Source organism: Nocardioides pini, assembly GCF_026712185.1.
GTDB lineage: Bacteria > Actinomycetota > Actinomycetes > Propionibacteriales > Nocardioidaceae > Nocardioides > Nocardioides pini.
In genome coordinates, this window is record NZ_JAPPUX010000004.1 from 111786 (window position 1) to 565519 (window position 453734).

The 453734-nt window shown below is 72.3% G+C and carries 427 protein-coding genes, 3 tRNA genes and 2 riboswitches (2 of these 432 cut by a window edge); of the genes, 144 read left to right on the forward strand and 286 right to left on the reverse strand.

Annotated elements, in window-relative coordinates:
- Positions 1 to 866: the 5' portion of a histidine--tRNA ligase gene (hisS, locus tag NYO98_RS13870; RefSeq protein ID WP_268112331.1), read on the reverse strand. It extends 499 nt beyond the left edge of the window; only the first 866 of its 1365 coding nucleotides appear in the window; its start codon is at positions 864 to 866; its stop codon lies beyond the left edge, outside the window.
- Positions 863 to 1561, reverse strand: a complete 699-nt coding sequence (locus NYO98_RS13875) for an MBL fold metallo-hydrolase (RefSeq protein WP_268112332.1) — start codon at positions 1559 to 1561, stop codon at positions 863 to 865. The genes hisS and NYO98_RS13875 overlap by 4 nt, the downstream gene beginning before the upstream one ends.
- A 112-nt stretch (positions 1562 to 1673) precedes the next feature.
- Here NYO98_RS13875 and NYO98_RS13880 point away from each other — a divergent pair, with 112 nt between their 5' ends.
- Positions 1674 to 2936 carry a DUF349 domain-containing protein gene (locus tag NYO98_RS13880; RefSeq protein WP_268112333.1) on the forward strand — a complete coding sequence of 421 codons (1263 nt, stop codon included), beginning with the start codon at positions 1674 to 1676 and terminating at the stop codon, positions 2934 to 2936.
- 301 nt (positions 2937 to 3237) lie between these two features.
- On the opposite strand, the gene NYO98_RS13885 is transcribed toward NYO98_RS13880, so the two are convergent.
- From NYO98_RS13885 to pdxT, 9 genes are all read right to left on the reverse strand, one after another.
- Positions 3238 to 5526 (reverse strand): RelA/SpoT family protein, encoded by a 2289-nt coding sequence (locus tag NYO98_RS13885; RefSeq protein ID WP_268112334.1) that lies wholly within the window; start codon positions 5524 to 5526, stop codon positions 3238 to 3240.
- 56 nt (positions 5527 to 5582) lie between these two features.
- On the reverse strand, positions 5583 to 6131 hold the full coding sequence (locus tag NYO98_RS13890; RefSeq protein ID WP_268112335.1) for an adenine phosphoribosyltransferase: 549 nt from the start codon (positions 6129 to 6131) through the stop codon (positions 5583 to 5585).
- Positions 6124 to 6420: a preprotein translocase subunit YajC gene (yajC, locus tag NYO98_RS13895; protein WP_268112336.1), complete on the reverse strand. Its 297-nt coding sequence runs from the start codon at positions 6418 to 6420 to the stop codon at positions 6124 to 6126. Before yajC ends, NYO98_RS13890 begins: the two co-directional genes overlap by 8 nt.
- A gap of 68 nt (positions 6421 to 6488) precedes the next feature.
- Positions 6489 to 7601, reverse strand: coding sequence for a Holliday junction branch migration DNA helicase RuvB (gene ruvB / locus NYO98_RS13900; RefSeq protein WP_268112337.1), 1113 nt, complete (start codon positions 7599 to 7601; stop codon positions 6489 to 6491).
- Between the two features lie 16 nt (positions 7602 to 7617).
- Positions 7618 to 8220, reverse strand: a complete 603-nt coding sequence (gene ruvA, locus NYO98_RS13905) for a Holliday junction branch migration protein RuvA (RefSeq protein ID WP_268112338.1) — start codon at positions 8218 to 8220, stop codon at positions 7618 to 7620.
- Entirely contained in the window at positions 8217 to 8786 is a 570-nt protein-coding gene (gene ruvC, locus NYO98_RS13910; RefSeq protein WP_268112339.1) for a crossover junction endodeoxyribonuclease RuvC, read from the reverse strand. The genes ruvA and ruvC overlap by 4 nt, the downstream gene beginning before the upstream one ends.
- Before the next feature lie 209 nt (positions 8787 to 8995).
- Positions 8996 to 10030, reverse strand: coding sequence for a type IV toxin-antitoxin system AbiEi family antitoxin domain-containing protein (locus tag NYO98_RS13915; protein ID WP_268112340.1), 1035 nt, complete (start codon positions 10028 to 10030; stop codon positions 8996 to 8998).
- A gap of 207 nt (positions 10031 to 10237) precedes the next feature.
- Positions 10238 to 11023 carry a YebC/PmpR family DNA-binding transcriptional regulator gene (locus NYO98_RS13920; protein ID WP_268112341.1) on the reverse strand — a complete coding sequence of 262 codons (786 nt, stop codon included), beginning with the start codon at positions 11021 to 11023 and terminating at the stop codon, positions 10238 to 10240.
- Positions 11024 to 11057: 34 nt separating this feature from the next.
- Positions 11058 to 11654, reverse strand: coding sequence for a pyridoxal 5'-phosphate synthase glutaminase subunit PdxT (gene pdxT / locus NYO98_RS13925; RefSeq protein WP_268112342.1), 597 nt, complete (start codon positions 11652 to 11654; stop codon positions 11058 to 11060).
- 45 nt (positions 11655 to 11699) lie between these two features.
- On the opposite strand from pdxT, the gene NYO98_RS13930 reads away from it, so the two are divergent.
- Complete coding sequence (locus tag NYO98_RS13930; protein ID WP_268112343.1) at positions 11700 to 12845, forward strand: serine hydrolase domain-containing protein; 1146 nt, start codon at positions 11700 to 11702, stop codon at positions 12843 to 12845.
- Between the two features lie 45 nt (positions 12846 to 12890).
- Here NYO98_RS13930 and pdxS read toward each other — a convergent pair whose 3' ends face one another.
- From pdxS to NYO98_RS13945, 3 genes are all read right to left on the reverse strand, one after another.
- Positions 12891 to 13811, reverse strand: coding sequence for a pyridoxal 5'-phosphate synthase lyase subunit PdxS (pdxS, locus tag NYO98_RS13935; protein WP_268112344.1), 921 nt, complete (start codon positions 13809 to 13811; stop codon positions 12891 to 12893).
- Between the two features lie 65 nt (positions 13812 to 13876).
- Positions 13877 to 14500, reverse strand: a complete 624-nt coding sequence (pgsA, locus tag NYO98_RS13940) for a phosphatidylinositol phosphate synthase (RefSeq protein WP_268112345.1) — start codon at positions 14498 to 14500, stop codon at positions 13877 to 13879.
- A gap of 9 nt (positions 14501 to 14509) precedes the next feature.
- Positions 14510 to 15283 (reverse strand): inositol monophosphatase family protein, encoded by a 774-nt coding sequence (locus NYO98_RS13945; protein ID WP_268112346.1) that lies wholly within the window; start codon positions 15281 to 15283, stop codon positions 14510 to 14512.
- Between the two features lie 71 nt (positions 15284 to 15354).
- Between NYO98_RS13945 and NYO98_RS13950 the strand changes: the two genes are divergently transcribed.
- Together NYO98_RS13950 and NYO98_RS13955 are read left to right on the forward strand one after the other, a co-directional pair.
- A complete protein-coding gene (locus tag NYO98_RS13950; protein WP_268112347.1) occupies positions 15355 to 15489 on the forward strand; it encodes a hypothetical protein in 135 nt (44 codons plus the stop codon).
- The gene (locus NYO98_RS13955; RefSeq protein ID WP_268112348.1) at positions 15486 to 16628 is read left to right on the forward strand and encodes a N(5)-(carboxyethyl)ornithine synthase; all 1143 of its coding nucleotides are present in this window, start codon (positions 15486 to 15488) and stop codon (positions 16626 to 16628) included. Before NYO98_RS13950 ends, NYO98_RS13955 begins: the two co-directional genes overlap by 4 nt.
- On the opposite strand, the gene NYO98_RS13960 is transcribed toward NYO98_RS13955, so the two are convergent.
- On the reverse strand, positions 16613 to 17122 hold the full coding sequence (locus tag NYO98_RS13960; protein ID WP_268112349.1) for an HIT family protein: 510 nt from the start codon (positions 17120 to 17122) through the stop codon (positions 16613 to 16615). The genes NYO98_RS13955 and NYO98_RS13960 overlap by 16 nt on opposite strands.
- 23 nt (positions 17123 to 17145) lie before the next feature.
- On the opposite strand from NYO98_RS13960, the gene NYO98_RS13965 reads away from it, so the two are divergent.
- The gene (locus NYO98_RS13965; RefSeq protein WP_268112350.1) at positions 17146 to 17625 is read left to right on the forward strand and encodes a GNAT family N-acetyltransferase; all 480 of its coding nucleotides are present in this window, start codon (positions 17146 to 17148) and stop codon (positions 17623 to 17625) included.
- Here the strand turns inward: NYO98_RS13965 and NYO98_RS13970 are convergent.
- Both NYO98_RS13970 and NYO98_RS13975 read right to left on the reverse strand, forming a co-directional pair.
- On the reverse strand, positions 17609 to 18091 hold the full coding sequence (locus tag NYO98_RS13970) for a hypothetical protein (RefSeq protein ID WP_268112351.1): 483 nt from the start codon (positions 18089 to 18091) through the stop codon (positions 17609 to 17611). The two genes, NYO98_RS13965 and NYO98_RS13970, sit on opposite strands and share 17 nt — an antisense overlap.
- A gap of 347 nt (positions 18092 to 18438) precedes the next feature.
- Positions 18439 to 19191, reverse strand: coding sequence for a class I SAM-dependent methyltransferase (locus NYO98_RS13975; protein WP_268112352.1), 753 nt, complete (start codon positions 19189 to 19191; stop codon positions 18439 to 18441).
- Between the two features lie 119 nt (positions 19192 to 19310).
- On the opposite strand from NYO98_RS13975, the gene NYO98_RS13980 reads away from it, so the two are divergent.
- The gene (locus NYO98_RS13980) at positions 19311 to 19883 is read left to right on the forward strand and encodes a GNAT family N-acetyltransferase (protein ID WP_268112353.1); all 573 of its coding nucleotides are present in this window, start codon (positions 19311 to 19313) and stop codon (positions 19881 to 19883) included.
- Here NYO98_RS13980 and NYO98_RS13985 read toward each other — a convergent pair.
- The 6 genes from NYO98_RS13985 to NYO98_RS14010 all read right to left on the reverse strand — a co-directional run bounded on the left by NYO98_RS13985 (position 19880) and on the right by NYO98_RS14010 (position 25863).
- A complete protein-coding gene (locus tag NYO98_RS13985; RefSeq protein WP_268112354.1) occupies positions 19880 to 21034 on the reverse strand; it encodes a MalY/PatB family protein in 1155 nt (384 codons plus the stop codon). The genes NYO98_RS13980 and NYO98_RS13985 overlap by 4 nt on opposite strands.
- On the reverse strand, positions 21034 to 21186 hold the full coding sequence (locus NYO98_RS13990; RefSeq protein ID WP_268112355.1) for a hypothetical protein: 153 nt from the start codon (positions 21184 to 21186) through the stop codon (positions 21034 to 21036). The genes NYO98_RS13985 and NYO98_RS13990 overlap by 1 nt, the downstream gene beginning before the upstream one ends.
- A 13-nt stretch (positions 21187 to 21199) precedes the next feature.
- On the reverse strand, positions 21200 to 23191 hold the full coding sequence (gene thrS / locus NYO98_RS13995; RefSeq protein ID WP_268112356.1) for a threonine--tRNA ligase: 1992 nt from the start codon (positions 23189 to 23191) through the stop codon (positions 21200 to 21202).
- Positions 23192 to 23293: 102 nt separating this feature from the next.
- A complete protein-coding gene (locus NYO98_RS14000) occupies positions 23294 to 24244 on the reverse strand; it encodes an SDR family NAD(P)-dependent oxidoreductase (RefSeq protein WP_268112357.1) in 951 nt (316 codons plus the stop codon).
- Between the two features lie 27 nt (positions 24245 to 24271).
- Positions 24272 to 24886: an HAD-IA family hydrolase gene (locus tag NYO98_RS14005; protein ID WP_268112358.1), complete on the reverse strand. Its 615-nt coding sequence runs from the start codon at positions 24884 to 24886 to the stop codon at positions 24272 to 24274.
- A gap of 77 nt (positions 24887 to 24963) precedes the next feature.
- Positions 24964 to 25863 (reverse strand): DICT sensory domain-containing protein, encoded by a 900-nt coding sequence (locus tag NYO98_RS14010; RefSeq protein ID WP_326494440.1) that lies wholly within the window; start codon positions 25861 to 25863, stop codon positions 24964 to 24966.
- 30 nt (positions 25864 to 25893) lie between these two features.
- Here NYO98_RS14010 and NYO98_RS14020 point away from each other — a divergent pair, with 30 nt between their 5' ends.
- The 17 genes from NYO98_RS14020 (at position 25894) to NYO98_RS14100 (ending at position 42297) form a co-directional block, all read left to right on the forward strand.
- Entirely contained in the window at positions 25894 to 26937 is a 1044-nt protein-coding gene (locus NYO98_RS14020) for a polyprenyl synthetase family protein (RefSeq protein WP_268112359.1), read from the forward strand.
- Positions 26934 to 27818, forward strand: a complete 885-nt coding sequence (locus NYO98_RS14025) for a phytoene/squalene synthase family protein (protein ID WP_268112360.1) — start codon at positions 26934 to 26936, stop codon at positions 27816 to 27818. The genes NYO98_RS14020 and NYO98_RS14025 overlap by 4 nt, the downstream gene beginning before the upstream one ends.
- Positions 27815 to 29437, forward strand: a complete 1623-nt coding sequence (crtI, locus tag NYO98_RS14030) for a phytoene desaturase family protein (protein ID WP_268112361.1) — start codon at positions 27815 to 27817, stop codon at positions 29435 to 29437. The genes NYO98_RS14025 and crtI overlap by 4 nt, the downstream gene beginning before the upstream one ends.
- A 7-nt stretch (positions 29438 to 29444) precedes the next feature.
- Positions 29445 to 29810, forward strand: coding sequence for a lycopene cyclase domain-containing protein (locus tag NYO98_RS14035; RefSeq protein ID WP_268112362.1), 366 nt, complete (start codon positions 29445 to 29447; stop codon positions 29808 to 29810).
- Positions 29807 to 30154 (forward strand): lycopene cyclase domain-containing protein, encoded by a 348-nt coding sequence (locus NYO98_RS14040; protein ID WP_268112363.1) that lies wholly within the window; start codon positions 29807 to 29809, stop codon positions 30152 to 30154. The genes NYO98_RS14035 and NYO98_RS14040 overlap by 4 nt, the downstream gene beginning before the upstream one ends.
- Positions 30151 to 31554 carry a cytochrome P450 gene (locus NYO98_RS14045; protein ID WP_268112364.1) on the forward strand — a complete coding sequence of 468 codons (1404 nt, stop codon included), beginning with the start codon at positions 30151 to 30153 and terminating at the stop codon, positions 31552 to 31554. The genes NYO98_RS14040 and NYO98_RS14045 overlap by 4 nt, the downstream gene beginning before the upstream one ends.
- Positions 31551 to 32732, forward strand: a complete 1182-nt coding sequence (locus tag NYO98_RS14050) for a glycosyltransferase family 2 protein (RefSeq protein WP_268112365.1) — start codon at positions 31551 to 31553, stop codon at positions 32730 to 32732. Before NYO98_RS14045 ends, NYO98_RS14050 begins: the two co-directional genes overlap by 4 nt.
- The gene (locus tag NYO98_RS14055; protein WP_268112366.1) at positions 32732 to 33232 is read left to right on the forward strand and encodes a glycosyl-4,4'-diaponeurosporenoate acyltransferase CrtO family protein; all 501 of its coding nucleotides are present in this window, start codon (positions 32732 to 32734) and stop codon (positions 33230 to 33232) included. Before NYO98_RS14050 ends, NYO98_RS14055 begins: the two co-directional genes overlap by 1 nt.
- Complete coding sequence (locus NYO98_RS14060; RefSeq protein ID WP_268112367.1) at positions 33229 to 34098, forward strand: phosphatase PAP2 family protein; 870 nt, start codon at positions 33229 to 33231, stop codon at positions 34096 to 34098. The genes NYO98_RS14055 and NYO98_RS14060 overlap by 4 nt, the downstream gene beginning before the upstream one ends.
- The gene (locus NYO98_RS14065; protein ID WP_268112368.1) at positions 34095 to 34934 is read left to right on the forward strand and encodes a UbiA family prenyltransferase; all 840 of its coding nucleotides are present in this window, start codon (positions 34095 to 34097) and stop codon (positions 34932 to 34934) included. The genes NYO98_RS14060 and NYO98_RS14065 overlap by 4 nt, the downstream gene beginning before the upstream one ends.
- Complete coding sequence (locus tag NYO98_RS14070; RefSeq protein WP_268112369.1) at positions 34931 to 36142, forward strand: NAD(P)/FAD-dependent oxidoreductase; 1212 nt, start codon at positions 34931 to 34933, stop codon at positions 36140 to 36142. Before NYO98_RS14065 ends, NYO98_RS14070 begins: the two co-directional genes overlap by 4 nt.
- Before the next feature lies 1 nt (position 36143).
- Positions 36144 to 37208 carry a type III polyketide synthase gene (locus NYO98_RS14075; RefSeq protein WP_268112370.1) on the forward strand — a complete coding sequence of 355 codons (1065 nt, stop codon included), beginning with the start codon at positions 36144 to 36146 and terminating at the stop codon, positions 37206 to 37208.
- Entirely contained in the window at positions 37205 to 37768 is a 564-nt protein-coding gene (locus NYO98_RS14080; RefSeq protein ID WP_268112371.1) for an isoprenylcysteine carboxyl methyltransferase family protein, read from the forward strand. The genes NYO98_RS14075 and NYO98_RS14080 overlap by 4 nt, the downstream gene beginning before the upstream one ends.
- Entirely contained in the window at positions 37761 to 38801 is a 1041-nt protein-coding gene (locus NYO98_RS14085) for an NAD(P)/FAD-dependent oxidoreductase (RefSeq protein WP_268112372.1), read from the forward strand. Before NYO98_RS14080 ends, NYO98_RS14085 begins: the two co-directional genes overlap by 8 nt.
- On the forward strand, positions 38798 to 39466 hold the full coding sequence (idi, locus tag NYO98_RS14090) for an isopentenyl-diphosphate Delta-isomerase (protein ID WP_268112373.1): 669 nt from the start codon (positions 38798 to 38800) through the stop codon (positions 39464 to 39466). Before NYO98_RS14085 ends, idi begins: the two co-directional genes overlap by 4 nt.
- A 95-nt stretch (positions 39467 to 39561) precedes the next feature.
- Positions 39562 to 41667: a SpoIIE family protein phosphatase gene (locus NYO98_RS14095; RefSeq protein WP_268112374.1), complete on the forward strand. Its 2106-nt coding sequence runs from the start codon at positions 39562 to 39564 to the stop codon at positions 41665 to 41667.
- Positions 41668 to 41733: 66 nt separating this feature from the next.
- A complete protein-coding gene (locus tag NYO98_RS14100; protein ID WP_268112375.1) occupies positions 41734 to 42297 on the forward strand; it encodes a potassium channel family protein in 564 nt (187 codons plus the stop codon).
- Positions 42298 to 42339: 42 nt separating this feature from the next.
- Here NYO98_RS14100 and NYO98_RS14105 read toward each other — a convergent pair whose 3' ends face one another.
- Positions 42340 to 42888: a hypothetical protein gene (locus tag NYO98_RS14105; RefSeq protein WP_268112376.1), complete on the reverse strand. Its 549-nt coding sequence runs from the start codon at positions 42886 to 42888 to the stop codon at positions 42340 to 42342.
- The gene (locus NYO98_RS14110; protein WP_268112377.1) at positions 42881 to 44377 is read right to left on the reverse strand and encodes a peptide ligase PGM1-related protein; all 1497 of its coding nucleotides are present in this window, start codon (positions 44375 to 44377) and stop codon (positions 42881 to 42883) included. The genes NYO98_RS14105 and NYO98_RS14110 overlap by 8 nt, the downstream gene beginning before the upstream one ends.
- Positions 44378 to 44521: 144 nt before the next feature.
- On the opposite strand from NYO98_RS14110, the gene NYO98_RS14115 reads away from it, so the two are divergent.
- From NYO98_RS14115 to NYO98_RS14125, 3 genes are all read left to right on the forward strand, one after another.
- Positions 44522 to 45385: a class II glutamine amidotransferase gene (locus tag NYO98_RS14115; RefSeq protein WP_268112378.1), complete on the forward strand. Its 864-nt coding sequence runs from the start codon at positions 44522 to 44524 to the stop codon at positions 45383 to 45385.
- Positions 45386 to 45392: 7 nt separating this feature from the next.
- Complete coding sequence (locus NYO98_RS14120; RefSeq protein WP_268112379.1) at positions 45393 to 45920, forward strand: DUF1269 domain-containing protein; 528 nt, start codon at positions 45393 to 45395, stop codon at positions 45918 to 45920.
- A gap of 92 nt (positions 45921 to 46012) precedes the next feature.
- Complete coding sequence (locus NYO98_RS14125; protein WP_268112380.1) at positions 46013 to 46447, forward strand: DUF7144 family membrane protein; 435 nt, start codon at positions 46013 to 46015, stop codon at positions 46445 to 46447.
- A 47-nt stretch (positions 46448 to 46494) separates the two neighbouring features.
- On the opposite strand, the gene NYO98_RS14130 is transcribed toward NYO98_RS14125, so the two are convergent.
- The 6 genes from NYO98_RS14130 to cls form a co-directional block, all read right to left on the reverse strand.
- Positions 46495 to 46851, reverse strand: a complete 357-nt coding sequence (locus tag NYO98_RS14130) for a hypothetical protein (RefSeq protein ID WP_268112381.1) — start codon at positions 46849 to 46851, stop codon at positions 46495 to 46497.
- Positions 46852 to 47011: 160 nt separating this feature from the next.
- A complete protein-coding gene (locus tag NYO98_RS14135; protein ID WP_268112382.1) occupies positions 47012 to 47308 on the reverse strand; it encodes an SHOCT domain-containing protein in 297 nt (98 codons plus the stop codon).
- Between the two features lie 24 nt (positions 47309 to 47332).
- Positions 47333 to 47803, reverse strand: coding sequence for a DUF6325 family protein (locus NYO98_RS14140; protein ID WP_268112383.1), 471 nt, complete (start codon positions 47801 to 47803; stop codon positions 47333 to 47335).
- Between the two features lie 117 nt (positions 47804 to 47920).
- A complete protein-coding gene (locus NYO98_RS14145) occupies positions 47921 to 48691 on the reverse strand; it encodes an MBL fold metallo-hydrolase (RefSeq protein WP_268112384.1) in 771 nt (256 codons plus the stop codon).
- 4 nt (positions 48692 to 48695) lie between these two features.
- Complete coding sequence (locus NYO98_RS14150) at positions 48696 to 49166, reverse strand: hypothetical protein (RefSeq protein ID WP_268112385.1); 471 nt, start codon at positions 49164 to 49166, stop codon at positions 48696 to 48698.
- A gap of 12 nt (positions 49167 to 49178) precedes the next feature.
- Positions 49179 to 50630, reverse strand: a complete 1452-nt coding sequence (gene cls / locus NYO98_RS14155) for a cardiolipin synthase (protein WP_268112386.1) — start codon at positions 50628 to 50630, stop codon at positions 49179 to 49181.
- 254 nt (positions 50631 to 50884) lie between these two features.
- Between cls and NYO98_RS14160 the strand changes: the two genes are divergently transcribed.
- Entirely contained in the window at positions 50885 to 52174 is a 1290-nt protein-coding gene (locus NYO98_RS14160) for a phage holin family protein (RefSeq protein WP_268112387.1), read from the forward strand.
- Between the two features lie 10 nt (positions 52175 to 52184).
- Here NYO98_RS14160 and NYO98_RS14165 read toward each other — a convergent pair whose 3' ends face one another.
- Entirely contained in the window at positions 52185 to 53525 is a 1341-nt protein-coding gene (locus NYO98_RS14165) for a hypothetical protein (RefSeq protein WP_268112388.1), read from the reverse strand.
- Between the two features lie 121 nt (positions 53526 to 53646).
- Here NYO98_RS14165 and NYO98_RS14170 point away from each other — a divergent pair, with 121 nt between their 5' ends.
- The 3 genes from NYO98_RS14170 to NYO98_RS14180 all read left to right on the forward strand — a co-directional run bounded on the left by NYO98_RS14170 (position 53647) and on the right by NYO98_RS14180 (position 57804).
- Positions 53647 to 53886 carry a hypothetical protein gene (locus tag NYO98_RS14170; RefSeq protein ID WP_268112389.1) on the forward strand — a complete coding sequence of 80 codons (240 nt, stop codon included), beginning with the start codon at positions 53647 to 53649 and terminating at the stop codon, positions 53884 to 53886.
- A 284-nt stretch (positions 53887 to 54170) separates the two neighbouring features.
- Positions 54171 to 56297, forward strand: a complete 2127-nt coding sequence (locus NYO98_RS21910; RefSeq protein WP_407673918.1) for a LuxR C-terminal-related transcriptional regulator — start codon at positions 54171 to 54173, stop codon at positions 56295 to 56297.
- Positions 56298 to 56478: 181 nt separating this feature from the next.
- The gene (locus tag NYO98_RS14180; protein ID WP_268112390.1) at positions 56479 to 57804 is read left to right on the forward strand and encodes a LuxR C-terminal-related transcriptional regulator; all 1326 of its coding nucleotides are present in this window, start codon (positions 56479 to 56481) and stop codon (positions 57802 to 57804) included.
- Here NYO98_RS14180 and NYO98_RS14185 read toward each other — a convergent pair.
- Positions 57801 to 58271: a hypothetical protein gene (locus NYO98_RS14185; RefSeq protein WP_268112391.1), complete on the reverse strand. Its 471-nt coding sequence runs from the start codon at positions 58269 to 58271 to the stop codon at positions 57801 to 57803. The two genes, NYO98_RS14180 and NYO98_RS14185, sit on opposite strands and share 4 nt — an antisense overlap.
- 113 nt (positions 58272 to 58384) lie before the next feature.
- On the opposite strand from NYO98_RS14185, the gene NYO98_RS14190 reads away from it, so the two are divergent.
- Both NYO98_RS14190 and NYO98_RS14195 read left to right on the forward strand, forming a co-directional pair.
- The gene (locus NYO98_RS14190; RefSeq protein WP_268112392.1) at positions 58385 to 58813 is read left to right on the forward strand and encodes a DUF7144 family membrane protein; all 429 of its coding nucleotides are present in this window, start codon (positions 58385 to 58387) and stop codon (positions 58811 to 58813) included.
- Between the two features lie 81 nt (positions 58814 to 58894).
- Positions 58895 to 59275 (forward strand): SHOCT domain-containing protein, encoded by a 381-nt coding sequence (locus NYO98_RS14195; RefSeq protein WP_268112393.1) that lies wholly within the window; start codon positions 58895 to 58897, stop codon positions 59273 to 59275.
- A 19-nt stretch (positions 59276 to 59294) separates the two neighbouring features.
- Here NYO98_RS14195 and NYO98_RS14200 read toward each other — a convergent pair whose 3' ends face one another.
- The gene (locus tag NYO98_RS14200) at positions 59295 to 59462 is read right to left on the reverse strand and encodes a hypothetical protein (protein ID WP_268112394.1); all 168 of its coding nucleotides are present in this window, start codon (positions 59460 to 59462) and stop codon (positions 59295 to 59297) included.
- Positions 59463 to 59606: 144 nt separating this feature from the next.
- On the opposite strand from NYO98_RS14200, the gene NYO98_RS14205 reads away from it, so the two are divergent.
- Positions 59607 to 60107, forward strand: coding sequence for an LURP-one-related/scramblase family protein (locus NYO98_RS14205; RefSeq protein WP_268112395.1), 501 nt, complete (start codon positions 59607 to 59609; stop codon positions 60105 to 60107).
- A gap of 52 nt (positions 60108 to 60159) precedes the next feature.
- On the opposite strand, the gene NYO98_RS14210 is transcribed toward NYO98_RS14205, so the two are convergent.
- Entirely contained in the window at positions 60160 to 60984 is an 825-nt protein-coding gene (locus NYO98_RS14210; protein WP_268112396.1) for an alpha/beta fold hydrolase, read from the reverse strand.
- A gap of 35 nt (positions 60985 to 61019) precedes the next feature.
- Here NYO98_RS14210 and NYO98_RS14215 point away from each other — a divergent pair, with 35 nt between their 5' ends.
- Entirely contained in the window at positions 61020 to 62360 is a 1341-nt protein-coding gene (locus NYO98_RS14215) for an LssY C-terminal domain-containing protein (RefSeq protein WP_268112397.1), read from the forward strand.
- A gap of 27 nt (positions 62361 to 62387) precedes the next feature.
- On the opposite strand, the gene NYO98_RS14220 is transcribed toward NYO98_RS14215, so the two are convergent.
- The 3 genes from NYO98_RS14220 to NYO98_RS14230 form a co-directional block, all read right to left on the reverse strand.
- Positions 62388 to 62870, reverse strand: a complete 483-nt coding sequence (locus NYO98_RS14220) for a hypothetical protein (protein WP_268112398.1) — start codon at positions 62868 to 62870, stop codon at positions 62388 to 62390.
- Positions 62871 to 63215: 345 nt separating this feature from the next.
- Positions 63216 to 63290: transfer RNA gene (locus tag NYO98_RS14225), tRNA-Val, on the reverse strand.
- A gap of 49 nt (positions 63291 to 63339) precedes the next feature.
- Positions 63340 to 63843 (reverse strand): PGPGW domain-containing protein, encoded by a 504-nt coding sequence (locus NYO98_RS14230; protein ID WP_268112399.1) that lies wholly within the window; start codon positions 63841 to 63843, stop codon positions 63340 to 63342.
- Positions 63844 to 64056: 213 nt separating this feature from the next.
- On the opposite strand from NYO98_RS14230, the gene NYO98_RS14235 reads away from it, so the two are divergent.
- Positions 64057 to 64491 carry an SsgA family sporulation/cell division regulator gene (locus tag NYO98_RS14235; RefSeq protein ID WP_268112400.1) on the forward strand — a complete coding sequence of 145 codons (435 nt, stop codon included), beginning with the start codon at positions 64057 to 64059 and terminating at the stop codon, positions 64489 to 64491.
- A gap of 48 nt (positions 64492 to 64539) precedes the next feature.
- Here NYO98_RS14235 and NYO98_RS14240 read toward each other — a convergent pair whose 3' ends face one another.
- The 8 genes from NYO98_RS14240 to priA all read right to left on the reverse strand — a co-directional run bounded on the left by NYO98_RS14240 (position 64540) and on the right by priA (position 72838).
- Positions 64540 to 66348 carry an ABC transporter ATP-binding protein gene (locus NYO98_RS14240; protein WP_268112401.1) on the reverse strand — a complete coding sequence of 603 codons (1809 nt, stop codon included), beginning with the start codon at positions 66346 to 66348 and terminating at the stop codon, positions 64540 to 64542.
- Positions 66345 to 68192: an ABC transporter ATP-binding protein gene (locus tag NYO98_RS14245; RefSeq protein WP_268112402.1), complete on the reverse strand. Its 1848-nt coding sequence runs from the start codon at positions 68190 to 68192 to the stop codon at positions 66345 to 66347. The genes NYO98_RS14240 and NYO98_RS14245 overlap by 4 nt, the downstream gene beginning before the upstream one ends.
- A gap of 117 nt (positions 68193 to 68309) precedes the next feature.
- Entirely contained in the window at positions 68310 to 69074 is a 765-nt protein-coding gene (locus tag NYO98_RS14250; RefSeq protein WP_268112403.1) for an amino acid ABC transporter ATP-binding protein, read from the reverse strand.
- The gene (locus NYO98_RS14255) at positions 69071 to 69934 is read right to left on the reverse strand and encodes an amino acid ABC transporter permease (protein WP_268112404.1); all 864 of its coding nucleotides are present in this window, start codon (positions 69932 to 69934) and stop codon (positions 69071 to 69073) included. The genes NYO98_RS14250 and NYO98_RS14255 overlap by 4 nt, the downstream gene beginning before the upstream one ends.
- Positions 69935 to 69945: 11 nt before the next feature.
- Positions 69946 to 70863, reverse strand: a complete 918-nt coding sequence (locus NYO98_RS14260; protein WP_268112405.1) for an ABC transporter substrate-binding protein — start codon at positions 70861 to 70863, stop codon at positions 69946 to 69948.
- 27 nt (positions 70864 to 70890) lie between these two features.
- A complete protein-coding gene (hisF, locus tag NYO98_RS14265; protein WP_268112406.1) occupies positions 70891 to 71652 on the reverse strand; it encodes an imidazole glycerol phosphate synthase subunit HisF in 762 nt (253 codons plus the stop codon).
- Positions 71649 to 72086, reverse strand: coding sequence for an NUDIX hydrolase (locus NYO98_RS14270; RefSeq protein ID WP_268112891.1), 438 nt, complete (start codon positions 72084 to 72086; stop codon positions 71649 to 71651). The genes hisF and NYO98_RS14270 overlap by 4 nt, the downstream gene beginning before the upstream one ends.
- 2 nt (positions 72087 to 72088) lie before the next feature.
- Positions 72089 to 72838, reverse strand: a complete 750-nt coding sequence (gene priA / locus NYO98_RS14275) for a bifunctional 1-(5-phosphoribosyl)-5-((5-phosphoribosylamino)methylideneamino)imidazole-4-carboxamide isomerase/phosphoribosylanthranilate isomerase PriA (protein ID WP_268112407.1) — start codon at positions 72836 to 72838, stop codon at positions 72089 to 72091.
- A 383-nt stretch (positions 72839 to 73221) separates the two neighbouring features.
- On the opposite strand from priA, the gene NYO98_RS14280 reads away from it, so the two are divergent.
- A complete protein-coding gene (locus NYO98_RS14280; RefSeq protein ID WP_268112892.1) occupies positions 73222 to 75963 on the forward strand; it encodes an ATP-binding protein in 2742 nt (913 codons plus the stop codon).
- Positions 75964 to 76263: 300 nt separating this feature from the next.
- Here the strand turns inward: NYO98_RS14280 and NYO98_RS14285 are convergent, their stop codons facing one another.
- Positions 76264 to 77670 carry an HNH endonuclease signature motif containing protein gene (locus NYO98_RS14285; RefSeq protein ID WP_268112408.1) on the reverse strand — a complete coding sequence of 469 codons (1407 nt, stop codon included), beginning with the start codon at positions 77668 to 77670 and terminating at the stop codon, positions 76264 to 76266.
- 432 nt (positions 77671 to 78102) lie between these two features.
- A complete protein-coding gene (locus NYO98_RS14290; RefSeq protein ID WP_268112409.1) occupies positions 78103 to 78831 on the reverse strand; it encodes a sulfotransferase family protein in 729 nt (242 codons plus the stop codon).
- Between the two features lie 73 nt (positions 78832 to 78904).
- On the opposite strand from NYO98_RS14290, the gene NYO98_RS14295 reads away from it, so the two are divergent.
- Positions 78905 to 79417, forward strand: a complete 513-nt coding sequence (locus NYO98_RS14295; protein WP_268112410.1) for a hypothetical protein — start codon at positions 78905 to 78907, stop codon at positions 79415 to 79417.
- A gap of 15 nt (positions 79418 to 79432) precedes the next feature.
- On the opposite strand, the gene NYO98_RS14300 is transcribed toward NYO98_RS14295, so the two are convergent.
- The 6 genes from NYO98_RS14300 to hisD all read right to left on the reverse strand — a co-directional run bounded on the left by NYO98_RS14300 (position 79433) and on the right by hisD (position 85664).
- Entirely contained in the window at positions 79433 to 81145 is a 1713-nt protein-coding gene (locus NYO98_RS14300) for an alkaline phosphatase family protein (RefSeq protein WP_268112411.1), read from the reverse strand.
- Between the two features lie 119 nt (positions 81146 to 81264).
- On the reverse strand, positions 81265 to 81897 hold the full coding sequence (locus NYO98_RS14305) for a hemerythrin domain-containing protein (protein WP_268112412.1): 633 nt from the start codon (positions 81895 to 81897) through the stop codon (positions 81265 to 81267).
- Positions 81898 to 81956: 59 nt separating this feature from the next.
- Positions 81957 to 82616 carry an imidazole glycerol phosphate synthase subunit HisH gene (gene hisH, locus NYO98_RS14310; protein ID WP_268112413.1) on the reverse strand — a complete coding sequence of 220 codons (660 nt, stop codon included), beginning with the start codon at positions 82614 to 82616 and terminating at the stop codon, positions 81957 to 81959.
- A complete protein-coding gene (gene hisB / locus NYO98_RS14315; protein WP_268112414.1) occupies positions 82613 to 83221 on the reverse strand; it encodes an imidazoleglycerol-phosphate dehydratase HisB in 609 nt (202 codons plus the stop codon). The genes hisH and hisB overlap by 4 nt, the downstream gene beginning before the upstream one ends.
- Positions 83218 to 84345 (reverse strand): histidinol-phosphate transaminase, encoded by a 1128-nt coding sequence (locus tag NYO98_RS14320; protein ID WP_268112415.1) that lies wholly within the window; start codon positions 84343 to 84345, stop codon positions 83218 to 83220. Before NYO98_RS14320 ends, hisB begins: the two co-directional genes overlap by 4 nt.
- A complete protein-coding gene (gene hisD / locus NYO98_RS14325; protein ID WP_268112416.1) occupies positions 84342 to 85664 on the reverse strand; it encodes a histidinol dehydrogenase in 1323 nt (440 codons plus the stop codon). Before hisD ends, NYO98_RS14320 begins: the two co-directional genes overlap by 4 nt.
- 78 nt (positions 85665 to 85742) lie before the next feature.
- Here hisD and NYO98_RS14330 point away from each other — a divergent pair, with 78 nt between their 5' ends.
- Entirely contained in the window at positions 85743 to 86408 is a 666-nt protein-coding gene (locus NYO98_RS14330) for an LON peptidase substrate-binding domain-containing protein (RefSeq protein ID WP_268112417.1), read from the forward strand.
- A 13-nt stretch (positions 86409 to 86421) separates the two neighbouring features.
- The gene (gene ybaK / locus NYO98_RS14335; protein WP_268112418.1) at positions 86422 to 86913 is read left to right on the forward strand and encodes a Cys-tRNA(Pro) deacylase; all 492 of its coding nucleotides are present in this window, start codon (positions 86422 to 86424) and stop codon (positions 86911 to 86913) included.
- An 11-nt stretch (positions 86914 to 86924) separates the two neighbouring features.
- Here the strand turns inward: ybaK and NYO98_RS14340 are convergent, their stop codons facing one another.
- The 4 genes from NYO98_RS14340 to NYO98_RS14355 form a co-directional block, all read right to left on the reverse strand.
- Positions 86925 to 88691, reverse strand: a complete 1767-nt coding sequence (locus NYO98_RS14340; protein ID WP_268112419.1) for a DUF3352 domain-containing protein — start codon at positions 88689 to 88691, stop codon at positions 86925 to 86927.
- A 68-nt stretch (positions 88692 to 88759) separates the two neighbouring features.
- A complete protein-coding gene (locus tag NYO98_RS14345) occupies positions 88760 to 89356 on the reverse strand; it encodes a hypothetical protein (RefSeq protein WP_268112420.1) in 597 nt (198 codons plus the stop codon).
- The gene (dnaE, locus tag NYO98_RS14350) at positions 89353 to 92916 is read right to left on the reverse strand and encodes a DNA polymerase III subunit alpha (RefSeq protein WP_268112421.1); all 3564 of its coding nucleotides are present in this window, start codon (positions 92914 to 92916) and stop codon (positions 89353 to 89355) included. The genes NYO98_RS14345 and dnaE overlap by 4 nt, the downstream gene beginning before the upstream one ends.
- Positions 92917 to 93098: 182 nt before the next feature.
- Complete coding sequence (locus tag NYO98_RS14355; protein WP_268112422.1) at positions 93099 to 94070, reverse strand: DUF2332 domain-containing protein; 972 nt, start codon at positions 94068 to 94070, stop codon at positions 93099 to 93101.
- Positions 94071 to 94222: 152 nt separating this feature from the next.
- Between NYO98_RS14355 and NYO98_RS14360 the strand changes: the two genes are divergently transcribed.
- Positions 94223 to 95368 carry a ThuA domain-containing protein gene (locus NYO98_RS14360; RefSeq protein WP_268112423.1) on the forward strand — a complete coding sequence of 382 codons (1146 nt, stop codon included), beginning with the start codon at positions 94223 to 94225 and terminating at the stop codon, positions 95366 to 95368.
- A 104-nt stretch (positions 95369 to 95472) separates the two neighbouring features.
- Here NYO98_RS14360 and NYO98_RS14365 read toward each other — a convergent pair whose 3' ends face one another.
- The 23 genes from NYO98_RS14365 to mraZ all read right to left on the reverse strand — a co-directional run bounded on the left by NYO98_RS14365 (position 95473) and on the right by mraZ (position 117943).
- Positions 95473 to 96171 (reverse strand): GNAT family N-acetyltransferase, encoded by a 699-nt coding sequence (locus NYO98_RS14365; protein WP_268112424.1) that lies wholly within the window; start codon positions 96169 to 96171, stop codon positions 95473 to 95475.
- Entirely contained in the window at positions 96161 to 97099 is a 939-nt protein-coding gene (locus NYO98_RS14370) for an RluA family pseudouridine synthase (RefSeq protein ID WP_268112425.1), read from the reverse strand. Before NYO98_RS14370 ends, NYO98_RS14365 begins: the two co-directional genes overlap by 11 nt.
- Positions 97096 to 97668 (reverse strand): signal peptidase II, encoded by a 573-nt coding sequence (gene lspA, locus NYO98_RS14375; protein WP_268112426.1) that lies wholly within the window; start codon positions 97666 to 97668, stop codon positions 97096 to 97098. Before lspA ends, NYO98_RS14370 begins: the two co-directional genes overlap by 4 nt.
- Positions 97641 to 98102, reverse strand: coding sequence for a TraR/DksA family transcriptional regulator (locus tag NYO98_RS21915; RefSeq protein WP_407673935.1), 462 nt, complete (start codon positions 98100 to 98102; stop codon positions 97641 to 97643). The genes lspA and NYO98_RS21915 overlap by 28 nt, the downstream gene beginning before the upstream one ends.
- Positions 98103 to 98768: 666 nt before the next feature.
- Positions 98769 to 99524: a DivIVA domain-containing protein gene (locus NYO98_RS14385; protein ID WP_268112428.1), complete on the reverse strand. Its 756-nt coding sequence runs from the start codon at positions 99522 to 99524 to the stop codon at positions 98769 to 98771.
- A gap of 105 nt (positions 99525 to 99629) precedes the next feature.
- Entirely contained in the window at positions 99630 to 99923 is a 294-nt protein-coding gene (locus NYO98_RS14390; RefSeq protein WP_268112429.1) for a YggT family protein, read from the reverse strand.
- Between the two features lie 14 nt (positions 99924 to 99937).
- Entirely contained in the window at positions 99938 to 100423 is a 486-nt protein-coding gene (locus tag NYO98_RS14395; RefSeq protein ID WP_268112430.1) for a cell division protein SepF, read from the reverse strand.
- 61 nt (positions 100424 to 100484) lie between these two features.
- The gene (locus tag NYO98_RS14400; RefSeq protein WP_268112431.1) at positions 100485 to 101186 is read right to left on the reverse strand and encodes a YggS family pyridoxal phosphate-dependent enzyme; all 702 of its coding nucleotides are present in this window, start codon (positions 101184 to 101186) and stop codon (positions 100485 to 100487) included.
- Complete coding sequence (locus tag NYO98_RS14405; protein ID WP_268112432.1) at positions 101183 to 101833, reverse strand: polyphenol oxidase family protein; 651 nt, start codon at positions 101831 to 101833, stop codon at positions 101183 to 101185. The genes NYO98_RS14400 and NYO98_RS14405 overlap by 4 nt, the downstream gene beginning before the upstream one ends.
- Before the next feature lie 56 nt (positions 101834 to 101889).
- Positions 101890 to 103113 (reverse strand): cell division protein FtsZ, encoded by a 1224-nt coding sequence (gene ftsZ / locus NYO98_RS14410; RefSeq protein WP_268112433.1) that lies wholly within the window; start codon positions 103111 to 103113, stop codon positions 101890 to 101892.
- Between the two features lie 222 nt (positions 103114 to 103335).
- On the reverse strand, positions 103336 to 104178 hold the full coding sequence (locus NYO98_RS14415; protein ID WP_268112434.1) for a cell division protein FtsQ/DivIB: 843 nt from the start codon (positions 104176 to 104178) through the stop codon (positions 103336 to 103338).
- Positions 104179 to 105591, reverse strand: a complete 1413-nt coding sequence (gene murC, locus NYO98_RS14420; RefSeq protein WP_268112435.1) for a UDP-N-acetylmuramate--L-alanine ligase — start codon at positions 105589 to 105591, stop codon at positions 104179 to 104181.
- Entirely contained in the window at positions 105588 to 106667 is a 1080-nt protein-coding gene (murG, locus tag NYO98_RS14425; RefSeq protein WP_268112436.1) for an undecaprenyldiphospho-muramoylpentapeptide beta-N-acetylglucosaminyltransferase, read from the reverse strand. Before murG ends, murC begins: the two co-directional genes overlap by 4 nt.
- 11 nt (positions 106668 to 106678) lie before the next feature.
- Positions 106679 to 107989, reverse strand: a complete 1311-nt coding sequence (gene ftsW / locus NYO98_RS14430) for a putative lipid II flippase FtsW (protein WP_268112437.1) — start codon at positions 107987 to 107989, stop codon at positions 106679 to 106681.
- Between the two features lie 30 nt (positions 107990 to 108019).
- Complete coding sequence (gene murD, locus NYO98_RS14435; RefSeq protein WP_268112438.1) at positions 108020 to 109564, reverse strand: UDP-N-acetylmuramoyl-L-alanine--D-glutamate ligase; 1545 nt, start codon at positions 109562 to 109564, stop codon at positions 108020 to 108022.
- Positions 109557 to 110669 carry a phospho-N-acetylmuramoyl-pentapeptide-transferase gene (mraY, locus tag NYO98_RS14440; protein ID WP_268112439.1) on the reverse strand — a complete coding sequence of 371 codons (1113 nt, stop codon included), beginning with the start codon at positions 110667 to 110669 and terminating at the stop codon, positions 109557 to 109559. The genes murD and mraY overlap by 8 nt, the downstream gene beginning before the upstream one ends.
- On the reverse strand, positions 110666 to 112081 hold the full coding sequence (locus tag NYO98_RS14445; RefSeq protein ID WP_268112440.1) for a UDP-N-acetylmuramoyl-tripeptide--D-alanyl-D-alanine ligase: 1416 nt from the start codon (positions 112079 to 112081) through the stop codon (positions 110666 to 110668). Before NYO98_RS14445 ends, mraY begins: the two co-directional genes overlap by 4 nt.
- Entirely contained in the window at positions 112078 to 113640 is a 1563-nt protein-coding gene (locus NYO98_RS14450; RefSeq protein WP_268112441.1) for a UDP-N-acetylmuramoyl-L-alanyl-D-glutamate--2,6-diaminopimelate ligase, read from the reverse strand. Before NYO98_RS14450 ends, NYO98_RS14445 begins: the two co-directional genes overlap by 4 nt.
- Before the next feature lie 17 nt (positions 113641 to 113657).
- Positions 113658 to 115430, reverse strand: a complete 1773-nt coding sequence (locus NYO98_RS14455; protein WP_268112442.1) for a peptidoglycan D,D-transpeptidase FtsI family protein — start codon at positions 115428 to 115430, stop codon at positions 113658 to 113660.
- Positions 115431 to 115521: 91 nt separating this feature from the next.
- Entirely contained in the window at positions 115522 to 116082 is a 561-nt protein-coding gene (locus tag NYO98_RS14460; protein WP_268112443.1) for a hypothetical protein, read from the reverse strand.
- The gene (gene rsmH / locus NYO98_RS14465; protein ID WP_268112444.1) at positions 116079 to 117062 is read right to left on the reverse strand and encodes a 16S rRNA (cytosine(1402)-N(4))-methyltransferase RsmH; all 984 of its coding nucleotides are present in this window, start codon (positions 117060 to 117062) and stop codon (positions 116079 to 116081) included. The genes NYO98_RS14460 and rsmH overlap by 4 nt, the downstream gene beginning before the upstream one ends.
- Positions 117063 to 117066: 4 nt before the next feature.
- Positions 117067 to 117228 (reverse strand): hypothetical protein, encoded by a 162-nt coding sequence (locus NYO98_RS14470; RefSeq protein WP_268112445.1) that lies wholly within the window; start codon positions 117226 to 117228, stop codon positions 117067 to 117069.
- Positions 117229 to 117514: 286 nt separating this feature from the next.
- Positions 117515 to 117943 (reverse strand): division/cell wall cluster transcriptional repressor MraZ, encoded by a 429-nt coding sequence (mraZ, locus tag NYO98_RS14475; protein ID WP_268112446.1) that lies wholly within the window; start codon positions 117941 to 117943, stop codon positions 117515 to 117517.
- A 397-nt stretch (positions 117944 to 118340) separates the two neighbouring features.
- Here mraZ and NYO98_RS14480 point away from each other — a divergent pair, with 397 nt between their 5' ends.
- From NYO98_RS14480 to NYO98_RS14490, 3 genes are read left to right on the forward strand one after another with little or no spacing between them, the layout of a single operon-like run.
- Positions 118341 to 119351, forward strand: coding sequence for an AAA family ATPase (locus tag NYO98_RS14480; protein WP_268112447.1), 1011 nt, complete (start codon positions 118341 to 118343; stop codon positions 119349 to 119351).
- Positions 119344 to 120612, forward strand: a complete 1269-nt coding sequence (locus NYO98_RS14485; RefSeq protein WP_268112448.1) for a DUF58 domain-containing protein — start codon at positions 119344 to 119346, stop codon at positions 120610 to 120612. The genes NYO98_RS14480 and NYO98_RS14485 overlap by 8 nt, the downstream gene beginning before the upstream one ends.
- A complete protein-coding gene (locus NYO98_RS14490) occupies positions 120609 to 122972 on the forward strand; it encodes a transglutaminase family protein (RefSeq protein WP_268112449.1) in 2364 nt (787 codons plus the stop codon). Before NYO98_RS14485 ends, NYO98_RS14490 begins: the two co-directional genes overlap by 4 nt.
- Positions 122973 to 123136: 164 nt before the next feature.
- Here the strand turns inward: NYO98_RS14490 and NYO98_RS14495 are convergent, their stop codons facing one another.
- The 7 genes from NYO98_RS14495 to NYO98_RS14525 form a co-directional block, all read right to left on the reverse strand.
- The gene (locus tag NYO98_RS14495; RefSeq protein ID WP_407673919.1) at positions 123137 to 123547 is read right to left on the reverse strand and encodes a DUF3040 domain-containing protein; all 411 of its coding nucleotides are present in this window, start codon (positions 123545 to 123547) and stop codon (positions 123137 to 123139) included.
- A 118-nt stretch (positions 123548 to 123665) separates the two neighbouring features.
- A complete protein-coding gene (gene dinB, locus NYO98_RS14500; protein WP_268112451.1) occupies positions 123666 to 124835 on the reverse strand; it encodes a DNA polymerase IV in 1170 nt (389 codons plus the stop codon).
- A gap of 24 nt (positions 124836 to 124859) precedes the next feature.
- On the reverse strand, positions 124860 to 125645 hold the full coding sequence (locus NYO98_RS14505; RefSeq protein ID WP_268112452.1) for a methyltransferase domain-containing protein: 786 nt from the start codon (positions 125643 to 125645) through the stop codon (positions 124860 to 124862).
- Positions 125646 to 125730: 85 nt separating this feature from the next.
- Complete coding sequence (locus NYO98_RS14510) at positions 125731 to 129651, reverse strand: DNA polymerase III subunit alpha (RefSeq protein WP_268112453.1); 3921 nt, start codon at positions 129649 to 129651, stop codon at positions 125731 to 125733.
- A gap of 12 nt (positions 129652 to 129663) precedes the next feature.
- The gene (locus NYO98_RS14515) at positions 129664 to 130095 is read right to left on the reverse strand and encodes an SAV_6107 family HEPN domain-containing protein (protein WP_268112454.1); all 432 of its coding nucleotides are present in this window, start codon (positions 130093 to 130095) and stop codon (positions 129664 to 129666) included.
- Positions 130096 to 130105: 10 nt separating this feature from the next.
- The gene (locus NYO98_RS14520; RefSeq protein WP_268112455.1) at positions 130106 to 130432 is read right to left on the reverse strand and encodes a DUF6504 family protein; all 327 of its coding nucleotides are present in this window, start codon (positions 130430 to 130432) and stop codon (positions 130106 to 130108) included.
- Between the two features lie 179 nt (positions 130433 to 130611).
- Complete coding sequence (locus NYO98_RS14525) at positions 130612 to 131079, reverse strand: hypothetical protein (RefSeq protein ID WP_268112456.1); 468 nt, start codon at positions 131077 to 131079, stop codon at positions 130612 to 130614.
- A gap of 46 nt (positions 131080 to 131125) precedes the next feature.
- Here NYO98_RS14525 and NYO98_RS14530 point away from each other — a divergent pair, with 46 nt between their 5' ends.
- From NYO98_RS14530 to NYO98_RS14540, 3 genes are read left to right on the forward strand one after another with little or no spacing between them, the layout of a single operon-like run.
- Complete coding sequence (locus NYO98_RS14530; RefSeq protein ID WP_268112457.1) at positions 131126 to 131599, forward strand: YbaK/EbsC family protein; 474 nt, start codon at positions 131126 to 131128, stop codon at positions 131597 to 131599.
- A 13-nt stretch (positions 131600 to 131612) separates the two neighbouring features.
- On the forward strand, positions 131613 to 132203 hold the full coding sequence (locus NYO98_RS14535; RefSeq protein WP_268112458.1) for a DUF4126 domain-containing protein: 591 nt from the start codon (positions 131613 to 131615) through the stop codon (positions 132201 to 132203).
- 20 nt (positions 132204 to 132223) lie between these two features.
- Positions 132224 to 133534: a phytoene desaturase family protein gene (locus tag NYO98_RS14540; RefSeq protein WP_326494443.1), complete on the forward strand. Its 1311-nt coding sequence runs from the start codon at positions 132224 to 132226 to the stop codon at positions 133532 to 133534.
- On the opposite strand, the gene NYO98_RS14545 is transcribed toward NYO98_RS14540, so the two are convergent.
- Both NYO98_RS14545 and metF read right to left on the reverse strand, forming a co-directional pair.
- On the reverse strand, positions 133528 to 134136 hold the full coding sequence (locus tag NYO98_RS14545; protein ID WP_268112459.1) for an SIMPL domain-containing protein: 609 nt from the start codon (positions 134134 to 134136) through the stop codon (positions 133528 to 133530). The two genes, NYO98_RS14540 and NYO98_RS14545, sit on opposite strands and share 7 nt — an antisense overlap.
- 5 nt (positions 134137 to 134141) lie before the next feature.
- Positions 134142 to 135032 (reverse strand): methylenetetrahydrofolate reductase [NAD(P)H], encoded by an 891-nt coding sequence (metF, locus tag NYO98_RS14550; RefSeq protein WP_268112460.1) that lies wholly within the window; start codon positions 135030 to 135032, stop codon positions 134142 to 134144.
- Positions 135033 to 135095: 63 nt separating this feature from the next.
- Here metF and NYO98_RS14555 point away from each other — a divergent pair, with 63 nt between their 5' ends.
- A complete protein-coding gene (locus NYO98_RS14555; protein WP_268112461.1) occupies positions 135096 to 136160 on the forward strand; it encodes a polyprenyl synthetase family protein in 1065 nt (354 codons plus the stop codon).
- Positions 136161 to 136338: 178 nt separating this feature from the next.
- Here NYO98_RS14555 and NYO98_RS14560 read toward each other — a convergent pair whose 3' ends face one another.
- The 3 genes from NYO98_RS14560 to NYO98_RS14570 form a co-directional block, all read right to left on the reverse strand.
- Complete coding sequence (locus tag NYO98_RS14560; RefSeq protein ID WP_268112462.1) at positions 136339 to 136773, reverse strand: barstar family protein; 435 nt, start codon at positions 136771 to 136773, stop codon at positions 136339 to 136341.
- Positions 136774 to 136857: 84 nt separating this feature from the next.
- Positions 136858 to 137349 (reverse strand): ribonuclease domain-containing protein, encoded by a 492-nt coding sequence (locus NYO98_RS14565; RefSeq protein ID WP_268112463.1) that lies wholly within the window; start codon positions 137347 to 137349, stop codon positions 136858 to 136860.
- Complete coding sequence (locus NYO98_RS14570) at positions 137349 to 137720, reverse strand: Rv2175c family DNA-binding protein (RefSeq protein WP_268112464.1); 372 nt, start codon at positions 137718 to 137720, stop codon at positions 137349 to 137351. Before NYO98_RS14570 ends, NYO98_RS14565 begins: the two co-directional genes overlap by 1 nt.
- A 94-nt stretch (positions 137721 to 137814) precedes the next feature.
- Here NYO98_RS14570 and NYO98_RS14575 point away from each other — a divergent pair, with 94 nt between their 5' ends.
- From NYO98_RS14575 to NYO98_RS14595, 5 genes are all read left to right on the forward strand, one after another.
- Positions 137815 to 138627, forward strand: coding sequence for a glycoside hydrolase family 16 protein (locus tag NYO98_RS14575; RefSeq protein WP_268112465.1), 813 nt, complete (start codon positions 137815 to 137817; stop codon positions 138625 to 138627).
- A 282-nt stretch (positions 138628 to 138909) separates the two neighbouring features.
- The gene (locus NYO98_RS14580) at positions 138910 to 139584 is read left to right on the forward strand and encodes a lytic transglycosylase domain-containing protein (RefSeq protein WP_268112466.1); all 675 of its coding nucleotides are present in this window, start codon (positions 138910 to 138912) and stop codon (positions 139582 to 139584) included.
- Between the two features lie 129 nt (positions 139585 to 139713).
- Positions 139714 to 141897, forward strand: coding sequence for a Stk1 family PASTA domain-containing Ser/Thr kinase (locus tag NYO98_RS14585; RefSeq protein WP_268112467.1), 2184 nt, complete (start codon positions 139714 to 139716; stop codon positions 141895 to 141897).
- A gap of 17 nt (positions 141898 to 141914) precedes the next feature.
- Positions 141915 to 142814 carry a DMT family transporter gene (locus NYO98_RS14590; protein WP_268112468.1) on the forward strand — a complete coding sequence of 300 codons (900 nt, stop codon included), beginning with the start codon at positions 141915 to 141917 and terminating at the stop codon, positions 142812 to 142814.
- Positions 142815 to 143076: 262 nt separating this feature from the next.
- Positions 143077 to 143967: an NADase-type glycan-binding domain-containing protein gene (locus NYO98_RS14595; RefSeq protein ID WP_268112469.1), complete on the forward strand. Its 891-nt coding sequence runs from the start codon at positions 143077 to 143079 to the stop codon at positions 143965 to 143967.
- Here the strand turns inward: NYO98_RS14595 and NYO98_RS14600 are convergent.
- From NYO98_RS14600 to NYO98_RS14620, 5 genes are all read right to left on the reverse strand, one after another.
- The gene (locus NYO98_RS14600; protein WP_268112470.1) at positions 143945 to 144946 is read right to left on the reverse strand and encodes a threonine aldolase family protein; all 1002 of its coding nucleotides are present in this window, start codon (positions 144944 to 144946) and stop codon (positions 143945 to 143947) included. The genes NYO98_RS14595 and NYO98_RS14600 overlap by 23 nt on opposite strands.
- 64 nt (positions 144947 to 145010) lie before the next feature.
- The gene (locus NYO98_RS14605) at positions 145011 to 146165 is read right to left on the reverse strand and encodes a hypothetical protein (RefSeq protein WP_268112471.1); all 1155 of its coding nucleotides are present in this window, start codon (positions 146163 to 146165) and stop codon (positions 145011 to 145013) included.
- A 227-nt stretch (positions 146166 to 146392) separates the two neighbouring features.
- Positions 146393 to 147730 (reverse strand): class II 3-deoxy-7-phosphoheptulonate synthase, encoded by a 1338-nt coding sequence (locus NYO98_RS14610; protein WP_268112472.1) that lies wholly within the window; start codon positions 147728 to 147730, stop codon positions 146393 to 146395.
- A gap of 87 nt (positions 147731 to 147817) precedes the next feature.
- Positions 147818 to 149203, reverse strand: a complete 1386-nt coding sequence (locus NYO98_RS14615) for a metallophosphoesterase family protein (protein WP_268112473.1) — start codon at positions 149201 to 149203, stop codon at positions 147818 to 147820.
- 65 nt (positions 149204 to 149268) lie between these two features.
- Complete coding sequence (locus NYO98_RS14620; RefSeq protein WP_268112474.1) at positions 149269 to 150717, reverse strand: APC family permease; 1449 nt, start codon at positions 150715 to 150717, stop codon at positions 149269 to 149271.
- Between the two features lie 193 nt (positions 150718 to 150910).
- Between NYO98_RS14620 and NYO98_RS14625 the strand changes: the two genes are divergently transcribed.
- A complete protein-coding gene (locus NYO98_RS14625) occupies positions 150911 to 152107 on the forward strand; it encodes a pyrophosphate--fructose-6-phosphate 1-phosphotransferase (protein WP_268112475.1) in 1197 nt (398 codons plus the stop codon).
- 31 nt (positions 152108 to 152138) lie between these two features.
- Here NYO98_RS14625 and NYO98_RS14630 read toward each other — a convergent pair whose 3' ends face one another.
- Positions 152139 to 153386: an MFS transporter gene (locus NYO98_RS14630; protein ID WP_268112476.1), complete on the reverse strand. Its 1248-nt coding sequence runs from the start codon at positions 153384 to 153386 to the stop codon at positions 152139 to 152141.
- Between the two features lie 22 nt (positions 153387 to 153408).
- Here NYO98_RS14630 and NYO98_RS14635 point away from each other — a divergent pair, with 22 nt between their 5' ends.
- Positions 153409 to 154254, forward strand: coding sequence for a DUF1028 domain-containing protein (locus NYO98_RS14635; protein ID WP_268112477.1), 846 nt, complete (start codon positions 153409 to 153411; stop codon positions 154252 to 154254).
- Positions 154251 to 155720, forward strand: coding sequence for a glycerol kinase GlpK (gene glpK / locus NYO98_RS14640; RefSeq protein ID WP_268112478.1), 1470 nt, complete (start codon positions 154251 to 154253; stop codon positions 155718 to 155720). Before NYO98_RS14635 ends, glpK begins: the two co-directional genes overlap by 4 nt.
- 13 nt (positions 155721 to 155733) lie before the next feature.
- On the opposite strand, the gene NYO98_RS14645 is transcribed toward glpK, so the two are convergent.
- Genes NYO98_RS14645 through NYO98_RS14655 form a run of 3 tightly spaced genes read right to left on the reverse strand, consistent with a single transcriptional unit; the run spans position 155734 to position 158030 of the window.
- The gene (locus NYO98_RS14645; protein ID WP_268112479.1) at positions 155734 to 156633 is read right to left on the reverse strand and encodes a coiled-coil domain-containing protein; all 900 of its coding nucleotides are present in this window, start codon (positions 156631 to 156633) and stop codon (positions 155734 to 155736) included.
- A gap of 9 nt (positions 156634 to 156642) precedes the next feature.
- Positions 156643 to 157101: a GNAT family N-acetyltransferase gene (locus NYO98_RS14650; RefSeq protein WP_268112480.1), complete on the reverse strand. Its 459-nt coding sequence runs from the start codon at positions 157099 to 157101 to the stop codon at positions 156643 to 156645.
- Positions 157098 to 158030 carry an arylamine N-acetyltransferase family protein gene (locus NYO98_RS14655; RefSeq protein WP_268112481.1) on the reverse strand — a complete coding sequence of 311 codons (933 nt, stop codon included), beginning with the start codon at positions 158028 to 158030 and terminating at the stop codon, positions 157098 to 157100. Before NYO98_RS14655 ends, NYO98_RS14650 begins: the two co-directional genes overlap by 4 nt.
- A gap of 138 nt (positions 158031 to 158168) precedes the next feature.
- Between NYO98_RS14655 and NYO98_RS14660 the strand changes: the two genes are divergently transcribed.
- The 3 genes from NYO98_RS14660 to NYO98_RS14670 all read left to right on the forward strand — a co-directional run bounded on the left by NYO98_RS14660 (position 158169) and on the right by NYO98_RS14670 (position 160668).
- Positions 158169 to 159038: a DUF4397 domain-containing protein gene (locus tag NYO98_RS14660; protein ID WP_268112482.1), complete on the forward strand. Its 870-nt coding sequence runs from the start codon at positions 158169 to 158171 to the stop codon at positions 159036 to 159038.
- Complete coding sequence (locus NYO98_RS14665; protein ID WP_268112483.1) at positions 159035 to 159688, forward strand: class F sortase; 654 nt, start codon at positions 159035 to 159037, stop codon at positions 159686 to 159688. The genes NYO98_RS14660 and NYO98_RS14665 overlap by 4 nt, the downstream gene beginning before the upstream one ends.
- A 185-nt stretch (positions 159689 to 159873) precedes the next feature.
- Entirely contained in the window at positions 159874 to 160668 is a 795-nt protein-coding gene (locus NYO98_RS14670) for a hypothetical protein (protein ID WP_268112484.1), read from the forward strand.
- Between the two features lie 13 nt (positions 160669 to 160681).
- Here the strand turns inward: NYO98_RS14670 and NYO98_RS14675 are convergent, their stop codons facing one another.
- The 5 genes from NYO98_RS14675 to NYO98_RS14695 are packed head-to-tail and all read right to left on the reverse strand — an operon-like array spanning position 160682 to position 164614.
- Positions 160682 to 161326, reverse strand: coding sequence for a response regulator (locus tag NYO98_RS14675; protein WP_268112485.1), 645 nt, complete (start codon positions 161324 to 161326; stop codon positions 160682 to 160684).
- A gap of 36 nt (positions 161327 to 161362) precedes the next feature.
- On the reverse strand, positions 161363 to 161869 hold the full coding sequence (locus NYO98_RS14680; RefSeq protein ID WP_268112486.1) for a flavin reductase family protein: 507 nt from the start codon (positions 161867 to 161869) through the stop codon (positions 161363 to 161365).
- A 4-nt stretch (positions 161870 to 161873) separates the two neighbouring features.
- The gene (gene macS / locus NYO98_RS14685) at positions 161874 to 163004 is read right to left on the reverse strand and encodes a MacS family sensor histidine kinase (RefSeq protein WP_268112487.1); all 1131 of its coding nucleotides are present in this window, start codon (positions 163002 to 163004) and stop codon (positions 161874 to 161876) included.
- Positions 163005 to 163024: 20 nt separating this feature from the next.
- On the reverse strand, positions 163025 to 163792 hold the full coding sequence (locus NYO98_RS14690) for a 1-acyl-sn-glycerol-3-phosphate acyltransferase (RefSeq protein ID WP_268112488.1): 768 nt from the start codon (positions 163790 to 163792) through the stop codon (positions 163025 to 163027).
- 9 nt (positions 163793 to 163801) lie between these two features.
- Complete coding sequence (locus NYO98_RS14695) at positions 163802 to 164614, reverse strand: alpha/beta hydrolase (protein WP_268112489.1); 813 nt, start codon at positions 164612 to 164614, stop codon at positions 163802 to 163804.
- Positions 164615 to 164694: 80 nt separating this feature from the next.
- On the opposite strand from NYO98_RS14695, the gene NYO98_RS14700 reads away from it, so the two are divergent.
- The 3 genes from NYO98_RS14700 to NYO98_RS14710 all read left to right on the forward strand — a co-directional run bounded on the left by NYO98_RS14700 (position 164695) and on the right by NYO98_RS14710 (position 167907).
- Entirely contained in the window at positions 164695 to 165168 is a 474-nt protein-coding gene (locus NYO98_RS14700; RefSeq protein ID WP_268112490.1) for a hypothetical protein, read from the forward strand.
- A 38-nt stretch (positions 165169 to 165206) separates the two neighbouring features.
- Complete coding sequence (locus tag NYO98_RS14705) at positions 165207 to 166442, forward strand: ornithine cyclodeaminase family domain (RefSeq protein WP_268112491.1); 1236 nt, start codon at positions 165207 to 165209, stop codon at positions 166440 to 166442.
- A gap of 85 nt (positions 166443 to 166527) precedes the next feature.
- Positions 166528 to 167907, forward strand: coding sequence for a hypothetical protein (locus tag NYO98_RS14710; protein WP_268112492.1), 1380 nt, complete (start codon positions 166528 to 166530; stop codon positions 167905 to 167907).
- Here the strand turns inward: NYO98_RS14710 and NYO98_RS14715 are convergent.
- Positions 167900 to 168862, reverse strand: coding sequence for an ROK family protein (locus NYO98_RS14715; protein WP_407673923.1), 963 nt, complete (start codon positions 168860 to 168862; stop codon positions 167900 to 167902). The genes NYO98_RS14710 and NYO98_RS14715 overlap by 8 nt on opposite strands.
- A 158-nt stretch (positions 168863 to 169020) precedes the next feature.
- Here NYO98_RS14715 and NYO98_RS14720 point away from each other — a divergent pair, with 158 nt between their 5' ends.
- Together NYO98_RS14720 and NYO98_RS14725 are read left to right on the forward strand one after the other, a co-directional pair.
- Positions 169021 to 169473: a TadE family protein gene (locus tag NYO98_RS14720; RefSeq protein WP_268112494.1), complete on the forward strand. Its 453-nt coding sequence runs from the start codon at positions 169021 to 169023 to the stop codon at positions 169471 to 169473.
- The gene (locus NYO98_RS14725) at positions 169458 to 170678 is read left to right on the forward strand and encodes a pilus assembly protein TadG-related protein (protein ID WP_268112495.1); all 1221 of its coding nucleotides are present in this window, start codon (positions 169458 to 169460) and stop codon (positions 170676 to 170678) included. The genes NYO98_RS14720 and NYO98_RS14725 overlap by 16 nt, the downstream gene beginning before the upstream one ends.
- 43 nt (positions 170679 to 170721) lie before the next feature.
- Here NYO98_RS14725 and NYO98_RS14730 read toward each other — a convergent pair whose 3' ends face one another.
- The 3 genes from NYO98_RS14730 to NYO98_RS14740 are packed head-to-tail and all read right to left on the reverse strand — an operon-like array spanning position 170722 to position 172744.
- Positions 170722 to 171099 carry a hypothetical protein gene (locus NYO98_RS14730; RefSeq protein WP_268112496.1) on the reverse strand — a complete coding sequence of 126 codons (378 nt, stop codon included), beginning with the start codon at positions 171097 to 171099 and terminating at the stop codon, positions 170722 to 170724.
- Positions 171096 to 172292, reverse strand: coding sequence for an ArsA family ATPase (locus NYO98_RS14735; RefSeq protein WP_268112497.1), 1197 nt, complete (start codon positions 172290 to 172292; stop codon positions 171096 to 171098). Before NYO98_RS14735 ends, NYO98_RS14730 begins: the two co-directional genes overlap by 4 nt.
- A gap of 14 nt (positions 172293 to 172306) precedes the next feature.
- A complete protein-coding gene (locus NYO98_RS14740; protein ID WP_268112498.1) occupies positions 172307 to 172744 on the reverse strand; it encodes an SRPBCC family protein in 438 nt (145 codons plus the stop codon).
- 130 nt (positions 172745 to 172874) lie between these two features.
- Here NYO98_RS14740 and NYO98_RS14745 point away from each other — a divergent pair, with 130 nt between their 5' ends.
- The 9 genes from NYO98_RS14745 (at position 172875) to NYO98_RS14785 (ending at position 183789) form a co-directional block, all read left to right on the forward strand.
- On the forward strand, positions 172875 to 174671 hold the full coding sequence (locus NYO98_RS14745) for an AMP-dependent synthetase/ligase (protein WP_268112499.1): 1797 nt from the start codon (positions 172875 to 172877) through the stop codon (positions 174669 to 174671).
- A 273-nt stretch (positions 174672 to 174944) separates the two neighbouring features.
- Positions 174945 to 175697: a Flp pilus assembly protein CpaB gene (cpaB, locus tag NYO98_RS14750; RefSeq protein WP_268112500.1), complete on the forward strand. Its 753-nt coding sequence runs from the start codon at positions 174945 to 174947 to the stop codon at positions 175695 to 175697.
- Positions 175694 to 176935, forward strand: a complete 1242-nt coding sequence (locus tag NYO98_RS14755) for an AAA family ATPase (RefSeq protein WP_268112501.1) — start codon at positions 175694 to 175696, stop codon at positions 176933 to 176935. Before cpaB ends, NYO98_RS14755 begins: the two co-directional genes overlap by 4 nt.
- 110 nt (positions 176936 to 177045) lie before the next feature.
- Positions 177046 to 178383, forward strand: a complete 1338-nt coding sequence (locus NYO98_RS14760; RefSeq protein ID WP_268112502.1) for a CpaF family protein — start codon at positions 177046 to 177048, stop codon at positions 178381 to 178383.
- Positions 178380 to 180272: a type II secretion system F family protein gene (locus NYO98_RS14765; protein ID WP_268112503.1), complete on the forward strand. Its 1893-nt coding sequence runs from the start codon at positions 178380 to 178382 to the stop codon at positions 180270 to 180272. Before NYO98_RS14760 ends, NYO98_RS14765 begins: the two co-directional genes overlap by 4 nt.
- A gap of 1 nt (position 180273) precedes the next feature.
- Positions 180274 to 181203 carry a type II secretion system F family protein gene (locus tag NYO98_RS14770; RefSeq protein ID WP_268112504.1) on the forward strand — a complete coding sequence of 310 codons (930 nt, stop codon included), beginning with the start codon at positions 180274 to 180276 and terminating at the stop codon, positions 181201 to 181203.
- Positions 181204 to 181211: 8 nt separating this feature from the next.
- The gene (locus tag NYO98_RS14775; RefSeq protein ID WP_268112505.1) at positions 181212 to 182783 is read left to right on the forward strand and encodes a sensor histidine kinase; all 1572 of its coding nucleotides are present in this window, start codon (positions 181212 to 181214) and stop codon (positions 182781 to 182783) included.
- Positions 182758 to 183405: a response regulator transcription factor gene (locus NYO98_RS14780; protein ID WP_268112506.1), complete on the forward strand. Its 648-nt coding sequence runs from the start codon at positions 182758 to 182760 to the stop codon at positions 183403 to 183405. The genes NYO98_RS14775 and NYO98_RS14780 overlap by 26 nt, the downstream gene beginning before the upstream one ends.
- 183 nt (positions 183406 to 183588) lie before the next feature.
- Complete coding sequence (locus tag NYO98_RS14785) at positions 183589 to 183789, forward strand: Flp family type IVb pilin (protein ID WP_268112507.1); 201 nt, start codon at positions 183589 to 183591, stop codon at positions 183787 to 183789.
- 327 nt (positions 183790 to 184116) lie between these two features.
- On the opposite strand, the gene NYO98_RS14795 is transcribed toward NYO98_RS14785, so the two are convergent.
- The 5 genes from NYO98_RS14795 to NYO98_RS14815 form a co-directional block, all read right to left on the reverse strand.
- Positions 184117 to 185307 carry a hypothetical protein gene (locus NYO98_RS14795; protein ID WP_268112509.1) on the reverse strand — a complete coding sequence of 397 codons (1191 nt, stop codon included), beginning with the start codon at positions 185305 to 185307 and terminating at the stop codon, positions 184117 to 184119.
- A gap of 61 nt (positions 185308 to 185368) precedes the next feature.
- Entirely contained in the window at positions 185369 to 186295 is a 927-nt protein-coding gene (locus NYO98_RS14800) for a C40 family peptidase (protein WP_268112510.1), read from the reverse strand.
- A gap of 99 nt (positions 186296 to 186394) precedes the next feature.
- A riboswitch (cyclic di-AMP (ydaO/yuaA leader) is annotated at positions 186395 to 186530 on the reverse strand.
- Between the two features lie 140 nt (positions 186531 to 186670).
- Positions 186671 to 186877 (reverse strand): hypothetical protein, encoded by a 207-nt coding sequence (locus NYO98_RS14805; protein WP_268112511.1) that lies wholly within the window; start codon positions 186875 to 186877, stop codon positions 186671 to 186673.
- A gap of 66 nt (positions 186878 to 186943) precedes the next feature.
- The gene (locus NYO98_RS14810) at positions 186944 to 188185 is read right to left on the reverse strand and encodes an NYN domain-containing protein (RefSeq protein ID WP_268112512.1); all 1242 of its coding nucleotides are present in this window, start codon (positions 188183 to 188185) and stop codon (positions 186944 to 186946) included.
- Positions 188186 to 188195: 10 nt separating this feature from the next.
- A complete protein-coding gene (locus NYO98_RS14815) occupies positions 188196 to 188474 on the reverse strand; it encodes a hypothetical protein (protein ID WP_268112513.1) in 279 nt (92 codons plus the stop codon).
- Positions 188475 to 188576: 102 nt separating this feature from the next.
- On the opposite strand from NYO98_RS14815, the gene NYO98_RS14820 reads away from it, so the two are divergent.
- Complete coding sequence (locus tag NYO98_RS14820) at positions 188577 to 190367, forward strand: DEDD exonuclease domain-containing protein (RefSeq protein WP_268112514.1); 1791 nt, start codon at positions 188577 to 188579, stop codon at positions 190365 to 190367.
- Positions 190368 to 190369: 2 nt separating this feature from the next.
- On the opposite strand, the gene NYO98_RS14825 is transcribed toward NYO98_RS14820, so the two are convergent.
- On the reverse strand, positions 190370 to 190648 hold the full coding sequence (locus NYO98_RS14825) for an Lrp/AsnC family transcriptional regulator (protein WP_268112515.1): 279 nt from the start codon (positions 190646 to 190648) through the stop codon (positions 190370 to 190372).
- A gap of 153 nt (positions 190649 to 190801) precedes the next feature.
- Between NYO98_RS14825 and NYO98_RS14830 the strand changes: the two genes are divergently transcribed.
- Both NYO98_RS14830 and NYO98_RS14835 read left to right on the forward strand, forming a co-directional pair.
- Positions 190802 to 195427 (forward strand): Ig-like domain repeat protein, encoded by a 4626-nt coding sequence (locus NYO98_RS14830; RefSeq protein WP_268112516.1) that lies wholly within the window; start codon positions 190802 to 190804, stop codon positions 195425 to 195427.
- A 35-nt stretch (positions 195428 to 195462) separates the two neighbouring features.
- On the forward strand, positions 195463 to 196086 hold the full coding sequence (locus NYO98_RS14835; protein WP_268112517.1) for a hypothetical protein: 624 nt from the start codon (positions 195463 to 195465) through the stop codon (positions 196084 to 196086).
- Between the two features lies 1 nt (position 196087).
- Here the strand turns inward: NYO98_RS14835 and trpD are convergent, their stop codons facing one another.
- The 3 genes from trpD to NYO98_RS14850 all read right to left on the reverse strand — a co-directional run bounded on the left by trpD (position 196088) and on the right by NYO98_RS14850 (position 198610).
- Positions 196088 to 197116, reverse strand: a complete 1029-nt coding sequence (gene trpD, locus NYO98_RS14840; protein WP_268112518.1) for an anthranilate phosphoribosyltransferase — start codon at positions 197114 to 197116, stop codon at positions 196088 to 196090.
- A gap of 95 nt (positions 197117 to 197211) precedes the next feature.
- Complete coding sequence (locus tag NYO98_RS14845) at positions 197212 to 197628, reverse strand: Rv3143 family two-component system response regulator (RefSeq protein WP_268112519.1); 417 nt, start codon at positions 197626 to 197628, stop codon at positions 197212 to 197214.
- Entirely contained in the window at positions 197621 to 198610 is a 990-nt protein-coding gene (locus NYO98_RS14850; RefSeq protein WP_268112520.1) for a cytochrome c oxidase assembly protein, read from the reverse strand. Before NYO98_RS14850 ends, NYO98_RS14845 begins: the two co-directional genes overlap by 8 nt.
- Before the next feature lie 66 nt (positions 198611 to 198676).
- Here NYO98_RS14850 and ctaE point away from each other — a divergent pair, with 66 nt between their 5' ends.
- From ctaE to qcrB, 4 genes are read left to right on the forward strand one after another with little or no spacing between them, the layout of a single operon-like run.
- Complete coding sequence (ctaE, locus tag NYO98_RS14855; RefSeq protein ID WP_456094056.1) at positions 198677 to 199327, forward strand: aa3-type cytochrome oxidase subunit III; 651 nt, start codon at positions 198677 to 198679, stop codon at positions 199325 to 199327.
- Between the two features lie 30 nt (positions 199328 to 199357).
- Positions 199358 to 200230: a cytochrome bc1 complex diheme cytochrome c subunit gene (gene qcrC / locus NYO98_RS14860; protein WP_326494444.1), complete on the forward strand. Its 873-nt coding sequence runs from the start codon at positions 199358 to 199360 to the stop codon at positions 200228 to 200230.
- 56 nt (positions 200231 to 200286) lie between these two features.
- A complete protein-coding gene (gene qcrA / locus NYO98_RS14865) occupies positions 200287 to 201339 on the forward strand; it encodes a cytochrome bc1 complex Rieske iron-sulfur subunit (protein ID WP_268112893.1) in 1053 nt (350 codons plus the stop codon).
- Positions 201336 to 203090 (forward strand): cytochrome bc1 complex cytochrome b subunit, encoded by a 1755-nt coding sequence (qcrB, locus tag NYO98_RS14870; RefSeq protein WP_407673925.1) that lies wholly within the window; start codon positions 201336 to 201338, stop codon positions 203088 to 203090. Before qcrA ends, qcrB begins: the two co-directional genes overlap by 4 nt.
- Before the next feature lie 77 nt (positions 203091 to 203167).
- Here qcrB and NYO98_RS14875 read toward each other — a convergent pair whose 3' ends face one another.
- From NYO98_RS14875 to ctaC, 5 genes are all read right to left on the reverse strand, one after another.
- On the reverse strand, positions 203168 to 204331 hold the full coding sequence (locus NYO98_RS14875) for an RtcB family protein (protein WP_268112523.1): 1164 nt from the start codon (positions 204329 to 204331) through the stop codon (positions 203168 to 203170).
- A gap of 116 nt (positions 204332 to 204447) precedes the next feature.
- Positions 204448 to 205674: a L,D-transpeptidase gene (locus tag NYO98_RS14880; protein ID WP_268112524.1), complete on the reverse strand. Its 1227-nt coding sequence runs from the start codon at positions 205672 to 205674 to the stop codon at positions 204448 to 204450.
- A 110-nt stretch (positions 205675 to 205784) separates the two neighbouring features.
- On the reverse strand, positions 205785 to 206183 hold the full coding sequence (locus NYO98_RS14885) for a cytochrome c oxidase subunit 4 (RefSeq protein ID WP_268112525.1): 399 nt from the start codon (positions 206181 to 206183) through the stop codon (positions 205785 to 205787).
- Complete coding sequence (gene ctaD, locus NYO98_RS14890) at positions 206180 to 207961, reverse strand: aa3-type cytochrome oxidase subunit I (protein ID WP_326494445.1); 1782 nt, start codon at positions 207959 to 207961, stop codon at positions 206180 to 206182. The genes NYO98_RS14885 and ctaD overlap by 4 nt, the downstream gene beginning before the upstream one ends.
- On the reverse strand, positions 207958 to 208833 hold the full coding sequence (ctaC, locus tag NYO98_RS14895; protein WP_268112526.1) for an aa3-type cytochrome oxidase subunit II: 876 nt from the start codon (positions 208831 to 208833) through the stop codon (positions 207958 to 207960). The genes ctaD and ctaC overlap by 4 nt, the downstream gene beginning before the upstream one ends.
- A gap of 188 nt (positions 208834 to 209021) precedes the next feature.
- Between ctaC and NYO98_RS14900 the strand changes: the two genes are divergently transcribed.
- Positions 209022 to 210152, forward strand: coding sequence for a cysteine desulfurase family protein (locus NYO98_RS14900; protein WP_268112527.1), 1131 nt, complete (start codon positions 209022 to 209024; stop codon positions 210150 to 210152).
- On the forward strand, positions 210149 to 210391 hold the full coding sequence (locus NYO98_RS14905; protein WP_268112528.1) for a sulfurtransferase TusA family protein: 243 nt from the start codon (positions 210149 to 210151) through the stop codon (positions 210389 to 210391). Before NYO98_RS14900 ends, NYO98_RS14905 begins: the two co-directional genes overlap by 4 nt.
- A gap of 69 nt (positions 210392 to 210460) precedes the next feature.
- Here the strand turns inward: NYO98_RS14905 and NYO98_RS14910 are convergent, their stop codons facing one another.
- On the reverse strand, positions 210461 to 211447 hold the full coding sequence (locus tag NYO98_RS14910; RefSeq protein ID WP_268112529.1) for a carbohydrate kinase family protein: 987 nt from the start codon (positions 211445 to 211447) through the stop codon (positions 210461 to 210463).
- 63 nt (positions 211448 to 211510) lie between these two features.
- Between NYO98_RS14910 and NYO98_RS14915 the strand changes: the two genes are divergently transcribed.
- A complete protein-coding gene (locus tag NYO98_RS14915) occupies positions 211511 to 211765 on the forward strand; it encodes a hypothetical protein (protein ID WP_268112530.1) in 255 nt (84 codons plus the stop codon).
- A gap of 58 nt (positions 211766 to 211823) precedes the next feature.
- Here the strand turns inward: NYO98_RS14915 and erpA are convergent, their stop codons facing one another.
- The 3 genes from erpA to NYO98_RS14930 all read right to left on the reverse strand — a co-directional run bounded on the left by erpA (position 211824) and on the right by NYO98_RS14930 (position 214723).
- Positions 211824 to 212183: an iron-sulfur cluster insertion protein ErpA gene (gene erpA / locus NYO98_RS14920; protein WP_090971856.1), complete on the reverse strand. Its 360-nt coding sequence runs from the start codon at positions 212181 to 212183 to the stop codon at positions 211824 to 211826.
- A 231-nt stretch (positions 212184 to 212414) separates the two neighbouring features.
- A complete protein-coding gene (locus NYO98_RS14925) occupies positions 212415 to 213374 on the reverse strand; it encodes a hypothetical protein (RefSeq protein ID WP_268112531.1) in 960 nt (319 codons plus the stop codon).
- A 266-nt stretch (positions 213375 to 213640) separates the two neighbouring features.
- On the reverse strand, positions 213641 to 214723 hold the full coding sequence (locus tag NYO98_RS14930; RefSeq protein WP_268112532.1) for a glycerate kinase family protein: 1083 nt from the start codon (positions 214721 to 214723) through the stop codon (positions 213641 to 213643).
- 41 nt (positions 214724 to 214764) lie between these two features.
- On the opposite strand from NYO98_RS14930, the gene NYO98_RS14935 reads away from it, so the two are divergent.
- Together NYO98_RS14935 and NYO98_RS14940 are read left to right on the forward strand one after the other, a co-directional pair.
- Entirely contained in the window at positions 214765 to 215184 is a 420-nt protein-coding gene (locus tag NYO98_RS14935) for an SRPBCC domain-containing protein (RefSeq protein WP_268112533.1), read from the forward strand.
- A complete protein-coding gene (locus NYO98_RS14940; RefSeq protein WP_268112534.1) occupies positions 215181 to 216068 on the forward strand; it encodes a GNAT family N-acetyltransferase in 888 nt (295 codons plus the stop codon). Before NYO98_RS14935 ends, NYO98_RS14940 begins: the two co-directional genes overlap by 4 nt.
- 28 nt (positions 216069 to 216096) lie before the next feature.
- On the opposite strand, the gene NYO98_RS14945 is transcribed toward NYO98_RS14940, so the two are convergent.
- Positions 216097 to 217323, reverse strand: coding sequence for a glucose-1-phosphate adenylyltransferase family protein (locus NYO98_RS14945; RefSeq protein WP_268112535.1), 1227 nt, complete (start codon positions 217321 to 217323; stop codon positions 216097 to 216099).
- Between the two features lie 149 nt (positions 217324 to 217472).
- On the opposite strand from NYO98_RS14945, the gene nadA reads away from it, so the two are divergent.
- Together nadA and NYO98_RS14955 are read left to right on the forward strand one after the other, a co-directional pair.
- On the forward strand, positions 217473 to 218657 hold the full coding sequence (gene nadA / locus NYO98_RS14950) for a quinolinate synthase NadA (protein ID WP_268112536.1): 1185 nt from the start codon (positions 217473 to 217475) through the stop codon (positions 218655 to 218657).
- 20 nt (positions 218658 to 218677) lie between these two features.
- Entirely contained in the window at positions 218678 to 219862 is a 1185-nt protein-coding gene (locus NYO98_RS14955) for a winged helix DNA-binding domain-containing protein (RefSeq protein ID WP_268112537.1), read from the forward strand.
- Between the two features lie 38 nt (positions 219863 to 219900).
- Here the strand turns inward: NYO98_RS14955 and NYO98_RS14960 are convergent, their stop codons facing one another.
- The 5 genes from NYO98_RS14960 to NYO98_RS14980 are packed head-to-tail and all read right to left on the reverse strand — an operon-like array spanning position 219901 to position 223658.
- Positions 219901 to 221070, reverse strand: a complete 1170-nt coding sequence (locus NYO98_RS14960; protein ID WP_268112538.1) for a sensor histidine kinase — start codon at positions 221068 to 221070, stop codon at positions 219901 to 219903.
- A complete protein-coding gene (gene pspAB, locus NYO98_RS14965) occupies positions 221067 to 221639 on the reverse strand; it encodes a PspA-associated protein PspAB (protein WP_268112539.1) in 573 nt (190 codons plus the stop codon). The genes NYO98_RS14960 and pspAB overlap by 4 nt, the downstream gene beginning before the upstream one ends.
- 10 nt (positions 221640 to 221649) lie before the next feature.
- Positions 221650 to 222564: a zinc metalloprotease HtpX gene (gene htpX / locus NYO98_RS14970; RefSeq protein WP_268112540.1), complete on the reverse strand. Its 915-nt coding sequence runs from the start codon at positions 222562 to 222564 to the stop codon at positions 221650 to 221652.
- Between the two features lie 18 nt (positions 222565 to 222582).
- Entirely contained in the window at positions 222583 to 222861 is a 279-nt protein-coding gene (pspAA, locus tag NYO98_RS14975) for a PspA-associated protein PspAA (protein ID WP_268112541.1), read from the reverse strand.
- Entirely contained in the window at positions 222858 to 223658 is an 801-nt protein-coding gene (locus NYO98_RS14980) for a PspA/IM30 family protein (protein WP_268112542.1), read from the reverse strand. Before NYO98_RS14980 ends, pspAA begins: the two co-directional genes overlap by 4 nt.
- A 197-nt stretch (positions 223659 to 223855) precedes the next feature.
- Between NYO98_RS14980 and NYO98_RS14985 the strand changes: the two genes are divergently transcribed.
- From NYO98_RS14985 to NYO98_RS15005, 5 genes are all read left to right on the forward strand, one after another.
- A complete protein-coding gene (locus NYO98_RS14985; RefSeq protein ID WP_268112543.1) occupies positions 223856 to 224437 on the forward strand; it encodes a DUF3043 domain-containing protein in 582 nt (193 codons plus the stop codon).
- Between the two features lie 10 nt (positions 224438 to 224447).
- Positions 224448 to 225017, forward strand: coding sequence for a GNAT family N-acetyltransferase (locus NYO98_RS14990; RefSeq protein ID WP_268112544.1), 570 nt, complete (start codon positions 224448 to 224450; stop codon positions 225015 to 225017).
- 119 nt (positions 225018 to 225136) lie between these two features.
- The gene (locus tag NYO98_RS14995) at positions 225137 to 225364 is read left to right on the forward strand and encodes a hypothetical protein (RefSeq protein ID WP_268112545.1); all 228 of its coding nucleotides are present in this window, start codon (positions 225137 to 225139) and stop codon (positions 225362 to 225364) included.
- A gap of 111 nt (positions 225365 to 225475) precedes the next feature.
- Positions 225476 to 226207: an AzlC family ABC transporter permease gene (locus NYO98_RS15000; RefSeq protein ID WP_268112546.1), complete on the forward strand. Its 732-nt coding sequence runs from the start codon at positions 225476 to 225478 to the stop codon at positions 226205 to 226207.
- The gene (locus NYO98_RS15005; protein ID WP_268112547.1) at positions 226207 to 226503 is read left to right on the forward strand and encodes an AzlD domain-containing protein; all 297 of its coding nucleotides are present in this window, start codon (positions 226207 to 226209) and stop codon (positions 226501 to 226503) included. The genes NYO98_RS15000 and NYO98_RS15005 overlap by 1 nt, the downstream gene beginning before the upstream one ends.
- 18 nt (positions 226504 to 226521) lie before the next feature.
- Here the strand turns inward: NYO98_RS15005 and NYO98_RS15010 are convergent, their stop codons facing one another.
- On the reverse strand, positions 226522 to 228132 hold the full coding sequence (locus tag NYO98_RS15010; RefSeq protein WP_268112548.1) for a M4 family metallopeptidase: 1611 nt from the start codon (positions 228130 to 228132) through the stop codon (positions 226522 to 226524).
- 117 nt (positions 228133 to 228249) lie between these two features.
- Positions 228250 to 229026, reverse strand: a complete 777-nt coding sequence (dapB, locus tag NYO98_RS15015) for a 4-hydroxy-tetrahydrodipicolinate reductase (RefSeq protein ID WP_268112549.1) — start codon at positions 229024 to 229026, stop codon at positions 228250 to 228252.
- 79 nt (positions 229027 to 229105) lie between these two features.
- On the opposite strand from dapB, the gene NYO98_RS15020 reads away from it, so the two are divergent.
- A complete protein-coding gene (locus tag NYO98_RS15020; RefSeq protein ID WP_268112550.1) occupies positions 229106 to 229621 on the forward strand; it encodes a class I SAM-dependent methyltransferase in 516 nt (171 codons plus the stop codon).
- A 3-nt stretch (positions 229622 to 229624) separates the two neighbouring features.
- On the opposite strand, the gene NYO98_RS15025 is transcribed toward NYO98_RS15020, so the two are convergent.
- From NYO98_RS15025 to NYO98_RS15040, 4 genes are all read right to left on the reverse strand, one after another.
- The gene (locus tag NYO98_RS15025; RefSeq protein ID WP_268112551.1) at positions 229625 to 230932 is read right to left on the reverse strand and encodes a M16 family metallopeptidase; all 1308 of its coding nucleotides are present in this window, start codon (positions 230930 to 230932) and stop codon (positions 229625 to 229627) included.
- 100 nt (positions 230933 to 231032) lie between these two features.
- On the reverse strand, positions 231033 to 233270 hold the full coding sequence (locus tag NYO98_RS15030; protein WP_268112552.1) for a polyribonucleotide nucleotidyltransferase: 2238 nt from the start codon (positions 233268 to 233270) through the stop codon (positions 231033 to 231035).
- Between the two features lie 273 nt (positions 233271 to 233543).
- Positions 233544 to 233819: a 30S ribosomal protein S15 gene (rpsO, locus tag NYO98_RS15035; protein WP_268112553.1), complete on the reverse strand. Its 276-nt coding sequence runs from the start codon at positions 233817 to 233819 to the stop codon at positions 233544 to 233546.
- A 209-nt stretch (positions 233820 to 234028) separates the two neighbouring features.
- Positions 234029 to 234295: a DUF6458 family protein gene (locus tag NYO98_RS15040; protein ID WP_268112554.1), complete on the reverse strand. Its 267-nt coding sequence runs from the start codon at positions 234293 to 234295 to the stop codon at positions 234029 to 234031.
- 132 nt (positions 234296 to 234427) lie between these two features.
- On the opposite strand from NYO98_RS15040, the gene NYO98_RS15045 reads away from it, so the two are divergent.
- Positions 234428 to 236554: a molybdopterin-dependent oxidoreductase gene (locus NYO98_RS15045; RefSeq protein ID WP_268112555.1), complete on the forward strand. Its 2127-nt coding sequence runs from the start codon at positions 234428 to 234430 to the stop codon at positions 236552 to 236554.
- A gap of 15 nt (positions 236555 to 236569) precedes the next feature.
- Here the strand turns inward: NYO98_RS15045 and NYO98_RS15050 are convergent, their stop codons facing one another.
- The 4 genes from NYO98_RS15050 to ptsP all read right to left on the reverse strand — a co-directional run bounded on the left by NYO98_RS15050 (position 236570) and on the right by ptsP (position 242335).
- Complete coding sequence (locus NYO98_RS15050) at positions 236570 to 237004, reverse strand: PTS sugar transporter subunit IIA (RefSeq protein WP_268112556.1); 435 nt, start codon at positions 237002 to 237004, stop codon at positions 236570 to 236572.
- 157 nt (positions 237005 to 237161) lie between these two features.
- Positions 237162 to 238670 (reverse strand): PTS mannitol transporter subunit IICB, encoded by a 1509-nt coding sequence (locus NYO98_RS15055; protein ID WP_268112557.1) that lies wholly within the window; start codon positions 238668 to 238670, stop codon positions 237162 to 237164.
- 124 nt (positions 238671 to 238794) lie between these two features.
- Complete coding sequence (locus NYO98_RS15060) at positions 238795 to 240531, reverse strand: zinc-binding dehydrogenase (protein ID WP_268112558.1); 1737 nt, start codon at positions 240529 to 240531, stop codon at positions 238795 to 238797.
- Positions 240532 to 240643: 112 nt separating this feature from the next.
- A complete protein-coding gene (gene ptsP / locus NYO98_RS15065; RefSeq protein ID WP_268112559.1) occupies positions 240644 to 242335 on the reverse strand; it encodes a phosphoenolpyruvate--protein phosphotransferase in 1692 nt (563 codons plus the stop codon).
- 100 nt (positions 242336 to 242435) lie between these two features.
- On the opposite strand from ptsP, the gene NYO98_RS15070 reads away from it, so the two are divergent.
- The 4 genes from NYO98_RS15070 to NYO98_RS15085 are packed head-to-tail and all read left to right on the forward strand — an operon-like array spanning position 242436 to position 246583.
- A complete protein-coding gene (locus NYO98_RS15070; protein ID WP_268112560.1) occupies positions 242436 to 243203 on the forward strand; it encodes a DeoR/GlpR family DNA-binding transcription regulator in 768 nt (255 codons plus the stop codon).
- The gene (locus NYO98_RS15075; protein WP_268112561.1) at positions 243200 to 244165 is read left to right on the forward strand and encodes a 1-phosphofructokinase family hexose kinase; all 966 of its coding nucleotides are present in this window, start codon (positions 243200 to 243202) and stop codon (positions 244163 to 244165) included. Before NYO98_RS15070 ends, NYO98_RS15075 begins: the two co-directional genes overlap by 4 nt.
- Complete coding sequence (locus NYO98_RS15080; RefSeq protein ID WP_268112562.1) at positions 244162 to 246297, forward strand: PTS fructose transporter subunit IIABC; 2136 nt, start codon at positions 244162 to 244164, stop codon at positions 246295 to 246297. Before NYO98_RS15075 ends, NYO98_RS15080 begins: the two co-directional genes overlap by 4 nt.
- A 43-nt stretch (positions 246298 to 246340) precedes the next feature.
- Positions 246341 to 246583: an HPr family phosphocarrier protein gene (locus NYO98_RS15085; protein WP_210438196.1), complete on the forward strand. Its 243-nt coding sequence runs from the start codon at positions 246341 to 246343 to the stop codon at positions 246581 to 246583.
- A 165-nt stretch (positions 246584 to 246748) separates the two neighbouring features.
- On the opposite strand, the gene NYO98_RS15090 is transcribed toward NYO98_RS15085, so the two are convergent.
- The 8 genes from NYO98_RS15090 to rimP all read right to left on the reverse strand — a co-directional run bounded on the left by NYO98_RS15090 (position 246749) and on the right by rimP (position 255005).
- On the reverse strand, positions 246749 to 247729 hold the full coding sequence (locus NYO98_RS15090; protein ID WP_268112563.1) for a hypothetical protein: 981 nt from the start codon (positions 247727 to 247729) through the stop codon (positions 246749 to 246751).
- Positions 247726 to 248661: a bifunctional riboflavin kinase/FAD synthetase gene (locus tag NYO98_RS15095; RefSeq protein ID WP_268112564.1), complete on the reverse strand. Its 936-nt coding sequence runs from the start codon at positions 248659 to 248661 to the stop codon at positions 247726 to 247728. Before NYO98_RS15095 ends, NYO98_RS15090 begins: the two co-directional genes overlap by 4 nt.
- 52 nt (positions 248662 to 248713) lie before the next feature.
- Positions 248714 to 249583, reverse strand: coding sequence for a tRNA pseudouridine(55) synthase TruB (truB, locus tag NYO98_RS15100; RefSeq protein ID WP_268112565.1), 870 nt, complete (start codon positions 249581 to 249583; stop codon positions 248714 to 248716).
- On the reverse strand, positions 249583 to 250059 hold the full coding sequence (gene rbfA / locus NYO98_RS15105) for a 30S ribosome-binding factor RbfA (protein WP_268112566.1): 477 nt from the start codon (positions 250057 to 250059) through the stop codon (positions 249583 to 249585). Before rbfA ends, truB begins: the two co-directional genes overlap by 1 nt.
- A 156-nt stretch (positions 250060 to 250215) precedes the next feature.
- A complete protein-coding gene (infB, locus tag NYO98_RS15110) occupies positions 250216 to 253029 on the reverse strand; it encodes a translation initiation factor IF-2 (protein ID WP_268112567.1) in 2814 nt (937 codons plus the stop codon).
- A gap of 98 nt (positions 253030 to 253127) precedes the next feature.
- Complete coding sequence (locus NYO98_RS15115; RefSeq protein ID WP_326494456.1) at positions 253128 to 253514, reverse strand: YlxR family protein; 387 nt, start codon at positions 253512 to 253514, stop codon at positions 253128 to 253130.
- Between the two features lie 25 nt (positions 253515 to 253539).
- Entirely contained in the window at positions 253540 to 254517 is a 978-nt protein-coding gene (gene nusA / locus NYO98_RS15120; protein ID WP_268112568.1) for a transcription termination factor NusA, read from the reverse strand.
- Entirely contained in the window at positions 254517 to 255005 is a 489-nt protein-coding gene (rimP, locus tag NYO98_RS15125) for a ribosome maturation factor RimP (protein WP_268112569.1), read from the reverse strand. Before rimP ends, nusA begins: the two co-directional genes overlap by 1 nt.
- A gap of 116 nt (positions 255006 to 255121) precedes the next feature.
- Here rimP and NYO98_RS15130 point away from each other — a divergent pair, with 116 nt between their 5' ends.
- Both NYO98_RS15130 and NYO98_RS15135 read left to right on the forward strand, forming a co-directional pair.
- The gene (locus tag NYO98_RS15130; protein WP_268112570.1) at positions 255122 to 255637 is read left to right on the forward strand and encodes a hypothetical protein; all 516 of its coding nucleotides are present in this window, start codon (positions 255122 to 255124) and stop codon (positions 255635 to 255637) included.
- On the forward strand, positions 255634 to 256068 hold the full coding sequence (locus tag NYO98_RS15135; protein ID WP_268112571.1) for a ferritin-like domain-containing protein: 435 nt from the start codon (positions 255634 to 255636) through the stop codon (positions 256066 to 256068). Before NYO98_RS15130 ends, NYO98_RS15135 begins: the two co-directional genes overlap by 4 nt.
- Positions 256069 to 256367: 299 nt before the next feature.
- Here NYO98_RS15135 and NYO98_RS15140 read toward each other — a convergent pair whose 3' ends face one another.
- Positions 256368 to 257093 carry an HAD family hydrolase gene (locus NYO98_RS15140; RefSeq protein ID WP_268112572.1) on the reverse strand — a complete coding sequence of 242 codons (726 nt, stop codon included), beginning with the start codon at positions 257091 to 257093 and terminating at the stop codon, positions 256368 to 256370.
- A gap of 5 nt (positions 257094 to 257098) precedes the next feature.
- Positions 257099 to 258889: a proline--tRNA ligase gene (locus NYO98_RS15145; RefSeq protein ID WP_268112573.1), complete on the reverse strand. Its 1791-nt coding sequence runs from the start codon at positions 258887 to 258889 to the stop codon at positions 257099 to 257101.
- A gap of 131 nt (positions 258890 to 259020) precedes the next feature.
- Here NYO98_RS15145 and NYO98_RS15150 point away from each other — a divergent pair, with 131 nt between their 5' ends.
- Positions 259021 to 259992, forward strand: a complete 972-nt coding sequence (locus tag NYO98_RS15150; RefSeq protein WP_268112574.1) for a hypothetical protein — start codon at positions 259021 to 259023, stop codon at positions 259990 to 259992.
- 199 nt (positions 259993 to 260191) lie between these two features.
- Here the strand turns inward: NYO98_RS15150 and NYO98_RS15155 are convergent, their stop codons facing one another.
- The gene (locus NYO98_RS15155; RefSeq protein ID WP_268112575.1) at positions 260192 to 262774 is read right to left on the reverse strand and encodes a CHAT domain-containing protein; all 2583 of its coding nucleotides are present in this window, start codon (positions 262772 to 262774) and stop codon (positions 260192 to 260194) included.
- Between the two features lie 82 nt (positions 262775 to 262856).
- Here NYO98_RS15155 and NYO98_RS15160 point away from each other — a divergent pair, with 82 nt between their 5' ends.
- Positions 262857 to 264137: a S8 family peptidase gene (locus tag NYO98_RS15160; protein WP_268112576.1), complete on the forward strand. Its 1281-nt coding sequence runs from the start codon at positions 262857 to 262859 to the stop codon at positions 264135 to 264137.
- A 21-nt stretch (positions 264138 to 264158) separates the two neighbouring features.
- Here NYO98_RS15160 and NYO98_RS15165 read toward each other — a convergent pair whose 3' ends face one another.
- From NYO98_RS15165 to NYO98_RS15200, 8 genes are all read right to left on the reverse strand, one after another.
- Positions 264159 to 264617, reverse strand: a complete 459-nt coding sequence (locus tag NYO98_RS15165) for a hypothetical protein (RefSeq protein WP_268112577.1) — start codon at positions 264615 to 264617, stop codon at positions 264159 to 264161.
- The gene (locus NYO98_RS15170; protein ID WP_268112578.1) at positions 264614 to 265207 is read right to left on the reverse strand and encodes an RNA polymerase sigma factor; all 594 of its coding nucleotides are present in this window, start codon (positions 265205 to 265207) and stop codon (positions 264614 to 264616) included. The genes NYO98_RS15165 and NYO98_RS15170 overlap by 4 nt, the downstream gene beginning before the upstream one ends.
- Positions 265208 to 265297: 90 nt before the next feature.
- A complete protein-coding gene (locus tag NYO98_RS15175) occupies positions 265298 to 266149 on the reverse strand; it encodes a GNAT family N-acetyltransferase (RefSeq protein ID WP_268112579.1) in 852 nt (283 codons plus the stop codon).
- A gap of 55 nt (positions 266150 to 266204) precedes the next feature.
- Positions 266205 to 267356 (reverse strand): flavodoxin-dependent (E)-4-hydroxy-3-methylbut-2-enyl-diphosphate synthase, encoded by a 1152-nt coding sequence (ispG, locus tag NYO98_RS15180; protein WP_268112580.1) that lies wholly within the window; start codon positions 267354 to 267356, stop codon positions 266205 to 266207.
- 159 nt (positions 267357 to 267515) lie between these two features.
- Positions 267516 to 268862 carry a M50 family metallopeptidase gene (locus tag NYO98_RS15185; RefSeq protein ID WP_268112581.1) on the reverse strand — a complete coding sequence of 449 codons (1347 nt, stop codon included), beginning with the start codon at positions 268860 to 268862 and terminating at the stop codon, positions 267516 to 267518.
- Positions 268863 to 268893: 31 nt separating this feature from the next.
- Positions 268894 to 269979, reverse strand: coding sequence for a 1-deoxy-D-xylulose-5-phosphate reductoisomerase (gene dxr, locus NYO98_RS15190; protein WP_268112582.1), 1086 nt, complete (start codon positions 269977 to 269979; stop codon positions 268894 to 268896).
- A gap of 47 nt (positions 269980 to 270026) precedes the next feature.
- Positions 270027 to 270635 (reverse strand): hypothetical protein, encoded by a 609-nt coding sequence (locus NYO98_RS15195; RefSeq protein ID WP_268112583.1) that lies wholly within the window; start codon positions 270633 to 270635, stop codon positions 270027 to 270029.
- A complete protein-coding gene (locus NYO98_RS15200) occupies positions 270635 to 272077 on the reverse strand; it encodes a M1 family metallopeptidase (RefSeq protein ID WP_268112584.1) in 1443 nt (480 codons plus the stop codon). Before NYO98_RS15200 ends, NYO98_RS15195 begins: the two co-directional genes overlap by 1 nt.
- A 192-nt stretch (positions 272078 to 272269) precedes the next feature.
- Between NYO98_RS15200 and NYO98_RS15205 the strand changes: the two genes are divergently transcribed.
- Positions 272270 to 273175: a serine protein kinase RIO gene (locus NYO98_RS15205; protein ID WP_268112585.1), complete on the forward strand. Its 906-nt coding sequence runs from the start codon at positions 272270 to 272272 to the stop codon at positions 273173 to 273175.
- 72 nt (positions 273176 to 273247) lie between these two features.
- Positions 273248 to 274342, forward strand: a complete 1095-nt coding sequence (locus NYO98_RS15210) for an LOG family protein (protein ID WP_268112586.1) — start codon at positions 273248 to 273250, stop codon at positions 274340 to 274342.
- On the opposite strand, the gene NYO98_RS15215 is transcribed toward NYO98_RS15210, so the two are convergent.
- From NYO98_RS15215 to rpsB, 10 genes are all read right to left on the reverse strand, one after another.
- Positions 274320 to 275537, reverse strand: a complete 1218-nt coding sequence (locus NYO98_RS15215) for a glycosyltransferase family 4 protein (protein WP_268112587.1) — start codon at positions 275535 to 275537, stop codon at positions 274320 to 274322. The two genes, NYO98_RS15210 and NYO98_RS15215, sit on opposite strands and share 23 nt — an antisense overlap.
- 193 nt (positions 275538 to 275730) lie before the next feature.
- The gene (gene rlmN / locus NYO98_RS15220; protein WP_268112588.1) at positions 275731 to 276867 is read right to left on the reverse strand and encodes a 23S rRNA (adenine(2503)-C(2))-methyltransferase RlmN; all 1137 of its coding nucleotides are present in this window, start codon (positions 276865 to 276867) and stop codon (positions 275731 to 275733) included.
- A 46-nt stretch (positions 276868 to 276913) separates the two neighbouring features.
- Entirely contained in the window at positions 276914 to 277261 is a 348-nt protein-coding gene (locus NYO98_RS15225; RefSeq protein ID WP_268112589.1) for a hypothetical protein, read from the reverse strand.
- Positions 277262 to 277337: 76 nt separating this feature from the next.
- The gene (locus NYO98_RS15230; RefSeq protein WP_268112590.1) at positions 277338 to 277850 is read right to left on the reverse strand and encodes a histidine phosphatase family protein; all 513 of its coding nucleotides are present in this window, start codon (positions 277848 to 277850) and stop codon (positions 277338 to 277340) included.
- A 7-nt stretch (positions 277851 to 277857) separates the two neighbouring features.
- Positions 277858 to 278640 carry an SDR family oxidoreductase gene (locus NYO98_RS15235; RefSeq protein ID WP_268112591.1) on the reverse strand — a complete coding sequence of 261 codons (783 nt, stop codon included), beginning with the start codon at positions 278638 to 278640 and terminating at the stop codon, positions 277858 to 277860.
- A complete protein-coding gene (locus NYO98_RS15240) occupies positions 278640 to 279536 on the reverse strand; it encodes a phosphatidate cytidylyltransferase (RefSeq protein ID WP_268112592.1) in 897 nt (298 codons plus the stop codon). The genes NYO98_RS15235 and NYO98_RS15240 overlap by 1 nt, the downstream gene beginning before the upstream one ends.
- Positions 279537 to 279547: 11 nt before the next feature.
- Positions 279548 to 280102, reverse strand: a complete 555-nt coding sequence (gene frr, locus NYO98_RS15245) for a ribosome recycling factor (RefSeq protein WP_268112897.1) — start codon at positions 280100 to 280102, stop codon at positions 279548 to 279550.
- 63 nt (positions 280103 to 280165) lie between these two features.
- On the reverse strand, positions 280166 to 280885 hold the full coding sequence (pyrH, locus tag NYO98_RS15250) for a UMP kinase (protein WP_268112593.1): 720 nt from the start codon (positions 280883 to 280885) through the stop codon (positions 280166 to 280168).
- A 140-nt stretch (positions 280886 to 281025) separates the two neighbouring features.
- Positions 281026 to 281838, reverse strand: coding sequence for a translation elongation factor Ts (gene tsf / locus NYO98_RS15255; RefSeq protein WP_268112594.1), 813 nt, complete (start codon positions 281836 to 281838; stop codon positions 281026 to 281028).
- A 118-nt stretch (positions 281839 to 281956) separates the two neighbouring features.
- On the reverse strand, positions 281957 to 282943 hold the full coding sequence (gene rpsB / locus NYO98_RS15260; protein ID WP_268112595.1) for a 30S ribosomal protein S2: 987 nt from the start codon (positions 282941 to 282943) through the stop codon (positions 281957 to 281959).
- A 421-nt stretch (positions 282944 to 283364) separates the two neighbouring features.
- Here rpsB and NYO98_RS15265 point away from each other — a divergent pair, with 421 nt between their 5' ends.
- Positions 283365 to 283949 (forward strand): M23 family metallopeptidase, encoded by a 585-nt coding sequence (locus NYO98_RS15265; protein WP_268112596.1) that lies wholly within the window; start codon positions 283365 to 283367, stop codon positions 283947 to 283949.
- Between the two features lie 123 nt (positions 283950 to 284072).
- Here the strand turns inward: NYO98_RS15265 and NYO98_RS15270 are convergent, their stop codons facing one another.
- The 15 genes from NYO98_RS15270 to NYO98_RS15340 all read right to left on the reverse strand — a co-directional run bounded on the left by NYO98_RS15270 (position 284073) and on the right by NYO98_RS15340 (position 295842).
- Positions 284073 to 285026, reverse strand: a complete 954-nt coding sequence (locus NYO98_RS15270) for a tyrosine recombinase XerC (protein ID WP_268112597.1) — start codon at positions 285024 to 285026, stop codon at positions 284073 to 284075.
- A 28-nt stretch (positions 285027 to 285054) separates the two neighbouring features.
- Positions 285055 to 286227, reverse strand: coding sequence for a DNA-processing protein DprA (dprA, locus tag NYO98_RS15275; RefSeq protein ID WP_268112598.1), 1173 nt, complete (start codon positions 286225 to 286227; stop codon positions 285055 to 285057).
- Positions 286224 to 287825, reverse strand: a complete 1602-nt coding sequence (locus tag NYO98_RS15280; RefSeq protein ID WP_268112599.1) for a YifB family Mg chelatase-like AAA ATPase — start codon at positions 287823 to 287825, stop codon at positions 286224 to 286226. Before NYO98_RS15280 ends, dprA begins: the two co-directional genes overlap by 4 nt.
- Positions 287825 to 288226: a YraN family protein gene (locus NYO98_RS15285; protein WP_268112600.1), complete on the reverse strand. Its 402-nt coding sequence runs from the start codon at positions 288224 to 288226 to the stop codon at positions 287825 to 287827. The genes NYO98_RS15280 and NYO98_RS15285 overlap by 1 nt, the downstream gene beginning before the upstream one ends.
- 168 nt (positions 288227 to 288394) lie before the next feature.
- Positions 288395 to 288703: a DUF2469 domain-containing protein gene (locus tag NYO98_RS15290; protein WP_211731276.1), complete on the reverse strand. Its 309-nt coding sequence runs from the start codon at positions 288701 to 288703 to the stop codon at positions 288395 to 288397.
- Entirely contained in the window at positions 288700 to 289401 is a 702-nt protein-coding gene (locus NYO98_RS15295) for a ribonuclease HII (RefSeq protein ID WP_268112601.1), read from the reverse strand. The genes NYO98_RS15290 and NYO98_RS15295 overlap by 4 nt, the downstream gene beginning before the upstream one ends.
- A 41-nt stretch (positions 289402 to 289442) precedes the next feature.
- Positions 289443 to 290210 carry a signal peptidase I gene (gene lepB / locus NYO98_RS15300; protein ID WP_268112602.1) on the reverse strand — a complete coding sequence of 256 codons (768 nt, stop codon included), beginning with the start codon at positions 290208 to 290210 and terminating at the stop codon, positions 289443 to 289445.
- A gap of 147 nt (positions 290211 to 290357) precedes the next feature.
- Positions 290358 to 290708: a 50S ribosomal protein L19 gene (rplS, locus tag NYO98_RS15305; RefSeq protein ID WP_135840759.1), complete on the reverse strand. Its 351-nt coding sequence runs from the start codon at positions 290706 to 290708 to the stop codon at positions 290358 to 290360.
- Between the two features lie 198 nt (positions 290709 to 290906).
- Positions 290907 to 292085 (reverse strand): tRNA (guanosine(37)-N1)-methyltransferase TrmD, encoded by a 1179-nt coding sequence (trmD, locus tag NYO98_RS15310; RefSeq protein WP_268112603.1) that lies wholly within the window; start codon positions 292083 to 292085, stop codon positions 290907 to 290909.
- On the reverse strand, positions 292082 to 292690 hold the full coding sequence (gene rimM, locus NYO98_RS15315) for a ribosome maturation factor RimM (RefSeq protein ID WP_268112604.1): 609 nt from the start codon (positions 292688 to 292690) through the stop codon (positions 292082 to 292084). Before rimM ends, trmD begins: the two co-directional genes overlap by 4 nt.
- A gap of 185 nt (positions 292691 to 292875) precedes the next feature.
- Positions 292876 to 293118, reverse strand: coding sequence for an RNA-binding protein (locus NYO98_RS15320; RefSeq protein ID WP_268112605.1), 243 nt, complete (start codon positions 293116 to 293118; stop codon positions 292876 to 292878).
- Between the two features lie 2 nt (positions 293119 to 293120).
- Positions 293121 to 293666, reverse strand: coding sequence for a 30S ribosomal protein S16 (gene rpsP / locus NYO98_RS15325; RefSeq protein ID WP_268112606.1), 546 nt, complete (start codon positions 293664 to 293666; stop codon positions 293121 to 293123).
- 185 nt (positions 293667 to 293851) lie between these two features.
- Complete coding sequence (locus NYO98_RS15330; protein ID WP_268112607.1) at positions 293852 to 294628, reverse strand: hypothetical protein; 777 nt, start codon at positions 294626 to 294628, stop codon at positions 293852 to 293854.
- On the reverse strand, positions 294618 to 295109 hold the full coding sequence (locus tag NYO98_RS15335; RefSeq protein WP_268112608.1) for an RNA polymerase sigma factor: 492 nt from the start codon (positions 295107 to 295109) through the stop codon (positions 294618 to 294620). Before NYO98_RS15335 ends, NYO98_RS15330 begins: the two co-directional genes overlap by 11 nt.
- A 73-nt stretch (positions 295110 to 295182) precedes the next feature.
- Entirely contained in the window at positions 295183 to 295842 is a 660-nt protein-coding gene (locus NYO98_RS15340) for a GNAT family N-acetyltransferase (protein WP_268112609.1), read from the reverse strand.
- A gap of 217 nt (positions 295843 to 296059) precedes the next feature.
- Between NYO98_RS15340 and NYO98_RS15345 the strand changes: the two genes are divergently transcribed.
- Entirely contained in the window at positions 296060 to 296635 is a 576-nt protein-coding gene (locus NYO98_RS15345) for a hypothetical protein (protein ID WP_268112610.1), read from the forward strand.
- Positions 296636 to 296699: 64 nt separating this feature from the next.
- Here NYO98_RS15345 and NYO98_RS15350 read toward each other — a convergent pair whose 3' ends face one another.
- Positions 296700 to 297773, reverse strand: a complete 1074-nt coding sequence (locus NYO98_RS15350) for an amidohydrolase family protein (RefSeq protein WP_268112611.1) — start codon at positions 297771 to 297773, stop codon at positions 296700 to 296702.
- A 216-nt stretch (positions 297774 to 297989) separates the two neighbouring features.
- On the opposite strand from NYO98_RS15350, the gene NYO98_RS15355 reads away from it, so the two are divergent.
- Complete coding sequence (locus NYO98_RS15355; RefSeq protein ID WP_268112612.1) at positions 297990 to 299066, forward strand: ScyD/ScyE family protein; 1077 nt, start codon at positions 297990 to 297992, stop codon at positions 299064 to 299066.
- Between the two features lie 189 nt (positions 299067 to 299255).
- Positions 299256 to 306953 (forward strand): DUF4082 domain-containing protein, encoded by a 7698-nt coding sequence (locus tag NYO98_RS15360; protein ID WP_268112613.1) that lies wholly within the window; start codon positions 299256 to 299258, stop codon positions 306951 to 306953.
- A gap of 15 nt (positions 306954 to 306968) precedes the next feature.
- On the opposite strand, the gene NYO98_RS15365 is transcribed toward NYO98_RS15360, so the two are convergent.
- From NYO98_RS15365 to NYO98_RS15385, 5 genes are all read right to left on the reverse strand, one after another.
- On the reverse strand, positions 306969 to 307337 hold the full coding sequence (locus tag NYO98_RS15365) for a hypothetical protein (protein WP_268112614.1): 369 nt from the start codon (positions 307335 to 307337) through the stop codon (positions 306969 to 306971).
- Between the two features lie 113 nt (positions 307338 to 307450).
- Positions 307451 to 309046: a signal recognition particle protein gene (ffh, locus tag NYO98_RS15370; protein WP_268112615.1), complete on the reverse strand. Its 1596-nt coding sequence runs from the start codon at positions 309044 to 309046 to the stop codon at positions 307451 to 307453.
- 134 nt (positions 309047 to 309180) lie between these two features.
- Complete coding sequence (locus NYO98_RS15375; RefSeq protein WP_268112616.1) at positions 309181 to 311403, reverse strand: [protein-PII] uridylyltransferase; 2223 nt, start codon at positions 311401 to 311403, stop codon at positions 309181 to 309183.
- Positions 311404 to 311455: 52 nt separating this feature from the next.
- Positions 311456 to 311794 (reverse strand): P-II family nitrogen regulator, encoded by a 339-nt coding sequence (locus NYO98_RS15380; RefSeq protein WP_172259157.1) that lies wholly within the window; start codon positions 311792 to 311794, stop codon positions 311456 to 311458.
- Positions 311791 to 313098: an ammonium transporter gene (locus tag NYO98_RS15385; RefSeq protein WP_268112617.1), complete on the reverse strand. Its 1308-nt coding sequence runs from the start codon at positions 313096 to 313098 to the stop codon at positions 311791 to 311793. Before NYO98_RS15385 ends, NYO98_RS15380 begins: the two co-directional genes overlap by 4 nt.
- Positions 313099 to 313330: 232 nt before the next feature.
- Here NYO98_RS15385 and NYO98_RS15390 point away from each other — a divergent pair, with 232 nt between their 5' ends.
- Together NYO98_RS15390 and NYO98_RS15395 are read left to right on the forward strand one after the other, a co-directional pair.
- The gene (locus NYO98_RS15390; RefSeq protein ID WP_268112618.1) at positions 313331 to 314275 is read left to right on the forward strand and encodes a rhamnan synthesis F family protein; all 945 of its coding nucleotides are present in this window, start codon (positions 313331 to 313333) and stop codon (positions 314273 to 314275) included.
- Positions 314265 to 317255 (forward strand): glycosyltransferase family protein, encoded by a 2991-nt coding sequence (locus NYO98_RS15395; protein ID WP_268112619.1) that lies wholly within the window; start codon positions 314265 to 314267, stop codon positions 317253 to 317255. The genes NYO98_RS15390 and NYO98_RS15395 overlap by 11 nt, the downstream gene beginning before the upstream one ends.
- Positions 317256 to 317357: 102 nt before the next feature.
- On the opposite strand, the gene ftsY is transcribed toward NYO98_RS15395, so the two are convergent.
- The 5 genes from ftsY to smc form a co-directional block, all read right to left on the reverse strand.
- On the reverse strand, positions 317358 to 318503 hold the full coding sequence (gene ftsY, locus NYO98_RS15400; protein ID WP_268112620.1) for a signal recognition particle-docking protein FtsY: 1146 nt from the start codon (positions 318501 to 318503) through the stop codon (positions 317358 to 317360).
- Positions 318504 to 318515: 12 nt separating this feature from the next.
- Positions 318516 to 319430 (reverse strand): class I SAM-dependent methyltransferase, encoded by a 915-nt coding sequence (locus NYO98_RS15405; protein WP_268112621.1) that lies wholly within the window; start codon positions 319428 to 319430, stop codon positions 318516 to 318518.
- Positions 319431 to 319496: 66 nt separating this feature from the next.
- Positions 319497 to 319673, reverse strand: coding sequence for a hypothetical protein (locus NYO98_RS15410; protein WP_172259152.1), 177 nt, complete (start codon positions 319671 to 319673; stop codon positions 319497 to 319499).
- Positions 319674 to 319776: 103 nt separating this feature from the next.
- Positions 319777 to 320235, reverse strand: coding sequence for an acyl-CoA thioesterase (locus tag NYO98_RS15415; protein ID WP_268112622.1), 459 nt, complete (start codon positions 320233 to 320235; stop codon positions 319777 to 319779).
- Entirely contained in the window at positions 320232 to 323786 is a 3555-nt protein-coding gene (gene smc, locus NYO98_RS15420) for a chromosome segregation protein SMC (protein ID WP_268112623.1), read from the reverse strand. Before smc ends, NYO98_RS15415 begins: the two co-directional genes overlap by 4 nt.
- A gap of 128 nt (positions 323787 to 323914) precedes the next feature.
- Between smc and NYO98_RS15425 the strand changes: the two genes are divergently transcribed.
- Positions 323915 to 324553, forward strand: a complete 639-nt coding sequence (locus tag NYO98_RS15425; protein WP_268112624.1) for a hypothetical protein — start codon at positions 323915 to 323917, stop codon at positions 324551 to 324553.
- A 5-nt stretch (positions 324554 to 324558) separates the two neighbouring features.
- On the opposite strand, the gene NYO98_RS15430 is transcribed toward NYO98_RS15425, so the two are convergent.
- The 3 genes from NYO98_RS15430 to NYO98_RS15440 are packed head-to-tail and all read right to left on the reverse strand — an operon-like array spanning position 324559 to position 327506.
- Positions 324559 to 325020 (reverse strand): GNAT family N-acetyltransferase, encoded by a 462-nt coding sequence (locus NYO98_RS15430; RefSeq protein ID WP_268112625.1) that lies wholly within the window; start codon positions 325018 to 325020, stop codon positions 324559 to 324561.
- 1 nt (position 325021) lies between these two features.
- The gene (locus tag NYO98_RS15435; protein ID WP_268112626.1) at positions 325022 to 326116 is read right to left on the reverse strand and encodes a pyridoxal-phosphate-dependent aminotransferase family protein; all 1095 of its coding nucleotides are present in this window, start codon (positions 326114 to 326116) and stop codon (positions 325022 to 325024) included.
- 28 nt (positions 326117 to 326144) lie between these two features.
- Positions 326145 to 327506, reverse strand: a complete 1362-nt coding sequence (locus tag NYO98_RS15440; protein WP_268112627.1) for an FAD-binding oxidoreductase — start codon at positions 327504 to 327506, stop codon at positions 326145 to 326147.
- Between the two features lie 59 nt (positions 327507 to 327565).
- On the opposite strand from NYO98_RS15440, the gene NYO98_RS15445 reads away from it, so the two are divergent.
- On the forward strand, positions 327566 to 328636 hold the full coding sequence (locus NYO98_RS15445) for a class I SAM-dependent methyltransferase (RefSeq protein WP_268112628.1): 1071 nt from the start codon (positions 327566 to 327568) through the stop codon (positions 328634 to 328636).
- An 18-nt stretch (positions 328637 to 328654) separates the two neighbouring features.
- On the opposite strand, the gene NYO98_RS15450 is transcribed toward NYO98_RS15445, so the two are convergent.
- From NYO98_RS15450 to NYO98_RS15495, 10 genes are all read right to left on the reverse strand, one after another.
- Positions 328655 to 329899, reverse strand: coding sequence for an MFS transporter (locus NYO98_RS15450; protein WP_268112629.1), 1245 nt, complete (start codon positions 329897 to 329899; stop codon positions 328655 to 328657).
- A gap of 69 nt (positions 329900 to 329968) precedes the next feature.
- Complete coding sequence (locus tag NYO98_RS15455) at positions 329969 to 330160, reverse strand: hypothetical protein (protein WP_268112630.1); 192 nt, start codon at positions 330158 to 330160, stop codon at positions 329969 to 329971.
- An 81-nt stretch (positions 330161 to 330241) separates the two neighbouring features.
- A complete protein-coding gene (gene mutM, locus NYO98_RS15460) occupies positions 330242 to 331105 on the reverse strand; it encodes a bifunctional DNA-formamidopyrimidine glycosylase/DNA-(apurinic or apyrimidinic site) lyase (protein WP_268112631.1) in 864 nt (287 codons plus the stop codon).
- Between the two features lie 3 nt (positions 331106 to 331108).
- Positions 331109 to 331867: a ribonuclease III gene (gene rnc / locus NYO98_RS15465; protein ID WP_326494457.1), complete on the reverse strand. Its 759-nt coding sequence runs from the start codon at positions 331865 to 331867 to the stop codon at positions 331109 to 331111.
- 7 nt (positions 331868 to 331874) lie between these two features.
- Entirely contained in the window at positions 331875 to 332060 is a 186-nt protein-coding gene (gene rpmF, locus NYO98_RS15470; RefSeq protein WP_056906555.1) for a 50S ribosomal protein L32, read from the reverse strand.
- Positions 332061 to 332120: 60 nt separating this feature from the next.
- Entirely contained in the window at positions 332121 to 332687 is a 567-nt protein-coding gene (locus tag NYO98_RS15475) for a YceD family protein (RefSeq protein WP_268112632.1), read from the reverse strand.
- A gap of 88 nt (positions 332688 to 332775) precedes the next feature.
- Positions 332776 to 333261: a pantetheine-phosphate adenylyltransferase gene (gene coaD / locus NYO98_RS15480; protein WP_268112633.1), complete on the reverse strand. Its 486-nt coding sequence runs from the start codon at positions 333259 to 333261 to the stop codon at positions 332776 to 332778.
- A gap of 48 nt (positions 333262 to 333309) precedes the next feature.
- Entirely contained in the window at positions 333310 to 333879 is a 570-nt protein-coding gene (gene rsmD / locus NYO98_RS15485) for a 16S rRNA (guanine(966)-N(2))-methyltransferase RsmD (protein WP_268112634.1), read from the reverse strand.
- 10 nt (positions 333880 to 333889) lie between these two features.
- Positions 333890 to 336097: an ATP-dependent DNA helicase RecG gene (locus tag NYO98_RS15490; protein WP_268112635.1), complete on the reverse strand. Its 2208-nt coding sequence runs from the start codon at positions 336095 to 336097 to the stop codon at positions 333890 to 333892.
- A 16-nt stretch (positions 336098 to 336113) separates the two neighbouring features.
- The gene (locus NYO98_RS15495; protein WP_268112636.1) at positions 336114 to 337766 is read right to left on the reverse strand and encodes a DAK2 domain-containing protein; all 1653 of its coding nucleotides are present in this window, start codon (positions 337764 to 337766) and stop codon (positions 336114 to 336116) included.
- Between the two features lie 256 nt (positions 337767 to 338022).
- Here NYO98_RS15495 and rpmB point away from each other — a divergent pair, with 256 nt between their 5' ends.
- Positions 338023 to 338208, forward strand: coding sequence for a 50S ribosomal protein L28 (gene rpmB / locus NYO98_RS15500; protein ID WP_056885645.1), 186 nt, complete (start codon positions 338023 to 338025; stop codon positions 338206 to 338208).
- Between the two features lie 206 nt (positions 338209 to 338414).
- Here the strand turns inward: rpmB and NYO98_RS15505 are convergent, their stop codons facing one another.
- Entirely contained in the window at positions 338415 to 339365 is a 951-nt protein-coding gene (locus NYO98_RS15505) for a thiamine-phosphate kinase (protein ID WP_268112637.1), read from the reverse strand.
- Positions 339366 to 339482: 117 nt separating this feature from the next.
- On the opposite strand from NYO98_RS15505, the gene NYO98_RS15510 reads away from it, so the two are divergent.
- Together NYO98_RS15510 and NYO98_RS15515 are read left to right on the forward strand one after the other, a co-directional pair.
- On the forward strand, positions 339483 to 339719 hold the full coding sequence (locus NYO98_RS15510) for an Lrp/AsnC family transcriptional regulator (protein WP_090972075.1): 237 nt from the start codon (positions 339483 to 339485) through the stop codon (positions 339717 to 339719).
- 14 nt (positions 339720 to 339733) lie between these two features.
- Positions 339734 to 340243, forward strand: coding sequence for a DUF3515 domain-containing protein (locus tag NYO98_RS15515; protein WP_268112638.1), 510 nt, complete (start codon positions 339734 to 339736; stop codon positions 340241 to 340243).
- A gap of 12 nt (positions 340244 to 340255) precedes the next feature.
- On the opposite strand, the gene NYO98_RS15520 is transcribed toward NYO98_RS15515, so the two are convergent.
- Positions 340256 to 341413, reverse strand: a complete 1158-nt coding sequence (locus tag NYO98_RS15520; RefSeq protein ID WP_268112639.1) for a D-alanine--D-alanine ligase family protein — start codon at positions 341411 to 341413, stop codon at positions 340256 to 340258.
- A gap of 32 nt (positions 341414 to 341445) precedes the next feature.
- Here NYO98_RS15520 and NYO98_RS15525 point away from each other — a divergent pair, with 32 nt between their 5' ends.
- The gene (locus NYO98_RS15525; protein WP_268112640.1) at positions 341446 to 342519 is read left to right on the forward strand and encodes a trans-sulfuration enzyme family protein; all 1074 of its coding nucleotides are present in this window, start codon (positions 341446 to 341448) and stop codon (positions 342517 to 342519) included.
- A gap of 288 nt (positions 342520 to 342807) precedes the next feature.
- Here NYO98_RS15525 and NYO98_RS15530 read toward each other — a convergent pair whose 3' ends face one another.
- Both NYO98_RS15530 and NYO98_RS15535 read right to left on the reverse strand, forming a co-directional pair.
- Positions 342808 to 343809 carry an NAD(P)H-dependent glycerol-3-phosphate dehydrogenase gene (locus NYO98_RS15530; protein WP_268112641.1) on the reverse strand — a complete coding sequence of 334 codons (1002 nt, stop codon included), beginning with the start codon at positions 343807 to 343809 and terminating at the stop codon, positions 342808 to 342810.
- Positions 343806 to 344585 carry a lysophospholipid acyltransferase family protein gene (locus NYO98_RS15535; protein ID WP_268112642.1) on the reverse strand — a complete coding sequence of 260 codons (780 nt, stop codon included), beginning with the start codon at positions 344583 to 344585 and terminating at the stop codon, positions 343806 to 343808. The genes NYO98_RS15530 and NYO98_RS15535 overlap by 4 nt, the downstream gene beginning before the upstream one ends.
- A 131-nt stretch (positions 344586 to 344716) precedes the next feature.
- On the opposite strand from NYO98_RS15535, the gene cofC reads away from it, so the two are divergent.
- Complete coding sequence (gene cofC / locus NYO98_RS15540) at positions 344717 to 345379, forward strand: 2-phospho-L-lactate guanylyltransferase (RefSeq protein WP_268112643.1); 663 nt, start codon at positions 344717 to 344719, stop codon at positions 345377 to 345379.
- Between the two features lie 40 nt (positions 345380 to 345419).
- Here cofC and NYO98_RS15545 read toward each other — a convergent pair whose 3' ends face one another.
- The 3 genes from NYO98_RS15545 to leuC all read right to left on the reverse strand — a co-directional run bounded on the left by NYO98_RS15545 (position 345420) and on the right by leuC (position 348250).
- Entirely contained in the window at positions 345420 to 346106 is a 687-nt protein-coding gene (locus NYO98_RS15545) for an HU family DNA-binding protein (protein ID WP_268112644.1), read from the reverse strand.
- A 116-nt stretch (positions 346107 to 346222) separates the two neighbouring features.
- A complete protein-coding gene (leuD, locus tag NYO98_RS15550) occupies positions 346223 to 346822 on the reverse strand; it encodes a 3-isopropylmalate dehydratase small subunit (RefSeq protein WP_268112645.1) in 600 nt (199 codons plus the stop codon).
- A gap of 3 nt (positions 346823 to 346825) precedes the next feature.
- A complete protein-coding gene (leuC, locus tag NYO98_RS15555; protein WP_268112646.1) occupies positions 346826 to 348250 on the reverse strand; it encodes a 3-isopropylmalate dehydratase large subunit in 1425 nt (474 codons plus the stop codon).
- 79 nt (positions 348251 to 348329) lie between these two features.
- Here leuC and NYO98_RS15560 point away from each other — a divergent pair, with 79 nt between their 5' ends.
- The 3 genes from NYO98_RS15560 to add all read left to right on the forward strand — a co-directional run bounded on the left by NYO98_RS15560 (position 348330) and on the right by add (position 351013).
- Positions 348330 to 349052, forward strand: coding sequence for an IclR family transcriptional regulator (locus NYO98_RS15560; RefSeq protein ID WP_254180240.1), 723 nt, complete (start codon positions 348330 to 348332; stop codon positions 349050 to 349052).
- A gap of 246 nt (positions 349053 to 349298) precedes the next feature.
- A complete protein-coding gene (locus NYO98_RS15565) occupies positions 349299 to 349880 on the forward strand; it encodes a TIGR03086 family metal-binding protein (protein WP_268112647.1) in 582 nt (193 codons plus the stop codon).
- A 101-nt stretch (positions 349881 to 349981) separates the two neighbouring features.
- Positions 349982 to 351013: an adenosine deaminase gene (gene add / locus NYO98_RS15570; protein WP_268112648.1), complete on the forward strand. Its 1032-nt coding sequence runs from the start codon at positions 349982 to 349984 to the stop codon at positions 351011 to 351013.
- 27 nt (positions 351014 to 351040) lie between these two features.
- Here add and NYO98_RS15575 read toward each other — a convergent pair whose 3' ends face one another.
- The 4 genes from NYO98_RS15575 to NYO98_RS15590 form a co-directional block, all read right to left on the reverse strand.
- The gene (locus tag NYO98_RS15575) at positions 351041 to 351523 is read right to left on the reverse strand and encodes a methylated-DNA--[protein]-cysteine S-methyltransferase (protein WP_268112649.1); all 483 of its coding nucleotides are present in this window, start codon (positions 351521 to 351523) and stop codon (positions 351041 to 351043) included.
- A 1-nt stretch (position 351524) separates the two neighbouring features.
- Positions 351525 to 353039 (reverse strand): DNA-3-methyladenine glycosylase 2 family protein, encoded by a 1515-nt coding sequence (locus NYO98_RS15580; protein ID WP_268112650.1) that lies wholly within the window; start codon positions 353037 to 353039, stop codon positions 351525 to 351527.
- Between the two features lie 98 nt (positions 353040 to 353137).
- Positions 353138 to 353827: a response regulator gene (locus NYO98_RS15585; protein WP_268112651.1), complete on the reverse strand. Its 690-nt coding sequence runs from the start codon at positions 353825 to 353827 to the stop codon at positions 353138 to 353140.
- Positions 353824 to 355434 (reverse strand): sensor histidine kinase, encoded by a 1611-nt coding sequence (locus NYO98_RS15590; RefSeq protein WP_268112652.1) that lies wholly within the window; start codon positions 355432 to 355434, stop codon positions 353824 to 353826. Before NYO98_RS15590 ends, NYO98_RS15585 begins: the two co-directional genes overlap by 4 nt.
- 115 nt (positions 355435 to 355549) lie before the next feature.
- On the opposite strand from NYO98_RS15590, the gene NYO98_RS15595 reads away from it, so the two are divergent.
- The 5 genes from NYO98_RS15595 (at position 355550) to NYO98_RS15615 (ending at position 360046) form a co-directional block, all read left to right on the forward strand.
- A complete protein-coding gene (locus NYO98_RS15595; protein WP_268112653.1) occupies positions 355550 to 356575 on the forward strand; it encodes a Bug family tripartite tricarboxylate transporter substrate binding protein in 1026 nt (341 codons plus the stop codon).
- Positions 356572 to 357117, forward strand: a complete 546-nt coding sequence (locus NYO98_RS15600) for a tripartite tricarboxylate transporter TctB family protein (RefSeq protein ID WP_268112654.1) — start codon at positions 356572 to 356574, stop codon at positions 357115 to 357117. The genes NYO98_RS15595 and NYO98_RS15600 overlap by 4 nt, the downstream gene beginning before the upstream one ends.
- On the forward strand, positions 357117 to 358670 hold the full coding sequence (locus tag NYO98_RS15605; protein WP_268112655.1) for a tripartite tricarboxylate transporter permease: 1554 nt from the start codon (positions 357117 to 357119) through the stop codon (positions 358668 to 358670). Before NYO98_RS15600 ends, NYO98_RS15605 begins: the two co-directional genes overlap by 1 nt.
- The gene (locus tag NYO98_RS15610) at positions 358667 to 359074 is read left to right on the forward strand and encodes a universal stress protein (RefSeq protein ID WP_268112656.1); all 408 of its coding nucleotides are present in this window, start codon (positions 358667 to 358669) and stop codon (positions 359072 to 359074) included. The genes NYO98_RS15605 and NYO98_RS15610 overlap by 4 nt, the downstream gene beginning before the upstream one ends.
- 108 nt (positions 359075 to 359182) lie before the next feature.
- Positions 359183 to 360046 carry a trypsin-like serine protease gene (locus NYO98_RS15615; protein WP_268112657.1) on the forward strand — a complete coding sequence of 288 codons (864 nt, stop codon included), beginning with the start codon at positions 359183 to 359185 and terminating at the stop codon, positions 360044 to 360046.
- 103 nt (positions 360047 to 360149) lie between these two features.
- Here the strand turns inward: NYO98_RS15615 and NYO98_RS15620 are convergent, their stop codons facing one another.
- From NYO98_RS15620 to NYO98_RS15700, 17 genes are all read right to left on the reverse strand, one after another.
- Positions 360150 to 360698 (reverse strand): copper resistance CopC family protein, encoded by a 549-nt coding sequence (locus tag NYO98_RS15620; RefSeq protein ID WP_268112658.1) that lies wholly within the window; start codon positions 360696 to 360698, stop codon positions 360150 to 360152.
- Entirely contained in the window at positions 360695 to 361831 is a 1137-nt protein-coding gene (locus NYO98_RS15625; protein WP_268112659.1) for an inositol-3-phosphate synthase, read from the reverse strand. The genes NYO98_RS15620 and NYO98_RS15625 overlap by 4 nt, the downstream gene beginning before the upstream one ends.
- 50 nt (positions 361832 to 361881) lie before the next feature.
- Positions 361882 to 362889 carry a sugar phosphate isomerase/epimerase family protein gene (locus NYO98_RS15630; protein WP_268112660.1) on the reverse strand — a complete coding sequence of 336 codons (1008 nt, stop codon included), beginning with the start codon at positions 362887 to 362889 and terminating at the stop codon, positions 361882 to 361884.
- Positions 362890 to 363202: 313 nt separating this feature from the next.
- Positions 363203 to 369583, reverse strand: coding sequence for a ThuA domain-containing protein (locus NYO98_RS15635; RefSeq protein ID WP_268112661.1), 6381 nt, complete (start codon positions 369581 to 369583; stop codon positions 363203 to 363205).
- A gap of 229 nt (positions 369584 to 369812) precedes the next feature.
- Positions 369813 to 370973 (reverse strand): xylose isomerase, encoded by a 1161-nt coding sequence (xylA, locus tag NYO98_RS15640; protein WP_268112662.1) that lies wholly within the window; start codon positions 370971 to 370973, stop codon positions 369813 to 369815.
- On the reverse strand, positions 370970 to 372163 hold the full coding sequence (locus NYO98_RS15645; protein WP_268112663.1) for a Gfo/Idh/MocA family protein: 1194 nt from the start codon (positions 372161 to 372163) through the stop codon (positions 370970 to 370972). Before NYO98_RS15645 ends, xylA begins: the two co-directional genes overlap by 4 nt.
- 165 nt (positions 372164 to 372328) lie before the next feature.
- Entirely contained in the window at positions 372329 to 373405 is a 1077-nt protein-coding gene (locus NYO98_RS15650; RefSeq protein ID WP_268112664.1) for a substrate-binding domain-containing protein, read from the reverse strand.
- 115 nt (positions 373406 to 373520) lie between these two features.
- Positions 373521 to 374594, reverse strand: coding sequence for an ABC transporter permease (locus NYO98_RS15655; RefSeq protein ID WP_268112665.1), 1074 nt, complete (start codon positions 374592 to 374594; stop codon positions 373521 to 373523).
- Positions 374591 to 376102: a sugar ABC transporter ATP-binding protein gene (locus tag NYO98_RS15660; protein WP_268112666.1), complete on the reverse strand. Its 1512-nt coding sequence runs from the start codon at positions 376100 to 376102 to the stop codon at positions 374591 to 374593. Before NYO98_RS15660 ends, NYO98_RS15655 begins: the two co-directional genes overlap by 4 nt.
- Positions 376099 to 377370: an ROK family transcriptional regulator gene (locus NYO98_RS15665; protein ID WP_268112667.1), complete on the reverse strand. Its 1272-nt coding sequence runs from the start codon at positions 377368 to 377370 to the stop codon at positions 376099 to 376101. The genes NYO98_RS15660 and NYO98_RS15665 overlap by 4 nt, the downstream gene beginning before the upstream one ends.
- A 103-nt stretch (positions 377371 to 377473) precedes the next feature.
- A complete protein-coding gene (gene xylB, locus NYO98_RS15670; protein ID WP_268112668.1) occupies positions 377474 to 378895 on the reverse strand; it encodes a xylulokinase in 1422 nt (473 codons plus the stop codon).
- A gap of 132 nt (positions 378896 to 379027) precedes the next feature.
- A tRNA-Glu gene (locus NYO98_RS15675) sits at positions 379028 to 379100 on the reverse strand.
- An 89-nt stretch (positions 379101 to 379189) separates the two neighbouring features.
- A tRNA-Gln gene (locus NYO98_RS15680) sits at positions 379190 to 379261 on the reverse strand.
- A 71-nt stretch (positions 379262 to 379332) separates the two neighbouring features.
- Positions 379333 to 380340, reverse strand: coding sequence for a CPBP family intramembrane glutamic endopeptidase (locus NYO98_RS15685; RefSeq protein ID WP_268112669.1), 1008 nt, complete (start codon positions 380338 to 380340; stop codon positions 379333 to 379335).
- 2 nt (positions 380341 to 380342) lie between these two features.
- Positions 380343 to 381797, reverse strand: coding sequence for a glutamate--tRNA ligase (gene gltX / locus NYO98_RS15690; protein ID WP_268112670.1), 1455 nt, complete (start codon positions 381795 to 381797; stop codon positions 380343 to 380345).
- 8 nt (positions 381798 to 381805) lie between these two features.
- Entirely contained in the window at positions 381806 to 382618 is an 813-nt protein-coding gene (locus tag NYO98_RS15695) for a fumarylacetoacetate hydrolase family protein (RefSeq protein ID WP_268112671.1), read from the reverse strand.
- A 48-nt stretch (positions 382619 to 382666) separates the two neighbouring features.
- The gene (locus NYO98_RS15700) at positions 382667 to 384028 is read right to left on the reverse strand and encodes a pyridoxal phosphate-dependent decarboxylase family protein (RefSeq protein ID WP_268112672.1); all 1362 of its coding nucleotides are present in this window, start codon (positions 384026 to 384028) and stop codon (positions 382667 to 382669) included.
- Positions 384029 to 384121: 93 nt separating this feature from the next.
- Here NYO98_RS15700 and NYO98_RS15705 point away from each other — a divergent pair, with 93 nt between their 5' ends.
- Positions 384122 to 384988, forward strand: a complete 867-nt coding sequence (locus NYO98_RS15705) for a 3-methyladenine DNA glycosylase (protein WP_268112673.1) — start codon at positions 384122 to 384124, stop codon at positions 384986 to 384988.
- Here NYO98_RS15705 and NYO98_RS15710 read toward each other — a convergent pair.
- Positions 384976 to 385617 carry a sulfotransferase family protein gene (locus NYO98_RS15710; RefSeq protein WP_268112674.1) on the reverse strand — a complete coding sequence of 214 codons (642 nt, stop codon included), beginning with the start codon at positions 385615 to 385617 and terminating at the stop codon, positions 384976 to 384978. The two genes, NYO98_RS15705 and NYO98_RS15710, sit on opposite strands and share 13 nt — an antisense overlap.
- A 54-nt stretch (positions 385618 to 385671) precedes the next feature.
- Between NYO98_RS15710 and NYO98_RS15715 the strand changes: the two genes are divergently transcribed.
- Positions 385672 to 386280 carry a pentapeptide repeat-containing protein gene (locus NYO98_RS15715; RefSeq protein WP_268112675.1) on the forward strand — a complete coding sequence of 203 codons (609 nt, stop codon included), beginning with the start codon at positions 385672 to 385674 and terminating at the stop codon, positions 386278 to 386280.
- 105 nt (positions 386281 to 386385) lie between these two features.
- Here the strand turns inward: NYO98_RS15715 and NYO98_RS15720 are convergent, their stop codons facing one another.
- Positions 386386 to 386937 (reverse strand): TetR/AcrR family transcriptional regulator, encoded by a 552-nt coding sequence (locus tag NYO98_RS15720; protein ID WP_268112676.1) that lies wholly within the window; start codon positions 386935 to 386937, stop codon positions 386386 to 386388.
- A gap of 101 nt (positions 386938 to 387038) precedes the next feature.
- Between NYO98_RS15720 and NYO98_RS15725 the strand changes: the two genes are divergently transcribed.
- Genes NYO98_RS15725 through NYO98_RS15735 form a run of 3 tightly spaced genes read left to right on the forward strand, consistent with a single transcriptional unit; the run spans position 387039 to position 388966 of the window.
- The gene (locus tag NYO98_RS15725) at positions 387039 to 387644 is read left to right on the forward strand and encodes a biotin transporter BioY (RefSeq protein WP_268112677.1); all 606 of its coding nucleotides are present in this window, start codon (positions 387039 to 387041) and stop codon (positions 387642 to 387644) included.
- Position 387645: 1 nt separating this feature from the next.
- Positions 387646 to 388344 carry an energy-coupling factor ABC transporter ATP-binding protein gene (locus NYO98_RS15730; RefSeq protein WP_268112678.1) on the forward strand — a complete coding sequence of 233 codons (699 nt, stop codon included), beginning with the start codon at positions 387646 to 387648 and terminating at the stop codon, positions 388342 to 388344.
- A gap of 13 nt (positions 388345 to 388357) precedes the next feature.
- A complete protein-coding gene (locus tag NYO98_RS15735) occupies positions 388358 to 388966 on the forward strand; it encodes an energy-coupling factor transporter transmembrane component T family protein (RefSeq protein WP_268112679.1) in 609 nt (202 codons plus the stop codon).
- Here the strand turns inward: NYO98_RS15735 and NYO98_RS15740 are convergent, their stop codons facing one another.
- From NYO98_RS15740 to NYO98_RS15750, 3 genes are all read right to left on the reverse strand, one after another.
- Positions 388967 to 389353, reverse strand: a complete 387-nt coding sequence (locus NYO98_RS15740) for a VOC family protein (RefSeq protein WP_268112680.1) — start codon at positions 389351 to 389353, stop codon at positions 388967 to 388969.
- A 9-nt stretch (positions 389354 to 389362) separates the two neighbouring features.
- Positions 389363 to 390754, reverse strand: coding sequence for an amidase (locus tag NYO98_RS15745; RefSeq protein ID WP_268112681.1), 1392 nt, complete (start codon positions 390752 to 390754; stop codon positions 389363 to 389365).
- Positions 390755 to 390944: 190 nt separating this feature from the next.
- Positions 390945 to 391499 carry an NADPH-dependent FMN reductase gene (locus tag NYO98_RS15750; protein ID WP_268112682.1) on the reverse strand — a complete coding sequence of 185 codons (555 nt, stop codon included), beginning with the start codon at positions 391497 to 391499 and terminating at the stop codon, positions 390945 to 390947.
- Between the two features lie 71 nt (positions 391500 to 391570).
- On the opposite strand from NYO98_RS15750, the gene NYO98_RS15755 reads away from it, so the two are divergent.
- A complete protein-coding gene (locus NYO98_RS15755; RefSeq protein WP_268112683.1) occupies positions 391571 to 392158 on the forward strand; it encodes a TetR/AcrR family transcriptional regulator in 588 nt (195 codons plus the stop codon).
- A gap of 36 nt (positions 392159 to 392194) precedes the next feature.
- Here NYO98_RS15755 and cimA read toward each other — a convergent pair whose 3' ends face one another.
- From cimA to NYO98_RS15775, 4 genes are all read right to left on the reverse strand, one after another.
- Positions 392195 to 393775, reverse strand: coding sequence for a citramalate synthase (gene cimA / locus NYO98_RS15760; RefSeq protein WP_268112684.1), 1581 nt, complete (start codon positions 393773 to 393775; stop codon positions 392195 to 392197).
- A 366-nt stretch (positions 393776 to 394141) separates the two neighbouring features.
- Complete coding sequence (locus NYO98_RS15765) at positions 394142 to 395176, reverse strand: zinc metalloprotease (protein ID WP_268112685.1); 1035 nt, start codon at positions 395174 to 395176, stop codon at positions 394142 to 394144.
- Positions 395177 to 395326: 150 nt separating this feature from the next.
- Complete coding sequence (locus NYO98_RS15770; RefSeq protein WP_268112686.1) at positions 395327 to 395938, reverse strand: DUF5709 domain-containing protein; 612 nt, start codon at positions 395936 to 395938, stop codon at positions 395327 to 395329.
- A 71-nt stretch (positions 395939 to 396009) separates the two neighbouring features.
- A complete protein-coding gene (locus NYO98_RS15775) occupies positions 396010 to 397737 on the reverse strand; it encodes a serine/threonine protein kinase (protein ID WP_268112687.1) in 1728 nt (575 codons plus the stop codon).
- A gap of 72 nt (positions 397738 to 397809) precedes the next feature.
- Here NYO98_RS15775 and NYO98_RS15780 point away from each other — a divergent pair, with 72 nt between their 5' ends.
- The 3 genes from NYO98_RS15780 to NYO98_RS15790 all read left to right on the forward strand — a co-directional run bounded on the left by NYO98_RS15780 (position 397810) and on the right by NYO98_RS15790 (position 400129).
- Positions 397810 to 398172 (forward strand): TraR/DksA family transcriptional regulator, encoded by a 363-nt coding sequence (locus NYO98_RS15780; protein WP_268112688.1) that lies wholly within the window; start codon positions 397810 to 397812, stop codon positions 398170 to 398172.
- A 173-nt stretch (positions 398173 to 398345) separates the two neighbouring features.
- Positions 398346 to 399488, forward strand: a complete 1143-nt coding sequence (locus NYO98_RS15785; protein ID WP_268112689.1) for a sensor histidine kinase — start codon at positions 398346 to 398348, stop codon at positions 399486 to 399488.
- Positions 399485 to 400129 carry a response regulator gene (locus tag NYO98_RS15790; RefSeq protein ID WP_268112690.1) on the forward strand — a complete coding sequence of 215 codons (645 nt, stop codon included), beginning with the start codon at positions 399485 to 399487 and terminating at the stop codon, positions 400127 to 400129. Before NYO98_RS15785 ends, NYO98_RS15790 begins: the two co-directional genes overlap by 4 nt.
- Here the strand turns inward: NYO98_RS15790 and NYO98_RS15795 are convergent.
- The 5 genes from NYO98_RS15795 to NYO98_RS15815 are packed head-to-tail and all read right to left on the reverse strand — an operon-like array spanning position 400105 to position 405073.
- Positions 400105 to 400785, reverse strand: a complete 681-nt coding sequence (locus tag NYO98_RS15795) for a DUF2306 domain-containing protein (protein WP_268112691.1) — start codon at positions 400783 to 400785, stop codon at positions 400105 to 400107. The two genes, NYO98_RS15790 and NYO98_RS15795, sit on opposite strands and share 25 nt — an antisense overlap.
- A gap of 56 nt (positions 400786 to 400841) precedes the next feature.
- A complete protein-coding gene (gene nhaA, locus NYO98_RS15800) occupies positions 400842 to 402728 on the reverse strand; it encodes a Na+/H+ antiporter NhaA (protein ID WP_268112692.1) in 1887 nt (628 codons plus the stop codon).
- A complete protein-coding gene (locus tag NYO98_RS15805; protein WP_268112693.1) occupies positions 402725 to 403798 on the reverse strand; it encodes a branched-chain amino acid aminotransferase in 1074 nt (357 codons plus the stop codon). Before NYO98_RS15805 ends, nhaA begins: the two co-directional genes overlap by 4 nt.
- 35 nt (positions 403799 to 403833) lie before the next feature.
- The gene (locus NYO98_RS15810; RefSeq protein ID WP_268112694.1) at positions 403834 to 404922 is read right to left on the reverse strand and encodes a 3-isopropylmalate dehydrogenase; all 1089 of its coding nucleotides are present in this window, start codon (positions 404920 to 404922) and stop codon (positions 403834 to 403836) included.
- Between the two features lie 10 nt (positions 404923 to 404932).
- On the reverse strand, positions 404933 to 405073 hold the full coding sequence (locus NYO98_RS15815) for a hypothetical protein (RefSeq protein ID WP_191196616.1): 141 nt from the start codon (positions 405071 to 405073) through the stop codon (positions 404933 to 404935).
- 420 nt (positions 405074 to 405493) lie between these two features.
- Here NYO98_RS15815 and NYO98_RS15820 point away from each other — a divergent pair, with 420 nt between their 5' ends.
- A complete protein-coding gene (locus tag NYO98_RS15820) occupies positions 405494 to 406060 on the forward strand; it encodes an O-methyltransferase (protein WP_268112695.1) in 567 nt (188 codons plus the stop codon).
- A gap of 34 nt (positions 406061 to 406094) precedes the next feature.
- Positions 406095 to 407585, forward strand: a complete 1491-nt coding sequence (locus NYO98_RS15825) for a gamma-glutamyltransferase (protein WP_268112696.1) — start codon at positions 406095 to 406097, stop codon at positions 407583 to 407585.
- Here the strand turns inward: NYO98_RS15825 and yczE are convergent.
- Positions 407551 to 408240: a membrane protein YczE gene (gene yczE, locus NYO98_RS15830; RefSeq protein ID WP_268112697.1), complete on the reverse strand. Its 690-nt coding sequence runs from the start codon at positions 408238 to 408240 to the stop codon at positions 407551 to 407553. The genes NYO98_RS15825 and yczE overlap by 35 nt on opposite strands.
- Positions 408241 to 408302: 62 nt before the next feature.
- Between yczE and yczR the strand changes: the two genes are divergently transcribed.
- Positions 408303 to 409754, forward strand: a complete 1452-nt coding sequence (gene yczR / locus NYO98_RS15835; RefSeq protein ID WP_268112698.1) for a MocR-like transcription factor YczR — start codon at positions 408303 to 408305, stop codon at positions 409752 to 409754.
- 21 nt (positions 409755 to 409775) lie between these two features.
- Here yczR and NYO98_RS15840 read toward each other — a convergent pair whose 3' ends face one another.
- Positions 409776 to 412274 (reverse strand): immune inhibitor A domain-containing protein, encoded by a 2499-nt coding sequence (locus NYO98_RS15840; RefSeq protein WP_268112699.1) that lies wholly within the window; start codon positions 412272 to 412274, stop codon positions 409776 to 409778.
- Positions 412275 to 412508: 234 nt separating this feature from the next.
- Positions 412509 to 414119, reverse strand: coding sequence for a phosphoglycerate dehydrogenase (gene serA / locus NYO98_RS15845; RefSeq protein ID WP_268112700.1), 1611 nt, complete (start codon positions 414117 to 414119; stop codon positions 412509 to 412511).
- Between the two features lie 135 nt (positions 414120 to 414254).
- Between serA and NYO98_RS15850 the strand changes: the two genes are divergently transcribed.
- Positions 414255 to 414827 (forward strand): YdeI/OmpD-associated family protein, encoded by a 573-nt coding sequence (locus NYO98_RS15850; RefSeq protein WP_268112701.1) that lies wholly within the window; start codon positions 414255 to 414257, stop codon positions 414825 to 414827.
- Between the two features lie 3 nt (positions 414828 to 414830).
- Here the strand turns inward: NYO98_RS15850 and NYO98_RS15855 are convergent, their stop codons facing one another.
- The 7 genes from NYO98_RS15855 to NYO98_RS15885 all read right to left on the reverse strand — a co-directional run bounded on the left by NYO98_RS15855 (position 414831) and on the right by NYO98_RS15885 (position 422548).
- Positions 414831 to 415535: a DsbA family oxidoreductase gene (locus NYO98_RS15855; RefSeq protein ID WP_268112702.1), complete on the reverse strand. Its 705-nt coding sequence runs from the start codon at positions 415533 to 415535 to the stop codon at positions 414831 to 414833.
- 44 nt (positions 415536 to 415579) lie between these two features.
- Positions 415580 to 417079 (reverse strand): purine-cytosine permease family protein, encoded by a 1500-nt coding sequence (locus tag NYO98_RS15860; protein WP_268112703.1) that lies wholly within the window; start codon positions 417077 to 417079, stop codon positions 415580 to 415582.
- Between the two features lie 84 nt (positions 417080 to 417163).
- Complete coding sequence (ilvC, locus tag NYO98_RS15865) at positions 417164 to 418192, reverse strand: ketol-acid reductoisomerase (RefSeq protein WP_326494446.1); 1029 nt, start codon at positions 418190 to 418192, stop codon at positions 417164 to 417166.
- 44 nt (positions 418193 to 418236) lie between these two features.
- Complete coding sequence (gene ilvN, locus NYO98_RS15870) at positions 418237 to 418794, reverse strand: acetolactate synthase small subunit (protein WP_268112704.1); 558 nt, start codon at positions 418792 to 418794, stop codon at positions 418237 to 418239.
- Positions 418794 to 420551: an acetolactate synthase large subunit gene (locus tag NYO98_RS15875; protein ID WP_268112705.1), complete on the reverse strand. Its 1758-nt coding sequence runs from the start codon at positions 420549 to 420551 to the stop codon at positions 418794 to 418796. Before NYO98_RS15875 ends, ilvN begins: the two co-directional genes overlap by 1 nt.
- Positions 420552 to 420803: 252 nt before the next feature.
- On the reverse strand, positions 420804 to 421490 hold the full coding sequence (locus tag NYO98_RS15880) for a 4a-hydroxytetrahydrobiopterin dehydratase (RefSeq protein WP_268112706.1): 687 nt from the start codon (positions 421488 to 421490) through the stop codon (positions 420804 to 420806).
- 41 nt (positions 421491 to 421531) lie between these two features.
- Positions 421532 to 422548, reverse strand: a complete 1017-nt coding sequence (locus NYO98_RS15885) for a S66 family peptidase (protein WP_268112707.1) — start codon at positions 422546 to 422548, stop codon at positions 421532 to 421534.
- Positions 422549 to 422573: 25 nt separating this feature from the next.
- Between NYO98_RS15885 and NYO98_RS15890 the strand changes: the two genes are divergently transcribed.
- Entirely contained in the window at positions 422574 to 423026 is a 453-nt protein-coding gene (locus NYO98_RS15890; protein WP_268112708.1) for a DUF6973 domain-containing protein, read from the forward strand.
- Here the strand turns inward: NYO98_RS15890 and NYO98_RS15895 are convergent.
- From NYO98_RS15895 to NYO98_RS15930, 8 genes are all read right to left on the reverse strand, one after another.
- Positions 423010 to 423456, reverse strand: coding sequence for a deoxycytidylate deaminase (locus tag NYO98_RS15895; protein WP_268112709.1), 447 nt, complete (start codon positions 423454 to 423456; stop codon positions 423010 to 423012). The genes NYO98_RS15890 and NYO98_RS15895 overlap by 17 nt on opposite strands.
- Positions 423453 to 423869 carry a VOC family protein gene (locus NYO98_RS15900; RefSeq protein ID WP_268112710.1) on the reverse strand — a complete coding sequence of 139 codons (417 nt, stop codon included), beginning with the start codon at positions 423867 to 423869 and terminating at the stop codon, positions 423453 to 423455. Before NYO98_RS15900 ends, NYO98_RS15895 begins: the two co-directional genes overlap by 4 nt.
- A 1-nt stretch (position 423870) precedes the next feature.
- Complete coding sequence (locus tag NYO98_RS15905) at positions 423871 to 424635, reverse strand: GNAT family N-acetyltransferase (protein ID WP_268112711.1); 765 nt, start codon at positions 424633 to 424635, stop codon at positions 423871 to 423873.
- Entirely contained in the window at positions 424632 to 425852 is a 1221-nt protein-coding gene (gene kynU / locus NYO98_RS15910) for a kynureninase (RefSeq protein ID WP_268112712.1), read from the reverse strand. Before kynU ends, NYO98_RS15905 begins: the two co-directional genes overlap by 4 nt.
- Before the next feature lie 49 nt (positions 425853 to 425901).
- A complete protein-coding gene (ilvD, locus tag NYO98_RS15915; RefSeq protein WP_268112713.1) occupies positions 425902 to 427593 on the reverse strand; it encodes a dihydroxy-acid dehydratase in 1692 nt (563 codons plus the stop codon).
- Positions 427594 to 427659: 66 nt separating this feature from the next.
- On the reverse strand, positions 427660 to 428307 hold the full coding sequence (locus NYO98_RS15920) for a helix-turn-helix domain-containing protein (RefSeq protein ID WP_268112714.1): 648 nt from the start codon (positions 428305 to 428307) through the stop codon (positions 427660 to 427662).
- A 317-nt stretch (positions 428308 to 428624) separates the two neighbouring features.
- Positions 428625 to 429083 (reverse strand): SRPBCC family protein, encoded by a 459-nt coding sequence (locus tag NYO98_RS15925; RefSeq protein WP_268112715.1) that lies wholly within the window; start codon positions 429081 to 429083, stop codon positions 428625 to 428627.
- 44 nt (positions 429084 to 429127) lie between these two features.
- On the reverse strand, positions 429128 to 430228 hold the full coding sequence (locus NYO98_RS15930; protein WP_268112716.1) for a WD40/YVTN/BNR-like repeat-containing protein: 1101 nt from the start codon (positions 430226 to 430228) through the stop codon (positions 429128 to 429130).
- Between the two features lie 62 nt (positions 430229 to 430290).
- Here NYO98_RS15930 and NYO98_RS15935 point away from each other — a divergent pair, with 62 nt between their 5' ends.
- The 3 genes from NYO98_RS15935 to NYO98_RS15945 are packed head-to-tail and all read left to right on the forward strand — an operon-like array spanning position 430291 to position 432965.
- Positions 430291 to 430854 (forward strand): PadR family transcriptional regulator, encoded by a 564-nt coding sequence (locus NYO98_RS15935; protein ID WP_268112717.1) that lies wholly within the window; start codon positions 430291 to 430293, stop codon positions 430852 to 430854.
- A gap of 13 nt (positions 430855 to 430867) precedes the next feature.
- Entirely contained in the window at positions 430868 to 431779 is a 912-nt protein-coding gene (locus NYO98_RS15940; RefSeq protein ID WP_268112718.1) for an EamA family transporter, read from the forward strand.
- A gap of 10 nt (positions 431780 to 431789) precedes the next feature.
- Positions 431790 to 432965 carry a PQQ-dependent sugar dehydrogenase gene (locus tag NYO98_RS15945; protein ID WP_268112719.1) on the forward strand — a complete coding sequence of 392 codons (1176 nt, stop codon included), beginning with the start codon at positions 431790 to 431792 and terminating at the stop codon, positions 432963 to 432965.
- A 15-nt stretch (positions 432966 to 432980) separates the two neighbouring features.
- Here NYO98_RS15945 and NYO98_RS15950 read toward each other — a convergent pair whose 3' ends face one another.
- The 9 genes from NYO98_RS15950 to gatC form a co-directional block, all read right to left on the reverse strand.
- Positions 432981 to 433805, reverse strand: coding sequence for an ECF transporter S component (locus tag NYO98_RS15950; RefSeq protein WP_268112720.1), 825 nt, complete (start codon positions 433803 to 433805; stop codon positions 432981 to 432983).
- A complete protein-coding gene (locus NYO98_RS15955; RefSeq protein WP_407673938.1) occupies positions 433802 to 435403 on the reverse strand; it encodes an ABC transporter ATP-binding protein in 1602 nt (533 codons plus the stop codon). The genes NYO98_RS15950 and NYO98_RS15955 overlap by 4 nt, the downstream gene beginning before the upstream one ends.
- Before the next feature lie 11 nt (positions 435404 to 435414).
- Positions 435415 to 436515, reverse strand: a complete 1101-nt coding sequence (locus NYO98_RS15960; RefSeq protein WP_268112722.1) for an energy-coupling factor transporter transmembrane component T — start codon at positions 436513 to 436515, stop codon at positions 435415 to 435417.
- A gap of 6 nt (positions 436516 to 436521) precedes the next feature.
- On the reverse strand, positions 436522 to 437682 hold the full coding sequence (locus NYO98_RS15965) for a hypothetical protein (protein ID WP_268112723.1): 1161 nt from the start codon (positions 437680 to 437682) through the stop codon (positions 436522 to 436524).
- Entirely contained in the window at positions 437679 to 439541 is a 1863-nt protein-coding gene (locus tag NYO98_RS15970) for a hypothetical protein (RefSeq protein WP_268112724.1), read from the reverse strand. The genes NYO98_RS15965 and NYO98_RS15970 overlap by 4 nt, the downstream gene beginning before the upstream one ends.
- A gap of 75 nt (positions 439542 to 439616) precedes the next feature.
- Positions 439617 to 439732, reverse strand: a riboswitch (cobalamin riboswitch).
- A gap of 125 nt (positions 439733 to 439857) precedes the next feature.
- Entirely contained in the window at positions 439858 to 441267 is a 1410-nt protein-coding gene (locus NYO98_RS15975) for a prenyltransferase/squalene oxidase repeat-containing protein (protein WP_268112725.1), read from the reverse strand.
- Positions 441268 to 441402: 135 nt separating this feature from the next.
- Positions 441403 to 442908 (reverse strand): Asp-tRNA(Asn)/Glu-tRNA(Gln) amidotransferase subunit GatB, encoded by a 1506-nt coding sequence (gene gatB / locus NYO98_RS15980; RefSeq protein WP_268112726.1) that lies wholly within the window; start codon positions 442906 to 442908, stop codon positions 441403 to 441405.
- The gene (gene gatA / locus NYO98_RS15985) at positions 442905 to 444422 is read right to left on the reverse strand and encodes an Asp-tRNA(Asn)/Glu-tRNA(Gln) amidotransferase subunit GatA (RefSeq protein WP_268112727.1); all 1518 of its coding nucleotides are present in this window, start codon (positions 444420 to 444422) and stop codon (positions 442905 to 442907) included. The genes gatB and gatA overlap by 4 nt, the downstream gene beginning before the upstream one ends.
- Complete coding sequence (gene gatC, locus NYO98_RS15990; RefSeq protein WP_268112728.1) at positions 444422 to 444721, reverse strand: Asp-tRNA(Asn)/Glu-tRNA(Gln) amidotransferase subunit GatC; 300 nt, start codon at positions 444719 to 444721, stop codon at positions 444422 to 444424. The genes gatA and gatC overlap by 1 nt, the downstream gene beginning before the upstream one ends.
- 168 nt (positions 444722 to 444889) lie before the next feature.
- Between gatC and NYO98_RS15995 the strand changes: the two genes are divergently transcribed.
- The 3 genes from NYO98_RS15995 to NYO98_RS16005 are packed head-to-tail and all read left to right on the forward strand — an operon-like array spanning position 444890 to position 448081.
- Positions 444890 to 446500 (forward strand): N,N-dimethylformamidase beta subunit family domain-containing protein, encoded by a 1611-nt coding sequence (locus tag NYO98_RS15995; RefSeq protein ID WP_268112729.1) that lies wholly within the window; start codon positions 444890 to 444892, stop codon positions 446498 to 446500.
- Between the two features lie 34 nt (positions 446501 to 446534).
- Positions 446535 to 447149 (forward strand): hypothetical protein, encoded by a 615-nt coding sequence (locus NYO98_RS16000; RefSeq protein WP_268112730.1) that lies wholly within the window; start codon positions 446535 to 446537, stop codon positions 447147 to 447149.
- A complete protein-coding gene (locus NYO98_RS16005; RefSeq protein ID WP_268112731.1) occupies positions 447146 to 448081 on the forward strand; it encodes an LCP family protein in 936 nt (311 codons plus the stop codon). The genes NYO98_RS16000 and NYO98_RS16005 overlap by 4 nt, the downstream gene beginning before the upstream one ends.
- An 11-nt stretch (positions 448082 to 448092) precedes the next feature.
- Here NYO98_RS16005 and NYO98_RS16010 read toward each other — a convergent pair whose 3' ends face one another.
- The 4 genes from NYO98_RS16010 to ligA all read right to left on the reverse strand — a co-directional run.
- Entirely contained in the window at positions 448093 to 448722 is a 630-nt protein-coding gene (locus NYO98_RS16010; RefSeq protein WP_326494447.1) for a response regulator transcription factor, read from the reverse strand.
- A gap of 61 nt (positions 448723 to 448783) precedes the next feature.
- Complete coding sequence (locus NYO98_RS16015) at positions 448784 to 451036, reverse strand: sensor histidine kinase (protein WP_268112732.1); 2253 nt, start codon at positions 451034 to 451036, stop codon at positions 448784 to 448786.
- A 67-nt stretch (positions 451037 to 451103) separates the two neighbouring features.
- Positions 451104 to 452351, reverse strand: coding sequence for a calcium-binding protein (locus tag NYO98_RS16020; protein ID WP_268112733.1), 1248 nt, complete (start codon positions 452349 to 452351; stop codon positions 451104 to 451106).
- A gap of 79 nt (positions 452352 to 452430) precedes the next feature.
- Positions 452431 to 453734: the 3' portion of an NAD-dependent DNA ligase LigA gene (gene ligA, locus NYO98_RS16025; RefSeq protein WP_268112734.1), read on the reverse strand. It continues 820 nt past the right edge of the window; only the last 1304 of its 2124 coding nucleotides appear in the window; its start codon lies off the right edge, out of view; the stop codon is at positions 452431 to 452433.

Genomic DNA, 453734 nt, shown 5'->3' on the forward strand with positions numbered 1-453734 from the left:
TCGACGACGGTGCCGGTGTAGTAGTCGAGGCCGCGCGCGATGCGCAGGTTGGCCTCCACCCCGACGCGGTCGCCCGCGACGGCGCGGCAGCCCTCCACCACGGCCGCCAGCTCGTCGAGGCCCTGGTCGAGCAGCTCGTCGCTCACCCCGAGGGCACGGACCTGCTCGACGAACGAGGCGTCCTCGACGCGGATGGTGGCGAGCTCGAGGCAGCGCTGCGCCTGCTCGGGCGTCGTACCGACCCGCTCGACGAGGAGCTTCGCGACCTCGTCGGCCGGGAGCTTGTCGAGCTTGTCGATGACACGGATCGCGTCGGTGACGTCGTCGATGCCCAGGCCGCGGTAGAAGCCCTGGATGAGCTTGCGGTTGTTGAACTGGAACGACACCCGCGGGATCGGCAGCCGGCCGAGGGCGTCGACCATCACCGACATCACCTCGACGTCGTGGTGGAAGGGCAGCTCGTCGCGACCCACGATGTCGACGTCGGCCTGGGTGAACTGCCGGTAGCGCCCCTCCTGGGGCCGCTCGCCGCGCCAGGCTGGCTGCACCTGGTAGCGCCGGAACGGGAACTCGAGGTGGCCGGCGTGCTCGAGGACGTAGCGCGCGAACGGCACCGTCAGGTCGAAGTGGAGGCCGAGCTCGGCCCGGGTGTCGGGCTCGGCGGCGATGCGCTGGAGGACGTAGATCTCCTTGTCCACCTCACCGCCCTTCGCCAGCCGCTCGATCGGCTCGACGACCCGCGTCTCGATGTTGGTGAAGCCGTGCAGCTCGAAGGTGCGCGACACCGAGGCGATCACCTCGCGCTCGACGGCGCGCTGCGCAGGCAGCAGCTCGGGGAACCCGCTCAGCGGGGCGATCTTGCTCATCGGTTGCTCACCTGGGGGTCCTGGGGAAGGTCGAGGAGGAAGGGGTTGGTGGCGCGCTCACGGCCGATGGAGGTCTGCTCGCCGTGGCCGGGGAGCACCACGATGTCGTCCGCGAGGGGCAGGACCTTGTCGGCCAGGCTGCGCAGCATCGCGGCGTGGTCGCCGCCGGGCAGGTCGGTGCGGCCGATGGAGCCGGCGAAGAGGAGGTCGCCGGAGAACATCAGCTCGGAGACGTCCTGCTGGGCGTACGGCGTGCGGAACGTCACCGATCCCTCGGTGTGGCCCGGGGTGTGGTCGACGACGAACCTCAGCCCCGCGAGCTCGAGCTCGGCGAGGTCGGACAGCTCGCGGACGTCGTCGGGCTCCGCCCACGAGTGGTCGCCGCCGAGCAGCATCCGGGTCGTCTCCGGGCTCATCCCGGCCATCGGGTCGGAGAGCAGGTGCCGGTCGGACGGGTGGATCCACGCCGTCGCGTCGTAGGTGCCCGCCACGGGGGCGACGCACCACATGTGGTCGACGTGGCCGTGGGTCACGAGCACGCTGACCGGCTTGAGACGGTGCTCGCGCACGACCTGGTCGACACCGGCGGCGGCGTCCTTGCCCGGATCGATGACCACGCACTCCGACCCGGGGCCTGTCGCCACGACGTAGCAGTTGGTCCCCCACGGTCCGGCGGGGAAGCCGGCGATGAACACGGGCGTCAGTCCTTGCTGGTCGTCGCTGGTCGACCGGGCGGGCGGCCGGTCGTCTGCTTGTCGGTGGGAAGCCTACCGAGGGCCGTCCGGGCCATGACTACGATGGGCGACCATGAGCGCCGACAAGCAGTCCCGAGACGACTCGGCCCAGGGTGAGCAGCCCTGGGGCCGGGTGGCCGAGGACGGCACCGTCTATGTCCGAACCGCCGATGGCGAGCGTCCCGTGGGGTCCTACGAGGCCGGCACGCCAGAGGAGGCGCTGGCGTTCTTCACCAAGCGCTACGACGAGCTCGAGGGCAAGGTCCACCTGCTCGAGCAGCGGGTCGCGTCGGGCCGGCTGGCGCCCGAGGAGGCCACCTCGTCGGTGAAGGCGCTGCGCGAGCAGGTCACCGACGCCCACGCGGTGGGTGACCTCGTCTCCCTCGCCGCCCGCCTCGACGCGCTGGCCCCGGTGATCGCCGTCCAGCGGTCGGCGCGCAAGGAGGAGCGGGCGCAGAAGTCCGCTGAGTCCAAGGCGGCCAAGGAGAAGCTCGTGGCCGAGGCCGAGCGGCTCGCCGAGGGCACCGACTGGCGCAACGGCGCCAACCGGCTCCGCGAGCTGCTGGCGACGTGGAAGGAGCTCCCCCGGCTCGACCGCGCCACCGACGACGCGCTGTGGCGCCGGTTCTCCACCGCGCGGACGACGTACACCCGCCACCGCAAGGCGCACTTCGCCGAGGAGCACGAGCGCCGCGACTCCGCGCGCGTCGTCAAGGAGCGGCTCGCCAAGGAGGCCGAGGCCCTCTCCACCTCGACCGAGTGGGGCCCGACCGCCGGCCGGTACCGCGACCTGATGCGGGAGTGGAAGGCCGCCGGCCCCGCGCCGCGGGAGGTCGACGACCAGCTCTGGCAGCGCTTCCGCGGTGCCCAGGACACGTTCTTCGGTGCCCGCGACGCGGCCAACGCCGCGCTCGACCAGGAGTTCGCGGCCAACGCCGAGGTCAAGGACGCCATCCTCGTCGAGGCCGAGGCGCTGGTCCCCGTGACCGACCTCGAGGCCGCCAAGAAGACCTTCCGCGAGCTCGCCGACCGCTGGGACGCCGCCGGCAAGGTCCCCCGCGACCGGATGAAGGAGCTCGAGGGCCGGATGCGGAAGGTCGAGCAGGCCATCCGCGCGGTCGAGGACGAGCAGTGGAGCAGGAGCGACCCGGAGAAGTCCGCGCGCGCCGACGACATGATCGGCAAGCTCGAGGCCGGCATCGCCGAGACCCAGGCCAAGCTCGACAAGGCCTCCGCCGCAGGCGACGACCGGCGCGTGAAGGACCTCGAGTCCGAGCTCGCCAACAAGCAGGCGTTCCTCGACATGGCCAGGAAGGCCGCCGCCGACTTCGGGTGATTCGGCGCTCGCTCCGCTCGCGCGTGTCCGCTCGCTCGTAACCCGGTCGTTCGTCGTCACGCCTTCGGCTCCTCCGCTTCGCTCCCCCGCCTTGACGTTCCTCCTGCACTCCCGGGCGCTCGCGGACCTCACCTCATGCGCCTCGACCCACGCGCTCGGCGCCCGACGTCGTCTGGACTGACGAGCGAGCAAGCGCGACGAGCGCAGCGAGACAGCTTTCGAGCGAGGAGGGAAGACGACGTCCTCAGGGGCGCCGAGCACGCGCGAGCGGAGCGAGCGCCAACAACACCGCGAGCGCCAATCAAGCCGTGACGCGGTAGGCGTCGAAGACGCCCGGGACCGCGCGCACGGCGCGCAGCACGCCGTCGAGGTGGGCCGCGTCGGCCATCTCGAAGGAGAAGCGGCTCTTGGCCACCCGGTCGCGGGTGGTGGACAGCGTGGCGCTGAGGATGTTCACGTGGGCGTCGGAGAGCGCCATCGTGATGTCGGACAGCAGGCGGGCGCGGTCGAGGGCCTCGACCTGGATGTTGACGAGGAACGTCGACTGCGACGTCGGCGCCCACTCGACCTCGAGCACCCGCTCGGGCTGGCCGAGCAGGCTCGAGGCGTTGGTGCAGTCCTTGCGGTGCACCGACACTCCCCCGCCCTTCGTGACGAACCCGAGGATCGGGTCGGGCGGCACCGGGGTGCAGCACTTGGCGAGCTTGACCCACAGGTCGTCGACGCCCTTGACGATCACGCCGGAGTCGGTCGGGCCGCGCTTCGTGGCGGTCCGCGACCGGCCGGTGATGGTGACGCCCTCGGCGAGGTCCTCCTGGGCCCCCTCGTCGCCGCCGTGGAGGTCGATGACGCGGCGTACGACGGCCTGCGCGCTGAGGTTGCCCTCGCCGACCGCGGCGTAGAGGGCGGACACGTCGGCGTGGTGGAAGTGCTCGGCGACGAGCGCCAGCACGTCGTGGGTCATCAGCCGGTTGAGGGGCAGGCCCTCCTTGCGCATGAGCTTGGCGATCTGGTCCTTGCCGCGCTCGATCGCCTCCTCACGGCGCTCCTTGGTGAACCACTGGCGGATCTTGGAGCGGGCGCGCGGCGACTGGACGAAGTTCAGCCAGTCGCGCGAGGGGCCCGAGGTCGGCGACTTGGAGGTGAAGACCTCGACGACGTCGCCGTTGTCGAGCGTCGACTCCAGCGGCACGAGGCGCCCGTTGACCCGGGAGCCGATCGTGTGGTGGCCCACCTCCGTGTGCACGGCGTAGGCGAAGTCGACCGGGGTCGCACCCATCGGCAGCGGGATCACGTCGCCACGCGGGGTGAAGACGTAGACCTGCTGCTGGTTCATCTCGAAGCGCAGGGACTCCAGGAACTCGCCCGGGTCCTCGACCTCGCTCTGCCAGTCGAGCAGCTGCCGCAGCCAGGTCAGGTCGTCCTTGTCGCCGAGTCGGTCGGTGTCGACGCCGGCCTTGGTGTTCTCCTTGTACTTCCAGTGCGCGGCGACGCCGTACTCGGCGCGGCGGTGCTGGGCGAAGGTGCGGATCTGCACCTCGACCGGCTTGCCCTGCGGGCCGATGACCGTCGTGTGGAGCGACTGGTACATGTTGAACTTCGGCATCGCGACGTAGTCCTTGAACCGCCCCAGGACCGGGTTCCACCGGGAGTGGATCACGCCGAGGGCGCTGTAGCAGTCGCGGTCCTCGTCGACGAGGATGCGGATGCCGACCAGGTCGTAGATGTCGGAGAAGTCGCGGCCGCCGACGATCATCTTCTGGTAGATCGAGTAGTAGTGCTTGGGCCGGCCGGTGACCTTGGCGTTGATCCGGGCGGTCTTGAGGTCCTGCTCGATCTCGGCGACCACCTCGGCGAGGAACTGGTCGCGCGACGGCGCGCGCTCGGCGACCATGCGCACGATCTCGTCGTAGATCTTGGGGTGCAGGGTCGCGAACGCGAGGTCCTCGAGCTCCCACTTGAGGGTGTTCATGCCGAGGCGGTGGGCCAGCGGGGCGTAGATGTCGAGGGTCTCGCGGCTCGAGCGCTCCTGCGAGGCGGCCGGGACGTAGCGCAGGGTGCGCATGTTGTGCAGCCGGTCGGCGAGCTTGATGACCAGCACCCGGATGTCGCGCGACATCGCCACGATCATCTTGCGGATCGTCTCGGCCTGCGCCGACGCGCCGTACTGCACCTTGTCGAGCTTGGTGACGCCGTCGACGAGCAGCGCGACCTCGTCGCCGAAGTCGGCGCGCAGGGCGTCGAGGGTGTACGGCGTGTCCTCGACCGTGTCGTGCAGCAGCGCCGCGACGAGCGTCGGCTCCGTCATGCCGATGTCGGCGAGGATCGTGGTCACGGCGAGCGGATGGGTGATGTAGGGGTCACCGCTCTTGCGCATCTGGCCGGTGTGCCACTTGTCGGCGACCGCGTAGGCGCGCTCGAGGAGTGCGAGGTCGGCCTTCGGGTGGTTGGCGCGCACGGCCCGGAACAGGGGCTCGAGGACCGGGTTGGAGGAGGGCGGGCGAGTGCCGACCCGGGCGAGCCGGGCCCGCATGCCGCGCGCGCTGAGAGGTGCCTTGGCGTCCTGCGCGGGTGCCTGCTCCTCTGCCATTGGCCCAGTCTAGTGAGCCGCCGGGCGTTGCCGCGCCCGGAGTGGGCCGGATGTGGTCAGATCGTGAGGAGCGTGGCGATCGGGAGGTCGCCGGTGACCGACCGCGGGTCGAGGAACGACAGCTCCATCAGCACCGACGCGCCGGTCGCGACGCCGCCGCAGGCCTCGATCAGCTGACGCGTCGCGACGGCGGTGCCGCCGGTGGCCAGCACGTCGTCGACCATCAGGACGCGCTCCCCCGGGGCGATGGCGTCGCGGTGCACCTCGAGCGTCGCCTCCCCGTACTCGAGGGCGTACGACACCGCGTGGGCGGCGCGGGGCAGCTTGCCGGCCTTGCGCACCGGCACGAAGCCGATGCCGAGGGCCAGCGCCACCGGCGCCGCGAGGATGAACCCGCGCGCCTCCATGCCGACGACCTTGTCGACGACGACGGTGCCGTGGTCGTCACGGCCGGCGGCGGCCAGCGCCGTGATGATCGCGGAGAACGCGTGGTGGTCGGCGAGGACGGGCGTGATGTCCTTGAACGTGACGCCCTTCTCCGGCCAGTCGGGCACGTCGACGGTCAGGCGCTGCAGCGCCTCCTGGGCCGTACGACGGTCAGGCATCGTCGCGGGTCTCGGGACCGGGCTCGGCCAGCGGCTCGTCGACCTTGGCGATCGCGGCGCGGGCGATGTCGATCTGGGTGCCGGGGGCGATCTCGAGGCGGGCGCGGTCGTCGGCGAGGGAGACGACGGTGCCGAAGATGCCCGAGGACATCATCACGCGCTGGCCGACCTGGATGCTCTCCTGGAGGCGGACGACCTCCTGCTGCCGGCGCCGCTGGGGGCGGACCACCATGAACCAGAACAGGGCCAGGATGGCCACCAGGGGGAGAAGGGCAGCGAGGTCGTTCACGGTCGGGGCTCTCCTGGAGGGGTCGGGTGCGGGAGCGCGTGGAGTCTACGCGGGTGCCCCGACGGGCCTCACACGTCGTCGAACAGCGGGGCGTCGAGCGCCGAGTCGACGGTCGGCATCGGCGGCGGGGCGAGGCCGAGGTGGTGCCACGCCGCGGGCGTCGCCACCCGTCCGCGGGGCGTGCGGGCGAGCATGCCCATCCGGACCAGGAACGGCTCCGCGACCTCCTCGACCGTCTCGCGCTCCTCACCGACCGCGACCGCCAGGGTGGAGACGCCGACCGGCCCTCCCCCGAACCGCCGGCAGAGCACGTCGAGCACGGCGCGGTCGAGCCGGTCGAGACCGGACTCGTCGACCTCGAACAGGTCGAGCGCCGCCTGCGCCACCGGCAGGCTCAGCACGCCGTCGGCGCGCACCTGGGCGTAGTCGCGGACCCGGCGCAGCAGGCGGTTGGCGATGCGGGGGGTGCCGCGCGAGCGCGAGGCGATCTCGCTGGAGCCGTCCGTGGTGAGGTGCACGCCGAGCAGCCCGGCGGAGCGGTGCACGATCTGGTCGAGCTCGTGGGGCTCGTAGAACTCGAGGTGGGCGGTGAAACCGAAGCGGTCGCGCAGCGGGCCGGGCAGCAGACCCGCGCGCGTGGTGGCGCCGACGAGGGTGAACGGCGGGATCTCCAGCGGGATCGCGGTCGCTCCGGGCCCCTTGCCGATGACGACGTCGACCCGGAAGTCCTCCATCGCCATGTAGAGCATCTCCTCCGCCGGTCGCGACATCCGGTGGATCTCGTCGACGAAGAGGACGTCGCCCTCGTTGAGGCCCGACAGGATCGCGGCGAGGTCGCCGGCGTGGGTGATCGCGGGGCCGCTCGTCAGGCGCAGCGGGGTGCCCATCTCCGCGGCGATGATCATGGCGAGGGTGGTCTTGCCGAGCCCGGGCGGACCCGACAGCAGCACGTGGTCGGGCGCCCGGCCGCGGCGTCGGGCCGCCTCGAGCACCAGTCCCAGCTGGTCGCGCACGCGCGCCTGCCCGACCACCTCGTCGAGCGTCCTGGGACGCAGCGCCGCCTCGACCGCGCGCTCGTCGCCGTCGGCCTCCGCGTCGGTCAGGCGCTCGAGGTGGCCGAGCTCGGCACCGGTGAGCTCGACCTCGTCGTAGGTGTCCTCGTCGGTGTCGTCCCAGTTCATCGTCGCCCCGCCCGCCTCAGGCCCTGCTCAGGGTGCGGAGGGCGGCGCGCATGAGGGCACCGACGTCGGGGGCGTCGCCGGCGTCGGGCGCGACGGCCTCGACCGCCCTCTCCGACTCCTTCGCCGACCAGCCGAGCCCGACCAGGCCCTGGTGGACCTGGTCACGCCACGCGTCGGTGGCGGGTGCGGCCGAGGTGGCCGGGTGGTGCGCGCCGACCGGCGGGCCGATGCGGTCCTTGAGCTCGAGGATGATGCGCTGGGCGCCCTTCTGCCCGATGCCCGGCACGCGGGTCAGCGCCTTGACGTCCTCGGTCGTGATGGCCCGGCGCACGTCGTCGGGGCTCATCACCGCGACGATGGCCTGCGCGACCTTGGGCCCGACGCCGGACGCGGTCTGGACGATCTCGAAGACCTGCTTCTCGTCCTCGTCGAGGAAGCCGAAGATGGTCAGGCTGTCCTCGCGCACGACCATGCTGGTGGGCAGCGTCGCGGGCCTGCCGACGCGGAGCGTGGCGAGGGTGCCGGGCGTGCACATGAGCTCGAGGCCGACGCCGCCGACCTCGAGGACGGCGCTGGACAGGGTGACGGCGGCGACCTCGCCGCGGACGAAGGCGATCATCGGGTCCTCATCGTGGTCTGCTGCTGGTGGGCCCGCGTCTGCGCGCGGACCTGTGCCCGGGCCTGCGCTGCGGCGGCCTCGAGCCGGGTGTTCGCCGACCCGCGCCAGACGTGGGTGATGGCCAGGGCGAGCGCGTCGGCCGCGTCGGCGGGCTTCGGGAGCTCGGCCAGGCGCAGGATGCGGACGACCATCGCCCCCACCTGGGCCTTGTCGGCGCGCCCGTTGCCGGAGACGGCCGCCTTGACCTCGCTCGGGGTGTGCATGGCGATGGGCAGCCCGCGCCGCGCGGCGACGACGAGCGCGATGCCGCTGGCCTGGGCGGTGCCCATGATGGTGCTGGAGTCGGAGCGGGCGAAGACCCGCTCGACCGCGACGGCATCGGGTCGGTGCTCCTCGATCCAGGCGTCGAGGCCCTTCTCGATGGTGACCAGCCGCTCGGCGACGGGCAGCGAGGCGCTCGTGCGCACCACGCCGACGTCGACCATCGTCAACGGCCGGCCGACGCTGCCGTCGACCACGCCGACCCCGCACCGGGTGAGGCCGGGGTCGATGCCGAGCACGCGCACGCCACTCCCCTTCCGCCGCCTCGTCCGAACATGTGTTCGTGCGCCCACGCTAACCCGCGCCGGGGGCGCGACGTCGTACGACACGCGCGGCGCGCCCGGCTCCCGTGCCTCCCTGACCTCGTCCCGTCCCGCCTTTCGCCCGGCCTGAACCGCTGTAACGCCGGGTTATTGCAGGTACCCACGGGGGTGCTCGGGGGTGGGTAGGTCAACTAACGCGACGTTACAGCGGATCGCGGCAGGACGACCCGGGGGCGGCGGCGGGCCACTCGGTAGGGAGCCAGGTCGGCGATGTCCGTGCCGAACCGGGCGCAGGTGTCGGCGTACTCGCGCGCGGCTCGGGCGAGCGCAGCGCGACGACCGGCGAAGAGGTCGGCGTAGCTGAGCCGGCTGATGCCGAGCTTGAAGCCGGTCAGGAAGTCGTGTCGCTGCTTCTCCTCAGCGAGCACGACAGCAGGCTCCTTCCCGCTCGGGTTGCCCTCCGCGTACTTCAGCGACCCATCGGCCTCGAACAGGTGCCGGGCCACGCGGAGGTCGGCGAACGCCGTCTGGTGACCGTCGGTCAGGCCGAACTGCAGGTCCGGACGCCCGATCCCGAGCTCGAGGACGAAGTCGCGCACGAGCGACTCGAGGTAGGACTCGGCCAGGGGATCCGCGTGCTCGACGCACCACCGCACACATCGAGTGTGGGGCCACCAAGCCATCGTCGACAGCACGTCGAGCAGGTCGGACCGTGCCACTCCTGCACGGAGGGCGACATCGCAGGCGGCGAGTCCGTGAGCGCGACCGTGCTCGCGCGCCATGTCGAGCGCGGTCCTTGCGCGATCCAGCAGGGTCAGGTCGTCGACGTGCGTGAGGTCTGCGTCCCGGAACGGCGCGAGGTGGTGCTTGACCCCGGCCCGGACGGCGTCTCCGTGGACCTTCGTCCGGGTGACGTGGACGAGCGCCGAGCGGGGGTCGGGAGCGCCCATCCCCAGGACGATCGACGCCGAGTCGTGGCTGAAGGCATAGTCCCGCGAGGTGAGCGCCAGCCCGGCCGCGCGGATCCTCAGCGTCGGTTGCGCGCGGTAGGGGTCGAGGGACGACCAAGCCTCCGAGTCGACGTACACCCCGCGGCGGAGGCGCACGAGGCGACCGCCTTCACGCAGGCGACGGACGTCGTGCGGGTCGAGGCCCGCGCGGCTCAGCTGGGCGGCGGTGATCAGGCCGTGCTGCTCGCCCATGAGGGCGACGGCGGGTAGGTACATGCACACACCGTCCGAGCCCCGGCGGGCATGCGGCCACCAGTCCGCGGCGTGCCTGTGGACGCGCCGCATCGGCGACGCGCTGTGGACGGACGGTGGCCCGCGGCCGGCGCTGTAACGCCGGGTTAGCCGGGGTACCCACGGTGGAGCACCACATGGGGTACCCGCACTAACCCGGCGTTACAGCGGGAGAGAGGGGGCGCAGCCGGGTCAGGCGTCGGCGGTCTCGAGCTCGGCCATCACGTCGGCGGGGATGTCCACGTTGGTGAAGACGTCCTGCACGTCGTCGAGGTCCTCGAGCGCGTCGACGAGGCGGAGCACCTTGCCGGCACCGTCGGCGTCGACGGGGATCTCGAGGCTGGGGACGAACTCGACGTCGGCGGAGTCGTAGTCGATGCCGGCCTGCTGGAGCGCGGTGCGGACCGCGACGACGTCGGTGGCCTCGCTCTGCACCTCGAAGGCCTCGTCGAGGTCGTTGACCTCCTCGGCGCCGGCGTCGAGGGTCGCCTCGAGGACGTCGTCCTCGGTGACCTCACGGACGGTGCCGTCGTGGTCCTGCGACTTCGGCACGACCACGATCCCCTTGCGGGTGAACAGGCGCGAGACCGAGCCGGGGTCGGCCATCGTGCCGCCGTTGCGGGTGACCGCGGTGCGGACCTCCATCGCGGCGCGGTTCTTGTTGTCGGTGAGGCACTCGACGAGGAAGGCGACACCCTGCGGGCCGTAGACCTCGTAGGAGATGCCCTGGTAGTCGACGCCGCCGGACTCGGCACCGGAGCCGCGCTTGACCGCGGAGTCGATGTTCTTGTTGGGGACCGAGCTCTTCTTCGCCTTCTGGATGGCGTCGTAGAGGGTCGGGTTGCCGGCCGGGTCGCCGCCGCCCTGCTTCGCCGCCACCTCGATGTTCTTGATGAGCTTGGCGAAGAGCTTGCCGCGCTTGGCGTCGATCGCGGCCTTCTTGTGCTTGGTCGTTGCCCACTTGGAGTGGCCTGACATGAGTCCCTCTATCCGTCGCTTCGTCTGTACGTCGTCAGGCCGAGCGCACCAGGTCCACGAACATGCCGTGCACCCGGCCGTCGCTGCCGACCTCGGGATGGAACGAGGTCGCCATCAGGGGGCCTTGACGGACCGCGACGATCCTACCCGCGGCCGGGCCGTCCTCCACCCGGGCCAGCACCTCGACGTCGTCGTCGACCGCCTCGACCCACGGGGCGCGGATGAACACCGCCCGCACTTGGTCGGCCAGCCCCTCGACGTGGAGGTCCTCCTCGAAGGAGTCGACCTGGCGGCCGAAGGCGTTGCGCCGCACCGTGATGTGGAGGCCGCCGATCGTCTCCTGGCCCACCGCGCCGTCCTCGATGCGGTCGGCGAGCATGATCATCCCCGCGCAGGTCCCGAAGGCGGGCAGGCCACCGCGGACGGCGTCGCGCAGCGGCTCGAGCAGGTCGAAGATCCGGGCCAGCTTGACCATCGTCGTGGACTCTCCACCCGGGATGACGAGGCCGTCGCACGCGGCGAGCTCGGCGGGACGGCGTACGGAGATCGGGTCGGCACCCAGCGAGCGCAGGACCGTGAGGTGCTCGCGCACGTCGCCCTGGAGGGCGAGCACGCCGATGGTCGGATTCACGAACGCCGATCCTAGGACCGTGGTGCCGCCGTAGGCTCACGCCCCATGAGGCTCCCCCGTCCGGCCCTTCTGGGCGCCGTCCTGCTCGCCCTCGCTCTCACCGCCGGCGGCACCACCGCGAGCACCGCCGACGCCGTCGACGAGACCGCCGCTCACCCGGCACCCGACGCCCGCACCGTCGAGGGATGGCCGGTCGCGACCCCCGCGCGCATGGGCCTGCGCGGCAAGGCCGTCCGGCGCGGGGCGGCGGAGGCCCGACGGCTCGACTCGACCTGCTTCGCGGTCCTGCGCCGGGGCAGGCTGGTCGGTGACTGGAGCTGGCAGCTGCCGCGCGAGGAGCCGCGCGAGGTCTTCTCGATCACCAAGTCCGTGACGAGCACGCTCGTCGGCATCGCGGTGCGCGACGGCGACCTGCGCCTCGACGACCCGGTCTCGACCTACGTGCCCCAGTGGCGCGGCACCGCGTCGGAGTCGGTCACGGTGCGCAACCTGCTCTCCAACGACAGCGGCCGCTTCTGGTCGTTCCAGTCCGACTACGCCGACCTGCTGGCGGCGCGGAGCCGCACCAGGTACGCCGTCTCGCTCCCGCAGCAGTACGCCCCCGGCAGCGCGTGGGCCTACAACAACGCCGCCATCCAGGTGCTCGAGCCGGTGCTGGAGGAGGCGACGGGGATGCCGGTGGCGAGGTTCGCCCGGAAGCGGCTCTTCGAGCCGCTCGGCATGACCCGCACGTCGTTCATCACCGACCGCGCGGACGACGCGGCCGTGTTCTACGGCCTTCGCACGACGTGCCTCGACATCGCCCGGCTCGGCCGGCTCTACCTCGACGGCGGCACGGTGGGCGGCCGGCGCATCCTCGACGACTCCTACATCCGACGCGCGGTCGGCGAGTCCTCGACGGTCCACAACGCGGCCTACGGCTACCTCTGGTGGCTCAACCGTCCCGGCGCCCTCCGCGGGGCGACCGACCCGGTCGACGCACAGGGCCAGCCGCTGCGGCCGGTCACCGGGCAGCTGGCACCGTCGGCGCCCGTCGACGTCTTCGCGGCGCTCGGCTTCGGCGGCCAGGTGCTGCTCGTCGACCCGTCCTCGCGCACCATGGTGGTGCGCCTCGGCCTGCCCGCACAGCCGGGCGCGGAGGCGTACGGCTTCGGCAACGCCGCCCGCGTGCTGACCCGCGCCCTGCGCTGAGGGGGGTGGGAGCCGCGGCGGCCGGTGGACCGCCGCGGCCCCGCGTCACCAGCCGCGCTCGGCCAGGCGGTGCGGCTGCGGGATCTCGTCGACGTTGATGCCGACCATGGCCTCGCCGAGGCCGCGGGAGACCTTGGCGACCACGTCGGGGTCGTCGTGGAAGGTCGTGGCCTTCACGATGGCCTCGGCCCGCTGGGCCGGGTTGCCGGACTTGAAGATGCCCGACCCGACGAAGACGCCCTCCGCGCCGAGCTGCATCATCATCGCGGCGTCGGCCGGGGTGGCGATGCCGCCCGCGGTGAAGAGGACGACCGGCAGCTTGCCCGCGGCCGCGACCTCCTTGACCAGCTCGTAGGGGGCCTGCAGCTCCTTGGCCGCGACGTAGAGCTCGTCCTCGGACATGCTGTGCAGGCGACGCAGCTCGCCGCCGATGGTGCGCATGTGCATGACCGCGTTGGAGACGTCACCGGTGCCGGCCTCGCCCTTGGAGCGGATCATCGCCGCGCCCTCGGTGATGCGGCGCAGCGCCTCACCGAGGTTCGTGGCACCGCACACGAAGGGAACGGTGAAGGCCCACTTGTCGATGTGGTTGGTGTAATCGGCCGGGGTGAGCACCTCGGACTCGTCGATGTAGTCGACGCCGAGCGACTGCAGCACCTGCGCCTCGGCGAAGTGGCCGATGCGGGCCTTGGCCATCACCGGGATCGATACGGCCTCGATGATCCCGTCGATCATGTCGGGGTCGCTCATCCGGGACACGCCGCCCTGGGCGCGGATGTCGGCCGGGACGCGCTCGAGCGCCATCACGGCGACCGCGCCGGCGTCCTCCGCGATCTTGGCCTGGTCGGGGGTGACGACGTCCATGATCACGCCGCCCTTCAGCATCTCGGCCATGCCGCGCTTGACGCGGCTCGTGCCGTGCTCGAGGGGGGTGTCGACAGCCGTCTCGGGAGTGTGCTCAGCCATGCCTCGATCGTAGTGCGGGCTCATCCGAAAGGATGCATCGCCACCACCGATGGTCGAGGGCCAGATCAGGCCTGCGAGGCGGCGCGGGCGAGCGCCTGCCGCCACACGACCCAGATGCGCTGCGCGACGGTGACGGTGGCCGCGATCGCGAGGGCCCAGAGGGCGACCTCGAGCAGGATCCAGAGGTCGAGGAGGTCGGCGAAGAACGCCGGCACGAGCATCCCCACGAGGCGGTCGGGCCGCTCCGCGATGCCGACCTTGGCGTCGTACCCGAGGTGGTCGGCCTTGGCGCGGGCGTACGACGTCACGGCGCCCATCACGAGGATGACGAGGCACAGCCACAGGTAGAGGTGGCTCTCGCGCTCCCAGGCGAAGAAGAGCGCCAGCCCGGCGAACAGCGCGCCGTCGGCGACCCGGTCGAGCGTCGAGTCGAGGAAGGCGCCGAAGTCGTCCTTGCGCCCCACCTTGCGGGCCATCGCCCCGTCGACGAGGTCGCTGAAGACGAAGGCGGTGATGAAGAGGACGCCCTCCCACACCATGCCGCGGGGGAAGAAGAACAGCGCGCCGAAGCTGACCCCCAGCGTGCCGACCAGCGTCACCACGTCGGGGCTGATGCCCAGGCGGATGAACAGGTTGATGAAGGGCGCGAGCATCACGCCCTGCCAGAACTGCTTGAACCGATCGAGCACGGCGGCAGGCTATCGGTCGAGCAGCGCGGCGCGGACGTCCGCCACGGCGGCGGGGGCCCCGGAGACCGTCCACTCCACCCCCGAGGCCGCCACGACGACCGACTCGCCACCCGCGCCTCGGATGATCGCGGCGCCCGGCAGCCGGTCCCAGTCGGCCACCGAGTGCTGGAAGAGCACGTCCCACTGTCCGGAGGCGATCGCCATCGTGTCCATCGTCCCGGAGCCGAGCATCCGCAGCGTGCCGACCTGGCCCAGGGCGCGCGCGAAGGCCTCGCCGACCTCGCTGCCGAAGAACGGCGGGTGCAGGTAGGTCGCGGCGCACCGCGCCTCGCGCGGGGTGTCGGGCAGCGGGGCGAGCGGCTCGCCGTCGCAGGTGCTCGGCAGGTCGGGTCCACCCACCCAGGTGCGCAGGCTGGCGGCGTGGTGGACCGCACCGAGCAGCACGTCGTCCTCGTCGTGCAGGGCGATCGCGGTGCACCACCAGTCGCTGCCGCGGGAGAAGTTGAAGGTGCCGTCCACGGGGTCGATCACCCAGGTGCGGCCCGAGGTGCCGGGCCTCGACGTGCCCTCCTCCCCCACGATCGCGTCGTCCGGCCGCTCGGCGGCGAGCTGCTGGACGATCAGCCGCTCGGCGGCGGTGTCGGCCTGGGTGACGATGTCGGAGCCGCTGGTCTTGCGCTCGACGTCGAGGCCCTCCTGCCGGATGCGGGCCGCCAGCAGCGCCGCCTCGCGGACCAGGTCGGCGGCCAGCGCTGCGTCGCGGGCGAGGTGCGAGTCGTCCACGGCGGCCACGTTAGTCGGCGCGCGTAGGGTGGAGGCACGGAGCCATCCAGGCTTCCGACCGAGGAGCCCCGATGAGCGACAAGTCGCCACGGCAAGGCATGTCCAAGAAGTCCGGAAAGTCCATCAAGGAGAAGCGGGCCGAGAAGCACGCCAAGGCAGCGGGGAAGAACGACACCGCCGACGGCTTGCTGCCCAAGAAGAAGTGACCGTCCTCGGTCTCGGGGTCATCGGGACGTCCGCCAAGGAGAACGAGCACCGGCTCCCCCTGCACCCCGAGCACCTGTCGCGCCTGGCGCCCGACGTCGCTTCCCGGACCACCCTCGAGCACGGCTACGCCGACCGGTTCGGCCTCAGCGACGACGATCTGGCCCCGCACGTGGCCGGCTTCGCGTCGCGCGAGGAGATCCTGCGGGACTCCGACGTCGTCCTGCTGCCCAAGCCGCAGCACGAGGACGTCGCGGCGATGCGCGCCGGACAGGTCCTGTGGGGGTGGCCGCACTGCGTCCAGGACCCGGTGATCACCGAGCTGGCGATCGAGCGGGAGCTCACCCTGATCGCGTTCGAGGCGATGAACCACTGGACCGCCGACGGGCACGTCGGCCTCCACGTCTTCCACAAGAACAACGAGCTCGCCGGCTACTGCTCGGTGCTCCAGGCGATGGAGCTGGTGGGCGTCACCGGCGACTACGGCCGTCGGCTCAGCGCCGTCGTGATCGGCTTCGGCGCCACGGCGCGCGGTGCCGTCACCGCCCTGAACGCCCACGGCGTCAGCGACGTCGCCGTCCTGACCACCCGCGGCGTGGCGGCCGTCGGCTCGCCCATCCACTCGGTCCGGATCCGCCAGTTCGACCACGACCCCGACGACCCCGGCGCGAGCCAGGTGATCACCGACGAAGGCCGCGTGCCGCTGGCGCCGTACCTGGCGAAGCACGACATCGTCGTGAACTGCACCCTCCAGGACACCGCCGCGCCGCTGACCTACCTGCGGACCGAGGACCTGGCGGGCTTCCGCACGGGCAGCCTGATCGTCGACGTCTCGTGCGACGAGGGCATGGGGTTCTCGTGGGCCGTGCCGACGACCTTCGACGACCCGATGTTCACCGTCGGGGGCCGCGTCCACTACTACGCCGTGGACCACAGCCCGTCCTACCTCTGGAACTCGGCCACGTGGGAGAACAGCGAGGCCCTGCTCCCCTTCGTGGACGCCGTCCTCGCCGGTCCCCGGGCGTGGGACGCCGACGAGACCATCACCCGGGCGACCGAGATCCGTGACGGACGGATCCGCAACCCGGCGATCCTGGCGTTCCAGGGGCGGGCCGCCGAGCACCCCTACCGGGTGCTCTGAGTCGACCCCCACGCGTCGGCCAGCAGGTCGCGCGTGTCCTCGAGCAGCTGCGGCAGGGTCTTGGTGCCGCCGATGACGGTGATGAAGTTGGCGTCACCGGTCCACCGCGGCACGACGTGCTGGTGGAGGTGCTCCGACAGCGAGCCCCCGGCGGACCGGCCGAGGTTGAGCCCGACGTTGAACGAGTGCGGACGGCTCACCGCGCGCACGGTCCGCAGGGCCTGCTGCGTCATCGCCATCAGCTCGGCCGCCTCCTCGGCGGTGAGGTCGGTGAGGTCGGCGACGTGGCGGTAGGGCAGCACCATCAGGTGGCCGGGATTGTAGGGGTGCAGGTTGAGCACGACGTAGGTCGACTCGCCGCGCGCCACGACCAGCGTCTCCTCGTCGGGGTGCGAGGGGATCGCGCAGAACGGGCAGCCCTCGTCCTCGACCGCCGTGCGGACGTAGGCCATCCGGTGGGGCGTCCAGATCCGCTCCAGCGCGTCGTCACTCATGACAGCGATCCTAGGGTGACCGCATGACGTCGATCCGACCGGCCGAGGACGCCGACATGGCCGCGGTGGCCGACCTCTGGCACGAGGGCTGGCACGACGGGCACGCCGGTCACGTGCCCGACGGCCTGACCGCCGCGCGCACCCTGACCGCCTTCCACGAGCGCACGCCGCCGCGGGTCGCGGACACGGCGGTCGCGGTCGCCGACGACGGGTCGCTGCAGGGGTTCGTGATGGTCGTGGACGACGAGGTGGAGCAGGTGTTCGTCGCGCGGTCGGCGCGTGGGAGCGGGCTGGCGAGCGAGCTGCTGGCCGAGGCCGAGCGGCGGGTGGGAGCCGCCGGCCACTCCACGGCGTGGCTGGCGGTCGTGGTGGGCAACGCGCGCGCCCGGCGGTTCTACGAGCGGCACGGCTGGGTCGACCGCGGCGACCTCCCATACGAGGTCAGCGCCGGCGGGCAGTCCTTCGTCTCCCCCTGCCGGAGGTACGTCAAGCGGGTGCGGTGACGGCCTCGCGGACCCGGTCCAGCATCGCCTGCTCGCCGGCGCTGACCTGCTCCGCGTGGAAGCCCATGAAGCCGCCCTCCTTGGCCGCCGCGGCCGCGGCCTCGGCGCTCGCGAGCAGCCAGGCGCCGTACGCCGACGTCTCCTCCGCCGACGCCTTGGCCGCCACGATGCCCACCACCTCGCGGAGCTCGCCGACCACCTCGTCCCCCACGGCGGGCCCCGTGGGCTTGTAGCCCTTGAGCGGGTGCCGGTGCTCCTGCACCATGCCCTGGACGTCGAGCGCCACGTCGGCCAGGAGCTGCTCGCGGCTCGGCGGGCTGGTGGCCGACCGCATCGTCGCCATCGTCTCCTTCGCGGCCTCGATCGGACCGCCCGGGTCGGCCAGGGAGATCGCCAGCCCGGCCACGAAGGGTGCCCGCAGGATCCGGGTCCACTCCTCCTCGGAGAAGTCGCTCTTCGTCGTCACACCAGGTCTCCTTCGAGCGCGGTGGCCGCACCCCGAGCGGGCCGGCATCAGTGCCAGTGTCCGCCGCGGCCGGGGGGTTGTCCTCCCACGCGGCGGGGGAAGCACGCTGCTCGTCAGGCGTCCCCGCCCGAGCCCATCTGCTCCCCGAGGAACCCGGCGTTCGGGTCGAGGGACTGCTGGGGGATCCGCGGGTCGGGTCCCGGACCGCGCGAGAGGAGCAGCGACCGGCCCCGTCCGCGTCTGCGTCGGTTCCGCCGCCGTCGCAGGGCGGCCATCGCTCTCGTCAACACCCCTGGTCCCTTCGCTCCGGGCCGGTCGTGCCACGGCGGAGGCGCGTTGTCCGGGCGTCAGCCCGCCTCGCAGACGCAGACCTGCAGCGCCGCGTCCGAGCTGAACGGCGTACGCGACCAGTCCCCGAAGCGCTCGGCGACCCGGAGGCCGCCGAGCGTGAGCAGCAGCGGCAGCTCCTGGGGGAAGATGCTCCTGATCTCGAGCGGCGCGACGATCATGTCGGCGTCGGCCTCGGAGGAGAGGTACCACGTCCCGCGGGTCACCTGGGCGGCCGCGTCGTACGTCTCCGCGACGTCGACGTGCACGACGCCACGGTCGGGATCGACGAACGACAACGCGTCGCGCCTGCGTCGCACACCGTCTGCCTGGGCGAGCATGTGCACGCTCGGGTTGAACACGTCGAGGACCAGCCGCGCGCCGGGCGCCAGGTGGCGGCGCACCGACCGGAAGCAGCCCACCAGGTCGGCGGCCTCGTGGAGGTGCAGCAGCGAGTTGGCGGCGATGATGACGAGGTCGAACGTCCGGCCCAGGTCGAACGCACGCATGTCCCCCTGCACCCACTCCACCGCGACGCCCCGCACGTCCGCCCTGCGCCGGGCCCCGGCGAGCATGGCCGGCGACAGCTCGAGGCCCGTGCACGGGTGGCCGTCGGACGCGATCGGGACCAGCTTCTGCCCCGTCCCGGACCCGAGCTCAAGGACGTGCCCGCCTCGCCGATCGGCCTCGGCCCGGTAGAAGTCGACGGCCTGCGCGTCCCCGGGGAACAACCGGTCGTACAGCCCGGCGTCCGAGTAGAACTCCTCGCTCATGGGGACACCCTCCCCCGCCGGTGCCTTCGCCCGACCGAACGACACCCGGCCCGGCAGCCACGAGTGGTGAGCGACGCGCCGCGCCTCCCGTGGGCGGGCGCACCGTAGGCTCGCCTGCCGTGACCCGACGCGAGGACCTCTCCTTCGACGTCCGTCCAGCCCGTCCCGGGGACGAGGTCGCGATCGCGCGGGTGTGCCGCGCGGGCTTCGTCCTCTCCTCGCGGGGCCTCCTCCCCCCGGACGTCGTCCAGCGGCAAGCCGCGCACTACTACGACGTGGAGCGCATCCGGCGCGAGATCGCGCCCCGTCCCCACGATCCGTCCTGGCAGGGGTACGTCGTCGCCGTGTCGGCGCACGGAGAGGTCCTCGGCGCAGCCGGCGGCGGTGTGGGCGACGGGCACGTCGGCAACGTGCTCGTGCTCTACGTCGACACGGAGCTGCGTGGGCACGGGATCGGCACCGCCCTTCTCGACCACCTCACCGGTCAGCAGGGCGACGCCGGTGCCGCCGAGCAGTGGGTGTCGGTCACCAAGGGCAATGCGCTGGCCATCCCCTTCTACCGCGCACGTGGGTTCGTCGAGCGCGGCGAGGTCCCCTACGTGGCCGCCGACAGCGACGAGCCGAGCGGCACCACCCTCCGCATGAGTCGACCCGTCGAGCCGGCCGGCACGGCGCGCGAGCCGGGCTCCTAGCGCCAGGCCTTGGCCAGCCGCTCGACGATCTCGGTGAGCCGGGCGGGCGAGGTGGCGATGTTGAGGCGCACGTGTCCGGTGGTGCCGGGGGCGTAGGAGTCCCCCGGGCTGACCTGGACGCGACCGCGCTCGAGCGCGACGGCCGCGGCGTCGTCGTGGCCGTAGGCGGAGGCGTCGAGCCAGGCGAGGTAGGTGGCCTCGAGGGGCCGCATCCGGACCTCGGGCAGGTGCTCGGCCAGCAGCGAGGCGAGCAGCGTGCGTTGCTCGTCGAGCCGCTCGACGAGCGAGGCGAGCCACGGGTCGCCGAGGTCGTACGCCGATCGCGCCGCGACCACGCCGAGGGGCGACCACGAGTCGTTGCGCGACATCGGCTGGGCGTCGAGGCGGGCCCGGTCGGCGGCGGAGGGCACGACGAGCTGGGCGCAGCGCAGGCCGGCGGTGTTGAACGCCTTCGACGCCGCGACCACGGCGACCGCGTGGTCGTGCGTGCCTTCGATCGAGAGGTAGGAGACGTGCTCGGCCCCGGGCAGCACGAGCGGCGCGTGGATCTCGTCGCTGACGACCCTCGCGCCGTGGCGCACGACGACGTCGCGGATCCCCTCGAGCTCAGCTCGGGTGAAGACGCGGCCCCACGGGTTGTGCGGCTGGGTGAGCAACAACGTCTGCGCGCCCTCGGCGAAGAGGCGTTCGAGCGCATCCAGGTCGATCTCGCAACGCTCCGCCGACGTGGGGACCTCGAGCAGGTGCTCGGCACGGCCGGTGACCTGGGCCAGGCCGTGCTGGGCGTTGTAGCCCGGCGTCGGGAAGACCACGCCGCCGGGGCCGCTGAGCACGTCGATCGCGACCCGCACCCCGGCGGTCACGTCGACCACCTCGCGCACCGCCTCGGGGTCCGGGGCCCAGCCGAAGTGGCGCGCTGCCCAGCCTGCGTACGCCTCCCCCAGCCGCGGGTCCCGCTCCAGCGGGTAGCCGGTGATCCCCTCGGCGAGCGCCCCCTGCACCGCGTCCATCACGACCGGGTCGACGGCGTAGTCCATCTCCGCGACCCACGCCGGGAGGACGCCCTCGGGCACCCCCCACTTGAGCGGGAGCGCCCGACGGGCCTGCTCCTCGGTGAGGTCGACGATCGGGCGACGTGCGTCCGTGTCCATCAGTGCCAGTTCCTCTCCTCGGGCAGCCGGACGACGAGCACACGACGATCGGTCATCGTGCGCGCGTCGGCCAGCGCGGCGTCGTACGAGTCGTGCCGGTGCTGGATCCATCGGCCGTCCGGACCCCGCCGGCTCCCCTCGTCGTCGGGCACGGGTGCGTCCGCGTCAGACCTGCTCGCGCGAGGCCACCGCCGCGGCCACCCGCTCGATGGCCTCGGCCAGCGGCACGCCGTTGTCCTGGCGGCCGTCGCGGTAGCGGAACGACACGGCGCCCGCCTCCACGTCGTTGTCACCGGCGATCATCATGAAGGGCACCTTGGCGAGCTGGGCGTTGCGGATCTTCTTCTGCATCCGGTCGTCGGAGTCGTCGACCTCGACCCGCAGCCCCTGCGCCTTCATCTGCCTCGCGATGTCGAACAGGTAGTCGTTGTGCCGCTCGGCGATCGGGATGCCCTGGACCTGGACGGGCGCGAGCCAGGGCGGGAACGCGCCGGCGTAGTGCTCGACGAGCACGCCGGTGAACCGCTCGATGGAGCCGAACTTGGCGGAGTGGATCATCACCGGCTGCTGGCGGGTGCCGTCGGCGGCGACGTACTCCAGGTTGAAGCGGTCGACGGCCGGCTGGTTGAAGTCGTACTGGATGGTCGACATCTGCCAGGTGCGGCCGATGGCGTCCTTGGCCTGGACGGAGATCTTCGGGCCGTAGAACGCGGCGCCGCCCGGGTCGGGCACGAGGTCGACGCCGAACTTGCGCGCGGCGGTCTCGAGCACCGAGGTCGCGGTCTCCCACTGGTCGTCGGAGCCGATGAACTTGTCGGGCTTGGAGTCGTCGCGGGTCGACAGCTCGAAGTAGTAGTCGTCGAGGCCGAAGTCGCGCAGCAGGCCGGTGACGAAGGTGAGCAGGTGCTCGACCTCGGCCGGCGCCTGCTCCGGGGTGACGTAGGAGTGCGAGTCGTCCTGGGTCATCGCGCGCACGCGGGTGAGTCCGTGCACGACGCCGGACTTCTCGTAGCGGTAGACCGACCCGAACTCGAACAGCCGCAGCGGCAGCTCGCGGTAGGAGCGCTGCCTCGAGCGGTAGATGAGGTTGTGCATCGGGCAGTTCATCGCCTTGAGGCGGTACTCGGCGTGCTCCATCTCCATCGGCGGGAACATGGTGTCCGCGTAGTAGGGCAGGTGCCCGGAGGTGTGGAACAGCCCGTCCTTGCTGATGTGGGGGGTGCCGACGTAGTCGAAGCCCTCCTCGAGGTGCCGGCGGCGGACGTAGTCCTCCATCTCGCGCTTGATCACGCCACCCTTGGGGTGGAAGACCGCCATCCCCGACCCGATCTCGTCGGGGAAGGAGAACAGGTCGAGCTCCCGGCCGAGCTTGCGGTGGTCGCGTCGCTCGGCCTCCTCGATGCGGTGGAGGTGCTCCTCGAGCGCCTCCTTGGTCTCCCACGCGGTGCCGTAGATGCGCTGCAGCTGCTTGTTCTTCTCGTCGCCGCGCCAGTACGCCGCCGCGCTCCGCATGAGCTTGAAGGCGGGGATCCGCTTGGTGGTCGGCAGGTGCGGGCCCCGGCAGAGGTCGGACCACTTGGCCTCGCCGTTGCGGCCGATGTTGTCGTAGATGGTCAGCTCGCCGGCCCCGACCTCGACGGAGGCGCCCTCGGTGTCGGAGGCACCGGCGCCGCCCTTGAGCCCGATCAGCTCGATCTTGTAGGGCTCGTCCTTGAGCTCGGTCAGCGCGTCGGCATCGGTGGTGACCCGCCGCTCGAAGCGCTGGTTCTCCTTGATGATCTTGCGCATCGCGGACTCGATCTTGACCAGGTCGTCGGGCACGAACGGGGTCTCGACGTCGAAGTCGTAGTAGAAGCCGTTCTCGACCGGCGGGCCGATGCCGAGCTTCGCCTCGGGCCAGATCTGCTGCACCGCCTGCGCCATCACGTGGGCGGTCGAGTGGCGCAGGATGTCGCGGCCGTCGGGGCTGTCGATCGCCACCCCTTCGACCTCGTCGCCGTCGGCGAGCTCGTAGGAGAGGTCCTTCAGCTCGCCGCCGACGCGCGCGGCGACCACGTCGGCGTCGTCGCGGAACAGCTCCCAGGCCTTGGTGCCCGTCGTGACCGCGGTCTCCGCACGCTGATCGGCGTGGATGCGGACGACCTGGATGTCGGACACGAGGGCTCCTTCAGGAGGGTGAGGGGTGGGACGGATGTCCCCGGCGATGCTATCGGCCGCGCACGCCGCGGCTCACCCCGGTTTGTCCGCCCCGCCGCGGGATCAGCCCTGCACGCGCCGGCGGGCCAGCTCGACGACGTTGGCGCCGATCGCGAGCAGGGCGTTGCCGTGGCCGCCCCGGAGGCCGTTGAGCTCGCCACGCGGGCGCAGCACGTTGCCCGGGCTGGGGCTCACCTCCGCCGTCTGGTCCTGCGCGGCGACGGCGAACAGCGGACCGACCAGGCGGTCGTAGGCCCACGGCAGGGCGGTGAAGCCGAACCGGATCACGTCGTTGGCGAGACCGACCTGACCGCCGCTGCGCCGCCCGTCGGCCACGTCGAGCGCGCGCCGGGCGATGCGCTCGGGGCTGGTGACCGGGAACGGCGGGCGCCCCGCTGCGTCGCCGTACGTCGCCGCCTGCCGGTAGATGGGCGTGTCGACGCCGCCGGGGGCGACGTACCCGATCCGGACGCCGGGGCGGTCGCGGTTGTCGACCCGGAGCTGTCGCACCAGGGCGCGGACGCCCCACTTGCTGACGACGTACGCCGCCATGTCGGGGACCACGATGTGCCCGATGACCGAGCCGACGACCACCAGGCTGCCCGACCCCTGGGTCCGCAGGACCGGCAGCACGTGGCGCGCCAGGTTGACGGTGCCGAGCAGGTTCGTGGCCACCACCTGGTCGAACACCTCGGCCGGCACGTCCTCCACGCGGCCGTAGGCGACCACGCCCGCGCTGCCGACCACCGTGTCGATCCAGCCGTGGCGCTCGACGGTCGTGGCGACGGCGGCCGCGACCTCGTCGTCCTTGCTCACGTCGGCCGTCAGGGCCGTCGTCGAGGCGGCCCCGAGGGCGTCGCAGTCGCGGGCCACCCGGTCGAGGGCGTCGCGGCCGCGGGCGAGCAGGACGAGGTGGTCGCCGCGTCGTGCGACGCGGTGGGCGGCGGCCTCGCCGATGCCGCTGGAGGCACCGGTGACGAGGACCACGCGCGGCGGTCGGTCGTGGGTCGGCATGCCCGCCGGTACCCCGTCCGGGCCGGATCAGACGCGAGCCGCCGCCGCGATGAGGTGCTCCATCTCGGTGATCGAGGTCGCGGTGTCGCGGTGCAGGACGGCGTGCCACCCCAGCGCCCGCGCGGCCTCGACGTTGGCCTCGACGTCGTCGAGGAACAGGACCTCCCCGGCCGCCACGCCGAGCCGGCGGGTGACGAGCTCGTACGCCGCCGGGTCGGGCTTGGCGAGCCCCACCTCGTGGCTGTAGACGATGTCGTCGGTCACCTCCTCGAAGCCGTGGCACCGCTCCCGCTCCCGGGCACCGGGGCCGGAGTTGGAGAGGATCGCGGTGAGCCGCGCCGGCCGCTGGGCGGCGAACCAGTCGAACAGCTCGCGGTCCAGCGTGCCGACGTACCACCGCCAGAAGTCGTCCAGCAGCGCGTCGACCTGCCGGTCGTCCAGCGACAGCGCGCGCTGCCACTCCGCACGCACGTCGGCCTCGGTCACCTCGCCCACCACGGCGTCGCCCGGCAGGCCGGCGAGGCCGCCGGCGATCGTGCCCGGCGCGAGTCCGAGCCGGCGCTCGGCGGGTGCGGGGAAGACGTCGTCGTCGATGACCTCGAGGACTCCCCCGATGTCGAGGACCACCGCCCGGATCGCCATGCGCCCACCCTAGGGACCGGCGAGCCTGCCCTCGCCCTGCTCGGGGTGCGGCACGCCGCAGCACCCCGTACGACCCCTCATCGGGCGGCGTCGATGTAGGCGACCATCCGGTCGAAGAGCAGCGTCGCCCGGTAGAGGTCCTCCGAGGCCCCCGGCGGGTCGGGCTGGGGAGGCAGGTCCACGACCTCGCGCCACCCGGGTCGCAGCTCGTCGGCCAGGGCGGCGGCGATGCGCGACGCGTCACGCACGACCTGGGGGTCGACCGACCAGACGGCCTCGAACGTCCGCGCCATCGGTCCGGTGTGCCCGCCCGGGCGCTCGACCGCCACCAGGCACGCCGGCAGGTCGGCGGCGTCGCACACGACCAGCCACTCGCGGTTGAGCGGCGAGTCCGGCGGGATCGCGACCTCCACCGGGACGCCCCGGCGTGCCGGGGCGGGGTCGGCGACGTCGACGAAGACGACCGTGCACTGGGCCGTGCGGGCGAGCTCACGCCAGCGGTCGTAGGAGGCACTGAGGAACCGTTGCCGCTGGAACCCGCCGAACAGGACGGGGTCGGCGGCCCGGGCGGCGCACTCGTCCTCGATGGCGTGGCTCATCGACACGAGCGTGCGCCGCGAGAGCACCTGCGGCCGGAGGAGGGGGTGCAGGCGTCGGAGGTCGGCGAAGACCGACCCCGACCGGGCCTGGGGCACGTCGGCCCGCTGGACGGCCGCCGCCAGGGACAGTCCGCCCCGGCGGCGCGCCAGCACCTCGAGCACGGACTCGACGTCGGCCTCGCTGTAGCGGCGGTGACCCCCGGGCTGACGGCGCGGCTCGGGAAACCCGTAACGCCTTTCCCAGCTGCGCAGCGTGGAAATGGGTACTCCGGTCCTGTGGGCGAGATCCCCGATGGTGAGAGTGGCGTTGCCCAAACCTTGTCCACCCCTCCGCATCGTGCCTAGATTTTGTTGGAAGTGTTGCATAGGTTTGGTCATCAAGGAACGGTCGAGCTGCGGGAGGCACAGATGATCGGCACCGCCACGGACGAGGCGCTGGCACGGATCCTCGACGAGGGGCGCCGCCGTGCGGCCGCGGTCGACGCCCACCACGCACTGCTGTGGGAGGCGCTCGCCGCCGCCACCGAGGGCGGCAAGCGGTTCCGTCCCGCGCTGCTGGTCGCCACCCACGACGCCCTCGGCGGGGACTCGCCCGGCGCGGCCGCCGAGGTGGGTGCGGCGGTGGAGCTGCTGCACACCGCGTTCGTCATCCACGACGACGTCATCGACGACGACCACGTGCGCCGCGGGCGCCCCAACGTCAGCGGCACGTTCCGCGCGCTGGCCGGCGTCGACGGCGCCACCCCGGACGTCGCCGCCGGCTACGGGCTGACCGCCGCGATCCTGGCCGGCGACCTCGCGCTGAGCGCCGCGATCCGCGCCGTCGCGACCTGCGGCGCACCGGCACCGGTCACCGAGCGACTGCTCGACCTGTTCGACGCCGCGCTGCACCGCACCGCCGCCGGCGAGCTCGCCGACGTACGCCACTCCCTCGACCTCGCCCCCGCCACCCTCGCGCAGAGCCTCGAGATGGAGGCGCAGAAGACCAGCGCCTACTCGTTCACCCTCCCGCTGCAGGCGGGCGCGGTGCTGGCCGGCGCCGACGCCGCGACGACCGCGCGGCTCGGCGACGTGGGCCGGGCCATGGGCATCGCCTTCCAGCTCGCCGACGACCTGATCGGCGTCTTCGGCGACCCGGCGCGCTCCGGCAAGAGCGCCACCTGCGACCTGCGCACCCGCAAGCAGACGCCGCTCCTGGTGCACGCGCGCACGACGTCCGCGTGGGCGCAGCTCCGCGGCTACCTCGGCCGCGACCTCGGCGACGACGAGCTCGACGAGGCCCGCGCCCTGCTCGTGGCCTCCGGGTCGCGGCGCTTCGTCGAGGACCTCGCCCAGCAGCACCTCGCGCAGGCGCGCACGGCGCTCGACGGCCTCGGCATCCCGGTCGACCTCGTCGACGGCGTCGCCGTCCGACCGGCCGTGCTGGCCGACGGCAAGGAGGTCGCGGCATGACGCTCTTCGTGGGCCGCAGCGCGCCCCGCAGCCTCTACGACACGGTGTCCGAGGCCAGCTCCGCGGTGGTGATCCGCGAGTACTCCAGCTCGTTCGGCCTGGCCTCGCGCCTCCTCGGCGAGCCGGTGCGCACCCAGGTGCGCAACGTGTACGCCCTCGTGCGGGTCGCCGACGAGATCGTCGACAACCCCGACCCGACGCTCGACCGGTCCGCGCGCGCCACGATGCTCGACTGGCTCGAGGGCGACGTGGCCCACGCGATGCGCACCGGCTACAGCGGCAACCTGGTCGTGCACGCCTTCGCCCGCACGGCCATCGCCGTCGGGATCGAGCCCGCGATCGTGACCCCGTTCTTCACCTCGATGCGCACCGACCTCGACACGCGGTCGCACACGCAGGAGAGCTTCGAGCGCTACGTCTACGGCTCGGCCGAGGTCGTCGGGCTGATGTGCCTGCGCGCCTTCCTCGCCGCGCCCGACGCCCCGCCCGACCCTGACGCGCACTACGAGCGCCTCACGCCGGGCGCACGCAGCCTCGGCGCGGCGTTCCAGAAGCTGAACTTCGTCCGCGACCTGTCCGACGACCACGACCTCCTGCGCCGCGACTACTTCCCCGGACTGGACGTCGAGACGTTCTGCGAGGCCGACCGCGACCGGATCCTCGACGACGTCGATGCCGACCTGCGGGCGGCCGCGGCGGTCGTGCCGGAGCTGCCCCCGAGCAGCCGGCGCGCGGTCCGGGCCGCCCACGCCACCTTCGCCGAGCTGGCCCAGCGGCTGCGTGCCGCGACGCCCGACGAGATCCGGCACACCCGCGTCCGCGTGCCGACGCCGGTCAAGCTGCGCCTGGCCGCGAGCTCGCTGCGCGGAGGACGTCCGTGACCCTGCGTCTGCCCGAGCGACTCAGCCGGTTCACCCCCACGCCCCGCCGGACCGGCGACGGCACCCCGCGACGCGTGGTCGTCGTCGGCGGCGGCATCGCGGGCCTCGCCACCGCGGCACTCCTCGCCTCGCGCGGCCACTCCGTCGACCTCCTGGAGAAGAACGACGACCTCGGCGGTCGCGTCGGCAGCGTCGAGCGCGACGGCTTCCGCTTCGACACCGGGGCCTCGTGGTACCTGATGCCGGAGGTCTTCGAGCACTTCTTCGAGCTGCTCGGCACCACGGCCGACGCCGAGCTCGACCTCGAGGTGCTCGACCCGAGCTACCGGGTCTTCTTCGAGGGGCACGCGGAGCCGGTCGACCTGCGTCCCGACCGGGACCACAACCGCGCGCTGTTCGAGTCCCTCGAGCCGGGGGCCGGCGAGCGCTTCGACGCCTACCTCCGCTCGGCGGAGGACACCTACGACATGGCCCTGCGTCGCTTCCTCTACACGAGCTTCGACTCCCCGTCGGCCTTCGTGCACCCCGACGTCGTACGCCGGACCCCGGCCCTCGGCCGGCTCCTGACGCGGTCGCTGGAGAGCCACGTCGCCGGCTCGTTCACCGACAACCGGCTGCGCCAGGTGCTCGGCTACCCCGCCGTCTTCCTGGGCTCCTCCCCCAGCCGGACGCCGAGCATGTACCACCTGATGAGCCGGCTCGACCTCGGCGACCGCGTGCTCTACCCGCAGGGCGGGTTCACCCAGCTGATCCGGGTCATCGCCGACCTCGCGGAGAAGCACGGCGCGCGTCTGCACACCGGCGCGGCCGTGACCCGCATCCTCACCGCCGAGACGTCCGGCGGACGGCCCGTCGTCACCGGCGTCGAGCACGGCTCCCCGGCCGGTCCGCGCACCGTCGAGGCCGACGTCGTCGTCGGCGCCGCCGACCTCCACCACCTCGAGACGGCGCTGCTGCCCACCGCGCTCCAGACCCACCCCGAGCCGGCGTGGCGCGACCGCTCCCCCGGTCCTGGCGCGGTGCTCGCCATGCTCGGCGTCGAGGGACGGCTGCCGGAGCTGCCGCACCACTCGCTGTTCTTCACCCGCGACTGGGGGCAGAACTTCGGCGACATCTTCGGCAAGGATGCACGGGTGCCCGATCCCGCCTCGATCTACGTCTGCAAGCCCTCCGAGACCGACCCCTCCGTCGCCCCGGAGGGGTGCGAGAACCTCTTCGTGCTCGTGCCGGTGCCCGCCGACACGTCCATCGGCAGCGGCGGCGACGACGGCGCCGGGTCCGAGACCGTCGAGCGCACGGCCGACGCGGCCATCGACCAGATCGCCTCCTGGGCCGACGTGCCCGACCTGCGCGAGCGGATCCGGGTGCGCCACACGGTCGGCCCGGAGGACTTCGCCACCCGCTACCACGCGTGGCGGGGAGGCGCCCTCGGGCTCGAGCACACCCTGCGCCAGAGCGCGTTCCTGCGTCCGGGCAACGTGTCCGCCAAGGTCGACGGCCTGCTCTACGCCGGTGCGAGCACCGTCCCCGGCGTCGGCCTGCCGATGTGCCTGATCAGTGCCGAGCTCGTGCTCAAGCGGCTCTCGGGCGACCGGTCCAGCCTGCCGGTGCAGGCATGAGCGCCCCATGAGCCCCTCCCACTGGGCCTACGTCGCCATGCTGGCGTTCTGCCTCGCAGGCACGCTGCCGCTGGTGCCGGCCTTCCGGCTGCGGGTGCTCAAGCAGCCGGGGCGGCTGCTGCTCACCGTTGCGCTTGCCGGGACGCCGTTCCTGCTGTGGGACCTCTGGGCCACGCACGTCGGGCACTGGTGGTTCGACGCCGACCAGACCCTCCCGTGGCGCGTCGCCGGGCTTCCGCTGGAGGAGATCGCCTTCTTCGTCGTCATCCCGGTGGTGTCGGTGCTGACCCTGGAGGGCGTGCGCGCCGCCCGTCGCGGCGTACGACCCTGGTCACCGCGCACCCGGGAGGATGGCGAGGTGACCTCGCCATGACCTACACCACCATCGCCGTCCTCTGCGTGCCGCTGGCCGTGGTGCTGGACCGGTGGGTCGCCCGCACCCGCCTCACCTCGACCCGGGACTGGTGGGCCGCCTACGCGATCATCGTGTTCTTCCAGCTCCTCACCAACGGCTGGCTGACCGGTCGCGAGATCGTGAGCTACTCCGGCGACGCCATCATCGGCAGCGGGCAGGTCACGGTCCTGGGCGACGGTCGCCTGTTCTACGCACCCGTGGAGGACCTCGGGTTCGGCTTCGGTCTGGTACTCGGCAGCTGCATCGCCTGGACGTGGCTGGGCCGTCGGCGCGACGGGTCCGCCGAGCAGGTGCGCGGATGAGCGTCGCCACCCGACTGCAGTCGATGCAGCCGACCGACGTCGGCGTGCCGGGACCGACGTCGTGGGACATGGCCCGGGCCTTCCGCTCGGTGCGCGCCGACCCGCTCACCTTCCTCGGCGAGGTGTCGCGGCACTACGGCGACACCGTCTCCTTCCCGGTGCCCGGGGCGCCGGCCCTGCTGCTCAACGACCCCGCCGACGTCAAGCACGTGCTCCAGACCTCGGCGCGCAGCTGGGGCAAGGACACCGTCCAGTACGCCGCCCTGGCGCGGGTCACCGGACCCGGCCTCCTCGCCTCGGCCGAGCCGAGCTGGATCGACCACCGGCGGCTCGCCGCGCCGGCCTTCCACCACCAGCGCCTCGAGGCGGTGGGCCTCGAGGTGCGTGCGGCCGCCCGCACCGCCGTCGACGCCCGGCTGGGCGGACCGCACGCCCGCGCGATCGCCGCCGGGGCGGTCGTCGACGTCGCCGCGCTGACCCACACGATCGGCCTCGACGCCGTGGGTCGCGCGCTGTTCAGCACCGACCTGTCCGACCACGCCCACGACCTGCTGGCGGCCACGAGCGAGGCCGCCGACCTGGTGGTGCGCCTCGGGCGCTCGGTCCTCCCCCGCGCCGAGTGGACCCCCACCCGGACCAACCTCCGCCTCCGATCCGCCCGTCGCCGCCTCGACGCCGGCGCCGCCGCGATCATCGCGGAGCGGCGGGCCCGCAACGCCCGCACGGGCGGCACGACCCACCACGGCGACGACCTGCTCGGGCTGCTCCTCGACAGCGGGATGGCGGACGGCGAGATCCGCGACGAGCTCGTCACGATGGTCATCGCCGGCCACGAGACGGTGGCCGCCGCGCTCGCGTGGACCCTGATGCTCCTGGCCGAGCACCCCGAGGCGCAGGACCGCGTGCGCTCCGAGCTCGACGCCCACCCCGGGCCCGTGCCGCTCGTGGGCCACCGCGACCGGCTGCCCTGGACCCGTGCCGTGGTCGACGAGGCGCTGCGCCTCTACCCGCCGGCCTGGGCCATCTCCCGGCGCTCGCACCGCGACGACGAGCTCGGCGGGCGTCGCGTCCCGGCCGGCACGCTCGCGATCATCAGCCCCTGGCTGGTCCACCGACGCCCCGACCTCTGGACCGAGCCCGAGGCCTTCCGTCCGGATCGCTTCCTCGACGGCACCACCCGCACCGGCTACCTGCCCTTCGGCCAGGGACCGCGGCTGTGCATCGGCCGGGAGTTCGCGCTCGGGGAGATGGTCGTCGTCCTCGCCGAGCTGCTGCGCGAGCACCGCGTCGAGGTGCCCGGCGGGCCGGGCGGCTGGAGGCGACCCGTCGCGGAGGCGAAGGTCGCCGTCCACCCCCGCGGTGGCATGCCGCTCGTCGTCCGACGGACGGGCACTCCGTGACGGCCGCGCTCCTCGTCGACCTCGTGCTCGCCGCGCTCCTCCTCGGAGCCGCGGTGTGGGCGCAGCGGCTGGTGGCCGACCTCCGCACCCTCCCGCGTGTCGGTGTCGCGAGCGGCACGAGTCCGTCGGTGTCGGTGGTGGTCCCCGCGCGTGACGAGGAGATGGCACTGCCGGCGCTGCTGCGGTCGGTGGCCGAGCAGGTGCCGCCCGTCCGCGAGGTCGTCGTCGTCGACGACGCGTCGCGCGACGCGACCGCCGCCGTGGCCCGCGACGGGGGCGCCCGGGTCGTGCCGGCCGGCACGCCGCCACCGGGCTGGACCGGCAAGGCGTGGGCCTGCCACACCGGCGCCGCGGCGACCACCGGCGACCTGCTGCTCCTCCTCGACGCCGACACGGTCCTCCGGCCGGGTGCGCTCGCGGGCCTGCTCGCAGCGCACGCCCGGCACGGCGGGCTCGTGTCGGTGCAGCCGCACCACGACGTCGTACGCCCCTACGAGCAGCTGTCGGCCTACTTCAACGTCGTCGCACTGATGGCCAGCGCTGCCTTCACCCGTCGCGGCCGGGACGACGCCGCCCACGCGCCGATGGCGTTCGGACCGTGCCTGTTGTCCTCCCGCGAGGACTACCGCCACGCCGGTGGGCACGAGGCCGTCCGCGCCGACATCCTCGACGACGCCGCCCTCGCCGCCGCCTACCAGCGGGCGGGGCTGCCCGTGTGGTGCGCGGTCGGGGGCGACGCGGTGCGCATGCGCAGCTATCCCGGCGGGCTGGGCCAGCTCGTGGCCGGCTGGACGAAGAACATCGCCTCCGGGGCAGCGGACGCGGCGCCGTCGGCGACCGCCGCCACCGTCGCCTGGATCAGCGCCCACCACGCCGTCGCCGTCGGGGCGGTCCTGTCCCTCCTCGTCGCGCTGACCGGACGGGGCGGGTCCCTCGTGGCCGGCAGCCCGCTCCTGTGGGCGGCGGCCTACGTCGCCGTGGCCCTGCAGCTGCGCTGGCTGCTCCGCCGCGCCGGCTCGTTCCGGTGGTGGGCGTGGTCGCTGTTCCCGGTGCCCCTGCTGGCCTTCGACCTCGTCTTCGCGCGCTCGCTCGCCCTGACCGTCGTCCGCCGCTCGGTGCCGTGGCGCGGCCGCGACGTGTCCCTCGCGCGCGGCCCGTCCGGGGAGGAGGTGGTCTGATGCTCCGACTCGTCATGCCCCAGACGGCCACCATCGTGGTCGACGTCGTCGCGTGGGGCGTCTTCCACGCCGCCACCGGCTATGCCGCGCACCGGCTCGGTGACGAGCGGCTGTCCCGCGACGGCTGGGGGCTGCGGGAGCGGGCCTTCGAGGACCGCGGCCGGTGGTACCGCCGACGGCTGCACATCCACCGCTGGAAGGACCGGCTCCCCGAGGCGGGCGCGCTGTTCGAGGGCGGCGTCAGCAAGCGCGAGCTGCCGGCGCTCGACGCCGACGGCCTCGAGCTGTTCGTGCGCGAGACCCGACGCGCCGAGCTGGGGCACTGGTGGGCGCTGTGGTGCAGCCCGCTCTTCGTCCTCTGGAACCCGCCCCTGGCGGCGTTCCTGCTCGCCGCCTACGGCGTGCTGGTCAACCTGCCGTTCATCGCCGTCCAGCGCTACAACCGCTTCCGGACCCAGGCCCTGCTCGCGCGACTCGCACGCCGGCGGAGCACGACATGACCACCCCCGCGACCTCCCGGTCCCGCGTCGGTGCCGCCTCGGCGGCGCCGCAGGGCGAGGTCGCGGCCCCGCAGGAGTCCCGGCACGGGCCGATCGCCCAGCTGCTGATCGCGTGGTCGCCGCTGAGCGCGATCCTGGTGGCCTACTGGGTGGCGCAGTGGGTCACCGCGCCCCTCGGGGTGGGCAACGGCGCCGACACCAACCGGCTCGGCGCGAGCCTGCACGTGCTCGGCCCGGCGCGCGCCGACGAGACGCTGCTCGGCACGGTCCCCAGCGTGTGGCTGCAGGCCCGCCTCGTGGACGGCTCGGCTCACTGGTACGACGTCGTGGCGGCGCTCGTCTACGTCACCCACTTCGTGACCATCCCGCTCATCACCGCGGTCGTGTGGTTCCGGCTGCGCGACCGCTTCGGCCAGTGGCTCACCGCGGTGCTCGCGATGTCCTTTCTCGGCATCGCCGGCTACCTCGCCTACCCGGCCGCGCCGCCCTGGCTCGCCGCCCGGCGCGGCGACATCGGCACGCTCGAGCGCATCTCCCACCTCGGCTGGGAGCACCTCGGTCTCGACGCGGTCGGCCGGCTCGTGCAGCTCGGGCAGTCGGGCAGCAACCCGGTGGCCGCGATGCCGTCGCTGCACGCCGGCGCCGCGCTGCTGGCGGCGCTGTTCCTGTGGCCGTCGGTGTCGGTGGTCTCGCGCGCCCTGCTGGCGGCGTACGCCCTGGCCATGGCGCTGACCCTCGTCTACACCGGCGAGCACTACGTGGTCGACGTGCTCGCAGGCTGGCTCGTCGCCATCCTCGGCATCGCCGTCTCGCAGCTGGTGGTCCGCCTGACCCGCGAGCCCCGGGCGTCGGGAGGGGCGACATGAGCACCCGCCCCGTGACCGGCGTGGCCGCCGGCCGCTCGTCCTCCCCCTCGCACGCCCGCGCGCTCGTGGGCGCCGCCCACGCGGGGCCGGCCCTCGCGGTCACCGTCCTGGCCGCGCTCCTGTCGGTCGCGCAGGGCCTGCCCGCGACGACGACCGCGGTGCTCGTGGCCGCCGTCCTCGCCGGCCAGCTCTCGATCGGGTGGAGCAACGACCTCGTCGACCGCTCCCGCGACCGCGCGGCCGGGCGGGGTGACAAGCCGCTCGCCGCGGACGACGGCCCGGTCGCCGTCGTCCGGGTGGCGTGCGGCGTCGCCGTCGTCGCATGCGTCGTCCTGTCGCTCGCCCTCGGACCCGCCGCCGGTCTCGTGCACCTGGCATGCGTCGCGTCGGCGTGGGCCTACAACGTCTGGCTGAAGGCGACGGTCTGGTCCTGGGTGCCCTACGCCGTGTCGTTCGGCGGGCTCACGGCGGTGGTCACCCTCGCCGACGGCGAGGCACCGCCGTGGTGGTGGCCGGTCGGCGCCGCGCTGCTCGGCGTCGCGGCCCACCTCCTCAACGTGCTGCCCGACCTCGCGGACGACGCCGCCACCGGCGTGCGCGGTCTCCCCCACCGCCTCGGGGAGCGACGCATCGCCCCGGTCGCCGCCGTCGTCCTGGTCGCGGCGACCACAGTGGTCCTCGTCGGGGCGGGGCCGCCGGTGGCCGCCACGGTGGCCGTCGCGGTCGTCGTGCTCGCGCTGGCGGGCGTGGTGGTCGTCGGCACCGGACGCCGGCCCTTCGTCGCGGCGGTCGCCATCGCCCTGACCGACGCCCTGCTGCTGGTGGTGGCCCGATGAGCCGCGGCAGCGCCACCGAGCACTGGGACCTCGTCGTCGTCGGTGCCGGCCCCGCCGGGTCCGCGACCGCGCTCGGCGCGCTGGCCGAGGACCCGGGCCTGCGCGTCCTGCTCCTCGACCGCAGCGAGTTCCCGCGCGACAAGTCCTGCGGCGACGGCATCGCCCCCCACGTCCTCGACGCCCTCGCACCGGTCGGAGCCGCCGACGTCGTCGACGGGTGGGCGCCGCTGCGCGACCTCGAGCTGGCCCATGGCGACGTGTCGGTCGCGGGCCCCATGCGTCGCGAGGTGCACGTCGTGCCGCGGCAGGTGCTCGACGCCCGGCTCGTCGAGCGGGCGGTGTCCGCCGGAGCGGTGCTGCGCACCCACCGCGCCACGTCGCTCAGCCGCACGGGCACCCCCGTGGTGTCCGGCGAGCTGTCCGCCGACGTGGTCGTCGGCGCCGACGGCGCCCACTCCTTCGTCCGGACGGCGCTGCTGGGCAAGCGCCGCGAGCCGCGCGCCATCGCAATCCGCGGCTACGCACCGACCACGCCCGAGATGGCGGGGAGGCAGGTCATCCGCTACGGCAACCGGCGCCAGCCGTCCTACGCCTGGGCCTTCGACCGCGGCGACGGCCTGGCCAACGTCGGCTACGGCGAGCTGCTGCCCGGCGAGCGCCACGGCGGTGCACCGAGCCGCAGGCTGCTCCTCGACCAGCTGGAGGAGCTGGTCCCCGGCGCCGCCAGCACCGGTGACGACTGGCGCGGCCACCACCTGCCCCTGAGCACCTGGCGGTGGGACCAGCCCGACGGCCCGGTCCTGCTCGTCGGCGACGCCGCCGGACTCGTCAACCCGATGACCGGTGAGGGGATCTACTACGCCGTCGCCACCGGGATCGCCGCCGGACGCACCGCGGCGCGGGCGGTCCGGGCGGGTCGGCCCGCGGAGGCCGGCGCCCGCCACCGGCACACCGTCCGCGCCCTGCTCGGGACGCACCTGCGCCACACGTGGGCGGCCTCGCGGCTCGCGCAGTCGCCCCGCATCGTCGACGCGGGCATCCGCGCCGCCACCCGCGACCGCCACGCCTTCGACGCGCTCGTCGAGCTCGGCCTCGGCGACGGCCGCATCGACGCCCGGCTGGCGGGCGGCCTGCTGCGCAGCCTCGCCCGCCCGGACCGACCCGCCCGACCCGACCTGCCTTCGACCCCCACACCCCGAGGTGGCTGACATGAGGATCCTCTCCGTACGAGGCGCACTGCCGTCCCACTCGCACCCGCAGGCCGAGATCACCGAGGCCTTCGGCGCGTTCATCTCCGAGCGCAGCCTCGACCGGTCGTTGCTGCGCCGCTTCCACGCCAATGCCGGGGTCGAGCGACGCCACACCGTCCTGCCGCTCGACCAGTACGCCGGGCTCGGCGACTTCGGCCACGCCAACGACCTGTTCATCGAGCACGCCGTCGAGCTGGGCTCGCGCGCGCTCGTCGACGCCCTCAAGGCCGCCGACCTCACGCCCTCCGACGTCGGCCTCGTCGTCACCGCGACGGTCACGGGGCTCGCCGTGCCCTCGCTCGACGCCCGCATCGCCGCCCAGGTCGGCCTGCGGGAGGACGTGCGCCGGATGCCGCTCGTCGGGCTCGGCTGCGTCGCCGGCGCCGCCGGCATCGCGCGCGTCCACGACTACCTCCTGGGGCACCCCGACCACACCGCGGTGCTCATCGCCGTGGAGCTGTGCTCGCTGACCGTGCAGCGCGACGACGCGTCGGTGCCGAACCTCGTGGCGAGCGGTCTCTTCGGCGACGGGGCCGCGGCCGTCGTCGCGGTCGGGTCGTCGGGCCCGTCCGGCCGGCCGGATCCCGTCGAGGTCCTCGACTCGCGCAGCCGCCTCTACCCCGACAGCGAGCGCACCATGGGCTTCGACGTCACCGGCAACGGCCTGCGCATCGTGCTCGACGCCGAGGTGCCCACCCTGGTGGGCCGCTTCGTGCGTGGGGACGTCGACGCCTTCCTCGCCGACCACGGCCTCACGCGCGCGGACATCGGCTGGTGGGTCTGCCATCCCGGCGGTCCCAAGGTGATCGAGGCGCTCGAGCAGGCACTCGAGGTGCCGAGGGACGCGGTCCGGCTGACGTGGGAGTCGCTGGCCCGGGTGGGCAACCTCTCCTCGGTGTCGGTCCTGCACGTCCTGGAGGACACCCTGCGTGAGCGTCCCCCCGCCCCCGGCAGCCACGGCGTCCTGATGGCGATGGGCCCGGGCTTCTGCTCCGAGCTCGTGCTGCTGAGGGCCGCGTCGTGACCGGGCTCGTCGCGTTCACCGTCCTGGTGGCGCTCGTCGGCCTCGAGCGGGTCGCCGAGCTCGTCGTCTCGACCCGCAACGCCCGGTGGAGCCGCGAGCGCGGCGGTGTCGAGCACGGGCTGGGGCACTTCCCGTTCATGGTCGTGCTGCACACCGGCCTGCTCGTCGGCGCGCTCGCCGAGGCGTGGATCCGGCAGCCGCAGGTCCCGGCCGCCCTGGCGTGGTCGATGCTCGCGCTCGTCGTCGCGTCGCAGGCCCTCCGCTGGTGGTGCATCGCCACCCTGGGCCCGCGGTGGAACACCCGCGTGATCGTCGTGCCGGGGATGCCGCCCGTCACCTCGGGTCCCTACCGGTTCCTGCGCCACCCCAACTACGTGGCCGTCGTGGTCGAGGGGATCGCGCTGCCGCTGGTGCACGCGGCCTGGATCACCGCGCTGGTCTTTACCGTCCTGAACGCCGCCCTGCTCGTCGTACGCATCCGCGTCGAGGACGCGGCACTGGCCACCCTGCCGCGATCCGACGCGGCCCCGGAGCCCCGGACGGAGGCCGCCGGTGCATGACGTGGTGGTGGCCGGTGGTGGGCCGGTAGGCCTCGCGGCCGCGCTGCACGCCCACCGCGCCGGGCTCTCGGTCGTGGTGCGCGAGCCCCGGACCGGTCCCATCGACAAGGCGTGCGGCGAGGGACTGATGCCCGGCGCCGTCGCCGAGCTGGCCGTCCTCGAGGTGCACCCGCACGGCCGCGAGCTCAGCGGGATCCGCTACCTCGACGCGAACGCCGGCGGCCCCGGGGCGACCGCGAGGTTCGCCCGTGGGCCGGGACGCGGGGTCCGCCGCACCGTGCTCCACGATGCCCTGGCCGCGCGGGTCGCCGCCGCCGGGATCGTCGTGGACCCCCGCCCCGTCGCCCGTGTCGACGACGCCGGCGACCATTTGCTCGTCGACGGCGAGCCGGCCCGCCACCTCCTCGCCGCGGACGGCCTGCACTCCCCCGTGCGGCGCCTCGTCGGCCTCGACGCGCCCGTCTCCGGGCGGCGCCGCTTCGGGCTGCGCTGCCACGTGCAGCAGGCGCCGTGGTCGTCCTACGTCGAGGTGCACTGGTCGCCGCGCGCCGAGGCCTACGTGACCCCCGTCGACGACGACCTCGTCGGCGTGGCCGTCCTGGGAGCGGCCGGGTCGCGCTTCGAGGAGCTCCTCGACGACTTCCCGCTGCTCCAGCAACGCCTCACCGGCCCGCGCACGCGGGTGATGGGCGCCGGCCCCCTGCGACAGCGCGCCCGCTCGCGGTCGGCCGGGCGGGTGCTGCTCGTCGGCGACGCCGGGGGCTACGTCGACGCGCTCACCGGCGAGGGCATCGCCCTCGGCCTCGCCCAGGCGCGCGTCGCCGTCGCCTGCATCGCCGAGGGCCGCACCGAGCACTACGACCGGCTGGCCGGTCGGCTGGGCCTGCGGCACGAGCTGCTCACGCACGCCCTCCTGCGGGCCACCGCCCACGCCACCGTCCGCAGGCGCCTCGTCCCGGCCGCGTCCCGGCTGCCGTGGCTCTTCGACACCGCCGTCAACCAGCTCGCCCGACCCGTGGGGAGGCCCGCATGACCACGTCCGACAGCACGACCGACACCACCACCGACAGCACCGGCACGACCGGCACCGTGACGCCCGAGCTGGTGGTGCTGCTCGACGAGGACGGCCGGGCCGTCGGCACCGCCGACAAGGCCGGCGTCCACCACGCCGACACCCCGCTGCACCTGGCCTTCTCCTGCTACCTCTTCGACGACGCCGGCAACGTGCTGGTGACCCGGCGGGCACTGCACAAGCGCACCTTCCCGGGCGTGTGGACCAACAGCTGCTGCGGACACCCGGCGCCCGGCGAGCCCCTGGCGGACGCCGTGCGTCGCCGCGTCGAGCAGGAGCTCGGGACCACGGTCGGCGACCTCCGCCTGGTGCTGCCGCGCTTCCGCTACCGCGCCGAGCAGGACGGCGTCGTGGAGAACGAGATGTGCCCGGTGTTCGTCGGCCTCGTCTCCGAGGCCGTCCCCGGCGACACCTCCCCCGCCGTGTCCCCCGACCCGGACGAGGTCGAGGACGCGCGGTGGGAGCCGTGGTCGTCGTTCCGCGAGTCGGTCCTCGACGGCAGCCGGACGGTGTCGGTGTGGTGCCGCGAGCAGGTGGCCCAGCTGCCCGCCGACCCGGTGTCGGCGGTCGCGGCCGACGTCGCCGAGCTGCCGCCGGCCGCGCGGGTCGTCGACGTCCGGCCCTGAGGTTGCGCCGTTCGGGCGCGCGGGGCCGCGCCGTGTGACACGCTGTGCCGGTGCCTCGACGAACGTGGGCTACCGACCTGGCATGAGAAGGGCCTGTGACCGACGACGACTCCGCGACGCCGAGAGCGCGGTCCTCACTCGACGCCGAGAGCGACCGCCTCGCGTGGCGGCTCGCCGTCGAGGCCGCGGGCGTGGGTGCCTTCGTCTGGGACCTGGTGACGGGCGACCTGCGCTGGGACGGCCGGCTCCTCGAGCTGTTCGGCCTCGACGAGGAGAGCTTCGGCGGGACGATCGAGGCCTTCAACCGGTGCGTGCACCCCGACGACATCGGCCGCGTCTCCGACGCCCTCCAGCGCGCCATCGCCACCTGCGGTGACTACGACGCGGAGTACCGCGTGGTCCTGCCCGACGGCACCCTCCGCTGGATCGAGGCACGCGGGCACGCGTTCGCCGACCAGCCCGACGGCCCACCCGTCCGCCTCGTCGGGGCGGCGTACGACACCACCCAGGTCCGCGAGGGCGAGGCGCGCGTGGGACGCGTGCTCGAGTCGATGTCGTCGGCCTTCTTCCAGCTCGACCACGACTGGCGCTTCAGCTACGTCAACTCCGAGGCCGAGCGGCTGCTGGGCTCCACGCGCGTGCACCTGATCGGCGCCAGCATCTGGGAGGCCTTCCCCGCCGCCGTGGGCAGCACGTTCGAGGAGCACTACCGGGGCGCGGTCTCCTCGGGCGAGCCGGTGACCTTCGAGGCGTGGTACCCGCCACCGCTGGACGCCTGGTACGAGGTGCGCGCCTGGCCGTCCCCGGAGGGCCTGGCCGTCTACTTCGTCGACATCACCGCCCGGCGTGACGCCCAGGAGGCACTGGACCGCTCCGCCCACCGCCTCGCCCTGCTGGCCTCGGTGTCGGAGGCCCTCACCGCGACGCTCGACCCGACCGAGGGGGTCAGCCGGCTCGCCACCCAGCTGGTGCCCGAGCTCGCGGACTGGTGCCTGGTGACCCTCGTCGAGGACCCGCACGCGACCGACTGGCGACGGGGGCTGCGCGACGTCGGGTGGTCGCACCGCGACCCCGCCATGGAGGGCGTCCTCCGCGACTACGCCACCCGGCGGCTGCTCGCGATGACCGACAGCTCCTACCTCGCCCAGGCGATCCGGGAGATGACGTCGGTGCTCATGGAGTCGTCGGCGTCCGAGGCCGTGGCCGGGGTGCTGGAGCCCGGCACGGCCCGCGACCTGCTGCGCCGCCTCGCGCCGTTCTCGGCCGCGGTGGTCCCCCTGCGGGCCCGCGGTCGCACCGTCGGCGTGGTCAGCGCGTTCCGCGACATCCACCGCACGCCGTTCACCACCGATGACGTCGCGCTCCTCGAGGACATCGGCGCCCGGGCGGCGCTCGCGCTCGACAACGCGCGCCTCTACGAGTCGCAGCGCGACGTGTCCGAGGCGTTGCAGCGCAGCATGCTCACCGCGCCGCCGCAGCGCCGGGGCCTGCAGGTCGCGACCCGCTACACCCCGGCCGGTGAGGCGGCCCGCATCGGCGGCGACTGGTACGACGCCTTCCTGCAGGGTGGCGCGGCCACCGCGACGCCCGACATCGTGGTCGTCGTGGGGGACGTCGTCGGCCACGACGTGGAGGCCGCCGCCGCGATGGGGCAGGTGCGCGGCCTGCTGCGCGGCATCGCCGTGCACAGCGGTGACGCTCCCGCCGCCATCCTGTCCGGCCTCGACACCGTCATGCAGTCGCTGCAGCTCGAGACCACCGCGACCGCCGTCGTCGCCCGCTTCGAGCAGGTCGGCCCCGCAGGCAACGGCGCACCACGGGTCCTGCTGCGCTGGTCCCACGCCGGCCACCCGCCGGCGCTGCTCGTCGACCACGCCGGCACGGTCACGCGGCTGGCGGACGCCGACGCCAACGACCTGCTGCTGGGCTTCGACCCGGCCGCGGCCCGCCACGAGGGCGTCGTGGCGCTCGAGCCCGGCGCGACCCTGGTGCTCTACACCGACGGTCTCGTGGAGCGTCGCGACCGCGACATCGAGGACGGCATCGAGGCGCTGGAGCGCCTGCTCGGCGAGGTGGCTCCCGCGACCCGCGACCTCGACCAGCTCTGCGACCGGCTGCTCGGCGCCATGGCCAGCGAGGTGCAGGAGGACGACGTCGCGCTCCTCGTCGTCCGGTGGGCTCCCGAGGCCCAGGTGGTGTAGCGCACCCGCCCGTTCACCCCCCTCGGGGGAGGTCAACCCGCGTGCTCATGCCGGATGGTGCGCAGCATGAGCCAGCCCTGGGCCCCGGCCTCCCGGCAGGAACTCTGGACGCGGGGACTCCTCGTGCTGTGCCGGGTGGTGCTGGCGGTGACGCTGCTGTGCGTGACGTACTTCATGGTGCCGACGAGGCGACCGTCGTACGGGGTGCCGTGGGTGGTCCTGCAGCTGCTGGTCTTCCTCGTCGTGGTCGGCGCCCAGGTGCCCGCCATCATCCGGTCGCGGAACCCCGTCCTGCGCGCGATCGAGGCCCTCGCGGTGCTGGTCCCGGTGTACCTGCTGATCTTCGCCCGGATCTACCTCGAGAACTCGCTGGCCGACCCGTCGGGCTTCAACCGCCCGCTCGACCACGTCACGGCGCTGTACTTCACGGTGACGGTCTTCGCCACCGTCGGGTTCGGGGACATCGTCGCCTCCAGCCAGAGCATGATGCTGCTGGTGACGGTGCAGATGATCCTCAACCTGGTCGTGCTCGGGCTGGGGATCAGGCTGCTCACCTCGGCGGCGCGGCGCGGCATCGCCCGTCGCGGAGGCCTGCCCGACATCGGGGACCGCGACCATCCCCTCGTCTGAGTGACACGCTGCCGGCGACTCTCCGACCCGTCCGGCCGCTGCTCAGTGCAGGAACAGCTTGCCCAGCACCGCCAGCAGGCCCAGCGATGCTGCGCCGGCCGACTCCAGCACGAGCCGCCAGCCGCCGATGCCCGCACGGTGCGCTCCGAGGTAGCCGATGACGGCGAGGAACACCACGGAGAAGCACAGCGCCCAGTACGCCGCACCGCTGGAGGAGAGCCCGAGGAGGTAGAGGACGAGGTAGACCACGATGGCGGGCGCGGCGCCGACGAGGATGAAGACCTCCTTGGCCGCCGCGTGGGGCGTGCGGCGGTAGAGCGGGCGGCGGTCACCCTCGAAGAGCATCTCCTGCGTCTCCGTGTACACGTGGGCCAGCCAGTAGACGACCACGACGGCGGCGACGCTGAGCGCGACCCGTTGGGCGTGGGAGAGGTTGGCGCTCACGGCAGCCAGTGAGCTGGCGGCGATCACCGCGCCGTACAGCAGGCCGCCCGGATCGCGTCGGGCGAGGGTGTCCGCCGCCCGGCGTCGGTGGCCGCTCGTCTCGGCGTCGTCGGCGCGGTCGGCGCGGGTGCGCTCCGGTTCAGGCATCGATCCTCCCGTCGGACATGCTGCCGGACGGGCCGAGCATCCGCGACCCTCCCCGGATCGCCGCGACCGTCGCGTCGTGGAGCCGCTGGGCCTGGGCGGCCGACCGCCCGATCGTCGTCAGTCCCACCAGTCCGCTGGACGCCAGGCCGTTGAGCATGTGGAGGACCGTGCCGACACCGCGGTGCGTGTCGAAGGACAGTCCGGCCCGCTCCACGGCCTCGATGACGTCGCTCTCCGCCCGCCCGCGCCAGGCCGGGTCGAGGAGGTTGTCGGTCGCGCTGTAGCAGCGTCGTGAGCCGTCCGGCATCGACCACGTGCCGCTCGCGCGGTCGTAATGGCCCGTGGTCAGGTTGTGCAGCAGGGACAGCGGGTGGGAGGTGCCGCTGCGGCGCAGGTTGATCTCGAGCCCGTGGAGGCGCCACCGCGAGGACGAGGTGCGGGTCGCCGCGAAGTCGACCCCGAACCGGCCCAGGGCGCCGCGGTCGGCCAGCAGCTGCCCGACGGAGGCGCCGTACGCGGTGAGGTCGCTGCGGTAGTCGCGGCTCGCGGGGAACCGGCACCCGAGGTAGGCCTGGCGGTCCGTGCCGTCATGGACCTGCTCGTGCGTGGCGATGACGTCCACGCGGCGCCCCGGCGTGATGTCGCCCTGGACGCTCGGGCTGGACACCTCCGGACCGGTCAGGAGCTCCTCGACCACGGCTCCGGAGGCGAGGCCGGAGAGGTAGTCCGGTCCGAGTGACTCGACGGCCGCACGGAGCCGGGTCGGGTGGGGGACGTCGGCGAACCGGAACACGCGGTTGCCGATGCCCGTCGCGCTGTCGTCCAGCTTCACGACGGCTCCCACGGCAGCGGGACGCTCCTGCCGGATGGCCTCGACCGCCGCGACGACCTCGTCGACGCTGCGGACGTCCTCGCACCCCGGGGCGACCGGCACGCCGGCCTCGCGCATGAGCCGGCGGCCGTTGCTCTTGAACCCCAGCGGCCACAGGCTGGCGGGCGTGCCGGCGAGCGGCAGCCCGAGGACCCGCGCGACCTCCATCTCCGGCTGCGTGACGTTCCACGGCTCGATGAAGGCGAGGCGCCCGCGGGTCATCGACCGGACCACCTCGAGGAGGTCCGGTCTCTCCAGGAGCTTGACGGTCACCGACCGCGAGGTGCGGTCGGGGACCTCCACCACGTGGAAACGCGAGCGCACCCCGTCGCGGAGCCCGCGCTCGACGAACGAGAGGTAGTAGGCCATCACCCGCTCGGTCGGCCGCTCGGACGTCACGAAGACCATCTCCGCCCCGGGGAGTCGCGCCAGCCGGAGCACCGTGAGCAGCTGTCGGTGCTCCAGGGTGGCGATGCGTGGTCCGAAGTGCGCCAGCAGCCTGGGCTCGACGCTGTAGGACGGGAGGACCACCACCGTGTGCGGCACCGTCGAGCCGGGGCGGCTCGCGGCCAGGGCGCGTGCGAGGTCGCGCGTCGCCGGCGGTTCCACGGATGCCATGTCTCGCCCACCTCGCACGACGCACCTTGGTCCGCCCGACGCTACGGCCCGTCGCCGCGGTCCGACCTCACCTCGCACGGGTGAGCCGCCGGCGCCCTCCCGCGCGTGGAATGGGAAGGCTCCCGGACGGAAGGAAGAAGTGCCATGTGCCGCTGGCTCGCCTACTCCGGTTCGCCGGTCCTCCTCTCGGACCTCCTCTTCGCGCCGGAGAACTCGCTCGTCGTGCAGAGCCTGCACTCGCGGCTCGGGGTCGAGGCCGTCAACGGCGACGGCTTCGGGGTGGGCTGGTACGGCGCCCAGGAGGAGCCGGGCATCTACCACAGCACCGAGCCCGCGTGGAGCGACCGCAACCTGCGTGAGCTCGCGGGCCATGCGTCCGCCGGCCGGGTCTTCGCCCACATCCGCGCGACGACGGGCACACCCGTGCAGCAGACCAACTGCCACCCCTTCCGGCACGGGCGCTGGCTCTGGATGCACAACGGGGCGATCGCCGGCTTCTCGTCGGTCAAGCGCGACCTGACGCTCGCGGTCGAGCCCGCGCTGTTCCCGCTCATCGAGGGATCGACCGACTCGGAGCTCTTCTTCTTCCTCGCCCTCACCTACGGGCTCGAGCAGGACCCGCCCGCCGCGGTGGCCCGGGCTGTCGGACTCATCGAGGAGACGGGGCGGAAGCACGGCGTGCCCCTTCCGATCCAGATGACGGTGGCCACCACCAACGGCGAGACCACGTGGGCGTTCCGCTACTCCAGCGAGGGCAGGTCCAGGTCGCTGTTCCACAACGCCGACGTCCGCACGCTCCGGCTCCAGCACCCCGACAACGTCACCCTCCAGCACGTGTCCGACGACGCCCGCATCGTGGTGTCGGAGCCGCTGGGGAGCCTGGAGGGTGCGTGGCGCGAGGTGCCCGAGTCGAGCTGTCTCGTCATCGAAGGGGGCCGTGAGCAGCTGCACCCCTTCGCGCCGGTCCCGGGCGCTGCTCCGGCGGGCTCCGCCGCAGCGGCGCTGTGAGGCGAGGATGACGGCCCTGACGGTCTGGCGCTACGACACCCCCTTCGGGGCCGAAGCCGGTGCCGTGCGCCTCAAGGCCCTGGCGGAGCGCCATGTCCTCACCGTCCACGACGCGATCACGATCGCCTGGATGCCGCAGGCCGAGGAACCGGTGATCGGCCACGTGAAGCACCCGACCGCCTCGGCCGTCGGCAAGGGGTCGGTGCTCGGTGGTCTCGTGGGCATGCTGGTCCTGGCGCCGGTGGCCGGGGCCGCGCTCGGGGCCGGGGTCGCATCCGTCTCGGCGCGCCTCCGAAGGTCGGGCATCGACGAGCAGTTCGTCGAGGAGCTGGGTGCGCAGCTGACGCCGGGCTCGTCGGCCCTGCTCGTGCTGTCGAGCGACGGGAACCTGGACGAGCTGCGACCGGCGATGGAGCGCGAGCTGAAGCGGGGCGACGTCGTGCTGCTGCACGCCGAGCTCTCCGAGGACGCGCCGGCGGCCATCGTCGAGGCGCTGGACGAGCTCCGGAGCAGCGAGGGGCCGTCCGAGCCGTGACCGCGACGCGGGACGTCACCCACGCCGGGTGAACCCGCCGCACCGATGTGGTGCGAGCCTGAGCCGGACGGACCCGGACGAGGAGGAGCACCATGACCAGCGACACCACTCGGCCGCAGCGTCAGGAGCCGGACGAGAGACCCGCCTCGCCCCTGTGGACCGGCATGCTCGGCTTCGCGTCCATCATGCTGCTGCTGCTGGGCGGCTTCCACGCACTGGGCGGCTTCATCGCCCTGCTGGAGAACCGGGTGTACGACGTCAACGCCAGCGACCTGCTCCTGTTCCAGAGCTACCGCGGGTGGGGCATCGCCCACATCGCGGTCGGCGTCCTGGCGTTCATGACCGGGATCGCGCTGTTCTACCGCAAGCCCTGGAGCCGGGTCGCGACCATCGTGCTCGCGTCGCTCAGCGCCCTGATGAACCTGACGTTCCTCTCGGCGTCCCCCGTCTGGTACGGCCTGCTCATCGTCCTCGACATCCTCGTGCTCTACGCCGTCACCGTTCACTTCGACGACGAGCTCGACTAGGCACGCGGCCCGCGGGGCCCCCTCGCTCGGTCGCGCCCGTCCCGGGGTCAGCGACGGTCGAGGCCGCTGAAGTAGCGGTCGACCCGCGCACGCACGGAGTCGTCGATCTCCGCGTCCTCGTGGGCCGGGGCGGACAGCAGCTGCACCCGGGTGAGGTCGACGCGGACCGTCCGCTCGTCGTGGCGGATCGAGGAGACTGCGAGCGCCGGCACCACGCGCCGCCCCGCTGCGGGAACGGCGTCCACCACGAGGTGGGCCGCGCCCGGCGAGCTGGTGGCTCGCACGACGGATCCGAGGCGGCCGTCGGTGGCCTCGACCTCGTAGCCGACGAGGTCGCTGTCCAGGGTCCACGTGGACTCGCGGTAGTCCCACACCGACGGTCGGTAGTTCCACAACGCGTTCATGCTGTCGCCTCGCTCAGGACCGCGGGCCCGTCCCGCGCACAGACCTCCAACGCGCGCAGGCTCGCTCCGTCACGCCGAGGGCCCCATGTCAGTACCCCCGGTCAGCGCGTTTCACGCAGGACTCCTCGGGACGACCGAGGAGGTGCGGCGCCGGGCGCCGTCAGCCGTTGAGGATGCGGTTCTTCTGCTGCTCGAACTCGAGGTCGTTCAGCACGCCGGCGGCCTTCAGCTCGCCGAGCTCCTTGAGCTGCGCCAGCTTGTCGTCCATGCCGGACGACGGGGCCGGGGCGGGCGGCGGCGGGGGGGCGTACTGCTGCTCGGGCGGCGGGGCGGCGTACTGCTGCTGCTCCTCGTTGGCCCACCTGCCCGCCTGCCTGCGTGAGACCCGGTTGGAGACGGCCGTGGCGGTGCCGGCGACGACGGCGGTGCGTGCGACACCGCGGAGAAGACCTGGCATGACGTGTTCCTGTTCTCTCGTGGATCAGACCTGGGCGGCGGGCGCGTCGGCTGCGTCGACGGCGGCCAGCAGCGCCTGGACGGGGATGCGGCCACTCGCGACCAGCTGGCCACCCCCTTGACGGACGGCACGGGCGAAGGGCGCGGCCCAGACGTTCTCGTAGACGAGGATCCCGGCGGAGCTGCCCGCCTCGAGGGCGTTGCCGGCCTCGTCGAGGTCGCTCTCGTCGAGCAGCCCGGACGAGGCGCCCTCGAAGACGGTGAGGTCGAGCTCGCCGTCGCCGTCGACGTCGCTGATGTCGATCGCGTGGATGGTCCCGTCCTCGTCCTTCATGACGAAGGCGAGGTCGAGGATGCGGATGAGCCCGCGGTCGACGAGGTCGAGCAGGATCGGGAAGCCCTCGCCCGTCATCCTGCTGCCCGGGAACTCGACCACGATGTAGTCGATCGGACCCATGAGGTCGAGGTCGTCGCCGGTCTCCTGGTCGTTGCTCATGCTCTCCTCCTGCGGCTCGGTGGGACGCGACTCGGTGGGGTGTCACCCGGCCCGTCGTCCTCTCGGAGCCTAAGGAGGGCGAACGCCGCCCCGCCTCACCCAGAGCGGATGAGCCCGTCAGGGCAGGGTCGCCGACGACCCGATGTCCAGCACGGACGCCCGGCACGACGGCGCCTCGTGGGCCAGCGCCTCCACGAACCGCGGACCGGCGAGGTCCATCCAGCCGCGCGGGAACCTCCCGCCGACCGGGACGTGGAGGGTCTGCCAGTGCACCGGGACCGCGGAGCGGGCAGCCACCAGCCGGCACGCCGTCGCCGCCTGCTTGGGCCCCATGTGGCCCGGGGAGAGTCGGGGACCCCACCCGCCGACCGGGACGACCGCCACGTCGATCGGTGAGCCCGCCAGTCCCGGGTGGCCCGCCATCCCCGGGTAGAGGTCGGTGTCGCCCGCGAGCCACACGACTCCCGAGGGGCCCCTGACCAGGTGCCCGTTCGCGGCGTTGGGTCGGTGCGGCATCGGCCGCGAGTGGTGCACGGCCGGCACCAGCCGGACCGCCACGTCCCCCGTCTCGCCGACCGGCGCCCACTCCCCCTCGCCGAGGCCGCGCCCGTCCAGGCCCTTCTTCCTCACCCACACGGCGTTCTCCGGCGCGGTGAGCACCGGTACGTCGTCGAACAGCCGCAGGGAGCCGACCTCCGCGTGGTCGTGGTGGAGGTGGGAGAGCAGGACGACGTCCGCGCCGGACCACGCCTCGCCGTCCGGGGCGGCTCCGCCGCGTCGCCGCAGGACCCCGTTGTGCCGCCGCAGCAACGGGTCGGCCACGATCCGGACGCCGTCGATGTCGACCACGACGGTGGCGTGCCCGAGCCAGGTGAGGGTGATGGCCATGGAGCTACGGCCAGTCGCTCCAGTCGCTCCTGGGCCAGGAGCGCGGCCCGCGCCTGCGTGCCTCGCGGGACAGCACGACGGACAGGCGCAGCGCCGTACGCGCGTCCCGCAGCCACCGGCGGACCGCGGGAGCCGTGAGGGACAGCACGAGCACGAGCAGCAGCCCGAGCGGCGCCGAGACGGCGACGAGGCCGGCTGCCCCGACGGACGCGAGGGCGCCCATCGAGACCACGTCGACGACGACGCGCACCTTCGCGGCCTCGACCTTGCCCGCGCACGCGACGAAGAGCAGGACGGCGACGCCCACGCTCGCCAGGACGACCACGCTCGGGACGAGCCATCCCCACTGCACGACCGCCAGCAGGAGGCCGATGGAGCAGCACCAGTGCAGGCACCGCCACCAGGTCCTGTCCCGGTCCCGGTCGAGCACGCCTTGCCGGTCCTCGAGCCACAGGTCACGCGTGGTCCGTGCCATCGTGGTGTCCTCTCACTGGAGCGCGGCCGTGAGCCGCATCGTGTTGTCGAGGTAGCGCTGCCAGGGCGAGCGCTGCCGCCACTCCTCGAGGGTGAGCTCGCGCGACAGCGTCCGGTAGTCGTCCTCGACCTTGCGGAACCGGGCGACGATGTCGGCGCCGGTGAGCATCATCGAGACCTCGTGGTTGAGCGCGAAGGAGCGCAGGTCCATGTTGCTGGAGCCGATGACGGCGACGTCGTCGTCGATCGAGAAGTGCTTGGAGTGGAGCACGGCCGGCGCCGGGTAGAGGTGGATGCGCACGCCAGCCTCGAGCAGCGCCTCGTAGTAGGAGCACTGCGCGTGGTAGACCATGAACTGGTCGCCCTCCTCGCTGACGAAGAGCTCCACCTCCACGCCGCGGCGCGCGGCCGTGGTCACGGCGTACAGCAGCGGCTCGTCCGGGACGAAGTACGGGCTGGTCAGCGAGACACGGGACTGCGCGGAGTAGATCAGCGCCGTGAAGAGCCTCAGGTTGTTCTCCGTGACGTAGCCCGGCCCGCTCGGAAGCACCTGTGCCGTCACGCCGCCCGGATGGCTCTGCGGCTTCGACGCGGCGACCTGCTCGGTCAGGCGCTCCTGGGTCTCGGTGAACCAGTCCTTCGCGAAGACGGCCCGCAGGGCGCTGACGGTGGGGCCGTCGACACGGGCGACCAGCTCGACCCACTCGCGACCGGCGGCGTGGTTCTTCGGCTTGTTGTAGCCCGGCTCGATGAGGTTCTGCGACCCCATGAACGCCACCCGGCCGTCCACCACCAGCAGCTTGCGGTGGTTGCGCAGGTCCGGGCGCTGCAGCTGGCCCTTGAACGGGCGGAACGGGAGCATCGGCCGCCACTGGATGTCCGTGCCGTCGAGGCGCTTCGCGAAGTCGTCGTACCCCGGGATCCCCCGGGACCCCAGGTGGTCGACGAGCAGGCGCACCTCGACGCCCCGCGTGGTGGCCTCGACGAGCGCCTCGAAGAACGGAGCGGTCACCTCGTCCCAGGCGGCGATGTAGAACTCGACCTCGATCGACGTCTCGGCCTTCGCGACCTCGGCCGTCATGGCGGCGATGGAGTCGTGGTAGCCCGGGATGAGGTCGACCTGGTTCCCGCCCTGGAGGGGCAGCGCGCCGAGGTTGTAGGTGAGCGCCGCCATCGACGGGAGGTACGCCGGCTCGGCGACCGTCCACGCGGGCAGGCTTTCCGTGGCGGCACGGATCGCCGCGTCCGCCTCACGCTGCCGCGCCAGCCTGCCCCGTCCCAGGCTCGTGCGTCCCAGGACGAGGAAGACGAGGAAGCCGGCCAGCGGCACGATCAGGATGAGGATCAGCCACGCCATCGCCGACGAGGGCTTCTTGTTGCTCGGGAGCACCCCGAGCGCCAGGAACTTGATCACGTAGTCCAGGACCACCACGGCGGCTCCCAGGACCACCGGGACGTTGTCCATCACCGCGCCCGCACGCGCCGGTGGCGCCGGATCGTCTCCACCCCGTCGAGTCTCGGGCACGAGTGGCGCCCGCGTATCACCCTCCACGAGTGAGCCGCCGCGCGGACGCACGCACGGGTGGCCCGCCCCCGTCCGATTCCGTCCGCCTCACCCACGCCGGATGACGACACCGGGACCGCGGCGCCGGAGCATGGCGTGGTCAGGACCCGCGCGGACGTGGGTCGAGGAGGCGACGAGGGCGGGCAGGTGAGCCGATGCGCCTGCTGCCGGAGGAGCGCTCGGACGAGGTCAGCGCGCTGTCGCGCAGGGTCGCTGCGTCGTTCCTCGGCCAGTCCGTGCGGCGCTTCGCCCTGATGGACGGGTTCGACCGCTGCATCGTGGTCTCCTCCCAGGTCCTGACCGCCCTGATCCCGCTCTTCATCGTGGTGGCCAGCGCCGCACCGGCGGGACAGGAGGACGTGATCAGCCGGTCCATCATCCGGAGGTTCAACCTGACCGGCTCCTCGGCCGACGCCGTGGAGCAGCTCTTCGACGCCCCCGCCGGCGCCTCGAGCAGCGTGTCCGTGTTCAGCGCCCTGCTGCTGATCTACTCCGCGATGGCGTTCAGCCGCCGGCTCCAGTCGATGTACCGGGCGGCGTGGGGGCGGACCAACGCCGGGATGCGGAGCACGTTGTACGCCGGGCTGGGACTGGTCGCCTTCACCCTGATGGCCGGTCTCTCCTTCCTGGTCCGCGAGCTGGCAAGCCGGTTCCCGCTGGAGTGGCTGTGGTCGATCCCGGTCACCGCCGGCGTCGGCCTCGTGCTGTGGACGGCCATCCCGTACCTCCTGCTCGAGCGGCAGGTCCACTGGCGTCGACTGCTCGCGACGGGCGGCGCGTCGGCGGTGGGCGTGACGGTCCTCGCGATCGGCACGCCCATCTACATGCCGGCACTAATGGAGGGTGCCACGAGCGACTTCGGCCTCTTCGGGGTGACGATCACCCTGCTCGGGTGGCTCCTCGCCGCAGCCTTCATCCTCATCGCCTGCGCCGTCATGGGGGCGCAGTTCGACACCTCCGACGCGCGGTGGCTCGTGCGGATCAAGACCCGGTTCTCGCTGACCGACCCGGCGGCGGGCGAGCCGCCGGCTCCCGGGCCCCACGTCGAAGCCGGCCTGACGAGCGACGACCTGCTGACCATCGTCCGCGTGCTGGTGAACTGGTGCATCATGGCCGCGGCGGTGTGGGTCGCGACCGCGGTCGTGCCGGGCATCGAGGTCAACGGCGGGTTCGGCACCTACCTCGCCGTGTCGATCCTCTTCGGGCTGGTCAACGCGATGGTCGGGCCGGTGCTGGAGTGGCTGGTCGGCTCCCAGTCGTGGCTGCGGATGGGCACCTCGGCGCTCCTGGTCAACGGCGCACTGCTCGCGGTCACCGCGGGCCTCAGCGCCAACCTGGACATCGCCGGTCCGGGCACCGCCCTGCTGGGGGCCGCGGTGATCGCCGTGACCGGGACGCTGCTCGAGCTGGTGATCAGGCCATCCGAGTCGAGCCACGGCACCTGAGCGGGCGGGCTCAGGCCTGCGGGCCGGTCCCGGCCGGGCCGGGGCGCGCGGCCAGCACCTCGAGGACGAGCAGCACGAACGCGGTGACCAGCACGAAGGCCAGCGCGGTTCCTCCGGTGGGGTGGTCCTGTGCGAGGTAGAGGATCGCGGCCAGCCCGACCACGGCTGCCCGGATCGGGCCCCGGTAGGTCGCGAGCGCCACCCCGAGGCGCCCGGTGTCCCCGACGCGGGACCGACCACGGCGCAGCTGGTCCACACCCCTCGACAACCCCGAGCGCGCGGCCGCTCCGGAGCCGCGGGGGGCGCTGAGCCACGCCACGACCGCCACGGTCAGGGCGATCACGAGGACGCCGCGCAGCGCCACCCTGATGAAGGACACGAGCTGGTCGTACACCGCACCTGCTGCTGCCGGCGAGCTGCTCGACGGCAGGGCATCGAGGTAGAACGGCCGGATCACGTTGAGGGTCGCCCCGAGCAGCAGCATCGAGCCCGCCACCGCCAGCCCCGAGACCAGCACCATCCTGCGCCGGTCGCGGGCGATCGCGACCGCGATCCCGATGAGGGCCAGGCCGACCACCGGCAACCAGGTGCTGAGGGGGTCCAGCACGCCCAGCAGGGACTGCGCCGTGGCCAGGTCGTCGGACTTGACGATGGCGAAGGAGGCGTCGACCTCCGGGATCCGGTCCGCGATCGCGAAGCCGGCGTCGACCAGCTGCTGCTTCACGGTGTTGATCAACGTGGCGAGGTTGACGCTGACCTCTCCCCTGTCGATGACCACCGCACCCTTGGTGTCGCCGTTCAGCGCGGCCACCAGCTCCTCGTGGGCCGTCCGGTTCGCCTCCACCCACGCCTGCTTGAACGTGTCGGACTGGACGACCGCCAGGATGCGGTCCTCGACGAAGCCGCGGATGCCGGTCGCGAGCGGCCCGGACAGGGCCGAGAGGGTCGCGCCGGCCTTGTCCGGGAGGCCGCGGCCCTCGAGCGCGGTGACGACCTCGTCCACGGCTGCGTCGACGTCGAGGTAGGAGAAGATCACCTGCTCCAGGCGGGCGGCGATCGCCGCCTGGACGTCGGGGTCGTCGGCCAGCGGGGACACGGTCGCGAGGTAGCGGTCGGTGTCCTGGATCTGGCCGTTGGACCACGTGGCCAGGACCGACAGGGGTGCGAGCAGGGCGGCCAGCAGGACCAGCACGCCGGCGACGACGGGCCGCCACCAGCCCCGGCGCTCGGTCGTGACGACGGGAGCCTGCGCGGCGGGTGCCGACGTCTGCAGCCGGGCCACCTCCGCGCGCAGTCGCTCGATCTCCGCGGCGGCTGCTTCCGGGGTGTCATACGTCTCGGGCGGGGCCATGCTCCACCGTGCGACCTGCACCGCGCGGAGGCGTCACCCGCAAAGGGTGACGCGATCCCTCTGCTCCGTGGCTCACCGTAGAGGTCCCACGGCCCACTTCCGTCGACGAATCGAGGACGTCATGTCGAGATCGGTCTACGAGATCCGCGCCGTGGGCGACGCTCCGTCGGAGCTGCTCGACGACTTCGAGGGTGCGACCGTCTCGATCGACCCCGGCGGCTTCACCATCCACGTGGCGCTCGGCGACGACGCCGAGCTCCACGGGCTGCTGGCCGCGCTCAGCCGCCAGGGCTTCGCGCTCGTCGACGTGCGCCGCGAGCCCGACGTCGACCCCGGCGACGAGGAGGGCGCACCACCGTGACCGGGCCCGCCCGGCGCTGGGGTCCCGGGACGGTCCCGGGACGGTCTTGGGACGGTCCCGGGTGCAGACGGCAGACCCTCGACACCCGTATGGTCAACGCCATAGAGGACCAGCTCGGGGGAGACGGGCGGCGAGACGGAGGCTGACCGATGAGTGCGTTCGGCTCGGATCCTCCTGTCCGCGGGCCCGTGCTGGCCACGCCCACGGACCACCTGTCGGACGTGAAGCTCCATGCTCCGTCCCGACGCGCGAGCTGGGTCGACCGCCCGCGCCTCATGCTCGCCATGGCTGTCGCGATCCGCAGCCCGGTCACCCTCGTGGCGGCGCCGGCCGGCTACGGCAAGACCACCGTCGTCGCCCAGGCGCTGCAGGCCGGGGACTGCCCCGGCTCCGCGTGGGTCTCCCTCGACGCCGGCGACAACGATCCGGCGCGGCTGTGGACCCACGTCGCCGCGGCCCTCGAGCGCGCGGGGTGCGTGCTGCCGCTCGTCGAGCCGTCGCGGGTGCTCGGCCGGGCCGTGGACGCCCCACCGACCCTGCTGGTGACGATCATGGCCGCGCTGGCGGCCATGCCGGACGACCTGGTCCTCGTCCTCGACGACTTCCACTTCGTCCAGTCGCCCGAACGTCACGGCGAGGTCGAGGCCCTCATCCAGGCACTGCCGGAGAAGGCCCACCTGGTCATCATCACCCGCTCCGACCCGGGGCTGCGGCTGGGGCGGTTGCGGGTCTCCCACGACCTGGCCGAGCTGCGGGCCGACGACCTCGCCTTCACGCGCGAGGAGGCGCGGGACCTGGTGGCGCGCACGGGAGTCGACCTCGCCGACGACACCCTCGTCGAGCTGGTCGAGCGGACCGAGGGCTGGCCCGCGGCCCTCTACCTCGCCGCGCTCTCCCTGGCCGACCGGCCGGACCCCGACGACTTCGTGCACCGCTTCAGCGGCAGCAACCGCTTCATCGGCGACTACCTCACCGAGGAGGTGCTCAGCCGGCACCCCGAGCGGCTGCGGGACTTCATCCTCGACGTCTCGGTGCTGGACCGCTTCTCCGCGCCCCTGTGCGACCACCTCCTCGGACGCGGCGACAGCGCGACGATCCTCAACGACCTGGAGCGCGCCAACCTGTTCCTGGTCCCGCTGGACGCGGACCGCACGTGGTTCCGCTTCCACCAGCTGTTCGCCGCTGTCGCGCGCAGCGAGCTCGAGCTGTCGCACCCCGACCGCGTCCCGGACCTGCACGGCCGCGCCGCCGAGTGGTTCTCCGCCCACGGCCTGGTGCCGGAGGCGATCACGCACTGGCTCGCCGCGGGGAGGACCCACGACGCGTCGGCCCTCGTCCACGCGAACTGGCTGGGGTTCGTGGACGCCGGCCGGGCTGCGACCGTCCTGGGGTGGCTCGACGTCCTCGGTCCCGGCGACGACAGTCCTCCGGCCCACGTGACGGCGGCCTGGATGGCGTCCCTCGTCGGAGACGAGCACACCGCGGCGCGCCACCTCCGAGCCCTCGAGGGCATGGACGACTACGGCCCCCTGCCGGACGGCTCACGGTCGGTCGAGTCGGCCACGACCCAGCTGCGGGGCCTGTTCGGCTACGGCGGGCCGCTCGACATGATGGCCGCGGCCCGGCGCGCCACCCAGCTCGAGACGGACGGGCGATCGGCCCAGTTCGCCGTCGCGCAGGCGGCGCTCGGTCACGCGCACTACGTGCAGGGCGAGCTGGACCAGGCCCTCCCGCCCCTGCGCGCGGCCACCCGGGCCGACCGTGCGCCCGGGATGATCCGCATCCTGACCCTGTCGCTGGAGTGCTTCGCCGAGGGCGAACGCGGCAACACCACGCGTGCACGTGAGTGCGCGGAGCAGGCCATGGAGGTGCTCGACAGCCGTGGGCTGGGAGCCACTCCGCAGGCCTCGTGGGCCTACGTCGCCCTCGCCCAGGCGCAGGCCGACGCGGGCAAGTCCGACGACGCCATGCGCACGCTCGAGCTCGGGCTGTCGACCCGCCGGCTCGACAACGCCCAGGCGGTGTGGGGGCCCATCCACCACCTCCTGGTGAGCGCGCGCATCGCCGCCCGGTTGGGCCACGACGTGCTGGCCCGTGACCTGCTCGCCGAGCTCCGCCAGCGCATGAGCCGTTTCGCCGACGGGATGACGGCGATGCAGGCCCGGGCGGACGCGGTCCGGAAGCTCGTGAACGACCACGACGCGCTGGAGATGATCGGTGAACCGCTCACCGAGCGCGAGCTCGACGTCCTGCGCCTGCTGCAGGGCTCGATGAGCCTCCACGAGATCTCGGTCGAGCTCTACCTCTCCCCCAACACCGTCAAGTCGCACGCGCGAGCGGTCTACCGCAAGCTCGGAGCCCACTCGAGGGCGGACGCGGTGAGGCGGGCGCGCCACCTGACGCTGATCTAGACCTCACCCGGGTGAGATCACGCCTCGGGTGTTCCCGCCTCACCTCGAAGGGTGCGTAATAGGAGTGGCCATTCGTCGACCTCGGGGGTCCCGCATGTCATTGCACCCACCCGCCCGGCAGTCCCTGTCCCTCCAGGCCCGCCCTCCTGCGTGCCTCCCCGGTCCCGATCCTGCTCCCGACGTGCCCGCGCCCCGCACGGCCGTCCACGACCCGGCCGCCCCCACCTGGGGCTGGGCCCTGGTGGAGATCCGCGCCGACGGCACGTGGGGCGAGCCCCAGGTGATCCCGGCGCCCGGGACCGTCGCCCCACCGCTCGCCGAGTCGCGGACGAGCGCTTCCTCGAGCATCACCGAGCTCAGCGAGCTCCTCAAGACCCACCTCGTGGCCGAGCGGGTCGAGGACGCCGACCGCGGCGACGTCGCCGCCGTGCTCGCCCAGGGAGCGGACGCCGCCAACCCCGGCAGCCGCAGCCGGTTCCTCGGCCCTCTGGCCCACGTCGAGGCGCTGCAGGGGGACCTGCGGCGGTCCGCGCGCCACGCCGAGCAGGTGCTCGCCGATGGTGCGGACCCGGAGGGCAGCCCCGGGCGCGAGCATGCCCTCCTCGCCCAGGCCTGGGTCGCCCTCGAGCGCGCCGACTTCGATGCCGCGGGCCGCATCCTCGACGACCTGGACGTCGTCGTGCACGGACCGGACGCCTGGCTGGCGACGAGCCACGCCCTGCTCGAGGCGAAGCTGTCGATCGCGCTGGGATCGCCCGAGGCGGCGATCCGCCTCATGGCCGTGCGCGAGCGCGCGGTGCCGGCCTCGGGCTGGCTCTTCGAGCTGGAGACGGTCGTGCGGGCCGAGGCCCTGATCGCGTCGGGCGAGCCGAGGCGCGCCATGGCCCTCCTCACCCCGGTCCCCCAGCACGCCGTGGTCGAGGCCATGGTCACGGTCGCGCTCGCGCGGCGGGCAGTGGGAGACGTGCGCGGAGCACTCGCCGTCCTCAGTCGCGCGGTCACCGACCTCGACCACGCTCCCCTGGCCCTGCAGGTCGAGGCCTGGTTGCTCGAGGCGCGGATGGCCGAGGACCAGCAGCGACCGGAGCGCGCGCGGCTGCTGGTCGACCGCGCCCTCCGCTCGGCAGCGAGCGAGGGCATGCGTCGTGCGGTGATGCGGGACTGGGCGTGGCTGCGCCGGACGGTGGACCGCGACCCCGGTCTGCTGCGGGCGCACCGCGGCTTCCTCGCCACGTGCGCGGTGGACGACGGGGGAATCTCGCGAGCGGCGCCGGTCGCACCGACCCCCGGCCTGGTGGCCGACGAGCTCCGACCCTCGCTGCTGACCGAGCGCGAGAGCCAGGTCCTCGGGCTCCTGGCGCAGATGAACTCCACGGAGGAGATCGCCGCGACGCTCTTCGTGTCCACCAACACCGTCAAGACCCACCTCAAGGGCATCTTCGGCAAGCTGGGGGTCAACCGCCGGGTCGACGCGGTGCGCCGCGGCCGGTCCCTCGGCCTCTGCTAGACCGAGCCCACCAGCGGTCGGGGGCGCTCGACGCTCGGGGGGCCGACGCGGTGCACGCGAGCCAGGCCGGCGCCGCAGTCGGTGCACGCCTGCAGGAAGCTGTGGAGCTCCCCCGCGACGAGGGTGAGGCGCACGAGCGCCTGCTTCTCGACGTGGTAGTGCGTGCACTTCAGGTAGCGCAGCGAGGGCTCGCCCAGCTCGCCGAGCACCCTGAGCTCGTAGAGCCCCGCGCCGGCGGGGCCGTCCTCGACGCTCGCCACGCGGTGCACGTCGGTCAGCGTGAGGCCGAGCGTGCCGATCTCGACGAGCAGGGCGCTGAGCTCCGCGGGTCCGTCGACGCGCCGGCGGAGCGCGGTCTGCGCTGCGGTGCTCCGCACCGTCATGTGGGGGTAGCGCTGGCGGAGCGTGTCGCTCGGCAGCCGGGTCAGCTGAACGTCGTACTCGAAGGCCTGGTCCTCGTCCACCATCCCGTCACGGTGCGCCGTCCGGGGGCTCCCCGCGTCACCCCCGGTGGGTGAGGCCCTGCCGTTGCGCTGTCCCCATGCTGATGGCACGAGCACGAACGACAGGAGGCGAGCTGATGTCGACATCGGCCCCGGTGCAGGACCGCAGGTCCACGGGAGGTGCGTGGTCGGGCTGGATCGTGTTCGCCAGCACCCTGATGGTGATCCTCGGGTGCTTCCACGCGATCGCCGGCCTCGTCGGCATCTTCGACGAGGACTACTACCGCGTCGGTGAGAGCGGCCTCGTCGTGAGCGTCGACTACGCGACCTGGGGGTGGACGCACCTGCTCCTCGGGATCCTCGTGGCCGGCGCGGGCGGTGCGCTCCTCCGAGGCGCGATGTGGGCCAGGATCGTGGCCATCGTCCTCGCGGTGGCGAGCTCCATCGCCAACCTTGTCTTCATGGCGGCCTATCCCCTGTGGTCGCTCATCATGATCACCGTCAACTTCCTGGTGATCTATGCCGTCACGGTCCACGGCGACCGCCGGTCCCTCGAGGGCTACTGACCGGCCGGCGTCGCCGAGCTTCGGCGTCGCGAACCCGTCCCGTCCCCCGGTTCCGTCCCACCAGCGCAGGAGCAGGTAGCCATGTCAGACGACTTCGGATTCTGGGACGTGATCGTCTCGATCTTCTGGTTCACGATCCTGCTGGCCTGGATCTCGCTCCTGATCCACATCCTGGCCGACATCTTCCGGGACGACACCATGAGCGGTGGCAAGAAGGCCCTCTGGACGATCTTCATCGTCCTCATCCCGTGGCTGGGAGCCCTCGTCTACATCATCTCGCGCGGCGACTCGATGAACCAGCGCAGCCGCGAGGCGGCGATGGAGCGCATGGCGATCTACGAGTCGCAGCGGGCGCCCGCGCCGCAGGTGTCGGACGAGCTGCAGCGCCTGGCCGAGCTGCGCGACAGCGGTGTCCTGTCCCCCGCCGAGTACGAGCAGGCCAAGGCGAAAGTCCTGGCCTGAGCCGAGGCGCGGGCCCGGCTCAGCGTCGCCGGGTGATCAACGAGCCCAGGTCGCTCGCCCGGTAGTCGAGCTCGCCGAGCGCCGCCCGGACCGCGGCGTGGACCGCACGTCTTCCGACCACGTACGTCACGACTCCTCCGGCGACGACGGCCAACGGACCCCAGGGGACTGCACCGGTCGTGCCCATCAGGCACCTCCTCGCCGCGACAACGTGTGCGCCCATGGTCCGCCTCGTGCCGGCCCGCGTGGATCACCCGTCGCGGAGGAAGTCGCCCACGGCCGCGCCACGTGATGCTCGAGGTGGCCGGGACGCCCGGCACGAGGAGGGACGATGGGACTGCGTGATCGCGACCTCGGGGGCGCCACGTTCAGGATGCGCGAGAAGATGATCGCGATCGGGGACGACTACTGGATCGAGGACGACCAGGGTCATCGGGTCTACAAGGTCGACGGCAAGGCCGTCCGGTGGCGCGAGACCTTCGTCCTGGAGGACGCGAGTGGCAGCGCGCTGTGCAAGATCCAGGAGAAGAAGCTGTCGGTGCGCGACAAGATGACCATCGAGCACGGCAGCACCACCGCGACGGTCCACAAGCGACTCCTCGGCATCCGCGACCACTACGTCATCGAGGTGGACGGCGGCGAGGACCTCAAGGCCCACGGCAACATCGTCGACCACGAGTACGAGATCGAACGCGACGGCGACACGGTGGCCCGGGTGTCGAAGAAGTGGTTCCGGGTCCGCGACACCTACGGGGTCCAGGTCGCCGAGGGCCAGGACGTCGCGCTGATCCTGGCCATCACGGTCTGCGTCGACGCGATGGCACGCGGTTGACGGCGTGCCCCCGACCGTCGCTCGAGCCGACGCGCGGGCCGCCGGGGTCGGGTCAGGCGGCCGCCACCACCCGCACCCCGGGTGGGAGGAGCCTGCCGTCACCGATCGCGTCGTCGAGCCACAGCGCGGTGACGCCTGCCAGTTCGACGGGATGGCTGAAGTTCACCGCGTGCGCCGCGCGGTCGACGAGGGCGACCGTCAGGTGCTCAGGGGCGCGCCGGGCCACCTCACGGATGCGGTCGGGCGACGGCAGGAGCGGATCGCGGGTCCCGAGGACGGCGAGCGTGGGGACGGGCGTGTGGAGCAGTCGCTCCAGCGACGGGAAGCGGGTCAGCTCGCTGAAGAGGCGCAGCCCGTTCAGCGGCCCGAACCTCACGTAGTCCGGGAAGGCGACCGGGAACATCCGCGGGCTCTCGCGGAACGCGTCCCGCGCCAGCTGGCCGACGGCGCGGCCGAGGGGCTGGTTGTGCACGCCGCCGGCCGGCGAGACCAGGACGAGGCGGTGGACCCGCTCGGGCGCCATGTGGGCGACCTCCAGGCTGACGGCGCAGCCCATCGAGTTCCCGACCAGAACGGCCCGGTCGATGTCGAGCCGGTCGAGGATGGTGATCGCGCTCTCGGCCAGGCCCGGGATGTCGAGGACGCTCCCCCGGCGCTCGCTGCGCCCGTAGCCGGGGAGGTCCGGCACCACGTTGACCCCCCGACCGGCGAGAGCCCTGGCGGTCGGCATCAGGTAGGCCCCGGAGATCGCGAAGCCGTGCAGGTGGACGAGGGGGACACCGTCGCCGTCGGTGCTGCGCCGGCAGTGGACCGACGTCCCTGCGACCTCGAGCCACTCGTCGACCCAGCCGTCACCTGGTCCGGAGCGCGCCCTCATGGACCGAGGCTAGTGGCGAGGCAGGAGGTCAGCCCATGAGGGTCGAGCCCGCCGACGACTGGCGCCGCGGCGACGCCGTGGACACCCCGCCCCCGACGTCACCGCCCAGGTTCGAGCTGGCACCGGACGACGTCTCGGGCACGCCGCTGTGGCCCGTCCAGCAGATCGTCGACGGCGCCTTCTTCCTCATCGGCACAGCGCTCGTCATGTGGCTGGGATGGATCGTGGTCACCGTCGGCCTCGACGACGGCTGGTACGCGATCGCCTCGGTGTTCCTGTTCTGGGTGCTCCTGGCCTACGTGGGGCTCCCCCGCCTGCAGGAGGTGCTCTCGAGGATCTACGTCCCGGACTACTTCATCGGGCGCTCCCTCACCGACATCGGTGTGCTCGGTGACCCGATCAACCTCGCCCTGGACGGGGACGAGGGCGTCATCCACGCCGCCATGCGTCGTGCCAGCTGGACCCGTGCCGACGAGCTCACGATCCGGTCCTCGTGGAGGATCGTGGTCTCCTCGGTGCTGCGCCGGCCCTACCCGGAGGCACCGGTCTCGTCGCTGTTCCTCTTCGGACGGAGGCAGGCGTTCGCCTACCAACAGGAGGTCGACGGCAACCCGTCCCAGCGCCACCACGTGCGCTTCTGGCCGGTCCCCGAGGGGTGGCGGCTGCCCGGGGGGTTCGAGGTGCAATGGCTGGCCGCGGCGACGTACGACCGGGCCGTGGGGGTCTCCCTGTTCACCCTCCAGGTGACGCACCGCGTGGACGCCGACATCGACATCGAGCGGGACTACGTCATCGACACCGTCCGCTACGCGACCCCGGAGGCGTCCCTCCGGGTCATCAGGGACTACTCCAGCGCCTTCACCACCCGCAACGGAGGCGGCGACGTCGTCCGCACCGACGGAAGCCTGCCGATCCTCGACCTGACCGGCCTGGAGGCGCCCGAGCCCGCGGTCGCGGAGCCGGAGACCGATGCGTCCTCGCGCGCGGGGTCCCACCGGATGCCCCCACCGAGCCTCCTGGCGGCGGCCGCGATGAGCATGGCCAAGGCCGGGGTCACCCTGGCGACCGCGCTCGTCGCCGTCTTCCTCGGCGACGACCTCCCGACCACGGCCTCGACCCGCGAGGTCGCCGTCATGGGCATCAGCGCGCTGTGCCTCCTCGGTCTCTGGGTGTTCACGCTCGCCCACCACGCCTGGGCACGGACCACCCTGATGGTCGTCTGCACCGCGGAGGCGATCACGCAGCTGGCCGACCTGAGCGCCGCGGACGAGGCCCACTTCCTCGTCCTGGCGAGCACCGCGATCACCGTCCTGATCCTGATCGCGGTGAGCTCGGACGCCGCCCGGCGCTGGGTGGGGCTCGACCGTCGGTCCTGAGCCGATCACCCCTGCCGGACCGCCGGCTCAGCCGCGGAGGACGTCGATGACGTCCTTGCTGTGGGTGAGCGGCACCCGGTTGCCCTCGAGCTGGACGGAGGACCCGGTGGAGCCGTCGACCAGCTCGAGGATCCTCACGTTGACGCGCTGGTGGACCCGCACCTCCAGCCGGCTGCGTGACACGCTGAAGACCAGCGCACCGGCGGGACTGCTCCGGTGGGCGGCGTCGAAGCCGTAGACGTGCGTCGCCGTCACCCCGACCAGCATGTTCGTCGGCAGCCCGCTCGCGGCGTCGTGCATCCGTGCGCCGGCCAGCGCGCCGCCGGCCGTCGCCACGGAGTCCGGCACACCGCCGGACCCGCCGGCCAGGCTGTCGCCGATCATGCCGGCGGCGAACATGCTCCCCGTGTGACCGCGTGGCTGGAACTGGCCGGCCGCGACCACCTCGTCGTGGACCCCGAGCTCGCGCAGCGCGGCCTCCACGTTCCGTACCAACGTCTGCTCGGACACCCCCGTCACCCCTCCAGGTCGAGACGCTCCCGTCAGACATCATGCGCGGGTCGGAGGGCCGCCGCCAGAGCGGACGCCCGGCGACTCGGTGGGCGGGCCGACACGGTGCCGTCGGGGGGCGTCACCTCGGGTGGCCGTGCGTCGTTGTCCCACTGTGAGCCGTCCGTCGGTGGACCCTGCCGCCGGTGTCCCGTGGACACCCGGTGCGAACAGCAGAGCCGCGCTACCGCCCGGAAGCGCGGCTTTCGATGATCTTGGTGGGCGATACTGGGTTCGAACCAGTGACCTCTTCGGTGCGAACAACAGAGCCGCGCTACCACCCGGAAGCGCGGCTCTCGATGATCTTGGTGGGCGATACTGGGTTCGAACCAGTGACCTCTTCGGTGTGAACGAAGCGCGCTACCACTGCGCCAATCGCCCAAGCTCGGCAGAACCGTATCCCATGGTGGGGCCCGAGCCGGAATCCGGGTCAGGTGTCGGCGCCGACGGCACGGTCCTCCGACTTGCGGCCGCGGGCCTTGATGTCGCTGCGCAGCTCGTCGGCCTTCTCGGGGTGACCGTGGAAGCGACGGTAGCTGTAGATGATCAGGCCCACCGCGATGAAGGCGGACGCCACCTGGGTGACGCCCGTCCAGATCCCGCCGGGCAGCCACCACGTGTCGGACACCGGCCACCAGTCCGGGGCGGGCGGCTTCATGATCCACAGCACGCCGCACGCCGCCAGGACGACCGCGCCCAGGCAGGAGGCGACGATCCGGGGCCACGTCTCGACGCTCTCGGCGGCACCGAGCATCGCCCGCAGCCGGACCGGCTCGACCCGCTTCTCGGCCCAGTCGTACTGCTGCGACAGGAGCGCGAGGCCGGCGAAGATGCCGAGCAGCCCGGGCCCCGGCAGGAACACCGCCGCGATGCCGAGAACGAGCAGGGTCCAGCCCAGGACCTCGAGACCGATGCGCTTGGCTGCCCCCGTCATGGGACGAACCTACCCGGGGGGACCACGAGTTGCGCTGCAGGCGAAAGCACGGGTTACCGTCAAGTTCGCCAGGAGCCGGTCTCAAGGCCCGGTCTGGACCAGCCCGGATCATCTTTTGCCGTTTTGCATCACGAGCATCCCGGGATGCCGTCTCATTGGCACGCAACCCGGAGGAACCCCTCACACACTTCGGGCGAACACAAGGAGCTCTCGATGAACATGTCCGGTAGCGGGCACACCCTGTCCGACGTCGCGTTGGACATCACCGTCGAGTGCATGGACGACCGCGGCATCCGCCACGAGATCGACACCGTGCTCAGCTATGCCGCCTCGGACCCGTTCGCGGTCGCGATGACCTTCGTCACCTCCGACGGCAACCTCGTGTGGACCTTCGGTCGCGACCTGCTGATCCGCGGCACGGAGGCCCCGGCCGGCGACGGCGACGTGCACGTGTCCCCCGCCATCGGCCTCAGCGGTCGCGCCATGGTCTCGATCGAGCTCAGCTCTCCCGACGGTCACCTCGTGCTGCTGGCCCGCGCCTCGGACGTCCTCGACTTCATCGCGCGCACCGTCGCGGTGGTCTCCCCCGGCTCGGAGTCCGACGCGTTCGACGCGGACCTGCTCATCAGCCAGCTGCTCGCCTCCTGATCCCCGCCTCCCGTCCGGGAGGCAGGTCGCGGCGTCGCCTCGCCCGGGCTACACCCGCGAGTGCTGCGCGACCCAGCTCGCGTGGAGGCCGGCGTAGACGCTGCCGGCCTGGGTGACGAGCTCGCGGTGCGGGCCACGCTGCACCACCCGTCCCTTGTCGACCACGATCACCTCGTCTGCGCTCTCGGCCGTGGACAGCCGGTGCGCGATGGTGACCGAGGTCCGCGACTGCATCAGCCGTTCGAGGGCGCGGCCGATCTGCATCTCCAGCGCGGGGTCGACGGCGCTGGTGGCCTCGTCGAGGACCAGGAGGTCCGGGTCGGCGAGGTGGGCGCGCAGGAGCGCGACCAGCTGGCGCTCGCCGGCCGAGAGCGACTCGCCGCGCTGGCCCACCTGGGTCTGCAGGCCGCGCGGGAGGCCGCGCAGCCAGTCGTCGACGCCCAGCTCGACCGCCGAGGCACGGATCTCGTCCTCGGTGGCGTCGAGCTTGCCGTAGCGCACGTTGGCCGCGATGGAGTCGTCGAACAGGAAGCCCTCCTGCGGCACGAGCACGACGCTGCGCCGCAGGGACCGCGCCTCGATGCGGCGTACGTCGACGCCGTCGAGCAGCACCGCGCCGTGGGTCGGGTCCATCAGGCGGGTGAGCAGCTTGGCGAAGGTGGACTTGCCCGAGCCGGTCTCCCCGACGATCGCCACGCGGGTGCCGGCGGCGATCGCGAGGTCGACCTCCCGGAGCACCGGCGGGCCGTCGGGGTAGGCGAAGGTGACGTCGGCGAACCGGACGTCGATCGGCCCCCGGGGCAGGACCTCGCCGTCGGCTCCCGGGTCGACGAGGTCGGCCGGCGTCTCGAGGATGCCGAGCACGCGGCGCCAGCTGGCGATCGCGTTCTGGGCGTCGGTGAGGATCTGGGTGCCCATCTGCACCGGACCCACGAACAGGGTCACGAGGAACGCGAAGGCCAGGACCCGGCCCGGCGTCATGTCGCCGGTGAAGCCGAGCAGCACGCCGATCACGATCACGCCGGCGTTGGCCAGGCCGGCGGACAGGCCGCCGAGGGAGAACGAGGTGACCGTGTAGGTCTGCGCGTGGGTGTAGGCGTCCTGCCAGTCCTGGATGGCGGTGTCGATGCGCGCCTGGGTGCGGTCCTCGACGCCGTAGGAGCGGACGACGGCGGCGCCGACGACCGGCTCCGAGATGGCGCCCAGCAGCACGCCCACCTGGTGGCGTACGACGGTGTAGGCGGCTGACAGCTTCTTCTGGAACCAGCGGATGGAGAGGAACAGCGGGGCGAACGCCAGCCAGACCACCAGCGCGAGCTGCCAGCTGTAGACCACCATGAGCACGGTCGCGACCAGCACCTGCCCGATGCTGACGACGAAGATCAGCCCGCCGAAGACGAGGAACTGGCTGACCTGGTCGACGTCGCTGGTCACCCGGGACACCAGGGCGCCGCGGCGCTCGGTGTTCTGGGTGAGGAGCGGGAGGTCGTGGACGTGGCGGAACGCCTTCGTGCGCAGGGTCGCCAGCCCACGCTCGGAGGTGGTGAAAAGCCGGTTGGTCATCATGTAGGACGCCCAGCTCGTCACCGCGATCGCGAGGGCGGCGAGCACGCCCATCCAGGCGACGTAGTCGAGACGGGGGCCGCCGGGGCCGTTGAGCCCGCGGTCGAGCGTCTGCTGGACCGCGATCGGGACGACGACCTGGCCGCACGAGGCGATCACCGCGTAGAGCAGCGTCAGCCCGAGGCCCTCGCGCAGCTCGGGTGAGTAGCGCATGCCGAGCCGGAGGGTGGCGATCGCGCCGATGTCCTCGCCGGTGTCCATCCGGGTTCCGGAGGTGGGAGCGGTGCTGCTCATGGGCGACCCCTTCCCTCGGTGGTGGATCCCGCGTCGGCATCGAGCGCCGCCTCGGTCTCGTAGGCGTTGACCAGCTGGGCGTAGGCCGGGCTGGTGGCCAGCAGCTCGGCGTGGGTGCCGCGGCCGACGATGCGCCCCTCGTCGAGGTGCACGACCTCGTCGGCCAGCGAGATCGTCGCCTTGCGGTAGGCCACGACGACGAGCGACGCGGCCGAGCCGTCGCCGTCGCCGTCTCCGTCGCGGTCGTCGCGCAGCGAGGCGAGGATGCGCGCCTCGACCTCCGGGTCGACCGCGGACGTCGCGTCGTCGAGGATCAGCAGCCGCGGGCGTCGCACCAGTGCCCGGGCGAGCGAGAGGCGCTGGCGCTGCCCGCCGGAGAGCGAGGTGCCGCGCTCCCCCAGCCTGGTGTCGAGGCCCTCGGGGAGGGCGGCGACGAAGCCGTCGGCCTGGGCGGTGCGCAGGGCGGCCCATACGTCCGCGTCGGGGACGTCGGCGCCGAGGGTGACGTTGCCGCGGACGGTGTCGTCGAACATGAAGGCCGTCTGGGGCACGAGCGCCACGTCGCGCGGCAGCTCGCCCTTGCGCAGGCCCGTGAGGTCGTGGCCGTCGAGGCGGATGCGGCCCTCGTCGGGGTCGACCAGGCGGGTCATCAGGCTGGTCAGCGTGCTCTTGCCGGACGCGGTGGCACCGACGAGGGCGACGGTGCGCCCGGGGAGCACGTCGAAGTCGACGCCGCGCAGCAGCGGCGCGTCGGCGTCGTAGGAGTAGTGGAGGTCCTCGACCTCGAGCAGGGCGCCCGTCGTCGTGCGCGCGGGCAGCTCGTCGTGGCCGTAGGACATGCTGCCGGTCGCGTCGAGCACCGCCTTGGCGCGGCGGTAGCCCACGACCGAGCGCGGGAACTCGCCGAGCAACCACCCGATCGCACGGATCGGGAAGGAGACGATCGTGAGCAGGTAGGCGACCGTCACCACGTCGCCCGCCTCCGTGGCGCCCGTGGTGACGCGCGAGACGCCGACGGCGAGGACGACGAGCACCCCGAGGTTGGGCAGGCTGGCCAGGGTCGGGTCGAAGATCGCGCGGAAGCGGCCGGCGCGCACGTTGACGTCGCGCAGCTCGTGCGCCTTCGCGCGGAACCGGTCGGTCTCCTCGACCTCGCGCCCGAGCGTCTTGACGACCATCGCGCCGTCGAAGGACTCGTGGGCGATCTCGCTCACCTCGGCACGCAGGCCCTGGGCGCGGGTCATCAGCGGGGAGGAGAAGCGCTGGTAGAGCAGGTTGGCCACCACGACGGCCGGGAAGACCAGCAGGCCGACCAGCGCCAGCACGACGTCGGCGATGAACATCTGGACCACCGCGACGACCATCATCACGATCGTGCCCAGCGCCATCGGCAGCGGCATGATCGGCGCCCACGCCGCCTCGACGTCGGAGTAGGCGTTGGAGAGCAGCTGGCCCGTCGGGTGGCGCTGGTGCCACTCCATCGGCAGGGAGAGGTACTGACGGGTGACGCCGCGTCGCGTGTGGGACTGCATCCGGTAGTACATGATGCCGCCGCCGAGGCGCCGCGCGACGATCCCGACGGCTCGCAGGATCGCGACGCCCATGAAGAGCGCCACCACCCAGACCAGCATGTCGGTGCCGATCTCACCGGTCTCGAACGCCGGGATCAGGACGTGCTGGGTGGCCCAGCCGAGCACCCACGCGTCGGCCACGGTGAGCACGCCGAAGAGCACGGCTCCCAGCGTCGCGACCGTGAAGACGATGGGCTCGCGCTTGATGCCGACCCACAGGACCCGGAAGCCGTCGAGAGTGGTGCTGCCCCGGACCTCCGTGTCGTCGCCCACAGGTGTCGCCCGCCTCCTCGTCGTCCGCTGTCTCCGCTGGTCGGTTGCCGAAGGCAACCAACCGACTCGGCAAGGCTATTCCTCGGCACCGACCGCGGGCGAATCAGGAGGAACGGATCACGACGCCCGGATGCGCGACAGGAAGGCGCGCGTGCGCTCCTGCTGCGGGTCGCCGAGCACCTGCTCGGGCCGGCCCCGCTCGTGGATGTGCCCGTCGTGCAGGAAGCAGACCTCGTCGGCGACGTCGCGCGCGAAGCCCATCTCGTGGGTGTTGAGGAGCATCGTGACGCCCTCGCCCTTGAGGTCGGTGAGCAGGTCGAGCACCTCGCCGACGAGCTCGGGGTCGAGCGCGCTCGTCACCTCGTCGAGGAGCATCAGCCGCGGGTTGGCCACCAGGGCCCGCGCGATCGCCACCCGCTGCTGCTGCCCGCCGGACAGGTCGTCGGGTCGCGCCGCCGCCTTGGCGGACAGCCCGACGCGCTCGAGCATGGCCAGGCCGCGCGCGCGCGCCTCCTCTGCGCCCACCCCGTGCACCAGTCGCAGCGCCAGGGTCACGTTGCCGATGACGTCGAGGTGCGGGAACAGGTTGTAGGCCTGGAAGACCATGCCCATCCGCGAGCGCACCTCGTCGCCGTCCACACGCGGGTCGGTGATGTCGCGGCCCTCGAAGGTGATCACGCCGTCGTCGACGACCTCGAGGAGGTTGACGCACCGCAGCAGCGTCGACTTGCCCGAGCCCGAGGCGCCGATCAGAACGACGCACTGGCCGGGCTCGACGGTGAGGTCGACGTCGCGCAGCACGACGTGGTCGCCGAACGACTTGCGCACGCCGTGGAGTCGCAGCAGCTCGCTGCCGGCGGGGCTCGTCACAGGTGTCGTCACAGGTGGCCCCCTGCCCCGTGGTAGCCCTTCTTGCGGGCGTAGCGGTCGGTCAGCCTCGCCATCGGGATGGTGAGGCAGCAGAACAGCACGCCGGCCACGACGTAGGGCGTGTAGTTGAAGTCGATGGCCGTCTGGATCTGCGCCGCCCGGATCGCGTCGACGACGCCGAGCACAGCGATCAGGCCGGAGTCCTTCTGCAGCGAGACGAGGTCGTTCATCAGCGGCGGGATGACGCGACGCCACGCCTGGGGCAGCACCACGTGGCGCAGCGTCTGCCCGTAGGTCAGGCCCAGCGACCGCCCGGCCAGGCGCTGGCTGGGGTGGACCGACTCGATGCCGGCCCGGAACACCTCGGCGACGTACGCCGAGTAGGACAGCACCAGCGCCGTGCACCCCCAGAAGAGGGCCGACGTGGGCAGGCCGGACAGGCTGAGCGCGGGGCCGCCGAAGCCGAGCAGGAAGATCACCAGGAGCAGCGGCAGGCCGCGGAAGACGTCGACGTACGCCGTGCCCACCAGGCGCAGCGGGAACGCGACGGGACCGCGGATGGTGCGCATCACCGCGATGGTCAGGCTCAGCGCGACGATGAGGACGGCGCACAGGACCATCACGCGGATGTTGAGCCAGAGGCCCTCCAGCACCGCCGGGAACGACGAGACGGCCTTTTCCCAGTCGAAGTAGGTCTCCTGGACGCGCTCCCAGCCCGGCGAGCTGACCACCAGGGCGCCGACGGCGCCGAGCAGCAGCACGGTGCTGCTCGACGCGATGACGGCGCTGCGGACCGTGCGCCGGCGCCGCCACTGCTCGCGCTCGCGCTGGACCTCGGAGGGCTCCCAGGCGGTGTCCACCTGGTCAGTCACGGGGTCGGCCCTCAGGACAGCTCGGGGGCGCCCTGCTGGGCCAGCCACTCCTGGCCGATCTGGTCGAGGACGCCGTCCTCGCGCAGCGTGTCGACGGCCGCGGAGACGCAGTCGGTCAGCGGGCTGTCCTTGGCCAGGACGGCGCCGAACTGCTCGGGCTCGCCGTCGGGCAGCGGCAGCTGGCCGACGATCACGCCGTCGTCGAGCTGCACGGCCGTCATGAAGTAGGCCGTCGGCAGGTCGACGACGATGCCGTCGATCTGGCCGTTCTTGAGCGCCTGGACCGCCTGGTCGTTGGTGTCGAAGACGGCGGGGTCCGCGGACGGCTGGATCTGGTCGGTGATCGCGGTGTAGCTCGTGGTGCCGACCTGGGCACCCAGCTTCGCGTCGGCGAGTTCGTCGAGGCTCGTCGCGCCGTCGATCGCGCTGCCCTTGTTGGTGATGACGGTCTGGACGACGTCGTAGTAGCCGGAGGAGAAGTCGACGGCCTTGCGGCGGGCCTCGGTGATGGAGACCTGGTTGACGTCGAAGTCGAACTCCTTGGGGCCGGGCTGGACGACCTTGTTGAACGGGACCTTGACCCAGGTGACCTGCTCCTGGGTGTAGCCGAGCTGCTCGGCGACGGCGTACGCCACGGCGGACTCGTAGCCCTCACCGTTGGTGGGGTCGTTGTCGACGAACCACGGCTCGTAGGCGGGGTCGTCGGTCGCGATCGTGAGGGTGCCGTCGGCGACGGTCTCCATCGTGTCCGGCGTGCACTCGTCGGCGGCGGGCGACGCGGAGTCGGAGGTCTCCGAGCTGTCCGAGCCGGAGTCGGTGCCGCTGTCGGTCTCGTCGGTCGGGGCGCACGCGGAGAGCGCGATCGCGGCGGACGCGAGGGTGACGACGGCGAGGTGGCGCTTGGTCGCGCGCCGGGAGGTCTTCAGCATGGCCGAATCCTACGACCGGGCACGGCCTCAGCGGACCGGGTGACCTGCCATGGACAGACCGTTCTTGACCTCACCGATGGTGAGCGTCCCGAAGTGGAAGACCGTCGCTGCCAGCACGGCGTCGGCCCCGGCCTCCACGGCGGGCGCGAAGTGCTCGACCGCGCCCGCTCCCCCGCTGGCGATGACCGGGATGGCCACCTCGCGACGTACGGCGCGGATCAGCTCGAGGTCGAAGCCGTCGGTCGTGCCGTCGGCGTCCATCGCGTTGAGCAGGATCTCGCCCGCCCCGAGCTCGGCGGCGCGCACGGCCCACTCGATGGCGTCGAGCCCGGCGCTCGTGCGGCCGCCGTGGGTGGTGACCTCGAAGCCGCTGGGGGTGCCGGCGGCGCGGCGCGCGTCCACGCTCAGCACGAGGACCTGGTTGCCGAAGCGGTCGGCGATCTCGGCGACCAGCTCGGGCCGGCGGATCGCCGCGGTGTTGACCGCCACCTTGTCGGCGCCGGCCCGCAGGAGCCGGTCGACGTCCTGCACGCTGCCGACTCCGCCGCCCACCGTGAGCGGGATGAACACCTCCTCCGCGCAGCGGCTGACCACCTCCATCGTGGTGGCACGCCCCTCGTGGGAGGCGGAGATGTCGAGGAAGGTCAGCTCGTCGGCCCCCTCGGCGTCGTAGACGCGGGCGAGCTCGACCGGGTCGCCGGCGTCGCGGAGCTCCTGGAAGTTGATGCCCTTGACCACCCGGCCGCCGTCGACGTCCAGGCACGGGATGACGCGGATCGCGAGGCTCATCGCTCCGCCGCCCGGGCGGCCAGGGCGACGTCCACGATGTCGGCGCGTGGCTGGCCCTCCAGCTCGGCGAGCGGCACCCACGCGGCGTGGTCGGTCGACCCGTCGACCTCGGTGGTGCCGAGCTCGCCGCCGATGATGGTCGCCTCGAAGACGAAGCGCTGCGAGCGGAACCAGCCGTCGAAGGTCCGTCCCCGCGCGGTGAAGTGGTGCTCGGCCAGGAGCGGTCCCGGCTCGACGTGGCAGCCGGTCTCCTCGAAGACCTCGCGCACCATCCCGTCGATGACGGGCTCGTCGAAGTCGATCCCGCCGCCGGGCAGCGACCACTCCGGGTCGCTGTGGCCCTCGCCGTTCCACCACGCGAGCAGCACCCGGTCGTCCTCGTCGACCAGCAGGGCGTACGCCGCCAGCCGGGTGTGGTAGTCGGTGAACTCCATGCTCACGCCCCCGGCTTCGTCAGTGCGAGGGCGTCCTCGAGGGTGAAGCGGCCCTCGTAGAGCGCGGTGCCGGCGATGGCGCCCTCGACGCCCTCGTCGACGAGCGTCATGAGGGCGCGGATGTCGTCGAGCGTCGTGACGCCGCCGCTGGCCACGACGGGCTTGTCCGTGGCAGCGCAGACGTCACGGAGCAGCTGCAGGTTGGGCCCCTGGAGCATGCCGTCCTTGTTGACGTCGGTGACGACGTAGCGCGCGCAGCCCTCGGAGTCGAGGCGGGCCAGGGTCTCGTAGAGGTCGCCGCCGTCACGGGTCCAGCCGCGCGCGGCCAGCGTCGTGCCGCGGACGTCGAGCCCGACCGCGACCCGGTCGCCGTACGTCGCGATGGCGCGCGCGCACCACTCGGGCTGCTCGAGGGCGGCGGTGCCGATGTTGACCCGGCGGCAGCCGGTCGCCATCGCGGCCTCCAGCGACTCGTCGTCGCGGATGCCGCCGCTCATCTCGACCTGGATGTCGAGGGTGCCGACGATCCGGGCCTGCAGCTCACGGTTGTGGCCGTGCCCGAAGGCCGCGTCGAGGTCGACGAGGTGGATCCACTCCGCGCCCGCCTCCTGCCAGCGCAGCGCCGCCTCGATGGGGTCGCCGAACCGCTTCTCGGACCCGTCCACCCCCTGGACCAGCTGGACGGCCTGGCCGCCCTTGATGTCCACGGCGGGCAGGAGCTCGAGGTAGGGCTGCTCGGGGGTGCTGGGCATGGCTCGATCCTAGGAGCGCCCCCTCGCCGTCGTCGCCGGGTGGTGGCCCTGCGAGACGCGTCGGCTCACCACTGCGGTGCGTCGAACCACTCCGCGAGGTCGGACAACGCGCCCGTGACACTGCGCGTCGTCGAGTGCATCCTGAGAGGAGACGTGTGCCCCTGTGCGTGGGAGGTGGTGTGGGTGCGCTGCCACGGCCCGACATCCCGCCGGGTGCCCAGCGGGACCTGAACGACGCCCTCCACGAGTTGCACCACCAGTCCGGTTGGCCCAGCCTCCGGTTCCTCGCCCGGGAGGTGGGGTGCAGCCACACAACGGTCTCGCACGTCTTCTCGGCGCCCCGGTTGCCGACATGGGGGGTCACCGAGATGTTGGTGGAGGCCATGCACGGGGACGTTGATCACTTCCATGACTTGTGGCTTCGGGCCAGCTCGCCTGCCGGCGTCCTGGACGGAGGCGGACCGAGGATCGCCGGTCGACGCCGCGAGCTCGCGCGGACGCGTGGGCATCTCGGAACGGGCACCGGGCTGCTGCTGGTCGCGGGAGAGGCCGGAATGGGCAAGACGCGGCTGGTCGCCACGGCCGCTGCACTCGAGTCAGGTGCTCTGTTCGTGGGCTCCGGCAGCTGCCTGCCGTTGTCCACGGAGGTTCCCTTCCTCCCCGTTGCAGACGTGCTGCGCGCCATCCACGCGATCGACGACCACACGTGGCTGACGGACGCGCTGGGTCGGTGCCCGCCGTTCGTGTCCAGCTCGTTGGGGCGCCTTCTGCCTGAGCTCGGGGAACCTGGCGACGAACCACAGTCGTCGGACGGATGGCTGCGGCAACGCCTCTTCACGTCCATCGAGGCCGTCCTCGTTGAGCTCCACGCGACGCGCCCGCTCGCGGTGCTGGTCGAGGACCTGCACTGGGCGGACTCCGCCACCCTCGACCTGCTCGAGCACCTGCTGGCGCGCGGTACGGACGTGCCCGTCCTGGGGACGTGGCGGCTGGACGACCCTGCCACGACACCAGCGTCCCGGGACTGGTTCACCCGCGTGAGCCGCCTGCCGAGCGTCGGGGTGCTCGAGCTGTCTCCCCTCACGCGGGACGAGACCCAGGAGCAGCTGTCCCTCCTCCTGCCGGGTCCGCCCGACAACGATCTGGTCGACCGCGTGCATCGGCGAGCCCAAGGTCACCCCCTGTTCATCGACCAGCTGGCCGCGGACCCCACCGGGGTCGGCGACATGCCGCGGTTGCTGGTCGACCTGCTCGACACCAAGCTCCAGGGGTTGACCCCCACCGCCTGGGCCGTGGCACGAGCACTCGGTGTGGCGGATCGGCCCCTGCTGGAGAGCCAGGTGGGCGCGGTCGCGGAACTGACCAACGACGGCTTGGTCTCGGCGGAACGCGAGCTCGCCGACCGCCGGTTGCTGTCAGAGCCCTTCACGTCGAACAAGGTCTCGCTACGTCACCCGTTGCTCGCCGAGACGGTCCGCCGGCACCTGTTTGCGAGCGAAGCCGCGGACCAGCACCGGAGAATCGCTTCTGTCCTCGCCGAAGGTCCCGACCCGGCGGCGGCCGAGATCGCGACGCATTGGCAGGCCGTCGGCGACACGACACGCGAGCTGGAGTGGCGGATCCGCGCCGCGCGGGAGGCAGAGGCCCGCGTGGCAACCGCCAACGCCGCTGAGCAGTGGCTGCGCGTCCTGGAGCTCTGGCCCCCGGGGGCAGCGTCGGCTGGTTCGCCGCCCCTACGACGTTGGCCGGCGTTGGCGGCGGCATGCGATGCCTTGGGCGAGTCGGACAGGATCCTCGAGCACGAGATCGGACTCCTCGAGTCTGCCTTGGAGTGGGCGCCGACCTTGAGGCCCGAAGAGGCCGCCGAACTGTACGCGAGGGTCGGCGGGAACCGGAGCTTCCACGGAGACCCGACAGGACCCGCCCTCATGGACAGGGCCATCGACCTGTACGAGCACCTGCCGCCGTCGCCGGGCTACGTGAGGGCCCTGATGGAGCGCGCGGGCACCCGGGCCGAGCGCGGACGGGTCGACGAGGCCGCTCGTGATCTTGCGACTGGGGTGGAGGTCAGCGTCGCCATCGGCGACCGCCTGCAGGGGCGGAAGCTGCGCGTCATGCAGGCAGGGAACGACTTCGTGCTCGGGGACCGGGCCGGTGCGCTCGCCCGTATGGCCACCCTGACCATCAGCGATCCGACGACGCCCGACCCCCATGGGGACATCCACGCTGCCGGCTTCTTCACGGACCTGCTCCTCACCGTTGGCGCGGACCCCGACGAGGTGGAGGAGGCGGCCCGGCCGGGCCTCGAAGCGGCACGGACCTGGCACATCGCGTCCTTCCCGGAATCGATACTCCGCTTCAACGTGGCAGAGGCAGCATGGCGGGCGGGCCAGACGGCCCGGGCGGCTGCGGGCATCGACCCCGAGACCGACGTTCCTGTGTCGCACGACCGCTGGCTCCTCCGCCTGGCCCGGATACGGCTCGATGCCATGAGAGGGGACAGCACCGCAGCCGTCCGGTTGACCGATGTCGACCGGCTTCCCGCCACCCTCCACGCATGGTGCGTCCCGCATGCGGCCCTCGTCGAGCTGTGGTGCCAGCAGCCCGAACGCGCCCTCGCCCGCCTCACGGCCCACCTGGACCGCGAGATCGCTGCGGGAGAGACTCAGCCGGACGAAGCGATCTTCGCCCTGACCGCGCGTGCGGCCGCTGACGTCGCCGGCAGCACCCCCGCTTCAGGACGCCGGCGGCGGGCAGAGGCACTCGCATCCAGCCTCGAGGAGAGGCGGTCGACCACAGCCGAGCTACCGCCCGACCCCTACTCCGCCGTAGATGCGTCACGACACGCGACTTCGGCGACGTACGCCGCTGAGATGGACCGGTTGGCTGACCGACAGACGGTCGAGGCATGGGTGCGAGCCGCACGCGAGTGGGACAAGGTCAACCGGCCACACGACGCCGCCTACTGCCGCTGGCGTGCCGCGCACGTCGCGCTGGCGACGGGCCGGGCCACCACGGCGGCATCCCTGTTGAACCAGGCAGCACGTCAAGCCCGGGAGCACGCACCCCTGCTCGAGGCGATCGCCTCCCTCCGCCGGCGCAGCGCCCGATCCCCCCAAGGGTGAGCGAACGCGGGGAAGACGAACGGACCCGCTGCTTGTCGTCCACCCACGTCGAGGGGCCGTCCAGATCGTGCGGCAGCCGGGGTCCCGCGCGGCGGGCGCGACGAACGGAGGGCTCCACAGCCTCCAGGCCACCTGGCGGCGTGAAGCAGGCATCGCCCGGGTCATTGGCACTCCGGGTCTATCGGCTGGATACGCCGACCAGTCGTCGGGAACTACCTGCACGGGACTGGCTCGGGAGCGGGCCGCCAGGGACATACCTGTGGCCCCGCTACCTGGTGGGTGGCGGGGTGTGGGGCGGGGTCATGGTCGGCGAGGTCGCGGGATCGCAGTCGGGTCGGGCGGCTCGGCAGGATCGATCGGGCTGGTGCCGGTCAGGTCGCGTCGGTAGCGGTGACCGTGGGGGCTGGTCCACTCGAAGCAGCCTGGCTCGGTCATCCGGTAGGTCCAGGCGGTGTGGGTCTTGAGGCGGTGGTGGAACCTGCACAGGCAGGCGAGGTTCCAGGTCGCGGTGGGTCCCGGTTGGGGAAGGCCCTCGGCCGCGGCGCCGTGGTCGTGCTCGATCACGTGGTCGACGTCGCAGCCGCGCGCGGGGCGGGTGCACCACGGGAACACGCACGTGCGGTCCCGGAGAACGACCTGCTCGCGGATCCGGTCGGGGACCTCGTACGTCGAGGTGGTGAGCTGGGCGTTGAGGTCGAGGACGGGCTTGATGGTGACCTTGGTCCGGGAGTCGGCGCACCAGTCCTTGACCTGGTCCAGCAGCACGAGGCGCTGGCCCTCCTCCATCCGACCGGTCGGACCGAACACGGTCGCCTCGCCCGAGAAGCCGGCGTCGAAGTGCGCGTGCAGCACCACCTCCCGCGCAGGCGGCAGGTGCTCGCGATCCGCACCGGGGCCGGCGAGGTCGAGGGCGGTCTGCGTCCTCGCGAGGTCACCGAGGGCTGCGGAGCGGCGGGCCCCGAGCGGCGCCTGGGAGCCGAGGGCCTTCAGCGTGGCGGCGCCGTGGGCGAGTGCCCGGTCGAGGTCGACGGCGTCGGCGATGTCGAGCTCGGCCTCCAGCCGCATCGTCCCGGCGAAGTGCACGTCCTCGTCATGGATCGTCACGTGCCGCGGGTCGACCGACAGGTAGCCGTCCTCCGGATCCGCGGCCGGATCCGCCTCGGCGAGGTCGAACCGCTTGATCGCCTCGGCCACGAGCCGGTCGAGCTGCGCCGGACCGACCCTCCCCGCCACGGCGGCCACCTGCGCGTCCACGAACCCCGCCGCCTCCTGGGTCAGCGCGGGCGTCGCGTGGATGGTCGTCTCGGCCACCAGGCGGGCCCGCCAGGCAGGCACCCGCCCGGCCAGGACCTGGGCCCACAACCGCGGGAGCCGGTGGCGCAGCTCGAGGGCATGCCCGACGAGCTTCTTCGCCGCCGTGGTCGAGGTCCCGAGGACCCCGCCGAGCTCGGCGAGGCAGAACTCCGCCACCAGCGGCGCACCCTCACCGGCGATGGGCTCCTCGTGCTCGGAGCCCGGCACCGTGAACGCCGCGGCGGAGTGGATCGACTCCGGGGGGTGCAGGTCCGCCCACCGGGCCGCGAGCACCAGCTGGTCGGCCGCCGCCCGCTCCTCCTCGGCGCGTCGGGAGCGGATCGCACGCAGCAGGTCGGAGGCGGTGAGGTCCTCGACCCCACCTGCTCCCGGTCCCGCCAGCGTCTCGATCATGTGTTCGATTCTACGCGCCACCACCGACAGCGGTCGTTGTCCTGTCGCAGGACATCGGTGACAGACCTGCATCAGGACATCGGTGACACTTCAGGTGCTCTTGGTGGTGACACTTCGACCGCGAATCTGCGGTGGTGGCTGCCAACGAACCCCGACCACCCAAGGCAGGAACGAACACATTCACCCCACCCTGTTCCCCTACCTCGACAAACAGCCGCTGGCCGAGTCGCTGGCCGAGCCACATGCCCAGGTCGACGCGTTCGACCACTTCTTCCGACCTACACGGCGAGCTCCTCGCCGAGCACACCCGCCCCGGCCTTGGCGTCACCTACGTCGGCAACGGCTGACGCCCCGGACCACCGACAGCGGCCGTCGCCGTGAGCTCCGCCGGCTGTGAAGGGTCGCGCCTCGAGCAACACAGACCGGACCGGCTCAGCCGGCAGACGACGCACCGTCACCGGCCGCGGTGCGGAAGTGCCCCTCGATCTGCTCCTGGGTGTAGGGCTCCTGCACCTCCCGGGACGGACCGTCGAGCCCGAACAGCTCTCGGAAGGCCTGACGGTCGTTGGTCCGCGGCATCGGCGCGTCCGGAACGGGCAGGTAGAGGAAGTCGCAGAGCGGGCCCCATCCCTGCGTGACGTCATACTCGAGCAACCGGTCCGCCGGCACCTCGGAGCGGACCTCGGCGTTGTGCTGCTCGTACGCGGCGACGAGGTCGGCCGGGGACTGCTCCTCGTACGGCGTGCCGAAGGACCGCGTGGTCAGCACTCTTCCGAAGACCGACAGGTCGACGAGCTCCTGGCCCACCTCGGCAGCGTCGGGGACTGGCATGAGCATGAGCTCGTGGATGGTCTCGGAGTAGGAGTCCCACCACCGGTCGGGCGGGCGCACGGTCAGCAGCACCCTGGCACCCGGGTAGAGCGCCATGAGCTCACGCCACAGGGAGCACCCCGGCCAGTCGACCGTGGCGCCGTAGCCGTCGAGGACCCCGCGCATCGCACCGGTGTCACCAGCCGCAGCCGCGAGCCAGGCGGGCTGGTGCTCGAGGTGCGACAGCGCCTCGAACATGTGGTAGCACGGCTGCCCGAGGAGCATCTCGAGCGCTGCCTTGGTCGATGCCGTACCCGTGCGGCCGAACCCGGCCCCGATCACCTGCAACATCCGGCCTCCCGGTCCGGGTCCAGTCTCCGATCCAGCGCCGCGTGGCGCCACCGCGGACTGGACCATCGCTAGCGTGGGGCGCGTGATCGGCGACCGGTGGGGCGTGACCGAGGCCGAGGTGCGCCGTCCGTACGGGTGCGACGCCTTCGTGACCGCCCCGACGTTGCAGGCCTGGCGCGGCGTGACCGTCGACGCCGCCCCCGCGACCGTCTGGGCACGCCTGCGGCAGCTGCGCCTGGCGCCCTACTCCTATGACCTCGTCGACAACCTCGGCCGGCGGTCACCCCGCGACCTGCGTGACCTGCCGGACCCCCGGGTCGGCGACCCGTTCACCCGCGCACTCGGTCGCGACCAGGGTCGGGTGGTGGCGCTCGACCCGGGCCGCGAGCTCACGGCGACGATCATGGGCGCCCACCTGTCGTACGCCGTCCTGCCGCGGGACCGGGACGTGCGCCTGGTGCTCAAGGTCGTCGCTCGTACCAGCAGGTGGCTGGCCCCCGCCCTCTCGGTCGGCGACCTCGTGATGGCGCGCAGGCAGCTGCTGACCCTCAAGGAGCTGGCGGAGTCGGACCAGCAGAGCGCGTGATGAGACCGGCGTGGCCTAGCCTCGCCCGCCCTTGCGCACCGGGAGCTCGTAGGCGGTGCCGTCCATCGGGTGGGTCGCCGCGATGCCCATGGCCCGCAGGATGGTCGGCATGATGTCGACCGACCGCACCTCCGCGCGCAGGTCGTGGTGCGAGGTGTTGGCGCCGGCGAAGACGATCGGGACCTGCTGGGCCGAGCGCTGGATGCCTCCGTGATCGCCCAGGACGGAGTACGTCGTGTCGTCGGGCAGGGTGGCGACCAGGTCGGGGCCGTAGTCGGCGGCCTGGGTGTCGACGAGCTCCTGGGCCTTGGTGGCGAACCACAGCTTCTCGGCACCGTGCATCCGGTCCCACCGGACGGGGGTGACCCGGTCGTAGTGGTCGCCGTCGCGCCGCCACACGGCGGTCACGTCGGGCAGGTCCTCCATGATGCCCGCCGCCTCGGCGACCGCCTCGGGCGACTGGTCCTTCAGCCACACGTTGAGCGAGGAGTCGCTGTAGGAGAACCCGACGTTGGTCGCCCCGGTGCCGTCGTCGGTGCCCTCGATGAGCGGGAGCAGTGCCTCCTGCGGGCGGAGGTACGGCACGTCGTTGGCCGGTGAGCCGTAGTACCAGTTGAAGTAGCCGTAGTCGTTCAGCGGCTCGAAGTCGCCGTGGAAGTGACCCTCACCCGCCGCGACGGAGCCGTGGTCGGCGGTGAGGACGACGAGCGTGTCGTCGAGCTGACCGCTGTCCTCCAGCGCCTGCATGATCCGGCCGACCTGGGCGTCGGCGGTCTCGGTGGCGTAGCGCATGTGCGTCATCGGGTCGTAGCCCGGCGTGGCGCCCTCCGGGTCGTTGACGCCGCCCCACATGTGCGCGGCCTTGTCGACGCCCGGGAGGCTGACGAAGATGCCGCTCCAGCCGTCGCCCTCCTGCGCCATGATCTCGAGGACGGCGTCGGTGGCCCAGACGTCACCGCCCTGCTGGGCCGGGTCGTGGCCCACGACGTAGCGGTTGTCGGTGGCGGGGTAGAGCTGCGCCGGGTACTGGCCGGTGTCGTAGATGGTGTCGCGCCGGGCCAGCCAGCGGGAGCCGCAGGCGGCGGAGAAGTACGCCGGCACGTTGGCGCCCGTCGGCTGGCGGTAGCGGGTGGTGGTGCCGTCGGGGTTGGTGCAGGTCGGGCCGCTGCCGAACGTGATCGTCGAGGTGTTCGCCGAGCCGGGACCGCTGAGCCCCCAGGCGGCGTAGCCCTTCGGGCTGACGGTGAACACCTTGCCGGTGTCGTCGAGGTAGTCGGACAGGTGCGGGTAGCCGGCCGCCTGCTGCAGCGGCGCCATCTGGGCCCGGCCGAAGTTGCTGGTGATGTAGAGGCCACCGGGGGCGCCGAGCAGGCCGCCCACGTCGCGGTAGCCCTCGGAGGTCCAGCCCATGTGCTTGGGCGACGCGCCGGTCGTCAGGACGTTGTGGGTGACGACCGTGACCGACCCGGTGTGGCCGAGGTAGCCCTTGGGCGTGTCCACGCCGTCCTTCATGAGCGCCTGCACGTGGCTCATGCCGTACCGGTCGACGATCTCCTTGCTGAGGGCGTCGACGACGATGACCACGACCTTCGTCGGCGTCGCGACCGGGGTCGGCCCCTGCCCGCCGCGCTCCCCGGCCTGGGCACCCGACTGGGTGCCGGCGACGGTGAGCGCGACCGCGGCGGCGGCGGCGACGGCGGTGAGCAGGCGGGTGCGACGCTGAGCCATGACGACTCCCTCCCGGCGCGGCAGCGCTGCCGCGTTCCGTGAGCCGAACGTAGACCCGGCCCGCACCCCCGGCAATCCCCAGGGATGGGTAGGTCCGACCGCGCCCAGACGGCGAGGGGTCAGCGCCAGACGGGGGCGACCTCGCGACGGTAGCGACGCGCGAGGAGCAGCGTGAGGACCGTGATGACGGGTGCCGGGATGGTCTCCCGCAAGGCTGTCCGCTCCCGCTCCCCCGCCCCGTCCTGCATCCACGCGAGCGAGTTGGCCGCGTCGACCGGGCTGGCGGGGCGGAGCTTCTTGCTCATCGCCTTGAACTCCTCGTCGTCCTGCAGCGCCCCCATCGGTCCCTCGACGTCGCGCTCCTCGTGGTCGAGGTGGCCGTTGATCACCTCCCGGGCGCGCGCGACCTCGTCGGCCGCGGCGGTGGCGTTGATCGAGGACGGCGCGGCGACGACCTCGTCGAGGCTGGTCGACACCGACGACAGTGCCTGCTTCATCGCGACGTGCTCGGCCTCCATCTGCTCCAGCAGCGTGAGGTCCACCCCTCGCGACTGGAGGAACGGCCATACGTGCTCGTCCTCGGCCTCGTGGTGGTGGGTCAGCTCCCTGACCAGGTTGCGCCAGGCGGTGCGGATCTCGCGGGCACGCGCCGTGTCCCCGTCTGGCAGCGCGCGCAGCGCCTGCTCGGTCCGGCTCACGTCGCGGCGCACCGCCGCGTGGATGATCTGGTTCATGCTGAGCTGCTCGGCCATGCCGAGACGCTAACGAGCCGTCGCGGTGGTGGGCGACCCGATTTCGGGGTAAGTCCCGATCAGCGAGGGGCCCGGGCCGCCACCGACAACGACGAGACCCAGTTGTGCAGCAGCGCGGCGCCGGCGTCCCCGGACTTCTCCGGGTGGAACTGGGTCGCGGACAGCGGCCCGTTCTCGACCGCGGCCACGAACCGGTCGCCGCCGTGCTCGGCCCAGGTCACCAGCGGCGCGGCCGTGCGGTCGTTGGTGACGAGGTCCCACGAGCGCGCGGCGTAGGAGTGCACGAAGTAGAAGCGCTCGTCCTCGACCCCCGCGAACAGCCGCGTCCCTGCGGGGGCCTCGACGGTGTTCCAGCCCATGTGGGGCACCACGTCGGCCTCGAGCCGGGTGACCAGCCCGGGCCACTCGTCGCAGCCGTCGGTCTCGACGCCGTGCTCGACACCGCCCGCGAACAGGACCTGCATCCCGACGCAGATGCCGAGGACCGGACGTCCGCCCGCGAGGCGCCGGCCGATGATCCGCTCGCCCTTGATCGCGCGCAGGCCCGCCATGCACGCGGCGTAGGCGCCCACGCCGGGCACCACGAGGCCGTCGGCCGCCAGCGCGGTGTCGAAGTCGCCGGTCAGCGTGACGGTGGCACCCGCGCGCTCGACGGCCCTGACCACCGAGCGGAGGTTGCCTGAGCCGTAGTCCAGGACGACGACGTCGGGTGCCGTCACAGGCTGCCCTTCGTCGACGGCACCCCGGTCTCGCGCGGGTCGATCGCCACCGCGTCGCGGAAGGCGCGGGCGAAGGCCTTGAACTGCGCCTCGACGACGTGGTGCGGGTCGCGGCCCCCGAGCACCCGCACGTGGAGCGCGAGGTGGGCGTGGAAGGAGATCGTCTCGAAGACGTGGCGGGTGAGGGAGCCCAGGTAGGTGGCGCCGGTGCCGCCGATGGCGACGTGCTCCTGGCCCTCCGGCTCACCCGTGTGCACGCAGTACGGCCGGCCCGAGACGTCCACGACGGCCTGGACGAGCGCCTCGTCGAGCGGCACCGTGGCGTCGCCGAAGCGACGGATGCCGGCCTTGTCGCCGAGGGCCTCGCGCAGCGCCTGGCCGAGCACGATGGCGGTGTCCTCGACCGAGTGGTGGGCGTCGATGTGGGTGTCGCCGCTGGTCTGGACGACGAGGTCGACCAGCGAGTGGCGGGCGAAGGCGTCGAGCATGTGGTCGTAGAACCCCACGCCGGTCGACACGTCGGAGCGGCCGCTGCCGTCGAGGTCGACCTCGACGAGGACGCGGGACTCCTTGGTGGTGCGCTCGATCTTCGCGGTGCGGCTCATGCCGGCTCCTCCGTCATCTCGATTGTCTCCAGCAGGGCCTTCCTGAAGGCCGCCATCTCCTCGGCCGTGCCGATCGACACGCGCAGCCATCCGTCGGGACCCGTCTCGCGGATCAGCACGCCGCGCTCGACGAGACCCTGCCAGACCGCGTGGCGGTCGGCGAACCGGCCGAACAGCGCGAAGTTGGCGTCGGAGTCGGCGACCTCGAGTCCCTGGTCGCGCAGCCATGCCACCGTCGCGTCCCGCTCGGCGCGCAGGTCGTCGACCTTGCCGAGCAGCTCGGGGGCGTGCCGCAGGGCCGCAAGCGCGGTCGCCTGGGTGACGGCCGAGAGGTGGTAGGGCAGCCGGACGACCCGGATCGCGTCGCAGATCGCGGGGTCGGCGGCGAGGTAGCCGAGACGCGCCCCGGCCAGGGCGAACGCCTTGCTCATGGTGCGCGTCACGACGAGGTTGCGGTGCCGCGGCAGCAGCTCGAGCGCGCTCGGGGTGCCGGCGCGGCGGAACTCGCCGTAGGCCTCGTCGACGACGATGATGCCGCCGGGCTCGTAGGACGCGGCGGCCTCGCACAGCATCGTGACCGCCTCGGGCGGCAGCGCGGTCCCGGTCGGGTTGTTGGGGCTCGGCAGGAGCACGACCGAGGGACGGCGCTCCTCCACCAGCCGGCGCGCGGCGTCGAGGTCGAGGGAGAAGTCCTCGGCCCGGTGCCCGGCCACCCACTCGGTCATCGTGTCGCGGGCGTACTCGGGGTACATCGAGTACGTCGGCGCGAACGAGAGGGCGACGCGCCCCGGACCGCCGAAGGCCTGCAGCAGCTGCAGCATCACCTCGTTGGACCCGTTGGCCGCCCACACCATGTCGGGCGTGATGCCCGACCCGCCGGAGGTGTCGAGGTACGCCGCCAGCGCGGTGCGCAGCTCGACGAACTCGCGGTCGGGGTAGCGGTTGAGCGACACCGCGGCCTCTCCCACCGAACGGGAGATGTCGGCGGCCGCCTCGGTCGAGGGACCGTAGGGGTTCTCGTTGACGTTGAGCTGCACGGGTGCCTGCTCCAGCGTCAGCTGGGGCGCACCGTAGGGCTCGATCCCCCGCAGCTCGTCACGCAGCGGGGGGAACGGCCCGCTCACCGGCGGGACCGGTCGCTGTCGAATCGGACGCTGACCGCTTGGCCGTGGCCCGGCAGGTCCTCCGCCTCGGCCAGCGTCACGACGTGGTCGGCGACCTCGGCGAGCGCGTCGCGCGAGTAGTCGATGACGTGCACCGACTTGGTGAACGCCCGCACGGACAGCCCGCTGGAGTGGCAGGCGCAGCCCGCCGTCGGCAGCACGTGGTTCGAGCCCGCGCAGTAGTCGCCGAGCGACACCGGCGACCAGGCGCCGACGAAGATCGCCCCGGCGTTGCGGACGCGCGCGGCGTGGGCGGCGGCGTCGCGGGTGACGACCTCGAGGTGCTCGGCGGCGTAGGCGTCGACGACGGCGACGCCCTGGTCCATGTCGTCGACCAGCACGATCGCGGACTGCCGCCCGCCCAGCGCCGTGCGGATGCGCTCGGTGTGACGGGTGGCGAAGACCTGCTTGTCGAGCTCGGCCTCCACCGCGTCGGCGAGCTCGAGCGAGTCCGTGACCAGCACCGACGCCGCCATCGGGTCGTGCTCGGCCTGGCTGACCATGTCGGCGGCGACGAACGCGGCCTCGGCGCTGTCGTCGGCCAGGATCGCGATCTCGGTGGGGCCGGCCTCGGAGTCGATGCCGACGACCCCGCGCAGCAGGCGCTTGGCCGCCGCGACGTAGATGTTGCCCGGCCCGGTGACGAGGTCGACCCGCGCGCACGGACCGGCGCCGTAGGCGAACATCGCGATCGCCTGCGCGCCGCCGACGGCGTAGACCTCGTCCACGCCGAGCAGGGCGCACGCCGCCAGGATGGTCGGCTCCGGCAGGCCGCCGCGGTCCTTCTGCGGCGGGCTCGCCAGCGCGATCGACCGCACGCCGGCGACCTGGGCCGGGACGACGTTCATCACCACGCTGCTCACCAGCGGGGCGAGGCCGCCGGGCACGTAGAGGCCGACGCGGTCGATGGGGACCTTGCGGTGGGTGACGGTCGCGCCCGGGGCGACCTGGCTCGTGACGTCGCGCTCGAGCTCCGCCTCGCACGTGGCACGCAGGCGGCGGATCGACTCCTCGAGCCCGGCGCGGACCGCCGGGTCCAGCGCCTCGAGCGCGGTCGTGAGCGCCTCGCGCGGGACCGCGATGTCGTCGCTTCGAACGCCGTCGAAGCGGGCGGAGAAGTCCGTGATCGCCTCCACGCCGCGTGCGCGCACCGCGTCGAGGATCGGCTGCACCTGATGCGTGGCGGCCTCGACGTCGAACTCGGCGCGAGGCACGCTCGCGCGGTAGTCGACGGACGCCGCGTCGGCGCCCCTCAGGTCGATGCGACGGATCAGGGACATGCCCTGATTCTAGGTTCCCCCGCGGGTCGACCCGAAGTCGCGGGCCCGGGGTGGACACCGGCCACTAGTGTCGTGGGTGTGAGCGACCCCCTGCCGATGTTCCCGCTGAGCACCGTGGTGTTCCCGGGCATGAGCGTGCCGCTCCACGTCTTCGAGGACCGCTACCGGATGCTCGTGCGCCACCTCCTCGAGGAGGAGGACCCCGCGCAACGCGTCTTCGGCACCGTCGCGATCCGCGAGGGCTACGAGGTCGGCGACCACGGCGCCCAGTCGGTCTACCGCGTCGGCTGCGTGCTGCAGCTCACCGAGGTCGACCGGCGCGAGGACGGCACCTTCGACATCGTCGCCGTCGCCCGCGAGCGACTGGTGCTCGAGGAGATGCAGCGCGGTGGCGACTACCCGCAGGGCCTCGCCGTCGTGCTGCCGGAGCCGGAGGTGGACGTGCCCGCCGAGGTCCTCGAGCGGGCCCGCGCCACCTTCACCGCGTTCCGGGCAGCGATGACCGAGCTCCAGGGCGACCCGTTCAGCGGCACGCTCCCCCGCGACCCGGACTACCTCGCCTGGACGCTGTCCGCGCTCGCACCGCTGCCCATGGCCGAGCGGCAGTCGCTGCTCGAGGCGGAGGACGCCACCGAGCGGCTCACCCTCGTGACCCGGATGCTGACCGAGGAGCTCCGCGCGATCAACGTCATCCCGTCGCTGCCGGCCACCCAGGTGGCCCGCACCGCCTGGTCCCCCAACTGACGAGGGCCCGCGGATGGTGAAGAAGGCCCGTGGCGCGGGTGGTACGCCGGCCACGGTCGCCCTGACGGCCGCGGGCATCGCCTTCGAGGTGCGGACCTACGAGCACGACCCGCGGGCGACGTCGTACGGGCTGGAGGCCGCCGAGGCGCTCGACGTCGACCCTGCCCGGGTCTTCAAGACGCTCCTCGCCTCGCTCGACGGCTCCCTCGTCGTCGGGATCGTGCCGGTCACCGGCCAGCTCGACCTCAAGGCGCTGGCACGTGCCCTCGGCGGCAGCAAGGCCGTGATGGCCGAGGTGGTGGCCGCGGAGCGCGCCACCGGCTACGTCGCCGGCGGGATCTCGCCGGTCGGGCAGAAGCGTCGGCACCCCACGGTGCTCGACGCCTCGGCGCTCGACCACGACACGATCCTGGTCTCCGGCGGACGGCGCGGGTTCGACATCGAGCTGGCGCCGCCGGACCTGGTGGCGATCACCGGAGCGGTGACCGCCACCATCGGCCGCTGAGGCGACCGCGGTCAGTCGGTGGTGACCTTCAGGAGTCCGTGGACGACGTCGCCGTCGACCCAGCCGCTGATGCCGAGGGCCGAGAGCGGCTCGACGTTCTTGCTGACGTCCGGCGAGTCACCGGTCAGCCGGACCAGCCAGTCGTCGTCGGCGTCGAAGTTGACGAAGAGCACCGACTGGGCCTCGTCGGACTCGACGACCTCCGAGTAGGCGGCGCTGTCACCGAGGCTGCCGCCACCCTCGAGCTCGCCGCGGTAGCCCTCCTGCAGCGCCAGGACGGCGTACCCGTCGCCCTCGGTCACCTGCATGAACTCCGCCGCCTCGGGACCTGCCTGCTCGGCGATCTTGTCGAGCACGGCCTGGATCTCGTCGGGGTCGCCGTCGATCCGGATGCCCACCGGCACCTCGCCCGGGCCGCCGTTGGCCACCGCGTCGGGGTCGAGGCCACTGCCCAGGGAGACGGTGACACCCTCGCCGAGGAGGGTCTCGAGGTCCTCGGGGAAGGCGAGGCCGGTCTCGGACTCGAACTGCGCGAGCTCCTCGTCGATCGTCGCGCTGTCCTCGGGGAGGCTGCGCTTGACGTAGTCGAGCACCGCGCCGGCCCAGCCCTCCTCGAGGGACATGCCGAACGCGGCGACGGTGTCGTCCGGCAGGCCGGCGATCATGTCGGCGCCGTTCTGGCTGTCCATGAACTTCGTCAGGTCGGGCTGGTAGTTGGAGACGGCGTACTCGACCTCGACCGCGCCGTCGTCGAACCGGACGGTCGCCGCCATGCCGTCGAAGTCGTCGATGATCTGCTGGAGCTCCGCCGGCACCTCCTCGGTCGGCGCCGTGGTGTCCGAGGTGTCACCCGTCGTCGAGAAGCACGCGTCGATCTCCTCGCTCGTGGTGGCGCTGTCGATGCACTCCGGGTCGAACATCTCCGGCGAGTCCGAGGACAGGTCCTCACCGAGCGCAGCGCCCGGCATGCCCATCATCCCCATGCCGCCCATGCCGCCGAGCTCGTCGAGGTACTTGGTGGCGCCCTTGCCGACGTACATCGACATGAAGCCGTCGTCACCCGCCTCGCCGGTCCACTTCCCGAAGGCGGCGTCGCCCGCGAGCGTCGAACCGTCGGCCGCGTCGACGACCTTCTGGGCGACCTCCGGCGTCTCCGCGACGACGATCCAGTCGCCGTCGACGACCCAGCCACCCACGTCGCCCTCGGAGCCCTCGGAGCCCTCGGAGCCCTCGCCGCCGCCGCACGCGTCGACCAGCGCCGCGAGCCCGTCCTCCGCCTTGCCGGCGTCGGTGGTCTGCACGACCCCGACCGGGGTCGGCTCGTCCTCGCCGAGGTCGACGACCGCCATCGCCGCGCGGGAGCCCAGCCACGGCTTGACGTCGGCGTCGTAGTCGAGGCCCTCGCACTCACCGGAGGAGGTGACCTCCTCGAAGAGGCGCTCGCGCAGGTCGTCGTCGGTCTTCAGGTCGATCGCGTCGGTGAAGCCGGGGAACTTGCGCAGCGTCTTGATGGCCTCGATCTTCTGGCCGCCGCTCGGGTCGAGGTCGACGCTGAGGTAGGCGACCGTCGAGGCGGGCAGCGCCTCCGCCGGCTGCGCGCCGGTGGAGAAGAAGCTGGTCGCCGCCCAGGCGCCGCCGGCGACGACCGCACCCCCGGCGACGATCGCACCCACCGCGATCAGCCGCTTCTTGTTGTCGTTGTCGGGCGCGGTCTGCGCCGGCGCCGATCCGTCGAGGTACTCAGGCCCGTCGGCCGGACCGCCCGGTGTCATGCTCATGTCGTTCTGCTCCCCCGTTGCACGGGTCCCGACCACGTCGGGACTGCCCACTTGCGGGCGGCGCAAGCCTACCCACGTGGACGCCGGGCGAACCCCCAGTTCCCCAAGAGATAGGACCCGACCAGACCGGCCATGGCACCGGCGGGCAGGACGACCAGTGCGGTGGAGTGCCACCGCACGCGGCCGCGGTCGGGGGCGGTCAGGCCCAGGTCCCCGGGCAGCGGTGTGTAGTCGGGCTGACCCGCCGCCAGCGCCTGCGGGTCGGGCGGGCCGAGCGCGCTCCCGACGGCGTACATCACGACGGCGGCGACGGCCGCCGAGACGAGCACCGCCACCACCGTCACGGTCTCGTGACCGCGCCACAGGCCCACCAGCACGGCGAGCACCAGACCGAGCGGGAACGCGATCAGGACGAACAGGGCGATGCCCTCGAAGGAGAAGTCGGGACCGGCCGGCTCGAGGTACCAGCGACCGTCGTAGGCCAGTCCGGTCGGCGCCTGCCACAGCCGCTCCCACAGCACGCCACCGGCCGCTCCCGCGGCGACGAAGAGCGCGAGCACCGACCCGACGCGCAGCAGCAGCCGACGCGTCGTGCCGGTCGCATCGTCAGGTCCGTCAGGTCCGTCAGGGGCGTGCTGGCCGACGGCGGGCGTCATGTCGCTCATCCGGTCAGGCAGCCGGGCCCGAGCAGCTGCTTGAGGTCGGCGAACAGCGCCGGGCTCGGGCTGACGCGCAGGTTGTCGTCGAGGCGCAGCACCTTGGTCGAGCTCCGGGTCAGCAGCCGCAGCTGGACCTCGGTCATCCCGGGGTGGGTGCCGAGGACGTCGCGCAGCTGGGCGACGACCGGTGGGGTGCACCGGGTCGACGGGAGGCTGATGACGACCGGGCCTGTGGGTCCCTGGGTCAGGTCGGGCGCCGTGACCTCCTGGGCGCGGAGCTCGGGCTGGTCCTTGTCGCGGGAGAGCTGCCCCTTGATCCGCACGATGTTGTCCTCGACGAGCAGGGTCGAGGCCAGCGCGTAGGAGCTCGGGAAGAGCAGCACGTCGATCGCGCCGTCGAGGTCCTCCAGCGTGATGGTCGCCCACGGGTCGCCCCGCTTGGTGATCCTGCGCGCGACCGACGTGATCAGGCCGCTGACCGTGATCGTGGAGTTGTGCGGCCGGTCCTCGTCGAGCATGAGCTGGCCGATGGTGCAGTCGGTGCCCTGGGAGAGGACGTGCTCGAGGCCGAGGAGCGGGTGGTCGGAGACGTAGAGGCCGAGCATCTCGCGCTCGTGGCCGAGCAGCGTCATCTTGTCCCAGTCCTCGACGTCCGGGATCACGACCGTCGCACCGGCACCGCCCACGTCGTCGGGCATCAGCATGTCGATCAGCGAGTCCTGCCCGCTCTCGTCGTCCTTCTTCGCCTGGACGTACTTCTCGACGGCGTCCTCGTGGATGATCGAGAGCGCCCGACGCCGGTGCTTCATGTCGTCGTAGGCGCCGGCCTTGATGAGCGAGTCCACGACGCGCTTGTTGCAGACCAGCGCCGGGACCTTGTCCATGAAGTCGTTGAAGTCGGTGTAGCGGCCCTTCTCCTCGCGGGCACCGACGATGCGGTCGACGACGTTGCTGCCGACGTTGCGCACGGCGGTGAGGCCGAAGCGGATGTCGTTGCCCACCGGCGTGAAGTTCGCGTGCGACTCGTTGACGTCCGGCGGCAGCACCTGGATCTTCATGCGCCGGCACTCGTTGAGGTAGATCGCCATCTTGTCCTTGTCGTCCTTGACGGACGTCAGGAGCGCGGCCATGTACTCGGCGGGGTAGTTGGCCTTGAGGTAGGCGGTCCAGTAGGTGATGACGCCGTAGGCCGCGGAGTGCGACTTGTTGAAGGCGTAGTCGGAGAACGGGAGCAGGATCTCCCACAGCTTGTCGATCGCGACCTGCGGGAAGTTGCGCTCGAGCATGCCGGCCTGGAAGCCGGCGTACTGCTTGTCGAGCTCCTCCTTCTTCTTCTTGCCCATCGCGCGGCGGAGGTTGTCGGCAGCACCCAGGGTGAAGCCCGCCAGCACCTGGGCGATCGCCATCACCTGCTCCTGGTAGACGATCAGGCCGTAGGTCTCCCCGAGGACCGGCTCGAGCGCCTCGGCGAGCGCGGGGTGGATCGGCTCGATCGCCTCGCGGCCGTTCTTGCGGCGGGCGTACTTGTTGTGGGAGTCGGCCCCCATCGGGCCGGGGCGGTAGAGCGCGCTTACGGCCGTGATGTCGGCGAAGGCATCGGGCTGCAGGGAGCGCAGCAGCGAGCGCATGCCCGAGCCGTCGAGCTGGAAGACGCCGAGCGTGTCGCCGCGGCCCATCAGCTCGTAGGTCGCCCGGTCGTCGAAGGGCAGCTCCTCCAGCACGACCGTCTCGTCGCGGTTGACCTGGATGTTGGCCAGCGCGTCCTCGAGGATGCGCAGGTTGGAGAGGCCGAGGAAGTCCATCTTGACGAGCCCGAGCGACTCGCACATCGGGTAGTCGAACTGGGTGATGACGGCGCCGTCCTGCGGGCGCGCCATGATCGGTACGACGTCGATGATCGGCTCGCTCGACATGATCACGCCGGCGGCGTGCACGCCCCAGTTGCGGATCTGGCCCTCGAGGCCGAGCGCGGTGTTGAAGATGGTGCGCACGTCGGGGTCGGAGTCGTGCAGGGCCCGGAACTCGCCGCCCTCGTTGTAGCGCTTGTGCTGGGGGTCGAAGATGTCCTTGAGCGCGACGCCCTTGCCCATCACGTCGGGCGGCAGCGCCTTGGTGATGCGGTCGGAGATCGCGAAGCCGTGGTCGAGGACGCGCGCGGCGTCCTTGATGGCGGCCTTGGCCTTGAGCCGGCCGAAGGTCGCGATCTGCGCCACCCGCTCGGTGCCGTACTTCTCGGTGACGTACTTGATGACCTCGCCGCGCCGGGCGTCGTCGAAGTCGATGTCGAAGTCGGGCATCGACGGGCGCTCGGGGTTGAGGAACCGCTCGAAGAACAGGCCGTGCTCGAGGGGGCAGAGGTCGGTGATGCTCAACGCGTAGGCGGCGATCGAGCCCGCACCGGAGCCGCGGCCCGGTCCCACGCGGATGCCGTTGCGCTTGGACCACTGGATGAAGTCGGCGACCACGAGGTAGTAGCCGCAGTAGCCCTTCTGGGAGATGACGCCGAGCTCCATCTCGACCCGGTCCTTGACCTCCTGGGTCAGCTGCTCACCGGGGTAGCGCGCCTCGATGCCCCGCCACACCTCCTTGCGGAACCAGCTCTCCTCGGTCTCGCTCTCGGGGACGTCGGCGCGAGCCATGTAGCCGCCGGTGGACTCGACGAACTCCACGTTGCACCGCTCGGCGATCTCGAGGGTGTTGTCGCAGCCGTCCGGGAACTCCGACCAGAGCTCGCGCATCTCCTGGGCGGACTTGACGTAGTAGCCGCCCCCGTCGAACTTCAGGCGGTTGGTGTCGGCCAGCCGCTTGCCCGAGGCGACGCAGATGAGGGCGTCCTGGCCGTCGGCGTCCTCGGGGTTGGTGTAGTGGGTGTCGTTGGTGACGATCGTCGGCAGGCCGAGCGTCCTGGCGATCTTGACCAGGTCCTCGCGGGTGGCCCGCTCGGCGGCGATGCCGTGGTCCATCAGCTCGAGGTAGAAGTTGTCCTTGCCGAAGATGTCCTGGAACTCGCCCGCGGCACGGAGCGCCTCGTCGTACTGGCCGAGCGTCAGCCGGGTCTGGATCTCGCCGGACAGGCACCCCGTGCTGGCGATGATCCCCTTGGAGTAGCGCTGGAGCAGCTCACGGTCCATGCGGGGCTTGTAGTAGTAGCCCTCGAGGCTGGCGAGGCTGGCGAGCCGGAAGAGGTTGTGCATGCCCTCGGTCGTCTCCGCCCACATGGTCATGTGGGTGTAGGCGCCACCGCCGGCGACGTCCTTGCCGCCCTCCTCCGCGAGGTCGCCCTGGCCCCAGCGGACCCGGCGGCGCTCGCCGCGCATCGTGCCCGGGGTGAGGTAGGCCTCGATGCCGATGATCGGCTTCACGCCGTGCTGCTTGGCCTTGCGGTAGAAGTCGTAGGCGCCGTGGAGGTTGCCGTGGTCGGTCATCGCGATGGCCGGCATGCCCAGCTCGCTGGTGCGCGCGAAGAGGCCGTCGAGCAACGACGCCCCGTCGAGCATGGAGTACTCGGTGTGCACGTGGAGGTGCACGAAGCTGTCCGCGGATCTGGTGGAGGAGCCGGACGACATGGAGGAGACTTCCGCGCCTTTCGGGGTCGCTGAACGGGGTCGAACGTGGAGCCGTGCTGGCTGCGCAGCGGTGCATCCAGAAGGAGGGGGAAGAGCAGTCAGCCTACGTCAGTGTGCCCGGCCCCACCGACAGGACACACGACCCGATCCACACCGTGGCGGCCGGCAGCCGGTGGTGCCGCTCACAGCCAGTCGACGGCATGGCCGTGACCGTGGCTCCAGGCCACCGCGACACCGTCCAGCGCGGTCACGAACCGCCCCGACGGTGCGTCGGACGCGCCTGCGACGCGTGGCAGGACCCGCCTGCCCTCGTTGCTGATCCAGCGGCACCGCCCCTGACCGACGAGACGGGTCATCAGGTCGTGGAACCGCACCCGGTCCGGCTCCTCCAGGTAGGCGACGACCGCCGAGTGGAACACCACCGGCGTGCCGTGCGGGGCCGCCTCGTCGAGCAGGGCGGGCAGGTGGTCGAGGAGGTCGCCGCGGCGCAGCACCGGCGGCTCCCGACGGGCCACCGCGACGGCCGCACGGAGCCGGTCGCGACGCTCGTCCTGCTCCGGCCAGACCAGGTTCTCCAGCCACGCCATCGCGTCGGGGTCCGCCACGTCGAGCGGGTTGAGGTCGACCCCGCCCCGCCACGCCACGCGCGGGTGCGCGGCGGGCAGCGGCAGCGGCCCGGTCGCCCGGGCGGTGAGCACCGGTCCCCCGCTCCCCCGCAGCTCGCCCGCCGGCGGCCAGGAGTAGTCGTAGCGGTCCGGGAAGAGGCACAACCCCGCGCTGGCGCCGACCTCGACCAGGGACAGCGGACCGTGGTCGAGGCCGACGAGCCCCAGGACGGGGACGAGCGTCGCGAGGCGGCCGACCTCGTTGGTCTGCGTGGCCCGCGCCATGACGGTGGCGCGCACGGCCGGCTCCTGCTCGACCAGCACCGTGCGCAGGGCGTCGTACGGCGCCGGGGCGGGCGCGCCGTGCCAGCGCGCAGCGGCGAAGACCAGGTTGGGCTGGCGCTTGACCGGCGGCAGCGTGCCCAGCCAGGCGAGGACCTCCTCGTCGTCCGCGACGCCCAGCGCCCACGCCTCGAAGCACGGGGAGTCACCGGCCGCGTAGGCCGCGAAGTCGCGGTACTCCGCCACCACGTCGTCGTAGAGCAGCACGCCGCCATCATCCCGGGCGACGAGGCTGCCCGGACGGACTAGTCCGAACGGGGGGCCGTTGACTAGGTGATGTGGGTCACATACCGTTCCACCTAGGCCATTTGTTTGGGTTCCAAACAAACAAACTCCCCCCATCCCGAGAAGGACGATCCATGAGGAAACCGCTCAGCCTGATCACCACCGGCCTCGCCGCCGGGGCCCTGCTGCTGACGGGGGCCAGCTACGCCTCCGCCGGTGCCGAGTCCGACCCCGCCACGAGCGCCGTCACGGCCGCCGAGCCCTACAAGGTGCTCGTCGTCGGCAAGACGCTCGGCTTCCGCCACTCCCACATCGACGACACGACCAACGCCGTCATCGCGCTGGGCAAGGAGCACGGCTTCACCGTCGACGTGTGGGACCCGCCGATCGGGAACTCGCCCGGCCAGCCCGCGCTCACGATGGCGACGACGCCCTTCACGAGCACTGAGGCGCTCTCGAAGTACGCCACGATCATGTTCGCCTCGCCGGTCGACGGCACGAACAGCGAGCCCGTGGGCAACCAACCTCCTCGCGCCCGCACTCTCAACCCGGACGAGCTCGCGGCGTTCCAGGGCTACATCCACCAGGGCGGCGGCTTCGTCGGCCTCCACGCCGCGACCGACGAGATGCACGCCGTCCCGTGGTTCAGCGAGCTGACCGGCGGCTCGGCGCGGTTCCGCAACCACCCGGCGCAGCAGCAGGCGACCATGGTCGTGGAGAGCCCCAACCACCCGTCGACGACGATGCTGCCGAAGCAGTGGTCGCGCTTCGACGAGTGGTACAACTTCACCTCCAACCCGCGCGAGGACGTGCACGTCCTGCTCACCCTCGACGAGTCGACGTACAACCCCGGCAGCGGCCGCATGGGTGCGGACCACCCGATCGCCTGGTGCCACAACTTCGAGGGCGGGCGCTCGTGGTACGAGGGCGCCGGCCACGTCGACGCGGCCTACAGCGACCCGCTGTTCCTCGACCACCTGCTCGGTGGCATCGAGTGGACCGCCGGTGTCGTGGAGGGTGGCGGCAACTGCGTGACCTTCCCCGAGGTCGAGAAGATCACCGCCGAGCTCGGCGACGGCGGCAACCGCAACGCCAAGCTCAGCGAGGACGTGGCCGACTACCTGGCGGCCGCGGAGGCGGCTGCCGAGGCCGGCGACCACGCGGAGGCCGCGCACATCCTGAAGCAGGCGAAGGGCAAGGCGCACGGTCTGCAGGACGAGACCATCGTCGCCAAGCTCGCCGACCTGCAGGAGTGGCAGGGCGGCCTGGTCGGCTGGTGACCACCGCCCACCTGCTCACCTGCTGAGCACCGCTCCACCCCACCCCCGGCCGACGACCGGACACGCCCGACCCGGGCGGGTCCGGTCGTCGTGCGTGCGGGGGCTCAGCGAGACGCGTCGAGCGACTCGGTGATGATCGCGTCGACGATGCGGGCCACCCGCTCCACACCGAGCTCGGGTGCCACCGCGGCGACCCGCTCGGCGATCTCCGCCTCGCGCGCGGGGTCGCGCCGGGTCGAGGGCTTGACCGCCTGCACCGCCCGGGTCAGCGCCGTCCGGCGCGCGAGGACGTCGCCGAGCACCAGGTCGGTCTCGTCGATCAGGCCGCGCAGGAACGCCACCGGGTCGGCGCCCGGCCATGCCACGCGGATGTCCGGCGCCCGCTCCTCGTTGGCCGAGCCGTCGGTGCGCTCGAGCTCGAGGCACCCGTGCCGGCGGTAGAACGCGCGGGCCGGCTCGTTGGACTCGAACACCCACAGGCAGAAGCCGTCCGGGCGCCTCGACGCGACGAGCTCGAAGAGCGCGGACCCGACACCGTGGCCCTGGTGGTCTGGGTGGACGTAGAGGTCGTCGAGCCAGGTCGCGGTCCAGCGCGCGTAGCCGGCCGGCTCACCGCCGCGCTCGGCCACCCAGACGTCGTACGCCGACAGATCCCAGCTCGCGACCCACTCGCGCGCCTCGTGGTCGGGGTGCGCGGACGGCGGGAAGGCGTCGCCGGCCCCGTGCCGGGCGGCCAGGTGCAGCTCGGCGACGGCCGGGAGGTCGTCGCGCGTGACCGGACGGAGCGTCAGCTCAGTGCTCATCGCGGATGACGTCGAGCGCGTGCGCGAGGTCGTCGGGGTAGGTGGACTCGTAGGTGACGTAGTCACCGGTCTCGGGGTGCTCGAAGCCGAGGCGCATCGCGTGCAGCCACTGCCGCTCGAGCCCGACCCGCCTGGCCAGCGTGGGGTCGGCGCCGTAGGTCAGGTCGCCCAGGCAGGGATGCTTCAGCGCGCTCATGTGGACGCGGATCTGGTGGGTCCGCCCGGTCTCGAGGTGGACCTCCAGCAGGCTGGCGAACCGGTGCGCCTCGAGCGTCTCGTAGTGCGTGACGCTGTGACGGCCGTCCGCCATCACGGCGAACTTGTAGTCGTGGTGCGGGTGGCGGCCGATCGGCGCGTCGACGGTGCCGGCGAGCGGGTCGGGGTGGCCCTGCACCAGCGCGTGGTAGGTCTTGTCGACGGTGCGGTGCCGGAAGGCGTTCTTGAGCACCGAGTAGGCGTGCTCGGACTTGCAGATCACCATCACGCCGCTGGTGCCGACGTCGAGGCGCTGCACGATGCCCTGCCGCTCGCTCGCGCCGCTGGTGGAGATGCGGAACCCCGCGCCGGCGAGGTGACCGACCACGGTGGGGCCGCTCCAGCCGGGAGAGGGGTGCACGGCCACGCCCACCGGCTTGTCGATCACCACGATGGCGTCGTCGTCGTGGATGATCCGGATGCCCTCGACGATCTCGGGCTTCACCTCGAGCGGGTCGCGCTCGGCCGGGATCGTCACGTCGAGCATCGCGCCCGCATCGACCCGGTCGCTCTTGCCGACGGCCGCGCCGTCGACGTGCACGAGGCCCTGGGCGATGAGGTCGGCGGCCTTGGTGCGGGAGAACCCGAACATCCGCGCCATGGCGGCGTCGACGCGTTCGCCGGCCAGCCCGTCGGGGACGAGGACCGTGCGCTGCTCGGCGTGGGTCGTCACGCCGCCTCGTGCCCCGATCGGCGGTCGGAGTCGCGCGTGCCGTCGAGGGCGATGCCGCGGAACGTCTGGAGGATGATGAGGCCCGCGGCGATGTTGATGCACATGTCGGCGATGTTGAAGACCGGCCAGTTGGGCAGCATCAGGAAGTCGACGACGTGCCCGTGGAACGGCTCCGGCTCACGCACGATGCGGTCGGTGAGGTTGCCGGCCACACCGCCCAGCAGCAGGCCGAGCGCCACCCCCCAGCCGACGCTGCGGACCCGGCGGCTCAGCCACAGCACAACCACGACCGCCACCATCGCCAGGCAGGTGAAGACGATGGTGAAGTCGGTGCCGGTGCTGAACGCCGCGCCCGGGTTGAAGGTCAGGTGGAGGGTGAGCCAGTCACCGATCACCGAGATGTCGCCGTCGGCCAGCTCGGCCAGGGCCCACTGCTTGCTGGCGAGGTCGAGGCCGTAGGCCACGAGGGCCGCCGCGGCGAGGACCAGCCGCGCGTCCACGCGGGGTCGAGACGGTGCCTGGTCGGTCTGGTCGCTGGGGTTCAGCGACGCTCCTCGCGCTGCTTGCATGACATGCACAGTGTGGCATGCGGCACCGCCATCAACCGATTCTTGCCCACGGGGTTGCCGCAGGAGTCGCAGACGCCGTAGGAGCCGTCCTCGATGTGGGCGAGCGCCCGCTCGATCTGCACCAGGGTCTCGCGCTCACGCGCCAGGACCGTCAGCTCGTGGTCGCGCTCGAAGCTGGTCGCGCCGACGTCGGCCTGGTCGTGGCCGGCCCCGTCGCCCGCGTCGCGCATCAGGCCCGCGAGCTCCTGCTCGGACTGGCCCACGATGGCAGTGAGGCGGTCGCGGTGCTCCTTGAGCTCCTTGACCACCTCGTTGAGCTCACTCCGGGTCCACGGGTCCTCACCGTCGAGCACGACGAGGGTGGAGGGGGTGGCCTTGCGAACCTTCTTCGCCGGCGCGGCCTTCTTGGCAGGCGTCGGAGCAGCCTTCGTCACGGGCGCAGCCTTCTTCGTGGGAGTCGAGGTGGTGGGTGCGGTCTTCGCAGCCGCGGTCTTCTTCGCCGCGGTCTTCTTCGCGGCGGTCTTCTTCGCCGGGGTCTTCTTCGCCGGAGCCTTCGTGGCTGCGGTCTTCGCGGGGGCCTTCTTGGCGGGAGCCTTCGTCGCCGCGGCCTTCTTCGCGGGAGCCTTCGTCGCCGCGGCCTTCTTCGCGGGAGCGGTCGTCGCCGCGGCCTTCTTCGCCGGAGCCTTCGTCGCCGGAGCCTTCTTCGCGGGAGCCTTCTTCGCCGGAGCCTTGGTGGCCGCGGTCTTCGTGGCGGTCTTCGTGGCGGCCGTCGTCGACTTCTTGGCGGGGCTCTTCTTCGCGGTGCTCTTCTTCGCCGTGCTCTTCTTCGCGGCAGGCTTGCCGGTCGTGGACTCGCCCGGGGTCGCGGGACGCGTGCGACCGATCACCCGCTTCGCAGCGGCGGCGGCGGTGCCGGCCAGGGACTTGCGCGTGGTGCCAGCCATCTCCGAGGGCCTCCCGCATCCGTCAGGTGTGGTGGGAACCACACGGTGGCAGGGAGGCTAGCCGGTGCACCCTGACGAACCAACATCGGCTCGCCGAAATGCGAGAACGACCACCCCTCAGGGGTGGTCGTCCTCGTCAGGCGTGAGGTGCGGCGATCAGTTGTCGTCGTCGCCCAGCACCGAGCGCAGGCGCTTCGGCGCGTTGCCGCTGTCGACGGGAGCCTGCGTCTCGCCGCCGCTGGAGAGTGCCTCCAGCTGCTGCGTGAAGTAGGTCTTGAGGCGGGAGCGGTACTCGCGCTCGAACTGGCGAAGGGTCTCGACGTCGCTGTTGAGCTTGTCGCGCTCCTTCTCCAGGTCACCGAACATCTGCTGGCGACGCTCGGCGGTCTCGGAGTCGAGCATCTGCGAACGCTGGCGAGCGTCGGCCTCCATGCGGTCGGCCTTGGTCTTGGCCTCGGACTCGACACGCTCGGCCTTGGTGCGCGCGGCACCGACGATGCGGTCGGCCTCGTTCTTGGCGTCCTCGACGAGCTCGTCGGCGTTGCGCGTCGCGATCTCGAGGAGGCGGGCGGCGGCGTTGGACGCCTCCGGCACGGTCTCCACGCGCATCGTCTGCACCGGCGCGGCGGCGACGGGCGCCGGCGCGGCCCGCTGGGGCTCCGGCTCCGGCTCGGGCTCGGGCTCCGGCTCAGGAGCGGCGGGGGCGAACGACGTGGTCGCGGGGGCGGACGTCGACGCACCGGACTGCGCGGCCGACAGCTTGGCCCGCAGGTCGTCGTTCTCCTTGGTGAGCCGGGCGAGCTCGGCCTCGACCTCGTCGAGGAACTGGTCCACCTCGCCCATGTCGTAGCCCTCACGGAGGCGGACAGGCGTAAAGCGCTTGTTGCTCACGTCCTCAGGCGTCAGCGGCATGACCTCACCCAAACTTTCACGATCGAATATCACGGTGGCTCTGCTGTCAGGAGACAATAGCGCCCGGGATGCCACCGGGCACAGTGACCCGTGTGACGGATGGTTCTAGAGGCCGAAGATGGTGGCGACCACGTTGAGCAGCAGCCATGCTCCCACCATCACCAGCAGGAAGCTCAGGTCGAGGGCGACCTGCCCGATCCGCAGCGGCGGCACGACGCGACGCAGCGCCACGATCGGCGGGTCGGTGGCGGAGTAGACGCCCTCCAGCGCGACGAGCAGCGGCCCCCGCGGCTCCCAGCGACGCGCGAACACCTGCACCCAGTCGACGACGAAGCGCACCCACAGCAGCGCAATGAAGAGCAGCAGGATGACGTAGAGGACCTGACCGATGGCTTGCACGAGACGATTATGGGTCAGCTCTGGTTGAAGAAGCCGTCCTCGGCGATCCGCTCCTTGTCCTCGGCCGAGACCGCGACGTTGGGCGGAGAGAGCAGGAAGACCTTGTTGGTCACGCGCTCGATGGACCCGCGGGTGGCGAAGATCAGGCCGGCGGCGAAGTCGACGAGACGCTTGGCGTCGTTGTCGTCCATCTCGCTGAGGTTCATGATCACGGGCGTGCCGTCGCGGTAGTTCTCACCGACCAGACGGGCCTCGTTGTAGTTGCGGGGGTGCAGGGTGGTGATGCGGCTCAACTCGGCCACGACTCCTGTCTGGACCGAGGCCGGACGACGGCGCTCGGCGAGGTCGGACACAGGGGCAGGGCGACGCTCGCGCACGACGGGACGCTGGTCGACAGCGTCGTGGGTCGTGGTCTCGGTGTCGCCGTCGTAGTCGTCGTAGTGGCCGGTGTCCTCGAGCAGGCCGAGGTACTCGCCGATCTTGCGCATCGCGCCGCTCATGAGACTGTTCCTCCGCTAGACCTGGCACCCGGGACCGGGCACCCGTTGACTGTTGTGGACATTACTTGACCGCGGGCCTCTCACCGAGGACCGCGGAGCCGACACGCACGTGTGTCGCACCGTGACGGATGGCCGCCTCGAGATCACCGCTCATCCCCGCGGACAACGTCGTCGCCCGAGGGTGGTCGCGGACGAACACCTCGCGGACCTCCGCGAGGCGCGCGAAGGCGTCATCGGGCCGTTCGCCCAGCGGCGCGACGGCCATCAGGCCGCGCAGCCGGAGCATGCCTGCCTCCTCGACGCGCTGCGCGAGGTCGGCGAGGTCGGCGGGGTCCGCGCCGGAGCGATGGTCGGCGCCCGGGGGGTCGAGGCTGACCTGGAGCAGCACGTCGACCTCGTGGCCGCGCGAGTGGGCGCCGCGCGAGAGCGGGGCGACCAGCTTGGCGCGGTCGACCGACTCGACGACGTCGGCGTAGGACGCGACCGCCGCGGCCTTGTTGGACTGGAGCCCACCGATGAAGTGCCACCGCAGGCCGAGGTCGACGCACTCGGCGGCCTTCGCCTCGGCCTCCTGGTGGCGGTTCTCCCCCACGTCGGTGACACCGAGGTCGGCGAGCACGCGGACGTCGGAGGCCGGGAAGAACTTCGTGACCACGACGAGGGACACGTCGTCCTCGGGCCGCCCCGCCTCGGCACAGGCCGTGGCGATGCGACGGCGTACGACGTCGAGGTTGGCGGCGATCTCGTCCGCGCGGGCGGTCACGGGTGGCTCCAGACGACGCCGGCGAAGCGGGTCGCCGCGTCGTGGTCGCGGCGGTAGGACGGCCAGGAGCCGTCCTCGCGGGTGCAGGTGTCGACGGCGCGCACGTCGTCGATCCCCGCCGCGGCGAGCTGGGCCCGCACACCCGCGCCGAGGTCGAGCGCCGGCGTGCCCCACGAGGTGGTGGAGCGCGACTCCGGGACGATCCCCGCGACCTGATGCTGCAGGTCGGAGGGCACCTCGTAGCAGGCGCCGCACACGTGGGGCCCGACCCAGGCGACGGTCGGGTCGCCGCCGCTCGCGCGGATGCGCGCGACGGCGGCCGGGACGACCCCTGCGACGAGACCGGGCCGGCCGCAGTGCACGGCCGCGATCCACCCGGTGGCCGGGTCGGCCAGCAGGACGGGGACGCAGTCGGCGGCGCGGGCGAGCAGCGCGACGCGCGGGGTGGCGGTGACCATCGCGTCGCAGGTGGGCGGCTCCTCCCCACCCGCGTCGACGACGTCGACGCCGGCGCCGTGGACCTGGTGCATGAGCCGCGGCACCGCACCGGTCGCCTCGGCGACCTGCGCGAGCGCGGCGGCACGCACCTCGGCCCCGGCACCGTCGCCGAGGCTGAGGGCGACGTCGGTGAAGGCGACCTCGATCACGAGGTCGCCTTCGATCCGATCACGGTGGTGCAGCAGCGGCACGGTGGTGCGTCAGCTCACTTCAGGAAGTCGGGCACGTCGAGGTCGTCGTCCTCGAACTGCACCTGACGGGCCGGCCGTGACGGCGCGGGCTGCTGGGCGGGCTGCTGGGACTGCGCCGGGGCCGACGGCGTCGACGGCGCGAACGTGGCGCTCGTCTGGGCCGGGGCGGGCGCGCTGGGGGCCGCGGCGGCCTCCTTGGTCGCGATCTGCTGGGCGGCCGCGCGGGTCTGCTCCTGGGTCTGGGCAGGCTGCCCCTGGCGCAGCACGTTGCCGTCGGAGCGGCGCTTGGGCATACCCCCGTCGAAGCCGGCGGCGATCACCGTCACCCGCACCTCGTCGCCCAGCGCGTCGTCGATGGTGGCGCCGAAGATGATGTTGGCCTCGGCGTGTGCGGCCTGCGAGACGAGCGCGGCGGCCTCGTTGATCTCGAACAGGCCGAGGTCGGAGCCACCGGCGATGGAGAGCAGCACGCCGTGCGCGCCCTCGATGCTCGCCTCGAGCAGCGGGCTCGAGACGGCCATCTCCGCGGCCGCGACGGCGCGGTCCTCACCCCGGGCCGAGCCGATGCCCATCAGCGCGGAGCCGGCGTTGGCCATCACGGACTTCACGTCGGCGAAGTCGAGGTTGATCAGGCCGGGGGTGGTGATGAGGTCGGTGATGCCCGAGACACCCTGCAGCAGCACCTGGTCGGCCTGCTTGAAGGCGTCGAGGATCGACACGTTGCGGTCGGTGATCGACAGCAGCCGGTCGTTGGGGATCACGATGAGGGTGTCGACCTCCTCGCGGAGCTGGCTGATGCCCTCCTCGGCCGAGTTGGCCCGTCGACGGCCCTCGAAGGCGAACGGGCGCGTCACCACGCCGATCGTCAGGGCGCCGAGCGACCGGGCGATCCGGGCCACGACGGGAGCGCCACCCGTGCCGGTGCCGCCTCCCTCGCCGGCGGTCACGAAGACCATGTCGGCGCCCTTGATGACCTCCTCGATCTCGTCGGCGTGGTCCTCGGCGGCCTTGGCACCGACGTCGGGGTTGGCGCCCGCACCGAGGCCGCGAGTCAGCTCGCGGCCGATGTCGAGCTTGACGTCGGCGTCGCTCATGAGGAGTGCCTGGGCGTCGGTGTTGATCGCGATGAACTCGACGCCCTTGAGGCCGACCTCGATCATCCGGTTGACGGCGTTGACGCCGCCACCACCGATGCCCACGACCTTGATGATCGCCAGGTAGTTCTGCGCTGCTGCCACGGCTCCGGGGCCTTCCTTGTGTGGGTCTGTGAAGTCTGCGGACGATGGTTTCTCGACCCCCTCCGGCCCCACGGAACCCTAACCGTGAGCCTGAGGGTTATAGTTATGTCAACCTCGCCTTTCGCGAAACAGTAGGCACCAGCGAGCACGATTCCCGGGCGGACACGCCCATCGGCCGCGTGTCGGCAAAGAATTTCTGACGCGCCACCCGCGACCGGGCGGTCAGGGGGTGGTGCGGTAGGTCGGGTTGCCCGGGACGCTGACGTCGTAGAACGGCGCCTTCTGCGCGGCCAGCAGCTTGTCGACCACCTGCGCCTTGAGCTCCGACTCCTCCGCGCTCCCCCACAGCACCTGGCGCTGGTCGCGCATGACGAGGGTGATCTGGTCGACCGTGGCGACCTCGACGTGGTCCACGCGGGTGACGAGGTCGTCCGGCAGCGCCGACACGACGGTGGCGGCCTCGCGGAGCGCGTCGGTGCCGGCGCCGGCGCCGGGGCGCACGCGCGGCATGCCCTTGGGGACGGTCTTGTAGTCGCGGAACACGACGCCGTCGGGGTCGAGCCCGCGGAGCCTGCCGGCCAGCTCGACGACGGCCACGGCGGTGCGCTCGACGACCGCGATCCGTACGGCGTCGGGCCAGGTGCGGGTCACGTCGACGGACTGCACCTCGGCGAGCGACCCGACCCGCGCGTCCGCGCGATCCAGGTCGACGAGGGCGAGCTGCTCACCCACCGGCACGTCGGCCACCTCGCGGATGCGCCCGTCGCTCAGCAGGCTGTTGCCGACCACCTCGACACGCTTGACCTGCAGGGTGGCGGAGAAGAACACCAGGTAGACCGACGTGCCCAGCAGCGCGAGGACCAGCAGCAGCGCCAGGACGTAGCGCAGGGAGAGCCAGCGCCGGGCCCACTGGCGGCGGGCGAAGCGGCGGCGCGTCCGGCGCGTCGCCGCAGCCTCCCTGCGCGGCTCGTCGTCCGCGCCCGGTGTGCCGGGCGCGGCGTCGCGGTCGACGCCGGTGCTCGTGACGCCGCCCGCCGCGCCGCGCTCCGGAGCCTCGCGGTCCACTCAGGCACCCCCGAGCAGGTCGAGCACCCGCGGTCCGACGCCGGTGATGTCACCCGCGCCGAGCGTGATGACCAGGTCGCCCGGGCGCGCGCGCTCGGCCAGGGCCTGGGCGGCGGCGCCGAGCCCGTCGACGTAGGTCACGTGCTGGACCGGCAGGGGCACGGCGTCGGCGACGAGCAGGCCGGTCACCTCCGGGTCGGGGTCCTCGCGGGCGACGTAGACGTCCATCACGACGACCTCGTCGGCGGCGCCGAGCTCACGGCCCATCGCCTCGCCGAAGATGCGGGTGCGCGAGACGAGGTGCGGCTGGAAGGCGGCGACGACGCGGCCGTCACCGGCGAGCGCGCGGGCCGCCTCGAGGTCGCCGCGGATCTCGACGGGGTGGTGGGCGTAGGAGTCGTAGACGCGCACGCCGGCGACCTCGCCCTTGAGCTCCATCCGACGGCCCGTGCCGGTGAAGCCGGCGAGGCCCTCGGCCAGGGCGTCGTAGGACAGGCCGAGGCGCAGACCGGTCGCGAGGGCCGCGACCGCGTCGAGGACGTAGTGGCGTCCAGGGATGCGCAGCCGCAGCTGACCGAGGTCGTCGTCGCCGCGGGTGACGCGGCACGACGAGGTGGACCCGTCGAGCGTGAGGTCGCGGATGCGCACGTCGGCCCCGGTCGACTCCCCCACCGTGACGACGTCGAGGCCCTGCTCGCGCGCCAGGCCGGCGAGCCGCCCGGCCCCGGTGTCGTCGACCACGCAGACGAGGAACCCGTCGCGGTCGATCGTGGCGATGAAGTCCTCGAAGGCGCGGTGGTAGGCCTCCTCCGTGCCCCAGTTGTCGAGGTGGTCGGCCTCGACGTTGGTCACGATCGCCGCGTGCGGCCGGTAGTGCAGGAACGCGCCGTCGCTCTCGTCGGCCTCGGCGACGAACAGGTCGTCGGCACCGGCGTCGGCGTTGCGCCCGGTGGCGGTCAGCACGCCCCCGACGGCGTACGACGGATCGACCCCGGCTGCGAGCAGCGCCGAGGTGAGCAGCCCCGTGGTCGTCGTCTTGCCGTGGGTGCCGGCCACGGCGAGGACGCGCGAGCCGGCCATCACCGCCGCGAGCCCTGCGGACCGGGGCAGGATCCGCAGGCCGCGGCGTCGCGCCTCGAGGACCTCCGGGTTGTCCTCCCGCGCCGCGGTCGTCACGACGAGCGTGTCGGCGTCACCGACGTGGGCGGCGTCGTAGCCGAGGTGGCAGGTGACGCCGAGCTCGCGCAGCGCCGGGAGGAACGGGGTGTCGTGGTCGTCGCTGCCGGTGACGCTGACGCCGCGCCGGGCCATGATGCGGGCGATGGCGGAGATGCCGGCGCCGCCGATGCCGACGCAGTGGACGCGTCCGAGCTCGGCCGCGGGCAGGACCTCGTCGGGGACCGGGATCCTCACGCGCGCCAGCCCCCCGCGTCGAGGACCATCCGGGCCAGCTTCTCGTCGGCGTCGAGCGGGATGACGCCGGTCGCGGCGGCCCCCATGGTCGCGAGCCGCTCGGCGTCGTTCAGCAGACCGGGGACGCTGGCCGCGACCCACTCCGGGGTCAGCGCGGCGTCGGCCACGAGCAGCCCGCCGCCGGCGTCGACGACCGGGCGGGCGTTGAGCGCCTGCTCGCCGTTGCCGATCGGCAGGGGCACGTAGATCGCGGGCAGGCCCACGCCCGAGACCTCGGTGACGGTGTTGCTGCCCGAGCGGCACAGCACCGCGTCGGCGGCCGCGTAGGCGAGGTCCATCCGGTCGACGTAGTTGAGCACGACGTAGGGCACGACCCCCGACGCGACGTCGAGCTCGTGCGTGGGTCCGACGACGTGCAGCACCTGCACGCCGGCCGCGGCGAGGGCGGGCGCGGCGCCGGAGACCGCCGCGTTGATGCGGGCTGCCCCCTGCGAGCCGCCCGTGACCAGCAGCGTCGGCAGGTCGCCGCGGAGGCCGAACGCGGCGAGGGCCTCGGACCGCAGCGCACCGCGGTCCATCGCGGAGATCAGCCGGCGGATCGGCAGGCCGGTGCAGACCGCGCGGGGCAGGTCGGTGCCGGGGAAGCTCGTGGCGACGTGGGTCGTCATGCGCGCGCCCAGCTTGTTGGCGATGCCGGGGATCGCGTTGCCCTCGTGGACCACGATCGGCACGCCGCGCTTGCGGGCGGCGAGGTAGGCGGGGACCGAGACGTAGCCGCCGAAGCCGACGACGACGTCGGGGCGCACCCGGTCCACCACCTCGAGCGCGGCCGCGCGGGCGGCGCGCAGCCGGGTCGGCGTACGGAACAGGTCGGGGCCGGGGCGACGCGGGAGCGGGACCCGTGGCACGAACTCCAGCGGCAGGCCGGCCTCGGGGACCAGGCGGGACTCGAGGCCCTCGCGGGTGCCGAGGCAGGTGACCTCGGTCGCCGGGTCGAGCCGGCGCAGGGCGTCGGCGGTGGCGAGCAGGGGCGAGGTGTGGCCGGCGGAGCCGCCGCCGGCGAGGAGTACGCGCATCGGGGGCAAATCTAGCGAGCGTGACCCGCGGACAGACCGGCGGAGCGGTTGCGACGGCGTGCCGCCAGCGCCGCCGCGGCCTCCGGCTCCCGGCGCGCGAAGCCGATCACGAGGCCGAGCGCCACGAGCGAGGGCAGCAGCGCCGAGCCGCCGTAGGACACGATCGGGAGCGGGATGCCGATGACGGGCAGGACGGCGAGCACCATGCCGACGTTGATGATCATCTGGCCGAGCAGCCAGACCACGATGCCAAAGGTGGCGTAGCGGACGAACGGGTCCTCGGTGCTGAGGGCGACGCGGACCGCGGCGTAGGCGATGGTGAAGAACAGACCGATCACCAGCAGCGTGCCGACGAGGCCGAGCTCCTCGCCGAGGACGGCGAAGATGAAGTCGGTGTGGGCCTCGGGCAGGTCGCCCCACTTCTGCGTCGACGCGCCGATCCCCTGCCCGAACCAGCCGCCGCTGGACAGGGCGTAGAGCCCGTGGGCGGGCTGCCAGCCCGCGTCGGTGTAGTCCTTGAAGGGGTCGGTGAAGTGGGTGATGCGGTTGAGCCGCTCGGGGTCGGTGGCGGCCAGCGCGACGGCTGCGACACCGAGCACCGACAGGCTCAGCCCGAAGAGCCGCAGTGGCGCCCCGACGACCCACAGCATCCCGAGCAGGATGGCCGCGAGCACCATCGCGGTGCCGAGGTCGCGGCCGACCAGCACGAGGGCGATGACGGCGAACAGCCCGGGCACGACCGGCACGAGCAGGTGGTGCAGCTCGCGCAGGCGCCGCTCCTTGTGGGCGTAGATGTTGGCGGCCCACAGCACGATCGCGAGCTTGGCGATCTCCGCGGGCTGGATGCTGACCGGGCCGAGCGCGAGCCAATTCTTGTTGCCGTTGATCAGCACGCCGAAACGGGCGACGAGCCCGAGCAGGACGAGCGCCAGCAGGAACCCCGGGTAGGCCAGCCTGCGGACGTGGCGCACCGGGATCCGCGAGGCCACCCAGGCGGCGGGCAGGCCGAGCGCGACCCACATCAGCTGGCGCTTGACCACGGCGTAGGAGTCGTCGTAGATGAGGTACGCCCGCACGCTGGAGGCGCTGAGCACCATGATCAGGCCGATGGTGAGCAGCAGGGCCGACGACCCGAGCAGCAGGTAGTAGGACGCCAGGGGCTTGTCGAGGGCCTCGCGGACCGAGCGCCAGCCGGCGACGAGGCCCGACCCGAGCGGTGCGCGCCCGACCGGCGCCACACCCGCGCCCGGCTCGGCCTGCGTCCCGGCCCCCGGCTCCGGTCCGACGTCGAGCCCCACTCCTCCGGGGTTCGCGGTGGTCATGCGTCGCGGCTCCCCTCGGGTCGGTGGCTGCTAGTCGCTGTCGGTCTGGTCCGGCGTGTCGGGCTGGGTGGTGCGTGCGATGCGGGCGTGCACGGCGGCCGCGAACGCGTCACCGCGGGCGCCGTAGTTGGCGAACATGTCCATGGAGGCGCAGCCCGGCGCGAGCAACACCGTGTCACCGGACCTGGCGAGCCCGGCGGCCGCGTCGACCACGCGCTCCATCGGAGCCCCAGTCTCGTCGGCACCCGCATCGATGACCGGCACATCGGGCGCGTGTCGCGAAAGAGCGTCGGCCACGACCTGCCGGTCCCGGCCGAGGAGGACGACGCCGCGCAGCCGGTCCCCCACCGCGGCCACCAGGTCGTCGAACCGTGCGCCCTTGGCCAGGCCGCCAGCGACCCACACGACGTTGTCGTAGGCGGAGAGCGACGACTGGGCGGCGTGCGGGTTGGTCGCCTTCGAGTCGTCGATCCAGGTCACGCCGTCGGCTTCGGCGACGTGGGCGATCCGGTGGCCGTCGGGCCGGAACGCCCGCAGCCCGTCGCGCACCGCCTGCTGGCTGACACCGTGCGCCCGCGCCAGCGCGGCCGCGGCGAGGGCGTTGGCGACGAAGTGCGGCGCCGGCGAGGCGAGGTCGCCGAGCGTGCAGAGCTCGGCCGCGCTCGTCGCGCGCTCCTCGATGAACGCCCGGTCGACGAGGAGGTCCTCGACGACGCCGAGGTCGCCCGGGGCCGGCGTGCCGAGGGTGAAGCCCACTGCTCGCGCGCCCTCCACCACGTCGGCCTCGCGGACCATGTCCTCGGTGGCGGGGTCGGCGCGGTTGTAGACGCAGGCCCGCTGCACGCCGGCATAGATCCGCGCCTTGTCGGCGGCGTAGACCTGCATGCCGGTCCGGGCGCCCGGGTCGGTCCCCGCGCCCGGCTCGTCGTCGTACCAGTCGAGGTGGTCCTCGGCGATGTTGAGCACGACGGCCGACTCCGCGGCCATCGAGCGGGTGTAGTGGAGCTGGAAGCTGGAGAGCTCGACGGCGAGGACGTCGTAGGGCTCGGGGTCCATCACGGCCTCGACGATCGGCAGTCCCACGTTGCCGACGGCGACGGCACGGAGGCCGGCGGCGGTGAGGATGGACTGGAGCATCTGCACCGTCGTGGTCTTGCCGTTGGTGCCGGTGACGGCGAGCCACGGCGCGGGGGCCTCGGGGTCGCGCAGGCGCCACGCGAGCTCGACCTCGCCCCACACGGGGATGCCGCGGCCGGTGGCCTGGGCGAGCAGCGGGGCGGTCGGCCTCCAGCCCGGCGAGGTGACCACGAGGTCGACGTCGTCGGGCAGCACGTCGGTCGCGCCGGGCTCGAGCCGGACGGTCGCGCCGAGCGTCTCCAGGAGCTTGGCCTTCTCGGCCTTCTCGTCGCTGGTGGACTCGTCGAGCGCGGTCACCTGCGCACCCAGGAAGAGGAGGTTGTCGGCGGCGGCGAAGCCGGAGACGCCGAACCCGGCGACCACGACGCGCACGCCGGACCAGTCGCTGGTGCGGCCCAGCCCGTCGACGTCGACCCCGCCCGGTGTCCGCTCACCCAACGCCGGCGACCCACTCGGCGTAGAAGATGCCGAGGCCCGTGGCGACGGCGAGCCCGGTGACGATCCAGAAGCGGATGACGATGGTCACCTGCTCCCAGCCGAGCATCTCGAAGTGGTGGTGCAGCGGCGTCATGCGGAAGACGCGGTGGCCCGGCTGGACCTTGAAGATGCTGCGGAACAGCCCGCTGGCCCGGCTGACCTTGAAGACCGACACCTGGATCATCACCGACAGGGTGATGACGACGAACAGGCCGCCGATGATCAGCAGGAGCAGCTCGGTGCGGGTCATGATCGCGAAGCCGGCCATCGCGCCACCGAGGGCGAGCGAGCCCGTGTCGCCCATCATGATCTGCGCCGGCGAGGCGTTCCACCAGAGGAAGCCGAAGCACGCACCGGTGAGCGCCGCGGCGATGACCGCCAGGTCGAGCGGGTCGCGGACCTCGTAGCACTTGGGCCCGGCCTCCAGCGCGCACGACTGGCTGTTCTGCCAGATGTTGACGAGCGTGTAGGCGGCGAAGACGAGGATGCTCGCGCCCGTCGCGAGGCCGTCGAGGCCGTCGGCGAGGTTCACCGCGTTGCTCGCGCCGGTGACGATGACCCAGATGAGCAGGATCGCCACGATCGTCGGCAGCGTGAACCGCTCGTAGTCGCGGATGAAGGACAGGTGGTGGGACGCCGGGGTCCACCCCCGCTCGTCCTCGAGGGCAGGCGAGAGCGCGAGGAAGCCGAAGACCACCGCCACCACGGTCTGGCCGATCATCTTGGCGCGGCTGCGCAGGCCGAGGTTGTGCTGGCGGCTCACCTTGAGGAAGTCGTCGAGGAAGCCGACGCCGCCCAGCCCGACGAGCAGGAAGAGCAGCAGCATGGCCGACGCCGACGGCCACTGACCGGTGATCAGCTTCGCGGCGAGGTAGCCGATGACGGTGGCCAGCACGATGACCGCGCCGCCCATGGTCGGCGTGCCGCGCTTGACGTGGTGGGTGGTCGGGCCGTCGTCGCGGATCGGCTGGCCGAACCCCTGGCGCGTGAAGAACCGGATCGCGTAGCGCGTGCCGAGAAGGGAGATCAGCAGGGAGAGCCCTCCTCCGAACAGGATGGCTCTCATGTGGTGCTTCCTTCCTTGCCGCTCCCGAAGAGGAGGTCGTCGGCGATCAGTTCCAGCGCCGCCCCCCGCGATGCCTTCACCAGGACGACATCAGCAGCCGAGACATTGTGCCGCAGCCAGTCGGACGCTTCGTCACGCCCCGCCGTGGTGATGGTCACTCCCCCGCCTCCGGGGGCCCCGGCGACCGCGTCGTAGCCCTGCGCGATGCCGGCCGCGTCGGCGCCGACGGCCACCAGCACGTCGACCCCGGCCCGGGCGGCGTACTCACCGACACCACGGTGGGCCTCGGCCGCCCCGTCGCCGAGCTCGAGCATCTGGCCCAGCACGGCGACCGTACGCCGGCCCGTGCGCGTCCCCATGCCCGCGAGGGTCTCCAGGGCGGCCCGCATCGACTCGGGGTTGGCGTTGTAGGCGTCGTTGAGGACGACGAGCCCGTCGGCGCGCTCGGTCAGCTCCATGCGCCACCGGCTGGCCGGTACGGCGTCGGCGAGCGAGTCGGCGACGGTGTCGAGGTCGAGTCCCGCGGCGAGGGCCATCGCGGCGGCCGCGGCCGCGTTGCGCCACTGGTAGGCGCCGACCTGCGCGAGGTGCACGGTGGCGCCGGACCCGCGGTGGGCCAGCTCGAACGACTGCCGGCCGAGCTCGTCGACGGTGACCTCGCTGACGGCGACGTCGGGCGTGCGGCCGTCCGTCGGCCCGCCGAAGGTGACCACCTGGGCCGCGGTGCGCCGGGCCATCGCGGCGACGAGCTCGTCGTCGGCGTTGAGCACGGCGGTGCCGTCGGCGGGCAGTGCCTCGACGATCTCGCCCTTGGCGCGCGCGATCGCCTCCCGGCTGCCGAACTCGCCGATGTGGGCGGTGCCGACGTTGAGCACGGCGGCGACCCGGGGCGGCGCGATCGCGCACAGCTCGGCGATGTGCCCGACTCCTCGCGCCCCCATCTCGACGACGAGGTAGCGGGTGTCGGGGGTCGCCCGCAGCACGGTCAGCGGCACTCCCAGCTCGTTGTTGAAGTTGCCGCGCGTCGCGACCGTCGGCCCGGACTCCGACAGCAGGTGGGCGAGGTAGTCCTTGGTGCCGGTCTTGCCCTGCGAGCCGGTCATCGCGAGGACGACGACCTCGGGGAGGCGGTCGACGACGTGACGCGCGAGCAGCCCGAGTGCGACGGTGACGTCGTCCACCACGACGGTCGGCAGCCCGGTGGGCCGGGTGCCGAGGACCGCCACGGCGCCGGCGTGCCCGGCGGCAGCCGCCAGGTCGTGGCCGTCGACCCGCTCGCCGGCCACGGCCACGAAGAGGCCGCCGGCCTCCGGGGTGCGGGTGTCGACGAACGCGCCACCGGTGACCACCGCCTCGCCGTGGGCCGTGCCGCCGACCACGGCGGCGACCTCGTCGAGGGTCATCTCGATCATGCGTCTCCTCCGGCCCGGTCGGCGTCGTCGGCGGCGCGGTGGTCCTGCGCGAGCGCGCGGACCTCCTCGGCGGCGACCTCGCGGTCGTCGAACGGGTGCACCACGTCCCCGACCTCCTGTCCGGTCTCGTGGCCCTTGCCGGCGACCAGCACGACGTCGCCGGGGCGCGCGCGGCGCACGGCCTCGCGGATCGCGAGCCGGCGGTCGCCCACCTCGACCACCTCGGCAGGACCGCGGGCCCCGGCGAGGACGGCGGCGCGGATCGACGCGGGGTCCTCCGTGCGGGGGTTGTCGTCGGTGACCACCACGACGTCGGCGAGCCGTGCGGCGATCTCGCCCATCACCGGGCGCTTGACGGTGTCGCGGTCGCCGCCGGCACCCACCACGACCAGGAGCTGCCCGTCGGTCAGCGGTCGCAGGGTCGCCAGCACCGCCTCGAGGGCGTCGGGCTTGTGCGCGTAGTCGACGACCACGGTGAAGTCCTGCCCGGCCGAGACCTGCTCGAGCCGGCCCGGGACCCCGCCGACCCGGGCGATGCCGTCGGCCACCTCTCGCGGGTCGAGCCCGGCGAGCGCCGCCGAGGCGATGGCGGCGAGCGCGTTGGAGACGTTGAACTCGCCCGGCACGTGGATCTGCGCGCGCAGCTCGACGTCGGGACCCAGGACGGTGAAGCTGGCGCCGCCGGGCGTGAGGTCGACGTCGACGGCCCGCCAGTCGGCGTCCGCGCCGCGCGAGGAGTACGTCGACATGGGGATGCTGGCGACCTCGAGGAGGCGACGGCCGAACTCGTCGTCGACGTTGGTCAGCCCGACGCGGGCCCGCTCCGGGGTGAAGAGGCCGGCCTTGGCGGCGAAGTAGTCGTCGAGGTCGGCGTGGAAGTCGAGGTGGTCGCGCCCGAGGTTGAGGAAGGTCGCGACGTCGAACACGACGCCGTCGACCCGGCCGAGGACGAGCGCGTGGCTGGACACCTCCATGGCGCACGTGTCGACGCCGCGCTCGCGCATCACCGCGAAGAGGCCGTGCAGGTCGGGCGCCTCCGGCGTGGTGAGCGGCGTCTTGACGTCCGCGCCCGCGATCCGGGTGCCGTTGGTGCCGATGACCGCCGAGGTGACACCGGCCTCGGTGAGGCCCTGCTCGAGCACCCGGGTCGTGGTGGTCTTGCCCTGGGTGCCGGTGACGCCGATGACGCGCAGGGCGGTGGCCGGGTCCCCGTAGACGTGCGCGGCGAGCCGCCCCAGCACGCGGCGCGGGTCCGCCACCACGAGCGCCGGCGTGCCCGGGAGGATCCGGTCGAGGCCGGCCGCGTCGGTGAGCACGACGACCGCCCCTGCCTCGACGGCCTGCGCGGCGAAGTCCGCACCGTGGGCGCGGGTGCCCGGCAGGGCGGCGTACAGGTCACCGGGTCGCACGCGGGCGGTGCTCAGCGAGATGCCGGAAACGGCGACGTCGAGGTCGCCGTGGACGGCCACGTCGGTGATCGTCGAGAGCCAGTCGGCGAGCTCGGTCGCAGGGGTCGCCGGGGACTGCTGCGGACGCGTCGCACTCACGGGCTCGTGCACCGCCCGAGCGTATCGAGTCACCACTCGACGGGCAGGCGCGACGGCTTGCCGTCGGTCGGCTCGACGCCGTAGCGGCCCAGGACGTAGCCCATGATCCGGGAGAACACCGGCCCGGCGATCGAGCCGCCGCCCCCGTCGACCTTGGGGGCGTGGACCACGACGTAGACCGTGAACCGCGCGTCGTCGGCCGGGGCGAAGCCGCCGAAGGACACCGAGGTGCTGCCGTCGTAGCCGGTGCCGTCGCTGGCGACCCGCTGGGCGGTGCCGGTCTTGCCGGCCACGAGGTAGCCCGGCACCTGCGCCGCCGGCGCGACGCCGTCCTCGGGGTCGACGACCTTCTCCATCATGCGGGCAGTGGCGCGGGCGGCCTGCTTGCTGACGACCCGTGTGCGGGTGGCGACGTCGGTGCCGACGGTGACCCCGTCGTCGGTGACCGCGGAGCCGGCGATCAGGCTCGGCGACACGCGCACGCCTCCGTTGGCGACCGTGTTCACGGCCGCCGCCATCTGGGCGACGTTGACCGAGAGGGACTGGCCGAACGCGACGCGGTCCTTGGTCTGCGAGCTCATCGCCTCACCCGGCGTGAGGATGCCGGGGGTCTCGCCGCGCACCCCGACGTCGGTGCGCTGACCGAGGCCGAACCTCTGCAGGTAGGAGACCAGCTCGACCGGCGAGAACGCGTCGGCGGCGAGCACCGTGCCGATGTTGGAGGACTTGGCGATGATGCCGGCGAGCGTGAGCCGGATGGTGCCGTGGTCGAACCAGTCGCCGATGACCCGGTCCTGGCGGGCGAGGCTCGGCGGCACCTTGAAGCGCTGGCGCGGGAACGCCTTGCCGGCGTCGATCAGGGAGGCGGCGGTGAGCACCTTCTCCACCGAGCCGGGCTCGTAGGTGTCGCTCATGGCGCGCGAGCCGAGATCGTCCTCGTCGGCCTCGGTCGGCGCGTTGGCGTCGAAGGTCGGCACGTCGGCGAGCGCGAGGATCTCGCCGGTGCGGGTGTCCATCACGACCGCGGCACCGCTCTCGGCGCGGTACTGCCGCACCGACTGCGCGAGCACCTTCTGGGTGAACCACTGGAGGTCGCGGTCGATGGTCGTGCGCAGCGGCGCACCGTTCTGCGCGGCCTTGAGCGTGCTCTCGCGCAGCGGGATCCGCACGCCCTTGCCGGAGTTGGACTGCCACGTCGCCTCGCCGTCGACGCCGGCCAGCTGCTTGTCGAAGGTGCGCTCGAAGCCGCCCAGCGGCTCGTCGGTGCCCATGTAGCCGAGCAGGTTGGCGGCGACGTCGCCGGAGGGGTACGAGCGGATCGGGTCGTCCTGGAGGCTGATCCCGGTGAACCCGGCCTCGTCGAGCTCGGTGAGGGTGTCGCCGGCAAGGGTGCTCGGCACCCGGCGGGCGACGTACTCGTAGCGACTGCCCTCCTTGCGGCCACGCAGCGCGGTGAGGGTCTTGAAGTAGTCGACGGAGAGCCGGTCGGAGAGCAGCCGGGCGAGCTCGGGAGCGCGGTCGGCCGTCAGGTCGGGGTCGGCGATCACCATCTTGCCCTTGACCGAGTCGGCGAGGGGTACGCCGTTGCGGTCGAGGATGTCGCCCCGCTCGGCGACGAGCGGCACCCGGACCGCGCCCTCGGCGGCCGCGCGCACGGCGTAGGAGCGGGGGTCGACACCCTGGAGCTGCACGAGCCTGGCCCCGAAGAAGGAGAGGACGATCGCGATGAGGACGAACCCGATGCGCAGTCGCAGCATCGGCGCGCCGCGCGAGGCGCCACGCCTGGTGCGGGTGCTCGGCACTGGTCTCCTCATTTCCCGGTCGGCTCCCGGCTGGGTCCGACCTGCTCGACAATCTAGGCGCGCGGTGGCGCCGAACGGCGTGACCGCGCCGTCAGCGGTTGCGCGACTTGCGGGGCTTGGCGTTCGCCACGCCGGGGTCCGTCGCGGCCTGCTCCTCGACGGTCGGCGCGGCGGGCACCTCGACGTACGTCGGCTCGGGCGCCAGGATCGCCGGCTTGATCGGCGCCGGCGGCTGCAGCTGGATGGCGTTCTCCCGGGTGGCGGGCGTCCGCTCGCCGGTGGTCCTGCCGGTCTCGAGGTCGAGGAACACCGGGGCCGACGGGATCACCATGCCCATCGCCTGGGCCTCGGTCGCCACGCGCTGCGGGTTGCGGAGCTCGTCGAGCTCCATGCGCAACGTCTGCTCGCGGGCGGCCAGGGTGTCGGCCTCGGTCTCGAGCGCGGAGGCGGTGAACGACGCCTGCTGCATGGAGGTGTTGAACAGGAGCAGTCCCACGATGCCGCCGACGAGGACCAGGCTCACGAGCGTCACGAACGGCACGCGGGGGGCGCGGGTCCGCACGCGCGGCACGACGGTCAGACGGGCCTTGTCGACCGCCTCCTGGGCGATCCGCGTGACCCGGGTCCGGGGCTGGAGGGCGGGACTGCTCATCGGGCGGCTCCTGGGGAAGAGGGAGAGGACGAGGACGGGAGGACGCGCTCGACGGCGCGCAGGCGGACGGAGGCTGCTCGGGGGTTCTCGGCGATCTCGTGATCGTCGGCCTGCTCCGCACCGCGGGTGACGAGCCGCAGGGCCGGCTCGGCGCCCTCCGGCACGAACGGCAGGTCCGGCGGCACGTCGAGCCGGGTGGCGTCGGCGAAGGCCCGCTTGACCAGCCGGTCCTCGAGCGAGTGGTAGGACTCCACGACCACGCGGCCACCGACCCCGATGGCCTCGATCGACGCGGGGATGGCCCGGCGGAGCACGGCGAGCTCGTCGTTGACCGCCATCCGCAGCGCCTGGAACGTGCGCTTGGCCGGGTGGCCGCCCGTCCGACGTGCCGGCGCGGGGATCGTCGCGTAGAGCAGCTCGACGAGGTCGGCGCTGGTGGTGAACGGCGTCGACTCGCGACGGCGGACGACCTCGCGGGCGATCCTGCTCGCGAACTTCTCCTCGCCGTACTCCCGCAGGATGCGGGTCAGCTCCTGGGCCGTGGCGGTGTTGAGGAGCTCGGCCGCGGTGCGGCCGGTCGTCGGGTCCATCCGCATGTCGAGCGGCGCGTCCTCGGCGTAGGCGAAGCCGCGCTCGCGGACGTCGAGCTGCATCGAGGAGACCCCGAGGTCGAAGAACACGGCGTCGACGTGGTCGAGCCCGAGCGAGCCCACCACCTCGGGCAGCTCGTCGTACACCGCGTGGACGGCGGTGAAGCGCTCACCGTGCGCCGCGAGCCGCTCGCGCGACATCTGCAGGGCGGCCGGGTCGCGGTCGATGCCGATCACCCGGGCGTTCGGGAGGCGCTCGAGGACCGCCTCGCTGTGGCCGCCGAGGCCCAGCGTGCAGTCGACGTAGACCGAGCCGGGTGCCTCCAGCGCAGGCGCCAGCAGGGCGACGACCCGGTCGAGGAGCACCGGGGCGTGGCGGGGAGTCGTCATCTGCTCAGCCCTGGGAGCCCAGGTGGGTCAGCAGCAGCAGCGCCAGCGCCAGCCCGCAGGCCGTGGCGGCCGAGAAGGCGATCAGGGCCGCCGCCTCGCGCGCCTGGTCGCGGACCCGCAGCGGCGGTGCTGCTGCCGTGCGTCCCACGGGCTGGGTGGTGCTCATGGTCTCGACCCCACTGGTGTGCTGCGGATGTGCTGGCTGGGTGCTGCTGGGTCCTGCTGCGTTGGCGGTGCGGCTGACACTCCCCGTCGTGTGGCACGGGGCGAGCCGCCGCACCAGGTCCCTGCCCGCTCCCCTGCGAAGGGGAAAAGCCCTCTGGTGCCGGGGAAGTGCCCCAGATGGCCACGCGAGGAGCGGGCTCGAGACCTGGTGATACGGGTCGCGATGTCAGCTGTGGAGTTGTCGGGTGGTGCCGGGTGGTGCCGGGTGGTGCGGGGTGGTGCTGGCCTCAGATGCCGGGGAAGACCTCGTCGCTGAGCTCGGAGAACTTCTGCTCCTGCTCCTCGGAGTAGGTCGCCCAGGCGGTCGGGTCCCAGATCTCGATCCGGTTCATCGACCCGATGACGACGCACTCCTTGCGGAGCGAGGCGTACTCCCGCAGGGGTGCGGGGATGTTGATGCGTCCCTGCTTGTCCGGCACCTCCTGGCTGGCGGCGGCGAACAGCATGCGGACGTAGTCGCGGGTGTTCTTCTGCGTGACCGGCGCCTCGCGGAGCCGGTCGGTGAGCTTCTCGAAGTCGGCCATGGACCAGACGGTGAGGCAGCGCTCCTGACCCCTGGTCACCACGAGTCCCTCCGTCAGCTCGTCCCTGAACTTCGCCGGGAGGAAGAGCCGCCCCTTCTCGTCGAGCTTGGGCGTGTAGGTGCCGAAGAACATCCGGCACCTCCCCTGCTCGGCGGGCAGATCGACCCTGTCCCCCACTTCGCACCACAGTACCCCACTTCACACCACCGTCAACCAGATCCGGGGTGTTTCACGCGGCAATTTGGCCCGGCCAGCGGCTCTTGGGCGCCGGCCTCGATGGACCGGACCGAGCCGGTCCACGCCCGGACCACGCCTGATTCACGCCTGATTCACGCCTGATCCACGCTCAGCAGGGCCCGGGTGGAGCGCCGGTGGGGAGAACGGGCCGCCGGTGGTGGAGCGAAGTGGGGGACGACGGGTCCCCCGGGTGGGGGACGGTCGACGCAGGGAGCCGCGCCGGCCGAGCGGGGCGGGTATGTTGCGCGCACCACATACCGTGGTGACGAGCACGCACGAGGGGACGGACAACGTGACGACGACTGGGGTTTCCGGGCAGGCGCCCGACCTGGACACCGTGCGGCGGGTGACCGGCGCCGTACGCCAGAACATCGAGCGCGTCATCGCGGGCAAGCCCGACGTCGTCAACGCCGCCCTGGTCGTCCTCCTCGCCGAGGGCCACCTCCTCATCGAGGACGTGCCCGGCGTCGGCAAGACCCAGCTGAGCAAGGCCCTGGCCCGCAGCATCGACTGCTCGGTGCGGCGCATCCAGTTCACCCCGGACCTGCTGCCCTCCGACGTCACCGGCGTCTCGGTCTTCAACCAGGACACCCGCGAGTTCGAGTTCCGCCCCGGCGGGGTCTTCGCCAACATCGTGGTCGGCGACGAGATCAACCGCGCCTCCCCCAAGACGCAGTCCGCCCTGCTCGAGGCCATGGAGGAGCGCCAGGTCACGGTCGACAACGCGACCTACATGCTCGAGAAGCCCTTCATGGTCATCGCGACGCAGAACCCGATCGAGATGGAAGGCACCTACGCCCTCCCCGAGGCACAGCGCGACCGCTTCATGGCGCGCGTCTCGGTCGGCTATCCCGTGGAGTCGGCGGAGATCGCGATGCTCGAGGGCCACACCGCCCACAACCCGCTCGACGACCTCGAGCCGGTCACCGACGCCGGCGAGATCCGCAAGGTCATCGAGATCGTCGGCCGGGTGCACGTGTCCTCGGCCGTGCAGCGCTACGCCGTCGCCCTCACCACGGCGACGCGGGCCAGCGGCGACCTGCACCTCGGCGCCTCACCGCGGGCGACCCTCCACCTGGTGCGGGCGGCCAAGGCGGTCGCCGCCACGCAGGGGCGTGACTACGTCCTGCCGGACGACATCCACGGCATCACCTCCCCCGTCCTGGCCCACCGCCTGCTCCCCAACGTCGAGGCGACGATGAGCGGGCGCACGACCGCCGCGATCCTCTCCGGGATCGTGGAGTCGGTGCCGGTCCCCTCGGCGCCCGGCTCCACCTCGCTCCCACGCGGCAGCCGTGCGTGAGGCCCTCGCTGCGCTGACCGTCCGCGGACGGGCGTTCCTGGCGGCCGGGATCACCACCGTGGTGGCCGCGATCGTGGTCGGGCACTCGTCCGTGGTGCGCATCGGTGTGCTCGTGGCGGTGCTGCCGCTGCTCACCGCCTGGTGGGTCGGTCGCTCCCGCTACCGCCTCTCGCTCGTCCGCACCGTCACGCCCCAGATCGTCGTCGCCGGCCAGCCCGCGACCGTCGAGCTCGCCGTCGCCAACGAGTCGCGCACCCCCACCGGCGTGCTGCTGCTGGAGGAGCGTCTCCCGTACGTCCTGGGCACCCGCCCGCGCTTCGTGCTGGAGGGCCTCGGGCACGGGTGGCGCCGCCATGCGACGTACCAGGTGCGCTCCGAGCTGCGCGGACAGTTCGAGATCGGCCCGATGTCGGTGCGGGTGACCGACCCGTTCGGCTTCGTCGAGCTCGGCCGCACGTTCCACGCCACGACGCGCCTCACCGTCACGCCGCGCACCATCCCGCTCCCCAGCATCCCGCTGGGAGGGGCGTGGACCGGGTCCGGCGACAACCGTCCGCGAGCCTTCGCGACCGGCAGCGCGGAGGACGTCACGGTCCGTGAGTACCGGCGCGGCGACGACCTGCGCCGCGTCCACTGGCGCAGCTCGGCCCGGGTCGGTGAGCTGATGGTGCGCCGCGAGGAGCAGCCCTGGCAGTCGCGGGCGACCGTCTTCCTCGACAACCGCGGGATCGCCCACCGCGGTCAGGGCGCCGCCAGCTCGCTCGAGGGCGCCGTGTCCGCGGCCGCGTCGATCGCGATCCACCTCGCCCACCACGGCTACACGGTGCGTCTCGTCACCGCCTCCGGCGACAGCCGCGAGACCGAGTGGCACTCCCACACCGCCGAGGCCAGCACGATCCCGCTGCTCGAGGCGCTCGCCGTCGTCCAGCTCGACCACTCCGCCGCGCCCGACACGCAGTGGCTGGCCGAGCCGGGACACGGTGGTCTCACCATCGGGGTGTTCGGCGGGCTGGGCGAGCCCGACCTGCCGTTCCTCCGGCGCCTGCAGCACCACGCCTCGTCCAGCCTCGCCATCGCGCTCGACGTGGACGCCTGGGCTCCCCACCTCCCCGTGCAGCCGGGGATCGGTGCGTCCGCGCACCTCACTTCCACCGGGTGGCGCTCGGTCACCCTCGGCCCGCGCGACCGCCTCGACACCGCCTGGCAGGAGCTCGGCCTGATGCAGAGCCGCGCGATCGCCCCGGCAGGAGTCGCGCGATGAGGGCCTCGTGGAGCACGCTCCCCCACCAGCTGCGCATCGCCGGCATCGCCCTGCTCGCGGCCTGGACGACCGTGCTGTCGTGGCGGGTGCTGACCGAGGGGTTCGGCGAGGTCGCCATCCCCCTGCTCCTCATCGGGGTCGTCGTCTGCGGCGCGGGTGCCGTGGCGCGCTGGAGCCGCCTCCCGGCGCTCGTGATCGTCGCTGGCCAGCTCGTGCTGGGCGGGCTCCTCGTGCTCGGCACCACGACCGGCTCGCCCGTCCCGACGCCGGCCAACGTCGACCTCTTCACGGCCGCACTGGCGGACGCACTGGAGACCTCGCGCAGCTACGCCGCCCCCGTGCAGTCCGGCGTCCCGCCGGTGCACCCCCTGCTCCTCATCGGTGGGACGCTCGTGGTGCTGCTCGTCGACCTGGTCGCCTGCACCATGCGCCGCGCGCCGGTGGCCGGCCTCGTGCTGCTCGCCGCCTACACCCTGCCCGTCGCCGTCACCGGCAACTCGGTGTCGTGGTGGCTGTTCGCCGTCGCGGCCGCCCTGTTCCTCGCCCTGGTCTTCATCCAGCACAGCGACCACGTCACCAACTGGGGCCGCGCCCCCGACGGCGAGAAGGGCTCGTTCTCGGTCCGCACCGGCGCGATCGGCAACACCGCGCTGGCGCTCGGCGCGACCGCCATCGCCCTGGCCGTCGTCGTACCGGTCGCCGTGCCCACGATGAGCATGAGCGTCTTCGAGGGCAACGGACCCGGGACCCGTGAGGTGGAGGTGCAGGACCCGATGGTCGACCTGCGCCGCGACCTGCGCCGCGGCGAGGACGTCCCGCTGCTGTGGGTCACGACGCTCGGGCCGAAGCCGACCTACCTCCGCATCTCGGTGCTGTCCCGGTTCAGCGGGTCGCAGTGGACTCCGGGGGATCGCGAGATCCCCGAGTCGCAGGCCGCGACCGGTGCGCTGCCGCCGCTCGACGGCGTCAACCTCGACGTGCGGCGCCGCGAGTTCAAGTACGACGTCCGCGTCGGGCCCGACTTTGCCTCGACGTGGCTGCCCACCGCGGCGCAGACGACGCGGATCGCGGCCGGCAGCGACTGGCGCTACGACCTCGACACGCGCGACGTGATCGCCGCCCGTGAGGGCGTCACGACGGCCGACACCACCTACGACTTCACCGGCGTCCAGCTCACCTACGACGCCGAGCGGATGAACTCCGCCGTCTCCGGCGCCGGGTCGGTCGCCGGGATCTTCACCGAGGTGCCCAGCACCCTCAACAACGAGATCCGGCGGCTCGCGGCGAGCATCACCGCCTCCGCACCCACACGTTTCCAGAAGGCGCAGGTGCTGCAGCAGTGGTTCCGCGAGGACGGCGGCTTCCGCTACTCCCTCAGCGAGGTGCCGTCCGCGGGCGACGGCAGCGCGGACCTCCTCGCCTTCCTCAACGACCGGGTCGGCTACTGCGAGCAGTTCGCCGCGTCGATGGCGATCATGGCGCGCATCCTCGGCATCCCGAGCCGCGTCGCGGTCGGTTTCCTCGAGCCCGAGCGCGCCACCAACGGCTCGTGGGAGTTCTCCTCGCGCGACCTGCACGCGTGGCCCGAGCTCTACTTCCCCGGCTCCGGCTGGGTCCGCTTCGAGCCCACCCCGCAGTCCCGCGCCAGCCAGCCCCCGGACTACACCGAGGCCCGGTTCGCCGACGTCACCGAGACGCCGACGCCGAGCGCCGCTCCTCGCGCCGAGGACCTTCCCGAGCGCGGCACGGAGGCCGATGCGGCCGCGGCCAGCGACGACAGCAGCGCCTCGTCCTTCCCCTGGGTGCCGGTTCTCGCGGGCGTCGTCGGGCTGGCGCTGGTGGTCTTGCTGCTCTTGACGCCCCGGCTGGTCCGCGCCGCGCGTCGCCGGCGCCGCCTCGACGGCGACGTGGAGGACCTCTGGGTCGAGCTGCGCGACGTCGCGCTCGACCTGGGCCACGCCTGGCCGGCTGGCCGCTCGCCCCGGCGCGCCGGCGAGTGGCTCGGCCACCTGCTCGCCACGCCGGTCCGCGACGGCTCGCGACCCGACCGCCCGCGCCGCGGTCGCGAACAGGCTCCCGAGGCGGCCCACGCCCTCGACCGTCTCGTCTCCGCCATCGAGCGCAGCCGCTACGCCCGTGACCCCGAGCGCTTCACCGCGAGCCACCTCGCCGGCGACCTCGAGCTCGTGGAGGAGTCCCTCGCTGCCGGCGTGACCTCGCGGGAGGCCCGCCGCGCGGCGTGGTGGCCGGCATCCGTGGTGGGACGCCCGAGGTCGTGGCGACCCCGTGCCCGCCGGGCCACGACCACCGCGACCCCGGACCACGAGTCCGCCCGGACGGTCGACGAGCTCGTCGGCTGAGCCGCGCGGGCGCCGCACGCGGCCGGTCGCGGTGGGTGCGCGGACCGTCGTACGCCGGCGCGTCACCTGCCGCGGACGCACGAACGCCCGGTCCGAGGACCGGGCGATGAGGTGCGACCGGGCTGGTCAGCCTGCGACCAGCGAGCGATCAGGGTGCGATCGGGTCAGAGGCCGCGCTCGCGGCGGCGGCGCCACCGCTCCTCCATGCGCTCCATGAAGGGGCTCCCGGAGCGCTGACGACCAGGACGGTGCTGGCGCCCGCCGTCGACGACGCCGAAGCCGGTGCGGCCCGAGGCGCGCACCTTCGGCTTCGCCCGGCCGGGGCTGCGCGCGGAGGTGAGGGCCAGGATCGCGCCGGCGAGCATCACGACGAAGCCGAGGACACCGGTGATCGTCTGCAGGACGGCGGAGAGGTCGAGCAGCACCGCGACGACCAGGAGGCCGATGCCGACGAGGAGGATCGCCCCGCCGAGGATCATGCGGCGACGTGCGGCGCGCTGGAACGAGGTGCCGCGCAAGGTGGAGGCGAGCTTGGGGTCCTCTTCGACGAGAGCGCGCTCCATCTGCTCGAGCATTCGAAGTTCTTCTTCGGAGAGCTCCACGTTTCCTCCTCACCTCTGGTCCGAGTCTAGGCACCCGTCACCACCTACGGTAGGCGTCCCCGGAAAATTCACCCCCGCGCAGGGGCGGACGTCACACGAGGCTCGCCGGACGGACGGCCGCGGACCCGAACCGGCGCGTCGCGCGGTCCACTGCCCGGTCGGCCTCGGCCCACCCGTGCTCGGGCTCCCCGAGGACCAGCTGGCGGTGCACGGTCGCCCGCGGCACCAGCCCCTCGACCCGTACGCCGACCAGTCGCAGGCGGGCCCGCTGGAGGCCGAGCGCGTCGTAGAGGCGGGTCACCGCACGGTGCACCTCGACGGTGACGTCGGTGGCCTCCGGCATCGTGCGCGAGCGGGTGATCGTGGTGAAGTCGGCGAAGCGGACCTTGAGGGTGATCGTGCGGCCGGCCACCCCGGCCGCCCGCATCCGGCCCGCGACCCGGGCCGAGAGCCGCAGCAGCTCGCGGACGATCACGTCGCGGTCGTCGGTGTCGCGCGCGAAGGTCTCGTCGGCCCCCATCGACCGCTCCGGCTCGTGCGGTCCTGCGGTCGGGGCCAGGTCGCTGCGGTCGGTCCCCCAGGCCAGGTGGTGGAGCTGTCGGCCGAGGTGGTCGCCGACGGCGCGCTGCAGGGTCTGCAGCGGGGTGTGGGCGACGTCGCCGACCGTGAGCAGGCCGAAGCGGTGCAGGAGTGCCTGGGTCTTCTCCCCCACGCCGTAGAGCTCGCCGACGTCGAGGGGGTGCAGGAACGAGGTGACCTCGGACGGTGGCACCACCACCACGCCGTCGGGCTTGGCGCGCCGGCTCGCCACCTTGGCCACCGAGACGGACGCCGCGACCCCGACGGAGCAGGTGATGCCCTGCTCGTCGTGGATGGTGGCGCGGAGGCGCTCGGCGATGTCGGCGGGCTCACCGAGACGCCGGGTCGCGCCGCGCACGTCGAGGAACGCCTCGTCGAGCGACATCGCCTCCACCACCGGGGTGACGTCGCGGAAGGTCTCCATCACCGAGGCGGAGACGCTGGTGAACGTCTCGTAGTCGGGCGGGAGCACCACCACGTGCGGGCAGAGCCGGCGCGCGCGGGTCATCGGCAGCGCCGAGCGGATGCCGTAGCGGCGCGCGACGTAGTTGGCGGCCAGGACGACGCCTCGGCCGCTGCCGCCGACGACGACCGGCTGGTCGACCAGGTCGGGTCGCTCGCGGAGCGCGACGGAGGCGTAGAACGCGTCCATGTCGACGTGGAGGAGCGGGGTGTCGGTCACCGCGCGCCCCCGAGGGGACGCGGGTCAGCGGCGCGCGACGACGTGGAGCTGCGCAGCGAGCGGGAGGTACTCCGGGCGGGTGGCCACGGCCCTCTCGAGCTCGACGAGCGCGGCCGTCGCACCGGGCTCGAGGTCCAGGAGGCTGCCCGGCACCAGGTCGGCGAAGACCCGGACGGCGTGGACCGACTCGGGGTGCAGGCCGGCCGCGGCGAGGAGGTCGACGACCTCGTCGTGGGTGAACCGTCGGCCACCACGCCCGACCGGGCCGGCGGAGGCGTCGCCCGCACCGGCCGCACCGGGGGGCACGTCGTCGAGGAGCTCGCGGGCGGCCTGGAAGTGGCCCGCCATGGCGCGCGCCACCACGGCGGCGTGCCGCTGGGCGACGAGGAGGCTGAGGTGGCCACCGGGACGGAGCACGTCGGCGATCGAGGCGAGGGAGGCCGCCGGGTCGTCGACCATCTCGAGGACGCCGTGGCAGAGGACCAGGTCGGCCTCGTCGGCGAGGTCGCGCAGGTCGGACAGGTCACCCTGCTGGCCGGTGACCCGGTCGGCGACGCCCGCCTCGCGGGCGCGGCGGTCGAGCGAGGCGAGGGCGTCGGGGCTGGGGTCGATGACCTGGACGGTGTGGCCCAGCTCGGCGAGCGGGACGGCGAAGCCGCCGGTGCCGCCACCGATGTCGACGATCCGGGCCCGCCGCCCGTCGGCGGTGTCGCCGGACTCCACGAGGCGGCGTACGCCCTCCCAGGCCACGCCGCTGCGGACGGACTGGCGGCGCTCGCTGGCAGAGGAGCTCGCGGTCGGCTGGGCCATGGGCGCCACCCTAGTGGCTCGACGCGCGGCATCCCGCCGCGGCCGCACGGACCGGGACGGCTCCGGGTCGGACCGGTGGTCGTGCTCATCCGGGGCTCCCGGGACTGCGGTGCCACAGCGTGCGGGACAGCGGCTCCTCGCCGGTCCGGGGGCCGGGGCCGGTGTCCGCACCGAGCTTGCGCCCGACGTCGCGGGCGGGATCACCTGCCGGCGCGACGTCGGCGTAGGGCGAGAGCCGGAAGCCGCTGGAGTGCACCAGCGTCCTCCCGGTCGGCCCGCCTGCGTCGTGGCCGACGGGCTCGGGCCCTCGCGCGAGCTCGGCGCGCACCCGGTCGAGGGCCTCGTCGGTGGTGCGGGCGCGTTGCCAGAGGGCGTGCAGGGCCGTCAGGTCCCACGCACCCGTGGCCCGCACCGACACGCCCCGGCGGCCGGTGCGCCGCAGCTCGCCGCGCACGAGCAGCAGCCAGGACGAGAACACGGTCGCGGCGTAGGGCCCCTGGGCGTCGTCGAAGAAGGTCGCGTCCACCGGGCCGGTGCCGTCGTCGACGGTCAGGAACACCACCCGCCGACCCGACCTGATCGGCGGGGTCTGGGTCGCGACCTTCACACCGGCCACGAGGAGCTCCGAGCGGCTGCGCCGCCGCAGCAGGTCGCGGCTGCGCGTCACCCCGAGCGCGTCGAGGAGCGAGGCGTAGGGCGTGATCGCGTGCTGGCTGACGTCGAGCCCCAGGATCTCGAGCTCGGCGCGCATCCGCTCCAGCGGGGTCATCTCCGGCAGCCCGGTGGGCCGCTCGCCCGCTCGGCCGGGCTCGTCGCCCAGCGTCAGGGTGAGCTGGACCGACTCGGCCCCGACCACCGGCCGGGACGCCTGGGACTGCGCGGAGGCTTGCGCCCAGACGCCGGCGTCGGCGAGGGCGTGCCGCTCGGTCGCCCCGGCCCCGGCCCGCACCGTGGGGTCGGTGCTGTTGCGGGCAGCGGCGTCGGTGGCGGCGGTGGTCGCCGTCGTCGACGGCACGCTCCTCCTGGTCGGGCCGCGCCCACGCGCCCGTGAGGCCCGGTCTAGGAGCCGCGCGTGGAGGTCGAGCTCTGCGACCTGCAGCAGCAGGTCGCGCCGCGTCACCCGCCCACGCCGGTCGACGGCCTGCTCGCCCGTCGCGATGCCGTACACGCCGTCGAACCCACCCGCCAGCACCAGCCGCTCCAGGGTGGGCCGCGAGACGCGCGCCCGGTGGAAGAAGTCCGACAGCGAGACGTAGCGGCCGCCCTCGCGGGCCTCGACGATGCGGGCCACCTCGGCCGCGCTGATCCCCTTCACGTCGGTGAGCGAGAGCCGGATCGCATGGTCCGCACGCCCGCCGCCGGCGTCGCCGCGCTCGACCACGTAGGTCGGCGCACTGGCGTTGACGTCGAGGCCGCGAACGCCGACCCCGACCTGGCGAGCGTCGTCGAGGATCAGGCGCTTGGGGTACATGCCCGGGTCGTGGGTCAGCACCCCCGCCAGGAAGTGGGCCGGCCAGTGGGCCTTCAGCCACGCCGACTGGTAGGTCGGCAGGGCGAACGCCGCTGCGTGGGCCTTGCAGAAGCCGAAGGAGGCGAAGGCCTCGAGGACCGTCCACAGACGCTCGACCAGTGCCAGGTCGTAGCCCTGGCCCAGCGCCCGCGGGAGGAACCACGCCCTGGTCGCGGCCATCCCATCGGTGGTCCCGAGCGCGCGGCGCTTCTCGTCGGCCTCGGCGAAGGAGACACCGCCGAACCTCGCGATGATCTCGATCACCTGCTCGTGGAAGACCACCACGCCGCGCGTGCCCTCGAGGATCGGGCGCAGGTCGTCGTGAAGGTAGTGGACGTCGCGCCAGCCGTGCTTGGCCTCGAGGTAGGGAGTGATCATGTCGCTCTTGACCGGACCCGGGCGGAACAACGAGATGTCGGTGACGATGTCGTCGAAGGTCTCGATGCCCGACTTGCCGACGAGCTCGCGCTGGCCCGGTGACTCGATCTGGAACACCCCCAGTGTCCGGGCGCTGCTGATGAGGTCGTAGGTGGTCGGGTCGTCGAACGGCACCTGCGACTCGTCGTCGAGGTCGACGTGCACCCCGTCGACGCGGCGCACCTCGGCGACCGCGTGGGCCATGGCCGACTGCATCCGGATGCCGAGCACGTCGAGCTTGAGCAGGCCGAGCTCCTCCACGTCGTCCTTGTCGAACTGGCTCATCGGGAAGCCCGCGTGGGAGGCCTCGACGGGCGTGCGGTCGAGCAGCGTCATGTCGGAGAGGAGCACCCCGCAGGGATGCATCGCGATGTGGCGCGGCAGGCCGTCGAGCCGCTCGACGAGGCCGAAGAAGCGGTCGAGCTCACCGTCGCCGAGCCCGCTGGCCCGGAGCTCGGGCAGGTCGCGGAGCGCCGATCGGGCGTCGCGCGCACGGATGTGCGGGAACGCCTTGGCGATCGCGTCCACCTCCCCCGGCGGCATGCCGAGGGCGGCGCCGACGTCGCGGACGGCGTGGCGGACGCGGTAGGTGTCCATCATCGAGACGGTCACGCACCTCTCACCGCCGAAGCGGTCGAGGATCGCGCGGTAGACCTCCTCCCGCCGGGCCGACTCCACGTCGACGTCGATGTCGGGCAGCGAGGCACGCAGCGGCGAGAGGAACCGCTCCATCAGCAGGCCGTGGCGGATCGGGTCGACCCCGGAGACCCCGAGCAGGTAGTTGACCAGGCTGCCGGCGCCCGAACCGCGTGCGGCGCGACGGACGCCCAGCTCGCCGATCAGGTCGGTGACCTCGGCGACAGTGAGGAAGTAGGACGCGTAGCCCAGGGTCCGGATGGTCTCGAGCTCGTCGTCGAGCCTCGTCCAGATGCGCATGCGCGGCGCGGCGCCGTAGCGCGGGCCGATCGCCGCCTCGCACCGGGCCCGCAGCAGGTCGTCGGCCGTGCGATGCGGACCCGCCTCGGGGAGCTCGAGCTCCGGGAAATGGACCTCGTCGATGCCGAGGTCGGTGCGCGGGTCGAGCGCGCACCGGTCCGCGACGGCCCTCGTGCGGGCCAGCAACCGCCTCGCCTCCTGCGCGCCGTCACCCAGCCCCGCCATGCGGCAGATCTCCTCGGCCACGTCGTGCATCTGCTTGCCGGACTTGAGGAACCCCTCGGCGTTGCCACGACTCCCGTCGGGCCCCACGTCGCGCAACCCGGCCGAGCCCAGTGGCACCAGCCTGCGCGCCGCGTCGAGGACGTCGATCGTGGGCGCGTCGAGGCGGTCGGTGTAGCGCACCGCGTTGGTGAGCACCGTCGTGATGCGGGCACGGCGTGCGAGGCCCGCCATCCGTGCGGCGTGGGCGGACGTGCCCGGCCCCCAGGAGCCGCCGCGCCCGCCGAGGCGGTGCGACACCAGCTCGACGAGCAGGTTGTGGCGCGGCACCACCTCCAGCCAGCGTGCGAGCACCCGCGGTCCGAGGTCGTCGCGGCGCCGGGTGGCCACCGCGCCGAGCTCGGAGGACGGCCCGAGCAGCACCAGGAGGTCACCGCCTGCGAGGTGGGGAGCGATCAGCTCGAGCGTGGCGACGGGTCGACCGCGCTCCCCGGACAGGTGGACCGTCGACACCATCCGGCACAGCGCCGCCCATCCCGCCCGGCCCGTCGCGAGGAACGTGACGCGCGCGCTGCCGCCGCCGTGGAGGGACACGTCGCGTGCCACCCCGCCGCGCGCGGGCGTACGACGGTGCGGCGGGTGACCACCGTCGCGGACCGCCCCGCCACCGGTGGGTGCGCCGAGGCCCACGCCGGCGGCCGGGGCGAGGGCGAGGTCGACCCCCAGCACCGGGCGGATGCCGGCCCGGCGTGCGGCACCCACGAACTTCACCGCGCCGTAGGTGCCGTCACGGTCGGTCAGGGCGAGGGTGTCCATGCCGTGCTCCGCGGCCCGGTCGACGAGCACGTGCGGGTGCGACGCGCCGTACCGCAGGGAGAACCCGGAGGCGACGTGGAGGTGGACGAACGGGTCTGAGGACACCTCGCCCCGCCCTCAGGCGACGCTGGCGTGCGGGACCAGGCCGAGCGCCTGCTCGACCACGGCCAGGAAGCGGTCGGCGTCGCGCACCAGGTCGTCGGCCTCCCGCTCGGTCACGGCCCGGGTCGACCCGGCCTCGGCTGCGGCGCGCTTGGCCGCCCCGGCCGCGAAGAAGCTCGCCCACTCGGACAGCTCGGGGGCCACCTCGGCGAGCAGGACCCAGGCGTTCTTCTGCCGGCGGCCCCGCGGCGCCGGGCGGGCCCGGGCCGCGAGCAGGGCGGCCGCCGCACAGAGGGCGGCGACGTGGGCACAGGCGTAGCGCGTCGGCACGTCTCGCGCCGTGATCGAGTCGCGGAGCGAGGTGGCGGAGCGCTCGAGGTAGTGGTGGGCGGTGGCCGGGAGCAGGTGCGGCCCCGGCTCGGACCGGGGGCTGGTCGTCGCGGTCATGGTCGGCACCTCAGTCCAGGCACCCGACGAGCTGCCAGCGCCCGTCGGTCCAGTCGAACGAGAGGTCGAAGACGCCGTAGGACGCCTGGTCGCCCGCCTGCTGCCGCACGCCCGGCATGCCACGACCGGCCTCCACGCGCCAGAGCTCACGCTCGGCGACCAGGTCGGCCACCGTCCCGCGTGCCTCCTTGTCGGACCCGCCCTGCCACCAGGGACCGGTCTCCACCCAGTGCGCGACCACCGCGCGCACCTTCCACAGCCGGCCCCGCCACAGGAACTGGTCGGGGTCCTCCGCCCCGCCTCGTCGCACCTCGACGGGGTCGTCGTACTGCCTCATCGTGCCTCCTCGCACATCCGTCGACCCCGGGGCCGACCCGGGCGGCGGTGGGGGTCGAGGTCACCGCCACCCGGGTCGCATCGAACACGTGTTCGAACAAGGACAACGGTACTCCCCCGCACCGACAGCGCGTCAAGGCCCGACGCGGTCGTGCGCGACTCCGGAGGGAGGAGGGGCCTTCAGACGCGGCGCAGGTAGTCGGTCGTCTCGCGCTGCCAGAGGAAGAACGACAGCACCAGGCCCTCGGCGATCACCAGGGCCGACAGCACCACGAAGATGACGGGGAGGTTGCTGTCGAGGCAGACGATGCCGACCAGGACGCCGACGCCGGCGGTCGCGGTGAGCACGGGACGGGTCCAGCCGTAGCCGCCGACGAAGAACGAGCCCAGCACCAGCACCAGCGCGGCGAAGCCGACGAACGCCACCACCGAGAGGGCCACGAAGCCGGGGACGATGGGACTCTCCCGCAGCAGCTCGATGCCGCCCTGGGCGAGGAGCTCCTGCGCCGACGGGTTGCCTTGCGCCCAGCCGAGGATGACCTCGTCGCGCATCAGCCAGATCAGCACCGTGATCACGCCGGCCGTGGCGACGATCAGCCCGAGCACTCGCATGCTGTTGACCACGGATCCCGGCAGGTCGCGCGCCATCGTGGAGTACCCCTCAGCTGTCGTCGTTCGTCGCTAGGCTCGCATCATGTCGACGGAGCACGCATCGATCACCTCATTTCGGGGCGACCTCACCCGGCGCGGCGGCACGGGTGACGTGGTCATCCTGCCCGACAGCGCCCACACGGCGGCACTCGCCGCGGCGGCGCTGGGGTGCGAGGTGGGCGCCATCGCCAACAGCCTGCTCTTCGACGGTGACGGCGAGCCCGTCCTCGTCCTCACCTCCGGCGCCCACCGGGTCGACACCACGGCGGTCGCCGAGCGCATCGGCGTCACACGGCTCACCCGTGCCGACCCCGACTTCGTGCGCCGCCACACCGGCCAGGTCATCGGTGGCGTCTCCCCCATCGACCACCCGGCGCCGATCCGCACCTTCATCGACCCGTGGCTGCGCCGTCACGACGTCGTGTGGGCGGCGGCGGGCCACCCGGCCGCGGTGTTCTCGACGTCGTACGACGAGCTGGTGGCGATGACGGACGCCGTCGAGGTCGAGGTGGACTGATGGGGGCCCGCTGATGGACAGCCTGGCCCTCACCTTCTCCAGCGGGTGGGCGAGCGGCATCAACGCCTACCTCGTCGTGCTGGTGCTGGGCATCTCCGACCGACTGGGCTCGTTCGCCGACATCCCCGACGTGCTCGGCCGGTGGGACGTCCTGGCCGTGGCCGGCTTCATGTTCGCGATGGAGTTCGTCGCCGACAAGATCCCCTACGTCGACTCGACGTGGGACGCCGTCTCGACCGCGATCCGGCCGACCGTCGGCGCGGTCATCGGGGTGCTGCTCGCCGGCGACGCCACCTCGCTGGAGCAGGCCGTGCTCGGCGTGGTCGGCGGCGGCACGGCCCTGCTGAGCCACCTGGCGAAGGCCGGCAGCCGGCTGGCCATCAACTCCTCCCCCGAGCCGGTGACCAACGTGGGGGCGAGCCTCACCGAGGACGCGGCGGTGCTCGGCGTGGTGTGGTTCTCCCTCGAGCACCCGCAGGCGGCTGCGGCCATCGCGGGCGTCCTGCTGCTGACCGGCCTCGGCCTGCTGCTCGTCGTCGGCCGCGCGGTGCGGCGCGGCTGGCGGCGCTGGCGCGGCAGGGAGCCCGTCGGACGGTCGACCTAGCGGACGCCTAGGGTTCCCCCGTGGCGCGTGTGGTGGTGGTCGGCGGCGGCTTCGGCGGCATGGCCGCTGCCGCCCGGCTGGCCCGGCTGGGCCACGAGGTCACCCTGCTCGAGCGCGCCGAGCACCTGGGCGGTGCGCTGACCACCGTCGAGCAGGACGGATTCGCGTGGGACGCCGGACCGACCACGACGCTGCTGCCCGCGGTCGTGCGCGACCTGTTCCGCAAGTCGGGCCGACCGCTGGAGCGCGAGCTCGACCTGCAGCCGCTCGACCTGGTCCGCGAGCACCGCTTCGCGGACGGCTCGTCCGTGCGCCTGCCGGGCGGCTCGCGCGCCGCCCAGCTCGCGGCGTTCGAGTCCCTCGGCGCCGGCCTGGGTCGGCAGTGGGTCGACCACGTGGCGTCGTACGGCGAGCCGTGGGAGCTGCTGCGCAAGGAGTGGTACGAGCGGCCCTTCGACCCCGACGTGGCGCCACGCGACCTCACCGCGCTGCTCGACCGGCGCGAGTCGCTGCACAAGCGGTTGCGCCGGGCGCTCACCGACGAGCGGCTGCGACTGGTCGCGGGGCACCGGGTCGTCATGGACGGCCACGACCTGCGCCGCGCGCCCGTCCTGGCCGGCGTGGACGTCTACCTCGAGCAGCGCTTCGGGGCGTGGACGGTGCCGGGCGGGCTCGCCCGGCTCGGCGCGGCGATGACCGACCGCCTCGTGCTGCGTGGCGTCACCGTGCTGACCGGCACGCCCGCGACCGACCTCGTCGTGCGCGACGGCCGGGTCGCCGCGGTGCGGACGGCGGGCGGCGAGCTCGACGCCGACCTCGTGGTCGTCGCGATCGACCCGCGACGCCTGCCCACCCTCGCGACCTACGTCCGGCGCTCGATGCCCGCCTTCCCGCCGGTCGTGTGCCACGTGGGGCTGGAGGGCGAGGTGCCCGACCTGCCGCACGAGGTGGTGCTGCACGGCGACCCGCTGCTGGTGGTCCGCACGGGCGGACGGGCGCCGGACGGCGCCGCGGCGTGGACGGTGCTGGCCCGTGGCCGCATCGTCGAGGACGTCCTCACCGCCGTGGCACGCCACGGGCTCGACGTCCGCGGCCAGGTGGTCACCCGCGTCGACCGCACGCCGCGCGACCTCGTCGAGGCGTGGGGCGGCTCGCCGCACGGCGTGCAGTGGCAGGGGCCCCGCACGGCCCGTGACCGCCTGGGACCGCGGACGCCGGTCGCGGGCGTGCTCGCGACCGGCGCCCACGCCACGACCGGCTCCGGCCTGCCGTTCGCCGGCCTCAGCGCCGCGCTCGTGGCCGAGATGGTCGGCCGTGCCCCACGTCAGTAGGACAGCTCCCAGACCACCGTGACCGTGGTGGTCACCGAGGTCTCGCCCGGCTCGAGGCCGCCCGCGGACGCACGGGCCATCGCCGCCTTCGGCATCGGCGAGGGGCCCCGGTCGGCCCCGCCCTCGACGATGGTCTGCACGGCACCGAGGCCCGCCCCCGCCATCCGGGCCAGCTGGGCGGCGCGCTCGCGGGCGTCGTCGAACGCGGCCTCGCGCGCCCGATCACCGGCGCCGTGGTCCTCGGTGACCTCCAGCGCCACCCCCTCGACCACCAGCGAGTCGCCGAGCGCGCCCGCCAGGTCGCCCAGCAGGCCCCCGGCCGCCACCAGGTCCGGGCACGCGATGGCGTAGGAGTGGCGGGCCTCGTGACCGGCCTCGCGTCCGTCGTGGTCGCGCGCCGGCCACACGGAGATGCCCGACGAGGAGACCCGACGCTCCTCGGTGTGGCGGTGCGCGACCTCGACGACCGTCGCGGCGGCCGCCGCCATCGCTTCGTAGGCCTCCGCGACGCCACGACCCCGCGCCACGGCTGCGAGCCGCACCACCGCGCTGTCCGGCACGACGGGCACGACCCCGGTGCCGGTGACGGTGACGGTCCGCACGGGTGTCAGACGGTGATCTGGAGGTTGGCGAAGATCTCCCGCGTCGCCTTGGAGCGGTTGAGCGTGTAGAAGTGCAGGCCCGGCGCCCCGGCGTCGAGCAGCGCCTCGCACAGCTCGGTCGCGATCGCGATGCCCTCCTCGCGCAGCCGCGCCGGGTCGTCGGCGTACGGGGCGAGCCGCTCGACGGTCTCCTGCGGCAGCTCGCGGCGCGAGAAGTCGACCATGCGCTGCATCGAGCGCAGGTTCAGGATGGGCATGATGCCCGGGATGATCGGCAGGTCGGCCCCCACCGCGTGGGCGCGGTCGACCAGGCCCACGTAGTCGGAGGCCCGGAGCACCATGTCGGTCACGGCGAACTCCGCGCCGGCGTCGTACTTGGCCCGGAGCACCCGCGCGTCGTGGTCGAGGTCCTTCGCGTCGACGTGGCCCTCCGGGAAGGCGGCGACGCCGATCCGCATGTCGGTGCGCTCCCGGATCAGCGCGACCAGCTCGTTGGCGTAGGTCAGCCCACCCTCGGTCGGCGTCCACGGCGTGCCGGGACCGCCGGGCGGGTCGCCCCGCAGGGCCATCACGTGCTCGACGCCCGCCCTGGCGAGGTCGTCGAGGATCGCGGTGATCTCGTCGGTCGTGTGGCCGACGCACGTCAGGTGCGCCACCGGGAGCATCCCCGTCTCCCGGGCGATGCGCCCGGTGATCGCCACGGTGCGGTCACGCGTCGTGCCACCCGCGCCGTAGGTGACCGACACGAAGGTCGGCCCGTAGGGCTCGAGGTCGGTGATCGCCTGCCACAGCTGCTGCTCCCCGAGCTCGTCCTTGGGCGGGAAGAACTCGAAGGAGAACGACTTGTCGCCGCGCGCGAGCAGCTCGCGCATGCTCTGTCCCCGTTCGTGCGTCATGCGCAACAGCCTACGGAGGACCGCGCCGTCATCGACGCCGCGTCCACTGTTTAGTCTGAACTGGTGACGACCTGGGACCCCGCCGACTTCCGCGACCGGGTCCAGGAGGTGCTGGACGCCTTCCTCGTTGAACGGGCGGTCGAGCTCTCCCCCCTCGGCCCGGACGCCGGTCGCCTGATCGCCGAGGCCCGTACGGCGGTGAGCGGGGGCAAGCGGTTCCGGGCGGCCTTCTGCCACTGGGGCCACCGGGCGATCCGGCCGTCGGTGGACGACGACGCGGCGCTCGCCCGGGCGTGCGCCTCGCTGGAGGTGCTCCACGCCAGTGCCCTCGTGCACGACGACTTCATGGACGCCTCCGACACCCGCCGCGGCCGACCCGCGACCCACCGCGCCTTCGAGGCCGAGCACCGTGCCGCGGGATGGCGTGGCGACCCCGAGCAGTACGGCGCCGCCGCCGCGATCCTGCTCGGCGACCTCCTGCTCGGCTGGGCCGAGGACATGCTGCGGGGCAGCGGTTTCCCGGCCGAGGAGGTCGCGCCGGGGCTGGCCCTCTTCGAGCGGTGCCGCAACGAGGTCATCGCGGGACAGTTCCTCGATGTCTCCGTCCAGGCGCGCGGGCGGGCCGACGTCGACACGGCCATGACGGTGCTGCGCTACAAGTCCGCCAAGTACTCGATCGAGCGACCGATCCACATCGGCGCCGCCCTCGCCGGCGCCACGCCCGCGCAGCTCGACCAGCTCGGGCGCTTCGGCCTGCCGCTGGGCGAGGCCTTCCAGCTGCGCGACGACCTGCTCGGCGTCTTCGGCGACCCCGAGGAGACGGGCAAGCCGGCGGGCGACGACCTCGTCGAGGGCAAGCGCACCGTGCTCGTCGCCCTCGCGCTCGACGCCGCTCCCCGCGCCGCGGCGGAGCGCCTCGACGCCGCCCTGGGCACCTCGCTCACCGCCGCCGACGTCGACGAGCTGCGCGGGATCATCGACGACTCCGGGGCGCGCGCCCAGGTCGAGGCGGTGATTGGCCAGCTGTCCGACCGCGCGGTCGAGGCCCTGGGGTCGGCCGACATCGACGCCCGTGCCCGCGACGTGCTCGTCGAGCTCGCGGCCGCAGCCACCCAGCGGAGCGTCTGAGGAGCTCTGTGTTCGACGGGGCTCGCTGCTCGATGGGGCTCGCTCCGCTCGCCCTGTCCGCGGCGCTCGTGACCCGCTCGTTCGTCGTCGCGCCCGCGCCCTTCCCCCGCTCCGCTCCTCCGGCCTCGGCGCTCCTCCTGCACTCCCGGGCGCGCCGCGGACGCGGGGGTCCGGGTGCTCAGTCCAGGCTGGTGATCCCGGGCACGGCCGGACCCTCGCCCCGCAGCAGCACGGTGAACGGCACGCCCCGGTCGTCGTTGACGCGCGAGCCCAGCACGCTGAGGGCGATGCTGAACGCCTTCGCGTCGGCGCGGGCGAGCGTCGCCCAGCCGTCCCACAGCAGGATGACGCCGTCGCGGCTGCTCCCGATGTCATGGAGGCAGTCGGCGAGGGCGTCGAAGTTCTGGCCGTAGTGGTCGGGGAAGTCGAGCGCCTCCCCCACCGCGGCGAGGAAGGCCGGCTTCGTGTCGGCGCCGGTCCAGCCGTCCACCCAGCCGAACGCCCAGCCGGCGTGCTCGACGGAGTGGCGTACGTCCGCGACGTCGAAGGCCCCGTGCCAGAGGTGGATTCCCGGGGGCTCGTGCCCCGCCAGGACCGCTGCGAGTCCACTCATGGACGTCCTCGCTTCGCTCCGTGCGCCCATGAGGCTCGATCCACGCCGCACTGAATGGTTCGTTCGCTTCGCTCACTCACGTCCCTACCTCCTGATGCGTGAGAACGAGGAGTAGTGGTCGTCGGTCCAGTAGAGCTCCCCGTCGTCCCCCGCCACGATGCGGCGCGCGCCGCGATCGTCGGAGCCGGGGGTCGGCACCGTGTACTCCCGGTAGTAGCCCATCGGTCGGTCGGGCAGGAGCTCCTCGCGGTTGCCGAAGGTGCCGCCGTCGTGGGCGGGCTCCGGGAACGGGCCGCCGGCGTCGATCAGCTCGACCGTCCGCGCCGCCTCGGGCGGCAGGTCGGCGAGCAGCACGACCGGCAGGCCGCTCGCCGCGTCGGTCGCCTCGTCGGTCGAGGGTGCGTCGTCGGCGGGTGAGGACGATGAGGACGACGACCCGGGCGACGAGGTCGGCCCGCCGTCGCCGGCGTCGTCACCGCCGCTGCCGGTGACCAGCCAGGCGACGAGCATCGCGGCCGCAGCGAGGAGCAGCAGCCACCGGTAGCGCTCCCTGCCCGTCGACGCGGCCGCGGCCATCAGTACTCCAGCACCTGGGCGCGGCGCTTGACCTCGCTGCCGCGGTTCTCCCGGAGGGCGTCGATCGGGCGGCCCGGGAGGTCGTCGTCGGTGAACAGCCACGCGATGCACTCGCGGTCGTCGAAGCGGTGGTCGTGCAGGAGGGTCAGCAACCCGGGCAGTCCCTTGACCACCAGGCCGTCCTGGAAGAAGTCGGCCGGCACGCGCGGGCCGGCTCCCGGCACCGGCACCGCGGCTGCCAGCTCGTGCTCGCGGATCATCGTGCGCACCTTGCCCGGCGTCACGCCGAGCAGCTCGGCGACCTGGTCCCAGTCGAGCCACTCCGGGACGAGGGCGGCCAGGTCACGGTCGGCGAGAGGCACATCAGTCATGCCTCCAGCCTAGGAGAGCGCACGCCCCAGCGGCGAAGCCGTACGGGGGCAGTCGAAGTTGTCACCCCGGCGGGTGATCCGTACCGTGCCCTGGATGCACCCCCTCAGATCCGCCTTCGCAGCCGCCCTCGTGGGCCTGCTGGCACTCACGCTCTCCCCCGTCGTCTCCCCCGTCGTCTCCCCCGCCTCGGCCGACCACTACGACGGCGCACCGGGCCCGGTCCACGCCGGCAACACCTTCGGCTGGTACCAGCACGGCGTGTTCCGCCAGGAGTTCATCGGTCCGAAGCCCGGCTTCTGGAAGAAGAAGGGTCGCGGCGTGGTCCGCACGCAGAACGGGATGCTCACGCTGATGAGCACCAAGCGCGGCAGCGTGTCGGCGACCCTCGACCTCAAGGGCCACGCCTACGGTCGCTGGGAGATCCGGATGCGCGCCCGCACGATGGCGAAGGTCAAGGGCGGCAAGCCGTTCAAGGTCGTGACCGAGCTGGTCCCCGGCGGCACGCGCGACCAGCACTGCGGCGGCCGCGACATCGGCATCGAGAACTTCACGCTCGGCACCAACACCGTGAAGTCCTACGTCCACACCCTCCCGAACAGCTCCTACCGCGGGTTCCTCGGGCGCCACCTGCGCAACGACCGCTGGCACACGTACGCCGTCGAGGTCGCCAAGGACCACATCTCGTGGTTCGTCGACGCGCACGTGATCCACACCGAGCGCCGCGACGAGGCGCTCGACCCGCTGCCGCGGCAGCTGAAGTTCGAGCTGCGCGCGAAGAAGGGCAAGACGATGGACCCGGCCCGGATGCAGATGGACTGGATGCGCTACTGGTCGATGCGCGCCCCCAACGAGAAGTCCATCAAGGCTCCCCAGTTCGAGCTCAGCACCTTCAACGGCGCCTGCTGAGCGGGCCTCCCACAGCACCACGCACGTGCGGCGGGGCCGGGCGACACGCCCGGCCCCGCCGCCGTTCGCGTCCTGCCCCCGCCAGTGGCTAGCGTCGACTGCTCGTCCGCGCGCTTCCCTCCCGCGGGCCTCGGACCCCCGGGCGCAGCGGACGTGACGAGGAGCAACCCCGTGCGCCCCCACCCCCGACCTGTCCGTCCCCGACCAGCCCATCCATCGGACCATCGACCGGCCGGACCCTTCCGCCGGCTCGCCCGGTGCGCCGCCGGACTCGCGCTCACGGTGACCGCGCTGTCGAGCGTGGCGGTCCCGGCGCACGCCGACCACGACCGTCTCCCCGCCGGCCGCACCCTGGTGTCGTACGTCGTCGAACCCGGCGACACCGTCTCGGGGCTGGCCGTCCGGTTCCACGCGTGGACGGCCGAGATCGCCTCGCACAACCACCTCGGCCCCGACGGCGCGCTGCGGGTCGGCCAGCGGATCGAGGTCCCCGTCGTCGGGAGGGCCGGCGCGAGCACGCAGACCGCCATGTGGCAGCACCCCGACCCCGCTCGCGAGAAGGTCCGCCGCGTCATCGCGGGCGCGGCCCGCAACCACGGGGTCGACCCGCAGCTCGCGCTCGCGGTGTCATGGCAGGAGTCCGGGTGGCAGATGGGCGTGGTGTCGAAGGCCGACGCCGTCGGGGCGATGCAGGTGCTGCCGTCGACCGCACGCTGGATGGAGCACTACGCAGGCCGTCCGCTCGACCTGGACGAGCTCGGCGACAACGCCACGGCCGGCGTGCTGCTGCTCCGGGTGCTGGCGCACCACACCGATCGTCGTACGCACAAGATCGCCGCCTACTACCAGGGCCTCGGTGCGGTGCGGCGGCACGGGTTGTACGACGAGACCCGGGCGTACGTTGCGAACGTCGAGGCGATCAAGCGACGCCTCGAGGCCGGCCGGGCGCCGTCCTGACACCGCCCTGACACTGTCCTGACGCCACCCTGGCGCCACGCCGGGGACGTGCCTGAGCGTGGACGCACGTGCCGCTTCCGTACGATGGGCGGGCCGGATCCTTCCCCGTCCGGTGATGGAGGTCGATCAGTGGAGCCATCCGAGCACGCCCGCGCGACGGCGCGCGGCGCTGCTGGCGACCCCCTGGTCGGACGGCTGCTGGACGGCCGATACCGCATCCGGGCCCGCGTGGCCCGCGGTGGCATGGCCAGTGTCTACGAGTCCACCGACACCCGCCTCGACCGCACCGTCGCGGTGAAGGTGATGCACCCCGGGCTCGGCGACGACCAGGACTTCGCCCAGCGGTTCGTGCGCGAGGCCCGCGCCGCCGCCCGCCTCAACCACCCGCACGTGGTGGGCGTCTACGACCAGGGCGACGACACCTCCGACGGCACCGACACGATCTTCCTGGTGATGGAGTACGTCCCGGGCCACACCCTCCGCGACGTCCTGCGCAAGGAGGCCCCGATGCCGCCCGCGCGCGCCCTCGCCCTCCTCGAGCCGGTCGTCTCCGCCCTCGCCGCCGCGCACCGGGCCGGGCTGATCCACCGTGACGTGAAGCCGGAGAACGTCCTCATCGCCGACGAGGCGCACGGCGGCACCGTCAAGGTCGCCGACTTCGGCCTCGCCAAGGCCGTCAGCGCAGACACCCAGCACACCGCCACCGGGGGCGTGCTCATCGGCACCGTCTCCTACCTCGCCCCCGAGCTGGTCGTCGACGGCCGCTCCGACGCGCGCGCCGACGTGTACGCCGCCGGCGTCGTGCTCTATGAGCTGCTGACCGGGGTGAAGCCCCACGAGGGCGAGTCGCCGATCCAGGTGGCCTACCGCCACGTCCACCACGACGTGCCGATGCCGTCGCTGGTCGAGCCCGGCATCCCCGACTACGTCGACGCCCTGGTGGCCCGGGCGACCTCCCGCGACCGCGACCAGCGCCCGGCCGACGCCACCGTCCTGCTGCACCACCTCCACCGGGTCGCGCAGGCCCTGCGCGAGGGGCTCGGGTCGGACCCGGAGCTCGCCGCCGACCTGCTCCCCCGCCGCGCGGCCGACACGACCGACGAGGCCGCCTCCCCCGACGACACCACCCCCGAGCCCTTCGACGCGAGCGCGCTCGCCCTGCTGACAGCGGTGGACCCGCGCGACTCCGGCCTGGTCGACGACGGCAGCCCCGACCGCACCACCGCCCTCGAGCGGCACCCGGTTCCTGCCGCACCGGTCGCCACCGACGGACCGCCGGGCGGTCCCGTCACCGAGCCCATGCGCACGACGGTCCCGCCGACGGGCGGCACCACCACCACCCTCCCGGCCGCACCAGCCCGTGCCCGGCCCACCCCCGGGCGCGCCCCGACCCGGGTCGGGCCCGTCGAGACGACCGCGCGCCGTCGCTCCAGGAAGGGCCCGCTGCTCCTCCTGCTGTCCCTGCTGCTCGTCGGCGGCATCGCGGCCGGCGCCTGGTGGTTCGGCTGGGAGCGCTACACGACCACGCCTGCCGTCCTGGGCCTCGACGAGGCCGCCGCCACCGCCGAGCTGGAGGACGCGGGCCTGGAGGCCGAGGCGGGCGAGCCGGCCTACAGCGAGAACGTCGCCCCCGGGCTGGTCATCGCCACCGACCCGGGACCGGGCGGCAAGGTGCTCGACGGCGGCACCGTCACCCTGACCCTGTCTCTGGGACCCGAGCGGTACGACCTGCCCGACCTCGCCGGGCAGACCGAGGACCAGGCCCAGGACGCGCTCGCCGCGACCAACCTCGCCTTCGGGTCGAGCAAGGGCCGGTGGAGCGAGACGGTGCCCGAGGGACAGGTCATCCGCACCTCGCCGAAGGCCGGCACCACCCTCAAGCCGGGCGCGACCGTCGACCTCGTGCTGAGCCGCGGCCGCAAGCCGATCGAGGTGAAGGACTGGACGGGCAGGTCGTTCGACGACGCCTCGGCCGCCCTCGAGAAGCGCGGGCTGCAGGTCAGCGTCACGAGCGAGGAGTACAGCGACACCGTCGCCGAGGGCGACGTCATCTCGCAGGACCCGCCGGAGGCCACGCTCTTCCGCGGCGACACGGTCTCGTTCGTGGTCTCCCTCGGACCCGAGCTGGTCGAGGTGCCGCGGGTGCAGGCCATGGGCGTCGAGGCAGCGACCGAGCTGCTCGAGGGCCTCGGCTTCGAGGTCGAGACCAAGGAGTCCGACACCTACCTCGGCCTCGGCTTCGTCGCCAGCTCCGACCCCGGCGCGGGCGACGAGGTCCCGAAGGGCTCGACGATCACGCTGTTCCTCGTCTGAGCACCTAGATTTCGTCCGTGCACGCCGAGCAGAACCGTCGTACGTCCCTGCTCGCAGCAGTTGCCCTGCTCGCCCTGGCGGCCTGCTGGGGCTCGACGTTCTTCATGATCAAGGACCTCCTCGAGCGGGTCCCGACGCTCGACTTCCTGGCCCTGCGGTTCGCGATCGCCTCGCTCGCGCTGCTCGTGGTGGCGCCCAAGGCGCTCGCCCGGCTCTCCCCCGTCGTCCGCCGCCACGCACTCGTCCTCGGCCTTCTCTACGGCGTCGCGCAGATCCTCCAGACCGCCGGCCTCGCCCACACCCCGGCCAGCATCAGCGGGTTCGTGACGGGCCTGTACGTCGTCTGCACGCCGTTGCTCGCCGCCGCGATCCTGCGCACCCGGATCCCGCCGATCACCTGGGCGGCCGTCGTGCTCGCCACCGTCGGGCTGGGCGTGCTCGCGCTCAACGGCCTGAGCATCGGCTACGGCGAGCTGATCACCCTGGCGTCGGCCGTCCTCTACGCCCTGCACATCGTCGGTCTCGGCGCCTGGTCCAACGCCCAGGACGCGGTCGGCATGACGATCCTCCAGGTGATGGTGATCGCCGTCGTGTGCACGACGGCGACCGTGCACGACGGGATCGTCCTGCCCGACCGGGCCGCCGACTGGTGGGCGGTGCTCTACATGGCGGTGGTCGTCGGAGCGCTCGGCCTGCTCGGCCAGACGTGGGCGCAGGCGCACCTGCCCCCGACCCGCAGCGCGATCATCATGAGCATGGAGCCGGTCTTCGCCTCCGTCTTCGCGGTGTGGCTCGGTGGAGAGGACGTCACGGCGCGGCTGCTGATCGGTGGAGGCATGGTGCTCGCGGCGATGCTGATCGTCGAGCTGGCACCGCGCCGGGTGGTCGAGGGCGAGGTCCCGCACATCGCGGTGTGAGCTCCCCCGTCCCACGGGTGAGGACCCGACGTGGGTCCGTCCCCCTATCGTGGGGCCCGTGGACACGTGCGTGGCGTGCGGCGCCGAGCTGGGGGTGGGGCGGTTCTGCCTCAACTGTGGGCACCGGATCGGTGCGCCCGCGCCAGCCCGCCCCGAGCCGAAGCCCGCGCCGCTGCCCGCCACGGCGACCGCCACCGCACCTCCTGTTGATGCTCCGGCTGTTGATGGTCCGGCTCCGACCGACGAGGCGCCTCCAGCCGACGTGCCCCGCTCAACGCAGGCAGCCGTCGCCCCGCCGGTCCAGGCGGCCGACCCCACACCTGTTCCCCCGACCAGCCCGCCCGACGTCCCCCGCGGCGACGACGCGCCACCGCTCGCCCCCCGACGTGCGGCGTGGGACCCCCGCGAGGACCTCCTGCCCTACGAGGAGGTCGACGACACCGAGAGCGACCTTCCGGTGCGTGGCATGGCGTGGCTCGGGTGGGTCCTCGGCGCGGCGCTGCTGGTGGGCCTGGCTTTCCTGCTGCTGCGGGTCTTCGACACCGACGGCGACGAGGTCGCCACCGATCCGGCCGACGGCACGACGGCCACCTCGCAGGCGCCGGAGCCAGACGCCGGGTCGACGGACCCTGGTGGCGCCACGGACGGAGGCGAGGCGCCCACCGGCGTCGGCAAGGCTCGCGACCTCGCCCGCGGCGCGGCCTTCGAGGTCCCCGGCACCGCACCGCCGACGACGGACTTCGACGGCAACCTGGTGGCCTACGAGGCCAGCCAGATGGGTGACGGCAACCCGGCCACCGCCTGGCGCACGGCGGGTGACGCGACCGGCGGGACCATCACGGTGACGCTGGCCGAGCCCGGCGTGGTCACCCGGGTCGGGCTCGTCAACGGCTACGCCAAGAAGGTCGCCGGGGTCGACTGGTATCCCAACAACCGCCGCGTCGTCGCCGTCACCTGGGGCTTCGACGACGGGTCGTCGGTCGAGCAGACCTTCGCCGAGCGCCCGGAGGTGCAGCGGCTCAAGGTGCCGCCGGTGGAGACGGCCACCGTCACCATCACGATCACCGCGGTGACCCCGCCGGGCTCCGGGAGCCTCGGTCGCGACTACACCGCGATCAGCGAGGTGAGCATCACGGGGCGGCGAGCCGGCTGAGCACCGTGGCCGCACGCTCGGCGTCCGCCCGCGAGACGTCGAGGTGGGTCACGAGGCGTACGGTCCGCGGCCCCACGGCAGCGATGCGCACGCCCTCTGCCGCGGCCCGCTCGACGAACGACGCCGCGTCCGCACGCTCGACCACCACGATGTTGGTGTCGACGGACCCCGGGTCGAGCCCCAGCGCCTCACCGAGCAGCCGGGCGTTGGCGTGGTCGTCGGCCAGCCGCTCGACGTGGTGGTCGAGGGCGTACGCACCGGCCGCCGCGAGCACGCCGACCTGCCGCATGCCGCCGCCCATCCGCTTGCGCCGCACCCGCGCCGCGGCGATGGCGTCGGCCGACCCGACCATCAGCGACCCGATCGGCGCACCGAGGCCCTTGGACAGGCAGACCGCGAGCACGTCGGTGACACGACCGTAGTCCGCAAGCGGCGTACCGGTCGCGACGTGCGCGTTCCACAGCCGCGCGCCGTCGAGGTGGACCCTGGTGTCGTTGGCCTCGGCCCACGACCGCAGCGCCCGGAGGTCCTCGATCGGCACGACCGTCCCGCCGGCGAAGTTGTGGGTGTTCTCGACCGACACCGCGGCCGTGCGCACGAAGAACGGCCCCATGTCCGGCGCGTGCATCGCCTCGATCGCCGGGAGGTCGACCTGGCCGCGCTCCTTCGTCCAGGTGCGCATCGTGAGGCCCGTGATGGCGCCGTGGGCACCGAGCTCCGCGCGTGCGATGTGGGCCGACGACTCGCAGAGCACCTCCTCGCCGGGCGAGACCACGCTCGCCACGGCGAGCACGTTGGCCATCGAGCCGGTCGGGGTGAAGAGGGCGGCCTCGTGGCCGAACATCCCCGCGACCCGCTCCTCCAGCGCCGCGACCGTGGGGTCCTCGCCGTAGACGTCGTCACCCACCTCCGCGCGGGCCATCGCCTCGCGCATCGCGTCGGTCGGCCGGGTCAGGGTGTCGGAGCGCAGGTCGATCACGGGGCGAACCTACAAGGCGCGTCCGGGTCGCCCCCGAGCGGTGGCCCACCGCGCGTGGTGCAGGTCAGGGACACACGTCGTACGTGGTGGGCGGGCCGTTGAGGGGATTCGGGGTGACAGTGCGCTGCGCCGGAGACGGACAGCCCGGGGTGGGCGTCTCCGCCGGGACCGAGGGGTCCGGGTCCTCCGGCGACCGCGGGGCGTCGAGCTCGGTGACGACCGGTGGCGGGGGACGATCCCGATCGACCAGCTCCCCGAGCGTGTCGATCGTCAGGATCGTCCAGGTCCCGTCATGGTTGCGTCGCCAGACACCGCCACGCTCCAGCGAGGCGACCACCTGCACGACTCCGTCCATGTCGACCGCGGCGAGGTCGGTGGCCCTCACCGGTAGCGGGTTCCCGCACTCCTCGTCGCCCTCCTCCTCGATGATGGCGTCCCGGTCCGCTCCCGTCAGGGCGCCCTCCCGGTCCCAGCTGCGACCGCCGTCGGACGAGTAATCCACTGCGTCGCCGCCGACGATCCGCCAGCACCGGTCCTCGACGCAAACCCGCTGCTGGTCGCCCGCATAGTCCCGCTCGCCACTGACGGACACGGCGGGTCTGTCGAACCTGCCCCGGCCGTCGATGGTGACCCAGCCGGACTCGTCGTACGCCGCAAGTCGCGTCTCTTCCCCGTGCGGCGCCCCTGGGAAGTCGCCAACGACGACCGCCACCTCGGTGAAGCCACGCCACTCGTCGCAGGAGGTGGCACTCGTGGCGAGAACTCCTACTGGCAGGAGCGCGATGCCCAGGGCAACCGACACGGTGCGCCGCCAGTCGGCACCGTGGTCGAGCGCCGCTGCTCGATGGATCTGCCACGCGCCGTACAGCGCGGGGAGGGCGAACAGGTCGGTGACATCAGCGCGGATCATCGTCGGTGTACCGAACAGGCTCCACACGTCGCTCGTCACTGCGGCGCCGACCGCCGACGTCTTGCAGAACGCAAAGCCGATTCCCGTCGCTGCCAGCGCCAGCGCTGCCGCGTGAGGTGCGCGCAGCAGCGTCAGCAGCACCCCGAGGAGCAGCGGCGCGATGACCAGGCCCGCGACGTCGCTCAGCTTGCCCGTCACGAACCCGGGCCATGCCTCCTTGAGCACGTGGTCGTTGACGACGAGCACGACGAGCGCGAGCACCGCACCCGGGTGCGCGAGCGCCCGCAAGGATGTCCTGACGTCCCCCATGGCGAGAGCATGGGGCACGCAGACGTGGAGCGGACCACGACCTGCTCACGATCAGGTCACGAATCGGCACCTTCGCTCACCGTCGGTGCCCCACCCACCTTCCGAACCGGCAGAACGTCGTTCACGCACCACCCGTCGGCGAGTTGCGCACGACACTCCCACCGAGCGGTGCATCAGCCACATCTCGGGCACCCCGGATGTGGCTCACGCACCGCTCGGTGGACGGATCAGGCCTTGCGCAGCATCTCCGCGACGAGGAAGGAGAGCTCGAGGGACTGGACCCGGTTGAGGCGGGGGTCGCAGACGGACTCGTAGCGGTGGGCCAGACCGACCTCGTCGATCTCCTCGCCACCGCCGACGCACTCGGTGACGTCGTCACCGGTGAGCTCCACGTGGACGCCGCCCGGCCAGGTGCCGAGGCCGCGGTGCACGTCGAAGAAGCCCTGGACCTCGTCGATGACGTCGTCGAAGCGGCGGGTCTTGTAGCCCGAGGACGCCTCGAAGGTGTTGCCGTGCATCGGGTCGCAGACCCACGCCACGTTGAGGCCCTCCGCGGTGACCTTCTCCACGAGGGCGGGCAGGCCGTCGCGGATCTTGCCGGCGCCGAAGCGGGTGATGAACGTGAGGCGGCCCGGGGTGTTGTCGGGGTTCAGCCGCGCGGCGTAGGCCAGCGCGTCGTCGGGCGACGTCGTGGGGCCGAGCTTGATGCCGATCGGGTTCTTGATCTTCGACAGCAGCTCGACGTGGGCCCCGTCGAGCTGACGGGTGCGCTCACCGATCCACACGAAGTGGGCGGACACGTTGTAGGGCAGGTCCGTGCGCGAGTCGATGCGGGTCAGCGAGTGCTCGTACTCCAGCAGCAGGGCCTCGTGGCTGGAGTGGAAGTCGACACGGTGGAACTCGTCGGGGTCGGCGCCGATCGCCTTCATGAAGGTCAGCGCGCGCTCGATCTCGTCGGCCATCGCCTCGTAGCGCTGCCCGAACGGCGAGGACTGCACGAAGTCGGTGTTCCAGGTGTGGACCTGGCGCAGGTCGGCGTAGCCACCGGTGACGAACGCGCGGACCAGGTTGAGCGTGGCCGCGGAGGAGTTGTAGACCTCGACGAGCCGCTGCGGGTCCGGGATGCGCGCCTCGGGCGTGAAGTCGTAGCCGTTGACCGCGTCACCGCGGTAGGCCGGGAGGGTGACGCCGTCGCGGGTCTCGAGGTCGGAGCTGCGCGGCTTGGCGTACTGGCCGGCGAGCCGGCCGAGCTTCACGACGGGCACCGAGGCGGCGTACGTCAGGACGACCGCCATCTGCAGCAGGACGCGCAGCTTGTTGCGGACGTTGTCGGCGGTGACGCCGGCGAAGGTCTCGGCGCAGTCACCGCCCTGGAGCAGGAACGCCTCCCCGCGACTGACGGCCGCGATCTTGTCGGTGAGGTCGTCGCACTCACCCGCGAAGACGAGCGGCGGCGCGGTCCTCAGCCGGGCGACCGCGGCGTCGACCGCGCCGGAGTCGGGATAGGTCGGCTGCTGCAACGGCTCGAGGGCGTGCAACTGCTCGAGGGTGGGGATGGCGCTCACCTCACAAGGGTACGGCGCGCGGGTCGCGGCCCCCGAACCGTGACCGACCCCTGAACGCGTGACGCCGCCCACGCCTCGCGCGACTGCTCAGCCTCGCGGCGCGAGCACTCCCTCGGCGTCGTCCACGCGCAGGCCACCGGAACGGGTGCGGCTGGCGGCGAGGGTGCCGGTGACGACGGAGGCGTCGGGGTAGCTGATGTGGCCGGGCGCCCCCTGCCGCGACGTGGTCCACAGCCGGTCCTCGAACCCGATCTCCCCGCGGAACTGGTGGTTCTCCAGCACCAGCCGGTCGGCAGTGGCCTGGCCCAGGACGTACGACGCCTCGCCGCGGTAGAGGAGCGAGCCGTGGGACACCTGCAGGACGCCGTCGCGCACGTGGACCGTCTGGTCGTGCACCTCCCCGCTCAGGTAGACGTCGACGCCGCCGTCGACCATCGCCTTCCACAGGGCCGAGCGCGCGCCCTTCTCGTAGACGAGGTTGCTGGAGTTGCGGACGCGCACCTTCGGGGTCATGGGGACGTGGCCCTGGACCATCACCCACGGCACGTCGTCCTTGCGGGCCTGGCGCAGGACCCGCTGGAGCCAGCGCAGCTGCGCCCGGTCGACGGACATGTGCACGTCACCCCCGCGGCGTTCGAAGACGTCGATCGTCACGAGCAGGACGTCGGGGTCGAGGCGTACGGCGTAGGCGGTGCGGCGGGCCTGTCCGGCGGGCCGGTCGGTGAACCGGGGCCGTCCGTCCTCCCCCGTCAGCATGTGGTCGGCGTAGATGCGCTTGAACTCGGGCACGTGGCGACGCTTGAAGTCGATCCACGGGTCGTTGCGGGCCTGCCACGGGTCGTCGCCGATCTCGTGGTCGCCGAGCGCGGGATAGGTGGTGAGGCCGCGGGTCTCGAACCGCTCGCGCCAGGCGGGGTAGTAGACGTCCGCGGCCCGGCGCCAGGCCCGCAGGCGCTGGGACTGGGTCCGCACCGGCCCGAAGACACCGGTGCGCGCGTCGTCGCGGCCCCAGCGTCCCTCGACGAGGTCGCCCGCCACCAGGACGTCGTCGGTGCCGTGCGAGGCCATCTCGTCGATCACGTGGTCGAGGGCCGCGTCGTAGTCGTCGTTGGTGGAGTTCGCGACCTCGCCCGTGCGCCGGTCGATGTACTGCGTGCGGCCGTCGGCGGTGAGGTCGGCGACGTCCTGGTTGAGGAAGTCCGGGGCGGACACGAACCGGTAGGCCCCGGACAGCTCGGGCGCGGTGGGCACGGACGGCCGGTCGCGCGGCCCGCGCTCGGCGGCTGGTGTGGTCGAGCGGCCCTGGGAGGAGGCGTCGCCGGTGGGCTCGACCGGCGGCGCGGTGAACGTCAGGGCCGGCGGGTCCGAGTCCGGTACGGCGCTCGCGGAGGGCGCCGAGGGGGTGACCGCCGAGCAGCCGATCGCGCCCGCCACCAGCAGCGCCAGCACGGGTCCCAGAGGTGGTTTGGTCACCCGCCCCACCGTAGACGCCACGTCCCACGCGCGGGACCGGAACCCCTCCGTGTCGGCGGGAGACCTCACTCCTCGAGGTGGTCGATGTCGCGGAAGCCGGTCTTCTTGGCGCGCACGCCGCGGTTGGTGAGCCAGGTCAGCGCCCAGAGGACCACGCCGATGGCGAGCAGGCCCGCGGCGATCTTGTACTGGATCATGTCGGCCTCGAGCCGCGCCCACGGCCCGAGGAGGTAGGCGCAGCAGACGGCGCCCACGACCGGGAGCAACGACGGTGCGCGGAAGGCTCCTTCGGGGGTGGGGTCGCGCCGCAGGATCAGGCAGGCGATGTTGACGATGGTGAACACCGCCAGCAGCAGCAGGGCCGTGGTCCCCGAGAGCGCGCCGACCACCGACGACTCCGAGTCGAGGGTGACGACGGTGATCAGGCCGAGCGCGAGCAGGGTGGTGAAGAGGATCGCGGTCCACGGCGAGCGCCGGCCCGGCAGCACCTTGCCGAGCGAGCGCGGCAGCACGTCCTGCTGGGCCATGCCGTAGATGAGCCGGCTCGCCATGAGCATGTTGATCAGAGCCGTGTTGGCGACCGCGAAGACCGTGAGGAACGGGAAGACGTCGTCGATCGGCAGGTCGGGCGCCCCGATCTTGACGACGTCCAGCAGGATCCCGGCCTCCGCGTTGGTGGGCTCGGCGATCTGCCCGGCGGGGATGACCGCGACGACCGAGATCGCGACGAGCATGTAGATGAGGACGGCGATGCCGAGGCCGGTCAGCATCGTGCGGGGGAAGATGCGCAGCGGGTCCTGGGTCTCCTCGACCATGTTGACCGAGTCCTCGAAGCCCACCATCGAGAAGAACGCGATGGCGGTGGCGATGGTGACCGCCATGAATAGGCCCTTGTCGTCCGGGCTCTCGAAGACGGTGATGCGCGCCAGGTCACCGTCACCTCGCGCGATCACCCAGATGCCGATGCCGATGACGAGGGCGAGGGCCGTCATCTCCACGAGCGTCAGCACGACGTTGAACTTGACGCTCTCGCCGACGCCGCGGAGGTTGATGGCCGCCAGCACCAGCATGAAGACGAGCGCGGTCACCAAGGTGGTGGTCGTGCTCGGGTCGTCGTTGCCGAAGCCGATGAGCAGGTTGGCCGCGAGCAGGTTGGACGACGTCGAGGCGCTCGTGATGCCCGAGCAGACCACGGTGAAGGCCACGAGGAAGGTGACGAAGTGGATGCCGAACGCCTTGTGGGTGTAGAGCGCGGCGCCGGCGGCCTGGGGGTACTTGGTGACGAGCTCGAGGTAGCTGAAGGCGGTGACGGTCGCGACCGCGAAGGCCACCAGGAACGGCAGCCACGCGATGCCGCCCACCTGGCCGGCAAGCTTGCCGGTGACGGCGTACACCCCGGCACCGAGGATGTCGCCGACGATGAACAGGAGCAGAAGCTTGGGGCCCAGCACCCGCTTGAGGTCGGCGTCCTCCGGACCGTTGACATCCTGGTCCGTGGTTTCGGTCGCGCTCATCGAGACTCCCCTCATCAGCCCGTGCCGTGCACGGTTTCCCACACAATGACCCTGCAGAGGGGGTGTGGCAACCACCCCCGCCCCGGGACAACGTCGTGTCGGCCTCCGGGTCACGCCGAGGACACCCCGTCCTCCCCGGAAGGGTGAGGGAACCGCACTTCCCGGCTTAGATCGTTCCAACTACCCTTCCCCCATGCCGAAGCGTGTTGCGATCCTGACTGCGGGCGGTTACGCCCCGTGCCTCTCGTCCGCGGTGGGCGCCCTCATCGAGACGTACGACGCCGTCGACCCCGACATCGAGCTCATCGCCTACCGGCACGGCTACCACGGCCTGCTGACCGGCAACAGCATCACCATCGGCCCCGAGGAGCGGGCGGGCGCCAAGCTCCTGCACCGCTACGGCGGCAGCCCGATCGGCAACAGTCGGGTGAAGCTGACCAACGACGACGACTGCCGACGCCGCGGTCTGATCGGCCGAGGTGACACCGCGCTCGAGGTGGCCGCTGCGGGCCTGCAGGCCGATCGGGTGGACATCCTGCACACCATCGGCGGGGACGACACCAACACGGCGGCGGCCGACCTGGCGGCGTACCTCGCCACCCAGGGCTCCGAGCTGACCGTCGTCGGGCTCCCCAAGACCATCGACAACGACATCGTGCCGATCCGGCAGAGCCTCGGCGCGCAGACGGCGGCCCAGCAGGCCTCCAGGTTCGCGCAGAACGTGCTCGCCGAGCACGGCTCCAACCCCCGGATGCTCATCGTGCACGAGGTGATGGGGCGGGCCAGCGGCTGGCTGACCGCAGCCGCGGCGCGCGACTACATGGCGTGGCACGCCGAGCAGGAGTGGCTCCCCGGCATCGGCCTCGACGGGCGGAAGTGGGCGATCCACGCGATCTACGTGCCCGAGCTGCCGATCGACCTGGCGGCCGAGGCGGACCGGCTGCGGGAGGTGATGGACGAGATCGGCTGCGTCAACATCTTCCTCGCCGAGGGGGCAGGCGTCGACGACATCGTCGCCCACCTCGAGGCGCTGGGCGAGACCGTGACCCGCGACCCGTTCGGGCACGTCCAGATCGACACGATCAACCCTGGCCGGTACTTCGCGGACCGCTTCGCCGAGGCCATCGGCGCCGAGAAGAAGATGGTGCAGAAGTCGGGCTACTTCTCCCGCTCGGCACCCGCCAACGAGACCGACCGCGCCCTCATCCGCGAGATGGCCGAGCTCGCCGTCGCCTGCGCCCTCGACGGCACGCCGGGGGTGATCGGCCACGACGAGGAGAACGGCGACGAGCTGCGCGCGATCGAGTTCGAGCGCATCGCCGGGCACAAGCCGTTCGACGCCGAGCAGGAGTGGTTCACCGACCTGCTCGGCCGGATCGGCCAGGTCTGAGGGACCTCGCGCTGCTGTCACGCCGCCAGCCTCAGGCGGGGTCGGCGGCCTCCTCCTCGACGCGGTTGGTCACCCGCCTGCCGGCCACCGGCAGCACCTTCGGCAGCCGCTGCAGGTAGGCCGCGCTGGCGAGCGCGACGAGTGCGAGCACCCACCACAGCGTGTTCTGGCCGTGGGCGAGGAGCCACGTGAACGCCACCGGCGTCACCGCTCCCCCGACGCCCCAGCTGAGCTGGAACAGGCCGAGGTAGCGACCGCGGAGGTGGTCGGGTGCGGCCTCGGCCGCGGTCGCGCTGAAGACCGGCCCACCGGTGAGCTCGCCGGCGGTGTAGACGGCCGCGCCGACCAGCATCACCACGATCGCGAGCCAGACCGGGAGCCAGCCGGCCACCACGAACAGGGCGTAGGCGGCGACGAAGGTCAGCTGGGCCAGGCCCATCATCCGTGCGCGCACGCGCCCGGTCATGCGGCGTACGACGAGTCCCTGGCCGAGGCCGACCAGCGCGGTGTTGAGCGTGAAGATCGCCCCGACCACCCACCCGGGCAGGTCGATCGTCTCGGCGACGTAGACCGGGAGGGCGAAGTTGAGCACCATCATCCCGGCCACGAAGCCGAGCTGGCCGAGCACGAGCCGCAGGTAGGCGGTGTCGCGCAGCACCGCGCCCCAACCCTCGACCGGGGCGTCGACGGGGTGCGCGACGCGGTGGTCCGGCACGTCGAGCAGCAGCACGAAGGCGAGGACGAACGTGACCGCGTTGACGACCACCACCGACTGGTAGGCGACGTCGGTGCCGACCTGCAGCGCCAGGCCGGCCAGCAGCCCGCCCACCGAGTAGCCGAGGTTGCGCACGGCCTGGAGGAAGCCGAACCACAGCTCCCGCTCCCCCGGCGCCGAGATCGCGGTGACGACGTTGCCGAACGATCCCCAGAAGGCCTGGCGCCCGAGGTTGAGCAGGGCGGTCCACAGCGCGACGGCGAGCAGCGAGTCGGCCCACAGGTAGGCCACCATTCCGGCGGCCTGGACGAGGTTGCCGATCAGCATCATCCGGCGCGGTCCGAAGCGGTCGACCAAGGTGCCGATGACGAACGCGCCGGGCATGGTGAGCACCGCGGACAACGAGAGCGCGGACCCCACCTGCACGAGCGACAGGTCGGTCATCGCGAGGAAGTAGAGCAGCGTGATCGGCATGAACAGGCCGCTGCCGACGGTGTCGGCGACGATCGCCGCGACGAAGCGGCGGTGCTCCCCCACGCGGGGGAATCCGAGACGTGTCAGCACGGGCTCACACTAGGCTCGAGGTATGACGTTCTCGATCGTGGCCCGGTCCGACGACGGTGAGTCGTGGGGCGTCGCGGTGGCCTCCAAGTTCCTGGCCGTCGGGTCCGCCGTCCCGGCGGCCGCAGCCGGGGTCGGCGCCATCGCCACGCAGGCGGACGCCAACCTCTCCTTCAAGTACATCGGGCTGGCGCACCTCGACGACGGCGCGACCGCGCAGGTCGCCCTCGACCGGCTGGTGGAGGAGGACGACGGGCGCGAGCACCGGCAGGTGGGCGTCGTGGACTCCGACGGCAACGCCGCGACCTGGACGGGCTCCGAGTGCTTCGCCTGGGCGGGCGGGACGACCGGGCGCAGCGGCGAGCGCGGCGGCTACGCGATCCAGGGCAACATCCTCACCGGTCCCGAGGTGGTGGAGGCGATGGAGCGCGCGTGGATCGCGGCGGCCGACCAGCCGGTGGAGCGTCGGCTGCTCGCCGCGCTGGCCGCGGGCGACGAGGCGGGAGGCGACAGCCGCGGCCGCCAGTCGGCGGCCCTGCTCGTCGTGCGCGACGGGGCCGGCTACGGCGGGCACGACGACGTCGCCGTCGACCTCCGCGTCGACGACCACACCGACCCGGTCGGCGAGCTCGCTCGGCTCGTCGACCTCAACGAGCTCTACCTGACCGCGTCGACCCCGGAGGAGCAGGTGCCGGTCGACGACGCGCTGATGATCGAGCTGGAGTCGCTGGCCAAGGCCGAGGGCAAGGACAGCTTCCACATGTGGGTCGGCTCGGAGAACTACGAGATGCGTGTCGACTCCGGCGCCCGGCCCGCGTGGATCGACCGGCGGATCCTCGCCATCATCCGGGGCGAGGAGGCGCCGTCGTGAGCGTCCTCGCGATCGACGCCGGCACCACCGGGGTCACGGCCGTCGTCGTCACCCCCGACGGGCGCATCCAGGCCAAGGGCTACCAGGAGTTCCGCCAGCACTTCCCGCAGCCCGGCTGGGTCGAGCACTCCGCCGAGGAGATCTGGCAGGCCACCTTGGAGGCGACGCGCGACGTGCTGACCAAGGTCGACCAGTCCGAGCTCACGGCGGTCGGCATCACCAACCAGCGCGAGACCGTCGTGCTCTGGGACCGCGAGACGCTCGGCTCGCCGCGCCGCGCCATCGTGTGGCAGGACCGGCGTACGGCCGACATCTGCGACCGGTTGCGCGCCGACGGCCACGAGGACCGCGTCACCGAGCTCACGGGCCTCCGCCTCGACCCCTACTTCTCGGGCACCAAGCTCACCTGGCTGGCCGAGAACGAGCCGCACACGTGGGCACTGGTGGAGTCGGGGCGGTACGCCGTCGGCACCGTCGACTCCTACCTGATCGCCCGGATGACGCGCGGCACCTGGCACGTCACCGACGTGTCCAACGCGTGCCGCACCCTCCTGCTCGACCTGGAGTCGGGCGACTGGTCCGACGAGCTGTGCGAGCTCTTCGGCGTCCCCCGCGACGCGCTCCCCGAGCTCGTGCCCAACTGGGGCGAGATCGCGCCGACCGACCCGACGGTGTTCCTCGGGCTGTCCCTCCCGATCGCGGGCGTGGCCGGCGACCAGCAGTCCGCGCTCTTCGGGCAGACGTGCTTCGAGGAGGGCGAGTCCAAGTGCACCTACGGCACGGGCTCGTTCATCCTCACCAACACCGGCACCCGGGTGGTGCGCAGCGACGCCGGCCTGCTGTCGACCGCGGCCTGGCGATCCCCCGACGGTGAGCTCACCTATGCCCTCGAGGGCGCCATCTTCGTGACCGGGGCGGCCGTCCAGTGGCTGCGCGACGGGCTGCAGATCGTCGGCAACGCCGCCGAGACCGCCGCGATCGCGGCGACCGTCGACGACACCGACGGCGTGGTCTTCGTGCCCGCCTTGACCGGCCTCGGTGCACCCCACTGGGACCCGCACGCCCGCGGCACGATCCTCGGCATCACGCGCGGCACCACCCGCGCCCACCTCGTGCGGGCCACGCTCGAGGGGATCGCCTTCGAGGTCCGCGACGTCCTGGAGACGCTGCCCGAGCTCACCACGCTCCGCGTCGACGGCGGGGCGGCGGAGAACGACTTCCTCTGCCAGCTCCAGGCCGACCAGGTCGGCCGCGCGGTGGAGCGTCCCGAGATCGTCGAGACGACGGCGCTCGGCGCCGCGTTCCTCGCCGGGCTGGGCACGGGCGTGTGGGGGTCGACCGACGACCTCCGGGACACCTGGGCGCTCGACCGGCGGTTCGAGCCCGGTGGCGACCGCGCGGCGCTCGACGCGTCGTACGCCCGGTGGACCGAGGCGGTGGAGCGGTCGAAGGGCTGGACCGGCTGATCGTCCGAGAAGGCTAGAGCCGCTCGCGCGCCTCGCGCGCGGCCTCGACCTCGGACCGCGCCTCGTCGACGGCCTCCTCGACCTCGGCCTGGGCGGCCTCCGCCTCCGCGAGCTCCTCGTCGACCTCCTCGAGCGTGTCCTCGAGGGCCGCGATGCGGCTGCGGAGCTCGTCGATCTCGGACTGGACCTGGAGGGTCCGCGCCTGCAGCTTCTCCACCGACCGCCGCGCGGCCCGGTGCTCCTTCTCCTGCTCCTTCAGCGCGGCGCGGGCGTCCGCGAGGCGCTCGTCGGCGGCTGCCCGTGCCTTCACGTCGGCGTCCGGGTCGGGTACGACGTGGAGCTGGGGCCGCTGGGTCGGGTCGGGGCCGGGGGCCGGGCGGGCCTTCGCGCTGAACCCGAGCGCCTCGGGCAACGCCACGGCGCCGCTCAGGTCGAGGTCGCCGAGCCCGGTGGCCGACAGCGACGTCACGAGCAGCCCGCTGCGCACGGCACGCGCGGCGTCGGGCTCCAGCATCGCGGCGGTCAGCGTCGCCTCGACCTGCTCGGCGACGGACTCGGTCGTCCGGACCCCCTCCTCACGCGCCATCCGCCGTGCGGCCGTGGTCACCGAGGCGGTGAGCTGCCGGCGCTGCTTCGTGAACTCCCGCAGCTGGGTGGCGTCGAGGTTGTCCTGCGCCTCCCGCAGGGCCTCACCCACGGCCAGCACCTGGTCCACCTGGTCGGGGTCGCGACGGACGAGCAGGTTGACCACCCACGCCGCGACCGAGGCCTTGCGCAGCCCCTTGACCGAGGCGGCGAGCGCCTTGTCGGCCTTGTGCTCCTTGACCAGTGCGTCGCGGGCGGGCGTGAAGTCCGCGAGGGGCAGCGCATAGAGGTCGTCGGCGATCTCCAGCAGCGGGTCGGCGTCCGGCATGCCCCGATCCTAGGGAGCGGCGTACTCGACCTCGGTCGGGTACGGCGCCCACGGGCACTCCTGGGTGACCCCGGTGGGGCTCCAGCCCAGCGACTCGTAGAGCCCTCGCGCCCGGGCGTTGGCCTCCAGCACCCAGAGGCGCCGCGCACCCGCGGCCTCGGCGCGACGGAACGCCTCACGCCCCAGCCCGGCGCTCCAGTGGGCCGGGCGGACGGCGAGGTGGCGCAGCGAGGTGCCGTCGTGGGCGGCGAGCGCGACGAGGCCGTGCTCGTCCTCGACCACCTCGACCGCCACGCCCGGGTCGTCGAGCAGGAGGGCCCAGCGCGCCAGCACGTCGTCGTCGGGATAGGGCAGGTCGCCGAACACGTGCGCCAGCCCCGTCTGGCTGGCGACGCGCTCTAGGTCGCGCAGCGCAGCCGCGTCCTCGGCCGTGGCTCGTCGCCAGGTCCGGGTCTCGAGGTCGCTCACGGCCGCCCCGCCTCGTCCCAGGCCCGGTGGGAGGCCTGCGTGCGCGCCCACAGCCCGGTCCACTCGTCGTCGGTGACGTCATCGACCGGCACCAGCAGGTCGTCGACGAGCGCGCCGCGCCAGTCGTCGTACGACGTCAGGTCGTGCTGGCGCTTCGAGCCCGGCGTCATCTCCTGCCGCACCAGCCCCCGCAACGCCACCTGGCGCGGTCCGTCGATCCGTTGGGCGACGACCATCCTGCGGAACGACGAGTCCTCGCCGAGGCTCAGCTGGCGGTGCGTGGCGTCGAGGGCCGCCGTCCCGTGGTCGCGCGAGGTGACGACGACGCCCCGGACCACGCCGCCGGGGAGGTGGCGGTACGTCCAGGCTGCCGGGCCGGTCGGACGGCCGGCGGCCTGGGCACCGTAGCCCGCACCTATCCCGAACGACCACCCGTCGACCTCATGGTCCCCGCGGACGAGCGGCAACGGCTCGGCGAACCCCTCGCCCATGCCGGCGTCGGCCCACCAGTGCCCGCCGGGGTTGTCGTCCGTCGACAGTCCGGAGACGACCAGCACGAGGTGGTTGAGGAACGGGTCCAGCTGGGTCTCCGGGCGCGCCCAGACGTGCCCGTGTCGCGTGCTCACCGAGAAGCCCAACGCGGCCAGGAGCCAGCCCAGGGCCGCGTTCTGGTGCAGGCAGTAGCCGAGACGACCGCCACCGGTGACCCGGGCCAGGCACGAACGGACCTCGACCGGGTCCGGCCGGCCGAGCATGATCGACAGGTTGTCGTAGGGGATGCGCGCGACGTGGGCGCGGTGCAGCGCACGCAGGCCATCCGTGGTCGGCTGCGGGACCGACGCCAGGCCGATGCGGGCGAGGTACTCCTGGACCGTCGTGTCGACGTCGGTGCCACTGCCGTCCGCCCTGCCCATGACCCCGGTCTCCACGACCCCAACCCTAGGCGTGTCGGCCCGGTGGGACGTACCCCATATCGGGGTTGAGCCGCCGGACCCCGAGGTGTTCAGGTGAGGGCCGGCGTTCCGATCGGGACGACGTCGGAGTGGGGCCATGGGGGTGTGGTCGGGATGCGTCGACTCTCGGCAGTGCTGGCGGCCGTGTGCGTGCCGCTCGTGGCCGGGGCGCCGGCCGGGGCCGACGCCCCGGCGCCGCAGCCGGCCAGCGTCAGCGTCGTGCAGGCGGTCCCCGGGGCCACCGTCCAGGTGTCCGTGGACGGGCGGCGGGTCGCCGCCGGTGCCGCGGTCGGCGACGTGCTCGGACCGTTCGCGCTCGATCCCGGGAGCCACGAGATCTCCTTCCGCGCCGCCGGCGTCAAGGTGAGCTCGACCCTCGACGTCGCAGCCGGCGACACCAGCGACGTCGTGCTGCACCTCCCCGCGGACGTCGGGGGTGACCCGGTCGTCCACTCCTACGAGGCACCGTCCGGGCCGATCGGACCCGGCAAGGCCAGGGTGCTGCTCGCCCACACGGCGACCGTGGCGCCCGCCGACGTCGAGGTCGACGGCCAGACGGTGTTCACCAACATCGCCAACGGCGAGTTCGCCGACGCCGACGTGCCCGAGGGCTCGATCGAGGTGGCGCTCCTGCCGTCGGGGGCGGAGGGCGCCGACCCCATCCTCGGCCCGCTCGACGTGACGCTGGAGGCACGCACCCTCTCGATGATCTATGCCTACGGCAACCCGCGCGACAGCTCGATGAACGTCATCGCCCACACCGTCGACCTCGCAGCCGACGGCAGCGTCCGGCCGTCGCGCATCGAGACCGGGTCCGCGGGGCTGGTCGGCGGTCGGGTCACGACCTTCTCCGGGGGAGCTCGCGAGGACGACCGCGACCTCCCGGTGCTCGCAACCCTCGGCCTGGTCGCCCTGGTGGCGCTCGGCACCGCCGGCGCGGGCCGGCAGCGGCGCCGCGCCCGCTCCGTACCGCCTTCCGGATGAGCGTCCCCACCCGCGCTCTCATGGTCACCGCCTGCCTCGTCGCCGCCGCCGGATGCGCCGGCACCACCGACGCCACCCGACCCGCCGGCACCGGGAACCGGACGTCCTCCGACGTCCCCTCGCACTCCGCCCCTGCCGGGTCCGCACAGCCGGTCCCCCCGGCACGGCGAGCCGAGTCCGTGGTGACGCCGCGGCGGCCGACCCGGGTGAGGCTGCCGAGCGGGCGCGTCGTGCCCGTGTCCGGGGCCGGCACCACGGGCAGCGGCGTGCTCGACGTGCCGGACGACGTCGACGTCGCGGGGTGGTGGCGCGGCGGTTCGAGGGTCGGCGACCCCTTCGGGTCGATCCTCGTCGCCGCACACGTCGACAGCGACTCCGAGGGCCTCGGGCCCTTCGCCGAGCTCCTCGCCGTGCGTGAGGGCGCGCGGGTCCGCCTCGCGGCGGACGGCCTGGGCCAGGACTTCGAGGTCCGGTCGCGCCGGCTGGTGCCGCAGGGCAGCCTCGTCGACGAGGGGTGGATCTACGACGCGGGCGGCGCGGTGCGGCTCACCCTCGTCACCTGCGCACCCCCGTACGACGCCTCCCGCGGCGGCTACCAGAAACTCGCCGTGGTCACCGCCGTCCCCGTCGGTCCGCCGGAGGAGTCGTGAGCCCCAAGAAGCCGTACCAGAGGCGGCTCCCCGCCGTCCTTCCGCCGGCGCCGCGCCGCGCTCCGGCGCAGGAGGCCGTCCGGCCGCGACCTGCTCCCCCACGCGCCCGGCAGTCCTCACCAGCCGAGCGACCAGCACCTCCACCCCCGGCCCCGCCGACCGACCCGACCCCCGAGGCGTCCGACGTGGAAGTGGTCGCGCCGAGCCCCGCCCCGGTCCCGCGTGCCGTGGTCGTCGCCCCGGCGGCCGAGCCCACCGCCGAGCCCACGGCCGAGCCCACCGCTGAGCCCACCGCCGTTCCCGCGCCTCCCGCGGTCGCACCGCCGGACTCGTCGCCTCGTCGTCAGACGCTCGCCTTCGTGGTGCTCGCCCTGGTGGGGGTGTTCGTGGGTGGGGTCGTCGCCTGGCAGGTCGTCGAGACCGACTCGTCACCCTCCCCTGCCGCGTCGCTGCCCATCGACGGATGGCCGGTCGCCGGGGAGTCGCGCGCCGTGACGGAGGTGCTGGCCGGTGGCGAATTGCAGGTCACCCACTGGATCCACGCCGACGCCCCGATCGACGAGATGGGTCTCGCACTACCCGACCTCGACGGCACGGACGTCTCGGCGACCCGGGTGCAGGTGACCGCTGACGGCCGTGCCGCGTCCGGTCCCGCGACGGTCACGCCGAGCGGGGCGACGTACACCTTCGCGGACGCGACCCGCATCCAGGTGCGCTACGTCATGTCGGGGGCCGTGGAGCTGAGCTCGTCGGCCGACGGCCGCGGGCTCGCGACCACGACCTCGCTCGAGGTCACCGCGGCGCAGGCGCGCGACGTCAGGGTCGTCCGGTCGCAGGAGGTGCTGTCGCTCGCGTGCGCGCAGCCGCAAGAGCAACCGGTCCCGTGCGGGCATGCGGAGGCCGACGACCAGTGGCGGGTGGAGCTCATCGGAGACGACGCCCGGAGCCGCGTGCTGGCCGTGGTGACGGTCCCGTCCTGAGCCGTCGCCCGGCTCAGGGCCGGTCGTCGAGCCCGTGCTCGATGGCCCAGCGGGTCAGCTGCACGCGGTTGTTCATCTGCAGCTTGCGCAGGGTGTTCTGCACGTGGTTCTGCACGGTGCGGTGCGAGAGCACCAGGCGGGCGGCGATCTGCTTGTAGCTCATGCCCGTGGCGACCATCTTGAGGATCTCGGTCTCCCGCTCGGTGAGCTGGTCGCGCGGGTCGTCCGCCGGGCCGTCGGCGATGCGACGGAACTCCCCCAGCACCAGGCCGGCGAGACCGGGGGTGAAGACCGTGTCGCCGTCGGCGACCCGGGTGACCGCGTCGACGAGCTCGGCGCTCGAGGCCGACTTGACCAGGTAGCCGGTGGCACCCGCCTTGATCGCCTCGAGCACGTCGTCCTGCTCGCCGCTGGCCGACAGGATCAGCACCCGCGCCGTCGGGTCGTGCTCGAGCATCATGCTCGTGACCTGCACACCCGTGCTGTCCGGCAGCTGGAGGTCCAGCACCACCACCTGCGGCGCCGCCGCCGGGAACCGCGCCATCGCCTCACGCCCGTTCGACGCCACCGCCACGACCTCGTGCCCGGCCGCCTGCAGGTCGCGTTCGACCGCGTCACGCCACATCGGGTGGTCGTCGACCACCATCACCCTGACCATGGGTCCCCCTCCCGGTTGGACCGCAGCGTAGACCGCTCAGCCACCCGGTGGGACGTAACGCCCCCGGCGGTGGACGAGAGGAGCGGGATCGTCACCGACGACGAGCTCGTCGATCGTGCACGTCACCAGGCGTGACCACCCGACCTCGGTCGACGTCTCCACGCCCACCAGGGCCCAGGTCACGGCACTGCTGAGCCGTGGGCCGTACCCGCTGTCGTCCCAGTCGGCCATCCGCCACGGGCCGCCGGGTGCCGGAGTGGTGCCCGCGAAGGCGTCGGCCAGGTCGCGGTCGTCCCACGAGAGCAGCTGCACGACGCCGCGCCCCGTCTCGAGCAGCACCTCCGTGAGGTCGGCGTCGGGGTCGAGCAGCGCGAGCACCCGCCCGGGATCGCCGGCCGCCACCAGCCACGACGTGACGGTCAGGCCCGCTCGCTCGGTGTCGTCCCCCGCCGTCCAGAGGGACACCGTGCCGCCGAGGCGTCCGCGCAGTCGTCGTACGGGGTCGTCGGGCGTCGGGAACGGGTGGCCGGCGTGGATGGTCACCCGGTCACGCTAGCGGCACCGACAGCTCCCACTCGGTGCCCCACTCGCCGCTGCGGAGCGTCGCGGTCCCACCGAGGCCCTCGATGCGGCCACGGATCGAGGACGCGACGCCGAGACGCCCCTCGGCCGCTGCCTCGTCCACCCGCCCCGGCGCCATGCCGGGACCGTCGTCGCGCACCGAGACGGTGATCGCGTCGGGCGCCGACTCGGCCAGGACCCAGGCCGCCCCCTCGGCGCCCACGTGGGCCAGGACGTTGTCGAGGCAGGCCTTCACCGCGGCCACGGTCTCCGTGGCGACGTGCTCGTCCACGAGCACGGCCCCGCCCGGGGTCGCCACCTCGACCCGCACCGGGTGGGCCGTGGCCATCGCCTCGAGCGCACCGGCGAGGTCGACCCGTCCACCGGAGCCGGTCGGCACCGTGTCCTGCTGCCGGATCAGCGAGCGCAGCCCCCGCTCCTGCTCCCCCGCCATCCGGCCGAGCTCGGCCCACTGGCCGCCGGCCGCCGCGCCCTGCCGCTGGACCATGGCGAGCACCTGCAGCACGCCGTCGTGCACGGCGCGAGCGAGCCGGGTCCGTTCCTCGGCGGCCGCGGCCGCGTGCTCTGCGGCGTCACGCTCGTGCGCCATCCGCTGGAGCGACTCGCACATGTAGCCCACGATCGGTCCGCCGATGAGCACGAGGAAGACGTTGCCGTAGTTGCCCTGGTCGATCTCCTGCCGCGGCAGCAGGTCGGCCACGGACAACGCGGCGGCCGCGACCAGGCCGCCCTTCCAGTGCCAGTGGATCGCCCACGCCAGCAGGGCCCCCATCACCCAGAAGCCGGGGATGGTCGCGTTGAAGTCCTCCGACTTCAGCCACGGGGTCACGGCGATCGCCGCCACCGCGATCGCCAGGTCGGCGACGAGCAGCGCGGGCGTGCGCGTGGAGCGCCGGCCGTAGAGCCAGATCGCGAACCCGGTCCACACCACCAGTGCCACCACGACGACGAGCGCGAGGGTGGGGTGCGAGAAGCTCTCACGACGGTAGGCGTTGAGGGCGACCATGTTGATGGTGACCACGACCCGCACGAGGGCGAGCGCGGAGTAGAGCCGGTCCTCGACGGCGAGGGCTGAGTCGGCCCGCGGGTGGTCCACCTGCGGGCGCGGGCCGGCGTTCAGGACGCCTTCTGCTCAGGCCCGTCCGCGGCCTGCTCGCGCGCCGCCTTCTCCTGCTCGGCCTTCTCGCGCTCGGCCTGCTTGGCCTTCTCCTTGTCGAGCTCCTTCGCCTTGCTGGCGTAGAGGTCGACGTACTCCTGGCCGGAGAGCCGCATGATCTCGTACATGATCTCGTCGGTGATCGAGCGCAGGATGTAGCGGTCGTTCTCCATGCCGGCGTAGCGGGAGAAGTCGAGCGGCTTGCCGAAGCGCACGACCGGGCGGGTCCAGGTGCCGTAGACCTTGCCGGTCGGGGCCACCACGTCGGTGCCGACGACAGCGCACGGGATCACCGGGGCACCGCTCTCCAGGGCCAGCCGGGCCACCCCGGTCTTGCCGCGGTAGAGCTTGCCGTCGTGCGACCGGGTGCCCTCGGGGTAGATCCCGAACAGCTCGCCCTCAGCGAGGATCTTCATCGCCGACTTCATCGCGCCCTCTGCGGCGTTGGCGCCGGACCGGTCGATCGGCACCTGGCCGGCACCGGTGAAGAACTTCTTCTGGAACCAGCCCTTGATGCCCGGGCTGGTGAAGTACTCGGCCTTGGCAACGAAAGTGACCCGACGGGTGAGCGTGAGCGGCATGAACAGCCAGTCGGCGTACGACAGGTGGTTGCTGGCGAGGATCGCGGGCCCCACCTCCGGCACGTGGTCGGTGCCGTAGGCCTTGGGCCGGAAAACGAGTCGCAGCACCGGCCCGAGGGCGATCCACTTCAGGAACCAATAGAGCACGGGTCGAGACTATCCCTGCTGCTGGGCGGCGACCCGGTCGATGAAATCCGCGGACTCGGCGAAGATCCGCGGTGCGTCGTGGTCGAGGGTGGCCACGTGGTAGCTGTCCTCGAGCACGCGCTCCTCGAAGTCCTTGGACGACAGGCTGGCGTGCAGGGCCCTGGACGACGACACGTCGGCGACGTGGTCCTCCGCCGAGTGGAAGTAGAGCACCGGGACGGTGATCCTCGGGAGGTCGCGCCGCAGCTCCGCCCATCCGCGGGACATGGAGTGGGCGGCCTTCAGGGGCATGACGGGATAGGCGACCTCGTCCATGCCGGGCTTCTTGATGTCGTTGCGGATGCCGGGGAACGCGGGCACGAACCGCTGCAGCACCGGCAGCAGGACGGCGTCCTTGCGCATCGTGTCCACAGCGACGTTGACCAGGACCAGACCGGCGAGGTCCTCGCCGCGGTCCGCGGCCAGCCGGAGGCACAGCGAGGCGCCCATGGACAGGCCGACGGCGAGGACGACGTCGTTCTCGGCAGCGAGCCTGTCGAACGCATCCTCGGCCGTCGCGACCCAGTCGGACCACGTGACCTTGTTGCAGTCCTGCCAGCGGGTCCCGTGGCCGGGCAGCAGCGGCATCTCCACGGCGTACCCGCGCGCCGCGAGGTCCTCGGCCCACGGCCTCATGGAGGCGGTGCTGCCGGTGAAGCCGTGCAGGACGAGGACGCCGACGCGTCGGCCGCCGGTGAGCTCGGGCTTCGCGGGGACGGACATCGGGGCGACCAGCGTGGGGTCGAGGGGTGCGGCATGCGCGCCGCGGAACGGGATCCTCACGGGCACAGTGTGCACCAGCCGGGACGGGTCGAGGCCCGTGCGACGCGCCACGGGACCAGGACCCCGCTACCGTAGATCTCGTGAGTCGCCCGGAGGACGAGAGCCGCGCCGAGCTCGCCTGGCGCGAGATCGTCGAGAACTACGGCGAGCGCGCTGTCCTGGACGACCCGGCGACCGCGACGGACGAGGCCGCACCGGCTCCCGTGGATCCTGCCCCGGACGACCCGGCACCCCTCGCTGCCGCCGACCTGCCGGAGCACCTGCAGGACGACGACGAGGTCGAGCGGCGCGAGCAGGCGATCGCCGAGGCCGAGCGCTTCCGACCCCCGCCGGCGCCTCCCTTCCCCGTCCCTCGCACCTGGCAGCGCGGCCTGGCCTGGGCCGGCATCTTCGTTGCCCCCCTCATCGCGCTCGTCATCGGGCTGTTCTCGATCTACGTCAACCCGTTGGTCGGCTGGGTGCTGGTCGGGTGGTTCGTGGGCGGGTTCGCCTACCTCGTCCTCGTCATGCCGAAGTCGCCCCGCGACCCCTGGGACGACGGCTCCCGCATCTGAGCCCGCCGTCGACCTCGCGCAGGCGTAGGGTCGTCAGCGTGGGGGCGCGGGAGACGGTCGAGGTCACGGGGCACCTCATGGACAGCGGCATCCTGTCGCGCGTCCTCGACGACATCCGCGAGTACGGCGGGGACTTCGTCATCGAGGAGTTCGACGTCGGCCACGAGGCGCACGACCCGAGCAGCGCCCGCATCACCGTCGAGGCTCCCGACGAGGAGTCGCTCCAGCGCCTCCTCATGCGCCTGCAGACCCGCGGGGTCAACCAGCTCTCCCACGACGACGCCGGCGTCACGACCGCCGACCGGGACGGCGTCCTTCCCGACGGGTTCTACGCGACGACCAACCTCGACACGCGGGTACGCCTCGGAGGTCGGTGGTACGACGTCCAGAACCCCGAGATGGACTGCGGACTGGTCGTCGAGGAGTCGGGCTCCGGCGACCGGCGCGTGCGGACCGTCCCCATGTCGGACGTCGCTCGGGGCATGCGGATCGTGGTGGGTGCCGCGGGGATCCAGGTGAGCGTGCCGGGCCCGGCACCCGCGGTCGAGGCGGCCATGTCGTTCGACGCCGACCACGGACCGGAGCGACCGCAGACGGTGCTCGTCCGACAGGTGGCAGACGGGATGCGGCAGTCACGGAAGGACGGCAAGCGCCTGCTGTGGGTGGCCGGACCCGGCCTGGTCCACGCGGGCGGCGTGCCCGCCATGACGGCCCTGGTCCGGGCCGGGTGGGTCGACGTCCTGTTCGCGGGCAATGCCGTGGCCGCGCTCGACATCGCGACCGCCCTCTACGGCCCCACCCCCGAGACCGACACCCGGCCCGGCCACGAGCACGGCCACGAGCACCGGGTGCGGGCGGTCAACACCATCCGCGGGGCCGGGTCGATCGCGGGCGCGGTGCGAGACGGGGTGCTGCGCAGCGGCATGATGCACGCGCTCGTCACCGCTGGGAAGCGATTCGTCCTCGTCGGCTCCGTCCGCGACGACGGGCCGCTCCCCGAGGTCCACACCGACGTGGTCGAGGGCCAGCGGGCGATGCGGGCCGAGATCCACGACATCGGCTACTGCCTGATGATGGCGACGCAGCTGTACGCCGTCGCGACCGGCAGCCTGCTGCCGGCGTCCGTGCCGCTCGTCTGCGTCGACATCAACCCGGCCACGGTCACCCGGCTCGCCGACCGAGGCACCGGCCAGGGGCGCGGCATCGTCACGGACGTGGGCCTGTTCCTGGAGCAGCTCGCGCTCGAGCTGGTCGCCGACTACCGCCGCGGTTGACGATTCGGCCCCGCCGGCTGCCCGGATTGACCTACGCTCGCTGGCGCGCCGTACGGGACTCGCGCGCGGACAGGATCAGAGCACTATGACCAGCAAGCTCGAGGAAGCCGCTCCGGCGGACGTTGACACAACGGCCAAGAGTGCGACGACCCTGCTCTTCATGCGGATGTGGGCCATCGCGCATGTCGTTCACCTCGTGGCGGCCAACGTCTCTGCTCTGCACACGCCGTGGAGCATCGCCACCGTCGCCCTCGCGGTGGCCGTGGTGCTACGTCCCAGCGGTCGGCTTTTCGTTGCCATGATGCTGGCGCAGGGGGCCGACTACGTCGCTGAGATGCCTGGCAGCCCGGACCACTGGGCGTTCATCCTCTTGGTCAACATCACCATCCTCCTGACGATGCTTGTCAAGCGGACTGTCGCCCCTGCGGCCGTGGCCGCGGCCTTCCCGGGCGTGCGGATGGTCACCCTTGTCGTGTACGGGTTCGCGGCGCTCTCGAAATACAACACGCACTTTCTCGACCCGATCACGAGCTGTGCCAACGCCATCGCTGGCCGGGCGAGCTACGGCCTGAGCGCCCCCCTCCAGGACACCCTGCTGCTTCCGGTCGCCAGCCTGCTCATGGAGACGTCCGTCCCGTTGCTCCTGGCCCTTCCCTTCACCCGCCGGCACTGGGTCCGAGTGGCGATGCTCTTCCACTTCACGCTCAGCATGAGCCCGGCGTTCTCGGTCGTCGACTTCACGAGCGCCCTGTTCGCTGTCTTCGTCCTCTTCCTCTCGGACGAGGAGGTGGACCGGGTGATCGGCGTCTTCCGCGGGGTGGCTGCCAAGTCCGCCATCGCGCGTGACGCCCGGCGCAAGCCAGCGGTCACCGCTCTCCTTGCGTTCGCCCTGTTCGGCTTCATCGGCCATGCGAGCCCAGGTGCAGCGACGGCTCTCGTGTTCGTCGCTGCGCAACTCTACCTACTGGCACTCTTCCTGGCTGCGCTCTGGACGTGGCGGCGACCGGCCGGCCGTCGATCGTTCGGTCGTCCGATGCTGGTGCATATCCCGGTTCTGGTTCTCGCCGTGCTCTGGGCACTGAATCCGTATCTCGGCCTGCGGACGACCGGGGTCTTCACCATGTTCTCCGGCGTGCAGACCGAGGCCGGCCGCGCCAACCACCTCGTGCTGCCGACCGCCCACCTCACCTCGTGGCAGGACGACCTGATGACGGTCGAAGGATCGAACGACCCTGTGTTGGAGGGGTCGAGGAGGTACGACCTGGCCATCCCCCTTCTAGCCCTGCGACGCATGGCTCAGGACGATCCCGGCCTCACCGTCACCGGCACTCTTCGCGGCCGACCCGTCGACTTCGGGCCGAACGAGGGGCAGGTGCATCTGGAGCCGTTGCCGTACTGGCAGTACAAGCTTCTGCACTTCAGGCCGATCCCCATCGGCGACAAGCCGTTCTGCTCGATCAGTTGAGGGGTGGCCGAGCGGCAAGTGCGGCACCCACCATCCCCGCGAGAGGGCCGAGCCGAGCGGCTACGATCTGCGGGATCTTGCGGTGCTCTGCTCCCACCACGGCCTGACGCAGGGCAGCGCGTGCCGGATCGAGAAGGCGGTCGCCTGCCGCCGACACGCCGCCCCCGACAACAACGATCTCGGGATCGAGGGCCGCTACGAGGTTGGCGGTGCCAACACCCAGCCAATCACCCACCGAAGCGAACGCTTGGCGAGCCACGAGGTCGCCCTTCTCGGCCGCGGAGGTGACCATCGGACCGGTCACATGCGCCGGCGACCCGCCGCTCATCTCCATGAGCACTGAAGGCTGGTCGGCCATAAGCGCACGCGCGTTCCGAACCAGAGCGTTCCCTGATGAGTACTGTTCCCAGCAGCCACGACGACCGCACTCGCATTCCACCCCCTCGGGGACAACGCGCATGTGCCCGAACTCGCCCGTCATTCCATTGGCGCCGCGCATCACCTTCCCATGCAGCAGCACCGCCCCGCCGATCCCCGTGCCCATGGTGATTACCAGCGCCGAGGACGCGTCCTTGGCCGCGCCATAGCGGGCCTCTGCGCGGGCCGCGCAGTTGGCGTCGTTGTCCAGGCCGACCGGGCAGCCAAGTCGGTCGGCGAGAAGGTTCCTCACCGGCTCGCCCATCCATGGCAGGTGCGGCGCGAACATGACACGTTCCCCTGCCGCGTCGACGAAGCCGGCCGCGGCCACCCCGACCCCGACGAGCGACCTGCCGTCAGCAGCCTCGAGGACCGCTGCCACCACAGCGTCCTCGACGAGGTTGGTCGCGACGCGACGCCCGGGCGTAGTACGAAGCGCGGTGCGGGCGACGCGTCCCTCGCCGTCGACGACGCCCGCAAGCACCTTGGTGCCGCCGATGTCGACCCCGACCACCACGCCTTCATCCACGAGCCACATCTTGGCGCACCGAGCAGCGCATGGCCCGATCGGAGCATCGGCCTAGTCACTTCGAGCCATCTTGCGTCACGGACGGTCAAGAGTGTCGTCAAACCAGCGACACCCGAGACCGGCACCTCCTACGGTGGCGGGCGAGCTACTCGGGGAAAGGGGATCTCATGCGCTGGCGACAACGCCTCAACGACCGCACCGAACGGGGTGCGTCTGCAGTCGAGTTCGCGCTGGTAGCGCCCCTCCTCATCTTGGTGCTGTTCGGTATCGCGACGTTCGGCTTCCTCTTCGCACAGGACCTTGCCCTGTCCAACGCCGCGCGGCAGGCAGCGCGCTTTGCAGCAGTCGCCGGTCACACGTGCGACGACGTCAAAGCCGAAGCGATAGCGGCCGCACCGCTGGTGGACGACTTAGGCGCCGACGACATCACGGTGTCCATGGACGACGGTATCTCCGCAGGGTGTGGCAGTTCGACCGCAGAGCCGTGCCGTGAGTCCGAGGACGGTGCCAGCGTCGCGGTGGACATCACCTACGAGGCCGATGTCATTCTGCCCGTACCGGGACTCGGTTCGACACGCACGCTCTCCAGCAAGGGGGTCTTCCGATGCGAGTTCTCCTGAAACATCACAGCGACCGGCGCTCTGACGAGCAAGGCGCAATTGCGGTCATCGTCGGGGTCCTGAGCACGTTCATACTCGTTCTTGCATCCCTTACCGTCGACATCGGACTTGCCTACACGTACAAACGTCAGGCACAGACGGCGGCAGACTCCGCAGTTCTTGCGGCTGCAACCCTGTACGTCAAGTCAAAGGTGACGTGCGGCAGCCTTGACGACAACGTTGGGCTGAATGCCCAAGCGAAGAAACTTGCCGACGATATGCTGGAGAAGAATCTGCCCGGGGCGACTGGAGTGGATTGGGACGTCTCTTGCGACAATCCGGATTCCGAGCTTCGTGTCTCCTACACTGCCACCTATGACTCACCACTCACCCTTGGACGCATCGCGAGCGACTCGGACCACGTGACAGTGGAGACGCCAGCATCGGCGACATTCGATCGCTCCATCCGCGGCGAGAGCGGAATGCGCCCGTGGCCGATCTGCTCGACCCAGGCGCAGGTGCTGGATCGCGTCGTTCAGATTGTCGCGGGCAACAAGACGAACGAGAACTGCCCGGGAATGGAGGTCTCGGGGACTTGGGGGCGCTATGCGTGCCCCGGCTACAAGAAGGGTGACATGTCCGGAGAGGACAAGCCGGCCTCGACGCTCTACTGGATCAGGCACGGATGCCCAAACCCCGCCAGTCCAGTCCCCGACCAACCTTTAGACCCGACCGACCGGTACAACCAGCTCGCCAACTGGGCTGAGTGCAAGGCCAAGGACAAGAACTCGGCGTCCTCTGAATTCTGCCTGATTCGAGACACTGGCAGTTCGTTCAACGACAAAATGCGGAGCTCGTGGCAGTCAGTTATCGATGACGGCCTGACGTTCGAGCTCCCCATCCTCTGTACTGCCACTACCACTATCGAGGGCGTCAGTACACCAGGGCAGTGCAGCAAGGACGCGGTCTCAGGCAAGGATGGGTACGTGCTTCCGATCTCCGCCATCGGAGTCGTCACATTGTGTGGGTTCAAGTTTGAAAGCTACTCATCGGTCCGATGGCCCTCTACTGGTCCGTGCCACACGGACAATCCGAAGAACTACACAGTCTCAAGTCCGACTCCGCACGGTGAGGCAAACGTCTTGTATCTCGCTATTAAGGGCGTCATTTCCGGCGGCGATGACGGAACCGATGGCGGCGGGGGCAACCTCCGTCTGGTTCGCTGACGGTTGGGACGTTCATGCGTCCACACCACGAGCGTTGTCCGCACTAGCTGGTCCAGTCGTCGTCGAGGTCTATGTGCTCGACGTTGCCATTGCCGTCGGTAGTGCGTTGGGTCGTTGCCAGGAGCGCCGCAGCAGCCTGGGCGAGGGAGCCCATCGCCGCCGACAGGTGCGCCGACACCTCCGGACTGACCTGTCGCACCGCCGTGACGGTGCGGCAGAGGGGGCACACCGTGCACTCGGGCGCGCCCGTCGCGAGGTGGTCGTCCACCTCGTGCGCCGCCGCAGCAGCCTGCGAGGCGAGTCCGGACAGCCCGTCGCCCGCCTCAGCTGCGTGCTCGCGGGCCCACCCGGAGAGGGCGCCGAGGAGCTTGGCGGCCTCCTCTCCCAGCGACCCGACCTCATCGGGTTCGGGGTCGGTCACAGGGCCTCCTCGACCAGGTCGGACGGTGCGGCCGCCTCGGTGAACCGGACCTGCAGCCGGCCGTCCCGCACGCGCGCCCCGGCCACCCGCTGCCGCGCCAGCCCGGAGGGCAACGTCAGCAGGCGCCGGTAGGACGCCACGGACACGATGAGCTCGTCGCCCTTCCGGACGAGCCCCACGTCGTCCTGGTGGGCCAGTGGTAGGGGGAGCGAGAGCACCGCGCCGACCGACGTGGTGCGGACCGACAGAGGCGGGACCGAGGTGCCGGGCGCGACCGGGTCCGCGTCGTCGTACACCGACGCCGCGAGGTCGAGCAGCTCGTCGCGCCCCACGGGCTCGCTCGCCCGGTAGACGGACGTGCGGAGGTCGAGGCCGGCGAAGGAGTCGGCCGCGTCCTCCAGGTGCCGTTCCTGCGCAGCGACCCAGCTCCGGCGCCACGCGTCGGCGCCCTCCGTGGGGAACACCCGGTTCACGATCGCGGTGTCGACGCGGTAGCCGAAGAGCGTCAGGAACGTGTAGGCGCGCCGTGCCTCGGCCAGCACCACCGACTCGGGCGTGAGCACGAGGCGCACCGAGGTCTCCGGCCCGGTCAGCACGGCGCGTACGTCGTCGAGGTCGGCGTGCAGCCGCTCGATGGCGTCGAAGACCGAGTCCTCGGGCATCGGCACGCCCGCAGCCCGGGTGAGGACGGGCTTCAGCGCTTTGACGACGCGCCGCTCGACCGGCAGGACGCGGGTCATGTACCAGCCCAGCGCCTCCGGCAGGGCGAGGAGTCGCAGGGTCTCGGCGGTCGGCGCGCAGTCGACGACCAGCACGTCCCACTCCCCCGACCTCGCCTGCGCCCGGACCTCGAGGAGCGCGAGGACCTCCTCTGCGCCCGGGATCACCGTCAGCTCCTCGGCAGCGACCGGATCGACGCCGGCCACGTCGAGCACGCTGAGCAGGTATCCCTGGATGTCGGCCCAGGACCGCTCGAAGCGCTCCCGCGGGTCGACGTGCTGGACCCACAGGTTCGCTGCGGCCTCGGAGGGCTCCGCCGTCGCAGGCACGTCCAACGCGTCCGCCAGGGAGTGGGCGGCGTCCGTCGACAGCACGAGCGTCCGGCGCCCGGCCGCGGCGCTCGCGCACGCGGTGGCGGCGGCGAGGGTCGACTTGCCCACACCGCCCTTGCCGGTGAATAGCAGGATCCGCATCTCCGGACCGCTGGTCAGCGCGACTCGACGCGCTTCTTGAGGCCCTTCAGCGCCGCGTCGATGAGGATCTTCTCGCCCTTGCGCTTGAGCATGCCGATGAGCGGGATGCTGACGTCGAGCGCGAGCCGGTAGGTGACCTCGGTGCTGCCGTCGCCGCGGTCGACGAGCGTGTACGCCCCGTCGAGCGCGCGCAGCATGTTGCCCTCGACGAGGGTCCAGGTCACCTCCCGGTCGCCGTTCCAGTCGTAGGCCAGGGTGTACTCGTCCTTGATGGGCGAGACGTCGAGGGCGAAGTAGACCTGCTCGGCGCGGTCGCCCGACCCGGGGACCGTGACCTGGGCCGTCTGGACGCCCTTGGCCCACTCGGGGTAGGACTCGAAGTCGGCGATGACGGCCATCACGTCGGCCGGAGGAGCGTCGACGACGATCGACGAGGAGGTCTGTTCGGCCATGGCCGGAGCCTACGACATGCTCCTGCCGCAAGCGGCTGCGAGGCTCGGGCTGCTCGCCCGGCAAGCCGGGCGGGATCCCTCAGGCGATAGCCTGCGGACCGCAGTCCACGACCCTCCAGGAGGTCCCACCGTGCGGGAGTTCTCGACGCCGCTCAGCATCACGATCCCGTCCACCGGGAACCTCACCGACGACGTGGTCACCAACGGCCGCGACTTCGCGGACACGGTGGTGTTCAGCCGTCGCGTCGGCGGCGGGTGGGCCGACGTCACGGCCGCGACCTTCCTCGACGAGGTCCGCTCCGTCGCCAAGGGGCTGGTCGCTGCCGGCGTCGAGGCCGGTGACCGCGTCGCGCTGCTGTCGAAGACCCGCTACGAATGGACGCTCCTCGACTACGCCATCTGGTTCGCCGGCGCGGTCACCGTGCCGATCTACGAGACGTCCTCCGCCGAGCAGATCGGGTGGATCCTCCAGGACTCGGGTGCACGCGCGATCGTGGCGGAGGGCCCGGACCATCTCGCCCGGGTCCGCGATGCCCGCCAGGCCGGCGACCTCACCGAGCTCCAGCACGTGTGGTCGCTGCAGGACAACGCGGTCGACGTGCTCCGGCGTCTCGGCTCCGACATCTCCGACGACACGCTCGAGCAGCGGCGTACAACCGCGACCCCGCAGGACGTCGCGACGCTGATCTACACCAGCGGCACGACCGGCAAGCCCAAGGGCTGCATGCTCACCCACGGCAACTTCATGTTCGAGCTGGGGGTGGCCGTCGACGAGCTCCATGAGCTGTTCGACGCCCACAACGCCTCGACGCTCCTCTTCCTGCCCCTCGCCCACGTCTTCGCGCGCATCATCCAGATCGGCGCGGTGAAGAGCCGCGCCAAGCTGGGCCACAGCGCCGACATCAAGAACCTGGTGGCCGACCTCGGCGAGTTCAAGCCGACCTTCATCCTGGCCGTCCCGCGGGTCTTCGAGAAGGTCTTCAACAGCGCATCCCAGCGCGCCACCGCCGACGGTCGCGGCAGGATCTTCGACCGCGCTGCCGATGTCGCCATCGCCTGGTCGCGCGCCTCGGACGGCAAGCGGGTGCCGGTGCGCCTGCGCGCGCAGCACGCGCTCTTCGACCGCCTCGTCTACGGCAAGCTGCGCCAGGCGCTGGGCGGGAGCTGTGCGTACGCCATCTCCGGCGGCGCGCCCCTGGGCGACCGCCTCGGCCACTTCTACCGCGGCATCGGCCTCACCGTGCTCGAGGGCTACGGCCTGACCGAGACGACCGCGGCGCTGTCGGCCAACCTCCCCGACGCCACGAAGATCGGCACCGTCGGTCGCCCGCTGCCCGGCACCAGCGTGCGCGTCGCGGACGACGGCGAGCTGCTCTTCCGCGGCGGCCAGGTCTTCGCCGGCTACTGGGGCAACGCCGAGGCCACGGCCGAGGCCGTCGACTACGACGGGTGGTTCCACACCGGCGACGTCGGCGAGGTCGACGACGAGGGTTTCGTCCGCATCACCGGACGCAAGAAGGAGATCCTCGTGACCGCCGGCGGCAAGAACGTCGCGCCCGCCGTACTCGAGGACCGCCTCCGCGCCCACGCCCTCGTCGACCAGTGCCTCGTCGTCGGCGACGGACAGCCGTTCATCGGAGCGCTCGTCACCATCGACCGCGAGACCTTCCCCGCGTGGGCCGAGCAGCACAGCAAGCCCGCCGACCCCGCCGCGGCGGTCGACGACCCCGACCTGGTCGCCGCCATCCAGGAGGCCGTCGACGACGCGAACAAGGCCGTCTCCAAGGCCGAGTCCATCCGCAAGTTCACGATCCTGACCGGCGAGTGGACCGAGGAGGGTGGCCAGCTCACGCCCAGCCTGAAGCTGAAGCGTCGCGTCGTGATGCGGGAGTCGCGCGACGAGATCGAGGCCCTCTACCTCGGGTGACTGACCTTCTCGGGTCGACCGGGACCGACACGACTGGCTAGACCTCGACTAGGTCGACCTAGTCACAACGGACTAGCTCAGAACCATGATCGGGTGGTTTGTCAGGTTTAGCCCGCGGCCCATCGGATGCGCCTTTAGATTCGGGCCGCTGGGTTGGGCATCGGGTCCTCCCAAGGCTTGTTCCCGGCGCCCTGTTGTGTGAACCGAGCCCCAACGCCTCGGTTCCCTGAACCGAAGGACTGCCCCATGGCTCGTCGTTCTATTCTTCTCATGGTGGCCGTGCTGATCGCGCTGATCGGCACTGCGTTGATCGTTGTCTATGTCCAGGGCATCGACGCCCGCGCGGCCGAGGGCCAGGAACTCGTCGAGGTCCTGGTGGCGACCGAGACGCTTGAGTCCGGCGAGTCCGTCTCCGCTGCACAGGAGGCCGGCAAGTTCGACACCAAGGAGGTCCGGCGCGACGACGTGGTCGAAGGTGCGCTGTCCTCGACGAGCTCCATCTCGGACCTTGTCGCGACCGGCGCGATCTATCCCGGTGAGCAACTCATCGCGAAGAAGTTCGGCACCCTCGGCGACACCGCGTCACTCGTCATCCCCGACGAGAAGATGGCGGTCTCAGTCGAGCTGACCGACTGGGAGCGCGTCGCGGGCTTCGTCAATCCGGGCAACGAGGTCGCGATATTCGGCACAGCCATTTCCCCGGTTCGACTGGCGCCGAACGGCGACGAGACCAAGCTCGGCGACTGGACGCGTGTAGTCCTGGGACGGGTGCAGGTCGTCGGTGTAGGCACGACCAGCGTCACCTCGCGCACCACCCGCAGCGATGACGGAGAGCAGGTCGTCGAGGAGGTCCCCAAGACCATCCTCACGCTCGCGGTGAGTCAGGCTGAGGCCGAGAAACTGATCCACGCGGACCGTACGACCGAGCTCACTTTTGCCCTGCTGACTGATGACAGCGCTGCACAGGATGAGCCCGGCGTCGGGCTCGGCGGTGTGATGCCAGAGCTCTTCAAGGCAGCACCGTGACCGCGATCCTCGAGCCGGACACGTCGCAGGCCGGCATTCTACAAGCGATGCTGCACGGGTCCGCGTCGTTCCGCGACATGGATGAGCTTCGCAGACACCTAGAAGTCACACCACACGAGTTCGCCGTCGTCGTCGGCCCTTCGGTCCCGGCGGACGTCGCCGCCGAGTTCGCCCAGTGGGCCCGGGTCCAGCGTCCCGACCTTGGTGTCATCTTGCTCCGCGACACTGTCAACAGTGACGCGCTCGCCCTCGCATTGCGCAGTGGCATGCGCGAGGTCGTCGGCGCGCGGGACCTGGCCGGTGTCACCACGGCCGTACAGCGTGCGCGGAGCGTCGCCAGCGCGATCGGCCAAACGCTGATGGGCGAGGCCCAGGCGGCGGCTGACGCGGCCAAGGCAGAACTCGAGGCAGAGGCGGCCGCCGCGCAGGCAGCGGCTGCGGCGCCGACCGGCACACTTCACACGGTCTTCTCCACGAAAGGCGGCGTCGGCAAGAGCCTGGTAGCGACGAACGTGGCGGTCGCCCTGGCAGACGCCGGACGTCGCGTGTGCCTGGTCGACCTGGACGTCAACAGCGGAGACGTCGCCATCATGCTGCAGCTGAATCCCACTCGGACGATCAACGACCTGGCCGGATTCCGCGGTGTCATCGACGAGGGGGCCATCGACTCCGTCCTGACGAAGTACTCGGACAACCTGTCGATCGTCGCTGCACCGATTCGCTTGGATGGTCCCGAGCAGGCGACCGCGGAGGACGTCGGCAAGCTCCTCGACGCGCTCAAGTACCGGTTCGAGGTCGTGGTGGTCGACACGTCCGGCGTCTTCGACGACCACGCACTCACCGCTCTCGACCGCAGCGACAGCATCGTGCTGGTCGGCACCCTCGACATCCCCGCGCTGAAGGGTCTCCGGCTGGCGACCAACACGCTCGAGCTCCTCAACTTCGCCAAGGACACGTGGCGGTTCGTGCTGAATCGTGCGGACGGCCGTGTCGGTCTGTCGGTGGACGAGTACGAGTCGACGCTGAGCCTCAAGGCGGACATCACCCTGGTCTCGGCCAACGAGGTGCTCAACGCGGTCAACCGCGGTGAACCGCTGGTCCGCGCCTACTCCGGCCACCAGAACAGCAAGGCGTTGGCGCGCTTCGCAACCAACCTTGCCGGCTCTTCGACCAGCGCCGCTCACACATCCGACACCGGCGGGCGCAAAGCCAGCCGACTTCGCCGCAGGAAGGGCTGACCATGGGCCTCAGCGACCGTCTCGCCGCTGCAACTCGCACGTCCAGTGCACCCGCCGCGCAGGCGGCGGCTCCCACGACCGCACCTGCAAGCCCGGGCAACGAGCCCGGGATGGCTGTCACCTCCGCATCGAGCCTGGCCGCCCGTCGTCAGCAGAAGGGGTCGGCCGGGACGGACGCCTTCCGCGACCTCAAGCGGATCGTGCACGCGCGGCTCGTCGAGTCCATCGGACCGAAGTTGTACGACGCCAACATGACACAGTCAGAGCTCGAGCAGCAGGTGCGGGTGGCGCTGCAGACGACGCTGGCCGACACGGACATGCCGATGACCTCGGCCGACCGGACGCGTATCGCCCAGGAGATCGCGGACGACATCCTCGGCTACGGGCCGATCGAGCCGTTGCTGCGCGACCCCGACCTGTCCGAGGTCATGGTCAACGCCTACGACAGCATCTACATCGAGCGCAGCGGCAAGCTCGTCAAGACCGGTACGTCGTTCTCCGACGAGGCGCACCTGCGCCGCACCATCGACAAGATCGTCGGCAAGATCGGCCGACGCGTCGACGAGACAAGCCCCATGGTAGACGCCCGCCTGCCCGACGGCAGCCGCGTGAACGCAATCATCCCGCCGCTCGCGCTCGACGGCTCAAAGCTCACCATCCGCAAGTTCTCCGAGGACCCGTACACCGTCGAGGACCTCATCGGCTTCGGCACGCTGACACGTCAGTCCGCCGACCTGCTGGCCGGCTGCGTGAAGGGCCGCCTCAACATCCTCGTCTCCGGCGGCACCGGCGCGGGAAAGACGACCACACTCAACGTCCTCTCGTCCTTCATCCCCGACGACGAGCGCATCGTCACCATCGAGGACGCCGCGGAGTTGCGTCTCGTGCAGGACCACGTGCTGCGTCTGGAGTCAAGACCGCCCAACATCGAGGGCAAGGGCGCGGTCACCATCCGCGACCTCGTCAAGAACTCCCTGCGCATGAGACCTGACCGCGTGGTGGTCGGCGAGATCCGCGACGCGGCAGCGCTCGACATGCTCCAGGCGATGAACACGGGTCACGACGGGTCGATCTCGACCCTTCACGCCAACACCCCGCGAGACGCTCTCGCGCGACTCGAGACCATGGTCCTCATGGCGGGCATGGACCTCCCCGTCCGAGCCATCCGTGAGCAGGTCGCCAGCGCCGTCGACCTGATCATCCAGCAGAGCCGTCTCAAGGACGGCACCCGACGCATCACCGCCATCACGGAGATCGTGGGCATGGAGGGTGACATCATCACCACCCAGGACGTCTTCCTCTTCGACTACGCCGCCGGCCTGGACGAGATGGGCAAGTTCAAGGGCGGCCTGGTCTCCACCGGCCTCCGGCCGCGGTTCATCGAGCGGCTGCAGGACCACGGCGTGCACATGGACCCCGCGATCTTCGCGTCCGGCGGTCGACGATGAGCAGGCTCGTCCACCGGTTGTCAGCCGTCTCGGCCGTCGTGGCGGGCCTCCTGATGTCGACAGCGACCGCATCATCCGCTGCGGACGAGATCACGATCGACCACGTCGAGGCGACGACCACCGAGGTCGACCTCCTGCTCTCGGTCGACCACCTGCCGGACGGGGCGGGTGCCAAGCCGGACTCCGTCCAGGTGGCAGTTGACGGCCGGGCGGTGGATTCGACGGTCAAGTCGGTCAGCGCAGGAGACATCGAGCGGTCGACGGTGCTGGTCCTCGACGCGAGCAACAGCATGCAGCGGGACGGCAGGTTCGACGCCGCCAAGCAGGCCGTCGACGCGTTCCTCTCTGCCGCGCCGGACGACGTGAAGATCGGTCTCGTCGCCTTCGCGGGTAAGGTCTCGACGACCATCGACCCGACGATCGACCACGGCGCGGTCGAGGCGGCACTCGACGGCATCACGCTGAAGCGCGGGACGAGTGTCTACGACGGCATCGCGGCAGGCATGTCCGCGCTCGGCGACGAGGGTTCGCGCTCGATCCTCGTTCTGTCCGACGGCGCCGACACCGCCAGCACGACGACCCTCGAGGTCCTGTCACGCGAGGCGGCGGACGCCGAAGTGGTCGTGGACGTCGTGTCGCTTGCCGAGGCCGAACGCGCCGAGGAGCTCGCCGGCCTCGTGGACGCCACCGGCGGCAGCGTCATCCCGGCGGATCCGGCCGCCCTATCCACCGTCTTCGGCGAGCAGGCGGACGCGCTGTCCCAGCAGCTGCTCATCTCGTTTCAGCCGCCGGGCGACCTGACGTCCGACGCACCGGTCGACGTGACCCTAGAGTCCGGCGGTCAGACCTACCACGACTCCGCCCTGGTCGCTTTCAAGGGCACGGGGGCGCAGCTCGACGTCGTCGACTCGGGGAAGGCCCTCGTCAGCAAGCCGGTCATGCTGCTGGGCGCCCTCGCCCTTGCCGTAGGTCTCGGCGGGCTTCTGGCCACGATCCTCGTCGGGGCCACCGACACCCGATCCGGTACAGAGCGGCGTCTGGACACCTACTTCGGTGACGACAAGTCGGGGGGCCGGCGGCGCATGGCCGCGAAGACTGACCTCAAGGGCTCAGCTGTCGCAGTCGCGGACAAGGTGGTTTCGGCGGACCTCGAGACCCGGATCTCCCAGCGCCTCACTGGCGCCGGCTCGGCCTTGACCGCAGCCGAGTGGCTATTGCTCCATGCCGGCATAGCGGTGCTGGCCGCTCTTGGAGGGTTCGTTATGGGCGGAGCAATTCTGTCCTTGGTGGGACTCGCGCTCGGCATCGTCTTGCCATGGGTGTACCTCAAGTTCCGCCACCGGCGACGACTCAACATGTTCAATGCCAACTTGGCGACGTCTCTCGGCCTGATGGCTGGCGGGCTTCAGGCGGGGCTCTCCCTTCCGCAGGCGGTTGACACAGTGGTGCGCGAGGGAAGCGAGCCGATCTCCGGCGAGTTTCGGCGAGCGCTGGTCGAGCAGCGTCTCGGCATCGACATCACCGACGCACTTGACGGCGTGAGCGAGCGCATGGAGAGCGAGGATTTCAAGTGGGTCGTCATGGCCATCCGGATCCAGCGTGAAGTGGGCGGCAACCTCGCAGAGATTCTGCACACGGTGTCCGACACTCTGCGCGAGCGGGAGTATCTCCGTCGACAGGTCAGGTCATTGAGCGCGGAAGGTCGAATGTCGGCCTGGCTGTTGGGGGCGCTTCCCGTGGGGATGTTCTTTTATCTGCTGGTGGGCAACCCGGACTACGTACGCCCGCTTTACACGACCGGTATTGGTTTCGCGATTCTGGGCGCTGCCGGGTTCCTGCTCGCCCTAGGCAGTTTTGCGATGGCCAAGCTTGCCAAGGTGGAGGTCTGACATGTCCCCGACCCTGATGCTAGGCGCCATCCTTCTGTTCCTGGCCAGCACGCTCGCCCTTTCGCTCATCGGAGTGGCAACCGCAGAACGACGAGGCGTGGCGCGTTCAGTCGCGTCCATCAAGGCTCTCGACGCCGCCCCCGATGCCATCCGGGCCGAGCTCGAGCTGCCTTTCGCCGAGCGCGTGCTGGCGCCGCTGGGTGACAGATTTGTCGGCCTCGGCCGCAAGCTCGTGCGCGCGGACACCGCGAAGAAGATCCAGCACCGGCTGGACATCGCCGGGAACCCCACCGGTTGGGACGTCAACCGCATCCTCGGCCTCAAGGTACTTGGCTTGGGAGTCTTCGGGGCCATCGGCTTCCTCTACGTCTCGAGCACGTCGTGGCCCTTCTACCGTGTCATCATAGTTGGCGCGGCCATCGCCGCCTTCGGCTATCTCCTGCCCAACATCCTTCTCTACAACGCCGGCAGCAAGCGCGAAACGCTGATGCGCAAGGCGCTACCGGACGCTCTCGACCTGCTGACGGTCTCCGTGGAGGCTGGACTCGGTTTCGATGCCGCTGTGGGCCGCGTCGCGCAGAACACCGAGGGTCCGCTCTCGCAGGAGTTCCAACGCCTGCTCCAGGAGATGCAGATTGGACGTGGCAGGGTGGAGTCCATGCGCGCCATGGCCGAGCGGTCGTCCTTAGAGGACCTGCGATCGTTCTGCACCTCGATGGTGCAGGCCGACAGCCTCGGCATCCCCATCGGCCGCGTCCTCCGCATCCAGAGCCAGGAGATGCGGACCAAGCGGCGGCAGCGCGCCGAGGAGAAGGCGCAGCAGGTGCCCGTCAAGATCATGGTGCCACTCGTCCTCTTCATCCTCCCGTGCCTCTTCCTCGTGGTAATGGGTCCGGCCGCGATCGGCATCATGGACGCGTTCGGCGGGTAGAGGTCTCTGTGCAGACGTTCCCCACGGGATCACCTGACGGGCCCCAGCTACAGACGTGGCGCACCACCACGGCTGTACGCGTCTTCGCGCTCGCTTTGGGCGCCGGCATCGCGATCAGCGACGGAGTCGTCGTCGAGACAGCTCCCATCGTGGTCGTGATCACGCTGGTGGCGGCCGTCCTGGCACTGCTCGAGTGGCGCACGCGCGATCTACGCACCCACTGGTTCGTAATGGGCGAGTCCGTCGTCGTCCCGACAATCGTGGTAGCGACCGACTCCGGGGCCGTTCTCGGGGCGTGTCTGGCGTTCCCCGCGATCGTGGCGGGTGTCCGTCACGGACTCATCACCACACTCAACGTCACAATGGTGGCCGGACTGGCAAGCGCATTGACCTTGGCAGCCAACCCATATGGCGACGCCGACAAGCGCGCCACCTCCATGGTGCTGTGGCTCATGATCGGCCTGGGAGTGGGGCTGCTTGCCAGCTGGCAGTCCCGGTCCAGGCGTGACCTCGCCGCCCGACAAGCGCCCTACGCCGCCGCGCACCACCTGATGGCCCGTATTTACCAGCTCGCGACATCTGGTCACCTCGGCCTCGACAGCGCATCTCTCGCCACCGACCTGGAGTCGGCGATGCGCCAAGCGACGGGTGCCGCCCGGACGACGGTCTTCGTGGTCACCCCAGACCAGAGCCTTCGGCCCCTCAACGGGGGTGACGACGTCGAGCGCTTGGCGCGCGAGATCGGCGCAGGCAACGCCGAGCGCACGCCGGGTGCTGCTGTCGTCCCCCTTCGAGGCGCGCAACAGGTCCTTGGATACTGCGTCCTGGTCGGAGTTCCGCGCTGGACCGAGCAGCTCGACGAGCTGGCGCGAGAGGTGGCCGACGACTTCGCAGTCCGTCTCGATACCGCCGTCCTCTTCGACCACGTTCGCGTCCTCGCGACGTCCGAGGAGCGCAACCGGATCGCTCGTGAGATGCACGATGGCGTCGCCCAGGAGATTGTCGGCCTGGGGTACCTCGTCGATGAGATCGAGTCGACTAGCGACGACCCGCAGACCCGCGAGCTGGCCTCCGTGCTGCGTGTCGAGATCACCCGGCTCGTGTCCGAGATCCGCTTCTCGATATTCGACCTCCGACACCAGGTGACGGACGGCGGACTCTCGAGCTCGCTGGCCGACTACGCACGTGAGGTGGGCCATGCCTCCGGCATCCGGGTCCACCTGTCGCTGGCTGAGTCCGGTCCTCCACTCCCGCCACGGACGGCCACCGAGGTGCTGCGTGTCGCGCAAGAGGCCATCGGCAACGTGCGCAAGCACGCCAAGGCCCGCAACCTATGGGTGTCGTTGGACACCGACGGCGCAATGCTCAATCTGGAGATCGCGGACGACGGAGTCGGGAATGCCAACCCCCGCGAGCACCACTGGGGTATCCAGACGATGAGGGAGCGGGCGCATGGCGTGGGCGCCCTGCTCGAGATCGACGCTCGCCGTGACGGCGGCACCGTCGTCAGCCTGCGGTCACCCACTCCCACCACCTCCAAGAGAGAGGCCACCCATGAGCACCACCGTGCTACTGGTTGACGACCACGAACTCATCCGCCAGGGACTTGCCCGCGCGTTCGAGCGCGACGACGACATGTCGGTCGTAGGCCAGGCCGCCACCGTGGCGCAGGGCGTGGCGGCGTGGGAGACCTTGCAGCCTGACGTCGTGGTGACCGACCTCCAACTACCCGACGGGCACGGCCTCGACGTCGCCCGAGCCATTCGGCGCATCAGCGACACGACGGGCGTCGTGGTCCTGACGATGCACGCCGGAGACGACCAGATCTTCGCGGCGATGGAGGCTGGAGCCTCCGCATTCGTCGGTAAGGACACCAAGGCGACAGAGGTCGTCAGCGCAGCGAAACACGCTGCCGTGGCACCACGCACCTTCCTCTGCGCTGGCCTGAGCGCAGCGATGATGCGCCGGGCGACCAACCCTGCACCTCCGAAGCTCTCCGCGCGCGAGGATGAAGTGCTGACACTCTTGGCGGACGGGCTCGGCACGAGCGAGATTGCCGGTCGCCTCTACCTGAGCGAATCGACGGCCAAGACGCACATTACCCACATCTACCAGAAGCTCGGCGCCGCCAACCGCGCCCAGGCTCTGGTGGCTGCCATGCGGCTCGGCCTGCTCGACCACACCTTCCCCCAACGGTTCTGACCCGCGCCGATCCGTGTTATGCGGGAGCCTGAGGGGGTGGGTCACGAATGGTCACAAGGGACTATGCATCGCGGACCGATCACCTGATTCGACAGCTTCCCGATCTTGGCAGAGTTCTCTTCGACGGGTCCTCGTGGGCTCGAATCCAGAGACTCACACCAAACAGACACAAGGGGAAATCCAATGCTCGAGAAGTTCATCGCCTTCCAGCTCTTCATGATCGCCGACCGCAACGACGAGGAGAAGGGCGCCACCGCGGTGGAGTACGGGCTGCTCGTCGCCCTCATCGCCGCCGTTATCGTGACCGTCGTCGCGACCCTCGGCCAGCAGATCCTCGGTGGGTTCCAGGACGTCAGCGACACCATCGGCGGCGGCGGCGCCTGATCCATGTCTCGAACGGAACCGGCGCCGCAGCACCTTGCGGCGCCGGTTCAGTCACTTACAGCCCGGAGGTCCTGATGACGAAGCTACTCGTCCGTGCGAAGGCACCACGGAGCGAAATCGGAGCCACGGCCGTGGAGTACGGACTCCTGATCGCGCTCATCGCAGCGGTCATCGTCGGCGCAGTGGCCGCGCTCGGTGGCCCTGTGATGGGTCTGTACGAAAGGGCGAACTGGTGGGACACGTGATGGCAGGCCCGGCCGCGTAGGCGGTTCGAGCAGGGCGATCAGAAGGCGGTTGGTTCTCCGGCCGCCTTCCGTGCATTTGTTCTCACGACGACCGACTGAGCAGCCTCAGTCGGTCGCGCCAGGTCTTTACCAGTGCATTGAGCGGCAGCGACGAGTGCCGAAGCAGCCGCTTTGTCGAGCCACCCCCGGATGCACGGAGGTAGAGGTCCTTCAGCCCGTTCTCCCCCCCGCGCTCGGCAATGATCCGGCACGCGAGCCACGCCTCTTCGTAGCGCGCCTGCAGGTCCTGCCCACGCGTGTCGAAGTCGGTGGCCCGCGGCAACGACCGCGGCACACCGTCCCTCCTCGCCGCCGCAATCGCACGGCCCAGCGTCACGTCGTCCGGCAGCGGCGAGTCGCGCAGCGCGACGTAGTCTGCAAAGCCTTCGAGCAACCACGACTCCACCGGTCGCCGTACGGCGTCCGTCGCCACGTGGACGAGCTCGTGGCTCATCACCACCTGGGCGCCCGCGCGACGAAGACCGTCCGTCACGTCGGGGTTCACGAACACGTGGACGGGGCCGCGACCGTCGTCGTCGGACCCGGCCGGCGCCGTGACGGCGGCGATGCCGGCGTAGGTCCCGGGTGCCACCCCGAGCGCCTCGTCGAGGTCGGCGGCGGTCGCAGGGACCTCCACCACGACCGGTCCGCTCCAGTCCGGGAGGACCCGCCGCACGACGCCGATCCCCCGCGTGGCGCGAGCGGCCACGCTGTCAGCCTCGTCCTGCGGTCCGTCGACCATGACGAGGACCCTGTCCGATCGCGTCACCGACAGCGGGGCCCGGAGCCACAGGGGCAGACGGGTCCCGTCTCCCCGTGCTTCGAACCCCACGATGCCCAGGCCCTCCCCGCTGGGGGCGAACCTCACCACCACCTCGCTTCGCGCGGCCTCCTGGTCGAAGCCACGGAGCCGCCAGCCGAGCTCCGCGACACCGCTCCAGGAGCCGTCAGGCGCAACAGCACCCGCCTGGTCGACGTACCGCGCGCTGACCCCGTCGAGGTCGAGCGAGTCGACGTTCGCCGCGATGTCCGAGAGCAGGTCACGGGCGGCCGGAGGCGACGGAGGAGCCAGCTGCTCCAGCGCACGTGCGTCACGTCGCTCCACCGCCTCGACGAAGGCGGCGAGTGCCGAGGCAGCCTCCGCGGGGCTTGCACGCGGTGCGTCGGAGGGCGTGGCGGGCGTGACGTCCTGCCTGCCGTCGCGCGTCAGGAGCACCAGGACGAGCCCGACCACGAGAAACAGCGAAAGGCCGGCCGCCCACAGGAGTGGACGACCGGCCTTCGAGGTCTGCTGGTCAGCCAGGGCGGACCGCGCCGACGTAGGGCATCGAGTAGAGCCCCGAGACGGCGACGCCGGTGCCGGGGTTGGCGGCGTGGACGATCATGCCGTTGCCGATGTACATGCCGACGTGGCTGATCGGGCTGTAGTAGAACACCAGGTCACCGGGCTGCAGGTCGCTGGCGGCGATGCGCGGACCGGAGCTGAACTGGGCGCTGGACGAGTGCGGGAGCGACACGCCGGCCTGGGCCCAGGCGCGCATGGTGAGACCACTGCAGTCGAAGGCGTTCTCACCCATGGCGCCGTAGACGTAGGCGTCGCCGACCTGCGCCATGGCGTACTGCACAGCGGCGGCGGCGCGACCGGACGCGGGGACGGAGACCGAGCTGGGCGCGCGAGTCGTGGTGCCACGCGAGGCGAGCACCCGCTCGCGCTCCTCGGCCTCGAGGTCGGCGAGCAGGTCCTTGGCCTCGGCGAGCTTCTCGTCGACCGTGTCCTTCTCGGCGCTCAGCTGCTCGGTGATCTCGGCGATCTCCTTCGTGCGGGCCGCGGTGGCCTCACGTCGGATGTCGAGAGCCTGCAGCTCGGTGTCGTAGTCGGACAGCAGGGAGGCCTGCAGGTCGTTGAACGACGACATGGTCGAGAGGGAGTCGAGGAAGGCTCCCGGGTCGTCGGAGACGACGATCTGGCCGACGGTCGCGATGCCTTCTCCCTCGAGCTGCCGGACGACCGCGTCGGAGACCTGGTCACGGACGGCGTCGAGCCGCTCGTCCTGGCGCTCCTGGTCGGCCTTGAGGCCGTTGAGGTCGCTCCGGAGGTCGGCGAGGTCGAGCTTCGCGTCGTGGAGGCGCTCCTGCGCCGCCTCGGCCTCGTGGTAGAGGCGGTCGACACGGACCTTGACGTCCTTGATGTCGGGGTCGGCCTGGGCGGGGGTAGCGGGCACGAATGCGATGGCGGCGATTGCGGAGAGACCAAGAACGGTCGCGCCAACTCGCTTGCGGGTGTGAGCCACGAGCGGGGGAACTCCTCGGGGTGTCGTACGCCTACCAGGTGAGCTGACGGGTTCGGCCACGACAGGCCTACTCCTGCTCCTCGTGCCGCTCGCGCGGCACGCCTTGCAGGCGATTCACCCCAGGGGGAAGTGTGGTTCCCCGGCTCGTCGACCACGGGTGATGCGGGGGTGTGGTCCACGACTCGGCGCGACGCCCGCGCGGGCCGGGTGACCCACTGCCACGGACGTCAGCCCACACCCTAGACCGACGATCGGCCCGTCGCCAATCTTCGGCAGTAACTTGTGGGGACTCGTGTCGCGAACCGGTCAGGCGGACTCGATCACCGGCCCGGAGACGGGCTCGACCAGCCTCAACGGCGGCACCAGGCCGCCCGAGGCCAGGACGTCGAGGGCCGCCATCTCGTCGTCGTCGATGGTCAGCTCGGGTGGTGGGCCGAGGAGCACCGTCACCACGCAGTCGTGGCAGTGCAGCCCGCGCACCACGCAGGTGTCGCAGTCGATCCGTGTCGTCATGTCCCGAACGGTGACAGGGACCACCGACAACGGCTTCCGCGGCGTGTCGCCCACCGGCGTGCCCGACTAACCAGCGATCACACCGAGCAGCGCCGCGACAGGAACGCCCCTCGCTCCCCCGCGTGCGACATCTCGCACCACCGCCTGGTCGTCCGAGACCACGACCACCACGCGACCCCGGGGCTCGGCGTCCACCAGCTGGCGGATGACGTCGTCGGCGATGACGCCCGCGGGGCTGAACACCACCCGGACCCCGCGAGGCGCCGGCATCGCCGTACGCACCGTGGACTCCGCCGCGTCGAACACCACGGTCGTCTCCGCCCCGGTCCGGGCGACCAGCGGGCCGAGCGCAGCGACCAGGCGGCTCCGCTGGGCCTCGAGGCTCGCGGTCGGCCACCGCTGCTTGGTGACGTTGTAGCCGTCGATGACGAGCCGCGCGCGTGGCAGCGCCAGGGTCTGCTCGAGCAACGCCGGTGTGGCCGGTGCGCTGGAGGAAGGGGCGGCGTCGACGCCGGCCAGGGATGCCTCGACGGCGTCTCCGGGAGCGCCGCTGACGGCCGGCAGCGCGAGCTCGCGGCGCAGCCCCGTCGCGGCGTCGACGACGGCGTCGAGCAGGAGCCGCGCGCGGATGCTCGCGGCGTCGCGGTCGGACCTCACCTCCCGGCGGCTGGCCGCGAGGCCGGCCTCGGCCTCCTCGAGCTGGGCGCGCAGGCGCCGTACGTCCGCCTCCGCGGTGCGGGTGGCGACCTCGGCCGCCGCGACGGCCTCGTCCCGGGCGGCGTCGGCGGCATCGCGCGCCTCCTCGGCCGCACGCAGCACGCCCCGCGCCTCGCCGAGCCGCTGGCGCAGCACCTTGTGGTCGGCCCTCGCGCGTTCGAGCTCCTCCCTGTGCTGGGCGCGCACGGCGCTGAGCTCGGCCTGGAGGGCGGCGACCTGCGCGGTCAGGCGCGCCTGCTCGGCGTGCGACTGCTCGTCGCGCGCCTGGTCCTGCTCGAGCGACCCGGCGACCTCGGACACGACGCGCTCCCACCCGTCGGCCCTGACCAGCCAGGCGCGGGCGGCGGTGTCGAGGGGGTCGTCGGCAGCGCCGGGCACGGCCGAGACCTGGACCGCCGCGTGCTCGCGGAACTCATCGTGCTCGAGCGCCGTCCAGATGGCAGCACCACCGAGCCGGGCGCGGCGGGCCGGCGCGAAGGCTGCGACCTTGCGCAACGCCGGTGGCACCGGGGTGATCGACGGGAGGACCGCCGAGACCAGGGCGACCACCCGCAGGCGCAGCCGCTCCGGGAGTGGAGCCGGGTCGGTCACGGACGTCCCGTCATCCGGCAGCCGGGTCGGCGGAGGTGTCGGCCGACGCGCGGTCGACGACCTCGATGGCGTCGCTGCGGCCGCACCAGCGGCAGGCGACCGACTCGATCTCCTCGGAGCGGACCGTCTCCTCCTCGACCTGGTGGTCGCCGGCGAGGTCGAAGTGCCAGTACTCCGTGGTGCGACGGGTGCGGGTGACGTCGAAGCGGGTGAGGTTGCCGCAGCCGCCGCAGCGCAGGCGCCGCGCACCGTCGCCGGGAACGCGGAGGTCGCTGGTCTGGTCGGGCACGGGATCTCCTCGGGTCGTCGATCGCTTCGGTGGGTCGGGCGCGGTCAGCGTAGTCCGCGCGCCGCGGCCCCGATGTCGGATCCCACGTCTAGCGTCGTCGACATGAGCACCACCGCCCACCGTCCGACTCGCGAGAGGTCCCGCTGGGAGGCCCAGCGCAGCTTCGACGAGCTGGGGCGGCCGTTGCGGGACCTCACCTTCTGCGTGGTCGACCTCGAGACCACGGGCGGCTCGGCCGAGGCCGGGTCGATGATCACGGAGATCGGCGCGGTCAAGGTGCGGGGCGGCGAGGTGCTCGGCGAGTTTCAGACACTGGTCAACCCCCACACCGAGATCCCCGCGTTCATCGCCGTGCTGACCGGCATCAGCAACTCGATGGTCCACGACGCACCCCCCATCGAGGCCGCGCTGCCGGCGTTCCTGGACTTCGCGGCCGGGTGCGTCCTCGTCGCGCACAACGCGCCGTTCGACGTCGGGTTCCTTCAGCACTTCGCGCGCCGGCAGGGACGCCCCTGGCCGAAGTTCGAGGTGCTCGACACGGCCAAGCTCGCCCGACGCGTGATCACCCGCGACGACGCCCCCAACTGCAAGCTGTCGTCGCTGGCCAAGCTGTTCGGCTCGACGACGACGCCCAACCACCGTGCGCTCTCCGACGCGCGGGCCACGGTCGACGTGCTGCACGGCCTGATGGAACGGCTCGGCGGGCTCGGGGTACACACCCTTGAGGAGCTCCAGACCTTCTCGTCCCGGGTCAGCACGGCCCAGCGCCGCAAGCGCCACCTGGCCGAGGGTCTGCCCCACTCCCCCGGCGTCTACCTCTTCCGCGACGACCGCTCGCGCGTCCTATACGTCGGGACGTCCAAGGACCTCCGCACCCGGGTCCGCACCTACTTCACGTCGTCGGAGACCCGCACCAGGATCGGCGAGATGGTCGGCCTCGCCGAGTCGGTCACGGGCATCGAGTGCGCCACCGCGCTCGAGGCCGAGGTGCGCGAGCTGCGGCTGATCGCCGAGCACAAGCCGAAGTACAACCGCCGGTCGCGGTTCCCTGAGAAGGTCCACTTCCTCAAGCTCACCCGTGAGGCCTGGCCACGGCTGTCCCTGGTGCGGAAGGTCCTCGACGACGACGCCGACTACCTCGGCCCGTTCTCCTCGAAGAAGACGGCCGAGAAGTGCCTGGCCGCCCTGCACGAGACGTTCCCGGTCCGGCAGTGCAGCGGGCGGCTGCCGCTGGCCCCCTCGCGTTCGGCGTGCGTCCTGGCCGAGATGGGACGGTGCCTGTCCCCCTGCGACGGCTCCACCGATGCCTCGACCTATGCCGCGATCGTCCGTCAGCTGCGCGACACGCTGGTGCGAAGCCCCCACGAGGTGGTCGAGGCGATCAACCGGCGCATGAGCGCGCTGGCCGAGCGGGAGCGGTTCGAGGAGGCCGGCATCCACCGCGACCGGCTCGCCACGTTCGTCCGCGCCGCCGCTCGCACCCAGCGCCTGTCGGCCCTGACCCGCTGCCCCGAGGTCGTCGCCGCACGCCGGGAGGACACCGGCCGCTGGTCGGTGCACGTCGTACGCCACGGGCGGCTCGCTGCGGCCGGACTGATCCCGCCGGGCGCCGACGCCCACCAGTACGTCCGCGAGCTGACAGCCAGCGCCGAGACCGTCAGCGACGCCCCCGGACCGGTGCCGGCCGCGACGGCCGAGGAGACCGAGAAGATCCTGCGCTGGCTCGAGTCACCGGGCGTGCGCCTCGTCGACGTCGACGGCGAGTGGGTGTGTCCGCTCGGTGGCGCGGCGCGTCACCTCGCGATCTACGACGCCGCCAACCAGTCGCGGTTGTCGCTGGTCCCGTTCGACGAGCAGCGCCTTCCGTCGCCGGTGCACCAGCCGGTGCGCTGATCTCAGTCGAGGCCGATGCTGAACGCCGACTCGAGGTCGTGCCTGGAGTAGGTGCGGAAGGCGATGTGGGTCTCGGTCTCGGTGACCCCCTCGACCTTGTTGAGCCGGTCCGCGACGACGGACGCGACGTCCTCGTGCTCCCGCACCCGCACGAGCGCGATGAGGTCGATGGTGCCGGTCACCGAGTAGACCTCGCTGACGCCGTCGAGCGACGCGATCTCCTCCGCGACCTCGGGGATGCGGGCGACGTCGGCCTTCACGAAGACGATGGCGGTGATCATGGGGTCACGGTATCGCTGCCCAACCGGACGTTTCACCGATCGGTCGGACCCACTAGTCCTTTGTGACTACCGGCAGGCCATTTCTCGTCCAAGGTGGCGAGCGCGGTCCTAGCGTGTGGCGGTCTGCCACTGCCCGACGAGGGGAACTTCGGGATGTCTCGCACCACGCACCGCACCGCACTACGACTGCGCATTGCTGCCGCACTGACCTTGGGCCTGGTAGCCACCACGTTCGGGGTGCAGGCTCCGGCGTCCTCCGTGCCCCCGGAGATCCCGACGGGGCTGGCGGTCAACCAGCCGGACAGCACCACCACCATTCTGTCGTGGGAGCACGTCCCGAACGCGACTCGTTACTCCGTCACGGTCAACGGCGCGACGGCCAGCACCGTGAACAACTCCTACGTGCCTCCGCAGGCAATTCCGGAGGGCACGATCGACTGGTCGGTCACTGCCTACACCGGCACCGAAGCGGGTGGCACGGCCACGAACTCGTTCTCAAGCACGCGCCTGGCGGCGCCCGTGCTGGCAAGTCCCGCCTCGAACGCGGTGTTGGCCCAACCCACCAACCCACCGCTCCTGAGCTGGGCTCCCTCGGCTGGCGCGACCTCCTACAAGGTCGAGGTGGACGGCGACTCGGACTTCGTCGGTGCGTCTACGTACACCACCGAGAACACCAGTCTTGTCGTGCCTGTGTCACTGGGTGACGGGGACTGGTACTGGCGCGTGACGGCCAGCAAGGGCAGTGGCCTGAACTCCCCGCTCAGCGAGGAGCGCCGCTTCGTGGTCTCCCCGCTCTCGGCGCCCGCGATCGTCTCGCCGCCCGACGACTCCACGCAGACCCTTCAGGACGTGGTGCTCGACTGGACCCCGGTTGCGGGTGCCGTCTCCTACGACGTGCAGGTCTCCACCGAGGCGGACTTCAGCCAGGGAGCTGCCCTCACCGACAGCCAGACCGGGATACTCGGCACGCGCTACTCCCCGAACGTCACCTACGACAACAAGAGCTACTTCTGGCGTGTGCGGGCGACCGACATGTCGGGTCAGGCCACCCCGTGGACGGCCGCGCGGTTCAGCTTCACTCGCAACTGGCCGGACCGTCCGACGGCGGTCTACCCAGCTGCCGCCGGGGCCGAGGAGGTGCCGGCGCCGCTGTACTTCCAGTGGACGCCGATCAAGCACGCTTCGGAGTACGAGTTCCAGCTGGGGACCCAGGCCAACTTCACCGTCGGAACGTTCGAGAGCTGCCGGATCGCCGGAACGACTTTCACGCCGGGCATGTTCGCTGTCAACACGACGGGAATCCTCGCTCCGCCGCGCAACAACGAGGACTGCATCCCGCAGGCGGGGGAGATCAACTACTGGCGTGTCCGCGGCCTCGACCGACCCTTCACGAAGTCTGGAGACATCCCGGGCATCCAGGGCCTCTTCTCCGAGACGGAGTCGTTCACCTACATGCCGCTCAGCGTGACCAACATGTCGCCCCGGCTTGGTGCCACCGTCGACGTGCCGACTCTGCGGTGGGACACCGCCGTCGGCGCCGAGGCGTACGAGGTGTCCATCCTCAAGGCGAACGGTTCGCAGGTCGTGAAGACAGAGACTTCGGCGACCAGCTACACGCTCGACGGCGTTTCTCGCTTGGACCCGGCGGATGGTCCGTTCACGTGGCGCATCACTGCGCTGGGCGCAGACCGAAGTCGGTCGGTGACCTACAGCAACACGTTCAACGTTTCGGGTAACGACCCCTCGAGTGCTCAGGCACCCCTGACGCCACTGACGCCGACGTCTTCGACGACCGGCATCATGACCGCTCCGTCCTTGACCTGGGCGCCGCTTGCGGGCGCGCACCACTACGCCGTTCGCGTGGGCAACGCAACCGACGGATCTCAAGTCTGGTTCGGGCACGGGTCCGACGACCTCTTCGGGCAGTCAGTGCCGTACCCGGCGATGACTGACACCTCGAAGCGGCTGCTCCTGCCGGGGTCCTACGACTGGCAGGTGACTGCCTACGACAAGGACAACGTAGCAATTGGGACTGGTACCGAGGGTAGGTTCACGGTGGAGGAGATCAGGTCGACCACCGGGCATGCCCTGGCCCAGGACGGTCAGCAGCTCGACGTCAACTACTCCGGCACGCGGAACCCGTGCACTCCCACCACGGGTAGCTGTGTCGTGCCGAGCACGCCGGTCCTCCGTTGGGCGCCCGACCCTCGCGCCTCGTACTACATGGTCTACGTCGCGAGCGACCCGAGCTTCACCAACCTGCTGGAGCCGAGCAACGCTGTGCCGGCGACTCGGAACACGATGTACGCGCCGGCGCTCGACAATCGCGCGCACACATATCCGGACAGCCAAGCCGGTCAGTCCTACTACTGGCACATTCGTCCGTGCCGCACCGCCCTGAATTGCGGCCCTGACCCGGTGTCACAGACCGACGTCGCCCACGGCACATTCAAGAAGCGGTCGCCGGACGTTCAAGGCCTCCAGAACACGACCGGCTCAGGCACAGAGATCACCTTTTCCTGGACCGACTACTGGTCCTCCAACCAGGAGCAGCCGTGGGCCCAGACCGGCGAGGTCCCCAACCAGTCTGCGAAGCAGTACCGCATCGAAGTGGACGACGACGCCTCGTTCGCCGGCACGCTGGTCGACAGTGCGCTGGTGGATCAGACCACCTACACGGCCTCCAAGAAGCTCTACCCGGAGGGCACGCTCTACTGGCGGGTGCAAGCAGTCGACTCTGACGACAACGGACTCGCGTGGTCCAGCACGGGAACGCCGGGCGCGTATCACTCCTTCACCAAGCAGAGTCCGCAGGTCAATCTCACGTCGCCAATCAGCAACGCACAGGTTGCCGGAACTACCCCGTTCCGATGGGCACCCCAGGCATTCGCCAAGTCGTACGACATTGAGTTGTACGCGAACGACGACGCAACGTTCTCGTCGGCGAACAAGCTGAGCTTTGCTTCTGCTACCGGCCTGCGCAACGCCGCGTTCGTGCCAACACAGACGCTGCCTGTGTCCGACCAGTACTACCTGTGGCGTATCCGCAGGACCGACTCTGACGGCAACAAGGGTCCGTGGTCAGTGGCCGGCCGCTTCCGCGTGGCCGCTGGCGCCCTGAACCTGCTCGCTCCTGCGCCCGGAGGCTCGACACCACCGAATGGCGCCGTGCTCCAGTGGGGCCGCGTCAGCGGTGCCGCGAGCTACTCCGTCATGCTCACACCGCCGAGCGGGTCGAGCCAGAGCTTCTCAACCTCCGCCAGCGCGTACGCTCCACTCACCAACTTAGTCAGCGGCACGTACCAGTGGACGATTACTGCGAAGGACGCTAGCGGCAACCCCATCGGAAGCGCCTCCTCGTCGTTCGTTGTGAACAACCAGCTGCAGGCGTCGCTCAAGCCCGTCATCGAGACTCCGGAGGGCACCGGTCTCGGCAAAACTCTGCGCGTGGCCGCGCCGGCCTGGTCGCCCGGCGGCGTGAGCGTCACCACGACCTACCAGTGGCTGCGCGACGGATCCTCGATCAGTGGAGCGACCGGCACCTCCTACACGTTGGTCAACGCTGACTTCGGGAAGTCCATCACCGTCAAGGCGACTGGCAAGGCACCTGGCTACATCGACGGCATCAGCACGAGCCTGCCGATCTCACCGACATCCGGAGACGCCATCGCGAACGTGACGGCACCCACCATCACGGGCAGCCCGGTCGCCGTCGGCAGCCGCCTGACTGGCAACCGCGGGACGTGGCCCACGTCGTACGGCACGCTGTCCTACACCTATGCATGGCTGAGGGATGGTGCGCCGATCCCGGACCAGACGACGACGACCTACACGCCAACGGCTGCAGACGTGGGGACCGACATCATTTTCCGCGTCACGGCTTCCGCATCGGGCTACACGAATGGCGTGGCGCAGTCCAACCCCGTTCGAGTGGAGACTCTCTCCGCGGTGACGGGACCGCAGGTATCCGCTCCGTCTGGCACCGGTATCGGCGCTGGGCTCGTCGGCCAGAGCCCGGTCTGGAACCAGCCCGACGTCACGACCACCTATCAGTGGTTGCGCAACGGCTCGGCGATTACCGGGGCGACGACCTTGGCCTACAACCTGACCGTCACCGACCTGGGCAAGGAGATCAGCCTCCGGGCGTCAGGTCAGAAGTCCGGCTTCCAGGACAGCATCACGGTCAGCAACGCAGTCGTCGCAACAGCAGGAGGCGCGCTGCAAGCCACCGTCCAACCCACGATCACAGGCACCGCCGCCTCCGGCAGCAGCGTGAGGGTTGAGCCGGGCACGTGGTCGCAGCCGTCGCCGACCTTCAAGTATCAGTGGCTGCGCAACGGGGTCCCGATCCCGAGCGCCACCAGTTCGACTTACCGGCTAACGACAGACGACGCCGGGACGAACGTGGGCGTCACAGTCCTCGCGTCCAAGACAGGCTTCAGCGACGGCTCGGCGAACGCCGCTGCGGTGGCGGTCGCCCGACTGAAGTCGACCACTGCCGGTGCTCTCAAGGCATCCCGCATCAAGGTGGGATCGCGCGCCAAGCTGAACATCACGGTCGCGGTCAGCGGGCTCAGCACCCCGATCGGGGTTGTCCAGGTGCTCGACAAGGGCAAGAAGATCGCTCAGTTCACCATGGCGCCGGTGCACAAGGGCAAGAAGACCCTCAAGCTGAAGAAGCTGCCCAAGGGCAAGCACAAGCTCCAGGTGGTCTACCTCGGCAACGCCCAGACCTTCGGGTCGAAGTCCAAGCGGATCATCCTCTACGTCGTGAAGTAGGGGTCCAAGGTCACGGCGGGGGCTAGTCTCCCGCCGTGACCTGGCTTGCTGACCACTTGCTCGACATCCTCGGGTGGGGCGGCAGCGCGCTGCTCGTCTACTCCCTCCTCCAGGCAAGCGTCCTCAGGCTGCGCGTTCTCAACGCGATCGCGTGCGTGATCCTCATCGTGTTCAACGCGGTGCTCGAGGTCTGGCCCATGGTCGCCATGAACGCCGTGCTCGTCTCGATCAACACCTGGTTCATCGTCCGCCTGCTTCGAGACCGTCACGATGAGTCCGCATTCGAGGTGCTCGAGGTCGGGCCCGCCGACGAGTACCTGCGCCACACGCTCCGCGTGCACGGGGCTGACATCCTGAAGTTCAACCCGACGTTCGTCCACGACCCCTCGGACGACCAGGACGCCTTCCTCGTGCAGAAGGGCGACGAGACAGTCGGAGTCGTCCTGCTGCGAGAGACGGGCGAGACAGCCGACGTGCTGCTCGACTACGTCACTCCACGCTTCCGGGACTTCTCCCCCGGCGAGTTCGTCTGGCGGAAGAGCGGACTGCTCGCAGAACGCGGCATCAGACGGGTCGTGACACCGCCGGGAATGGTCGGCGCCTACTACGACCGGCTCGGCTTCCGGCGCGAGGGTGAGTCGTACGTCCTCGAGCTCTGAGTCAGGCTGACGTCGCCGCCACCCACCGCTCGAGGGTCGACTGCGCGGCCCCCGAGTCGATCGCCTCGGCGGCCTTGGCCACGCCGGCAGCCAGGGCCGCGTCGACCTCGGAGCCCGGGGAGTCGTAGACCGCGAGAGCCGCACCGGCGTTGAGGACGACGGCGTCGCGGACGGGCCCCTGCTCCCCCGCCAGGAGGCGGCGTACGACATCGGCGTTGTGCGCGGCGTCGCCCCCGCGGAGGTCCGCGGTCGTCGCCGGGGCGAGGCCGAGGGAGGCGGGGTCGACCGAGCTCTCGGTGACCTGGCCGTCGTGCACGCGCCAGAGGGTCGAGGTGGTCGTGGTGGTCAGCTCGTCGAGCCCGTCGTCACCGCGGAAGACCCAGGCGTCGACGCCCCGGCCCGCGAGCACGCCGGCCATCACGGGGGCCATCCGGGCGTCGGCGCAGCCGATCGCCTGCGCCTGCGGGCGGGCCGGGTTCGTCAGCGGACCGAGGATGTTGAAGGTGGTGGCGATGCCGAGCTCGCGGCGCGGCACGGCCGCGTGCCGCATCGCGGGGTGGAAGGCGGCCGAGAAGCAGAAGGTGATGCCGGCCTCCTCCGCCACCTCCGCGACCCGCGCGGGCGGGAGGTCGAGCCGGATGCCGAGGGCTTCGAGCACGTCGGCCGAGCCGGACTTCGACGACGCGGAGCGGTTGCCGTGCTTGACCACGCGCGCACCCGCGCCGGCCGCGACGATCGCGGACATGGTCGAGATGTTGACCGACATCGACCGGTCGCCACCGGTGCCGACGATGTCGAGCAGCCGACCGGGCACCGAGATCGGGTTGGCCGCCGCGAGCATCGCGTCGGCGATGCCGGTGACCTCGTCCACCGTCTCGCCCTTGGCCCGCAGCGCCACGACGAGCCCGGTCAGCTGGACCGGCGTCGCCGCGCCGGCGAAGACCTCGGCCATGGCCCATCGCGCCTGCTCGGTCGTCAGGTCGCCACCGGCGACCAGCGTGGAGAGGACGTCGGGCCAGGTGTGGGACATGGGGCCGAGTGTTTCAGACCGTTGAAGGGTCGGGACGCCCGCATGGCCGGGTTTCGAGACGGTCGCGGCGCGACCTCCTCGACCAGCGAGAAGGGTCAGGAGGTGGCCGGGACCGAGGGCCGCAGCAGGCCGATGACGGCCTCGGCGAGCTGGATCGGGTCGAGGGGGTGCGGGACAGCAGCCTCGGCGCGCGACCAGGTGGCGAGCCAGGCGTCCTGGGGGCGGCCGGTCAGCACCACGACGGGCGGGCACTGGTAGATCTCGTCCTTCAGCTGCTTGGCGATGCCCATGCCGCCGGCGGGGACGGCCTCGCCGTCCAGGATCGCGAGGGCGATGTCGCCGCGGTCCATGTTCTGCAGCACGACCGGCTCGGTGGCGACCTCGACGTACTCCAGCTCGGGGAGGTCGGGGTGCGGACGGCGGCCCAGCGCGAGGATGACCTGCTGGCGGGTGTTCACGTCGTCGCTGTAGACGAGGACCTTCAGGGTGCGGTCTGCGGCGGCATCAGTCACGAGAGGCATCGTAACCGTCGTCACCGGCACCGCGGGCCGAGGCATGCGTCACAGCACCGGCCGGTCGCGCGCGCCGCTCGGCGAGGTCGAGCCGCCGGTCCTCCCGCGCTGCCTCCTTCATCGACGAGCGCACCCACTGGGTGAAGAGCACGCCGAAGAACAGCAGCCCGATGAGGTCGCCGCTGGCCCAGAGGATGCCGCCGGCCAGGTGCTGGTCCTCGAGCATGGGCGGCAGCCAGGCGCCCATCGGCCCCTCTCGCAGCTCGCTGTAGTGCTGCTCGCCGATCAGCGTGGTCTGTCCCATGATCGTGACGCCCAGGAACGCGTGGAACGGCAGCGTCATGAGGACCAGGAGCACGCGGAACGGGTGGCTCACCCGGCCGGGCACCGGGTCGATGCCCATGAGCGGCCAGAAGAACAGCGTGCCGACCAGCACGAGGTGGATGTGCATCATCTGGTGGACGAAGGGCGAAGCGAGGCTGGCGTCGTACCAGGGGCTGAAGTAGAGCGCCCACGGCGAGGCCACGTAGAGCACGAAGGCCAGGGGCGCGAAGGCGAGCACCGTGGCCACCCGGGAGTGCAGCACGGCGAGCAGCCACCGCCGGGGCGTGGCCGGCAGCGTGCGCAGCGCGAGCGTGACCGGTGCGCCCAGGGCGAGGGCGAGGGGCACGACCATCGACAGGATCATGTGCTGGACCATGTGGACGCTCAGGAGCGTGGTGTCGTAGATGCCCAGCCCGGACATGGTGGCGAAGGCGAACGAGCCCATCCCGAGCCCCACGAAGGAGAGCGTCCGGCCGATCGGCCAGCGGTCGCCGCGGCGGCGCAGCGCGGCCACCCCGAGGGCGTACAGCCCGACCGCCCAGACCGTCACCACGAACGGGATCGGGTCGATGCCCCAGTCGGTCAGGACGCGTCCGAGCGTGAATTCGGGGAGCACCTCGGTGGCGTCCGCGGAGAGGGCGAGGAGGGGGTCGAGCACAGTGTGAACTTTATGACGGGACAACACAGGGGGTCGGGGTGCCCCTTGTCCCCACCAACGGCCATAATGACTTCCGTGGCGACAGCAACTGCGACGATTCCGGCCTCCCGCCTGCACGGGCACAGCGACCGACCCAGCATGGTCAGCGTGGGCACGATCATCTGGCTCTCGAGCGAGCTGATGTTCTTCGCGGCGCTGTTCGCGTCCTACTTCACCATCCGAGCGGTGAGCCCGGAGCTGTGGGCGCAGGAGACGGCCAAGCTCAACGTCCCGTTCTCCACGGCCAACACCGCGATCCTGGTCGCCTCGTCCTTCGCCTGCCAGTGGGGCGTCTTCGCCGCCGAGCGCGGCCAGGTCGCGCGCACCGGCGGCCTGCTCAACTTCACCAGGTGGGGCCTGCGCGAGTGGTTCATCCTCACCTACGTCATGGGCGCCGTCTTCATCGGCGGCCAGGCCCTGGAGTACGCCGAGCTGATCGAGCACGGCGTGACGATCCCGAGCTCCGCCTACGGCTCGATGTTCTACCTGACCACCGGCTTCCACGGCCTCCACGTGGCCGGCGGGCTGATCGCCTTCCTGTTCGTCCTGGGCCGCACCTACCTGGCCCGACGCTTCACCCATGAGCAAGCCGTGACCGCGATCGTCGTGTCCTACTACTGGCACTTCGTCGACGTGGTCTGGATCGGCCTGTTCTTCACGATCTACGTCATCCAGTAAGCACCGAACCGCAACCGGCAAGGACTCATCGTGCGTTTGCTCAACCGAACCGCTGGACGCCTCTCCCGGCATCGTCGGGGACCGCTTGCGGGTCTCGCCGTGCTGCTGCTCGGACTGGTCATCAGCGGCTCCCTCTACACGGTCTTCTCCCCCGCCCAGGCTGACTCGCAGCCGAGCGAGACCGAGCAGGTCGCGAAGGGCAAGGAGCTCTTCCTCGCCAGCTGCTCGTTCTGCCACGGTCAGAACGGCGAGGGCGTGCCCACCGTCCGCGACGGCTACCAGCTCGGCCCCTCCCTCGTGGGCGTGGGCGCCGCTGCGGTCGACTTCCAGGTCGGCACCGGTCGCATGCCCATGGCGCAGCCGGGCCAGCAGGTGCAGCGCAAGCCACCGGTGTTCAACGACGAGGAGGTCGCCGCGCTCGCGGCCTACGTCGCCTCCCTCGGCCCCGGCCCGGCCATCCCCAACGAGTCGGACTACTCGATCGACGACCTGTCCGAGGAGGAGCGCCAGGAGGCGATCTCCCGCGGCGGCCAGATCTTCCTGACCAACTGCACCGCCTGCCACAACTTCAACGGCGCCGGCGGCGCGATGCCGCGCGGTGGCTACGCCCCGTCGCTCCACGGCGTCGAGCCCAAGTACATCTTCGAGGCCATGCTCACCGGCCCCCAGCAGATGCCCAACTTCAGCAACGGCAACCTCTCCCCCGACGAGAAGCGGGACGTCATTGCCTACCTCGGTAGTCTCGAGGAGACCCCCGAGTACGCCGGCTTCACCCTGGGCGGACTGGGCCCGGTGTCCGAGGGCCTCTTCGCCTGGGTGGTCGGCATCGGCGGACTGGTGGGCGCAGCGGTCTGGATCGCCTCGCACACGACCCGCAGCAAGAAGAGCAAGGTGAACGCGTGAGCAACGACAACTCCTCGACCCCGGAGCACCCCGTCAACGCGCCCGACGGCACCCCGGTGCCGTACGACACGCACGTGCCCACGCACCGCGAGGCCGAGCCGATCGCCGACCCGGGCCTGCCGGCCCACACGTGGCGTCCCACCGACGTCGACCCCAAGGCCGAGAAGCGTGCCGAGCGCCAGATCGCGGCCATGTTCATCGCTGCGATGGTCTTCGCCGTCCTCTTCGTGGTCGCCTACTTCACCTTCGAGGTCGGCGACAACTGGGACACCTTCGCCGGTCTCGGCGCCTCGACGATCAGCCTCGGCCTGACCCTCGGCCTCAGCCTGCTGCTCATCGGCACCGGGATCATCCACCTGGCCCGCAAGCTGATGGCCGACCACGAGATCGTCGAGATGCGCCACCCGGCGTCGTCGCCGCAGGAGGACCGCGACCTGACCGTCAAGGCCCTCAACGACGGCCTCGACGAGGCCGGCATCGGCCGCCGCCCGCTGGTGCGCAACACGATGCTCGGCGCCGTCGCCGTGCTCGGCCTGCCCGCGGTCGTGCTGCTGCGCGACCTCGCCCCCGGCAACGCCCTCGACGTCAAGAAGCTCGGCAACACGATCTGGGAGCCGGGCATGCGCCTGGTGCGTGACGTCGTCGGCACCCCGATCCGCGCTGACGAGATCGAGATGGGCGACCTTGTCAACGCCGCCCCCGAGGCGATGTTCCCGACCGAGGAGAACGGCTACCCCGAGCTCGAGGGCGCCGAGGAGCAGGCCGAGAAGGCCAAGGGCGCGATCATCATCGTCCGGATGGACCCCGAGGAGATCACCCCGCTGGCGGGCCGCGAGAAGTGGACCGTCGACGGCATCCTCGTCTACTCGAAGATCTGCACCCACGTCGGTTGCCCGATCTCCCTCTACGAGCGCACCACGCACCACGTGCTGTGCCCGTGCCACCAGTCGACCTTCGACCTCGCCGACCACGCCAAGGTCGTCTTCGGTCCGGCTGCCCGCCCTCTCCCCCAGCTGCCCATCGCGGTGGACGACGAGGGCTACCTGGTCGCGCAGAGCGACTTCACCGAGCCCATCGGGGCGAGTTTTTGGGAGCGTGAGAAGCTGTGAGCGTCGACACCAGCAAGGTCGCGACGAGCAACCGCACGAACGCCGCAACCGCGTCGAAGCCCGGTCGCGCCGGCTCGCTGGCCTCCTGGGCCGACGACCGCCTCGGGCTGGCGACGGCGATGAAGAAGAACCTGCGCAAGGTCTTCCCCGACCACTGGTCGTTCATGCTGGGCGAGATCGCCCTGTGGAGCTTCGTGGTCCTGCTGCTCACGGGCGTCTTCCTGACCCTGTGGTTCAACCCCTCGATGGGTCACGTCACCTACGAGGGCTCCTACGACCAGCTGCGCGGCGTCGGGATGTCGGAGTCGATGGCCTCGACGCTGCACATCTCCTTCGACGTGCGCGGCGGGCTCCTGATGCGCCAGATGCACCACTGGGCCGCGGCGATCTTCATCGCCTCGATGATGGTGCACCTGCTCCGCGTCGCCTTCACGGGCGCCTACCGCAAGCCGCGTGAGCTCAACTGGGTCATCGGCTGCCTCCTGCTGCTGCTCGGCACCCTCGAGGGCTTCACCGGCTACTCGCTCCCCGACGACCTGCTCTCGGGCACCGGCGTCCGCGCGGCCGACGGCTTCCTCAAGGCGACCCCGGTCGCCGGCAGCTACATGTCGTTCCTGCTCTTCGGCGGCGAGTTCCCCGGCGAGTCGATCATCCCGCGTCTCTACATCGTCCACGTGCTGCTCATCCCGGGCATCCTGCTCGCGCTGATCGCCGCCCACATGCTGCTGCTCGTCTACCACAAGCACACGCAGTGGCCCGGCCCCGGCCGCACCGAGCAGAACGTCGTGGGCTTCCCGATGCTGCCGGTGTACGCCGCCAAGGCCGGTGGCTTCTTCTTCATGGTCTTCGGCGTCATCGCCATCATGGGTGGCCTGCTGTCGATCAACCCGGTGTGGAAGTTCGGACCCTACGACCCGACCAAGGTGACGGCCGGTTCGCAGCCCGACTGGTACATGGGATGGCCCGACGGCCTCCTGCGCATCATCCCGACCGGCTGGGAGACGGTGATCTTCGGCTACACGATCTCCTGGAACGTGATGCTGCCGATCCTCATCGTCCCGCCGATGATGCTCGTCGTCCTGATGCTCCTGCCCTTCATCGAGGGCTGGATCACCGGCGACAAGCGCGACCACCACCTCCTCCAGCGTCCGCGCAACGCGCCGACGCGCACGGCGGTCATGGTGTCGCTGATGACCTTCTACGGCCTCGCGTGGGCCGCGGGCGGCAACGACATCATCGCCATCAAGCTGCACCTCAGCATCAACCAGATCACCTACTTCATGCGGGTCGCGATCTTCCTCGGCCCGGCCCTGGCGTTCTGGATCACGCGCCGCTGGTGCATCTCCCTGCAGCGTGCCGACAACGAGAAGCTGCTGCACGGCTACGAGACCGGCATCATCACCCGCTCGCCCGAGGGCCAGTACGCCGAGCGGCACCTGCCGATCACGGAGACGAAGGCCTACACCCTCACCGCGCGCGAGCGCGACGAGGTGTTCACGGTTGGGAGCGACACCGACGCCTCCGGCGTGGCCGCCCCCAACTCGCGCTCGGAGAGGCTGCGGGCCAGGCTCTCGTCGTGGATGTACAGCCACAACGTGCAGAAGCCCACGCGGGCCGAGCTCGAGGAGGCGCACCACCACGCCGAGCACGAGGCCGAGCTCCAGGCGGGGCTCGACCACCCGGTCGACGGTCACCAGTTCGACGACCACCGCCTGCGGGACACCGACGACGTGCCGCTGCGCGACCACTGATCGTCGTAGGACACCGCACGAGGGCCCGCCGGGAGTCTCCCGGCGGGCCCTCTGTTCGTCCACGACGAGCCGGTCGCTCAGTCGCCCTTGACGTTGACGAGCTGCCGCAGCACGTGGCGCACCTCGACCAGCCCGGCCGCGTCGGCCATCACCTGGTCGATGTCCTTGTAGGCGGCTGGGATCTCGTCGATGAACGCGTCGGTGTCGCGGTACTCGATCCCCGCCATCGCGGCCCGCAGGTCGTCGGCAGTGAAGGTCTTCCGCGCCCGGGTCCGGGAGTACTCGCGGCCGGCCCCGTGGGGCGCGGAGCTGAGCGAGACCGGGTCGCCCTTGCCGACGACGACATAGGACGCCGTCCCCATCGATCCCGGGATCAGGCCCGCGCGGCCCACCTCGGCGTTGATGGCCCCCTTCCGGGACAGCCACACGTCGCGCCCGAAGTGGTGCTCGCGCTCGGTGTAGTTGTGGTGGCAGTTGATCTCCTCCACCCGCTCCACGTCACCGTCCACCCACGCGGCGAACTCGCGCTCGACCCGGTCCATCATCTCCTCGCGGTTGAGCAGCGCGTAGGTCTGCGCCCACCGCATCTCGCGGATGTAGGCGTCGAACTCGTCCGTGCCCTCGGTGAGGTAGGCCAGGTCGCGGTCCGGCAGGTCCTCGCCGGCGCACAGCTCGCGGGCGACCGCGATGTGCTTCTGCGCGATCCGGTTGCCGACGCCCCGCGACCCCGAGTGGAGGAACAGCCACACTCCCCCGGTCTCGTCGGCCGTGACCTCGATGAAGTGGTTGCCCGACCCGAGGGTGCCCAGCTGGAGCTCCCACCGCTGGGCGTACGACGCCGGGTCGAAGCCCGCCTCGGCCGCCAGCTCGCGCAGCCGCACGAGCCGTCGCTCGGTGTGCTCACGGCTGACCGTGCGGTTCGCGGCGCCGGCGTTAAGCGGGACGGCCCGCTCGATCGCTTGCCGCAGCGGCCGGCGCTCGGCAGGCAGGTCGCCCACGGCGTACTGGGTCCGCACGGCGATCATGCCGCAACCGATGTCCACGCCCACGGCGGCCGGGATGACCGCGCCGAGGGTCGGGATGACCGATCCGACGGTGGCGCCCAGTCCGAGGTGTGCGTCGGGCATCAGCGCGACGTGCGGGTGGATAAACGGCATCGTGGCCGTCTGCTCCGCCTGCGCGCGCGTGTTGTCCTCGAGGATCGACGCCCAGCTGACGAGCGTCGGGGTCAGGTTCTCCATCGTCCTTCCTTCTCTGGGAGGGCCCGCTGGGTTGCGGGCCGACCCAGGACCCTACGTTCGCGGAAACGGCTTGCACCGCCCATTTCCGGTGTCGTAGGGCGAGGGTGGCGAGGAGGTCAGCTGAGCGCCGAGCCCTGCTTCCACGCGGCGGGCGGGAGGTTCCAGTCGCCGTAGCCGTTCTCGAGGGTCATCGGGCGGTCGGTGCCGGTGTACTCCACGACGTCACCGCGCCGGCTCATGGCGAAGAGCCAGCCGGCGTCGGCGGTCGACATGCCCGTGCAGCCGTGGGAGACGTTGGCGTAGCCCTGGGAGCCCACCGACCAGGGTGCGGCGTGGATGAACTCACCGGAGTAGGTGACCCGCATCGCCCAGCGCACGTCGTCGATGTCGTAGGCCTCGGGGCTGTTGCGGTTGATGCCCACCGTCTCGGAGTTCATCCGGCGGCTCTCGAACTTCTCCATGATGACCTTCACGCCGGAGCGGGTGGTGAAGCCCGGCTTGCCGGTGGTGATGGGCAGCGTGCGGAGCAGCTCGCCGTTGCTGAAGACCTGCATCTGGTGGGTCTGCGCGTTGACCTTGTAGACGTGGGCGTCGCCGACGTGGAAGGACAGCTGCCGGTCCTCCTGGCCGTAGATGCCGTTGCCGGCGGGCAGGCTGTTGAGCTCGAGGTCGACCGACACGTCGGTGCCGGCCTTCCAGTAGCGCGCGGGGCGGAAGTGCGCCTCCTGGTCGCTCAGCCAGTACCACGAGCCCGTCTGGGCGGGGGTGCTGGTGACATGCATGTGCTTCTCGAACAGGGCCCGGTCGGTGACCGGGACGTCGAACGTGACCACGACGGGCATGCCGACGCCCACGGTCTCGCCCTGGAGGGGTGCGATCGAGGCGAAGGTCTGCTCGTCGAGCGTCAGGTCGACGGTGTGGAAGGCGCGGGTGCGCTCGACCGCCTGGCCGTCGGACCGGGTCGCTGCGGCCGTGATCCGGTAGTCGGTGCCGGGCTCGAGCAGGGAGGTCGAGGTCCAGGTGCCTCCCTCGACGCGGCCCTCGACCGGCCCGGCGGGGGACGTCACGCGTACGTCGGACAGGTCGCCGCCGTCGGCCGTCACGGTCACCGGCGCGTCGATCGGCACGGCCTGCGGGTCGGTGAAGCTCGTGGTCAGGCGGACGGGGTCCACCTCGACGGCCTGCGAGGCGCCCGGAGCGTCCTGGGCAGCGTCCTGGGCGTCACCGGACGTGGTGCCGCTGCTGGTGCACGCGGCGAGGCCGGCGGAGAGCATCAGCAGCGCGGCCGCGGCCGCCGTACGACGGTGCGCGGGACGCGTGGACCTGGGCGCGCGAGTGCGCATGCGACGTGACCCCCATGGAAGAGCCGCCCGAGCGGGCGTGGAACGGAAGAACCCGTCCAGCGTACGTCGCGGACGGGTTCTTCCAGAATTCCCACCAGGGGTGGCGCGGCTCAGTGGGCGTGCTCGCCCCGGTAGTACTCGAAGACGAAGCCGCAGGTCACGATCGCACCGGCGGTGAATCCGATGATGACCAGCCACCAGGCCGACATCGCCGTGCCGTAGACGATCAGGCCCAGGGCGAGGGCGCACCACAGCGGCCACCAGGAGTAGGGCGGGAAGAAGCCCAGCTCACCGGCGCCGTCGGCGATCTCGCCCTCCTTGCGGTCCTCCGGCCGCGGGTCCATGCGCGAGGCGTGGAAACCGAGGTAGAGCGTGATCATCGCCGTCAGGAGGGCGGTCATCACCAGCGCGGAGGTGCCGGTCCAGTCCCCGGAGAGGAACCAGTAGCCCGGGGCCACCACCGCGACGAACACGGTCGTGATCCCGAAGATCCATGCCTCGGCCTTCATCGGTCCCTCTCCTCGTCGGTGCCGTCCACCGGCATGTCGGCGCGGTCGCGCAGCATCTCCTCGCGGCCGTGCACCTCGGGTGCGTCGGCCACGTTGCCGTCGCCCTCGGCCGGGTTGTCGGCCAGCTCGAGGAGCGCCACCTCAGGGTGGTGCAGGTCGAAGGCCGGCGACTCCGAGCGGATGCGCGGCAGCGTGTGGAAGTTGTGGCGCGGGGGCGGGCAGCTGGTCGCCCACTCGAGCGAGCGGCCCCAGCCCCACGGGTCGTCCACCAGCACCTTGGGCGCCTTCATCGAGAGGTAGACGTTGAGCAGGAAGGGCAGCGTCGAGGCGGCCAGCAGGAACGAGCCCACGGTCGAGATCTGGTTGAGCGTGGTGAAGCCGTCATCCGGGAGGTAGTCGGCGTAGCGACGCGGCATGCCCTCGACACCCAGCCAGTGCTGGACGAGGAAGGTGGTGTGGAAGCCCACGAACAGGATCCAGAAGTGCAGCTTGCCGAGGCGCTCGTCGAGCATCCGGCCGGTCATCTTGGGCCACCAGAAGTAGAACCCGGCGAACATCGCGAACACCACGGTGCCGAAGACGACGTAGTGGAAGTGCGCCACGACGAAGTAGGAGTCGGACACGTGGAAGTCCAGCGGCGGGCTGGCCAGGATGACGCCGGTGAGGCCGCCGAAGAGGAACGTCACGAGGAAGCCGATCGACCACAGCATGGGGGTGTCGAACGACAACGATCCGCCCCACATCGTGCCGATCCAGTTGAAGAACTTCACGCCTGTCGGCACGGCGATGAGGAAGGTCATGCCGGAGAAGAACGGCAGGTCGACCGCACCGGTGACGAACATGTGGTGGGCCCACACGGCCACCGACAGCATCGCGATGCCGAGGGTCGCGGCGACCAGGCCGACGTAGCCGAAGATTGGCTTTCGGCTGAAGACCGGCAGGATCTCCGACACGATGCCGAAGAACGGCAGCGCGATGATGTAGACCTCCGGGTGGCCGAAGAACCAGAACAGGTGCTGCCACAGGATCGGGCCGCCGTGCGACGGGTCGAACACGTGGGCGCCGAGGATCCGGTCGGCCTCGAGCGAGAGCAGCGCCCCCGCGAGGATCGGGAACACCATGATCACGAGCATGCTGGTGATCAGCGTGTTCCACACGAAGATCGGCATCCGGAACATCGTCATGCCGGGCGCGCGCATGCAGATGATGGTGGTGATGAAGTTGACGCCACCGAGGATCGAGCCGAGACCGGCCATCCAGAGGCCCATGATCCAGAGGTCGCCACCCACGCCGGGACTGCGTACGGCGTCGGAGAGCGGCGTGTAGGCGAACCAGCCGAAGTCGGCGGCACCGGAGGGCGTCAAGAAGCCGGACGCGGCGATCAGGCCGCCGAACAGGAACAGCCAGTAGCTGAACATGTTGAGGCGCGGGAACGCGACGTCGGGAGCGCCGATCTGCAGCGGCATGATCACGTTGGCGAAGCCGAAGAACAGCGGCGTCGCGAACAGCAGCAGCATGATCGTGCCGTGCATGGTGAACAGCTGGTTGTAGAGCTGGTCGTTGACGATCTGCTGGCCGGGGTAGGCCAGCTCGGAGCGGATCAGCATGGCCATCAGGCCGGCGACCAGGAACCACCCGAACGAGGTGATCAGGTACATCTTGCCGATCAGCTTGTGGTCGGTCGTGGTCAGCAGGCGGACCGCCTGCTCGCCGAGCTGCTTCTTGCGCTCCGGCGGCGGTGCCGCGGCGTGCGGGGTGGCCGTGGTTGCAGCGCTCACTCGCTGTGTCCTTCCGAGTCGTTGTCGAGACCCGCCTGCTCCCGGACGAAGCTGCCGCCGAGCACGGGCTGCTCGGAGGTGTTGCCGGCGTCGGCCAGCTCGAGGAGGTAGGCGTCGTACTCGTCCTGGCTGACGACCTCGACGTTGAAGAGCATCCGCGAGTGGGAGACACCGCAGAGCTCGTAGCACTTGCCTGCGTAGGTGCCCTCGACGGTCGGGGTGATCTGGAGCTTGTTGACCCGGCCGGGGATCACGTCCATCTTCACGAGGAACGACGGGACGCCGAAGTCGTGGATCACGTCAGGCGAGTGGAGGTTGAACTGGATGTTCTGGTCGACCGGCAGCACGAGCGTCGGGATGTCGGCACCGGTGCCGGACGTGTAGACGTAGGAGTCGTAGGCGAAGTCGTCCTGGTCGCCCGAGGCGCCGGGGTTCTGCTCACCGACGCCGTAGTTGAACGTCCACGACCACTGCTGACCGAGCACCTCGACGGTCATGTCGGGGTTGGCGTCGAGGTTGAGCACCTCGTCCTGCACCCGCACGGTGTGGAAGAAGAACACGACGCACATGAGGACCGGGGCGATCGTGTAGAAGACCTCGAGCGGCAGGTTGTAGCGCGTCTGCCGCGGCACCTCGTCGTCGCTGCGCCGGCGGAACCTCACCACGACGTAGAAGATCAGGCCCCAGACGATGACGCCGGTCACCATGGCGGCGACCCAGGCCCACTTCCAGAGCTCGTAGGTGTAGGGACCTTGGGCGCTGGCCCGGTCGGGCATCGCGAGGTTGCGGATCTGGTGCGTGTCGGCCTCGGAACATCCGGCCAGCACCAGCATCGCCGCGCCCAGCAGCGCGACCTTCAGGGTGCGCCTCACGGGCGCGCCTGGAAGGTTGGGGACTTGCAGACCCACTGACGAGCCTCTCTCTCGGTCCTTCTCGACACCACAGAGGGTATCCCCATCTGGCCGCGCCGTGCGGGGCAGGGTCGGGTGTCGGCGGATCTGCGCAGGTCAGGGTCCGTCCGGCGGCGTCCGGGGGTCCGGGCGTGGCATAAGTTGCCCTTGTGACTGCCCCTCCGGCCCGGTCCGCGGACCTCGACAGCGCGTCCTCGGCGCCGCTGCACCCCGCGGCGCGCGAGGTGCTCCTCGCCGCCCTCGACCGCGGGTACGCCGACCCGCGCCGGCTGCACCGCGCCGGTCGCGAGGCACGGCTGCTGCTCGACAACGCGCGCGAGGCCACGGCCGACGCGCTCGGCGTGCGCCCCGACGAGGTCACCTTCACCCCGAGCGGCACGCACGCCGTCCACCTGGGGCTGCTCGGGCTGCTGCGCGGCTCGCGACGCGGGAGCCGCGTCGTGGACTCCCCCGTCGAGCACTCGGCCGTGCGCCACGCGGTGGCGTGGGGTGCCGACGGCGGCACCGAGGTGCGCGTCGACCGGTCCGGGCGCGTCGACGCAGCCGGCCTCGTCGAGGGCGCCCGCTCCGCGGACGTCGCGCTCGTCGCCCTGCAGACCGCCAACCACGAGGTCGGCACCCTCCAGCCGGTCGACGGGCTCCAGCTGCCCGACGACGTCCCGCTCTTCACCGACGCGTGCGCCTCGATGGGCCGGCTGCCCCTGCCCGACGGGTGGGCAGCAGCCGCGGGGTCCGCCCACAAGTGGGGCGGGCCCGCCGGGGTCGGGGTGCTGCTCGTCCGCAAGCGGGCCCGGTGGCGCAACCCGTTCCCCGGCGACGACCGCGTCGACGAGCGCTCGACCGGCTTCGAGAACGTTCCCGCCGTCCTCGCGGCGGCGGCCTCGCTGCAGGCGGTGGTGGCCGAGCGCGACGAGGTCGGCACGCGCCAGCACGGGCTCGTGGACGTCGTACGCCGCCGGGTGGCCGCGGAGGTGCCCGACGTGGAGGTCGTCGGCGACCCCGACCGCCGCCTGCCGCACCTCGTGACCTTCTCCTGCCTCTACGTCGACGGCGAGGCGCTGGTCACCGAGCTGGACCGGCGTGGCTTCGGCATCGCCAGCGGCTCGGCGTGCACGGCCTCGACCCTGACCCCGAGCCACGTCCTCGAGGCGATGGGCGTCCTGACCCACGGCAACGTGCGGCTCTCGCTGCAGCGTGACGCCACGCGCGCCGAGGTGGACGCCTTCTGCGACGCCCTGCGCGGCGTCGTCGCCGAGATCCGCTCGCGGGTGGGCCTGTGACGGCGTACGACGTCGCCCTCGAGCTCGACTGCCGCGAGCTGCCGTGCCCGATGCCGGTCATCGAGCTCGCCCGCCACCTCGGCGACGTCGAGGTCGGCGAGCTGCTGGCGGTGGTCGCCCGCGACCCGGCCGCGGCCGTCGACGTACCGGCGTGGTGCCGGATGAAGGAACAGGACTTCGTCGGCGCGGACGCCGCCGACGACGGCGTGGCGCGCTACGTCGTGCGACGCCTCGGCTGACGTCGTGACGCCCGCCGGTCAGGGCCGGTCAGGGCCGGTCAGGGCCGGATCAGGGCCGGTCAGGGCCGGTCAGGGGCGGATGGTGCGCAGGTGCGGCTCGAAGTCGGCCGCCGCCTCGGCGCCGTAGGTCGACGCGCAGCGCTCGAGGAAGGCAGCGCGGGAGATCTCGTACTCCTGGGTGCCGACCTTCTCGACCACGTGGACGGCCAGGAGGCAGCCCAGCTGGGCGGCGCGCTCGTGGCCGAGGCCCCAGGTGAGGGCGGCGAGGAAGCCGGCGCGGAAGGCGTCGCCGACACCGGTCGGCTCGACCTTCTCGATCTCAGGGACGGCGCCGACGACGACGGACTCCTCGCCCTTGCGGTCGATCCGGACGCCGTCCGGGCCGAGGGTGACCACCCACGTGCCGACACGGGAGAGGATCTCGTCGCGGTCCCAGCCCGTCTTCTGCGTGATCAGGCTGGCCTCGTACTCGTTGGAGAACAGGATGTCCGCGCCGTCGATGAGGGGCCGGATCAGGTCACCGTCACCGAACGCCAGCTGCTGCGAGGGGTCGGCGAGGAAGCGGTAGCCGCGCTGACGGCACTCGTCGGTGTGGCGCAGCATCCCGTCGGGGTCGTCCGGGCCGATGATCACGTAGTCGGGCTCACCGACGCGGTCCACGATGGGCTTGAGCTCGATCTCGCGCGACTCGCTCATCGCGCCGGCGTAGAAGCTCGCGATCTGCGCGTGCGCGGTGTCGTTGGTGCACACGAAGCGAGCGGTGTGGCGCGTCTCGGAGACGTGCACCGAGTCGCAGTCGACGTTGTGGCGCTCCAGCCACGAGCGGTACTCGGCGAAGTCCTCGCCGACCGCCCCGACGAGCACCGGGCGCAGGCCCAGGTTGCCCAGGCCGAAGCAGATGTTGGCGGCGCAGCCACCGCGTCGTACCTCCAGGTCCTCGACGAGGAAGGACACCGAGAGCTTGTCGAGCTGGTCCACCACCAGGCTGTCGGCGAACTTGCCCGGGAAGGACATCAGGTGGTCGGTCGCGATGGATCCGGCAACGAGGAGGGACACGCCGCGGACACTACCCCGCGGTACGGCTCGGGATACGCATCAGTAGCCAATAGCGTCGACTCCATGACGACGCCCCGACGCCCCGCGCCCCTCTTCAGCGACGAGCTGGGCACCCCAGCCGAGATGGCCGCCGACGGCCGCGCGACGAGCCGCAACCTCGGTCTCCAGAGCCGCCTCGAGCGCGCCGCCCGTGCCGCTGTCACGCCGGCACCGAGCCTCCGCTTCGACGACTACCCGGCCGAGGTCGGCAAGCGCGAGATCCGGGTCTCCGACGCCGCGGCCCGCATCGCCAACGCGCTCCACCTGCACCTCGACTGACCGCACCCGAGCACGACGAAGGGCCCCAGCCTGTCGGCTGGGGCCCTTCGTGCGTGGATCAGTGGAAGCTGTCGCCGCAGGCGCAAGAGCCCGTGGCGTTGGGGTTGTCGATCGTGAACCCCTGCTTCTCGATGGTGTCGACGAAGTCGATCTCGGCACCGTTGAGATAGGGGACGCTCATCCGGTCGACGACCACGGTCACGCCGTCGAAGTCGGTGGTCACGTCGCCGTCGAGGGTGCGCTCGTCGAAGAAGAGCTGGTAGCGGAGGCCCGAGCAGCCACCCGGCTGCACGGAGATCCGCAGGGCGAGGTCGTCACGACCCTCCTGCTCAAGGAGGCTCTTCACCTTGCCGGCGGCGACAGCGGAGAGGTTGATCTGGTCGGTGCGGCGCTCAGTGGTCTCGACCTGCTCGGTCATCTCATCACTCCAGAAGTCTCGGGTACTGCTTGCCTCAATGGTCGCACACCGAGGGTTATTCCCCGGGGTCGCGGACGCTCGGTGCTGGGAACCGCCCGGCGAGGGTGGCGGCACATTGCGCCTCCGGGTGCGCGTCGAGGCCCATCTGCCGCCACCTTCCACACGGGCGCCGGCGCGGGTGGCGGCAGATTGCTCGCGGACCGACTCGCGGGGCGCGATCTGCCGCCACCTTCACGGGGTACGTCGACGGGGTGGCGCCGCGGGGATCCGACCGAGGAACGCGACCCTCCCTGCTGGGGTGAACAGTGAGTCCCGGAGTAGTCGGTGCCACTCCCGTATCCGTGCAGGATCGTGCTCCCGCCCCAGCGATCGATCCGCGTCCTCGAGGATCGTCACCGCCCGGAGGAGGACGTCGCCGCCCGTGTAGCCGCGCCGCACGAACCCCTGCCGATCGACTCGGCGGTCGCGTCGCCGGTCCCGGACCCGCCGGGACGCCTTCTCGTGCTCGTCTCCGTCGTACTCGTGGAGGGCGTTCGTCCCGACGACCCACAGATCTGCCTCGGCCACGACGAACCCGTCGGCGTCGACCAGCGCCCACTGCGGCTCCACCTCGATGTCGCACACGACGTGCAGGAGTCGGAGCAGGGACTCCCACAGCGACTCGGCTCGACCATCCACCCATGGCAGGGCCGCTCGCAGCCGCCGGCTCCCTGGGCGCCGAGTGGTCGCGATCGCCTCCAGCTCCTTCAGCGAGACCAGCTCGAGGTGTATCGCGGCGTCGATCAGCGCGACCAGGTCCACGAATCCCACCCAGCGTGCGGCTGCGACGAACGCCTCGGGCAGCGTTGCCAGACGGAGTCCACGTACGACGACGTGCTCGACCGGTCGGATGTGGCGGCTCGTGTGCACTCCACTTCGCATCGGCCGTGGATCATCCTTCGCCAGCGCGAAGAAGACAGGACATTCGTCGGGCAACGCAGGTAGCGGCACGCCGTGGACCTCGAGCGCCGTCAGCCCGGTGAAGCAGCCGATGTCCGTCATCAGCAGCTGCCACCCGGACAGGTCGTCCTCCGCCCAGGCCGGCGGATGCTCAGCCGGCGCCGGCTCGCTCGCCGGCCGGTGGACGCCGTACGTCACACCCGCCCACGCCGCTCCTCGACGGTGCCCTCTGACTGCCTCGACCTCTCCCATGTCCCGAGGGTCACGGCTGGCCGCCCGGCCGTCGCGCGGACGCAACCGAGCCTGTGGACATCGGTCCGGAGGGCCGCGCTGTGGACCAGTGTTGGCTCCGGTGCCGCCCTTGGGTGGCGGCACATTGCGCGATCTGGCCCGTCGACCACGCAATGTGCCGCCACCCTCACACCACCGCCCGCCGCACCCTGGCGGCGTACGACAACCAGCCGGGGCATCCGATGTCGCAAGCCGCCACCCTCGGCGGCGTCGGAAGCGGAGCCGCGTCAGCGCGACCAGGTGCGGGCGACGCGGGCGGCGAGGTCGGCGAGGGCGTCGGCGGGGGCACCGAAGGCGCGCTCCTCCCCCACGAGGTCGACGAGGGAGTACGCCGACTCGATGCCGAGGGCGCGCATCTCGCGCGAGCCGACCAGCACCTGCCCGGCGAGGGCGATGCAGGGGCGCAGGGCCTCCGAGGCGACGGCGGCCACGCCGTAGGGCACCTTGCCTGCCCGGCTCGAGAAGTCGAAGGCGCCCTCACCCGTCACGACCAGGTCGGCCGCGCGGGCCCGGTCGGCCAACGACACGGCGGACGCAACGAGCCCGATGCCCGGCTCCCGGCGGGCGCCGAGGACGAGGAGGGCGTAGCCGATGCCGCCGGCGGCGCCGGCGCCCTTCTCGAGGGACGTACGGCGGTCGGTGGCCGCAGCCAAGGTCTCCAGCCACCCGTCCACCTCGGCGATCCGGTCCTCGGCGACGCCCTTCTGCGGGCCGAAGGTCTTGGTGGCCCCGAAGAGCCCGGTCAGGGGGTTGTCCACGTCGCTCGCCGCGACGAGCGTGACGCTCGCCAGGCGCGAGCGTGCCGCGGACAGGTCGACCGTCGTCACGGACGCCAGCGGGCCGGCCCCGCCGTCGAGCACGCCGTCGGCCCGCGCCCCGAGGGCGGCCAGGACGCCCGCACCTCCGTCGTTGGTGCCGGTGCCGCCCAGGCCGACCACGACGGTCGTGGCGCCGCCGTCGACCGCGGCCAGCAGCAGCTCCCCCACGCCCGCGCTCGAGGCGGTCTCGACCGGCCCCGAGACCAGGTGCAGGCCGGCGGCCTGCGCGCTCTCGACGTACGCCGTCGTGCCCACCCGCAGCACCACCGCGGGCACCGGGTCACCGTGCGGCCCGCGGACCGTCACCGCGTCGAGCGACCCGCCGAGGGCCGCGTGGAGGACGTCGACGAAGCCGGGGCCGCCGTCGGCCATCGGGGCGAGGTCGAGCTCGTCGTCCGGTGCGTGCCGGCGCCAGCCGGCCGCGACCGCTTCCGCGGCCTGCACCGCGGTGAGGGTGCCGGCGAACTTGTCGGGAGCGATCAGCACGCGCATGGGTGCATCCTTGCAGCGGGGGCGTCGGGCATGCTTGTCGCATGAGCCTGGACCCCATCGTCGCCGAGATCACGGTCCCGGTGACCCCGACCGAGGCCTTCGTCGGCTTCACGGCCCAGATGGGCGAGTGGTGGGACCCCCTCCTCAGCCCCGAACCGGCCACCTTCACCGGCATCGCCATCGACCCCAACGGCCCGGTGGCCTCGGTGCACGGCGACGAGCAGTACGTCTGGGGCAAGGTCACGAAGTGGGACCCGATCGGCCACTACACCCAGGAGTTCTGGCTCGGCCACGCCGAGGCGGAGCCGACCACCCTCGACGTGAGCTTCACCGACGCGGACGGCGGCGGCACCCTGGTGCACCTCGAGCACGGCGGCTGGGCCGACGGCAGCGACGAGGTCCGCGCCACGTACACCCACTGGGAAGACCTGCTGCGCCGCTACGCCTCGCACGTGTCGTGACCGTGCCGGTCGTCCGGCCGATGCGCGAGGAGGACCTCGAGGCGTTCGCCGAGATCACCGCGACCTCCTACCACGAGGTCGACACCCGCACCCACCAGCGCGCCTGGCCCGATCCCGTACGACGTCCCGCCGCCCGCAACGGCCACTGGATCCGGCGGACGCAGCAGGCGCTGGTCACCGACCCGGGCGGCTGCTGGGTGGCCGAGGTCGACGGTGAGGTCGTCGGGGGCGCGGTGTCGCGGGTGCGCGAGCTGATGTGGATCCTGGCGTCGTTCGCCGTCCGGCCGGAGCACCAGGGCCACGGCATCGGCTCCGAGCTGATGGCGGCGGCCCTGCACCACGGCCGGGGGTGCCTGCGCGGGATGTTCGCCGCCAGCGCCGACCCCGGTGCCGTACGTCGCTACCGGCTCGCCGGCTTCGACCTCCACCCGCAGATGATGCTCACCGGCGTGGTCGACCGCAGCGCGATCCCGGTGGTGGACCGCGTCCGCGAGGGCACGGCCGGTGACGTCGACCTGATGAACTCGGTCGACCGCCGCACCCGGGGCGCGGCCCACCTCGGCGACCACGACCTGCTGCTCGCCCAGTTCAGGCTGGTCGTCACCGACCACTCCACCGGGTCCGGCTACGCCTACGTCGACGACGACGGAGCGCCGGTGCTCGTGGCCGCCACCAATCGGCGTACGGCGTCGGGGCTCATGTGGGAGGCGCTGGCGTCCTCGGAGCCCGGCGCGCAGGTCGCGGTCCACCACGTCACGGCGGCCAACGCGTGGGCGCTCGACGTCGGGCTCGCGGCCCGGATGGCGATCTACACCAACGGCTACCTGTGCCTGCGCGGGATGAAGCCGCCGGCGCCGTACCTCCACCACGGCTCTCTGCTCTAGCGCGGGCCCGGTGCCCCGGGGGGCGGGTTCAGCTCGCGGAGCCCGGCTCCAGGCGCGCCCCGGCGGCCACGGTGCCGGAGACGATCGAGTCGCGCCCCACGAGGACGAGGTCGTCGTCGTGGGCCACGCGTCGCGACGGCTCCGCGCCGACCCGCGCCTTCGCGAGCACCTCGGAGCGCTCGTCGAGCACCGCGGTGCGCACCACGGCGCCAGCGCGGATGACGCAGTCCTGCATCACGACGCTGTCGTGCACCTCGGCGCCCTTCTCCACCACGACGCCGGGACCGAGGACGCTGCCCGTCACGAGGCCGGCGACGTCGGACCCGGGCGACAGCAGCGAGTCGCGGCACTCCCCCGTCGCCCGCACGCGGGCGGCGGGCCGGTCGGGCCAGTGCGAGATGACCGGCCGGCCGGGGTGGTCGAAGACGTCCACCCGCCCTGCGAGCAGGTCACGGTGGGACTGGAGGTAGAGGCTCGGCTGGCCGACGTCGCGCCAGTAGCCGGTCAGGGGGACGGCGACGGCCCTGCCGGTGTCCACGAGGCGCGGGAGGAGGTGCTCGCCGAAGTCGCCGATGCCGCTGTCGTCGTCGTCCGCCTCCGCCGAGAGCTCGCGGCGCAGGTCACGCAGCGTCTCGAGCAGCGCTTCGGTGTCGTAGAGGAAGATCTCGGTCGCGACCGTGCCGGCCGAGGGCCGTGACGGCTTGTTCTCGACGCCGGTGATGATGCCGTCGCGGCCGGCGAGGACCACCACGTTGTCCGAGGCGTCCTTCTTGGTCACCTCGCTCGTCAGCACGGTGGCCACGCGACCGGCGGCCAGGTGCTCCTCGACGACGGGGGCGAGGTCCATGTTGAAGACGTGGTCCGCGCTGCAGACCGCGAGCGTGCGTGCCCCGAAGGCCTCGATGTCGGCCGACATCCGCAGCAACAGGTCGCCGTTGCCGTGGGCGAAACCGCTCTCGGTCGCCGGGCCGGTGCCCGTCTGCGGGACGATCCGGCGAAAGCCTCCTCGGTTGCGGTCCAGGCTCCAGGGCCGACCGCCGGAGAGGTAGTCGTCGATCGAGGTCACCTGGTACTCCAGCGAGACCCAGACGTCGGCCAGGTCGGCGTGCACCAGGCCCGAGAGGGCGAAGTCGATCAGGCGGTGCACCCCGCCGTACGGCAACGCGGGCTTGGCGCGCTCCCGCGTCAGCACGTCCATCCGAGACCCCTGGCCGCCGGCCTGGACCAGGGCGAGCACCTCACCGCGTCGTGGCATGGGCGAAGCATGGCACCCCCAGGGGAACGACGCGCCCACCCCGGCGGGTCGGTCGTGCCGAGGGGTCCCGGCTCGACCACCGACGCGTCCCGGTCCGCGTGCGGCGAGCACCCGCCGGGCACTCCGACCCACCGCTCTAGGATCGCCCCATGAGCCTCGTCGACCTGCCGCTCCTCCCCCTCGGCAAGGGCCGCGACCTCGACGCCGAGCGAGGCGTGGAGTGTCCCGGCGACCTGCCAGCGGCGTCCGACCCCGATCTCGTCGCCCGGGCGCGTGCGGCCAAGGAGGCGCTCGGTGAGCGGGTCTTCGTCCTCGGCCACCACTACCAGCGCGACGAGGTCATCCAGTTCGCCGACGTCACCGGGGACTCCTTCAAGCTGGCCCGCGACGCGGCCGCTCGTCCCGACGCCGAGTTCATCGTCTTCTGCGGTGTCCACTTCATGGCCGAGTCCGCCGACATCCTCACCTCCCCCGCCCAGCAGGTCGTCCTCCCCGACCTCGCCGCCGGCTGCTCGATGGCCGACATGGCCCGCCTGCGCCAGGTCGAGGACGCGTGGGACGCGATGGCCGACGCGGGCATCCAGGACGCCGTGGTCCCGGTGACCTACATGAACTCCAGCGCGGACATCAAGGCGTTCTGCGGGCGCAACGGCGGCGTCGTCTGCACCTCGTCCAACGCCGACGTCGCGCTGGACTGGGCGTTCCAGCAGAAGGCGCACCTCGAGGGCGGGGCCAAGGTCCTCTTCCTGCCCGACCAGCACCTCGGCCGCAACACCGCGGTGCTCCAGATGGGCATCGGCCTCGACGAGTGCGTCGTGTGGGACCCCCTGCAGCCCGGGGGCGGCCTGACGGCGGACGAGCTGCAGCGGGCGCGGATGATCCTCTGGAAGGGCCACTGCTCCGTGCACGGCCGCTTCTCCGAGGACGTCGTCGACGAGCTGCGCGCCCAGCACCCCGGCATCCACGTGCTGGTCCACCCCGAGTGCAAGCACGAGGTGGTGCTCAAGGCCGACCTCGTCGGCTCCACTGAGTTCATCATCAAGACCATCGAGGCCGCCGAGCCCGGCACGGTGTGGGCCATCGGCACGGAGCTCAACCTGGTCAAGCGCCTCGCCGACGCCCACCCCGACAAGACGATCGTCTTCCTCGACCGCAACGTCTGCTACTGCTCGACGATGAACCGCATCGACCTCCCGCACCTCGTCTGGGCGCTCGAGAGCCTCGTCGCCGGCACCGCGGTCAACCGGGTCACGGTCGACCCCGACACCGAGGCAGACGCGCTCGTGGCGCTGCAGCGGATGCTCGACCTGCCCGGCAAGTCGCACCGCGACTGAGCGACCGGGTGGGGACGACCATGGCACGGCGGCGGATCTCCGACTCCGAGCGACGCAGCCGGATCGCCGTACGCCACGCGCTGGCGCCGGCGCACCGGCTTGCCGACGTCGCCGCGGTGACGCGTGCGATGACGGTCCTGCACGCGACCGAGGCGGCCACCGTGCACCTCGCGGTCGCCGCCCGCGCGGAGGGCCTCGAGCCCGAGGACGTCGACACCGAGCTGTACGACGCCCGGTCGGTGGTGAAGCAGCTCGCGATGCGACGGACCCTGTTCGTCTTCCCGCGCGACCTGCTGCCCGCGGCCTGGGGCAGCGCCTCGGCGCGGGTCGCGACGTCGGAGCGCAAGCGTGTCGCCAAGGCGATCGCGGCCGCCGGCATCGCGCCCGACGGCGAGGCCTGGCTCGACGCCGCCCGTGACGCGACCCTCGCGCGTCTGGCCGCGGGGCCGGCGACCACCGCCGAGCTGCGCGCGGAGGTCCCGGAGCTGGCCGGGTCGGTCGGCGGCACCTCCGACAAGCCGTGGGACCGACCGGTGCCGGTCGCCCCGTGGGTGCTCACCCACCTCGGGCTCGAGGGGAAGGTGCTCCGAGGCCGCAACGCCGGGCACTGGCGACTCAACAAGCCGACCTGGACGACCTCCGAGGACTGGTTGGGCGTCGTGCCCGAGCCCCTCGAGGAGGACGCCGGCTACGCCGAGCTGGTGCAGCGGTGGCTCGGGACCTTCGGTCCCGGCACCGCGGCCGACATCCAGTGGTGGCTGGGGTCGACCAAGACCGCCGTCACGCGCGCCCTGGCCGACCTCGGCGCCGTCGAGGTGGAGCTCGACGACGGGTCGACGGGCTGGGTCCACGCGTCCGACGAGGACACCGGACCGGTCGAGCCGTGGGCGGCGCTGCTGCCGGCGCTCGACCCCACGGTCATGGGCTGGAAGTCGCGCGACTTCTACCTCGACCCGGCCCACGTGCCGTACCTCTTCGACACCAACGGCAACGCCGGGACCACGGCCTGGTGGGACGGCCGCATCGTGGGGTGCTGGGTCCAGGACGACGAGGGAGTCGTGCGACTGTCGCTCCTCGAGGACGTCGGGCCGGACGGGCTCGCCGCGCTGGAGAACGAGGCACGACGGCTCACCGCCTGGCTCGACGGCACGGTCATCGGCAACGTCTACGCCTCGCGGCAGATGAAGCACGCCCGGCTGCCCTGACGCCCGGCCGTCAACCTCGGGACCGGCTCGGGGGTCGCTCAGGGATCGGCGCGGGGCAGCTCGAACCAGAACAGGGTCCCGCCGCCCTCGCGGTCCTCGACGCCCATCCGGCCGCCGTGGGCCTCGACGATCCGCCGACAGGTCGCCAGCCCGATGCCGGAGCCCTCGACCGTCTTGTCGAGGCGTGCCAGCGGCGCGAACACCCGCTCGCGCTTGTCGTCCGGGATCCCGCGGCCCCGGTCGCGGACCTCGACGCGGTGGTGGCCGTCGATCGGCACGGAGTCGACCTCGACGTCGGGCTGCTCCCCCGGGACGGTGAACTTCGCCGCGTTGTCGACCAGGTTCATCAGCACCGAACGCAGCTGTCCGGCGTCGCCGCGCACGAGCGGCAGCTCTCCCACGTCCACCTGCTCGCGGGCGATCCGCCCGGCGAGGTCGTCGAGCGCCGACCGCATCTCCGCGGCGAGGTCGACGACGTCGTCCCCCGGGGCCTGGCCCTGCTGCGCGAACTCCAGGAGGTTGTTGATGAGGTCGGTCATCCGGTCCACGCCGCGGCGCGCGCGGGCCAGGGTGTCGAGCAGGTCGGGCTCCTCGATGTCCAGCTCGAGCGTCTCGAGCGACAGCGAGATGGACGTCAGCGGGTTCTTGAGGTCGTGGCTGACCTGGCCGGCGAAGTGGGCGAGGCGTTCGTTGGACGTGCTGAGCCGGGCGTTGGCCTCGCTGAGGCGGCGCGAGGCGAGCTCGAGCTCGAGGACGTCCACGACGCGGTCGGCGAGCTGGGCCAGGCCGCGGGCCGCCTCGGGGGTCACCACGTGGGACCGCTCGTCGAAGACGCAGAGGGTGCCGATGGTGACGCCGGAGGGCGTCGTGAGCGGGTGGGAGCCGTAGTACCTCACGTTGGCGATCTCGCCCGTGGTCCACGGGTTGTCCGCGAACCGCAGGTCGTCGCCGGCGTCCTCCAGCATGATCGGCGCGCCGCTCTCCACCACGAGCCGGCACATCGCGTGGTCGATCGGCGAGTCCTCGCCCTGGAAGCCGGTCGTCGCGACCTGGTGCTGGGAGTGCGAGCCCAGCAGGTTGATCGCGGCGAAGGGCACGCCCGCGACCTGGGCGGCGAGCTGCACGAGGGAGTCGAGCTCGCGGCGCGGCGCCGCACCGAGGACGTCGTACGCCGCGATCGAGCGGTCGCGGGCCTCGCCGTCCTTCACAGGCCCGGGGCCTTCCAGACCGCCAGCCAGCGCTGCAGGTCCGGCTCCATGGGCAGCTCCTTCGTCAGCAGGTCACGCACGGACAGCTCGAGCAGCGTGTCGCGGGTCTGCTCACCGGTGGGCGCGAACGGGTAGAACGTGCCCTGCTTGTAGAGGTAGGTGAGCCCGAAGCGCTGCCCCGCGGCGTTCGCGAACGGGACCAGCGAGCACAGCAGCCCGGCGTCGAAACCGTTGAGCTCGAGCGTGGTGTTGACGGCGTGGAGGTCGGTGCACAGCCCCGACACGTCCTCCTTGTCACCGCTGACGACGAGCCATGAGAAGCCGAAGTCGTCCTGGGTCACCTCGACGTCGGGCGCCTCGGCGTCGTCCCGGATGAGCGCCAGCACGTCGGCCTGGGCCTGGGCGAAGGCCGCCCCGGCCGCCGCGCGGTAGCAGACCGACCCGGTGCCGGTGGGCTCGAACCCCAGCGAGGTCTGGAGCGTGATGGCCGCGCTCGGCACGAGGAAGAGCGCGTCGAGGTTGTTGCGCTTGGGCTGCGTCCGCGCGCGCATCGCCTCCCAGAGTCCCATCGCGTCCCCCTCAGCCGGTCGGCCGGCCGAGCTCGGCCTGGATGCGGGCGAGCTGCTCGAGCCGCCGCTCGAGGGGCGGGTGGGTGGCCATCAGGCCGCTGATCCCGCCGGCGAACGCCGGGACGATGCACAGCGCGCTGGCCGCGTTGGCCGTCCGCAGGTCCTTCGTCGGGATGGCGGCGGCGGACTCGCCGCTGATCTTCTGCAGCGCCGAGGCGAGGGCGGCCGGCTTCATCGTCAGGTAGGCCCCGGACCGGTCGGCGCACAGCTCGCGGTAGCGCGAGAGCACGCGCAGCATCACGAAGCTCACGGCGTAGACGAACAGGCTGACGAGGAGCACCACCAGGGCCACCGGGAGACCGCTGTTGTTGTTGCTGCGGGAGCGGCCCATGCCGCCGAACTGGGTGAAGCGCATCAGCAGCCCGGCCGCGATGCCGGCCGAGGAGGCGATCGTCATCACGAGCACGTCGCGGTGGGCGACGTGGCTCAGCTCGTGGGCCAGCACGGCCTCGAGCTCCTCGGCATCGAGGGTCTGCAGGATCCCCGTCGTCACGCAGACGACCGAGCGGTCGGGCGAGCGTCCGGTCGCGAAGGCGTTGGACACGGGCAGGTCCGACACACCGACCCGCGGCTTCGGCATGTCGGCGAGGGCGCAGAGCCGGTCGATCATGCCGTGCAGCTCGGGCGCCTCCTCCGGAGTCACCTCGCGGGCGCGCATCGCACGCATCGCGACCTTGTCGGAGCTCCACCACTGCCAGAAGGCGATGCCGATCGCGATGACCGTGACCATGACGGCCCCGCCGGCGCTGTTGACGTAGGAGATGACCAGCGCGACGAGGCCCACGAAGAGCGCCCCGAGCAGGAACATGGTGAGGGTCATCCGGGCGGTCAGCCCGGAGTCCTTGATGAAGCGTGAGGTGGCCATGGGGAAGGTCTGGCCGGCTCAGCCAGGGATGAGGCCGTCGTCGCCCAGGAGCTCACGGACCTCGTCGATCGTCGCGTCCGGCGGCGGCAGGATCAGGTCGGACTCGTCGAGCGAGTCGAGCTGGTGGTGCGATCCGTTCGCCCGCACGGCGGACAGCAGTCCGTGCAGGGCGGTGCGGAACATCGCCTCGTCGCCCGAGTCGACGGCCTGCTCGATCTGGTTGTCGAGGCCGTTCAGGGCGTCGAGCGCATGGTCGTCGAGGTCGTACTGACCCTCGCCGAGGATGCGGACGATCATGCGCGTCCGCCCTCGTTGCTCTCGCCCTCGGCGCGCACGGTCTCGGGCTGCTCGGCGAGGATGTCGCCGCCCTCGTCGCCGGACTCGATGGCCTGCGGGGTGGAGCCGGCCTTGAGCCGCGCGAGCTCGGCCTCGACGTCGGAGCTGGAGCTGAGGGCGTCGAGCTCACGGGAGATGTCGTCACCGGCGTTGAGCTGGGAGGCGTCGTCGAGGGCGCCGGAGGCGATCAGCTCGTCGATGGCCTGCCCGCGTGCCTGCATCTGGGCGGTCTTGTCCTCGGCACGCTGGATCGCGAGGCCGACGTCGCCCATCTCCTCGCCGATGCCCGACATCGCCTCACCGATGCGCGTCTGCGCCTCGGCGGCGGTGTAGGTGGCCTTGATGGTCTCCTTGCGGGTGCGGAACGCCTCGACTTTGGCCTGGAGGCGCTGCTGCGCCAGGACGAGCTTCTCCTCCTCGCCCTGGAGCGTGGCCTGCTGCTCCTTGAGGGCGGTGATCTGCGACGTGAGGCCGGACTTGCGGGTGAGGGCCTCGCGGGCGAGGTCCTCGCGGCCGGCACCGATGGCCTTCTCGGCCTGTCCCTGGAGCTTGGCCGCCTGCTGCTCGAGCTGGTTGACCTGGAGCTCGACGCGCTTGCGGCTGGTGGCCACGTCGGCGACACCGCGCCGGACCTTGGAGAGGAGCTCGAGCTGCCGCTGGTAGCTGTAGTCGAGGGTCTCGCGGGGGTCCTCCGCCTTGTCCAGGGCCTTGTTGGCCTTGGAGCGGAAGATCAGGCTGATGCGCTTCATGAGACTCATCGGGGTGGAGACCCTCTCTTGGTCATGCGGGGGTGGTGGCTGGGACGACTGGACTGACCTCCTCACCCTAGAACCAAACCCAAGGCGGAGGTAGGGCATCCCGCGACGCCGTCCCCGGCGGGTCGCGGCGATAGGCTGGTCCCACCATCCGTTCCGCCCCCGTCCGTCCCTCCCGAAGCCATGTGAAGGCAGCACGCGTGTTCCGTCGTACCAACTCCGAGCCGGAGACCCCCACCACCGAGACGAAGGCGGGCGGCAAGGGCCGGCCCACGCCGACGCGCAAGGAGGCCGAGGCCGCGGCCCGCGCCCGGGCCAAGGTGCCCCGCACGCGCAAGGAGCAGGCCGCCGCCCAGCGCGCCGCACGCGGCGACACGTCCCGCAAGATGCGCGAGGCGATGAAGACCGGCGACGAGAAGTACCTGCCGGCCCGCGACCGCGGTCCCGTGCGCCGCTTCATCCGCGACTTCGTGGACTCGCGCTTCTCGTTCATCGAGCTGATGGTCCCGCTGCTGATCGTGTCGATGGTGCTGGGCTACTCCGGCAGCCAGAGGATGGTCCAGCTCGGCAACACGGTCCTGTTCACCACCTTGGTGGTGATCGTCTTCGACATCGTGATGCTCCGCTTCCGCCTGCGTCGTGAGCTCGCCCGCCGGTTCCCCGGCGAGCCGACGAAGGGCACCACCCTCTACGCCGCGATGCGCTCCCTGCAGATGAAGTTCCTGCGCCTGCCCAAGGCGCGGGTCAAGATCGGCGAGAAGCTCCCCGAGACCTATCGATGAGCCCGCGCTGATGTCGCACAGCCACTCCCCGTCGGGCGGGGGCCCGAGCGCCGACGTGTCCGTACGGGTCGCGTGGGCCGACGACGCGTCCGCGATCGCCGCCGTCCAGGTCCGCGCGTGGCCCGAGCTCTACGCCGGCCTGCTGCCGGCCGAGGTGCTGCCGACCGACGTCGACGCCGTCGCCGACCAGTGGCGGCAGGCGCTCACCCGCCCCGCCGACGCCCGCAACCGGGTGCTCGTCGCCCTCGAGCGCAACCGGGTGGTGGGCTTCGCGCTGACCTCCCCCGCCGCCGATCCCGACTGCGACCCGGTCTCCGACGGCGAGCTGGCCGAGGTCACCCTCGACCCCAAGGAGCGCGCGAAGGGCCACGGATCCCGCCTGCTGCAGGCGGCGGTGGACACCCTGGCGGCGGACCGCTTCACGCGGGCCGTGACCTGGGTCAACGCCGGCGACGACGCGCTGCGGACCTTCCTCACCGAGGCCGGCTGGGCACCCGACACGGCCCACCGCGAGCTCGACCTCGACGGCACCGGCGCGACCACGGTCAAGCAGGTACGCCTCCACACCGCGATCGCCTGACGCCGCCGCGGTCGCGTGACCCGATCGGGGTAACTCACCCCTAGCGGCACTTGTTTTTCGTGTGACGCACGTCACCATGGAGTGACCGGCCGCCCGGCCGGCACACCACGGGGGTCCAGATGCTAGGTCCGCTTCCCGCTCTGCACAGGTACCTGCTCGTCCTCGCCGCACTCGTCGTCTGCGTCGGCATCGGCCTGTGGTTCGGTGCCGTGCCGGAGCTCCCGCTCAACCTGCGCCTCGGCCTCGTCGCGGGTGCCGCGGCCGGGGTCGGTGCGGCGTTCGTGCTCGTCCACGACTTCCACCACCAGCAGCAGGGACGCGCCGCGCGCGCACGCCGTCGGCCCTGAGCTCGGCCCTGAGCGTCGGACCTTGAGCGTCGGCCCTTGGGCGTCGGGCCCTGGGCGTCGGCCCCTGGACGGAACGACGGGTCGGTCCGCGCGATGACCTAGCCTCGGGTCGTGTCCGATGCTGCCCTCAGTCCCGCTGAGCGCTCGGCGATCGTCCGCGACAGCCTGGCCGTGGGCGTGGCCACCGGGGCGTACGGCTTCGGGTTCGGCGCCGTGTCGGTCGCCTCCGGCCTGAGCATCGCCCAGACGTGCGTCCTGTCGCTGCTGATGTTCACCGGCGCCAGCCAGTTCGCCCTGGTCGGGGTCGTGGCCGCGGGCGGTGCCCCCGTGTCCGGCGCGGCGACGGCCCTGCTCCTCGGCACCCGCAACACCCTCTACGGCCTGCGGATGGCGCCGCTGCTGCGCTGGCGTGGCTGGCGACGGGTGGCGGCCGCCCACGTGCTGATCGACGAGTCGACGGCGATGGGAGTCACCCGCGAGACCACCGAGGGCACCCGCCTCGGCTTCCTGACGACCGGCGTCTCGGTCTTCGTCCTGTGGAACCTCGCCACCGCCGTCGGCGCGGTCGCCGGCGACGCCGTCGGGGACCCCCGCACGTTCGGCCTCGATGCCGCCGTCGGCGCCGCGTTCCTCGCCCTGCTGTGGCCGCGGCTGCGCGACCGGCGCAACGTCCTCGTCGCGGTCCTCGCAGCGGCCGTCGCGCTCGCGGCGGTGCCGGTCACCCCCGCCGGCGTACCCGTCCTGGCGGCCGGCGGCGTGGCCCTGCTCGTCGGGATCCTCGGCAAGCGGCACGACCCCACCGAGATCCCCGGGCGCGACGACGTGGCAGGGAGGCACCCCTGATGTGGACCGCCGTGCTGCTCGCCGGCGTCGGCTGCTACCTGCTCAAGCTGGCCGGCCTCTCGCTGCCGGAGCGGGTGCTCGCGCACCCCACGGTCGAGCGGGTCGCCGACCTGATCCCCGTCGCACTGCTGGCGGCGCTGGTCGCCGTGCAGGTGTTCTCGTCCGGCCCGGAGCTGCGCGTCGACGCCCGCGTCCTCGGCCTCGGCTTCGCGGTCGTCGCCCTGCTGCTCCGCATGCCGTTCCTCGTCGTGGTCGTCGGGGCGGCCGTCGTGGCGGCCGGGGCCCGTCTCGTCTGACCCCGGCACGCGCAGGACTCAGCCGACCGAGACGGCGCTCCACGCGGCGGCCACGGCACCGTGCTGCGCCGAGCCGGCGCCGTACAGGTCGCGCGCCGCGTCCAGCGTGGCGGTGCGCGCGCCGGCGTACGTCGTGCCGGACGTCATGTAGACCGTCAGCGCGCGGTACCAGATCCTCGCCGCGGCGTCGCGGCCGATGCCGGTGACCGACGAGCCGTTGCAGGTCGTCGAGCTGTGCGTCACGCCGCCGATCGTCTTCGCGCCGCTGCCCTCGGCGAGCAGGTAGAAGAAGTGGTTGCCGATGCCGGAGGAGTAGTGCACGTCGACGTCCTTGGCGCTGCTGCTCCAGCAGTCGAGCGAGCTGCCGTCGGCCGACGGGCGGTCCATCCGGCGGAACCCGGCGTGCTGCTTGAGGTCGAACTCCTCGCCGATGAGGTAGTCCGCCGGGTCGTTGGCGTTGGCGGCGTGGAACTCGACGAGGGTCCCGAAGATGTCCGAGGTCGCCTCGTTGAGGCCGCCCGACTCACCGGAGTAGGTGAGGTTCGCGGAGTTCTCGGTGACGCCGTGGGTCATCTCGTGGCCGGCGACGTCGAGGGAGACCAGCGGGCCGAAGTCGACGCCGTCGCCGTCGCCGTAGGTCATCTTGCTGCCGTCCCAGAACGCGTTGACGTAGCCGTTGCCGTAGTGGACCCGGTTGAAGGAGCCGCGCCCGTCGTCCCAGATGCCGTTGCGCCCGTGCACGGCCTTGAAGTAGTCCCAGGTGACGTTGGAGCCGTACTGGGCGTCGGCGCCGGCGCTCGACCGGTTGCTCGCCTGGCCGTTGCCGAAGGTCGTCGACGTCGAGGTGAAGGTCGTCCCCGCCGAGCACCCGGCACCGAAGATCTGGCAGAAGATCGAGTCCTCGGCGTTCTTCATGTCAGTGGTGTAGGTCCCGCCGCGCGTCGCGTCCTCGAGCCTGTACGACGAGCCCGACCCGCTGACCTGCAGCGGGACCGTGCCGCTGTAGAGCGTCTGGCCCTGGCCGTCGACGTTGACCACCTGCTGCTCGCTGCGGATGACCTCGCCGGTGCGGGCGTCGACGTAGGTCGCCAGGCGTGAGGGAGTGCCGTCGGCCTGGGTGCCGCCGGTGACGACCTCCCACGCGAGCCGCGGCGTCGCCCCGGTGGCGTCGACGACGAGCTCGCGGGCCTCGGCGCGGTCGTCCCCGCGGACCGCTGCGGTGCGGGCGTTGCGCGCGAGGACGGTGCGGGTGGCGGTCGCCTTCGCGAGCGTGGCGTCCGTGTCGACCGTCAGGGGGGCGTCCAGCGTCTGGCTGACGCCGTCCCAGCCGCCCGCTGCGTCACGGTGGACGACGAGGTCGCCGCCGACGACCCGGAGGCCGTCCAGGGTGCGGTCGAACCGCACGTGCGTGCTGCCGTCGGGGTCGACGAGCGTGGAGCCGGCGACGAAGGCCTGGCCGTCCGCGCTGCGCGCCGCACCCGGGTGCCGCTGGAGGGCGGCGAGGGCGCCCTGGACGACGTCGGCCCTGCCCGCGGCGGGCGCTCCCTGGGCCGTCGAGGCGGTGGTCAGCGGCAGCGCCGCCGCGGTGGCGGCGATGGCGAGCGCGGCGAGTCCTGCAGTTCTGCGCATGGTGGAGCCTTCCGAGAGGTGAGCCGGGCACCCGAGCGGTCCCGACACCACGCCAACGAGAGGTCGCGACGCCGGGTTACGCCCCGCCCGGGTGCCGGAGACCCCCGCGGGCCGGACTCAGATGTCGAGGAAGGCGTCGAGCCCGATGGTGAGGCCGGGGTGGTCGCCGATCGCGCGGATGCCGGCGAGCACGCCGGGCGTGAAGGAGACCCGGTCGAGGGAGTCGTGGCGGATCGTCAGCGTCTCCCCCGCCGTGCCGAGGACGACCTCCTGGTGCGCCACCAGGCCGCGCACGCGCAGGCCGTGCACCCGCACGCCGTCGACGTCCGCGCCGCGCGCACCCTCGAGGCCGGTGGAGGTCGCGTCGGGCATCGGTGCGCTGCCGGCCTCGCGGCGCGCCGCGGCGATCATCTCCGCCGTGCGACGGGCGGTGCCGGACGGCGCGTCGGCCTTGTCGGGGTGGTGCAGCTCGACCACCTCGACCGACTCGAAGAACGGGGCGGCCTGCGCGGCGAAGCGCATCATCAAGATCGCGCCGATCGAGAAGTTGGGGGCGATGAGGACGCCCACACCGGGCGCGTCGGCGAGCCAGGCGTCGAGCTGGTCGAGGCGGGGCTGGTCGAACCCGGTCGTGCCCACGACCGCGTGGATGCCGTGCTCGATGCAGTAGCGCAGGTTGTCCATCACCACGTCGGGGTGGGTGAAGTCCACGACCACCTCGGCACCGGCGCGCGCGAGCTCCTCGACGTCGTCGCCGGCGTCGACCGAGGCCACCAGGTCGGTGTCGTCGGCGGCCTCCACGGCACGACAGACCTCCGACCCGACCTTGCCGCGGGCGCCCAGCACACCCACCCGGAACCGTTCCCGGACCTGTGCCTCGTCTCCTGTGCTCACGGGCCCCACCGTATCGGCCGAGACGCTCGGCGAGTGGCGGTGGCTGACTCGCGAACACCCGTCTGGCAGGCTGTGGGCCATGCCTGCCCCGACCATCCCGCCGCGCATCAAGTGGGCCGTCGACCTCATGGACGTCCAGCCGGCCGACCAGGTCCTCGAGATCGGGTGCGGCCCCGGCGCCGGCGCCGAGGCGATCTGCGCCAAGCTGGAGACCGGCAAGCTCTTCGCGATCGACCGCTCCGAGTCGGGCGTCGACCGCACCAAGCGCCGCAACCAGAAGTACGTCGACGCCGGCCGGCTCGTCGTACGCCAGATCGACCTCGCCACGCTCCGCGTCCCGGTCAAGCGCCTCAACAAGGTCTTCGCCTTCAACGTCAACCTGTTCTGGGTGCGGGCCTGCGACGACGAGATCGCCCTCCTCCACGAGCGGGTCGTCCCCGGCGGCGCTGTCTACCTCTTCTACGAGGCCGCCCGCCCCGAGCTGGTGCCCAACATCGTGAAGAAGGCCTCCGAGAACCTCCTCCGCGGCGGGTTCCGGGTCAGCGTGGTGGAGCAGAAGGCTCCCCCGGTCATCGGCATCATCGCCAAGCGCTGAGCGCTACTTCGCCGGGCCCACGACCGCGAGCAGCTCGGGCTGGGTGAAGAGCTCCTTGGCGAGGGTGGCCACGTCCTCGGTGGTGACGGCCTCGATGCGCTCGACGACCTCGTCGATCGTGAGCAGGTCGTCGTGGACCAGCTCGGCCTTGCCGATGCGCGACATCCGCGAGCCGGAGTCCTCGAGGCCGAGCACGAGCCCGCCCTTGAGCTGGCCCTTGCCACGCTCGACCTCCTCGTCGGTCAGGCCCTCGGCCGCGACCTTGGCGAGCTCGGCACGCACGGTCTCGAGCACGGCGTCGTACTTGCCGGGCAGGCAGCCGACGGAGACGCCCACGACACCGGCGTCGGCGTGGTGGGTGGCGAAGGAGTAGACGGAGTACGCCAGGCCGCGCAGCTCGCGCACCTCCTGGAACATCCGCGACGAGGTGCCGCCGCCCAGGGCGGTGTTGAGCACGCCGAGGGTGTAGCGGCGGGGGTCGGTGCGGGTCAGTCCCTTGACCCCGAGGACGAGGTTGACCTGCTCCTGCGGGCGGATGGTGCGCGCCTCGCCGGGGTTCACCTTGCGGGCGCGCTCGGACTGGGACAACGGGGTCGGCTCGGCCTCGCCCTCGAGGAAGCCGCCGCGGCCGAAGGCCTGCCGCACCTGGCGGACGACGGTGGCGTGGTCGACGTTGCCGGCGACGGACACGACCATGTTGGCGGGGCGGTAGTGGCGCCGGTAGAAGCGCTGGATCTGGGCGCGGGTCATCGCGGTGATCGAGGCCTCCGTGCCCGCGATCGGACGACCGAGCGGGGTCTCGCCCCATGCCTGCAGGGCGAAGAGGTTGTGCACCACGTCGTCCGGGTCGTCGTCGTGCATCGCGATCTCGTCGAGGATGACGTCGCGCTCGGCCTCGACGTCGGCCTCGGTGAGGGTGGAGGCGGTGACCATGTCACCGAGCACGTCGACCGCCGTGCCGAGGTCCTCGTCGAGGACCCGCGCGTGGTAGACGGTGTACTCCTTGGTGGTGAAGGCGTTGAACTCGCCACCGACCGCGTCGAGCGCCACGGAGATGTCCATCGCGGTGCGCTCGGGGGTGCCCTTGAAGAGCAGGTGCTCGAGGAAGTGCGAGCAACCGTGCAGGGTGGGCGTCTCGTCGCGGGAGCCCACCGCGACCCACACGCCGATGCTCGCCGAGCGGGTGCCGGCCATCTGCTCGGTGACGATGCGCATGCCGCTGGGCAGGACCGTGCGCCGTACGCGCGAGGTGACCGCGCCGTCGGCGTCCTTCACGGTGTGGAGGGTGCGGGTGGTGCCGTTCTTCTGCACGGGGGTCCTTCCGGGGCGGAGCGGGGCGGAGCAGGGGTGAAGCGCCACGACCGGCCGGCCAGACGGCCGACCGGTCGTGGGTGGAGCAGGAGCCGTCAGGTCACTCGGCGTCGACGGCCTCGGGGGCGTCGGCGGACTCCTCGGAGCCGGCCTCGTCCTCCTCGACGACGGGGACGAGCGACAGCTTGCCGCGGTCGTCGATCTCGGCGATCTTGACCTGGACCTTCTGGCCGACGGCCAGGACGTCCTCGACGGCCTCGACGCGCTTGCCGCCGGCCAGGGCGCGGAGCTTGCTGATGTGCAGCAGGCCGTCCTTGCCGGGCATCAGCGAGACGAACGCACCGAAGTTGGTCGTCTTCACGACGGTGCCGAGGTAGCGCTCGCCGACCTCGGGCATCGTCGGGTTGGCGATCGCGTTGACCGCGGCCTTGGCGGCCTCGGCCGCCTCGCCGTTGGTCGCGCCGATGTAGACCGTGCCGTCGTCCTCGATGGACAGCGTCGCGCCCGTGTCGTCCTGGATCTGGTTGATGACCTTGCCCTTGGGACCGATCACCTCGCCGATCTTGTCGACCGGCACGCGGACGGTGATGATGCGCGGCGCGTGGACCGACATCTCCTCAGGAGCGTCGATGGCCTCGGCCATCACGTCGAGGATCGCCAGGCGCGCGTCGCGGGCCTGGGTCAGCGCCGCCGCCAGCACCTCGGCAGGGATGCCGTCGAGCTTGGTGTCGAGCTGCAGCGCGGTGACGAACTCACGGGTGCCGGCGACCTTGAAGTCCATGTCGCCGAACGCGTCCTCGGCACCGAGGATGTCGGTCAGCGCGACGTACTGCGTCTCGCCGTCGACCTCGTCGGAGATCAGGCCCATCGCGATGCCGGCGACGGAGGCCTTGAGCGGCACACCGGCCTGCAGCAGCGACAGGGTCGAGGCGCAGACCGAGCCCATCGAGGTGGAGCCGTTGGAGCCCATGGCCTCGGAGAGCTGGCGGATCGCGTAGGGGAACTCCTCGCGGGAGGGCAGGACCGGCAGGAGGGCGCGACGCGCCAGTGCGCCGTGGCCGACCTCGCGACGCTTGGGCGAGCCCACGCGGCCGGTCTCGCCGGTGGAGAACGGCGGGAAGACGTACTTGTGCATGTAGCGGCGGTACTTCTCCGGGGACAGCGTGTCGAGCTGCTGCTCGAGCTTGAGCATGTTGAGCGTGGTGACACCGAGGATCTGGGTCTCGCCGCGCTCGAACAGTGCGGAGCCGTGCACGCGCGGGATCACGTTGACCTCGGCGTGCAGCGGGCGGATGTCGGCGAGGCCGCGGCCGTCGATGCGGACCTTGTCGCGCAGCACCCGCTGGCGGACCAGCTGCTTGGTGAGCGAGCGGAACGCGGCACCGATCTCCTTCTCGCGACCCTCGAACTGGCCGGAGAGCTTCTCGAGGAGGCCGGTCTTGATCTCGTCGACCTTGAGCTCGCGCTCCTGCTTGTCGCCGATGGTCATCGCGGCGGCGGTGTCGTCCTTGGCGGCCGACTCGACGGCGGCGTAGACGTCGTCCTCGTAGTCGAGGAAGACCGGGAAGTCCTGGACCGGCTTGGCGGCCTCGGCCGCGAGCTGCGACTGCGCCTCGCACAGCTGCTTGATGAAGGGCTTGGCGGCGTCGAGGCCACCGGCCACGACCTCCTCCGTCGGCGCCTGGGCGCCGCCCTGGACGAGCGCGATGGTGTCCTCGGGCGCCTCGGCCTCGACCATCATGATGGCGACGTCGCCGGACTCGGTGACCCGACCCGCGACGACCATGTCGAAGACGGCCGACTCGAGCTGGGAGTGGGACGGGAAGGCGACCCACTGGCCGTCGATGAGGGCGACGCGGACGCCGCCGACGGGGCCGGAGAAGGGGAGGCCGGAGAGCTGGGTCGACAGCGACGCGGCGTTGATGGCCAGCACGTCGTAGGGCTGGTCGGGGTCGAGCGCCATGACGGTGATGACGACCTGGACCTCGTTGCGCAGGCCCTTCTTGAAGGTCGGGCGCAGCGGGCGGTCGATGAGGCGGCAGGTGAGGATCGCGTCCTCGCCCGGGCGACCCTCGGAGCGGAAGAAGGAACCGGGGATCTGGCCCACGGCGTACATCCGCTCCTCGACGTCGATCGTCAGGGGGAAGAAGTCGAAGTGGTCCTTGGGCGTCTTGCCGGCGGTCGTCGCCGACAGCAGCATGGTCTCGTCGTCGAGGTAGGCCGTGACGGAGCCGGCGGCCTGACGGGCCAGCAGGCCGGTCTCGAACTTGACGGTGCGCTTGCCGAACTTGCCGTTGTCGAGGACGGTCTCGACAGCGGAGATGATGGGTTCACTCATGGAAGCAGGATCCTGCTTTCTCTTCGCGGAGCGATCCGCGGCGTCCACCCCTCATGTGATGGACCATCGAAGGTCCCGCGGGGCCGGTCTTCGATCGAGGCCCGCAGATCGGGCAGCCGTGGGGCTGCGGATCTGAAGGCCACTACCGAGGACCGGGCGACGAGGCGGGTCGCTCCTGTTGGGTGTTGTTTCAGTTGTGCCGGGTCGACACTAGCGCGGCGCGGCCCGGATGTGAGAGGAGCGGCTCCCCGTGGCGGGGAGCCGCTCCTTCGCTCAGCGGCGGAGGCCGAGGCGCTCGACGATGGAGCGGTAGCGCTCGATCTCCGTCTTCTGCAGGTAGTTGAGCAGGCGGCGGCGCTGGCCGACCAGGAGCAGCAGGCCACGACGGCTGTGGTGGTCGTGCTTGTGCTCCTTGAGGTGCTCGGTGAGGTGCGAGATGCGGTGGCTGAGCAGCGCGATCTGGACCTCGGGGGAACCGGTGTCACCCTCGGTCAGGGCGTACTCGGCGATGATCTTCTTCTTGGTCTCCGCGTCGGTACCAATCGACATGGGGGCTCCTTCGGTTCTCGTTGCGCGGCGCGCCCGGGCCTGTTCACCGGGGCACTCTGGTTCCGCGGCCGTCATGACGGCGTGTCGCCCTGCTGGGCAACCGGCTGAGCGTACCAACGAGGCGGTCGGCTCCTCCAATCCGCGCGCGGACGCGCAGGGGCCCCCGCCGTGCGTCGGCGGGGGCCCCGGTCACGCGGACCTCGAGCGGCTCAGACGGCCGGCGGGGGCGGCGGGTCGGACTCAGTGGTCCGCTGCGTCGACGCCTGGCGGCCCTGCGCGTCGGTGGTGGTGGCGGTCGTGGTGTGGCGCCGCTTGGTGTTCTGCTGGATCACCGTGAGCACCAGCCACAGCACTCCGGCCAGGACGAGGATCCATCCCAGGGTGGTGACCTCGAGGGGACCCACCTGCTGCTGGTTGAACGCCAGCGCGAGGATCAGTCCCACGACGATCAGGCCGATCGGCCCTCCGAAACCCATGACGTGCTCCGTTTCTGTTGGTGGATGCTGCCCGGCGACCGTATGGCCAGGACCGGGCCCGGCAGAGTCTGGCGCGCGGGTCGCTCCGGTGTCATCCCCCTGCGGGGGGTGCGACGTGCGACGATCGATCGCATGGAGAAGCGGATCGGCGTCTGCAACCTGTGCGAGGCGATCTGCGGCCTCGAGCTGACGATCGAGGGACGTGACGTCGTCGGCGTGCGCGGCAACCGGGCCGACCCCCTGTCCCGCGGGCACGTCTGCCCCAAGGGGGTGGCGATCGCCGACGTGTACGCCGATCCCGACCGGCTGCGGCGCCCGGTGCGGCGCGTCGGCGAGGGTGCCGACGCGCGGTGGCAGGAGATCGGCTGGGACGAGGCGTTCGACCTGGTCGCCGACAACCTCGCCCGCGTGATCAACGAGCACGGCGACGACGCGCTCGGCGTCTACCTCGGCAACCCCAACGCCCACAGCCTCGGGTCGATGACCCACGGCACCGCGATGTTCAAGTCGTTCCGCACGAGGAACCGCTTCTCCGCCACCTCGGTCGACCAGCTCCCCCACCAGCTCGTCGCCCACCTCGTCTTCGGCCACCAGCTCTTCCTGCCGATCCCCGACATCGACCGGACGTCGTGGTTCCTCGTGGTCGGGGGCAACCCGATGGCCTCGAACGGCTCGTTGATGACGGTGCCCGACTTCCCCCAGCGCCTGCGCGACCTCCACGCGCGCGGCGGGAGGATGGTCGTCCTCGACCCGCGTCGCACCGAGACCGCCAAGGTGGCCGACGAGCACCACTTCGTCCGGCCGGGCACCGACGCGTGGGTGCTGCTCGCCATGCTGCACGTCCTCACGGCCGAGGCCTCCCCCGAGACCGCGCCCACCGTGGCGTCGTACGTCGACGGGCTCGACACCGTGGTCGAGCTGGTGGCCGACTTCACCCCCGAGCGGGCGGAGGCCTTCAGCGGGCTGCCGGCGGCGGAGATCCGTCGGCTCGCGCGCGAGCTGGCGGCGGCCGACGCCGGCGTCGTCTACAGCCGGATCGGCGTCTCGGCCGGCCCGTGGGGGACGGTCTGCCAGTGGGCCGTCACCTGCCTGAACGTGCTCACTGGGAACCTCGACCGCCCGGGCGGGGCGATGTTCACCACCCCGGCGATCGACGCGGTGGGCACCGGGCTGATCGGGCGCGGGCACCACGACGCCTGGCGCTCGCGCGTCCGCGGGCTGCCGGAGACCGCGGGCGAGCTGCCCGTGGCGGCCCTGCGCGAGGAGATCGAGACGCCCGGGGAGGGCCAGGTCCGGGCGCTGCTCACCGTCGCCGGCAACCCGGTGCTGTCGACGCCCGACGGGGCGCGGCTCGACGGGGCGCTGCGCGCCCTCGACTTCATGGCTGCCGTGGACATCTACGTCAACGAGACCACGCGGCACGCCGACGTGATCCTGCCGCCCACCACGGCCCTCGAGCGCGACCACTACGACGTGGTGTTCCACCTGCTCGCGGTGCGCAACACGGCCCGGTTCACCCCCGCGGTGTTCGACAAGGAGGCCGACCAGCGCCACGACTGGCAGATCTTCCGCGAGGTCACGCTGCGGACGGCCGCGCGCCTGGACCGCAAGCCGCCGCTCAAGAAGCGGCTGGTCCGACGGGCCCGGCTGACCGCGAGCCCGACCTTCCTCGTCGGGCAGCTGCTGCGCCGCGGGTCGAGCGGCGTCACCCTGGCCAAGCTCCGCAAGCGACCGGCGGGCATCGACCTGGGTCCGCTCCGCGGCGGCCAGCTGCCGGCGCGGCTCCCGGCCCGCAGCAAGCGCGTCGACCTGGCGCCCGCCCTCGTGGTCGAGGACGTGGCCCGGCTCGCCGCCGTCGGGGCCCCGGCGGGCGACGAGCTGGTCCTCATCGGCCGGCGCCACCAGCGCGACTGCAACTCCTGGATGCACAACTCCGAGCGGCTCACCCGCGGCCGGCCGCGCCACCAGCTGCTGATGAACCCCGACGACCTGGCACAGCGTGCGATCGAGGACGGCTCGCGAGTCCGGGTCACCTCACGCGTCGGGTCGGTCGAGGTCGAGGTGGCCGCCTCCGACGACCTGATGCCGGGGGTGGTCTCGCTTCCCCACGGCTACGGGCACGCCGGTGACGGCGTCCTGATGTCCCGCAGCCGCGAGGTGCCGGGCGTCTCGGTCAACGACCTGACGGACCCCGAGCTGCTCGACGTGTCGGGCAACGCCGCGCTCAACGGCGTACCCGTCGCGGTCACCGCCTGCTGAGGTCGGCCGGGGGCGTCAGGCGCTGACGTCGCCCAGGACGGCGAGCACGTCGTCCGGGGTCTGCGCCGCGTCGAGCGCCGCGATGCTGGCGTCGTCGGTGAAGGCACCGGCGAGCGCCTGCAGCACGGTCAGGTGGTCGTCGCCCGCGCCGGCGATGCCGACGACGTAGCGGGCCGGGCTGCCCTTCCAGTCGATCGGCTCGTCGTAGCGGACGAACGAGATCGCGGTGTGGCGGATCAGCGCCTTCGCCTCGTTGGTGCCGTGCGGGATGGCGAGGCCGTTGCCCATGAACGTCGAGACCGAGGTCTCGCGCTCGTGCATGGCGTCGACGTAGGCCTCGTCGACCGCACCGCTCGCGACCAGCAGCCGGCCGGCCTCGGTGATCGCTGCGTCCCTGTCCGTGGCCCGGCCGCCGAGGACGATGGCCTCCCTGCTCAGTACGTCGCTCATCTGGCGTCTCTCTTCCTCGCAGTGTCGGTGGGTGGGAAATCAGGGGTGGAGCCATGAGACCACACGCCCGCGTCGGCGGGTGGTCACCGAAGGTCGGGCCCGGCCCCCACGGGGGGAGGGCCGGGCTCGACCGCCCGGAGAGTCCTGACGCCGGGCGTCAGGTGCCGTTGTTCTCGCGGACCAGCTCCACGATCTCGTCGTAGCGCGGGCTGGCCATGAAGTTGTCGACCGAGACGTGCTCGGCGGACGGTGTCTTCTGGCGGGCCCGGTCGGTGAGGTCCTGGTGGCTCACCACGAGGTCGTAGCTGTCGTCGAGGTTCGCGATCGCCTTGTTGACGACCGTCACCTCCGGGTGTCCGGCGTCCTGGATCTTCTTGCGGAGCACCGAGGCCCCCATGGCCGAGGACCCCATGCCGGCGTCGCAGGCGAACACGATGTTGCGGATCTCGCGGGTCGCGGTCGCCGTGGCCGTGGCGGCACCACCGGTCAGGGCACTGGCGACCGACGACTTCTTGCCCTTGTTGGCCTCCATCTGGGCGGTCGCCGCGGTGAGGTCGCCCTCGTCGTCGGACTTGTCCATCTTCAGCAGCACCGACGCCACGAGGAGCGTGACGGCCGCGGCGCCGAAGACACCGAGGGTGACACCCAGGTAGTCACCCCTGGCCGTCTGGGCGTACACGGCGAAGATCGAGCCGGGGGCGGCGGGCGCCCGGAGGCCGACGTCGAACCCCACGTTGATCGCGACGCCGGTCATGCCGCCGGCGATCATGGCGAGGATCAGGCGCGGCTTCATCAGCACGTAGGGGAAGTAGATCTCGTGGATGCCGCCGAAGAACTGGATGATCGCGGCACCCGGGGCGGTCGCCTTCGGCACTCCCCGGCCGAAGAACGAGTACGCCAGCAGCAGGCCGAGGCCCGGTCCGGGGTTCGCCTCCAGCAGGAACAGCACCGACTTGCCGGTGTCCGCGGCCTCGGCGAGACCCAGCGGGGTCAGCACGCCGTGGTTGATGGCGTTGTTGAGGAAGAAGACCTTGGCGGGCTCGATGACGATCGAGGTGAGCGGCAGGAGGCTGTTGTCCACCAGCCACTCGACCGCGTTGCCCAGGACCTCCATGACCTCGTTGACCACGGGGGCGACGACGTAGAACCCCAGGAGCGCCATCACGAAGGCCAGGATCCCGGCCGAGAACATGTTGACGAGCATCTCGAAGCCGGCCTTGACCTTGCCGTCCCAGATGGCGTCGAGCCGCTTCATGACGTAGGCCGACAGGGGGCCGAGGATCATCGCGCCGATGAACATGTGCACCTGGCCGAGCGGCGGGTCGCCGGCCGGGAGGTCGGCGTTGAAGTTGGCCACCAGCAGGTCGGACCCCGCGATCGCACCCATCACCGCGAAGCCACCGACCACGGCACCGCGGTCGCCGTAGACCATGCGGCCGCCCGTCGCGGCGATGAGGATGGGCAGGGCGTAGTGGATGATCGGGCCGACCATCGTGGCGAGGTCAGCGTTCGGCAGCCAGCCGACGTCGATGACCAGGGCAGTGAGCAGTCCCCACGCGATCAGTGCCGGGATGTTGGGCATGATCATGTTGGAGAGGAACGTGCCGAACTTCTGCACGCGCACCCGAGCACCGGAGCCGGTGGGGGCCTGGAATTCAATGGCCATGCTGATGTCCTCCAGTCGAACGCGGGGGTGAGCCCCGTCACATGATGTCGCGATTAAACCTCACGTTCGGGCATGTTGCCAAGCATTCGGGCATGATTTGTGCCCGACCTTGTGGCTTTGTCTGCTAGCCGCCCAGCTGGCTGTCGAAGAGAGCCCGCTCGACGTCGCCGTTCCACGTGCCTCCGGGGCCCAGCTTCGCGGCGACCTCCGGGAGGCTCTCCCCCAGCTCGTCGAGCCCCATGAGGGGCAGGTCGTGGATCTGGGGGAAGATCAGCACCTTCCCGGAGTAGCTCCCGTCGACCAGTGCCTGGAGGCCGTCCTTGGCCGCCCGCATGCCGCCGACGGCACCCACGATGGATCCCGGCGAGAGCGCACCCTGGTCGGCCAGGTCCACGACCTGCTGCTGGTCGTGGATGGTCAGTCCCGACGTCCCGGTGTACTGCGCGTTGTCCAGGTAGACCGCGCTCAGGTTCATCGGCGCCATCGTGCCGTTGGGGACACCGGCGAAGAAGACCAGCATGCCGTCGGACCGCATCAGGGTGTCGGCCTCGGCCATCACCGCGGCGATGGGGACGCTGACCACCACGTCGTCGGCCCCCCGGCCGTCGGTGAGCTCCATGACGAAGTCGCGGAGGGACCGGTCGGCGGTCTGGGAGTTGAAGGTGATCAGCTCGCAGCCGTTGCTCTCCGCCAGGTGGGCCAGCCGGTCCTCGAGAGCCTTCAGGCGTTCGTCGCTCACCTCCGTGGCGACGATCCTGCGGGGGCCGTCCGGCTGCTGGATGGCGCGCTGCACGTGCATCAGCCCCATGGGGCCGCCGGCGCCCACGAAGACGGTCGTGCCCCCGGAGCGCAGGTCGCAGCGGTTGCGCGCCTCGCCGTAGGAGGCGGCGATGTCCGGTCCCCGGCCGCCGATGTAGGCGGTGTAGTCGTAGTGCAGCCGGCCCACGTCGGTGTCCACCAGGCCGTCCAGCTCGGTCTCGCCGACCAGGTTGAGGGTGCCACGCCGGGCGATGCGGGTGGCCACGGCGCCCACCGTCGCCGCGGAGCGGGGGTCGAGCATGACGATGTCGTCGAAGCCGGCGCCCCCGGTCAGCTCGTCCACCAGCGCCTGGTGGTCATCGGTGCCGAGGCCGTCGCGCACGACCGTCGTGGCGGACGTGGCCTCCACCAGCCTCGCCACGGAGTCGGGGACGTCGGTCAGGACGATGGTGGCCGGCGCGTCCAGGCCGGCGGAGAAGGCGTACTCCCGCTCGTCGCCGGGCCGGCCGACGATCCACATCGTCCCGCCGGACCTGGGCTCGAGGCGGCGACGCTGCGTGTAGGCAGCCATCACGCACCCCCACGGCTCCAGCGTCGAGGCCTCGGCGTACCCCATCGTGTCGGGGAGGGGCAGCAGGCAGGCACCGTCGTCGGTGTCGAGCATCTCGGTGCCCATCAGGTGGTACTGGATCAGCCCGCCGGGGATGGTGTAGCCGTACGCCGTGCTCTTGCCGTCCTGGTAGATGTCGGGCTGCACGGCCAACCGCTGGCCGGGGTGGTAGCGGTCCTTGAGGTGGTCGCCGACCTCGATGACGGTGAGGCTCACCTCGTGCCCCAGCCGGGTGGGCTCCTTGGCCAGGTCACGGTTGTAGAGCTTCGGGTGGCTGCCGCCCTGGCGCATGATCTTCACGTCGGAGAAGCAGAGGCCCACGCTGTCGATGCGGACCAGCATGTGGTCGGCGTCGGGCCTGGGGACCGGGACCAGCTCGGGCTGGCCGTCCCGGCCCATGTTCTCCTCGCCCGCGCCCCACAGGTGCCAGGCCCACGCCTCGTCCGGCAGGTCGAGGTCGGCCGCCCGGTAGCGGTCATACGCTGATGTCATGCTTCCTCCGTCTCGGGTTGGATGGAGCCTCCGAGGACATCACCAGCGCCGCGGGCCGGAGACAGGTCTCCCGGGGCCGGTCCCGCCCGACAGGGGCGAGGAGTTCGTCGGCTCAGTGCCCGAGCAGCTCGCGGACAGCGGCACGGGCGGCCATCGGGTCGGGGGCGCCGAGCGCGGCCTCGGCCGCCGCCTCGCACGTCTCGAAGGTGACCCTGCCGAGCTGGGCGCCCACCGGCCGTACGGCGCGTGCGGCCATGGAGAGCGAGGTGATGCCCATCCCGATCAGCGCCGTCGCGAGCAGCGGGTCGGCGGCCGCCTCGCCGCAGACCCCCACCGGCTTGCCGGCCTCGGTGCCGGCGTGGGCGGTGATCGCGATCAGCTGCAGCACCGCCGGCTGCCAGGGGTCGGTGAGGTGGGCGAGGTCGGTGGCCATCCGGTCGGCGGCCATGGCGTACTGGGTGAGGTCGTTGGTGCCGATGGAGAGGAAGTCGACGACCTCGAGCATCCGGTGCGCGAGCAGGGCCGCGCTGGGGATCTCGACCATCACGCCGGCCTTGAGCCCGCGGGCGCGGACCTTGGCGGAGAAGTCCGCGGCCTCGGCGACGGTCGCGACCATGGGCGCCATCACCCACGTCTCGGTGCCGGTGCGCTCGGCCGCCGCGGCGATGCCGTCGAGCTGGCGCTCCATCAGGCCGGGGTTGTCGAAGCTCAGCCGGAGGCCGCGGACGCCCAGGGCGGGGTTCTCCTCGCCCTGGTGGGTGGCGAAGGCGATGGGCTTGTCGGACCCGGCGTCGAGGGTGCGGACGACGACGTAGCGCCCGTCGGAGTAGGGCGCGAGGACCCTGGCGTAGATGTCGGCCTGCTCCTCGACGCTGGGCTCCTCCTTGCGGTCGAGGAAGCACAGCTCGGTGCGGAACAGGCCGACGCCCTGCACGGGCTCGCCGCCTGCGGACTCCGCGCTGGCACCGTCGGCGACGTTGGCGAGCAGCTTGACCGGCATCCCGTCCGACGTCGACGCCGGACCGCTCCAGCTCGCGAGCTCCTCGCGCAGCCGGTGGCTCTCCTCGACCCGCGAGCGCGCCTCGTCGGGATCGGTGCCCTGCTCGATGGTGCCGGTCTCGCCGTCCACGACCACGAACGTCCCGGCCGGGAGCTCCATGACGCCGGCTGCCCCGACCACGCACGGGATGCCGAGCTGGCGGGCGATGATCGCCGTGTGGCTGGTGGCGCCGCCGCGCTCGGTGACGAGCGCCGTGACCAGCTCGGGGTCGAGGCCGGAGGTGTCGCTCGGGGCCAGGTCCTCGGCCACCAGGATCGACGGCTCGCTCGGGGTCGGCACCCCGGGAGCGGGCTCGCCCACGAGGTGCGCCACCACGCGTCGCTCGATGTCGCGGAGGTCGGTGACGCGCTCGGCCATCAGGCCGCCCATGTTGGTGAAGATGGTGACGAACTGCTCGACCGCACCCTGCACCGCGGCGACCGGACCCTGCCCGGCCTGGAGGTTCTTCGCCACGCCGGAGCGCAGGCCCTTGTCCCGGGCCAGCCCGGCGCTCGCGGTCAGCACCTCGGCCGCCGCGCCCTGGGCGGAGGCCGCCTTGCTGGTGAACGTGTCGGCCACGGCGGCGACCGCCTCGTCGTACGCCCCCAGCGCGGCGTCGGCGTCGGGGAAGTCGCCGTCCCCGAAGCGTGCGATCGCGTCCGGCGAGACCTCGCCGCGCACGTGGAGGACAGGTCCGGCGGCGACTCCCGGGACGACCGGGGTCCCGCTGAGCGTGGTCGCGGATGACTCGGCGGATGTGGTCATGGACACACCGTAGAACACCCGGTTGTTGACAAGCAACACATTCGGGACTAAAACAACACATACACAGATCGCCGGGTCGAGGCACGTGGAAGGTGGACCGATGTACGCGGAGGAGCGCCAGCAGGCGATGGCCCACCTGATCAGTCGGCGCGGCCGGCTCTCGGTGGTCCAGCTGGCCGAGCAGTTCGAGGTCACCACCGAGACGGTGCGCCGCGACCTGTCCACGCTCGACCGGATGGGCCTGGTCCGACGCGTCCACGGCGGCGCCGTCCCGGCCGGCTCGCTCACCGTCATCGAGTCGGGCATCGGCGAGCGCGACCAGTCCAACACGCAGGCCAAGGAGGCCATCGCCAATGCCGCCGTCTCCCAGCTGCCGCCCCCGGACTCGGTGGTCGTGATCGACGCGGGCAGCACCACCGCGCGCTTCGCCGCCGCGCTCCCCCGCGACCACCGCCTGACCGTCATCACCCACGCCGTGCCGGTCGCGACCCGCCTGGCCGGGCTGCCCCAGATCGAGCTCCACCTGCTGCCGGGCAAGGTGCGTCCCACGACCCACGCCGCCGTCGGTGCCGAGACGGTCGCCGCGCTGTCCGACCTGCGCGCCGACGTCGCGTTCATCGCCACCAACGGCCTCACCGTCGGGCACGGGCTGACCACCCCCGACAGCGACGAGGCGGCGACGAAGCGGGCGATGATCGCCTGCGCGCGCAAGACCGTCGTGCTGGCCGACTCCACCAAGCTCGGCGTCGAGACCGCCGTCCGGTTCGCGACCCTCGACAGCCTCGACGTGCTCGTCACCGACAGCGACGTCGAGCCCGCCGACCGACGGGCGCTCGAGAGCGCCGGCATCGAGGTGGTGGTCGCATGATCCTCACCCTGACCCCCAACCCCAGCATCGACCGCACGGTCGCCCTCGACGGCGAGCTGTCCCGCGGCCAGGTCCACCGGGTGGCGTCGGTGACCTCGCAGGCGGGCGGCAAGGGCGTCAACATCTCCCGCGCCGCCGTCACCGCCGACATCCCCAGCATCGCCGTGGTGCCCGCCGCCAAGGAGGACCCCTTCGTCCTCGAGCTGCTCGGCGCCGGCATCGACTGCCGGCCGGTCCGCCCCGCCGGTGACGTGCGCGTGAACCTCACCATCACCGAGCCCGACGGCACGACCACCAAGCTCAACTCGCCCGGCGCCGAGGTGCTCCCCCTCCACCTCGAGCTGATGGCGCAGGCCGTGCTGGTCCGGGCCTCGAGCGCCGACTGGACGGTCCTCGCCGGGTCGTTGCCCGCGGGTGCCCCGCCGGACTACTACGCCGAGCTCGTACGACGACTGCGCGAGGTGGGCGGCCGCGTGGCCGTCGACACCAGCGACGCGCCCCTGCAGGCGCTCGTCGACGCGCTGCCGGCCTCCGCGCCCGACCTGATGAAGCCCAACGGCGAGGAGCTCGCCTCCTTCACCGGCGGCGACACCGACGAGCTGGAGAGCGACCCCCACGCGGCGGCCGCGGCCGCCCGCCAGCTCATCGACCGCGGCGTCGGTGCCGTGCTCGCCACCCTCGGCGGCAACGGCGCCGTGCTGGTGACGCCCGACGGCGCCTGGCACGCCACCCCGCCCCCCACCACAGTCGTGAGCACCGTCGGTGCGGGCGACTCCAGCCTCTTCGGCTACCTGCTCGGCGACATCCGGGGGCTACCCGCCCCGGAGCGCCTGGCACTGGCCGTCGCCTACGGCAGCGCCGCCGCAGGACTCCCCGGAACCACCATCCCCCAGCCCTCACAGCTCCGCACGGAGCTGGTCGGCGTCACCGCCCTCACCCCCTCTACGGGAGGCACAGCATGACCCCACTGATCACCACCGACCTCGTGCGGCTCGGTGCCGACTGGGGCTCGGACAAGCACGACGTCATCCGCGCCCTCGCCGGCGTCGTGGACGACGCGGGCCGAGCCACCAGCAGGGACCAGCTCGTCGAGGACGCGTTCGCACGCGAGTCCACCTCCGCGACCGGGCTGCCCGGCGGCATCGCCATCCCGCACTGCCGTACGACCGGCGTCGAGGTCCCGACCCTGGCCTTCGCGCGGCTCGATCCGCCCGTCGACTTCGGCGCCAAGGACGGCCCGGCCGACCTGGCATTCCTCATCGCGGCGCCCGCCGGCGGCGACGCCGACCACCTCACCATCCTCACCAAGCTCGCGCGTGCCCTCGTCAAGCCCGCCTTCACCGACGCGCTCCGGGCGGCCGAGAGCGACGAGGACGTCGTCGACCTGGTCACCCACGAGCTCGGCGAGCCCGCACCCGCGCCCAGGCACGCCGCCCCCGCGTCGGGAGCACCGTCCGGCACCGCCGTCCCCGGCGGTGGGGAGACCACCGCTCCCGCGCACGCCGCGAGCACCGCGGCGCCCGCGGCGACGGCCACGGCGGCCCCCGCGGCCACGACGTCCCTCGTCGCGGTCACCGCCTGCCCCACCGGCATCGCCCACACCTACATGGCCGCCGAGGCCCTCGAGGCGGCCGCCGCGCGCGCCGGGGTCGACCTGGCGGTCGAGACGCAGGGATCGGTGGGTGCGAAGCCGCTGCCGCACGACACGATCGCCCGCGCCGGAGCCGTGATCTTCGCCGTCGACGTCGGCGTGCGGGACCGCTCCCGGTTCGCCGGGAAGCCGATGGTCAGCTCGAGCGTGAAGCGACCGATCGACGACGCCGACGCCATGATCGCGGAGGCGCTGCGCTACGCGGCCGACCCTGCGAGCGCGCCGCGCGTGGAGGGCGATGCCTCCGGCGGGGGCGATGACGTCGCCGAGGAGTCATGGGGCGGACGCATCCGGCGGATCCTGATGACCGGCGTCTCCTACATGATCCCGTTCGTCGCGGCGGGCGGTCTGCTGATCGCCCTGAGCTTCCTGCTCGGCGGCTACGAGATCGTCGGCCCCTACGGCGACATCGCGGTGAACTACGGGATCTTCAACCTCCCCGACCCCCAGGCCCTCGGCCTCGACCACGCGCTGTTCGACTCGGGGCTGATGGCCTACCTGGGCGCGCTCTTCTTCATCATCGGCAAGACGGCCTTCGCGCTGTTCCTGCCTGCCCTCGCCGGCTACATCGCCTACGCCATCGCCGACCGGCCCGGCATCGCGCCGGGCTTCGTCCTGGGCGGGCTGTCCGCCAACCTGTTCAACGTGCAGACCTCCGACGGGGTCGCCTACCCGGCCACCGGGTTCATCGGCGCGATGATCGGCGGCGCGCTCGCGGGCATCGCGGCCCACTGGATCGCGAGCTGGAAGGTGCCGTCCTGGGCCCGTGGCCTGATGCCGGTCCTCGTCATCCCGCTGTTCGCGTCGGTGCTGGCCGGTCTGGCGATGCTCATCGTGCTCGGCAGGCCGATCTCCTGGCTGATGGACCAGCTGACCGAGGGGCTCAACTCGATGTCCGGCAGCAGCGCGATCCTCCTGGGGATCGTCCTGGGCCTGATGATGGCGTTCGACATGGGTGGTCCGCTCAACAAGGTCGCCTACACCTTCGCCGCCGTCGGCGTCGGAGGCGCGTCGTTGGCCAGCGACGCACCCGAGCTCCAGATCATGGCCGCGGTCATGCTGGCCGGCATGGTGCCGCCGATCGCGCTGGCGCTCGCCACGGTCCTGCGACCCAAGCTGTTCAACGTGCCGGAGCGGGAGAACGGGAAGGCCGGCTGGCTGCTGGGGCTGTCGTTCATCACCGAGGGGGCCATCCCCTTCGCCGCGGCCGACCCGCTGCGCGTGATCCCGGGCATCATGCTCGGCAGCGCCGTCACCGGCGGACTGTCGATGGCGATGGAGGTCGGCGTGCGCGCACCGCACGGAGGCATCTTCGTGCTGTTCGCCGTCGAGAACGTCCTCGGCTTCCTGATCGCGCTGGTCGCCGGCGTGGTCGTCGGTGCCGTCGCCGTCATCGCCCTCAAGTCGATGGGCACCAGCGACGCCGACGTCGCTACCGTCTGAGCACACCCAACGCCCGCAGCAACGACCACCACCAAGGAGCACCATGCCCAGCAAGTCCGTCGTCGTCGGCTCCGCCGTCGGCCTCCACGCCCGTCCCGCCGCGATCATCGCCGAGAAGGCCGCCGAGCTCGGCTCGGACGTCACCATCAACGGTGTCGACGCCAGCTCCTCGCTGATGATCATGACCCTGGGTGCCGGCAACGGTGACACCGTCGAGGTCGCCGGTGACGACCAGTCCGCGGTCGACACGATCGCCGCGCTGGTCGAGCAGGACCTCGACGCCTGATCGCAGGCACTGCCGTCGTGGGCGGTGCGCCAGCCACGTTCCGTACGTCGGACAGGTGGCTGACGCACCGCCCGCGTGCGTTTCCGGGCCCGACACGCGCATGAGCGGTGGCCCAGCCACCTCCGGAGCCGCAGCCACGTGGCTGGGGCACCGCCCGGGTCGGCGTCAGCGGCGCTCGCGGGTGACCAGGTAGACCGCGCGCATCCCGACCGCCCGCTCGAGCTGGCTCTCCACGACGGAGAAGAACTGCCGCCGGTAGGTCTCGTCGGTGACGGCCGAGACGGTGAAGTAGAAGCCGCTGAAGGACGCGAGGAACAACGACACCTTGACCAGCGAGAGCGACACGTTCGACAGCAGCGGCGCCTGACCCACGGTGTCGGCACCGGTCCACGCGAGCTGCGTCTCGGTCTCCATCACCAATGACCCGAACAGCATGAAGAACACGAAGACGGTCACCGACAGCAGCAGCACCTGCACCGACTGGATCACCAGCAGCACGAGGATGAGGTTCCAGCGCTCGAAGCCCGAGACCTGGGCGTGCTCCTGCGGGTCGACCAGCGGGTCGGCCGCGACCTCCCGGCTGGCCTGCTCCAGCGGCGTGCCGGCGCAGGCCCGCACGACGAAGTCGTCGTCGACCTTGTCGTCGACCCGGTCGACCTCCTCGGGCAGCCGCACGAGCAGGAACAGCACGGCCAGGCCGAACATCAGCAGCACGGTCAGCCACAGCAGCCCGAACGGCAGGTTGGTGGTCATCTGCCAGGCCTCGGCGTTGACGAAGAGGAACGTGACGAACACGAGCAGCAGCGGCAGCGCGCGCGAGGCCATCGGCACGAGGAAGCGCACGCTGCCCAGCGTGCGGGACAGCGCGAAGCCCAGGATCGGGCGCGCGTGCAGCGCCGTGGCGGCGTACCAGAGGAGGGCGAGGCCGGCGACGGAGAGCCAGACCGCCGGCCCGGCCTCGTACGGCGTCTCGGTGGCCCACGCCAGCAGGCCGACCCCCGCCGCCATCAGCAGCAGCACCACGGCGAGGGACACGAGCCGGCGCGCACGCAGCCCGTCGCGCGCGGCGGCGCGCTCCTCGGCGACGAAGTAGGGCAGGCCGTGGGCGAGGAACCAGGCCTCGACGGCCGTGTGGCCCGTCGTCACGCGAGCAGGTCCCGCGCGCGCCGGACGTCGTCGTGCATGGTCTCGATGAGGGCCTCCATGCCCTCGAACTTCACCATCCCGCGCAACCGGTCGACGAAGGCCACCTCCACCTCGACGCCGTAGAGCTCGAGGTCGTCGCGGTCGAGGACGTAGGACTCCACCCGGCGGTCGCGCTCGCCGTCGAAGGTCGGGTTGGTGCCGACGGAGATCGCCGCGGGGTAGGTCTCCCCCGTGTCGAGCCGGGTCAGCCGCCCGGCGTACACGCCGTCGGCGGGGGCGGCGTCGACCGGCGGGATCGGGACGTTGGCCGTCGGGTAGCCCATCTCGCGGCCCCGCTTGTCGCCCTCGACGACGGTGCCGCGGACGGTGAACGGGCGACCCAGCGCCTCCGCCGCCCCGGCGACGTCGCCGGTGGCCAGGCACTGGCGGACGTAGGTCGAGCTCCACACCTGCGGGCCGCCGTCGAGCGGCACGCCGACGGTCTCGAAGTCGCGGGTGGCCCCGGCCCCCACCAGCGTCGCGACCTCGCCGGCGGCCTTGGCACCGAAGCGGAAGTTGGACCCGACGACGACCGCGCGGGCGTGCAGCGTGCCGACGAGGACCCGGTCGATGAACTCCAGCGGCGACCACGACGCGATCTCGCGGTCGAAGCCGATCACCAGGATCGCGTCGACGCCGGCGGCCTCCAGCAGCCGCGCGCGCGTCCGGATCGAGGTCAGGGTGGGCGGGGCGTGCTCGGGCCGCAGCACCGCCATGGGGTGCGGGTCGAACGTCACCGCCACCACCGTGTCGATGCCCAGGCGCTCCGCGCTCGCCCGCGCCTCGCGGAGCACGTGGGCGTGCCCGAGGTGCACGCCGTCGAAGTTGCCGATGCTCACCACGGTGCGGCCGAGGTCGGCCGGCACGTCGTCGACGTCTCGCCAGATCTGCACCCGGGAAGCCTACTGGCGCGACACCTCGCGCCCGGCCTCCCCCACCCTCGCGCTAGACGAAGACCGCGACCGGCCTGGCCTGCTGCCCGCGCTGCTCGTAGAGCGCGAGGAACTCCCCGCCGGGGGCGAAGACCGCGTGCGGGCCGTCGCCGGGCAGGGTGAGGTCGAGCCCGCGACCGACCCGCACGTGGCCGGCCTGCTCCTCGTCGAGGTCGACGGAGGCGAACGTCGTGCGCGCGGCGTCGGCGATCGGCAGGACCGCGAAGTCGTCGGCCAGCTCCTCGAGGGTGCGCGCGACGGCGAGGTCGAAGGGCCCGACGGCCGTCCGCCGCAGCGCCGTGAGGTGGCCACCCACGCCGAGCGCGGCCCCGACGTCGCGCGCGATGGCGCGGACGTAGGTGCCGGACGAGCACCGGACCGAGATGTCCACGTCGAGGTGGTCGCCGGCGACGCGCTGGTCGCGCACCTCCAGCGAGTGGATCGTGACCGGGCGCGCCTTCAGCTCGACCTGCTCGCCGTCGCGGACGCGCTGGTAGGCCCGCTTGCCGTCGACCTTGATCGCGGAGACGGCCGTCGGGACCTGCAGGATGTCGCCCACGAGCTCGCCGAGCTCGGCCTCCACCAGCCCGGGCTGGAGGTGGGCGGCGGGGGTCGACGCGGTGACCTCGCCCTCCGCGTCGTCGGTGGTCGTCGACACGCCGAGCCGCACCGTGGCGTCGTACGCCTTCTCGGTGAGCACGAGGTGGCCGAGGAGCCGGGTGGCGCGGTCGACGCCCAGGACGAGGACGCCCGTGGCCATCGGGTCGAGCGTGCCGGCATGGCCGACCTTGCGGGTGCCGGCGAGCCGGCGGACCCGGGCCACCACGTCGTGCGAGGTCATGCCCGGGGCCTTGTCGACGACGACCAGACCGGGGTCGACCATCAGGCGCGGTCGTCCTCGTCGTCGAGGTCGTCGAGCTCGTCGAGGTCGTCCTCGTCGCCGGCCACCCGGGGCTTCTTGTAGGGGTCGGCGTCGCCGGCGTACGCCTCGACGCGACGGGCGGCGACCTCCTCGTCCTGCTGCCGGGCGCGCGCCAGGACCTCGTCGAGGGCGCGTGCGCTCTCGGGCAGGGCATCGGGGATGAACGTCAGCGACGGCACGATGCGCATCCCGAGCTGCTTGGCGACCTCGGAGCGGATCACGCCCTTGGCGGACTCGAGGGCGGCGGCCGTGCTGGCCAGCTCCTCCTCGGCGCCGAGCACCGTGTAGAAGATCGAGGCCTGCTGGGAGTCGCCGGTCACCCGGACGTCGGTGATGGTGACGAAGCCCAGGCGCGGGTCCTTGATCCGGCGCTCGAGCATCTCGGCGACGACCACCTGGATGCGGTCGGCGATCTTGCGCACGCGGGGGTTGCTCATGGTGCTCACTCTCTCAGAAGCGTCTTCAGCGATCCCCGGCTGACCGGGGATCGCTGAAGTCGTCAGGCTTTGCACGGGCCGACATGTTCGGTGATCCCCGGCTGACCGGGGATCACCGAACGGAGCCGGAGCCCCGCGCTGGGTGGTGCGCGGTGATCAGCTGCGCGGGATCTCGCGCATCTCGAAGGCCTCGACGATGTCGCCGATCTTGATGTCCTGGAAGTTCCGGAGCACCAGACCGCACTCGAAGCCCTCGCGGACCTCGGACGCGTCGTCCTTCTCGCGGCGCAGCGAGGCGAGGTCGAGGTTGTCGGCCACGACCGCACCGTCGCGCAGGACCCGCACCTTGGCGTTGCGGCGGATGAGGCCCGAGGTGACCATGCAGCCCGCGATGTTGCCGGCCTTGGACGAGCGGAAGATCTCGCGGATCTCCGCCTGGCCGAGGGTCGACTCCTCGTAGACGGGCTTCAGCATGCCCTTGAGCGCCGCCTCGATCTCCTCGATCGCCTGGTAGATGACCGAGTAGTAGCGGATCTCGACACCTTCCTTGTCGGCCATCTGGCTCGCCTTGCCCTGCGGGCGGACGTTGAAGCCGATGATGATGGCGTCGGAGGCGGCGGCGAGGTCGACGTTGGTCTCGGTGATGGCACCGACACCGCGGTCGATCACGCGGAGGGAGACCTCGTCGCCCACGTCGATCTGCGACAGCGCGTCCTCGAGCGCCTCGACCGAACCGGACACGTCGCCCTTGAGGATGAGGTTGAGCTCCTGGCTCTCGCCCTTCTCCATGGAGGCCATGAAGTCCTCGAGGCTGCGGCGCACGCGACGCTTGGCCTGCATGGCCGCCCGCTCGCGCGCCTCACGCTTCTCGGCGATCTGGCGGGCCATGCGGTCGTCCTCGACCACGATGAAGTTCTGGCCCGCGCCCGGCACCGCCGAGAGGCCCAGCACCATCGCCGGCCGCGACGGGTCGGCCTCGGTGATCTCCTGGCCGTGCTCGTCGAGCATGGCGCGCACGCGACCGTGGGCCGGACCGGCCACGATCGAGTCGCCGACGCGGAGCGTTCCGCGCTGGACGAGCACCGTGGCGACCGGACCGCGACCGCGGTCGAGGTGCGCCTCGACCACGAGGCCCTGGGCGTCCTGGTCGGGGTTGGCACGCAGGTCGAGCGACGCGTCGGCGGTGAGCACGACGGCCTCGAGCAGCTTGTCGAGGTTGAGGCCCGCCTTGGCCGAGACGTCGACGAACATCGCGTCGCCGCCGTACTCCTCGGGGATCAGGCCGTACTCGGTGAGCTGGCCACGGACCTTCGTCGAGTCGGCCTCCGGCTTGTCGATCTTGTTGACCGCGACCACGATCGGGACCTCGGCGGCCTTGGCGTGGTTGAGCGCCTCGACCGTCTGCGGCATCACGCCGTCGTCGGCCGCGACCACGAGGATCGCGATGTCGGTGGCCTGCGCACCACGGGCACGCATGGCGGTGAACGCCTCGTGACCCGGGGTGTCGATGAGGGTGATGCGACGGTCCTCGCCGTCGACCTCGGTGTGGACCTGGTAGGCACCGATGTGCTGGGTGATGCCACCGGCCTCCTTGTCGACCACGTTGGCGTCACGCAGCGCGTCGAGGAGCTTGGTCTTTCCGTGGTCGACGTGACCCATGACCGTGACGACCGGCGGACGGACGACCAGGTCGGCCTCGTCGCCCTCGTCGGCGCCGAACTCGAGGTCGAACGTCTCGAGCAGCTCGCGGTCCTCGTCCTCCGGGGACACGATCTGGACGACGTAGTTGAGCTCGTCGGCGAGCAGCTCGAACGTCTCGTCACCGACGGACTGGGTCGAGGTGACCATCTCGCCGAGCGAGAACAGCATCTGGACCAGGGCGGCCGCGTCGACGTTGATCTTCTCGGCGAAGTCGGTCAGCGACGCACCACGCGGCAGGCGAACGGTCTCGCCGTTGCCCTTGCGGACGCGCACGCCGCCGATGGTCGGGGCCTCCATGGCCTCGAACTCCTGGCGACGCGCCCGCTTCGACTTGCGACCGCGGCGCGACGGGCCACCGGGGCGACCGAAGGCACCCTGGGTCTGGCCACGCTGGCCGGGGCGACCGCCACCGGGACGGCCGCCACCGGACGGCCCGAAGCCGCCGGGACGACCGGGAGCGCCACCGGGGGCACCGGCGCCGGGACGACCCGGGGCACCGCCGCGACCGGGAGCACCCGGACGGCCGGGGCCGCCACCGGGGCCACCGCGGGCCGGACGCGCGCCCGGACCGTTGCCGAACGCCGCCGGGGACTTGGGCATCATCGCCGGGTTGGGGCGCGGCATGCCGGGACGTCCCTCGCCGCCGGCCGGCGGGCGCGGCGGACGGTTGTCGTCGCCACCGGTGCGCGGGGCGGGACGCTGGCCCATGCCCTGGCTCGGGGCGAACGGGTTGTTGCCCGGGCGCGGAGCGCCGGGACGACCGACAGGGCGCGGAGCCGGGCTCGGGGCCTTCGCGGCCGGGGCAGCAGGTGCCTCGGGCTCGGCCGGCGGGGCCTTGGGCTCGGCGGCGGGCGCCTTCGGGCCGGGCTTCGGACCGGGCCGGGCAGCGGGCGCCGCCGGCTCGGCCGCCGGGGCGGGCGCCTCGACGGGAGCCGCAGCGGGGGCCTCGGGGGCCTGCGGGGCCTCCGGGGCGGCGGGGGCCTCCGGGGCCTCGGTCGCCGCCGGTGCCGGTGCGGGCTTGGGGCCGGGCTTGGGCGCGGCCTTCTTGGCGGCGGGCTTCTCGGCCGGCGCCGCGGTCTCGGCGGGGGCTGCGGCCGCTGCGGCCTTCAGCTCGTCGCCGTACTGCTTCTTGAAGCGCATCTCGACGGGAGGCTCGACAGTCGACGATGCCGACTTGACGAACTCCCCCATCTCCTTGAGCTTCTCGAGAACGAACTTGCTCTCGACTCCGAACTCCTTGGCGAGTTCGTGGACTCGGGTCTTTGCCACGGTTGTTTCTGCTCCTTCTGGTCCGTGACCCCAGAAGGAGAGGGGAAACGGAACAGCTAGTGGGTGTGCAAACTCATCGCGAGTTACTCATCGAGTGCTCATGAGCTGCGTGCTCCAGTTTCTGGTCGGTGCTGCGGTGAATCGGACTGGTGGATCTCGGCGAGGCGGTCGAGGTGGTCAGCCACCGGCGCCGTGCTGAGCCCCTCGCCCGAGCGGAGGGCCCGGGGAAACGCTCGGCGTCGCACCGCGAGCTGCCAGCACTCGGGCGTGGGGTGGACGTGCGCCCCGCGGCCGGGTGCCCTGCGATCCGGATCGGGCACCAGGGCGGGTCTGCCCCCGGCGTCCGAGCCTGCGACCACGCGCAGCAACTCGCTCGCAGCAGCCCTGGTCCGGCAACCCACACAGGTCCGGACGGGTCCGGGCGCAGGGGTGTCAGACGTGGTGGCCACTGACCTCCACTCTAGCCGGTGTGGCCAGAGGTACACCAACTGACAGCCGTCGGTCGCCCCGTCACTCGGGGGTCGGGGCCTCGTCGGACCTGATGTCGATGCGCCAGCCGGTGAGCCGGGCGGCGAGGCGGGCGTTCTGCCCCTCCTTGCCGATGGCCAGGGAGAGCTGGTAGTCCGGCACGACCACCCGGCACGAGCGCGCCGCCAGGTCGACGATCTCCACCGCGTTCACCCGGGCCGGCGACAGCGCGTGCGCGACCAGCTCGGCAGGGTCCTCGGCCCAGTCGACGATGTCGATCTTCTCGCCGTGCAGCTCGCTCATCACGTTGCGCACGCGCTGGCCCATCGGACCGATGCAGGCGCCCTTGGCGTTGACGCCCGCGACGGTCGAGTGGACCGCGATCTTGGTGCGGTGTCCGGCCTCGCGGGCGATCGCGGCGACCTCGACGGTGCCGTCGGCGATCTCGGGCACCTCGAGCGCGAAGAGCTTCTTCACCAGGGTGGGGTGGGACCGCGACAGGGTGATCTGGGGGCCGCGCATGCCCTTGCGGACCGACGTGACCAGGCACTTGATGCGCTCTCCGTGGACGTACTTCTCCCCCGGCACGCGCTCGCTGACCGGCAGGACCGCCTCGATCTTGCCGAGGTCGACCATCACGTCGTCGGGGTTGCGCCCCTGCTGGATGATGCCGGAGATGATGTCGCCCTCCTTGCCGGAGAACTCGCCGAACTTGATCTCGTCCTCGGCGTCGCGCAGCCGCTGGAGCATGACCTGCTTGGCGGTCGTCGCGGCGATCCGGCCGAACCCCTGGGGCGTGTCGTCGTACTCCGGGCCGGCCGTGCCGTCCTCGTCGAGCTCGCGCGCCCACACGGTGACGTGACCGGTCTTGCGGTCCAGCTCCACCCGCGCGGGGTGCGACGACTCGGTGGCGCGCTGGTAGGCGGTGAGCAGGGCCTGCTCGATGGCCTCGGCCAGCACCTCGAAGGAGATCTCCTTCTCCCGCTCCAGCATGCGCAGGATGCTCAGGTCGATGTCCATCAGTCGTCCTTCTTCTCGGTCTTGCGGTTGAACTCGATCTGCACGAGCGCCTTGGCCACGTCGGCGTAGGCGAGCTCGTGCTGCGTGCCGGACACGTCGAGGGTCACCGACTCCTCCGACGAGGTCAGGATGCGGCCGGTCAGGCTCGACCCGTCGGTGAGCGTGGCCTTGACGAGGCGGTCCTCGTTGCGCCGCCAGTGGCGCGGCAGGGTGAGGGGCCGGTCGACACCGCGGGAGGTGACCTCGAGGGTGTACGGCATCTCGCCCATCACGTCGGACTCGTCGAGCACCCGCGAGACCTCGCGCGTCGCGTCGGCGACGTCGTCGAGGGTGACCCCGCCGTCCTTGTCGACGGCGACGCGCAGGACCCGGCGCTTGCCGGCCGGGGTGACCTCGACGGCCTCGACATCGAGCCCCATGGCTCGCAAGGGGTCGACCAGCTCCGCCTCGATGCGGTCCCGGGTGGCGTCCTGGTGGGGAGTGCTCATCGGGTTGCGACCTCCTTGTGTAGTTGTCCGAGGACCACGATAGCGGCCCTCGCCCGAGCCGCGACAACCACCGGTGACCGGTCCGGACCGGACCAGGGGGCGGCTAGGGTCAGGGGGTGCCCGGACGCCCGCTGACCCGTCGTACGACGGTGGGCATGGCGCTCCTCGCACCCTGGGCGGTGACCGCCTGCGACATCGACCCGCCGGCTCGCAGCGACGGTTCCACCGACTCCGAGCCGCCCCCGCCGGAGGACTCGGAGCACGTGACCGCGGTCGTCGTGGCGCTGGTCCGCGCCCGCTCGGTCGTGGAGGCCGCCACCCTCTCGGTCCCCGGGCTGACGCCCGTGCTGGAGCCGGTGGCGACCGCGCACGCCGCACACCTCGAGGTGCTGGCGGGTGCGGTCCCCGACGCGGACGTGCCGACCACGGCGCCGCCCCGGGTCCCCGCCGACCGGGCCCGGGCCCTGGCTGCGGTGCGGCGCTCGGAGCAGCGCCTGCTGCGCGAGGTGCGCGCCCGGTGCGTCGCCGCGGCCAGCGGCGACCTCGCGCGCGTGCTGGCGAGCGTGGCTGCGTCCACCGCCCAGCACGGCGCCGCGCTCGCCGACCCGCCGGCCGGAGGCGACGTGACATGAGCGTCCTCGACGCCCTGCAGGCGACCCTCGCCGACGAGCACGCTGCCCTCTACACCTACGGCGTCCTCGGCGCGCGGACCTCGCAGGCCAGCTCGCCCGCGCTCTTCGAGACGCTGACGGCCGGCTACCGCCGCCACCGGGCACGGCGCGACCAGCTGCAGCTCATGGTGCGCGACGCGGGCGGCGACCCGGTCGCGGCCGAGCCGGCCTACGACCTCGACGGCTCGCTGCTCCGTCCGCCGCAGCTCGAGCGAGCCGCGGCCGACCTCGAGGCCTCGAGTGTCGAGATGCTGCTCGCCCTCGTCGCGCAGTCGACGGGCGCCGTGCGGGAGTGGGCGCTCACCGAGGCGACCTGGTCGGCGGTGCACCGCCTCCGGCTCGGCGAGGTCGCCGAGACGTGGCCGGGCGCTCCCGAGCTCGACCGGGCCTGAGGGCCACGCCGAGGATCCTCCCCGACGGCCGCGTGCCGCCCCGTGCCCCGAGACAGGGAAGGCGGCCCGCGGCCTCAGCCCTTGGGAAAGTCCCGAGATCTCTCCCAAAGGCCGAGGACGCGGACCGCCAGTTGGGGTTGGTCAGCATCACCCTGTGTCGCCCAACCTGTGGGGGTGGTGGAGCGACATGCACAATCATGCATTCGATCCGGGCCGCGGGAAAGTAGGATCCACTTGCATGTTCCTGCAACGCACGAAGTTGCAGAAGTCCCACGCTCAGGACGACGCCGGGCCCGTGCTCAGGAGGCGCCGAGCCGTCGTACGACCGCGGGGACCTCGCGCAGGGACGTGATCGTCGCGTCCGGCTCTCCCTCGGTGTGGCCGACCTGGCTTGCGGGGATCGAGGAGTGCGGGACGTGGATCGCCCGCATCCCGGCGTGGTGGGCGCCCCACACGTCGTCGAAGAGCCGGTCCCCCACGTAGACGCACGCGGCCGGGTCGCTCACCCCGACGGCCTCCATCGCCGCCCGGAAGGCCAGCGGCGAGGGCTTCGTCCACGGGACCTCGCTGGTGTAGACGTCGCCGTCCACCAGGTCGTACACCCCGTCGCGCTCGAAGAAGCCGACGTGCCACTCCCGCGGCCAGATGGTGTTGGACAGCACGCCCACCTTCACCCCCGACGCGCGCAGCTCCTCCCACATGGGCCGCACCTCCGGGTCGGTCAGCGTGTGCGGCTCCCAGAACTCGTAGTAGGCGGCCAGCAGGTCGGGGTCGTGGTCGAGACCGGCCTCGAGGAAGAGGTCGGCGATGGTGGCGCTCTGCTGGTGGTCGCGGCTGCGCCCCCAGATGACGTCACCGGCGCGGTGCAGGCGCTCCGCGTGGGCATGGTGGTCGTCGTCCGGCGAGGGCGTACGACGTACGGCCTGGGCGAGCGCCACCGACTCGGCGTGGAAGTCCACGTCGTGCCAGCGCGTCAGGGTGCCGCCCCAGTCGAAGATGACCGCCTCGATGCGCACGCGAGTCATGTGCGTCAGCTGCGGACGATCTCGGTGATCCGCGCGACCGCGGAGCCGACCGCCACGTCCTCGCGCTCGCCGCTGCGGCGGTCGCGGACCTCGACGTTGCCGTCGGCCAGGCCGCGTCCCACGGTGACGATCGTCGGCACGCCGATGAGCTCGGCGTCCTTGAACTTCACGCCGGGGCTGACCTTGCCGGCGCGGTCGTCGAGGATCACCTCGACGCCGGCGGCCTTGAGGTCCTGGGCGAGCTGCTCGGCGGCCGAGAAGATCGCCTCGTCCTTGCCCGCGGCGACGACGTGGACGTCTGCGGGGGCGACGTTGCGCGGCCAGCACAGCCCGAGGTCGTCGAGCGTGCCCTCGGCGATGGCAGCCACGGCGCGGGACGGACCGATGCCGTAGGAGCCCATGGTGACCGTCACGAGCTTGCCGTTCTCGTCGAGCACCTTGAGGCCGAGCGCGTCGGCGTACTTGCGGCCGAGCTGGAAGATGTGGCCCATCTCGACACCGCGGGCGGACTCGAGGACACCGTCGTCGCCCCTGAGCGAGCACTGCGGGCAGGCGTCCCCGTCGCGCACGTCGGCGGCCTCGATGGTGCCGTCGGGTGTGAAGTCCCGGCCCACGACGAGGTCGAGGACGTGGGAGCCCGGCACGTTGGCGCCGGTGACCCAGCGGGTGCCCTCCACGACCCGGGGGTCGACGAGGTAGCGGATGCCGGACTTGGACTCCTCCCCCAGCACCTCGGGACCGATGTAGCCCTTGACCAGGGCGGGGTACCTCGCCATCTCGGCCTCGTCCATGGCCTCGACCTCGATCGGCTCGAGCTGGCCCTCGAGGCGCTTCTGGTCGACCTCGCGGTCACCGGGCACGCCGATCGCGAGCGGCTCGCGGGTGCCGTCGGGGTGCTTGAGGACGACGAGGACGTTCTTGAGGGTGTCGCCCGCGGCCCACGGGCGGTCGGCGCGGGGGTGGGCCTCGTTGAGGTGCGAGACCAGCGTGTCGATGGTCGGGGTGTCGGGGGTGTCCTCGGCGTGGGCGGCGGGCGCGTCGTCGTACGGCAGCGCGGGCGGCGCGGGCACGGTGACGGCCTCGACGTTGGCGGCGTAGTCGCAGTGCGTGCAGCGCACGTAGGTGTCCTCGCCCACCTCGGCCTTGGCGAGGAACTCCTCGCTCGCCGAGCCGCCCATCGCTCCCGAGGTGGCCTTGACGATGACGTACTCGAAGCCGAGCCGGTCGAAGATGCGGATGTAGGCGTTGCGGTGCTGCTGGTAGGACTCCTCGAGCCCGGCGTCGTCGACGTCGAAGGAGTAGGAGTCCTTCATGACGAACTCGCGACCGCGCAGCAGGCCGGCGCGCGGACGCGCCTCGTCGCGGTACTTGTTCTGGATCTGGTAGATCGAGAGCGGCAGGTCCTTGTAGGACGAGTAGAGGTCCTTCACCACCAGGGTGAACATCTCCTCGTGGGTGGGGCCGAGCAGGTAGTCGGCGCCCTTGCGGTCCTGCAGCCGGAAGATGTTGGGGCCGTAGTCGGCCCACCGCCCGGTCGCCTCGTAGGGCTCCTTGGGCAGCAGCGCGGGGAACGACAGCTCCTGGGCGCCGATCTCGTCCATCTCCTCGCGGATGATCGCCTCGATCCGGCGCAGGACGCGCAGGCCCAGCGGCAGCCAGGTGTAGATGCCGGGTGCGGCGCGGCGGATGTAGCCCGCGCGGACGAGAAGCTTGTGGCTCGGCACCTCGGCGTCGTTCGGGTCGTCGCGCAGCGTGCGCACGAACAGGGTCGACATGCGGAGGAGGCGGCCAGTCATGTGCGCAACGATAGGGGTGGGCCTCGCGGCACCGCGAACCAGATTCGTCCGTGGTCACGGGCAACCTGCGCGCGGGGCACGACGTCTCCTCCAGGAGGAGCACGTCTCAGGGTGACCACAGGGGGACCGCCATGCGCAGCACCATCACCACCGCACTCGCCGCCGGTGTCGTGGCGACCGCCGCACTCGTCGTACCGGCCGCGGCCGCCGCTCCGACCGTCGACCTGCAGCCGCAGGCGTTGGCCCGCGGCGCCGACATCGCCGTCCCGCACGTGGAGGACGGTGTCCTCGTCGACGGGGAGCGCCGCATCGAGCTGCCGGGCACGGACGGGAAGGTCCTCGGCGCGTCGGGGGTCGCCTGGGTCGCCGCGACCTGGACGAACAACCGGGTCGGCGAGCAGCGGCGCGCCCGGATCGTGCGGGTCGAGCCCGACGGGGCGGTGCGCACGGTCTTCGTCGGCTTCGAGTCGCGCTGGGCGCTGCTCAGCGAGGACGGCTCGCGACTGGTGACGACGGCGGAGTCCGGCTTTCGCAGGACGGCGGTCACGGTGCGGTCAGCGACCGACGGCTCCGAGGTCCGCAGCCGGGTCTTCGACGGCTGGCCCCAGGCCGTCACGGCCGACGGACGCAAGGTCGTGGTGCAGACGATGCGACGCACCGTGCTGTGGCGCGTCGGGCCGGACCGCGTCCGGACCGTGACGCGCGATGCCGCCGGCGCCGTCAGCATCGAGCACGACCTGCTCGCCACCTCCACCGACGACCCCTACGTCGGGGGGTGCACGCGTCTGGTCCGGTTGAGCGACCCGGGCACGACGGTGTGGCGGTCCTGCAAGGAGCGCGTCGCCGCCATCTCGCCCGACGGCACACAGCTGCTGACCTTCCACATCCTCACCGACGGCGTGGGCCCGGGCAGGATCACCCTGCGCACCCTCCGCGGGAAGCGGCTGGCCACCTGGACGACCGGGTGGTTCAACGGCTGGCAGTGGGAGTCGCCCGGGACGGTGCTGCTCGAGGTGAACGGCACGCGCAGGGCCTCGACCGTGCGCTGCACGCTCTCGCAGTGCGAGAACGCCACCGACCCGGTCAAGGTCACGCCGCCCTGATCACACGACCCGGGGTCGATCCCCCGCTCGCCGCGCTCCCGGCGCACGGCCCGGGTGTGGCGGCAGATCGCAACCGACGGACTCCTCCACCTCCGATGTGCCGCCACCCCAACGGCGGTCAGTCCTGGGGGTGGCGGCAGATCGCAACCGACAGGCCCGTCCCTGTGCGGTGTGCCGCCACCGCGCAGCGACAGCGCCTTCAGATCCCCAGGACGGTGAACGACGCCGCGGTCGCGGCGAGCACGGCGTCGCCGGCCGCGGCCTCGCGAGCCGCGAGCATCGCGTCGCCCAGGCCACCGCCCCCGCGGAGCCGGGCGTGCAGCGCGACCATCACGTCGACGGTCGCGGCGTCGTCGACCTCGGCGAGGCTGGAGACCACGCCGGCGGTGCCCATCGACAGCAGCGCCGCCGCGAGGCCGAGGAGCTCCTGGTCGCCGACCGGCTGCATGACACCGGACTCGCAGGCCGACAGCACGACCCGGTGAGGCGGGCGCTCGAGGCCCTGCAGGTCGTGGACGAGGAGGGGTCCGTCGGCGAGGGTGAGCGACGAGAACAGCGGGCTGTCCTCGCGGAAGTGACCGTGGGCGGCGACGTGCGCCAGCGCCGCGCCGTCGAGCGCCCGGAGCGCTGCGGAGACCGTGGCCTCGTCGCCGTCGAGCACCTCGGCGTCAGGGTCCTGGGAGGCCACCGCCGGCACCTCGGCGCCGCCGCTGCCCAGGCCAGGTCCGACCAGCATGACCCGTCGCTCGTCGACAGGGACCGATGAGCGGGCGCGCAGCCACAGCCGCGCCGACGGGGTGCCCGTCACCGGCCGCCTCGCCAGAGACGGAAGGAGGCCCCACGGAACGCCCTGCAGCGCAGCGGGTGCGCAGACCACGACACGCTGCTCCCCCAGGCTGGTGAGCGCGTCGCCGAGCAACGCACGCTCCAGCCGGGCGCCCGCGACCTCGAGCTGCGCCCGGCGCCCTCGCGCGGCCTGGCGCAGGCTGAAGAGGGCGAAGTCCACCGCGGCGGCAGCGGCCGCTGACCCGCCGACCACCCGGTGGCGTACGCGCCCGCGTCCCGCCACGAGCGCGTGCAGGACCCCGTCGAGCTCGGTCAGCTCCACGAGCACGGTGTCGTCCTCGGTGACAGCCTCGAGGAGGGCCCCGACGCCGAGCACCTGCGCCGTCTCCCCTGTTCCGCGCTCGTGCAGCAGCCGACGTCGTACCTGTTGCTCGAGCCGGACTGCGCGCGCCTCGAGGGCGTCCGTGAGGGCTCCCGTCGCCCGCGCCTCGTCGAGGCGTTGGCGTTGCGCCCGGAGCGCGACCAGGTCGGCGCGGGTCCCTGGGTCGTGACCGGTCGTGCCCACGGGCGTGGCGAGCGCGGTCGCCCGCCACCGTTCCGACCACCGCAGCAGCTGCCGGGGATCACCGCTGGTCATCGCGGCCCGGGTACCGAGCTCAGCGAGGTCGGAACCGTGACCGGCTGATCCGGCTCGCAGCTCCAGGCTCCCGAGGGTCGCCTGGTGTGCATCGAGCGCCTGGAGGCCGCGCTCGCAGGCGCGGAGCACCCCACCCACGTCGCCGGCGGCGTCTCTCCTCCTGGCCGCCGCGAGCCAGCCGAGAGCCCGGGTGGTGCCGATGTCCGCGTTCCTGAAGGAGCTCGCCTCCTCGAGCCACTGGTCCACCAGCGATCCCGCCCGGGCACCCCGCACGCGGGTGCCGACACGAGCACCCAGGAGCAGCGCCTGCGGCAGCTCGGGAGCCGCTGCTTCCCGAGCTGCTGCCACCAGCGCCTCGACCCGGTGCAGCAGCCGGGAAGGGCGAGCGGTCTCTTCGGCACGTGCCGAGATCGCGAACAGCTCGGCCCTGATCCAGTGCCGCTCTCGGCCCTGCCTCCGGAACAGGCGGCACGCCGCGTCCGCTGCCGACCTCGCGCGCGCCCGGTCACCCGCAGCCACGGCAGCGCCGGCGAGTGCCAGCCGCAGGTCTGCCTGCTCGACCTCGATGAGGGGACGCGCGTCGAGAGCGCGCTCCACCACCTCCAGCGCGTCTGCCGGCATGCCGGCGGCGAGGTAGACGCTGCACCGGTCGTAGACGAGGTCCACGCTCGTCATGTCGAGGGCGTCGAAACGGTCGCTGGCATCCGCGTAGGCCTCGAGCGCGCGGGGCAGGTCGCCTTCGAGGAAGGCGAGCCACCCCACTGTGTGGACGCCGACGGCGATCGCCGCCCGCTCGCCCAGCGCCGCGTGGATCCGCATGGACTCGTCGAACGCGCGCCGCGCGGCCTCGAGGTCACCGAGCCCGGTCCGGGTGAGTCCCTCCAGGTGGAGGGCTCGAGCCCTCCACACGTCGTCGTCGGAACCGTCCAGGATCTCGAGCGCACGAGACAGGTCGTCGGCGCCTGCCTCGAAGTCCTCCAGGGTGAAGCTCAGGACGCGCGCCCTCCGCACGAGCACGCGGGCCAGCGGCAGCCCGTCGAGCTCGGCGGCGGCGCGGTCCAGCTGGGCGAGGCCCTCGCGCGTGCGCCCGGCGTAGACGAGCGTGCCGCCCAGCGTCGCACGGACGTCGGCCGCGCGGTCCCCGTCGACCCGTCGGGCGAGGGCCAGGGCCCGGCGCAGGTGCGCGAGCGCCTCGTCCGTCCGGCCGCTGTCGCGGAGCACGATGCCGACGACCTGGTGCCCGATGGAGGCGAGGGCCGGGTGGGGGTCGGGCACGAGCTCGGCCAGCGCCCTCGTCCTCGCGCCCTCGGGGTCGGCGAAGAGCGTGCGCAGCAGCTCCTCCGCCTCTCCCCTGTCCACCCGGCCATCCTTGCCGATCCCAGGCGGAAAGGCGGCCGAAACCTCTCCACGCGACGACCGTCCGGCGCTAGCGTCGGCGGACATGGACGACTGGATGATCGGCGACGACCGACGACGACGCAGCACCGACCAGCTCCGTGACCTGCGGAGGGCCAACGACGGGCAGGTCGACTGGAACACCGAGGCACCAGCGGACTTCACCTACCTGTTCCACCCCGACCGGGTGCTCGTGGGCGTCGAGGACGTGGAGGAGTTCGAGTCCGCGGTCGCTCGCCTCGACAAGGGCGTGCTCGGCGAGCCGCCGCGCCGCGACGACGTGCGCCTGCTCGACGGCGAGCTCGTCAGGTACGTCCTGGCGGCTCGTCAGGGCGGCGAGACCGTGCCGGAGGTGCTCGACCTGCTCGAGGAGTCCGGGCTGCGCCGCGGCGCTGCCACGCCCGACCACTGGGTCCACGTCAGCCCCGGCGGGCCCGGCGGCAGTGCGTGCCCCGCGGTGGAGCCCCAGGAGACCGGGCTCACCGAGCCGTGGCCCCCGGTCGCGCCCCAGGAGAAGGGACGCGAGGTCAGCGTCGTCGTGGTGGACACCGGATGGCACCCGCCTGCCGCGTCCGACCCCCGCACCCCGTGGCTGAAGGGCGTCGACGGCGATGACGAGCTCAACGGCCCCGACCTGCGCCCGTACGCCGGCCACGGCACGTTCATCGCGGGCGTCGTCCGGTGCGTGGCGCCGCAGACGAGGATCTACGTCGAGGGCTTCGCGATCGGCGGCGTCGGCGGTGGCGGGATCCTGGAGTCCGACCTCGTGGTGCAGCTCGAGGAGGCCCTGCGGCACGAACCACAGGTCATCAACCTGTCAGCGGGCTGCCGCACGCGCTACGACCTGCCCTCGATCGCGTTGCGGAAGTTCCACCACAAGCACCTCGAGGACAGGGACTGCGTGCTCGTCGCGGCTGCCGGCAACGACTCGTGGGCGGCTCCCTTCTGGCCGGCGGCGTTCCGCTGGGCCGTCGGCGTGGGGTCGCTCGACCGCGACGGACGCGTGTCGTCGTACTCCAACTACGGGGTCTCCGCCGACGTCTACGCGCTCGGGCGCAACCTGGTCAACGCCTTCCCCGACGGCACCTTCGAGTGCCACGAGACGCCGGACAAGGGCGACGTCCGGGTGTTCAGCACCGGCCTGGCGCGATGGAGCGGCACGTCGTTCTCCGCGCCGGTCGTGGCCGGCCTCATCGCCCGGGAGATCAGCGAGACGGGGGTGTCGGCACGCGACGCCCGCGACGCCGTCCTGGCCCGGGCGGTCTACGACTCCGACCCGACGATCGGACCCCACCAGGAGCTGCGCCAGCCCTACCCGCAGCCCTGACGGAGCGGGAGGGCCGGCGGCTCAGAGGTCGATCCAGCGGCTGGTCACCGACCGGTCGCCGTCGCGCACCGTGAAGCGCACCGACCCGGTCGGCTCGGCGACGAGGGCGAAGAAGCCCACCTCGTCGAGGCGTGTCGTCCAGCTCTGCCCGTCGGTCGTCTCGACGACCACCTCGACGGCCCCCAGGTCACCGTCGAAGTCGAGCAGCTGTCCACGCACCTGGCCCTCGTCGAGCTCGGCGTCGAGCGACCAGCCCTCGGCGGCGGTGAAGTAGAGGATCCGCGACGTGGCGAGCCCCCGTACCTGGGCGGCGGGCTCGTCGCGCGAGTCGCGGACGAGCGTCAGCATCTCCCACTCGGCGTCGAGGTCGGCGGCGGCGACGGCGGCGATCATCGTCGCGACGAGGCCGGGCGGCGGCGGGTCGTAGGTCATCCACATGTCACGCAGTTCCTCGAGGAGGGCGGCGTCCTCATCGGTCATCGCTCGCCTCCTTTCATCAGGGCGGTCCGGACCTTCGCCAGGCACCGGGCCCGTGTGGGGCCGATGCTCCCGACCGGCATGTCGAGGTCCTGGCTGATCGACTGGTAGTCGGGGCGGTCCATGAACGCCACGACCCTCAGCAGCTTGCGACAGCGCTCGTCGACGGACGCCACGGCTCCCCACAGCCGCGCCGCCTCGTCGTCTCGCACCGCCGACGCCTCGGCCGACTCCGCATCAGGGAGCACGGCGTGCAGCGTCTCGTCCTGCACCGGGGTCGCACGTCGCGCGGCCCGGGCATGGGCGGCGGCGCCGCGCCTGGCCGAGGTGATCAGCCAGGACGCGACCGCCTGTGGGTCCTCGATGGTCCGGTGGAGGCGTACGAAACCGAGCCAGGTCGCCTGGATCACGTCCTCGGCGGCCTGGCGGTCGTGCCCGTAGGCCCGCACCACGTGCCACAGGATCGGCGTCATCGTGGCGACCAGCTCGTCCATCGCCCCGGCATCCCCCGAACGCCAGGCGATGAACGCCCCACTCGCCATGTCCCACGGTGACTGCTCGGACTGCCCCTCAGCCCTTCGGTCCTCTGACATGGTGACCATTGTCCCCATGTCAGCACAGGTGCGCGCACACCCCTGCGTGATACACCTCGGGCGATTTATTTCCTCGCGGGCCTCAGCGGCCTAGAACATCAGCGTCGCGAAGGTCGCCGTCTGCTCGAAACCGACGCGCGCGTAGGCCGCTCGTGCGGCGGTGTTCCACGAGTTGACGTAGAGCGAGACGACCGGTGCCAGCCCGGACGAGATGACGTAGGAGACCACGGCGGCCATGCCGCTGGTCGAGAGGCCCTCGCCCCTGCGGTCGGGACGGACCCACACGCCCTGCACCTGGGCGGCGTACGGCGTCACGCAGGCGACCTCGGCCTTGAAGACCACGCCCGCGTCGTCGAAGCTCGCCATCGACCAGCCGCGACCGATCAGCTGCTGGATGCGCGCGCGGTAGAGGTCTCCGCCGCCGGCGTCGTTCTCCGGGGAGACGCCGACCTCCTCGGTGTACATCGCCACGCACGCGGGGTAGAGCACGTCGAGGTCCTGCGGGGTGGTGACCCGCACGCACGGGTCCGCGGGGACGGTCGGGAGCCGGCGCATCTCGAGGTGCGGCTGTTCGCGACGGATCTCGCGCGGCGTGGCCCAGCGCGGCTCGATGAGCTCCCACAGCGCCACCACCACCTCGGCCGGACCCACGATGGTGCCGACCGTGCTGCGCCGGCGCAGCGCCACGTCGGCGAACGCGCCCACGTCGTCGGGCGTGCACTGCACCGGGACCAGGTTGGCGCCCAGGTGGCAACCCGCGACCAGCCGGTCCCCCTCGAAGCGTCCCCACACCTGACCGCCGAGCCACCGCTCGTCGAGGTTCGTCAGCCGGGCGCGGTAGTCGGCGAAGACGTTGACGACGGGGTCCTGCTCCGCGAGCGCGATGAAGGCGTCCCGGTCACCCGGGCCCAGCACGCGCACCTGCTCGCGGGTCCTCAGCACCTTCGTGAGCCTAGGGGTGCGCCGGTCGCGCTGTCGCGTCGCGGTCGCCCTGTGGTCAGCTGACGCTGACGCTGGCCTCGGCACCCTCGATCGGCTCCATGCCCTCGGCGATGCGCATGGCCTCCTCGATCAGGGTCTCCACGATCTGCGACTCGGGGACGGTCTTGATGACCTCGCCCTTGACGAAGATCTGGCCCTTGCCGTTGCCGGAGGCGACACCGAGGTCGGCCTCGCGCGCCTCGCCCGGCCCGTTGACCACGCAGCCCATGACGGCGACGCGCAGGGGCACCTCGAGTCCGTCGAGCCCGGCCGTGACCTCCTCGGCGAGCTTGTAGACGTCGACCTGGGCGCGGCCGCAGGACGGGCAGGAGACGATCTCGAGGCGGCGCGGCTTGAGGTTGAGCGACTCGAGGATCTGCAGGCCGACCTTGACCTCCTCCACCGGGGGCGCGGACAGCGAGACGCGGATCGTGTCACCGATCCCCTGGCCCAGCAGGTGGCCGAACGCGACGGCCGACTTGATGGTGCCCTGGAAGGCGGGGCCCGCCTCGGTGACGCCGAGGTGCAGGGGCCAGTCACCGGCCTCGGCGAGCAGCTCGTAGGCGCGGACCATGACGACCGGGTCGTTGTGCTTGACCGAGATCTTGAAGTCGTGGAAGTCGTGCTCCTCGAAGAGGCTGGCCTCCCACACCGCGGACTCGACGAGCGCCTCGGGCGTGGCCTTGCCGTACTTGTCGAGGATCCGCTTGTCGAGCGACCCGGCGTTGACGCCGATCCGGATCGAGGTGCCGCGGTCCTTGGCAGCCCTCGCGATCTCCTTGACCTGGTCGTCGAACTTGCGGATGTTGCCGGGGTTGACCCGGACGGCGGCACAGCCGGCGTCGATGGCCGCGAAGACGTACTTCGGCTGGAAGTGGATGTCGGCGATCACCGGGATCTGCGAGTGCTGGGCGATCTGCGGGAGCGCGTCGGCGTCGTCCTGGCTCGGGCAGGCCACCCGCACGATGTCGCAGCCGGTGGCCGTCAGCTCGGCGATCTGCTGGAGGGTCGCGTTGACGTCGGAGGTCAGCGTGGTCGTCATCGACTGGACCGAGATCGGCGAGTCGCTGCCGACGCCCACCGAGCCCACCTTGATCTGGCGGGTCTTGCGGCGGGGGGCCAGGACGGGGGGCGGGAGGGCGGGCATGCCCAGGCCGACGGAAGTCATGGGCTCATCGTACGGGCCGGGCAGCAGGGCACCGCTGCTCGGGCACGCCTCCCGCGCACGCCCGGGCAGCGACGCCTCCCGCAGGATCGCACGGCGAGCGCGACCGCTCAGGAGGTTGCGGAAACTTTGCCCGCGCCCCACCCGGCCGGGTGCGGTGGGTCAGCTCAGGCGGAGGGGCACGACAATGTCGGCGACGATGAGGACCACGCCCATCACCAGCATGGCGAGCCCCACGACGTACGCCACCGGCAGGAGCTTGGCGACGTCGACGTGCCCGGGGTCCGGGCGGCCGAGGAGCCGGGCGATGCCGCGCTTGAGCCCCTCGTAGAGGGCACCGGCGATGTGGCCGCCGTCGAGAGGCAGCAGCGGCACGAAGTTGAACATGCCGATGAAGAAGTTGAAGCTCGCGATGAGGAACAGCAGCGTGACGACCTTCTCTGTCAGGGGGAAGGCCTCGCTGGCCGCCGCCTCGCCGGCGAAGCGCCCGCCGCCCACGATCGACACCGGGCTCTCGGGGTCGCGCTCCTGCAGCCCGACGATGGCACGGCCGACCTCGTAGACCTTGACCGGCAGCTGGCCGAGGGCCTGGACCGTCTCGACGGTCATCGTCTCCATCTGCTCCGCGGTGTAGAGCAGCCCGCCGGTCTCGAAGCGGGTCTCCGGCTGCACGCCGAGGAAGCCGACCTCGGTGAGGGTCCGGTCCTCGATCGAGGTCTGGCGCAGGGTGACGGTGGTGTTGGTGGTCAGGGTGAGCCGCTCGTCGCCGCGCTGCACCTCGATGACGGCGTCGCCGTCGGCGTTGGCGCGGATCTGCGACTGGAAGCTGTCCCAGTCGCGGAACGGCGTGCCGTTGAAGCTGAGGATCTCGTCGCCGGCCCGGATCCCGGCCTCCTTCGCCGGGGTCGGCGGGTCGTCGGCCGTGCAGGCGCGTCCCTGCTCCTCGACGGGCACCACGCACGCGGGCACGGCGGCGACGACCGGCTCGACGACCTCGTCGCGCGGGTTGCCGTAGGTCGCGAAGAGCACGGCGAAGAGGCCGAACGCGATGGCGATGTTGACCATCGGCCCGCCGGCCATGACGATCACCTTCTTCCACCACGCCAGGCGGTAGAAGAGCCGGTCGGTGTCGTGCTGCTTGACGTACTCCCACTCCGCGGCGCGCGCGTCGGAGATCAGCTGGGTGAAGAGCCCGGTGTTCGAGCGCCGCACCCGGTGCACCGGCTCGCCGTCCTCGTCGTACGTCGTCTCCTCGACGAGGTCCTCCGCGCCCGGGGGCAGCATCCCGACGATCTTGACGTAGCCGCCGAGCGGGATCGCCTTGACGCCGTACTCGGTGTCACCGATCTGCTTGCTCCACACGGTCGGCCCGAAGCCGATGAACCACTGCGGCACCTTGCAGCCGAACTTCTTCGCCGGCACGAGGTGGCCGAACTCGTGCAGCCCGATCGAGAGGAGGATCGCCAGGACGAAGGCGACGACACCCAGGGTGTAGAGCAGGGCGGACATGTGCGTGGAGGTCCTTCTCGGGGCTGGGACGTCAGATGAGGGCTGCGGCCTCGGCTCGTGCCCAGGCGTCCGCGGCGAGGACGTCGTCGACGGTGAGGTGCTCCTTCGATGGTACGTCGTGGCGGTCCAGGACGTGTGCCACCGCCGCGACGATGTCGGGGAACCGGATCCGGCCCTCGTGGAAGGCGTCGACCGCGACCTCGTTCGCGGCGTTGTAGACGGCGGGTGCGGTGCCGCCGCGCTCCCCCGCCGCCCGGGCGAGGGTGACGGCCGGGAAGACCGCGTCGTCGAGCGGCTCGAAGCGCCAGTCGGCCGCCCTGGTCCAGTCGATCGGCGTCTCGGCGTCGGGGACGCGGTCGGGCCAGCCCATCCCGAGGGAGATCGGGACCAGCATGGTGGGCAGGCCGAGCTGGGCCACCACCGCGCCGTCGACGAACTCGACCATCGAGTGGATGAGCTGCTGCGGGTGGACGACGACGTCGATGCGGTCGAAGGGGATGTCGAAGAGCAGGTGCGCCTCGATGACCTCGAGGCCCTTGTTGACCAGCGTCGCGGAGTTGGTGGTGATCACACGGCCCATCGCGAAGTTCGGGTGTGCGAGCGCCTGGTCGGGGGTGACGTCGGCGAGCTCGTCGGCCGTGCGGCCGCGGAACGGGCCGCCGGACGCGGTGAGGACGAGGCGTCGCACCTCCTCGGCCGAGCCGGCCCGGAGGCTCTGGGCGATGGCGCTGTGCTCGGAGTCCACCGGCACGATCTGCCCCGGTCGAGCGCGCTCCTTCACGAGGGGGCCGCCGATGATGAGCGACTCCTTGTTCGCGAGGGCCAGCGTGGTGCCTGCGTCGAGGGCCGCGAGGGTGGGCCGCAGGCCGACGGCTCCGGTGATGCCGTTGAGCACGACGTCGCACGGACGGCCGGCCGCCTCGGTGGAGGCCTCCTCCCCCAGCCCGGAGTACGCCGGCGCGAACTCGGCGACCTGCGCCTCGAACAGCTCGGGGTTCGACCCGCCGGCGGTCAGGCCGACCACGCGGAACCGGTCGGGGTGGGCCCGGACGAGGTCGAGCGCCTGGGTGCCGATGGACCCCGTCGAGCCGAGGATCACGATGTCGCGCGCAGTCACCGCGCCAGTGTGTCAGGCGGCGCCCGCAGGCCCGCGCCGCTCCGGGCTCAGCCCTGCGGCGCGCCGAACGACCAGAAGCGCACGCCACCGACCTCGACGAGCGTGGCTCCGTCGGGCACCGGCAGGTTCTGGTCGTCCGACGCGCCGAGGGCGGCGAGGACCGTGAGGGTGTCCGCCCCGTGCCGGGCGAGGACGGCGTCGCCGGGTACGTCGGCGCACCCGGCCGGGTCGGTGCGACCGGCGCGCATCGCCACGTCCCACGGGAGGTCCTGGCCGTCGGCCGACAGGACCACGCCGTCGGTGGCGCTGCGGACCACCACCTTCCCGGTGGCACCGGGCGAGTCGTCGTACTGCACCACGGCGCCGACCCTGGCGGCGGCGAGCACCGTGACGACGCCGATCTCGTGCGGCACGGCGCCGAGGGCGACCTGGTCACCGACGTCCACGCCGAAGGCACGCAGCACCCCGGCGCACGCCGCGACCTCCGTGAGGAGCGATGCGAAGGTGCGGCCCGACCCGCCGAGGTGGGCCGCGACGTCGTCGGCGTGGCCGCGGACGACGTGGATGTCGAGTGCGTGGTAGCAGGCGTTGAGGGTGCCGGGGTGGCCGTCGGCCGGCGCCCGGAACCACGTCACCCCCGCGGTCCGGCTCGTCATCAGCCCAGCCCGTTGGTGGCCGTGGCGGCGGGCTTCGTCGGCGTGCGGAGCCAGGCGTCGAAGAACGAGGCGAGGTCCTGCCCGCTCTCCCGGGCCGCGACCTCCTCGAACTCCGCGGTCGAGCCGTTGCCGCCGCGCTGCTCGCGGATCCAGGTGCGGACCACCCGCCAGAAGGCCTCGTCGCCGACCCGGTTGCGCAGCGCCTGCAGCGCCATCGCGCCGCGACCGTAGACCGCCGCGTCGAACACCTTGTCGGCCCCGGGGTCGGCCACGGGGACCTTCCAGAAGCCGGACGTCGCATCGACGTTGGCGTAGTAGCTGCGGAACACGTCATCGGCGGACCGGCGACCGTGCGACTCGGCCCAGCGCCACTCCATGAACGTGGCGAAGCCCTCGTTGAGCCAGATGTCGGACCACTGCTCGACCGCGATGTCGTCGCCGAACCACTGGTGGGCGAGCTCGTGGACGACCAGGCTCGTGGCGCTGCCGCCGACGGCCGGGTAGGTGGGCCGCGTCTGGTTCTCCAGCGCGAAGCCCGGGTCGAGGCCGGTGGTGAGGCCGCCGACGACCGAGAACGGGTAGTCACCGAGGTCCTTCTCGAGGCCCGCGACGACCGCCGGGGTCTTCCTCATCAGTCGCATGCTGGCGGCCTGGTCGCGCTCGCCGAGGCGCTCCGAGACCGCGACGAGCCACGGCAGCCCGTGGTGCTTCCCCTTCTCGATGGCGAAGTCACCCGCGGCGAAGAAGGCGAGGTAGGGGACCATCGGCTCGTCGGCGCGCCAGTGCCACTGGGTCGAGTGCCTGCCGACCTCGCGGCCGAGCAGCTCGCCGTTGGAGATGACCTCCCGGCCGTGGGGCACGCGGATCCGGACGTCGACGACGGCCTTGTCGAGCGGGTGGTCGTTGGCGGGGAACCACCACGGTGCCATGTGCGGCTCGTTCATCGCGACGACCTCGTCGCGGGAGGCCAGCCAGTTGCGCTCCCCGGCGTAGGAGTACCGCGCCGGGTGGTCGGCGTACGCCACCACGACGGTGTGCTCGCTGCCCGCGGCGAGCGTCCGGGCCGGGGTGATCCGCAGCTCGTGGCCGCCGTCGGTCTTGTCGGAGCGCGCCTTCACCCCGTCGACCGTCACCCGCGAGACGTCGAGGAGGAAGTCGAGGGAGAAGCTGGCGAGGTCCTGGGTGGCGGTCAGCTCGATCGTCGTGCGACCGCTCAGCCGCTTGGTCGCGAGCGCGTAGCGGTTGGCGATCCGGTAGGTGGCCACGTCGATGCCGCCGTTGCCGTCGAGCGGCCAGTAGGGGTCGCCGATGCCGGACGCCCCGTCGACGGCCGGGGCCTCCGCGGTGGCGGTGACGGCACCGGCCCCGACGGCCAGCCCGGCGGCCAGCGCCGTCGCGAGCGCAGCGGACAGGAGGGGGCGACGGGTCGCGCGCGTGGTCATCGTCAGAACCTAGCGCGCCTAATTGCGTTGCGGTGCCGGTCCGGGCGCGCCACCATGGTCGCGGCGCACCACGCGCGCCCACACCACGTGCCGACGCACGCCGGTGCCGTGAAGACGAGAGGAGCCGTGACATGTCCATCGCTGTCCTCGGCCTGCCCGCCGACCACCTCTCTCACGCACGGAGCACCTACCTTGACCAACTCGTACCCACGAGCCCTGCCGGAGGACTTCTTCCGGCCTGACGACCGTTCGCCCCTCGAGGGCATCGACGAGTCGTTCGTCTTCACCTACGACGCCTACGCCGACGAGCTCGGCGAGGGTCAACGCTGGTCCCGCTGGCAGGACCTCGAAGCCCTGATGAAGGGGCCCGAGCCGCGCCCCGACTGGGTCGTGACCTCCAGCGGCGCCATCGACACCGAGCTCGGCATCCTCAAGACCGGCAAGGAGGCCGACGTCTACCTGCTCGAGCGCGAGGACCCGCACCGTCCGGACGAGGCGGTCGTAATGGCCGCCAAGCGCTACCGCGACACCGACCACCGCACCTTCCACCGTGCCGCGTCCTACACGGAGGGCCGTTCGATGAAGCGGTCCCGCGACAACCGCGCCCTCAAGCGCAAGTCGACCTGGGGGAAGCAGGTCGCCGCCGGGGAGTGGGCGATCTCGGAGTGGAGCGCGCTGTGCCGCTGCTGGCAGCTCGGCCTGCCCGTTCCCTACCCGGTGCAGATCGACGAGACCGAGATCCTGATGGAGTGGATCACCGTGACCGTCGACGGCGACACCGAGACCGCCCCGCGGGTGGCCCAGGTGCGGCCGGAGCGAGCGGTGGTCGAGGCGTACTACGACCAGCTGCGCGACGCGCTCACCACGCTCGTCCAGGCGGGCCTGGTCCACGGCGACCTCTCGCCCTACAACACCCTCGCGGCGGGCGACCGGCTCGTCATCATCGACCTGCCGCAGATGGTGGACCTCGTCGGCAACCCGCGCGGGATGGACTTCCTGCTGCGCGACTGCGCCAACATGTGCGCCTGGTTCCGCTCGCGCGGGCTCGAGGTGGACGAGCAGGAGCTCTTCGGCGAGCTCATGGCACACGCGTTCTGAGCGAGCCGCCCAGCCGGCCCCGGGCCCCGAGTCCTCCAGCGACTCGGGGCCCGGGGCCCTAGGTTGGCGACCGTGAAGCACTCCCTCGGACGCGTCATCGACGTGACGACCCTCCCCGACCTCGACCGCAGGCTGGCCGCCGGAACCCGCTCGCTGGCGGGGTGGCGCGTGGTCGGGGTCGACCTGACCGAGCGTGGACCCCAGCTGCTCGAGCTATCGCTGGGTCAGTCGCTGTTCCTCGGGTGCGACTTCGCCGACGGCGACGACGACGCCGTACGCCGTGCGGGTGCGGTCGTGCTGCCCGAGATCCCCGGCATCCCGGTCGACACCTACCGCGCCACGCTGTACTCCCCCGGCGACCTCTACGACGCCCCTCGCTACGAGGAGACCCTCGACGCGCGCGCCTACGCATGGTCGCGGCTCGGGACCAGCCACGAGGACACGCTCGCGATGGCGCTGCACGACCACCACGTCGACGAGGCCCTCGCCGCCTGGGTGGCCGGGCGCGAGCTGGTGGGCGTGATGGGCGGCCACGCCCTCGACCGCGGCAGCCCGGCGTACGCCGTCGCGGCCCGTCTCGGGCACGCGCTCGGCGACCACCTGACCGTGGCCACCGGCGGCGGTCCGGGCGCCATGGAGGCGGCCAACCTCGGCGCGTTCCTGCCCGACGGCCTCGACGACGCGCTGGCGCGGATCGCGTCGGTCCCGTCCTTCCAGCCCGACGTGGGTGCGTGGGCGCGCGTCGCCCTCGACGTCGTGGGCTCGACCGCGGGTGGCCGGGAGTCGCTGGGCATCCCGACGTGGCACTACGGCCACGAGCCGCCCAACGTCTTCGCCACGGCGATCGCGAAGTTCTTCGCCAACGCGCAGCGCGAGGCGATGCTCCTCGAGGTGTGCAACGGTGGAATCGTCTTCCTCCCGGGGGCGGGGGGCACCGTGCAGGAGATCTTCCAGGACGCCTGCGAGAACTACTACGCGGGCCGGAGCGCCGTGGCGCCGATGGTGCTGCTCGGCCGGCGCTACTGGACCAAGGAGCTGCCGGTGTGGCCGCTGCTCCGGGCGCTGGCTGACGGGCGGGTGATGGAGCCGCACGTCCACCTCGTCGACACCGTCGAGGAGGCCGTGGAGGTCGTGCGGACGACGCTCAGCCGGCGCGACGACGGCTGACCGAGGGACGGCTGACGTCGCGGTAGTGGTCGACGAGGAGCTCGTTGACCGCCTGCCACGTGCGCCCCTGCACGCTCTGGCGGGCGGCGAGCGCCATCCGGCGCCGCAGCACGGGGTGCGCGGCCAGGCGCTCGACGTGAGCCACCAGCTCGTCGGCGTCGCCCGGCTCGTAGAGGTGGCCCGCGACCCCGTCCGCCACGACGTCGATCGGCCCGCCGGAGCGGGGTGCGACGACCGGCACCCCGCTCGCGAGCGCCTCCTGGGCCGACTGGCAGTAGGTCTCGTGGCGGCCGGTGTGCACGAAGACGTCGAGCGTCGCGTGCGCGCGGGCGAGCTCCTCGCCGTGCAGGACGCCGAGGAAGGCCGCGTCCGGGAGCAGCGCCCGCAGCCGAGCCTCCTCGGGTCCGCCGCCGACGAGCACCAGGCGCACGCCCGGGATCCGGTCGACGTGGGCCAGCAGCTCCAGCTCCTTCTCCGCGGCCAGCCGGCCGACGTACCCGACCAGGAGCCTGCCGTCCGGCGCCAGCTCGGCGTGGAGGGCCTCGTCGCGCCGACCCGGCGCGAACAGGACCTGGTCCACGCCGCGCGGCCAGCGGGCGACGGCGCCCACGCCCAGCCCGGCGAGCTGCGCGATGCTCGCGGAGGAGGGCGCCAGCGTCCGGTCGACCCCCAGGTGGATCCGGCGGGTCAGCGCCCCCATCGCCCGCGCTCCTCCCGGCACGCCGTACTGCTCGGCGAAGCCCACGAGGTCGGTCTGGTAGATGGCCACGGTCGGGATGCCGAGCGATCGCGCGGCCCGCGCCGCCTGCAGGCCCAGCGCGGCGGGTGAGGCGAGGTGCACGACGTCGGGGCGGAAGCGCTCCATGGTGGCGCGCAGCCGGCGCCGGGTCTCCAGACCGATCCGGAAGTCGGCGTAGAACGGCAGGCTGGCGCCGCGCGCCCGGGTGACCGGGAAGCCGGCGTAGGCCGCCGGGCCGGTCGGCGCGACGAGCTCGGCCTCGTGCCCCTCGGCCGCGAGGTGCTCCAGCACCCGGCGCACGGAGTTGGTGACGCCGTTGACCTGCGGCAGGAACGACTCGGTGACGACCAGGACGCGGAGCCGCCCGGCACGGGCCGGCGGGGGCTGGTCGGGCGAGAGGGGGACGACGACGGCCGGGACGGTGCGGCTGCGACGCCGCCTCTCGAGCAGGTCCATGCCCCGGACGCTAGGAAGGCCACCGCAACGAACGCCCGGACGCGGACGGACGTCACGTGAACGGTCCGCGACGTCTCGGCTGCGAGCTGTGCACCCGGGTTTCGTGCTTGTCGGCCCAGATCTCCACCTGTAAGCAGGTCGGTCACCGGATATCCGGTGACTCCCGCGGGCAGGCGGGCGAGGACCCCCGGCGCTACTCCTTGGCGGCGAGCTGGCCGCAGGCGCCGTCGATCTCCCGCCCGCGCGTGTCGCGGACGGTCGTCGGGATGCCCTTGGCCTCCAGGCGGCGCACGAACTCCCGCTCGTCGGCCGGGTCGGACGCCGTCCACTTCGAGCCCTCGATCGGGTTCAGCGGGATCAGGTTGACGTGGACCCAGCCCCAGTCGCCGTATGAGTTGAGCACGTCGGCGAGCAGGTCGGCGCGATGGGCCTGGTCGTTGATGCCGCGCATCATGGCGTACTCGATGGAGACCCGGCGCTTGGTCTTCGCGGCGTAGTTCCAGGCGGCCTCGACGGTCTCGGCCACCGAGAAGCGGGTGTTGATCGGCACCAGCTCGTTGCGGAGCTCGTCGTCGGGGGCGTGCAGGCTGAGCGCGAGCGTGACGGGGATGCCCTCGTCGGCGAGCTGGTTGATCCGCGGGACCAGGCCGACCGTCGACACGGTGACGCCGCGAGCGCTCATCCCGAGGCCTGCCGGCGACGGGTCGGTGAGCCGACGTACGGCGCCGACGACGGCCTTGTAGTTGGCGAGGGGCTCGCCCATGCCCATGAACACGACGTTCGAGACACGACCCGGCCCGCCGGGCACCTCGCCCCGCGCGAGGGACCGGGCACCGGCCACGACCTGCTCGACGATCTCGGCCGTCGACATGTTGCGCTGCAGGCCGCCCATCCCGGTGGCGCAGAACGGGCACGCCATGCCGCAGCCGGCCTGGCTCGAGACGCACATCGTGGCGCGGTCGGGGTAGCGCATCAGCACCGACTCGACGAGGGCGCCGTCGAAGAGCTTCCAGAGCGTCTTGCGCGTGGTGCCGCGGTCGGCCTCCATGGTGCGCAGCGGCGTCATCAGGTCGGGCAGCAACGCCGCGACGAGGTCGTCGCGCTGGCCGGCCGGCAGGTCCGTCATCTCCTCCGGGTCGTCGACCAGGCGGGTGAAGTAGTGGTTGCTGAGCTGCTTGGCGCGGAAGCCCGGCAGGCCCATCTCCTCGAGGAGCCCCTTGCGGCCGGCCTCGTCGAGGTCGGCGAGGTGCCGCGGCGGCTTCTTGCGGCCGCGCGGCTCCTCCATGACGAGGGGCAGCGTCTTGATGGGCTCGTGCGTGGATTCGGACATCCCGCCGATTCTCCCACCCCGACACCCGGCGGGGCCATTCAGCGGATCAGGCGTCGGCCATGAAGTAGAGGACCAGCGAGGCGACGCCGCCGACGACGAGGGCGGTGACGACCATGCCCACGAACATGAACTGGGCGAACCGCCGGGTCTTGCGCTTGACGAGCATCGCGATCGGCAGGGCCAGGGCGAGGACCACGAACGGGAACAGCTGCTCGGACGTCTCATGGTCGAACAGCAGCCGGAGCAGGCCGGCGAAGGCACCCGGGAGGGCGGTGACGAAGAGCATCCCGGCGAAGAACCCGGTGATGCCCGCGAAGGTGGGGTGGCTGTGGTGCCACCACTCGAAGTGCCGGTCCTGCGGCACCGCCTGCGCCTGCTGCTCTTGCGTCTCCACGCGACCAGCCTAGGCGCTCCGGTGCCGGACGACGCGCGGGGCACGCGGTGGCAGGGAGGTCCGTGCAGGTGGCAGGTCAGGGCTCGACGGTCAGCACGTCCGGCATCGCGAGCGACTCCCAGCGCTGCAGGTCGGGTGGTCGGCCGGTGAGGTCGGCGACCAGGACGGTCCAGGCCGTGCCGTGGCCGACCAGCACCACGTCGTCGTCACCGTGCACGTCGAGCACCCGCCGCACGGCCGGGACGACCCGGTCACGGCACACGGCCAGGGGCTCCCACCCGGGCGCCGCCGGCTCCTCCGGGTGTTCGAACGCCCGGCGGACGACACCCGTGAAGTCGTCGAGCCACTCCCCCGACCGCTCGTGCTCGCGGACCTCGTCGAGCACGCCGACCTCCCCGTCCGTCAGCAGCTGGGCGGTCTGCACCGCCTTGGGCTCGGGCGAGGTGAACCAGGCCGCCGCCGTGGGCAGCCGTCCCGAGGCCCGCAGCGCCCACACGTCGTCGTACGACTCCGGGTCGAGGTCCCACTGGGCGGCGGGGACACCGCGCCTGACCAGAGGGCGACCGTGCCGGACGAGGTGGAGCGTCATCCGCGCATCATCTCGCGAGGAACTCCCGGGCGCCCCGCAGCCGGGTGGCGAGCAGCGCCGCGGCACGCGTGGAGTCGAGGCGTACGTCGATGGGGCCGGGGTCGGCGAGGTCGGACCGCCGACCTGCGCGCAGGGCGTCGGGGTCGAGGCCGTCGCGCAGGGCGACGAGCCGACCGAGCTCGAGCCTGCTCACCGCGTCGGCCCCGCCCACGTGCAGGAGGCCGCGGACGTCGTGGGCGGCGAGCTCGACGAGCGCGCGCGCCAGGTCGGCGACGTGGACCGGGCAGCGGCGTTCGTCCTCGAACAGCGCTCCGTCGGCACCTCCGGCCAGCCGGTGGAACAGCTCCTCGTGCTTCGACGACCCGTCGCCGAGGATCAGCGAAGTCCGGGCCACGACGACGTCCGGACCGGACGCGAGGGCGGCGGTCTCGGCCGCGACCTTCGCGGCGCCGTAGGCCGACACCGGGTCCGGAACCGCGGTCTCGTCGTAGGGCCGGTCCGAGCCGCCGAACACGACGTCGGAGGACACCAGGACCATCCGCGCCCCGACCGACGCGGACGCCTCCGCCACGTGGGCCGCGCCGGCGGCCGTGACCTCGTCGTCGGACTGGACGTAGGCCGTGTGGACGACGACGTCGGGGCGGTGCCGCTCGAGGAGCGCGACGACGGCCGCACGGTCGCGTACGTCGGCGTCCGCCGAGCCGACCGCGACGACGTCGTGGCCCGCGGCCGCGGCCACCACGTGCCGCCCGAGGTAGCCGGTGCGGCCCCCCGTGACGAGCAGACGCATCAGAACACCAGGTAGTACAGGACCAGCCAGATCGGCGCGACCGTGGCCAGCAGCGAGTCGAGCCGGTCCATCAGCCCGCCGTGACCGGGGATGACCTGGCTCATGTCCTTGATGCCGAGGTCGCGCTTGATGACCGACTCGCAGAGGTCGCCCAACGTGGCCATGACCGCGGCGATCACCCCGAGGAGGACGCCGACCCACCAGTCGCCACCCAGGAACGTGGTCACCAGCCAGACGCCGACCGCGATGGTGGCGACCATCGACCCGGCGAAGCCCTCCCACGACTTCTTGGGCGAGATGACGCGTGCCATCGGGTGCTTGCCGAAGAGGACGCCGGCGATGTAGCCGCCGGTGTCGGAGGCGACCGTGATCGCGATGAAGGTGATGACGCCGCGCACGCCGGGGTCGTCGAGGTCGAGGCCGAACGCGGGGGCGGTGCCACCCTCGCCGAGCAGCAGCGCCACGAAGGACCCCAGGAACGGCACGTAGACGAGCGTGAAGACCGACGCGGTCGCGTTCATGACGTAGCCGTCGACCCCGCGTCGCAGCAGCCACAGCATGATGACCAGCGCGGTGACCGCGGTCGCGGTGACCAGGGCCGGCGCCCCCCAGACGTAGGCCACGACGACCATCACGACCCCGCCGAGCATGAGCGGCTGCTCCGGGATGTCGACGCCCTTGGCCGACAGCCCCTGGTGCAGCTCCCAGACCGCGACGACGACCGCGATCGCCACGATGCCCATGAACGCGGGCTTCCAGAACAGCAGCGACAGCAGGATCGCCGCGACGAGGATGACCGCGGAGAGGACGGCGGCCCGCAGGTCGCGACCGGCGCGGCCGTGGTCCTTGGGCGCCTTCGGTTGCGGCGCCGGCGCCGGAGGGTCAGGAGTGGTCATCGACGGGTGGCTCAGACCTCGAGCAGCTCGGCTTCCTTGTGCTTGAGCAGCTCGTCGATCTTGTCGGTGTGGGTCTTGGTGACCGCGTCGAGGCGCTTCTCGGCACCCGTGACGTCGTCCTTGCCGACCTCGCCGTCCTTCTCGAGCTTCTCCAGCGCCTGCTTGGCGGTGCGGCGCACGTTGCGCACCGACACGCGGCCGTCCTCGGCCTTCGCCTTGGCGAGCTTGATGTACTCCTTGCGGCGCTCCTCGGTCAGCTCCGGGAAGACACAGCGCAGCACCTTGCCGTCGTTGGCCGGGTTGACCCCGAGGTCGGAGTCGCGGATGGCCCGCTCGATGTTGCCCATCGCGCCGATGTCGAAGGGCTGGATGAGGATGGTGCGGGCGTCCTGCGAGGTGAAGCTGGCGAGCTGCTGGAGCGGGGTCTGGGTGCCGTAGTAGTCGGCCGTGATCTTGGCGAACATCGCCGGGTTGGCACGGCCGGCCCGGATGGCGGCGAACTCCTCACGCGTCGCCTCGACCGACTTGCCCATCTTGGCGTCGGCATCCTTCATGACGTCGTTGATCACGGTTGCTCTCTCTCCTCGTACGTCGTGGTGCTGGGGGCGCAGGCAGGTGCGGCGGCCCGGTCAGGCCGTGCTGCTCACCAGCGTGCCAATCTTCTCACCCCGCACCGCGCGCCCGATCGTGCCGGGCGTGGAGAGGTTGAAGAAGACGATGTCCATCCGGTTGTCACGGGCCATGGCGATGCCGGTCGCGTCGGCGACCTTGAGGTCGCGCGCGAGGTACTCGTCGTAGCTCAGCTGGTCGAACTTCACCGCGTCCGGGTTGGTCTTGGGGTCGGAGTCGTAGACACCGTCGACGCCCTGCTTGCCCATCAGGATCACCTCGCAGCGCGTCTCCAGCGCACGCTGGGCGGCCACGGTGTCGGTGGAGAAGAACGGCATGCCGGCACCGGCGCCGAAGATCACGACGCGGCCCTTCTCCATGTGCCGGATCGCGCGGCGCGGGATGTAGGGCTCGGCGACCTGGCCCATCGTGATGGCCGTCTGCACGCGTGTCTCGACACCGTGCTTCTCGATGAAGTCCTGGAGCGCGAGGCAGTTCATCACCGTGCCGAGCATGCCCATGTAGTCGGCGCGGGCCCGCTCCATGCCGCGCTGCTGCAGCTCGGCGCCGCGGAAGAAGTTGCCTCCGCCGACGACGATCGCGATCTGGACGCCCGACTTGGCCACCTCGGCCACCTCGCCGGCCAGGGCGTTGATGACGTCGAGGTCCAACCCCACCTCACCTCCGCCGAACACTTCACCGGAGAGCTTGAGCAGGACTCGCTTGTAGGCCACGTGCATCCCTTCACAGCCAAACTGGGTGGGTCATCCGAAACCTACCGGCCCGCGGGGTCGGCGGTCGAACCGGAGGCGGACGACGCGACGAGGGGTCGTACGCCGGACGGCGTACGACCCCTCGTCGGTGATCGGTGAGGCGTGGCTCAGGCGCCGACCTCGAAGCGGGCGAACCGCTTCACGGTGGTGCCGGCCTCGTCCAGGACGGCCTTGACCGACTTCTTGGACTCGGTGACCGACTCCTGCTCGAGCAGGACGATCTCCTTGAAGAAGCCACCGAGGCGACCCTCGACGATCTTGGCGATCGCCTGCTCGGGCTTGCCCTCCTCGCGGGTCTTCTGCTCGGCGATGGAGCGCTCGGACTCCACGACGTCGGCGGGGACCTCGTCACGGGTGAGGTACTGGGCCTTCATCGCGGCGATCTGCATCGCGGCGGCGCGGGCGGCGGTCTCGTCACCCTCGAACTCCACGAGCACGCCGACGGCGGGCGGGAGGTCGGCGGCACGCTTGTGCATGTAGGTGACGGTGGTGCCGTCGAAGTAGGCGACGTCGCCCAGCTCGATCTTCTCGCCGATGGTGATGGCGAGGTCCTCGACGACCTCACCGACGGTCTTGCCGTCGAGCTCGGCGGCCTTGAGGGCCTCGGTGTCGGTGGCCTTGACGGAGTCGGCGACGTCGGCGATCTGCTGCGCCTTGGCGATGAACTCCTCGTTCTTCGCGACGAAGTCGGTCTCGCTCTTGAGCTCGACGAGGGCGTTGCCGGAGGTGGCGACGAGGCCTGCGGCGGTCTCGCGCTCGGCACCGCGGGCGGCGGCCTTGGCGGCGCCCTTGACGCGGAGCAGCTCGACGGCCTTGTCGAAGTCGCCGTCCGTCTCGGTCAGCGCCTTCTTGCAGTCCATCATCCCGGCCTGGGTCAGCTCACGGAGCTTCTTGACGTCGGCGGCGGTGAAGTTGGCCATGGTCCTTCTTCCTTTGGTCCAGGGGGAGGTTCGCGGGCCGGATCGGGCCGGCCCTGCGGTGGGCGGGACGACGCGGGGCGCCGGCCGCGGACGTGAGCCCGCGGCCGGCGTGACCTGCTCAGTCCTTCTTGTCGGCCTCGGCGGGCGCCTCGGTGGCGGCGGCCTCGGTCTCGGCGGGCGCCTCGGTGGCGGCCTCGGTCTCGGCGGGCGCCTCGGTGGCGGCCTCGGCGGCGGCGTCGGCCTGGGGGGCCTCGGACGCGGCACCGGTGGCCTCGGACGCCGGGGTCTCGGCAGCGGCGTCGCCGGTGGCGGCCGTGGCGGCCTTCTCGGCGTCACCCTGGAGGAGCTCGCGCTCCCACTCGGCGAGGGGCTCCTCGGCACCGACGGTCTCGTCGGCGTCGGCGGGCTTGGCACCGGAGCGGGCGATGAGGCCCTCGGCGACGGCGTCGGCGACCACGCGGGTCAGCAGGCCGACCGCGCGGATGGCGTCGTCGTTGCCCGGGATCGGGAAGTCGACCACGTCGGGGTCGCAGTTGGAGTCGAGGATGCCGATGATCGGGATCCGCAGCTTGCGCGCCTCCTCGACGGCCAGGTGCTCCTTGTTGGTGTCGACGATCCACACCGCGGAGGGGACCTTGGACATCTCGCGGATGCCGCCGAGGGTCTTGTCGAGCTTGTCGCGCTCCCGCTTCATCTGCAGGAGCTCCTTCTTGGTGCGACCCGAGCCGGCGACGTTGTCGAAGTCGACCTCGTCGAGCTCCTTGAGGCGGTTGATCCGCTGGTGCACGGTCGAGAAGTTGGTGAGCATGCCGCCCAGCCAGCGCTGGTTGACGTAGGGCATCCCGACGCGCGTCGCCTGCTCGGCGATGGCCTCCTGGGCCTGCTTCTTGGTGCCGACGAACATGATGACGCCGCCCTTGGCGACGGTCTCCTTGACGAAGGCGTACGAGCGGTCGATGTAGGCGAGCGACTGCTGCAGGTCGATGATGTAGATGCCGTTGCGCTCGGTCATGATGAAGCGCTTCATCTTGGGGTTCCAGCGACGGGTCTGGTGACCGAAGTGGACGCCGCTCTCGAGCAGCTGGCGCATGGTGACGACTGCCATGGGTTCTCCTGTGGTGACGGAGGCACTCACCGATGCGCCCGACCTTGTGGCAGGTCGGACCGGGGAGCGGTCTCCTGTTGTTTTCAGTTGCTGCGCCCGGCGGGAGCCGGGAGCCCTGACGCTCACACGCCGGTCCGATCCGCACCGGTGGGGCTGGTGGGAACTGAGGACCGACGCCCGCGGGTGGTCCGGGACCAAGGAGCGTCCCGGGCACGGTCGGCGAGCGTGCGAAGTCAGTCCGGGTGGACTGCTCCGCACATCGTAGGTCACGGATTCACAAGAGCGCGAATCGCTGTGCACGCTCGGCCCGAGCGTGGATCGATCGTCCCGGAGCCGTCCACAGCGGGCGTCGAGGGGTCGTCATCCACAGGCCCGGTCGGCGCGGGTCGCGGGTCGGAAGCTCCGGTGCGAGGGTCGCCGGATGCGACTGCTCCCGACCGTGATGCTGGCCGTGCTCCTGACGGTCCTGCTGGGGGTCCGTGCCCCGGCCGGGGCGGCCCCCGACGAGCCCGAGGGCGTCTGGCCGCTGGACCCCGAGCCGGACGTCGTCCGTCACTTCGAGCCGCCACCGAACCCCTACGCAGCCGGCCACCGGGGCGTCGACCTCGCCGGCTCCCCCGGCCAATCGGTGCGCGCGGCGCTGTCGGGGACCGTCGGGTTCGCCGGCTCGATCGGCGGCAAGCCGGTCGTCACCGTGCTGCACGGCGGTCGACGTACGACCTACGAGCCGGTCGTCGCCTCCGTCGAGCGCGGCCAAGCGGTGGCCGCCGGCGACGTGCTCGGGCACCTGGTGGTCGCCGACAGCCACTGCTTCCCCGCGGCCTGCCTGCACTGGGGCCTCGTCGACGGCGAGGGCGACGCCCGGACCTACCTCGACCCGCTCTCCCTCGTCGGCGGCGGCCCGGTGCGGCTGCTGCCGCTGTGGCGCGACGACCCGGTCACGCTCCGGCTGCCCTGGAGCCCGCCGCTGTCGCGCTGGCGGCGACCGGTGGACTGGGTCGCCTGACCCGCGCTCGCGCCTGCCTCCCCGGTCCCGCTGCAGCCCCCGTGACCGTTGCGTCATACGAAGAGCTGCCTATAGGTGCCCCTTCGTATGACGCAGTCGGGGCGACCCGTGGTGCCTGCCCGGTCAGGCGCGGGGGTGGGCCTGCTGGTACGCCCGACGCAGCCGGTCGGTCGTGACGTGGGTGTAGAGCTGGGTCGTGGCGAGCGAGGCGTGGCCGAGCAGCTCCTGCACCGACCGGAGGTCGGCGCCGCCCTCGAGCAAGTGGGTCGCAGCGGTGTGGCGGAGACCGTGCGGCCCGATGTCGGGGGCACCCGGTACGTCGGCGATGCGTCGGTGCACGAGGTCGCGGACCGCCCGCTGGTCGATCCGCCGTCCGCGCACCCCCAGGAACAGCGCCGGACCGGAGCCCTCGACGCGCAGGTGTGGCCGGCCGGCGCCCAGCCAGCGGTCGATCGCCCGGCTCGCCGGCGTGCCGTAGGGCACGGAACGTTCCTTGCGGCCCTTGCCGAGGACCCGGACGACCCGGCGCTCGTCGTCGACGTCGTCGATGTCGAGGCCGACGAGCTCGCCGACGCGGATGCCGGTCGCGTAGAGCAGCTCCAGCATCGCGACGTCGCGGACCCCCACCGGCGTGCCGTCGTCGGCGAGGTCGGCGGCGGACCGGATGAGTGCCTCGGCCTCGTCGGCTCGCAGCACGGGCGGGAGGGTCTTGTGCTTCTTGGGCGAGCCGAGGGCGGCACCCGGGTCGGTGGGCAGCCGACCGGTCCGGTGCAACCAGGCGGTGAAGACGCGCGCGGCCGTGGCCCGGCGCGCGATCGTCGTTCGGCTGCGACCCGTGGTCTGCAGCCGTGCCAGCCAGCTGCGCAGCGTCCGCAGGTCGAGGTCCGTCACGTCGTGGATGCCGAGGCGCTGGCAGTGGTCGAGCAGCCCGGAGACGTCGCCGAGGTAGGCGCGCACGGTGTGCGGGGTGAGGTCGCGCTCGGAGACGAGGTGGCGCTCGTAGTCACCGAGGAGGCGGACGAAGGACTCGGGAAGCCCCTCCCGCTCGTCCTGGTGGGACGCCTCAGGCTTGCTCACCCCCGCAGCGTAGGCGGGCGGAGGCGCCTCACGCGTCAGGCACGAGCCGCCACCCGTCATCGCCGAGCTGGACGAGCCGTTTGGACCTCAGCCGGCGCAGCGCGCCCTCGGTGGTGCGGAGGGAGAGCCCGCAGAGGCGTGAGATCGACTCGACCGGCGCCGGCTCGCTGACCGGCACCCACTCCACGACGCTCCGCTCGGTCCGGGTCAGCGCGTCGCGCGGACGCGTGTCTCCCCGCGGTGGGTCGAGCAGGTGCTCCCCCGCGGCACCGATCAGCTCGAGCACCTCGGCGCCGTGGGTGACGACGGTGCCGCGGCCCTCGCGGAGGAAGTTGTTGACTCCCCGGGAGGTGTAGCTGGTGACCGGCCCGGGCACGCACATCACGTGGCGGTTCAGGCTCTCGGCCCACCCGGCGGTGTTGAGGGCGCCGCTTCGCAGGGCCGCCTCGACCACCACTGTGCCGCTGGTCATGGCGGCGATCAGCCGGTTGCGGGCCAGGAACCGCGGCCGCGTCGGCGCCGACCCGGGCGGCTGCTCGGACACGACGGCGAACTCGGCGGCGAGGTGCTGGAGCAGGAGCCGGTTCTGCGCGGGGTAGACCCGGTCCACCCCGCAGGCCAGGACCGCGGCCGTGACGCCGTCGGCGGTCAGCGTTGCGTCGTGCGCCTCGAAGTCGATGCCGAGCGCCCCGCCCGAGACCACGGGCACCCCGGAGAGCGCGAGGTGCGCGCAGACCGCGCGGGTCATCTCCACGCCGTAGACCGAGGCGGCTCGCGAGCCGACCACGGCGACCGACGTGGCGAGCTCGGTGAGCGGCATCGGACCCTTCACCCAGAGGCCCGGAGGCATGCCCCCGAACCCCTCGAGGGTGATGGCGTCGTCGAGCTGGTCGAGGCCGGTGGGCCACTCGGGGTCGCCCGGGACGAGGAACCGGATGCCGCACCGCGCGGCCTGGTCGAGCTGGCGGGCCGCGTCGACCTCGGCCAGCCGCAGAGCCAGCATCTCACCGGGCTCGCCCTCCCCCGCTGACCGCGCCTTCTCCAGCGCGCGCTCCGCACCCATCTGCCGGACGAGTGAGGACGTGGTGCCGTCACCGGGTTCCACTGCACAGCTCAGGCTCACCCGGGCGAGGCGCTCGGCCTCCGGCACGCGACTCACCGGCTCCACGGCCGGCGCCCCCGCCTGGTGTGCCTCACTCATGACGCCACCCCGACGACGCGTGCCGGCAGCGAGCGCGCACTGTCGTCGGACCGCAGCGTCAGCGCGATCTCGGCCTCGCGCTCACCCGGCCTCGCCACGCCCGCACAGTCGGCCACCGTCCAGGCCAGGCGCTGGACGCGGGTCAGCCCGCGCCGGGTGAGCCTCCCGTCGGACAGCTCCTTGTCGACCAGGCGCTGGGCGCCGGGCTCCAACGGCCACCTCTCCACCAGGGCGGGGCCGGGACACGAGGCGTTCAGCAGCCAGGAGCAGTCGCGGTAGCGGCGGGCCTGGCGCTGCCTGGCCTCGACCACCCGGGCCCGCACGTCAGCGGACGACTCCGGCTCCGGCCGGAAGGACGACTCGCTCCGCCGGCGCTGGGGTCGTACGTCCATCCAGATGTCGACCCGGTCGAGGATCGGACCGGTGAGCTTGCGGCGGTAGTGGGAGCGCTGCACCTCGCTGCACTCACAGCTGCTGCTGGAGAGTCCGTGGAAGTTGCCGCAGGGGCACGGGTTGGCGGCGAGGACCACCAGCGAACGCGCCGGGTAGGTGGCCGACTCCTCGCCGCGGGCGATCGTCACCTCCCCGGACTCGAGGGGCTGACGCATCGCCTCGACGACATCGGCACGGAAGTGCGGGAACTCGTCGAGGAAGAGCACGCCGTGGTGCGCGAGGCTGACCTGCCCCGGCCGCACCCGGCCGGTGCCGCCTCCCAGGACGCTCGCGGCGGTGGCCGAGTGGTGGGGCGCGAACCACGGCGGACGGCGCACCAGCCCGCTCCCCTGCGGGAGGACGCCCGCGACCGAGTGCAGCGCCGTCACCTCGAGCGCCTGCTCGGTCGTCAGGTCGGGCAGGATCGTCGGGATGCGCTCGGCGATCGACGTCTTGCCGGTGCCTCGGGGGCCGATCAGCATCGTGGGGTGACCGCCGGCCGCGGCGACCTCGACGGCGTAGCGGACGTCCTCGAGCCCGTCGAGGTCGCGGAGGTCGAGGTCCGCGAGGCGGTCCTCGCCGCGCCACGTGGCCAGGGGGCTGGACGACGGCCCCACCACGGGCTCGGCCTCGGGAACCTCTGCGCCACGCAGCACGGCCGACACCTGCGCCAACGACCGGACGCCGAAGACCGTCATTCCCGGCACGAGTCCGGCCTCACCCGCCTGCGGCTCGGGCACGAAGACGCGCGTGATCCCGTGGGCGGCGGCAGCGATCACCATCGGCAGCACCCCGGGCACCGGGCGCAGGGCACCGGCGACGGAGAGCTCGCCGATGAACGCCCACCCCTCCAGCAAGTCGGGCGTGAGCTCCTCGTGCTTCTTGTCGGCGGCCATGACCGCCATCGCGATCGCGAGGTCGTAGTGGGTGCCGCTCTTGGGGAGGTCGGCCGGGGCGAGCAGGATCGTGACCCGCTTGGTGGCCGGCCACCGGCCGCAGTCGTTGTTGATCGCCATCCGCACCCGGTCGCGCGCCTCGGACAGGGTCTTGTCCACCCGCCCGACGATCGTGGTGTTGACCAGACCCGGGGAGACGTCGACCTGGACGTCGATGACGTGGCCGTCGGCGCCCTTGAGCGCCAGCGAGCGAGCGGTCGCGAAGGCCATCAGCCGACCCCCACGACGTGCTCGACCTCGACCGGGCGGCCCCGTGGTGCCAGGACGCCCACCAGGTCGATGCGGACGTCGTCGGGGTGGCAGTCGTGCGCGAGCAGCCACCTCGCCCCGAGCCGCCGCAGCCGGTCGGCCTTGCGCTGGTCGATCGCCTCCAGCGGGTCGCCGTAGTCGGTCGACGTCCGGGTCTTGACCTCGCAGATCACCAGGACGTTGCCGTCGCGCAGGACCAGGTCGATCTCGCCCGCGTCGCACCGCCAGTTGCGGTCGACGAGGACCAGTCCGAGCCGCGTCAGGTGACGCGCGGCGATCGCCTCGCCCCGCTCGCCCAGCCGGCGGCGGTGCTCGGCTGCTGGGTCGAGGGCGAACGGTGAAGCGGCAGCTCGTCGGGCCATGGGGGCGCCTTCCGGTGGGCAGGTTCGGGAGGAACCAGCACACCGCGGCGCTCCGACGTCCATCGACTGCGCGACCGCCGGCCTGTGGAGAACGTCCGGTGGGTGTCACCTGTGGACGGTTGGTGGCCAGCTCAGCGTCTCCCCACCGGCGGGGCAACCGCCGCGGGGTCAGTCCTTGGGCGGGTCGATGTCCTGCGGCGCGAGCTCCTCGACGTTGACGTCCTTGAACGTCAGCACCTTCACGTTCTTGGCGAAGCGGGCGGGCCGGTACATGTCCCAGACCCAGGCGTCGCTCATCGAGACCTCGAAGAAGACGTCACCGCTCTCCGAGCGGGCCTTCACGTCGACCTGGTTGCAGAGGTAGAAGCGGCGGTCGGTCTCCACGACGTACTTGAAGATGCCCACCACGTCGCGGTACTCGCGATAGAGGGTGAGCTCCATCTCGGTCTCGTACTTCTCGAGATCCTCGGCGCTCATCCGTCCTCCTCCGTGGTGCTGCCCGGCCCAGGGCCGAGACTAGCCACCTCCTGGCCGACGACCGGCTCGAGACCCGCCGCGCGACGCACGTTGACGAACCGCATCCGGTGGGCCGGGCACGGGCCGTGCTGCGCGAGCGCCGCCTCGTGGTCGGCGGTGATGTAGCCCTTGTGGGTGCGGAAGTCGTAGTCGGGCCACTCGTCGTGCAGGCCCACCATCAGCCGGTCGCGGGTCACCTTCGCGACGACCGAGGCGGCGGCGATGCAGGCAGCGACCCGGTCGCCCTTCCAGACCGCGAGCCCGGGGACGCCGAGGCCGTCGACGGGGAACCCGTCGGTGAGGACGTACGACGGACGCGTCCCGAGGCGGGCGACCGCGCGCCGCAGCGCCTCGACGTTGGCGACGTGCATGCCGAGCCGGTCGCACTCCTCGTTGTCGATGACCACGACCGACCACGCCAGCGCCCGGCGCACGACCTGGGCGTAGACGCGCTCGCGCGCCGCCTCGGTGAGGAGCTTGCTGTCGGCCAGCCCCGGCACGATGCCCGCCTTGCCCGGCGGGAGGATCACTGCGCCCGCGACCAACGGCCCGGCGCACGCACCCCGGCCGGCCTCGTCGACGCCCGCGATCGGGTCCAGCCCGGCGCGGCGCAGGGCCCGCTCGTAGCCGTAGATCCCGGCGTCGCGACGTACGGTCATGCCTCCCGGGAGAGGCTGGGGCGGCAGCTCGGTGGACACGGTCACGAGGACGGGGCCGGCACGTCCTCGAACGTGGCCGGACGGGTGTTCCAGCGGAAGCGGTCGGCGGGCCACAGGAGGACGAAGACCTTGCCGACGACCAGGTCGACGGGGACGAACTCATCACCCGGGACGCACTCGGTCTCGTCGGACTGGCACATCTTCTGCGAGCTGTCGGCGGAGCGCGAGCGGTTGTCGCCCATCACGAAGATGTGGCCGCCGGGGATCGGGCCGACGGACCACTTCTCGTCGCAGGCGCCGTTGGTGGGCATCGGACCGTTGCAGGTCGCGCCGCCGCGCTTGACGTAGTCGGACTCGTCGAGCGGGTGTCCGTTGACGAGGAGGCGGCCCTTGTCGTCGCAGCACTCGATGGTGTCGCCGGCGACGCCGATCACGCGCTTCACGAGGTGGCCGCCGGTCGGGTAGAGCCCGATCTTGGCCATCGCCTTCGCCACGGGGTTGGTGGGGCCGGCGGAGTCGATCGGCGGCAGCCAGCCACCCGGGTCCTTGAAGACCACGACGTCACCGCGCTCCGGCTCGCCGTCGCCCCAGTAGGAGACCTTCTGGATGAGGATCCGGTCGTTGAGGATCAGCCCCGGCTCCATGGACTCGGAGGGGATGTAGAAGGCCTGCACGAAGAACGTCTTGATGACGATCGCGAGCACCAGCGCGACGCCCAGCAGCAGGATCGTCTCCTGCCACAGCGGCAGCTGCTTGCGCTTGCTCCGGCCGGTCTTCTGCCCCGGCTCCTTCGTGGTGCGACCACTCATCGCGTCATCCTCCGACTGCTGCTCAAGACGCGACGACCGCGGTTCCTCACCCGCTGAGAGGGACGAGGAACCGCGGCCATCTGAAGTCACCCGCAGAGACTAACCAGTCCCTGGTCGAACGCACGCCTCACGGCGCGGTGCGACGGATCACGCCTCGCGGCGCTCCTTGATCTTGGCGGCCTTGCCGCGCAGGTTGCGCAGGTAGTAGAGCTTGGCGCGACGCACGTCACCGCGGGTCACGACCTCGATCTTCTCGAAGATCGGGGAGTTCACCGGGAAGGTGCGCTCGACGCCGACGCCGAAGGAGACCTTGCGGACGGTGAAGGTGCGGCCGATGCCCGAGCCGTGGACGCGGATCACGACGCCCTGGAAGACCTGGACACGCGAGCGGCTGCCCTCGATGACCTTGACGTGGACCTTGACGGTGTCGCCGGCGCGGAAGTCCGGGACGTCGTCACGCTTGATAGCGGTGCCGAGGTCGGCGATGACGTTGGTCATGACGTTGCTCCTCGCGAGTGCCACAGGTCAGCCGCGGTGGTGGTGGTGATGGACTTGGCTGGTGCTCGGTGCGGCCGGCCGTGCGCGCCCCCTGTGGCAGGTGCGGTGCGGCGGGACCCCGGCGCGGTGCATCGACTGATGCATCCGGGCGACCCTGGCCTCGAGCGGACCAAGGGTGAAGTCTGCCAGAGCGTGCCGTCAGCGTGAAATCCGACGACGGGCCCGCTTGGTCATCACGACGGCACCGGGCGGCGCCGGCCGGTCTGGCCGCAACCGGAACCCTGCCTTCTTGTACATCCGCTGGTTGTCCGAGGACCCGGCGCCGGTGAACAGGACGTACGTCGTGACGCCCGCGGGTGCGAGGTCCTCGACCAGCTCCAGGAGCGCCCGGCCGAGGCCGCGGCCCTGCAGGTCCGGGGCGACCATGATCCGGCCGATGTCCCACTCGCCGTGCCGGTCGAGACGTCCGCGGACGGCTCCCACGAGGCGCCCGGACGACGGCTCACGGGCGACCCGCACGGTCCACTCCCCCAGCCCGCGGCGCACGTCGTCGAGCGACTCGCGCAGCGCCGGGATGTCCACCCCGGGGTTGGCCTCCAGCTCCTGCAGCCAGCAGGCGCGCTGCAGCGTGTAGAGCTCGCCGGCGTCGGCGGGGACAGCAGGGCGTACGTCGAGGTCGGCGAGGGCGCCGACGACCCCGGTCGGCGGCAGCAGGTCGGGACGGCGCGCGGCCGTGCGGCGCTCGGCCTGCGCGCGACGCCAGGCGGCGATCCGCGCGTGGTCGCCCGACAGCAGCACCTCGGGCACGTCGCGGCCCTTCCACGAGGCCGGCTTGGTGTAGACGGGGTACTCGAGCAGCCCGTCGGCGTGCGACTCCTCGACGAGCGACTCGGCGTTGCCCATGAACCCGGGCAGCAGCCGCACGACCGACTCGGTGATGGCCATCGCGGCCACCTCGCCACCGTTGAGGACGTAGTCGCCCAGCGACACCTCCCGCACCGTTCCGAGCGTGGCGGCGTGCTCGATGACCCGCTGGTCGATGCCCTCGTAGCGCCCGCAGGCGAAGACGAGGTGCTCCTGCTCGCTCAGCTCGTGGGCGAGGGCCTGCGTGAAGGGCTCGCCGCTGGGGGTGGTGAAGACGATCGTGGCCCCCCGGGCCACCGCCTCGAGCGCCTGGCCCCAGGGCTCCGGCTTCATGACCATGCCGGCGCCACCGCCGTACGGCGTGTCGTCGACGGTCCGGTGCCGGTCGCTCGTCCACCGGCGCAGGTCGTGCACCTCGAGGTCGAGCAGCCCCTTGTCGCGCGCCTTGCCGGGCAGGCTCAGCCCGAGGGGCGCGAGGTAGTCGGGGAAGATCGTGACGACGTCGATCCTCACGGTCGCGCCTCGCCGGCGGCGTCGTCGGCGTCGTCGGCGTCGCCGGCGTCGTCGGGGAACGGCGACACCAGGCCGGGGCGGTCGGCGACCACGATGCGGCCGGCCGTGAGGTCCACCTCGGGCACGAGCGCGGACACGAACGGCACCAGGGCGTCACGACCGTCGGGGGTGCGGACCGTCAGCAGGTCCTGGGCGGAGCCGTGGACCAGCGCCTTCACGGTGCCGAGGTGCGAGCCGTCGGTGTCGACCACGTCGAGGCCGACGAGCTGGTGGTCGTAGAACTCCTCGGGGTCCTCGGGCGTCTCGTCGTGGCCGATCGTGGCGTGCAGGACGGTGCCGCGCGCCGCCTCCGCGGCGTTGCGGTCGGCCAGCTCCTCGAAGGTGACCAGGAGCGTGCTCTGGTGCCAGCGGGCGCGGGCGACCGTCAGGCTGGTGGGGCGGCGGTCCGCGCCGGCCGGCGCCTCCGCTCGCAGCGTCGTACCGGGTGCGAAGCGCCGCTCCGGCTCGTCGGTGCGTACGTCGAGGGTGACCTCGCCACGGATGCCGTGCGGCTTGCCGATCCGGCCGACCACGACCTCGATGTCGGCGCGTTCCTCATCGCTCACGCCGCCCAGCGTAGAGGGGCTGGGCGCTGAGTCTCCCAGCGACTCAGCGCCCAAGGTGGCGGCGGACGACACGTCGGAGGGCCGCAGCGATGTCGTCCGCCGCCACCCTCGCGGCGCGCGCCCCCGAAATGCGGCGACGGGCGCCACCCCGGTGGGGTGACGCCCGTCGTGGAGCGTTGCTGGGCTCAGCGGCGCCGGTCGGTGTCGACGAAGTCGACCCGCGCACCGCCGCGGCCGGCGAGGGCCGACACGACGGTGCGGAAGGCGGTCGCGGTGCGGCCGTTGCGTCCGATCACCTTGCCGAGGTCGTCGGGGTGCACGCGGACCTCGAGGATCGAGCCGCGACGCATCTTCTTGTCGCGGACCGAGACGTCGTCGGGGTGGTCGACGATGCCGCGCACCAGGTGCTCGAGTGCCTCGGCGAGCACGATCAGGCCTCGCTCTTGCCGGCGTCCTCGGCGGTCACCGTCTCGGTGGCCTCCGCGGCATCCGCAGCACCCTCGGGCGTCTCGGAGGCCGGGACCTCGGCGGGCGTCTCGGCGGCCGGCTCCTCGGCCTTCTTCTCGGCGGCCGGCTCCTCGGCCTTCTTCTCGGCCTTCTTCTTGGTGGTGGTCGCGGAGCCCTTCGACTCGGCGGACACCTCCTTGAGGGCCTCGTTGAAGATGTCGAGCTTGGAGCGCTTGGGCTCCTTGACCTTCAGGGTGCCCTCGGCACCGGGGAGGCCCTTGAACTTCTGCCAGTCACCGGTGACCTTGAGGATCGCCTCGACGGCCTCGGAGGGCTGGGCGCCCACGCCGAGCCAGTACTGCGCCCGGTCGGAGACGACGTCGATGTAGGACGGGTCCTCCTTCGGGTGGTACTTGCCGATCTCCTCGAGGACCTTGCCGTCGCGCTTCTTGCGGGAGTCGACGACGACGATGCGGTACTGCGGCACCCGGATCTTGCCCAGGCGCTTCAAGCGAATCTTGACGGCCACGTTTGTGGTGTCTCCTCAGAAATTGTCGTGGGTGAGGAACCGTTCCCAGGTGGGGCCACCGGTGCTGGTCCTTCGAAGGGCACTGCGTCGCTCGGATGAGAGGGTCCGGGCGCGCAGGACACGAGGGAAGATTCTGCCAGACGGTGGCCACGCGCGACCAATCCGGTGCGATGGACCCGCATCGTTCAGCTCGGGGCCTGGTAGTCCCAGCGCCCCTGCCAGAGCCAGTCGGCGAGGGCGTCGTACCTCGTGCGGTGGACGGAGTCGAAGACGACGTCGCCCCCGATCGTGTGCCAGGTGAGCGTGGTGGTGCAGCTCGGGCACCTGTCCGACACGGTCGTGAGCTCCAGGCCGTGCCCGCGCTCGAAGGTGTAGCCGCCGTAGTCCCAGGCCGTCGGTCGCCCGGCGTCGTCGTTGGTCCAGATCGTGAAGGTGCCCTGCTGGAGCTTGAAGCCGAGCGCCAGCACCCCGTCGTCGCCGGCCAGCCGGCGCACGGTGCGCGCCGGGACCCCGAGCTCGCGTCCCTGCTTCGCGGTGACCTCCCGCTCCCAGCCCCCGCGCTCGGGAAGCGTCGGAACGGTGGTCGAGGAGGAGCCCTGCTCCGGATCCCCCGTGAGGTTGCGGCTCGTCCCACCTGCGGGGTCGCAGGCCGAGGCGAGGGCGGCGACCGTGGCGGCCGCGACGATGGTGCGCTTGTCCATGGAGTCCTCCTCCGGGGCGGTGTGCCCCCTCACCGGAGAACAGTCGCCAGCGGCCGGCGGGGTTGACCTCGGCGACCAGCCGGGGACGGCCTGCACCACCACCGCGGCGAGCAGGGCAGCGGCCACGCCGAGCGAGGCCGTCACGGCCCCGGTGCGACGGCGTCGCCGGTGGTGCACCTGCGCGAGGCGCGACTCACCGTGGGGCGAGAAGGACGTGGCGTTGGCCTCGAGGCCCTGCCGGAGCCTGTCCTCAACGGGCATGGTCGCTCACTCCTTCTCCCAGCAGCGTGGCCAAGCGGTGCCGGGCCCTGTAGAGGTGCTGCTTGACGGTCGACTCGGACACCGAGAGCACCTCGGCGATCTCGTGCACGGGGCGGTCCTCCCAGTAGAAGAGCACCACGGCGGCGCGCTGCATCGGCGCCAGCTCCGCGACGGCGCGGGCGACGTCGGGGTCGGGCAGGTCGTCGTACGCCACCGGCTGGGCCAGGCGCTCCTTGTCCGCTCGGGCGGCGCGGCGCTGCAGCTCGCGCACGGCGATGCGGATCGCGACCCGGCGCACCCAGGCCTCGGGGCGCTCGTAGCCCGACACCGTCCGCCAGTGGCGCAGCATCCGGTAGAGCGCCTCCTGGGTGATGTCCTCGGCCAGCTCGCGGTCGTGCACCATCAGGAACACCGTCCGGGACACCGGCCCGAAGGACGCGCGGAAGTACCAGTCGTACTCACGCTGCTCAGCGGCTCGCACGGAACGCCTCCATGACAGGTCACAGCCACGAGGCGATCGGGCGGTTGACCCGTCCCGGATAGTTTCTCGCGGGCTAGGCCACCGCGTCGAGACCGATGAAGGAGCGCACCGCCTCGGCTCCGGTGACCCGGATCGGCTCCGTGTCCCGGACGAAGGTCTCGGGGGTCAGCACGAGGCCCTGGTTGAGGGCCATCTCGCCCTCGCGGCGCTTGATCCGGCTCACGGCTGTCGGCCGGTAGCCGACCTTGCGCGAGACGCCGAGCGACGCCGGGTTGTCGAGGAAGGCCGCCGAGGTGATCTCCTCGAAGCCGAGGTGGTCGAAGAGCAGCTCGCACATCGCCCGCCGCATGGCGGTGCCGAGCCCGCGGCCCTGGAACTCGCGTCCGAGCCACGATCCGGTCTCCCCCGTCCGGGTCACCGGGAAGTGCTTCGCCGCGACCCCCTGGGCGCCGATCACGCGGCCGTCGAGGATGACGGCGAGGTCGAGGCAGAAGTCGTCCGGTGAGAACGTCGACCGCTTGCCCCAGTGGTACGCCGCGGTGTTGCGGGCGAGCTCTCCTGCCGGGGCGGCCGTCCACGGGAAGTAGAACGGCATCTCAGCCGGGTCGTGGATCCCCTTCTCGGCGAGGTCGCACAGCTCGAGGATGAGCTCGTCGGTCAGTCCACGCATCTCGAGCGAGCCGGCCCTCACGTGCAGGCCGAAGGGCGGGAACAGGTCGACGAGGGTGCTCATGCTCCCATCCCACCGCCTGCACCGCCGCGAGCCAAATCGCTTTCGTCAGGGTCCCGACCGGACTCCACCCCCCCGCCAGCGGCCCGCGTCGGAGCGACGGGCCATGGCCCGAAGTGACCATGCGGGATGACCGTTCCCCGAATTGTCTGGACCACCGGTGTGCAGCAGGGTGGGGCGCCGTCAGTACTCCATCCCCCCACCACAGGAGCACTCCCAGATGAACACCACCCGGCGCATCACCGCCACCGCCCTCGCGACCGCCGCGCTCGTCGTGCCGTCCGCCCTCGCTGCGACCGCCGTGGCCGCCCCGGACAAGCCGGGCAAGCCGGTCAAGCCGGCGAAGACCGTCAAGGCGCAGACCAAGCAGCTGCTCAAGGACATCGCGGGCAAGGACAAGCGCCTCGACCGTCTCTCCACCAGCACCGCGGTCGAGAACCTCGCCGACGACACCGAGGCCGAGCTCGTCGCCAACGTGACCGACGCGCGGACCGCCCTCGCCGAGCTGCGGACCAGCGTCGAGGCGGCCGACAGCACCGTCGACACCCGGGCCGCCCGCAAGGAGCTGCGCTCGTTCCGCGTGGAGAACTTCCGCATCGTCGTCAACCTGGTCAAGCAGGTGGAGGGCCTCGAGGAGGCCGCCGCCGCCGACCCGGAGGCCGTCGCCCACCTCGACGCCGCCGAGGCCGCCGCGCTGCTGATCACCGCCACCAGCACCAAGGCGGACCTGCGCGACGCCCGCGAGCACCTCCAGGCTGCCCGGGCCGAGCTCGAGGGCGAGACCACGACCGCCTGATCGACGTCGCGTCCTCCGAGGGGCGGTCACCCGGCCGGGTGGCCGCCCTTCGTCGTCGCCGGGGTCAACCGGCCACGGCGTGGCCGCGCAGCACGACGCGACTCGGCGTACGCAGCACGGACAGGTCGGCGCGCGGGTCCCGGTCGTAGACGACGAAGTCGGCGGACGCACCCTCGACGAGGCCGTCCACCCCGAGCCACTCCCGGGCCCGCCAGCTGGCGGCGCCCAGCGCGTCGTGGGCGGGGATCCCGATCCGCACGAGCGCCTCGATCTCCCCCGCGATGTTGCCGTGGCGGCTGATGCCACCGCCGTCGGAGCCGGCGTAGATCGGCACCCCGGCCTCGTAGGCGGCCATGATCGTGGCGGGCATGCGGTCGTAGAGGTCGGTCATCGTCTCGGCGTAGGCCGGGAACCTCTCCTGCCCGGCCGCGGCGTGCTCGGGGAACTTGTCGAGCTGCATGACGGTCGGCACCAGCCGCGTGCCGTGCTGGACCATCGCGTCGATGAGGTCCTCGGTCAGCCCCGTGCCGTGCTCGATGCAGTCGATGCCCGCCTCGATCAGCCCGGGCAGCACCCCGTGCCCGAAGCAGTGGGCCGTCACCTTCGCCCCCTCCGCGTGCGCTGCGGCGATGGCGTCGGCGAAGGCCTCGGCCGGGAACGACGGCGCGAGGTCCCCCTCCTCCCGCGAGATCCAGTCGCCGACCAGCTTGATCCAGCCGTCGCCGTTGCGGGCCTCCCGGGCGGCGTACGTCGCCAGGTCGGCGGGCTCGACCTCGTGGGCGTAGCCACGGATGTAGCGCCTGGTCGCGGCGATGTGCCGGCCGCAGCGGATCAGGCGCGGCAGGTCGTCGCGGTCGTGGATCCACCGCGTGTCCGCAGCCGAGCCCGCGTCGCGGATGAGCAGGGCGCCGCCGTCGCGGTCGGCGATCGCCTGCTGCTCGGTGGCCGCGTCGTCGGTGGCCCCGAAGTCGTCGAGCCCGAGGTGGCAGTGCGCGTCGACCAGCCCGGGGACGATCCACCCCTCGGCGACGGTGTCGGAGCCCGCCTGGGGCTCGAAGGTGATGCGGCCGTCGACGACGTAGAGGTCGCGCGGCTCGCCGTCGGGCAGGACCGGTCCGCGGAAGCGCTGGGCAGTCATGGCCCGACCCTAGGACCTCCGCCCTCCGCCCACGCGGACGGCGTGGCAACGTTCTTTACCCACATCGGTGGATGCCGTCCGTGTACGCCCGGTGCCAGCGTGGGGACCAGCCCTGGGCGACGCGCCCCGATCGGCGTGCCGATCGGGGCCCCGGTCGCTGTCCACCGTCGCCGCCCGCCGGGTCAGCCGAGTCCCCCATCGAAGGCGAGTCCCCCCATGTCCCGTTCCTCCCGCTCCGCTGCTGCCGTTGCCTGCGGCCTGGCCCTGGCCGTCCCGCTGCTGCCCACTCCCGCAGTCGCGGCCGATCCCCCGTGGACGACCGTCGCCAGTGGGCTCGACAACCCCCGTCAGCTGTCGTTCACCGGCGACACCCTCTACGTCGCCGAGGCGGGCAGGGGCGGCTCCGGTCCCTGCGTCGACGGTGCGGAGGGACCGGCCTGCCTGGGCATGACCGGAGCCATCACCCGGGTGCGCGGCGGGCAGCAGGCGCGGGTCCTGACCGGCCTCCCCTCCCTGGCCGGCGAGGGCGGTGGCGGCGCCATCGGACCCGCGGACGTGGTCGTGACCGGGCAGAACAAGTACGTCGTCACGATGGGCCTGGGCAACGACCCCGCGGTGCGGGCCGACCTCGGTGCCGCCGGCGGCTACTTCGGCACGCTCGTCTCGGGAGCCTTCCCCAGTGCCGGGCCGCGCATCGCCGCCGACATCGGCGCGTTCGAGACGGCCGCCGACCCCGACGGGCAGGGCCCCGACACCAACCCGACCGGCCTGCTGCGCAACGGCGGTGGCCACGTGGTCGCCGACGCCGGGGGCAACGCGCTCCTGTCCGTGCAGGGCGGGCACGTGTCGACCCTCGCGGTCTTCGACACTCCAGGTCTCGCCGCCGTGCCGTTCCCGCCGTTCCAGATCCCGGTCGACTCCGTGCCCACCGGCGTCGTCGTGGGGCCTGACGGGGCCTACTACGTCAGCGAGCTGACCGGCTACCCGTTCGTCCCCGGCTACTCGCGGATCCTCCGGGTCGTGCCGGGGCGGGCGCCCACGGTCTGGGCCACCGGCCTGACCAACGTCACCGACCTGGCCTGGCACGACGGTGACCTCTACGCCGTGCAGATCGGCATCCTCCAGGGCGGTCCCGGGTCCGTGGTGAGGGTCCGACCGGGGGCGGCTCCCCAGGTCGTCGCGGGCGGGCTCGACGCGCCGTACGGCATCGCCGTCGACGACGACGCGGCCTACGTGACCACCTGCTCGGTGTGCCCCGGCGGCGGGTCGGTCATCCGGATCCCGCTCGGGTAGCCGTCAGCGGCCGGGGTCAGAGCCGGTCGAGGAGCCAGGACGGGCTCAGCAGGAGCTCTCGGCGCGCCCCGATGCCCACTTCTGGGCATGACGCTGGGCGAGCGCCAAAACGACGATGGAGGGCACGGTGTCCGCGCTGTCGCCGCATCCGGGGGCAGGTCCCGTGGGCCGGGAAGAAGGAGCAGTGACATGCCCGTGCGAAGACGACTTGCTGCGCTCCTGACGCTGGTGCTCGCCGCAGCCACCCTCGCCATCGTCACTGCAGCGACACCTGCGGTCGCCGCACCTTGTGACCCACCCGTGTCCAACCCCGTGGCGTGCGAGAACACCCTTCCTGGCAATCCCGAGAGCGAATGGGGCGTCTCCGGCGCCGGGTCCGCCTCGATCCAGGGCTTCGCGACGGACATGAGCGTGGACCAGGGACAGACGATCGGGTTCAAGGTCGACACCAGCGCCTCGTCGTATCGGCTCGACATCTACCGGATGGGCTACTACGGAGGCGACGGCGCCCGCCGGGTCGCGACCGTCAACCCCACGGTGCTGAACAACCAGCCCAACTGCCTCAACGATGTCTCGACCGGCCTCGTCGACTGCGGCAACTGGACCCAGAACGCGTCATGGGCCGTGCCGGCGAGCGCGGTGTCGGGGATCTACTTCGCGAGGCTCGTCCGCACCGACGGCACCGCCGGCGCAAGTCACGTGTTCTTCGTGGTGCGCGACGATGACGGCGGGTCGGACATGCTGTTCCAGACCTCCGACACCACCTGGCAGGCCTACAACACCTACGGCGGCAACAGCCTGTACACCGGCGCTCCCGCGGGGCGGGCGTACAAGGTCAGCTACAACCGTCCGTTCACCACACGGGGGAACGCGCCGGAGGACTGGGTGTTCAACGCCGAGTACCCGATGGTTCGCTTCCTCGAGTCCAACGGGTACGACGTGAGCTACAGCTCCGGAGTCGACACGGACCGGCGAGGTGCCGAGCTCCGCGAGCACAAGGTGTTCATGAGCGTCGGCCACGACGAGTACTGGTCCGGGTCCCAACGTGCCAATGTCGAGGCAGCACGTGATGCCGGGGTGCACCTCGCCTTCTTCTCCGGCAACGAGGTCTTCTGGAAGACCCGGTGGGAGAACAGCATCGACGGCTCCGGCACCTCGCACCGCACCTTGGTGTCGTACAAGGAGACGCACGCCAACGCCAAGATCGACCCGCTCGCCAACACCTGGACCGGCACCTGGCGGGACCCGCGGTTCAGCCCCCCGGCCGACGGGGGGCGGCCGGAGAACGGGCTGACGGGCACCATGTTCGCGATCAACTGCTGTGCCATCAACATGGTGGTGGGACAGGCGGACGGCCAGATGAGGTTCTGGCGCAACACCCGCGTCGCCACGCTTGGCACCAACGCAACCACCACCATCGGCACCAACGTCATCGGCTACGAGTGGGACGAGGACCCCGACAACGGGTTCCGCCCGCCGGGCACGTTCCGGGTGTCCCAGACTGCCGGTTCCGGTGACCGGTTGCAGGACTACGGCAGCTCGTACGCGCAAGGGCAGGCGACCCACGCCATGACGACCTATCGTGCAGCGAGCGGGGCGCTGGTCTTCAGCGCAGGCACGATCCAGTGGGCATGGGCGCTCGACGGCAACCACGACCGCGGCTCGGCCGCTCCCGACACCGCGGCTCAGCAGGCGACGGTCAACCTCTTCGCCGACATGACCGTCCAGCCGGACACCCTGCGCAGCGGGCTCACCGCTGCCACCGCGTCCACCGACACGGCAGCGCCGACGACCAGCATCACCTCGCCGACAGCTGGTGCGACCCTTCCGGTCGGCACGCCCGTCACGGTCAGCGGAACCGCCACCGACACAGGAGGCGGCCGGGTGGCCGGTGTCGAGGTCTCGACCGACAACGGCGCGACGTGGCGACGCGCCACCGGCCGCGGTTCGTGGACCTACACGTTCACACCAGCTGCCTCGGGAGCAGTGACCCTGCGGGCACGCACGGTGGACGACAGCGCCAACCTCGGCACGGCGGCGACCACCAACGTCACCGTCGGGACCGCACCGACCGCATGCCCCTGCACGATCTGGCCGGGTACGGCCACGCCCGCAGCCACCGACCCCGACAACAGCGCCGTCGAGCTCGGCGTGAAGTTCCGCGCCAGCACGGACGGCACCATCACCGGGATCCGCTACTACAAACCGCAGCAGACCTCCGGCACGCACGTCGGATCGCTCTGGACGAGCACCGGCACGAGGCTCGGGCAGGTGAGCTTCACCAACGAGTCGGCGAGCGGGTGGCAGCAGGCCACCTTCCCGACACCCATCCCCGTGACCGCCGGCACCACCTATGTGGCCTCTTACTTCACTCCAGGCAAGTACGCCGTCAGCTCGGGCTACTTCGCGACCAGCGGCACCACCCGCGGGCCGCTGACGGCGCTGCAGGACGGCGTGAGCGGTGGCAACGGCGTCTACCGTTACACCTCGAGCGCCGGCGCCTTTCCCAACTCGACCTACGGCTCCGAGAACTACTGGGTCGATGTCGTCTTCAGCGAGGCGAATGACACGACGAAGCCGACCGTCACGGCGCGAACTCCGGCACAGGGGGCGACCGCGGTCGGGCTGGGAACGGACGTCACTGCCACGTTCTCCGAGCCGGTGCAGCAGTCCACGGTCACGATGGAGCTGCGTGCACCTGGGGGTGCTGTGGTGCCGGCTGCGACGTCCTACGACGCCACGAGCCGCACGGTGACGCTCGACCCCAACGCCGCGCTCGCCGCAACGACGACCTACACCGTCGCGCTCTCCGGCGCCCGAGACGCCGCCGGGAACCAGATGGACCCGGTGACATGGACGTTCACCACCGACACCCCGGACACCACCAAGCCCACCGTGACCGGGCGCACACCGGCGACCGCCGCGACAGGCGTGGCTCTCGGGGTCTCGCCGACGGCGACGTTCAGCGAGCCCGTCCAGCAGGCGAGCATCGCCCTCGAAGTTCGCGGCCCGGGCAACACGCTCGTCCCGGCCACGACGACGTACGACGCCACCACCCGGACAGCCACCGTGGACCCGAACGCGAACCTCGCGGCCAACACGTCGTACACCGTCAACCTCAGTGGTGCGCGCGACGCCTCGGGCAATCAGATGGACCCTGTGTCGTGGTCGTTCACCACGACCGCCGTCGCGTCGGACTGCCCATGCACGATCTGGCCGTCGACGGCGACGCCTGCAGGCACCGACGGCGACACCAGCTCGGTCGAGCTGGGCGTGAAGTTCCGGTCGAACACCGACGGCTTCGTCACCGGGATCCGCTACTACCGGCCCAGCCAGGCCACTGGGACCCACGTCGGCAGCCTCTGGACCTCGACCGGCACGCGCCTCGGCCAGGTCACCTTCACCGGCGGCACGGCCAGCGGATGGCAGCAGGCGAGCTTCAGCACGCCGATTCCCGTCACAGCGGGCACGACGTACGTCGCGTCCTACTACACGCCCAGTCGCTACGTCGCCAACGGCGCCTACTTCACCACGAGCGCCACCACTCGCGGGCCGCTGACGGCCCTGCAGAGCGGCACCGACGGCGGCAACGGCCTGTACCGCTACACCTCCACGCCCAGCACGTTCCCCGACCAGAGCTACAACGGCGAGAACTACTGGGTCGACGTCGTCTTCGAGGACGGCCCCGACACCACCAAGCCGACCGTCACCGCGCGCACGCCCGCTCCCGGTGCCACCGGTGTCAGCGTGGGCGCCAACGTGACCGCGACGTTCTCGGAGCCGGTCCAGCAGTCGACGCTCGGCCTCGAGCTCCGCGGACCGGGCAACACCGTCATCTCCGGTTCCACCGCCTACGACGCCGCAACCCGCACCGCGACCCTCGACCCGACGGCGAATCTCGCAGCGACGACGCAGTACACCGCCACCGTGACGGGCGTCCGCGACACCGCTGGCAACCTCGTCGACCCGGTCTCGTGGACGTTCACCACCGACACGCCCGACACGACCAAGCCCACCCTGAGCGGCCGCACGCCCGCGCCCGGAGCGGGTGGCGTGTCGACGGCGGTGAATGCGACTGCGACCTTCAGCGAGCCGGTCCAGGCGGGCACGCTTGCCTTCGAGCTGCGCACACCAGCCAACGCGCTCGTGTCCGGCACGACGTCGTACGACGCGGCGAGCCGCACGGCGACGCTGGACCCGACCGCCAGCCTCGCGCCCAGCACGACGTACACCGCAACGGTCAGCGGGGCACGCGACACGGCCGGCAACCAGATGGACCCGGTGAGCTGGACCTTCACCACGGCCGCCACCACCTCCAGCTGCCCGTGCACGATCTGGCCGTCGACCACGGCACCGGCCGGCACCGACCCGGACACCAGCTCGGTCGAGCTGGGTGTGAAGTTCCGGACCGACACTCCCGGCTTCGTCACCGGGATCCGCTACTACCGGCCCAGCCAGGCCACGGGCACCCACGTCGGCAGCCTGTGGACCTCGACGGGCACCCGGCTCGGCCAGGTCACCTTCACCGGCGGCACGGCCAGCGGTTGGCAGGAGGCGACCTTCAGCGCGCCGATCGCGGTGTCGGCCAACACGACGTACGTCGCGTCCTACTTCACACCGAGCAGGTACGTCGTGAACGGCGGCTACTTCAGCTCCGCAGCCACCACCCGCGGTCCGTTGACAGCGCTGCAGAACGGCACTGACGGCGGCAACGGCCTCTACCGCTACACCTCGACGGCCAGCACGTTCCCGAACCTGAGCTACGGGTCGGAGAACTACTGGGTCGACGTCGTCTTCCAGGAGGACTCCACCGACACCACCCCGCCGACGATCAACGGCCGGGTGCCGACCCCGGACGCCACCGGTGTGCCGGTCGGCGTCCGGCCGCAGGCCACCTTCAGTGAGTCCGTCACGGGCTCCACCATCTCGATGGTGCTGCGCGGCCCGGCCAACCAGGTCGTGCCGTCTGCCACGTCGTACGACGCCGGCACCCGCACCGCGACCCTGACCCCGACCATCGACCTGGGCTACTCCACGTCGTACACCGTGGAGATCAGCGGAGCGAGGGACGGGGCGAACAACACGATGTCGCCCGTGTCCTGGAGCTTCCAGACCTCCGCGCCACCGCCACCCGGGATCGAGGACGGGCCGGGCGGGCCGCTCGCGGTGGTCACGAGCACCGGGAACCCGTCGTCGTCCTACCTGTCGGAGATCATGCGGGCCGAGGGGCTCAACGAGTTCGCCAACATGCGCGTGTCCACGCTCAACGCGACCACTCTCGCGCCGTACGCCGTGGTCGTCCTCGGCGACGTCGCGATCACGGACGACCAGGTGACGGCCCTGACCGACTGGGTGAACGCCGGCGGCAACCTGGTGGCGATGCGCCCGGACAGCCGCCTCTACAGCCTTGCGGGGATCACCGCACAGACGGGGACGGTCGCCGAGGGCTACATCGGCGTCAACGCCGCCGTCGAGCCCGGTGCCGGCATCACGACCGACACCATGCAGTTCCACGGCACAGCCAACCGCTACAGCCTCAACGGCGCCACGTCCGTGGCGACCCTCTACTCGAGTGCTACCGCGAGCACCGGCCTACCAGCGGTGACGCTCCGCAGCGTCGGCAGCAACGGCGGCCAGGTCGCGACCTTCGCCTATGACCTCGCGCGCTCGGTGATCGCCACCCGACAGGGCAACCTCGCATGGGCCGGTCAGGACCGCGACGGAGCCACGCCGAACCGGTCGAACGACCTCTTCTTCGGAGGCAGCTCGGCGTCCGACTGGGTCAACCTGTCGAAGGCACACATCCCCCAGGCCGACGAGCAGCAGCGACTGCTTGCCAACCTGGTGACAGTCGCCGCCCGCGACCGGTTCCCGGTGCCGAGGTTCTGGTACTTCCCGGGCACCCACAAGGCGGTCGTGGTGGCCACCGGCGACGACCACGGCACCGGCGGCACGCCCGGGCGGTTCAGCACATATGCGGCGGCCAGCCCCTCGGGCTGCTCGGTCGCGAGATGGGAGTGCCCGCGCTTCTCGTCGTACGTCTACCCGAGCACCCCGATGACCAACACGCAGGCGGCGGCGTTCAACGGTCAGGGCTTCGAGGTCGGCCTGCACCCGACGAGCGGCTGCGCGAACTTCTCGTCGTACCAGTCCCTCCAGGACATGTACACCACCCAGCTCGGCCAGTGGCGTTCGGCGTACTCCTCGCTGCCCTCACCGACCACCAGCCGCTTCCACTGCATCGTGTGGAGCGACTGGGCCTCGCAGGCCAGGGCCGAGCTCGCCTCAGGGATCCGGCTCGACACCAACTACTACTACTACCCGGGCTCCTGGGTCGCCGATCGCCCCGGGTTCATGAACGGCTCCGGCATGCCGATGCGATTCACCGACACCGACGGGTCGATGATCGACGTCTTCCAGGCCAACACCAACATGACGGACGAGTCGGGCCAGACCTACCCGTTCACCCCGAACACCCTGCTGGACCGGGCGCTGGGGAGCCAGGGTTACTACGGCGCCTTCACCGCCAACCTGCACACTGACGCCGCCTCGACCTTCGAGGACACCCAAGTCCTGGCCTCGGCCCAGTCTCGCGGCGTGCCGGTCATCGCGGCGCGCCAGCTGTTGACGTGGACGGACGGACGCAACGGCTCGTCGTTCAGCGGGATCTCCTGGACTGGCGGCACCCTGTCCTTCACCGTCGGCATCGGTGTCGGCGCGACCGGGCTGACGGCGATGCTGCCCACCACCGGCCCGGGCGGCAGCACGCTGACGGCCGTCACCCGCGGCGGGGCATCTGTGCCCTTCACGACGATGACGGTCAAGGGCCAGCAGTACGCCGTGTTCCCGGCCGTCGGTGGCGCCCACCAGGCCACGTACACCTCGGGTGGTGGTGGCGGCGCGAACCGAGTCTCCGACGCGACGGTCACCACGTCCGCGACCGGCGACACGACGGCCACATGGACGACGGAGGACCCAGGGACGAGCGAGGTGCTGCTGGGCACAGCACCCACCGAGCTCACCACCCGGGTCTCGCTCGCGAGCCGGACCACCGACCACCTGGCCGAGCTCGGAGGTCTGCGGCCTGCAACGCGCTACTACTACCGGGTCGAGTCGCGCGGCCCGGGTGGACGTCGCACCGTGTGGCCTGCGGCCCATGCCGCGCCGGCGACGTTCACGACGTCCGCTGCCGACGTGACCGCCCCCCGCATCAGCGGGCTGCGCGTCCTGTCGATGCCTGACGGTTCGGCTCGGCTCACCTGGCGGACCAACGAGCCCGCGACCTCTGTCGTGCGGCTCGGACGCACAGGTGCCACGCTCAGGAAGCGCGGTTTCGACGCCAGCCTGACAAGGAGCCACACGATCGTCGTCACCGGTCTGCTCCCCCGTCGGGCGTACGCCGTCGGCGTTTCCTCGCGCGACGGCTCCGGCAACGCCGCACCGCCACGCTCGACCCGGTTCCGCACCACGGGCGCTGGCATCGCGATGATGACAGCCGAGGACTTCCGCACCGGCACGCTCAGCGGGGACGCCCGGGTGACCGGAGAAGGACTCGGTGGCCTCGCTCTCTCCGCCCGCGGCTGGGGCCGCTACACCTCGCGGGTGGTCGACTCCGGGCGCAAGGCGACGTGGCGAGAACTGGTGCTCGACGCACACCTGCCCGCGGGCTCGCAGGTCGTCGTGCGAGTTCGAGCCGGTGACCGGGCGACGCCCGACGCCACCTGGTCGGACTGGAAGGTCGTCACCAAGCCCGGCAGCCGCGCCGACGTGTCCGGGCGCTTCGTGCAGTACGACGTGACGCTCGCGGCGGCGCAGGGTGGGCTGCCGAGCGTGCGGGCCATCGGCCTGACGCGCAGCGGGGGCCTCACTCGACACGCCGGGAGCTGACGAGCGGCTGCGGGGTCAGAGCCGGTCGAGGAGCCAGGACGGGCTCAGCACCTGCGCCGGCGAGACGTTGGCGGCGAGCGCCCGGTCGGCGGTCACGACGACCACGTGGCCGCCGGCCTCGCCCGCGCGACGCGCCTGCTCCCGGATCTCCGCGTCGCCGTCGCGCGCCGCGTGGACCGTGCGCACGTGGCCGTCCCTGCCGGCCCTCACGCCGGCCTTGGCCTGGCCCTCCAGCACCAGCACGATCTCGTCGTACGACGTGTCGGCGACGAGGAGCCGCTCGTGCAGGCGGCGCGCCGCGCCCGCGCGGTCCTTCCACCAGCCGTCCGGCACCGAGCCGACCACGTTGGCGCCGTCGACGACCAGGAAGGACCTCGTGTCCACCTGCACCCCTCTGATCTCGACGCGCTCGCGCGACGTCGTTCCTCAGTCGCGTCGCTTGCTCGATCTGGCCGAGCCCACGCCACGATCTCGTTCCTCGATCGCGGCTGCTCGTCTCACTTCAGGAACTGGGAGAAGTCCTTGGGCAGGTTGAGCTGCTCGGCGGCCTTCTCGTAGTCGACCTCGGCGCCGTCGGGGTTGCCGAACGGGTTCGCGGACTTCTCGGCCGACGCGGCCTTCTGCGCGGCCTTCTGCTGGGCGGCCTTGGCCGGGTTGCCGGAGACGCGCTTCTTGCCCTTCTTGCCCTTGCCCTGCGGGGCCTGGCGCGCGCCGGCGCGCTTGCCGCCGCCCAGACCCGGCATGCCGGGCATGCCGGGCATGCCCGGGACGCCGCCGCCACGGGCCATCGACTCCATCATCTTGCGGGCCTCGAAGAACCGGTCGACGAGCTGGTTGACGTCGGACACCTGGCGGCCGGAGCCGGCGGCGATGCGGGCGCGACGCGAGCCGTCGATGATCTTCGGATTGGCCCGCTCGGCCGGCGTCATCGACTGGATGATCGCCTGGATGCGGTCGATCTCGCGCTCGTCGAAGTTCTCGAGCTGGTCGCGGAACTGGCCCATCCCGGGGAGCATCCCCATGATCTTGGTCATCGAGCCGAGCTTGCGGATCTGCATCATCTGCTGGAGGAAGTCCTCCAGCGTGAAGCCGCCCTTGGTCGCGAGCTTCTCGGCCGCCTTCAGGGACTGCTCGGAGTCGAACGCCTTCTCGGCCTGCTCGATCAGGGTGAGCATGTCGCCCATGTCGAGGATGCGCGAGGCCATCCGGTCGGGGTGGAACAGGTCGAAGTCGGTCATCTTCTCGCCGCTGGAGGCGAACATGACCGGCTTGCCGGTGATCGAGCGGATCGACAGCGCCGCACCACCGCGGGCGTCACCGTCGAGCTTGGTGAGCACCACGCCGTCGTAGCCGACGCCGTCGAGGAACGCCTGCGCGGTGGTGACGGCGTCCTGGCCGATCATCGCGTCGACGACGAAGAGCACCTCGTCGGGCTGCACCGCGTCGCGGATGTCGGCGGCCTGCTTCATCAGCTCGGCGTCGACGCCGAGGCGACCGGCGGTGTCGATGATGACGACGTCGTGGAGCTTGCGCTTCGCCTCCTCGATCGACCTGCGCGCCACGTCGACCGGGTCGCCACCGTGCTCGACCCCCTGGGCGTTGCCCGGCTCGGGCGCGAAGACGGGCACGCCCACGCGCTCGCCGTTGACCTGCAGCTGCTGGACCGCGTTGGGGCGCTGGAGGTCGGCCGCGACCAGCATCGGCGTCTTGTCCTGGTCCTTGAGCCACAGCGCGAGCTTGGCCGCGAGCGTCGTCTTGCCCGCGCCCTGGAGGCCGGCGAGCATGATGACGGTCGGGCCGCTCTTGGCGTAGCGCAGGCGGCGCGTCTCGCCGCCGAGGATCGTGACGAGCTCCTCGTGGACGATCTTGATGATCTGCTGCGCCGGGTTGAGGGCGCCGCTGACCTCCTCGGAGCGGGCCCGCTCCTTCACCGCGCCGACGAACTCCTTCACCACCGGCAGCGCGACGTCGGCCTCGAGCAGCGCGATGCGGATCTCACGCGCGGTGGCGTCGATGTCGGCCTCGGAGAGCCGGCCCTTGCCCCGCAGGTTCTTGAAGGTGTCGGCAAGGCGGTCGGAGAGTGTGGCGAACACGGTGTGGGTCTGTCCCTCGCATCGGTGGTGGATCAGGGTGCGTCAGAGTCTGGTACGACGACCAAGACTAACGGCCACACCCCGCCCGGGCTCAGCCGACGAGCCAGCCGGGGCGCTGCCGCCGCCCTTCACCGTCAGCCGCCGAGCGCCGTGCGCACGGCGTGGGCGGCCGCGGCGGCCCGCTCCTCCGTGGGGCGCACCCCGCCGACCTCCTGGACGTAGAACACGTCGACCGCCTGCGGGCCGAGCGTGGAGACGTGCGCCGAGGCGACCGTGAGCCCCAGCCGGGCGAGGGTGGTGAGCACGCGGTGGACGACGCCGGGCCGGTCGCTGGTGCGGATCTCCAGCACCAGCGAGGCGCGGGAGGCGTCGGGGCGGACCTCCACGATCGGCGGCAGCTCGCCGTCCGGGCGCGCGGGCAGGTCGGGGAGGCGCTGGGTGCCCTCGACGACGCGGCGGATGCGCTCGCGCACGACGCTGGCGTCGAGGTAGGCGTCGGGGACCTCCCACGCGCTGACGCCCCACTCGCCGTCCCCGTCGACCTGCGACCAGGCGCGGGCGGCGTGCACCGGCACCCGGAGCGCGGCGAGGCCGCCGGCGACGTCGGCGAGCAGCCCGACACGGTCGGCCGCCACCACGGTGACCGTGGCGCCGACCTCGTGGGGGGCGACCTCGACCGACACGGCGGTCGGGTCACGTCGTACGACGTCGGGGACGGGCAGCGACCCGACCGGGGCGACGTGCGTGATCTCCGCGCCGAGCGCCTGGCCGGCCCGGGAGACGAGGCGGTCGACCAGGGAGGCCCGCCACGTCGTCCACGCGGCCGGTGAGGCGGCCCGGGCGTCGGCCTCGGTGAGCGCGCGCAGCAGCTCCAGGCTCGCGGCGTCGGGGACGTGGGTGAGCAGCTCGGCGGTGGTGGCGGGGTCGTCGGGGTCGCGGGTGGTCGCGAGGTCCGCGAGCAGCAGGTGCCAGCGCACGAGGGAGGCGACCACCTCGGCGTCGAGGTCGGTGAAGCCCATCCGGGCCACCACCTTGCGGGCGAGGGGCTCGCCGGCCACCGAGTGGTCGTGCAGCGAGCCCTTGCCGATGTCGTGGAGCAGTGCGGTCACGAGCAGCAGGTCGGGCCGTCGGACGCCGCGGATGAGGGCGCCCGCCTCCGCGCAGGTCTCCACGACGTGGCGGTCCACGGTGAAGCGGTGGATGGCCGAGGCGTGGGGCAGCAGCCGGATCTGCTCCCACTCCGGCAGGAACGTCTCGATGCCCTCGACCTCGTCGAGGGTCTCCCACACCGGGAGGAGGGCCGGCCCGCTCGCGAGCAGGCGGACCAGGGCGTCGCGAGCGGGTGCGGGCCACGGCACGGGCAGCGGCGCACCCTCCCGCACCAGACGGGCCGCCGTGGTGGGGGCGAGCACCGCGTCACGGCTCGCGGCCTCGGCCGCAGCGCGGAGCAGGAGCGTGGGGTCGTCACCGGGCCGGGTGCCGGCGTCGAGGACGACCTCGCCGCGGGAGAGCGCGATGCCGGGGGCGATCCGCTCGAGCGCGGGCGTGCGGCGGCCCCGCTCCCCCGTCGACCGGGCCATCACGGCGTCCGTACGACGCCAGGCGAGGCGCGACAGGTGGCCGATCCGGCGGCCCAGCGAGCGGACGTGGCGCTGGGCCGCCTCCGCGTCGGGGAGGCCGAGCCGCTCGGCCAGTGGCTCCCACATCTCGGGGGCGATGCGGTCGGCCGGCCGACCCGCGAGGTCCTGCACCTCGTCGCGGACGTCGAGGAGCAGCTGCCGCGCCGCCTCGAGCGCCGGGGTGGAGGCGTCGACGAGCCAGCTGGCCTCGATCGCCTTGAGCACGCTGGCGTCGCGCAGCCCGCCCTCGGCCTCCTTGACGTCGGGCACCGACGCGTTCGCCAGCTCGCCGGCGACGTCGTGGCGCTTGTGGGTCATCGCCTTGAGCTCGGGCAGCCGGGTCCGGGCCTGGCGGCGCCAGTCGGCCAGCATCGTGGTGCGCAGCCGGAGGCTGAGGCCCGGGTCGCCGGCGAGGTGGCGTGCGTCGAGAAGCCCGAGCGCGACGCGGAGGTCGGCAGCGGCTTCCAGCACCTCGCCCATCGAGCGGACGGAGTGGTCGAGCCGCCGCCCGGAGTCCCACAGCGGGTACCAGAGGGTGGCCCCGAGGTCACCGAGGTCCAGGCCGTCCTCGTGGACCAGGACGACATCGAGGTCGGAGTGCGGCGCGAGCTCGCCGCGCCCGTACCCCCCGACCGCGACCAGGGCCACCCCGGCGGCGGGCCCGCCGGAGGCGGCGTACGCCTCCCGGCAGAGCTCGTCGGCCGAGGTGGCCCTGGTCTGTCGATCTGCAGCGCTCACTGACCCTCCCCCACGCGGAGGGCCGTGCGAGCGGCCCCGAGACGCACTCCCATCAGAGTGCGGACGCATCCTGCTCGCCGGTGCGGACGCGGACGACGGTCTCGACGGGGCTGACCCAGACCTTGCCGTCGCCGATCCGACCGGTCTGCGCGGTCTTGACGACGATCCCGACGATGTCGTCGGCGTCGGCGTCGTCGACGACGATCTCGATGCGGATCTTGGGCACGAGGGCGATGTCGTACTCCGCCCCGCGGTAGACCTCGGTGTGGCCCTTCTGGCGGCCGTAGCCGCTGACCTCGGAGACGGTCATCCCGGCGACCCCGAAGGTCTCGAGCGCCTCGCGGACGTCCTCCCACTTGTGCGGCTTGATCACCGCGGTCACGAGCTTCATGCGCTGGCTCCTTCGGTCTTGGTGGTGGTGGCGGTGGCGGCGGGGGCGGTGGACGCAGCGAGGACGCTGCTGCTGCCGCCGCTGGTGCCGCTGTGCAGGTCGTACGCCGTCTCGCCGTGGGCAGCGAGGTCGATGCCGTTGACCTCGTCCTCCGCGTCGAGGCGCAGGCCCATCGTGTACTTGATAGCCACGGCGATGACAGTGGTGAGGATGCCGGAGAAGAGGACGGCCACGAGCACACCGAGGGACTGGTCGGCCAGCGAGCCGAAGCCGCCGCCGTACAGGAGCCCGTTGACCCCGCCCGCGCCCTCCGCGGTCGAGAAGACGCCGATCAGCACGGTGCCGATGATGCCGCCGACGAGGTGCACGCCGACCACGTCGAGCGAGTCGTCGTAGCCGAAGCGGTACTTCAGGCCGACGGCCCAGGCGCAGACGCCGCCGGCGATGAGGCCGATCGCCACCGCGCCGGAGAGGTTGACGGCGCCGGCGGCCGGCGTGATCGCGACCAGGCCGGCGACGATGCCGGAGGCGGCGCCGAGGGAGGTGGCCTTCTTGTGGATCAGCCGCTCGACGAGGAGCCAGCCGATGATGGCCGCCATCGTGGCGAGCGTGGTGTTGGCGAAGGTGCGGCCGGTCTCCGACATGAAGCGGCCCACGAACGCGTCGCCCTCCTCGCCGGCGAAGACGATCGAGCCGACGTTGAAGCCGTACCAGCCCATCCAGAGCAGACCGGCGCCGAGCATGGTGAGCGTCAGGTTGTGCGGGCGCATCTGCTCGCGGGGCCAGCCGATCCGCTTGCCGAGCAGCAGCACGAGCACCAGGGCCGCGACACCGGCGTTGATGTGGACCGCGGTGCCGCCGGCGTAGTCCTGGGCGCCGATGCGGCCGCAGATGAGCGAGTCGTCGGTGCAGCTGAAGACCATGTGGGCCATCGGGAAGTAGACGACGACCGCCCACAGGGGCACGAAGACCACCCACGCGGAGAACTTCATCCGGTCGGCGACCGCGCCGCTGATCAGCGCCGCGGTGATGATCGCGAAGGTCATCTGGAACATCACGTAGATGTAGTCGCTGGTCGAGACACCGTCGAGCCACAGCAGCTCGAAGGGGTTGGCGAAGAAGGTGCCGTTGCCGCCGAAGCCCATCGACCAGCCGATGGCGACGTACAGGATGCCGACGATGGCGGCCGCGATGTAGGACATCATCATCATGTTGAGCACGGACTTCGACCGCGACATGCCGCCGTAGAACAGGGCCAGCGCGGGCACCGTCATCATCAGGACGAAGGCAGTCGCCACCAGCATGAAGGCGTAATAGCCGTCCACAGGACCTCCAGGATTTCGAGCACGAACGAAACGGGTGGTCACCGGGGCCGTGACGTCGCTGTCCTGGCGGTGCCCACGTGATGACCCGCAGCCTGTGCGGGCGAGGTTTCACCGGGCCGCGGCGGATGTTGCACGCAGGCAACGGAATGCGCGCTCGTGTTACGGGTGTGTGAACGGATCGGCCCCGGAGCCCCCTTGTTAGTGTTCGGCCGTGTCCAGACTGGCCGTGATGGCGCACTACGACGTCGCCGGGGAGCTGCGGCCCCACGTGCGTGGTCAGGTGGAGGCGCTGGCCGCGTCGGTCGACACGCTGCTCGTCTGCACGACGGCCAGCCTGCAGGACTCCGCCCGCCAGTGGCTGTCGGAGCGCGCGGTCCTCGTCGAGCGCGCCAACTACGGCTACGACTTCTTCAGCTACAAGGTGGGCCTCGACGCCGCCGGCGACCTCACGGCGTACGACGAGGTGGTGGTCTGCAACGACACCTACGTCTTCGCCCTCGACTCCTACGAGCCGGTCTTCGCGGAGATGGCCACGCGGCCCTGCGACTTCTGGGGCCTCACGGGCGCCGAGCGCGTCGCCCCCCACATCCAGTCGTTCTTCATCGCCTTCCGCCCGTGGGTGGTCGGGTCACGGGCGTTCACGACGTTCTGGGAGGAGATGGAGCCGATCTCCAAGCGTCGCCAGGTCATCCGCCGCTACGAGGTGGGCATGTCGCGCCGGCTCTACGAGGCGGGCTTCCTGTCGGACACCTACTTCGTCGAGACCCCCGAGGACCGGCGCATCGCCCGCGAGCGGATGCGCTGGTGGGCAGCCCACCGCTCCCACTTCCCGCGCACCCGCGCCGAGGTGCGCGAGTGGCGCGAGCGCGCCAACGAGCCCTGGAACCCCGCCCGGAGCCTGGCCGACCGGGTGCTCGACAACGCCCGGCTGCCCTACGTCAAGATCGACACCCTGCGCTACGACCCCTACAACCTCGACGCCAAGCGACTGCTCGAGCTGTGCGAGCGTCGCTTTCCCCAGCGCTTCGACGGGGTGCGCGAGTTCCTCGAGGAGACCGCGCAGTACTACCCGCTCCGCGACACCGAGCGGCTGCTGCCGACGCCGCTGGCCCTCGAGCCCCTCTTCCCGCGGGTGAGGTACTCCGATGCGCGGTGAGCGTCGCCGGCCGGGCCAGGTGCGGCTCGACGACGCCGCCGAGGTGATGGTTGCCTCCGGCCTCGTCGACGCCGACTACGTCGCCGCGCAGCTCGGCACCACCTTCGAGTCCCCCCTCGAGGCGGCACGCGCCGTCGTCGACGCCGGCGACGTCTCCCCGCACCCGCTCTTCGAGGCCCAGTGGATCGGGCGACGTCGCTCGTGGCAGCGCGCCGGCCAGCACCCCGTGCTCTGGTACGTCTCCGAGCGCCGGCGGCGCAACCGGATCGCACCGCACCCGCTCGTCGACCCGCGGGTCGTCTTCGCGGCCTACCCCGAGGCCCGGCACCATCCCTACGGCGCACTCTCCTACTGGCTCGGCGCGTCCGGGCCAGGCACCCCGCTGCCGACGCGGATCCTGCCCCGCAAGGTCTCCTGGGGCACCTACCGCGCTGCCGCCATCGCCGCCGCGACCCAGTGGCGCGAGGAGGTCGTCCGTGAGCGCCCGCAGCTGGTCGGTCCCACGCCCGCGCTGCCCGCCACGCTGGGCACCTCCCCGGCCGTGACCGTCGTGATGGCCGCGCAGGACGCCGGGCCGCTCGTCCACCAGACGGTCGCCTCGCTGCAGGCCCAGACCTTCACCGACTGGCACCTCGTCGCCGTGGACCGCGGGTCGGTCGACGACACCGCCGCCGTGCTCCAGGGCGTGGCGGCCTTCGACGACCGGGTCACCGTCGTGCGCGAGTCGCGGTGCGGGCTCGCCCGCGCGCTCAACGTCGCCCTCGAGCACGGCACCGCCGAGCACGTGGCCTTCCTGCCCCTCGGGCGCGAGTGGCTGCCCGAGATGCTCGGCGACCTGCTGGCCCACGCCCACCACTCCGGGGCGGCCGCGGTGCTGGCCGGCGCCGGCGCAGTCGGCCGGTCCCGCCACGAGCTGCTCAGTGGGCGTCCGGTCGACCTCGCCACGGCGCTGCTGCGGCGTGACGCCGTCAAGGACGTCGGAGGCTTCGACGAGGCCCTCGACGGCGCGGAGGAGCGCGACCTGCTGCTACGGATCACCCGCGACCACGAGCCGCTCGCCGTCGACGTACCCGTCCTGCGCCGCCCCGAGGCTCCTCAGCCCGGCTTCGCCGACGACTGGGACTCCGTCGTCCTCGAACGCCAGCTCGTCGACTGGGAGGCGGCCGCGCACCGGGAGACCGACGAGGACCTGGTCAGCCACGTCATGCCGCTGGGGCCCGAGCCGCGCCGGACGGTCGAGTGGCTCGGCTCCGTGCCACGCGAGGGCTCGGAGCTCGTGCTCGTCGGCGTACGCATGCGGCGCGCGCACCACGTCCTGGCTGCCTCGATCGCCTCGGTCATCGCGGGAGCCCGCTTCGTCTCTGTCCCGGCGCCGGTCTCCATGTCGGTCGCCACCAACGTCGGCGTCGTCGAGGCCGCCGGCAGCACGGTGGTGCTGGTCCGGCCCGAGGCGATGCCGCCGCGCCAGCCCATCGCCGAACGGCTCGCCGGGGTGCTCCGGGAGCCCGGCGTGGGCCTGGCCCAGCCGCTGGTCGTGGACCCGGACGGCGTGGTCCTGAGCGCGGGCGCCCGCTTCACGACCGACAACCCCCACCCCGAGCTCTTCCTCGCCGGCCTGCCCACCAGCGACGCCCTGCGGATCGGCCAGTGCGAGCTCGCCGCGCCCGCCTCGCCGCTGGTGGCGCTGCGCGCCGAGGCGGCGGTCGCGCTGCACGGCCTCGACGCGCGCTACCACTCGGTCCTCGCCGAGACCGACCTCGGCCTGAGGGTGCAACGGGCGGGCCTTGGCGTCTCGGTGCTCGTGCCCGACGCGGTGATCACCTCCCGCACCGCCTACGCCGGGCCCGAGGAGCTCATCGGCGCGATGTCGTCCCTGCGCACGACCGTCCTCGCCGGCCCGCGGCCGCCCGTCGACCACGCCCGCGAGCAGCTCGGCGCCGCCGGGCTCGAGGTGACCGACGAGCGCAGCCGCAGGGTCAGCGTCGACCCCGACGACCGGACCGCGCCGTCGGTGCTGGTGCCGGAGCTCGTCGTGCGGGCCGTCGAGGGCATCCGCGAGTCGCCCCCGCGGCTGCGGTGGGCCGTCGACATCGCCGCCCCCGCCGCGCAGCGCGGCGACCGGTGGGGTGACACCTACTTCGCCCGGTCGCTGGCCGACGCCCTCGAACGACGCGGGCAGCACGTCGCCATCGACCGTCGCGACGCCCGCCACCGCGACTCGCGCGACCACGACGACGTCCTGCTGGTGCTCCGCGGGCTCGACCGCGTCACGCCGCGGCCCGGCCTGCTCAACGTGGAGTGGATCATCAGCCACCCCGACATGATCACGCCCGACGAGGTGGCGGGCTTCGACCTCGTGTACGCCGCCAGCACCAGCTGGTCGGAGCGGGTGAGCCGCGAGTGGGGCACGCCCGTCACCCAGCTCCTGCAGTGCACCGACGCGCGCTGGTTCCACCCCGACCGGGCCGAGCCCGACACCGGGCCGGCGCTGCTGTTCGTGGGCAACTCGCGCGGCATCTACCGCTACGCCGTCCGCAGCGCCCTCGCCATCGGTGCCGACCTCACGCTGCACGGCAACGACTGGACCGACTTCGTCGAGCGAGACCAGATCGCCTCCAACGGCGTCGACAACCGCGAGGTCGGCGTGCTCTACGCCTCGGCGGGCATCGTGCTCAACGACCACCACCTCGACATGCGCCGCGACAGCTTCGCCTCGAACCGCCTCTTCGACGCGGCGGCCTGCGGGGCCCGGATCCTCAGCGACCGCATCGACGGCCTGGACGAGATCTTCTCGGGCCTGGTGCTCCCCTTCGACAACGAGCACGAGCTGGAGCGCCTGGTCAGGCCGCCGTACGACGCCTTCCCGGACAACGCCACCCGCCGGGAGATCGCGACCCGCATCATCGCCGAGCACAGCTTCGACAAGCGGGCCGAGACCCTCATCGACGACGCCGTCCGCACGCTGCTCGCCCGCCGCTGACCGGCGTACGACCGCGGTGGCTCACGCCCCGCACGCAGGGGTTGTCAGGCTCTCGGTGCAGAAGTCGGGGGGACGCGCCGGCCCGAGGCCGCGACGCGCTCCTCAGCCGAGCAGGGCGTCGACGAAGGCCGCGGCGTCGAACGGCGCCATGTCGTCGGGTCCCTCGCCGAGGCCGACGAGCTTGACCGGCACGCCGAGCTCGCGCTGCACCTGCACCACGATGCCGCCCTTGGCGGAGCCGTCGAGCTTGGTGAGCACGATGCCGGTGACGTCGACGATCTCGCTGAAGACGCGGGCCTGGATGAGGCCGTTCTGGCCGGTCGTGGCGTCGAGCACGAGCAGCACCTCGGTGACGTCGGCCTGCTTCTCGATGACGCGCTTGATCTTGCCGAGCTCGTCCATCAGCCCGGCCTTGTTCTGCAGGCGCCCGGCGGTGTCGACGAGCACCGTGTCGACGCCGTTGTCGACGCCGTGCCGGACGGCCTCGAACGCGACGCTGGCCGGGTCGCCGCCCTCGGGGCCGCGCACGACCTCGACGCCCACCCGCTCGCCCCACGTGGCGAGCTGGTCGACGGCGGCGGCGCGGAAGGTGTCGGCGGCGCCCAGCGTGACCGTCAGGTCCTCGGCGACGAGGATCCGGGCGATCTTGCCGACGGTGGTGGTCTTGCCGGCGCCGTTGACGCCGACCACGAGCACCACGCCCGGCTTGCCGTCGGTGCCGGTCACCTGCACGCGGCGGTCGAGGTCGGTGCCGACGAGCTCGATCAGCTCCTCGCGCAGCACCGTGCGCACGTCGGGCGTCTGGCCGCCCTCGACCCGCAGGCGGGTGCGCAGGCGCTCCACGAGCGCCTGGGTCGGGGCAACGCCGATGTCGGCGGTCAGGAGGGTGTCCTCGATCTCCTCCCAGGTGTCCTCGTCGAGGCGGTCACGGCTGAGCAGGGCGAGCAGGCCCTTGCCGAGGCCGCCCTGCGAGCGGGAGAGCCGCTGCCGCAGGCGCACGAGGCGTGACGCCGTGCTCTCCGGCTTCTCGACGGTGGGGGCCTCGACGACCGGCTCCGCGGTGTCGACCGCGGGCTCCGGTGGCGCCCCGGTCGCGACCTCGGCCTCCGTCGGGGGCGGCGCGATGACGTCGGTGCCACCGCCCGGCGGCGGCACCTGCTTCCGCCGGCGTCCGGAGGTCAGCAGCCCGGCGAGCGTCAGGACGCCGACGACCGCGATGGCGATGATCAGATACAGCCAGTCACCCATGGGCCAATCCAATCAGAGGGGCACGACGCGCCGAAGCCGGGTGAGCACCCCGGCCGCACGGCGGGCCTGCTCCGCCGCCAGGCGAGCACGCAGGCGGTCGCGCTGGGCGACGAGCCGCGCGGCCCGATCGCGCTCGCGCGCCAGGCGTCCCTGCGCCGTCGCCAGGTCGGCCAGCACCGCGTCGAACGCGGCGCCGAGCCCCGCGCCGGTGTCACCCGGCAGCAGCGGTGAGGGCGAGCCCTGCCCAGGGTGCACGACCCACACGACCTCGTGCGGCATCAGCCGGAACCACCGCACCGCGGACTCCCCCACCAGCGCCGGTGGCGTGACCCGCACCGACGCGAGGCCCGCGTCAGCGAGCCGCGTGTCGAAGTCGTCGCCGTACCAGCGCACGTGGTCGACCTGCCCGAAGCGGCGCAGGCGCTCCTCCGGGGACGCCGACGGGTCCTCCTCGGTCGCGACGCCCACCTTGATCGGCACCTCGAGGAGGGCGATGCCACGTGGGCTGAGGACTCGGGCGATCTCACGCATCGCCGCGCCGTCGTCCGGCACGTGCTCGAGCACGTGGTAGCAGACGAGGAGGTCGACCGAGCCGTCACGCAGCGGCAGGTTGGTCAGGCACGCCAGCGCGTCGACGTCGCGGGAGTCGTGGCCGACGTCGAGGCTGATCCGGCGCCGTGCGTCGAGCCGGTCGAGCAGCACCTTCGACTGGCGCGACGGCGCGATCTCGACCACCGTGTCGAGGTCGCGCAGCTCGGGCGAGAGGCTGCCGAGCAGCAGCGAGAGGAACCGGTGGCGCTCCAGGCTGCCGCAGCGGGGACAGGTCGCCTCGGGGCGACCGTTGGGTCCGGGCCTGAACCGGCGTGACACCATCGCGCCGCAGGCGGCGCAGTAGCCCTTCACGACGTCATGCCGGGAGCCGGTCACCTCTCGCACGCTAGTCCGCGCGCGGCTCCACGCCGGGCGCCACGCCGGGAGCCTCTCGCAGGTGGGTCAGACGCGGGACTCGGAGTCCTCGAGGGTCGGGAGAGCGTCGACGCCCTTGCGCATGGCGTCACCGAGCTGGGGTGCGACGGGCATCTCCTCGCCGCGGTGGGGGTAGGCGACGTAGACGGCCACGGCCGCGGCGACGAGCACGCCGAGGGACATCATCAGGACGATCGCGAGCACGGGGTTCCTCCGAGGTGGGCCGGTCGGGTCTCCTCCACCGTGGCACAGGACCGGTGGCGGCGCCGCATCGCCCACCCCCACCGGCGCGTCGGGGTGAGGACCCTCACCCCTCCGGGCGGAGGAGGGGTACGACGGCGGCGCGCACGACGTCGGGCATGGGGGTGACCGGCCGGTCACCGGCGCCGCCCGCGTTGTCGACGTACACGTGGACGAAGCGCCCCTCGGCCGCCGCCTCGTCCGAGGGGCCCTGGAACAGGCCGATGCGGTAGACGATCGAGCTCGTGCCCACCTTGTCGACCACCAGCCCCATCTCGATCGGCTCGGGGAAGCCGATCTCGCGGAAGTAGCGGCAGCCGGTCTCGGCGACGACGCCGATCTGCGGAAGGGCGCGTACGTCGACGCCGGTCGCCTCGTAGAGGTAGGCGTTGACCGCGGTGTCGAACAGCTCGTAGTAGGTCGCGTTGTTGAGGTGGCCGTAGGCGTCGTCGTCGCGCCAGCGCGTCGTCGCGGTGCGCCAGGCGACGTAGTCGGCCCGGGTGGGCCGGGTGGGACGCTCGCTCACGCCGACTCGGCGTCGCGCAGGCGCTGGCTGATCACCGCGGAGACGCCGTCGCCGCGCATGGTGACGCCGTAGAGCGCGTCGCCGACCTCCATGGTCCGCTTCTGGTGGGTGATGACCAGCAGCTGGGAGTTCTCGCGCAGCTCCTCGTAGATCTCCAGCAGGCGGCCGAGGTTGGTGTCGTCGAGCGCCGCCTCCACCTCGTCGAGGATGTAGAACGGCGACGGCCGGGCCTTGAAGAGCGCGACGAGGAAGGCGACCGCGACGAGGGACCGCTCGCCACCGGACAGCAGCGAGAGCCGCTTGACCTTCTTGCCCGGGGGCCGGGCCTCGACCTCGACGCCGGTGGTGAGCATGTCGCCGGGGTTGGTGAGCACGAGCCGCCCCTCGCCGCCGGGGAACAGCCGGGCGAAGGTCTGGTCGAAGGCCTTCTCCACGTCGGCGTAGGCCTCGGTGAAGACCTGCTCCACGCGGGTGTCGACCTCGCGGACGATGTCGAGGAGGTCCTTGCGGGTGCGCTTGAGGTCCTCGAGCTGCTCGGTGAGGAACTTGTGCCGCTCCTCCATCGCGGAGAACTCCTCGAGGGCGAGCGGGTTGACCCGGCCGAGCATCGACAGGGCCCGCTCCGCGGTGCGCAGGCGCTTGACCTGCTCCTCGCGCACGAACGCGGTCGGCTCCGGCGGCTCCTCCCCCTCGGGCACCTCACCCGTGAAGGGGATCGGCGTCGCCGGCCCGTAGTCGGCGACCAGGCCGTCGGGGTCGAGCCCGAGCTCGTCGAGCGCGCGCTCCTCCAGCTGCTCGATGCGCATCTTCTGCTGGGTGCGGGCCATCTCGTCGCGGTGGACGGAGCTGACGAGCTCGTCGTGCTCGCGGCCGAGGTCGCGCAGGTGGGTGCGGACGGCCATGAGCTCCTGCTCGCTGCCCCGGCGGGACTCCTCCACCGCGGCGCGGTCGTCGGCGGCCAGCATGACCGAGCGCTCGAGCTGATGGAGGACGACGCGGACGGCGGAGGCCACAGCCTGCGCCGCGGCGCCCTCGCGGATGAGCCGCTCACGCCGCTCGGCCGCGCGGGCGCGCGACTCGCGCTCGGCCCGCGCGGCGCGGAGGAGGGAGTCGGCGCGGCCGTGGAGCGCGCGGGCCCGCTCCTCGGCGGTGCGCAGCGCGAGACGGGCGTCCATCTCGCCCTGCCGCGCCTCGCGGGCCGCCTCGGCCAGGCGCTCGCGCTCGGCGGTGTCGGGCTCCTCGTCGGTGACGTCCTGGGCCGCGGCCAGGCGGGCCTCGAGGTCGACCAGCCCCGCCAGGTCCTTCTCGCGGGCCTCACGCGCGGTGGTGATGGCGCGCTCCAGCCGGTCGGCCTCCCCCTTGGCGGCGCGGGCCTGCGAGCCGTAGTGGCCGAGCTCCTCGGACACGGCGGCGAGGGTGGCGTCGGACTCGTGCAGCTTGGCGAGGGCGACGTCGACCCGCTTGAGGGCGTCGTGGCGGGCGGCCTCGAGGCGGGAGATCTCGAAGCCCAGCCGCTCCGCGGACGCGGTGGCCTCGGCCAGCTGGGCGCCCGCCTCGTCGACGGCCGCCTGGACCTCGATCAGGCTCGGCTGGCTGGCGGATCCGCCGGCCGCGAAGTGCGTGCCCAGCAGGTCGCCCTCGCGGGTCACGGCGACGACGTCGGGCCGCTCGGTCACCAGCCGTCGGGCGGCGGGCAGGTCGTCGACGACGGCGACCCGGCGGAGCAGCTCGGTCAGCGCAGGTCGTACGTCGTCGGGCGCGGACACGACGTCGACGGCGTACGTCGCCCCCTCCGGGAGCGCCGGCCAGTCGCGCTCGGCAGCGGGCGCGCCGCCCAGCAGCATCCCGGCGCGGCCGAGGTCGTCGTGCTTGAGGTGGGCGATCGCGTCGACCGCGGAGGTGGCGTCGGAGACGACGACCGCGTCGGCAGCCGCGCCGAGCGCGGCGGCGACGGCTGCCTCGTAGCCGTGGTCGACGTCGAGGAGCGCGGCCACCGACCCGAGCAGGCCGCCGACCTCGTCGGTCGCCGCGAGCAGCGCGCCGGCGCCGTCCTTGCGGTTGAGGCCGATCTCGAGCGCGTCGCGCCGCGCGACCAGTCCGGCACGCTCGCGCTCGGCCTTCTGGGCGTCCTCGCGAGCCCTGGCGAGCTGTTCCTCGACCTCGTCGAGGGCGGACACGGCCTCCTCGTGCTCGGAGTCGAGGCCCTCCTCGCCGGCGTCGAGGCCGGCGACCCGGGTCTCGAGCGCGGTGAAGTCGCGCTGCGCCCGCTCGGCACGGGCCACCGCCTCCTCGCGGGCGTCGGTGAGCCGCTGGATCTCGGCGTCCGCCGCCTCGGAGCGGGACTTCAGGGCGTTGACCTGGCCGGTGAGGCGCGCCAGTCCCTCCCGCCGGTCGGCCGCCGCCCGCTGGAGCCCGGCGATGCGCCTGTCCTCCTCGGCGGCTGCCTCCTCGGCCGCGCGCTTGGCGACGACCGCGGCGTCGAGGGCCGAGCGCTGCTGCTCCACCTCCGCGGCGATCTCCGCCTCCTGGCGGCGTACGCGCTCGGCCTGCGCCTCCAGGTCGTCGGGGTCGCGGCCGGAGTCGACGGTGTCGCCCTCGGCGGCCCCCGCCGCGTTGCGGATGCGCTCGTCGGCCAGCGACGCGGTGCCGCGCAGCCGCTCCTTGAGGCCGGAGAGGGCGAACCACGTCTCCTGCGCCGCGGCCAGGCGCGGCAGGTCGTCGCGCAGGGCGGCCTCGAGCTTGGCCTCCTTCTCGCGACCGGCGGCGATCGCGGCCTCGACCTCCTCGCGCCGCTGCAGCAGCAGCGACTCGTCGGCCATCTCGGACTCGAGGGCCGTGCGCGCGGTGACCAGGTCGTCGGCGAGCAGGCGGGCGCGGGCGTCGCGCACGTCGGCCTGCACCGTCTGCGCCTGCCGCGCGACCTCGGCCTGCCGGCCCAGCGGCTTGAGCTGGCGGCGGATCTCGGAGAGCAGGTCGGCGAGGCGGGTGAGGTTGCCGTCGGTGGCGTCGAGCTTGCGGAGCGCCTTCTCCTTGCGCTTGCGGTGCTTGAGGACGCCGGCGGCCTCCTCGATGAAGCCGCGGCGGTCCTCCGGGGTGGCGTGGAGGATCGAGTCGAGCTGGCCCTGCCCGACGATGACGTGCATCTCGCGGCCGATGCCGGAGTCGCTGAGCAGCTCCTGCACGTCGAGCAGGCGGCACCCGTTGCCGTTGATGGCGTACTCCGAACCGCCGTTGCGGAACATCGTGCGGCTGATCGTGACCTCGGCGTAGTCGATCGGCAGCGCACCGTCGGAGTTGTCGATGGTCAGCTGCACCTCGGCGCGGCCCAGCGGCGGGCGACCGGAGGTGCCGGCGAAGATGACGTCCTCCATCTTGCCGCCGCGCAGGCTCTTGGCGCCCTGCTCGCCCATCACCCACGCCAGCGCGTCGACGACGTTGGACTTGCCCGACCCGTTGGGCCCGACGATGCAGGTGATGCCCGGCTCGAGCTGCATGGTCGTCGAGGACGCGAAGGACTTGAACCCCTTCAGGGTCAGGCTCTTCAGGTACAACGCGGGCTCCTCACCGGGTCGAGAGACGGCCACTGACAACTGGGGAAGCTCAGCGCGGCTCACCCTACGACACCTGCCGCCGCGCGGACGCCGTTGCACGCCGCGTGGCACGGCGCCATGCTGGGCCGATGCGGAGCCCTCTCACGCCCCTCGCCGCGGCCCTGGCCGTCGTCGTCGCGATCCTCGCGCCCGCCTCGGTCGTCGCCGCGCCGGCACCGCCCGCGCCGCTGACGCGGCAGCACCTGCTCACCTCCGAGGACTACCTGGCGGTCTACCCCGACATGCGCGACCCGCTGCGCACGGTGATGCGGTCCCCCGTCTTCGCCCCGCGGGGGTGCCGGGACCAGGGCGTCGCGGTGCGCGGCAGCAGCAGGATCCAGGGCAGCGTCTCCCCCGAGGTCCGGCGTCGCTCGGTGGCGCTGATCGACCAGAACGTCGTCCGCTTCGACTCGGTGCGACAGGCCCGCGCCCTGGTGACGCGCTACCGCGACTTCAGCAAGCGCTGCGTCGGCGACGTCGACACCGACGACGGCGAGGGCAGCGCCGTCCGCCTGAAGAACCGCGCGTGGTTCCCGCCGCGGGTCGGCGACGAGTCCGCGGGCATGCTCATCGGCTGGTTCTCCCGGGGCGCGGCCGACTGGCGCCGGGTGCTGGTGGTCCGGGTCGGCCGCACCGTGTCCGTCCTCGACGTCGACTTCACCGACGTACGTCCGCCCAGGCGCGGCGTGCTGGCGCTCGGCCGGCTGGCGGTCGCGCGCCTGCGCTGACCGAGCTAGAGCTCGCGCCTCATCTGCTGGGCCGTGACCGCGTAGCCGGACGTCTCGTAGAGCCGGATCGCGGTGGTGTTGTCGCCGAACACGTTGAGCGCCATCGACGTGGCACCGAGGTCCCGGGCGGCGGCGTGCAGGGCGTCGAGCAGCCCGCGACCCAGGCCGCAGCCGCGGTGGTCGGCGTCGACGCTGATGTCGTAGATCCAGGCCGAGACCCCGGAGGCGCGCTGCCGCAGCTCGATCCACCCCATGCCCACCGCCTCGTCGTCCACCACCGCGGTCCACAGGTGCATGTTCGTGCTCGCCAGGCCGTCGGGGAGCAGCTGGGCGAACTCCCCCGCCGACTGCGCCATGGCCGACTCGGGGTCGAGGTCGCGCGACGTCGCGATGTCGGCGGCGTAGTCGCGCACCGACTGCTCGCGCCAGGCGTCGTACTCCTCCTGCGTCATCGGACGCAACGACACCTCAGGCACGGTCGAGGACGTCCTGCAGCGCGGCGAGCACGAGCAGCACCGCGTCGGGGCGGGCGTTGCGTCCCATCAGGCCGATGCGCCACACGCTGGCGGCGTAGGCCCCCGCGCCGGCGCCGATCTCGATGCCGTGCCGGTCGAGGAGCTGCGTGCGGACGGCCGCGGAGTCGACGCCCTCGGGCACCTTGACCGTGGTCAGCTCCGGCAGGCGGCTGCCCTCGGCGGCGAAGAGCTCGAGGCCCATCTCCTGCAGGCCCGCCTGCAGGGTGTCGCCCGCCTCCTGGTGGCGGGCCCAGACGGCCTCGAGGCCCTCGTCGAGGATCCGGGTGAGGCCGCCGTGGAGGCTGGCGACCATCGCCGTGGGCGCGGTGTGGTGGTAGGTCCGCTGCCCACCCTTGACGCCGGCCTCCCCCACGTAGCCGCCGAGCATGCCGAGATCGAGGTACCACGACCGCGGCTTCTCCACCCGGCGCTCGAACGCACGGTCGTTGATCGTGAAGGGCGCGAGCCCGGGGGCCACGCCGAGGCACTTCTGGGTGCCCGCATAGCCGATGTCGACTCCCCAGGCGTCGGCGCGCAGCTCGATGCCGCCGATGGAGGTCACCGCGTCGGTGAGGAGCAGGGCGTCGCCCTTGCCGGCGCCCAGCGCCGCGATGTCGGAGCGCACGCCCGTCGACGTCTCGGCGTGGACGGCGGCGATGATCGCCGGCGAGGGGTGCGCGGAGAGCACGCGGTCGACGTCGACCGGGTGGCCCCAGTCGTGCTCGACGGCGACGACCTCGGCACCGCAGCGGGCCGCGACGTCCGTCATGCGCTGGCCGAAGAGCCCGTTGACCGCGACGACGACGACGTCGCCGGGGTGGACGGTGTTGACGAACGCCGCCTCCATGCCGGCCGAGCCGGTCGCGCTGAGCGGCAGCGTGCGGGCGTTGTCGGTGCCCCAGACGGTGCGGAGCATGTCGCAGGTCTCGTCCATGATCCGGAGGAACTCCGGGTCGAGGTGCCCGAGCAGCGGCTCGGCCAGCGCGCGCGTGGCCTCCGGGTAGGGGTTGGAGGGACCGGGACCGAAGAGGTGGCGCTCACGGATCATGGCACCGACGGTAACGAACCTCTGCGCTTCACAGGACAGCACCGGGGTTGAGGATGCCGGCGGGGTCGAGCGCGTCCTTGATCCGCCGCGAGAGCGCCATCACGTCCTCGCCGAGCTGGTCGGGGAGCGCGGCCTTCTTGGTGCGCCCCACCCCGTGCTCGCCGGTGATGGTCCCGCCGAGGCGGATCGCGGCCTGCAGGATGTCGTCGAACGCGGCGCGGGCCCGCCGCTCGGAGTCCGGGTCGGCCGCGTCGTAGACGATGATCGGGTGGGTGTTGCCGTCGCCCGCGTGGGCGACCGTGGGGATCTCGACGTCGTGGCGCTCCGCGATCTCCGTGACGGCGGCCAGGAGGTCGGGGAGCAGCGGCACCGCCGCACCGACGTCCTCCAGCAGGAGGCTGCCGCGGGCCTCGACGGCCGGGAAGGCCATCCGTCGGGCCTCGACGAACATCTCCCCCTCGGCCGGGTCGTCGGTGACGACCACCTCGGTGGCCCCGGCGGCGAGGCAGGCGGCCTCGACGGCGGCGATCTCCGCGACCCGGGCGTCGCCCGGCGCGTCGGACTGCGCGACCAGCAGCGCGCCGGCCGTACGGTCGAGGCCGCGCGGGGAGAAGTCCTCGACGGCGTTGATCGTGGCCCGGTCCATCAGCTCCATCATCGAGGGCCGCAGCGTGCGCCGCACGGCGACGACCGCGTCGGCCGCGGCCACCACCGACGCGAACGACGCCACCAGCGTCGCGGGCGGGAGCGGGAGCGGCACGAGCCGCAGGATCGCCCGGGTGACGATGCCGAGGGTGCCCTCGGAGCCGACGAAGAGCTTCAGCAGCGAGAGCCCGGCGACGTCCTTGATCCGCTTGCCGCCCAGGGTGACGAGGGTGCCGTCGGCCAGGACGACGTCGAGGCCGAGGACGTAGTCGGTGGTGACGCCGTACTTCACGCAGCACAGGCCGCCGGCGTTCGTGGCCACGTTGCCGCCGATCGAGCAGATCTCGTACGACGACGGGTCGGGCGGGTACCAGAGGCCGTGCTCGCGCGACGCTGCCTTCACCTCGGCGTTCAAGGCGCCCGGCTCGACGACCGCGACCTGGCAGCTGGTGTCGATCTCGATCGCCCGCATCCGCTCGAGGCTGAGCACGATGCCGCCGTCGACGGCACTGGCCCCGCCGGAGAGGCCGGACCCGGCACCGCGCGGCACGACCGGTATGCCGTGCCTGGCCGCCCAGCGCATCGCGGCCTGCACCTGTGCGGCGTCCTCGGCGCGCACCACCGCGACCGGCGTGCCGGCGCCGACGTCGCGCGACCAGTCGTGGCGGCAGGTGTCGAGGGTGGCGGGGTCCGTCGCGACGACACCGGCGGGCAAGGACTCCACGAGCTCGGCGAGGGCATCCACGCGCCCATCGTGGCACGGGTGCTGAGCAGCGCCCGGGCGACGGCCTAGGGTCGGCAGGCATGAGAGCCGCACGTCGTGCCCGGATCGTCGGAGACGCCGACCTGCGACAGGGGCGTTGCCTCGAGATCGGTCCGCTGGCCAACCCCGTGGTGAGCCCCGAGGTGGCCGACGTCCGCTACGTCGACGTCGTCGACCGGGCCGGCCTGGTCGCCCACTACGACGGCGACCCGGCCGTCGACCCCGACGAGATCCCCGAGCAGCACTTCTGGCTCACCAGGCCCGACGGCACCGTCTCGACGCTCGCCGAGGCGGTCGCGGCCGACGCGCCCTACCAGCACGTGGTGGCCAGTCACGTCATCGAGCACGTGCCCGACGTGCTCGGCTGGCTGCGCGACGTGGCCGAGGTGCTCACCCACGACGGCGCGCTGCTCCTGGCCGTCCCGGACCGCCGTTACTGCTTCGACGTGCACCGCGCCCCGGCGACGGTCGGCCAGGTGGTGCAGGCGCACCTCGACGGGGACCGCACGCCCTCGGCCCGGGCGGTGCTCGACCACTTCATGCGAGCCGTCGACTACTCCGCCGAGCAGGCCTGGGCCGGGGAGCAGCCGCCGACGGAGGGGTCGCACCCGCTCGACGACGTACGCCGGCTCCTCGCCCGGCAGCGAGCCGGCGAGTACGTCGACTGCCACGTGTGGCCGCTGACGCCGCAGGTCTTCGCCGGGCTGATGGACGACCTGCTCGCACTCGGCGAGGTGGGCTTCGCGGTGGAGCGGATCACCGCCACGCGCGTGGGCGACCAGGAGTTCTACGCGACGCTGCGACGCCTCGACCGGCGACGCGAGCCGGCCGCGGCAGCAGCGGAGGCCAGGTCTGCGCTCGCCCGGATCCGCTCCGCGCTCCCCGACGAGTCGCCGTCACCGCGGTCCGGCGACACGGAGCTGGTGCCGGCCCACGTCGTGGCCGACCTCGAGCAGCAGCTGGCCGAGACGCGCGAGCGGCTGATGAAGGTGCGGTCGGCCCGCGACCGCGCGCGCCGCGAGCGCGACGAGGCGCGCGCCGCGGCGACCGCCGCCGAGGCAGCCGACGGCGCAGGTCTCGTCGGACGCCTGGGCCGTCGGCTCCGTCGCTGACGTGGGTGCCGCACCCCGTCAGGCGGACGCCGTCGCCGGCTCGTCGGCGTGCGCGATGCTCGTGAGCCGCGACCACACGATCGCGAGGGTGACGCCGGAGCCGACGAACGCGAACCAGAACGGCGCGGCCAGGCCCCAGCGCTCGGCGATCACGCCACCGATCGCCTGCCCGACGACCATCCCACCGAAGACGAAGATCAGGTAGACCGAGCCCACCCGGCCCTGGAACTCCATCGGCACGGCCCGCTGCCGCACGACCTGCGACACGTTGAGCCACACGAAGGCATAGGCGCCGAAGCCGAACATGATCAGCAGGGCGACCCACGGCACCGTGGTGAGCGCCAGCGCCAGGTGCATCAGCACCTCGAGCAGCAGGCAGGTCTTCATCAGGGTCGCGAGGTCGAAGCGCCGCTCCAGGCGACCGTAGAGGGACGTGCCGACGATGCCGCCGAGGGCCGAGGCGGTGGTGAGCAGGCCGAAGCCCACCTCCCCCATGTGCACCCGGTCGAGCGACCACAGCACGAGGATCGACCAGGCGGCGCCCCACGTGATGTTGAAGGTCAGGATGACGATCGCCAGGGTGCGGATCGCCGCGTGGCCCCAGAGCCACCGGATGCCGTCCACGATGTCCTGGCGCACGTGGGTGTCCACCGAGTCGCGCACCTGCTCGCGCGTCGAGCCGATGCGCGACACCAGGACCACCCCGAGCAGGACGCACACCAGCTGGCTCACGAACGGCCACGCCATCCCGGCGGCGAAGAGGAACGCGCCGACCGGAGGCCCGACCAGCTGGTTGGCGGTGAGGAAGCCGGCCTGCATGCGGGCGTTCGCGATGCCCAGGTCGGCCTTGTCGACGAACATCGGGGTGAGGGTGCTCGAGGTCGAGTCGGCGAACACCTCGGCCACGCCCAGCGCGAACACCGCGACCAGGACGACCGCGATCGACACGTGCCCGGTGGCGATCGAGGTGCAGAGCAGCACCAGGACGACGCTGCGCACGAGGTTCGCGGTCACCACGACCGTACGCCGGTCGAGGCGGTCGGCCATCGCACCGGCGTACAACCCGATGAGCAGCCACGGCAGCCCCCGCAGCAGCCCGGCCAGCGCCACCAGGCGCGCGTCGTCGGTCTGCGAGGCGACGAGCAGCGGCCCTGCCGCCATGGCGACACCGTCGCCGATGTTGGTCGTCCACGACGAGAGAAGGAGCCACCGGAACCGCTGTCCGAGACGTGCTGGGATGACGGTCTCGACGAGTCGGCTCACAAGCGCCAGACCCTACGCCGGGGGTCGGCGGGGTGCAGCGGGTTTTTCGGCCGACGCGAGGCGGGCGCGTCAGGCGGGTTGGAGGTCCTCGACCTTGAGCCCGTCGCGGGCAGCCGCGGCCAGGCGGTCGTTGTCGGCCTGGAGCCGGAGGACCAGTGCCTCGAGGTCCCCGACCCGGCGACGGAGCCGGCTGTTCTCGACTGCCAGGACCGAGGCGGTCCGTACGTCGTTGTTCACATGACCCATCAGCGCTTTCGCCATCGGGTGCCTTTCCAGAAGGGGGTACAGGACCGCGTGGCGGCCGTCTCCAAGAGTCCCACCGAGGTGGCGGACGGTCAACGCCTACCGGCGCGTCGCGCGCGGCGGCCGCTGGCAGGTCGGGCAGAAGAACGAGGAGCGGTTCATGAAGGCCACGCGGCGGATCGGGGTGCCGCAGCGCCGGCACGGCTGTCCCTCCTGGCCGTAGGCGTCGAGGGAGCGGTCGAAGTAGCCGGACTCGCCGTTGACGTTGACGTAGAGGGCGTCGAAGGACGTGCCCCCCTGCGCGAGCGCCTCGCCCATCACGTCGCGAACGTGGCCGAGCAGCCCGCGCAGCACCGGCCCGGTGAGCCGGTCCCCCGGGCGCTCGCCGTGCAGCTTCGCGCGCCACAGCGCCTCGTCGGCGTAGATGTTGCCCACCCCGGACACCAGGCCCTGGTCGAGCAGCAGCCGCTTGACGGCGGACGTACGACGACGCGCGCGGCGGACGAACTCGTCGTCGTCGAACTCCGGGTCGACGGGGTCGCGGGCGATGTGGACGATCTCGGTCGGGAGCCCTGCGCCACCGGCGGAGACGACGAGGCCTCCGAACATGCGCTGGTCGACGAAGCGCATCTCGAGCGCGCGCCCGTCCGCGGTGCGCAGGGCGAACCGGACCCGCAGGTGGCGCTCGTCGAGGCCGCCGGGCTCGTGGAGGAGCATCTGCCCGCTCATTCCGAGGTGGCCCAGCAGCGCGTCACCGTTGGCGAGGGCGAGCCAGAAGTACTTGCCGCGACGGCGGACGGCCTCGATGCGCTGGCCGACGAGCGCGGCGGCGAAACCGGTCGACCCGCGGTGGTCGCGGCGGACCGGCCGCGGGTGGAGCACCTCGACGGCCTCGATGGTCGCGCCGACGACGTGTCGCTCGAGGCCGGCGCGGACGACCTCGACCTCGGGGAGCTCGGGCACGTCTCAGGCGTCGGTGCCGCTGGCGGCGACGGGAGCTGCGGCGGGCGCGGACGCGGCGCCCGGCACGGGCCGGCCGTCGGGGTGGGCGTCCTTGATCTCGCGGTAGGCGGTCTCGGCGGCGCCCTGCTCGGCCTCCTTCTTGGAGCGGCCGGTGCCGTTGCCCAGGACCTGCTCGCCGACGCGGACGCGCGCGACGAAGGTCTTCATGTGGTCGGGGCCGTCGTCCTCGATGAGGTACTCGGGGACGCCCAGCCCGAGGTCGGCGGACAGCTCCTGCAGGGAGGTCTTCCAGTCGAGGCCGGCGCCCATGGACGCCGCGGCCTCCATCACCGGGTCGAAGAGGAGGTGGACGACCTTGGCGGCCTCGTCGATGCCGCCGCTGAGGTGGATCGCGCCGATGACCGCCTCGACGGTGTCCGACAGGATCGAGGCCTTCTCGCGACCACCGGTGGTCTCCTCGCCGCGGCCGAGCATGATGTGCTGGCCGAGCCCGATCTGGCGGGCGACGTCGGCGAGGGCGCGCGCGTTGACGACCGCGGCCCTCAGCTTGGCCAGACGGCCCTCGCTGAAGTCCGGGTGGGCGCGGTAGAGCGTCTCCGTGACCACGACCCCGAGCACGGAGTCCCCGAGGAACTCCAGGCGCTCGTTGGTCGGGATCTGCCCGTTCTCGTAGGCGAACGAGCGATGGGTCAGGGCACGCTGCAGCAGCTCGGGATCCAGGACCGGATCACCGAGCGCCGCGCGGAGCTCGTCGGTGGTCAGGGGACCGTCAGAGAACTTGGCGACGGTCGGCCCGGGCGCCGTACTGGCCGCACTGGCCGCACGCGCGGTGCGGGAGGTGCTTGGCGCCGCAGGCGGGGTTGGCGCACGTCACGAGGGTCGGCGCAACGGCCTTCCACTGCGAACGGCGGTGACGCGTGTTGCTGCGCGACATCTTCCGCTTCGGAACAGCCATGGTGGTCTCCTACTTAACGTGTGGCTCGGTTTGCTTCTCCGCCGGGGATTTCCGGTGGAGTCAGTCCTGGGTGTCCTGCTTGAGCTGCTGCAGCCCTGCCCAGCGCGGGTCGATCGGCGCGTCGTGCGCGTGGTCCGGGTCGTCCGCGAGTCGCGCACCACACTCGGTGCACAATCCCGGGCAATCGTCCATGCACAGCGGCTGGAACGGTAGTGCGAGCACCACCGCGTCCCGCAGCAGGGGCTCGAGGTCGAGCAGGTCGTCCTCGAGCTGGCTGGTCTCGTCGTCGAGGTCGCGGTCGTCGTGCTCCGCGGCCTTGTCGTGCTGGTCGGGGTAGACGTAGAGCTCCTGCAGCGTCACGTGGATCTCGTCCTCGATCGGCTCCAGGCAGCGTACGCACTCCCCCTCGAGCGCGGCCGTGGCCGTGCCCGTGAGCAGCACGCCCTCCATGACCGCTTCCAGCCGCAGGTCGAGCTCGACCGGCGATCCTTCGGGGACAGAGAGGACTTCGATGCCAAGTTCTGCTGGTGCCGGAACGGAGAGCTCGAGCTCACGCTGGGACCCCGGGCGGCGGCCGAGTTCGCGAGTATCGAGCACGAGCGGCGCCCTCGGGTCCAGGCTGCTCACGTCGAACTCCCACATCTGGACACCAACACAACCTCGGAATCGTATCGGTCGCCCCACCGGCGGGGCAAAACGAGTGACGGATGGGTCCTCAGGCCCGGCGCTCGGCGAGCCTCGCCACGAGCTGCTCGCGCACGGGCTCGGGCACCAGGCCGCGTATGTCGCCACCGAGCGCGGCGACCTCCTTGATCAGGCTCGAGGAGACGAACGCGTTGCCGACGGCACCGGGGAGGAAGACGGTCTCGACCTGGGTCAGGTGGGAGTTCATCTGGGCCATCGGCAGCTCGTACTCGTAGTCGCCGGCCCCGCGCAGGCCCTTGACGATCGCCACGGCCTCGATCTCGCGGCAGAAGTCGACGATGAGCCCGTCGAAGCCCGACACACGCACGTTGGCGAGGCCGGAGGTGGCGTCGCGGAGCATCGCGATGCGCTCGTCGGGCGTGAAGAGCCGGTTCTTGCTCATGTTGACGCCGACGGCGACGACGACCTCGTCGAAGAGCCTGGCCGCACGACCGACGATGTCGAGGTGGCCGTTGGTCACCGGGTCGAACGACCCGGGGCAGACAGCGCGACGCACGGGCGTCCTTCCATGGGGCTGGGCGGGGGCTCTGGTCCCGTCTCGGGATCAGGGGGCCGGGGTGGCGTGACCGTACCAAAGCGCGGTCTCGCCGTAGCGCCTCGTGCGGTCCTCCTCGATGCCGGGCGGCCAGGTGACGACCGTCCGCTTGGCCGCCCGCTCGACGACCACCAGGGCGCCCGGCACGAGCCACCCGTGGTTCGTCAGCGCGGCGAGGTCGGCGTCGACGTCCGCGTCGGACATCGGGTAGGGCGGGTCGGAGAACACCACGTCGTAGGGCGCCGCGGGCGGCGAGGCGAGGAACGAGGCCACGGAGGTCGCGACCACCCGGGCCCGGGAGAAGCCGAGGGTGGCGGCGTTGCGGGTGATCAGTGCCGCGGTGCGCCGGTCGTGCTCGACCATCGTCACCACGCCGGCCCCGCGCGACCACGCCTCGAGGCCCACGGCGCCGGACCCGGCGTAGAGGTCGAGGAAGCGCAGCCCGTCGAGGGAGCCGGTGCGGGACTCGATCGCCGAGAACAGCGCCTCGCGCACGCGGTCGCTCGTGGGGCGGGTGGTCTGGCCGCGCGGCGTCTCCAGCCGGCGGCCCCCCGCCGTGCCCCCGATGATGCGAGTCATGTCCCCGTGGTCAGCCCTTCTCCATGAACTCCGACGCCGCGGAGCGCTCCACCTCGGCGACGGCGTCGGCCAGGGCGGGCGCGTGTGCGAGCGCAGGATCCTCGGAGAGTAGCGCCTCTGCGGCGTTCCGGGCGCGGACGATCGTCTTCTCGTCGCGCAATACCCGAAGTGTGACGAGACCGGACCGGAAACCTGACTGGTTGGCACCCAGCACGTCGCCCTCGCGCCGCTGCTCGAGGTCGACGCGGCTGAGCTCGAAGCCGTCCGTGGTCGCCGCCACGGCGTCGAGCCGGTCGCGGGCGGGCGTGCCGACCTCGGCGTGGGAGACCAGCAGGCAGAGCCCGGGCAGTCCCCCGCGTCCGACGCGGCCGCGGAGCTGGTGGAGCTGCGAGACGCCGAACCGGTCGGCGTCGAGGAGCACCATCGTGGTGGCGTTGTGGACGTCGACGCCGACCTCGATGACCGTGGTCGACACGAGCACGTCGACCTCGCCGGCGGCGAAGGCGCGCATCATGCGGTCCTTGTCGTCGGGTGCCATGCGTCCGTGCAGGACGGCCGTGCGGAGCCCGGCGAGGGGCCCGGCCGCGAGCTGGGCGTGCACGTCCTCGACGGCCGCGAGCTGGCGGCGCGGGGTGATGTCGGCGCCGTCCTCGTCGAAGTCGAGCTGGTCGGTCTCGCCCTCCTCCCCCGCGTCGCCGGAGATCCGCGGGCACACGACGTAGGCCTGGTGGTCCTGCTCGACCTCCTCGCGCACGCGCTGCCACACGCGGTCGATCCACGAGGGCTGGTCGGCCAGCGGGACGACGTTGGTCTGGATGGGCGCGCGCCCGGCGGGCAGCTCGGCCAGCACGGAGGTCTCGAGGTCGCCGAAGACGGTCATCGCGACGGTGCGCGGGATCGGGGTGGCGGTCATGACGAGCACGTGGGGTGGCGTGCCCGCCTTGTCGGTCAGCGCGGCCCGCTGCTCCACGCCGAAGCGGTGCTGCTCGTCGACGACGACCAGGCCGAGGTCGGCGAACTCGACCGTGTCCTGGAGGAGCGCATGGGTGCCGATGACGATGCCGGCCTCGCCGGTGACGGTGCGCAGCAGCGCCTCCTGCCGCGCCGCCCTGCCCATCGACCCGGTCAGCAGGACGACCTGGGTGGCGTCGGGGTCGCCGCCGAGCATCCCGCCCTGGGCGAGGTCGCCGAGCATCGCGGAGATCGAGCGGTGGTGCTGCTGGGCGAGCACCTCGGTCGGGGCGAGCAGCGCGGCCTGCCCTCCGGCGTCGACCACCTGCAGCATCGCGCGGAGCGCGACGAGGGTCTTGCCGGAGCCGACCTCGCCCTGCAGCAGCCGGTTCATCGGGTGGTCGCGGCCGAGCTCCTCGGCGACCAGGTCACCGATCTCACGCTGTCCCCCGGTCAGCTCGAACGGCAGCCGCGCGTCGAAGGCGGCCAGCAGCCCGTCGTCGCGGCGGGCGCGGGCGCGGGCGCCCTGCGCGCGGTGCGCCGCCCGGCGCCGGGCGAGGACCAGCTGCAGGACCAGCGCCTCCTCGAACCGGAAGCGCTTCTGGGCGGCGCCGACCTGGGCCCAGTCGTCCGGTGCATGGATCCAGCGCAGGGCGCGCATCACGTCGAGCACCTCGAACCGCTCGCGCAGCTCCGGGGTGAGCACGTCGGGCACGCCTGTCACGAGGTCGAGCGCGGCGGAGACGACCTTCTGCAGGTCCCAGGAGTAGAGCTTGGCGGTGAGGGGGTAGATCGGGATGAGCTTGCTCATCGACACCGCCTCGTCGCCGTCGAGCGCGAAGCCGTGGGGCTGCTCGAGCTGCCAGCTCCCCCGGAACTGCTTGACCTTGCCGGTGAAGATCGCCCGGGTGCCCGGGCGGAACTCCGCCTCGTGGCGCTCGGCCAGGTTGGCGTAGGGGCTGAACAGCGTGATGGAGAAGTCGGGGCCCTCGGTGCGGACCCGGACCGTCGTACGGAACTGGCGGCGGTTGCCGCTGAAGAACGGGGCGCTCTCGCACGAGCGCACCTCGCCGACGATCGTCAGCTGCTCCCCCACGACGGGCGTCGCGGCCTCGGTGAGCTCGGTGGCGGCGACGTAGCGGCGCGGGAAGTGGCGCAGGAGGTCGCCGACCGTCCTCAGCCCGAGGCCCTCCTCGGCGAGCTTGCGCTTCTTGTGGCTGTTGCCGAACACCGCGCCGATCGGGCTGTCCGGGGTGATCGCGACCATGGGTCGATCCTGCCGGTCACTCGACGCTGACGAGCAGCGGGTAGCGCGGCTGGCCGCCGTCGTGGACGGCGACGTCGACGTGGGGGTGGCGCGCCTCGACGTGGGCGGCGACCCGCTCGGCGAGCGCCTCGCCGTCCTCGCCCGACACGATCGTCACCAGCTCGCCGCCGCCGGCCAGCAGCCGTTCGAGCACGTCGGTGGCCACCTCCTCGAGGTTGGTCCCGACGACGGCGAAGTCGCCGGCGATGACACCGAGCGCGTCACCGGGCTCGCACGGGCCCGCCATCGTGATCGCTCGGCGGGCGGCGACGGTGACGGCACCGTGGCGGGCGTGGCGGGCGGTCGCGGTCATCTCGCGGACGTCGGCGTCGAAGGCCCGGCCCGGCTCGTGGACCGAGACGGCGGCCAGGCCCTGCACCTGGGCCTGGGTCGGGATCACCTCGACCGAGACGTCGTGCTCGGCCTCGGCCGTGTGGGCCGCGATCTCGGCGGCTCGCACGGTGTCGCCGTCGTTGGGGAGCACCACGACCTCGGCCGCACCGCAGCCGGTGATGGCCTCGAGCAGCTGGCCGGTGGACGGACGCCGTCCCGGACCGCCGGTCACCACGACCGCGCCCGCCGACTCGAACAGCGCCGCCAGCCCGGGGCCTGCGGCGACCGCGACGACCCTGCGCCCGGAGCGGGTCGAGGCGCGGGTCGAGCCGGGATGGCGGCCCGTGGCGCCCTGGTCGGCGAAGTGGGTGACCCGGATGCGGTGGGGCCGTCCGGCGGCGATCCCGGCCTCGATGGCGGCACCCACGTCGTCGACGTGGACGTGGACGTTCCACAGGCCGTCGCCACCGACCACGACGAGGCTGTCGCCGAGGGTCGCCAGCGTCGTGCGGAGGTCGGCGACGTGCTGGTCGTCGGCATCGAGGAGGTACATCACCTCGTAGCCCGGACCGTCCTCGGTGAGGTCGTCGCCACGGGGCGCCGCAGCGACCGGGATGAGGTGGGTGCCGATCGGCGCCGACCACGGCGGGGGACGGCGCCCGGTGGCCGTGGTCTCCACCGCGTCGAGCACCACGCACAGCCCGCGCCCGCCCGCGTCGACCACCCCGGCCTGGGCGAGCACGTCGAGCTGCTCCGGCGTACGGGCGAGGGCCTCGCGCGCGGCCGCGGCGGCCGCCGTGAAGACGTCACGGGTGCGCGCGCCGCGTGCCGCCGTCTCCAGCGCCGCGTCGGACGCCGCCCGCGAGACGGTGAGGATCGTGCCCTCGACCGGGATGCCGACGGCGGCGTAGCTGGCCTCGGTCGCCTCCGCCATCGCGGCCGCGATCGTCTCCGCCGGCCGGTCGGCGATGGCGGCGCCGGCCAGGTGGTGCACGTAGGCGCGGAGCATCTGGCTGAGGATCACCCCGGAGTTGCCCCGCGCGCCCATCAACGCGGCGCGCGCGAGCACGGCCATGCCGTCGCCGAGCGACAGCTGTGGATCGCCGGCGATCGCCTCGCGGAGCGCGTCGCGGGCCGCGGAGACGGTGAGGAACATGTTGGTGCCGGTGTCACCGTCGGGCACGGGGTAGACGTTGAGCGCGTCGATCTCCTCGCGGGCCGAGGACAGCGCGTCGGTCGCGATGTCGACGAACCGCGCCACGCCGTCCAGCGTGATGCCGTGGGTGACGTGCTCCATCGCGTCGGTCTGCTCCCGGGTGTCTGCTGGATGTCGGTCGGTGCCTGCTGGGACGTGGCTGGCTCGGTGGCCGGACGTGCGGCCGCCTCGTCGTACGATGTGGTGCGCGCCACAGGGTAGTGCCCGGCGCCCACGGCCCCTGCGATTTCCTGTCCCTGCAGGTCCTCGGCTACTCTTGCGCGGTTGCCTGCTGCCGCTTCCGGCGGGGTGCGGGCCTGATGAACATCTATCAACCTCGAACGGATCGGAGTGCACGGTGGCTGCCGTCTGCGACATCTGCGCCAAGAAGCCGGGCTTCGGAAACAACCGTCCCTGGTCGCGCAAGATCACCAAGCGTCGTTTCAACCCCAACATCCAGCGCGTCCGGGCGACCGTCAACGGCACGCCCAAGCGCATGAACGTCTGCACCGGTTGCCTCAAGGCCGGCAAGGTCTCGCGCTGACCTGACGTCTTCTTCGTCGAGGCCCCCGTCGCTCTGCGGCGGGGGCTTCGTCGTTCCTGTGGGTCTCCGCTCGCGCGGGCCGCCGCTGTCGGAGTCCCCGCGCGAGCGGGGAGTCCGACACCTGGAGGCCCGTGCAAAGGCCCCCAGGTGTCGGACTCCCCCTCCGAGTGCGCTTGAGTCTCCGAGGGACTCAGCGGCGAGGAGCGTCAGAAGTGGGTCCAGCCGGTGGGGCCGTCGTACGCCGCGCCGTCGACGGTGACGCCCTCTCCCTCGGTGACCTCGCCGACCACCTGCCAGCCGGCCGGCACCGAGGAGGCGTCGGGGAAGGTCGCCAGCAGCGAGTGGTCGTCGCCGCCGCCGAGGATGAACTGCATCGGGTCGGCGCCGAGGGCGGCGCCGACGGCCTGGAGCGGCTCGGGGACCTCGAACGCGCCGGTGCGTACGTCGATGGCGACGCCGCTCGCGTCGGCGAGGTGCCCGGCCTCGGCGAGGAGGCCGTCGGAGACGTCGATGAGGGCGGTTGCCCCGGCCTCGGCGGCCTGCTTGCCCGCGGCGTACGGCGGCTCCGGACGGCGGTAGGCGTCGACGAGCACCCGCGGGGAGCGGAAGCCGCGGCCGAGGACCGCGAGGCCGCCTGCGGCCCACCCCTGCCGGCCGGTGAGCGCGAGGACGTCACCGGGCCGGGCGCCCGAGCGGAGGACGGGCGCCTGGGTGCACTGGCCGAGCACCGTCACGGCGATCATCACCTGGTCGGCCCGGGTGACGTCGCCGCCGACGACCGTCGCGCCGACGCTCGCGCACTCGTCGGCGAAGCCGCGGGCGAAGTCCAGCGCCCACGCGAGCGGGAGGTCGGCGGGAGCCGCGAGGCCGATGGTGAGGTGGCGCGCGGTCCCGCCCATCGCGTTGACGTCGGAGAGGTTCTGGGCCGCGGCGCGGTGGCCCACGTCGTCGGCGCCGGCCCAGTCGCGCCGGAAGTGCCGCCCCTCGACCATCAGGTCGGTCGAGACCACCACGTGGCCGTGCTTGATGCGCAGCACGGCGGCGTCGTCGCCGGGTCCGACGAGCACGTGCTCGTCGCCCTCGAAGATCTCCACGAGCTCGGAGATCAGGCCGAACTCGCCCGCGTCGCCGAGGGTTGCGTCAGGTGCCGGTGCCATGCGCCCATCCCACCAGACCGAGGTGGTGACCACTGTCACCCATCCCCTGTCGGGGCCGGCGCGCGGCGCGGTAGGTTGTGCCGGTCACACCCGATGAACGAGACCGAGGAGTCCACGATGGTCGTCCAGGCCTACATCCTGATCCAGACCGACGTCGGCAAGGCCGCGGAGGTCGCCCGCGAGATCGCCCAGGTCAACGGCGTCACGCTCGCCGAGGACGTCACCGGTCCCTACGACGTGATCGTCCGTGCCGAGGCGAAGAACGTCGACGAGCTCGGCAAGCTCGTCGTCTCGAAGGTGCAGAACCTCGACGGCATCACCCGCACGCTCACCTGTCCGGTCGTCCACATCTGAGCCGTCCGGCCCACGTGCACCTTCGCCGACGCCTCGGTCCGCCCGCGGACCGGGGCGTCGTCGCGTCCGGGGTGGCCGCCCTCGCGCTCGCCCTCGCGGGCTGCAGCAGCACCCCGACGATCGACGACGCCGACCTGTCACCGGCCGACCGGGCCGCGTGCGAGTCGCTGGTCGCCGACCTCCCCGACACCCTCGCCGGCGCCGAGCGGCGCGACGTCGAGCCGGACGACGCGCTGGGCGCGGCGTGGGGCGATCCGGCGTACGTCCTCACGTGCGGCGTGCCCGAGCCGGACGACTACGAGCCGACCGCCGAGTGCAACGTCATCGACGGCGTCGGCTGGTACGTCCCCGACGACCAGCTCACCGACCAGGGCGAGGACGCGACGCCCATCGCGCTCAGCCTCGAGCCGTACGTCGAGGTGCTCGTGCCGGCCGACTACCGCACCGAGGGCATCGACCGCGCCCTGGCCGAGCTGGCACCGGCGCTGAAGGGGCACCTCGGCGACGGCCTGCCCTGCCTGTAGCCGCGGGCGGCCTCAGCGGAGGCCGGTGTCGCGGCGCAGCGCCAGCTGGACGAGCCGGTCGACGAGGTCCGGGTAGGACATCCCGGTGGCGGCCCACAGCTGCGGGTACATCGAGGTCGGTGTGAAGCCCGGCATCGTGTTGAGCTCGTTGATCACCACCGAGCCGTCGGGCATCACGAAGAAGTCGACGCGCGCCAGACCTTCGCACGACAGCGCCTCGAAGGCCCGCACGGCCATCGCGCGCAGCTCCTGCTCGACCTCGGCCGGCAGGTCTGCGGGGATGTCGATCTCGGTGTGCTGGTCGGCGAGGTACTTCGCCTCGAAGTCGTAGAACTCGTGGTCGCCGCCGGTGCGCACCTCGCCCGGCCGCGACGTCTCCGGCGGGCCCTCGAGCGTGCCGAGCACCCCGCACTCGACCTCGCGCGCGCCCTCCATCGACTGCTCCACGAGCACCTTCGGGTCGTGGCGGAATGCCTCCTCCAGCGCCGCATCGACCTCGGAGGCGTCGTGCACCTTGCTGATGCCCATGCTGGACCCGGCGCGGGCGGGCTTGGCGAAGGACGGGAAGCCGAGCTCCTCGACCCGCGCGCGCACGCCGATCGGGTCCTGCTCGAGCTCGGTGCGGGTGACCACGATGCCGGGGGTGACCGGGAGGCCGGCGGCCTGCAGGACGACCTTCATGTAGGCCTTGTCCATGCCGATCGCGGACGCGAGCACGCCCGAGCCGACGTAGCGGACACCGGCCATCTCGAGCATCCCCTGCAGGGTGCCGTCCTCGCCCCACGGCCCGTGCAGCAGCGGGAAGACGACGTCGACCTCCCCGATGACCGACGGGACGCTGGCCGGCTCGGCGACCACGAGGTCGGTGCCGGTGGCCGCGCCCATGAGCGCCACCGGGGACCGGCCGGCGTCGACCCGCGGCAGGTCGCTGCCGCGGATCGCGAGCCGGGCGGGCTCGTCGCTCTCGAGGACCCACCGCCCGTCGGGGGCGATCCCGACCGGCACGACGTCGTACGCCTCGCGGTCGATCGCGGCGAGCACGCTGCCGGCCGTCACGCACGAGATGCCGTGCTCGGAGGAGCGGCCTCCGAAGACGACGGCGACGCGCGGCTTGCGGGCGCCCGGGTCGGCAAGGGGGTCGGTCGTCTTGTCGGAGGAGGTGTCGTTCATCGCCTCGACCCTATCCACCTACGCTGGCGCGCATGGCTGCAGACTCACCGCTCAGGCCCGGCACGATCGCCGTCACGGCCGGCAGGCCCGACAAGGTCCCCGACGCCCCGCTCAACACCCCGATCACCATGGCGGCCACCTACGTCGCCGGTGGCGAGGTGGAGTACGGCCGCTACGGCAACCCCACCTGGACGGCGCTGGAGGACGCCCTCGGTGCGCTCGAGGGCGGTCGGTGCCTGACGTTCGCGTCCGGCCTGGCGGCGGTCGCCACGGTGCTCGACCTGGTGGGCAAGGAGGGCAAGGTGGTCGTGCCCCGGCACGGCTACACCGGCACGATCATGCAGCTCGCCGACCTCGAGGCCCGCGGTCGGCTCACCGCCGAGATGGTCGACATCACCGACACCGACGCGGTCGTCGCGGCCTGCGACGGCGCCTCCCTCGTGTGGCTGGAGTCGCCCACCAACCCTGCCCTCGAGGTCGCCGACATCCCGACGATCACGAAGGCCGCCCACGAGGCGGGGGCCTACGTCGTCGTCGACAACACGTTCGCCACTCCCCTGCTCCAGCGCCCCCTCGAGGACGACGTCGACCTCGTCGTCCACTCAGCGACCAAGTACCTCGCGGGCCACTCCGACGTGCAGATGGGCGCGATCGTCACCCGCGACGACGAGCTGTACGGCGTGCTCAAGGGCCGCCGCGACCTGGTCGGCGCGATCCCCGGCCCCTTCGAGGCGTGGCTGACGCTGCGTGGCCTGCGCACCCTCCACCTGCGCGTCGAGCGCGCCCAGGCCAACGCCCAGGAGCTCGTGCGCCGCCTCGGCGAGCACCCCGCGCTGTCGGAGGTGCGCTACCCCGGCTTCGGCGCGATCGTCAGCATCGTCCTCGCCCAGGGCGAGATGGCGGCCGACCTCCTCAGCCGCAAGACCCGGCTCTGGATCCACGCCACCTCGCTCGGCGGCGTCGAGTCGAGCCTCGAGCGCCGCCGCCGCTGGAAGGCCGAGGCCGCCACCATCCCCGACGGGCTCGTCAGGCTCTCCGTCGGGATCGAGGACGTCGAGGACCTCTGGGACGACCTGCGCGCGGCGCTCGACGGCTGCGTGGGCTGAGCGTCTGCGGCGTGTCGGCGGACGGCTCGCCCTTGTCGGAGTCCCCGCCCGCGCGGGGACTCCGTCACCTGGAGGCCGTTGTAACCCCCTCCGAGTGTCCGACTCGCCCGACAAGTCGGGCGCGAGGTCAGTGACGCCCAGGACCCGAGGTCGCGCAGCGGCCGTCAGGAGACCTCGGCCCGGGTTGCATCTCGCTGAACCGGTCTCGATACGGCTCCGTCGAGGCTTCGTACCTCAGCCTCGGTCGCCACTCGACCACCGATGAGCGGCCCTGAGCTCCTTCGTCGCTCAGTGCAGCTCGGGCTTGGTGTCGCGCGCGATGAAGGAGTTCATCATGTCGAGCGCGGTCATCTTGCCGTCGACCACGGCGTCGACCGCCTCGGCGATCGGGGCGTCGACCCCGGTGCGGCGGGCGAGCTCGAGCAACGACTTGCAGGACTTCGCGCCCTCGGCGACCTGACGGGTGGAGGCGTAGATCTCCTCGGTCGTCATGCCCTGCCCGAGGCGCTCGCCGAAGGTGCGGTTGCGCGAGAGCGGCGACGAGCAGGTGGCCACGAGGTCGCCGAGGCCGGCCAGGCCCATGAGGGTCAGCGGGTTGGCGCCCTGAGCGGTCGCCAGGCGGGCGGTCTCGGCGAGGCCGCGGGTGATGACGGAGGCGGTGGTGTTGTCGCCGAAGCCCAGCCCGACAGCCATCCCGACGGCGAGGCCGACGACGTTCTTGTAGGCGCCACCGATCTCGCAGCCGAGCACGTCGACGGAGGTGTAGGGCCGCCACGACGGCCCGTGCGTGATGGCCTGGATGTGCTTGGCGCGCTCCTCGTCGACGCAGGCGACGACCGACGCGGCGGGCTCGCGGCGGGCGATCTCGCGCGCGAGGTTGGGTCCGCTGACGACGGCGATCCGGTCGGCCGAGGCGTCGGTGACCTCGTGGATCACCTCGCTCATCCGCATGAGGGTGCCCAGCTCGACGCCCTTCATCAGCGATACGAGCGTCGCCTTCGCGGGCAGGATCGGCGCCCAGGCCGTGAGGTTCTCGCGCAGGCTCTGCGACGGGACGGTGAGCACGACGACGTCCGCGTCGGCCGCGACCTTCTCGGCGTCGGTCGACGCCGAGATCGACGGCGGCAGCTCGATGCCGGGCAGGTAGTCGGTGTTCTCGCGGCGCTCGTTGACGGCCTCCACGACCTCCTCGCGCCGGGCCCACAGGGACACCTCGTTGCCGGCATCGGCCAGCACGAGCGAGAAGGCGGTGCCCCACGACCCGGCACTGAACACGGCGATCTTCGTCATCGGGTGCGCTTCCTCTTCGTGCGGTGGGCGGTGTCGTGCGGGTTGCCGATCTCGCGTACGCCGCTGGTGCGGGGGTCGTAGCGCTGCTCGGGTGCGGGCTCGTCGCGGATGTCGGCGACGATCGCCGTGATCGCGGCCATGATGCGGTCCGTCGCGCGCGCCGTCGTCTCGGGGGACGGCGGGAGCGCGACCAGGTCGGCGAGGTCCACGGGGTCGCCGGCCTTCATGACGATGTTCTTGCGCGGCACGAGGTGCAGGCGCTTCGTGTAGGGCGGGAGCACCTCCTGTGCACCCCACTGTCCCACCGGGATCACCGGGCAGCCGGTGGCCAGGGCGATGCGGGCCGCACCCGTCTTGCCCTTCATCGGCCAGAGGTCGGGGTCGCGCGTCAACGTCCCCTCGGGGTAGATGATGATGCACTCGCCCTCGCCGATCGCCTTCACCGCGGCGTCGTAGGCACCGATCGCGTTGCGGCTCAGCCGCTCGACGGGGATCTGGCCGGCCGAGGTCAGGAATCCCCCGAGGTACTTGTTCGTGAAGAGTCCGGACTTCGCGAGGTAGCGCGGCAGCCGGCCGTGGTCGTAGACGAAGTGGGCCGACAGCAGCGGGTCGACGTGGGAGATGTGGTTGATCACCACGATGCACCCGCCGGTGGCCGGGATCTTCTCGCCGTCGATCCACGTGCGCGAGGTCGCGCTGAGCAGCGTCGGCTTGAGGATCGAGGCGGCCACGCCGATCGCCCAGCCCCGCTTCTGCTCGAGCTTCCTGACGCGCACCGCCATCCCTCCCGGTCGTGCTCTCCTCACGGGCCGCGCCCGGACGCAGCCTGCGTCGCGAGCAGGCTACTCGGTCGGCAGGGCGCGGGTGGCGCACCGGCACGCTGGTCCGGGATGGGAGGATGGTCGAGATGTCCGCCGATGCCCGAACCGCGCGCTGCGTCGTCGTCGTACCCGTCAAGCCGCCCACCTACGGCAAGTCCCGCCTCACCGGGCTCGCCGACGAGCACCGACGTGACCTGGCCGAGGCGTTCGCGCTCGACACCGTCCAGGCGGCCGCGGCGACACCGGGCGTCGACGCCGTCCTCGTCGTCACCGACGACCACCGCCTCGCCGCGTCCGTGCGCACCCTCGGGTGCGCGGTGATCCCCGACGGCGTCAGCGACGACCTCAACGCGACGCTCGTGCAGGCGGCCGCGGAGGTCGCGCGACGCTGGCCGGGAGCGGTGCCCGTGGTGCTGTGCGCCGACCTGCCGGGGCTGCGTCCCGTCGAGCTGGCCGGCGTGCTCGGTGAGGTGCGCGAGCAGGTCGAGGCCGGACGCGCCGCCTTCGTGCGCGACGACGCGGGCACGGGCACGACGCTGTACGCCGCACCTGCTGCGTCGTTCGACCCGTCGTTCGGTGTCGCGTCCGCCTCGCGGCACGAGGGCGCCGGGGCCGTCGAGGTGGGCCGGACCGCGACCAGCGTGCGCACGGACGTCGACGACCCGGACGACCTGGACGCCGCGCTGCTGGCGGGCGTCGGTCCGCACACGACCCGGGCAAGCGAAGGGCGGGCCACCCGCTCGGGGTGACCCGCCCGTGTCTCGGAGCGGCAGCGAGGTGGCTGCTGCGTCAGGACTTCTTCGCGGTCTTCTTCGCCGTGCTCTTCTTGGCGGTGCTCTTCTTCGCAGGCGCCTTCTTGGCCGCCGACTTGCTGGCCGTCGACTTGCTGGCCGTGGACTTGCTCGCGGTGGACGTGCTGGCCGCCTTGGTCGCGGTCTTCTTGGCGGGCGCCTTCTTGGCGGTGCTCGCGCTCGTGGTCTTCTTGGTGGTCGTCTTCTTGGCGGTGGCCTTCTTGGCCGTCGACGTCGACGCCTTCTTCGCCGGCGCGGACTTGGAGGCCGTGGACTTGGAGGCCGTGGACTTGGAGGCCGTCTTCGCCGGTGCGGACTTCTTGGTCGCGGCTCCGGTCACCGCGGCCGCCGCGGCCCGGACCCCGGGCGGCTTCGGCATCGTGGCGGCGGTCAGCTTGGGCAGCTTCTTCGCACCCGAGATGACGTCCTTGAGCTCCTTGCCGGCGGAGAACTTCGGCACGGCCTTCTTCTTCGACTTCATCCGCTCGCCGGTCTGCGGGTTGCGGACCCAGCGCGCGTTGCGGACTGCCTTCTCGAACGAGCCGAAGCCGGTGATGGCGACCTTCTCACCCTTGGCGACCTCGCGGGTGATGGTGTCGAGCACGGACTCCAGTGCGTGGGCCGCCTGCTTGCGGTTCCCCTCGTAACGCGCGGCGAGCGCGTCGATGAGCTCTGACTTGTTCACTAGCTTCCCTTCCCAATGAACCTCGGACGCCGAGCTCGTGCTCGACCCTCTGCAAGGCACGCTAAGCACATGCAGGGGTGAGGACAATCACCAAAGGCCCTGTTTGTAGGGGTTTTTCAAGCAGTGACGGGCTTCCAGCTCGGACGGCCGGCCTCGAAGGCGGCGATGTCGGCGTCGTGCGAGAGCGTGATGCCGATGTCGTCGAGGCCCTCGAGGAGCCGCCACCGGGTGTAGTCGTCGATGTCGAAGGAGTCCTCCACGGCGTCGTCCCCGGCACCCGCGCGGACCGTGCGGCTCTCCAGGTCGACGGTGATCTCGCCGCCCGGGTGGTCCTCCAGCCAGTCCCACAGCCGCTGCACGACCTTCTCGTCGACCTGCGCCGCCAGCAGCCCGGCCTTGCCGGAGTTGCCGCGGAAGATGTCGGCGAAGCGTGAGGAGATGACGACCTTGAAGCCGTAGTTCTGCAGGGCCCACACGGCGTGCTCGCGCGAGCTGCCGGTGCCGAAGTCCGGACCCGCGACGAGCACCGAGCCACCGGCGTACGTCGGGTCGTTGAGCACGAAGTCGGGGTCGCCACGCCAGGCCGCGAAGAGGCCGTCCTCGAAGCCCGTGCGGGTCACGCGCTTGAGGTAGACCGCCGGGATGATCTGGTCGGTGTCGACGTTGCTGCGCTTGAGCGGGACGCCGACGCCGGTGTGGGTGGTGAACTTGTCCATGGCTCAGGCCTCCTGGAGGGTCGCGACGGGCTCGAGGTCCGCAGGTGAGGAGAGGGTGCCGCGCACGGCGGTGGCGGCGGCGACGGGAACGGAGACCAGGTGCGTACGACCGCCCTTGCCCTGCCGTCCTTCGAAGTTGCGGTTGGACGTCGACGCGCTCCGCTCCCCCGGGGCGAGCTGGTCGGGGTTCATGCCGAGGCACATCGAGCAGCCGGCGCCGCGCCACTCCGCGCCGGCGGCGATGAAGATCTTGTCGAGCCCCTCGGCCTCGGCCTGGAGGCGTACGCGCACCGAGCCAGGCACGACGAGCAACCGGGTGTCGGCGGCGACGGTCCGTCCCTCGAGGATCGAGGCCGCCAGCCGCAGGTCCTCGATGCGGCCGTTGGTGCAGGAGCCGACGAAGACCGTGTCGACCTTGACGTCGCGCAGCGGGGTGCCGGCCTCGAGACCCATGTACTGCAGGGCCTTCTCGGTCGCGACCTTGTCGTTGGGCTCGTCGAAGTCGTCGGGGCTGGGGACGGTGGCGCCGAGGGGCGCGCCCTGGCCGGGGTTGGTGCCCCACGTGACGAAGGGCGTCATGGTGGAGGCGTCGAGCTCGATCTCCTTGTCGAAGACCGCGTCGTCGTCGGTGCGCAGCGTCTTCCAGTGCGCGACCGCGGCGTCCCAGTCGGCGCCCTTCGGGGCCTCCGGCTTGCCCTGGATGTAGTCGAAGGTCGTCTGGTCGGGCGCGATCAGGCCGGCCTTCGCACCCCACTCGATCGACATGTTGCACACGGTCATCCGGCCCTCCATCGAGAGCTCCTCGATGGCCGGGCCGCGGTACTCGACGATGTAGCCCTGCCCACCGCCGGTGCCGGTGTGCGTGATGAGGGTGAGGACGAGGTCCTTGGCTGTGACACCCTCGGGCAGGCTGCCGTTGACGGTGACGGCCATCGTCTTCGGCCGGGCCTGCGTCAGCGTCTGCGTCGCGAGCACGTGCTCGACCTCGGACGTGCCGATGCCGAACGCGATCGCACCGAAGGCCCCGTGCGTGGAGGTGTGCGAGTCGCCGCACACGATCGTCATGCCCGGCTGGGTCAGGCCGAGCTGCGGGCCGACGACGTGGACGATCCCCTGCTCGACGTCACCGAGCGGGTGGAGCCGGACCCCGAAGTCGGCAGCGTTCTTGCGCAGCGTCTCGACCTGCGTGCGGCTCACCGGGTCGGCGATCGGCTTGTCCCAGTCGAGGGTGGGGACGTTGTGGTCCTCGGTCGCGAGGGTGAGGTCGGGGCGGCGCACGGTGCGGTTGGCCAGGCGGAGGCCGTCGAAGGCCTGCGGCGAGGTCACCTCGTGGAGCAGGTGGAGGTCGATGAAGAGGAGGTCGGGCTCTCCGTCGGCGCTGCGGACGACGTGCTCGTCCCACACTTTCTCGGACAGGGTCTTGCCCACGACGAATCTCCTTCTCGGTTGAAGCGGTGCACCGACGCTACATCTTGCATCCCACTCTCTGAGATGAGAATATCGGCATATGGACAACGGATCTGGCGTCGGCGTACTCGACAAGGCAGCGCTCGTGCTCGCGGCGCTCGAGGCCGGACCGGCCACCCTGGCCGGCCTCGTGGCCGGCACCGGGCTCGCCCGACCCACCGCCCACCGGCTCGCGGTCGCGCTCGAGCACCACCGCCTCGTGGCGCGCGACATGCAGGGCCGCTTCGTGCTCGGCCCGCGACTGGCCGAGCTGTCCGCCGCCGCCGGCGAGGACCGGCTGCTCGCCGCGGCCGGCCCCGTCCTGGCCAGGCTGCGTGACATCACCGGCGAGTCCGCCCAGCTGTGGCGCCGCCAGGGCGAGCACCGCGTGTGCGTCGCCGCGGCCGAGCGCCCCTCCGGCCTGCGGGACACGATCCCGGTCGGCTCGCAGCTCACCATGAACGCCGGCTCGGCCGCGCAGATCCTCCTCGCGTGGGAGGACCCCGAGCGGATGCACCGCGGCCTGCAGAACGCCGCGTTCTCCGCGACCGCGCTGTCCGGCATCCGCCGCCGCGGCTGGGCGCAGTCCGTCGGCGAGCGCGAGCAGGGGGTGGCCTCGGTGTCCGCCCCGGTCCGCTCCCCCGGCGGCAAGGTCATCGCCGCGGTGTCGGTCTCCGGTCCCCTCGAGCGGCTCTCCCGCCAGCCCGGCCGGATGCACGCGCCCGCCGTTCTCGCGGCCGCCGACCGGCTCTCGGAGTCGCTGCGCCGCGCCGCTTCGGAGTAGGCCGCCGCTCGTCTGCGAAGGTGGCGGCACATGGCACGCCACCACGGCGTCCGACGGCGATCTGCCGCCACCTTCCGGCCGACCTCCGGATGGTGGCGGCACATGGCACGCCACCACGGCGTCCGACGGCGATCTGCCGCCACCTTCCGGCCGACCTCCGGATGGTGGCGGCACACGCCACCACGGCGTCCGACGGCGATCTGCCGCCACCTTCCGGCCCCCGGCGAACTCGGGCAGGGTGGGTGCATGGCAGACCTCGTGGACCTCGGCCCGGCCGGCGAGCGGCTGGTCGCCGTCGCCGCCAACGTCACCGACGACCAGCTCGACGACCCGACCCCGTGCGAGGGGCGGACCGTCGGTCAGCTCGTCCAGCACCTCGTCGGGCTGACGCTCGCCTTCCGTGCCGCGGCCGACAAGGACCTCGGCCCCCTCACCGACACGAGCCCCGACGCGGCCGGCTGGCCCGACGTCCGGCCCGGCTGGCGCGAGGCACTGGCCGAGCAGGTGTCGGCGCTCGCCGCGGCCTGGCGCGAGCCCGCGGCTTGGGACGGCATGACCCGTGCCGGTGGCGTCGACCTGCCCGGCCAGGTCGGCGGTCTCGTCGCGCTCGACGAGATCGTCCTGCACGGCTGGGACCTGGCGCGGGCCACCGGTCAGCAGTACGACTGCGACGACGCGACCGCCGAGGCGTGCATGGCGTTCGTCGGCGGTTTCGACGCGGGCGGCACGCCCGGGCTCTTCGGCCCCGCGGTCGAGGTCGGCGCCGGCGCGTCGGCGTTCGAGCAGGTGCTCGCCCGCTCGGGCCGCGACCCGCGCTGGCCCGGCTGAACGGGACCGGGCCAGGCCGGACCGGACCGGACCCGGGCGACGGGTCCAGACCGCTCCGCCGCAGCGATGACGAGGCGGCGAGCCGGTGGGACGATGCGCGCATGGAGGCGCTCGCTCGTGCACTCGACGCGTTGCCCAAGGTCGACCTGCACTGCCACCTCGAAGGCACGATGCAGCCGGCGACCGTGGTCGAGCTGGCCCACAAGAACGGTGTCGCCCTCCCCACCGACGATCCGGCCGAGCTGTACTCCTACTCCTCGCTCGACGAGTTCCTCACCGTCTTCTGGCTCGTCCAGTCGACCCTCGTCGACCGCGACGACTGGGCGCGCCTGGCCCACGAGGCGGTGACCGCGAGCGCCCGGCACGGTGTCGTGCACCAGGAGTGCTTCTTCACCCCGACGCGCCACCTGGCGAGCGGCCAGAGGCTCGCGGGCATCGTCGCGGGGCTCGACGAGGGTCTCTCCGCGGCGGAGACGGAGACCGGCACGACGTGTCGGCTCGTCGTCGACATGGACCGCGCGTTCGGCCCCGAGGCGGGTCGCCAGCTCGTCGAGGAGCTCGTCGACCTCAGGTCGGCCGGCTCGCCGGGCGCGGAGCGGGTGATCGGCGTCGGCATGGACTCGACCGAGCTGGGCGTCGACTCCACGACTTACGCCCCGGCGTACGACGTCGCGCGAGCGGCCGGGCTCCGGCGCACCGGCCACCAGGGGGAGAACGCCACGGCGCGGCAGGTCGCGAAGTGCCTCGACGCCCTCGGGCTCGAGCGGGTGGACCACGGCGTGCCGGTCCTCGACAGCGCGGTCCTGACCGCACGGATGGTCGACGAACGCATCCCCATCACCGTCTGTCCGACGTCCAACGTGGTAATCGCCCGCTGCTTCGACCGCCTCGAGGACCACGTCCTGCCCCGGATGCGCGCGGCCGGCCTGCTCGCGACCGTCAACACCGACGATCCGGCGCTGAGCGACCTCGACCTCGGCCGGGAGTACGCCGCCGTGGCGGAGGCCTTCGGCTGGGGCTGGAACCAGATGGTCGAGATCGCCCTCGACGGCATCGAGGCGAGCTGGCTCGACGACTCGGAGAAGGCGGACCTCCGGACCCTCGTGGCGATGAGCGACGGACCGCCGCCGTAGGCCCCGTCGCGCTCGCCGCTGCGTGGCTCAGAACAGCGCGTCCTGCTCGAGCTCGAGCAGCTGCTGCTTGCGCTCGATCCCGCCGGCGTAGCCGGTCAGCGTGCCGTTGGCGCCGATGACGCGGTGGCAGGGCACCACGATCGGGATCGGGTTGCGACCGTTGGCCAGCCCGACGGCGCGCGAGGCGGCGTTGGTCATGCCCAGCCGTCCGGCGATCTCGCCGTAGGACGCGGTCTCGCCGTAGCCGATGAGCCCGACCTGGGTCCACACGCGCTGCTGGAAGTCGGTGCCGACAGGTGCGAGCGGCAGGTCGAAGTCGGTGAGGTCGCGCCGGAAGTACGCCGTCAGCTGGCGCACGGCCTCGACGAGCACGGGCGCGTCGTCGGAGCGCGCGCCCAGGGGCCGGCCGTCGGTGGGCTGGCGGAATGGTGAGAACTCGATCGCCACGATCGAGCCGTCGCGCTCGACGATGCGCAGGTCGCCCACGGGTGAGGGCATCACGGTCCACATGTCAGTTCTCCTCATCGGCGCGGGGCGGTGCGGGGGTGTCGGGCATCAGGGTGTTCCAGAGGTGCATCAGGGCGTAGGAGCGCCACGGCCTCCACCGCTCGGGGTCGGGGTCGCCGCCCCCGGACGTCGCGAGGTCGGCCAGCAGCCGGCGCACCGCGAGGTCGGTGGGCAGGAAGACGTCGGGGTGCCCGAGGGCCCGCATCGCGACGTAGTCGGCCGTCCACGGGCCGATGCCGGGCAGGTCCAGCAGCGCGCGTCGTACGTCGTCGCGGTCGGGGCCGCGGTCGAGCAGCACCGTGCCGTCGGCGAGCGCCGTGGCCAGCCCGACGAGCGCACGGCCGCGCGCGCGGGGCATCGGCAGCGTGGCCGGGTCGGCGGCCGCGAGCGTCGCGGCGTCGGGGAAGAGGTGGGTCAGGCCGGGGACGTCGGTCTCGACGGGACGTCCGTACTCGGCGACGAGCCGGCCGGCGACCGTGCGGGCGCCGGTGACGCTGACCTGCTGGCCGATGACCGTGCGGATCGCGGTCTCGTCGCCGTCGACCTGGCCGGGGACGCGGAGGCCGGGGGTGGCGCGGACGAGGTCGCCGATCGCGGGGTCGGCCGCGAGGTGGTCGTCCACCGCCCGCGGGTCGCAGTCGGCGTCGAGCAGGCGACGTACGCGCTCGCTCGCGGCCGCCGTGTCGCGCAGGTCCTCGAGCCGGAACTCGGCGGTGACGAAGGCGGTGCCCCCGCCGGCGCGGTCGGACGTGTCGGGCAGGTCGTCCAGCTCGACGCGCACGGTGCCGCTGCCGTGGGGCAGGTCGAGGGTGCGGGCGTACCAGCCGGGTGCAGCAACCTCCACGCCCGGCACGAGGTGGTAGGCGAGGAAGTCGAGCATCCGCCGCCCGGCGAACGGGGTGCGGACGGGCAGGCGCATGGTCACGGCGCCTGCCGTGCGGGCGCCCGCGCGGCGACCACGCAGCTCGCTGGGCGAGGAGGCGTAGATCTCGCGCAGGGTCTCGTTGAACTGCCGGACGCTGGCGAAGCCGGCCGCGAAGGCCACGTCGGTCAGCGGCAGGTCGGTCGTCTCGATGAGCACACGCGCGCTCTGCGCGCGCCGCGCCCGGGCCAGTGCCAGCGGGCCCGCGCCCAGCTGCTGGGTCAGCAGCCGCCCGAGGTGACGCGGGGTGTAGCCGATCCGTCGGGCCAGGCCGTCGACCCCCTCGCGGTCGACGAGCCCGTCCGCGATCAGGCGCATTGCCCGCCCGGCGACGTCGGCGGCGACGTCCCACTCCGGACTGCCGGGCGTCGCGTCCGGCAGGCAGCGCTTGCAGGCGCGGTAGCCGGCGGCGTGGGCACTCGCAGCCGTGGGGTGGAACGTGACGTTGGCCGGCGCGGGCGTCCGTGCCGGGCACGACGGCCGGCAGTAGATGCCGGTGGTGCGGACCGCGGTGTAGAACACCCCGTCGAAGCGGCGGTCCCTGCTCCGGACGGCGCGGTAGCAGGCCTCGGTGTCGAGGTGCCCGGTCGGTGTCATGACCCGAGCCTGTCACCCGACGACACGTCGCACCAGCGGAAATCGGACACTGCCGCGGGGTGCCGGTCGCGGGTGTGTGCGCGCCTCGCCGGACAGGACTACCCGACCGGGCGGTAGCGGCGCTCGGGCCGTCCGGCTCCGCCGTACTGCAGGCGCACCACCGCGGTGCCGCGGGCGACGAAGTGCTCGAGGTATCGGCGCGCGGAGACCCGGGAGATCCCGACGAGGTCGGCGCACTCCCCCGCCGAGAGCTCGGCGGCGCCGCGCAGCGCGTCCAGCACCGCCTCGGCGGTCTCGGGGCTGAGCCCCTTGGGCAGGCTCGCCGCCGGTGCGGGCGCGGCGGCCGCGGCACCGAAGACCGCGTCGATGTCGTCCTGGCCGGGCGCGCCCGAGCCCGACAGCGCGAGCTGCGCGGCGCGGAACGTCTCGAGCCGTGCGCGCAGGTCCTCGTAGTCGAACGGTTTCACGAGGTAGTGGACCGCTCCCCCGGACGCCGCGGCGCGGACCGTGTCGGCCTCGCGCGCGGCCGTCACCACCAGCACGCCGACGTCGTCGCCGCCGGCCCGGAGCCGTCGCAGCACGTCGATGCCGGTCATGTCGGGCAGGTGCACGTCGAGCAGGACCAGGTCGGGACGCAGCCGGGCGATGTCGTCAAGGGCGGCCTGTCCGTTGGTGGCGACGCCGACGACGGCGAAGCCCTCGGTGCGCTCCACGAACTGGGTGTGGATGCGCGCCACCATGAAGTCGTCGTCGACCACCAGCACCGTGAGGTCGTCCGTCCCGCTCACCCGACCTCCGCTCCCGGCAACCGCACCTCGAACACCGCACCGGTGCCGTCCTGGCCCGCACGGACCCCGACCGCGCCTCCCCGACGCTCGCAGACGACCTGCACGAGCGCCAGTCCGACACCCCGCCCCTCGACCGTCGGCGCCTTGGAGCTCCAGCCGCGGCGGAAGATCCGGCCCACCTCGTCGGGCGGGACGCCGGGGCCGGTGTCGGTCACGGTCATCCGGACGACGTCGCCCTCGAGGCACAGCGCGACCTCGACCGAGGTCCCGCCGACCGACACCGAGGCGTCCACGGCGTTGTCGACCAGGTTGCCCAGCACCGTGCCGACGTCGGTGGAGGCCTCGGGGTCGAGCCGCGGCAGGCTGCTGTCGTCGGCGATCCGGAGCTCCACGCCCCGCTCGACGGCAAGGCTCGTCTTCGCGATGAGGAGTGCGGCGACGGCCGGGTCGTCCACGTGCGCCAGCACCGCGTCGGAGATCTCGCGGCGGCGCCGGCTCAGGGTGCCGACCAGGCGAGAGACCTCGTCGTACTCACCGAGCTGGACGAGCCCGGAGATGGTGTGGAGCTGGTTGTGGAACTCGTGGGTCTGGGCCCGCAGCGTGTTGGTGATGGACTCGCGTGCGCTGAGCTCGCTCTGCAGGGCCAGCAGCTCGGTGCGGTCGCGCAGCGTGGTCACCGCCGCGACGCGGCGTCCGCCCTCCACCACCGGGTTGCGGTTGACCACCAGGACCCGCTCGCCCAGCACCACGACCCGGTCGCGGATCTCCGCGTCGTCGGACAACAGGTCCCGCACGGCCGGGTCGAGGTCGAGATCGTCGATCCGGCGGCCCTCGACGTCGCCGTCGAGGCCGATCAGCTCGCGCGCGCTGTCGCTCAGCACGGTGACGGTCCCGTCGTCGGCGACGGCGACGACCCCCTCGCGGATCGAGTGCAGGAGCGCTTCACGCTGGTCGGCCAGGGCCGCGATGGCGGCAGGCTCGAGCCCCCGGGTGCGACGACGGATCAGCCGCGAGAGCAGGAACGAGCCCGCCACGCCGAGCCCCAGGGCGAACCCGGCGAAGGTCAACAGGTCGGGCAGCACGCTGCGGGCCCGCTCGCGCCACGTGGGGTACTCCTCCGCGACCATCGAGATGCCGACGAGGTCGCCCCCGTCGTCGATGATCGGCACCTGGGCCGCGATCGACGGCGTACCGAAGTCGTCGACGTCACCGGTCCAGGTGCGCAGCTGCTGGACGGTGCTCGAGCCGAGGTCGATGTGCTGCCCGCGACCGCCGAAGTCGCTGCTGACGAGCACCCGCCCCTCCGGGTCGGTGAGGTAGACGCCGCTGGCCTGCACGTCGTTCCGCTTGCGCTGGGTGTACGACGTCAGCGTCCCGCGCCTGCTCTCGACCCGGTCCTTGACGAAGGCGTCGCGGACGACGGCGGTGTTGGCCATCGACTCCGCCGCGGACCGCATCCGCGCACCGCGGGTGTCGCGGAAGTCGGCGTCGCTCTGCTGGACCGAGACGATGCTCGCCAGCGCCACGACCGCGAGGAGCACCGTCAGCTGCAGCACCAGGAACTGGCCGGCGAGCGTCGCCGGCCACCAGCGCGAGCGTGACCACAAGTTCCACAACCTCCATTGCTTACCCAACCGTGACGACCGCCACAGGAGTCTCCCACCATCGTCACGTCGGTCCGACGACACGGACCGCCGAGAGCCGCAGAGAGATGGAGACCAGATGCTGCGCCACCGGACGAGGCGGACCACGCGGACCAGACGGGCCACACGGGCCGCGGCCGCGCTGACGGCGCTCACCGCCGTCGTGCTGCTCGCGACCGGCTGCGGGGTGACCCGCGGGCCCCAGACCGCCGACGACCTCACCATGCTGATCCCCAACAGCCCGGGCGGCGGCTACGACCAGACCGGTCGCACCGCGATCGCGGTCATGGAGAACGCCGACATCAGCCCCGGCTCGTTCGAGGTCACCAACGTGATCGGCGCCGGCGGCTCGGTCGCCATGACGCGACTGATGAACGCCGAGGGCGACGAGCGCACCATGATGACCGCCGGGCTCGGCGTCGTCGGGTCGCTCTACTCCTTCGGCGCCCCCTACAAGCTCGACGACGCGACGCCGCTCGCCCAGCTCATCGAGGACCAGGAGGGCGTGCTGGTCCCGGCCGACTCGCCGTTCGAGTCGATCGACGACCTCGTCGCCGCCTGGAAGAAGGACCCCGACTCGGTCGTCATCGGCGGCGGCTCGTCGCCGGGCGGCCCGGACCACCTCTTCCCGATGCAGCTGGCCACCGCGGTCGGCGTCGACCCCCGCGAGCTGCGCTACGTCGTGTACGACGGCGGCGGCCCGCTGACCACGGCCCTGCTCGGCAACAAGATCGACGTCGGCTTCTCCGGGGTCGGCGAGTTCGAGGGGCCGCTGTCGTCCGGTGAGCTGCGGCTGCTGGCCGTCTCCGGCGAGGACCGGCTCGAGGGCGAGGGCATCAGCGAGTCGCCCACCCTGACCGAGGCCGGCATCGACCTGGTCTTCACCAACTGGCGCGGCGTCTTCGCGCCCCCCGGCATCAGCGACCAGCGGCGCGACGAGCTGATCGCGATGCTCGAGGAGATGCACGACACCCCCGAGTGGAAGCAAGCGCTCGAGGACAACGGCTGGATCGACGAGTTCAAGACCGGCGACGACTTCACGACTTTCCTGCAGGAGCAGGACGAGCGCGTCGCCACCACCCTCGAGGAGCTGGACCTGCTGTGAGCACACCACTCGACACCCCCACCGACCCGGGGTCCGCCGCGTCCTCGCGGTCGACACCCGGTCCCGACCGCGACCTCGCCCAGCTCGGCCTCGCCGCGCTCCTGGTAGTCGTCGGCGCCTACACCTTCTGGGAGGCCACCACGCTGCGCGTCGGCTTCGGCGACCCGGTCGGCCCGCGCGTCTTCCCGTACGTCATCGGCGCCGTCACCGTGCTGCTCGGCGTGCTCCTGGCCATCGCCACCCTGCGCGGCGACGTGCCCGAGGCCGAGGGCGGTGAGGACATCGACCTGCGCCACCCCGCGGACTGGACGACCGTCCTCAAGCTGGTCGGCGTCCTGCTCTTCACCGTCCTGACGATCTCGTTCCTCGGCTGGGCCGTGAGCGGCGCGCTGCTGTTCGTCGGGTCGGCATGGTCGCTCGGCAGCCGCACGCTGCTGCGTGACGTCATCGTCGGCTTCGTGCTGTCGGTGGCGAGCTGGTACTTCTTCCACGAGGGCCTCGGCGTGATCCTCCCGGCCGGGATCCTGGACGGGGTGCTCTGATGGACAACCTCGGACTGCTCCTGGACGGCTTCGGGGCCGTGCTCACCCCGGAGAACCTGCTCTACGCCGTCATCGGCGTGCTGCTCGGCACCTTCGTCGGGGTCCTGCCCGGCATCGGCCCGGCCATGGCCGTGGCGTTGCTGCTGCCGGTGACCTACGGCCTCGAGCCGATCTCGGCCTTCATCATGTTCGCCGGCATCTACTACGGCGGCATGTACGGCGGCTCGACCACCGCGATCCTGCTCAACACGCCGGGCGAGTCCGCGTCGGTGATGACGGCGCTCGAGGGCAACCTCATGGCGCGGGCCGGACGGGCCGCACAGGCGCTCGCCACCGCGGCCATCGGCTCCTTCATCGCCGGCACGATCGGCACGCTCCTCGTCGTCTTCTTCGCCCCGGCGCTGGCGTCGGTGGCCGTGGAGATCGGCGCTCCGACCTACTTCGCGCTCATGGTGCTGGCGATGGTCATGGTCACCAGCGTGCTCGGCGGATCGCCGCTGCGCGGGTTCATCGCGCTCTTCCTCGGCCTCACCATCGGCCTGGTCGGCCTGGACCTCAACACCGGACAGTCGCGGCTGAGCTTCGACCAGCCGCTGCTGGCGGACCGGATCGACGTGGTCGTCGTCGCGGTCGGCATCTTCGCCCTGGGCGAGGCGCTCTGGGTCGCCGCACACCTGCGCCGCAACCCCGCCCACGTCATCCCGGTCGGGCGGCCGTGGATGAGCCGCACCGACCTGAAGCGGTCGTGGGGGCCGTGGCTGCGCGGCACGGCGTACGGCTTCCCGTTCGGTGCGCTGCCGGCCGGCGGCGCCGAGATCCCGACGTTCCTGTCCTACATCACCGAGAAGCGCATCGCCGCCCGCAAGGGGCACGACGAGTTCGGCCAGGGTGCGATCGAGGGCGTGGCGGGTCCGGAGGCCGCCAACAACGCCTCGGCCGCCGGCACCTTCGTCCCGCTGCTGGCGCTGGGCCTCCCCGTGACCGCCACCTCCGCGGTCATGCTGGCCGCCCTCCAGGGCTACGGCATCGAGCCCGGCCCCGGGCTGATGACCGACCAGCCCGAGCTGGTGTGGGCCCTGCTGGCCAGCCTGCTCATCGGCAACGTGCTGCTGCTCGTGCTCAACCTGCCGCTCGCCCCGCTGTGGGCCAAGCTGCTGCGCATCCCGCGGCCCCAGCTCTACGCAGGGATCCTGTTCTTCGCCGCGCTGGGGGCGTACGCCGCCAACCTGCAGGCGTTCGACCTGTTCCTGCTGCTCCTGCTGGGTCTCCTCGGCCTGATGATGCGACGCTTCGCGCTCCCGGTCCTGCCGCTGATCCTCGGGGTCATCCTCGGGCCGCTGATGGAGTTCCGCCTCCGCGAGGCGATGGCCATCTCCGGCGGTGACGTCTCGGCACTGTGGAGCGAGCCGCTCGCCATCGTGATCTACGTCGTGGTGTCGATCGCCGTCGTCGCGCCGTTCGCGGTGCGCCGGCTGCGCCCGGCTCCTGCCGCGGTGGCCGAGGACCAGGGCCTGACGTCCGACGACACCCACACAGAGGAGAAGGTGCGATGAACGACGCTGCGAGCGTGATCGTGGTGGGCTGGACGCCCGACGAGTTCGGCGAGGCAGCGCTGCACCGCGGCGTCGAGGAGGCCAGGCTCCGCGGGGGTCGCGTCGTGGTGGTCAACGCCACCCGTGGCGACGCCCTCGTGGACGAGCGCTACGCCGACGAGGACCAGCTGGCCCGCCTGACCACGGAGCTGTCGTCCAGCGGCGTCGAGGTCGACGTCCGGCGCTCGATGGGTGCCGACGTCGGGGACCAGGTGCTCGCCGTCGCCGAGGACGTCTCCGCCGACCTCGTCGTGATCGGCCTGCGCCGGCGCTCTCCCGTGGGCAAGCTGCTCATGGGAAGCGTCGCGCAGCGCATCCTGCTCGGTGCCGACTGCGCCGTGCTGGCGGTGAAGCCTGCCGGCTAGGAGACCCGAATCCGGGAAATCTGTGGGATACCAGCCCTTCCGCCGCAGACGTTGCGGGCCCTAGCCTCCGAAAGGCCCGTGACACCACCTGCCCGAAGGATGTTGCCCATGCGATCTCGACTCAAGGCGGCGCTCGCGACGCTGCTCATCACCCTGACCGTGGGGGCGATGACCGCCGCCCCGGCTGCGGCCGTCACCGGCGGCGAGCCCGACGGCAACCGGCACCCCAACGTGGGGCTGATCCTGTTCTACAGCCCTGACGGTCGCTTCCGCTGCTCGGCGGCCCTGGTCACCCCGACGGTGCTCCTGACGGCGGCCCACTGCACCGCCGACACGGTCGGCAAGACCCTGGTCGACTTCCGCTCCGTCGTGGCGGAGAACCCGCCCACCGGCTACCCCGTGGCGAAGAACGTCACGACCGGCTACACGCAGGCCGAGATCGAGGCCGCCGGCTTCCGGTCGGGCACGGCCTACGCCCACCCGGCGTACTCCGACTTCACCGACCTGGACAACTGGAACGACGTCGGGGTGATCGTCCTCGACCGGCCGGTGACCGGCATCGCGCCGGCCGCGCTGGCACCGCAGGACTACCTCGACGCCTATGCCCAGCCGCGGCTCAACAAGACGCTCTTCACGTCGGTCGGCTACGGCACCGAGGTGCGCAAGCCCGAGTCCGGCCCGCAGAAGCCGACCCCCGAGACCTACCCGCTGATCCGGCGCTACGCCGTCCAGCCGGGTCAGAAGCTCACCGACCAGGTCCTCCAGCTCAACGGCAACATCAACGACACGCGAGGCACGGGTGGCACGTGCTTCGGTGACTCGGGTGGTCCGACGTTCCTCGACGGCTACGTCGTCACCGTCACCAGCTACTCCTACACCAACAACTGCCGCTACCTCGGCGGCTACCAGCGCGTCGACATCGAGGTCGTCCAGGACTGGCTGGCCACGTTCGGGGTCTTCCCCGCGGCCTGACCAGGCCCCGTCCCCGCCACGGCGGGGCGCGCTCCACACGGACGGTGCGGGGGTGGTGGTGCACGCGGTGCACCACCACCCCCCGCACTGCTGCCCGTCGGCCTCAGGTCGCGCGGGCCGCGCGGCGCCGCTGCCAGAGGACCAGCGCGCACGCACCGGAGAGCAGCACGACGGAGGCAGGTACGACGGCGTCGCGGAGCGCACCATCGCTCCCGTCCGCGTCCCGCGCCGAGGACGCACCGGCGCCGTCGTCCCCGACGCCCACCGCGGCGGCCTCACCGACCTCGAAGCGGACCTCGCCGGCGATCTCGTGGCCGTCGGAGGACACGACGTCGTAGGTCATCGTGTAGGTCCCGTCCGGGCCGGCCCAGAGGTTCTGGCGCACCTCCGGCCCGGTCGAGGTGGCGGCACCGTTGGTGACGCTCCCGTCCGGACCGGTGACGGTGACCTCGTGGACCTCGGCCACAGGTCCGGTGAAGGTGAGGATGGCACGCGACGGCAGGGCGGTGAGGACGCCCGCCTCCGACGGGTCGGAGGACAGCAGCTCGTCGTGGGCGGCTGCCGGGGGCACGGCGGCCCAGCCGAGGGACGCTGCGAGGACCGCGACCGCGAGCCGCGCGGCGCCTCGTCGTGCGGGCGGGGTGCGCGTCATGCGCCGAGCCCCGCGCGCCAGGAGACCAGGTCGTCCCACTGCTGGGCCAGGCGGTGCTCCGTCGCCCCGATCGGGTCCTTGAAGAAGAAGGCCAGCTCGAGCAGCGGGCCCGTCCTGCCGGCCGCGTGCGCCGCCGACACGAGGCGCGCCAGGTCGAGGACGAGCGGGGCGGCGAGGGCGGAGTCGCACCCCTCCCAGGTGAGCTGCAGGGTCATGCGGGTGCCGAGGAAGCCGTCGAAGCGGACGTGGTCCCAGGCGGTCTTCCACTCCCCCAGGTCCTCGACCTGGTCGATGTGCATCGGGCCGGGGACGGGTCGGCCGGCGATGGCGTCGAGTCCGCTGCGCTTGGCGACCGTCTTGCTGCGCGCGGCCTCGGGGTCGGCGAGGGTCGCGCCGTCACCGCCGCCCAGGAGGTTGACCGAGGTCCAGGACCTCAGCTCGAGGGCACGCATCACGAACATGGGGGCGAGCGCCGACTTGAGCAGGGTCTCGCCGGTCTTGCCGTCGCACCCTGCCCACGGCAGCCGGCTGCGTCGGGCGGCGTCCACCACGACCGGCAGGCGCAGGCACGGGCTGGGCGTGAACGACACGAAGGAGGCACCGGCGCGGAAGGCCGCCAGCGCGTAGACCGCCCCGATCGGCAGCGCGTCGTCGACGTCGGTCATCGAGTCGGGGTCGGGCACGGGGGGCTGGGTGCTGGCGACGTCGACGACGACCACCCGCTCGAGGCGGTGCCGTTCACGGAAGTCCGCGATGTCGGTGGCGAGCCGCTCGACCGCCGCGGCGGCGGTGGCCGATCCTGCGGCGTGGCCGGGGCGCACCTCGGTGTCGACGGTCTCGAGGTGGGCGCGGGCGGCGTCGACGAGGGCGGGCGGCAGGACGCCGCCCGCGGCCAGCTCCTCGGCCCGCTTCGGCAGCGAGTGGGAGCTGACGTCGTGGCCACCGAAGACCAGCCCGGCGAGGGACGGCAGGCCGTCGGGCTGAAGCTCGGGCAGCTCGGTCACGAGAGCGGTGGTCGGTGCGAGGCCGTGCGCCACGGCGTACGCACCGACCACCGCTGTGGTGGCCACCGAGCCCCGCGCACCCACGAACCACACGCCTGTCCTGGCCGTCACCTCGGGCGTGTGGGTCATGTCGTCCTCCTCGGACGGATGGGCGGGGGCAGGGCGGACATCAGGGGCGGTCAGGACGAGGTGGAGAACGCCGCGTCGAACGCCGCGGTGGGCGCGTCGAAGGCGAGCCGCCGCACGAACTCGAGCGCCTCGGGAGCACCGACGAGACGGTCCATCCCGGCGTCCTCCCACTCCACGGAGATCGGACCGTCGTAGCCGATGGTGTTGAGCATCCGGAACGACGCCTCCCACGGCACGTCGCCGTGGCCGGTGGACACGAAGTCCCAGCCGCGGCGGGGGTCGGCCCAGGCGAGGTGCGAGCCCATCCGGCCGTTGCGGCCGTTGCCGACCTGGCGCTTCGCGTCCTTGCAGTCGACGTGGTAGATGCGGTCCTTGAAGTCCCACAGGAAGCCGACCGGGTCGAGGTCCTGCCAGACGAAGTGGGACGGGTCCCAGTTGAGGCCGAAGGCCTCGCGGTGGTCGATGGCCTCGAGCGCCGCGACGGTGGTCCAGTAGTCGTAGGCGATCTCGGACGGGTGCACCTCGTGGGCGAAGCGGACGCCCTCGTCGTCGAAGACGTCGAGGATCGGGTTCCAGCGGTCGGCGAAGTCCTGGTAACCCGCGTCGACGAGGGCCTGGGAGGCCGGCGGGAACATCGCGACGTACTTCCAGATGGAGGAGCCGGTGAAGCCGACCACGACGTCGACGCCGAGCTTGCGCGCCGCCCGGGCGGTCATCTTCATCTCCTCGGCGGCACGCTGGCGCACGCCCTCGGCGTCGCCGTCACCCCAGATGCGGTCGGGGAGGATGTCGCGGTGGCGTGCGTCGATCGGGTCGTCGCAGACCGCCTGGCCCTTGAGGTGGTTGCTGATGGCGAACACCTGGAGGTCGTACTTCTTGAGCATCTCGAGCTTGGCCGGGACGTAGGACTCGTCCTCCACCGCCGCCCACGGGTCGAAGTGGTCGCCCCAGCAGGCGAGCTCGAGGCCGTCGTAGCCCCAGCCCGACGCGAGCTTGCACATCTCCTCGAACGGCAGGTCGGCCCACTGGCCGGTGAACAGGGTGACGGGGCGTGGCATGTGTGTGCTCCTCAGGGTGTGGTTGGTGCGTTCGGCTGGTTTCGGCTGGTTCTGGGTGGTGCTGGTCGGGTGGATCAGGGTGGTGGTCGGGTGGGCCTGGGTGGCCGCGCGGACCGGTGCCGGGACGGAGCGCCGTGTCCCGGCACCGGCCGCTGGGGGCGGCGCCTTGCGGCACCACCCCCCGCCCGGACGGGGGCCCGGCCGCCGGGCGCACGCAGGGCCGATCCTGCATGCGCGCCGGGTTCACCTCACTCGAGGGTGACGTGGTGGCCGTGCCTCCCGCCTTCGGACGTCCTGGTGCTCGGACCGGCGCCTACAGCTGGGACTTCAGCGTCCGCGACAGGCGCTTGAGAGCGAGCTTCACCTCCTTGTCCTTGACCCGCGACGCGAGCCGCTCGAACTTCTTGAGCGCGCGTCTGGCCTCTTTCCTGTTGCCATCGGCGTTGGCGCGCTTGGCGGCCCGCAGCTCACCGACGAGCTTCTCGCCGAGCTTGGCGCCGATCACGCGGTCGTCGGCGAATCGTTCGACGAGCTGCTTGCCCCCGCCGAAGCTGGCGACCACCTTGAACTCGACCGTTCGGGACACGTGGTTGCCCGCGGCGTCCAGCGCGGTGACCTCGAGCCGGTGCTTCCCGCCGCGCAGCTCCAAGGCGTCGATGCGCGTCGGGGAGCTGATCACCTCCCCGTCGAGTCGGATGACGCGCTCGGCGGCGCCGGACGTCGCATCGGCCAGCGTGACCATGATCAGGGCGGTGCGACCGGAGCCGATCTCCAGCTTGGCGTTGTCGGCGACGCCGTTGATGGTCACCGTCGGCGCGGTGCGGTCCATCTTGATGGTGGTGGTCTCGACTGCAGAAGCCCTGCCAGCGGCGTCGGTTGCTCTCGCCTGAACGAGGTTGACGCCGTCGGCGGACACCTGGAACGGCGAGGTGTACGCCGTCCACGCGCCGTTGCCGATGCGGTACTCCAGCGTCAGCTGGCCTTCACCTCCGGAACCCGCGAGGGTGACCGTCACCGGCGAGGTGTACCAGTTCGCTCGACCGTTCGCCGCCCCGGGTGAGGTGGTGATGACGACGGTCGGCTTCGGGATCACGACCGGCCCGCCGGGCTCGGAGACGACGACCTCGAGCTGGCCAGCCGCAGTGTTGCCCGCCCTGTCGGCCGCCCGGTACCGCACCAGGTAGGTGCCCGGCTCGTCGAACGCCAGCGGCGCGTCGTACGTGCTCCACTCCGCTGCGTCGCCGATCCGGTACTCGACGCCTGCCATGCCCGAGGTGGTGTCCGTGGCGGTCAGGGTCACCTTCTTGGTCCGGTCGCCGTCGATCTTGGCCGTCACGGTCGGATCGGCCGTGTCGACCTTCACGGTCTGCGACCGCGTGGTCTCCACGTTGCCTGCCGTGTCGGTCGAGCGGTACTCGACCAGGCGCTCGCCCTCACCGGTGACGGGGACCGCCACGGTGTACGTCGTCCAGTCCTCGCCGGGGAGCCGGTACTCGAGCTTGGCGATGCCCGAACCCGTGTCGGCGCCGGCCAGGGTGAACGTCGGCCGGGTGGTGTGCCACCCGTCCGTGCCCGTGGCCGACGGGACGGTGATCGTCGCGGTCGGGGCGACCGTGTCGATCTTCACCGTCAGGGACGTGACCGCCTCGGCGTTGCCCGCCTTGTCGGTCGAGCGGTACTCGACCAGGCGCGAGCCCTCACCCGTCACCTGGACCGCCTCGGTGTAGGGCGTCCAGGCACCGCCGGCGATGCGGTACTCGGTCGAGGCGATGCCCGACCCGCCCGCGTCGTCGGTGGCGGCCAGGGTGAACGACGGCCGCGTGGTGTACCAGCCGGCCTGGCCGGTGGCACCCGGGATGGAGATGGTCGTCGTCGGCGCCGTCGTGTCCGTCGGACCGCCACCCGGCTCGCAGGTCCCGTCCTCACCAAGGGTGAAGAAGTCGAAGCTGGCGGTGATGCCGGCCCCGGCTGCCTGGTTGGCGGCGGACAGCAGGCCGATACGCGGGTTGGCGATGTCGGCGATGCTGTAGCCCGCGGACATGTTCGTCCACGCCTCGCCGTCGGTGCTGTAGCTGCCGAGGACCTGCTCGCCGTCCTCGCTGGTCAGCCTCAGCCAGACCGTGCTCGGGAACGTGGCTCCCAGCCCGGCCGTGTTGGTCTCGACGGCCGTTGCTGCGGTCTCCCGCGCCGTCTGGATGATGTTGGACGCCGCGTTCGGGTCCGAGCTGCGTCCCTGGAAGACGTGCTTCAGGTAGTTGTCGTCGTCCCCGTAGATCAGCAGGCCCGCCGACTGGTACTGCCGGTTGACCGGCGCAGTGACCTTGGTGGTCGCCACGAAGGGGCCGTCCGGGAGGTCCGTCAGCACCAGGTCACGAGCGGTGTTCGTGGTCTGGTAGAGGTCGGTGCCCTCCATCGGGATCTTCACCGAGCCGCCGGAGACCGTGAGGTTCCCGCTCGGCCGCACCACGCTCCAGTCGGAGCTCAGCGTGCTCCCGTTGAAGTCCTCCACGACGCACGGCGGGGAGCACGGGGTGGCCGTGCTGTCCGGCGTGATGGTGAAGTAGTCGAACTTCGCGACGAGGTTGTCCGCCGCCCCGGCCGCAGTCGCACCCAGGGCCAGCAGGCCGACCTTGGGGGCAGCGATGCCGGTGAGGTCGCGAGCAGCGTTCGCAGCCGTGACGGGCGACCAGGTGGCGCCGTCGCTGCTGTAGGACGCGGTGACGGAGTTGCCGTCGGTGCTCTTGAGTCGCAGCCACACGGTGTCGGGGAAGCTCGCGCCGAGGTTGGCCGAGTTGGTCTCCGACGCGGTGCCGTTGACCTCCTTGGCGAACTGGATGACGTTGGCTGCCTTGCTGCCCGCCGCCGCCGTGGAACGGCCGGAGTAGACGAGCTTCAGGTAGTTGTTGTCATCGCCGTAGACGATCAGACCGCCCTGCTGGTAGCCCTTGGTGGCGTTCAGCGTGACCTTCGTGGTGACCTCGAACTGCCCGCCCGGCAGGTCCTGGAGGACGATGTTGGGCGTGTTGTTGGTGGTCTGGTAGAGGTCGGAGTTGGTCAGCGGGATGTTGAGCGTCCCATCGGCCACGGTCAGCGCCTGGTTGACCCGCACGCTGCGGTTCCACCTGGTCGTGTCGAGCTCGGTGCCCACGAAGTCGTCGGAGCGTCCGCTGAAGCAGATGTTCTGCGCGGCGGTGACGTTGATCTCCAGCGTCCTGGTGGTCTTGGCGCCCCGCGAGTCGGTGACCGTCAGGGAGACGGTGTAGCGGCCCGGGGTCGCGTAGGTCTTGCTCGGGTTGGCAGCGGTCGAGGTGGTCGTGTCGCCGAAGCTCCACGCGTAGCTGACCGGGTTGTCGCCGTCGGGATCGTTGACCGTGCTCGTGAAGTCCACGGGCAGCGGGGCGGATCCGGACAGCGTGCTCGCGTTGATCGTGACCGCGGGGGGCGTGTTGTCCGTGACTCCCCTGCCGGCGAACTCGAGCCAGTTGACGTTGGCGCCACCGGCGGTGGCGACGACGTACAGCGGCTCGCTGTTCGTCGAGGCCCCGTTGAAGGTGGTCGACACGTTCTGCCACGTCTGGGCGCCACCGGTGTTGGGCACGTCGATCGTGCCGATCGTGGTGCCGGTGGGCGAGCCCTGCCGGATGGCGAAGGCGGAACCCGCCGTGGTGGAGGCGACGCGCATGGCGACACCGGTGATGTTGGTGAGGTTCATGACGTCCCACCGGAACCAGTCACCGGTCTCGACACCGGTCACGTTGAGACCACCGTTGGTGTCCGTGGTCGTCTGCGTGATCACGCCGGGGCTGCCGGCGGTCTCCGAGCCCGTGCGACCGGTCTGGTCGAAGAACTCGGCCTCCTTCTTCTTGGTGTGCAGCACCGCACCGTCGATGCCGGTCAGCGGGCCTGCTGCGCCGGCACCGTTGTCCTTGTAGGTGGCGGTGACGGTGCCGAAGATGTTGGCGCCCGAGTGACCGGTGTCGCCCGGCAGCACGAAGCTGCCGCTGCAGCCCGTGTACTGCTCGTAGCCGTGCGAGTGCTGGTCGTGGCCCAGGCCGGGCTGCACGACGACCTTGCTGCAGTCGATGGCACCGTCCTCGGGGTCGGTGACCGTGACGGAGTACTTCACGGTGTCGCCGAACTCGAAGAACCCGCCGTCGCGAGGCAGCGTCAACTCGACCGTCGGCGCGGTGTTGCCCGCGACGATGTCGATGTTGGTCGACCCGGTCTTGCCGTTCGCGGCAGTCACCGTGAGCCGCGCGGTGTAGTTGCCCGCAGCCGCGTAGGTGAAGGACGCGGTCGGCGTGGTCGCGTCGACCGTGCCGTCGCTGGTGAAGTCCCAGGCGTACGACAGACCGGCGTTGGTGCCGGTGTCGCCGTCGAATGACGTGCTGCCGTCGAAGTCGACCGTGAGCGGCGCGGGGCCCGACGTCCTGTTCGCCGTGGCGCGGGCGGTGGGAGCGCGCGCCCCCTCGACGTAGTCGATGCGGTAGACACCGGAGTCGGCGTTGTCGCCGTTGAAGCCGCTGCCCCACTCGATCATGTAGAGCGCACCGTCGGGTCCGAACTGCAGGGCGTGGGGACGGCGCATCTGCAGGTTGGGCAGGAACCGGTTGATGTCGGTGTAGCCGGTGCCGCCGTCGTTCATCTGGACGGTGAAGAGCCGGCTGTTGTTCCAGTCCGCCCAGATCGCCTTCTCGTCGAAGTAGGCGGGCCACTTGCGGTCCGACTCGAGGTCCGGGTCGTAGTCGTAGGTGCCCGAGGTCATCGGCGCACCGCTGGCCCCGATCTCCGGGGTCCCGGTGATGGAGGCACTGTTGCTCTGCCACATCGTCGCGGCCTTGGCCGGCGGCAGGTTGGTCAGGCCCGTGTTGTTGGGCGAGTCGTTGACCGGGGCGGCGCAGTTGAACGTCGCACCGGCCGTGCTGCTGGCGAAGTTGTAGTCGTTGTAGGGGGTGTTGGCGCCCACGCAGTAGGGCCAGCCGTAGTTGCCCGGCTCGTCGAGGACGTTCCACTCCACCCGGCCGTTGGGTCCGCGCGTCGCGCTCACGGAGCCGGCGTCCGGGCCGTAGTCGGCGACGAGGATGTTGTTGTTCTGCACGTCGAGGCCGATGCGGAACGGGTTGCGGAAGCCCATCGCGTAGATCTCGGGGCGGGTCTTCTGCTGGGTGTCGGCGGCCTCGTCGAAGAGGTTGCCGGTCGGGATGGTGTAGCCGCCGTCGGCCTTCGGGCGGATGCGGAGCACCTTGCCGTTGAGGTCGTTGGTGTTGGCCGACGTGCGCTGGGCGTCCCAGGCGCTGCGACCGTCACGCTCGTCGATCGGCGTGTAGCCGCCCGAGTCGAAGGGGTTGGTGTTGTCACCGGTGGCGAGGTAGAGGTTGCCGTCGTTGTCGAACTCCATCGAGCCGCCTGCGTGGCAGCACTCGTTGCGCTGGACCGGGACGTCGAGGATGGTCACCGCGGACGACAGGTCGAGCGTGTTGCCGTTCATCGTGAACCGCGAGATGCGGTCGATCGACGCGGTCCCAGAGGGCGCGTAGTAGAGGAACACGTGATTGTTCGTCGCGAAGGCCGGGTCGAGGGCGATGCCCAGCAGTCCGAACTCCTGGCCGGTGTAGACGGGGATGGTGCCCGCGGTCACGACGCTGCCGTTGGGCAGGATGATCTTCACCGCGCCCGCACGGTCGATGTAGAACACGCGACCGTCGTCCGCGATGGCGAGCTCCATCGGGTTGGTGGTGTTCTCGTCCAGCGCGACCTTCTCGAAGCTGGGCTGCAGGGTGGCCTTGCAGTCCGACGGGAGCACGCCGGCGGCGGTCTGGATGCCGCCGAGGATGTGGCCGAGGAACTTCTGGTCGGAGAAGGACGCAGCGGTGTGGCCCATGCCGGTGTACCAGCTGCGGCCGCCGTCGTAGTCCTGGCACCAGGCGATCGGGTGCTCGGCACCCATCGCGCCCGTGCCCGGGGCGTACGTGGTCTCGTCCAGCGAGGCGAGGACGTGGATCTTGTTGCGCGCGGTCGCCGGGTTGGAGCGGAAGTTGTACCACTCGTCGGTGCGCTCCCACCGCTTGGCGATGCCCGCGGTGGAAGGGTGTGCCGGGTCCTCGACCTTGACGGTCGCGGTCGGGGTGCCGTTGGGGTGGTTGTTGAAGTAGGCGCCGACGAGCTGGCCGTACCAGGGCCAGTCGTACTCGGTGTCGGAGGCCGCGTGGATGCCGGCGTAGCCGCCGCCCGCCTGGATGTAGCGCTCGAACGCCGCCTGCTGCGAGGCGTTGAGCACGTCACCGGTGGTCGAGAGGAAGATGACGACCTCGTACTGCTCGAGGTTCGCGTCGGTGAACGCGTTGGCGTCCTCTGTCACGGTGACGTTGAAGTTGTTCTGGGTCGCGAGCTGCTGGATCGCGGTGGTCGCGGCGCCGATGTTGTCGTGGCGGAACGCGGCGGTCTTGGAGAAGAGGAGCGCGTCGAACGACTCCTCGGCCGCGGCAGCGGCGGAGGCCTTCGGGTCGGCGGTCCACGGGACGGCGTCGCCGAGGGTGCTCTCGGCCTTGGTGGGGGCGGACTTCGCGGACGTCGGGGAGGTCTTCGCGGAGTCGTCGGGGGCGGAGGCAGCGGCAGGCTGCGGGCTGGGTGCTGCGGCTGCCGTGGAGGCCAGCCCGATGGTCGCGCCGAGTGGCAACGACACGATCAAGGCCATGGTGGAGCCGACTGCGACGCGAGAGCGCCTCTGCAGCCGCGTGATGAGTCTGTTCATCACGATCCCTTCTCTGGTGACGGATGTGCGCTCCATCAGTTCCGGGGCGGGTCCCCGGGCGTTCGGCCCTCGTGGTGCGGTCAAGCGGTGCTGCGGGTGGATCGTTCGGATCGGGTGGGTCGGGTGGGGTGTGCCCGGCGGGTTCGGCGCCCGCCGGGCCCACGGTGACGTGTCAGCGGACGCCCAGGAGGTGCTCCATGGCGAGCTGGTCCAGCGCCTCCAGGCCGACGCTGCGGGTGGCGAGGCCCTCGACGTCGTACGACGCCGCGCGGAGGTCGGCGAGCGACTCGCCCTCGCCGAGGGTCGGGGTGCGCAGCGTGCCGACCTCGGCGGCCTCGAGCGCCGCGACGACGTCGGGGTCCGCGCGGAACGCCCGGACCTTGTCGCGCAGGATCAGGTAGTTGCGCATGCAGCCGCGCGCGGACTCCCAGACGCCGTCCATCGCCTCGGCCCGCGGGGGCTTGAAGTCGAAGTGGACGTAGCCGTCGTAGGCCTTGCCCGTGCCGGCGCCGAGGAGCGCGTCGACGGTCCAGAACGCGCCGCGCACGTTGCCCGCGCCGAAGCGCAGGTCCTGGTCGAAGCGGGGACCGTGCTGGCCGTTGAGGTCGACGTGGAAGAGCTTGTCGTGCCACAGCGCCTGGCTGATGCCGTGGGCGAAGTTGAGGCCCGCCATCTCCTCGTGGCCCACCTCGGGGTTGAGGCCGACCATGTCGGGCTCGTCGAGCTCGGCGATGAGAGCCAGGGCGTGGCCGATGGTGGGCAGCAGGATGTCGCCGCGCGGCTCGTTGGGCTTCGGCTCGAGGGCGAAGCGCATGTCGTAGCCCTGCTCCTTGACGTAGGCGCAGAGCAGGTTCAGCGACTCGCTGTAGCGGTCGAGCGCGGCCTGCACGTCCTTGGCGGCACCGTGCTCGGCGCCCTCGCGGCCGCCCCACAGCACGAACGTCTTCGCGCCCAGTGAGGCGGCGAGATCTACGTTGCGCAGCGCCTTGGACAGGGCGTAGCGCCGCACCTCGCGGTTGTTGGCGGTGAGCGCGCCCTCCTTGAACACCGGGTGCCCGAACAGGTTGGTGGTCACCATCTCGACGGCGAGGCCGGTGTCGGCCAGGGCCTTCTCGAAGCGCTCGAGCACGGCGTCGCGCTTGTCGTCGTCGGGCACGAGGTCGTCGTCGTGGAAGGTGACGGCGGCGGCGCCGAGCTCGGCGAGCTTGTAGGTCGCGTCGACCGGGTCGAGCAGGTCGCGGGAGCTGGGCCCGAACACGTCGGTGCCCTGCCAGCCCACGGTCCAGAGGCCGAACGAGAACTTGTCCTCGGGGGTCGGGGTGTAGTCGGTCATGCGGGGATCTCCTGCCACGAATCGTTGTCAGAGCTGGTCTCGACCGCGGCCAGGACGCGTTGCACCTGGAGTCCGTCGGCAAAGGATGGGGTGGGGTCGGTGCCGTCCGCGATCGCGCGGACGAGGTCGACGGCCTGGTGGATGAAGCCGTGCTCGTAGCCGATGACGTGGCCGGGCGGCCACCAGGCGCCCACGTAGGGGTGCACGGCCTCGGTGACGAGGATTCGGCGGAAGCCGGCGGTGGCGGCGTCCTCGGTCCCGTCGAAGAAGTGGAGGACGTTCATGTCCTCGAAGTCGAACGCGATGCTGCCGCGCGAGCCGTTGACCTCGATGCGGATCGCGTTCTTGCGACCGGACGCGAAGCGGGTCGCCTCGAAGACGCCCATGGCTCCCCCGCGGAAGTCCGCGAGGAAGGTCGCCGCGTCGTCCACGGTGACCTTGCCGGTGCCGGTGCCGGCGGTTCCGGACAGGCCGGAGTGCTCGGCGGGCAGCGGCCTCTCGTCGACGAAGGTACGCAGCCGGCCCGACACCCGGCTGATCGTGTCGCCGGTGATGAACTGGGTGATGTCGATGATGTGGGCGCCGATGTCGCCGAGCGCCCCGGAGCCCGCCTTGTCCTTCTCCAGGCGCCACGACAGCGGCGCCTGCGGGTCGACGATCCAGTCCTGGAGGTACTGGGCGCGCACGTGGTGCAGGGTGCCGAGGCGCCCCTCGGCGACGAGCTGCCGCGCGAGCGAGATGGCCGGCACCCGCCGGTAGGTGAAGCCGACCATGGCGCGTACGCCGTCGGCTGCCGCGCGCTCGGCGGCGGCGGTCATCGCCTCGGCCTCCTCGACGCTGTTGGCGAGCGGCTTCTCGCACAGTACGTGCTTGCCGGCCTCGAGGGCGGCGATGACGATCTCGGCGTGGGTGTGGCCGGGGGTGCACACGTCGACGAGGTCGATGTCGTCGCGGTCGACGAGGGCGCGCCACGAGGTCTCCGTGGACTCCCAGCCGAGGCGCTCGGCCGCGGCGCGGACGCCGTCGGCGTCGCGACCGGCCACGGCGGTCATGCGGGGGCGGAGCGGGAGGTCGAAGAAGCGGGGGGCGGTGCGCCACGCGTGGGAGTGGGCAGCGCCCATGAAGGCGTACCCCACCATGCCGACCGACAGGTCGCGCCGGCCGTCAGGGGCGTCGGGAGTGGTGGTCATCTGACCTCCTCGTGCAGGACCGGGTGGAGAGGGGAAGGGCACAGCCGGGAGACCCCCGGTCGGGTCGGCCGGGCGGCGGCTGGCGTGCTGTGTGGGTGGTGCTGGGTGCCCCTGCGGGGCGGTGGTGCCGCGGCGGCTCCCGGTGGGGAGCCGCCGCGGGACCCATCAGGACTCGAAGGCCGAGTCGATGTACTGGTCGACGTTGTCGGCGGTGACGACCGGGGCGTAGAGCTGCACGGTGCGGGGCACCTCGACCTCGACGAGGTCGCTCATCGCCTTCTCCTGCACGAGCAGGCGGGCGAGCTTGACGCCGTCGGCGCCCTGGGTGGACGGGTAGATGACCGTCGCCTTGAGCACGCCGCTGTCGTCCTGGATCGCGCGCATCGCGTTGGCCGAGCCGGCGCCACCGATCATGGTGAACTCGTCGCGGCCGGCGTTCTCGATGGCGGCGAGGACGCCGACACCCTGGTCGTCGTCGTGGTTCCAGAGGAAGTCGATCTTCGGCTCGGCCTGGAGCAGGTTCGCCGCGACCTCCTCACCGCTCTCGACGGTGAACTCCGCCGCCTGGCGGGCGTCGACGTCGAGGCCGCACTCGGAGAGCGCGTCCTCGAAGCCCTGGCTGCGGTCCTGCGTCAGCGGCAGGGAGTCGATGCCGGCGATCTCGGCGACGATGGCGTCCTTGTTGCCGTCGGCCTGCTCGCAGACGTACTGACCTGCGGAGACGCCCATGCCGTAGTTGTCGCCCAGCACGGTGATGCGCGCGGCGTTGGGGTCGTCGAACTCGCGGTCGACGTTGATGACCGGGATGCCGGCCTCCATCGCCTTGAGCGCGACGGGCGTCATCGCGGCGCCGTCGAAGGGCAGCAGGACGATGGCGTCGACCTTGTCGTTGATGAAGGTCTCCACCTGGCTGATCTGCAGGTTGACGTCGTTGGTGCCCTCCGCGACCTGCAGGTCGATGTCGGGGTACTCCTCGGCGAGGTCGCGGACGTTGTTGGTGATGGCGGCCATCCAGCCGTGGTCCGCCGCGGGGGCCGAGAAGCCGATGGTGACCTGGTCACCCTCCTCGTCGTTGCTGCCAGCGGCAGCGGCCGGCGCGGAGTCGGAGCCGCCGTTGTCGTCTTCGGCAGCGTCTTCGGCGCTGCCGGTGCAGGCGGCCAGGGACAGGACGGCGACCGCGCCGACCACGATGCCGGTGTAGCGGCGGCTCTGGTGCCGTCGAAGGGGGGTGCGCAGTCGCATGTGTCGTGCTCCTTGTTCATCTCGATGGTTGTGGTGCGGCCGGTGCGCCGAGGTGCGCCGGCATGGTGGTGCGGTGGTTCCGAGTTCAGGGTGCGAGCGGCCGAGGGGCCGTCCGCTACGTCGAGTTCGCGTTGCGGGCCAGGCGCTGCTGGAGCAGCACGGCGACGACGATGATCAGGCCCTTGGCGACCGCCTGGGTCGAGGTGTCCTGGTTGTTGAGCGTGAAGACGTTGCCGAGCGTGGCGAAGATCAGGACGCCGACGACGGTGCCGACGATCGTGCCGCGCCCGCCCGTCAGCAGGGTGCCGCCGATGACCACCGCGGCGATGGCGTCGAGCTCCCACAGCGTGCCGTGGGTGGAGCTGCCGGTGGTGGTGCGGCTGACCAGCATCAGGGCGGCGAGACCGCAGCAGAGGCCGACGAGGACGTAGAGCATCACGGTGTGGCGGTTGACGTTGATGCCGGCCAGGCGCGCGGCCTCGGGGTTGCCGCCGACGGCGAGCGTGCGCCGGCCGAACGTCGTGCGGTTGAGCAGGACCCAGCCGGCGATCGCGACGAGCGCGAAGATGATGACGAGGAGCGGGACCCCGAAGACGTCCGCGGAGAAGAACACCTTGAAGCCGTCGACGGTCACGATCTGCGTGCGACGCTCCGAGATGATCTCGGCGAGGCCACGGGCGGCGGCGAGCATCGCGAGCGTCGTGATGAAGGGAACCACCTTGCCGTAGGCGATCAGCACCCCGTTGACGAGTCCGCAGCCGGCTCCCACGGCGAGGGCGGCGAAGACCATGACGATCCAGTGGAAGTCGGTGGCCATCGACTGGGTGGCGAACGTCGTGGCCCACACCGAGCAGAGCGCGACGATGGCGCCGACCGAGAGGTCGATGCCCCCACCGGTGATGACGAAGGTCATCCCGATGGCCACCACGCCGAGCGCGGAGGCGAAGCGCAGCACGGTGAGGAGGTTGTCGACGCTGGCGAACCGGTCACCAGCGGTGATGACACCGGCGGCGCAGATCAGCAGCAGCGCGACGACGAGGCCGAGGTTGCGACCGAACGAGCCGCTCATCAGGCCTCCCCCGCCTCCTCCCGACTCCGCGGCGGCGCGCTCCACCGTGACCGTGTCCTTCGCGGGCGTGACGGTGTTCTCCACCGCTCCCGTGTCCCGGCTCGTGCTCTGCTCGCTCATGCGACCTTTCCTTCCATGACCAGGTCCAGGACGCGGGACTCGTCGATCTCACCCGCGGGACCTTCGTGCACGACACGGCCCTCACGGACCACGAGGACCCGGTCCGCGAGCCCGAGCACCTCCTCTACCTCGCTCGACACGACGACGACGGCGACGCCGGAGTCGGCCAGCGAGCGGACGAGGGCGTAGATCTCGGCGCGAGCGCCGACGTCCACCCCTCGGGTGGGCTCGTCCAGGAGCAGCACGCGGCAGTCGCGCAGCAGCCACCTGGCGAGGACGACCTTCTGCTGGTTGCCGCCCGACAGGAGGCGCACGAGGCGATCGACCCCTGCCGGACGGACGTCGAGGGACTCCGTGAGCTCCGTGGAGCGCTTGCGCTCGGCCCGGCTGTCGAGCAGGCCGAACCGGCTGAAGCGCCCCAGCGTGGACACGGTGATGTTGCTGTAGATGGCCTGGTCGAGCAGGAGGCCCTGGCTCTTGCGCTCCTCCGGGGCGAGCCCGACGCCGGCCTTGACGGCGGCAGGCACGGAGCCACGTCGCAGCTCCTTGCCGGCGACGCGGACGGTGCCCGCCGAGGGGCGCCGCGCGCCGTAGAGGGTCTCGAGGATCTCGGAGCGTCCGGCTCCGACGAGCCCGGCGAGGCCGACGATCTCCCCCGGCCGCACGCTCAGGTCGACGCCCGTGAAGACACCCGCGAGCTCGAGGCCGATGACCTCGAGGATCGGGTCGCCGGTCATGGGCGGAGCGTCGCTGCGGGGCGGGAAGACGTACTCGATCGAGCGGCCCGTCATCAGCTTGATCAGCTCGCTGGTGGGCGTCTGGTCGACGGCAAGGCCGGTGGCGACCGTGCTGCCGTCCTTGAGGACGGTGATCCGGTCGCCGATCTTGCGGATCTCCTCGAGCCGGTGGGAGATGTAGACGACGGCGACGCCCTCGGCCGTGAGGTCGCGGATGACGCGGAAGAGGTTGTCGACCTCCCCCTGGTCGAGGACGGCGGACGGCTCGTCGAGGACGAGGAGCCGGGTGTCCTGGGACAGGGCGCGCGCCATGCTGACGATCTGCTGCGCCGCGGGCGAGAGGCGGCCGACCGAGCGGGTGGCCTGGATCTCGGAGTGTCCGAGCCGGGCGAGCAGATCGCGCGTACGACGCAGCGTCTCCGAGCGCTGGCTGAAGCCGGCGGTGCTGAGCTCGTGGCCGAGGAAGATGTTCTCGGCGACGCTGAGGTCCGGGACGAGATCGAGCTCCTGGTAGATCGTGGAGATGCCGAGCTCCATCGCGGCCTGCGGCGTCGACAGGGTGACCGGCTTGCCCTCCCACAGGATCTCGCCCTCGTCGGGCTGGTAGCTCGCGGACAGGATCTTGATCAGCGTCGACTTGCCGGCGCCGTTCTGGCCGAGCAGGCAGTGCACCTCCCCCGCGCGCACCTCGAGCTCGACTCCTCCGAGCGCGAGCACTCCGGGGAACCGCTTGACGATGCCGCGCATGGTGAGCAGCGGGGCGTCGTTCATGACATCACCTCCAGCGTGGGAACGACCCGGGGCACGAGCGTCGGGTCGTCGTAGACGTGGTCGATGGCCACGGCGGCGGCGCCGTGCACCGCTGCCGAGAAGCCGAGGGTCGAGAGGGCGATGCGCGTGCCGCCCGCGTCGGGGGCGAGCACACCGGCGGCGAGCCCCGACTCGACCTCGGGGCGGATCCACTCCCCGATCTCGCCGAGGTAGCCCGAGAGGACGATCATCCCCGGGTTGAGCACGTTGGTGAGGATGGCGGCACCGATGCCGACCCAGCGGCCGACCTCGCCCAGCGCGGCCAGCGTGCGCTCGTCGCCCGCGGCGGCCCGGCGGCTGATCTCCTCGACCTTGGCCTCGAGGTCGAGCACCGGCGAGTGGAGCAGGTCGCCGTCGTCGGCCGCGGCCAGGTCGATGAGGTGGCTGAGCCCGATGACGGTCTCCCAGCAGCCGGTGCGGCCGCAGCCGCAGCGGTTGCCGTCGCGGTCGACGACCATGTGGCCGAACTCGCCGGCGTAGCCGCGCCGTCCGGGGTACGGCCGGCCGTCGGCGACGATGCCGCCGCCGATGCCGACCTCGCCGTGGATGACGAGGATGTCGCGGCGCTCGGGGTCGCCGGGGATCGCCTCGGCGACGGCGGCGAGGTTGGCCTCGTTGTCCACCTCGACGACGTAGTCGGGGTCACCCAGCCTGCCGCGCAGCAGCGTCGAGAGGTTGACGTCCTGCCACCCGAGGTTGGCCGCGACCGCGACGGTGCCGCGGTCGTGGTCGACGAGGCCGGCCACGCCCACGACCGCCGAGACGGGGGCCGCGCCGAGGGCCGTCAGGTCGGCAAGCGTGCCCTGGACCAGCTCCACGAGCCGGTCGACCACCTCGTCGGGCTCGAGGCCGCGCGTGTCGACCGACGTACGCCGCTCGCTGACGACGGCGCCCGTCAGGTCGACCGCCCGGGTCGAGACGTGGTGGACGTTGATCTCGGCACCGAGCCCGTAGGCGCCGGCTCCGTCGATCTCGACGATCGTCCCGGGGCGCCCGACGGCACCGCGCTCGGCGCTGCCCTCGCGGACCAGGCCGCGCTCGCGCAGCTCGGTGACGAGGCTGGAGACGGTGGCCTTGTTGAGCCCGAGGTCGGCGGCGAGCCGCGCCCGGGAGCGGGCACCGCCCTCGCGGAGGCTGCGGAGGACGAGCGACAGGTTCGCGCGGCGCACGGTGCCCTGGTCGGCACCACCGGAGCCGGTCGCCGACCAGCCGTCCCGCACCTGCGACATCCGTGTCCTCGATCCTGCGTGTGACCTCGGTCACCAGTTAGTTTGACGGACCATCAAACTAAATCCGTGACAGGGGTCACGTCAAGGTCGCCTCACAGAATTCTCAGGTGGTCTTGTCCAGGTGGCGCGACCGGCCCTCGGCGTAGCGCGCGCGCACGCTCGGGACGGGGTCCACGGCGTAGCGCCGGGTGCCCTCGCGCACCCACTCGGGCGGCGCGTCCGCCCCCGACAGCGCCCAGGCCGCCTGACGGGCAGCGCCGTCCGCAACGTACTCCCCCGGCGGCGGGACGTCGACCGGCACACCGAGCACCTCGGCGGCCACCGTGCGCACCGCCTCCGACGCCGCGGCGCCCCCCACGAGCAGCACGCGGGACGGGGTCACCCCGGTCGCGACCACCGCGTCGAGTCCGTCCGCGAGGCTGCAGACCAGCCCTTCCACGAAGGCACGGGCGAGCGCCGGCCGGGTGGCGGTGGCGAGGGTCAGGCCGTGCAGCGAGCCGGTCGCGTCGGGGAGGTTGGGCGTCCGCTCGCCCTCGAGGTAGGGCACCAGCACCAGGCCGCCGGCGCCCGAGGGCGCCTCGAGGGCGAGGCGCGACAAGGTCTCGTGGTCGACGTCGAGGAGCCGGGCCGCGGCATCGAGGACGCGCGCGCCGTTGAGCGTCGCGACGAGCGGCAGGAACAACCCGGTCGCGTCGGCGAAGCCGGCGACGGACCCGGTCGGGTCGATCGAGGGCGTGCCGGTGACGGCCGTGACGACTCCGGAGGTGCCGATCGAGACGACCACGTCCCCCTCCCCCGCCCCGAGGCCGAGCGCGGCGGCGGCGTTGTCGCCCGCGCCCGCGCCGAGGACGGCGCCGTTCATGCCGGCCGCCACGGCACCGGGCGCGACGACGCGCGGTAGGTACGGCACGGCACCGAAGGCGCGCTCGAGCAGGTCGGTGCGGTAGTCCCCGGTCGCGGCGGACCAGTAGCCCGTCCCGCTGGCGTCGCTGCGGTCCGTCGTGAGGTCGCGCAGGTCGGTGCTCCCGGACAGCTTCCAGGTGAGCCAGTCGTGGGGCAGGCACACCGCCGCCGTGCGCCGGGCGTTGTCGGGCTCGTGCTCGGCGAGCCAGCGCAGCTTGGTCACGGTGAAGGACGCCACGGGGACCACGCCGACCGCCTCGGCCCAGGCCCGGCCGCCCTCCTCGGGGCCGCCGAGCTCGTCGACGAGGTCGCGCGCGGCGCCTGCCGATCGCGTGTCGTTCCACAGCAGCGCGGGGCGTACGACGCTGCCGTCCTCGTCGAGGCAGACCATCCCGTGCTGCTGGCCGCCGACGCTGACGGCCGAGACGTCGTCCAGTCCTCCGGCCTCGGCGACCGCCTCCTGCAGGGCGGCCCACCAGTGGTCCGGGTGCACCTCGGTGCCGTCCGGGTGCGAGGCCCGACCCTGTCGCACGAGCGCGCCCGTCCCGGCGTCGCGGACGACGACCTTGCAGGACTGGGTGGAGGAGTCGATGCCGGCGACCAGCCGGGGCCCGTCAGTCATGGGCGCGGATGCTAGCCCACGGCCCCCGCGACCCGCGTCGACGAAGGGTCCTGCGGTGAGACCGGCGCCCTCCGCTGCGTCGCGTGGGAACGACGAAGGGCCCGGTCTCTCGACCGGGCCCTTCGAATGCCGTACCCCCGACCGGATTCGAACCGGCGCTACCGCCTTGAGAGGGCGGCGTGCTAGGCCGCTACACAACGGGGGCTTGCAGGTGTTGCTCCGAGGAGCAACGGAGCTGAACTCTAGCGGTGCCGGAGTGACGCTCCAAATCCGGGCCCGAGGGCCTGGATCTCGCTGGGGTACTAGGACTCGAACCTAGAACAACTGAACCAGAATCAGCCGTGTTGCCAATTACACCATACCCCATGGGGGTATCGGATCGCTCCGATGAACCCGCGCGGTCCGGCCGTGGATCTCTTCCGAACCGACCCCGAACGTTACACGCGGGGAGGCGGCGCGGCCAAAACGGGGTCCCCCGCCGGGGGCGGCAGCGGTGCTCCCCCGACCGGGGGCCCGGTGTCGACCAGGCCCATGGCCCGGGCCACCCAGCTCGCCAGTCCGAGGTAGACCAGCGACTGCGTCAGCGTGGAGAGGATCATCCACCAGCTGCTGCCTCCCTCGGCGTTGAGTGCGGTGGTCAGGTCGCCGAAGGCCAGCGCCAGTCCGAATGCGAGGAAGTTGTTGAGCACGTGCATCGCGATGGGTGCCTCGAGGCCGCCCGTGCGGATGACGAGGATGCCGGCGACGACGCCGAAGGCGAACCGGTCGAAGAAGACGGGCCAGTCCTGGGAGAGGCCGTGGAACAGGGCGAAGATCAGCGCCGGCCCCAGCACGGCCAGCGCCTGCGAGGCCCACCGGGGCCAGACCAGCGAGCCGAACGCCTGGGTGAGGTAACCCCGGAACAGGTACTCCTCGCCCGCGGCCTGCAGGGGCGTGAGAAGGAGGATGACGACCAAGAAGTCGCGTGTCTGGGTGGTGAAGTCGTTCACCGTGCCGGCCGGCATGTCACCGGCCTGCACCGGCAGCAGCATGGCGACGCCCAGCGAGGCGACGAGGGCGACGACCGAGAGGCCCAGGCACACCAGGAGGTAGCGCCACCGCAGGCGCGGCGCCACCGAGGACACCCAGCGGGGCTTGAGGCGGTGCAGCCACCACGTCACCAGGAAGGTCAGCGGGATGGCCGCGGCGATGATGACGTTGAGCAGCGCGAGCCCGGCCGGCGTGGCCTCTCCCGTCACGTCGAGGACGTCGGACGCCTCCTGGGTGGTGCTGCCCGTGGCCAGCAGGGTGACGAACGCGACACCTCCCGCCACGAGGGGCACCACGCCGAAGACGAGCACGAGCAGCAGCACGGCGCCGACGAGCGAGCGCCACCAGCCGGGCCGGCCCACGCGGTGCAGCTCGTGGTAGCGCGGCCGGAAGTCGGGCGGGAGCGGTCTGGCCATGGTCAGCCGGACATCGCGTCGTGGAGACGCGCCAGCGACCGCTCGCGGCCCAGCAGCTCCATCGACTCGAAGAGGGGCGGGCTGACCTTCTTGCCGCTCACCGCGATGCGGACGGGCCCGAAGGCGACCCGCGGCTTGAGGCCGAGGCCGTCGATCAGCGTCGCGCGCAGGGCCTCGTCGATGTTGGCGGTGCTCCACGTGTCGAGCCCGGCGAGGGCGTCGTACGCCGCCTTGACGACGTCCCTGGCGGCGTCGTCGAGCTCCTCCTCGCGCCGGAAGTCGGCCTCGTCGACGAAGAGGAAGCCCAGCATGGGCGCGGCCTCGGTGAGCTTGTTGATGCGCTCGGCCACCAGCGGCATCGCCAGCTCGAGCATCTGCGCGTCGGCATCGGTGACCGGGTCGCCCACGACGCCGGCCTCCTTGAGGAAGGGCAGCACCCGGTGGGTGATCTCGTCGATGGAGAGCAGCCGCATCTGCGCGGTGTTGATGGCCTCGGCCTTCTTGAGGTCGAACCGCGCGGGGTTGGGGTTCACGTCCTTGATGTCGAACTTCTCGACCATCTCCCCCAGCGTGAAGACGTCGCGGTCGGCCGCGATGGACCAGCCCAGGAGGGCGAGGTAGTTGAGCAGCCCCTCGGGCAGGAAGCCCTGCTCCCGGTAGAGCGCCATGTGCGCCTGCGGGTCACGCTTCGAGAGCTTCTTGTTGCCCTCGCCCATGACGTAGGGCAGGTGACCGAACTCCGGCGTGGTCCTCGCGACGCCGAGCTCCTTGAGCGCGTCGAAGAGGGCGATCTGGCGCGGGGTGCTCGAGAGCAGGTCCTCGCCGCGCAGCACGTGGGTGATCTCCATCGTGGCGTCGTCCACCGGTGCGGTCAGGGTGTAGAGCGGGTCGCCGTTGGCGCGGCACAGCGCGAAGTCGGGCACGTGCTCGGTCTCGAAGGTGATGTCGCCGCGGACCAGGTCGTCCCACGTGATCGAGCCGTCGGGCATGCGGAACCGGACGATCGACGTGCGACCTTCCGCCTCGAAGGCCGCCCGCTGCTCGTCGCTGAGCTCGCGGCAGAAGCCGTCGTAGCCCATCACCTTCGAGCCGCTCGCCTTGCGGCGTGCCTCGACCTCGTCGTTGGTGCAGAAGCAGTCGTAGGTGTACGACGACTCGCGCAGCCGGGTGAGCACGTCGGCGTAGATCTCGGTGCGCTCGGACTGGCGGTAGGGGCCGTACGCCCCGCCGACCACGACGCCTTCGTCCCAGCTGAGGCCGAGCCACTGCATGAGGTCGATGAGCGAGTCGTACGACTCCTCGGTGTTGCGGGCCTTGTCGGTGTCCTCGATGCGGAAGACGAACGTGCCGCCGTGGTGGCGCGCGAACGCCCAGTTGTAGAGGGCGGTGCGGGCGAGGCCGACGTGCGGCGAGCCCGTCGGGGACGGGGCCATGCGGACGCGTACGGGGGTGCTCATGCTGGTGCTCACGCTCTCTGGGCGACGGGGTTGGTCAGGGAGCCGATGCCGGCGATCGAGATCTCCACCTCGTCGCCCACCTCCATCGGCCCGACACCCTCGGGGGTGCCGGTCAGGATCAGGTCGCCGGGCAGCAGCGTCATCACCGACGAGACGTGCGCGACGAGGGTCGGGACGTCGAAGACCATGTCGGCGGTCGAGCCGTCCTGGACGACGTCGCCGTTGAGGAAGGTCTGCACCTGGCGGCCGTCGGCGAAGTCCTGCGGGTCGAGGTCGGTCTCGATCCACGGCCCGACCGGGCAGAAGGAGTCGAACCCCTTGGCCCGGGTGAACTGCACGTCGGAGCGCTGCAGGTCGCGCGCGGTCACGTCGTTGGCGATGGTGTAGCCGAAGATCACGTCCGTGGCCTGCTCGACGGGCACGTCGCGGCAGATCCGGCCGATCACCACGGCCAGCTCGCCCTCGTAGTGGAGGTTGCTGGTCTGCGACGGGTAGAAGATCGGGTCGCCGGGCCCCACCACCGAGGTGTTGGGCTTGAGGAACATCAGCGGCTCGGCCGGGACCTCGCCGCCCATCTCGGCGGCGTGCGCGACGTAGTTCTTGCCGATCCCGACGACCTTGCTGCGCGGGATGATCGGCGCGAGGAGGCGTACGTCGCCGAGCCGGTGCTCCTCCTCGAGGATCTTGATCCCGGCGTAGAGCGGGTCGCCGGCGAGGGCAACCACGACCGAGTCGTCGGCGGGCTGGCCGAACTCGTCGACCTCACCGGTGACGACGCCGAACCGGGGTTCCTCGCCCGTGCTGAACCGACAGATGCGCATGCGCCGAGGCTATCCAACCGGGCGGAGCCGCGACGACGCCGGGAGCGGTCAGTGACCGGCGGCTCGGTGCAGCGCGGCGAGGCTCGAGGCCACGTCGTCGACGGTCGTCGACCAGTTGCTCACGCTGACCCGCAGCACGGCACGTCCGTGCCAGCGGGAACCGGTCGTCCAGGCGGTCCCCTCGCCGAGCATCGCGTCGACGACGGCCCGGGTGCGGTTGTCGTCGCCGAAGGTGGCGCACACCTGGGTGAAGTCGACGTCGTTGAGCACCTGCGCACCCTCGATCGCCGCGATCCCCTCCGCGAACGCCGCCGCGTGGTCGCAGAACCCGTCGACGAGCTCGGCCACGCCGTCGCGCCCCAGCGCGCGGAGCACCGCCCACACGGGGAACGCGCGGCCGCGGCGGCTGATCTCGGGGACCTTGTCGAAGGGCTCGCCGGCCGCGTCGTGGATGAGGTAGTCGCCGTGCATGCCCATCGCGGCCCGCAGCGCCGCCCGGTCGCGCACGATCGCCAGCCCGCAGTCGTAGGGCACGTTGAGGGTCTTGTGGGCGTCGGTCGCCCAGGAGTCCGCGCGGTCCGCGCCCGCCAGGAGGTGCCGCCGGCGCGGCGAGGCGCCCGCGAAGAGCCCGAACGCGCCGTCGACGTGCACCCACGCACCCGCGTCGTGCGCGGCCGCGATCGTCGCGTCGAACGGGTCGAAGGCGCCGGAGTGCACGTTGCCGGCCTGGAGGCAGACCATCGTGGGCCGGCCGTCGCCGGCGTCGAGGGCCGCGGCGAGCGCGGCGGGCTCGATGCGCCCCTGGTCGTCGACCGCCACCGGCTCGGGCGCACCGAGACCGAGGTAGCGCAGGCTGAGGTCGATGGTGTCGTGGCGCTCCGCACCGACCAGGACGCGTACGCCCGGCGAGCCCACCAGCCCGGACTCGGCGACGTCCCAGCCGGCCCGGCGCAGCACCTCGTCGCGGCCGGCGGCCAGGCAGGTGAAGTTCGCCATGGTGCCGCCGGTGACGAAACCGACGGCACTGCCCGCGGGGAGGCCGAGGAGGTCGACCACCCATGCCTCCGTCACGTCCTCGACGGCGGAGTGCGCGGGCGTCAGCATCCGCAGCCCGGAGTTCTGGTCCCACGCGCTGACCAGCCAGTCGACGGCGAGCGCCGCCGGGTGGGTGCCGCCGATCACGAAGCCGAAGAACCGTCCCCCCGGCATCGCGGTGAGCCCGGGCTCGCACGCCTCGGCCAGCTCGTCCACCACCGCGACGGGATCGGTGGGGCCGTCCTGCAGGCGACGGTCGAGCCGCTCCAGCATCTGCTCCGCCGTCAGTGCCGGCGGGACCGGCCGCGCGGCGAGCGAGTCGAGCCAGCCGAGGGCGTGCTCGTGCGCCCGGTCGAGGCCGGCGGTGCGTTCCATGCGGGAAGTGTCCTCCCGACGCGACCCCACGTCGAGTGCCGTCGTACGTCGTCGAATCAGGCCGGGCCGCTCCCCCGCACTAGCCTTGGTGCAGTGCGCGTGCTGTCGACCTCCGAGTGGCGTCCCCTCGCCGAGGCCCACGCCGCCCGCGTCGACGCCTTCGTGCAGCCGCACCTCTCCCGCCGCGCCGACCAGGTCACGCACCCGGTGCACGACTTCCTCTTCACCTACTACTCGCAGCGCCCCGCGCAGCTGCGTCGCTGGCACCCCGGCTTCGGGGTCGGCCTCGAGGACGCGGAGGAGCACGCCGGCCTCAAGGGCTACGCCGGCGACCCGGTCTCCGTCACCACGGCGTACGTCGTCTCGCAGCGCCCGCTGCTCACCCAGCTGCACACCCTGCTGACGGCGACGGCCGCCCGAGCGCCGCAGCTCGGCTGCTTCGGCCTGCACGAGTGGGCGATGGTGCACCGGTCGGCGGAGCACGGCACCCGCCACGACCGGCCCCTCCGGCTCGGCGCCGAGGGCACCGACGCGGTCGTCGAGTCCCACCGGATCGCCTGCTCGCACTTCGACGCCTTCCGCTTCTTCACCCCCACCGCCCGCCCGCTCAACACGCTCCAGCCGGGCCGCGACGACCGGCCCGCCTTCGAGCAGCCCGGCTGCCTGCACGCAGGGATGGACCTCTACAAGCACGCCTTCCGGCTCACGCCGATGGTGCCCAGCGACCTGGTCGCCGACTGCTTCGAGCTGGCCCGCGACATCCGGGTCCTCGACATGCGCGCGGCGCCCTACGACCTCGCCGACCTCGGGTTCGAGCCGGTGCGGATCGAGACCGCCGAGGGCAAGCGGGAGTACGCCGAGGCGCAGCGCGTGTTCGCCGAGCGCGGGGCTCCCCTGCGGCGGCGGCTGGTCGAGGAGTGCGAGCGCCTGCTCGCAGCCGGCGAGCCTCAGAACTCGTAGCCGAAGGCCTCGATGGTGTCGGCGAAGACCGTCGCGACCCGCTGCTTGGACGCGGGCGTGTAGAGCTCGCGGTAGTGGCCGGCGGGGCGGGCGTTGCCCTTCGCGCGCGGCAGGTCGGGCTCGCCCGGCAGGCCGAGGTGGTCCCAGACCTCGCGGAGCTCGGTGTCCAGGTTCTCGTAGCGCAGCACCCGGTCGAGCGCCATCTTGCCGCGGATGCGGTAGAGGCGCCGGTTGTTGGCGAGCTGCTCGATCCAGATCTCCTGGACGTAGGCCTCGAAGTCGGGCAGCTCGGGCCGGTCCTTGTACTTCCAGTAGTAGAGGGAGACGACCGCGTCCCACGGGTTCCGCTCGATGGCGAAGGTGAAGTAGTCGTTCCACGGCTCCGCGCCGACCAGGTCGCGGGTGGCCTTGGCGCCCATGTGGTTGTAGGCCTTGCGGGGCAGCGGCGGGGACTCGAAGTTCTGCGGCCCGCGACCGCCGGCGGCCTGCCGCAGCCTCTCGTCCTCGGGACTGATCTCGGTGATGATGTCGTCGGGTCCGCACACCTTGGACAACGCGATCTCCACGCTCGTGCCCGCCGTCTTGCGGGTCTTGAGGAAGATGAAGCGGTGCTGGTGGGACGCGATCACGGGCACGACCCTATCCGTCCCACCCTGCCGGGCGGCACGGCTACGGTGGGCGCCGTGACAGAGGCCCCGGCAGCCAGCGACGAGCACTTCCGCGGCGACGACTGGTACGGCGACGACCTCGGCGCCGCGCGCTTCGTCGCGTGCACCTTCACCGACGTCGACCTGTCCGAGAGCACGTCGTCCGGTGCGACCTTCGAGCGGTGCACCTTCCACGGCGGCCGCTTCAACGCCTCGACCCACACCGCGACGGCCTTCGTCGGGTGCGACTTCCGGCGCACGTCGTTCTTCGACGCGACGCTGGAGGGCTGCAAGCTGGTCGGGTCGGTCTTCGCGGAGTGCACCCTGCGGCCCCTCACGGTCGTGGGCGGGTCCTGGCTGGGCGTCACGATCCGTGGCTCCAACCTCTCGCGCCTCGACCTCACGGGCGTCGACCTGCGCGAGGCCGACCTGTCGATGTCGGACCTCACCCTGACGACGCTCGCCCACGCCCGCCTCGACCGGGCCGTGCTGCGACAGGCGAGGCTCGACCGCACCGACCTGCGGGGCGCGAGCCTCGACGGCGTCGACCTGTCGGCGGCCGAGCTCCGGCGGACCCGGCTCGACCTCGCCGGCGCCGTGCTGCTCGCGGAGCTCCACGGGGCGGACATCGACACCTCGGCCTGAGCCAGCCGCGCGGCGCGCTCCCGCCACGTACACAGGACCCGGCCCCTGACCCGGTGCCCGGCCCGGCCCCTGACCCGAGGCGGAGGAGTGGGTTGGAGGGGGCGGTCAGGCGAGCCGGGCGCGCAGACCGTCGATGACCAGGTCGAGGCCGAGGTCGAAGTCGGGCAGCGAGTCGAGCGAGCGCTCCACGGCGCCGAGGCCGACCGCCTGGCGGGCGGTCTGCTCGTCGAAGGCGTGACCGAACACGTAGTGCACGAGGGTGCGGGACGCGACGGCGACCAGCTCGTCGGGCACGTCGGCGTCGGTGAGGATCTTCTCCATCTCCGCGACCGGTGCCGCGGCGCCGAGCCCGAAGGCCCACACCGTCGCGACGACGTCGGCACCGTCGGTGCAGGCGAGCATCGCGTGCCGCAGCTCCGAGCACACCTCGCGGAGCTGGTCGGGCCACTCCGAGGCCGTGCGCGGTCGCGCACCCCGCGCGAGAACCTCGTCGGCGACCGCCGCGAGGAGGGCCTGCTTGCTCGGGAAGTGGTGGTAGATCGCGCTCGGCTGGACCTCGAGCTCGGCCCCCAGCCGGCGCATGGTCAAGGCTGAGAGGCCGTGGGTGTCGAGCAGGGTCACGGCGTGGGCGAGCACGTCGCTGCGGCGGTGGCGCACGCACCCTCCCGGTGGCTGGACGGCGTTGACGGCTTCTTCGCCGCCACCCTAACCTGAACACCGTTCAGGTCAATCGCAGCTCCGTCAGCAAGGACCCCCCGATGTCTGCCATCACCCGGCCCGAGACCACCCCCACCTCCTCGGGCTCCGCGTCCCCCGCGCGCGACATCGCGCTCGTCGCGGCCTTCGCCGCCCTCATCAGCGCGAGCGCCTACGTCGGCGCCATCCCGGTCGGCAGCGCAGGCGTGCCCATCACGCTGCAGACCCTCACCGTGATGCTGGCTGGCTGCATCCTGGGCCCGCTGCGCGGCTTCGCGGCGGTGACGCTCTACCTCGCGCTCGGTGCCGTCGGCCTGCCGGTCTTCGCCGAGCACTCGTCGGGCATCGGCGTGTTCAGCGGTCCGAGCGGCGGCTACCTCATCGCGTTCCCGCTCGCCGCGGCCCTCGGCGGCTTCCTCGTGAAGTACGTCGCCCGCGAGCGGCGCACCCGCGCGATCGTGATCTTCGCCTGCTCGTTCACCGCGAGCGTCCTGGTCATCCACCTGCTCGGGATCCTCGGCATGATGCGCTTCTTCGACATCTCCTTCGCGGAGGCCGCCACCTACGACGCGCCGTTCTGGATCGGCGACCTGGTGAAGACGTCGCTGGTGGCGATGATCGCCGCCGAGGTGCACCGCGCGTTCCCGCAGCTGCTGCACCGCGACTGAGGTGACGTCGATCCAGCTCGATGAGGCCGCGGTCCGCGTCCCCCTCCCCGGACGGGGCGAGCGCGAGATCCTCGCCCCCACCACCCTCACGCTCACGGAGTGGCGGGTGGCCGTGATCGGCGCCAACGGCTCAGGCAAGTCGACCCTCGCGCGGCTCGTCAACGGCCTGGTCCGGCCCTCGTCCGGACGGGTGCTGGTGGACGGCCTCGACGTGGCGCGGGACGGGGCCGCCGTACGCCGCAAGGTCGGGTTCTGCTTCACCGACCCCGCGGCCCAGCTCGTCATGCCGACCTGCGTGGAGGACGTCGAGCTGTCACTGCGGCGCACCGTCGCGGACGCCGACGAGCGCCGCCGGCGCGCCATGGAGGTGCTGTCCGCCCACGGGCTCGCCGACCACGCCCACGACTCGGTGCACTCGCTGTCGGGCGGGCAGCGGCAGCTGCTCGCGCTCGCGGGCGTGCTCGCGACCGACCCGGTGGTGGTCGTCGCCGACGAGCCGACCACCCTGCTCGACCGGGCCAACACCCGCCGCGTCGCGGACCGGCTGCTCGGGCTCGAGCAGCAGCTCGTGCTCGTCACCCACGACCTCGACCTCGCCGCGCGCTGCGACCGCGTCATCGTCGTCGATGCCGCCCGGGTCGTCGCCGACGGCCGCCCGGACGAGGCGATCGTGCACTACACCGACCTGGTCGACGCGTGAGGCGGGTGAGCCGATGAGCGACCTCATGGCGGGGCTGCACCAGCCGGGCGACACGCTGCTGCACCGGCTGCCCGTCGGCGCCAAGGTGCTCGGCCTGGCTGTCCTGAGCCTGGCCATCGTGACCGTGCGCGACGTGCGGGCCGCCGTGGTGTTCCTCGCCGTGACCCTGCTGCTCGCCGCGCTCGCCCGGGTCCCGCTGCGCTCGGTCTGGCGGGCCACGCGCGGCGTGCTCGTCGTCGCGGTCGTCGCGAGCGCGTTCCAGTGGTGGTGGTACGGCGCCGAGAAGGCCGTCGAGACCTTCCTCGACCTGCTCAGCCTCGGCCTGGCGGCGCTGTCGCTGACCGCGACCACGTCCGTCAACGAGATGGTGGACGCCCTGGCCCGCTGGGCGCGACCGCTCCGCTTCGTGGGGGTCGACCCGGACCGGGTGGCACTCACCGTCGCGCTCACGATCGGCGCGCTGCCGGGGACCATCGCGATCGCGCGCGAGACCCGCGACGCGGCCCGGGCCCGCGGCCTCGACCGCGACCCCCGGGCCTACCTCTCCCCCTTCGTCATCCGTGTCGTCGCCCGCGCCCACGAGTCGGGCGACGCGCTCCACGCACGCGGGATCGGCGACTGATCAGTCGAGGGGCTGGGCGAGGAACCACCGGTGCCCGAACGGGTCGCGGAACACCGCCACCCGGCCCGCGGGCGGGCTGTCCTCCGGCCCGCGGTCGAGCGTCACGCCCGAGGCGACCACCCGGTCGCAGGTCGCGTCGACGTCGTCGACCCGCAGGTGGAGCGAGACGTCGGCGCCCCGCGAGGGGTCGGGCGCCGCCACCCCGGCGGAGTCGAACTCGTCCGACATCATCCAGCGGCCGTCGCCGACCGCGAGCTCGACGTGGCCGACCCGGCCGTCGTCCATCACGATCGGCTCGAGCACGACCTCGGCGCCCAGCACGTCGACGTACCACTGGATCGCGGCCCGCGCGTCCGAGACGCAGAGGTACGGCGTCAGCTCGCCCATGGCGTCACCTCACCAGCCGGGCGGGCGCCTGTCCACCCATGGCGCGGCCGCCTCGACCTGCGCCGCCAGCGAGAGGAGCAGCTCCTCCTCGGCCGGGCGGGCAGCGAGCATCACGCCGACCGGGAGGCCGTCGCCGGTCCAGTGCAGCGGCAGCGACACCGCGGGCATGCCGGTGACGTTCCAGGCGCTCGTCCACGGCGTGAACGCCTTCTGGGCCGCGAAGTCGCTCGCCGGGTCGGCGTCGTCGCGCAGCGCACCGACCTCGACCGGCGGGCTCGCGAGGGTCGGCGTGAGGACGACGTCGTAGGGCGCCAGCGCGGTGAGAGCCGCGGCGGCGTGCTGCCGGAGCCGGCCGATGGCGAGCCCGAACTCGGGTCCGCTGACGGCGTGGCCGAGCCCGCTGAGCCACCGGGTGAGCGGGCGGAGGCGGTCCTCGCGGCCGGGCGGTGCGGGCGAGAGGGCGGTCAGCACCGCCCAGCAGGTCTCGAAGTCGGCGACGGCCTCGCGCGGGATCGGGACCGGCACGTCCTCGACGTCGTGGCCGAGGTCCTCGAGCAGGCGTGAGGCGTCGTCCCACGCGGTCACCGACGACGGGTGGACGTCGACGTCGGCGATGACAGGCGTGAGGAAGCGCGCGACCCGCAGCCGGCCCGGCTCGCGGTCGCAGGCGTCGAGGAACGTGCCCGACGACTCGGGCGCCCAGAACGGGTCACCGACGCGCCGCCCGGCGAGCACGTCGAGGAGCGCCGCGGCGTCGCGCACGCTGCGGGCGAGGGTGCCCGCCGTCGCGAGCCCGACCGGGTCGCCGTAGCGCGGCGCACCGCTGATCCGGCCGCGCGAGGGCTTGAGGCCGACGAGGCCGCAGCACGACGCCGGGATCCGGATCGAGCCGCCGCCGTCGGAGCCGGGCGCGACGGGCAGCAGCCCCGCCGCGACGGCCGCGGCGGCGCCGCCGGACGAGCCGCCGGCGGTGCGGGTGGTGTCCCACGGCGTGACCGCCGGCGGGGCGACGTCGGGCTCGGTGTAGCAGGGCGAGCCGAACTCGGGCGTGCTCGTCTTGCCCAAGCTCGGCAGGCCGGCCGCCTCGACGGTCAGGACGAGGTCGTCGGACTCCTCGGGCACGAAGTCGTCGTAGGCCGCGGAGCCGAAGGTGGTGCGGACCCCGGCCGTCGGGTGGAGGTCCTTGATGCCCGTCGGGACGCCCCAGAGCGGACCCGCGTCCGTGGGGCGCCCCTCCTCGGCCAGCCGGCGCGCGTGGTCGCGCGCCTGCTCGTGGGTGGTCGTGATGAACGCGCCCACCGTGTCGGCTCGGTCGGCGTAGTGCTCGACCAGCTCGAGCGGCGACACCTCGCGGCGGCGTACGGCGTCACCCTGCTCGAGCGCGGTCAGGTCGTGGAGCACACCGGCGAACCTACCGCCGGCGATGGCGAGGAGGTCGCCCAGCGGCCTGTCACAGCGCCGCCGATCCGCCTGTAACGCCGGGTTAGGTCGTCTACCCACCTGGATATATCCCAGTGGGTACAAGCACTAACCCGGCGTTACAGCGTCACGTCGGCGCCCACGACGTGGGCCGTCCCCGATGGGCGGCAGGTCAGGCCGCGATCTCGACCTCGTGCGCGACGAGGGCGTCGAGGGCGCCGAGGAAGCGCTGCACGGCCTCCTCGTTCTCCAGCGGGTCACCGTCGAGGGCGGGCTCGTCGACGACGATGCCCTCCACCACGACGGCTCCGGCGATGGTGGCCGAGTGGCGGGCGTGCTCGTGCGACCACTTGCCGCCGTACGGCGTGGGGGTGGCACCGATGGCCGCGAAGGGCTTGCCGACGATGGCGCCCTGGCCGTAGGGCCGCGACAGCCAGTCGATCGCGTTGTTGAGCACGGCCGGCATGGTGCCGTTGTACTCCGGCGTCACGGCGAGCACGCGGTCGGCACTGGCGACGGCCTCGCGGAGGGCGGTCGCGGCGGCGGGAGCCGACTCGCCGTCGATCTCCTCGTTGTAGAACGGGACGGCGTCGATGCCCTCGACGACGTCGACGGTGACGCCCGCGGGGGCGTGGTCGCGGAGGTGCTCGGCGATGCGACGGTTGAGCGAACCGGCGCGGTAGGAACCGAGGAGGACGGCGACACGGGTCTGCTTCTGAGTGGTCATGCTCCTCGAAACGGACCGTGGTCCGTTTCTATTCCGTGCGGCCCGACATTCCTCCGACCTAGGCTGGGGGCGTGACCCGTCTCCTGCCGCTGGCCGACGAGCCTGCGCCGGAGCGGGCCGACGCGGCACGCAACCGCGAGGCGATCCTCACAGCGGCGCTGCGCCTCGTGGAGACCCGGGGCGTCGGCTGCGTGACGATGGACACCGTCGCGGCGGAGGCGGGCGTCGGCAAGGGCACGCTGTTCCGGCGCTTCGAGAGCCGCGAGGGCCTGATGGCCGCGGTCCTCAACGAGTCCGAGACGGCTTGGCAGGCCCGTGTGATCTCGGGTCCCCCGCCGCTCGGGCCGGGGGCTCCGCCCCTGGAGCGACTCCTGGCGTTCGGTCACTCGCGGATGCGCGTCAACGTCACCCACGGCGACCTCATCCGGGCCGCGACCGGCCATGACCCGGTGCGCTCGCGGGCGGCCGCGGGCTTCGCCCTCATGCACGTCCGCCACCTGCTCGGCCAGCTCGAGGTCACGGGCGACCTGCGCTTCCTGGCGTTCGCGCTGCTCGCCCCGCTGGAGGCGATGGCGCTCGAGCAGCAGCGGGTCGACGGGATCAGCCTCGAGCAGATCGAGCGGGCCTGGGACGACCTCGTGGCACGCGTGGTCGGCTGAGCCCGGACGCCGCCGGGCTCGACGCCGAGCCGCTCCTCAGCGGTGCTGCCGGCGCAGGCCGAAGGCCAGGCCGTCGACGAGCGCACCCCACGACGCCTCGATGACGTTGGCGCCGACGCCGACGGTGACCCAGGACGACTCCCCGTCGGTGGTCTCGATGAGCACGCGGGTGATGGCGTCGGTGCCGTGGCCCTGGTCGAGGATGCGGACCTTGTAGTCGATCAGCTCGAACTTCGCGACCTCGGGGAAGGCCTGCCCGATCGCCTCGCGCAGCGCCGCGTCGAGGGCGTTGACCGGGCCGTTGCCCTCGCCGGTGACGACGTAGCGCACGCCCTCCGACCGCAGCTTCACGGTCGCCTCGGAGACGGCCTCGCCGTCGGTGCGGGTCTCGGTGATGACGCGCCAGGACTCGACGTCGAAGTACGACGGGCGCGCGCCCTCCACCTCCTCGGCGAGCAGCAGCTCGAACGAGGCGTCGGCGGCCTCGAAGGTGTAGCCCCGCTGCTCGAGCTCCTTGACCCGGTCGGTCACCCGCGTGACGAGGTCGCGGTCGTCGGACAGGTCGTAGCCGAGCTCACGGCCCTTCAGCTCGATCGAGGCGCGCCCGGCCATGTCGGAGACGAGCAGGCGCATGTCGTTGCCGACGACGAGCGGGTCGAGGTGCTGGTAGAGGTCGGGGTCGACCTTGATGGCGCTGGCGTGGAGGCCGGCCTTGTGGGCGAACGCCGACGTGCCGACGTACGGCTGGCGCGACGCCGGCGGCACGTTGGTGACCTCGGCCACGGCGTGCGCGATGCGGGTCGCCTCGCGCAGGAGGCCCTGGGGCAGGACCGTGCGGTCGAGCTTGAGCTCCAGGTTGGCGACGACGGTGACGAGGTCGGCGTTGCCGGTGCGCTCGCCGTAGCCGTTGATGCAGCCCTGCACGTGCGTCGCGCCCGCGGCGACGGCGGCCAGCGAGTTGGCGACCGCGCAGCCGCTGTCGTTGTGGGCGTGGATGCCGACGCGGGCGCCCGTGGTCTCGAGCACGTCGAGCACGACGTCGGACACCCAGTCGGGCAGCATGCCGCCGTTGGTGTCGCACAGGGCGACCACCTCCGCGCCGGCCTCGGCCGCCGTGCGCAGCACCTCGAGGGCGTACGCCCGGTTGGCGCGGTAGCCGTCGAAGAAGTGCTCGGCGTCGAGGAAGACGGTCTGCCCCTCCTCGCGCAGGTGCGTGACCGTGTCGCGGACCATGGCGAGGTTCTCCTCGAGCGTCGTGCGCAGCGCGAGCTCGACGTGGCGGTCGTGGGACTTGGCGACGAGCGTGACGACGCCCGCGCCGGAGTCGCGGAGGGCGGCCACGAGCGGGTCGTCGGCGGCCCGTACGCCGGCCCGGCGGGTGGCGCCGAAGGCCGCGAGCCGTGCGTGGCGCAGGTCGAGCTCCTCGCGGGCACGGCGGAAGAACTCGGTGTCCTTGGGGTTCGCACCCGGCCAGCCGCCCTCGATGTAGCCCACGCCGAGGCCGTCGAGCTGCTTGGCGATGCTCAGCTTGTCGGCGACCGAGAGGTTCAGGCCCTCCTGCTGGGCGCCGTCGCGCAGGGTGGTGTCGTAGACGTGGAACGAGCCGTGCAGGTCCATCGGAGGTCTCTCGGTCGCGGATCGGGGCGGATGTCGGGGCAGAAAAAAACCTCCTGGGGTGCAGGAGGTAGGCGCGGCGGGGAGTCCCGTCGCGCTAGGCAATGATGATGGTGCTGATGGTCACGACCTCATCGTGCCACCGATCCGGCGCTCTTGAGACGGACGTCTCGGCATCCGGTCGGCGTCCGCTCGCCACCCGCGACGACGCCCCGGGTGCCACCCCCCACGAGTGACACCCGGGGCACGCCATTCCCCCCAGTGGTGGGCCAAGTCCACCGCCTCCGCCGGACAGCGACCACGAACAGCGACCCGCACACTTCTCGTACAGTTCGCCGGCTCCGCGCGGCCCGGTCCGGCCAGCGCGACTCAGCCGATTGCGCGGTACTCCGTCCAGGCCAGCTGCATCCGGGCGGCCTGCCCGGCGGTGAACTGCGTCATGCAGGAGTCGTAGGTGTAGTCCATGAAGTTGGTGATCGGGTCGACTCCGCCACCGGCGCACGTGTCGCGCCCGACCGGGCACTGGAAGGCCGGCGAGGCCTCGGGCGCGGTGTCGGCGACGTAGTCGCCCGGCTCGGAGCACCCACCCTGGAACGTGTGGTAGAGCTCGAGCCAGTGGCCGACCTCGTGCGTCGCCGTGTCGCCCTCGCCGTAGGTCGCGTAGGCCCGGCTGTCGCCGGTGTCGTTGGGTACCGAGGGCAGCGTGCGGAAGTCGATGACCACGCCGTCGCGGTACCTCGGGAGCGGGTTGCCACCCGTGGCAGCGGGGTCGAAGTCGGACGGGAAGGTCGCCCAGCCGAGGAGCGACTGGCCCAGCGACGCCGAGTAGATGTTGAGGGTCTCCGTCGTGCTGTCGCCGTAGAGAGCCTGCTTCATCTTCATCTCCTTGCTGCTCCCTCGGAACCGCTGCGGCTCGGCCCCGTTGGGATAGATCATGTTGAACCACTGGGGCTCGTAGGTGCGGGTGACCCGCTCGAGCACGAAGGAGAAGCCGTGCGGGGCGTAGGCCTCGTTGAGCACCCGGATCTGCTCGGCGATGCGGGCGTCGGAGAGGTCGCCGCCCTCCTGCCCGCGGTCCTTGGCGATCACGTGGAAGCGCACGGGGATGGTCACGGGCGCGAACGCGGCCGGTGCGGCCGCGGCACCGGGCTTGCCCCGCGCGGACGTGCGCGCCGCCCGTGCGGACCTCATCGCCCCGGCCAGGGGGTCCTTGTGCACGACGTGGAGGTCGTCGCGCGGGATCGTGCCGGCGGGTGCGGCGGCGACGTCGCCGTAGTCGATGCAGTCGGTGGGCTTGTCCTTGGCCGGCGCGCCGGACGACGGCGTCGACATGCCCAGCCCGAGGGCCAGTGCAGTGACGGCGACGCCGAGTCGGCGTACGGCAAGGGTGCTGCGCAGGTGCATGGGGTCCCCTCACGTGGTCGGTTGGAGGGACCGTAAGCCCGTCGAGGCGCTTCGGAGAAGACCCACCTTGGGGTGGGTCCGGCGCCTCGACGACGCGAGGGCCCCCGACCGGGTGGTCGGGGGCCCTCGTCGGGGGCGCTCGTCGGGGGCTCAGTCCAGCCCGTCGGGCTCCTCGTCCACGACCTCGCCGTCGAGGAGCAGGGGGTCCTCGTCCTGCGGGTCGTCGACCACGTGCACGGCCGCCTCCTCGGCTCCGGCCGCGGCACCGTCGATGCCGACGTCCTCGGCGACGAGGTCCTTCTCGGTGTCGGTCCGCACGCCCTCGTCGGCGGCCACGAGCCGTCCCGCGCGCTCGCCCTCGGCGCCCTCGACGTCGGCCTGGACGGCCTCGCCCTCGGTGGAGTCCTCTGCCACCATCGCGGCGAGGTCGCCACGCGCGGCCTCCTCGTCGGCGACCTCGTAGGGGTCGGGCTCGGCGACCTCCTGCTCGACCCGCTGGTCGAGCGACTCGCCCAGGCTCTCCTCGAGCGGGGTGTTGCCGTAGCCCTGCGCCGCCGACCACTTCTCGGGCGGCGAGTAGCCCTCGTCGAGCGGCTCCGCGAGACCGCGGTCGTCGACGAGGCTGTCGCCCTCGCCCTGCGGCTGGTCCTCGTCGTCGACGCTGTAGCCGTGGTAGCTCTCGCCGTCGGTGGTGTCCCCGGTGACGTCGACCGCGGGATCGGTGCCGATCTCGCTGCTGATGTCGGGCTGGTCCGGGCTCATCGGTCCTCCTGCTGTCGGGTGCGTTGACCCGCTAGGTACCCCGGTCGGGCCTGCCTGAACGGCGAGGTCCGTCACAACCAGCCGGGCAGCCGCACGTCGGAGAACGGCGCCGAGTCGTACGGCGCCCAGCTGGTGCCCTGCGCCGACGCGGCGGCGGCGAGCCCGGACCCGGCGGCCGCGACGAGCGGCGTGACGAGCAGCCACGGCACCGCACGGCGGGCGAGCGGGTCGACGAGACGGTGGACGGGCGAGCGCAGCCGCTCCGAGCCCGGGCCCCACCAGGTGGACAGGGCGAACATGCCGCCGATCACGGCGAGCGACGTGGGGAGCGACAGCGAGGCCGCGAAGCAGAGCAGGGCCACCGCGCAGGCGATGCCCGCGCTCCAGAGGAACAGCAGCAGCGCGCCGCTGAGCCCGGCGACCGCGTGCCAGGGCGCGGCGAGCAGCACCTGGATGCCGTCGTACCACTTCGCCCCGCGACGGTCGCGCCGGCTGCCCGCGGAGGACGCCGCGAGCGAGCCGCTGCGCAGCAGCCAGACGGCGACGAAGAGGACGGCGAGCGCGACGTAGGGCGCGAACGTGATGGCGCCCGCGACCACACCGCCGACGGCGAGGAGCGTCAGCGTGCGTCGGAGCCGCTGACCGGCCGGGACGTGCGGGCGCGCGGGCGGCCCGTAGTCGGCGACGTGCTCCGTCGAGCCGTCGGGCAGCACGCGGGTCTGCCGGTGCGGCAGCGTGCCGGCGTCGCCCCACCCGGTCGTCTCGTCGTGGTCAGGACCGTCGTCACCCGGCCGGTCCCAGTCGTGGGACCAGTGGACGGGCTCGGCCTCGGGCCGTGCGTAGGACGGTGCGGTGAAGGGCGCGGCCGGCTGGGCCACGGCCGCGGCGCTGCCGACGCGGGTCGGCGCCTCGAGGTCCTGGCGGACACCCGCGACGTAGGGAAGCGTGACCGGGGCGGGCGTGCGAGCCTCACGCGCGTCGGGCTCGGGCGAGCCCAGGTCCTCGAGCCAGTCGCGGACCTCCTCCAGCGTCGGGCGGTCCGCGGGCTCCGGCGCGAGCGCCTCCTCGACGAGCTCCATCACCCCGGGGTCCAGGCCCGCGAGGTCGTGCTCACCGCGGCGGACGCGGTCCATGACCGCCACCGACGGACCGCGGCCGTAGGGTGCGCGGCCGGTGCCGGCGTACGCCACCGTGGCCGCCCACGCGTGGACGTCGGACGCGACGGTGGCGTCGTCGCCGTAGAGGATCTCCGGGGCGAGGTAGCCCGGCGTGCCGAGCAGCCAGCCGTTCATCGTGATGCGCGAGTCCTCGGCGACGCGAGCCAGGCCGAAGTCGATGAGGATGGGCGTGCGGCCCTCCATGATGACGTTGGACGGCTTGACGTCGCGGTGCAGCACGCCGACCGAGTGGACCGCCTCGAGCGCCTCGGCGAGGCAGTCGGCGAACCACAGCAGGTCGCCGCCCTCGAGGGCGCCCTCCTCCTGCACGTGGTCGTGCAGCGACAGACCGGGCACGTAACGCGTGGCGACGAAGGGGATCTCGCCGAACGGGTCGGCGTCGACGATCTCGGCGATGCGACGGCTGCGGATGCGGCTCAGCGAGCTGACCTCGCGTGCCAGGCGGCGCCGGGCCTCGTCGTCGCCGACGACGTGCGGGCGCAGGACCTTGATCGCCACCGGTCGCTCCCCCGGCTTCTGCCCCAGGTGGACCACACCCATCCCGCCCTCACCGAGGCGGGCACGCAACGCGTAGCCGCCGACGGTCAACCCGGGCGGCGGCGCCTTCGGGGACGTCGTCACGGCACGAGGATACGGCGGGAGCCGGGCGTTCCCCCGGTCCCGGACCCCGCGTCGCGCGCCGCTGTCGCACCCGTGGGCGACGATGGAGGGGTGGAGGACGTACGACGGCGCCTGGCGCACGAGCGCGAGCAGGCGCTCGCGCGGCTGGCCAGCCTGACCGGCGACCACGAGTCCATCGTGGCGGCCTCCCTCGACACCAACGCCGACGACGAGCACGACCCCGAGGGCGCGACGATCGCCTTCGAGCGCTCGCAGATCGGCGCCCTCGTGCGCCAGGTGCGGCACCACGTGGCCGAGGTCGACGCGGCGCTCGACCGCGTCGAGGACGGGTCCTACGGCGTGTGCGAGTCCTGCGGGGGCGACATCGGCGCGGCGCGGCTCGAGGCCCTGCCGGCGGCGCGCACGTGCATCGGGTGTGCGTCCCGCCGGGCGTAGCTCCTCGGGGTCCGGCTCATCGCCGCATGCCTGACCCTCGCCGAGGGTGGCGGCGCACGACATCCCCGACGACCCGATCGATGTCGTGTGCCGCCACCCACGTGCGCGGGCAGGCCGAGCACTCGGCCGTCCGGCCGATCCCGGCGGCAGGCACGGCGCACTAGCGTGCACCCGTGCTCGCCCAGGTCCGATCCGCCGCGCTGTCCGTCTGGCGCCTCCCCGCGCCGCTGGACGCCCGTCCAGCGGGACGCCTCGACTACGCGTTCGTCGTGGTCGCCGCGGTGGTGGCCGTCATCGAGGTCACGCTGGTCAACCCCGACCTGGAGGGTCGCTGGCTCGCGCTCACGTCGTTCCTGGCCTGGCTGCCGTCACTGCTGGTCCGACGCACAGCGCCGCTGGTGCCGGCGGGGGCGTTCGTCGTCGTGGCGGCGGCTCTGCGCGTGGTCGAGTGGACGACCGGTGAGGTTCCCGGCGACCTCGGGACTGCCGTCGTCGCGCTCCTCATCCCCTACTCGCTCACCCGGTGGGCCGGGGGCAAGGACGCCGTCACGGGCCTCTTCCTCTTCTTCTTCGTCGCGGGCAGCTCCCTGCTGTCGCAGGACCTGCCCGCCGCGGACCGGATCGGCGGCACCTCGGTCGTCGTGGCGGCGGTCGCGCTCGGCGCCGCGGTCCGCGCCCGGTCGATGCTGCGCGCGCGCCAGCTCGACGACGTACGCCGTGACGAGCGGGAACGGCTCGCGCGGGACCTGCACGACACGGTCGCCCACCACCTCACGGCCATCGCGATCAGCGCCCAGGCGGGGCTCGCGGTCGCGGAGCACGAGCCGGCGGCCGCGACCGATGCGCTGCGCCGCATCGACGAGGAGGCGACGCGCACCCTCGCGGAGACGCGCAAGGTGCTGCGCGTCCTCCGGACCGACGACGAGGCGCCCGGGCGTCCGCTGGCCGACCTGCTCGGCCTGGCCAGCGGCGGACCCGGGCCGATGGTGACCGTCGCGCTCGACGACGACCTCGACGACCTGCCCCCCACGATCGCGGCCGCCCTGCAGCGCATCGCGCAGGAGGCGGTGGCCAACGCGCGCCGTCACGCCCGTGACGCCACCTTCGTGCAGGTCCGGGTCACCCGCGAGGACGACCGCGTCCGGCTCGTCGTGACGGACGACGGGCGGGGCTCGGCCGGCAGCGGCGACGGCTTCGGCATCGTCGGGATGACCGAGCGGGCGACGCTCCTCGGCGGTCACCTGGAGGCCGGCTCGCTGGCGCCGCTCGTCGGCTGGCGGGTCACTGCCACACTGCCACTGGAGGAGGCCCGATGACGCTGCGCGTGCTGGTCGCCGACGACCAGGAGATCGTCCGCACCGGACTGGCGATGATCCTGAACGCCCAGGAGGGCATCGAGGTGGTCGCCACGGCCGTCGACGGCCAGGACGCGGTCGAGCAGGCCCGTGCCCTGCGCCCCGACGTGTGCCTCCTCGACATCCGCATGCCCCGGCTCAACGGCATCGAGGCGACCCGCGCGCTCGCGGGGCCGGACGTCGCGGACCCGATGGCCGTGGTGGTGGTGACGACGTTCGACCTCGACGACTACGTCTACGGGGCGCTCCTCGCCGGTGCGCGCGGCTTCCTGCTCAAGGACTGCGGGCCCCAGCTGCTCACCCACGCCGTGCGCGCCGCGGCTGACGGCGGTTCGCTGATCGCCCCGACCGTGACCACTCGGCTGCTCCGCAGCTTCGCCCACCGCGACACTCCCCCGCAGCCCGTCTCGCCCCTGACCGAGCGCGAGGAGCAGGTGCTGGTCGCGGTGGCCCGCGGGCTGACCAACCACGAGGTCGCCGCCGAGCTCTACATCTCGCTCAGCACGGTGAAGACGCACCTCGGCTCCCTCATGGCCAAGCTCGGCGTCCGCAACCGCGTCGAGCTCGCGCTCTGGGCCTACCAGACCCGCCGGCTCGACTGACGCGCCTGCGACCGCCGGACCAGCCACTCGGCCACGGCGAGGTTGAGGACCCACGCGAAGCCCATCCCGGCGGCCTTGAGGTCACCGCCCGGCTGGTCGACGACGAGCACCATCGGGCCGAGCACGAGCGCCTGCGTGCCGGCGCCCAGCGCGATGGCGTACGACCTCGCCATCCACCGCTGGTGCGTGCGCACGTCGCGAGCGCGGATCGCGGCGAGGCCGAGCACGAGCCCCACCGCCATGAGCGTGCCGAAGAAGAGCCGCAGCCACATCAGGGCCGTGTTGTCGTGTGCCGGCAGGCGGTCGGACACCGCCATCACCAGCCCGCTCACCGCCGCCGCGAGGCCGGCCGGGACGAGGACGCGACCGCTCCACCGGTGCCAGCGCGGACGGCGGGCACGGAACGACGGCATGAGCTGGAAGGCCCCCAGCACGCAGTAGGTCGTCGCCCCGACGATGTGCACCACGACCGGGACGGGGAGGTCGAAGAAGCGGGCGTTCTCGGCCGTCCGGCCCGACGAGAGGTCGACCAGCCGGGCGGCGCCCGCGACCGACGGCACGAAGGTCAGCGCGAGCAGGCTCGCGGGGATCCACCACTCGCGGCGGGAGCGTGGCGGAGCGTCGGTGCGGCCCGCTCGGGAGGCAGTCGTGGTCATGCGAGGAGCCTCGTCGCGCCGGGCGTACGACGCATCGGCCCGCGGGCCGGACCGGGTCAGCCGATCGGCCGAGGCACGCCCTGCGACGACTCGAGCGCCTCGATGAGGGTCCGCGCGTCGTGGGGCCCGATGTGGCGGGTCTCGCCGATGAAGAAGGTGGGGGTGCCCCGCACGCCGCTCTCCTCCGCCGAGGCGACGTCGTGGGCGACGTGCCGGGCGAGGTCGTCGTCGTCGAGGTCGCGCAGGAACTGCTCCACGTCGAGGTCCAGCCCGGCGGCGTAGCCGAGGAGGTCCTCGAGCTCGAGCTCGTCCTGGTGGGCGAAGAGCACGTCGTGCATGTCCCAGTAGCGCCCCTGCCGCGCCGCCGCCTCGGCGCCCAGCGCGGCGAGCTCGGCGTGCGGGTGGACCGGCAACGGCAGGTGCCGGGTCACGTAGCGCAACCGGTCGCCGAAGTGCGCCCGCAGCTCCTTGCCGACCCCGCTGACCCGGGCGCAGAAGGGGCACTCGAAGTCGAGGTACTCCACCAGCGTCAGCGGTGCGTCGACCGGACCGGTGATGTGGTCACGCGCCGGGTCGACCGGCCGGCTGAGGTGCGTCGGGAGCGCCGCGTCGCGCTGGCCGAGGAAGCGCGCGGCGAAGCGGAACGCCAGCCACCCGGCGAGGCTCGCCAGGGCGGCGGCCAGCAGGACGCCCACCCGGGCCTCGTCCTGCAGGCGCGACGACTCGAAGGCGAGGCTGATGATGAGCAGCGACACCGTGAAGCCGATGCCGGACAGCGCGCCACCCGCCAGCGTGTGGCCCAGGCCCACGCCCTGCGGCAGCCGCCCCCAGCCCAGCCGCACGCTCGTCCACGCGCCCGCGAAGATGCCGAGGGCCTTGCCGACGACGAGGCCGAGCACGATGCCCCACATGAGCCGCGACCCGAGGGCGTCGCCGAGGACGCCGTCGCGCAGGTCGACACCGGCGTTGGCCAGCGCGAAGAGGGGTACGACGACGTGGCTGGTCGGGGTGTGCAGCGCCTCCTGCAGGCGCTCGTTGACGGAGATGGCCCGGGTCAGCGACCGCCGGGCGGCGCGCTGCACGCCCGGCATCGGCGACTGCCGGAAGGCGCGGAAGCTCCGCGCCGCGTCCTCGACGTCGGACCGCCGCGGGTCGAGGGCGGGCACCAGCAGGCCGCTCAGCATGCCGGCGATCGAGGCGTGCACGCCGGACTCCAGGGTGGCGAACCACAGCACCAGCACGACGAGCACGTAGGGCGCCGCCTGCCAGACCCCAGCGCGGTCGAGGCCGACCAGAACGAGGAGGCACGCGGCGGCGACGGCCAGCGCGCCGAGGGCGAGCTCGTCGGAGTAGACGACGCCGATCACGCTCACGGCGACGATGTCGTCGATCACGGTCAGCGTGAGCAGGAAGATCCGCAGCTGGGTGGAGACCGCCGGCCCCACGAGCGCCATCACCCCGAGCAGGAAGGCGGTGTCGGTGCCGATCACCGCACCCCACCCGGCTGCGGCCTCCCCGGAGGGGTTGAGGGCCAGGAAGATGGCCGCCGGCACGAGCATGCCCATCACGCCCGCGACCAGCGGCACGACCACGCGGCTGCGGTCGACGAGCTCGCCGATGGCGAACTCCTTGCGGACCTCGAGGCCGATGACGAAGAAGAACACGACCATCAGGCCGTCGTTGATCCAGTGGTGCAGGTCCATCGTCAGGCCGCCGTCACCGAGCGTGATCGACAGCTCGGTGTGCCACAGGTCGACGTAGGACTGCGACCACGGCGAGTTCGCCCAGACCAGGGCGATCAGCGCGGCCACCACCAGCATGCCCGCGGAGCCGGACTCGGTCCGGATGAAGTCGCGCAGCGAGCGCGAGCTCTGGGCCTCGAACGCCACGGACCCCGAGCAGGAGGACTGGTCGGGGTCCGGGTGGGGCTCGGACGTGCTCACACGACCCGGTGCATCCAGCCGAAGGTGTCCTCGGCGCGCCCGAACTGCATGCCGACCAACGCCTCGCGGATCTGCATGGTGAGCTCGGTGCTGGACGGCGCGGGAGTGACGCCCTCGGGAGAGCGGAGCTCGCCGACCGGGGTGACGACCGCCGCGGTGCCGCAGGCGAAGACCTCGGTGATCTCGCCGGAGGCGACGCCGTCGCGCCACTCGTCGATGGAGAACTTGCGCTCCTCGACGGCGTGGCCGAGCTTGCCGGCGAGCTCGATGATCGAGGCGCGGGTGATGCCCTCGAGGATCGTGCCGGTCTCCGGGGTGACCACCCGGCCGTCGGCGTGGACGAAGAAGAGGTTCATCCCACCGAGCTCCTCGATGTAGCGGAACTCCTGGTCGTCGAGGAACACGACCTGGTCGCAGCCCTGCTCGATCGCCTCGCGCTGGGCGGCGAGGGACGCGGCGTAGTTGCCGCCGGTCTTGGCCGCGCCCATGCCACCCCGGCCGGCGCGGGTGAAGGACTCCGAGAGCCAGAGGTTGACCGGCTTCACGCCGCCCTTGAAGTAGGCGCCGGCGGGCGAGGCGATCACCATGAAGGTGACGTGCTGGGCCGGGCGGACGCCGAGGAAGACCTCGGAGGCGAACATGAACGGCCGCAGGTAGAGCGACTTCTCGCCCTCGCTGCCGGGCACCCAGCGCTGGTCGGCCTCGACGAGCGCGTCGACGCACGCGACGAAGTCGTCGACCGGCAGCTCGGGGAAGGCGAGCCGCTGCGACGAGCGGACCATCCGGGCGGCGTTCTGCTCGGGCCTAAACGTCCAGATCGACCCGTCGGCGTGCCGGTAGGCCTTCATCCCCTCGAAGGTCTCCTGCGCGTAGTGCAGCACCGCGGTCGCCGGGTCCAGCGTCAGCGGGCCGTAGGGCTCGATGCGCGCGGCGTGCCAGCCCTCCTGGGGCGTCCACTCGACCGTGAGCATGTGGTCGGTGAAGTGCTGCCCGAACCCGGGGTTCGCGAGGATCTCCGCGAGCCGGGTGTCGTCGACCGGACGGGGGTTGGCGGTGGTGCTGATCTGCATGGGGTCAACCTACTCAAGTCTGGCTCGGGCCCACCTCAGAGGCGGGCTGCGATGGCGTCCCCGACCTCGCTCGTACGACGGCTCGTGCCCGGGTCGCGCTCGGTGAGGTCGGCCAGCACGGCCGCCTCGATCGCGGCGGCCGCCTCGGCGTGGCCGAGGTGGTCGAGCAGGAGCGCGGCGGAGAGGATCGCGGCGGTCGGGTCGGCCTTCTGCTGCCCGGCGATGTCGGGGGCGGAGCCGTGGACGGGCTCGAACATGGAGGGGGCCGTCCGGTCGGGGTTGACGTTGCCGGAGGCGGCCAGCCCGATGCCGCCGGTGATGGCGGCGGCGAGGTCGGTGATGATGTCGCCGAAGAGGTTGTCGGTGACGATCACGTCGAAGCGGGCGGGGTCGGTGGCCAGGAAGATCATGGCCGCGTCGATGTGGATGTAGTCGGTCGTCACGTCGGGGTGCTCGGCCCCGACCGACTCGAAGAGCCGCCACCAGAGGGACCCGGCGTTCGTCAGCACGTTGGTCTTGTGGACCAGCGTCAGCTTCTTGCGCGGTCGCTTCTGCGCGCGGGCGAACGCGTCGCGCACCACCCGCTCGACGCCGTACGCCGTGTTGACCGAGACCTCGGTCGCGACCTCGGCCGGCGTGCCGACCCGCAGCGCACCGCCGTTGCCCGTGTAGGGGCCCTCGGTGCCCTCGCGCACGACCACGAAGTCGATCTCGCCCTTGTCCAGGACGTGCCCGGCGAGGGGTGAGACGGAGCCCGGGAGGAGTCGCGACGGACGCAGGTTGACGTAGTGGTCGAGCTCGAAGCGCAGCTTGAGGAGCAGGCCGCGCTCGAGGATGCCGGGCGGCAGGTTCGGGTCGTTGGGCCTGCCGCCGACGGCACCGAGCAGGATCGCGTCGTGCCCGCGGATCTCCGCGAGCACCGAGTCGGGCAGCACCTCGCCGGTCGCGAGGTAGCGCTCGGCGCCGAGGTCGTAGCGCGTCGACTCGAACTTCACCGGCGAGGCGACCTCGAGGACCTTGAGGGCCTCGGCGGTCACCTCGGGGCCGATGCCGTCGCCGGGGATGACGGCGAGGGTGGGGCTCCCGGTGTCGCGGGCTGCTGCGGTCTGGTCGGTCTCAGGCATGCGGCGAACGTTAGTTGTCGTCCGGACGCTGGCCGCCGCCGTCTCGCAGGTCAAGCGCGGTCTGGACGGCGACCGCCGTGTTCTCCGCGCTGCGGGGGTTCTCCGGGTCGTGGGCCGCGGGGCCCCAGGTGTCGGGGTACATCTGGTACATCGGTCTCACTCCTACGTGACGGTGTGGGTGAGCGCGAAGCCGCCGACACCGCGGCGGGTGGGGGCAGCAGGACGGCGGGGATCGCCCGGGCCCGGCTGCCGGCCGACGAGCGTGCGGGTCGCGCAGGACTGCGGCGGACCCGCCGCGAAGGCGGCGGCTTCGAGCTCTGCCGAGCTGGCGCTCGGCGGAGGGGCGAAAGGCCGGGTGGCGGAACCTCGTCGACGCCGAACACCGCGACGAGGTGGCCTCTCTGTCAGGCCTCGCCGCGGCGATCGATGAGTACGAAGACGCTCCGCATGGTGCAGCGACTGTACGACTGCCGGACGGGCCGCCGCACGCGGTTTCCCCGAACGTGTCAGATCGTGAGATGTCCGCCCGTCCACTGGGATCGCTCGCCAGTGGTGACACACTCGGCTCCTCATGTCTGCTCCTCCGGAACTCCCCGACATCGTCCAGCGCGCGTTCGACGTGTGCCGGCAGGCCGGCTACGTGGCGTTCTGCCGCAACGAGACCGGTCGCCTGCTCGCGACCCTCGCCGCGACACGGGGCGGCACCATGGCGGAGTTCGGCACCGGCTGCGGGGTCGGCACCGCCTGGCTGCGCAGCGGCGTTCGCAACGGGGCCCGGATCCTCACCGCCGAGCTCGACGAGTCGCTGGCCGGGGCCGCGTCCAAGATCTTCGACGACGACGCCGAGGTCGAGGTGCTCGCCGCCGACTGGAGCGTGCTGCGCGAGCACGGCCCCTTCTCCCTGCTGTTCCTCGACTCCGGCAGCCCGTCCGAGGTGGGGGTCGACGCCGTCATCGACCTCGTCGAGCCCGGTGGCATCGTGGTGCTCGACGACTTCGCGCCGTGCGAGTCGTGGCCGCCGATCACCTACGGGCGGGTCGACACCCTGCGGGAGCAGTGGCTCACCGACGACCGCTTCACGGCCGTCGAGGTGATGGTGGCCGCCGACGCGTCCGCCGTGATCGCCACCCGGCGCTGACCACCGGCGGCGGCCCCCAGTGAGACCCCTTGCCGTGGCGGCGCCGAGCCACCAGGCCGCCGACGCGGCCACGTCGGTCGCCCGCGACGGAGGCTCTGCCGTGGACGCCGCGATCGCGGCCGCCCTGGTGGCGATGGTCACCGAGGTCGGGCTCGTCTCGCTGAGCTCCGGCGGCTTCGTCACCGTCCAGCCGGCCAGCGGGTCGGCGTACACCGTCGACGGGTGGATGGACCGGCCCGGCATCGGTCGCGCCGCAGGTGCGCCGGCGGCCGAGACGTGGGACGTCGCGACGGAGTACGGCGGCGGGGTCGAGATCACGATCGGCGCGGGGTCGGTGGCGACGCACGGCTCCCTGGCCGCCTTCGGCGAGGCGCACGCGCGCGACGGCCGGCTGCCGTGGGCCGAGCTCGTCGGCCCGGCGATCGACGTCGCGCGGAGCGGCTTCGCCCTCGGCTCGGCCTCGCGCTACTACCTGCGCCACGTCCACGAGTCGATCTTCGGGTGGGACCCGGCGAGCCACGCCGCCCTGCACGACGCGACGGGTCGGCTCACCGAGGACCTCGTCGTCGTGGCCGACCTCGCGGCCACGCTGGAGCAGATCGCCGCCGACGGTCCGCGCGCCCTCCACGAGGGCGACCTCGCCGAGGCCATCGCCGACGACGTCGTCGGCCGCGGCGGCCTGCTGGGGCGCGCCGACCTCGCGGCGTACGCGCCGGTCGTCCGCGACCCGCTGACCACGCGCGTCGCCGGGTGGACCCTCGCGACCACGACGCCCCCGTCCGTCGGCGGGGTGGTCCTCGCGTCCATGCTGCGGCTGCTCGAGGACCGGCCGCGGGGGCCGTGGGACGCCGACGACGTCGAGCACCTCGTCCGGGTGCAGCGGGCGGTCCTGGGCCACCGGCGCGAGGTGCTCGAGGTCGCCGCCGACCTCCCCGCCGCGTCCCGCGCGTGGCTGGACCGGGTCGACCGCGACCACCGTGCGGTGCTCGAGTCGGGCTCGACGGCGCACGTCTCGGTCACCGACGCCGACGGCGCTGCGTGCTCGCTCACGGTGTCGTCGGGCTACGGCGCCGGCATGGTCGCCGCCGGCACCGGGATCTGGCTCAACAACTGCCTCGGTGAGCAGGAGCTCAACCCGCCGGCGCGCGACGTGGCCCCGGGGGCGCGCCTGCTGTCGAACATGGCGCCGGTGGTCGGGCGCCACGACGACGGGTCGACCCTGGCGATCGGCTCCCCGGGCGCAGACCGCATCACGACGGCGGTCGTCTGCGCCGTCGCCGGGTTCGTCAACGGCGGGCTCGACCTCGCGGCCGCCGTCGCCCACCCCCGGGTGCACGTCCACCGCGCGGGGCTGCCGGACGAGGACGTGCGCCGCGAGGGCGAGCCGACGATGTACTTCGGTGGCGTCGGTGCGGCGCTGGCCCGCGCCGACGGGACCCTCGAGGCCGTGGCCGACCCGCGCCGCGAGGGCGAGGCCCGGGTGGTCGGGCTCAGCCCTCGCTCGGAGCCATCACGTCCACGGTGAACCACGGCAGCATCAGCTGCGTGAGCGGGCCGATCGCCAGCGCGTAGACCACGGTGCCCACACCGAGGACGCCGCCGAGCAGCAGGCCGATCACGACGACGGACACCTCGAGACCGGTGCGCACCAGCCGCAGCGAGAGACCGGTGCGCCGCGACAGGCCGGTCATCAGGCCGTCGCGCGGCCCGCGGCCGAGCTGCGCGCCGATGTAGAGCGCGCTGGCCAGGCCGCAGAGCAGGACGCCGCCCACCATCAGGCCGAGCCGCGCCGCCATCGCGTCCGGGCGGTCGAGGACCGCGAGGGTCGCGTCGGCCGAGAGGCCCACGACGACCGCGTTGCTGATCGTGCCGAGCCCGGGCATCTCCCGCAGCGGGATCCACAGCACGAGCACGACGAAGCTGAAGAGCACGACCGCCTGGCCCAGCGTCATCGGCACGTGGCGGATGAAGCCGGAGTGCAGCACGTCCCACGGCGCGAGGCCCAGCGCACCGCGCACCATCAGCGCCAGCGAGACGCCGTACAGGAAGAGCCCGACGTAGAGCTGGGGCAGGCGGCGCGCGAGCCGTCCGGCGCGCAGCTGGGCGACCGGGCCCAGGTCGACGAGGACGCCGCGAGGCGCGGGGACGGTTCTGGCGGGGGCAGGGGCGGTGCTCGGCATGGACCCCATCCTGACCCCAAGTGGCCTTGTCCGACATAGCCAATCGTGGAACAGTGGCCTGCATGAGCCGCATCGTCAGCGCCCAGCGCGTGGCCACCCTCGTCGGGGACTTCCCCCGCTCCCCCGCCTACCTCGGCCTCGCCGAGAGCCTGCGCGTGCTGATCGGTGACGGCCGCATCGGCATCGACGTGCGGCTGCCCAGCGAGCGCGACCTCACCACGTCGCTCGACGTCTCGCGCACCACCGTCACCCGCGCCTACGAGGTCCTGCGCGAGTCGGGGTACGCCGAGGCGCGGCGCGGGTCGGGCACCTACACCACCGTGCCGGGCGGGCAGCGCCGCGCGCACGACCGCTCGCTGATGCCGGGCACCGGCGGGGAGGACGTCATCGACCTCAACTGTGCGGCGCACTCGGCGCCCCCCGGCCTCGTCGAGTCCTACCAGCGCGCCACCGAACAGCTGCCGGCGTACCTCAGCGGGCCCGGCTACTTCCCGCTCGGGGTGCCCGCGCTGCAGGCCCGGATCGCGGCGTCCTACGAGGCCCGCGGGCTCCCGACGCTTCCCGAGCAGGTGATGGTCACCGCCGGCGCGCTGGCGGCAGCGTCGGTGGTGGCGCAGGCGTTCACCGCGCCAGGCGAGCGGGTCGTCGTCGAGTCGCCGACGTACCCCAACGCGACCCAGGCGGTCCGGCACGCGGGGGCGCGCCTGGTGGCGGCGACCGTCGACCCCGACGGCTGGGACCTCGACGCGCTGGCCGCCACGCTGCGCCAGACCTCGCCGCGCCTCGCCTACCTGATCCCGGACTTCCAGAACCCCACCGGCCAGCTGATGAGCGACACCCAGCGCGAGGAGCTCGCCCGGGCCCTGGCCCGCACCCGCACGACCGTCGTCGCCGACGAGGCCCACCAGGCGCTCGCCCTCGCGCCGGGCCTGGCCGACGACATGCCGAGCCCGCTCGCGGCCCACGCGCACGACGCGATCACCATCGGCAGTGCCAGCAAGTCGTTCTGGGGCGGATTGCGCCTGGGCTGGGTGCGCGCCCCGCTCGCCGACATGGACCGGCTGCTGCAAGCCCGCATCGGCCTCGACCTGGGCGCGCCGGTCTTCGAGCAGCTCGTGCTGGCCGACCTGCTCGACCGCGCCGACGAGGTGCTCCCGCTCCACCGCGAGCGGCTGCTCACCGGACGCGACGCCCTCGTCGCCGCCGTCCGCGAGCACCTCCCGTCGTGGCGCTTCCGCGTGCCCGACGGCGGGCTCGCGCTGTGGTGCGAGCTGCCCGATGCCCTCGGCACCGCGACGACCGCCGAGGCGGAGCGCCGGGGCGTCGTGGTCGCCCCGGGTCCGGTCTTCGCGGTGGAGGGCGGCCTCGACCGCTTCGTGCGCATCCCGTGGACCGCCTCCCCCGACGACCTCACCGAGGCCGTACGACGCCTCGCAGCCGCGTGGGAGCACGTGTCCACCGACGCAGCCCGGCCGGCAGCGCGTCGCGCTGCCGGCCGGGTGATGGTCGCCTAGCGGCGGCCTGTCAGACGAGCGTCACCAGTTGACGCGCACCTTGACGGTGCCGTTGCCCTGGAATCCCTCGACCCGCATCGTGGTGCCGGTCTTGGGCGGGTTGACGCTGTACCAGCCCGGCTTGTAGCGACCCGGGTGGGTGGCGCCGCCGTGCTCGTCGCTGCCGTACCACCACGTCTTCATGTCGTCGAAGAGCGGGACGGCCGGCTTCGACGCGACGGTGCCGGTGCGGGTCTGCACCGTGCCGTTGACGAGGTACTCCTCCTGGAGCGAGATGGCGTCGGTCGCCTCCGGGCCGAAGGTGGAGTCGTAGGACAGGAAGCGAGGACGCAGCAGCGTGCCGTCGCTCCAGTGCGTGAGCTCGGGGTGGGCGTCGATCGGCAGGATCTCCCCCGCACCCGGGTGGGTGCTCACGTTGTTGTCCCCGTACATCGTGTTCCAGTAGTTGATGAGCACGCCGTTCTGGTACGGGAAGAGCTGGACGCGGTCCGGCTGCGTCTGGAGCCAGCCGAAGTTGTACGCCGTCTTCAGCGAGGTGTCGTAGCCGTCGTACTGGCGGTTCTCGGCGATGTAGGCGTTGAAGAACTTCTCCACCTCGGTGCCGGTCGTCCGCTTGAACCCGTCGAGGACCCAGCCCTCGTCGGTCTCGGCGGTGCCGATGGGCTTGCCGTCGATCGCGATGTCGTCGACGAACAGCCCGCGCTCCACGGCGGCGACGTCGGTCCAGTAGCGCAGCCGCACGGCGTTGGTGCCGGCCGGCAGCGTGGCGGTCAGGTCGACCCAGCCACCCGAGGTGCCGGTGATGCCGTTGCCCTCGTTCTGGGTGTTCGGGTTGGTGTTCGTCGACCGGTTGGTCGGCACGGTCTTCCAGGTGGTGCCGCCGTCCGTGGAGGCCTCGAGGTAGGCGTAGTCCCAGTCGGTCTCGATGACGTAGTCGACCTTCGCGGTGAAGCTCGACCCGGTGACGCCGGTCTTCGTCATGGTCGTCCGGAGGTTGTCGCCCTCACCGGACCAGAACATCTGCTGACCGGCGAACGGCTTGCCGAGGGCGCGATCACGCGTGAGGTCGGGCAGCACGGAGACGAGTGCCTGCGCACCCCCGGTCGACGCCGGCACGTTCTTGCCGAGTCGCACCTCCTTGCGCTCGCCGGGCTGGACCAGGTCGTAGAACGGACCGTTGCCGCCCTGCTCGTCGAGCCAGCCGAGCTGCAGCAGCTCCCACACGCCCATGTCGACGGGCGCGTCACCGGTGGTGTCGCCACCGTCGCCGATGTTGGAGCCGGACGACATCAGCGTCCAGAAAGCGGTGCTGTTCTCGCCACCGCCGGTGTTGCCCGAGGTGTCGTAGAGGTCGGGCAGGCCGAGGTCGTGGGCGTACTCGTGCGCGAACACGCCGAGGCCACCGTTCTCCGGCTGGATGGTGTAGTCGCCCACCCAGACGCCGGTCGGGTTGTTGGGCACCGGGTTGGCCGCAGTGTTGCCGAGGCCGAACGCGCCGCCGTTGGAGCCGATGTTGACGCCGGTCTGGCCACCGGGGCCACCCGCCTGCAGGTTGGAGTACCAGCGGTGGCTCCAGATCGCGTCGCTGCCGTAGATCGGGTCGCTGGCAGCCTCGTCGCCGCCGGCGTGGACGATCTGGAAGTGGTCGATGAAGCCGTCGGGCTCGTCGTAGTTGCCGTCACCGTCGACGTCGTAGCGGTCCTGCTGGTCGAAGGTCTTCAGGTAGGCCCGGACCTGGTCCATCGTCTGACCGCTCTTGAGCTGGTTGTCGACCCACACGGCCATCGCGTCACGCACGAGCGCCTTGGTCGACGCGCACGAGGTGACCGCGGCTCCGAGCGGCGTGCCGCAGTAGCCACGACCGTAGAGCGCCTGGTTGTAGGGCACCTTGACCCACTCGGTCACGTCGCCCTCGATGCTGTAGCGACCCGAGGACTGGGTCTCGTAGTACTCCTTCATGCGGTTGAAGTACATGTCCTCGTAGTGCTCGCGGTTGAAGTCCTCCTGCCAGATGGTGGAGTTGTCCTTCGTCCGGTCGGGCTCGGGGATCTGGTTGTGCAGCGGGCCGTCGTAGGTCGTCGGCTGCGGCGACGGGAGCTTGAACGGCGGGGTGTCGGTGAAGCAGCCGGCACCGCACGCGGTGCTGCCGGCGCCCGGGTAGCGCTGGTTCCCGAACTCGGCGAGCACGACGAAGATCTTGTCCGTGCCCTCCCGCTCGAGCGGGATCTGCTGGCCCTTGGGCGTGCCCTTGGGGAAGGGGCTCTTGCCGCGCATCACGCGCTCGAGGGCAGCCTTGCGCTGCTCGTCGCGCTTCTCCTTGATCTTCAGCGGGTGCCGGGGCTCGTGGCCCTCCTGCGCCCGCTCGTCGGCAGGCGCCTCGAGGGCGGCCTCCGAGGCCGGGTCAGCGGCGGTGCCGGGTTCGGCGTTCGTGGGTGCGCCCATGAGCAGCCCGGCGGCCACGAGGCCGGCTGTCGTCGCGAGTGCTGCCGCCCGGGTGGTGCGGCGTGCGAGGTGTGTCAACTGGGGGGATCCCTCCTGGGAGGCAGGGAGGCCCCGGGACAGAGTTCGTCGCCCGAGACTTCCCTGAACTCAACGACCGCCGCCCGATGCGGCGATCCGACGCGGATCGTCCGTCGTGAGGTGGCTCACAGGGAAGATCCTCCACGGCAAAAAGACGGTCTCGTTACCGAACTGTGACCTGCGGGATCCCCTACGGGTGGGCGAGGGCCGGTGGCCCGGCCGGCACCCGTCGGCTCAGGAGAGGTCGACCGCGCGCGCCGAGGCCGCCTGCATGGCGGCCTCGATCTCGGCCAGCGTCTCGGCCGGGATCGCGGAGTCGACGCTGAGCGCGACGAGGGCGGCGCCGCCCTTGTCCTGGCGGGAGACCTGCATCCCCGCGATGTTGACGGCGGCGTCGCCCAGGATGCCGCCGATGACCCCGACCATGCCGGGACGGTCCTCGTAGGTGAAGAAGGCGAGGTGGGTCGTCGGCTCGATGTCGACGTCGAAGCCGTTGACCTCGACCAGCCGCTCCTTCTGCGCGATCCCCACGAGCGTGCCGCTCACCGACACCTGGGTGCCGTCGGCGAGGGTGCCCCGCAGGGTGATCAGGTTGCGGTGGTCGGGGCTCTCCGCCTCGGTGACCAGGCGCACCTCCGTGCCACGCTCGGCGGCGAGCAGCGGCGCGTTCACGTAGGAGACCTGTTCCTCGACGATGTCGGCGAACACCCCCTTGAGGGCGGCGAGCTCGAGGACCTTGACGTCGTACTCCGTGATCTCGCCGCGCACCTCGACGTCGAGCTGCTGGGCCACCTCGCCGGCGAGGGAGGTGAACACCCGGCCGAGCTTCTCGGTGAGCGGGATGCCGGGACGGACGTCCTCGGCGATGACGCCGCCCTGCACGTTGACGGCGTCGGGCACCAGCTCGCCGCTCAGGGCGAGCCGGACCGAGCGGGCGACGGCGACGCCGGCCTTCTCCTGGGCCTCGTCGGTCGACGCGCCGAGGTGGGGCGTGGCGACGACGTTCTCCAGCTCGAAGAGCGGGCTGTCGGTGCAGGGCTCGCTCGCGAAGACGTCGAGGCCGGCGGCGGCGATCTGGCCGGTCTTGAGGGCGTCGTAGAGCGCAGCCTCGTCCACGATCCCGCCGCGGGCGGCGTTGACGAGCACCAGGCTCGACCTCGCGCGGGCGAGCTGGTCGGCCCCGATCAGGCCGACCGTCTCCGGCGTCTTGGGCAGGTGGACGCTCATGAAGTCGGACTCGGCCAGCAGGGTGTCGAGGTCGACGAGGCGGACGCCCATCTGCGCGGCGCGCCCGGCCTGGACGTAGGGATCGTAGGCGATCACCTTCATGCCGAAGGCGCTGAGGCGCTGCGCGACCAGGACGCCGATGCGGCCGAGGCCGACGATGCCGACGGTCTTCTCGTAGAGCTCGATGCCGGTGTACTTCGAGCGCTTCCACTCCCCGCCGCGGAGCGCGGAGTGGGCCGGGCTGATGTGGCGGGCCGCGGCGAGCATGAGCGCGACGGCGAGCTCGGCGGCGCTGACGATGTTGGAGGTCGGCGCGTTGACGACCATGACGCCGGCCTGGGTGGCGGCCCGGACGTCGACGTTGTCGAGACCGACGCCCGCGCGGGCGACGACCTTGAGCCGCTTGGCCGCGGCGAGGGCCTCGGCGTCGACCTTGGTGGCCGAGCGGACCAGGATCGCGTCGACGTCGGCGATCGCCGGGATGAGCTCGGCGCGATCGGCACCGTTGCAGCTCCGGATCTCGAAGTCCGGGCCGAGCGCCTCGATCGTGGCAGGGCTCAGCTCCTCGGCGATGAGCACGACGGGCCGGACGGCGGGCGCGGGAGCAGGTGCGTTCACAGCGGGGTCCTCGGGTGATCAAGGGTGTGTGCGGGGACTGCACGACGCTGTGCCCGGCCCACCCTACTCGCGGGAGGGACCCGCGTCGCACCGCCCCAGCATCCGGACGTCGTACCAGGCGCCTACGATCCCGGCATGGGCGCGATGGACGACGCGGAGCTTCTCGAGGCCACGACGGTCGAGGCGTGGCGCACGTGGCTGCGCGACCATCACGAGCAGCCGCTGGGCGTGTGGCTGGTGAGCCCGCGCCGGGCTGCCGACCGCCCGTTCTCCTACGAGGACGCCGTCATGGAGGCCCTGCGCTACGGGTGGGTCGACTCGACGGTCCGTCCGGTCGACGAGCACCGCTCGAAGCAGTGGTTCGCCCCGCGCCGCAGGGGCAGCATGTGGACGCGCATCAACAAGGGACGCATCGCCCGGCTCGAGGAGGCGGGCCTGCTCGAGCCCGCCGGCGCTGCCGCGGTCGCCGTCGCCAAGGAGACGGGCATGTGGACCTTGATGGACGACGTCGAGGACGGCGTCGTCCCCGACGACCTCGCCGCCGCGTTCGACGACCACCCGGGCTCGCGCGAGCACTGGGACTCCTGGTCGCCGTCCGCGCAGAAGCTGATCCTCACGTGGATCGTGCTGGCCAAGCGACCCGAGACAAGGGCGACGAGGGTGCGGACCACCGCCGAGAAGGCGGCTCAGGGGGTCAAGTCGCAGTGACGCTCAGACGGCGCAGCCGTCCGGGCCGCACTCGTCGCCGGTCGCCAAGACCTCGATCCTGGGGTGCGACTCCGACCACGCCCGCTCCAGCACCTGCGTGAAGACCTCGGTCGGCTGCGCCCCGGAGACGCCGTACTTCTCGTCGACGACGAAGAACGGGACGCCGCTGGCGCCGTAGGCCTGTGCCTGCGCCACGTCGGCGTGCACGTCGGACTCGAACTCCCGGGAGCCGAGGACCTCCTCGACCCGCACCGCGTCGAGTCCCTCCGCCTGCGCGACCTCGCGCAGCACGGCGTGGTCGGCGACGTTGCGTCCCTCGGTGAAGTACGCCGCGAGCAGGGCCTCCTTGACCCGGCCCTGCAGCTCGTTGCCCCCCTGCTCGTGTGCGAGGTGGATCAGCCGGTGGGCATCGACGGTGTTGAGGTGCAGCGTCTGCGAGAGCCGGTAGGCCAGGCCCTCCTCGGCCGCGACCGCCTCGACCCGGTCCTGCATCTGCTGGGCGCCCTCGGGCGACTGGCCGTACTTGCGGGCCAGCATCACCGTCGTGCTCTCCGTCGGCCGGGTCGGCGCACCCGGGTCGAGCTGGAAGGAGCGCCAGTGCACCTCCACCTCGTCGGCGTGCTCGAACTCGGCCAGGGCGTTCTCGATGCGCCGCTTGCCGATGTAGCACCACGGGCAGACGACGTCGGACCAGATCTCGATCTTCACGTCGGCACCAACACGCGCCCCGAGCTGCGTGTTCCCCGCGCGGCTCAGGCCTCCTGGTGGCGCACCTTCGCCCGGCGGGCGACGTAGCTCACGGCGAAGCCCAGGACGAGGGCGAGGAGGACGCCGAGGTTGGCGTAGGCCCAGGGGCCCTCCCAGTAGGGACCGGCCGGGTCGTCGACGTAGGTGCCGAGGCCGAGGGGCTCGAGGAGGAAGCCCTGCCAGTTGTTCCACTCGGCGTCGGTCGCGAAGTTGTTCACGACCAGGCCCCAGCCGATGACCGAGGCTCCGACCATCGTCAGGACCGAGGTGACGTCGACCGAGCCGTAGCGCCCTGCCGCGTCGAACAGCGCCTCGTCGTCGTAGTCGCGCTTGCGCAGCGCGATGTCGGCGATCATGATCCCGGCCCACGCCGCCAGCGGGACGCCGAGGGTGATGAGGAAGCTCTGGAACGGGCCCAGGAAGTCCTCCGCGAAGAAGACCACCCAGATCGTGCCGAGGGTGAGGATCACGCCGTCGACGAACGCCGCCGCCGGTCGCGGGATGCGGACGCCCAGCGACAGCAGCGTCAGGCCCGAGGAGTAGATGCCGAGCACCGCGCCGCTGACGAGGGCGAGGATGGCGGCGATGAGGAACGGCACGAGGAACCACGTGGGCAGCAGGGTGCCGAGCGTGCCGATCGGGTCGGCGACGATCCCGGCGGACAGCTCCTCGGAGGAGCCCGCCAGCAGCAGCCCGAAGACCACCAGCAGGACCGGGGCGATCGCTCCGCCGAAGGTGTTCCAGCCGACGATGGCGGCGCCCGGGGCGTCGCGGTGCTGGTAGCGCGACCAGTCGGCGGCGATGTTGATCCAGCCGAGCCCGAAGCCGGTCATCACCATGACGAGCGCCCCGACCATCTGCTGCGCGCTGCCGCTGGGGATCGCGCTGACGGCCGACCAGTCGATCTCGTCGAGGGTGAGGACCACGTAGACAATCGTGGCGATGCCGGTGATCCACGTCAGCACCGACTGCATCCGCATGATCACGTGGTAGCCGGCGACGCTCGCCGAGACGATCAGGAGCGCGACGACGATGGTGGCGACCACCTGCGTCGTGGTGCCTCCCGACCAGCCGAGCTGGTCGAAGATCGTGGCCGTGGCGAGGACGGCGAGGATCGCGAGGAACGTCTCCCAGCCGATGGAGACGAGCCACGACACGACCCCGGGCAGCTTCTGGCCGTTGACCCCGAAGGCCGCCCGGCTCAGCACCATCGTGGGGGCGGAGCCGCGCTTGCCGGCGATCGCGATGATGCCGCAGAGCGCGAACGACACGACGATGCCGACCACGGTGACGACGAAGGCCTGGACGAACGAGATGCCGAAGCCCAGCACGAACGAGCCGTAGCTGATCCCGAAGACCGACACGTTGGCCGCGAACCACGGCCAGAACAGGTCACGAGGGCGCGCCGTGCGCTCGGACTCCTCGATGATCTCGATGCCGGTCGTCTCGACACCGAGGCGACGGGTCTGCTCCAGCCCCGACGCGGGCGTGGTCGTGTTGCTCATGACGGCATCGTAGGGCCGTTCGAGGTGCTGCTGGTCGAGGAAGGCGCCCTGGCGCGACCTCCTCGACCAGCGGCTCGTCGCTCGTCAGCGAGCGGAGGTGCCCTCGACGTAGTCGGAGTCGTGCGACTTGACCCAGGCCATGAGCTTGCGGAGCTCGCGACCGGTCTGCTCGATCGGGTGGCTCTCGGCCTTCTTGCGGAACTCGGTGAACTCCGGCGACCCGTTGTCCATGTCGGTGATGAAGCGGTCGGCGAACGCGCCGTTCTTGATGTCGGCGAGCACGTCCTCCATGTTCTTCTTCACCTCGGGCGTGATCACCCGCGGGCCGGAGACGTAGTCACCGAACTCGGCGGTGTCGGAGACCGACCAGCGCTGCTTGGCGATGCCGCCCTCGTACATCAGGTCGACGATGAGCTTGAGCTCGTGGAGGCACTCGAAGTAGGCGACCTCGGGCTGGTAGCCGGCCTCGGTCAGCACCTCGAAGCCGTACTGCACCAGCTGGGACGCGCCACCGCAGAGCACGGCCTGCTCGCCGAACAGGTCGGTCTCGGTCTCCTCGGTGAAGGTGGTCTTGATGCCCCCGGCGCGCAGGCCGCCGATCGCCTTGGCGTAGGACAGCGCGAGGTCCCAGGCCTTGCCGGACTCGTCCTTCTCGACCGCCACGAGGACGGGCACGCCTCGCCCGTCGACGTACTCGCGACGCACGAGGTGGCCGGGGCCCTTGGGGGCGACCATGAAGACGTCGACGCCGTCGGGCGGGGTGATGTAGCCGAAGCGGATGTTGAAGCCGTGGCCGAAGACGAGGGTGTCGCCCGGGGTCAGCGCCGGCTCGATCTCCTCGGCGTAGAGCTTGCGCTGGTGCTGGTCGGGGGCGAGGATCACGATCAGGTCGGACTCCTCGGCCGCCTCGCGCGGGGTGAGCACGCGCAGGCCCTCGGCCTCCGCCTTGTCGCGGCTCTTCGAGCCGGGCTGCAGCCCGATCCGGACGTCGACGCCGGAGTCGCGCAGGGACAGCGCGTGGGCGTGGCCCTGGCTGCCGTAGCCGATCACCGCGACGTTCTTGCCCTGGATCAGGCTCAGGTCGGCGTCGTCGTCGTAGAACATCTCAGCCACTGGGGGCTCTCCTTCATCGTTTGGTGCTGCGGAAATGTGGGGGGTCAGTTGGCGATCGCGGAGACCGGGGCGGGTACGGCGACGGGGCGGTGGGTGCGCTCGCTGATCGAGCGCGAGCCGCGCCCGATCGCGACCATCCCCGACTGCACGAGCTCGCGGATGCCGAACGGCTCGAGCACGCGGAGCAGGTCGGCGAGCTTGTCGGCGTTGCCGACCGCCTGGACGGTCACCGCGTCGGGTGCGACGTCGACGACCTTCGCGCGGAACAGCTGGACGGCGTCGAGCACCGCGCCGCGGGTGGCGGCGTCGGCGCGGACCTTGACGAGCAGCAGCTCGCGGTTGACCGACCCCGGGCCGTCGAGCTCGACGATCTTGATGACCTCGACGAGCTTGTTGAGCTGCTTGGTCACCTGCTCGAGCGGGGACTCGTCGACGTTGACCACGATGGTCATCCGCGACACCTCGGGGTGCTCGGTCGGTCCCACCGCGAGGCTGTCGATGTTGAAGCCGCGGCGCGAGAAGAGGCCGGCGATGCGGGCGAGCACGCCGGGCTTGTTCTCGACCAGGACGGACAGGGTGTGCTTGTGGCTGGTGGTGCTCATCAGATGTCGTCCTCGTCGAACTGGGGCGCCAGGTCGCGCGCGTACTTGATCTCGTCGTTGCTGGTGCCGGCGGCGACCATCGGCCACACCATCGCGTCGCGGTGCACCCGGAAGTCCACGACCACCGGCTGGTCGTCGATCGCCATCGCCTTCTCGATCGTCGCGTCGACCTCGTCGGGCGACTCGCACGCCAGGCCCACGCAGCCGTAGGCGTCGGCGAGCTTGACGAAGTCGGGGATCCGTTTGGAGTGCAGGTCTGTGTTGGAGTAGCGCTCGTTGTAGAAGAGCGTCTGCCACTGGCGGACCATGCCGAGTGACTCGTTGTTGATGATCGCGACCTTGATCGGGATGTCGTTGATCGCGCAGGTGGCGAGCTCCTGGTTGGTCATCTGGAAGCAGCCGTCGCCGTCGATCGCCCACACGGTCGTGTCGGGCATGCCGACCTTGGCGCCCATCGCGGCCGGGACGGCATAGCCCATCGTGCCGAGGCCACCGGAGTTGATCCAGGTGTTGGGGTTCTCGTAGCCGACGTAGTGGGCCGCCCACATCTGGTGCTGCCCGACGCCGGAGGCGTAGACCGCCTCGGGGCCGGCGATCGCGCCGAGCCGCTCGATGACGTACTGCGGGGCGAGCGATCCGTCAGCCGGCGTGTCGTAGCCCAGCGGGTACCTCTGCTTGAGCCCGGCGAGGAAGGCCACCCACGCCTCGTAGTCGCCGTCGGCGCCCTCGGCCGTGAGCAGCGCGACGAGCTGGGAGATGACCTCCTTGCAGTCCCCCACGATCGGCACGTCGGCGTGCCGGTTCTTGCCGATCTCGGCCGGGTCGATGTCGGCGTGGACGACCAGCGCGTTGGGGGCGAAGGAGTCGAGGTTGCCCGTGACGCGGTCGTCGAAGCGGGCACCCAGGCTGATGATCAGGTCGCTCTTCTGCAGCCCGGCGACCGCGGCGACCGTGCCGTGCATGCCCGGCATGCCGAGGTGCTGCGGGTTGCTGTCGGGGAACGCGCCACGGGCCATCAACGTGGTGACGACCGGGATGCCGGTGAGCGCTGCCAGCTGGGCGAGCTCGCGCGACGCGCGGGCCCGGATGACGCCGCCGCCGACGTAGAGCACGGGCCGCCGGGCCTCGCGGATCAGCCGGACGGCCTCCTTGATCTGCTTGGAGTGCGGCGTGGTCACCGGCCGGTAGCCGGGCAGGTGCAGCTCGGCGGGCCAGGTGAACGTCGTCTGCGCCTGCAGCGCCGACTTGGCCACGTCGACCAGCACCGGGCCGGGGCGGCCGGTCGAGGCGATGTGGAACGCCTCGGCGATCGTGTGCGGGATGTCGGCCGGGTCGGTGACGAGGAAGTTGTGCTTGGTGATCGGCATCGTGATGCCGCGGATGTCGGCCTCCTGGAAGGCGTCGGTGCCGATCATCGAGGCGCCGACCTGGCCGGTCACGGCCACCATCGGCACCGAGTCCATGTGGGCATCGGCGAGCGGCGTGACGAGGTTGGTCGCGCCGGGGCCCGAGGTCGCCATGCAGACGCCCACCCGGCCGGTCGCGGCGGCGTACCCCTGGGCGGCGTGCCCGGCACCCTGCTCGTGGCGGACCAGGATGTGCCGGATCCGCGTGGAGTCCATGAGGGGGTCGTAGGCCGGGAGGATCGCGCCCCCCGGGATGCCGAAGATGTCGGTGACACCGGCCGCCTCGAGGGACGTCACGAGGCTCTGCGCGCCCGTCACCGATCCGCTTCCCTGTGCGCCCTGCTCCGTCATGTCCTTCTCTCCCAAGTGTGCGGTGTCCGGCGATGAGCCCATGAAAAAACCCCTCGGCCCGGTGGGCGACGAGGGGTGACGCGCGTGCGTTGGCCGACTGGCCTCAGCTCACGCGTCGCGTGCGTACAAGAATCTCGGTGCGCATGCGACAACCGTCGTCGCCGGGGCGGTCCGGCGTCAAGCAAGTGTGACAGGCGTCCCAGTATCTGGAACGCGAGTCTCGCGATGTGGCCGAGGCCGGTCGACTCCGGGTCAGGAGCGGCCGGAGCGCGTGCAGACGCAGTGCCGGTTGCCGTCGGCGTCCTCGAGCACCCAGTAGGACGGCGCGAAGCGGTCGCTCACGAGGCGTCCGCCGGCCGCGATCGCCGCCTGCACGCGCCGCTCGCCGTCGTCCTCGGGGACCCACACGTCGAAGTGCCACCGCTGCTCGTGGTCCTGCTCGGGCAGGGCGGGGTCGTCCTCGCTGGGCTCGGTGGGCCCCTGGAACCACAGGCCCGGCACCTGGCCGCTCGGGTCGACCGGCTCACCGTGCTCGCCCACCTCGCCGCCGAGCAGCGCAGCGTAGAACGGCGCCAGCCGCTCCCCCGCCGCGGTGTCGAGGCCCGGCTCGATCTGGGTCAGCCCGGCCACGTCGGCCTCGACCCCCGCCTCGGCCGCGAACCCGCTGATCCGGCGGGCGAGGTCGACGTCGCGGCTGGTGACGCCGCCGACGTCGTGGCTCGAGAGGGTGACGACGACCTCCGGGTAGGTCAGCGAGACGTCCGGGTGGTGGTCGGCCTCCTCGGCCGCCGCACCGATGCGGTCGACCAGCGCCAGCCCCGTGGCGAAGTCGCCGGTGCGGAACCGGGCGCGGATGCCGGTGAGGAGCAGGCGCCAGTCGTCGAGACCGTCCGTCTCGCGGACCTGCTGCGCGGTGAGCTTCTGCTTCGGGTCGGCCATGCGGTCGACCCTGCCACGCCGCACCGACAGCGGGCCACCCCTCAGGCGAGGGTCTGGGTGATCTCCCGGGTGTCGCCGTCGACCGCGACCCGGGCGAGCGCCCCGTTGACCAGCGGCAGGTGCGGCGGCACGTGCCCGATCTCGAGGTCCCACACGATCGGCAGGTCGAGGCGGCCGAGGGCGTCGAGCACCGCCTCCCGCTGGGTCAGGTCGGCGTGGTCGGGCGCGTTGGTGCGACCGACCAGCACGGCGGCCGCCCGGTCGAACCACCCCGCCAGCCGCAGGGAGTGGAGGTAGCGGCAGATGTTGACCGCGTGCTCCTCGCACGCCTCGACGTAGACGATCGTGGGCTCGTCCAGGCCCTCGGCCCACGCCCGCACGTCGCCGTACGGCGTGCCCGCGAGGTTCGCGATCGTCTCCGCGCAGCCGCCGACCAGCCGGCCGGTGACGTCCAGGCGACCGCCGCCCTCCACCTCCCAGCCGCCCTCGCCGACGTGTCTCCACTCGGTGGCGCGCACGTCCTCCTCGAACCTCACCCACTCGGCGACGAGGCCGGAGTCGCGCTGCACGAACGGGCCGGGTCCACCGGCGAGGTCGAGCCAGTGCAGCAGGCCGTCGGGGACGGCGTACGGCGTGTCCGCGAGGTTGTCGCCGTGGAGGGTCGCCCAGCCGAGGCGCGTGGTGAGGGGCACGAGGACGGTGGACATGTCCGAGTAGCCGACGAGCCAGGTGGGCTCGGCGTCGGCGAGGGCGTCCCAGTCGAGCAGGTCGACCATGTCGATCGCGGTCTCGCCGCCCCACGGGGGCACGACGCAGTGGATCGCGGGGTCGGCGAGCATCCGGGTCAGCTCGGCCGCGCGCTGCTCCGCCGGGGCCGAGGTGAGGCCGTCGCCGTAGAGGCACTCCCCCACCACGACGTCGTACCCACGTCCGCGCAGCCAGTCGAGGCAGAAGTCGATCCGCGCCGCCGAGGGCCCCTCGACGCCGGCGGACGGCGCGGTCACCGCGACGCGGTCGCCGGGGCGGAGCGGGGCCGGGAAGCGGAGTGGTCGGGCCATGACCCGAGTCTGTCACTGTGTGTCCATGGGTTTCGGTGACGCCGTGCAGCAGGCCATCCACGCAGGGACCGGCGTCCCGCGGCTCTACGTCGCGGCGACCAGGGCGGGCCTCGGCCCCTCGGACGCGTTCGAGGTGCTGCGCATCTCGCAGGCCGCCCTGCAGGCGGCCGCGAGGCACGGGCGCGGGATCCCCGGTCGCACCAACGCGATGCGGCACTTCATGTGGCAGGCGGTCCTCACCGCGCGCTTCGGGCTGGAGACCGCCCGGTCGATCGCCGCCGCGCAGGAGGCCGGCACCCCGAACCGGCGTGACTCCCGGGTCGACGAGCACAACAACGCGGCCGGGCAGGCCTACGGGTCCGAGCACGCCTCGGACCTCGCTGGGCTGACGCCGTCGGAGGCGATGACCAGCCTGGTGCCCGTGGCGCTGGGCCTGTGGGAGAGCGGGGAGCTGGTCTGGGTCATGCCCAGGTCGTGAGGCCCTCGCGGTCGTGCTCGCCGCCCGGCCACACCGCGCGCACCACGCCCGCCGCCGCGAGCGCCTTGCGGCAGCCCGGGCACGGCGGGTCGGTGATGTAGGCGGTCGCGCCCTTCGTGTCGCGCGTCGCGAACAACAGGGCGTTGACCTCGGCGTGGATGGCGATGCAGAAGCCCTCCGTGCCCGGCCGGTCGTAGTCGCCCAGCCCGGGCACGACGTCGTACCTGAGCTGCCCGCGCGGGCACGCCCCGGCCAGGCAGTCGTCCTCACCCGGCGCCGCCCCGTTGTAGCCGGTCGCGATGATGCGGTGGTCGATGGTGAGGACCGCGCCCACGCGGCGACGCGTGCACTTGGCCCGGGCGGCGACGGCGTCGGCGATGCCGAGGAAGTAGTCGTCCCAGCCGGGGACGGTCTGCAGGTCGCTGCTCACGGGAGCACAGACTGCCCGATCTCGCCGGGGTTGTAGGCGACTTCCCAGCGGAAGCTGTCGGGATCGGCGAAGTAGCCGGTGTAGCCGCCCCAGTCCCGCTCGACCGGCTCGCCGATCTCCTTGGCGCCGGCGGCGGCCGCCTGCTCCAGGACGGTGTCGACGCCCCGCTTGGTGGCGACGTTGTGGGCGAGGGTGATGGGGGGTACGCCGCCGCGCGCGGGGTGGTGGCCGACCTCGTCGACGAAGAAGGACTCGGCCCAGAGGCTCAGCACCACCTTCTCCGCGACCCGGAACATGAGCACCTCCCCGGCCTCGTGCAGCTCGGGCTCCCAGCCGAGGCCGTCGACGTAGAACTTCCGGGAGGCCTCGAGATCGGTCACGACGAGGGTGATGAAGCTGACGCGCTGGTCCATCTCATGCCTCCTGCTGCTGGTCGGGCGCCGGCGGTCGGGCTGCCAGGCGCGTGCGCTGGCGGCCCGTGTCGTCGAAGTTGTCGTCATCGAGCCACGCGTCGAGCGCCGCGCGCACGCGCGGCCACTCGAGGTCGGTGATCGAGAACCAGTCGGTGTCGCGGTTGCGGCCCTTGTAGACCAGGGCGTTGCGGAACCGGCCCTCCCAGATGAAGCCGAGCCGGATCGCGGCCCGGCGCGACGGGGCGTTGAGGCTGTCGCACTTCCACTCGAGACGGCGGAAGCCGAGGTCGTCGAAGACGTGGCGCATGAGCAGCGCCATCGCCTCGGTCGCGGCCCGGCTGCGCTGCAGCTGCCGCCCGAAGATGATCCCGCCGACCTCGATCGAGCCCGTCGCCGGATCGATGCGCATCAGCGAGCATAATCCGACGGCCGCGTCGACCTCGCGTGCCACGATCGCGAAGGACACCACCGCCGGCGCGTCGACCATGTTCTCGACGATCGCGGCCAGCTCCTCGCGCGTGCGTGGCCGCTCCCAGACGGAGTAGGTCCACAGCGGGTCGTCCGCCTCGCGGCACAGTGCGGTGAACAGGTCGTCGACGTGCTGCAGCCCGATCGGCTCGAGCCGGACCCCCCGGCCCTCGAGCACCACGTCCTTCGCCGGCGCGGTCGCCCCCGTCCACTCGACGGGTCGCCCCAGCGGCTGGCCGTGGTCGTTGGTCGACCGGGTCCGGGTCGCCGAGAGCCGCACCCCCACCGGACCGGTCATCGCAGCGCCTCCGCCACCGCGGCGATGCCGCGCTCGACCTCGTCGAAGGAGGTGGACAGCGGGGACAGGCCGATCCGCAGGCCGCCGGGGTCGCGGTAGTCGGGGATCACGTCGCGCTCCCACAGCACCGCGGTGACCTCACGCATCCGTTCGTGGTGCAGCGTGACGTGACCGCCGCGCCGGTCGGGGTCGCGTGGCGAGGCGAGGGTGACCTCGGGCAGGGTCGCATCGGCGAGCTCGACGGCGTACGACGTCAGGGCGACGGACTTGGCGCGGATCGCCTCGATGCCGGCCTCCTCGACCAGCTCGAGCATGTCGCGCATCGCCACCATCCCGAGGATCGGCGGGGTGCCGGAGATGAACCTGCGGATGCCGGGCGCCGGGGTGTAGCCCGGTCCCATCAGGAACGGGTCGGCGTGGCCCATCCAGCCCTGGATCGGCTGGGTGAGCACGTCCTGGAGGCGTGCGTTGACGTACCCGAAGGCCGGGGAGCCCGGTCCGCCGTTGAGGTACTTGTAGGTGCAGCCGACGGCCAGGTCGGCGCCCCACTCGTCGAGGGCGACGGGCACGGCGCCGGCGGAGTGGCACAGGTCCCACAGCACCAGCGCGCCGGCGTCGTGGCTGATGCGCGTGAGCTCCGGCGCGTCGGCGAGCCAGGCCGAGCGGTAGGCGACGTGGTTGAGCACGACGAGGGCGGTGCGCTCGCCTACCGCCTCGCGGAGCTGGTCGGCGGTGACGCCCTCGGCCGTGTCGACCTCGATCCACCGCAGCGTGAGCCCGCGCTCGGCAGCGATGCCCTCGGCGACGTAGCGGTCCGTCGGGAAGTTGTCGGTGTCGATGACGATCTCGGTGCGGCCGGGATCGGTGCGCACCGCGTGGTCGACGGCGGCACGCATCAGCTTGTAGAGCCACACCGTGGTCGAGTCACCGACCGCTGTCTGCCCCGCCGCGGCACCGAGGCATATCCGGGCCAGGTCGTCGCCGAGCGTCGTCGGCAGCTCCATCCACTGCTCGTCCCAGCCACGGATCAGGCGGCCGCCCCAGTCGTTCTCGACGAACGCTCCGAGCCGTTCGGCCGTCGCGGCGACGGGTCGGCCGAGGGAGTTGCCGTCGAAGTAGACGAGGTCGCTCGCGGCACCGACGAAGCGGTCGCGGAAACGGGCGAGCGGGTCGGCGGCGTCGAGCTCGGCTGCGCCGGGATGGATCGGAGTGGTCACCACGGCAACCTATCGGCCGCCCGTTCCGTGCGGTGGGTCCGGCCGGGCGTCAGTAGCAGACCGCGCCGTGGGCGGCGCTCTGGACGACCTTGCGGTACTTGCCGAGGACGCCACGGGTGTACTTCGGCGGCAGCGGCTCCCAGCCCTCGGCCCGCGCGGCCAGCTCGGCCTCGTCGACGTGGACGTCGAGGGTCATGTTGGCGACGTCGAGGGTGATCTGGTCGCCGTCGCGCAGGAACGCGATGGGACCGCCGTCGCTCGCCTCGGGGGCGATGTGGCCGACGCAGAGGCCGGTGGTGCCGCCGGAGAAGCGACCGTCGGTGATCAGCAGGACGTCCTTGCCGAGGCCGGCCCCCTTGATCGCCCCCGTGATGGCGAGCATCTCGCGCATCCCGGGACCGCCCTTGGGGCCCTCGTAGCGGATGACGACGACGTCGCCGGCGGTGATGGCGCCCTCGGCGAGCGCGTCGAGCGCCTTGCGCTCGCCGTCGAAGACCCGAGCCGTGCCGGTGAACGTCGAGTCGTCGAAGCCTGCGCTCTTCACGACCGCCCCCTCGGGAGCGAGCGTGCCCTTGAGGATGGTGAGTCCGCCCGTCGCGTGGATCGGCCGGTCGAGCTGGCGCAGGATCTCGCCGTCGAGCGGCTTCGGGTCGAGGTCGGCGAGGTTCTCGGCCATCGTCTTGCCGGTGCAGGTGAGCACGTCGCCGTGGAGGTGGCCGCCGTCGAGCAGGGCGCGCAGCAGCACCGGGATGCCGCCGACGCGGTCGAAGTCGGTCCACACGAAGCGGCCGAACGGCTTCATGTCGGCCAGGTGCGGGACCGTGCGGCCGATGCGGGTGAAGTCGTCGAGCGTCAGGTCGACCTCGGCCTCGCGGGCGATGGCCAGCAGGTGGAGGACGGCGTTCGTCGAGCCGCCGAGCGCCATCGCCATCGCGATCGCGTTCTCGAAGGCGGGGCGGGTCATGATCTGGCGGGCGGTGATGCCCTGGCGCAGCATGTTGACGACCGCCTCGCCCGACTTGTGCGCGAAGCCGTCACGCCGGCGGTCCACCGCTGGCGGGCTCGAGCTGCCGGGCAGGGACATGCCGAGCGCCTCGGCGACGCTGGCCATCGTGTTGGCGGTGTACGCCCCGCCGCAGGCGCCCTCGCCCGGACAGATCGCGCGCTCGATCTCGTCGACCTTCTCGCGGGTGATCTTGCCGGCCAGGCAGGCACCGACGGCCTCGAATGCGTCGATGATGGTGACGTCCTTGCCGTCCACCTGGCCCGGCATGATCGTGCCGGCGTAGAGGAAGACGCTGGCCAGGTCGAGCCGCGCGGCGGCCATGAGCATCCCCGGCAGCGACTTGTCGCAGCCGGCGAGGAGCACGGAGCCGTCGAGGCGCTCGGCCATCATCACCGTCTCGACCGAGTCGGCGATGACCTCGCGGCTGACGAGCGAGAAGTGCATGCCCTCGTGGCCCATCGAGATGCCGTCGGAGACCGAGATCGTGCCGAACTCCAGCGGGAACCCGCCGCCCGCGTGCACCCCGTTCTTCACGGCCTTGGCGAGCCGGTCGAGGGACAGGTTGCAGGGGGTGATCTCGTTCCAGCTCGACGCCACACCGATCTGGGGCTTCTCCCAGTCGTCGTCGCCCATGCCCACGGCGCGCAGCATGCCCCGGGCCGCAGCCTTCTCGAGCCCGTCGGTGACGTCGCGGCTGCGGGGCTTGATGTCGGGTCCGTCGGCTGCGTGAGTCATGCCTGCAGGCTAGTGGTCGCGTCCTGCTTCCTCGGCCGGTGTCTCATCGCGGTCGCGGAGGGTGGGTCAGGCCGCCGGCCGCTGGAACCGTGCCTCCCGTCGCTCGTCCAGGAAGCGCACCTCGGCGGCCAGCTGCCCCAGCGCCGGATGGTCGTCCGGAGTGCCGTGCAGCTCGCGCTCGACCCGCTTCCAGAACGACGAGAGGCGGTAGCGCACCGCCGGGTCCCCCGTCCGCCTCGACCTGTCACGACAGGCGAAGGCCTCGACGGACGTCATGGCCCGCAGGCGCCGCGGGACCCACCATCCCGTCGCCCGCAGGTCGACGTGCGCCGGGTAGCGGCTGCCCCCGTGGGTGCGAGCGCCGTCGGCACGCATCGGCCCGACCTCCTGCCCGTCCTCGTCGAGGACGGTCGCGCGCAGCCTGGCGAGCTGCAGCAGCCGCTCGACCACACACGCACGCGGGCTCGTACGACCTGTCTCCCACCGCGCCACCACCGACTGCGACACCTTCAGGATCGCGGCCAGGCCACGCTGGGAGACGTTGAGGATGCGCCTGACCCGGCGGACCATGCCGGGGATCCCGCCGTCGAACGGACCCATGAACCAGTAGTCGCGCTCGGCCTGCGACCGGTTGGCCAGGCAGTCCCAGGTCGCCGCGTCGTCCTGCGCCGTACCAGCCTGCTGCTCCTCGTCCTGCTGACCCACCCGTTCCATGGCCCCGCCTCTCCGTACCGGCACCCGCGGTCGGGCGCCCCGTACTCCCAGCCCAGCGGTCAGCACCCACAACGGTCAGCCGTCGTCCACAGACGCCGTTCCCGTGCCCGCGAGGAACCGGGCTGTGGATGCTGTGTGGCCCGATCCGGGCAGCACCGGTTCACGAGGTCACCCCCGCTGGCCCGCCCTTCCCGCCCGTGCTTGCCCATGAGTCGCTCAGGGACTCACCGGCAAGAGGCGAGGCGTACGAGTGCGAGCGGGGCAACGGGGCCTTGAGTCGCTGGGAGACTCACCGGCCAGTGCGGGCGACGGGGCGGTCAGGCGCCCCGCTCGGCCTGGGCCTTGAGGTCGGCGAGTCCGCGGTCGAAGTCCTTGGCGATCGCCTTGTCGAAGAAGAGCTTGCCGCCCACCGACATGATCGCGCTGCGGGTGCCGGTCATCGTCCAGGTGACGTCGGTCGCCTCGCCGACCGGTGCGAGGTCGAAGCGGGTGACGTTGGTGGCCTTGAAGGGCTTGAGGAAGACCAGGTCGACGACGACCGAGGTCGCGGTGGACCCGGTCATGGTCATCTCGCCCTCGCCGGCCTTCCTGTTGCCGGCCCAGCGGTACGTCGAGCCGACACCGTGGTCCGGGCCCGAGTACTGCCGGTCGAGGCCGGGGTCGAGCCCCTCCCAGGGCGACCACTTCTGCCATTCGCGGAAGTCGTCGAGGAGGGCGTGGATCCGGTCCGGGGACGCCTGGATGCGGGTGCTCCGCGAGAGGGAGAAGTCGGCCATGGCGCGAGGGTAGACCTCAGCGGGGGCGCGGCGTGGGCGTCACGTCAGATCCGCGCGGCACGGACCACGAGGACGTCAGGGAGGTCCTTGTGGATCTCCTGCCACGACGCTCCCTCGTCGGGCGAGGCCCAGACGCCGCCGTTGCGGCCGCCGAAGTAGAGGCCGTGCTGGTCGTGGTCGTCGGCGCAGAGGGCGTCGCGCATGACGGCCGTGTAGTAGCCGTCGGGCAGGATCCCCTCCCCGAGCGGCTCCCAGGTCGAGCCGGCGTCGGTGGTGCGGTAGACCCGCGCCTTGCCGTCCACCGGCCAGCGGGCCTCGGCCCCGGTGATCGGGAAGTTGTAGGCCGTGCCGGCGCGGTGGGGGTGGGCGACCATCGCGAAGCCGAACTCGGTCGGCAGCCCCGGGGCGATGTCCTGCCAGGACGCGCCCCCGTCGTCGGAGCGGTAGACGCCACCGTGGTTCTGCAGGTAGAGCCGCTCGGGGTCCACGGCGTCCCGCGCGACCTTGTGCACGCACTGGCCGAACTCGGGGTAGTTGCGCTCACCGGGGAAGAACTCCGCCTTCACGCCGGTGTTCGACGGCGCCCACGACGAACCGCCGTCATCGGTGACGTACACCCCGCCCGTGGACAGCGCCGCCAGCACGCGTGAGGGGTCCGACGGGTGCGGGAGGATCGTGTGGAACGCCTGGCCGCCGAAGCCCGCGTTCCACTCGGGGCGGTGCGGGTGGTCCCACAGGCCGCGGACGAGCGAGAAGGTCTCGCCCCGGTCCTCCGAGCGGAAGACCGCGCCGGGCTCGGTGCCGGCCCAGACCACGTTGTCGTCGCCGTCCGCCGACGGGCCGGGCGTCAGCTGCCACACGCGGGCCAGGGTGGCGCCCGTGTCCTCGGGGAAGCGGGCGGCGCCGTTCGGCGTCTCGTCCCAGGTGGCCCCGAGGTCGTCGGAGCGCCAGACCTGCGGGCCGAGCCAGCTCGACGAGGCGCCCGCGAGCAGCCGCGGCGTGCTGCCGCGGGTGTCGATCATGACGGAGTAGACCTGCTCCATCGGGAAGTGCGGCCCCGTCCAGTCCCACGACGTGCGGGCCTCGTCCGACGTCCCGAGCCACATGCCCTTGCGGGTTCCGACCATGAGCAGCGTGCGCGACATCGGGCCTCCACGGCGGCGGGTTGGATGACTATTCCGATTAGGAACACTACTCTCGAGGAGCGATGAGTCAAGACGTCCCGGTGACGGGCTACGCGATCCTCGGCCTCCTCACGTTCGGCGACGAGCTGACGGGGTACGAGATCAAGCAGCGCGCCGACATCACCCTCCGCTTCTACTGGGTCTCCCCCGCGATGAGCCAGATCTACACCGAGCTGCGACGCCTCACCGGGCTCGGGCTGGTGCGGGCCGACGCGCGAGCGGACGGCGGCCGCGAGGTGACGACGTACGCCATCACCGACGCCGGCGAGCGGGCGCTGAAGGAGTGGATGGACCGGACGCCCGCCGGCTTCCCCGTCCTCAAGCACACGGTGCTGCTGCGGCTGCTGATCGGGCACGCGAGCGAGCCCGGGCAGACCCGGCGCATGCTCCTGGACTACCTGGCCGAGCTGGAGCGGGCCACGACCGACCTCACGGAGGTGCGGGAAGCCCTGCGGGGGGCGGACCGGCCGGGCGAGCCGTTCCGGTTCCCCTCGCTGGTCGCGGACTGGGGCCTCGACTACTTCGCCGCCGAGGGCCGTCACGCACGCCGCGCGCTGGACAGCCTCGAGGACGGCGAGCCTCGCTGAATAGTCTTGCCGGGTGACCCAGCGACCGAGCTCGACCCTGCTCGGACCGGTCGGCCTCGTCCTGGTCGGGATCCTCTCGGTCCAGGTCGGCGCGGCGATCGCCAAGGGCCTGTTCGGGGAGATCTCCCCGACCGCGATGGTGTGGCTGCGCCTGGTGACGAGCGCGCTCGTGCTCGCCGTGGTCGCCCGGCCGCGGTTCTCCGGCCGCACGCGGCACGACTGGCTCGTCGTGCTCGCCTTCGGGGGCAGCCTCGCGACGATGAACTGGGCGATCTACCAGTCGTTCTCCCGGATCCCGCTCGGCATCGCGGTGACGATCGAGTTCATCGGCCCGCTGTCCCTGGCCCTCCTCGGCTCGCGGCGGGCGCGTGACCTGGTGTGGGTGCTGCTGGCCGGCATCGGGGTCGCCCTGCTCGGCTTCCAGCGGACCGGGCTCGACCTGGCCGGCGTCGGGTACGCCCTGCTCGCCGGCGCCGCGTGGGCGGCGTACATCCTGCTCAGCGCGAGCACCGGGCGGCGGTGGGCCGGGTTCGACGGGCTCGCCGTGGCGAGCATCGTCGCGGCGGTCGCGATGACGCTGCCGGCGCTGCTGAGCGCGGGTACGTCGCTGTGGGACGGGCGCGTGCTCCTGATCGGTGCGCTCGTGGGGGTGCTCAGCTCGGTCATCCCCTACAGCTGCGAGCTCGTCGCGCTGCGCAGCCTGCGGCCTGCGGTGTTCGGCATCCTGATGAGCCTCGAGCCGGCCGCTGCGGCGCTCGCCGCGATCGTGGTGCTGCAGGAGCACCTGTCGCCCCTCCAGTGGCTGGCCATCGGCTGCGTCGTCGCCGCGTCGATCGGGGCCACCCGCTCCGGGTCGGCCCCCGGTGAGCCCCCCGGCCATCGCGGCGAGGAGCATTCGGCCGCACCCGGCACACTGGCCACATGACGGGGGCGACATGACGAGCGGCCGCACACGATCGCGTCTGGCCGTCGGCGCGCTGGTCCTCACGCTCGGAGCCGCGTCCGGATGCTCCTCCGACGGCACCGACGCCGAGCCGATCCCCCGTGTCACCCAGCCCACCGACCTGCCGAGCCAGCCGACTCCCACGGACGGCCAGACCGACGGCGAGTCCGCGCCCGGCGCGCCGCCGGGGACCCGCGGCGGGCCGCCGGAGGTCGTCGACACGCTCGTCCGGGGGCTCGAGGTCCCGTGGGGCGTGGACTTCCTGCCGGACGGCGACGCCGTCGTCACGGAGCGGATCTCCGGTCGGGTGGACCGCGTCTCGGCGGACGGCGAGGTGACGCCCCTCGGCACGCTCCCGGACGCCGTCCCCCAGGGCGAGGCCGGCCTCCTCGGCGTCGCGGTGTCCCCGGACTTCGTCACCGACCAGACGCTGTTCTTCTACCTGACGACCGGCACCGACAACCGCGTCGTCCGCACGCGGCTCGACGGCTCGCGGCTAGGAAGGACGACGGTCGTCCTCGACGGCATCCCCGCCGGCTTCATCCACGACGGCGGCCGGATCGCCTTCGGCCCCGACGGCGACCTCTACGTGACGACCGGCGAGACCGGTGACCCCGAGCTCGCCCAGGACCCGCGGAGCCTGGCCGGCAAGATCCTCCGCATCACCCCCGACGGCGAGCCCGCCCCCGGCAACCCCGACCCCGACTCCCCGGTCTGGTCGCTGGGCCACCGCAACGTGCAGGGCCTCGCGTGGGACGACGAGGGACGCCTGTGGGCCTCCGAGTTCGGCGACTCGACGTGGGACGAGCTCAACCTCGTCGAGAAGGGCGGCAACTACGGCTGGCCGCGTGTGGAGGGGGCCGGCGGCGGGTCGTCGTACATCGACCCGCAGCTCGTGTGGCCGGTCGACCAGGCCTCGCCGAGCGGGCTCGCCTTCGCGGACGGCCACCTGTGGATGGCCGGCCTGCGGGGCCAGCGCCTGTGGCGCATCCCGGTGTCCGCCGGCGGACAGGCGGCGAAGCCCCGGGCGTTCCTCACCGAGGAGTACGGACGGCTGCGCACCGTGGCCGCCGCACCCGACGGCCTGCTGTGGCTGACGACCTCCAACCGCGACGGGCGCGGTGAGCCCACGCAGGCCGACGACCGGATCCTCCTCGTCCGGCCCTGACCCGCGTCGGCGGCCTCAGCCCGGACGTACGACGGCGCGGCGGGCGGCGCGGCGCAGCGTGGTGAGGATCGCCGGTCCGAGCACGGCGATCGCGATGCCGGTGGTGATCGCCCGCCCGGTGTCCCAGCCGCCGGTCGACGTCAGGAGCGTGTAGACGAGGAACCGGTGCGCGTTCTCCAGCACCGGCGCACCGGCGACGTAGGCCAGCGCCCCCTCGTGCCCGGGAACCACGATGCCCAGGGTGAACGGCCAGAAGCTCAGGTTCATCAGCATGCCGTAGAGGTAGGACGCGACCACCGCGTAGGCGATCAGCATCACGATCTCCGCGCGGCCGGTCACCCGCCGCGGCAGCAGGCCCGCGCCCATGCCGACCCAGGCCGCGCACATCATCTGGAACGGCAGCCACGGCCCGACGCCCGCGGTCAGCAGCGCCGAGGCGAACAGCGACGTGCAGCCGAGCACGAAACCGAACCCGGCCCCGAAGACGCGACCGCCCAGCACGAGGAGGAAGAAGACCAGCTCGATGCCGGCGGTCCCGGCGCCGAGGCCACGCATCACCGCGTTGATCGCGGAGAGGACCCCGAGGACGGCCAGCACCCGGGAGTCCATGCCGCCCTCCCCCATCTCGGCGAGCACGACGACCATCACGAGCGGGAGCAGGGCCAGGAAGATGAACGGTGGCTCGACCCGGTCACCGGGCTGGGCCACCAGCAGCAGCGGCCAGCACAGCATCATCAGGCCGCCGAGCGAGGCGAGGACCAGCACCGCGGCCGTCCGCGGGCCGATCGGGAGGGCGACCGCCGGCGGGGTCGACGTCCGGGTGCGCTCGAGGATGCTCATGGGCGTCCCGCTCCCGTGCGCGCCAGTGCCGCGGCGACCTCCTCGACCACCAGCCACGGCGGTCCGAGGACCTTGGTGACCTGCGGCGCGAATGACGGCGACTCGGCGAGCACGCGTCGCGGCGTGCCCTGCGAGACGATCTCGCCCTCGGCCATCACGACGACCTCGTCCGCGACGTGAGCGGCGAACTCGACGTCGTGCGTGGCGAGGAGGACCGCGTGGTCGTCGGCGGCGAGGTCGGCGACGATGCGCGCCAGCTCCGCCTTGCCGGCGTAGTCGAGGCCGCGGGTCGGTTCGTCGAGCAGCACGACCGGGGGACGGGCGGTGAGGATGATGGACAGCGCGAGCGCGAGCCGCTGCCCCTCCGAGAGGTCACGCGGGTGGACCGTCTCGTCGATCCCCGGGGCGAGCCGGTCGAGGAGCCCCCGGCAGGTCCCGGGCTCGGCCTCGGCCCCCGCGTCGGCGGCGGCGCACTCCTCGGCGACCGTCTCGAGGTAGAGCAGGTCGGCGGCGGTCTGCGGCACGAGCCCGACGCGCGGACGCCGTTCGGAGGGCGCCAGCTCGGACGGGTCGTCGCCGGCGACGTCGACCGTCCCCGAGCGTCGCCTGCCGGTGCCCTGCAGCGCCCAGATCAGGCTGGACTTGCCGGAGCCGTTGCGACCCATGAGGACCGTGACCTGCCCCGACGCCAGCGTGAGGTCGACCCCGCGGACGGCGACGTGCGAGCCGTGGACCACGGTGACGCCCCGTGCGGCGAGCAGCGGCTCGGCTGCCGACGCCGACGTCGGCTCGGGCGGTGCCACGTCGGGCAGCGACCGGGCCAGGCGACGTGCGTCGCGCACGGTCAGGGGCAGCGGGTCCCAGCCGACGAGGCGGCCGAGGTGGACGAGCGGCGGCGCGACCGGCGAGTCGACGAGGATCCGGTGCGGCTCGTCGACCCGGATGCCACCGTCACCGGTGACGAGGCAGATGCGGTCGGCGAACGGGACCACGCGCTCGAGCCGGTGCTCGGCGAGGAGGACGGTCAGGCCGAGGTCGTGGACCAGGCGGGTGATGGTCGCCAGGACCTCCTCGGCCGCGGTCGGGTCGAGGGCGGAGGTGGGCTCGTCGAGGACCAGCACGCGCGGGTGGGTGGTCAGCACGGCCCCGATGGCGACGCGCTGCTGCTGCCCGCCCGAGAGCGTGCGCAGGTCGCGCGAGCGCAGGTCGGCGATGCCCAGCAGGTCGAGCGTCTCCTCGACCCGGCGACGCATGGTCTCCGGGGCGGTCCCGAGCTGCTCCATGCCGTACGCCAGCTCCTCCTCGACCGTGTCGGCGACGAACCCGGCGAGCGGGTCCTGGCCGACGTAGCCGACGAGGTGCGCCCGCTCCCGTGGCGGCTGGTCGACGATGCTCTGCCCGTCGAGGAGGACGTCGCCGGTGAGCACGCCGCCGGTGAAGCGCGGCACGAGGCCGGTGACGATGCCGAGGAGCGTGGACTTGCCGACGCCGGTCCGGCCGGACACGAGGACCAGCTCGCCCTCCTCGAGCGAGAGGTCGACGCCGGCCAGCACCTGGTGCTGGTCGTAGCGGAAGCCGATGTCGCGCAGCTCGATCACACCGTGGCCGTTCACGCCATCACCTCGCGTCGGACCGGGGCGGTGGCCGGGACGGGGGTCGCGACCGCGGGAAGGGCGCCGAGGACGCCCAGCGCGAGGGCGAGCGGCGAGAGGTACGGGACGACGTCCACGCCGGGGTAGGCCACGACGACCTGCGTGTGGCTGACGTACCAGCCGAGCACGGCGACGGCGACGCCGACACCCACGGTCAGGAGCTCGGCCCCCCGCCACGCGTCGGGCCGGTAGCGGGTGCGCTGCACCCGCCGCCCGGCGCTCGCGAGTCCGACGACCGCGACCGCCACACCCGCGGCGAGCATCGGCAGCGCGAGGACCTGCGGGGCGGTGGGGTCCAGCCAGGCGTACGTCCCGACGCAGATGCCGGTCAGGGCGAGCAGCAGCAGGGACCCGGTCACCCACCGCTCCCGCACGCTCGCGCCCCCGGAGCGGCCGTAGCCGCGGGTGTCCATGCCGGCCGCCAGGGACAGCGAGCGCTCGAGCGCGTCCTCGAGGACCGGCACCAGGAAGCGCCGGAGCCGTCCGACGCCGCTGGTGGCGCCGCCGCGCAGCGCCTGCGCCGCCCGGACCCGGCGCGCACTCTCCGCGAGCTGGGGGAAGATCGTCACCGCGACGACGAGGGCCGTGCCGATCTCGTAGAGCGCCGGCGGCACGGAGGCGAGCACGCGCTTGGGGTTGGCCAGCGAGTTGGCGGCGCCCACGCAGATGATGATCGCGGCGAGCCGGAGCCCGTCGTACAGGCCGGCCAGCGCGGCCTCGCTGGTGACCGGGCCGAGCAGCCGGATGCCCGCCGCCCAGTCCGGCAGCGGGATCTCGGGCAGGTCGAGGAGCACGTGGCCGATCTCCTGGCCTCCGAAGACGATCCGGAAGACCACACGCATCACGACGGTGAACAGCGCGAGCAGCACGTAGAGCCGGAACGACCGGCCGAAGGGGTGACCGGACCGACGCGCCATCACCACCACCGTCGCCGACCCCATGATGAGGAGCAGCAGCAACGGGTTGGTGGTGAGGGAGGCCGCCGTGGCCAGCCCGATCGCCCAGGCCCACCAGGCGAGCGGATGCAGGTCACGCGGCAGTGCCGTCGGTCCGGTCACGGCGCGTCAGACCCCCCGTCTACGACGCGCCACGACCGCGCTCCCCGCGATGGCGACCACGAGGAGCCCGAGCACGCCCCAGGTGAGGGCCGCCGGCACCCGGGCAGGAGTGCCCGCCTGCGGGTCGGTCGCCTCGGAGGACGCGCTCGGCACTGAGTCCCCCGGAGACTCAGCGGCGGAACCGGAGGCGTCGCCCCCGGAGCTGGACGGTGAGTCGCTGGGAGACTCACCGCGGTCGGAGCCCTTGTCGGACGCCTTGTCGGACGCCTTGTCGGCTCCCTCGTCGGCCCCCTTGTCACCCTTGCCGTCGCCGGTCTCCCCGGCCCCTCCCGGGCCGGCGCTGCGCTGTGAGTCTCCTGGAGACTCACTGGCAAGGGGCGCCTGGGAGGGCGTCCCGGACGCGGACGGAGACGCCGACGAGGACGTCGACGGGCTGGACGAGGGGCTCGACGAGGGGCTGGAGCCCGAGCCGCCGGAACCACCCGAGCCACCGGACGGCGAGGACGGGCTGCTGGGCTGGGACCCACCGCCCGCGCCGGAGCCCGACCCCGAACCGCCGCCGCCGCCACCCGACCCGCCACCCGAGCCGCCGCCCGGGCTGGGCGAGGAGGTCGGGGACGACGTCTGCGACGGGAAGGACGTGGGCGAGGGCGAAGGGGTCGAGCTGGGGGTCGACGTCTTCGTCACCGGAGGAGCGACCCCCGGTGGAACGCTGGACCCGGCGGCGCGGTCCTGCTGCCACGACCAGGCGACCGAGCCCCCGGCCGGGACGGTCAGCGACCCCACGCCGTAGGACGAGTACGTCCACGACGCCGTGGACCCGTCGGCCCACCACAGGCCCCAGTAGGCGTTGGCCGGCGAGGCGTTGACGCACGGGTCGCTGGCGGGGACCCCGTTGACGCGGCACACGAACCCGGGCTGGCGGGTCGCATAGGTGATCCCGACCCCGACCGAGGCGAAGATCGCCGCGGCGCTCTTGCCGCCACCGTCGGCCGAGCAGGCGGTGACCATGCCGCCCCCGAGCTCGCGGTAGTCGACCACGACGCTGACGCCGCCCGAGGAGGCACACGTGGCGGCGCTCGCCGCCGGGGCCGACCCGAGGGCGAGCCCCGGGGCGGCCACCAGCAGGAGCGCGGTGAGCACGCGGCGCACGGCGTACGTCGTCATCGCAGCGTCACGCCCCTCGAGCCGGAGCGCAGGGCGGGGAACTGGCCCACCGCGCGCACGCGCACCCTGGCCCGGCCGTCCGGCAGGGCCACGCGGGCGACGAAGCGACCCTTGGCGTTGGCGCGACCCTTCGCGAGCGTCCGACCGGCGACGATGACCTTCACCTTCTCCCGGGCAGCGAGTCGACGGACCAGCACGCGGGTGCGTGGACCGTCACCGGCGAGGGTCGAGACCTTGAGCCGGCGCTTGCCGAGGACGCGGACCTCGGCACCGACCTGGCCGGCGGAGCCGACGAGCACGTAGGCAGCGGTCGTGGTGGTCGTCGGGAGGGTGACCGACCGGGTCAGCGCACCGTCCGATGCCGCGACGACCGTGGTGTCCGACAGGCCGGGGCCGCGGAGCACGAAGCGCGCGCCCGCGGCGGCGCCGAGGACGTCGAGGGCGACCTTGCTGCCGGCCTTGCGGAACCCGGCGGGGGCGGCGAGACGGACCCCGGCGACCGAGCCGCGGGCGTCAGGCTGCACCACCGCGACGGTGTGCGAGGTCGCGCCGTCGCGACCGGTGAGGGTGTACGTCGCCCCGCCGGCCGTGGCGGGGAGGGTGACCTTGCTGCTCAGCGTGCGGTCCGAGCCGACGACGACCGTGCGGCTGCCCTGGATGCCGGGGCCGGTGAGGCAGAACCGGTCGCCCACGGCGCCACCGGTGGCGGTGAGGGTGGCGGTGCCGCTCGTCGCGGTGCCGGTCGAGGTCACCGTCAGCGCCTTCGCGGAGCCGCGCGCGTGCGTCAGTCCGGCCACGGCCTGGACCGTGGCGCGCCACCACTGGTCACGAGCCGCGCCGATGCCGCTCGCGGAGGCGCTGTCCATCGCGGTCCTGTCGTAGGCCAGGGCGCCCTCCTCGCCGGCGAGCGGCGAGCTCGCGGGCTGCGGACCGACCTGGAGCGCGCTCACCCACTCGGCCGCGCGGCCGGCCTGCTCGCAGGTCCCGGCGGCCGCGAGGGCGCTGGCTGCGAGCCCGGTGCTGTTGGTGTTGGGGTCGGGCGTGAACGCGCTGCCGACGAAGGATCCGTCGGCCTTCTGCGTGGCGGCGAGCCAGGCGACCGCCTTGGCGATCGCGGCGTCCACGGCGGCGGGCCGCGGCGAGGTGGCGGCCAGCTGGCTGACGACGAACGCGGTGGTGTCGGTGTCGGTGGGGTCGGTGCCCTCGACGCACGACTGGTCGGCCGCCGACGCGTCGGTGGTGAAGAAGACCCGGAAGAAGCCGGAGGAGCACTGCTGCTTCAGCAGGAAGTCGGTCGCCGCGGCGGCCTTGCCGGAGCCGGCCGCCGAGAGCCCGCGCACGGCGAGCGCCTGGCCGAAGCTGTTGGCGTAGTCGCCGTAGGCGGACAGGTCCGCGAGACGGCCCGCGCTGGGACCACCCTCGGTCACCCGTGCCTCGGTCTCGGCGACCAGGTCGAGCCCGCCATAGGCCCGCGGGTCGGCGCCGGACACCTGGGCGAAGACGAGCGACTTGGCGAGGGAGCCCGAGTAGCGCTCCGTGGGCGCCGGGGCGGCGTACTCCTGGATGCGCGTGGAGAGCGCCGAGCGGATCTGGCGGACCAGGGCCTGGTCGCCGCCGACCTCGTCCATGCTGAGCCCGATGTCCATCGTCATGCCGAGGTCGTCGAAGTCGTAGGTGTCGTTGTGGATGACACCGTCGGTGAGCTGGGTGGCGAGCCACCCGGTGCCGGCGCGCGCGGCGCTGGTGGCCGGGGCGTCCGTCGCGGCCTGGGCCGGGGCGAGCAGGGGTTGCGCCACCGCGGTGGCGGCGACCGAGAGGGCGAGACCCGACAGGGCCGTCCTCGACAGGGAGAACTTCATGGTTCCTTCCCTCGCTGCAACAACGAGGGAGGCGGAATGCACCGGCTCGCCCCGCTGCATTCCTCGACAGCGATGGTGATAAGACGCGTCGAGGCGGGTGTTCCGGCTCGCACGGGATCGCTCCCGTGCCCACGGTTGCGGGTCAGCGTCGGTTTCGGACCGACTTTCCCCACCTCGGGCGTGTGTGGTGCCGACCCGGTCGGGTGCGGCGAGCGCAGCCTAGCCCCGCCTCGGCCCGGAGCGCACGTCGGCCCGGCGTCCCTGAGATGGGAGGGACGCCGGGCCGATCGTGTTCAGCTGGTGGAGCGGGTGTGACTCAGTTGCGCACCAGGATGGTCGTACGGGCCTCGTCGTCCGAGGTCTTGACCAGACCGACGCGACGCTGGTTGCCCGTCGGCAGCTGGAGCTTGCGCACGATCTTGGTGCCCTTCGTCTTGCCCTTGACGCGGCGGAAGTCGCCCTTGACCTGCATGCAGGCGCTCTCGCCGGGCGCCAGCCCGTAGACGCGGAACTGGACGCGCTCGCCGGCCCGGGCCTGCTTGCGCACGGACTCGATGCGGAACCTGTCCTTGCTCGCCGGGGCGAACTGCAGGCCGAGGATCGCCTGGGCCGTGGCGCGGCGCCACTCGTCACGGGCCTCTGCGGGGATGCCGGTGGCCTTCGCTGCCTTGGACCGGTCCTTGCGGAAGGCGACGGCACCGGTGTCCTTGGTCAGCGCCGTGCGGCACTTGTACTTGTCGACCGGCTGGTTCTTGCGAACCCAGAGCGCAGCCTTCTGCGCGGCGTCGGACTGACGCATCAGGCCGAGCGCGTACCCACCGAGGGCGGTGGTGTTGGTGTTGATCTGCGCACCGTCACCGGAGCTGCGCAGGGCACCGCTGTTGCGCTGCTTGTCGATCATCCAGGCGCTGGCCTTGTCCAGGGCGGCCTTGACCGCCGGGGAGTTGTCGTGCGACTCGATCAGGTTGATCATCGCGAGCGCGGTGGCGTCCGTGTCGGACGAGCTGCCGGGCGCGCCCTCGGTGCACGACTGGTTGGGGACGTTGGCCTTCTCGAAGTTGAGCCGGAAGTAGCCCGACGCGCACTGCTGCTTGAGCAGGAAGTCGCGAGCCGCAGCCGCCTCGGTCGACCGGGCGAGCGACAGCTCGCGTACGGCGTAGGACTGGCCGACGACGTTGGCGTAGTTGCCGTCCGCCGACTTGTCGAAGATCCGACCGGCGATGGCAGCAGCCTGCGGCTCAGCGGCCGGGTCTGCGGGCACGTTGGCCGTGCGCTCCTCGAGGCGGGCGACGAGGTTCTTCCCGCCGTAGTCGATCGGGCTCTCACCGGCTGCGCGGGCGAAGGCCGCGGCCTTGCCGAGCGCTCCCGCGTAGGACTCCTTCGTCCCGTCACCGACGTACTCGTCGACGCGCGGCTTGAACGCGGCGTTGATCGCCGCGACCCCGGACTCGTGGCCCGGGACGCTGTGCAGGGCCAGACCGGTGTCGAGGGTCAGGCCGAAGTCGGGGCCGTTGCTGCCGACCATCAGCCCGTTGGCGAGCTCGTCGGTGATCCAGTCGGCCGCGACGGTGGACGGGGTGCTGTCGGTATTGATGCCCGCCTTGGCACTGCGCAGGGCCGACGAGGTGTCGGCGGTGGCGGGCGGAGCGGCGAGCACTCCTGCCCCGAGGGCGACCGTCGACAGGGCGACGGCCGCGGTTCGGATGGGTCGAATGCGATGGTGCATGACTTCCTTCCCGCTCGCGCGGGGTCCCACGACGGCACGCAGCCGCCAGCCCCCTTGTGGCACGAGCGTTTCGTTGGTGATGTGACCAATGTGACGCGTCACCACCGTAACAAGTTGTCTAGACCATGCAATTCGTCAGGAGAGCTTCTCCAGGATCAGCTCGCGCACCCGTCCGGCGTCGGCCTGGCCGCGCATCTCCTTCATCACCGCGCCGATGAGGGCACCCGCGGCCGCCACCTTGCCGTCGCGGATCTTGTCGGCGACGTCGGGGTTGGCGGCGATCGCGTTGTCCACGGCCGCACCGAGCGCGCCGTCGTCGGACACCACCGCCAAGCCGCGCTTGTCCACGACCTCGTCGGGCGTGCCCTCTCCCGCGAGGACACCCTCGAAGACCTGGCGGGCGAGCTTGTCGTTGACGACCTTCTCGTCCACCAGCGCCTGGATGCGGGCCACGTCGGCCGGGGTGATCGGCAGGTCGACGAGGTCGACGCCGTCCTCGTTGCTGCGGCGGGCGAGCTCGCCGAGCCACCACTTGCGGGCGGCCTGCGGAGCCGCCCCCTCCGCGATGGTCTGCTCCACGAGCCCGAGCGCACCGGCGCCGATCGTGTCGCGCATCTCCATGTCGCTGAAGCCCCACTCGGCCTGCAGGCGCGCGCGGCGCACGGTCGGGTTCTCCGGCAGCGTCCCGCGCAGCTCCTCGACCCACTCGCGACTCGGCGCGACGGGCACGAGGTCGGGCTCGGGGAAGTAGCGGTAGTCCTCCGCGTCGGACTTCTCCCGCCCGCTGGTGGTGATGCCGGTGTCCTCGTGCCAGTGACGGGTCTCCTGGAGGATCGAGCCGCCGCCGCTGAGGATCGCGGCGTGCCGCTGCATCTCGTAGCGCACCGCCCGCTCGACCGAGCGGAACGAGTTGACGTTCTTCGTCTCCGTGCGGGTGCCGAGGGTGCCGCTGCCCTTGGGCGAGAGCGACAGGTTGACGTCGGCGCGCAGGTTGCCCTGGTCCATCCGGGCCTCGGAGACGCCGAGCGCCACGATGAGCTCGCGCAGCTGGGCGACGTAGGCCCGGGCGACCGCGGGCGCCTTCTCGCCCGCGCCGAGGATCGGACGGGTCACGATCTCGATGAGGGGGATGCCGGCGCGGTTGTAGTCGACCAGCGAGTAGTCGGCGCCGTGGATGCGACCGGTCGAGCCACCGACGTGCAGCGACTTGCCGGTGTCCTCCTCCATGTGGGCGCGCTCGATCTCGACGCGGTAGGTCTCCCCGTCCACGTCGACGTCCATGTAGCCGTCGAAGCAGATCGGCTCGTCGTACTGCGACGTCTGGAAGTTCTTCGGCATGTCCGGGTAGAAGTAGTTCTTCCGGGCGAACCGGCACCACTCGGCGATGTCGCAGTTGAGCGCGAGGCCGATGCGGATGGCCGACTCCACCGCCTTGCCGTTGACCACCGGCATCGCGCCGGGCAGGCCCAGGCAGGTCGGGCACACGCCCGCGTTGGGCTCGCCGCCGAAGACGGCCGGGCAGCCGCAGAACATCTTGGACGCGGTGTTGAGCTCGACGTGGACCTCGAGGCCGAGGGCCGGGTCGTAGGCCTCCAGCACGTCGTCGAAGGGCATGAGGTCCTCGGTGCGGGTCGCGGTCATCGGGCTGCTCCTGCCAGGACGGGGGCCTTGTCGAGGAGCGGACCGCCCCACTGGTCGGCGTGCAATGCCTCGAGGGCGGCACCGACGCGGTAGACGCGGTCGTCGGCCAGGGCCGGCGCGAGCACCTGGAAGCCGCTGGGCAGGCCGTCCTCGTCGGCGAGGCCGTTGGGGACGGAGATCCCCGGGACGCCGGCGAGGTTGGCCGGGATGGTGGCGAGGTCGTTGAGGTACATCGCCATCGGGTCGTCGAGCTTCTCCCCCAGCTTGAACGCCGTCGTGGGGGCGGTCGGCGAGACCAGCACGTCGACGTCGGCGAAGGCGGCGTCGAAGTCGCGGCTGATGAGCGTGCGGATCTTCTGGGCCTGGCCGTAGTAGGCGTCGTAGTAGCCGCTCGAGAGCGCGTAGGTGCCGAGGATGATGCGGCGCTTGACCTCGTCACCGAAGCCGGCGTCGCGCGTCGCGCGCATGACCTCCTCGGCGCTCGGGTCGCCCTCGGGGGTCACCCGCAGGCCGTAGCGCATCGCGTCGAACTTCGCGAGGTTGCTGGACGCCTCGGCCGGCAGGATCAGGTAGTAGGTGGCGAGGGCGTGCACGAACGACGGGCACGACACCTCGACGACCTCGGCGCCCGCCGCGACCAGCAGGTCGACCGACTCCTGGAAGCGTGCCATCACACCGCCCTGCCAGCCCTCGCCGGCGAGCTCGGTGATCACGCCGACCTTCACCCCGCTCATGTCCGCGGTGGCGCCGGCCCGTGCCGCCTCGGTGAACGAGGGCCAGTCCTGCTGGATGGAGGTGGAGTCACGCGGGTCGTGGCCGCCGATCACGTCGTGGAGCATCGCCGCGTCGAGCACGGTGCGGGTGACGGGGCCGGCCTGGTCGAGGCTGTTGGCGAGCGCCACGAGGCCGTAGCGGGACACGCCGCCGTAGGTCGGCTTCACGCCGACGGTGCCGGTGACGGCGCCGGGCTGGCGGATGGAGCCACCGGTGTCGGTGCCGATGGCCAGCGGTGCCTCGAAGGCGGCGACGGCGGCGGCCGAGCCGCCGCCCGAGCCGCCGGGGATGCGGTCGAGGTCCCACGGGTTGCGGGTGGGCCCGTAGGCGGAGTGCTCGGTGGAGGAGCCCATCGCGAACTCGTCCATGTTGGTCTTGCCCAGGATCGGCAGGCCGGCCTCGCGCAGCCGCGCGACGACGGTGGCGTCGTAGGGCGGGACCCAGCCCTCGAGGATCTTCGAGCCACAGGTGGTCGGGAGCCCGCGGGTGGTCAGGACGTCCTTGACCGCGATCGGTACGCCGTCGAGCGGGCCGCGTGCCTCGCCGCGGGCGCGGCGGGCGTCGGAGTCGGCCGCGTCGGCGAGGGCGCCGTCACGGTCGACGTGCAGGAAGGCGTGCACGGCACCGTCCACGGCGTCGATGCGGTCGAGGTGGGCCTCGGTGAGCGCGACGGAGGTGACCTCGCCGGCGGCGAGACCCTCGGCGAGCGCGGCAGCCGTGCTGCGGGTCAGGTCGCTCATCACGCCTCCTCGCCGAGGATCCGCGGGACGGAGAACCGCTGGTCCTCGACGGCGGGCGCGCCGGACAGCGCCTCCTCGGCCGTCAGGCCCGGCACCACGACGTCCTCGCGGAAGACGTTCGTCAGCGGGAGGGCGTGCGAGGTGGGCGGCACGTCGTCCCCGGCGACCCCGTTGATCGAGGCCACCGACTCGAGGATGACGCTCAGCTGGGGCGCCAGGTGGTCGAGCTCGGCGTCGGAGAGGTCGATGCGGGCGAGCATGGCCAGGTGGGCCACCTCGTCCCGGGAGATCTCAGGCATGGGTTGATCCTAGGTCCCCGCCCGGCCCGCGCCCGCGCCCGGTCGGGACCGTGGTCCTGATCGTCCCGCCCGGCCGGGATCACCGCCCCATGCGCCGGGAAGTGCCACCGGACGAGCGTCGTCACCACGGCGACGGGACCCCCCGACGCCACGGCCGAGGAGATGGCGATGCGGGCACGGTGGACGACAGCGGCGGTGACGGTGGCGGCGGTGCTGGCGGTGGCGACGGGGTGCGCGGCCGGCGGGCGCACGGGCGGGGACTCGGCGACCGAGGCGGGCGCGGACGGCGGGGCGGCGATCGGCATCCCCCTGGCGCAGGCGGACACGGAGGTGGACGAGGGGGCGACCGAGGGGGCGACCGAGCCGGTGGAGCCGGAGCCCACCCCCGAACCGCGCGGGTCGGAGGACTGGCGCGTGACCAGGACGTCGCTGCACGGCGAGCTCGCGGCCTACACCACGCACGCCAGCGGCCTGCCGGGCACGCGGGTGGGGCTGAAGGTGTCCACCACCGAGGGCGGCTGGGAGGCGGCGGCCTTCCGGATCGGGTCCTACGAGGGGGGCACCGGGGCGTTCGTCTGGGAGTCCGGCTTCCGGAAGGGTCGGCAGCAGCCGGCGCCGCGCTACTCGTCGTACGAGCGGCGCACGGTGGTCGCCCCCTGGGAGCGCGACCTCACCGTCGACACCTCGACGTGGGAGCCCGGCTTCTACGTCTTCCGGCTGCGCACCGACACCGGGTGGGAGACCCAGGTGCCGTACGTCGTGACGTCGGGGTCGGCGAGGGGCACCGTCGCGCTGGTGGCGCCCGTCACGACGTGGCAGGCCTACAACGAGTGGGGCGGATACAGCCTGTACGCCGGCGCCAACGGCGACAGCCCCAGCCACGCGGTGAGCTTCGACCGGCCCTACAACGGCGCGACCGGCGCCAACGACTACCGCACGGCGGCGATCCCGGTCGTCGTGCGGGCCGAGAGCACCGGCGTGCCCCTGTCGTACTTCACCAACGTCGACCTGCACACCACGCCGGACGCGCTGGCCGGTGCCCGCGGCTACGTCTCGATGGGCCACGACGAGTACTGGACCAACACCATGCGCGACGTCGTCCTGGCGGCCCGCGACGCCGGGACCAACCTGGCCTTCCTGGGCGCGAACACCATGTACTGGCGGATCCGGCTCGAGCCCGGCACCGAGGGTCCGGCCCGCGTCGTCGTCGGCTACCGGCACTCTGCGCACCTCGACCCGCTCTACGCGCAGGGCTCGGTCGACGCCACGGCGATGTTCCGCGAGCCGCCCGTGCCGCGCCCCGAGCACGACCTGCTGGGGATGCAGTACGAGTGCTACCCCGTCGACACCGACTACGTCGTCGCCAGCCCGGACTGGTGGGGCTTCCGCGGCACCGGCGTGCGTCGCGGCGACCACGTGCCCGGCCTGGTGGGTCCCGAGGCCGACCGCGTCTACCCGGACGGCCGGCTGCCGCGCCCCCTGCAGGTGCTCAGCCACTCGCCGTACTCCTGCCGGGGCGTCGCCACCACGACGCAGTCGGTCTACTACACGACCACCTCGGGGGCCGGGGTGTTCAACGCCGGCACGCTGCGCTGGGGCTGCGCGATGGTCGACCGGTGCGAGCGCCCGCTGGGCGCCGCGACCCGCGAGTTCACCCGGACGGTGACCGGCACCCTGGTCACGGAGTTCGCCCGTGGTCCGGTCGGCGCGCGGCACCCGGCCCGGGACAACGTGGACGCGTTCGACCTCTCCACGGCGAACACGGTCCCGGCGAGCTGAGACAGGTCGGGTCGAGTCGGTCATGATGATCGCCATGGGCCCCTCTCGCCGCCGCGCCGGGTGGACCGCGCGCGTCGGCGTCGCGGTCGCGGTCGCGGCGCTCGCGGTCGGCTGCTCGGACAACAGCCCGCCCGACGACGAGCGGGACCCGACGCCGGAGTCGGCCGCGCTCCGGGTCCAGACGGTCAGCGGCGCCGAGCGCCTCGACGAGCAGACCCGCACCGAGGTCGAGGGGGCCGTCGGTGACGTCCTCTCCGACTACGTGGTCGCCGCCTTCCTCGGGGACTTCCCCCGCCAGGAGTTCGTCCGGGCGTTCGAGCCCTTCACCAGCGTGGCCGCACGCAAGGCGACCCGCGACATCGACCGGCTCACCGCGGCCACGGCGCGCGACGCCACCGCCGTGCGTGCGACCGACCTCGACGCCAGGCTCTCGTTCCTGACCGGGGAGGGCGAGGTGATCGGCGGGACGGCCGCGGTGCACTTCGCCTTCGAAGCGACCATGGAGGACGGCACGACGCGACCGCTGGTGCTCGACGGACGCTTCATGCTCGAGGCCGACGACGACGGCACCTGGTCCGTGTTCGGCTACGACGTCAGCTTCGACGACGGCGACGAGACGCCCGCCGAGGCGGAGGGAGGCGGGGCATGAGCCGGAGCATGGGGTGGCGCACGGCCTGGGTACGCCGCACCGCGACGCTGGCGGCGCTGCTCGCCGGCGCCGCGCTCGTCGTACCGGCCGCCTCCGTGCACCCGACGCGCATCAGCCTGACGACCGTCGGCACGGCCAAGGCGGTCGACGCGGGCGACGGCATCGTCTGGGTCCTCGCCCTCGGCTCCGAGGCCTCCCCCGGTGACGACGTGTCGACGGGCCTGACCGACGCCATCCAGCTCATCGGCGTGCACCTCGACACCGGCCGGGCCGTCGCCATCGGCCTCCCCCGTGACCTCTACGTCGAGATGAGCGACGGCCGCGCCCGCCTCAACACCGCCCTGCGCGACGAGGGGCCCGACGGGGTCGCCCGCGAGGTGGACGACCTGATGGGCATCGAGCCGGACGTGGTCGTGGTGACCGGGTTCGAGGGGTTCCTGTCGATGATGGGCGCCGTGGGCGACGTCGAGGTGGACTCGCCGCAGGCCTTCACGACCGAGGACGGCGACGTCCGGGTGCGGCGTGGTCGCAACACGTTCGACGCCGAGGAGGCGCTCTACTACGCCCGCACCCGCGAGACGCTCCCCGGCGGCAGCGACTTCGAGCGCGCGGCCAACCACCAGCGGCTGCTCCTCGGCGTGCTCGACCGGCTGCGCGAGGCCGAGGACGAGGCGGGCTTCATGGAGGCGGTCACGCTGTCCGCGCTCGGCGGGCTGCAGACCGACATGTCGCCCGCCCAGGTCTACCGGCTCGTGCAGGCGCTGACGACGGTCGACCCGCGCCGCACCGACGCCTGCATCATCGTCGGCACGTTCGGGGTGGAGAGCGGCGCCTCGGTGGTCTACCCGGACGTGGAGCAGGCGCGAGCCGTCGGGCTCGACGCCCGGGACGACGCACGGCTGCAGGGCGGCTGCCGCGACGGGTCCGGCTGACCGGACGTCCGTCAGCCGAGCCCCGCCTCCCGCGCCTTGACGATCGCCTGCGCGCGGTGCGCCACCTGCAGCTTGGCGAAGATGTTGCTGGCGTGGTTGCGGACCGTCTTGACCGACAGCCCGAGCTGCCGCGCGATCTCGCCGTTCTCCTTGCCCTCGGCGATGAGCCCGAGCACGACGCGCTCGCGCTCGGTCAGGTCGGGGAAGGCGTCGGCGACCGGCCGGTTGCGCACCCCCAGGAAGTAGTCCATCACCCGGTCGGCGACGCCGGGCGCGAAGATCACCTCGCCTGCGCCCACGGCCTCGACGGCCCGCACGATCTCGCCGCGGCGCGCGCCCTTGAGGAGGTAGCCGCGGGCGCCGGCCCGCATCGCGGCGAAGACCGACTCCTCGTCCTCCATCATCGTCAGCACCAGCACCCCGATGTGCGGGGAGGAGGCGACGATCTGCGCGGTCGCGTCGATGCCGTTGACCCGCGGCATGTGGAGGTCCATCAGCACCACGTCGGGCTGGAGGTCGAGGGCCAGCGCGATCGCCATCGCGCCGTCGGAGGCGGTGCCCACCACCTCGACGTCCGGGGTCGCGGCCAGCAGCGCCTCCAGGCCGCGGCGGAACTCGTCGTGGTCGTCTGCGATCAACACCCGGTGACCGTCCATCGGCTCCTCCTCGACTGCTCTCGTGCCCTGCTCGGTCCCGCACTGCTCATGCCGGTGGTCCCTGGTCGAGCGGCAGCCGCACCTGGACCACCGTGCCACCGCCGGGACGGTCCCCCGCCTCGAACGACCCGCCGAGCTCCTCGGCGCGCTCCCGCATCGAGGACAGGCCTACACCCGGGCGGCGGTCGGGAGCCAGCCCCGACCCCGTGTCGGTGACGTCGATGTGCAGCTCGCCGTCCTCCCGCGCCAGGCGTACGACGCACCGGTCGGCGCCGCTGTGGCGCTGCACGTTGGTCACCGCCTCGGTGACGATGCGGTAGGCAGCGACCTCGACCGCGGCGGGCAGCGGCTCGATGTCGTCGGCGGCCACGACCGTCCACGGCACCCCGGCGCCGGACGTGCCGTGCTCGGCGGCGCGGTGGCGCAGCGCCGACACCAGCCCGAGCTGGTCCAGCGCTGGCGGGCGCAGCCCCTCCACCAGCCGACGCACCTCGCCGATGCCCTCGCGGGCCTGGTCGGAGAGCCGCGACACCAGGCTCGCCGCCTGCTCGGGGTCGTCGTCGATGAGGTCGGAGGCCGCCTCGAGGCGCATCGCGAGCGAGGCGAGCGAGGGGCCGAGACCGTCGTGCAGGTCGCGCCTGAGCCGCCGCCGCTCCTCCTCGCGGGCCGCCACCAGCCGTTGCCGCGAGACCTGGAGCTCGCGGTTGGCGGTGACCGCCTGCACGAGGGCACCGACCTGGATCCCCACGTCCTCCAGCAGCCGCCGGTCGCCCGGCCCGAACGGGTCGTGGCCGGCGTCTACCTCGACCCGCAGGTGCCCCACGGTGGTGCCACCGACGGACAGGTCGACGGTCGCGGGCGTGCCCGTCGGGGCGCCGATCGCGGCGGCGATCGGGCCGGAGGTGGGCGTGGCCAGCACGTCGACGGCCGCGAACGAGAGGTGCAGGCGGCGGGCCAGCAGCTCGAGGGCCTCGCGCAGTGCGTCCTCGGGCGCGGTCATCGCGTCGAGGCGGCGCAGGTCCGACACGACCCGGTGCGGGAACTCCCGGTCGCCGTAGACCACCCGTCGCACGGTCCGCTGGACCGCGACGCCCGCGGGCAGGAGCAGCAGCGCCAGCAGCCCGCCGGCGAGCATCGAGCCGGCGGAGATGTCGGCCGCCGCGTCCACCGCCCGCACGGCTCCGGCGAAGACGGCTCCCACCACGACCAGCACGAGCGCCTGGACGAGGCCGCGGCGGACCCGCGGCTCGATCTCGCCGAGGTGGTAGCGCGCGGCGGCCACCGCCACACAGGCGACGGCGAGCCCACCGCCGAGCAGGACGAGCACGTCGTCGCGCAGCAGCGGGGCACCGGTGAGGAGGTCGGGGACGGGGCCGAGCACCAGCCACGCGCCGACACCGGCGCCGACCCCGAGGAGGGCGAGCCGGGTGGCCAGCACGTCGGAGCGCCCGCGGGCCCTCAGGTGGGCGAGCGTCGCGAGCACCAGCAGGGCCGGGACGGCGGCCCACAGGGCAGGGGGCCAGACGGTCGCCAGCACCGACTGCCGCTCCAGCACCGAGTCGGTCCCGTCGGCGAACGCGGCCACCCAGACGGCGTACCCCACCGCGGGCGCGCCGAGCAACGCGGCCGTGACCCACCGGCCGCGACCCTCGGGCCGCGTGAGCAGGGCGACCGCGAGCATCAGCAGCACGAGGCCGACCGCGGCCATCGTCTCGCCGACGACCGCGGGCCAGGGGCCGCGCGCGCCGGCGAGGTCGACGACGCCCAGGCCCACCGGGGTGGAGGTCATCGTCGCCGGCAGCAGCGCGGCAGCCGCGAGGAACGCCCACGCCGACGCCGTCGACGGGCTCGTCCAGAAGACGAGCGAGCCGACCACGAGCAGCAGCAGCGGGAGGAGCACGACGTGCGGCGCGGCCTGCACGGCGGCGGCGAGGGGGTAGCGGTGCAGCGTGACGTCGACCTGCTGGATCAGGTCGAGGCCCGACCCGGGGCGGCGCACCTCGTAGCGGACCACGTCGCCCACCTCGCGGCGTACGACGTCGAGGTCGCCGGTGCCGTCCGCCCAGTCGGCGAGCGTGCGCCCGTCGACGGCCTGGACCTCGTCACCCACCCGCAGCGCCGTCTCGCCATAGGTGGCCCGGACACGCACCGTGTCGCCGTAGCGCGCGTCGGCCGAGGGCAGCAGCCTCGAGGAGAGGCTGGTGCCGTCGGACGGCCCGGCCAGCAGCGCGAGGACGGTCCAGCAGACCGGCACCGCCCAGGCCACTGCGAGCACGAGCAGCCTGCTGGTGCGCGCCATGAGGGCATCGTGCCCCCGCGTGCGGCCGTGGGGAAGCAGCCGCGCGGTCCGGGAGCGGCGGCAGTGGTCAGCAGCTGGAGCGCTTCTCCGCTGCCTTGCAGGTGTCGTTGCCGCCACGTCCCCGGGCGATGTCGAAGCCCTTGCCGCCGTCGAGGCGGTCGGGCTCGTCGGACCCGGTCAACACATCGGCGCCGCCGCGGCCGTAGAGCATCACGCGGAATTCGGGGTGGGCGGTGACGATCTCGCTGTCGTTGCTGCCCTTGAAGATCGACATCGCGCGGGCCGGCAGGACCACGTCGCTGAACCCGGTGATCTTGCCCTCGAGGGTGAAGGGCTGCAGGCCGCGGACCGTCGTGCGCCTCAGCTGGTCGATGCGCAGGGTCGGCTTGAGGGCGGGGTTCGAGCTGGGAAGGAGGCGCAGCTTGTCCTGCCCGCCGTAGCCCTTGGCGACGAAGCCGGACTCCGCCGGGATCGGGAGGATCATCGTGTCGCTCCCGCTGCCACCGCGCCAGACCTGGTGGCTCTCGGACGTCGTGGACAGGGCGTCGCTCCCACTGCCTCCGACGAAGGTGTCGACGCCGACGGCGCCCAGGAGCTGGTCGTCCCCGGCATCGCCGTAGAGCCGGTCGTTGCCGACCGTGCCCGCGGCGTCGGCGGAGAGGGTGTCGTCGCCGCCGCGCCCGAAGATCGTGTCGTCGCCACCCCGCGCGGCGATGACGTCGGCGGAGTTGGTGCCCTTGACGGTGTCGCCGAGGGCCGAACCGACGAGCCGGACGCCTCCGTCGAACCCGGTCACCGTGTCGTTGCCGTCGGCGGCGATCGGGACGGTGCCCGAGGCGCGGAAGTCGACGACCACCGGCGCGGGGGCGTTGACGTAGGTCACGCCGTCGAGCACCACGCTGGTGCCGTCGCTGGCCGGCCGCGGGTCGTAACCGAGGTCGATCGCGTCGTCACCGGTGCCGCCGGAGACGGTGTCGACCTTCTTGACCACCCGGCCGAACTGGTCGAGGCGCACCAGGTCGGTCTCGCCGTAGAGGCGGTCGTTGCCCTCGCCGCCGAGGATCGTGTCGGCGCCGTCGCCCCCGCAGACCACGTCGTTGCCGCCGAGACCGCGGATCGTGTCGTTGCCGCCACGGGCGACCACCACGTCTCGCCTCGGCGTGCCCGTGATCGTGTTGGCCCGGTCGTTGCCCACGATCGTCGCCTTCAGGCCGGCGCAGGTCGGTGCCGCGTGGGCGGTCGGCGCGATCGCGAGGGGCGCGGCGAGGCCGAGCGTCGCGACGACGGCGGGCACGAGGTGACGGACGAGGCGCATGCAGTCTCCCGAGGATGGATTCGTTCCTGTGCTGATGACCGCGATCGGGCCACCTCAAACCTCGCGGGCCCCTCGACGGTCAGTCCAGGGCGTCGGGACCCTTCTCCAGCAGCAGCGTGAACCGGTCCTCGTCGAGCACTGGTACGCCGAGCTGCTCGGCCTTGTCGGCCTTGGAGCCGGCGTTCTCCCCGACGACGACGTAGTCGGTCTTCTTGGACACCGAGCCCGCCGCCTTGCCCCCGCGGCTGATGATCGCCTCCTTCACGGAGTCGCGGGTGTAGTGCTGCAGGGAGCCGGTGGCCACGATGGTCAGGCCCTCGAGGGTGCGGGCGATCGAGGCGTCGCGCTCGTCGGCCATCGACACGCCGTCGGCCTCCCAGGAGTCGACGATCGCGCGGTGCCAGTCGACCTCGAACCAGGCGATCACGGCCTCGGCGATCGTCGGGCCCACGCCCTCGGCCGCCGCGAGCTCCTCCTCGCTGGCGGCGCGGATGGCAGCCATCGACTCGAACTCCTGCGCGAGCGCCCGGGCCGCCGTGGGGCCGACGTGGCGGATGGACAGCGCGACCAGCACACGCCACAGCGGCACCTGCTTGGCCCGGTCGAGGTTGGCGGCCAGGCGCTCGCCGTTGGCGGAGAGCTGCGGCCCCTCCTCCCCCTTCTTCGGGGCGCGGGTGAACAGCGGCGCCGTCACCAGCTGCTCACGCGTCAGGGAGAACAGGTCGCCCTCGTCGGCGATGACCCCGGCGTCGATGAGGGCCGAGGCCGCTTCGTAGCCGAGGCCCTCGATGTCGAAGGCGCCGCGACCGGCCACGTGGAAGACCCGCTCGCGGACCTGCGCGGGGCAGTGCTGGTGGTTGGGGCACCGCAGGTCCTTGTCGCCCTCCTTCTGCTCGGCGAGTCGCGTCCCGCAGGACGGGCAGTCCTCCGGCATCACCCACTTCTCGAGGCCCTCGGGGCGCAGGCCGAGCACCGGGCCGACGATCTCGGGGATCACGTCGCCCGCCTTGCGCAGCACCACGGTGTCGCCCGGTCGGACGTCCTTGCGCTCGACCTCGTAGCGGTTGTGGAGGGTGGCGTTCTCGACCGTGGACCCGGCCACCTTGGTCGGCTCCATGATGCCGTAGGGGGTGGCTCGCCCGGTGCGGCCGATGTTGACGCGGATGTCGAGGAGCTTGGCGTTGACCTCCTCGGGCGGGTACTTGAAGGCGATGGCCCACCGGGGCGCGCGCGACGTCGAGCCCATCCGTCGCTGGAGCGACACCTCGTCGACCTTCACCACGACGCCGTCGATCTCGTAGGGCACGATCGAGTGCCGGTGCTCGCCCGCGTGCTCGATGTAGGCCTCGACGTCGGTGAGCGTCGGCACGACCCGCACCTGGT

Coding starts and splice junctions, on each gene's coding strand:
- NYO98_RS13880 (WP_268112333.1), top strand. CDS start 1,674: ATGAGCGCCGACAAGCAGTCCCGAGACGACTCGGCCCAGGGTGAGCAG.
- NYO98_RS13885 (WP_268112334.1), bottom strand. CDS start 5,526: ATGGCAGAGGAGCAGGCACCCGCGCAGGACGCCAAGGCACCTCTCAGC.
- NYO98_RS13890 (WP_268112335.1), bottom strand. CDS start 6,131: ATGCCTGACCGTCGTACGGCCCAGGAGGCGCTGCAGCGCCTGACCGTC.
- ruvB (WP_268112337.1), bottom strand. CDS start 7,601: ATGAACTGGGACGACACCGACGAGGACACCTACGACGAGGTCGAGCTC.
- ruvA (WP_268112338.1), bottom strand. CDS start 8,220: ATGATCGCCTTCGTCCGCGGCGAGGTCGCCGCCGTCACCCTGTCCAGC.
- NYO98_RS13915 (WP_268112340.1), bottom strand. CDS start 10,030: ATGTACCTACCCGCCGTCGCCCTCATGGGCGAGCAGCACGGCCTGATC.
- NYO98_RS13920 (WP_268112341.1), bottom strand. CDS start 11,023: ATGTCAGGCCACTCCAAGTGGGCAACGACCAAGCACAAGAAGGCCGCG.
- NYO98_RS13930 (WP_268112343.1), top strand. CDS start 11,700: ATGAGGCTCCCCCGTCCGGCCCTTCTGGGCGCCGTCCTGCTCGCCCTC.
- pdxS (WP_268112344.1), bottom strand. CDS start 13,811: ATGGCTGAGCACACTCCCGAGACGGCTGTCGACACCCCCCTCGAGCAC.
- NYO98_RS13950 (WP_268112347.1), top strand. CDS start 15,355: ATGAGCGACAAGTCGCCACGGCAAGGCATGTCCAAGAAGTCCGGAAAG.
- NYO98_RS13960 (WP_268112349.1), bottom strand. CDS start 17,122: ATGAGTGACGACGCGCTGGAGCGGATCTGGACGCCCCACCGGATGGCC.
- NYO98_RS13965 (WP_268112350.1), top strand. CDS start 17,146: ATGACGTCGATCCGACCGGCCGAGGACGCCGACATGGCCGCGGTGGCC.
- NYO98_RS13975 (WP_268112352.1), bottom strand. CDS start 19,191: ATGAGCGAGGAGTTCTACTCGGACGCCGGGCTGTACGACCGGTTGTTC.
- NYO98_RS13985 (WP_268112354.1), bottom strand. CDS start 21,034: ATGGACACGGACGCACGTCGCCCGATCGTCGACCTCACCGAGGAGCAG.
- NYO98_RS14000 (WP_268112357.1), bottom strand. CDS start 24,244: ATGCCGACCCACGACCGACCGCCGCGCGTGGTCCTCGTCACCGGTGCC.
- NYO98_RS14005 (WP_268112358.1), bottom strand. CDS start 24,886: ATGGCGATCCGGGCGGTGGTCCTCGACATCGGGGGAGTCCTCGAGGTC.
- NYO98_RS14010 (WP_326494440.1), bottom strand. CDS start 25,863: ATGACCAAACCTATGCAACACTTCCAACAAAATCTAGGCACGATGCGG.
- NYO98_RS14020 (WP_268112359.1), top strand. CDS start 25,894: ATGATCGGCACCGCCACGGACGAGGCGCTGGCACGGATCCTCGACGAG.
- NYO98_RS14025 (WP_268112360.1), top strand. CDS start 26,934: ATGACGCTCTTCGTGGGCCGCAGCGCGCCCCGCAGCCTCTACGACACG.
- NYO98_RS14035 (WP_268112362.1), top strand. CDS start 29,445: ATGAGCCCCTCCCACTGGGCCTACGTCGCCATGCTGGCGTTCTGCCTC.
- NYO98_RS14040 (WP_268112363.1), top strand. CDS start 29,807: ATGACCTACACCACCATCGCCGTCCTCTGCGTGCCGCTGGCCGTGGTG.
- NYO98_RS14045 (WP_268112364.1), top strand. CDS start 30,151: ATGAGCGTCGCCACCCGACTGCAGTCGATGCAGCCGACCGACGTCGGC.
- NYO98_RS14055 (WP_268112366.1), top strand. CDS start 32,732: ATGCTCCGACTCGTCATGCCCCAGACGGCCACCATCGTGGTCGACGTC.
- NYO98_RS14060 (WP_268112367.1), top strand. CDS start 33,229: ATGACCACCCCCGCGACCTCCCGGTCCCGCGTCGGTGCCGCCTCGGCG.
- NYO98_RS14065 (WP_268112368.1), top strand. CDS start 34,095: ATGAGCACCCGCCCCGTGACCGGCGTGGCCGCCGGCCGCTCGTCCTCC.
- NYO98_RS14070 (WP_268112369.1), top strand. CDS start 34,931: ATGAGCCGCGGCAGCGCCACCGAGCACTGGGACCTCGTCGTCGTCGGT.
- NYO98_RS14075 (WP_268112370.1), top strand. CDS start 36,144: ATGAGGATCCTCTCCGTACGAGGCGCACTGCCGTCCCACTCGCACCCG.
- idi (WP_268112373.1), top strand. CDS start 38,798: ATGACCACGTCCGACAGCACGACCGACACCACCACCGACAGCACCGGC.
- NYO98_RS14100 (WP_268112375.1), top strand. CDS start 41,734: ATGAGCCAGCCCTGGGCCCCGGCCTCCCGGCAGGAACTCTGGACGCGG.
- NYO98_RS14105 (WP_268112376.1), bottom strand. CDS start 42,888: ATGCCTGAACCGGAGCGCACCCGCGCCGACCGCGCCGACGACGCCGAG.
- NYO98_RS14110 (WP_268112377.1), bottom strand. CDS start 44,377: ATGGCATCCGTGGAACCGCCGGCGACGCGCGACCTCGCACGCGCCCTG.
- NYO98_RS14115 (WP_268112378.1), top strand. CDS start 44,522: ATGTGCCGCTGGCTCGCCTACTCCGGTTCGCCGGTCCTCCTCTCGGAC.
- NYO98_RS14120 (WP_268112379.1), top strand. CDS start 45,393: ATGACGGCCCTGACGGTCTGGCGCTACGACACCCCCTTCGGGGCCGAA.
- NYO98_RS14125 (WP_268112380.1), top strand. CDS start 46,013: ATGACCAGCGACACCACTCGGCCGCAGCGTCAGGAGCCGGACGAGAGA.
- NYO98_RS14130 (WP_268112381.1), bottom strand. CDS start 46,851: ATGAACGCGTTGTGGAACTACCGACCGTCGGTGTGGGACTACCGCGAG.
- NYO98_RS14135 (WP_268112382.1), bottom strand. CDS start 47,308: ATGCCAGGTCTTCTCCGCGGTGTCGCACGCACCGCCGTCGTCGCCGGC.
- NYO98_RS14140 (WP_268112383.1), bottom strand. CDS start 47,803: ATGAGCAACGACCAGGAGACCGGCGACGACCTCGACCTCATGGGTCCG.
- NYO98_RS14145 (WP_268112384.1), bottom strand. CDS start 48,691: ATGGCCATCACCCTCACCTGGCTCGGGCACGCCACCGTCGTGGTCGAC.
- NYO98_RS14150 (WP_268112385.1), bottom strand. CDS start 49,166: ATGGCACGGACCACGCGTGACCTGTGGCTCGAGGACCGGCAAGGCGTG.
- cls (WP_268112386.1), bottom strand. CDS start 50,630: ATGGACAACGTCCCGGTGGTCCTGGGAGCCGCCGTGGTGGTCCTGGAC.
- NYO98_RS14160 (WP_268112387.1), top strand. CDS start 50,885: ATGCGCCTGCTGCCGGAGGAGCGCTCGGACGAGGTCAGCGCGCTGTCG.
- NYO98_RS14165 (WP_268112388.1), bottom strand. CDS start 53,525: ATGGCCCCGCCCGAGACGTATGACACCCCGGAAGCAGCCGCCGCGGAG.
- NYO98_RS14170 (WP_268112389.1), top strand. CDS start 53,647: ATGTCGAGATCGGTCTACGAGATCCGCGCCGTGGGCGACGCTCCGTCG.
- NYO98_RS21910 (WP_407673918.1), top strand. CDS start 54,171: ATGGCTGTCGCGATCCGCAGCCCGGTCACCCTCGTGGCGGCGCCGGCC.
- NYO98_RS14185 (WP_268112391.1), bottom strand. CDS start 58,271: ATGGTGGACGAGGACCAGGCCTTCGAGTACGACGTTCAGCTGACCCGG.
- NYO98_RS14190 (WP_268112392.1), top strand. CDS start 58,385: ATGTCGACATCGGCCCCGGTGCAGGACCGCAGGTCCACGGGAGGTGCG.
- NYO98_RS14195 (WP_268112393.1), top strand. CDS start 58,895: ATGTCAGACGACTTCGGATTCTGGGACGTGATCGTCTCGATCTTCTGG.
- NYO98_RS14200 (WP_268112394.1), bottom strand. CDS start 59,462: ATGGGCACGACCGGTGCAGTCCCCTGGGGTCCGTTGGCCGTCGTCGCC.
- NYO98_RS14205 (WP_268112395.1), top strand. CDS start 59,607: ATGGGACTGCGTGATCGCGACCTCGGGGGCGCCACGTTCAGGATGCGC.
- NYO98_RS14210 (WP_268112396.1), bottom strand. CDS start 60,984: ATGAGGGCGCGCTCCGGACCAGGTGACGGCTGGGTCGACGAGTGGCTC.
- NYO98_RS14215 (WP_268112397.1), top strand. CDS start 61,020: ATGAGGGTCGAGCCCGCCGACGACTGGCGCCGCGGCGACGCCGTGGAC.
- NYO98_RS14230 (WP_268112399.1), bottom strand. CDS start 63,843: ATGACGGGGGCAGCCAAGCGCATCGGTCTCGAGGTCCTGGGCTGGACC.
- NYO98_RS14235 (WP_268112400.1), top strand. CDS start 64,057: ATGAACATGTCCGGTAGCGGGCACACCCTGTCCGACGTCGCGTTGGAC.
- NYO98_RS14240 (WP_268112401.1), bottom strand. CDS start 66,348: ATGAGCAGCACCGCTCCCACCTCCGGAACCCGGATGGACACCGGCGAG.
- NYO98_RS14260 (WP_268112405.1), bottom strand. CDS start 70,863: ATGCTGAAGACCTCCCGGCGCGCGACCAAGCGCCACCTCGCCGTCGTC.
- hisF (WP_268112406.1), bottom strand. CDS start 71,652: ATGAGCCTCGCGATCCGCGTCATCCCGTGCCTGGACGTCGACGGCGGC.
- NYO98_RS14270 (WP_268112891.1), bottom strand. CDS start 72,086: ATGGAGTTCACCGACTACCACACCCGGCTGGCGGCGTACGCCCTGCTG.
- priA (WP_268112407.1), bottom strand. CDS start 72,838: ATGCCCAGCACCCCCGAGCAGCCCTACCTCGAGCTCCTGCCCGCCGTG.
- NYO98_RS14280 (WP_268112892.1), top strand. CDS start 73,222: ATGCACGGGGACGTTGATCACTTCCATGACTTGTGGCTTCGGGCCAGC.
- NYO98_RS14285 (WP_268112408.1), bottom strand. CDS start 77,670: ATGATCGAGACGCTGGCGGGACCGGGAGCAGGTGGGGTCGAGGACCTC.
- NYO98_RS14290 (WP_268112409.1), bottom strand. CDS start 78,831: ATGTTGCAGGTGATCGGGGCCGGGTTCGGCCGCACGGGTACGGCATCG.
- NYO98_RS14300 (WP_268112411.1), bottom strand. CDS start 81,145: ATGGCTCAGCGTCGCACCCGCCTGCTCACCGCCGTCGCCGCCGCCGCC.
- NYO98_RS14305 (WP_268112412.1), bottom strand. CDS start 81,897: ATGGCCGAGCAGCTCAGCATGAACCAGATCATCCACGCGGCGGTGCGC.
- hisB (WP_268112414.1), bottom strand. CDS start 83,221: ATGAGCCGCACCGCGAAGATCGAGCGCACCACCAAGGAGTCCCGCGTC.
- hisD (WP_268112416.1), bottom strand. CDS start 85,664: ATGTCCCTGATCCGTCGCATCGACCTGAGGGGCGCCGACGCGGCGTCC.
- ybaK (WP_268112418.1), top strand. CDS start 86,422: ATGGTGAAGAAGGCCCGTGGCGCGGGTGGTACGCCGGCCACGGTCGCC.
- NYO98_RS14340 (WP_268112419.1), bottom strand. CDS start 88,691: ATGAGCATGACACCGGGCGGTCCGGCCGACGGGCCTGAGTACCTCGAC.
- NYO98_RS14345 (WP_268112420.1), bottom strand. CDS start 89,356: ATGAGCGACATGACGCCCGCCGTCGGCCAGCACGCCCCTGACGGACCT.
- dnaE (WP_268112421.1), bottom strand. CDS start 92,916: ATGTCGTCCGGCTCCTCCACCAGATCCGCGGACAGCTTCGTGCACCTC.
- NYO98_RS14360 (WP_268112423.1), top strand. CDS start 94,223: ATGAGGAAACCGCTCAGCCTGATCACCACCGGCCTCGCCGCCGGGGCC.
- NYO98_RS14365 (WP_268112424.1), bottom strand. CDS start 96,171: ATGAGCACTGAGCTGACGCTCCGTCCGGTCACGCGCGACGACCTCCCG.
- lspA (WP_268112426.1), bottom strand. CDS start 97,668: ATGCAAGCAGCGCGAGGAGCGTCGCTGAACCCCAGCGACCAGACCGAC.
- NYO98_RS14385 (WP_268112428.1), bottom strand. CDS start 99,524: ATGCCGCTGACGCCTGAGGACGTGAGCAACAAGCGCTTTACGCCTGTC.
- NYO98_RS14395 (WP_268112430.1), bottom strand. CDS start 100,423: ATGAGCGGCGCGATGCGCAAGATCGGCGAGTACCTCGGCCTGCTCGAG.
- murG (WP_268112436.1), bottom strand. CDS start 106,667: ATGCGCGTACTCCTCGCCGGCGGCGGCTCCGCCGGCCACACCTCGCCC.
- ftsW (WP_268112437.1), bottom strand. CDS start 107,989: ATGACCACCGCGAACCCCGGAGGAGTGGGGCTCGACGTCGGACCGGAG.
- mraY (WP_268112439.1), bottom strand. CDS start 110,669: ATGAGAGCCATCCTGTTCGGAGGAGGGCTCTCCCTGCTGATCTCCCTT.
- NYO98_RS14445 (WP_268112440.1), bottom strand. CDS start 112,081: ATGATCGAGATGACCCTCGACGAGGTCGCCGCCGTGGTCGGCGGCACG.
- NYO98_RS14460 (WP_268112443.1), bottom strand. CDS start 116,082: ATGAGCAGTCCCGCCCTCCAGCCCCGGACCCGGGTCACGCGGATCGCC.
- rsmH (WP_268112444.1), bottom strand. CDS start 117,062: ATGACGACTCCCCGCCACGCCCCGGTGCTCCTCGACCGGGTCGTCGCC.
- NYO98_RS14470 (WP_268112445.1), bottom strand. CDS start 117,228: ATGAGCACCACCCAGCCCGTGGGACGCACGGCAGCAGCACCGCCGCTG.
- mraZ (WP_268112446.1), bottom strand. CDS start 117,943: ATGTTCTTCGGCACCTACACGCCCAAGCTCGACGAGAAGGGGCGGCTC.
- NYO98_RS14490 (WP_268112449.1), top strand. CDS start 120,609: ATGAGGGCCTCGTGGAGCACGCTCCCCCACCAGCTGCGCATCGCCGGC.
- NYO98_RS14495 (WP_407673919.1), bottom strand. CDS start 123,547: ATGCTCGAGCAGATGGAGCGCGCTCTCGTCGAAGAGGACCCCAAGCTC.
- NYO98_RS14505 (WP_268112452.1), bottom strand. CDS start 125,645: ATGGCCCAGCCGACCGCGAGCTCCTCTGCCAGCGAGCGCCGCCAGTCC.
- NYO98_RS14515 (WP_268112454.1), bottom strand. CDS start 130,095: ATGACCGCGACGACCAGCCCCCGGTCCGAGCCGGGGCCGCACCTGCTC.
- NYO98_RS14520 (WP_268112455.1), bottom strand. CDS start 130,432: ATGAGGCAGTACGACGACCCCGTCGAGGTGCGACGAGGCGGGGCGGAG.
- NYO98_RS14525 (WP_268112456.1), bottom strand. CDS start 131,079: ATGGCGCGCGACCTGCCGGGATCCGTGGTCAACAGCATGCGAGTGCTC.
- NYO98_RS14530 (WP_268112457.1), top strand. CDS start 131,126: ATGTCGACGGAGCACGCATCGATCACCTCATTTCGGGGCGACCTCACC.
- NYO98_RS14535 (WP_268112458.1), top strand. CDS start 131,613: ATGGACAGCCTGGCCCTCACCTTCTCCAGCGGGTGGGCGAGCGGCATC.
- metF (WP_268112460.1), bottom strand. CDS start 135,032: ATGACGCACGAACGGGGACAGAGCATGCGCGAGCTGCTCGCGCGCGGC.
- NYO98_RS14560 (WP_268112462.1), bottom strand. CDS start 136,773: ATGAGTGGACTCGCAGCGGTCCTGGCGGGGCACGAGCCCCCGGGAATC.
- NYO98_RS14565 (WP_268112463.1), bottom strand. CDS start 137,349: ATGGCCGCGGCCGCGTCGACGGGCAGGGAGCGCTACCGGTGGCTGCTG.
- NYO98_RS14570 (WP_268112464.1), bottom strand. CDS start 137,720: ATGACTGATGTGCCTCTCGCCGACCGTGACCTGGCCGCCCTCGTCCCG.
- NYO98_RS14575 (WP_268112465.1), top strand. CDS start 137,815: ATGCACCCCCTCAGATCCGCCTTCGCAGCCGCCCTCGTGGGCCTGCTG.
- NYO98_RS14605 (WP_268112471.1), bottom strand. CDS start 146,165: ATGGGGGACGTCAGGACATCCTTGCGGGCGCTCGCGCACCCGGGTGCG.
- NYO98_RS14620 (WP_268112474.1), bottom strand. CDS start 150,717: ATGAGCGCGACCGAAACCACGGACCAGGATGTCAACGGTCCGGAGGAC.
- NYO98_RS14625 (WP_268112475.1), top strand. CDS start 150,911: ATGCCGAAGCGTGTTGCGATCCTGACTGCGGGCGGTTACGCCCCGTGC.
- NYO98_RS14635 (WP_268112477.1), top strand. CDS start 153,409: ATGACGTTCTCGATCGTGGCCCGGTCCGACGACGGTGAGTCGTGGGGC.
- NYO98_RS14645 (WP_268112479.1), bottom strand. CDS start 156,633: ATGCCGGACGCCGACCCGCTGCTGGAGATCGCCGACGACCTCTATGCG.
- NYO98_RS14660 (WP_268112482.1), top strand. CDS start 158,169: ATGCGTCGACTCTCGGCAGTGCTGGCGGCCGTGTGCGTGCCGCTCGTG.
- NYO98_RS14665 (WP_268112483.1), top strand. CDS start 159,035: ATGAGCGTCCCCACCCGCGCTCTCATGGTCACCGCCTGCCTCGTCGCC.
- NYO98_RS14675 (WP_268112485.1), bottom strand. CDS start 161,326: ATGGTCAGGGTGATGGTGGTCGACGACCACCCGATGTGGCGTGACGCG.
- NYO98_RS14710 (WP_268112492.1), top strand. CDS start 166,528: ATGACCAGCAAGCTCGAGGAAGCCGCTCCGGCGGACGTTGACACAACG.
- NYO98_RS14715 (WP_407673923.1), bottom strand. CDS start 168,862: ATGTGGCTCGTGGATGAAGGCGTGGTGGTCGGGGTCGACATCGGCGGC.
- NYO98_RS14720 (WP_268112494.1), top strand. CDS start 169,021: ATGCGCTGGCGACAACGCCTCAACGACCGCACCGAACGGGGTGCGTCT.
- NYO98_RS14725 (WP_268112495.1), top strand. CDS start 169,458: ATGCGAGTTCTCCTGAAACATCACAGCGACCGGCGCTCTGACGAGCAA.
- NYO98_RS14735 (WP_268112497.1), bottom strand. CDS start 172,292: ATGCGGATCCTGCTATTCACCGGCAAGGGCGGTGTGGGCAAGTCGACC.
- NYO98_RS14740 (WP_268112498.1), bottom strand. CDS start 172,744: ATGGCCGAACAGACCTCCTCGTCGATCGTCGTCGACGCTCCTCCGGCC.
- NYO98_RS14760 (WP_268112502.1), top strand. CDS start 177,046: ATGGCTGTCACCTCCGCATCGAGCCTGGCCGCCCGTCGTCAGCAGAAG.
- NYO98_RS14765 (WP_268112503.1), top strand. CDS start 178,380: ATGAGCAGGCTCGTCCACCGGTTGTCAGCCGTCTCGGCCGTCGTGGCG.
- NYO98_RS14770 (WP_268112504.1), top strand. CDS start 180,274: ATGTCCCCGACCCTGATGCTAGGCGCCATCCTTCTGTTCCTGGCCAGC.
- NYO98_RS14780 (WP_268112506.1), top strand. CDS start 182,758: ATGAGCACCACCGTGCTACTGGTTGACGACCACGAACTCATCCGCCAG.
- NYO98_RS14785 (WP_268112507.1), top strand. CDS start 183,589: ATGCTCGAGAAGTTCATCGCCTTCCAGCTCTTCATGATCGCCGACCGC.
- NYO98_RS14805 (WP_268112511.1), bottom strand. CDS start 186,877: ATGACGACACGGATCGACTGCGACACCTGCGTGGTGCGCGGGCTGCAC.
- NYO98_RS14820 (WP_268112514.1), top strand. CDS start 188,577: ATGAGCACCACCGCCCACCGTCCGACTCGCGAGAGGTCCCGCTGGGAG.
- NYO98_RS14825 (WP_268112515.1), bottom strand. CDS start 190,648: ATGATCACCGCCATCGTCTTCGTGAAGGCCGACGTCGCCCGCATCCCC.
- NYO98_RS14830 (WP_268112516.1), top strand. CDS start 190,802: ATGTCTCGCACCACGCACCGCACCGCACTACGACTGCGCATTGCTGCC.
- trpD (WP_268112518.1), bottom strand. CDS start 197,116: ATGTCCCACACCTGGCCCGACGTCCTCTCCACGCTGGTCGCCGGTGGC.
- ctaE (WP_456094056.1), top strand. CDS start 198,677: ATGACTTCCGTGGCGACAGCAACTGCGACGATTCCGGCCTCCCGCCTG.
- NYO98_RS14875 (WP_268112523.1), bottom strand. CDS start 204,331: ATGGAGAACCTGACCCCGACGCTCGTCAGCTGGGCGTCGATCCTCGAG.
- NYO98_RS14880 (WP_268112524.1), bottom strand. CDS start 205,674: ATGCGCACTCGCGCGCCCAGGTCCACGCGTCCCGCGCACCGTCGTACG.
- NYO98_RS14885 (WP_268112525.1), bottom strand. CDS start 206,183: ATGAAGGCCGAGGCATGGATCTTCGGGATCACGACCGTGTTCGTCGCG.
- NYO98_RS14915 (WP_268112530.1), top strand. CDS start 211,511: ATGACGACGCCCCGACGCCCCGCGCCCCTCTTCAGCGACGAGCTGGGC.
- erpA (WP_090971856.1), bottom strand. CDS start 212,183: ATGACCGAGCAGGTCGAGACCACTGAGCGCCGCACCGACCAGATCAAC.
- NYO98_RS14925 (WP_268112531.1), bottom strand. CDS start 213,374: ATGGGAGAGGTCGAGGCAGTCAGAGGGCACCGTCGAGGAGCGGCGTGG.
- NYO98_RS14930 (WP_268112532.1), bottom strand. CDS start 214,723: ATGCGCGTGCTGATCGCTCCCGACAAGTTCGCCGGCACCCTCACCGCG.
- NYO98_RS14935 (WP_268112533.1), top strand. CDS start 214,765: ATGAGCCTGGACCCCATCGTCGCCGAGATCACGGTCCCGGTGACCCCG.
- NYO98_RS14945 (WP_268112535.1), bottom strand. CDS start 217,323: ATGCCACGACGCGGTGAGGTGCTCGCCCTGGTCCAGGCCGGCGGCCAG.
- nadA (WP_268112536.1), top strand. CDS start 217,473: ATGAGCCTCGTCGACCTGCCGCTCCTCCCCCTCGGCAAGGGCCGCGAC.
- NYO98_RS14955 (WP_268112537.1), top strand. CDS start 218,678: ATGGCACGGCGGCGGATCTCCGACTCCGAGCGACGCAGCCGGATCGCC.
- pspAB (WP_268112539.1), bottom strand. CDS start 221,639: ATGGGACTCTGGGAGGCGATGCGCGCGCGGACGCAGCCCAAGCGCAAC.
- htpX (WP_268112540.1), bottom strand. CDS start 222,564: ATGGCCACCTCACGCTTCATCAAGGACTCCGGGCTGACCGCCCGGATG.
- pspAA (WP_268112541.1), bottom strand. CDS start 222,861: ATGATCGTCCGCATCCTCGGCGAGGGTCAGTACGACCTCGACGACCAT.
- NYO98_RS14980 (WP_268112542.1), bottom strand. CDS start 223,658: ATGAGTCTCATGAAGCGCATCAGCCTGATCTTCCGCTCCAAGGCCAAC.
- NYO98_RS14990 (WP_268112544.1), top strand. CDS start 224,448: ATGTCGCACAGCCACTCCCCGTCGGGCGGGGGCCCGAGCGCCGACGTG.
- NYO98_RS14995 (WP_268112545.1), top strand. CDS start 225,137: ATGCTAGGTCCGCTTCCCGCTCTGCACAGGTACCTGCTCGTCCTCGCC.
- NYO98_RS15005 (WP_268112547.1), top strand. CDS start 226,207: ATGTGGACCGCCGTGCTGCTCGCCGGCGTCGGCTGCTACCTGCTCAAG.
- NYO98_RS15010 (WP_268112548.1), bottom strand. CDS start 228,132: ATGCGCAGAACTGCAGGACTCGCCGCGCTCGCCATCGCCGCCACCGCG.
- NYO98_RS15020 (WP_268112550.1), top strand. CDS start 229,106: ATGCCTGCCCCGACCATCCCGCCGCGCATCAAGTGGGCCGTCGACCTC.
- NYO98_RS15030 (WP_268112552.1), bottom strand. CDS start 233,270: ATGAGTGAACCCATCATCTCCGCTGTCGAGACCGTCCTCGACAACGGC.
- rpsO (WP_268112553.1), bottom strand. CDS start 233,819: ATGTCGATTGGTACCGACGCGGAGACCAAGAAGAAGATCATCGCCGAG.
- NYO98_RS15040 (WP_268112554.1), bottom strand. CDS start 234,295: ATGGGTTTCGGAGGGCCGATCGGCCTGATCGTCGTGGGACTGATCCTC.
- NYO98_RS15045 (WP_268112555.1), top strand. CDS start 234,428: ATGGAGAAGCGGATCGGCGTCTGCAACCTGTGCGAGGCGATCTGCGGC.
- NYO98_RS15050 (WP_268112556.1), bottom strand. CDS start 237,004: ATGAGCGACGTACTGAGCAGGGAGGCCATCGTCCTCGGCGGCCGGGCC.
- NYO98_RS15055 (WP_268112557.1), bottom strand. CDS start 238,670: ATGGCCATTGAATTCCAGGCCCCCACCGGCTCCGGTGCTCGGGTGCGC.
- NYO98_RS15060 (WP_268112558.1), bottom strand. CDS start 240,531: ATGACATCAGCGTATGACCGCTACCGGGCGGCCGACCTCGACCTGCCG.
- ptsP (WP_268112559.1), bottom strand. CDS start 242,335: ATGACCACATCCGCCGAGTCATCCGCGACCACGCTCAGCGGGACCCCG.
- NYO98_RS15070 (WP_268112560.1), top strand. CDS start 242,436: ATGTACGCGGAGGAGCGCCAGCAGGCGATGGCCCACCTGATCAGTCGG.
- NYO98_RS15075 (WP_268112561.1), top strand. CDS start 243,200: ATGATCCTCACCCTGACCCCCAACCCCAGCATCGACCGCACGGTCGCC.
- NYO98_RS15080 (WP_268112562.1), top strand. CDS start 244,162: ATGACCCCACTGATCACCACCGACCTCGTGCGGCTCGGTGCCGACTGG.
- NYO98_RS15085 (WP_210438196.1), top strand. CDS start 246,341: ATGCCCAGCAAGTCCGTCGTCGTCGGCTCCGCCGTCGGCCTCCACGCC.
- truB (WP_268112565.1), bottom strand. CDS start 249,583: ATGGTCGACCCCGGTCTGGTCGTCGTCGACAAGGCCCCGGGCATGACC.
- rbfA (WP_268112566.1), bottom strand. CDS start 250,059: ATGAGCAACCCCCGCGTGCGCAAGATCGCCGACCGCATCCAGGTGGTC.
- nusA (WP_268112568.1), bottom strand. CDS start 254,517: ATGGACATCGACCTGAGCATCCTGCGCATGCTGGAGCGGGAGAAGGAG.
- rimP (WP_268112569.1), bottom strand. CDS start 255,005: ATGAGCACTCCCCACCAGGACGCCACCCGGGACCGCATCGAGGCGGAG.
- NYO98_RS15135 (WP_268112571.1), top strand. CDS start 255,634: ATGAGCGTCCTCGACGCCCTGCAGGCGACCCTCGCCGACGAGCACGCT.
- NYO98_RS15140 (WP_268112572.1), bottom strand. CDS start 257,093: ATGACTCGCGTGCGCATCGAGGCGGTCATCTTCGACTGGGGCGGCACC.
- NYO98_RS15145 (WP_268112573.1), bottom strand. CDS start 258,889: ATGACTGGCCGCCTCCTCCGCATGTCGACCCTGTTCGTGCGCACGCTG.
- NYO98_RS15150 (WP_268112574.1), top strand. CDS start 259,021: ATGCGCAGCACCATCACCACCGCACTCGCCGCCGGTGTCGTGGCGACC.
- NYO98_RS15160 (WP_268112576.1), top strand. CDS start 262,857: ATGGACGACTGGATGATCGGCGACGACCGACGACGACGCAGCACCGAC.
- NYO98_RS15165 (WP_268112577.1), bottom strand. CDS start 264,617: ATGACCGATGAGGACGCCGCCCTCCTCGAGGAACTGCGTGACATGTGG.
- NYO98_RS15170 (WP_268112578.1), bottom strand. CDS start 265,207: ATGTCAGAGGACCGAAGGGCTGAGGGGCAGTCCGAGCAGTCACCGTGG.
- ispG (WP_268112580.1), bottom strand. CDS start 267,356: ATGACTTCCGTCGGCCTGGGCATGCCCGCCCTCCCGCCCCCCGTCCTG.
- NYO98_RS15185 (WP_268112581.1), bottom strand. CDS start 268,862: ATGTCCGCCCTGCTCTACACCCTGGGTGTCGTCGCCTTCGTCCTGGCG.
- NYO98_RS15195 (WP_268112583.1), bottom strand. CDS start 270,635: ATGACGAGCCGGACCGCGGGGGTGACGTGGTTCCGGGCGCCGGCCGAC.
- NYO98_RS15200 (WP_268112584.1), bottom strand. CDS start 272,077: ATGACCACGCGCGCGACCCGTCGCCCCCTCCTGTCCGCTGCGCTCGCG.
- NYO98_RS15215 (WP_268112587.1), bottom strand. CDS start 275,537: ATGGACCTGCTCGAGAGGCGGCGTCGCAGCCGCACCGTCCCGGCCGTC.
- rlmN (WP_268112588.1), bottom strand. CDS start 276,867: ATGTCCGAATCCACGCACGAGCCCATCAAGACGCTGCCCCTCGTCATG.
- NYO98_RS15230 (WP_268112590.1), bottom strand. CDS start 277,850: ATGACGCTCCACCTCGTCCGGCACGGTCGCCCTCTGGTCAGGCGCGGT.
- NYO98_RS15235 (WP_268112591.1), bottom strand. CDS start 278,640: ATGCGTCTGCTCGTCACGGGGGGCCGCACCGGCTACCTCGGGCGGCAC.
- NYO98_RS15240 (WP_268112592.1), bottom strand. CDS start 279,536: ATGACCACTCCTGACCCTCCGGCGCCGGCGCCGCAACCGAAGGCGCCC.
- pyrH (WP_268112593.1), bottom strand. CDS start 280,885: ATGCACGTGGCCTACAAGCGAGTCCTGCTCAAGCTCTCCGGTGAAGTG.
- tsf (WP_268112594.1), bottom strand. CDS start 281,838: ATGGCCAACTTCACCGCCGCCGACGTCAAGAAGCTCCGTGAGCTGACC.
- rpsB (WP_268112595.1), bottom strand. CDS start 282,943: ATGGCAGTCGTCACCATGCGCCAGCTGCTCGAGAGCGGCGTCCACTTC.
- NYO98_RS15265 (WP_268112596.1), top strand. CDS start 283,365: ATGCGACTGCTCCCGACCGTGATGCTGGCCGTGCTCCTGACGGTCCTG.
- dprA (WP_268112598.1), bottom strand. CDS start 286,227: ATGAGTGAGGCACACCAGGCGGGGGCGCCGGCCGTGGAGCCGGTGAGT.
- NYO98_RS15280 (WP_268112599.1), bottom strand. CDS start 287,825: ATGGCCTTCGCGACCGCTCGCTCGCTGGCGCTCAAGGGCGCCGACGGC.
- NYO98_RS15285 (WP_268112600.1), bottom strand. CDS start 288,226: ATGGCCCGACGAGCTGCCGCTTCACCGTTCGCCCTCGACCCAGCAGCC.
- NYO98_RS15290 (WP_211731276.1), bottom strand. CDS start 288,703: ATGAGCGCCGAGGATCTCGAGAAGTACGAGACCGAGATGGAGCTCACC.
- NYO98_RS15295 (WP_268112601.1), bottom strand. CDS start 289,401: ATGACCGTACGTCGCGACGCCGGGATCTACGGCTACGAGCGGGCCCTG.
- lepB (WP_268112602.1), bottom strand. CDS start 290,210: ATGAGTGGTCGCACCACGAAGGAGCCGGGGCAGAAGACCGGCCGGAGC.
- rplS (WP_135840759.1), bottom strand. CDS start 290,708: ATGACCAACGTCATCGCCGACCTCGGCACCGCTATCAAGCGTGACGAC.
- NYO98_RS15330 (WP_268112607.1), bottom strand. CDS start 294,628: ATGCCCGTTGAGGACAGGCTCCGGCAGGGCCTCGAGGCCAACGCCACG.
- NYO98_RS15340 (WP_268112609.1), bottom strand. CDS start 295,842: ATGAGCACCCTCGTCGACCTGTTCCCGCCCTTCGGCCTGCACGTGAGG.
- NYO98_RS15345 (WP_268112610.1), top strand. CDS start 296,060: ATGAACACCACCCGGCGCATCACCGCCACCGCCCTCGCGACCGCCGCG.
- NYO98_RS15350 (WP_268112611.1), bottom strand. CDS start 297,773: ATGACTGCCCAGCGCTTCCGCGGACCGGTCCTGCCCGACGGCGAGCCG.
- NYO98_RS15355 (WP_268112612.1), top strand. CDS start 297,990: ATGTCCCGTTCCTCCCGCTCCGCTGCTGCCGTTGCCTGCGGCCTGGCC.
- NYO98_RS15360 (WP_268112613.1), top strand. CDS start 299,256: ATGCCCGTGCGAAGACGACTTGCTGCGCTCCTGACGCTGGTGCTCGCC.
- NYO98_RS15380 (WP_172259157.1), bottom strand. CDS start 311,794: ATGAAGCTCGTGACCGCGGTGATCAAGCCGCACAAGTGGGAGGACGTC.
- NYO98_RS15385 (WP_268112617.1), bottom strand. CDS start 313,098: ATGCTGGTGGCGACTGCCTTCGTCCTGATGATGACGGTGCCCGCGCTG.
- NYO98_RS15395 (WP_268112619.1), top strand. CDS start 314,265: ATGCGCGGTGAGCGTCGCCGGCCGGGCCAGGTGCGGCTCGACGACGCC.
- ftsY (WP_268112620.1), bottom strand. CDS start 318,503: ATGGGTGACTGGCTGTATCTGATCATCGCCATCGCGGTCGTCGGCGTC.
- NYO98_RS15425 (WP_268112624.1), top strand. CDS start 323,915: ATGCGGAGCCCTCTCACGCCCCTCGCCGCGGCCCTGGCCGTCGTCGTC.
- NYO98_RS15435 (WP_268112626.1), bottom strand. CDS start 326,116: ATGATCCGTGAGCGCCACCTCTTCGGTCCCGGTCCCTCCAACCCCTAC.
- NYO98_RS15445 (WP_268112628.1), top strand. CDS start 327,566: ATGAGAGCCGCACGTCGTGCCCGGATCGTCGGAGACGCCGACCTGCGA.
- NYO98_RS15455 (WP_268112630.1), bottom strand. CDS start 330,160: ATGGCGAAAGCGCTGATGGGTCATGTGAACAACGACGTACGGACCGCC.
- rpmF (WP_056906555.1), bottom strand. CDS start 332,060: ATGGCTGTTCCGAAGCGGAAGATGTCGCGCAGCAACACGCGTCACCGC.
- rsmD (WP_268112634.1), bottom strand. CDS start 333,879: ATGACTCGCATCATCGGGGGCACGGCGGGGGGCCGCCGGCTGGAGACG.
- NYO98_RS15490 (WP_268112635.1), bottom strand. CDS start 336,097: ATGGTCGCGATCACCCCGGACAGCCCGATCGGCGCGGTGTTCGGCAAC.
- NYO98_RS15495 (WP_268112636.1), bottom strand. CDS start 337,766: ATGGAGCACGTCACCCACGGCATCACGCTGGACGGCGTGGCGCGGTTC.
- NYO98_RS15505 (WP_268112637.1), bottom strand. CDS start 339,365: ATGGCACCGGCACCTGACGCAACCCTCGGCGACGCGGGCGAGTTCGGC.
- NYO98_RS15510 (WP_090972075.1), top strand. CDS start 339,483: ATGGTCGTCCAGGCCTACATCCTGATCCAGACCGACGTCGGCAAGGCC.
- NYO98_RS15520 (WP_268112639.1), bottom strand. CDS start 341,413: ATGAACGACACCTCCTCCGACAAGACGACCGACCCCCTTGCCGACCCG.
- NYO98_RS15525 (WP_268112640.1), top strand. CDS start 341,446: ATGGCTGCAGACTCACCGCTCAGGCCCGGCACGATCGCCGTCACGGCC.
- NYO98_RS15530 (WP_268112641.1), bottom strand. CDS start 343,809: ATGACGAAGATCGCCGTGTTCAGTGCCGGGTCGTGGGGCACCGCCTTC.
- cofC (WP_268112643.1), top strand. CDS start 344,717: ATGTCCGCCGATGCCCGAACCGCGCGCTGCGTCGTCGTCGTACCCGTC.
- leuD (WP_268112645.1), bottom strand. CDS start 346,822: ATGGACAAGTTCACCACCCACACCGGCGTCGGCGTCCCGCTCAAGCGC.
- NYO98_RS15560 (WP_254180240.1), top strand. CDS start 348,330: ATGGACAACGGATCTGGCGTCGGCGTACTCGACAAGGCAGCGCTCGTG.
- NYO98_RS15565 (WP_268112647.1), top strand. CDS start 349,299: ATGGCAGACCTCGTGGACCTCGGCCCGGCCGGCGAGCGGCTGGTCGCC.
- add (WP_268112648.1), top strand. CDS start 349,982: ATGGAGGCGCTCGCTCGTGCACTCGACGCGTTGCCCAAGGTCGACCTG.
- NYO98_RS15575 (WP_268112649.1), bottom strand. CDS start 351,523: ATGTGGACCGTGATGCCCTCACCCGTGGGCGACCTGCGCATCGTCGAG.
- NYO98_RS15580 (WP_268112650.1), bottom strand. CDS start 353,039: ATGACACCGACCGGGCACCTCGACACCGAGGCCTGCTACCGCGCCGTC.
- NYO98_RS15595 (WP_268112653.1), top strand. CDS start 355,550: ATGCTGCGCCACCGGACGAGGCGGACCACGCGGACCAGACGGGCCACA.
- NYO98_RS15605 (WP_268112655.1), top strand. CDS start 357,117: ATGGACAACCTCGGACTGCTCCTGGACGGCTTCGGGGCCGTGCTCACC.
- NYO98_RS15610 (WP_268112656.1), top strand. CDS start 358,667: ATGAACGACGCTGCGAGCGTGATCGTGGTGGGCTGGACGCCCGACGAG.
- NYO98_RS15615 (WP_268112657.1), top strand. CDS start 359,183: ATGCGATCTCGACTCAAGGCGGCGCTCGCGACGCTGCTCATCACCCTG.
- NYO98_RS15620 (WP_268112658.1), bottom strand. CDS start 360,698: ATGACGCGCACCCCGCCCGCACGACGAGGCGCCGCGCGGCTCGCGGTC.
- NYO98_RS15625 (WP_268112659.1), bottom strand. CDS start 361,831: ATGACCCACACGCCCGAGGTGACGGCCAGGACAGGCGTGTGGTTCGTG.
- NYO98_RS15630 (WP_268112660.1), bottom strand. CDS start 362,889: ATGCCACGCCCCGTCACCCTGTTCACCGGCCAGTGGGCCGACCTGCCG.
- NYO98_RS15635 (WP_268112661.1), bottom strand. CDS start 369,583: ATGGCCTTGATCGTGTCGTTGCCACTCGGCGCGACCATCGGGCTGGCC.
- xylA (WP_268112662.1), bottom strand. CDS start 370,973: ATGACCGACTACACCCCGACCCCCGAGGACAAGTTCTCGTTCGGCCTC.
- NYO98_RS15645 (WP_268112663.1), bottom strand. CDS start 372,163: ATGACCACCACTCCCGACGCCCCTGACGGCCGGCGCGACCTGTCGGTC.
- NYO98_RS15650 (WP_268112664.1), bottom strand. CDS start 373,405: ATGCGACTGCGCACCCCCCTTCGACGGCACCAGAGCCGCCGCTACACC.
- NYO98_RS15655 (WP_268112665.1), bottom strand. CDS start 374,594: ATGAGCGAGCAGAGCACGAGCCGGGACACGGGAGCGGTGGAGAACACC.
- NYO98_RS15660 (WP_268112666.1), bottom strand. CDS start 376,102: ATGAACGACGCCCCGCTGCTCACCATGCGCGGCATCGTCAAGCGGTTC.
- NYO98_RS15665 (WP_268112667.1), bottom strand. CDS start 377,370: ATGTCGCAGGTGCGGGACGGCTGGTCGGCGACCGGCTCCGGTGGTGCC.
- xylB (WP_268112668.1), bottom strand. CDS start 378,895: ATGACTGACGGGCCCCGGCTGGTCGCCGGCATCGACTCCTCCACCCAG.
- NYO98_RS15685 (WP_268112669.1), bottom strand. CDS start 380,340: ATGGCCAGACCGCTCCCGCCCGACTTCCGGCCGCGCTACCACGAGCTG.
- gltX (WP_268112670.1), bottom strand. CDS start 381,797: ATGAGCACCCCCGTACGCGTCCGCATGGCCCCGTCCCCGACGGGCTCG.
- NYO98_RS15695 (WP_268112671.1), bottom strand. CDS start 382,618: ATGCGCATCTGTCGGTTCAGCACGGGCGAGGAACCCCGGTTCGGCGTC.
- NYO98_RS15700 (WP_268112672.1), bottom strand. CDS start 384,028: ATGGAACGCACCGCCGGCCTCGACCGGGCGCACGAGCACGCCCTCGGC.
- NYO98_RS15725 (WP_268112677.1), top strand. CDS start 387,039: ATGTCTGCCATCACCCGGCCCGAGACCACCCCCACCTCCTCGGGCTCC.
- NYO98_RS15735 (WP_268112679.1), top strand. CDS start 388,358: ATGAGCGACCTCATGGCGGGGCTGCACCAGCCGGGCGACACGCTGCTG.
- NYO98_RS15740 (WP_268112680.1), bottom strand. CDS start 389,353: ATGGGCGAGCTGACGCCGTACCTCTGCGTCTCGGACGCGCGGGCCGCG.
- NYO98_RS15750 (WP_268112682.1), bottom strand. CDS start 391,499: ATGACCACTCAGAAGCAGACCCGTGTCGCCGTCCTCCTCGGTTCCTAC.
- cimA (WP_268112684.1), bottom strand. CDS start 393,775: ATGGACCTGCACGGCTCGTTCCACGTCTACGACACCACCCTGCGCGAC.
- NYO98_RS15765 (WP_268112685.1), bottom strand. CDS start 395,176: ATGCACCTGCGCAGCACCCTTGCCGTACGCCGACTCGGCGTCGCCGTC.
- NYO98_RS15770 (WP_268112686.1), bottom strand. CDS start 395,938: ATGAGCCCGGACCAGCCCGACATCAGCAGCGAGATCGGCACCGATCCC.
- NYO98_RS15790 (WP_268112690.1), top strand. CDS start 399,485: ATGACGCTGCGCGTGCTGGTCGCCGACGACCAGGAGATCGTCCGCACC.
- NYO98_RS15795 (WP_268112691.1), bottom strand. CDS start 400,785: ATGACCACGACTGCCTCCCGAGCGGGCCGCACCGACGCTCCGCCACGC.
- NYO98_RS15805 (WP_268112693.1), bottom strand. CDS start 403,798: ATGCAGATCAGCACCACCGCCAACCCCCGTCCGGTCGACGACACCCGG.
- NYO98_RS15810 (WP_268112694.1), bottom strand. CDS start 404,922: ATGCCTGAGACCGACCAGACCGCAGCAGCCCGCGACACCGGGAGCCCC.
- NYO98_RS15815 (WP_191196616.1), bottom strand. CDS start 405,073: ATGTACCAGATGTACCCCGACACCTGGGGCCCCGCGGCCCACGACCCG.
- NYO98_RS15820 (WP_268112695.1), top strand. CDS start 405,494: ATGTCTGCTCCTCCGGAACTCCCCGACATCGTCCAGCGCGCGTTCGAC.
- yczE (WP_268112697.1), bottom strand. CDS start 408,240: ATGCCGAGCACCGCCCCTGCCCCCGCCAGAACCGTCCCCGCGCCTCGC.
- yczR (WP_268112698.1), top strand. CDS start 408,303: ATGAGCCGCATCGTCAGCGCCCAGCGCGTGGCCACCCTCGTCGGGGAC.
- NYO98_RS15850 (WP_268112701.1), top strand. CDS start 414,255: ATGGGCGCGATGGACGACGCGGAGCTTCTCGAGGCCACGACGGTCGAG.
- NYO98_RS15860 (WP_268112703.1), bottom strand. CDS start 417,079: ATGAGCAACACGACCACGCCCGCGTCGGGGCTGGAGCAGACCCGTCGC.
- ilvN (WP_268112704.1), bottom strand. CDS start 418,794: ATGAGCACCACCAGCCACAAGCACACCCTGTCCGTCCTGGTCGAGAAC.
- NYO98_RS15875 (WP_268112705.1), bottom strand. CDS start 420,551: ATGACGGAGCAGGGCGCACAGGGAAGCGGATCGGTGACGGGCGCGCAG.
- NYO98_RS15880 (WP_268112706.1), bottom strand. CDS start 421,490: ATGGCCGACCCGAAGCAGAAGCTCACCGCGCAGCAGGTCCGCGAGACG.
- NYO98_RS15885 (WP_268112707.1), bottom strand. CDS start 422,548: ATGGCCCGACCACTCCGCTTCCCGGCCCCGCTCCGCCCCGGCGACCGC.
- NYO98_RS15890 (WP_268112708.1), top strand. CDS start 422,574: ATGGGTTTCGGTGACGCCGTGCAGCAGGCCATCCACGCAGGGACCGGC.
- NYO98_RS15900 (WP_268112710.1), bottom strand. CDS start 423,869: ATGGACCAGCGCGTCAGCTTCATCACCCTCGTCGTGACCGATCTCGAG.
- NYO98_RS15905 (WP_268112711.1), bottom strand. CDS start 424,635: ATGACCGGTCCGGTGGGGGTGCGGCTCTCGGCGACCCGGACCCGGTCG.
- ilvD (WP_268112713.1), bottom strand. CDS start 427,593: ATGACTCACGCAGCCGACGGACCCGACATCAAGCCCCGCAGCCGCGAC.
- NYO98_RS15920 (WP_268112714.1), bottom strand. CDS start 428,307: ATGGAACGGGTGGGTCAGCAGGACGAGGAGCAGCAGGCTGGTACGGCG.
- NYO98_RS15925 (WP_268112715.1), bottom strand. CDS start 429,083: ATGGCCGACTTCTCCCTCTCGCGGAGCACCCGCATCCAGGCGTCCCCG.
- NYO98_RS15930 (WP_268112716.1), bottom strand. CDS start 430,228: ATGTCGCGCACGCTGCTCATGGTCGGAACCCGCAAGGGCATGTGGCTC.
- NYO98_RS15935 (WP_268112717.1), top strand. CDS start 430,291: ATGAGTCAAGACGTCCCGGTGACGGGCTACGCGATCCTCGGCCTCCTC.
- NYO98_RS15945 (WP_268112719.1), top strand. CDS start 431,790: ATGACGAGCGGCCGCACACGATCGCGTCTGGCCGTCGGCGCGCTGGTC.
- NYO98_RS15950 (WP_268112720.1), bottom strand. CDS start 433,805: ATGAGCATCCTCGAGCGCACCCGGACGTCGACCCCGCCGGCGGTCGCC.
- NYO98_RS15965 (WP_268112723.1), bottom strand. CDS start 437,682: ATGACGACGTACGCCGTGCGCCGCGTGCTCACCGCGCTCCTGCTGGTG.
- NYO98_RS15970 (WP_268112724.1), bottom strand. CDS start 439,541: ATGAAGTTCTCCCTGTCGAGGACGGCCCTGTCGGGTCTCGCCCTCTCG.
- NYO98_RS15975 (WP_268112725.1), bottom strand. CDS start 441,267: ATGCACCATCGCATTCGACCCATCCGAACCGCGGCCGTCGCCCTGTCG.
- gatB (WP_268112726.1), bottom strand. CDS start 442,908: ATGACCGCGACCCGCACCGAGGACCTCATGCCCTTCGACGACGTGCTG.
- gatA (WP_268112727.1), bottom strand. CDS start 444,422: ATGAGCGACCTGACCCGCAGCACGGCTGCCGCGCTCGCCGAGGGTCTC.
- gatC (WP_268112728.1), bottom strand. CDS start 444,721: ATGCCTGAGATCTCCCGGGACGAGGTGGCCCACCTGGCCATGCTCGCC.
- NYO98_RS15995 (WP_268112729.1), top strand. CDS start 444,890: ATGCGGGCACGGTGGACGACAGCGGCGGTGACGGTGGCGGCGGTGCTG.
- NYO98_RS16000 (WP_268112730.1), top strand. CDS start 446,535: ATGGGCCCCTCTCGCCGCCGCGCCGGGTGGACCGCGCGCGTCGGCGTC.
- NYO98_RS16005 (WP_268112731.1), top strand. CDS start 447,146: ATGAGCCGGAGCATGGGGTGGCGCACGGCCTGGGTACGCCGCACCGCG.
- NYO98_RS16015 (WP_268112732.1), bottom strand. CDS start 451,036: ATGGCGCGCACCAGCAGGCTGCTCGTGCTCGCAGTGGCCTGGGCGGTG.
- NYO98_RS16020 (WP_268112733.1), bottom strand. CDS start 452,351: ATGCGCCTCGTCCGTCACCTCGTGCCCGCCGTCGTCGCGACGCTCGGC.